Origin of the sequence: Pimelobacter sp. 30-1 (assembly GCF_018831735.1) — a bacterium.
GTDB lineage: Bacteria > Actinomycetota > Actinomycetes > Propionibacteriales > Nocardioidaceae > Nocardioides.
Genome location: NZ_NHTS01000005.1, coordinates 224,027 through 668,390, shown reverse-complemented (window position 1 = coordinate 668,390; position 444,364 = coordinate 224,027). Strand labels below are relative to the sequence as shown.

447 protein-coding genes, 3 tRNA genes, 1 pseudogene and 1 riboswitch (2 of these 452 cut by a window edge) are annotated in these 444,364 nt (G+C 72.8%); of the genes and pseudogenes, 190 read left to right on the top strand and 261 right to left on the bottom strand.

What is annotated here, in order from left to right; all coding sequences use genetic code 11:
- From mrdA to ndk, 5 genes are all read right to left on the bottom strand, one after another.
- Positions 1-1,932, bottom strand: partial view of a penicillin-binding protein 2 gene (gene mrdA / locus CCO04_RS14700; protein ID WP_215814865.1) — the 5' portion only. It extends 198 nt beyond the left edge of the window; 1,932 of the gene's 2,130 nt are visible here — the first part of the coding sequence; its start codon is at positions 1,930-1,932; its stop codon lies beyond the left edge, outside the window.
- A 3-nt stretch (positions 1,933-1,935) separates the two neighbouring features.
- Positions 1,936-2,535: a rod shape-determining protein MreD gene (mreD, locus tag CCO04_RS14695; RefSeq protein WP_215814864.1), complete on the bottom strand. Its 600-nt coding sequence runs from the start codon at positions 2,533-2,535 to the stop codon at positions 1,936-1,938.
- Positions 2,535-3,491 (bottom strand): rod shape-determining protein MreC, encoded by a 957-nt coding sequence (gene mreC, locus CCO04_RS14690; protein WP_215814863.1) that lies wholly within the window; start codon positions 3,489-3,491, stop codon positions 2,535-2,537. Before mreC ends, mreD begins: the two co-directional genes overlap by 1 nt.
- A complete protein-coding gene (locus CCO04_RS14685) occupies positions 3,491-4,522 on the bottom strand; it encodes a rod shape-determining protein (protein WP_308220322.1) in 1,032 nt (343 codons plus the stop codon). The genes mreC and CCO04_RS14685 overlap by 1 nt, the downstream gene beginning before the upstream one ends.
- A 210-nt stretch (positions 4,523-4,732) precedes the next feature.
- Complete coding sequence (gene ndk / locus CCO04_RS14680; protein ID WP_215814862.1) at positions 4,733-5,143, bottom strand: nucleoside-diphosphate kinase; 411 nt, start codon at positions 5,141-5,143, stop codon at positions 4,733-4,735.
- Positions 5,144-5,190: 47 nt separating this feature from the next.
- On the opposite strand from ndk, the gene CCO04_RS28615 reads away from it, so the two are divergent.
- A complete protein-coding gene (locus CCO04_RS28615) occupies positions 5,191-5,649 on the top strand; it encodes a protein-tyrosine phosphatase family protein (protein WP_215814861.1) in 459 nt (152 codons plus the stop codon).
- Here the strand turns inward: CCO04_RS28615 and CCO04_RS14670 are convergent.
- Positions 5,624-6,388 (bottom strand): MerR family transcriptional regulator, encoded by a 765-nt coding sequence (locus CCO04_RS14670; RefSeq protein WP_215814860.1) that lies wholly within the window; start codon positions 6,386-6,388, stop codon positions 5,624-5,626. The genes CCO04_RS28615 and CCO04_RS14670 overlap by 26 nt on opposite strands.
- A 142-nt stretch (positions 6,389-6,530) precedes the next feature.
- Between CCO04_RS14670 and CCO04_RS14665 the strand changes: the two genes are divergently transcribed.
- From CCO04_RS14665 to CCO04_RS14620, 10 genes are read left to right on the top strand one after another with little or no spacing between them, the layout of a single operon-like run.
- Positions 6,531-7,340, top strand: a complete 810-nt coding sequence (locus CCO04_RS14665) for an ABC transporter permease (protein WP_215814859.1) — start codon at positions 6,531-6,533, stop codon at positions 7,338-7,340.
- Positions 7,337-8,188: an ABC transporter permease gene (locus tag CCO04_RS14660; RefSeq protein WP_215814858.1), complete on the top strand. Its 852-nt coding sequence runs from the start codon at positions 7,337-7,339 to the stop codon at positions 8,186-8,188. The genes CCO04_RS14665 and CCO04_RS14660 overlap by 4 nt, the downstream gene beginning before the upstream one ends.
- Before the next feature lie 16 nt (positions 8,189-8,204).
- The gene (locus tag CCO04_RS14655; RefSeq protein WP_215814857.1) at positions 8,205-9,275 is read left to right on the top strand and encodes an MCE family protein; all 1,071 of its coding nucleotides are present in this window, start codon (positions 8,205-8,207) and stop codon (positions 9,273-9,275) included.
- A complete protein-coding gene (locus CCO04_RS14650) occupies positions 9,272-10,330 on the top strand; it encodes an MCE family protein (RefSeq protein WP_215814856.1) in 1,059 nt (352 codons plus the stop codon). The genes CCO04_RS14655 and CCO04_RS14650 overlap by 4 nt, the downstream gene beginning before the upstream one ends.
- Positions 10,330-11,301: an MCE family protein gene (locus tag CCO04_RS14645; RefSeq protein ID WP_215814855.1), complete on the top strand. Its 972-nt coding sequence runs from the start codon at positions 10,330-10,332 to the stop codon at positions 11,299-11,301. Before CCO04_RS14650 ends, CCO04_RS14645 begins: the two co-directional genes overlap by 1 nt.
- Positions 11,298-12,428: an MCE family protein gene (locus tag CCO04_RS14640; protein ID WP_215814854.1), complete on the top strand. Its 1,131-nt coding sequence runs from the start codon at positions 11,298-11,300 to the stop codon at positions 12,426-12,428. Before CCO04_RS14645 ends, CCO04_RS14640 begins: the two co-directional genes overlap by 4 nt.
- Positions 12,425-13,414, top strand: coding sequence for an MCE family protein (locus CCO04_RS14635; RefSeq protein WP_215814853.1), 990 nt, complete (start codon positions 12,425-12,427; stop codon positions 13,412-13,414). Before CCO04_RS14640 ends, CCO04_RS14635 begins: the two co-directional genes overlap by 4 nt.
- A complete protein-coding gene (locus tag CCO04_RS14630; protein ID WP_215814852.1) occupies positions 13,411-14,523 on the top strand; it encodes an MlaD family protein in 1,113 nt (370 codons plus the stop codon). Before CCO04_RS14635 ends, CCO04_RS14630 begins: the two co-directional genes overlap by 4 nt.
- Positions 14,524-14,552: 29 nt before the next feature.
- On the top strand, positions 14,553-16,424 hold the full coding sequence (locus CCO04_RS14625) for a long-chain fatty acid--CoA ligase (protein ID WP_215814851.1): 1,872 nt from the start codon (positions 14,553-14,555) through the stop codon (positions 16,422-16,424).
- On the top strand, positions 16,421-18,028 hold the full coding sequence (locus CCO04_RS14620) for a succinic semialdehyde dehydrogenase (protein ID WP_215814850.1): 1,608 nt from the start codon (positions 16,421-16,423) through the stop codon (positions 18,026-18,028). The genes CCO04_RS14625 and CCO04_RS14620 overlap by 4 nt, the downstream gene beginning before the upstream one ends.
- On the opposite strand, the gene CCO04_RS14615 is transcribed toward CCO04_RS14620, so the two are convergent.
- The 3 genes from CCO04_RS14615 to CCO04_RS14605 are packed head-to-tail and all read right to left on the bottom strand — an operon-like array spanning position 18,025 to position 21,610.
- The gene (locus tag CCO04_RS14615; protein ID WP_215814849.1) at positions 18,025-18,999 is read right to left on the bottom strand and encodes a zinc-binding dehydrogenase; all 975 of its coding nucleotides are present in this window, start codon (positions 18,997-18,999) and stop codon (positions 18,025-18,027) included. The genes CCO04_RS14620 and CCO04_RS14615 overlap by 4 nt on opposite strands.
- Positions 18,996-20,501, bottom strand: a complete 1,506-nt coding sequence (locus CCO04_RS14610; protein ID WP_215814848.1) for a class I adenylate-forming enzyme family protein — start codon at positions 20,499-20,501, stop codon at positions 18,996-18,998. Before CCO04_RS14610 ends, CCO04_RS14615 begins: the two co-directional genes overlap by 4 nt.
- Complete coding sequence (locus CCO04_RS14605; protein ID WP_215814847.1) at positions 20,498-21,610, bottom strand: zinc-binding dehydrogenase; 1,113 nt, start codon at positions 21,608-21,610, stop codon at positions 20,498-20,500. The genes CCO04_RS14610 and CCO04_RS14605 overlap by 4 nt, the downstream gene beginning before the upstream one ends.
- Before the next feature lie 120 nt (positions 21,611-21,730).
- Between CCO04_RS14605 and CCO04_RS14600 the strand changes: the two genes are divergently transcribed.
- From CCO04_RS14600 to fdxA, 11 genes are all read left to right on the top strand, one after another.
- A complete protein-coding gene (locus CCO04_RS14600; RefSeq protein ID WP_215814846.1) occupies positions 21,731-22,921 on the top strand; it encodes an ABC transporter substrate-binding protein in 1,191 nt (396 codons plus the stop codon).
- Positions 22,918-23,790, top strand: coding sequence for a branched-chain amino acid ABC transporter permease (locus CCO04_RS14595; protein WP_215814845.1), 873 nt, complete (start codon positions 22,918-22,920; stop codon positions 23,788-23,790). The genes CCO04_RS14600 and CCO04_RS14595 overlap by 4 nt, the downstream gene beginning before the upstream one ends.
- Complete coding sequence (locus CCO04_RS14590) at positions 23,787-24,752, top strand: branched-chain amino acid ABC transporter permease (protein ID WP_215814844.1); 966 nt, start codon at positions 23,787-23,789, stop codon at positions 24,750-24,752. The genes CCO04_RS14595 and CCO04_RS14590 overlap by 4 nt, the downstream gene beginning before the upstream one ends.
- Positions 24,749-25,537 (top strand): ABC transporter ATP-binding protein, encoded by a 789-nt coding sequence (locus tag CCO04_RS14585; protein WP_215814843.1) that lies wholly within the window; start codon positions 24,749-24,751, stop codon positions 25,535-25,537. The genes CCO04_RS14590 and CCO04_RS14585 overlap by 4 nt, the downstream gene beginning before the upstream one ends.
- Complete coding sequence (locus tag CCO04_RS14580; RefSeq protein WP_215814842.1) at positions 25,534-26,238, top strand: ABC transporter ATP-binding protein; 705 nt, start codon at positions 25,534-25,536, stop codon at positions 26,236-26,238. The genes CCO04_RS14585 and CCO04_RS14580 overlap by 4 nt, the downstream gene beginning before the upstream one ends.
- Before the next feature lie 64 nt (positions 26,239-26,302).
- Positions 26,303-26,920 (top strand): 2-oxoacid:acceptor oxidoreductase family protein, encoded by a 618-nt coding sequence (locus CCO04_RS14575; protein ID WP_215814841.1) that lies wholly within the window; start codon positions 26,303-26,305, stop codon positions 26,918-26,920.
- Complete coding sequence (locus tag CCO04_RS14570) at positions 26,917-28,035, top strand: hypothetical protein (RefSeq protein ID WP_215814840.1); 1,119 nt, start codon at positions 26,917-26,919, stop codon at positions 28,033-28,035. The genes CCO04_RS14575 and CCO04_RS14570 overlap by 4 nt, the downstream gene beginning before the upstream one ends.
- A 1-nt stretch (position 28,036) precedes the next feature.
- A complete protein-coding gene (locus CCO04_RS14565; protein ID WP_215814839.1) occupies positions 28,037-28,852 on the top strand; it encodes a thiamine pyrophosphate-dependent enzyme in 816 nt (271 codons plus the stop codon).
- Positions 28,845-29,570: a GntR family transcriptional regulator gene (locus tag CCO04_RS14560; protein ID WP_215814838.1), complete on the top strand. Its 726-nt coding sequence runs from the start codon at positions 28,845-28,847 to the stop codon at positions 29,568-29,570. Before CCO04_RS14565 ends, CCO04_RS14560 begins: the two co-directional genes overlap by 8 nt.
- The gene (locus CCO04_RS14555; protein WP_215814837.1) at positions 29,570-29,821 is read left to right on the top strand and encodes a 4Fe-4S dicluster domain-containing protein; all 252 of its coding nucleotides are present in this window, start codon (positions 29,570-29,572) and stop codon (positions 29,819-29,821) included. The genes CCO04_RS14560 and CCO04_RS14555 overlap by 1 nt, the downstream gene beginning before the upstream one ends.
- On the top strand, positions 29,818-30,138 hold the full coding sequence (gene fdxA / locus CCO04_RS14550) for a ferredoxin (RefSeq protein WP_215814836.1): 321 nt from the start codon (positions 29,818-29,820) through the stop codon (positions 30,136-30,138). The genes CCO04_RS14555 and fdxA overlap by 4 nt, the downstream gene beginning before the upstream one ends.
- 58 nt (positions 30,139-30,196) lie before the next feature.
- On the opposite strand, the gene CCO04_RS14545 is transcribed toward fdxA, so the two are convergent.
- The 8 genes from CCO04_RS14545 to ahcY form a co-directional block, all read right to left on the bottom strand.
- On the bottom strand, positions 30,197-31,411 hold the full coding sequence (locus CCO04_RS14545; protein WP_215814835.1) for a winged helix-turn-helix domain-containing protein: 1,215 nt from the start codon (positions 31,409-31,411) through the stop codon (positions 30,197-30,199).
- Between the two features lie 71 nt (positions 31,412-31,482).
- Complete coding sequence (locus CCO04_RS14540) at positions 31,483-32,142, bottom strand: response regulator transcription factor (protein WP_257751984.1); 660 nt, start codon at positions 32,140-32,142, stop codon at positions 31,483-31,485.
- Between the two features lie 101 nt (positions 32,143-32,243).
- Positions 32,244-32,867 carry a ribosome hibernation-promoting factor, HPF/YfiA family gene (gene hpf / locus CCO04_RS14535; RefSeq protein ID WP_215814834.1) on the bottom strand — a complete coding sequence of 208 codons (624 nt, stop codon included), beginning with the start codon at positions 32,865-32,867 and terminating at the stop codon, positions 32,244-32,246.
- 490 nt (positions 32,868-33,357) lie between these two features.
- A complete protein-coding gene (locus CCO04_RS14530) occupies positions 33,358-34,143 on the bottom strand; it encodes a ComF family protein (protein ID WP_215814833.1) in 786 nt (261 codons plus the stop codon).
- Positions 34,144-34,232: 89 nt separating this feature from the next.
- On the bottom strand, positions 34,233-35,978 hold the full coding sequence (locus CCO04_RS14525) for an LpqB family beta-propeller domain-containing protein (protein WP_215814832.1): 1,746 nt from the start codon (positions 35,976-35,978) through the stop codon (positions 34,233-34,235).
- Positions 35,975-37,729 (bottom strand): MtrAB system histidine kinase MtrB, encoded by a 1,755-nt coding sequence (gene mtrB / locus CCO04_RS14520; protein WP_308281222.1) that lies wholly within the window; start codon positions 37,727-37,729, stop codon positions 35,975-35,977. The genes CCO04_RS14525 and mtrB overlap by 4 nt, the downstream gene beginning before the upstream one ends.
- Positions 37,701-38,408: an MtrAB system response regulator MtrA gene (gene mtrA / locus CCO04_RS14515; protein WP_215814831.1), complete on the bottom strand. Its 708-nt coding sequence runs from the start codon at positions 38,406-38,408 to the stop codon at positions 37,701-37,703. Before mtrA ends, mtrB begins: the two co-directional genes overlap by 29 nt.
- Before the next feature lie 91 nt (positions 38,409-38,499).
- A complete protein-coding gene (ahcY, locus tag CCO04_RS14510; protein WP_215814830.1) occupies positions 38,500-39,942 on the bottom strand; it encodes an adenosylhomocysteinase in 1,443 nt (480 codons plus the stop codon).
- Between the two features lie 233 nt (positions 39,943-40,175).
- On the opposite strand from ahcY, the gene CCO04_RS14505 reads away from it, so the two are divergent.
- Positions 40,176-41,525: an HNH endonuclease signature motif containing protein gene (locus CCO04_RS14505; protein WP_215814829.1), complete on the top strand. Its 1,350-nt coding sequence runs from the start codon at positions 40,176-40,178 to the stop codon at positions 41,523-41,525.
- Here CCO04_RS14505 and CCO04_RS14500 read toward each other — a convergent pair.
- Positions 41,426-42,784 carry an MFS transporter gene (locus CCO04_RS14500; RefSeq protein ID WP_215814828.1) on the bottom strand — a complete coding sequence of 453 codons (1,359 nt, stop codon included), beginning with the start codon at positions 42,782-42,784 and terminating at the stop codon, positions 41,426-41,428. The genes CCO04_RS14505 and CCO04_RS14500 overlap by 100 nt on opposite strands.
- A gap of 336 nt (positions 42,785-43,120) precedes the next feature.
- Between CCO04_RS14500 and CCO04_RS14495 the strand changes: the two genes are divergently transcribed.
- The 3 genes from CCO04_RS14495 to CCO04_RS14485 all read left to right on the top strand — a co-directional run bounded on the left by CCO04_RS14495 (position 43,121) and on the right by CCO04_RS14485 (position 44,878).
- Positions 43,121-43,915 carry a class I SAM-dependent methyltransferase gene (locus CCO04_RS14495; protein ID WP_215814827.1) on the top strand — a complete coding sequence of 265 codons (795 nt, stop codon included), beginning with the start codon at positions 43,121-43,123 and terminating at the stop codon, positions 43,913-43,915.
- Positions 43,916-43,988: 73 nt separating this feature from the next.
- On the top strand, positions 43,989-44,429 hold the full coding sequence (locus CCO04_RS14490) for a 6,7-dimethyl-8-ribityllumazine synthase (RefSeq protein WP_215814826.1): 441 nt from the start codon (positions 43,989-43,991) through the stop codon (positions 44,427-44,429).
- A gap of 47 nt (positions 44,430-44,476) precedes the next feature.
- The gene (locus tag CCO04_RS14485) at positions 44,477-44,878 is read left to right on the top strand and encodes a DUF6234 family protein (protein WP_215814825.1); all 402 of its coding nucleotides are present in this window, start codon (positions 44,477-44,479) and stop codon (positions 44,876-44,878) included.
- On the opposite strand, the gene CCO04_RS14480 is transcribed toward CCO04_RS14485, so the two are convergent.
- From CCO04_RS14480 to CCO04_RS14455, 6 genes are all read right to left on the bottom strand, one after another.
- Entirely contained in the window at positions 44,845-45,870 is a 1,026-nt protein-coding gene (locus tag CCO04_RS14480; protein ID WP_215814824.1) for a DUF808 domain-containing protein, read from the bottom strand. The two genes, CCO04_RS14485 and CCO04_RS14480, sit on opposite strands and share 34 nt — an antisense overlap.
- A gap of 35 nt (positions 45,871-45,905) precedes the next feature.
- Positions 45,906-47,000, bottom strand: coding sequence for an acyltransferase family protein (locus CCO04_RS14475; protein ID WP_215814823.1), 1,095 nt, complete (start codon positions 46,998-47,000; stop codon positions 45,906-45,908).
- A gap of 96 nt (positions 47,001-47,096) precedes the next feature.
- The gene (locus tag CCO04_RS14470; protein WP_215814822.1) at positions 47,097-48,122 is read right to left on the bottom strand and encodes an SIS domain-containing protein; all 1,026 of its coding nucleotides are present in this window, start codon (positions 48,120-48,122) and stop codon (positions 47,097-47,099) included.
- Positions 48,123-48,133: 11 nt separating this feature from the next.
- Positions 48,134-48,310 (bottom strand): Trm112 family protein, encoded by a 177-nt coding sequence (locus tag CCO04_RS14465; protein WP_215814821.1) that lies wholly within the window; start codon positions 48,308-48,310, stop codon positions 48,134-48,136.
- Positions 48,307-49,686, bottom strand: a complete 1,380-nt coding sequence (locus CCO04_RS14460; protein ID WP_215814820.1) for a phosphomannomutase/phosphoglucomutase — start codon at positions 49,684-49,686, stop codon at positions 48,307-48,309. Before CCO04_RS14460 ends, CCO04_RS14465 begins: the two co-directional genes overlap by 4 nt.
- Positions 49,687-49,719: 33 nt before the next feature.
- Positions 49,720-50,097, bottom strand: coding sequence for a DUF3499 domain-containing protein (locus CCO04_RS14455; protein WP_215814819.1), 378 nt, complete (start codon positions 50,095-50,097; stop codon positions 49,720-49,722).
- 50 nt (positions 50,098-50,147) lie between these two features.
- On the opposite strand from CCO04_RS14455, the gene CCO04_RS14450 reads away from it, so the two are divergent.
- Positions 50,148-50,591: a metallopeptidase family protein gene (locus tag CCO04_RS14450; protein WP_308281220.1), complete on the top strand. Its 444-nt coding sequence runs from the start codon at positions 50,148-50,150 to the stop codon at positions 50,589-50,591.
- Between the two features lie 15 nt (positions 50,592-50,606).
- A complete protein-coding gene (locus CCO04_RS14445) occupies positions 50,607-51,212 on the top strand; it encodes an imm11 family protein (protein ID WP_215814818.1) in 606 nt (201 codons plus the stop codon).
- Positions 51,213-51,218: 6 nt separating this feature from the next.
- On the opposite strand, the gene CCO04_RS14440 is transcribed toward CCO04_RS14445, so the two are convergent.
- From CCO04_RS14440 to CCO04_RS14430, 3 genes are all read right to left on the bottom strand, one after another.
- Positions 51,219-52,673, bottom strand: a complete 1,455-nt coding sequence (locus tag CCO04_RS14440; RefSeq protein WP_215814817.1) for a DUF5719 family protein — start codon at positions 52,671-52,673, stop codon at positions 51,219-51,221.
- A complete protein-coding gene (locus CCO04_RS14435) occupies positions 52,666-55,497 on the bottom strand; it encodes a glycosyltransferase family 2 protein (protein WP_215814816.1) in 2,832 nt (943 codons plus the stop codon). The genes CCO04_RS14440 and CCO04_RS14435 overlap by 8 nt, the downstream gene beginning before the upstream one ends.
- A 118-nt stretch (positions 55,498-55,615) precedes the next feature.
- Positions 55,616-55,870, bottom strand: a complete 255-nt coding sequence (locus tag CCO04_RS14430; RefSeq protein WP_038680682.1) for a WhiB family transcriptional regulator — start codon at positions 55,868-55,870, stop codon at positions 55,616-55,618.
- A gap of 192 nt (positions 55,871-56,062) precedes the next feature.
- Between CCO04_RS14430 and cofD the strand changes: the two genes are divergently transcribed.
- Genes cofD through CCO04_RS14415 form a run of 3 tightly spaced genes read left to right on the top strand, consistent with a single transcriptional unit; the run spans position 56,063 to position 58,846 of the window.
- Positions 56,063-57,073 (top strand): 2-phospho-L-lactate transferase, encoded by a 1,011-nt coding sequence (cofD, locus tag CCO04_RS14425; protein ID WP_215814941.1) that lies wholly within the window; start codon positions 56,063-56,065, stop codon positions 57,071-57,073.
- Entirely contained in the window at positions 57,073-58,050 is a 978-nt protein-coding gene (gene cofE, locus CCO04_RS14420; RefSeq protein ID WP_215814815.1) for a coenzyme F420-0:L-glutamate ligase, read from the top strand. Before cofD ends, cofE begins: the two co-directional genes overlap by 1 nt.
- A gap of 46 nt (positions 58,051-58,096) precedes the next feature.
- Positions 58,097-58,846 (top strand): DUF3105 domain-containing protein, encoded by a 750-nt coding sequence (locus CCO04_RS14415; protein ID WP_257752004.1) that lies wholly within the window; start codon positions 58,097-58,099, stop codon positions 58,844-58,846.
- A 268-nt stretch (positions 58,847-59,114) separates the two neighbouring features.
- Here CCO04_RS14415 and CCO04_RS14410 read toward each other — a convergent pair whose 3' ends face one another.
- Positions 59,115-60,194: a mannose-1-phosphate guanylyltransferase gene (locus CCO04_RS14410; protein WP_215814814.1), complete on the bottom strand. Its 1,080-nt coding sequence runs from the start codon at positions 60,192-60,194 to the stop codon at positions 59,115-59,117.
- A 24-nt stretch (positions 60,195-60,218) separates the two neighbouring features.
- On the opposite strand from CCO04_RS14410, the gene CCO04_RS14405 reads away from it, so the two are divergent.
- Positions 60,219-60,944, top strand: coding sequence for a TIGR03089 family protein (locus tag CCO04_RS14405; RefSeq protein ID WP_215814813.1), 726 nt, complete (start codon positions 60,219-60,221; stop codon positions 60,942-60,944).
- A 43-nt stretch (positions 60,945-60,987) separates the two neighbouring features.
- Here CCO04_RS14405 and CCO04_RS14400 read toward each other — a convergent pair whose 3' ends face one another.
- Entirely contained in the window at positions 60,988-63,105 is a 2,118-nt protein-coding gene (locus CCO04_RS14400; protein WP_215814812.1) for an N-acetylmuramoyl-L-alanine amidase, read from the bottom strand.
- Positions 63,106-63,409: 304 nt separating this feature from the next.
- Between CCO04_RS14400 and CCO04_RS14395 the strand changes: the two genes are divergently transcribed.
- The gene (locus tag CCO04_RS14395; protein WP_215814811.1) at positions 63,410-64,009 is read left to right on the top strand and encodes a hypothetical protein; all 600 of its coding nucleotides are present in this window, start codon (positions 63,410-63,412) and stop codon (positions 64,007-64,009) included.
- Positions 64,010-64,165: 156 nt separating this feature from the next.
- On the opposite strand, the gene CCO04_RS14390 is transcribed toward CCO04_RS14395, so the two are convergent.
- The 4 genes from CCO04_RS14390 to glf are packed head-to-tail and all read right to left on the bottom strand — an operon-like array spanning position 64,166 to position 69,059.
- Positions 64,166-64,942: an ABC transporter ATP-binding protein gene (locus tag CCO04_RS14390; protein WP_215814810.1), complete on the bottom strand. Its 777-nt coding sequence runs from the start codon at positions 64,940-64,942 to the stop codon at positions 64,166-64,168.
- A gap of 1 nt (position 64,943) precedes the next feature.
- Positions 64,944-65,843 carry an ABC transporter permease gene (locus CCO04_RS14385; protein ID WP_215814809.1) on the bottom strand — a complete coding sequence of 300 codons (900 nt, stop codon included), beginning with the start codon at positions 65,841-65,843 and terminating at the stop codon, positions 64,944-64,946.
- Positions 65,836-67,842 (bottom strand): glycosyltransferase, encoded by a 2,007-nt coding sequence (locus CCO04_RS14380; protein ID WP_215814808.1) that lies wholly within the window; start codon positions 67,840-67,842, stop codon positions 65,836-65,838. Before CCO04_RS14380 ends, CCO04_RS14385 begins: the two co-directional genes overlap by 8 nt.
- A complete protein-coding gene (gene glf, locus CCO04_RS14375) occupies positions 67,839-69,059 on the bottom strand; it encodes a UDP-galactopyranose mutase (RefSeq protein WP_215814807.1) in 1,221 nt (406 codons plus the stop codon). Before glf ends, CCO04_RS14380 begins: the two co-directional genes overlap by 4 nt.
- Before the next feature lie 59 nt (positions 69,060-69,118).
- Between glf and CCO04_RS14370 the strand changes: the two genes are divergently transcribed.
- Positions 69,119-70,252 (top strand): phosphatase PAP2 family protein, encoded by a 1,134-nt coding sequence (locus tag CCO04_RS14370; protein ID WP_215814806.1) that lies wholly within the window; start codon positions 69,119-69,121, stop codon positions 70,250-70,252.
- Here the strand turns inward: CCO04_RS14370 and CCO04_RS14365 are convergent.
- Positions 70,161-71,060, bottom strand: a complete 900-nt coding sequence (locus CCO04_RS14365; RefSeq protein ID WP_215814805.1) for a glycosyltransferase family 2 protein — start codon at positions 71,058-71,060, stop codon at positions 70,161-70,163. The two genes, CCO04_RS14370 and CCO04_RS14365, sit on opposite strands and share 92 nt — an antisense overlap.
- On the bottom strand, positions 71,057-71,965 hold the full coding sequence (locus tag CCO04_RS14360; RefSeq protein WP_308281219.1) for a glycosyltransferase family 2 protein: 909 nt from the start codon (positions 71,963-71,965) through the stop codon (positions 71,057-71,059). The genes CCO04_RS14365 and CCO04_RS14360 overlap by 4 nt, the downstream gene beginning before the upstream one ends.
- A gap of 23 nt (positions 71,966-71,988) precedes the next feature.
- Here CCO04_RS14360 and CCO04_RS14355 point away from each other — a divergent pair, with 23 nt between their 5' ends.
- Complete coding sequence (locus tag CCO04_RS14355; protein WP_215814804.1) at positions 71,989-73,458, top strand: ATP-binding protein; 1,470 nt, start codon at positions 71,989-71,991, stop codon at positions 73,456-73,458.
- Here CCO04_RS14355 and CCO04_RS14350 read toward each other — a convergent pair.
- Complete coding sequence (locus CCO04_RS14350) at positions 73,455-73,859, bottom strand: hypothetical protein (RefSeq protein ID WP_215814803.1); 405 nt, start codon at positions 73,857-73,859, stop codon at positions 73,455-73,457. The genes CCO04_RS14355 and CCO04_RS14350 overlap by 4 nt on opposite strands.
- A gap of 45 nt (positions 73,860-73,904) precedes the next feature.
- Between CCO04_RS14350 and CCO04_RS14345 the strand changes: the two genes are divergently transcribed.
- Positions 73,905-74,684 (top strand): inositol monophosphatase, encoded by a 780-nt coding sequence (locus tag CCO04_RS14345; RefSeq protein ID WP_215814802.1) that lies wholly within the window; start codon positions 73,905-73,907, stop codon positions 74,682-74,684.
- Positions 74,685-74,692: 8 nt separating this feature from the next.
- Here CCO04_RS14345 and CCO04_RS14340 read toward each other — a convergent pair whose 3' ends face one another.
- From CCO04_RS14340 to CCO04_RS14325, 4 genes are all read right to left on the bottom strand, one after another.
- Entirely contained in the window at positions 74,693-75,145 is a 453-nt protein-coding gene (locus CCO04_RS14340) for a hypothetical protein (protein WP_215814801.1), read from the bottom strand.
- Positions 75,142-81,252, bottom strand: coding sequence for a DUF11 domain-containing protein (locus tag CCO04_RS14335; protein ID WP_215814800.1), 6,111 nt, complete (start codon positions 81,250-81,252; stop codon positions 75,142-75,144). Before CCO04_RS14335 ends, CCO04_RS14340 begins: the two co-directional genes overlap by 4 nt.
- Positions 81,253-81,468: 216 nt before the next feature.
- On the bottom strand, positions 81,469-82,923 hold the full coding sequence (locus tag CCO04_RS14330; RefSeq protein WP_308281218.1) for an LCP family protein: 1,455 nt from the start codon (positions 82,921-82,923) through the stop codon (positions 81,469-81,471).
- A gap of 169 nt (positions 82,924-83,092) precedes the next feature.
- Complete coding sequence (locus tag CCO04_RS14325) at positions 83,093-84,058, bottom strand: threonine/serine dehydratase (RefSeq protein WP_215814799.1); 966 nt, start codon at positions 84,056-84,058, stop codon at positions 83,093-83,095.
- A gap of 88 nt (positions 84,059-84,146) precedes the next feature.
- Between CCO04_RS14325 and CCO04_RS14320 the strand changes: the two genes are divergently transcribed.
- Positions 84,147-85,028 (top strand): LysR family transcriptional regulator, encoded by an 882-nt coding sequence (locus CCO04_RS14320; protein ID WP_215814798.1) that lies wholly within the window; start codon positions 84,147-84,149, stop codon positions 85,026-85,028.
- On the opposite strand, the gene CCO04_RS14315 is transcribed toward CCO04_RS14320, so the two are convergent.
- Complete coding sequence (locus CCO04_RS14315; protein WP_215814797.1) at positions 85,018-85,524, bottom strand: acyl-CoA thioesterase; 507 nt, start codon at positions 85,522-85,524, stop codon at positions 85,018-85,020. The genes CCO04_RS14320 and CCO04_RS14315 overlap by 11 nt on opposite strands.
- A 23-nt stretch (positions 85,525-85,547) precedes the next feature.
- Here CCO04_RS14315 and CCO04_RS14310 point away from each other — a divergent pair, with 23 nt between their 5' ends.
- Complete coding sequence (locus CCO04_RS14310; protein ID WP_215814796.1) at positions 85,548-86,768, top strand: LCP family protein; 1,221 nt, start codon at positions 85,548-85,550, stop codon at positions 86,766-86,768.
- An 8-nt stretch (positions 86,769-86,776) separates the two neighbouring features.
- Positions 86,777-87,643: a crotonase/enoyl-CoA hydratase family protein gene (locus CCO04_RS14305; RefSeq protein WP_215814795.1), complete on the top strand. Its 867-nt coding sequence runs from the start codon at positions 86,777-86,779 to the stop codon at positions 87,641-87,643.
- A 19-nt stretch (positions 87,644-87,662) separates the two neighbouring features.
- Here the strand turns inward: CCO04_RS14305 and CCO04_RS14300 are convergent, their stop codons facing one another.
- From CCO04_RS14300 to CCO04_RS14275, 6 genes are all read right to left on the bottom strand, one after another.
- The gene (locus CCO04_RS14300; RefSeq protein WP_215814794.1) at positions 87,663-87,806 is read right to left on the bottom strand and encodes a DUF1059 domain-containing protein; all 144 of its coding nucleotides are present in this window, start codon (positions 87,804-87,806) and stop codon (positions 87,663-87,665) included.
- 144 nt (positions 87,807-87,950) lie between these two features.
- Positions 87,951-88,517: an LPXTG cell wall anchor domain-containing protein gene (locus tag CCO04_RS14295; protein ID WP_215814793.1), complete on the bottom strand. Its 567-nt coding sequence runs from the start codon at positions 88,515-88,517 to the stop codon at positions 87,951-87,953.
- A gap of 80 nt (positions 88,518-88,597) precedes the next feature.
- A complete protein-coding gene (locus CCO04_RS14290; RefSeq protein WP_215814792.1) occupies positions 88,598-89,353 on the bottom strand; it encodes a class E sortase in 756 nt (251 codons plus the stop codon).
- 63 nt (positions 89,354-89,416) lie between these two features.
- Positions 89,417-89,932, bottom strand: coding sequence for a hypothetical protein (locus CCO04_RS14285; protein WP_215814791.1), 516 nt, complete (start codon positions 89,930-89,932; stop codon positions 89,417-89,419).
- Between the two features lie 176 nt (positions 89,933-90,108).
- The gene (locus CCO04_RS14280) at positions 90,109-90,615 is read right to left on the bottom strand and encodes a YceI family protein (RefSeq protein ID WP_215814790.1); all 507 of its coding nucleotides are present in this window, start codon (positions 90,613-90,615) and stop codon (positions 90,109-90,111) included.
- On the bottom strand, positions 90,612-90,953 hold the full coding sequence (locus CCO04_RS14275) for a hypothetical protein (RefSeq protein ID WP_215814789.1): 342 nt from the start codon (positions 90,951-90,953) through the stop codon (positions 90,612-90,614). The genes CCO04_RS14280 and CCO04_RS14275 overlap by 4 nt, the downstream gene beginning before the upstream one ends.
- A 132-nt stretch (positions 90,954-91,085) precedes the next feature.
- Between CCO04_RS14275 and CCO04_RS29495 the strand changes: the two genes are divergently transcribed.
- Positions 91,086-93,851 carry an AAA family ATPase gene (locus CCO04_RS29495; protein ID WP_215814788.1) on the top strand — a complete coding sequence of 922 codons (2,766 nt, stop codon included), beginning with the start codon at positions 91,086-91,088 and terminating at the stop codon, positions 93,849-93,851.
- A gap of 18 nt (positions 93,852-93,869) precedes the next feature.
- Here the strand turns inward: CCO04_RS29495 and CCO04_RS14265 are convergent, their stop codons facing one another.
- From CCO04_RS14265 to CCO04_RS14255, 3 genes are all read right to left on the bottom strand, one after another.
- Positions 93,870-94,586, bottom strand: a complete 717-nt coding sequence (locus CCO04_RS14265) for a hypothetical protein (RefSeq protein WP_215814787.1) — start codon at positions 94,584-94,586, stop codon at positions 93,870-93,872.
- 272 nt (positions 94,587-94,858) lie between these two features.
- Complete coding sequence (locus CCO04_RS14260) at positions 94,859-97,690, bottom strand: fibronectin type III domain-containing protein (protein ID WP_215814786.1); 2,832 nt, start codon at positions 97,688-97,690, stop codon at positions 94,859-94,861.
- A 94-nt stretch (positions 97,691-97,784) separates the two neighbouring features.
- Positions 97,785-98,954: an acyl-CoA dehydrogenase family protein gene (locus CCO04_RS14255; protein ID WP_215814785.1), complete on the bottom strand. Its 1,170-nt coding sequence runs from the start codon at positions 98,952-98,954 to the stop codon at positions 97,785-97,787.
- Positions 98,955-99,036: 82 nt separating this feature from the next.
- Between CCO04_RS14255 and CCO04_RS14250 the strand changes: the two genes are divergently transcribed.
- A complete protein-coding gene (locus CCO04_RS14250; protein WP_257752031.1) occupies positions 99,037-99,744 on the top strand; it encodes a TetR/AcrR family transcriptional regulator in 708 nt (235 codons plus the stop codon).
- Complete coding sequence (locus CCO04_RS14245) at positions 99,741-100,160, top strand: CoA-binding protein (protein WP_215814784.1); 420 nt, start codon at positions 99,741-99,743, stop codon at positions 100,158-100,160. The genes CCO04_RS14250 and CCO04_RS14245 overlap by 4 nt, the downstream gene beginning before the upstream one ends.
- On the opposite strand, the gene purE is transcribed toward CCO04_RS14245, so the two are convergent.
- The 6 genes from purE to CCO04_RS14215 all read right to left on the bottom strand — a co-directional run bounded on the left by purE (position 100,154) and on the right by CCO04_RS14215 (position 104,619).
- Positions 100,154-100,642, bottom strand: coding sequence for a 5-(carboxyamino)imidazole ribonucleotide mutase (gene purE, locus CCO04_RS14240; RefSeq protein WP_215814783.1), 489 nt, complete (start codon positions 100,640-100,642; stop codon positions 100,154-100,156). The two genes, CCO04_RS14245 and purE, sit on opposite strands and share 7 nt — an antisense overlap.
- A 21-nt stretch (positions 100,643-100,663) precedes the next feature.
- Positions 100,664-101,851 carry a 5-(carboxyamino)imidazole ribonucleotide synthase gene (locus CCO04_RS14235; RefSeq protein WP_215814782.1) on the bottom strand — a complete coding sequence of 396 codons (1,188 nt, stop codon included), beginning with the start codon at positions 101,849-101,851 and terminating at the stop codon, positions 100,664-100,666.
- A 27-nt stretch (positions 101,852-101,878) separates the two neighbouring features.
- Positions 101,879-102,172 (bottom strand): winged helix-turn-helix domain-containing protein, encoded by a 294-nt coding sequence (locus tag CCO04_RS14230; RefSeq protein WP_252373164.1) that lies wholly within the window; start codon positions 102,170-102,172, stop codon positions 101,879-101,881.
- Positions 102,173-102,272: 100 nt separating this feature from the next.
- Positions 102,273-103,223, bottom strand: a complete 951-nt coding sequence (locus CCO04_RS29825) for an adenylate/guanylate cyclase domain-containing protein (protein ID WP_215814780.1) — start codon at positions 103,221-103,223, stop codon at positions 102,273-102,275.
- Positions 103,216-103,737 carry a PH domain-containing protein gene (locus CCO04_RS14220; protein ID WP_215814779.1) on the bottom strand — a complete coding sequence of 174 codons (522 nt, stop codon included), beginning with the start codon at positions 103,735-103,737 and terminating at the stop codon, positions 103,216-103,218. Before CCO04_RS14220 ends, CCO04_RS29825 begins: the two co-directional genes overlap by 8 nt.
- 45 nt (positions 103,738-103,782) lie before the next feature.
- Positions 103,783-104,619 (bottom strand): biotin--[acetyl-CoA-carboxylase] ligase, encoded by an 837-nt coding sequence (locus tag CCO04_RS14215; RefSeq protein ID WP_257752033.1) that lies wholly within the window; start codon positions 104,617-104,619, stop codon positions 103,783-103,785.
- A gap of 67 nt (positions 104,620-104,686) precedes the next feature.
- On the opposite strand from CCO04_RS14215, the gene CCO04_RS14210 reads away from it, so the two are divergent.
- The 3 genes from CCO04_RS14210 to CCO04_RS14200 are packed head-to-tail and all read left to right on the top strand — an operon-like array spanning position 104,687 to position 106,909.
- Complete coding sequence (locus CCO04_RS14210; RefSeq protein WP_215814777.1) at positions 104,687-106,300, top strand: acyl-CoA carboxylase subunit beta; 1,614 nt, start codon at positions 104,687-104,689, stop codon at positions 106,298-106,300.
- Positions 106,297-106,551: an acyl-CoA carboxylase subunit epsilon gene (locus tag CCO04_RS14205; RefSeq protein WP_215814776.1), complete on the top strand. Its 255-nt coding sequence runs from the start codon at positions 106,297-106,299 to the stop codon at positions 106,549-106,551. Before CCO04_RS14210 ends, CCO04_RS14205 begins: the two co-directional genes overlap by 4 nt.
- Before the next feature lies 1 nt (position 106,552).
- On the top strand, positions 106,553-106,909 hold the full coding sequence (locus tag CCO04_RS14200; protein WP_215814775.1) for a DUF4345 family protein: 357 nt from the start codon (positions 106,553-106,555) through the stop codon (positions 106,907-106,909).
- Here CCO04_RS14200 and CCO04_RS14195 read toward each other — a convergent pair.
- Both CCO04_RS14195 and CCO04_RS14190 read right to left on the bottom strand, forming a co-directional pair.
- Positions 106,896-107,063: a hypothetical protein gene (locus CCO04_RS14195; protein ID WP_215814774.1), complete on the bottom strand. Its 168-nt coding sequence runs from the start codon at positions 107,061-107,063 to the stop codon at positions 106,896-106,898. The genes CCO04_RS14200 and CCO04_RS14195 overlap by 14 nt on opposite strands.
- A 123-nt stretch (positions 107,064-107,186) precedes the next feature.
- Positions 107,187-108,299 (bottom strand): epoxide hydrolase family protein, encoded by a 1,113-nt coding sequence (locus tag CCO04_RS14190; RefSeq protein WP_215814773.1) that lies wholly within the window; start codon positions 108,297-108,299, stop codon positions 107,187-107,189.
- A gap of 54 nt (positions 108,300-108,353) precedes the next feature.
- Between CCO04_RS14190 and CCO04_RS14185 the strand changes: the two genes are divergently transcribed.
- A complete protein-coding gene (locus CCO04_RS14185) occupies positions 108,354-109,316 on the top strand; it encodes a YafY family protein (protein ID WP_215814772.1) in 963 nt (320 codons plus the stop codon).
- A 1-nt stretch (position 109,317) separates the two neighbouring features.
- Here CCO04_RS14185 and CCO04_RS14180 read toward each other — a convergent pair whose 3' ends face one another.
- Both CCO04_RS14180 and CCO04_RS14175 read right to left on the bottom strand, forming a co-directional pair.
- Positions 109,318-109,746, bottom strand: a complete 429-nt coding sequence (locus CCO04_RS14180; RefSeq protein WP_215814771.1) for a TA system VapC family ribonuclease toxin — start codon at positions 109,744-109,746, stop codon at positions 109,318-109,320.
- Positions 109,733-110,023 (bottom strand): CopG family transcriptional regulator, encoded by a 291-nt coding sequence (locus CCO04_RS14175; RefSeq protein ID WP_215814770.1) that lies wholly within the window; start codon positions 110,021-110,023, stop codon positions 109,733-109,735. Before CCO04_RS14175 ends, CCO04_RS14180 begins: the two co-directional genes overlap by 14 nt.
- Positions 110,024-110,116: 93 nt before the next feature.
- Here CCO04_RS14175 and CCO04_RS14170 point away from each other — a divergent pair, with 93 nt between their 5' ends.
- From CCO04_RS14170 to CCO04_RS14160, 3 genes are all read left to right on the top strand, one after another.
- Positions 110,117-111,787, top strand: a complete 1,671-nt coding sequence (locus CCO04_RS14170; protein ID WP_215814769.1) for a DUF885 domain-containing protein — start codon at positions 110,117-110,119, stop codon at positions 111,785-111,787.
- Between the two features lie 16 nt (positions 111,788-111,803).
- Positions 111,804-112,850, top strand: coding sequence for a DNA glycosylase AlkZ-like family protein (locus tag CCO04_RS14165; protein WP_215814768.1), 1,047 nt, complete (start codon positions 111,804-111,806; stop codon positions 112,848-112,850).
- Between the two features lie 145 nt (positions 112,851-112,995).
- Complete coding sequence (locus tag CCO04_RS14160) at positions 112,996-113,244, top strand: hypothetical protein (protein WP_215814767.1); 249 nt, start codon at positions 112,996-112,998, stop codon at positions 113,242-113,244.
- Positions 113,245-113,351: 107 nt separating this feature from the next.
- On the opposite strand, the gene CCO04_RS14155 is transcribed toward CCO04_RS14160, so the two are convergent.
- Together CCO04_RS14155 and CCO04_RS14150 are read right to left on the bottom strand one after the other, a co-directional pair.
- Positions 113,352-113,696 (bottom strand): hypothetical protein, encoded by a 345-nt coding sequence (locus CCO04_RS14155; RefSeq protein ID WP_215814766.1) that lies wholly within the window; start codon positions 113,694-113,696, stop codon positions 113,352-113,354.
- A complete protein-coding gene (locus tag CCO04_RS14150; protein WP_215814765.1) occupies positions 113,696-114,196 on the bottom strand; it encodes a hypothetical protein in 501 nt (166 codons plus the stop codon). The genes CCO04_RS14155 and CCO04_RS14150 overlap by 1 nt, the downstream gene beginning before the upstream one ends.
- A 253-nt stretch (positions 114,197-114,449) precedes the next feature.
- Here CCO04_RS14150 and CCO04_RS14145 point away from each other — a divergent pair, with 253 nt between their 5' ends.
- The gene (locus CCO04_RS14145; protein ID WP_215814764.1) at positions 114,450-114,668 is read left to right on the top strand and encodes a hypothetical protein; all 219 of its coding nucleotides are present in this window, start codon (positions 114,450-114,452) and stop codon (positions 114,666-114,668) included.
- A gap of 53 nt (positions 114,669-114,721) precedes the next feature.
- Positions 114,722-115,639, top strand: coding sequence for a nucleoside 2-deoxyribosyltransferase (locus CCO04_RS14140; RefSeq protein WP_215814763.1), 918 nt, complete (start codon positions 114,722-114,724; stop codon positions 115,637-115,639).
- Between the two features lie 77 nt (positions 115,640-115,716).
- Here CCO04_RS14140 and CCO04_RS14135 read toward each other — a convergent pair whose 3' ends face one another.
- The 4 genes from CCO04_RS14135 to CCO04_RS14120 all read right to left on the bottom strand — a co-directional run bounded on the left by CCO04_RS14135 (position 115,717) and on the right by CCO04_RS14120 (position 119,571).
- A complete protein-coding gene (locus CCO04_RS14135) occupies positions 115,717-116,643 on the bottom strand; it encodes an SDR family NAD(P)-dependent oxidoreductase (RefSeq protein ID WP_215814762.1) in 927 nt (308 codons plus the stop codon).
- Between the two features lie 117 nt (positions 116,644-116,760).
- Positions 116,761-117,195 carry a hypothetical protein gene (locus tag CCO04_RS14130; RefSeq protein WP_215814761.1) on the bottom strand — a complete coding sequence of 145 codons (435 nt, stop codon included), beginning with the start codon at positions 117,193-117,195 and terminating at the stop codon, positions 116,761-116,763.
- An 18-nt stretch (positions 117,196-117,213) separates the two neighbouring features.
- Positions 117,214-118,326 carry a hypothetical protein gene (locus CCO04_RS14125; RefSeq protein ID WP_215814760.1) on the bottom strand — a complete coding sequence of 371 codons (1,113 nt, stop codon included), beginning with the start codon at positions 118,324-118,326 and terminating at the stop codon, positions 117,214-117,216.
- 63 nt (positions 118,327-118,389) lie between these two features.
- Entirely contained in the window at positions 118,390-119,571 is a 1,182-nt protein-coding gene (locus tag CCO04_RS14120) for a homogentisate 1,2-dioxygenase (RefSeq protein ID WP_215814759.1), read from the bottom strand.
- Positions 119,572-119,652: 81 nt separating this feature from the next.
- On the opposite strand from CCO04_RS14120, the gene CCO04_RS14115 reads away from it, so the two are divergent.
- From CCO04_RS14115 to CCO04_RS14095, 5 genes are all read left to right on the top strand, one after another.
- On the top strand, positions 119,653-120,471 hold the full coding sequence (locus tag CCO04_RS14115; protein ID WP_215814758.1) for a hypothetical protein: 819 nt from the start codon (positions 119,653-119,655) through the stop codon (positions 120,469-120,471).
- A gap of 25 nt (positions 120,472-120,496) precedes the next feature.
- Positions 120,497-121,723 (top strand): fumarylacetoacetase, encoded by a 1,227-nt coding sequence (fahA, locus tag CCO04_RS14110; RefSeq protein WP_215814757.1) that lies wholly within the window; start codon positions 120,497-120,499, stop codon positions 121,721-121,723.
- A gap of 22 nt (positions 121,724-121,745) precedes the next feature.
- A complete protein-coding gene (locus CCO04_RS14105; RefSeq protein WP_215814756.1) occupies positions 121,746-122,411 on the top strand; it encodes an IclR family transcriptional regulator in 666 nt (221 codons plus the stop codon).
- 141 nt (positions 122,412-122,552) lie between these two features.
- Complete coding sequence (locus tag CCO04_RS14100) at positions 122,553-123,176, top strand: hypothetical protein (RefSeq protein WP_215814755.1); 624 nt, start codon at positions 122,553-122,555, stop codon at positions 123,174-123,176.
- Between the two features lie 11 nt (positions 123,177-123,187).
- Positions 123,188-123,880 carry a hypothetical protein gene (locus tag CCO04_RS14095; RefSeq protein ID WP_215814754.1) on the top strand — a complete coding sequence of 231 codons (693 nt, stop codon included), beginning with the start codon at positions 123,188-123,190 and terminating at the stop codon, positions 123,878-123,880.
- A gap of 50 nt (positions 123,881-123,930) precedes the next feature.
- On the opposite strand, the gene CCO04_RS14090 is transcribed toward CCO04_RS14095, so the two are convergent.
- From CCO04_RS14090 to CCO04_RS14070, 5 genes are all read right to left on the bottom strand, one after another.
- Entirely contained in the window at positions 123,931-125,262 is a 1,332-nt protein-coding gene (locus tag CCO04_RS14090) for an MFS transporter (protein WP_215814753.1), read from the bottom strand.
- Between the two features lie 64 nt (positions 125,263-125,326).
- On the bottom strand, positions 125,327-126,751 hold the full coding sequence (locus CCO04_RS14085) for an FAD-dependent oxidoreductase (protein ID WP_215814752.1): 1,425 nt from the start codon (positions 126,749-126,751) through the stop codon (positions 125,327-125,329).
- Positions 126,748-127,527, bottom strand: coding sequence for an SDR family NAD(P)-dependent oxidoreductase (locus tag CCO04_RS14080; protein WP_215814751.1), 780 nt, complete (start codon positions 127,525-127,527; stop codon positions 126,748-126,750). The genes CCO04_RS14085 and CCO04_RS14080 overlap by 4 nt, the downstream gene beginning before the upstream one ends.
- A complete protein-coding gene (locus tag CCO04_RS14075) occupies positions 127,520-128,365 on the bottom strand; it encodes an SDR family NAD(P)-dependent oxidoreductase (protein ID WP_215814750.1) in 846 nt (281 codons plus the stop codon). The genes CCO04_RS14080 and CCO04_RS14075 overlap by 8 nt, the downstream gene beginning before the upstream one ends.
- Positions 128,362-128,874, bottom strand: a complete 513-nt coding sequence (locus CCO04_RS14070; RefSeq protein ID WP_215814749.1) for a nuclear transport factor 2 family protein — start codon at positions 128,872-128,874, stop codon at positions 128,362-128,364. The genes CCO04_RS14075 and CCO04_RS14070 overlap by 4 nt, the downstream gene beginning before the upstream one ends.
- A 138-nt stretch (positions 128,875-129,012) precedes the next feature.
- On the opposite strand from CCO04_RS14070, the gene CCO04_RS14065 reads away from it, so the two are divergent.
- The 3 genes from CCO04_RS14065 to CCO04_RS14055 are packed head-to-tail and all read left to right on the top strand — an operon-like array spanning position 129,013 to position 131,511.
- On the top strand, positions 129,013-129,711 hold the full coding sequence (locus CCO04_RS14065; protein ID WP_215814748.1) for an IclR family transcriptional regulator: 699 nt from the start codon (positions 129,013-129,015) through the stop codon (positions 129,709-129,711).
- Positions 129,712-129,745: 34 nt separating this feature from the next.
- Positions 129,746-130,345 carry a nucleoside triphosphate pyrophosphatase gene (locus tag CCO04_RS14060; RefSeq protein WP_215814747.1) on the top strand — a complete coding sequence of 200 codons (600 nt, stop codon included), beginning with the start codon at positions 129,746-129,748 and terminating at the stop codon, positions 130,343-130,345.
- Complete coding sequence (locus tag CCO04_RS14055; protein ID WP_215814746.1) at positions 130,321-131,511, top strand: hypothetical protein; 1,191 nt, start codon at positions 130,321-130,323, stop codon at positions 131,509-131,511. Before CCO04_RS14060 ends, CCO04_RS14055 begins: the two co-directional genes overlap by 25 nt.
- On the opposite strand, the gene CCO04_RS14050 is transcribed toward CCO04_RS14055, so the two are convergent.
- Together CCO04_RS14050 and CCO04_RS14045 are read right to left on the bottom strand one after the other, a co-directional pair.
- Positions 131,477-132,676, bottom strand: a complete 1,200-nt coding sequence (locus tag CCO04_RS14050) for an acyl-CoA dehydrogenase family protein (RefSeq protein WP_215814745.1) — start codon at positions 132,674-132,676, stop codon at positions 131,477-131,479. The genes CCO04_RS14055 and CCO04_RS14050 overlap by 35 nt on opposite strands.
- A gap of 156 nt (positions 132,677-132,832) precedes the next feature.
- Positions 132,833-133,282 carry a hypothetical protein gene (locus tag CCO04_RS14045; RefSeq protein WP_215814744.1) on the bottom strand — a complete coding sequence of 150 codons (450 nt, stop codon included), beginning with the start codon at positions 133,280-133,282 and terminating at the stop codon, positions 132,833-132,835.
- A gap of 263 nt (positions 133,283-133,545) precedes the next feature.
- On the opposite strand from CCO04_RS14045, the gene CCO04_RS14040 reads away from it, so the two are divergent.
- The 4 genes from CCO04_RS14040 (at position 133,546) to CCO04_RS14025 (ending at position 137,280) form a co-directional block, all read left to right on the top strand.
- Positions 133,546-135,333 carry a biotin carboxylase N-terminal domain-containing protein gene (locus CCO04_RS14040; RefSeq protein WP_215814743.1) on the top strand — a complete coding sequence of 596 codons (1,788 nt, stop codon included), beginning with the start codon at positions 133,546-133,548 and terminating at the stop codon, positions 135,331-135,333.
- Between the two features lie 90 nt (positions 135,334-135,423).
- Positions 135,424-136,002 (top strand): hypothetical protein, encoded by a 579-nt coding sequence (locus CCO04_RS14035; protein WP_215814742.1) that lies wholly within the window; start codon positions 135,424-135,426, stop codon positions 136,000-136,002.
- 90 nt (positions 136,003-136,092) lie between these two features.
- Entirely contained in the window at positions 136,093-136,680 is a 588-nt protein-coding gene (locus tag CCO04_RS14030) for a hypothetical protein (protein ID WP_215814741.1), read from the top strand.
- A 15-nt stretch (positions 136,681-136,695) separates the two neighbouring features.
- Complete coding sequence (locus CCO04_RS14025) at positions 136,696-137,280, top strand: hypothetical protein (RefSeq protein WP_215814740.1); 585 nt, start codon at positions 136,696-136,698, stop codon at positions 137,278-137,280.
- A gap of 7 nt (positions 137,281-137,287) precedes the next feature.
- Here the strand turns inward: CCO04_RS14025 and CCO04_RS29820 are convergent, their stop codons facing one another.
- Positions 137,288-138,469: a GGDEF domain-containing protein gene (locus CCO04_RS29820; RefSeq protein WP_215814739.1), complete on the bottom strand. Its 1,182-nt coding sequence runs from the start codon at positions 138,467-138,469 to the stop codon at positions 137,288-137,290.
- A gap of 174 nt (positions 138,470-138,643) precedes the next feature.
- Between CCO04_RS29820 and CCO04_RS14015 the strand changes: the two genes are divergently transcribed.
- A complete protein-coding gene (locus tag CCO04_RS14015) occupies positions 138,644-139,126 on the top strand; it encodes a PH domain-containing protein (protein WP_308281213.1) in 483 nt (160 codons plus the stop codon).
- Complete coding sequence (locus tag CCO04_RS14010; RefSeq protein WP_215814738.1) at positions 139,123-140,649, top strand: PH domain-containing protein; 1,527 nt, start codon at positions 139,123-139,125, stop codon at positions 140,647-140,649. Before CCO04_RS14015 ends, CCO04_RS14010 begins: the two co-directional genes overlap by 4 nt.
- On the opposite strand, the gene CCO04_RS14005 is transcribed toward CCO04_RS14010, so the two are convergent.
- Complete coding sequence (locus tag CCO04_RS14005; protein WP_215814737.1) at positions 140,646-141,173, bottom strand: helix-turn-helix domain-containing protein; 528 nt, start codon at positions 141,171-141,173, stop codon at positions 140,646-140,648. The genes CCO04_RS14010 and CCO04_RS14005 overlap by 4 nt on opposite strands.
- A 57-nt stretch (positions 141,174-141,230) precedes the next feature.
- Between CCO04_RS14005 and CCO04_RS14000 the strand changes: the two genes are divergently transcribed.
- Positions 141,231-143,009: an MFS transporter gene (locus CCO04_RS14000; RefSeq protein WP_215814736.1), complete on the top strand. Its 1,779-nt coding sequence runs from the start codon at positions 141,231-141,233 to the stop codon at positions 143,007-143,009.
- Here CCO04_RS14000 and CCO04_RS13995 read toward each other — a convergent pair.
- Positions 142,999-143,709: a TetR/AcrR family transcriptional regulator gene (locus CCO04_RS13995; protein ID WP_215814735.1), complete on the bottom strand. Its 711-nt coding sequence runs from the start codon at positions 143,707-143,709 to the stop codon at positions 142,999-143,001. The genes CCO04_RS14000 and CCO04_RS13995 overlap by 11 nt on opposite strands.
- Positions 143,710-143,847: 138 nt before the next feature.
- On the opposite strand from CCO04_RS13995, the gene CCO04_RS13990 reads away from it, so the two are divergent.
- Together CCO04_RS13990 and CCO04_RS13985 are read left to right on the top strand one after the other, a co-directional pair.
- On the top strand, positions 143,848-144,771 hold the full coding sequence (locus CCO04_RS13990; RefSeq protein ID WP_215814734.1) for an NAD-dependent epimerase/dehydratase family protein: 924 nt from the start codon (positions 143,848-143,850) through the stop codon (positions 144,769-144,771).
- Positions 144,768-145,124, top strand: coding sequence for a DUF2568 domain-containing protein (locus CCO04_RS13985; protein WP_215814733.1), 357 nt, complete (start codon positions 144,768-144,770; stop codon positions 145,122-145,124). Before CCO04_RS13990 ends, CCO04_RS13985 begins: the two co-directional genes overlap by 4 nt.
- 9 nt (positions 145,125-145,133) lie before the next feature.
- On the opposite strand, the gene CCO04_RS13980 is transcribed toward CCO04_RS13985, so the two are convergent.
- Positions 145,134-146,003, bottom strand: coding sequence for a diiron oxygenase (locus tag CCO04_RS13980; RefSeq protein ID WP_215814732.1), 870 nt, complete (start codon positions 146,001-146,003; stop codon positions 145,134-145,136).
- Between the two features lie 68 nt (positions 146,004-146,071).
- Here CCO04_RS13980 and CCO04_RS13975 point away from each other — a divergent pair, with 68 nt between their 5' ends.
- Both CCO04_RS13975 and CCO04_RS13970 read left to right on the top strand, forming a co-directional pair.
- Positions 146,072-146,761: a TetR/AcrR family transcriptional regulator gene (locus CCO04_RS13975; RefSeq protein ID WP_215814731.1), complete on the top strand. Its 690-nt coding sequence runs from the start codon at positions 146,072-146,074 to the stop codon at positions 146,759-146,761.
- Complete coding sequence (locus CCO04_RS13970) at positions 146,758-147,048, top strand: DUF4873 domain-containing protein (protein WP_215814730.1); 291 nt, start codon at positions 146,758-146,760, stop codon at positions 147,046-147,048. Before CCO04_RS13975 ends, CCO04_RS13970 begins: the two co-directional genes overlap by 4 nt.
- Positions 147,049-147,057: 9 nt before the next feature.
- Here CCO04_RS13970 and CCO04_RS13965 read toward each other — a convergent pair whose 3' ends face one another.
- Positions 147,058-147,570: a helix-turn-helix domain-containing protein gene (locus CCO04_RS13965; RefSeq protein ID WP_215814729.1), complete on the bottom strand. Its 513-nt coding sequence runs from the start codon at positions 147,568-147,570 to the stop codon at positions 147,058-147,060.
- A gap of 64 nt (positions 147,571-147,634) precedes the next feature.
- Here CCO04_RS13965 and CCO04_RS13960 point away from each other — a divergent pair, with 64 nt between their 5' ends.
- Positions 147,635-148,840 (top strand): benzoate/H(+) symporter BenE family transporter, encoded by a 1,206-nt coding sequence (locus CCO04_RS13960; RefSeq protein ID WP_308281210.1) that lies wholly within the window; start codon positions 147,635-147,637, stop codon positions 148,838-148,840.
- On the opposite strand, the gene CCO04_RS13955 is transcribed toward CCO04_RS13960, so the two are convergent.
- Positions 148,800-149,969, bottom strand: a complete 1,170-nt coding sequence (locus CCO04_RS13955) for a SpoIID/LytB domain-containing protein (RefSeq protein WP_215814727.1) — start codon at positions 149,967-149,969, stop codon at positions 148,800-148,802. The two genes, CCO04_RS13960 and CCO04_RS13955, sit on opposite strands and share 41 nt — an antisense overlap.
- Before the next feature lie 58 nt (positions 149,970-150,027).
- Here CCO04_RS13955 and valS point away from each other — a divergent pair, with 58 nt between their 5' ends.
- The gene (gene valS, locus CCO04_RS13950; RefSeq protein ID WP_215814726.1) at positions 150,028-152,652 is read left to right on the top strand and encodes a valine--tRNA ligase; all 2,625 of its coding nucleotides are present in this window, start codon (positions 150,028-150,030) and stop codon (positions 152,650-152,652) included.
- A gap of 81 nt (positions 152,653-152,733) precedes the next feature.
- Here valS and clpX read toward each other — a convergent pair whose 3' ends face one another.
- From clpX to CCO04_RS13935, 3 genes are all read right to left on the bottom strand, one after another.
- Complete coding sequence (gene clpX / locus CCO04_RS13945; protein ID WP_215814725.1) at positions 152,734-154,014, bottom strand: ATP-dependent Clp protease ATP-binding subunit ClpX; 1,281 nt, start codon at positions 154,012-154,014, stop codon at positions 152,734-152,736.
- Positions 154,015-154,130: 116 nt separating this feature from the next.
- On the bottom strand, positions 154,131-154,736 hold the full coding sequence (locus CCO04_RS13940) for an ATP-dependent Clp protease proteolytic subunit (RefSeq protein ID WP_215814724.1): 606 nt from the start codon (positions 154,734-154,736) through the stop codon (positions 154,131-154,133).
- A 1-nt stretch (position 154,737) separates the two neighbouring features.
- Entirely contained in the window at positions 154,738-155,382 is a 645-nt protein-coding gene (locus tag CCO04_RS13935; RefSeq protein ID WP_374197006.1) for an ATP-dependent Clp protease proteolytic subunit, read from the bottom strand.
- A 176-nt stretch (positions 155,383-155,558) separates the two neighbouring features.
- On the opposite strand from CCO04_RS13935, the gene CCO04_RS13930 reads away from it, so the two are divergent.
- The gene (locus CCO04_RS13930) at positions 155,559-156,440 is read left to right on the top strand and encodes a CPBP family intramembrane glutamic endopeptidase (RefSeq protein WP_215814723.1); all 882 of its coding nucleotides are present in this window, start codon (positions 155,559-155,561) and stop codon (positions 156,438-156,440) included.
- Here CCO04_RS13930 and CCO04_RS13925 read toward each other — a convergent pair.
- Genes CCO04_RS13925 through CCO04_RS13915 form a run of 3 tightly spaced genes read right to left on the bottom strand, consistent with a single transcriptional unit; the run spans position 156,418 to position 158,483 of the window.
- Positions 156,418-156,897: an SRPBCC family protein gene (locus tag CCO04_RS13925; protein WP_215814722.1), complete on the bottom strand. Its 480-nt coding sequence runs from the start codon at positions 156,895-156,897 to the stop codon at positions 156,418-156,420. The genes CCO04_RS13930 and CCO04_RS13925 overlap by 23 nt on opposite strands.
- Positions 156,898-156,923: 26 nt before the next feature.
- Positions 156,924-157,256, bottom strand: coding sequence for a hypothetical protein (locus CCO04_RS13920; protein WP_215814721.1), 333 nt, complete (start codon positions 157,254-157,256; stop codon positions 156,924-156,926).
- Positions 157,257-157,304: 48 nt separating this feature from the next.
- On the bottom strand, positions 157,305-158,483 hold the full coding sequence (locus CCO04_RS13915; RefSeq protein ID WP_215814720.1) for a hypothetical protein: 1,179 nt from the start codon (positions 158,481-158,483) through the stop codon (positions 157,305-157,307).
- A 51-nt stretch (positions 158,484-158,534) separates the two neighbouring features.
- Between CCO04_RS13915 and CCO04_RS13910 the strand changes: the two genes are divergently transcribed.
- Positions 158,535-159,284 carry a class I SAM-dependent methyltransferase gene (locus CCO04_RS13910; protein ID WP_215814719.1) on the top strand — a complete coding sequence of 250 codons (750 nt, stop codon included), beginning with the start codon at positions 158,535-158,537 and terminating at the stop codon, positions 159,282-159,284.
- Between the two features lie 58 nt (positions 159,285-159,342).
- Here the strand turns inward: CCO04_RS13910 and tig are convergent, their stop codons facing one another.
- From tig to CCO04_RS13875, 7 genes are all read right to left on the bottom strand, one after another.
- Complete coding sequence (tig, locus tag CCO04_RS13905; protein WP_215814718.1) at positions 159,343-160,725, bottom strand: trigger factor; 1,383 nt, start codon at positions 160,723-160,725, stop codon at positions 159,343-159,345.
- 66 nt (positions 160,726-160,791) lie between these two features.
- Positions 160,792-160,864: transfer RNA gene (locus tag CCO04_RS13900), tRNA-Pro, on the bottom strand.
- Positions 160,865-160,902: 38 nt separating this feature from the next.
- Positions 160,903-160,973: transfer RNA gene (locus CCO04_RS13895), tRNA-Gly, on the bottom strand.
- A gap of 77 nt (positions 160,974-161,050) precedes the next feature.
- Positions 161,051-162,139, bottom strand: a complete 1,089-nt coding sequence (locus CCO04_RS13890; protein WP_257752079.1) for a PP2C family protein-serine/threonine phosphatase — start codon at positions 162,137-162,139, stop codon at positions 161,051-161,053.
- Complete coding sequence (locus tag CCO04_RS13885; protein WP_215814717.1) at positions 162,094-162,930, bottom strand: Fpg/Nei family DNA glycosylase; 837 nt, start codon at positions 162,928-162,930, stop codon at positions 162,094-162,096. The genes CCO04_RS13890 and CCO04_RS13885 overlap by 46 nt, the downstream gene beginning before the upstream one ends.
- The gene (locus CCO04_RS13880) at positions 162,930-163,436 is read right to left on the bottom strand and encodes a ribose-5-phosphate isomerase (protein WP_215814716.1); all 507 of its coding nucleotides are present in this window, start codon (positions 163,434-163,436) and stop codon (positions 162,930-162,932) included. Before CCO04_RS13880 ends, CCO04_RS13885 begins: the two co-directional genes overlap by 1 nt.
- Positions 163,437-163,478: 42 nt before the next feature.
- Complete coding sequence (locus CCO04_RS13875) at positions 163,479-164,846, bottom strand: NAD(P)H-quinone dehydrogenase (protein ID WP_215814715.1); 1,368 nt, start codon at positions 164,844-164,846, stop codon at positions 163,479-163,481.
- Between the two features lie 45 nt (positions 164,847-164,891).
- Between CCO04_RS13875 and CCO04_RS13870 the strand changes: the two genes are divergently transcribed.
- The 4 genes from CCO04_RS13870 to CCO04_RS13855 are packed head-to-tail and all read left to right on the top strand — an operon-like array spanning position 164,892 to position 168,371.
- Positions 164,892-165,761, top strand: a complete 870-nt coding sequence (locus CCO04_RS13870) for an ABC transporter substrate-binding protein (RefSeq protein ID WP_215814714.1) — start codon at positions 164,892-164,894, stop codon at positions 165,759-165,761.
- The gene (locus tag CCO04_RS13865; protein ID WP_257752081.1) at positions 165,758-166,636 is read left to right on the top strand and encodes an amino acid ABC transporter permease; all 879 of its coding nucleotides are present in this window, start codon (positions 165,758-165,760) and stop codon (positions 166,634-166,636) included. Before CCO04_RS13870 ends, CCO04_RS13865 begins: the two co-directional genes overlap by 4 nt.
- Positions 166,636-167,397 carry an amino acid ABC transporter ATP-binding protein gene (locus CCO04_RS13860; protein WP_215814713.1) on the top strand — a complete coding sequence of 254 codons (762 nt, stop codon included), beginning with the start codon at positions 166,636-166,638 and terminating at the stop codon, positions 167,395-167,397. The genes CCO04_RS13865 and CCO04_RS13860 overlap by 1 nt, the downstream gene beginning before the upstream one ends.
- Positions 167,394-168,371 (top strand): DMT family transporter, encoded by a 978-nt coding sequence (locus CCO04_RS13855; RefSeq protein ID WP_215814712.1) that lies wholly within the window; start codon positions 167,394-167,396, stop codon positions 168,369-168,371. Before CCO04_RS13860 ends, CCO04_RS13855 begins: the two co-directional genes overlap by 4 nt.
- An 8-nt stretch (positions 168,372-168,379) precedes the next feature.
- On the opposite strand, the gene CCO04_RS13850 is transcribed toward CCO04_RS13855, so the two are convergent.
- The 4 genes from CCO04_RS13850 to lpdA all read right to left on the bottom strand — a co-directional run bounded on the left by CCO04_RS13850 (position 168,380) and on the right by lpdA (position 171,624).
- Positions 168,380-169,120, bottom strand: a complete 741-nt coding sequence (locus CCO04_RS13850) for a hypothetical protein (RefSeq protein ID WP_215814711.1) — start codon at positions 169,118-169,120, stop codon at positions 168,380-168,382.
- A 30-nt stretch (positions 169,121-169,150) separates the two neighbouring features.
- Positions 169,151-169,645: a hypothetical protein gene (locus CCO04_RS13845; RefSeq protein WP_215814710.1), complete on the bottom strand. Its 495-nt coding sequence runs from the start codon at positions 169,643-169,645 to the stop codon at positions 169,151-169,153.
- A 136-nt stretch (positions 169,646-169,781) separates the two neighbouring features.
- Positions 169,782-170,135 carry a TraR/DksA C4-type zinc finger protein gene (locus CCO04_RS13840; protein WP_215814709.1) on the bottom strand — a complete coding sequence of 118 codons (354 nt, stop codon included), beginning with the start codon at positions 170,133-170,135 and terminating at the stop codon, positions 169,782-169,784.
- An 88-nt stretch (positions 170,136-170,223) separates the two neighbouring features.
- Positions 170,224-171,624 carry a dihydrolipoyl dehydrogenase gene (gene lpdA, locus CCO04_RS13835; RefSeq protein WP_215814708.1) on the bottom strand — a complete coding sequence of 467 codons (1,401 nt, stop codon included), beginning with the start codon at positions 171,622-171,624 and terminating at the stop codon, positions 170,224-170,226.
- A 114-nt stretch (positions 171,625-171,738) separates the two neighbouring features.
- Between lpdA and CCO04_RS13830 the strand changes: the two genes are divergently transcribed.
- From CCO04_RS13830 to CCO04_RS13805, 6 genes are read left to right on the top strand one after another with little or no spacing between them, the layout of a single operon-like run.
- Positions 171,739-172,917, top strand: coding sequence for a S8 family peptidase (locus CCO04_RS13830; RefSeq protein ID WP_215814707.1), 1,179 nt, complete (start codon positions 171,739-171,741; stop codon positions 172,915-172,917).
- A gap of 32 nt (positions 172,918-172,949) precedes the next feature.
- Positions 172,950-173,384: a GNAT family N-acetyltransferase gene (locus tag CCO04_RS28585; protein ID WP_215814706.1), complete on the top strand. Its 435-nt coding sequence runs from the start codon at positions 172,950-172,952 to the stop codon at positions 173,382-173,384.
- 50 nt (positions 173,385-173,434) lie between these two features.
- Positions 173,435-173,887: a gamma-glutamylcyclotransferase gene (locus CCO04_RS13820; protein WP_215814705.1), complete on the top strand. Its 453-nt coding sequence runs from the start codon at positions 173,435-173,437 to the stop codon at positions 173,885-173,887.
- A 50-nt stretch (positions 173,888-173,937) separates the two neighbouring features.
- A complete protein-coding gene (locus CCO04_RS13815; RefSeq protein WP_215814704.1) occupies positions 173,938-175,443 on the top strand; it encodes a serine/threonine protein kinase in 1,506 nt (501 codons plus the stop codon).
- A gap of 32 nt (positions 175,444-175,475) precedes the next feature.
- Positions 175,476-176,309 carry a purine-nucleoside phosphorylase gene (locus CCO04_RS13810; RefSeq protein ID WP_215814703.1) on the top strand — a complete coding sequence of 278 codons (834 nt, stop codon included), beginning with the start codon at positions 175,476-175,478 and terminating at the stop codon, positions 176,307-176,309.
- Between the two features lie 12 nt (positions 176,310-176,321).
- Positions 176,322-177,302 (top strand): DUF2332 domain-containing protein, encoded by a 981-nt coding sequence (locus tag CCO04_RS13805; protein WP_215814702.1) that lies wholly within the window; start codon positions 176,322-176,324, stop codon positions 177,300-177,302.
- A gap of 1 nt (position 177,303) precedes the next feature.
- Here CCO04_RS13805 and CCO04_RS13800 read toward each other — a convergent pair whose 3' ends face one another.
- Both CCO04_RS13800 and CCO04_RS13795 read right to left on the bottom strand, forming a co-directional pair.
- The gene (locus CCO04_RS13800; protein WP_215814701.1) at positions 177,304-178,119 is read right to left on the bottom strand and encodes an ABC transporter permease; all 816 of its coding nucleotides are present in this window, start codon (positions 178,117-178,119) and stop codon (positions 177,304-177,306) included.
- Positions 178,116-179,117 carry an ABC transporter ATP-binding protein gene (locus tag CCO04_RS13795; RefSeq protein WP_252373163.1) on the bottom strand — a complete coding sequence of 334 codons (1,002 nt, stop codon included), beginning with the start codon at positions 179,115-179,117 and terminating at the stop codon, positions 178,116-178,118. The genes CCO04_RS13800 and CCO04_RS13795 overlap by 4 nt, the downstream gene beginning before the upstream one ends.
- Positions 179,118-179,179: 62 nt before the next feature.
- Here CCO04_RS13795 and CCO04_RS13790 point away from each other — a divergent pair, with 62 nt between their 5' ends.
- On the top strand, positions 179,180-180,124 hold the full coding sequence (locus tag CCO04_RS13790; protein ID WP_215814700.1) for a YafY family protein: 945 nt from the start codon (positions 179,180-179,182) through the stop codon (positions 180,122-180,124).
- Here CCO04_RS13790 and CCO04_RS13785 read toward each other — a convergent pair.
- Genes CCO04_RS13785 through CCO04_RS13765 form a run of 5 tightly spaced genes read right to left on the bottom strand, consistent with a single transcriptional unit; the run spans position 180,114 to position 186,291 of the window.
- Complete coding sequence (locus CCO04_RS13785; protein ID WP_215814699.1) at positions 180,114-181,862, bottom strand: amidohydrolase family protein; 1,749 nt, start codon at positions 181,860-181,862, stop codon at positions 180,114-180,116. The two genes, CCO04_RS13790 and CCO04_RS13785, sit on opposite strands and share 11 nt — an antisense overlap.
- Positions 181,859-183,448 (bottom strand): fatty-acid--CoA ligase FadD1, encoded by a 1,590-nt coding sequence (gene fadD1, locus CCO04_RS13780; RefSeq protein ID WP_215814698.1) that lies wholly within the window; start codon positions 183,446-183,448, stop codon positions 181,859-181,861. Before fadD1 ends, CCO04_RS13785 begins: the two co-directional genes overlap by 4 nt.
- Positions 183,441-184,352: an alpha/beta hydrolase gene (locus CCO04_RS13775; RefSeq protein ID WP_215814697.1), complete on the bottom strand. Its 912-nt coding sequence runs from the start codon at positions 184,350-184,352 to the stop codon at positions 183,441-183,443. Before CCO04_RS13775 ends, fadD1 begins: the two co-directional genes overlap by 8 nt.
- Entirely contained in the window at positions 184,349-184,978 is a 630-nt protein-coding gene (locus CCO04_RS13770) for a TetR/AcrR family transcriptional regulator (protein WP_215814696.1), read from the bottom strand. Before CCO04_RS13770 ends, CCO04_RS13775 begins: the two co-directional genes overlap by 4 nt.
- Positions 184,975-186,291, bottom strand: a complete 1,317-nt coding sequence (locus CCO04_RS13765; protein ID WP_215814695.1) for an NAD(P)/FAD-dependent oxidoreductase — start codon at positions 186,289-186,291, stop codon at positions 184,975-184,977. The genes CCO04_RS13770 and CCO04_RS13765 overlap by 4 nt, the downstream gene beginning before the upstream one ends.
- Before the next feature lie 97 nt (positions 186,292-186,388).
- On the opposite strand from CCO04_RS13765, the gene CCO04_RS13760 reads away from it, so the two are divergent.
- Together CCO04_RS13760 and CCO04_RS13755 are read left to right on the top strand one after the other, a co-directional pair.
- On the top strand, positions 186,389-187,117 hold the full coding sequence (locus CCO04_RS13760) for an SDR family NAD(P)-dependent oxidoreductase (protein ID WP_215814694.1): 729 nt from the start codon (positions 186,389-186,391) through the stop codon (positions 187,115-187,117).
- Positions 187,114-187,938: an SDR family oxidoreductase gene (locus tag CCO04_RS13755; protein ID WP_215814693.1), complete on the top strand. Its 825-nt coding sequence runs from the start codon at positions 187,114-187,116 to the stop codon at positions 187,936-187,938. Before CCO04_RS13760 ends, CCO04_RS13755 begins: the two co-directional genes overlap by 4 nt.
- Here the strand turns inward: CCO04_RS13755 and CCO04_RS13750 are convergent.
- Positions 187,928-191,785, bottom strand: coding sequence for an HtaA domain-containing protein (locus tag CCO04_RS13750; RefSeq protein ID WP_215814692.1), 3,858 nt, complete (start codon positions 191,783-191,785; stop codon positions 187,928-187,930). The genes CCO04_RS13755 and CCO04_RS13750 overlap by 11 nt on opposite strands.
- An 83-nt stretch (positions 191,786-191,868) precedes the next feature.
- Positions 191,869-192,372 carry a hypothetical protein gene (locus CCO04_RS13745; RefSeq protein ID WP_215814691.1) on the bottom strand — a complete coding sequence of 168 codons (504 nt, stop codon included), beginning with the start codon at positions 192,370-192,372 and terminating at the stop codon, positions 191,869-191,871.
- A gap of 410 nt (positions 192,373-192,782) precedes the next feature.
- Between CCO04_RS13745 and CCO04_RS13740 the strand changes: the two genes are divergently transcribed.
- From CCO04_RS13740 to CCO04_RS13705, 8 genes are all read left to right on the top strand, one after another.
- Positions 192,783-193,916 carry a hemin ABC transporter substrate-binding protein gene (locus tag CCO04_RS13740; RefSeq protein ID WP_215814690.1) on the top strand — a complete coding sequence of 378 codons (1,134 nt, stop codon included), beginning with the start codon at positions 192,783-192,785 and terminating at the stop codon, positions 193,914-193,916.
- Positions 193,913-195,037, top strand: a complete 1,125-nt coding sequence (locus tag CCO04_RS13735; RefSeq protein WP_308281208.1) for an iron ABC transporter permease — start codon at positions 193,913-193,915, stop codon at positions 195,035-195,037. Before CCO04_RS13740 ends, CCO04_RS13735 begins: the two co-directional genes overlap by 4 nt.
- Complete coding sequence (locus CCO04_RS13730; RefSeq protein WP_215814689.1) at positions 195,034-195,834, top strand: heme ABC transporter ATP-binding protein; 801 nt, start codon at positions 195,034-195,036, stop codon at positions 195,832-195,834. The genes CCO04_RS13735 and CCO04_RS13730 overlap by 4 nt, the downstream gene beginning before the upstream one ends.
- On the top strand, positions 195,831-197,003 hold the full coding sequence (locus CCO04_RS13725) for a hypothetical protein (protein ID WP_215814688.1): 1,173 nt from the start codon (positions 195,831-195,833) through the stop codon (positions 197,001-197,003). Before CCO04_RS13730 ends, CCO04_RS13725 begins: the two co-directional genes overlap by 4 nt.
- Positions 197,000-198,391 (top strand): hypothetical protein, encoded by a 1,392-nt coding sequence (locus CCO04_RS13720; RefSeq protein ID WP_215814687.1) that lies wholly within the window; start codon positions 197,000-197,002, stop codon positions 198,389-198,391. The genes CCO04_RS13725 and CCO04_RS13720 overlap by 4 nt, the downstream gene beginning before the upstream one ends.
- Complete coding sequence (locus CCO04_RS13715) at positions 198,388-200,637, top strand: Ig-like domain-containing protein (protein WP_215814686.1); 2,250 nt, start codon at positions 198,388-198,390, stop codon at positions 200,635-200,637. The genes CCO04_RS13720 and CCO04_RS13715 overlap by 4 nt, the downstream gene beginning before the upstream one ends.
- Positions 200,638-200,732: 95 nt before the next feature.
- Positions 200,733-201,299: a TetR/AcrR family transcriptional regulator gene (locus tag CCO04_RS13710; protein ID WP_215814685.1), complete on the top strand. Its 567-nt coding sequence runs from the start codon at positions 200,733-200,735 to the stop codon at positions 201,297-201,299.
- Between the two features lie 132 nt (positions 201,300-201,431).
- Positions 201,432-202,115 carry a heme oxygenase (biliverdin-producing) gene (locus tag CCO04_RS13705; RefSeq protein WP_215814684.1) on the top strand — a complete coding sequence of 228 codons (684 nt, stop codon included), beginning with the start codon at positions 201,432-201,434 and terminating at the stop codon, positions 202,113-202,115.
- Here CCO04_RS13705 and CCO04_RS13700 read toward each other — a convergent pair.
- A complete protein-coding gene (locus CCO04_RS13700) occupies positions 202,100-202,552 on the bottom strand; it encodes an SRPBCC family protein (protein ID WP_215814683.1) in 453 nt (150 codons plus the stop codon). The two genes, CCO04_RS13705 and CCO04_RS13700, sit on opposite strands and share 16 nt — an antisense overlap.
- Before the next feature lie 35 nt (positions 202,553-202,587).
- Between CCO04_RS13700 and CCO04_RS13695 the strand changes: the two genes are divergently transcribed.
- The 3 genes from CCO04_RS13695 to CCO04_RS13685 are packed head-to-tail and all read left to right on the top strand — an operon-like array spanning position 202,588 to position 205,692.
- Complete coding sequence (locus tag CCO04_RS13695) at positions 202,588-202,971, top strand: MerR family transcriptional regulator (protein ID WP_215814682.1); 384 nt, start codon at positions 202,588-202,590, stop codon at positions 202,969-202,971.
- Positions 202,972-203,005: 34 nt separating this feature from the next.
- Positions 203,006-203,998, top strand: a complete 993-nt coding sequence (locus CCO04_RS13690) for an aldo/keto reductase (protein WP_215814681.1) — start codon at positions 203,006-203,008, stop codon at positions 203,996-203,998.
- A 20-nt stretch (positions 203,999-204,018) separates the two neighbouring features.
- Positions 204,019-205,692, top strand: coding sequence for a phospho-sugar mutase (locus tag CCO04_RS13685; RefSeq protein WP_215814680.1), 1,674 nt, complete (start codon positions 204,019-204,021; stop codon positions 205,690-205,692).
- A gap of 13 nt (positions 205,693-205,705) precedes the next feature.
- Here CCO04_RS13685 and CCO04_RS29815 read toward each other — a convergent pair whose 3' ends face one another.
- Positions 205,706-206,695, bottom strand: coding sequence for an FKBP-type peptidyl-prolyl cis-trans isomerase (locus tag CCO04_RS29815; RefSeq protein ID WP_308281207.1), 990 nt, complete (start codon positions 206,693-206,695; stop codon positions 205,706-205,708).
- A 20-nt stretch (positions 206,696-206,715) separates the two neighbouring features.
- The gene (locus tag CCO04_RS13675) at positions 206,716-207,327 is read right to left on the bottom strand and encodes a hypothetical protein (protein ID WP_215814679.1); all 612 of its coding nucleotides are present in this window, start codon (positions 207,325-207,327) and stop codon (positions 206,716-206,718) included.
- A gap of 24 nt (positions 207,328-207,351) precedes the next feature.
- Between CCO04_RS13675 and deoC the strand changes: the two genes are divergently transcribed.
- Genes deoC through CCO04_RS13655 form a run of 4 tightly spaced genes read left to right on the top strand, consistent with a single transcriptional unit; the run spans position 207,352 to position 211,223 of the window.
- On the top strand, positions 207,352-208,335 hold the full coding sequence (gene deoC, locus CCO04_RS13670; protein ID WP_215814678.1) for a deoxyribose-phosphate aldolase: 984 nt from the start codon (positions 207,352-207,354) through the stop codon (positions 208,333-208,335).
- Between the two features lie 11 nt (positions 208,336-208,346).
- A complete protein-coding gene (locus tag CCO04_RS13665) occupies positions 208,347-209,783 on the top strand; it encodes an aldehyde dehydrogenase family protein (RefSeq protein ID WP_215814677.1) in 1,437 nt (478 codons plus the stop codon).
- On the top strand, positions 209,783-210,652 hold the full coding sequence (locus tag CCO04_RS13660; RefSeq protein ID WP_215814676.1) for an aldehyde dehydrogenase family protein: 870 nt from the start codon (positions 209,783-209,785) through the stop codon (positions 210,650-210,652). Before CCO04_RS13665 ends, CCO04_RS13660 begins: the two co-directional genes overlap by 1 nt.
- 25 nt (positions 210,653-210,677) lie before the next feature.
- Complete coding sequence (locus CCO04_RS13655) at positions 210,678-211,223, top strand: putative immunity protein (RefSeq protein WP_215814675.1); 546 nt, start codon at positions 210,678-210,680, stop codon at positions 211,221-211,223.
- Between the two features lie 3 nt (positions 211,224-211,226).
- Here the strand turns inward: CCO04_RS13655 and CCO04_RS13650 are convergent, their stop codons facing one another.
- Entirely contained in the window at positions 211,227-212,423 is a 1,197-nt protein-coding gene (locus tag CCO04_RS13650) for a dipeptidase (RefSeq protein ID WP_215814674.1), read from the bottom strand.
- A 30-nt stretch (positions 212,424-212,453) separates the two neighbouring features.
- On the opposite strand from CCO04_RS13650, the gene CCO04_RS13645 reads away from it, so the two are divergent.
- Positions 212,454-213,092: an AAA family ATPase gene (locus CCO04_RS13645; RefSeq protein ID WP_215814673.1), complete on the top strand. Its 639-nt coding sequence runs from the start codon at positions 212,454-212,456 to the stop codon at positions 213,090-213,092.
- Positions 213,076-213,603 (top strand): hypothetical protein, encoded by a 528-nt coding sequence (locus tag CCO04_RS13640; protein WP_215814672.1) that lies wholly within the window; start codon positions 213,076-213,078, stop codon positions 213,601-213,603. The genes CCO04_RS13645 and CCO04_RS13640 overlap by 17 nt, the downstream gene beginning before the upstream one ends.
- Here the strand turns inward: CCO04_RS13640 and CCO04_RS13635 are convergent.
- Entirely contained in the window at positions 213,582-214,673 is a 1,092-nt protein-coding gene (locus CCO04_RS13635; RefSeq protein WP_215814671.1) for an adenosine deaminase, read from the bottom strand. The two genes, CCO04_RS13640 and CCO04_RS13635, sit on opposite strands and share 22 nt — an antisense overlap.
- A gap of 42 nt (positions 214,674-214,715) precedes the next feature.
- Between CCO04_RS13635 and CCO04_RS13630 the strand changes: the two genes are divergently transcribed.
- The 6 genes from CCO04_RS13630 to CCO04_RS13605 all read left to right on the top strand — a co-directional run bounded on the left by CCO04_RS13630 (position 214,716) and on the right by CCO04_RS13605 (position 218,772).
- The gene (locus tag CCO04_RS13630) at positions 214,716-215,168 is read left to right on the top strand and encodes a MaoC family dehydratase (RefSeq protein ID WP_215814670.1); all 453 of its coding nucleotides are present in this window, start codon (positions 214,716-214,718) and stop codon (positions 215,166-215,168) included.
- A gap of 87 nt (positions 215,169-215,255) precedes the next feature.
- The gene (locus tag CCO04_RS13625; RefSeq protein ID WP_215814669.1) at positions 215,256-216,428 is read left to right on the top strand and encodes a CaiB/BaiF CoA-transferase family protein; all 1,173 of its coding nucleotides are present in this window, start codon (positions 215,256-215,258) and stop codon (positions 216,426-216,428) included.
- Between the two features lie 56 nt (positions 216,429-216,484).
- The gene (locus CCO04_RS13620) at positions 216,485-216,748 is read left to right on the top strand and encodes a hypothetical protein (protein WP_215814668.1); all 264 of its coding nucleotides are present in this window, start codon (positions 216,485-216,487) and stop codon (positions 216,746-216,748) included.
- Positions 216,745-217,254 (top strand): hypothetical protein, encoded by a 510-nt coding sequence (locus CCO04_RS13615; protein ID WP_215814667.1) that lies wholly within the window; start codon positions 216,745-216,747, stop codon positions 217,252-217,254. Before CCO04_RS13620 ends, CCO04_RS13615 begins: the two co-directional genes overlap by 4 nt.
- Before the next feature lie 47 nt (positions 217,255-217,301).
- Positions 217,302-217,832, top strand: coding sequence for a SigE family RNA polymerase sigma factor (locus CCO04_RS13610; protein ID WP_215814666.1), 531 nt, complete (start codon positions 217,302-217,304; stop codon positions 217,830-217,832).
- The gene (locus CCO04_RS13605) at positions 217,825-218,772 is read left to right on the top strand and encodes a hypothetical protein (RefSeq protein ID WP_215814665.1); all 948 of its coding nucleotides are present in this window, start codon (positions 217,825-217,827) and stop codon (positions 218,770-218,772) included. Before CCO04_RS13610 ends, CCO04_RS13605 begins: the two co-directional genes overlap by 8 nt.
- Here the strand turns inward: CCO04_RS13605 and CCO04_RS13600 are convergent.
- A complete protein-coding gene (locus CCO04_RS13600) occupies positions 218,762-220,033 on the bottom strand; it encodes an oxygenase MpaB family protein (protein WP_215814664.1) in 1,272 nt (423 codons plus the stop codon). The two genes, CCO04_RS13605 and CCO04_RS13600, sit on opposite strands and share 11 nt — an antisense overlap.
- 111 nt (positions 220,034-220,144) lie before the next feature.
- Between CCO04_RS13600 and CCO04_RS13595 the strand changes: the two genes are divergently transcribed.
- The gene (locus CCO04_RS13595) at positions 220,145-221,101 is read left to right on the top strand and encodes a diguanylate cyclase (protein ID WP_215814663.1); all 957 of its coding nucleotides are present in this window, start codon (positions 220,145-220,147) and stop codon (positions 221,099-221,101) included.
- A gap of 30 nt (positions 221,102-221,131) precedes the next feature.
- Complete coding sequence (locus CCO04_RS13590; protein WP_215814662.1) at positions 221,132-221,737, top strand: TetR/AcrR family transcriptional regulator; 606 nt, start codon at positions 221,132-221,134, stop codon at positions 221,735-221,737.
- Here CCO04_RS13590 and CCO04_RS13585 read toward each other — a convergent pair.
- Genes CCO04_RS13585 through mca form a run of 3 tightly spaced genes read right to left on the bottom strand, consistent with a single transcriptional unit; the run spans position 221,718 to position 223,555 of the window.
- Positions 221,718-222,362 carry a LysE family translocator gene (locus tag CCO04_RS13585; RefSeq protein ID WP_215814661.1) on the bottom strand — a complete coding sequence of 215 codons (645 nt, stop codon included), beginning with the start codon at positions 222,360-222,362 and terminating at the stop codon, positions 221,718-221,720. The two genes, CCO04_RS13590 and CCO04_RS13585, sit on opposite strands and share 20 nt — an antisense overlap.
- A gap of 35 nt (positions 222,363-222,397) precedes the next feature.
- Positions 222,398-222,643, bottom strand: a complete 246-nt coding sequence (locus CCO04_RS13580; protein ID WP_215814660.1) for a hypothetical protein — start codon at positions 222,641-222,643, stop codon at positions 222,398-222,400.
- A gap of 12 nt (positions 222,644-222,655) precedes the next feature.
- Complete coding sequence (gene mca / locus CCO04_RS13575) at positions 222,656-223,555, bottom strand: mycothiol conjugate amidase Mca (RefSeq protein ID WP_215814659.1); 900 nt, start codon at positions 223,553-223,555, stop codon at positions 222,656-222,658.
- A 41-nt stretch (positions 223,556-223,596) separates the two neighbouring features.
- Between mca and CCO04_RS13570 the strand changes: the two genes are divergently transcribed.
- Entirely contained in the window at positions 223,597-224,007 is a 411-nt protein-coding gene (locus CCO04_RS13570; protein ID WP_215814658.1) for a DUF4307 domain-containing protein, read from the top strand.
- 60 nt (positions 224,008-224,067) lie between these two features.
- A complete protein-coding gene (greA, locus tag CCO04_RS13565) occupies positions 224,068-224,577 on the top strand; it encodes a transcription elongation factor GreA (protein ID WP_215814657.1) in 510 nt (169 codons plus the stop codon).
- Here the strand turns inward: greA and CCO04_RS13560 are convergent.
- Together CCO04_RS13560 and CCO04_RS13555 are read right to left on the bottom strand one after the other, a co-directional pair.
- Positions 224,565-225,935: an AI-2E family transporter gene (locus CCO04_RS13560; RefSeq protein WP_308281206.1), complete on the bottom strand. Its 1,371-nt coding sequence runs from the start codon at positions 225,933-225,935 to the stop codon at positions 224,565-224,567. The two genes, greA and CCO04_RS13560, sit on opposite strands and share 13 nt — an antisense overlap.
- A 9-nt stretch (positions 225,936-225,944) precedes the next feature.
- Entirely contained in the window at positions 225,945-227,126 is a 1,182-nt protein-coding gene (locus CCO04_RS13555; protein WP_215814656.1) for a cystathionine gamma-synthase, read from the bottom strand.
- Between the two features lie 64 nt (positions 227,127-227,190).
- On the opposite strand from CCO04_RS13555, the gene CCO04_RS13550 reads away from it, so the two are divergent.
- From CCO04_RS13550 to CCO04_RS13530, 5 genes are all read left to right on the top strand, one after another.
- A complete protein-coding gene (locus tag CCO04_RS13550) occupies positions 227,191-228,138 on the top strand; it encodes a DUF5995 family protein (RefSeq protein ID WP_215814655.1) in 948 nt (315 codons plus the stop codon).
- A gap of 51 nt (positions 228,139-228,189) precedes the next feature.
- A complete protein-coding gene (gene msrA / locus CCO04_RS13545) occupies positions 228,190-228,834 on the top strand; it encodes a peptide-methionine (S)-S-oxide reductase MsrA (RefSeq protein WP_215814654.1) in 645 nt (214 codons plus the stop codon).
- Between the two features lie 14 nt (positions 228,835-228,848).
- Positions 228,849-229,433, top strand: a complete 585-nt coding sequence (locus CCO04_RS13540; RefSeq protein WP_215814653.1) for a hypothetical protein — start codon at positions 228,849-228,851, stop codon at positions 229,431-229,433.
- A 74-nt stretch (positions 229,434-229,507) separates the two neighbouring features.
- Positions 229,508-229,852, top strand: a complete 345-nt coding sequence (locus CCO04_RS13535) for a hypothetical protein (protein ID WP_215814652.1) — start codon at positions 229,508-229,510, stop codon at positions 229,850-229,852.
- Between the two features lie 64 nt (positions 229,853-229,916).
- A complete protein-coding gene (locus CCO04_RS13530) occupies positions 229,917-231,254 on the top strand; it encodes an AarF/ABC1/UbiB kinase family protein (RefSeq protein WP_215814651.1) in 1,338 nt (445 codons plus the stop codon).
- Here the strand turns inward: CCO04_RS13530 and CCO04_RS13525 are convergent.
- Positions 231,238-232,416, bottom strand: a complete 1,179-nt coding sequence (locus tag CCO04_RS13525) for a sensor histidine kinase KdpD (RefSeq protein WP_215814650.1) — start codon at positions 232,414-232,416, stop codon at positions 231,238-231,240. The two genes, CCO04_RS13530 and CCO04_RS13525, sit on opposite strands and share 17 nt — an antisense overlap.
- Positions 232,416-232,943 (bottom strand): hypothetical protein, encoded by a 528-nt coding sequence (locus CCO04_RS13520; RefSeq protein WP_215814649.1) that lies wholly within the window; start codon positions 232,941-232,943, stop codon positions 232,416-232,418. The genes CCO04_RS13525 and CCO04_RS13520 overlap by 1 nt, the downstream gene beginning before the upstream one ends.
- Positions 232,944-233,108: 165 nt before the next feature.
- Between CCO04_RS13520 and CCO04_RS13515 the strand changes: the two genes are divergently transcribed.
- On the top strand, positions 233,109-233,795 hold the full coding sequence (locus CCO04_RS13515; protein ID WP_215814648.1) for a response regulator transcription factor: 687 nt from the start codon (positions 233,109-233,111) through the stop codon (positions 233,793-233,795).
- A gap of 9 nt (positions 233,796-233,804) precedes the next feature.
- On the opposite strand, the gene CCO04_RS13510 is transcribed toward CCO04_RS13515, so the two are convergent.
- The 11 genes from CCO04_RS13510 to CCO04_RS13460 all read right to left on the bottom strand — a co-directional run bounded on the left by CCO04_RS13510 (position 233,805) and on the right by CCO04_RS13460 (position 243,469).
- Positions 233,805-234,314, bottom strand: a complete 510-nt coding sequence (locus CCO04_RS13510; protein WP_308281204.1) for a DinB family protein — start codon at positions 234,312-234,314, stop codon at positions 233,805-233,807.
- Entirely contained in the window at positions 234,311-235,063 is a 753-nt protein-coding gene (locus CCO04_RS13505) for a VOC family protein (protein ID WP_215814647.1), read from the bottom strand. The genes CCO04_RS13510 and CCO04_RS13505 overlap by 4 nt, the downstream gene beginning before the upstream one ends.
- Positions 235,060-235,452, bottom strand: a complete 393-nt coding sequence (locus CCO04_RS13500) for a pyridoxamine 5'-phosphate oxidase (RefSeq protein ID WP_215814646.1) — start codon at positions 235,450-235,452, stop codon at positions 235,060-235,062. Before CCO04_RS13500 ends, CCO04_RS13505 begins: the two co-directional genes overlap by 4 nt.
- Before the next feature lie 16 nt (positions 235,453-235,468).
- A complete protein-coding gene (locus tag CCO04_RS13495; protein ID WP_215814645.1) occupies positions 235,469-236,248 on the bottom strand; it encodes a TSUP family transporter in 780 nt (259 codons plus the stop codon).
- A gap of 12 nt (positions 236,249-236,260) precedes the next feature.
- Positions 236,261-236,776, bottom strand: a complete 516-nt coding sequence (locus CCO04_RS13490; RefSeq protein WP_215814644.1) for a hypothetical protein — start codon at positions 236,774-236,776, stop codon at positions 236,261-236,263.
- A complete protein-coding gene (locus CCO04_RS13485; protein ID WP_215814643.1) occupies positions 236,773-238,569 on the bottom strand; it encodes an alpha/beta hydrolase in 1,797 nt (598 codons plus the stop codon). Before CCO04_RS13485 ends, CCO04_RS13490 begins: the two co-directional genes overlap by 4 nt.
- Before the next feature lie 7 nt (positions 238,570-238,576).
- On the bottom strand, positions 238,577-238,900 hold the full coding sequence (locus tag CCO04_RS13480; RefSeq protein ID WP_215814642.1) for a hypothetical protein: 324 nt from the start codon (positions 238,898-238,900) through the stop codon (positions 238,577-238,579).
- A complete protein-coding gene (locus CCO04_RS13475) occupies positions 238,900-239,550 on the bottom strand; it encodes a hypothetical protein (RefSeq protein ID WP_215814641.1) in 651 nt (216 codons plus the stop codon). The genes CCO04_RS13480 and CCO04_RS13475 overlap by 1 nt, the downstream gene beginning before the upstream one ends.
- Positions 239,551-239,647: 97 nt before the next feature.
- The gene (locus CCO04_RS13470) at positions 239,648-241,672 is read right to left on the bottom strand and encodes a VWA domain-containing protein (RefSeq protein ID WP_215814640.1); all 2,025 of its coding nucleotides are present in this window, start codon (positions 241,670-241,672) and stop codon (positions 239,648-239,650) included.
- The gene (locus CCO04_RS13465) at positions 241,669-242,064 is read right to left on the bottom strand and encodes an OsmC family protein (protein ID WP_215814639.1); all 396 of its coding nucleotides are present in this window, start codon (positions 242,062-242,064) and stop codon (positions 241,669-241,671) included. Before CCO04_RS13465 ends, CCO04_RS13470 begins: the two co-directional genes overlap by 4 nt.
- Entirely contained in the window at positions 242,057-243,469 is a 1,413-nt protein-coding gene (locus CCO04_RS13460) for an AAA family ATPase (protein WP_215814638.1), read from the bottom strand. The genes CCO04_RS13465 and CCO04_RS13460 overlap by 8 nt, the downstream gene beginning before the upstream one ends.
- Before the next feature lie 53 nt (positions 243,470-243,522).
- On the opposite strand from CCO04_RS13460, the gene CCO04_RS29810 reads away from it, so the two are divergent.
- Positions 243,523-244,353, top strand: coding sequence for an adenylate/guanylate cyclase domain-containing protein (locus CCO04_RS29810; protein ID WP_215814637.1), 831 nt, complete (start codon positions 243,523-243,525; stop codon positions 244,351-244,353).
- On the opposite strand, the gene CCO04_RS13450 is transcribed toward CCO04_RS29810, so the two are convergent.
- The 9 genes from CCO04_RS13450 to mshB all read right to left on the bottom strand — a co-directional run bounded on the left by CCO04_RS13450 (position 244,343) and on the right by mshB (position 253,205).
- Positions 244,343-245,182, bottom strand: a complete 840-nt coding sequence (locus tag CCO04_RS13450; RefSeq protein WP_215814636.1) for a hypothetical protein — start codon at positions 245,180-245,182, stop codon at positions 244,343-244,345. The genes CCO04_RS29810 and CCO04_RS13450 overlap by 11 nt on opposite strands.
- Positions 245,125-246,732, bottom strand: a complete 1,608-nt coding sequence (locus CCO04_RS13445; protein ID WP_215814635.1) for a carboxypeptidase-like regulatory domain-containing protein — start codon at positions 246,730-246,732, stop codon at positions 245,125-245,127. Before CCO04_RS13445 ends, CCO04_RS13450 begins: the two co-directional genes overlap by 58 nt.
- A gap of 121 nt (positions 246,733-246,853) precedes the next feature.
- Positions 246,854-248,038 carry a lipid-transfer protein gene (locus CCO04_RS13440; protein ID WP_215814634.1) on the bottom strand — a complete coding sequence of 395 codons (1,185 nt, stop codon included), beginning with the start codon at positions 248,036-248,038 and terminating at the stop codon, positions 246,854-246,856.
- Complete coding sequence (locus CCO04_RS13435) at positions 248,035-248,481, bottom strand: Zn-ribbon domain-containing OB-fold protein (protein WP_215814633.1); 447 nt, start codon at positions 248,479-248,481, stop codon at positions 248,035-248,037. The genes CCO04_RS13440 and CCO04_RS13435 overlap by 4 nt, the downstream gene beginning before the upstream one ends.
- A 47-nt stretch (positions 248,482-248,528) precedes the next feature.
- Complete coding sequence (locus CCO04_RS13430) at positions 248,529-249,362, bottom strand: triacylglycerol lipase (RefSeq protein ID WP_215814632.1); 834 nt, start codon at positions 249,360-249,362, stop codon at positions 248,529-248,531.
- Between the two features lie 30 nt (positions 249,363-249,392).
- Positions 249,393-249,950, bottom strand: coding sequence for a Uma2 family endonuclease (locus CCO04_RS13425; protein ID WP_215814631.1), 558 nt, complete (start codon positions 249,948-249,950; stop codon positions 249,393-249,395).
- Positions 249,951-250,107: 157 nt separating this feature from the next.
- A complete protein-coding gene (locus tag CCO04_RS13420; RefSeq protein WP_215814630.1) occupies positions 250,108-251,901 on the bottom strand; it encodes a VanW family protein in 1,794 nt (597 codons plus the stop codon).
- Positions 251,902-251,911: 10 nt separating this feature from the next.
- Complete coding sequence (locus tag CCO04_RS13415; protein WP_215814629.1) at positions 251,912-252,265, bottom strand: DUF6113 family protein; 354 nt, start codon at positions 252,263-252,265, stop codon at positions 251,912-251,914.
- A gap of 16 nt (positions 252,266-252,281) precedes the next feature.
- The gene (gene mshB / locus CCO04_RS13410; protein ID WP_215814628.1) at positions 252,282-253,205 is read right to left on the bottom strand and encodes an N-acetyl-1-D-myo-inositol-2-amino-2-deoxy-alpha-D-glucopyranoside deacetylase; all 924 of its coding nucleotides are present in this window, start codon (positions 253,203-253,205) and stop codon (positions 252,282-252,284) included.
- 25 nt (positions 253,206-253,230) lie between these two features.
- Here mshB and CCO04_RS13405 point away from each other — a divergent pair, with 25 nt between their 5' ends.
- Entirely contained in the window at positions 253,231-254,244 is a 1,014-nt protein-coding gene (locus tag CCO04_RS13405; protein ID WP_215814627.1) for a hypothetical protein, read from the top strand.
- A 152-nt stretch (positions 254,245-254,396) separates the two neighbouring features.
- Here the strand turns inward: CCO04_RS13405 and CCO04_RS13400 are convergent, their stop codons facing one another.
- Positions 254,397-254,687 carry a hypothetical protein gene (locus CCO04_RS13400; RefSeq protein WP_215814626.1) on the bottom strand — a complete coding sequence of 97 codons (291 nt, stop codon included), beginning with the start codon at positions 254,685-254,687 and terminating at the stop codon, positions 254,397-254,399.
- A 41-nt stretch (positions 254,688-254,728) separates the two neighbouring features.
- On the opposite strand from CCO04_RS13400, the gene CCO04_RS13395 reads away from it, so the two are divergent.
- A complete protein-coding gene (locus CCO04_RS13395; protein ID WP_215814625.1) occupies positions 254,729-255,775 on the top strand; it encodes a hypothetical protein in 1,047 nt (348 codons plus the stop codon).
- On the opposite strand, the gene CCO04_RS13390 is transcribed toward CCO04_RS13395, so the two are convergent.
- Positions 255,759-256,946 (bottom strand): glycine C-acetyltransferase, encoded by a 1,188-nt coding sequence (locus CCO04_RS13390; RefSeq protein WP_215814624.1) that lies wholly within the window; start codon positions 256,944-256,946, stop codon positions 255,759-255,761. The genes CCO04_RS13395 and CCO04_RS13390 overlap by 17 nt on opposite strands.
- Positions 256,946-257,989: an L-threonine 3-dehydrogenase gene (tdh, locus tag CCO04_RS13385; RefSeq protein WP_215814623.1), complete on the bottom strand. Its 1,044-nt coding sequence runs from the start codon at positions 257,987-257,989 to the stop codon at positions 256,946-256,948. The genes CCO04_RS13390 and tdh overlap by 1 nt, the downstream gene beginning before the upstream one ends.
- Positions 257,990-258,079: 90 nt before the next feature.
- Here tdh and CCO04_RS13380 point away from each other — a divergent pair, with 90 nt between their 5' ends.
- Complete coding sequence (locus CCO04_RS13380; RefSeq protein WP_215814622.1) at positions 258,080-258,994, top strand: LysR family transcriptional regulator; 915 nt, start codon at positions 258,080-258,082, stop codon at positions 258,992-258,994.
- Between the two features lie 8 nt (positions 258,995-259,002).
- Positions 259,003-259,470, top strand: a complete 468-nt coding sequence (locus tag CCO04_RS13375) for a nucleoside deaminase (RefSeq protein WP_215814621.1) — start codon at positions 259,003-259,005, stop codon at positions 259,468-259,470.
- On the opposite strand, the gene CCO04_RS13370 is transcribed toward CCO04_RS13375, so the two are convergent.
- The 7 genes from CCO04_RS13370 to CCO04_RS13340 form a co-directional block, all read right to left on the bottom strand.
- Positions 259,467-259,964, bottom strand: coding sequence for a hypothetical protein (locus tag CCO04_RS13370; RefSeq protein WP_215814620.1), 498 nt, complete (start codon positions 259,962-259,964; stop codon positions 259,467-259,469). The two genes, CCO04_RS13375 and CCO04_RS13370, sit on opposite strands and share 4 nt — an antisense overlap.
- 19 nt (positions 259,965-259,983) lie before the next feature.
- Complete coding sequence (locus CCO04_RS29805; RefSeq protein WP_215814619.1) at positions 259,984-262,065, bottom strand: transglutaminase domain-containing protein; 2,082 nt, start codon at positions 262,063-262,065, stop codon at positions 259,984-259,986.
- Positions 262,062-262,496 (bottom strand): hypothetical protein, encoded by a 435-nt coding sequence (locus CCO04_RS13360; protein ID WP_215814618.1) that lies wholly within the window; start codon positions 262,494-262,496, stop codon positions 262,062-262,064. The genes CCO04_RS29805 and CCO04_RS13360 overlap by 4 nt, the downstream gene beginning before the upstream one ends.
- Positions 262,497-262,667: 171 nt before the next feature.
- Complete coding sequence (gene xdhC, locus CCO04_RS13355) at positions 262,668-263,504, bottom strand: xanthine dehydrogenase accessory protein XdhC (protein WP_215814617.1); 837 nt, start codon at positions 263,502-263,504, stop codon at positions 262,668-262,670.
- Entirely contained in the window at positions 263,501-265,735 is a 2,235-nt protein-coding gene (gene xdhB, locus CCO04_RS13350; RefSeq protein ID WP_308281202.1) for a xanthine dehydrogenase molybdopterin binding subunit, read from the bottom strand. Before xdhB ends, xdhC begins: the two co-directional genes overlap by 4 nt.
- Positions 265,732-267,150: a xanthine dehydrogenase small subunit gene (locus tag CCO04_RS13345; protein ID WP_215814616.1), complete on the bottom strand. Its 1,419-nt coding sequence runs from the start codon at positions 267,148-267,150 to the stop codon at positions 265,732-265,734. The genes xdhB and CCO04_RS13345 overlap by 4 nt, the downstream gene beginning before the upstream one ends.
- 15 nt (positions 267,151-267,165) lie before the next feature.
- A complete protein-coding gene (locus tag CCO04_RS13340; RefSeq protein ID WP_215814615.1) occupies positions 267,166-268,968 on the bottom strand; it encodes an alpha/beta fold hydrolase in 1,803 nt (600 codons plus the stop codon).
- Positions 268,969-269,052: 84 nt separating this feature from the next.
- Between CCO04_RS13340 and CCO04_RS13335 the strand changes: the two genes are divergently transcribed.
- Positions 269,053-269,403 carry a hypothetical protein gene (locus CCO04_RS13335; RefSeq protein ID WP_215814614.1) on the top strand — a complete coding sequence of 117 codons (351 nt, stop codon included), beginning with the start codon at positions 269,053-269,055 and terminating at the stop codon, positions 269,401-269,403.
- Here CCO04_RS13335 and CCO04_RS13330 read toward each other — a convergent pair.
- Positions 269,363-270,265, bottom strand: a complete 903-nt coding sequence (locus CCO04_RS13330; protein ID WP_215814613.1) for a LysR family transcriptional regulator ArgP — start codon at positions 270,263-270,265, stop codon at positions 269,363-269,365. The genes CCO04_RS13335 and CCO04_RS13330 overlap by 41 nt on opposite strands.
- Before the next feature lie 79 nt (positions 270,266-270,344).
- Here CCO04_RS13330 and CCO04_RS13325 point away from each other — a divergent pair, with 79 nt between their 5' ends.
- Positions 270,345-270,977 carry a LysE/ArgO family amino acid transporter gene (locus tag CCO04_RS13325; RefSeq protein ID WP_215814612.1) on the top strand — a complete coding sequence of 211 codons (633 nt, stop codon included), beginning with the start codon at positions 270,345-270,347 and terminating at the stop codon, positions 270,975-270,977.
- Here the strand turns inward: CCO04_RS13325 and CCO04_RS13320 are convergent.
- Entirely contained in the window at positions 270,958-271,527 is a 570-nt protein-coding gene (locus CCO04_RS13320) for an AAA family ATPase (RefSeq protein WP_215814611.1), read from the bottom strand. The genes CCO04_RS13325 and CCO04_RS13320 overlap by 20 nt on opposite strands.
- Positions 271,528-271,678: 151 nt before the next feature.
- Between CCO04_RS13320 and CCO04_RS13315 the strand changes: the two genes are divergently transcribed.
- Positions 271,679-273,433, top strand: coding sequence for an alkaline phosphatase (locus tag CCO04_RS13315; protein WP_215814610.1), 1,755 nt, complete (start codon positions 271,679-271,681; stop codon positions 273,431-273,433).
- An 80-nt stretch (positions 273,434-273,513) separates the two neighbouring features.
- Complete coding sequence (locus CCO04_RS13310; protein WP_215814609.1) at positions 273,514-274,056, top strand: hypothetical protein; 543 nt, start codon at positions 273,514-273,516, stop codon at positions 274,054-274,056.
- Here the strand turns inward: CCO04_RS13310 and CCO04_RS13305 are convergent.
- The 9 genes from CCO04_RS13305 to CCO04_RS13265 all read right to left on the bottom strand — a co-directional run bounded on the left by CCO04_RS13305 (position 274,046) and on the right by CCO04_RS13265 (position 280,442).
- On the bottom strand, positions 274,046-274,708 hold the full coding sequence (locus CCO04_RS13305; RefSeq protein ID WP_215814608.1) for a VOC family protein: 663 nt from the start codon (positions 274,706-274,708) through the stop codon (positions 274,046-274,048). The two genes, CCO04_RS13310 and CCO04_RS13305, sit on opposite strands and share 11 nt — an antisense overlap.
- 18 nt (positions 274,709-274,726) lie before the next feature.
- The gene (locus CCO04_RS13300) at positions 274,727-274,909 is read right to left on the bottom strand and encodes a hypothetical protein (RefSeq protein WP_215814607.1); all 183 of its coding nucleotides are present in this window, start codon (positions 274,907-274,909) and stop codon (positions 274,727-274,729) included.
- Positions 274,910-274,966: 57 nt separating this feature from the next.
- Positions 274,967-275,284: a hypothetical protein gene (locus tag CCO04_RS13295; RefSeq protein ID WP_215814606.1), complete on the bottom strand. Its 318-nt coding sequence runs from the start codon at positions 275,282-275,284 to the stop codon at positions 274,967-274,969.
- The gene (locus CCO04_RS13290; RefSeq protein ID WP_215814605.1) at positions 275,281-275,832 is read right to left on the bottom strand and encodes a GNAT family N-acetyltransferase; all 552 of its coding nucleotides are present in this window, start codon (positions 275,830-275,832) and stop codon (positions 275,281-275,283) included. Before CCO04_RS13290 ends, CCO04_RS13295 begins: the two co-directional genes overlap by 4 nt.
- 120 nt (positions 275,833-275,952) lie before the next feature.
- Complete coding sequence (locus CCO04_RS13285; protein ID WP_215814604.1) at positions 275,953-276,603, bottom strand: hypothetical protein; 651 nt, start codon at positions 276,601-276,603, stop codon at positions 275,953-275,955.
- 21 nt (positions 276,604-276,624) lie between these two features.
- Positions 276,625-277,134 carry a pentapeptide repeat-containing protein gene (locus CCO04_RS13280; RefSeq protein WP_215814603.1) on the bottom strand — a complete coding sequence of 170 codons (510 nt, stop codon included), beginning with the start codon at positions 277,132-277,134 and terminating at the stop codon, positions 276,625-276,627.
- Between the two features lie 16 nt (positions 277,135-277,150).
- On the bottom strand, positions 277,151-278,224 hold the full coding sequence (gene ychF, locus CCO04_RS13275; RefSeq protein ID WP_215814602.1) for a redox-regulated ATPase YchF: 1,074 nt from the start codon (positions 278,222-278,224) through the stop codon (positions 277,151-277,153).
- A gap of 105 nt (positions 278,225-278,329) precedes the next feature.
- On the bottom strand, positions 278,330-279,184 hold the full coding sequence (locus CCO04_RS13270) for a M57 family metalloprotease (protein ID WP_215814601.1): 855 nt from the start codon (positions 279,182-279,184) through the stop codon (positions 278,330-278,332).
- A 154-nt stretch (positions 279,185-279,338) separates the two neighbouring features.
- The gene (locus tag CCO04_RS13265; RefSeq protein WP_215814600.1) at positions 279,339-280,442 is read right to left on the bottom strand and encodes an oxygenase MpaB family protein; all 1,104 of its coding nucleotides are present in this window, start codon (positions 280,440-280,442) and stop codon (positions 279,339-279,341) included.
- Between the two features lie 74 nt (positions 280,443-280,516).
- Here CCO04_RS13265 and CCO04_RS13260 point away from each other — a divergent pair, with 74 nt between their 5' ends.
- The 9 genes from CCO04_RS13260 (at position 280,517) to CCO04_RS13220 (ending at position 290,244) form a co-directional block, all read left to right on the top strand.
- A complete protein-coding gene (locus tag CCO04_RS13260) occupies positions 280,517-281,173 on the top strand; it encodes a TetR/AcrR family transcriptional regulator (RefSeq protein ID WP_215814599.1) in 657 nt (218 codons plus the stop codon).
- A gap of 9 nt (positions 281,174-281,182) precedes the next feature.
- A complete protein-coding gene (locus tag CCO04_RS13255) occupies positions 281,183-281,965 on the top strand; it encodes an exodeoxyribonuclease III (RefSeq protein ID WP_215814598.1) in 783 nt (260 codons plus the stop codon).
- 233 nt (positions 281,966-282,198) lie between these two features.
- Positions 282,199-283,995 (top strand): cellulose biosynthesis cyclic di-GMP-binding regulatory protein BcsB, encoded by a 1,797-nt coding sequence (locus CCO04_RS13250; RefSeq protein ID WP_215814597.1) that lies wholly within the window; start codon positions 282,199-282,201, stop codon positions 283,993-283,995.
- A complete protein-coding gene (locus CCO04_RS13245) occupies positions 283,976-285,613 on the top strand; it encodes a hypothetical protein (protein ID WP_215814596.1) in 1,638 nt (545 codons plus the stop codon). Before CCO04_RS13250 ends, CCO04_RS13245 begins: the two co-directional genes overlap by 20 nt.
- A 1-nt stretch (position 285,614) precedes the next feature.
- Positions 285,615-287,528, top strand: a complete 1,914-nt coding sequence (locus CCO04_RS13240; protein WP_308281201.1) for a glycosyltransferase — start codon at positions 285,615-285,617, stop codon at positions 287,526-287,528.
- A 119-nt stretch (positions 287,529-287,647) separates the two neighbouring features.
- The gene (locus tag CCO04_RS13235) at positions 287,648-287,995 is read left to right on the top strand and encodes a YciI family protein (RefSeq protein WP_215814594.1); all 348 of its coding nucleotides are present in this window, start codon (positions 287,648-287,650) and stop codon (positions 287,993-287,995) included.
- Positions 287,996-289,237, top strand: a complete 1,242-nt coding sequence (locus tag CCO04_RS13230; protein WP_215814593.1) for an RNA polymerase sigma factor — start codon at positions 287,996-287,998, stop codon at positions 289,235-289,237. It abuts the gene before it with no gap.
- 131 nt (positions 289,238-289,368) lie between these two features.
- Positions 289,369-289,758 carry a DUF1761 domain-containing protein gene (locus CCO04_RS13225; RefSeq protein ID WP_215814592.1) on the top strand — a complete coding sequence of 130 codons (390 nt, stop codon included), beginning with the start codon at positions 289,369-289,371 and terminating at the stop codon, positions 289,756-289,758.
- 57 nt (positions 289,759-289,815) lie between these two features.
- Positions 289,816-290,244: a DUF6542 domain-containing protein gene (locus CCO04_RS13220; protein ID WP_215814591.1), complete on the top strand. Its 429-nt coding sequence runs from the start codon at positions 289,816-289,818 to the stop codon at positions 290,242-290,244.
- Between the two features lie 87 nt (positions 290,245-290,331).
- Here CCO04_RS13220 and CCO04_RS13215 read toward each other — a convergent pair whose 3' ends face one another.
- Together CCO04_RS13215 and CCO04_RS13210 are read right to left on the bottom strand one after the other, a co-directional pair.
- On the bottom strand, positions 290,332-290,949 hold the full coding sequence (locus CCO04_RS13215) for an L-threonylcarbamoyladenylate synthase (RefSeq protein ID WP_215814590.1): 618 nt from the start codon (positions 290,947-290,949) through the stop codon (positions 290,332-290,334).
- Positions 290,949-291,965, bottom strand: a complete 1,017-nt coding sequence (locus CCO04_RS13210; protein WP_215814589.1) for a 4-hydroxy-3-methylbut-2-enyl diphosphate reductase — start codon at positions 291,963-291,965, stop codon at positions 290,949-290,951. Before CCO04_RS13210 ends, CCO04_RS13215 begins: the two co-directional genes overlap by 1 nt.
- Before the next feature lie 76 nt (positions 291,966-292,041).
- Between CCO04_RS13210 and CCO04_RS13205 the strand changes: the two genes are divergently transcribed.
- On the top strand, positions 292,042-292,677 hold the full coding sequence (locus tag CCO04_RS13205) for a hypothetical protein (RefSeq protein ID WP_215814588.1): 636 nt from the start codon (positions 292,042-292,044) through the stop codon (positions 292,675-292,677).
- Between the two features lie 25 nt (positions 292,678-292,702).
- Here CCO04_RS13205 and rplQ read toward each other — a convergent pair whose 3' ends face one another.
- The 7 genes from rplQ to infA form a co-directional block, all read right to left on the bottom strand.
- On the bottom strand, positions 292,703-293,275 hold the full coding sequence (gene rplQ / locus CCO04_RS13200; protein WP_215814587.1) for a 50S ribosomal protein L17: 573 nt from the start codon (positions 293,273-293,275) through the stop codon (positions 292,703-292,705).
- 94 nt (positions 293,276-293,369) lie between these two features.
- Positions 293,370-294,392: a DNA-directed RNA polymerase subunit alpha gene (locus CCO04_RS13195; protein ID WP_038681083.1), complete on the bottom strand. Its 1,023-nt coding sequence runs from the start codon at positions 294,390-294,392 to the stop codon at positions 293,370-293,372.
- Between the two features lie 137 nt (positions 294,393-294,529).
- Entirely contained in the window at positions 294,530-295,138 is a 609-nt protein-coding gene (gene rpsD, locus CCO04_RS13190) for a 30S ribosomal protein S4 (protein WP_215814586.1), read from the bottom strand.
- Positions 295,139-295,169: 31 nt separating this feature from the next.
- On the bottom strand, positions 295,170-295,571 hold the full coding sequence (gene rpsK / locus CCO04_RS13185) for a 30S ribosomal protein S11 (RefSeq protein ID WP_038681087.1): 402 nt from the start codon (positions 295,569-295,571) through the stop codon (positions 295,170-295,172).
- Between the two features lie 59 nt (positions 295,572-295,630).
- Entirely contained in the window at positions 295,631-296,005 is a 375-nt protein-coding gene (gene rpsM / locus CCO04_RS13180) for a 30S ribosomal protein S13 (protein WP_036547929.1), read from the bottom strand.
- Between the two features lie 164 nt (positions 296,006-296,169).
- Positions 296,170-296,283: a 50S ribosomal protein L36 gene (gene rpmJ, locus CCO04_RS13175; protein ID WP_008361054.1), complete on the bottom strand. Its 114-nt coding sequence runs from the start codon at positions 296,281-296,283 to the stop codon at positions 296,170-296,172.
- Positions 296,284-296,325: 42 nt separating this feature from the next.
- Positions 296,326-296,547: a translation initiation factor IF-1 gene (infA, locus tag CCO04_RS13170; RefSeq protein WP_028656368.1), complete on the bottom strand. Its 222-nt coding sequence runs from the start codon at positions 296,545-296,547 to the stop codon at positions 296,326-296,328.
- A 317-nt stretch (positions 296,548-296,864) separates the two neighbouring features.
- Between infA and CCO04_RS13165 the strand changes: the two genes are divergently transcribed.
- Positions 296,865-298,247 carry a hypothetical protein gene (locus tag CCO04_RS13165; RefSeq protein WP_215814585.1) on the top strand — a complete coding sequence of 461 codons (1,383 nt, stop codon included), beginning with the start codon at positions 296,865-296,867 and terminating at the stop codon, positions 298,245-298,247.
- 15 nt (positions 298,248-298,262) lie between these two features.
- Here CCO04_RS13165 and CCO04_RS13160 read toward each other — a convergent pair whose 3' ends face one another.
- The 30 genes from CCO04_RS13160 to rpsJ form a co-directional block, all read right to left on the bottom strand.
- On the bottom strand, positions 298,263-299,309 hold the full coding sequence (locus CCO04_RS13160; protein ID WP_215814584.1) for an LLM class flavin-dependent oxidoreductase: 1,047 nt from the start codon (positions 299,307-299,309) through the stop codon (positions 298,263-298,265).
- 40 nt (positions 299,310-299,349) lie between these two features.
- Positions 299,350-300,105: a hypothetical protein gene (locus tag CCO04_RS13155; RefSeq protein WP_215814583.1), complete on the bottom strand. Its 756-nt coding sequence runs from the start codon at positions 300,103-300,105 to the stop codon at positions 299,350-299,352.
- Positions 300,106-300,198: 93 nt separating this feature from the next.
- Positions 300,199-302,694, bottom strand: coding sequence for an FHA domain-containing protein (locus CCO04_RS29800; RefSeq protein WP_215814582.1), 2,496 nt, complete (start codon positions 302,692-302,694; stop codon positions 300,199-300,201).
- Positions 302,695-302,802: 108 nt separating this feature from the next.
- Positions 302,803-303,855: a TerC family protein gene (locus CCO04_RS13145; RefSeq protein WP_215814581.1), complete on the bottom strand. Its 1,053-nt coding sequence runs from the start codon at positions 303,853-303,855 to the stop codon at positions 302,803-302,805.
- A gap of 226 nt (positions 303,856-304,081) precedes the next feature.
- On the bottom strand, positions 304,082-305,224 hold the full coding sequence (locus CCO04_RS13140) for an isochorismate synthase MenF (protein WP_215814580.1): 1,143 nt from the start codon (positions 305,222-305,224) through the stop codon (positions 304,082-304,084).
- Positions 305,225-305,234: 10 nt separating this feature from the next.
- Positions 305,235-312,101, bottom strand: a complete 6,867-nt coding sequence (locus CCO04_RS13135; RefSeq protein ID WP_215814579.1) for a DUF5979 domain-containing protein — start codon at positions 312,099-312,101, stop codon at positions 305,235-305,237.
- A gap of 220 nt (positions 312,102-312,321) precedes the next feature.
- Positions 312,322-313,146 (bottom strand): type I methionyl aminopeptidase, encoded by an 825-nt coding sequence (gene map, locus CCO04_RS13130; protein ID WP_256448506.1) that lies wholly within the window; start codon positions 313,144-313,146, stop codon positions 312,322-312,324.
- A gap of 14 nt (positions 313,147-313,160) precedes the next feature.
- Positions 313,161-313,736, bottom strand: coding sequence for an adenylate kinase (locus tag CCO04_RS13125; protein WP_215814578.1), 576 nt, complete (start codon positions 313,734-313,736; stop codon positions 313,161-313,163).
- Complete coding sequence (secY, locus tag CCO04_RS13120; protein ID WP_215814577.1) at positions 313,733-315,043, bottom strand: preprotein translocase subunit SecY; 1,311 nt, start codon at positions 315,041-315,043, stop codon at positions 313,733-313,735. Before secY ends, CCO04_RS13125 begins: the two co-directional genes overlap by 4 nt.
- 228 nt (positions 315,044-315,271) lie before the next feature.
- Positions 315,272-315,712, bottom strand: coding sequence for a 50S ribosomal protein L15 (rplO, locus tag CCO04_RS13115; RefSeq protein WP_215814576.1), 441 nt, complete (start codon positions 315,710-315,712; stop codon positions 315,272-315,274).
- Positions 315,713-315,714: 2 nt separating this feature from the next.
- A complete protein-coding gene (gene rpmD, locus CCO04_RS13110) occupies positions 315,715-315,903 on the bottom strand; it encodes a 50S ribosomal protein L30 (RefSeq protein ID WP_056894483.1) in 189 nt (62 codons plus the stop codon).
- Complete coding sequence (gene rpsE, locus CCO04_RS13105; protein ID WP_215814575.1) at positions 315,903-316,547, bottom strand: 30S ribosomal protein S5; 645 nt, start codon at positions 316,545-316,547, stop codon at positions 315,903-315,905. Before rpsE ends, rpmD begins: the two co-directional genes overlap by 1 nt.
- A 25-nt stretch (positions 316,548-316,572) precedes the next feature.
- Complete coding sequence (gene rplR, locus CCO04_RS13100) at positions 316,573-316,956, bottom strand: 50S ribosomal protein L18 (protein ID WP_215814574.1); 384 nt, start codon at positions 316,954-316,956, stop codon at positions 316,573-316,575.
- Between the two features lies 1 nt (position 316,957).
- Positions 316,958-317,497 carry a 50S ribosomal protein L6 gene (rplF, locus tag CCO04_RS13095; RefSeq protein WP_215814573.1) on the bottom strand — a complete coding sequence of 180 codons (540 nt, stop codon included), beginning with the start codon at positions 317,495-317,497 and terminating at the stop codon, positions 316,958-316,960.
- A 22-nt stretch (positions 317,498-317,519) separates the two neighbouring features.
- The gene (gene rpsH / locus CCO04_RS13090) at positions 317,520-317,924 is read right to left on the bottom strand and encodes a 30S ribosomal protein S8 (protein WP_215814572.1); all 405 of its coding nucleotides are present in this window, start codon (positions 317,922-317,924) and stop codon (positions 317,520-317,522) included.
- Between the two features lie 67 nt (positions 317,925-317,991).
- On the bottom strand, positions 317,992-318,177 hold the full coding sequence (locus CCO04_RS13085; RefSeq protein WP_011757321.1) for a type Z 30S ribosomal protein S14: 186 nt from the start codon (positions 318,175-318,177) through the stop codon (positions 317,992-317,994).
- A 1-nt stretch (position 318,178) separates the two neighbouring features.
- Positions 318,179-318,748: a 50S ribosomal protein L5 gene (rplE, locus tag CCO04_RS13080; RefSeq protein WP_215814571.1), complete on the bottom strand. Its 570-nt coding sequence runs from the start codon at positions 318,746-318,748 to the stop codon at positions 318,179-318,181.
- 1 nt (position 318,749) lies between these two features.
- Positions 318,750-319,145 (bottom strand): 50S ribosomal protein L24, encoded by a 396-nt coding sequence (gene rplX, locus CCO04_RS13075; RefSeq protein ID WP_215814570.1) that lies wholly within the window; start codon positions 319,143-319,145, stop codon positions 318,750-318,752.
- Entirely contained in the window at positions 319,145-319,513 is a 369-nt protein-coding gene (rplN, locus tag CCO04_RS13070) for a 50S ribosomal protein L14 (protein WP_011757324.1), read from the bottom strand. The genes rplX and rplN overlap by 1 nt, the downstream gene beginning before the upstream one ends.
- A gap of 67 nt (positions 319,514-319,580) precedes the next feature.
- Entirely contained in the window at positions 319,581-319,856 is a 276-nt protein-coding gene (rpsQ, locus tag CCO04_RS13065) for a 30S ribosomal protein S17 (protein ID WP_038681122.1), read from the bottom strand.
- Positions 319,856-320,092, bottom strand: coding sequence for a 50S ribosomal protein L29 (gene rpmC / locus CCO04_RS13060; protein WP_038681124.1), 237 nt, complete (start codon positions 320,090-320,092; stop codon positions 319,856-319,858). Before rpmC ends, rpsQ begins: the two co-directional genes overlap by 1 nt.
- On the bottom strand, positions 320,092-320,511 hold the full coding sequence (rplP, locus tag CCO04_RS13055) for a 50S ribosomal protein L16 (RefSeq protein ID WP_038681126.1): 420 nt from the start codon (positions 320,509-320,511) through the stop codon (positions 320,092-320,094). Before rplP ends, rpmC begins: the two co-directional genes overlap by 1 nt.
- 3 nt (positions 320,512-320,514) lie before the next feature.
- Positions 320,515-321,342 (bottom strand): 30S ribosomal protein S3, encoded by an 828-nt coding sequence (gene rpsC, locus CCO04_RS13050; protein WP_215814569.1) that lies wholly within the window; start codon positions 321,340-321,342, stop codon positions 320,515-320,517.
- Entirely contained in the window at positions 321,342-321,761 is a 420-nt protein-coding gene (rplV, locus tag CCO04_RS13045) for a 50S ribosomal protein L22 (protein WP_215814568.1), read from the bottom strand. The genes rpsC and rplV overlap by 1 nt, the downstream gene beginning before the upstream one ends.
- Positions 321,758-322,039, bottom strand: coding sequence for a 30S ribosomal protein S19 (gene rpsS / locus CCO04_RS13040; RefSeq protein WP_215814567.1), 282 nt, complete (start codon positions 322,037-322,039; stop codon positions 321,758-321,760). Before rpsS ends, rplV begins: the two co-directional genes overlap by 4 nt.
- A 12-nt stretch (positions 322,040-322,051) precedes the next feature.
- A complete protein-coding gene (gene rplB / locus CCO04_RS13035) occupies positions 322,052-322,888 on the bottom strand; it encodes a 50S ribosomal protein L2 (RefSeq protein WP_107779312.1) in 837 nt (278 codons plus the stop codon).
- Positions 322,889-322,912: 24 nt separating this feature from the next.
- A complete protein-coding gene (gene rplW / locus CCO04_RS13030) occupies positions 322,913-323,218 on the bottom strand; it encodes a 50S ribosomal protein L23 (protein ID WP_215814566.1) in 306 nt (101 codons plus the stop codon).
- Positions 323,218-323,826 (bottom strand): 50S ribosomal protein L4, encoded by a 609-nt coding sequence (gene rplD, locus CCO04_RS13025; RefSeq protein ID WP_215814565.1) that lies wholly within the window; start codon positions 323,824-323,826, stop codon positions 323,218-323,220. The genes rplW and rplD overlap by 1 nt, the downstream gene beginning before the upstream one ends.
- A gap of 5 nt (positions 323,827-323,831) precedes the next feature.
- Positions 323,832-324,482 carry a 50S ribosomal protein L3 gene (gene rplC / locus CCO04_RS13020; RefSeq protein WP_139621521.1) on the bottom strand — a complete coding sequence of 217 codons (651 nt, stop codon included), beginning with the start codon at positions 324,480-324,482 and terminating at the stop codon, positions 323,832-323,834.
- Between the two features lie 10 nt (positions 324,483-324,492).
- Positions 324,493-324,801, bottom strand: coding sequence for a 30S ribosomal protein S10 (gene rpsJ / locus CCO04_RS13015; protein WP_007078637.1), 309 nt, complete (start codon positions 324,799-324,801; stop codon positions 324,493-324,495).
- A 427-nt stretch (positions 324,802-325,228) separates the two neighbouring features.
- Between rpsJ and CCO04_RS13010 the strand changes: the two genes are divergently transcribed.
- From CCO04_RS13010 to CCO04_RS12990, 5 genes are read left to right on the top strand one after another with little or no spacing between them, the layout of a single operon-like run.
- Positions 325,229-326,377 (top strand): hypothetical protein, encoded by a 1,149-nt coding sequence (locus CCO04_RS13010; protein ID WP_215814564.1) that lies wholly within the window; start codon positions 325,229-325,231, stop codon positions 326,375-326,377.
- Positions 326,374-327,021 carry a DUF4129 domain-containing protein gene (locus CCO04_RS13005; protein ID WP_215814563.1) on the top strand — a complete coding sequence of 216 codons (648 nt, stop codon included), beginning with the start codon at positions 326,374-326,376 and terminating at the stop codon, positions 327,019-327,021. Before CCO04_RS13010 ends, CCO04_RS13005 begins: the two co-directional genes overlap by 4 nt.
- Positions 327,018-328,202, top strand: coding sequence for a DUF4350 domain-containing protein (locus CCO04_RS13000; protein ID WP_215814562.1), 1,185 nt, complete (start codon positions 327,018-327,020; stop codon positions 328,200-328,202). Before CCO04_RS13005 ends, CCO04_RS13000 begins: the two co-directional genes overlap by 4 nt.
- A complete protein-coding gene (locus CCO04_RS12995) occupies positions 328,199-329,185 on the top strand; it encodes a MoxR family ATPase (protein WP_215814561.1) in 987 nt (328 codons plus the stop codon). Before CCO04_RS13000 ends, CCO04_RS12995 begins: the two co-directional genes overlap by 4 nt.
- A 13-nt stretch (positions 329,186-329,198) precedes the next feature.
- Complete coding sequence (locus CCO04_RS12990; RefSeq protein WP_215814560.1) at positions 329,199-330,536, top strand: DUF58 domain-containing protein; 1,338 nt, start codon at positions 329,199-329,201, stop codon at positions 330,534-330,536.
- A 97-nt stretch (positions 330,537-330,633) separates the two neighbouring features.
- Here CCO04_RS12990 and CCO04_RS29795 read toward each other — a convergent pair whose 3' ends face one another.
- Positions 330,634-331,638 carry a stage II sporulation protein M gene (locus CCO04_RS29795; protein ID WP_308281200.1) on the bottom strand — a complete coding sequence of 335 codons (1,005 nt, stop codon included), beginning with the start codon at positions 331,636-331,638 and terminating at the stop codon, positions 330,634-330,636.
- 45 nt (positions 331,639-331,683) lie between these two features.
- Here CCO04_RS29795 and CCO04_RS12980 point away from each other — a divergent pair, with 45 nt between their 5' ends.
- From CCO04_RS12980 to CCO04_RS12950, 7 genes are read left to right on the top strand one after another with little or no spacing between them, the layout of a single operon-like run.
- Positions 331,684-332,496, top strand: coding sequence for an RDD family protein (locus CCO04_RS12980; protein ID WP_215814559.1), 813 nt, complete (start codon positions 331,684-331,686; stop codon positions 332,494-332,496).
- Between the two features lie 29 nt (positions 332,497-332,525).
- Positions 332,526-333,560, top strand: a complete 1,035-nt coding sequence (locus CCO04_RS12975; protein WP_215814558.1) for a MoxR family ATPase — start codon at positions 332,526-332,528, stop codon at positions 333,558-333,560.
- Between the two features lie 7 nt (positions 333,561-333,567).
- Positions 333,568-334,458 carry a DUF58 domain-containing protein gene (locus CCO04_RS12970; protein WP_215814557.1) on the top strand — a complete coding sequence of 297 codons (891 nt, stop codon included), beginning with the start codon at positions 333,568-333,570 and terminating at the stop codon, positions 334,456-334,458.
- Positions 334,442-335,014, top strand: coding sequence for a hypothetical protein (locus tag CCO04_RS12965; protein ID WP_215814556.1), 573 nt, complete (start codon positions 334,442-334,444; stop codon positions 335,012-335,014). The genes CCO04_RS12970 and CCO04_RS12965 overlap by 17 nt, the downstream gene beginning before the upstream one ends.
- Positions 335,014-336,063 (top strand): VWA domain-containing protein, encoded by a 1,050-nt coding sequence (locus tag CCO04_RS12960; RefSeq protein ID WP_215814555.1) that lies wholly within the window; start codon positions 335,014-335,016, stop codon positions 336,061-336,063. Before CCO04_RS12965 ends, CCO04_RS12960 begins: the two co-directional genes overlap by 1 nt.
- Positions 336,060-337,004: a VWA domain-containing protein gene (locus CCO04_RS12955; protein WP_215814554.1), complete on the top strand. Its 945-nt coding sequence runs from the start codon at positions 336,060-336,062 to the stop codon at positions 337,002-337,004. Before CCO04_RS12960 ends, CCO04_RS12955 begins: the two co-directional genes overlap by 4 nt.
- Positions 337,001-337,711: a hypothetical protein gene (locus CCO04_RS12950; RefSeq protein WP_215814553.1), complete on the top strand. Its 711-nt coding sequence runs from the start codon at positions 337,001-337,003 to the stop codon at positions 337,709-337,711. Before CCO04_RS12955 ends, CCO04_RS12950 begins: the two co-directional genes overlap by 4 nt.
- A 34-nt stretch (positions 337,712-337,745) precedes the next feature.
- Here CCO04_RS12950 and CCO04_RS12945 read toward each other — a convergent pair whose 3' ends face one another.
- The 4 genes from CCO04_RS12945 to CCO04_RS12930 are packed head-to-tail and all read right to left on the bottom strand — an operon-like array spanning position 337,746 to position 342,189.
- Positions 337,746-338,441, bottom strand: a complete 696-nt coding sequence (locus CCO04_RS12945; RefSeq protein WP_215814552.1) for an SRPBCC family protein — start codon at positions 338,439-338,441, stop codon at positions 337,746-337,748.
- Between the two features lie 9 nt (positions 338,442-338,450).
- Entirely contained in the window at positions 338,451-339,308 is an 858-nt protein-coding gene (locus tag CCO04_RS12940; RefSeq protein ID WP_215814551.1) for a xanthine dehydrogenase family protein subunit M, read from the bottom strand.
- Entirely contained in the window at positions 339,305-341,704 is a 2,400-nt protein-coding gene (locus CCO04_RS12935) for a xanthine dehydrogenase family protein molybdopterin-binding subunit (RefSeq protein ID WP_215814550.1), read from the bottom strand. The genes CCO04_RS12940 and CCO04_RS12935 overlap by 4 nt, the downstream gene beginning before the upstream one ends.
- Positions 341,701-342,189 (bottom strand): (2Fe-2S)-binding protein, encoded by a 489-nt coding sequence (locus CCO04_RS12930; RefSeq protein ID WP_215814549.1) that lies wholly within the window; start codon positions 342,187-342,189, stop codon positions 341,701-341,703. Before CCO04_RS12930 ends, CCO04_RS12935 begins: the two co-directional genes overlap by 4 nt.
- 105 nt (positions 342,190-342,294) lie before the next feature.
- On the opposite strand from CCO04_RS12930, the gene CCO04_RS12925 reads away from it, so the two are divergent.
- Entirely contained in the window at positions 342,295-343,326 is a 1,032-nt protein-coding gene (locus tag CCO04_RS12925; protein WP_215814548.1) for a hypothetical protein, read from the top strand.
- A gap of 73 nt (positions 343,327-343,399) precedes the next feature.
- Here CCO04_RS12925 and CCO04_RS12920 read toward each other — a convergent pair whose 3' ends face one another.
- The 16 genes from CCO04_RS12920 to CCO04_RS12845 all read right to left on the bottom strand — a co-directional run bounded on the left by CCO04_RS12920 (position 343,400) and on the right by CCO04_RS12845 (position 360,621).
- Positions 343,400-344,035 (bottom strand): response regulator transcription factor, encoded by a 636-nt coding sequence (locus CCO04_RS12920; protein ID WP_215814547.1) that lies wholly within the window; start codon positions 344,033-344,035, stop codon positions 343,400-343,402.
- The gene (locus CCO04_RS29790; protein WP_215814546.1) at positions 344,032-345,270 is read right to left on the bottom strand and encodes a sensor histidine kinase; all 1,239 of its coding nucleotides are present in this window, start codon (positions 345,268-345,270) and stop codon (positions 344,032-344,034) included. The genes CCO04_RS12920 and CCO04_RS29790 overlap by 4 nt, the downstream gene beginning before the upstream one ends.
- 13 nt (positions 345,271-345,283) lie before the next feature.
- On the bottom strand, positions 345,284-346,033 hold the full coding sequence (locus tag CCO04_RS12910) for an ABC transporter permease (protein WP_215814545.1): 750 nt from the start codon (positions 346,031-346,033) through the stop codon (positions 345,284-345,286).
- Positions 346,033-346,953 carry an ABC transporter ATP-binding protein gene (locus tag CCO04_RS12905; RefSeq protein WP_215814544.1) on the bottom strand — a complete coding sequence of 307 codons (921 nt, stop codon included), beginning with the start codon at positions 346,951-346,953 and terminating at the stop codon, positions 346,033-346,035. Before CCO04_RS12905 ends, CCO04_RS12910 begins: the two co-directional genes overlap by 1 nt.
- A gap of 110 nt (positions 346,954-347,063) precedes the next feature.
- Complete coding sequence (locus CCO04_RS12900) at positions 347,064-348,308, bottom strand: transcriptional regulator (RefSeq protein WP_215814543.1); 1,245 nt, start codon at positions 348,306-348,308, stop codon at positions 347,064-347,066.
- 56 nt (positions 348,309-348,364) lie between these two features.
- The gene (locus tag CCO04_RS12895) at positions 348,365-349,483 is read right to left on the bottom strand and encodes an XdhC/CoxI family protein (RefSeq protein WP_215814542.1); all 1,119 of its coding nucleotides are present in this window, start codon (positions 349,481-349,483) and stop codon (positions 348,365-348,367) included.
- 6 nt (positions 349,484-349,489) lie between these two features.
- Positions 349,490-350,620, bottom strand: a complete 1,131-nt coding sequence (locus CCO04_RS12890; protein ID WP_215814541.1) for a VWA domain-containing protein — start codon at positions 350,618-350,620, stop codon at positions 349,490-349,492.
- 7 nt (positions 350,621-350,627) lie between these two features.
- A complete protein-coding gene (locus tag CCO04_RS12885; RefSeq protein WP_215814540.1) occupies positions 350,628-351,506 on the bottom strand; it encodes a MoxR family ATPase in 879 nt (292 codons plus the stop codon).
- A 64-nt stretch (positions 351,507-351,570) separates the two neighbouring features.
- Positions 351,571-351,771 (bottom strand): hypothetical protein, encoded by a 201-nt coding sequence (locus tag CCO04_RS12880; RefSeq protein ID WP_215814539.1) that lies wholly within the window; start codon positions 351,769-351,771, stop codon positions 351,571-351,573.
- Between the two features lie 7 nt (positions 351,772-351,778).
- Positions 351,779-352,345 carry an NTP transferase domain-containing protein gene (locus tag CCO04_RS12875; RefSeq protein ID WP_215814538.1) on the bottom strand — a complete coding sequence of 189 codons (567 nt, stop codon included), beginning with the start codon at positions 352,343-352,345 and terminating at the stop codon, positions 351,779-351,781.
- Entirely contained in the window at positions 352,342-352,668 is a 327-nt protein-coding gene (locus CCO04_RS12870) for a LuxR family transcriptional regulator (protein WP_215814537.1), read from the bottom strand. The genes CCO04_RS12875 and CCO04_RS12870 overlap by 4 nt, the downstream gene beginning before the upstream one ends.
- On the bottom strand, positions 352,650-353,366 hold the full coding sequence (narI, locus tag CCO04_RS12865) for a respiratory nitrate reductase subunit gamma (protein ID WP_215814536.1): 717 nt from the start codon (positions 353,364-353,366) through the stop codon (positions 352,650-352,652). The genes CCO04_RS12870 and narI overlap by 19 nt, the downstream gene beginning before the upstream one ends.
- Position 353,367: 1 nt before the next feature.
- Entirely contained in the window at positions 353,368-354,045 is a 678-nt protein-coding gene (gene narJ, locus CCO04_RS12860) for a nitrate reductase molybdenum cofactor assembly chaperone (RefSeq protein ID WP_215814535.1), read from the bottom strand.
- On the bottom strand, positions 354,042-355,697 hold the full coding sequence (gene narH / locus CCO04_RS12855; protein WP_215814534.1) for a nitrate reductase subunit beta: 1,656 nt from the start codon (positions 355,695-355,697) through the stop codon (positions 354,042-354,044). The genes narJ and narH overlap by 4 nt, the downstream gene beginning before the upstream one ends.
- A complete protein-coding gene (locus CCO04_RS12850) occupies positions 355,697-359,374 on the bottom strand; it encodes a nitrate reductase subunit alpha (RefSeq protein ID WP_215814533.1) in 3,678 nt (1,225 codons plus the stop codon). The genes narH and CCO04_RS12850 overlap by 1 nt, the downstream gene beginning before the upstream one ends.
- Positions 359,371-360,621: a NarK/NasA family nitrate transporter gene (locus tag CCO04_RS12845; RefSeq protein WP_215814532.1), complete on the bottom strand. Its 1,251-nt coding sequence runs from the start codon at positions 360,619-360,621 to the stop codon at positions 359,371-359,373. The genes CCO04_RS12850 and CCO04_RS12845 overlap by 4 nt, the downstream gene beginning before the upstream one ends.
- A gap of 146 nt (positions 360,622-360,767) precedes the next feature.
- Between CCO04_RS12845 and CCO04_RS12840 the strand changes: the two genes are divergently transcribed.
- The 11 genes from CCO04_RS12840 to CCO04_RS12790 all read left to right on the top strand — a co-directional run bounded on the left by CCO04_RS12840 (position 360,768) and on the right by CCO04_RS12790 (position 373,654).
- On the top strand, positions 360,768-363,446 hold the full coding sequence (locus tag CCO04_RS12840) for a LuxR C-terminal-related transcriptional regulator (RefSeq protein ID WP_252373251.1): 2,679 nt from the start codon (positions 360,768-360,770) through the stop codon (positions 363,444-363,446).
- A gap of 159 nt (positions 363,447-363,605) precedes the next feature.
- Positions 363,606-364,751, top strand: coding sequence for a sugar ABC transporter substrate-binding protein (locus tag CCO04_RS12835; RefSeq protein ID WP_215814530.1), 1,146 nt, complete (start codon positions 363,606-363,608; stop codon positions 364,749-364,751).
- 1 nt (position 364,752) lies between these two features.
- Complete coding sequence (locus CCO04_RS12830; protein WP_215814529.1) at positions 364,753-366,327, top strand: sugar ABC transporter ATP-binding protein; 1,575 nt, start codon at positions 364,753-364,755, stop codon at positions 366,325-366,327.
- On the top strand, positions 366,324-367,367 hold the full coding sequence (locus CCO04_RS12825; RefSeq protein WP_215814528.1) for an ABC transporter permease: 1,044 nt from the start codon (positions 366,324-366,326) through the stop codon (positions 367,365-367,367). The genes CCO04_RS12830 and CCO04_RS12825 overlap by 4 nt, the downstream gene beginning before the upstream one ends.
- Entirely contained in the window at positions 367,364-368,632 is a 1,269-nt protein-coding gene (locus CCO04_RS12820; RefSeq protein WP_215814527.1) for an NAD(P)/FAD-dependent oxidoreductase, read from the top strand. Before CCO04_RS12825 ends, CCO04_RS12820 begins: the two co-directional genes overlap by 4 nt.
- A complete protein-coding gene (locus tag CCO04_RS12815; RefSeq protein WP_215814526.1) occupies positions 368,629-368,862 on the top strand; it encodes a ferredoxin in 234 nt (77 codons plus the stop codon). The genes CCO04_RS12820 and CCO04_RS12815 overlap by 4 nt, the downstream gene beginning before the upstream one ends.
- 26 nt (positions 368,863-368,888) lie before the next feature.
- On the top strand, positions 368,889-369,998 hold the full coding sequence (locus CCO04_RS12810) for an aromatic ring-hydroxylating dioxygenase subunit alpha (protein WP_215814525.1): 1,110 nt from the start codon (positions 368,889-368,891) through the stop codon (positions 369,996-369,998).
- Positions 369,995-370,321, top strand: a complete 327-nt coding sequence (locus CCO04_RS12805; protein WP_215814524.1) for an NIPSNAP family protein — start codon at positions 369,995-369,997, stop codon at positions 370,319-370,321. Before CCO04_RS12810 ends, CCO04_RS12805 begins: the two co-directional genes overlap by 4 nt.
- On the top strand, positions 370,318-371,862 hold the full coding sequence (locus CCO04_RS12800) for a hypothetical protein (RefSeq protein WP_215814523.1): 1,545 nt from the start codon (positions 370,318-370,320) through the stop codon (positions 371,860-371,862). The genes CCO04_RS12805 and CCO04_RS12800 overlap by 4 nt, the downstream gene beginning before the upstream one ends.
- On the top strand, positions 371,859-372,971 hold the full coding sequence (locus tag CCO04_RS12795; RefSeq protein WP_215814522.1) for an S-(hydroxymethyl)mycothiol dehydrogenase: 1,113 nt from the start codon (positions 371,859-371,861) through the stop codon (positions 372,969-372,971). Before CCO04_RS12800 ends, CCO04_RS12795 begins: the two co-directional genes overlap by 4 nt.
- The gene (locus CCO04_RS12790) at positions 372,968-373,654 is read left to right on the top strand and encodes an MBL fold metallo-hydrolase (RefSeq protein WP_215814521.1); all 687 of its coding nucleotides are present in this window, start codon (positions 372,968-372,970) and stop codon (positions 373,652-373,654) included. The genes CCO04_RS12795 and CCO04_RS12790 overlap by 4 nt, the downstream gene beginning before the upstream one ends.
- A gap of 88 nt (positions 373,655-373,742) precedes the next feature.
- On the opposite strand, the gene CCO04_RS12785 is transcribed toward CCO04_RS12790, so the two are convergent.
- From CCO04_RS12785 to CCO04_RS12770, 4 genes are all read right to left on the bottom strand, one after another.
- Entirely contained in the window at positions 373,743-374,081 is a 339-nt protein-coding gene (locus CCO04_RS12785) for a hypothetical protein (RefSeq protein WP_215814520.1), read from the bottom strand.
- Between the two features lie 118 nt (positions 374,082-374,199).
- Positions 374,200-375,831: a chaperonin GroEL gene (gene groL, locus CCO04_RS12780; RefSeq protein WP_215814519.1), complete on the bottom strand. Its 1,632-nt coding sequence runs from the start codon at positions 375,829-375,831 to the stop codon at positions 374,200-374,202.
- Positions 375,832-375,944: 113 nt separating this feature from the next.
- On the bottom strand, positions 375,945-376,802 hold the full coding sequence (locus CCO04_RS12775) for a hypothetical protein (RefSeq protein ID WP_215814518.1): 858 nt from the start codon (positions 376,800-376,802) through the stop codon (positions 375,945-375,947).
- On the bottom strand, positions 376,799-377,632 hold the full coding sequence (locus CCO04_RS12770) for an SGNH/GDSL hydrolase family protein (protein ID WP_215814517.1): 834 nt from the start codon (positions 377,630-377,632) through the stop codon (positions 376,799-376,801). The genes CCO04_RS12775 and CCO04_RS12770 overlap by 4 nt, the downstream gene beginning before the upstream one ends.
- Positions 377,633-377,721: 89 nt before the next feature.
- Between CCO04_RS12770 and CCO04_RS12765 the strand changes: the two genes are divergently transcribed.
- Complete coding sequence (locus CCO04_RS12765) at positions 377,722-378,402, top strand: hypothetical protein (protein ID WP_215814516.1); 681 nt, start codon at positions 377,722-377,724, stop codon at positions 378,400-378,402.
- A gap of 11 nt (positions 378,403-378,413) precedes the next feature.
- Here CCO04_RS12765 and CCO04_RS28555 read toward each other — a convergent pair whose 3' ends face one another.
- Entirely contained in the window at positions 378,414-378,884 is a 471-nt protein-coding gene (locus CCO04_RS28555) for an OsmC family protein (RefSeq protein ID WP_215814515.1), read from the bottom strand.
- A 73-nt stretch (positions 378,885-378,957) separates the two neighbouring features.
- Between CCO04_RS28555 and CCO04_RS12755 the strand changes: the two genes are divergently transcribed.
- From CCO04_RS12755 to CCO04_RS12740, 4 genes are all read left to right on the top strand, one after another.
- On the top strand, positions 378,958-380,565 hold the full coding sequence (locus tag CCO04_RS12755; protein WP_215814514.1) for an AMP-binding protein: 1,608 nt from the start codon (positions 378,958-378,960) through the stop codon (positions 380,563-380,565).
- A 26-nt stretch (positions 380,566-380,591) separates the two neighbouring features.
- Positions 380,592-381,797 (top strand): DUF3324 domain-containing protein, encoded by a 1,206-nt coding sequence (locus CCO04_RS12750; RefSeq protein ID WP_215814513.1) that lies wholly within the window; start codon positions 380,592-380,594, stop codon positions 381,795-381,797.
- A gap of 84 nt (positions 381,798-381,881) precedes the next feature.
- Positions 381,882-382,247, top strand: a complete 366-nt coding sequence (locus CCO04_RS12745) for a YciI family protein (RefSeq protein ID WP_215814512.1) — start codon at positions 381,882-381,884, stop codon at positions 382,245-382,247.
- Between the two features lie 12 nt (positions 382,248-382,259).
- The gene (locus CCO04_RS12740; RefSeq protein WP_215814511.1) at positions 382,260-383,504 is read left to right on the top strand and encodes an RNA polymerase sigma factor; all 1,245 of its coding nucleotides are present in this window, start codon (positions 382,260-382,262) and stop codon (positions 383,502-383,504) included.
- Here CCO04_RS12740 and CCO04_RS12735 read toward each other — a convergent pair.
- From CCO04_RS12735 to CCO04_RS12715, 5 genes are read right to left on the bottom strand one after another with little or no spacing between them, the layout of a single operon-like run.
- On the bottom strand, positions 383,470-384,243 hold the full coding sequence (locus CCO04_RS12735) for an ABC transporter ATP-binding protein (RefSeq protein WP_215814510.1): 774 nt from the start codon (positions 384,241-384,243) through the stop codon (positions 383,470-383,472). The two genes, CCO04_RS12740 and CCO04_RS12735, sit on opposite strands and share 35 nt — an antisense overlap.
- Positions 384,240-385,268, bottom strand: coding sequence for an iron chelate uptake ABC transporter family permease subunit (locus CCO04_RS12730; protein WP_308281197.1), 1,029 nt, complete (start codon positions 385,266-385,268; stop codon positions 384,240-384,242). The genes CCO04_RS12735 and CCO04_RS12730 overlap by 4 nt, the downstream gene beginning before the upstream one ends.
- Positions 385,265-386,260 (bottom strand): iron ABC transporter permease, encoded by a 996-nt coding sequence (locus tag CCO04_RS12725; RefSeq protein WP_215814509.1) that lies wholly within the window; start codon positions 386,258-386,260, stop codon positions 385,265-385,267. Before CCO04_RS12725 ends, CCO04_RS12730 begins: the two co-directional genes overlap by 4 nt.
- Complete coding sequence (locus CCO04_RS12720) at positions 386,257-387,081, bottom strand: siderophore-interacting protein (protein ID WP_308281196.1); 825 nt, start codon at positions 387,079-387,081, stop codon at positions 386,257-386,259. The genes CCO04_RS12725 and CCO04_RS12720 overlap by 4 nt, the downstream gene beginning before the upstream one ends.
- Positions 387,078-388,172: an ABC transporter substrate-binding protein gene (locus CCO04_RS12715; RefSeq protein ID WP_215814508.1), complete on the bottom strand. Its 1,095-nt coding sequence runs from the start codon at positions 388,170-388,172 to the stop codon at positions 387,078-387,080. Before CCO04_RS12715 ends, CCO04_RS12720 begins: the two co-directional genes overlap by 4 nt.
- A 112-nt stretch (positions 388,173-388,284) precedes the next feature.
- Here CCO04_RS12715 and CCO04_RS12710 point away from each other — a divergent pair, with 112 nt between their 5' ends.
- The gene (locus CCO04_RS12710) at positions 388,285-389,142 is read left to right on the top strand and encodes a helix-turn-helix transcriptional regulator (RefSeq protein WP_215814507.1); all 858 of its coding nucleotides are present in this window, start codon (positions 388,285-388,287) and stop codon (positions 389,140-389,142) included.
- Between the two features lie 9 nt (positions 389,143-389,151).
- Here the strand turns inward: CCO04_RS12710 and CCO04_RS12705 are convergent, their stop codons facing one another.
- From CCO04_RS12705 to CCO04_RS12655, 11 genes are all read right to left on the bottom strand, one after another.
- Positions 389,152-389,430, bottom strand: a complete 279-nt coding sequence (locus CCO04_RS12705; protein ID WP_215814506.1) for a MoaD/ThiS family protein — start codon at positions 389,428-389,430, stop codon at positions 389,152-389,154.
- A 46-nt stretch (positions 389,431-389,476) separates the two neighbouring features.
- The gene (gene thrC, locus CCO04_RS12700) at positions 389,477-390,766 is read right to left on the bottom strand and encodes a threonine synthase (protein ID WP_215814505.1); all 1,290 of its coding nucleotides are present in this window, start codon (positions 390,764-390,766) and stop codon (positions 389,477-389,479) included.
- Between the two features lie 9 nt (positions 390,767-390,775).
- Positions 390,776-390,922, bottom strand: a riboswitch (SAM riboswitch).
- 80 nt (positions 390,923-391,002) lie between these two features.
- Positions 391,003-391,854, bottom strand: a complete 852-nt coding sequence (gene otsB / locus CCO04_RS12695; RefSeq protein ID WP_215814504.1) for a trehalose-phosphatase — start codon at positions 391,852-391,854, stop codon at positions 391,003-391,005.
- Between the two features lie 85 nt (positions 391,855-391,939).
- Positions 391,940-392,494, bottom strand: coding sequence for a LytR C-terminal domain-containing protein (locus CCO04_RS12690; RefSeq protein ID WP_215814503.1), 555 nt, complete (start codon positions 392,492-392,494; stop codon positions 391,940-391,942).
- Between the two features lie 31 nt (positions 392,495-392,525).
- Positions 392,526-392,828, bottom strand: a complete 303-nt coding sequence (locus CCO04_RS12685) for a DUF3263 domain-containing protein (protein WP_215814502.1) — start codon at positions 392,826-392,828, stop codon at positions 392,526-392,528.
- 75 nt (positions 392,829-392,903) lie between these two features.
- Entirely contained in the window at positions 392,904-393,548 is a 645-nt protein-coding gene (locus tag CCO04_RS12680; RefSeq protein ID WP_215814501.1) for a response regulator transcription factor, read from the bottom strand.
- A gap of 2 nt (positions 393,549-393,550) precedes the next feature.
- The gene (locus CCO04_RS12675; protein WP_215814500.1) at positions 393,551-394,801 is read right to left on the bottom strand and encodes a sensor histidine kinase; all 1,251 of its coding nucleotides are present in this window, start codon (positions 394,799-394,801) and stop codon (positions 393,551-393,553) included.
- A gap of 374 nt (positions 394,802-395,175) precedes the next feature.
- Positions 395,176-395,967: a trypsin-like serine protease gene (locus CCO04_RS12670; RefSeq protein WP_215814499.1), complete on the bottom strand. Its 792-nt coding sequence runs from the start codon at positions 395,965-395,967 to the stop codon at positions 395,176-395,178.
- A 4-nt stretch (positions 395,968-395,971) separates the two neighbouring features.
- Positions 395,972-396,322, bottom strand: coding sequence for a hypothetical protein (locus CCO04_RS12665; RefSeq protein ID WP_215814498.1), 351 nt, complete (start codon positions 396,320-396,322; stop codon positions 395,972-395,974).
- Positions 396,323-396,509: 187 nt separating this feature from the next.
- Entirely contained in the window at positions 396,510-397,763 is a 1,254-nt protein-coding gene (locus CCO04_RS12660) for a hypothetical protein (protein ID WP_215814497.1), read from the bottom strand.
- Positions 397,764-398,355: 592 nt separating this feature from the next.
- Positions 398,356-398,865 carry a hypothetical protein gene (locus CCO04_RS12655; RefSeq protein ID WP_215814496.1) on the bottom strand — a complete coding sequence of 170 codons (510 nt, stop codon included), beginning with the start codon at positions 398,863-398,865 and terminating at the stop codon, positions 398,356-398,358.
- A gap of 307 nt (positions 398,866-399,172) precedes the next feature.
- Between CCO04_RS12655 and CCO04_RS12650 the strand changes: the two genes are divergently transcribed.
- The 6 genes from CCO04_RS12650 to CCO04_RS12625 all read left to right on the top strand — a co-directional run bounded on the left by CCO04_RS12650 (position 399,173) and on the right by CCO04_RS12625 (position 406,460).
- Complete coding sequence (locus tag CCO04_RS12650; RefSeq protein WP_215814495.1) at positions 399,173-400,609, top strand: trehalose-6-phosphate synthase; 1,437 nt, start codon at positions 399,173-399,175, stop codon at positions 400,607-400,609.
- Between the two features lie 28 nt (positions 400,610-400,637).
- A complete protein-coding gene (locus CCO04_RS12645) occupies positions 400,638-401,822 on the top strand; it encodes an alpha/beta fold hydrolase (RefSeq protein ID WP_215814494.1) in 1,185 nt (394 codons plus the stop codon).
- Positions 401,819-403,144: an MFS transporter gene (locus CCO04_RS12640; RefSeq protein WP_215814493.1), complete on the top strand. Its 1,326-nt coding sequence runs from the start codon at positions 401,819-401,821 to the stop codon at positions 403,142-403,144. The genes CCO04_RS12645 and CCO04_RS12640 overlap by 4 nt, the downstream gene beginning before the upstream one ends.
- On the top strand, positions 403,131-404,597 hold the full coding sequence (locus tag CCO04_RS12635) for an aminotransferase class V-fold PLP-dependent enzyme (protein WP_215814492.1): 1,467 nt from the start codon (positions 403,131-403,133) through the stop codon (positions 404,595-404,597). The genes CCO04_RS12640 and CCO04_RS12635 overlap by 14 nt, the downstream gene beginning before the upstream one ends.
- A gap of 330 nt (positions 404,598-404,927) precedes the next feature.
- Entirely contained in the window at positions 404,928-405,626 is a 699-nt protein-coding gene (locus CCO04_RS12630) for a uracil-DNA glycosylase (protein ID WP_257752234.1), read from the top strand.
- A gap of 42 nt (positions 405,627-405,668) precedes the next feature.
- Positions 405,669-406,460 carry a dioxygenase gene (locus CCO04_RS12625; protein WP_252373159.1) on the top strand — a complete coding sequence of 264 codons (792 nt, stop codon included), beginning with the start codon at positions 405,669-405,671 and terminating at the stop codon, positions 406,458-406,460.
- A 9-nt stretch (positions 406,461-406,469) separates the two neighbouring features.
- Here the strand turns inward: CCO04_RS12625 and CCO04_RS12620 are convergent, their stop codons facing one another.
- The 3 genes from CCO04_RS12620 to CCO04_RS12610 form a co-directional block, all read right to left on the bottom strand.
- The gene (locus tag CCO04_RS12620) at positions 406,470-406,997 is read right to left on the bottom strand and encodes a hypothetical protein (RefSeq protein WP_215814491.1); all 528 of its coding nucleotides are present in this window, start codon (positions 406,995-406,997) and stop codon (positions 406,470-406,472) included.
- Between the two features lie 95 nt (positions 406,998-407,092).
- On the bottom strand, positions 407,093-408,652 hold the full coding sequence (locus CCO04_RS12615) for a succinic semialdehyde dehydrogenase (protein WP_215814490.1): 1,560 nt from the start codon (positions 408,650-408,652) through the stop codon (positions 407,093-407,095).
- Positions 408,649-410,304, bottom strand: a complete 1,656-nt coding sequence (locus tag CCO04_RS12610) for a GMC family oxidoreductase (RefSeq protein WP_215814489.1) — start codon at positions 410,302-410,304, stop codon at positions 408,649-408,651. The genes CCO04_RS12615 and CCO04_RS12610 overlap by 4 nt, the downstream gene beginning before the upstream one ends.
- Before the next feature lie 143 nt (positions 410,305-410,447).
- Between CCO04_RS12610 and pdxY the strand changes: the two genes are divergently transcribed.
- The 6 genes from pdxY to CCO04_RS12580 all read left to right on the top strand — a co-directional run bounded on the left by pdxY (position 410,448) and on the right by CCO04_RS12580 (position 418,347).
- A complete protein-coding gene (pdxY, locus tag CCO04_RS12605; RefSeq protein WP_215814488.1) occupies positions 410,448-411,311 on the top strand; it encodes a pyridoxal kinase PdxY in 864 nt (287 codons plus the stop codon).
- Between the two features lie 86 nt (positions 411,312-411,397).
- The gene (locus CCO04_RS12600; RefSeq protein WP_215814487.1) at positions 411,398-412,774 is read left to right on the top strand and encodes a helix-turn-helix transcriptional regulator; all 1,377 of its coding nucleotides are present in this window, start codon (positions 411,398-411,400) and stop codon (positions 412,772-412,774) included.
- A 126-nt stretch (positions 412,775-412,900) separates the two neighbouring features.
- Positions 412,901-414,256, top strand: coding sequence for a helix-turn-helix transcriptional regulator (locus CCO04_RS12595; protein WP_215814486.1), 1,356 nt, complete (start codon positions 412,901-412,903; stop codon positions 414,254-414,256).
- A complete protein-coding gene (locus CCO04_RS12590) occupies positions 414,253-415,602 on the top strand; it encodes a helix-turn-helix domain-containing protein (RefSeq protein ID WP_215814485.1) in 1,350 nt (449 codons plus the stop codon). Before CCO04_RS12595 ends, CCO04_RS12590 begins: the two co-directional genes overlap by 4 nt.
- A 26-nt stretch (positions 415,603-415,628) precedes the next feature.
- On the top strand, positions 415,629-417,008 hold the full coding sequence (locus CCO04_RS12585; RefSeq protein ID WP_215814484.1) for a helix-turn-helix domain-containing protein: 1,380 nt from the start codon (positions 415,629-415,631) through the stop codon (positions 417,006-417,008).
- Positions 416,998-418,347: a helix-turn-helix transcriptional regulator gene (locus CCO04_RS12580; RefSeq protein ID WP_215814483.1), complete on the top strand. Its 1,350-nt coding sequence runs from the start codon at positions 416,998-417,000 to the stop codon at positions 418,345-418,347. The genes CCO04_RS12585 and CCO04_RS12580 overlap by 11 nt, the downstream gene beginning before the upstream one ends.
- A gap of 55 nt (positions 418,348-418,402) precedes the next feature.
- Here CCO04_RS12580 and CCO04_RS29220 read toward each other — a convergent pair whose 3' ends face one another.
- Positions 418,403-418,525, bottom strand: a complete 123-nt coding sequence (locus tag CCO04_RS29220; protein ID WP_256448504.1) for a hypothetical protein — start codon at positions 418,523-418,525, stop codon at positions 418,403-418,405.
- Between the two features lie 303 nt (positions 418,526-418,828).
- Here CCO04_RS29220 and CCO04_RS12575 point away from each other — a divergent pair.
- From CCO04_RS12575 to CCO04_RS12565, 3 genes are all read left to right on the top strand, one after another.
- Positions 418,829-418,901: transfer RNA gene (locus CCO04_RS12575), tRNA-Thr, on the top strand.
- A gap of 39 nt (positions 418,902-418,940) precedes the next feature.
- A complete protein-coding gene (locus tag CCO04_RS12570; RefSeq protein ID WP_215814482.1) occupies positions 418,941-420,053 on the top strand; it encodes an ATP-dependent DNA ligase in 1,113 nt (370 codons plus the stop codon).
- 38 nt (positions 420,054-420,091) lie between these two features.
- A complete protein-coding gene (locus CCO04_RS12565) occupies positions 420,092-420,625 on the top strand; it encodes a hypothetical protein (protein WP_215814481.1) in 534 nt (177 codons plus the stop codon).
- Here CCO04_RS12565 and CCO04_RS12560 read toward each other — a convergent pair.
- The 8 genes from CCO04_RS12560 to CCO04_RS12525 form a co-directional block, all read right to left on the bottom strand.
- Entirely contained in the window at positions 420,622-421,716 is a 1,095-nt protein-coding gene (locus CCO04_RS12560) for a DNA polymerase domain-containing protein (RefSeq protein WP_215814480.1), read from the bottom strand. The genes CCO04_RS12565 and CCO04_RS12560 overlap by 4 nt on opposite strands.
- A gap of 19 nt (positions 421,717-421,735) precedes the next feature.
- On the bottom strand, positions 421,736-422,140 hold the full coding sequence (gene msrB / locus CCO04_RS12555) for a peptide-methionine (R)-S-oxide reductase MsrB (protein WP_215814479.1): 405 nt from the start codon (positions 422,138-422,140) through the stop codon (positions 421,736-421,738).
- A gap of 22 nt (positions 422,141-422,162) precedes the next feature.
- Positions 422,163-422,597 (bottom strand): rhodanese-like domain-containing protein, encoded by a 435-nt coding sequence (locus CCO04_RS12550; RefSeq protein WP_252373158.1) that lies wholly within the window; start codon positions 422,595-422,597, stop codon positions 422,163-422,165.
- On the bottom strand, positions 422,594-423,043 hold the full coding sequence (locus CCO04_RS12545; protein WP_215814478.1) for a cysteine dioxygenase family protein: 450 nt from the start codon (positions 423,041-423,043) through the stop codon (positions 422,594-422,596). The genes CCO04_RS12550 and CCO04_RS12545 overlap by 4 nt, the downstream gene beginning before the upstream one ends.
- A gap of 200 nt (positions 423,044-423,243) precedes the next feature.
- Positions 423,244-423,975 (bottom strand): hydrogen peroxide-dependent heme synthase, encoded by a 732-nt coding sequence (hemQ, locus tag CCO04_RS12540; protein WP_215814477.1) that lies wholly within the window; start codon positions 423,973-423,975, stop codon positions 423,244-423,246.
- A gap of 24 nt (positions 423,976-423,999) precedes the next feature.
- The gene (locus tag CCO04_RS12535) at positions 424,000-424,656 is read right to left on the bottom strand and encodes a response regulator transcription factor (RefSeq protein ID WP_215814476.1); all 657 of its coding nucleotides are present in this window, start codon (positions 424,654-424,656) and stop codon (positions 424,000-424,002) included.
- Positions 424,653-426,713: a sensor histidine kinase gene (locus CCO04_RS29785; protein WP_215814475.1), complete on the bottom strand. Its 2,061-nt coding sequence runs from the start codon at positions 426,711-426,713 to the stop codon at positions 424,653-424,655. The genes CCO04_RS12535 and CCO04_RS29785 overlap by 4 nt, the downstream gene beginning before the upstream one ends.
- Positions 426,714-426,775: 62 nt before the next feature.
- On the bottom strand, positions 426,776-427,489 hold the full coding sequence (locus CCO04_RS12525) for a hypothetical protein (RefSeq protein ID WP_215814474.1): 714 nt from the start codon (positions 427,487-427,489) through the stop codon (positions 426,776-426,778).
- Positions 427,490-427,658: 169 nt separating this feature from the next.
- Here CCO04_RS12525 and CCO04_RS12520 point away from each other — a divergent pair, with 169 nt between their 5' ends.
- Together CCO04_RS12520 and CCO04_RS28545 are read left to right on the top strand one after the other, a co-directional pair.
- Positions 427,659-429,011 carry an FAD-dependent oxidoreductase gene (locus CCO04_RS12520; RefSeq protein ID WP_308281195.1) on the top strand — a complete coding sequence of 451 codons (1,353 nt, stop codon included), beginning with the start codon at positions 427,659-427,661 and terminating at the stop codon, positions 429,009-429,011.
- Between the two features lie 34 nt (positions 429,012-429,045).
- Positions 429,046-429,897 (top strand): annotated as a pseudogene (locus tag CCO04_RS28545) (DUF4349 domain-containing protein); the annotation flags it as partial.
- Positions 429,898-429,919: 22 nt separating this feature from the next.
- Here CCO04_RS28545 and CCO04_RS12515 read toward each other — a convergent pair.
- From CCO04_RS12515 to CCO04_RS12485, 7 genes are all read right to left on the bottom strand, one after another.
- On the bottom strand, positions 429,920-431,329 hold the full coding sequence (locus CCO04_RS12515; protein ID WP_215814472.1) for an MFS transporter: 1,410 nt from the start codon (positions 431,327-431,329) through the stop codon (positions 429,920-429,922).
- Positions 431,326-431,814 (bottom strand): NAD(P)H-dependent oxidoreductase, encoded by a 489-nt coding sequence (locus tag CCO04_RS12510; RefSeq protein ID WP_215814471.1) that lies wholly within the window; start codon positions 431,812-431,814, stop codon positions 431,326-431,328. The genes CCO04_RS12515 and CCO04_RS12510 overlap by 4 nt, the downstream gene beginning before the upstream one ends.
- The gene (locus CCO04_RS12505; protein ID WP_215814470.1) at positions 431,811-432,971 is read right to left on the bottom strand and encodes an LLM class flavin-dependent oxidoreductase; all 1,161 of its coding nucleotides are present in this window, start codon (positions 432,969-432,971) and stop codon (positions 431,811-431,813) included. Before CCO04_RS12505 ends, CCO04_RS12510 begins: the two co-directional genes overlap by 4 nt.
- 12 nt (positions 432,972-432,983) lie before the next feature.
- Positions 432,984-434,204 carry an SfnB family sulfur acquisition oxidoreductase gene (locus CCO04_RS12500; protein WP_215814469.1) on the bottom strand — a complete coding sequence of 407 codons (1,221 nt, stop codon included), beginning with the start codon at positions 434,202-434,204 and terminating at the stop codon, positions 432,984-432,986.
- Positions 434,201-435,328, bottom strand: a complete 1,128-nt coding sequence (gene sfnG, locus CCO04_RS12495) for a dimethylsulfone monooxygenase SfnG (RefSeq protein WP_215814468.1) — start codon at positions 435,326-435,328, stop codon at positions 434,201-434,203. Before sfnG ends, CCO04_RS12500 begins: the two co-directional genes overlap by 4 nt.
- A gap of 121 nt (positions 435,329-435,449) precedes the next feature.
- Positions 435,450-436,673: an acyl-CoA dehydrogenase family protein gene (locus tag CCO04_RS12490; RefSeq protein ID WP_215814467.1), complete on the bottom strand. Its 1,224-nt coding sequence runs from the start codon at positions 436,671-436,673 to the stop codon at positions 435,450-435,452.
- Positions 436,674-436,683: 10 nt separating this feature from the next.
- Positions 436,684-437,934 (bottom strand): acyl-CoA dehydrogenase family protein, encoded by a 1,251-nt coding sequence (locus CCO04_RS12485; protein ID WP_215814466.1) that lies wholly within the window; start codon positions 437,932-437,934, stop codon positions 436,684-436,686.
- Between the two features lie 134 nt (positions 437,935-438,068).
- Between CCO04_RS12485 and CCO04_RS12480 the strand changes: the two genes are divergently transcribed.
- Positions 438,069-438,986: a LysR family transcriptional regulator gene (locus CCO04_RS12480; protein ID WP_215814465.1), complete on the top strand. Its 918-nt coding sequence runs from the start codon at positions 438,069-438,071 to the stop codon at positions 438,984-438,986.
- Positions 438,987-439,005: 19 nt separating this feature from the next.
- Here CCO04_RS12480 and CCO04_RS12475 read toward each other — a convergent pair whose 3' ends face one another.
- Together CCO04_RS12475 and hemE are read right to left on the bottom strand one after the other, a co-directional pair.
- Positions 439,006-441,354, bottom strand: coding sequence for a hypothetical protein (locus tag CCO04_RS12475; protein WP_215814464.1), 2,349 nt, complete (start codon positions 441,352-441,354; stop codon positions 439,006-439,008).
- 103 nt (positions 441,355-441,457) lie between these two features.
- A complete protein-coding gene (gene hemE / locus CCO04_RS12470; RefSeq protein WP_215814463.1) occupies positions 441,458-442,558 on the bottom strand; it encodes a uroporphyrinogen decarboxylase in 1,101 nt (366 codons plus the stop codon).
- Positions 442,559-442,588: 30 nt separating this feature from the next.
- On the opposite strand from hemE, the gene CCO04_RS12465 reads away from it, so the two are divergent.
- Entirely contained in the window at positions 442,589-443,203 is a 615-nt protein-coding gene (locus CCO04_RS12465; RefSeq protein WP_215814462.1) for a DUF3000 domain-containing protein, read from the top strand.
- On the top strand, positions 443,203-444,364 hold the 5' portion of the coding sequence (locus tag CCO04_RS12460; protein ID WP_215814461.1) for a ribonuclease D. 248 nt of this gene lie beyond the right edge of the window; the window shows 1,162 of its 1,410 coding nt (coding positions 1-1,162); it begins with the start codon at positions 443,203-443,205; its stop codon lies beyond the right edge, outside the window. Before CCO04_RS12465 ends, CCO04_RS12460 begins: the two co-directional genes overlap by 1 nt.

Below are 444,364 nucleotides of genomic sequence, written 5' to 3'. Positions count from 1 at the left end.
CATCATCATCACCACGACGTAGTCCTTGGTGTACGACGCCACCCAGCCCGTGGACTGCTTGCCGTAGACCTCGGCCGAGCCCGTCTTGGCGCGGATCTGCACCTTGTCGAGCGGGAAGCCGCCGAGCTTCCACTGCATCGTGCCCACGGTGGCGACGCCCTTGAGCGCGTCGTCGAGGTAGCGCAGCACCGAGGCGGGGATCTTGACCTGGCGGTCCTTCTTGGGCTTGATCTCGCGGATGACACGGCCGTCGGGCGAGACGATCGCCTTGCCGACCCGGGGCTCCCAGAGCGTGCCGCCGTTGGAGATCGCGCCGTACGCGCGGGCCAGCTGGAGCGGGGTGACGATGGTGTCGCCCTGGCCGATGGCGAAGTTGGCCGCGTCGGGCAGGCGGTACTTCCAGCCCTCGACGCAGAACTCGCGGGAGAACTTGTAGACGAAGTCGGAGGTCTTGGCGTCCTGCGGCTTCTTCGCGATGCCGCAGTAGTAGCCCTTCATCGACTCGTAGTAGTCGCGCTTCCACTTGCGGTCCGCGACCCGGCCCGAGGCCTCGCCCGGCAGGTCGACGCCGGTGCGCGAGCCGAAGCCGAACTTCTCGGCCTGCTCGACCAGCGGGTCCTTGGCGTTGACGTCGTCGGGGTCGGAGCCCAGGCTCTGCCAGTAGTGCATGCCGACCTGGTAGAAGAAGGTGTTGCAGGAGACCTCGAGCGCCTTGGCGAACGAGATCGGGCCGTAGCCGGCCGACTCGTGGTTGCGGAAGGCGCGGTTGCCGATCTGCACGGCCGAGGAGCAGTTGAGGATCGTGGACGGCGAGTAGCCGTGGGTCATCGCGCCGACGGTCATGAACGGCTTCCACGTGGAGCCGGGCGCGAACTGGCCCTGGAACGCCCGGGCGAGCAGCGGGGTGCCGGCCGCCTCGGAGTAGAGCCGCTTCAGCTGCTTGTCGGTGATGCCGCCGACCCACACCGAGGGGTCGTACGTCGGCTGGCTGGCCATCGCGATGATCCGGCCGGTCTTGGCCTCGAGCACCACGGCGGCGCCGGAGTCGGCCTCGAAGTTGCGCTTCGTGACCGGGTCGCGGGTGGCGCGCTGGGTGGCGATCATCGTGGCGAGCTGCTTCTCCACGACGCTCTGGACCTTGGCGTCGATCGAGGTGACCAGGGTGTCGCCGGGCTGCGCCTCCAGGTCCGAGACGTCCTGGCGGACCCGGCCCTTGGAGTCGACGGCGACCTGCTGGTAGCCGGGCTGGCCGCGCAGCCACTCGTCGTACTCCTTCTCGACGCCGGCGCGGCCGACGACCGAGGCGCCGTTGACCGAGCTGTCGCCGGCCTCCTCGGCGGACTCGAGCTCGTCCTTGGTGATCGGGCTGAGGTAGCCGAGCAGGTGGGCCGCGTTGACGCCGTAGGGGGCGGGGTACTGGCGCACGCTCTGCCGGTCGACGACGACGCCCGGGAAGTCCTCGGGCTGCTCGAGGATCCGCAGCGCCGCGGCCTCGGGGACGTCGAGCGCCACCGGGACGGGCTGGTACGGCGAGCCGTTCCAGCAGGTCCCCGCGACCGCGTCCGCGTCGCCGCAGAGCAGCAGCTTGGCCTCGATCTTGGGCACCTTGAGCTTGATGGCGCGCGCCGTGCGGTGGAGCAGCTCGGTGCGGTCGGCGGGCGACATCCGGCCCAGCAGCGTCCGGTCGAGGGAGACCACCCAGATCAGCCGGTTGCTGACCAGCGGGCGGCCCATCGCGTCGACGACGAGCCCGCGCTGGGGCTGCACGACGATGTCGCGGACCGACTGGGAGGCGGCCTGGCCCTGGTACTGCTCCCCCGAGATCACCTGGAGGTAGTAGAGCCGCGCGCCGAGGGTGGCGAGCAGCGAGAAGACGAGGGTCTGGATGACGACCAGCCGGAGCCGGCTGCGGTGCGAGGCGGTGGCGGACATGTCCTAGACCCGCACCCGCATCCGCTGCTCGGCCCGGTCGGCGGTGAGCCGGCGGAACAGCCAGAACGAGGCGGGGATCGCGAGCAGCGCGACCACGACGTCGAGCACCAGCGCGACGACCGCGACGGTGAGCAGGTCGCCCACCGCGGCACCGGAGTCGCCCAGGAGCAGCCCGGTCAGCGCGAAGACCGACGTGCCGATGAACGAGCCGCCCGCGGCGGCGGCGAGCACCACCGGCAGCGGCGGACGCCGTACGCCCTCGCGGGCGAAGCGGCTGCCCGCACCGGCGTCGCCGGCGTTGTCGTGGACCAGGCGGCCCACGACGTACCCCACCGCCATCAGGGCCAGCGCCCAGCGTCCGGCGATATGGTCGGCCGGCGGGGCCAGGTCGAGCAGCAGACCAGCGCCGAAGCCGGTGAGCGTGGCGAAACGGGTGTCGGTGGCCAGCGCCGTGGCGACCACGACGAGCAGCACCAGGTCGGGGACGATGCCGAGCCCGCCGACGTTCCAGGCGAACGGCGGCAGCACGGTCACCTGGAGCAGCAGCGCGGCGACGACCGCGAGCAGGACCGCGGCCAGCCGGGCGGTGGATCCGGTCCTCATCACTCGCCCCTCAGGCTGCCGTCGGCCTCGATCACGCGGCCGGCGGTGCCGGACGGCACCACCACGCCGACGAGGTCGAGGGCGGTGAAGTCGACCGCGGGCGTGATCTCCGCGCGGTAGGAGGTCTCGCGCAGCGACTCGTAGACCTTGCCGACGGTGCCGATCGGGACACCGGCGACATAGGGCGCGCCGCCCTCGCTCCCCCACGTGAAGACGGCCTGGCCGCTCTTGGGGACGACCTTGCGGTCGGTCAGCTCGAGCTCGAGCCGGTCGTCGACGCCGAGCGTGCCGTGGCCGCGGACGAAGCCGAGCTCCATGTTGTCGCCGATCCGGCCGCCGACCGAGGAGGAGTCGTCGATGACGAGCAGGACGGTCGCGGTGTGCGCGGTCACCGAGGTGATCCGGCCGACCAGGCCGGCGCCCGCGACGACGGTCATGTCGGGGTGCAGGCCGGCGTCGGAGCCGGCGTCGAGGACCACCGAGCTGCGCGCGGACTGGGCCGAGGACATCGAGATCACCCGGGCCGGGACGAGCGCGTAGCCGATGTCGCCGGCCACGGCCTGGAGGTCCTTGAGCGCCTTGACCTGGTGGGCGTTGTAGCCGGCCTTGTCGAGCTGGTTGCGCAGGTCCTGGTTCTCGGCGACCAGCGCTGCGTTCTCGTCGCGCAGCGTGGCGTTGGAGCGGAAGCTGTCGGGGATCGAGGTGATCGGGCGGACCGCGGAGGCCACGCCGGCCTGGGCCGGGCCGAGCACCTCGCCGGCCACGCGGCGCACCGGGTCGAGCGGCGAGCCGTCACCACCGGCCTTGTCCACCGCCATCAGGGCGGCGCAGGCGAGGACGAGGGCGACCACGAGCGAGCGCGAGGGGCGGCCGGAGTCGCGCTCGGTGTCGCGCGGGGCGTTGCGGGACGCGCCGGTCCGCCGTACGGGGGCGGGGGGTCGGGTGTCGAGGGTCATCAGAACCGCCGGGGGTTGGTGACCAGCACCTGCTGCAGCGCCTCGAACTCCTCGACGCAGCGGCCGGCGCCCATGGCCACCGAGACCAGCGGGTCGTCGGCGACGTGGACGGGCATGCCGGTCTCGTGGCGGATCCGCTCGTCGAGGCCGCGCAGGAGCGCGCCGCCGCCGGTGAGCACGATGCCGCGGTCCATGATGTCGCCGGACAGCTCGGGCGGGGTCTGGTCGAGGGTCACCCGGACCGCGTCGACGATGGCGTGCAGCGGCTCCTCGAGCGCATGGCGTACGTCGGCGCTGGTGACCTCGACCGTGCGCGGCAGGCCGGTCACCATGTCCCGGCCGCGGACCTCGCCCTCGGGCTCGCCGGGGCGCGGGAAGGCCGAGCCGAGGGTCATCTTGACGTCCTCGGCGGTGCGCTCGCCGAGCATGACGCCGTGCTCCTTCTTCATCCAGGCGATGATCGCGGCGTCGAGGTCGTCGCCCGCGGTGCGGATGGAGAGCGAGGTGACGATGCCGCCGAGCGAGATGACGGCGACCTCGGTGGTGCCGCCGCCGACGTCGACGATCATGTTGCCGGTGGCCTCGTGCACCGGCAGGCCGGCGCCGATCGCCGCGGCCATGGGCTCCTCGACGACGTACACGCGGCGGGCACCGGCCTGGTAGCCGGCCTCCTTGACCGCGCGCTGCTCGACCGGCGTGATCGAGCTGGGGACGCAGATGACCATGCGGGGCTTGGCGAAGTAGCGGCGCCGGTGCACGCGCGCGATGAAGTGGCGCAGCATCTGCTCGGTCGCCTCGAAGTCGGCGATCACGCCGTCGCGCAGGGGGCGCAGGGCAGTGATGTTGTCGGGGGTCCGGCCCAGCATCTGCTTGGCCTGGTGCCCCACGGCGATCACCTCGCCGGTGCTGTCGTTGAGCGCGACGACGCTCGGCTCGTCGAGCAGGACGCCCCGGCGGCGGACGTAGACGAGCGTGTTGGCGGTGCCGAGGTCGACGGCCATGTCCCGGCCGATGATGGAGTTCGCCCTCACGCTTCCTCGCAAGACGTCGCCGGACCAGCCGTCTCGGCAGGTCCGCTCGCGCGCGTCTGGGGAAGCCGGCTCACCCCGGGGAGTTCGCCGGGGAGACCTCCGGGCGCACGCTCCGACGGCCTCCGTCAGCGAGCGTAAGCAAGGAACCCCGTCGTGCGGGGTAGCCACGCCGTGTCGGCGTGGTGTAACGGCCGCGAGGGGCCGCAGGTGTCAGCCGAGGTGCGGGAACCAGAGCGCGATCTCGCGCGCCGCCGACTCCGGCGAGTCCGAGCCGTGCACGAGGTTCTCGCGGTTGGACAGCGAGAGGTCGCCGCGGATCGTGCCCGGGGCGGCCTTGCGGCCGTCGGTCGCACCGTTGAGCGCGCGGACCACCTCGATGGCCTCGTCGCCCTCGAGGACCAGCGCCACGAGCGGGCCGCTGGTGACGAAGGTGCGCAGCGGCGGGTAGAAGTCGCGCTCGACGTGCTCGGCGTAGTGCGCGTCGGCCTGGGCCGCGTCGATGTGGCGGTGCTCCAGGGCGACGATGCTCAGTCCCTTGGCCTCGAACCGGGCCAGCACGTTGCCGACCAGGCCCCGGCGGACCGCGTCGGGCTTGAGGAGGACGAGGGTGCGTTGGGTCACGTGCGTGACCCTAGGCCATGCGTACCGGCCGTTTGTAGGTTGGCCCCGTGGACGAGCCCTGGGATCCCGCCGCGCCGGGCGTGCTCACCCTCCCCTCCGGGCGGCGAGTGCGCGGCCGCGGGCTGAGCCGCCCCCTGCCCGAGGGACCGCTGCCCACCTACGGCGTCTACCTGCTCGGCAAGCAGCCCGAGCCGGTCGCCTGGCCGAGTCGGTGGGTGCGCTGGCCCGACTTCCGGCTCCCCGCCGACCCCGACGACCTGCCCGCCGTGCTGGCCGACGTCCTGCGCCGGTCGGCGTCCGAGCGCGTCGAAGTAGCGTGTTCCGGCGGCCGAGGACGCACCGGTACGACGCTCGCCTGCCTCGCCGTCCTCGACGGCGTCGCCCCGCGCGAGGCGGTCGCCTTCGTGCGCCGCCACTACAGCCCGCACGCGGTCGAGACCTTCGCCCAGCGCCGTTTCGTACGACGCTTCGAGCCCGGCGTCAGCGGCGGTCCAGCGACCGGGTGATCACCTTGTTGGCCGAGCGCTGGAAGCCGCGCACGATGGCCTCGACGGTGAGCCGGCGCAGGGTGGCGATGGTCGCCTCGAGCTGAGCGGCGTCCTCGCGGGAGTGGCTGCGGTCGCGGCGCCAGGGCTCGACGACCTCGTCGTGCAGGACGACGGTGAGCTCCTCGGCGAGCGCCGACATGTGCCGCTCGATGGCCTCGCCCGCCGCGCGCATGCCGGCCACGGGGATGTCGACCTGGAGCAGCTCGACGGCGACGTCGAAGCCGTGCACGGGCGTGTAGCGGACCCGGCCGCGCTCGTCGGTGACCCGGCGCAGCATGCCGAAGTCCTCGATGAGGGCCACCTCCTCGTCGGTGAGCCGGCGCCCGGCGTGCTCGTCGAGCTGGCGCCGGGTGAGCTCGGCCGGCTCCCCCACGGTCCACGAGGTGAGCATCGCGCGCTGGACGGCGAGGTCCTCGACGCCGGCGTCGGCGGGCAGCGAGGCAAGGTACTTCTCGATCGCCTGGAGGGTGAACCCGTGGCCCTGGAGCGCCCGGATCATCTCGAGCCGGGCGAGGTGGGTGTCGTCGTACCAGGCCATCCGGCCGCGGCGCGCGGGCGGCGGGAGCAGGCCCAGGCTGGCGTAGTAGCGGGTGGTGCGCACGGTCAGCCCGGCGGTCGAGGCGAGCTCGTCGATGGTGCGCAGGCCCTCGTCGCGCTCGGACGACGGCCCCGACTCCACCCCGGCGACTGCACTCATGACTGTCACAGTACGGCTGTCATTTCGCCGATGCAACGCGGGGATGGACACGGGGGTTGACGTAGGTCACATCGCCGGGGACAGTACCGGTGTGACAGTTCTACTGTCATTCTCGGCTGCCCCACGAGAGACAGGAGCGACGATGCCGGCCACCAGCGCTGCGCGCGTCCTCCCGGCGCTCGCCCGGCCGCTCGGCGAGGTCGTGGGGCTGCTGCGGTTCGGCCGGCAGGTCTTCGCCGCGCTCCTCGCCACGATCACCGGGCGCCGCTTCCCGCTCGCCGAGACGGTGCTCCAGACCTGGTACGCCATCCGGGTCTGCACGCTGCCCGCGCTGGCGGTCTCGGTGCCCTTCGGCATCATCCTGGCGCTCCAGGTCGGCGTCCTGGCCCAGGAGGTCGGGGCGGTCTCGTTCACCGGCGCCGGCAACACGCTCGCCGTGGTCCGCCAGGCCTCTCCCCTGATCACCGCGCTCATGCTCTCCGGCGTCGCCGGGTCCGCGATCTGCGCCGACCTCGGCTCCCGCAAGATCCGCGAGGAGATCGACGCGATGGAGGTGATGGGCCTGCCGGTCGTCGAGCGGCTGGTCGTGCCCCGGATGCTCGCGATCATCCTGGTCGCGGTGCTGCTCAACGGCGTCGTCATGTTCTTCACGATCATCACCACGCTCGGCGTCAGCGTCGTGCTCCAGGACCTGCCGCCGGGCAGCTACCTCGCGTCGGTGACCACGCTGGCGCAGCTCTCCGACCTGTGGCTGTCCCTGACCAAGGCGGCGATCTTCGCGGTCATCTGCGCCGTGGTCGCGTCGTACAAGGGGCTGCGGGCCGACCGCGGCCCGACCGGCGTGGGCGAGGCGGTGACCAGCGCGGTGGTCACCAACTTCGTGCTGCTGTTCGCCGCCAACTTCGTCATCTCCCAGGTGCACAGCACGTTCGCCGGAGGTCCGATCGGATGACGGCCCCCACCGGTACGACGCCCGAGGTCGTCGCCGTCGTCGACCGCGCGGTCGTCGGCCCGCTCGCCGGCATCGGCCTGCAGCTCGTGCTCGCCTGGCGCGCGGTGGCGGCGCTGCCGATCGCGCTGACCCGCTACCGCGGCGAGATCCGCCGGGTGCTGGCCGACGTGACGCTCGGCTCCGGCATCTTCCTGGTCGGCGGCGGCGTGGTGGGCGTCGTCCTGCTGCTCTCGACGCTGACCGGCACCGAGGTCGGCCTGGAGGGCTACCAGGGCCTCGACGTGATCGGCCTGGCGCCGCTGACCGGCTTCATCTCCGGCTACGCCAACACCCGCGAGCTGGCGCCGATGGTGGCCGCGCTCGGCTTCGCCGCCCGGATCGGCTGCGGCTTCACCTCGCGCCTGGGCGCGATGCGGATCAGCGAGGAGATCGACGCGCTCGAGTCGATGGCGATCCGGCCCATCCCCTACCTGATCAGCACCCGCCTCGTCGCGGCCTGGATCGTCGTGCTGCCGCTCTACCTGATCGGCCTGGTCGGCACCTACGTCGCCACCGACGTCATGGTGACCACGTTCTACGGCCAGTCGGCGGGCACCTACGACCACTACTTCCGCACGTTCGTCGCGCCGATCGACGTCATCTACTCCGCGATCAAGGTGGTCGTGCTGACCACCGTCGTCACGCTCATCCACTGCTACCACGGCTTCACCGCCACCGGCGGCCCCGAGGGCGTGGGCCGGGCGACCGGCCGCGCGATCCGGGCCAGCATCATCTCGCTCACCGTCGTCGACATCCTGCTGACGCTCGTCCTGTGGGGCGTCGACCAGCAGGTCCAGATCTCCGGGTGAGGGGGCCGACGGCACGATGAGCGAGTTCCTCTTCCCGCACAGCAAGGTCGATCCCGTCGTGCTGCGGCTGCGCCTGGCCGCGGTGGGCCTGGCCGGCTTCCTGGTCCTCGGGCTGTTCGCCGGCGTGCTCGGCCTCCAGACGCTCGGCGTGCTCAGCGGCGACGTCCGGGTCACCGTGCAGCTGCCGACCGTGGGCGACACGCTCGGCATCAACTCCGACGTCAAGTACAACGGCCTGCGCGTGGGCCGGGTGACCCAGGTCGATCCCGCCGGGCCGACGGCCGAGGTGCTGGTCGCGCCCGAGCACGCCGCGCTCATCCCCGCAGCGGTGAGCGCCCGGGTGCTGCCCGGCACCCTCTTCGGCAACGAGTACGTCGACCTGGTCGCCGCCCGGCCGAAGGCCGCGGCCGCGCACCTGGCGGACGGCGCCGTCGTCCCGGCGGACACGTCGGTGGCGACGCTGCGCCTGATGGACACCTTCTCCGCCACCCAGCGGCTGCTCGCCGCCGTCGACCCCGCCCAGTGGGACGTCGCGCTCTCCCAGCTCGCCGACGCGCTCGACGGCCGCGGCGCCCGGCTGGCCGAGCTGGTCCGCGACGGCGACGCCTTCCTCGGCCGCTGGACCGCGCTCCAGCCCCAGGTACGCCGCGACGTCGACCTGCTCACCCGCGACCTCGACCTGGCCGCCGACGTCGAGCCCCGGTTGATCTCGGCGCTGCGCGACACCCGCCCGCTGGCCCGCACCCTGGTCGAGCAGCAGGAGGGCACGACCACGCTGCTCACCGGGACGACGGCCCTCACCGACGACATCGGGACCTTCCTGCGCACCCACGGCGCGGCGACCGCCCGCCTGCTCAACGCGACGGCCGCCAACCTGGACGTGTTCGCCCAGCGCTACCCGGCGTTCGCCCTGCTCCTGCGCAAGGTGCCGACGCTGCTGCGCAACGGTGCCGCGGCCGTCGAGAACGGCCGGATCCAGATGGAGGGCGTGCTCGCGCCCCAGCTCCTCGACCCCTACGACGCGAGCGATCCCGCGGACTGCCCGACGTACCGGGGCCTGCGCGGCCGGTGCGGAGGCGGCCGATGAGCCGCCAGCTCAGCGAGCTGCGCCGGCACCGCGGCGCGGTCCTCGGGGTCGCCGTCTTCGCCGCGGTCGCCGTCGTGCTCACCAGCATGGTCGCCGGCACGCTCTCGCGCTCGACCAGCGGCGACACGATCAGCGTCACCGCGGTCTTCCGGGACGCGACCGGCCTGCGCTCCGGGGACGACGTCCGCGTGGCCGGCGTGCGGGTCGGCCGGGTCACCGGCACCCGCATCGGCACCGGCGACGAGCGCGGTCTCGCCGTGGTCACGCTGAGCGTCGCCGCCGGCCAGCGCCTCCACGACGACGTCGTCGCGGCGGTCGACTACCTCAACCTGATGGGCCAGCGGTACGTCGCGCTCTCCCGGCCGGCCGACGCCGCGGACACCGCCGGGCGGCTGCGCGACGGCGACCGGATCCCGCTCGCGCGGACCCGTCCGGCGCTCGACCTGACCGCGATGTTCAACGCGTTCGAGCCGATCTTCGACCTGCTCCAGCCCGGCGACATCAACCAGCTCGCCACCGACATCGTCCAGGTGCTCCAGGGCCAGGGGCCGACGCTGCGCCACCTGCTCGACCAGACCGCCGAGCTCACCTCCGGTCTCGTCGACCGGGACGCGACGCTCGCCCGGGTCGTCGACAACGTGACGCTGGTGCTGCGCACGACCGACGAGCACCGGGCCGAGGTGACCGCGCTCGTCGACGGCCTCGCCTCGCTCACGACCGGGCTGGCGAAGGACGAGGACCGGATCGCCACCAGCCTCGACTCCCTCGCCCGGCTGTCGGCGACGACCGCCGACCTGGTCGACGAGGCGGGCGGCCCGGTCGTCGACGTCGCCCGGCTCAGCAACCCGTGGTTCCGCTACCTGGCCGAGCGGCGCGACCTGCTCTCCCGGACCGGGGGCGCCGTGCCGAAGCAGCTCGACACCTACCTGCGCACGCTCGGCTACGGCAGCTACCTCAACGTCTACGTCTGCACCCTGCGCGCGGGCCTGGCCGGGGTGCCGACCACCGTCGACCTCGGCGTCACCGGCGACCGCTTCTCGAAGAGGTGCCGCTGATGGCCCGCCTCGGCTGGCCGCTGCGGGCCGTCGCCGCAGCCGTGGTGCTCGGCCTGCTGCTGCTCGGCGTCCGGGCGCTCGGCGGCGACCCGTCGTACCACGTGCGGCTGCGGCACGCGGCCGGCATCGAGCCCGGGGACGACGTACGGGTCGCGGGGCTCAAGGTCGGCAAGGTCCGTGCCGTCACCGCCGACCGGGACCAGGTCGACGTCCGCTTCTCGCTCGACCAGGCGCCCGCCGACCTCGGCGTCACCACCGACAGCACGGTCGAGGTCAAGCTGCTCTCGATCCTCGGCGAGCGCTTCCTCGCACTCTCCCCCGGCACCGGCGACGCCCTCGCCGACGGTGCGACGATCGGCGTGCGGCACGCGGTCGACAGCTACACGATCGAGCGCTTCTGGCTGGAGTCCACGCCCCAGGTCGAGGCGCTCGACCTCGACCGGGTGCAGCAGGCGATCGACGTGCTCGCCACCGACCTGAAGGTCGCGCCCGACAGTCTGCGCGACGCGCTCGACGGGATCGCCGGCGTCTCCGCGATCGCCCAGGGCCGCGAGCAGCAGCTCGACGACCTGCTCGCGTCGACCCGTGCGGTCACCCGGCTGGTGCTCGACCAGACCGGCCGGCTCGACCAGGTGCTCGGCAGCGGCACCACCGTGCTGCGGATGGTGCAGGAGCGCCAGGCGACGCTGCGGGCGCTGCTCACCGACGCGCACCGCTTCGTCACGGGGCTCACCGCCGTCGTCCGGCAGAGCGCGCCGCAGCTCACCCCGGCGCTGCGCGACCTGCGCCGCGTCCTGAAGGTGCTCGACGAGCACCGCGCCGACCTGGAGCGCACGATGCGCCTGGCCGGGCCGACGATGCGCGTGTTCACCAACGCCACCGGCGACGGCCCGTGGCTCGGCGTCAACGCGCCGTGGGCGATCGTCCCCGACGACCTGGTCTGCTCGGTCACGCCGGAGGACTGCCGATGAACCGCCGTCTCCTGCTCGCCGGCCTCGTCCTCGCGCTGGTCGCCGCGGCCGCGCTCTCGGGCGCGCGCCTGGTCGGCGGCGACGACCCCGAGGACCTCGTGGTGACGGCCGACTTCGTCGACACCACGGGCGTCTACGTCGGCAACGACGTCACCTACCTCGGCGTCAAGGTCGGCGAGATCGTCCGCATCGATCCCCGCGGTACGACGATGCGCGTGGTCCTGCGCCTCTCCCCCGACACCCGGGTGCCCGCGGACGCCGGCGCGGAGATCCTCCAGGGCTCGCTGGTCACCGACCGGTTCATCGAGCTCGGCCCGGCCTGGGACGGCGGCCCGACCCTGCGCGACGGCGCGCACATCGAGGCCTCGCACACCCGCGCCCCGGCGACGGTCGACGAGATCGCCACCGCCGTCGACGACCTGGTCCAGGCGCTCGACGGGACGCTCGGCAAGAACAACCCGAACGGCAAGGGGCTCGGCGACGTCCTCGCCACGACCGCCCGCGCCCTCGACGGCAACGGCCCCCACCTGCGCGCCGCGCTGGCCGAGAGCCGCGACGCGCTCGCCCTGCTCAACACCAAGGACGCCGACCTCACCGCGGTCAGCAAGAACCTCGTCGCCCTGGTCACCACCCTCGCCGAGCGCGACCGCGCGCTGCGCACCTTCACCCGCGCCGCGGCCGACACGGGCGGTGTCCTCGCCGACCAGCGCGAGGAGCTCGTCGCCACGCTCGACAGCCTCGACGAGCTGACCCGGCTGGCCGACCGGTTCCTCAAGGACAACGGCGACGTGCTCGGCGACGACCTGGCCGGGCTGGCCGACGTGGTCGGCATCGTGCGCCGGCACCAGGACTCCCTGGAGGAGGCCTTCGACACGATGCCCACGATGGCCGAGAACTTCGCCCGCGCCTACGACTGGGACCTCGGCCGGCTGCGCGTGCAGTTCGCGTTCAGCGCCGGGCCGTTCGCGGCGATGTTCCGCGACCACACCTGCCGGGTGTTCGCCACGACCCTGCTCGGCGAGACCGGCACCCGGGCCTGCGCGCTGCTCTTCAACGGCCAGGGCACGGGCGTGCTCGACCCGATCCTCGACGGGGTCTACAACGGCCTGCCGGGGGCGATCCCGTGACCGGCCGCTGGCGGCGGGGCGCCGCCGTGCTCACCCTCCTCCTCGGCACCGGGCTCGGCGCCGCGGGGTGCGGACTGACCCTCGAGGACGTCCCGCTGCCGAAGCTCGTCGACGGGCCGACGTACCCGTTGACGGTCGAGTTCACCGACGCCCTCAACCTCCCGGTCGACGCCCCGGTCAAGCTCGACGGCGCGACGGTCGGCCAGGTCACCGCCGTCGAAGCGGGCGACTACGTCGCCGAGGTCGAGCTCGCGCTGTCGACCAGCGTCCGGCTGCGGACCGGCTCCCGCGCGGAGATCCGGCTGACCTCGCCGATGGGCACCGCCTTCGTGCAGCTCTTCCCGGCGGACCGGGGCAAGGTGCTCGCCGAGGGAGCGACCATCCCGGCCACCGCGACCGGCGCCGCGCCCGACGTCACCGACCTGCTCAGCGCGCTGTCGACGGTCGTCACCGGCGGCAGCTTCGCCGACATCTCCACCATCGTCCACGAGCTCGACACCGCGCTCACCGGCAACGCCGATGACGTACGACGCCTGCTGGGCCGGCTCGACACGGCCGTCACCGACCTCAACCAGGACCTCCCCCGCCTCGACCGGCTCACCGCCGCGCTCGACCGGCTCACCACGCGCCTGACCCGCGACCTGCCCGTGCTCACCCGCGCGCTGACCGACCTCACCGGCCTGGTCGGCGCGCTGGACGAGCAGCGCGACGAGCTCGTCGCCGCGCTGGCGTCGCTGCAGCGCTTCGACGCCGTCGCCACCCCGCTCACCCGGGCCGTCCGGGCCGACCTGGTGGCCCAGCTCAAGGACATGCGGCCCGTCGTCCAGTCGCTCCTCGACGGGCGCAAGGACGTCGACGGCGTGATGGCCGGCCTCGTCGCCTTCGCCGAGGGCAGCGACCGCGCAGCCCCCGGCGACTTCGCGAACTTCGACCTCACGTTCCTGCTCGACCTGAAGGCGCTCACCGCGACGGGAGCACCGCGATGAACGACTCCGCCCGCGTCTGGCAGCGCCGCAGCCGGCTCGCGCAGGTGCTGATCCTGCTCATCCTGGTCGGCGGCGTCGTCTACGTCGCCGACACCGTCGTCGGCGGCTCGCTCTTCCACCGCCCGCGCACGATCACCGTCGAGCTCCCCCAGGCCGCCGGGCTGCACGAGGGCTCGGTGGTGACCTACCGCGGCCAGCGGATCGGCGAGGTCAGCGACGTCCGGCTCTCCGACGCCGCTGGTGTCGGTGCCGTCGCCACGCTCAAGATCGAGACCGACGTCGACCTGCCGCGCGACAGCGAGATGCAGGTACGCAACCTCTCCGCCGTCGGCGAGCAGTACCTCGACGTGCGCCCCCGCAGCGACGGCGGCCCGTACCTCGCCGACGGCGCGACCGTGCCGGTCGCCGACACCACCGTGCCGCTCAGCGTGCCGGAGGTGCTCGCCCACGCCCAGGGTCTGATGGCGCACCTCGACGTCGCCGACATCCGCACCATCGCCACCGAGACCTCCGCGATCTTCGGCGACGGCGACCAGGACGTCGACCTGCGCTCGCTCGCCATCGAGATGGAGACCGCGTTCGCCCTGCTGCGGCGGCTCGAGCCCGACCTGACCACGCTGGTCCGGCGCGCCGAGACCCCGTTGCGGACGGTCGCCGACCTCGACCCCGAGCTGCGCCGGCTCTCCGCCGACCTCGAGGCGATCGCGCGGTCGCTGGCCGCCGCGACGCCCGCCGTACGCCGGACGGTCGTGACCTCGCTCGACCTGCTCCCGCGCCTGCAGCGCTGGTGGGAGGCGGCCTCGCCGGAGCTGCGCCGGATGCTGCGCGACGGCGTACCCCTCAGCGAGATGGCCGCCCGGCACCTGCGCGGGCTCCAGCACTGGCTCGACTGGGCGCCCGTGCAGGCCGACGTGATGGCCGGCAGCACCCGCGACGGCAGCGGCCGCGTCGTGCTGGTGCCGCGCATCCTCAAGAACTGCGTCTACGACCGCAGCGTCCAGCGCGACATCCAGGACACCCGCCGCCGCGAGCCGCGCACCGACGTCCGCTGCACCGACCCGCCGCGCGGCACCCAGGGCCGCGGCTCCGCGCACGTACCCCAGCAGTAGTCCCCCACCCGCACACCGAGAGGAACCCGATGAGCACCGACACCCTGACGATCCGCGCCGAGATCGAGCAGGAGATCGCCGGCCTCACCCTGCCGATCGCCCTGGCCCGCACCGCCGACGCCGAGGGCGACCGCCCGGCGTACTCCGACAAGGTCGGCATCGACATGTCCGCCGGATATGGGGCCGGCTGGCGCACCATCGGCTGGACCGAGCTGCGCGAGCGCGCGCTCGACGTGGCCGGCGCGCTGGCCGCCTCGGGCGTCGCGGCCGGCGACCGGGTGGCGCTCATGGCGAGCAACCGGATCGAGCACGTCGTCGCCGACCTGGGCGCGGTGCACGCCGGCGCGGTCTCGATGTCGGTCTACAACACGCTCTCCCCCGAGCAGGTCTCGTTCGTCGCCGGGCACGCCGAGCCGGCGGTCGTCGTCCTGGAGAGCGCCGACCACCTGGCCCGCTGGGAGCGCGCGCTGTCCGAGAGCACGTCGGTCCGCCGCGTCGTCCTCGTCGACGCCGAGGCACCCGCCGGCGACGACCGCTTCGTGCGCTGGGACGACTTCGTCGCCGAGGGTGCGGCCTGGCGCGCGGACCACGCCGCCGACCTGGACGCGCGGATCGCCGCGATCGCGCCCGACGACGCGCTGACGATCCTCTACACGTCGGGCACGACCGGCAATCCCAAGGGCGTCGTGCTCACCCACCACGCGGTGCTCTACGAGTGCGCGTGCTCGCTGCGCACGGCCGCGCCCACGCAGCACAACGACTTCATCTCGTACCTTCCGTTCGCGCACATCGCCGAGCGCACGCTGGGCATGTACATCCCCCAGGTCAACGGCGCGCACATCCACCTCATCGCCGATCCCGCGCTGCTCCTCGGCGCGCTCGGCGAGGTGCACCCGACGCGCTTCTTCGGCGTCCCGCGCGTCTGGGAGAAGATCAAGACCGGCATCTCCGCCAAGCTCGCCGCCGAGACCGACCCGGACAAGAAGGCACAGGTCGAGGCCGCGCTCGCGATCGGCCTGGAGTACGTCGAGGCCCAGCAGACCGGCCACACCGTCTCCCCCGAGCTGGAGGCCCGCTTCCAGGCGGCCGATGCCGGCCTGCTCGCCTTCCTGCGCGCGCTGCTCGGTCTCGACCGCTGCGAGTGGGCCGCGTCCGCGGCCGCCCCGATGCCACTGGAGGTCGCGCGCTTCTTCGCCGGGCTCGGCCTGCGCATCTACGACGTCTACGGCATGACCGAGACCTGCGCCGCCGTGACCGCCTGCGGCCCCGACGACTTCCGCCTCGGCACCGTCGGCCGTGCGCTGCCCGGCATCGAGATCACGCTCGGCGAGGACAACGAGATCCTCGCCCGCGGCCCGGTCGCCTCGAAGGGCTACTACCAGCAGGACGACGCCACCGCCGCGCTCATCGACGCCGACGGCTGGGTGCACACCGGTGACATCGGCGAGCTCGACGCCGACGGCTTCCTCAAGGTCGTCGACCGCAAGAAGGAGATCATCGTGACCTCCTCCGGCAAGAACATCGCGCCCTCGAACATCGAGAACTACCTCAAGGAGAGCCCGGTCGTGGGCCACGCGCTGGTCTTCGGCGAGGGCCGCCCCTATGTCGTCGCGGTGCTCACGCTCGACGCCGAGATCGCGCCGCTGGTCGGCGCCCAGCTCGGCATCCCCGCCGGTACGTCGCTGGCCGAGCTCGCCGAGCACCCCGCCATCCAGGCGGTGGCCCAGCAGGCCGTCGACGCCGCCAACGAGCGGCTCTCGCGCCCCGAGCAGGTCAAGGCCTGGGAGCTGCTGCCGGTCGAGTGGACCGCCGAGTCCGAGGAGCTCACCCCGACGCTCAAGCTCAAGCGCCGCGTCGTCCACGCCAAGTACGCCGACGTCCTGGAAAGGCTCTACGCATGACCACGACCGTCACCGCTCCCCCGGCGGTCCGGCCCGGCTGGGTGACCGACGAGCGGCTCTCCGGGTGGCACCGCTGGGTGTTCCGCGACGCCGCGAGCACCGCGACGAGCACCGCCACCGCGCCGTACGACGGGACGCCGACGGCCGCCGTACCGGTGAGCGGCGCGGGCGACGTCGCCGACGCGATCGCGAGCGCCCGCAAGGCCCAGCACGCCTGGTCCCTGCTGCCGTGGAGCACGCGCGCCGGGATCGTGCTGCGCTTCCACGACCTGCTGGTCGAGCGCCAGGACGAGGTGATCGACCTGATCCAGTGGGAGATGGGCAAGGCCCGGTTCAGCGCCTGGCAGGAGATCCTCCAGGTCGCCACGATCGCCCGCCACTACGCCCGGCACGGACGCCACTACCTCGGCGACCACAAGGTGCGCGGCGCGATGCCGGGGCTGACCAAGGTGCGCGAGGTGCGCGTCCCCAAGGGCGTGATCGGCATGATCTCGCCCTGGAACTACCCGCTCTACCTCGCCGTCGGCGACGTCCTGCCCGCCCTGCTCGCCGGCAACGGCGTGGTCAGCAAGGCCGACTCGCAGACCCCGCTCACCCTGCTCTGGACCCGCACGCTCCTCGCCGAGGCCGGTCTCCCCCGCGACATCTGGCACGTCGTGGTCGGTCCCGGCTCGGTCGTCGGCGACGCGCTCATCGGCTCACCGGACGCCCCGGGCACCGGCGTGGACCACATCTGCTTCACCGGATCCACCGCGACCGGCCGCCACGTCGGGCGCCGGGCCGGCGAGATGCTCATCGCCGCCTCGCTCGAGCTCGGCGGCAAGAACCCGCTCGTCGTCCTCGCCGACGCCGACGTGGCCAAGGCCGCGGCGGGCTGCGTCGCGGCGGCCTTCGCCAACACCGGACAGATGTGCATCCACATCGAGCGCGTCATCGTCCACGAGGACGTGTACGACGAGTTCCGCGCCGCGCTCGTCGCCGCCACCGAGGGCCTGCGACTGGGGCAGACCTTCGACTACTCCGTGGACGTCGGCTCGCTCGCGTCCCCCGCCCAGCTGGAGGCGGTCTCGTCCCACGTCGCCTCCGCCGTCGAGGCCGGCGCCACCGTCCTCACCGGCGGCCGCTCGCGCCCCGACCTCGGCCCGCTCGTCTACGAGCCGACCGTCCTGGAGGGCGTCACCCCGGACATGCCGGTCTGCCTGGAGGAGACCTTCGGCCCGGTGATCTCGCTCTACAAGGCCGGTACCGACCACGAGGCGATCACCCGCGCCAACGAGGGCCGCTACGGCCTCTCGGCCAGCATCTGGTCGCGCGACACCGGCACGGCCGCGGCGCTGGCCCAGCGGATCCGCGCGGGCTCGGTCAACATCAACGACGGCGCCGCCGCGGCGGCCGGCTCGATCGAGGCCGGCATGGGCGGCATGGGCGACAGCGGCCTCGGCCGCCGGCACGGCGCCGAGGGGATGCGCAAGTACACCGAGTCCCAGACCGTCGCCACCCAGCGCCTCGTCCCGCTCGGACCGCCCGCGGGGATGACTCTGGAGCGGTTCGTCGGCCTCGGCAACGCCCAGCTCCGGCTGCTGCGCCGGCTCCGGGTGCGCTAGAACGCGATCGCCACCTTGCCGGCGCCCCGCGACGGGTCGCCGGCGAGGGCGAACGCCTCGGCCACGTCCTCGATCCCGAAGGTGTGCGTGATCATCGTCGGCGCCTCCGTGCCGGCCTCGGCGACGATGTCGACGGCATCGGCGAACGACGTGAGCCCGTCCTCGAGCTGGGCGTTCCAGGTCATGTCGATGGTGGCGCGCTTGCGGAACACCGTCTTCATGGGCCAGCTCTCGAGCTCGTCGTCGGCGTAGAGCCCGAACAGCCCGATCCGGCCCTCGTCGCGGACCATCCGCATCACCTGGTGCCGGGTCGCGTCGGTGCCGGCGGCCTCGATCGCGAGCTCGACGCCGGCGCCCCCGGTGAGCTCGTCGACCACCGCGACGATGTCCTCGCCGGGCGCGTGCACCACCGCCGTCGCGCCGTACGACGTCGCGGTGGCCAGGCGGACCGCGGACAGGTCGCTCACGATGATCTGCGCGAACCCCGCGCGCCGCAGCAGCTGCACGAACGCCAGTCCTGCGGGCCCGGTCCCGACCACGGCGGCCGCGCGCGGCTCGGCGGTCGCCGGCAGCCGCACCGCGGGCCAGAAGCGCTTCATCGCGAAGATCGCCGTGCCGAGCTGCTGGGCCAGCACGAGCCGCTCGGCCGGCAGGTCCGCGGGCAGCGGGACCACCGCCGACGGCGGCAGCACCTGCAGGTCGGCGAAGCACGCCGAGACCGCGGCCGGCGGCGTGCAGAGCACCCGGGTGCCCACGGCGAGCGAGGGCGCCCGGCTCTCGACCACGACGCCGACGGCCTCGTGGCCCGGGTTGCCGGGGATGCCGTTGCCGCCCTCGGCGGCCAGGTGCAGGTCGGAGCCGCAGATCGCGGCGACCTCGGTCCGGATGAGCACCTCGCCCGGACCCGGTACCGGATCGGGTACCTCGACCACGTCGAGCCGGCTCGGCGCGGTGACCAGCGCGGCCCTCATCGGGCGTCGCCGATCTGGGCCGCGAGCACCCGGCGCTGCACCTGGCCGGTGGCCAGCGTCCGCGGGATCGCGTCCACGCCGACGACCATCCGCGGGTGCTTGTGCCGGGCCAGGCGTCCGTCGAGGAGCTGCCGGACGGCGTCCACGTCGGGCACCGGTACGGCGGCCGACGAGCGCACCGCCAGGCAGACGATCTCGCCCCACCGCTCGTCCGGCACACCGACGACCGCGAAGTCCTCGGCCCCCGGCAGGCCCCGCAGCGCGGCCTCGACCTCGGTCGGCCACACGGTCTCGCCGCCGCTGCGGATCAGCTCGCTGACCCGGCCGGTGATGTACAGGTAGCCGTCCTCGTCGAGGTGCCCGACGTCGCCCGAGCGGTAGGCGCCGTCGCGCAGCGCGGCGGCGGTCTCCTCGGGCCGGTCGAGGTAGCCGTTCATCAGCGTCGGCGAGGCCACGCAGATCTCGTCCTCGTCGCCGATCCACAGCAGGGACGGCGGTGTCGCGAGCCCGACGCTGCCCGAGCGGGTGCCGAGGTGGGCGTGCGCGTCGTGCAGGCGCGCCATCGAGCCGGCCTCCGTCGTCCCGTAGAGGACGGTCGTCGTCGCCTGCGGCACGCGGGTCTTGATCCGCTCCAGCAGCGTCTCGGAGATCCGCGAGGTGCCGGTGTCGGCGTGGTGCAGCGAGCTGAGGTCGGCGGCGACGTCCGTCGCGTCGAGCACCCGCTCCCACACGGCCGGGATCGCGTAGAACGCCGACGCCCGCCACCGCTCCACGGCGCTCAGCAGCTCGGCGGGGTCGGCGCGGTGCACGAGGTGGATCGCCCGGCCGTTCTGCCAGGCCTCCATCACGTAGTGCCAGCCGCCGTAGTGGAACAGCGGGAACGCCGTGACCAGGCCGTTGCGCCCGCGCATCGCCTGGCCGAAGGTGCCGCCGCCCGCGGCCGAGCGCAGCCAGCTCGCCCGGTGGCTGACGAGCGCGCCCTTGGGCCGGCCGGTGCTGCCGCTGGTCAGGTAGAGGATGTGCGGCGCGCGGTCGTCGATCGCCGTACCGAGGGGGTCTCCGGAGAGCCGGGCGCACAGCGCGTCCAGGTCCGCGCCCGGGACCAGACCGTCGGCGTCGAAGACGGCGAGCGGCAGCTCGCGCTGACGGGCCAGGTGCTCGGCCTCGTCGAGGTGGTCGAGGTCGGTGACGAGCAGCCGGGGCGCGACGTAGTCGAGGACGCCGGCCAGCTCGGCCGCCGGCAGCGCGGGGTTGAGCGGCGCGAAGATCGCGCCGAGGCGCCCGGCGCCGAGGAAGCCGTCGAGCGCGCGCAGCGACGGCGATCCCCACCAGGCGACGGTGTCGCCGGCGCCGATGCCGAGCGCCGCGAAGGCGCGGGCGGTGCGGTTGCCGGCCTGGTCGAGCTCACCGAAGCGCACCTGCTGCGCGCCGAGGGTGGCGGCGAGGGCGTCGGGACGGACCCGGCCGAGGCCGGCGACGGTGGTTCCGAGGTCGAGACTCACGACAGCTCCATCTGTGCGGGGTTGATCGCGCCGTACCGGCTCTTGTGCTGGGTGATGTCCATCGCCTCGTGGATCGCCCCCAGTCCCTGGACGGTATGCGTCAGCAGGGCGTCGGGGTTGACCAGGTTCCGCTGGACGAGTCCGAAGGAGTGCTCGAAGACGCTCGCCGCGCTGGCGTAGTCTCCCGCGCCCGAGCGGGGGTGCACCAGCGTGACCGACTTGCTGCGCAGCAGGCCGGTGGGCAGGGGCGCGTGCGCGTCGAGCACCGAGACCATGGCGATCCGGCCGCCGCGGCGGACGGCCTGGGCGGCGAGCTCGATCGTGCTCAGCCCGGCGAGGCCGAGGTCGGCACTGCCACCCGCCGTCTCCACGACGACGTCGAAGCCGATCCCGTCGGTGAGCTCGAGCGCGGTGGCCAGCACGTCGGTCCCCGCGTCGATGAGCGCGTCGGCGCCGAAGCGGCGGCCGAGCTCGAGCTTGCGCGGGCTGCGCGTCGAGAGCGCGACCAGGCCGGCGTTGCCGTGCCGGGCGACCGCGACCCCGAGGAGTCCCATCACGCCGCCGCCGAGGACGAGCACCGACTCCCCCGGCCGTACGCCGAGCGCGGCGTGCGCGTGCACCGCGCCCGCCAGCGGCTGGATCGCGGCGGCCGCCGAGAGCGAGACCCCCTCGGGCACCGGCACCACCGCCGAGGCCGGGACGACGACCCGCTCGGCCAGCGCGCCCGGCCGGGTGAACCCGATGATGGCCGGCGCGACGCAGGCGCTCGCCCAGCCGCGGCGGCAGGCCGCGCAGGTCCGGCACGGCAGCGTCTCGACCGCGGTCACCCGCTGCCCGACCCGCAGCCCACTCACGGCGGGGTCGACCGCCGTACCGAGGGCGAGGACCTCGCCGGCGAACTCGTGCCCGCCGAACTGCAGCGGCCCGTCCGCCAGGCGCCGGGCGAGCTGGTCGCTGAGCGCGACGTCCGCACCGGCCATGAGCATGCACTCGGTGACGCTCAGCTGCACCCGGCGCACGGCGATGACGACGTCCTCGGGGCCGCACGGGGGCTCGGGCACCTCGGCGACGTCCACGACGAAGCCGGGCTTCACGACGACTGCCTGCAAGGGATCGCTCCTTCCTCCCGGGCACCGTCCGGGGGCTTGTGTAACCCAGGTCACGGTGATCTAATCACGCCCACTGCATTTTGAATACATTGTTCAAGATCTGAAATTCATGGAGGCACAGTGACCCGATTCAGGGCGACGATCGCCGGACTGCTGACGCTCACCGTCGGCACGGCGCTCACCGGATGCGGCTCCTCGGGCGACGACGACAACGGCGACACGGTGGTGATCGGGCTGGTCTGCGACACCACCGGACCGGGCGCCGGCTACGCGACCCCCGCGTGCACGGCGACGAAGGAGACCATCGACCAGGTCAACGCCGACGGCGGGATCGACGGCAAGAAGGTCAAGGTCGTGCAGGGCAACGACGAGAGCGACCCGACCAAGACCCCCACGGTCATCCAGAAGCTCGTCAGCCAGGGTGCCGACGCGCTGCTCATGCTCACCAGCAGCGCCGGGGTGCTCCAGGCCAAGTCGCTCATCGAGCGGACCAAGATCCCGGTGTTCATGCCGGTCGCGGCCAACCCGCAGGTCACCGAGCCGCCGGGCAACACCTACCTCTACCAGCTCGGTACGCCGACCTCGGACTGGGCGACGGTCTACTGCGCCGCGTTCGACTCGCTCGGCGCGAAGAAGGTCGCCTTCCTCCAGGACAGCTCGCCCTCGCAGGTGCAGTTCAACAAGGGCCTCATCGACAGCCTCGACTGCGTCGACCTCGACGTCGTCAACGGCGCGATCGACGCCACCGACCTCAGTGCCGAGGTCGCCAAGATCAAGAACGCCGGCCCGGACGCCGTCCTGGTCGCGACCCAGAACGCCAACTTCGACGTCCTCGCCCAGAACACGCTGCACCAGCAGCTGCCCGGCGTCCCGCGGTTCACCGAGCTGCTGCTGAGCTCGCTGCCCTCGGCCTGGAAGCAGGCCCAGCCCGGTGCCCTGGAGGGACTGGTCGGCCTGGCCGGCACCACCGACACCAACACCAAGACCGTCGAGGTCGCGAAGTTCTTCGCCGAGACCGAGGGCGCGGACTTCCAGGTCAACAACTTCTGGACCCAGTCCTACGACGCCGTGCAGATCCTCAAGCACGCGATCGAGGAGTCCGGCACCACCGACGGCGAGAAGCTCAACGACGCCATCCAGAAGGTCAGCGCGTTCGAGGCGAGCTCGGGCTACCCGGGCTTCACGCTGTCGTTCGGACCGGACAAGCACCTCGGCGCCGACGGCATCTGCGGCCTGGTCCTCGTCGAGTGGGACAAGGACAACACGGTCTCCGGCCCCTGGTCGGGCTACGAGCCGGACTGCGCGGCATGACCAACCCGCAGCTGTGGATCGCCGTGGTCGAGAACGGGTGCTTCTTCGCCCTTCTCGGCCTGGCGTTCTACTTCAACCTGACCGGTGCCGGGTTCTTCAACTTCGGCATCGGCGCGATCGCCATGGCCGCCGCCTTCACCGGCAGCTGGCTGGTCACCGAGCACGGCCTGAGCCGGCCCCTGGCCGGCGTGGTCGGGGTGCTCGGCGCGATCGCGATCGCGGTGGTCATGGAGCTGGCGGTGGTCCGCCCGGTACAGGCCCGCGGCGAGGGCGAGCTGTCCGCCCTCGTCGCGGTCGGCGCCAGCCTGTTCGCGATCATCCAGCTCGCCGGGCTCTTCCTGGGCCACGAGGCGCGGCCGGGCCAGCCGTTCTGGTCGACCGCGCCGTTCAGCGTCGGCTCGGCGCGGGTCGGCTCGACCGTCGTACCGATCGTGGTGATCACGGCCGCGCTCTTCACGCTGTCCTACCTCGCGCTCCAGCGCACCCGGCTCGGCCGGCTGACCCGGGCGATCGGCAACGACACCGATGCCGCCCGGGTGCTCGGGCTGCCGATCAACACCGCCCGGCTGCTGTCGTTCGCGGCCGCGGGCCTGATCGCGGCTCTCGCCGGGATCACGTTCGCCGGGCGCAGCGGCGTCAGCCCCGACAACGCCCTGCACTGGACGATCACCGGCTTCCTGGCGCTGGTCATCGGCGGCACCGGCACCGTCTGGGCGCCGCTGCTCGGCGGTGCGCTGCTCGCCCTGGCCAACGTCTTCATCCCCTTCTACTTCGGAGGTGACGTGCTCGCCTACGGCCTCGTCGTCGTCGCCATGCTCTTCTTCGCCTTCCGCCCCGAAGGTGTCTTCGCCCCGCGGGTGCGCGTGTGAGCGCCCGGGTGCAGAACGCCGCCGGCGTGCTCGGCCTCGTGCTCCTGGTGGTGTGGGCCGGCGACGACCTCTACCGCAGCAGCCTGCTCGTCACGATGCTGACCTACGCGCTCGTCGCGCTCGGCATGTACGTGCCGTTCGTGCTGGCCGGCTCGCTCTCGCTGTCCTACAGCGCCTACGCCGCCACCGGCGCCTACGCCGTCGCCATCGGTACGTCGCACGCCGGCTGGCCGCTGTGGCTCGGCATGCTCGTGGCACCCCCGGTCGCCGCGATCATCGCCGTCGTCCTCGGTGCGGCGACGATGCGGCTGTCCGGCTTCTACCTGGGCGCGGTGACGCTGCTCTTCGCGGAGGCCTTCATCCAGCTGCTCGGCAACCTCGGCATCACCGGCGGGCCCAGCGGCATCATCGGCCTCCCCCTGCTGACCTTCGGCGGCTGGGAGCCCACCCCGCAGCAGACCGTGCTCCTCGCGGTCGCGCTGACCGCGGTGCTCGCGCTCGCCCTCGACCGGCTGCGCCGCAGCCCGTGGGGAGTGGTCATCCGGGCCTCGCGGGAGGTGCCGATCGCGGTCGACACCGCCGGCGTCTCGGTCTCGCTGCTCAACCTCGTGGCGCTCGGCGCCGGCGCGGCGATCGCCTCGCTGGGCGGCGCGCTCTTCACGACGTACGTCGGCGCGGTCAACCCCGAGACCTTCAGCGTCAACGTGATCTTCCTGGCCGTCTTCATGCCGCTCATCGGCGGCATCGGCAGCCCGTGGGGCGCGGTGCTCGGCGCGGCGATCGTCGTCCACCTCACGCTCAACGTCGACTCGCTGGCCTCCAGCGGGACCCTCCTGGTCTCGCTGAGCGTGCTCGTCATCCTCGTCCTCTTCCCGCGCGGCGTGCTCGGCTTCGCCGGCACCGCGAGCCGCGGCGGGACCTCCCTCCTCACCACCCTCACCAAGCGAGGTGTCCGCACATGACCACCGCCGACCTGCTGCTCTCCGGCAGCGGCCTGCGCAAGAGCTACGGCGGCGTGCACGCCGTGAGCGACGTGTCGTTCACGCTCCACGCCGGCGAGGTGCTCGGCCTGATCGGGCCCAACGGAGCCGGCAAGACCACCCTGGTCGACCTGGTCACCGGCGCCCAGGACGCCGATACCGGCGAGCTCCTCCTGACCGGGAGCCCGCTGCGCGGCGGCGCCGCCCACCGCGCCGCCCAGGGCCTGGCCCGCACCTTCCAGCACCCCCAGCTCGCGCTCGACCTCAGCGTCGCCGACAACCTGCTGCTCGGCGCCTACGCCGCCCGGCACCGCGGCCTCGGCCGGCTCCTGGCCGGACTGGTCCGCGGCATCCTGCGCCCGCACGCCCCCGCCGACCGGGCGCTGGCCGAGCGCCTCGGCGCCGAGGTCGGCCTGGCCGGCCTGGACCGGCACGCTCGCGACCTCACCCTCGGCGAGCAGCGCCTCGTCGAGGTCGGCCGGGCGCTCGGCGCCGAGCCCTGCGTGCTGCTCCTCGACGAGCCCTTCGCCGGCGCGGACGCCCACGGCGTCGCCGGCATCACCCGGGTGATCGAGGTGCTCCGCGGCGCCGGGCACGGCGTGATCCTGGTCGACCACAACGTCGACCTGGTGACCACGCTCGCCGACCGGGTGATGCTCATGGAGCGCGGCCGGGTCGCCTTCGAGGGCAGCCCCGCCGCCTGCCTGGCCAGCCCGGAGATGCAGCGCGTCTACTTCGGCACCGCCCCCGAGGAGGTCGCGTCGTGACCGCGCTCGAGATCGCCGGCCTCTCCGTCCGGTACGGCGGCGCCCTCGCCGTCGACGACATCGCCCTCTCCGTCCCCGCCGGCCGGGTCACCGCGCTCGTCGGGCCCAACGGGGCCGGCAAGAGCAGCGCCGTGCTCGCCGCCTGCGGCACGGTCCGCTCGACCGGGCAGGTGCGGCTCGACGGCGAGCGGGTCGACGGCTGGTCCCCCGGGCGGCGTACCCGGGGCGGGTTGGCGCTGGTCCCCCAGGGCCGCCAGCTCTTCTCCCGGCTCACCGTGCGCGAGAACCTGCTCATCGGCGCCGACCAGCTGCGCCTCCCGGCCCGCTCGGTCGCCGCCGCCGAGGAGCGCTTCCCGATCCTCGGCGAGCGCCGCGGCAGCCTGGCCGGGGTGCTCAGCGGCGGCGAGCAGCAGATGCTCGCCGTGGCCCGCGCCCTCATGGGCAGCCCCCGGGCACTGCTGCTCGACGAGCTCGTCACCGGCCTCGCGCCGCTCATCGTCCAGCAGCTCGCCACCACCGTGCGCACGCTCGCCGACGACGGTCTCGCGGTCCTCGTGGCCGCCCCCGACCTGGTCGGCCTGCGCGATGTCGTCGACCGCGGCTACGTGCTCGTCCGCGGCCGCGTCGTCGCCGAGGTCGAGGACGGTCACCGCCCGCTGCAGACGGCGTACGAGCGCGCGCTCGGGCTGGCCGTCGGGTGACCCGCGTCACGTTGCCGTCCATTCGTCTGCATATTAAATTCAAAGTAGGAGGTGAGGCACGACCATGAGCCCCACGAGCACGAGCACCACCCGCGGCCGCGAGCACGCCCTGATGGTCTCGGGCATCGGCGGCCAGGGCATCCAGCTCCTGGCCAAGACGCTCGCCCAGGCGCTGACCGAGCAGGGCCGCTACGCCATGCTCGGCGCCGAGTACGGCGGCGAGATGCGCGGCGGCCCCACCCAGGCCACGGTCGTGGTCGGCGACGCTCCCCTGCGGGCGCTGCCGATCGTGCCCCGCGCCGACACCGCGATCCTCATGCACGACCGGTTCAGCGAGAACACCCTCGCCCGGCTCGCCCCCGGCGGGCTGAGCCTGGTGAACTCCTCGGTCGCCCCCGACGACTTCCTCGCCGACCGCGACCCCGTCGTCCGGGTCCCCGCGACCGCACTGGCCCGCGAGGCCGGCGCCGCCCAGGCCGGCGGCTTCGTCATGCTCGGCGCCTACTGCGCGCTGACCGGCGTGGCCGGGCACGACGAGCTCGTCGCGACGATGACCGCACTGCTGCCGCCGTACCGCCGCCAGCACGCCGAGGGCAACGCCCGCGCCCTCGAGGCCGGCGCGGCCCACGTCGCCGGCACCCCGATCCCCACGATCCCCACCGCCGCAGGAGCCCTCTCGTGACCCTCGAGCTGCTGCAGGGCAGCGTCGCCATCACCCGCGCCGCCCTCGCCGCCGACTGCAAGTTCTTCGCCGGCTACCCCATGTCGCCGTTCACCCCTCTCCTGGAGGCGATGTCGCGCGAGATGGCCGACTCCGGCGGGGTCTGCATCAACGCCGAGAGCGAGATCGAGGGCGCCAACATGGCCCTCGGCGCCTCGGCCGCCGGCTTCCGCGCGGCGACCGGGTCCTGCGGCCAGGGCATCGCCCTCATGCAGGAGACCATCGCCGAGGCGGCCCTCAACGAGACGCCCCTCGTCGTGTTCAACATGGCGCGCAACCAGCAGGACTACTACCAGTGCACCCGCGGCGGCGGCTGGGGCGACTACCGCACCATCACGCTCGCCCCCAAGGACATCACCGAGGCCGTCGAGCACACCCAGCTGCTCTTCCACCTCGCCGACAAGCACCGCGCCCCGGTGATCCTCTACGGCGACGACCTGCTCGCCAAGACCCTCGTCGGCGTCGACGTCGCTCCCATCGACCTCCCCGAGCTGCCCGCCAAGGACTGGGCCCTCGACGGCTCCGCCAGCGGCACCGGCGGCTCGCGCCAGGTCTGGACCTTCGCGATGGGCAAGAAGAACGACCCCGGCCCCGGCCCCGACGGCCAGTGGCGCCGGGTCGCCGCGAAGTTCGCCGACATCGAGCAGGTCGAGGCCCGCCACGAGAGCGTCCACGCCGACGACGCCGAGACGCTCGTCGTCGCCTTCGGCTCGGCCGCCAAGTTCGCCGAGTACGTCGTCGAGGAGCTCCGCGAGGAAGGCCACCGCGTCGGCCTCTTCCGCCCGATCACCCTCTGGCCCTTCCCCGGTGCCGCGCTGGCCGAGGCGACCCGCGGCGTGAAGCGGGTGCTCGTCTTCGAGCTCAACGCGGGGCAGATGATCGACGACGTACGCCAGTGGGCGCACGACCGCGACGTCATCCGGTTCATCGGCGGGGTCAGCATCGACGAGTCCGGGCTGGCCTTCGGGCCGCTGCTCGACGCGCCCGTCATCCGGGAGCGGATCCTCGCCGAGCACGCCGCCGACGCTGCTGAGCCCGCCGCCGAGCCCGCCGCCGTACCGATCGCGAGGAGCTGACATGGCCACCACCGACATCACCATCGACACCCGTACCGCTCCCCCGCCGCCGGCCGCCAAGGCCGCCGCCGGCGCGCCGTCCCTCATCCTCGGCGAGCACTCGCTGTGCCCCGGGTGCGGCGAACCGGTCGCGCTGCGACTGCTCCTGGAGACCCTGCAGGAGCTCGACGTCGTGCACCGCTCGATCGGCGTCGTGGGACACGGCTGCTACGGCAGCTTCGTCCGGATCATGGATATCGACGTCCTACAATGCCTGCACGGCCGCGCCCCGTCCTGTGCCACCGGGATCAAGCGGATGCGACCCGATTCGGTGGTCTTCACCCTGCAGGGGGACGGTGACATGGTCAACGAGGGCCTCCAGGAGATCCTCCACTCGGCGGCCCGCGGCGAGAACATCACCTGCATCCTGCTCAACAACGGCGTCTTCGGCGACACCGGCGGCCAGCAGACCGCGACCACGGTGCTCGGCCAGCGGACCAAGACCAGCCTCGAGGGACGCAACGCCGAGCAGCACGGCTACCCCATCCCCATCTCCGACATGGTCGCCTCGCTCCAGGGCAGCGGGTACGTCGCCCGCGGCGCCGTGTCCACCCCCGCCGCGGTTGCCAAGACCAAGCGGATGATCAAGCGTGCCGTCCAGTCCCAGCTGGACGGCAACGGGCTCTCCCTCGTGGAGATCCTCACCATGTGCCCGACCGGCTGGTTCGTCCCGGCCGCGGAGGGCGCCGACTACCAGGGCTCCTCGATGGAGCCGGTCTACCCGATCGGCGAGCTGAAGACCCCGGAACCCCAGACCCAGGAGGCAGGGCATGCTTGAGCGGGCCAACACGAGCCAGGCCGTCGCGGACGTGGTCGTCCAGCGGATCATCAGCGGCGAGCTCGCCGCCGGTGACCGGATCGACCTCGACGCCCTCGGCAAGAGCCTGGGCGTGAGCCGCTCCCCCATCCGCGAGGCGCTCATCCAGCTCGAGCGCGACGGACTGGTCGAGATGCCCTACCACCGCGGCGCGTTCATCGCCGAGATCGGCGTGGCCGACGTACGCGAGGGGTTCACGCTCTACGCCCTCCTCTCCGCGCTCCCCGCCCGCACCGTCGTCTCCCGGCGCGAACCCGAGGTCTGGGCCGAGCTCACCGAGGCCGCCGAGGCGGCGCTCGCGGCCGGTTCGGTCGACGAGTTCGAGAAGCAGGCCCAGCGCTTCCGCCGGGTGATCGCCCGCGCCGCCGGCGGCCCGCACCTGCGCTCGCTGCTGCGTACCTTCAACGGCCTGGTCCGAGTCGCCTCGCGGCTGTCGATGGAGGACGACCTCGAGCAGGAGCGGAGCCTCTTCCGCGCCGAGTACGAGGCCTTCCGCGACGACACCCCCGCGGCCGCGGTCACGGCCACCGTCCGTCACGTCGTCGGTACCGGCGAGCACGCCGTCCGCGTGCTCCGCGACCGCGGCGTCCTCCCCGACAGCGAGGGCGACGCCCTCGACGTCACCGTCGAGGACCTGCTCACCGTCGGCAACCTCGTCCGTCCCGAAGGAGAGGCCTGATGGCCACCACCGACACCCCGAACGGCCGCGTCAGCCGCGGCACCCTCGTCATCGACGCCGACCGCTGCAAGGGCTGCGAGCTGTGCATCGCCGCCTGCCCGCCGTCGGTGCTGGAGATGTCCACCGAGGTCAACGAGATGGGCTACCGCTACCCCCTCCTGCACGAGGGCTGCACCGGCTGCACCGCCTGCCAGATGGTCTGCCCCGACTACGTCTTCGACGTCTACCGGCTCAAGGCGCCGCGCGCATGACCTACGTGATCTCGTCGTCCTGCGTGGACGTCAAGGACCGTGCCTGCGTCGAGGAGTGCCCCGTCGACTGCATCTACGAGGGCGCCCGGATGCTCTACGTCCACCCCGAGGAGTGCGTCGACTGCGGCGCCTGCGAACCCGTCTGCCCCGTCGAGGCCATCTACTACGAGGACGACCTGCCCGCCGGCCAGGAGGACTTCCTCGCCGTCAACACCGGCTTCTTCGACGACCTCGGCTCGCCCGGCGGAGCCGCCGCGCTCGGGGCGCTCGCGCACGACCACCCGGTCGTGGCGGCGCTGCCGGTCGCCTCGGCCTGACTCACTGGCTGACTGGCCGGCCTGACGGGGCGCCTGCCGACCTGGGTGGCCTGCGTGCCTAGGCGGCCTGGCCGCGGACCTCCGCCGCGAGGGCCGGCGCCAGGTCGCCGCGCGGGGCCACCACGATCTCGCCCAGGCCCAGCCACCCGGCGAGCCGGTCGAGCTCGGCCGCCAGCTCGGCAGCGGTCTCGGCCGGCGCGTGCGGCTCGGCCCACGCCGACTGCACGAGCAGCCGGCCGGTCGCGCGATCGGCCTTGAGGTCGACCCGCCCCACGATCCGGTCGCCCAGCAGGAACGGCAGCACGTAGTACCCGTGCACCCGCTGGTGCGCCGGCGTGTAGATCTCGATGCGGTAGAAGAACCCGAACAGCGCCTCCGCCCGCGCCCGCTCCCACACCACCGGGTCGAACGGGCTCAGCAACGTCCGCGCCCGCACCCGCCGCGGCACCCGCGCCTCCCGGTGCAGGTACGCCGGGCGCTGCCACCCCGCCACCTGGACCGGCTCGAGCTCGCCGGCCGCGACCAGCGCCTCGATCGCCGGGCGGGCGTCGCCGACCCGGATCCGGTAGTAGTCGGCCAGGTCCTGGGCCGTCCCGACGCCGTGGGAACGCGCGGCCCGTCGTACCAGCTCGAGGTGGGCGTCGGCCGTGCTCAGTGCCGGCTGCTCCAGCACCACGGCCGGCAGCACCCGCTCCGGTACGTCGTACCGGATCTCGAACTGGCTGTTGCGCCCCGCGATCGCCAGCGCACCGGTCATGTAGAGGTAGTCGAGCATCCGCCGGGTGCGCGACCAGTTCCAGCCCCAGTGGTCCTTCTTGCGCGGCAGGCCGTCATCGAGCTCGCGCGCCGTGCTCGCCCCGCGCTCGGCGATCTCGGCCAGCAGCGCCGTCTCGAGGGCGTCGTCCTCGGCGACCGTGAACCACTTGCCGCGCCGCGCCCGGTAGTCGTCCATCCGGTGCCTCATCGCCGGCCACAGCTCGACCGGCATGTAGGCCTGCACGTGCGCCCAGTACTCCACCACCCGCCGGCCCTTGCTGCCGTGCCCCGCGCGCCGGAGCAGGTCGACGTCGTAGGCACCCATCCGCGAGTAGAGCGGCATGTAGTGCGCCCGCTGCAGCACGTTGACGCTGTCGACCTGCAGCACCCCGGTCCGCGCGAGCGTGCGGTCGAAGGTCCGCAGCGTCGGTACGGCGTGCGGCGGGTCCAGGAAGCCCTGCGCGGCCAACGCGATCCGGCGGGCCTGCGCGAGCGTCAGGGTCTGCGTGGTGGGCACGCGCCCACCCTAGATGCGCCCGCCGACACCCGAGACGGCCAGGCAAGGCCACCCCCCGGGCGCGGACGGACTCAGTCGAGCTCGACCAGCTTGGCGCGCACGGCGTACATGACGGCCTCCATGCGCGAGTGCAGCTGGAGCTTCTCCAGGATGTTGCGCACGTGGTTCTTGACCGTGTTCTCGCTGATCGCGAGCTGGGCCGCGACATCACGGTTGCTCAGCCCCCGCGCGACGAACCGCAGCACCTCGAGCTCGCGCTCGGTCAGCTTGAGCGCGGGCCCGGTGGCCCGGTCGGGCTTGGACATGGTCTTGAACTCGTCGATCAGCTTGGCCGCCATCGACGGGCTGATCAGCGACTGCCCGTCGGCGACCACGCGGATGCCCTGGGCTACCTCCTCGATGGACGAGTCCTTGAGGAGGTAGCCCGAGGCGCCGCTCTTGACCGCTTCGTAGAGGTCGGCCTCGTCGTCGGAGACGGTCAGCATGATGATCTTCGTCATCGGGACCGCCTCCTTGATCGCGACGCACGCCTCGATGCCCGACTGCTTCGGCATCCGTACGTCGAGCAGGACGACGTCCGGCACCGAGCTCGTCACGAGCGCGACCCCGTCGATGCCGTTGCTGGCCTCGCCGACGACGTCGATGCCGTCCTCGATCCCCAACAGCATGGTCAGCCCACGCCGAAAGAGCTCCTGGTCATCGACGACCACCACGCGTACCGGCTCGCTCACAGGCTGGCCCCCCGACCCTGTGGCTTCCGGCGAAGTCCCAATCGCCACAGCGGCATCATGGCACGCTTTCGGCGTGAGCAGCGGTCCAGACCATTGCGGAGTCAGCCTTCGGCGCCTCCGACGTCGAGCGAGATGACCCCGTAGTCGTACCCCCGGCGCCGGTAGACGACCGCCGGCCGCTCGCTCTCCTTGTCGACGTACAGGTAGAAGTCGTGCCCCACCAGCTCCATCTCGTAGAGCGCCTGGTCCAGGGTCATCGGGTTGGCCGGGTGGGTCTTCTCGCGGACCACGAGCGGCCCGTCACCGGTCACCGTGATCGGACCGACCTGCCGCTCGATCGCGACGTCATCGGACTCGTTCTCGGTCTCGACCTGCACGTCCGAGAGCGCCTTGCCCACCGACACCGGCGTCCGCCGGCCACGGTGCACCCGCCGCCGGTCGGCGGCCTTGCGCATCTGGGCGGCCATCTTGTCGAGGGCCAGGTCGAGCGCCCCCATCTTGTCGTCGGCGGCAGCCTCCGCGCGGATCACCGGGCCCTTGGAATAGGCCGTCAGCTCCACATGGACGGAATGGTCGTGCTGGCGCGGGTTCGATTCGCAATCGACCTCCACGTGCACCCGCATGATGCGGTGATCGTGCTTCTCCAGCTTGGTGAGCTTCTCAGCGGCATGCGCCCGGAATCGGTCCGAGATCTCGCAGTGCCGTCCAGTGACCACGACGTCCATCAGATACCTCCAAGGAATTTCGGTGTGATGGGTTCTCCCGCCATCCAGGGCGGGACGTCTGTACGCCGGCCGTGCTCCCGACCGGCGGAAAAGAGGGGGCGCGCAGGGCCGGCAGCGCACCGAGAGGCGCGTCGGGGGCAGCTTGCTGCCTCCCCCGCGCCGGAGGCGCACTCGGCCCGAAAAGAGAAGTCCGCCCGGCCGACCTGGTCTTCTGCCCCACACCCGCCTGCTGAGGCTCCCGCAGCTTGTTGCCACTACTGACCTTCTCCCGGAGCCGGACGTATCTGACGTCCGGACCGAGGCAGGACTGACGACTAAGCCGCACCGTGATCACCGGCCCGAGGGCCGGCTTACGTGGACCGTTTCGCCTGCGACTGGCATCGGCTTGCCACCCGGAACTGGGCTCGCGCCCGGCCTGGGCGACGCAACCACGGACCCGGGCGGACTCCATGACCAGACGTTAGTCCGTCGGTGGTGACGAAGAAAGCCTTCACCCGAAGTTCGGTACGGCGACCTTGCGCCGGGTCGCGGCAACCGTCGCGGCCCCGAGCACGGGCACCCCCACGACCTCGAGCGCACGCTGTGCCTCGCGCAGCGTCGCCCCCGTCGTGAGCACGTCGTCGCACAGCACCACGTGGGCCCGCGGGCACCGCTCCCCCGCCCTCCGTACGACGCCCGCCGGCGCGGTGAGCGTCCCCGCCAGGTTGGCCGCACGCGCGGTCGCGCCGAGCCCGGCCTGGTCGACGAGACCCGACCCGCGGCGGACCCGGAGCAGCCGCGCCACGCCCACCCGCGGACCCAGCACCCGAGCCGCCACCCGGGTCATCGCCAGCGTCGGGTCGTGCCCTCGCCGGCGCACGATCGCCGGCCGTGAGGGCACCGGCACGAGCAGCACCGGCCCGTCCCGGGCGAGGCCCCCGACGCCCCCGAGGCCCTCAAGCTCCCCGAGGCCCTCGAGACCCGCGAGGTCCGCGAGCGCCGCCGCCACCGACCGCGCGAGCAGCCGCCCCAACGGCCGGGTCAGCGCGAGCACCCGGTGCTCCTTGTGCGCCAGCACCAGCGCCCGGAGCACGTCGTCGTAGTCGCCCACCGCGAAGGTCGGGACCAGCCCCGGCGGGGGCGGCCGGGGCCCGTGGAAGGCGGCGTCGACCGGGACCGCCGCCCAGCACCGGGCGCACAGCGCCCGCCCCGGCCGTTCGCAGCCGACGCAGCACGACCCGAGCACGAGGTCGACGAAGCCGTCGGTGAGCGAGGACAGCGATGACGAGGTGGGCATGTCCACCACTCCACCAGCCGCGGCCGGAAGGGCCGAACGGCACCGCGCGGCCTGTGGAGAAGCAGCGGCGGGCGGGCGGCCTGTGGACGCTAGCCGGCGTAGTCGAGCTGGGTGAGCGGCAGCGACCCGGCGTCGTACTCCTCCTGGCGGACCACGTCGACGTAGCGGTCGGCGTAGACGGCGAGCATCGGGGCGTCCGCGACCGGCGAGGCCGCGAACCCGAGCACGCGTCCGGTGACGATGGTCGAGAGCGCGTCCACTCCGACCGTCGCGCCGTCGGCCGAGACCACGTCGACCTCGGAGAGCGCGCCGGGCGAGGTGGGCGCCAGCAGGCCGATCTGGATGGGGCTGGTCCAGGCGAGGTCGGTGATCCGGTTCCCGTCCGGCGGCCGTACGACGGACGGCTCCCGCGTCGCGCTCACCTTGCCGCGCCCGCCGATCACCACCCGCGCACCGACCACCCGGTCGCCACCGGCGCCACGGACCACCGCGACCAGGCGCGTCCCGTCGCGGCTGACCGCGAGCGAGCGCGCACGCGTACCGCTCACCCCGTCGACGTCGACCTGGCGCGCCACGCCGTCCTCGCCCTCGACGAGCCACACGACCGCCTCGCCGGAGCGGCGGTCGAGCACCCAGAGCCGGCCGGCGTTGTCCCAGGTCGGGCGCGCGTACTGCCCGCCGCTGAGCACGGTCCGCGGAGGGACGTCGTCGTCGGCGCGCACCGTCGCGATCCGGACCCGGCGCCCGTCGCTGTCGACCGCGGCCGCACGCTCCCCGTCGGGGCGGACCGCGACCGAGACGACTCCGGCGTCCTCGGCGCCGAAGACGCCGGTGGTGAGCTCGAGCTCGCCCAGGGGTCCGGCGACGAGGCGGCCGCGGCTGATCCCGTAGACCTGGTGGCCCGAGCCGGGTCCGGCCGGGCCGAACGCGGAGGCCGACTCGACGGAGTACTGCGACGCGCCGCCGGGCAGCGGTAGGTCGGTCCCGTCGAGGGTCACCCGGAGCGCGGAGATGGTCGGGTCCTGGCGCAGCGTCCAGGCGAGCTGGGCGAGCATCAGCTCGGCCTCTTCGGAGGTCACCTTGGGCGCCTCGCCGACCAGCGCGACGTGGGCGATCCCCTCGTCGTCGACGGGAACGGAGAGGCCGACGGTCAGCCCCGGCGGCAGGAACGAACGGACGATCCCGCGCGCCAGCGGCGGCGGTCCGCTCAGCAGCGCCGAGACCAGGCTCGACGCGAGCTGGTCGCCCTCGGGCACGAAGACCGGCTCCGGGACGAGGATCTGGGCCAACGGGTCGAAGTAGAACAGCGACACCTGGCGGTAGCGCTGCCGGAACCACGACGCCGGTACGACGAGCGCGTCGGGCGGATCGGCGATCCGGTACTCCCCCTTGTCGATGGTGACGTGGAGGTTCATCGTCAGGTCGGGCTTGGCGATCGCCCCGCGCCAGGCACCGATCTGGTCGAGACGATCCGCCGCCGTGAGCTGGACGGCGACCGTGCCCGCGGTCTCGCGCACCGGCAGCGAGTCGCTGTAGATGATGGTCTCCTGCTCGGGGTTCCACCCCGCCGCGGCCTCGTCGGTGAGGTACTCCTTGGCCACGCTCGTCTGGATCGGCCACGCCGTCATCGCGTCGAGGAAGCCGTTGACCACCTCGCTGCGCGTCGCCCCCGTGGCGGGCGGGCGCGCGTCGATGTCGCTGGCCCGGCGGGTGTCGGTGCGGTCGGTGCCAGCGCTCTCGACGACCGGTCCGCTGGTGGGCAGCGAGACGCAGCCGGACAGCGCGACCGCGAGCGCCAGCGCGGCGGCCAGGGTCAGTGGGAGACGGCGGTTCATCGCTCCTCCTCGTGCGCCGGTACGACGGTGCCCGGGCCCACCACGGCGGCCTCGCTCGACACGGCGTCGTCGGGGATGAGCGGGAGCGGGCTGTGCCGCAGCGTCCCCCCGTTGTGGCGCGGCACGGTGAGCCGGAACTGCGCGCCCTGACCGGTGCGGCCCCACGCCTGGAGCCACCCGCCGTGCAGGTGTGCGTCCTCCTGGGCGATCGCCAGGCCGAGGCCGGTACCGCCGCTGGTGCGGGTGCGGGCCGGGTCCGATCGCCAGAACCGGTTGAACACCATCGAGGCCTCGCCGGGCGCGAGCCCGATGCCGTGGTCGCGGACGGTGATCGCCGCGGCCTCGTCGTCCGAGGCGAGGCGGACGATGACCGCCTCGGTCGGGTCGTCGGCGAGCGCGTGGTCGATGGCGTTGGTGACGAGGTTGCGCACGATCCGCTCGATCCGGCGTACGTCGACCTCGGCGCGGACCGGCACGTCGGGCTCCTCGACGACCACCCGGATGCCGCGCTGGTCGGCCAGCGGGCTGGCGGCGGCCACCTCGCGTCGTACGACGTCGCCGAGGTTGACGTTCTCGGGCGTCAGCACCGCGGCACCGGCGTCGAAGCGGCTGATCTCGAGCAGGTCGACGAGCAGGTTCTGGAAGCGGTCGAGCTCGGCCTGGAGCAGCTCGGCGGCGCGCGCGGTACCGGGGTCGAACTGCTCGCGCGCGTCGTGGAGCACGTCGGACGCCATCCGGACCGTGGTCAGCGGCGTGCGCAGCTCGTGGGAGACGTCGGAGACGAACCGGCGCTGCACCCAGCTCAGCTCCTCGAGCTGGCGGATCTGGCGCTGGAGGTTGGTCGCCATCTGGTTGAACGAGTAGGCCAGGCGGGCGATGTCGTCCTCACCGGACACCTGGAGCCGCTCCTGGAGCCGGCCCGCGGCGAGCCGCTCGGCGACCTGACGGGCCATCCGGATCGGCGTGACGACCTGGCGGGTGACCACCCAGGTGAGCCCCGCGACGAGCGCGAGCAGCAGGCCCGCGGCGGTGAGCAGTGCGCGGGTGACCAGGCCGAGGGTGTCCTGCTCCTCGGTCAGCGGGAACAGGAAGTAGAGCGTGTAGGTCTTGCCGTCCGAGGGCAGCTGGACCTGCGAGCCGACGATGATCCCGGGCACCCGTGTGGTCGGTCCCTCGGCGCCCGAGGTCGCATCGCGCGGGCGGCGCACGATGTCGGTGTAGGTCCACGCGGTCGGGCGGTTGACGCCGTCGAAGTGGTCCTCGAGGCTGCGCGGAACGCTGACCAGGTCGAGCCCGCTGGTGTACTCGCCGCCGCCCGTGCGCAGCGGCGGGTCGTCGCCCTCGGGGCCGGCGAGCACGACGGCGTACCCCCGGCTGACGCCGCGCTCGATGATCGGGTCGACCAGGTCGCGCTGCTGGCGCCCGGCGTTGACCTCGGTGCCGGACGCCGCCTCGAGCCGGTCCTGGGCGTCGGACACCTCGGCGTCGACCTCGCCCAGCACCACCTCGGAGCGGTGGCGCAGCAGTCCGTCACGGGTTTGCTGCAGCAGGATCCAGCCCACGCCGCTGATCACGACCGCCGAGAGCACCAGCGTGCTCGCCACGACCCGCGCCTGGATCGAGCGGCGCCAGAACGTCAGCGCGCGGCGCAGCCGCGGCGCCAGCCAGCCCCAGATCCGCCGCAGCCGGTCGAGCAGCGCACGCCCGACCCGCGCCGCGCCGCTAGGCGGAGCCGGCCTTGTAGCCGACACCACGCACCGTCAGGACGATCTCGGGATGCTCCGGATCGTGCTCCACCTTGGACCGCAGCCGCTGCACGTGGACGTTGACCAGGCGCGTGTCCGCGGCGTGCTGGTAGCCCCAGACCTCCTCGAGCAGCACCTGCCTGCTGAACACCTGCCCCGGCTTGCGGGCCAGGCACAGCAGCAGGTCGAACTCCAGCGGCGTCAGCGAGATCTCCTCGCCGCCGCGGGTGACCGCGTGACCGGCCACGTCGATCTCGACGTCGCGGATCGCCAGGGTCTCGTGCGGCACCGACTCGGTCCGCCGTACCCGGGCGCGGATGCGGGCCACCAGCTCCTTGGGCTTGAACGGCTTGACGACGTAGTCGTCGGCGCCCGACTCGAGCCCCACCACGACGTCGACCGTGTCGCCCTTGGCGGTCAGCATGACGATCGGTACGCCGGACTCGGCGCGGATCTCCTTGCAGACGTCGATGCCGTCCTTGCCCGGCAGCATCAGGTCGAGCAGCACCAGGTCGGGCCGGTAGTCGCGGAACGCCGCCAGCGCCAGGTCACCGCGCGGGCAGACCCGGCTTTCGAAGCCCTCCTGGCTCAGCACGATGCCGAGCATCTCCGCCAGCGGGGCGTCGTCGTCCACGACGAGGACGCGGCCCCGGGTGGGGTACGGCGCGCTGGCAGACGGGGTCATGCGGTCAATCCTAGGTGTGAGACGCACGGAGCCCCGCACCCCGAGGGGTGCGGGGCTCCGCGGCGCCGGAGACGCGCTCGCGCCGACCAGCTCAGTATCGGTAGTGCTCGGGCTTGTACGGACCGGCGACGTCGACGCCGATGTACTCCGCCTGGGCCTTGGTCAGCTCGGTCAGCTCGACACCGATGGCGTCGAGGTGGAGCCGGGCGACCTCCTCGTCGAGGTGCTTGGGCAGCACGTAGACGCCGATCGGGTACTCGTCGGTCTTGGTGAAGACCTCGATCTGGGCGAGCACCTGGTTGGTGAAGGAGTTCGACATGACGAACGACGGGTGGCCGGTCGCGTTGCCGAGGTTGAGCAGGCGGCCCTCGGACAGCACGATGATCTTCTTGCCGTCGGGGAAGATCCACTGGTGGACCTGGGGCTTGATCTCGTCCTTGACGATGCCCGGGATCTTGGCCAGGCCGGCCATGTCGATCTCGTTGTCGAAGTGGCCGATGTTGCCCACGATGGCCTGGTTCTTCATCTTCTCGAAGTGCTCGACCCGGATGATGTCGTAGTTGCCGGTCGTGGTGACGAAGATGTCGGCGTACTCGACGACGGACTCGAGGCGCTTGACCTCGTAGCCGTCCATCGCGGCCTGCAGCGCGCAGATCGGGTCGATCTCGGTGACGATGACGCGCGCGCCCTGGCCGCGCAGGGACTCCGCGGAGCCCTTGCCCACGTCGCCGTACCCGCAGACGACGGCGACCTTGCCGCCGATCATGACGTCGGTGGCGCGGTTGATGCCGTCGACGAGCGAGTGGCGGCAGCCGTACTTGTTGTCGAACTTCGACTTGGTGACCGAGTCGTTGACGTTGATCGCCGGGAAGAGCAGCGAGCCCTCCTTGAAGCGCTCGTACAGGCGGTGCACGCCCGTCGTGGTCTCCTCGGTGACGCCCTTGATGCCCGCGGCGATGTTCGTCCAGCGGGTGGGGTCGTTGGCGACGGAGCGCGCGAGGACCCGGAGGACCTCCTTGAACTCCTCGTTGTCGGTGGAGTCCTGGCCCGGGACGACGCCGGCCTTCTCGTACTCGAGGCCCAGGTGGACGAGCATGGTGATGTCGCCACCGTCGTCGAGGAGCACGTTCGGGCCGACCTTGTTGCCGTCGGCGTCGGTGAAGTCGAAGACCTTCTCGGCCTCGTCCCAGTACTCCGCGAGGCTCTCGCCCTTCCAGGCGAAGACCGGCGTGCCGGCGGGCGCCTCGACGGTGCCCTCCTTGCCGACGACGACGGCCGCGGCGGCGTGGTCCTGGGTCGAGAAGATGTTGCAGGTCGCCCAGCGGACGTCGGCGCCGAGGGCGGTCAGCGTCTCGATCAGGACGGCGGTCTGGATGGTCATGTGCAGCGAACCGGCGATCCGGGCGCCCTTGAGGGGCTGGTCCGCGCCGTACCGGGCGCGCATCGCCATGAGGCCGGGCATCTCGTGCTCGGCGAGCTCGATCTCCTTGCGGCCGAACTCGGCCAGGCTCAGGTCGGCAACCTTGTAGTCCATGAAAATGATCCTCGAGTTCGAGTGTCGTAAGACAACTGGGTCCTGCGGCGCATCTGCGCATCGTCGGGATCTCCCGCGCATGACGGAGTCCACCCTACAAGCGCCGTCCGAGGCCCGCTGAATCTCCGGAAACGTCCCCTTTCCCTCCCCCCCCGCCCCTCCCCACCCCCTCTCTCCACAGCCCGCCCCACCTCCCACCCCCTCCCTCGCCCCCTCCCCCTCAACTGGTCCCCATGACCACCTCAGCCACCCTCACCGCCCTCTTCCCCGAGCACACCCCCGCCGACCTCCTCCACACCATCCGCAGCGGCGTCCGCAGCCGCGAGACGCTCGTCGTCGCCGAGTGGGACGCGATCGTCGCCTGGGCCGAGCGCCACGTCCTCGCCTCCCCCGAGGGCGCCGCCACCCTCACCGACGGCGTCATCGACACCGGCGTCCCCATCGCCGGCGACGGTGCCCCGCTGGTCAGCGACTACCACCTGATGGAGCTGGTCTCCGCGCTCGGCCGCTCCGCCCACGGCGGCCGCGCCTTCGTCGGGCGCGTCATCGAGTGCGCCTGGCGGCTGCCCCAGGTCTACGCCGCGGTGGCCGCCGGACGGCTGGCGCCCTGGCGCGCCGAGCGGATCGCCGACCTCACCCGCCCTCTCTGCGCCGACGCCGCGGCCTACATCGACCGCCAGCTCTACGACGTCACCGCGGTCGGCTGGGCCCAGCTCGGCCGGCTCGTCGACGAGGCCGTACGCCGCTTCGACCCCGCCGCCGCCGAGGCCCGCCGGATCGCCGCCGCCTCCCGCCGACGTCTCGACGTCGAGGAGGCCGATGCCGACGGCCTCGTCCAGGTCAACGGCACCCTCGACGCCGCCGACGGCCACGACCTCGACCAGGCCGTACGCCGCCGCGCCGTCCTCCTCGGCCGCCTCGGCAACGACCAGCCGCTCGAGGTCCGCCGCTCCATCGCCGTCGGCGAGCTCGCCCGCCAGGACCTCACCCTCGACCTCGACGGCGCTCCCGGCCGCAAGGTCGTGCTCAACCTCCACCTGACCGACGACGCCGCCAACCCGGTGGCCCGCTGGGACGACGGCTCCTGCCCGGTCAGCCCGGCCCAGGTCCGCGAGTGGCTCCAGGTCCCCGGGACCTCGGTCGTGGTGCGGCCCGTCATCGACCTGGCCGACCACGTCCCGGTCAACTCCTACGAGGTGCCCGACCGGCTCCGCACCCGGGTCGCCCTGCGCGACCCGACCTGCCGCTTCCCGCACTGCACCACCCCGGCGGGCCGCTGCGACCTCGACCACGCGCTCGCCCACGCCGACGGCGGCCCCACCTGCCCCTGCAACCTCGTACCGCTGTGCCGCCGGCACCACCGCGCCAAGACCTTCAGCTCCTGGCGCTACCTCACGCTCGCGCCCGGCAGCTACCTCTGGCAGTCGCCGCGACAGCTGCTCTTCCTGGTGGACCACCGCGGTACCCACGCGCTGGACCTCGATCAGTCCGCACCGCGTGCCCTGGCGCTGGCGTCGTGCCCGGGGCCCGGGCCGGGACCGGGGCCGGGCGCGGAGCCCGGCTCCGGGGTGCCCGCGGCATGACGCGACCGGCCCGCCACCAGGGCGACCACGACGGCGAGCCCCAGGCCGGCGCTGGTCCACAGCGGTACGAGCGCCGCCGTGGTCGCATCCCCGCCGACCGCGCTCAGCGCCCCGGACGCCGCGAGCGGCCCCACGACCGCCCCGACGTTGAGCGCGGCCGTGGCGTAGGACCCGCCCATCGTCGGAGCCGGACGCGGCCCCGCGGCCGCCGCCCCCAGCGCTCCCGCCACCAAGGAGGTCCCGACCCCGAACGACAGCGCACCCAGCACCACCACGAGCACCAGCAGCAGTACCCGCCACGCACCTGTCGTCGCCTGCTCCGCCACCACCGCCAGCGCAGCCCATCCGGCCGGGACCGCGAGGGCGACCCAGACGGCGACCGAGACGCGCACCGTCGGTGGCCCGACCGCAGCGCGGTCGACCGCCCGGCCGGCGATCGTGACGCCTGCGAAGGCCCCGACCCCGAACAGTGCCAGCGCGACCGGTACCCACAGCTCGCCGAGCCCCGCCGGCCCCACCACCACGGGCGCCAAGAACGTGAACCCCGCGAACGTCGCCGCATTGGCCAGCGCCGCCAGCACCAGCGTCCGGACCAGCACCGGGCTCCGGAGCGCTGCCAGCTCTGCCCTCAGCCGCACCGCCTGGCCGGCCCCCGGCGCGCTCGCACCCGCGCCCGCGCCGGCATGCGGCGTCGCGGCTGGGCGCCGCGGAGCGGCCGGGCGCGGCAGACCCCACGCGACGCCCAGCGCCGCCGGCAGGCAGAGCAGCGCGATCGCCCAGAAGGTCGCGCGCCAGCCGAGCAGCGTGCCCACCAGAGCGCCGGCGGGGACACCGATCACCGTGGCGAGCGTCGTACCGGAGAGGAGGACGGCCAGCGCCCGCCCCCGTCGTTGCGGCGGTACGAGCGTGGTCGCCGTGGTCAGCGCGACCGCGAGGAAGCCGGCGTTCGCCAGCGCCGCCACCACCCGGGTGGCCAGCAGGAGACGCAGGTCGGCGACGAGCGCGCCCGCCACGTGCGCGGCGGCGAACACCAGCACGAACCCGAGCAGGCTGCTCCGTGGCGGCCAGCGCCGGGCCAGCGCGGCGGTCAGCGGTGCGCCGACGACCATGCCGATCGCGAAGGCCGGCGTCGCCAGGCCGACCGCGGCCAGCGGCTGGTCGAGGTCGGCGGCGAGGTCCGGCAGCAGACCGGCGAGGACGAACTCGGACGTACCCATGGCGAACACCGCCAGGGCAAGGAGGTACAGCGGAAGAGGCATCGAGACTCCAGGTGGGCATCCGCATGGGCGTGCACGTGTGCATGCGGATACGAGGACGGAACGAGGGACGAGACAGGTCTCGCTCACCGCCGCGCGCCCACCACCGAGCGTGCCGATGCCTACCCGCGTCGGCGTCCGCGTCGGCTGCGGCCGACGTCAGGGCGCGGGTAGGTCAGGGTCAGGTGCTCAGTCGTTCAGGGACGTACGCCGGCGAGCGCACGCCCCCTCTCTGGATGCCTCGGGACTCGACATGGCCCCCACCCTAGAGACGCGACCGCGCTCGGCCCACCGGTTTTCCACGCGCAACGAGCAGCACCGGTGACCGATCATGGACGCATGCCCCTGCCTCCGGACCGGGACCGGGACCCGCTCCAGACCCAGCGCGACGCCGTCACCCGCCACTACGACGCCCGCGCCACCACGTACGACGACGGGCCGCTCCACCGCGCCCTGGCCGACACCGTCGCGGGCCTGGTCACCGAGCTCCTCGCCGCCGCCGTGGGTCCACCGCTGCGACCCCGCGTCGTGCTCGACGTCGGTACCGGGACCGGGCTCGTCCTCCGCGCCCTCACCGTCGCCTCCGCTCCACCCCAGCACGCACCCTCGCGCCCTCGCATCGTCGGCATCGGCGTCGACCTGTCCCCGGCCATGCTCCGCATCGCCGCCGCGGAGTCCACCGGCGCCGCCACCTTCCTCCGCGCCGACGCCACCGCGCTGCCCCTGGCGGACTCCTCGGTCGACGTCATCACCTGCGTCACGGCCCTGCACCTGCTGCCGTCCGCGGCGGCCGCCGACGCCGCCATCGCAGAATGGCAGCGGGTGCTCCGGCCCGACGGGCACGTCCTCACCGCGACGTTCACCCCAGCCCCGGCCCCGCCCACGACCCCACCCCCGGCGGCGGCCGCAGCCGCAGCCGCGGCGGCGACCAGCATGCGCCGCCGCCACGACGCCTACGCCACCCCGGACCAGCTCGCCGCAGCCCTCGCCCCGCACGGCCTCCACCTCGACCACCACCGCACCCGTACCTGGACCGACGGCGAGCACCACCTCCTCCTCTGCCAGGCAACGCCGAGCCCCCGCCAGGGTCCGCGCACCGGCCCCGTCCCCGCACCACCCCCGCCCAACCAGTAACGTCGTCCCGCACCAACCGAGCCACACCCGAGCACCCGAGCCCGAACCCACCCAGCCCGAGAGCGAGCCCCGCATGTCTGCCCCAGCCACCGGTCCCCGCGTCGCGATCGTGGCGGCTCGCTGGCACGCCGACATCGTCGACGTCGCCGTCACCACGTTCACCGCCGAGCTCGAGCAGCGCGGCTACCAGGTCGACGTCGTGCAGGTGCCGGGGGCGTTCGAGATCCCCCTCCAGGTACGACGCCGCGCCCTCTCGGGTGACTACGCCGCGGTTGCGGCGGCGGCGCTGGTGGTCGACGGCGGGATCTACCGCCACGACTTCGTCGCGTCGTCGGTGGTCGACGCGCTGATGCGGGTGCAGCTCGAGACGGATGTGCCGGTGTTCTCGGCGGTGCTGACGCCGCACCACTTCCACGAGCACGACGAGCACACGGGCTACTTCCGCCGGCACTTCGAGACGAAGGGCCGCGAGCTCGCGACCGCGGTCGACGCGATCGTCCAGCTGCCTGCCTGAGCCCGCGCGCTCAGGCGCCGGGGTCCCGGAACGGCGAGGCTGCTGGGGTGCCCCGGCGTCCCGTACCCCCGACCCTGTCCGCGCTCGAGCTGCTGGCGTCCCTCGCCGCGGTGATCGTGGTGGTGCTGATGCCGCTGCAGTTCATCGGCGCGCACCTGTGCGCTTGGGGTGAGTGCTCGGTGCCGGGGGCCGAGGAGATCCGCACCTACCGGCTGATGGTGCTCGTGCTGGTGGTCGCCGTGACGACCACCCTCACCCTCTCCGTACGACGCCGCGCCCACGTCGCCGTCGCCGGGCACGCCGTCGTCGGGCTGGTGGGGCTGGCGGTGGCGCTGGTGTTCGCGATGCCGACGATCGACTGGGCGGACCTGCGGCGCGAGGAGCCGCCGGCGCCGAACCCGGACTACGTCCCGTGCTACTCCGGCTCGGGCGACTGCGTCGGCGGCTGAGCCGGGGCCTCGGTGGCCGCGGCGGGCTCGTCGGCGTCGTAACGCTCGATCGGGTCCTTGTCGCCCGAGAAGGGCAGCACGCGCACGATCATGACGACCACGCTGCCGACGACGAGGCCGATGACGGCCGAGATGCCGGTGTTGGCGAGCCAGGCGAGGGTCGCGCCGGCGAAGCCGTGCACGGCGTGCTTGATGTCGTGCTCGATGTCGTGGACCCACTCGTAGGGGGCGTTCCACCAGCCGACCTCGTGGATGTTGACCAGGAGGATGTGGCCGCCGACCCAGAGCATGGCGACGGTGCCGATGATGGAGAGCGCGGAGAGCACGCGCGGCATGGCGGCAACCAGGCCGCGGCCGACCCGCTGGGCGAGGGCGGAGGGGCGCTGGGCGAGGAGGAGACCGGTGTCGTCCATCTTCACGATGAGCGCGACCACGCCGTAGACGGCGACGGTGATGACGATCGCGACGACGACGAGGATGGCGAGACGGGCCCAGAAGCTCTCGTCCTTGACCGTGTCGAGGGCGATCACCATGATCTCGGCGGACAGGATGAGGTCGGTCCGGACGGCACCGGCGATCATCTTCTTCTCCGCCTCGGGGCTGACCTCGGTGACCGGCGTCGCGTGGTCGTCGTGCTTCGAGAACAGGTGCCAGACCTTGTGCGCGCCCTCGTAGGCGAGGAAGGTTCCGCCGGCCATGAGGATGATCGGCAGCAGGCCCGGCAGGAACTCGCTGAGCAGCAGCGCCACCGGCAAGATGATCAGCAGCTTGTTGCGGATCGAGCCGACCGCGATCTGCTTGACGATCGGGAGCTCGCGCTCCGCGGCGAGGCCGTGGACGTACTGCGGGGTGACGGCGGTGTCGTCGATCACCACGCCGGCGGCCTTGGTCGTGGCCCGGCCGGCGGCCGCTCCGACGTCGTCGATCGAGGCGGCGGCGAGCTTGGCGATGGCCGCGACGTCGTCGAGCAGGCCGAAGAGTCCGGCGCTCACGACGGACCGTGGGTGCTGAGGCGCATGCCGGAAGGCTACCGGCAGGCGTGCACCACCTCGTCCGCCTGCTCGGGCGTGGGCGCTCCCCCGTGCTCCTGGTCGTGGACGACCGCGGTCAGCACGACCGCCTCGCGGACCCTGCGCTGCGCGGTGCCGAAGGGGTCCGCGACGTGGGTGAGCACGCGTCGTACCGGGGGCGAGGCGAGGCCGAGGGCGATCCCCAGGCCGAGCGCGGTGCCGACGACCAGGCTGAGGGCGGGGTGGGCGTCGGCCCAGTCGCTGAAGCCGGCGTAGTCCAGGCCCTTCACGGCGAAGCCGTGGAAGAGGTAGACGATCATCGTCGCGGCACCCATCCGGGTGAACCAGCCGCTGACCCGCGGGACGACGGCCAGCCACGCGAACGTCCCCGCCAGGCCGACGCCCACGACCATGAGCCGGGTGAGCAGCGCGGTCGGCGTCGGGTCGTCCATGAGGGTGAACGGGCGGTAGTAGAGGTACCCGGTCGAGGCCCAGTGCTCCAGGTTGACCGCGAGCACCCCGATGAGTGCGAAGGCGGCGACACCGAGGATCGCGGGGGTCCGGCCGCGGAGCCACTCCATCCGCTGCGGCGTCATCATCGCCCCGAGCACGAAGAACGGCAGGAAGCCGAGGATCCGGGGCAGGTCCATCCAGCGAGTCCACTCGCCGTCGAGGAAGCCGCTGCCCAGGCAGATCCCCAGCGCCAGGACGACGGCCGCGCCGGCACCGAGCGGGCGCAGCAGCGGGAGGACGAGGCGCCACCCGACGAGCGCCAGGAGGTACCACATCGGGAAGTGCGGATCGGTCCACAGGTACTCCAGCCGCTCCCCGCCGACGTGCAGCCGGAACCAGGCCAGCGCGCCCTCGAACAGGACGTACGGCACGAGCAGCGTGGTGACCAGGCCCCAGAGCCGGTCGGGCCGGTAGGAGAACCCGCGCGAGAGGTAGCCGGAGAGGAACACGAACGCCGGCATGTGCCACAGGTAGACGAAGTCGTACAGGTGCCCTGCCAGCGCGTCCGAGGGCAGCAGCGCCCACGTGTGCCCGAGCACGACGAGCACGATGAGGCCCATCTTGGCGTTGTCCCACCAGGGATCCCGAGGAGTCGGCATCACTCCTTGGTACCCGCCGGTCCTGAGGAAAGTCCAAGTGTCCGACAACCTGACACCCGGCTCAGGTCGCGCAGGCGGCGCAGGCGGCGCGGCAGCTCAGTCGGCGACGAGCCCCAGGCGCAGGTACTCCGCGGCGTAGGTGCCGCTGAGCAGCAGCGAGGCGTACCGGCCGACCTCGGCGGCCGCCTCGGACGCCACGTGCTCGATCCGGACGTCGTGGGCCCGGGCGGCGTCCTCGAGGCGCAGCCGCTGGTCGCGCACGACCGGGTCGTCGATGCCGTCGTCGAGCAGCACGAGGACCGGCCGGCGCTCGCCGGTGTCGTCGGCGAACGGGTCGGCGAAGACGTTGCGCGGGCGGGCCGCCTCGATCACGGGCAGGAGGTGCTCGGCGTCGCCGGCGAGCGCCGCCCGTCCGGACGTACGCCGGATCGACTCCGCGACCCGGCGTGCGGCGCGGGCCGCGAGCACCGATCCGCCCCACAGCAGGGGGTTGGCGTCGGCGAGCGAGATGGCGAGCATCTTGGCCGGGTTGATGGAGATGTCGCGGTGCGGCGAGCAGCCGATGGCGACGGCATCGAGTGCCTCGGCGACGGCCTCGGGGTCGGCGGTGGGGCCGAGCTCGACCTGGTCGAGGAAGGAGAGCATGGCGACCGCGGTGGCGAGCTGATCGCTGGTGCTGGTCGGGAGGATGGTCGCCCAGCGGCCGGTGGCGTGCTCGGCGACGACCGAGTCCGGGGGCGCGGCGACGACGAGCTGGCAGCCGCGACGGGCGGCCTCGGCGACCGCGAGCGCGGTCCCGGCATCCCCACCCTCGGGGGCCAGGACGACGACCAGGTCGAGGCTGCCGGCCCAGCCGGGCAGCGCCGGGGAGGGCCAGGCCACGAACGGCACCGGGCAGAAGGGCTCCAGCACCGCGCGGAGCAGGCGGGAGTCGGGGCCCGCCGCGATGACCGCGCGGGGACGGGTGTCGCTGGCACGGGCGACCGCCTCGGCGATCGCGTCGGTGGCGGCGTCGACCTCACGGCGTACCCGGGCGCCGGACTCGGCCAGCGTCCGCAGCCGCAGGTCCGCTCCGGCCAGGGCCGATGCGTCGTCCAGCCGCGACTCGTCGAACCAGACCATCGCAGGCTGCCTCAGGCCGGCTTGCGGGCTTCGTCGACCAGCAGGACCGGGATCCCGTCGCGCACCGGGTAGACCAGTCCGCAGCCCGAGCAGGCGAGCTCGGGGACCTCGGTGAGCGTCAGCTCGCCCTTGCAGGACGGGCAGACGATGATCGCGAGGAGCTCCGGGGAGACCTCCGGGGCGCTCACTTGCCGCTCCGGATGATCGCGAGGGCCTCGTCACGGACTCGGGCCATGGTGGGCTCGTCCTTTCCTTCGGCGTTCAGCCGCAGCAGCGGCTCGGTGTTGGAGGCGCGCACGTTGAACGCCCAGTCGGCGTGGCCGATGCTCAGCCCGTCGAGCTTGTCGATGGTGACGCCGTCCTGCGCGCCGTACGCCTCCTCGAGGGCGGCGAGGACGGCGTCCTGGTCGGCGACGGTGCTGTTGATCTCGCCGCTGAGCGGGTAGCGCTCGTAGGCCCGGAGCAGGTCGGAGAGCGGCCGGTCGGACTCGGCGAGCGCGGCCAGCGCGTGGAGCGCGGCGAGCATGCCGGAGTCGGCGCGCCAGAAGTCGCGGAAGTAGAAGTGACCGCTGTGCTCGCCGCCGAAGACGGCGTCGGTCTCGGCCATCGTCGCCTTGATGTAGGAGTGGCCGACGCGCGTGCGCACCGGCGTACCGCCGAGCTCGGTGACGATCTCGGGCACCGCGCGCGAGGTGATCAGGTTGTGGATCACCGTGGCACCGGGCTCCTTGGCGAGCTCGCGCGCGGCGATCAGCGCCGTCAGCGTGGACGGCGAGACCAGCTCGCCGCGCTCGTCGACGAGGAAGCACCGGTCGGCGTCGCCGTCGAAGGCGAGCCCGATGTCGGCGCGCTCGGCGATCACGCGCTTCTGGAGGTCGACCAGGTTGGCCGGTTCGATCGGGTTCGCCTCGTGGTTGGGGAACGTGCCGTCGAGCTCGAAGTACATCGGGATCATCTCGACCTGGCCGGCCAGCCGCTCGAAGACGGCCGGCGCGGTGTGCCCCGCCATGCCGTTGCCGGCGTCGACCACGACCTTGAGCCGGCGCCCGGAGACCGGAGCGAGCGAGAGCAGGTGCGCGGCGTAGGCCTGAAGGACGTCGTGCTCCCCGATCGACCCCGAGCGCCCGCTCGCGGCGACCGGCGTTCCGGCCGCGACCCGGTCCCGGATCTCGGCCAGGCCACTCTCGGCGCCTACCGGCTGCGCGAGGGCCCGGCACATCTTGATGCCGTTGTACTGCGCGGGGTTGTGGCTCGCGGTGAACATCGCGCCCGGCAGGTTGAGGTGCCCGGACGCGAAGTAGAGCTGGTCGGTCGAGGCCAGGCCGATCATCGTGACGTCAGCGCCGGCCGTGGTCGCCCCGTCGGCGAAGGCACCCGCCAGCGCGGGCGAGCTGGGCCGCATGTCGTAGCCGATGACGAGCGCGTCGATGCCGAGCACCGCGACGTAGGCCGCACCGGCGGCGCGGGCGAGCTCCTCGTCGAGCTGTTCACCGACGATGCCACGGACGTCGTAGGCCTTGAAGACCTTGCTCAGGTTGTCCGGGGACGTGGTGGCACTGGCCATGCGGCGACCTTAGTGCACGGCGGTGGGGCGCAGTTACTCCGAGGTCAGCATGCGCAGGTGGCCCTTGCGAGCCACCTCACGTCCGGGCTCACGCGGCGCCTCGACGGGCTCGCGGCGGACCGGACGCGCGGCCTCGCGGACCGCGTCGGCGAGCGCCAGCAGGTCGTCATTGCTGGGCCCCTGCTGCTGGTTGCCGAGCGAGAGCCGGACGACCTCCCAGCCGCGCGGCGCGGAGAGCCGCTCGCTGTGGACGTCGCAAAGGTCATAGGCGTGCGGCTCGGCGAAGGTCGCCAGCGGGCCGAGCACCGCGGTCGAGTCGGCGTACACGTAGGTCAGGGTGGCGACGGCGCGACGGGCACAGGCCGTACGCGAACACGTACGCAGGCTCTGGGGTGCCGGACTCGCGCTCACGCGGCAGACGCTACCGCCCCGAGCCTCGTGGAGTGGATAGGCTCGCTGACGTGGAGCAGCTCGTCCCCCGCCGCCGGCGCGACCGACGTGGGCGCGGCATGCGCGGACCCGCCGTGCTCCCGCTCGAGACCGGGCACCAGCCGCCGGTCCCCCGCGGCTCGCGCGAGACCTTCGACCGGATCATGCTCGACGTGGTCTCCGCCATCGACGAGCGCTGGTCGGACCACCTCGGCCTGGTCGAGTACGCCGTCGAGGACACCCCCGACCTGCCCGACGACTGGGACTCAGGCCGGGTGCCCCTCTCCTCGCTGGTCCGCGGCTCCGGCAGCCGGCCGACCCGGCTCGTCGTGTTCCGGCGGCCCCTGGAGCACCGGGCTGCCGACCGCGCCGACCTGGAGGCGATCGTGCTGACCGTGGTGGTCGAGCAGGTCGCCGAGCTGCTCGGGATCGAGCCGAGCGACGTCGACCCGCGGTACCCGTCGGACGACGACTGAGGCGCGGCCGGGCCGATGAGGCTGTGGATCGTGGGCTACACCCCCGGGGCGCGGGGCTGCCCCGTCGTACTGAAGGGCGAGCTCAACCAGCCGTGGTCGTGGGACGCCCACCGCCCCGGACCGCCGGGGGACGTGCCGTCCGGCTACGTCTACACCGCCCGGCACCCGGTGCTCGACCTCGACTACTGGGACCTGAACTGGCTGGCCTCGGAGCGGTTCCTCGACGTCTGCCGGGCGTTCGGCCTGCGCGTCCACCCGGTCCCGGTCGAGGTGCTGCAGTCGGGCGGGAAGCCGACCGCGAAGAAGTATGCGTACCTGACGTGGAGCGAGTGGGCCTCGGTGATCGACCTCGAGGCCTCGGAGGCCGAGCTCGACACCGACCTCGCGACGGGTGAGCCCGCGCGGCACCGGCACTTCCCCGGCGCACCGGTCCTGCTGTCGGTCGACAGGTTCGTCGTCGACCCCGCGAGGGTGCCGCGGGCGGCGGCCTTCAAGTGCCTCGACCTCGGGCACCAGCTGGTCTGCACCGACGACTTCAAGCAGGCCTGCGAGGAGGCGGGGCTGCGCGGTCTCGCGTTCTCCGACCTGACCACCTACACGCAGGCGGACTTCTGGGGCTGAGGCCCGCTACTGCGGCGCGACCACCGGGATCCGCGCGTGCGTCTCGGCCGGCCGCAGCCGCAGCGTCGCGAGCCCGCCCTGACGCCCGGCGACGGGCATCGAGAACACCCCGGCGACGCGGGTGTTGCGTGCCTCCACCGCGACCCGTACGGCGCCCGGCGGCAGCGCGAGCGACGCGGCCCGGTCGGGGGCGACCTCGACCTGGTCGTCGCGCAGCTGCGCCCCCGCCGCGTCGTACGACGTCACGTGGACGACGCCCGGGCGCTGGGCGCCGCCGAGCAGCAGCGTCTTGGCGCCCGCGGGGAGGACGGCGGCGGTGGGCTCGCGGACGTCGATCGCGGGGGCGAGCAGGACCAGGTCGGAGCTCTGGAGCAGGCGGACCGAGGTAGCGACGGGGTCCGGGGACTCGATGAGGACGCCGACGACGCCCTCGCCGCTCTTGCCGGCCAGCAGCTTGCTGAGGTCGGCCGTCGCCATGGCGCCGGGAGCGACCGAGATCGGTTCGGCGTCGGTGGGGGTGAAGGTGGCGTCGGTGGTGACGAGGCGGACGGTGGCGCGCACCTCGTCCTGGCCCGGGTTGGCGATGAAGAGGGTCGCGCCGGTGGGCTTGGCGGGGAGGCCGAGGATGAGGTTGCTGGTGTCGGGCTCGGCCTGGGTGGGCTGGAACTCGGTACTCACCCGGCCGCGGCCGAGGGGATCGCGAGTGGTGCGCGCGGTGGTGGTGACCCGGCCGCGGATGACGGTGACATGAGCCGCCGTGAGCGTACGACGGGGCGCGGTCGCGCTGAGGTCGATCCGCTTCACCCCGTGCGCGGGGACCTGGATGCCGCGCAGGGCGGGCTCCTCGACAGGGCCGGAGGCGTCGGAGAGGGCGATGTCGACGACGGCCTCGCCGTCGTCGGGGTTCACCAGCTCGACGGTGGTGGCGTAGCGGGCGCTGGCGCCGAGGCCGACCAGCCACTCGTCGTACGAGGGGGTGCGGCACTCGGGAACGGCGAGGCCCTCGCCGCGGCCGGCGACGATGCCGGGTGCGGCCTCGCCCTTGCCGGTGAGGACGGTGGCGCCGGTGCTGCCGGGGACCGTGGCGGTCGCGTCGGCGGTGACGGTGACGGGTGCCGCCTCGGTGACGGTCGTCGCGGTGGGCGTGCCGGTCAGGACGTCGAGGTCGCCGCCGGGGACGCCGGGGCTGCGGCCGACCCGGACCGGGACCGCGCCGGGCTCGAGGCCGGCCGGGCAGACGGTCGTGGCCGAGGTGAGCGCCGAGCTCGTGGGCGGGCGGACGCCGCCGGGCTGCGGGGAGTCCTCGCCGCCGATGGCGCCGATGCCGAGGGCGACGACGGTGGGCAGGCCGATCGCGAGGGCGACGAGGATGTCGACCCGGCGGCGCCGGACCACCGAGGCGCGCCGGCCGGGACCGGAGGGCGCGGGAGGCGGAGTCGGGGTCGGGGTGGGGTCAGTCATCGCGGTTCCTTCGCAGCGGCGGCAGGGCCAGCACGACCAGGACGGGGATCGCCGCGCCCTGGACCGCCAGCAGGATCCAGCGCAGCCAGGAGCCGTCGTCCGGGAGCGGGCCGGGCTCCGGGGTGACCTGCCAGGCCCGGGTGCCGCGCTCGGAGCTGGCCTGGACCAGGCCGGAGGTGGCGTCGAGGCTGGCGGCGACCGCGCCGTCGGCGGGGGCGGCCTGGACGATGTAGAGGATGCCGCGCTTCGACAGCTCGGCCACGGCGTCGGGATCGGGCGAGGTGACGAGCGAGCGGATGGTGGCGCTCACCGCGGGGTCCTCGGGGGTGAGCGCGGCGATCTCGTCCTCGCCGACGGTCGGCCCGTCGCCGCGGCGCACCTCGTAGCGCACGCCGTCGTCGATGCTGCCGCGCAGCACGAGGACGCCGTCCTGCTCGGCCTGCTCGGCGCGCTGGGCCATGTAGACGGGGACGTCGGACGGAGGTGGGTCGGTCAGGTCCTCGCTCCCCCAGCCGGCGAACCAGACGAGCCCGGCGAGCGGGGCGACGATCCCGGCGAGGGCGACCAGGGCGAGGCCGGCCTGGGCGGGCTTGGCCTGGTCGCCGAGGTGGTGCAGGGCCAGGCCGCCGAGCACGGCGGCGCTCACCCAGGCACCGGCCAGGAAGAGCAGCACCACGCCGAGGCCGGGCTGCTGCGAGGTGGTCCCGCTCAGGTCGACGCGGGTGACCGCGAGCGGGATCGCGACCACGGCGGTGATCGCGGCGACCAGCCAGCAGAAGATGACGGAGATCCGGGTCGCGCGCGGGATCAGCGCGAGGAGGGCCAGCACCGGCAGCGCGAACCCGATCCACGCGGGGGCACCCAGGCCGCCCAGGCGCCCGGCGACCAGGTCCCAGCCGGAGGTGGCGGCGGTCGGCCAGCGGCCGATGTCGAGCAGGGTGCCGGCCGCGGCGCCCTCGAGCAGGGCCGGCAGCCACCACGGCAGGAGGACGACGAGCGGCACCAGCAGCGCGGCGACCGGCGGTCCCCACACGGTGCGGTCGCGCGCCTCGCCGGGCACCAGCCGGACCGCGCAGCCGAGCAGCACGGCGACCAGGACGGCGGTCACGAACCAGGCCGGCGGGGCGACGGCGGTCAGCACGGCGAGGAGCAGGCCGGTCCGCCAACCCGCGCGGCGCCGGTGGGCGGCGTCGGGGTCGGCGAAGCCGAGGGCGCTGTGCGCCATCCAGGGCAGCACGGCCGCGGCGACGACGATCCCCCAGCGGCCCCCGCCCCAGGCGCCGGCGACCAGCGGGACGAGCGCCCAGGTGACCGCGCCCCACAGGAGCAGCCAGCGCGGCGCGCCGTACGGCGTGACCAGGCGCCCGACGACCCGCAGGAAGCGCCACGCGCCCCACAGCCCGAACGGCGCGGCCAGCGCCATGAGCAGCGACATCAGCAGGGAGGGGCCGAACGGGATGCCGAGCAGCGCCAGCAGCAGCACGTACGGCGGCGCGGGCACCGCCGAGCCGAAGCCGATCGGGTGGTTCGCCTCGACGTGGAGCGCCCACCAGGCGCCGATCCCGTCGGGCGTGGGCGAGAGTGCCCCGCCGCTGATCCCGCCGACCACGTCGCGCACGCCGACGAGCAGCGCGATGACGGTGATCGCGGTCGCCACGGCGACCGGGCTGGTGAAGAAGCGGACGACGATGCCGGTGTCGGCGAACTCGTCCTCCTCGTCGCGGTGCCGGGCCGCCGGCGGCGCCTTGGCCGCACCGCGCTCGGCGGCCGCGGCACGGCGGCGGTCGGCGACGTCGGCGGCCTGGTTGGTCGCCGCGGCGACGAGGTCGCCGACGAAGTCGAGACCGTGCCGGTAGGGCAGCCACCAGGGCGCCAGCAGCCGGCGTACCCGGGCCCGGTCGCCGGTACCGGTGCGCGCCCGGCGCGCGGCCCGGACCCGGCCCGGGTGGCGCAGCACGGAGATGAGGGCGGCGAGCTCGTCGAGCGCCTCGCCGACCGCGCGGACGCAGAGCAGCCCCACCACGCGCAGCAGCGTGCCGAGCACGAGCCGGATCGTCTGGAAGGGCAGGGTCGCGCCGCGGGCGTTGGCCAGCAGCGTGAAGAGCGCGGCGCGGCGCTCCTGGAAGTGGGTGTGCCGCCCGGTCAGCGGCGTGCGGCGGATGCCGCGGTGGGCCGCCTCGGCGTGGAAGACGACGGCCGAGGGCACGATGAGCGTGGTCCGCCCGGCCGCGGCGGCGCGCCAGCCGAGGTCGAGGTCGTTGCCGAAGATCGGCAGCTCCGGGGAGTAGCCGCCCAGCTCCTCGAGCGCGGTACGGCGGACCAGGACGCCGGCGGAGTTGACCGCGAGCACCTCGCGGACCTCGTCGTGCTGGCCCTGGTCGTACTCGCCGCGCTCCAGGCCGGTCTCGCGCCGGCCGGTGCCGCTGATCGTGACGCCGAGCTCGAGCAGCCGGCGCAGCGAGGGCCACTCGCGCAGCTTGGGGCCGAGGAAGTCGGCGTCCGGCCGGGCCGCGGCGGCGGCGAGGAGCTCGGCGAGCGCGTCGGGCGCGGGGTTCGCGTCGTCGTGGAGGATCCAGATCCACTCCGGCTCGTGGCCGGCCTCGGCGAGCGCGACCAGTCCGTCGGCGACCGCGTCCGGGAATCCGGTGTCACCGGGACGCGCGCGGACGGTGAGCGGGACCCGTCCCTCGAGCGCGGTGCGGACCAGGTCCGCACTGCCGTCCCGGCTGCCGGTGTCGACGGCCACCACTCGCGCCACGGGGGCGATCTGCGCGAGCAGGCCGTCGAGGACCGCCGGAAGCCAGGACGCTCCGTCGTGGCTCACGAGGAGACAGGCGACCTCTGGATGCTCCGACACGATGCCCGACCTTACGTCTGACGGCCCGAAGGGGGCGAACCGTCAGTCGTGGCCGACGACGTGCCGTCGGTCTCCTCCGCCGCGCTCAGACGGCGCGCTTCTTCAGCTTGCGACGCTCACGTTCCGACAGGCCACCCCAGATGCCGAAGCGCTCGTCGTTGCCCAGCGCGGCCTCGAGGCACTCGACGCGGACCTCACAGGTCTGGCAGACCTTCTTGGCCTCACGCGTCGATCCCCCCTTTTCAGGGAAGAACGCCTCGGGGTCGGTCTGCGCGCACAACGCACGCTCCTGCCACCCCAGCTCGTCGGAATCTGCTTCGACCAGGAACAGTTCCCTCACGATTTCGCCCCTTACGACTCGACCCGGTGTCCCGAACGACACCACTGGAATTACATACGTGTCATACCCAAACAGTCAAGGTCGAGTCTGCTATAGGCGCCCCCGTGCACGCTGCCCTTTTCGGGCACGGCACAGTTGACCCCCGTGGAATCGACTCCTGACGCGACAGCCGCTGGTCCCATCGGCGGACCTCTGCGGAAGCTGACCGTCCTCTCGGGCGGCATGGGCGGAGCCCGGTTCCTGCAGGGCCTGCTCCATGGCATCGCCGCTGGAACACTACCGGGTGTGGCCACGGACGCCCACGTCACGGTGGTCGCCAACAACGCCGACGACTGGTGGGTCCACGGCCTCAAGGTGTGCCCGGACCTCGACACGGTGATGTACACGCTGGGCGACGGCATCGACCTCGACCGCGGCTGGGGGCGCCGGGAGGAGACCTGGAGCGCGAAGGAGGAGCTCGCGGCGTACGGCGTGGAGCCCACCTGGTTCGGTCTCGGCGACCGCGACATCGCCACCCACCTGGTGCGCACCCAGATGCTGGAGGCCGGCTACCCGCTGTCCCAGGTGACCCAGGCGCTGTGCCGGCGCTGGCTCGAGCCGGCCTACGGCGACGCCCTCACGCTGCTGCCGATGACCGACGACCGGGTCGAGACCCACGTCGCCGTGAGCGACCCCGACTCCCCCAGCGGCAAGCGCGTCGTGCACTTCCAGGAGTACTGGGTCCGGCTCCGCGCCGCGGTGCCCGCCGAGCAGGTCGTCTTCGTCGGGATGGACCAGACCACTCCGGCTCCCGGCGTGGTCGAGGCGATCACCGGAGCCGACCTCGTCGTGCTCCCGCCGTCGAACCCGGTGGTCTCGGTCGGCACGATCCTGGCCGTGCCCGGCATCCGCGAGGCGGTCCGCGCCACCACCGCCCGAGTCGTCGGCCTGTCCCCCATCGTCGGCGACAGCCACGTGCGCGGCATGGCCGAGCAGATGCTGACCTCGATCGGCGTCGAGGTGAGCGCGGCCGGCGTCGGGCTCAACTACGGCGCCCGCAGCGCCGGCGGCGTCCTCGACGGCTGGCTGGTCGACGAGCGCGACGCCGCCCAGGTGGCCCGCCTGGAGGCCGCGGGGATCGCCGCGGCCGCCGTACCGCTGATGATGACCGACCACGACGCCACCGCCGCGATGGCCGCGGCGGCGATCGAGCTGGTCCGCTGATGCGGCTGCAGGTGGTGGCACCCGACGGCGTCCCCGAGGTCCGCCCCGGCGACGACCTCGCCGCCGCGCTCCTGACCGCCATCGAGGCGCTCGGCCCCGACGCGCTCGCCGACGGCGACGTCCTCGTGGTGACCAGCAAGGTCGTCAGCAAGGCCGAGGGCCGGATCGAGACCGGCGACCGCGACGCCTGGGTCGACGCCGAGACCGAGCGCCTCGTCGCCCGCCGCGGCCCCACCCGGATCGTGCGCAACCGGCTCGGCCTGACCATGGCCGCGGCCGGCGTGGACGCCTCGAATGTCGACGCCGGGACCGTCGTCCTGCTGCCCCTCGACCCCGACGCCTCCGCCCGGCGGCTGCGCGCGGCCGTCGCCGAGCGCACCGGCCGCAACGTCGGCGTCGTCGTCACCGACACCGCCGGCCGGACCTGGCGCGAGGGCCAGACCGACATCGCCATCGGCGCCGCGGGCATCCAGGTCCTGGAGTCCTTCGCCGGACGCGTGGACGCCCACGGCAACGAGCTCGCCGTCACCGCTCCCGCCGTCGCCGACGAGATCGCCTCCGCCGTCGAGCTCGCCCAGGGCAAGCTCGGCGCCCGCCCCTGCGCCGTCGTCCGCGGCCGCGCGGACCTGGTCCTGCCCCCCGGCGAGGACGGCCCCGGCGCCCGCGTCCTGATCCGCGCCGACGGCGCCGACCTCTTCGGGTACGGCGCCCGCGAGGCCGTCATCCAGGCCGTCGCCGGAAATCCGGACGCCCGTACGCCTTTCGGTCACCCGGTCTCCGCCCCCGACTTCGTCGACGCTCTCCAGCGCGCCGGGATCACCGCTCGCACGGCGGGCCCGGCCGACGTACAGGCTGATCCGGGGCGCCGCGCAGCCGCCGACATCGTCGCCTTCGCCCACGGCTGGACGGCCGCCGGCGACACCCCGACCAGCGCCGTCTCGGACACCGAACTGCGGTTTCGACCGCTGACTCCGTAGACTCACCGCGATTCCGCCGCTACCACCAAGACGAGGTACCCCGCACGTGGCCAAGTCCAGCAAGTCCGAGAAGTCGGACCGCCGCCAAGTCATCGACGAGATCCGGCGCAAGCAGAAGGGCGCCGACCGGCGTCAGGGCATGGCCATCGTCGGCGTGTGCATCCTGGTCGCGGTCCTGATCGTGGGCGCCGCGGCGTACCCGAAGGTGCGCGAGATCATCGACACCCAGAAGTGGAAGGGCAAGTCGGTCGGCGAGATCGGCGCCGCCGCCAGCGTCTGCGGTGACATCACCGAGAAGGACGCCAACGGCAGCGGCGAGCACGTCCCCACCGGCCAGCAGGTCGAGTACAAGGACGTCCCGCCCGCCTTCGGCCCCCACTGGAACGAGGCCGGCGTCGCCCCCGCCCCGATCACCGACCGCTTCTACACCTCCAGCTCGCGCCCCGAGCTCGAGTCGATCGTGCACAACCTGGAGCACGGCTACACCGTCCTCTGGTACGACACCTCGGTCGCCGACAACTCCGGCGAGATCGCCGCGATCCGCTCGATCGCCAAGATCATGGACGCCAACGACACCAACCAGCGCCTGAAGTTCAAGGCCGTCCCGTGGACCAAGAAGGACGGCGGCAGCTTCCCCAAGGGCCAGCACATCGCGCTGACCCACTGGCGGATCGACGCGACCACGCAGAAGCAGTACGGCGCGTGGCAGTACTGCTCCGAGGTCAGCGGTGCGGCGCTGAAGACCTTCATGGACAAGTACCCGTTCACGGACGCGCCGGAGCCGTACGCCTACTGAGGCGGCGCCTCCCCGGTCGTACAACAAGGGCCTGGGTCAACGGAAACGTTGACTCGGGCCCTTGTTGCGTCGACGGGCGGGCCGGAATGCCGCCCAAGGGTGGCGGCCGCACAGCGGCGGCGCGGGCGGAGCCCGTGCCGTCGTCGCGCCCGAAGCGCGGCCGCCACCGCAACCACGCTCACCAGCCGGGCAACCCAGCACCCTCGGCACAGGAACCCAGCGACCTCGGCGCAGGAACCCTGCGACTTCGGCGGGCGGGCAGGCGGGCTCAGGTGAGGTCGGCCCGCCCCTGGTCCTTCAGCGCGGCCACGACCTTCTTGACCTCCTGAGCCCGGGCCCGCGTGGTCACCAGCAGCGCGTCAGGCGTGTCCACGACCACCACGTCGTCCAACCCGATCACGGCGACCACCCGCCCCGACCCCGGTACGACGATCCCGCTGGCGCCGATCACCTGCGCGAGCGCGGCGTCGCCGAGGACGGTGCAGTCCTCCTCGTCGCCGAGCAGGCCGGCGAGGGAGTCGAAGTCGCCGACGTCGTCCCAGCCGAAGGCGCCCGGGATGGTGACGACGCGGCCGGCGGCGGCGGCCGGTTCGGCGACGGCGTGGTCGATGGCGATGCGGGGCAGCTTGTCCCACAGGTCGGGGAGGCGGGCGGGGTCGGCGGCGATGGCGCGGAGGTTGGCGGTGAAGGTGGGGTCCTGCTCGGCGAGGAGGTCGAGGAGGACGGTGGGGCGCACGACGAACATGCCGGCGTTCCAGCGGTAGTCGCCGGTGGCGAGGTACTCCTCGGCGACCGGGACCGAGGGCTTCTCGACGAACTCGGCGACCTGGCGGGCGGTGGGGTGGCCGGCGAGGGGGTCGCCCTGGCGGATGTAGCCGAAGGCGGACGACGGGAAGGTGGGCTCGATGCCGATGGTGACGAGCCAGCCGTCGCGGGCTGCGGCGACGGCCTCGGTGACGGCGCGGCCGAAGCCGTCGGGGTCGGTGATGACGTGGTCGGCGGCGAAGGAGCCCATCACCTCGGCGCCGCGCTGCTCCAGGACGGCGGCGGCGAGACCAATCGCGGCCATCGAGTCGCGCGCCGACGGCTCGGCGAGGACGGCGTCGGCGGGCAGGTCGCCGAGCTGGGCCCGGACGGCGTCCTGGTGGGCCACGCCGGTGACGACGACGAGGCGGTCCGCGACCAGGGGCGCGAGCCGGTCGTGGGTCTGCTCCAGCAGGGAGCGGCCCGACCCGGTGAGGTCGTGGAGGAACTTAGGGGAGCCCGAGCGGGACAGGGGCCACAGGCGGGTACCGGCGCCGCCGGCGGGAACGACTGCCCAGAAGCCCGGGATCTCGTCAGCGACCATGGGCGGCACCCTATCCTCGGGCTCGTGACCACCTTCGCCGCCGTCCTCGCCCAGCGCCTGCGCCAGGATCCCGGGAAGCCGCTGGTGACCTTCTACGACCACGCCACGGGCGAGCGCGTCGAGCTGTCCACGACCACGTGGGCCAACTGGGTGGCCAAGGCCGGTTCGCTGCTCGTCGACGAGCTCGGGCTCGAGCGCGGCGACCGGATCGCCGTCGACCTGCCGCCGCACTGGCTGGGGACCGTCTTCCTGGGGGCCGCCTGGAGCGCCGGGCTGGCCGTCGTACCGGTGGACGACAGGGAGCTCGCCGCCGTGGTCTGCGGCCCGGACACGCTCGAGCGGTGGGCGCCGGAGGCCGGCGACCTCGTCGTGCTCGCGTGCGCGCTGCTGCCCCTGGGCGTGCGCTTCGCGGAGCCGCTGCCGGCCGGCGTGCACGACGTCGGCGTGGAGATCTGGTCCCAGCCGGACGCCTTCACGCCCTGGGACCCGCCCACCCCCGACGACCTGGCGTACGCCGGCCCGGGCGCCGGCGCCGAGCTCGACCAGGCCGCGCTGTGGACGGCGGCGGCCGCCGGCCGGTTGTCCGGCGGCGGCCGCCTGCTGTCGGTCGCCGACCCCGTCACGGAGCCGATGACCTTGAGTGAGCCGCTCGCACTCGGCGGGTCACTCGTCCTGGTCGCCCGGGCCGAACCGCACGAGCTCGAGGCGACTTCCGTCGCCGAGCACGTCACGGCCCGCTTCCCCGCCTAGGCGACCAGGACAAGCCTGGTGTGCGGGACTGCCGGGTCTCCCCTCAGCCCGCCAGGTCGAAGTTCGGCCGGGTGGTGACCAGCAACGGGTTGCCGAGCTTCCCTCCGGACTGGGCGACCAGGTAGATGCCCTTGGTGGTCTTGTTGCGCACGGCCACCAGCTTGGTCGTGGTCCCCGGCATGGTGCCCAGGCCGACCACCACGTCCCAGCTGCCCGCCGCGGTGCTGATGGTCGACGCGGAGACCCAGCCACCGGGGCCGTTGCCGCGGTAGAGCACCAGCGAGCTGCCGTTGCGGACCAGGCTGTCGGGGGCGCCGTCGGCGTCCCACAGGCCCACGCCGGTCTGCTGGTTGCCGGTCACCGCGCTGTACGCCGGGTAGCTCGGCGAGACGCCGGTCATCCCGCGGCCGGGGTAGATCCGCATCCGGTCGCCCTTGGGCTGGCCCATCAGGTCGGGATAGCCGTCACCGGTCACGTCACCGACCGAGGCGAGCAGCGCCACGTTCTTGAACTTCGCCGGCAGGTCCACGCCCGGGTAGAAGATCGCCCCGCTCTTGCCGCGGAACAGCACCGCCACCCCGTCGGTCTTGCGGATCGCGATGATGTCGTTGCGGCCGTCGCGGTCCCAGTCGCCGACCCGCATGATCTGCGAGGCCCAGGGCGCGTAGATGTTGGTCTTGACCCGGGCCGTGGTCCGCCAGCTGATGCCGCGGCGCACGACGTCGAGCAGCATGAGCCGGCCGTTGCCGGCCTTGCGGAAGAGCAGGTCGGGGTTGGCTGAGCCGACGTAGTTGCCGATCACGTCGCGCCCGGACCAGCCCTTCTGGGCCTTGGCCGCGAGGGTGCGGATGGTGCCGAGCTGGGCGTAGAGGTAGCGGCCCGGGCAGGCGGTCGACCCCGCGTCGCGGTGCCCGTTGATCGCCTTGAACTTCTTGGTGCCCAGCACCTGGCTGGTCGCCGACGCGCTCACCCCGTGCAGCGAGAGCTTCCAGGCGAACAGGGCGCCGTAGGCGTTGATCATCGCCGAGCTCGGCTGGGTGATGTCGTAGTTGCCGATCGCCGACATCGCGAACGAGTAGTTGTTGTAGCCGGCCGTGTGCGCGCCGACGACGGGACGGTCGACGCCGCCCGCGCGGCCCTCCCAGATCCGGCCGAAGCGGTCGACGAGGAAGTTGTAGCCGATGTCGGCCCAGCCCCGCGAGCGCACGTGGTAGCTGTAGATGCCGCGGATGATCCCCGGGACCTGGCTCTTGGTGTAGTTGTTCGCGTTGACCGTGTGGTGCACGAAGCCGGCCCGCACCTCGTAGTACTGCGGCGGGCTGCTGTCGCGCAGCCGCTCGTCGGCACCCCACTGGGCGCGGGAGAAGATCTGCGGCTTCGGCGTGTACGTCGCGGCCTGGAGCTCGATCGCGCCGTCACCGTCACCGTCGCCACCGGTGCCCGGGGTGCTCGGGGTCTCGGGAGTGCCGAGGGTGCCGGGGGTGCCGGGGGTGTCGCCGGCGAGGCGCGCGGTGTCGATCGCGGGCTTCTCCTGGGCGGTCGCGGTCGGCGTACCGGGGTCGATGACGGCGAGCTTCATGTCCGCCGGGGCGGCCTTGGCGGTGGTCACCTTGACCTGGACCTGGTCGACGTCGCCGACCAGGACGGCATCGGTGCCCGGCCGGGTGCCCCGGCCCTCGGCGCTGCGCGGGTCGGGACCGTGCTCGTCGTGGTACTCCGCCGCCGTCCAGCCGCTCCACGCGCCGCTGCCGTTGCGGGTGCGGACCTTGACCTTGATCGCGTCGTCGGCGACCGCGACGCCGTGCGCCCAGGTCACGCCGACGGTGCCGTAGCCCGAGACCGGCAGGGCGCCACTGGTCACCGTGGACCCGCCACCGGTGCGCGCCGCCGTGGTCGCCCGCAGCGCCACCCGGCCGCGGACCGCCGACGCCGCGGGCGGCGTCAGGGCGTACTCCTCGACGTCCGGGTCCACCTCGCCGGTCGGCACGTTCGCCGACTGCAGGGCGACCTCCGCCTCGGCGGTCCGCGCCCCGGCCGTGGCGCCGGCGCCGGTGCCGCCGGCGGGCTGTGCCGGGCGGACGTCCATGGTCACGGTGCGCGCCGCCGGCGTCAGCACGGCCACGACGACCGCGAGCGCGAACAGCTGCTGGCAGAGCGTCACGAACCGCCCTCGGCGGGTGCGCTCAGGGATCTCCGTGGGGTACGGCGACATGATCAAGCTCCAGACGTGTGTGGCGGGGAAGGAGTCACACGAGTAGCAACTTTCACATGCGTCACAGGAGTCTGGGAAGGTCTCGTGAGTAACTACAACGCTGTAATTTCCACTCGACACGCCGATCGTTGCCAGATTTCTCATCGGCCCTCCCCCGGCCGTGCTGAGGCACGGCGGCGACCCGTCCTGGGGAACGCCACGAGCGACGTGCCATGATGCGGACGTCGTCGCCCCTCGACTCTCGGGAGTCCCCATGTCACGCCCCCTGCGCACCGCCCTCGCCCTCGCCGTCGCGACGGTCGCCGTCGCCACCGCGGCGGGCACCGCCCCGGCGTACGCCGGCAGCCAGAGCGCCCGGGACCAGGCCCGCGACGTCCGCAAGGTCGCCGACGAGGGCGACCGCGGTACGCCGGCCCGCGGCGACGCCGCCCGCGACCTGCTCTCCGCCGACGCCCGCTTCGCCAAGAAGCGGCTCGTCATCTCGGTCCGCTTCCGCGACCTGCGGCCCACCGGCTACGCGCTGCTCACCGACGTGCGCACCCCCACGGGCCGCTACCGCGTCACGTACGACGCCCAGGGCTCACGCCCGTTCGTCGCCGTCACCACCGTCGGCGGCGCCACCACCTCGTGCCGCACCACGACCGTGCGCGCCAAGCTGCGCACCGACCGGGTCCGCGTGGTCCTCCCCCGCGTCTGCATCGGCGGCGGCAAGGCGACCTGGGTCAAGTACGGCGCCCTGGCGCTCCAGGAGCGCGCCGACGGCCGCTTCAACGTCGACGACCTGCGCCGCGCCGGCAAGGTCGACGTGTCGCGGACCGGCATCAAGCTCGGCCCCCGCCTCCGCTACAACTGAGCCGGCCCGGCCGCCCAGCCGCACGCCCACGATCTGGCCGCCAGGCAACCCCGCACCGCGCGGACGTCAACCGCGCGCGCGGCAGCGCGTCGAGAGCCGCTCCCGGGCAGCTTGCTGCCTCACCGAGCAGGCGAAGACGCGCTCGCGCCGATCAGCTCAGATGTCGTTGCCGATCTCGTCGTCGGCCTGCAGCTCTTCGTCGTCGTCGGGCTCGTCGTAGTGCAGGTACTTGATGCCCTCTTCGGGGTCGCCGTCGAAGCCGAGCTTGCCCTTCTCGAGGACGAGCACGCGGGTGCACATCTTGAGCACCGAGCCGGGCGAGTGGCTGACGTAGAAGAGGGTCCGGCCGCTGTCGCGGATCTCCTTCATCTTCTTCATGCACTTGACCTTGAAGGGCTTGTCGCCCACGGCCAGGACCTCGTCGGCCAGGAAGATGTCGGAGTCGACGTGGATGGCGATCGCGAAGCCGAGCCGGGCCTTCTGGCCCGAGGAGTAGTGGCCGACGGGGCCGTCGAGGGTGGAGCCGAGCTCGGCGAAGTCGACGATGGAGTCGAACTTGCGGCGGACCTCGGCCTCGCTCATGCCGAGGATCGCGGCGTTGAGGTAGAGGTTCTCGCGGCCGGAGAGCTGGTTGTGGAAGCCGGCGCCGGTGGCGATCAGGCCGGCGATCCGGCCCCGGGTGAGGATCTGGCCCTCGTCGGGACGCATCACGCCGTTGATCATCTTGAGCAGGGTGCTCTTGCCGGAGCCGTTGAGGCCCATGATGCCGATCGACTCGCCCTGCTCGACGGTGAAGGAGACGTCGTCGACGGCCTTGAAGGTGTGTCCCGTCGCGCGGCCCTTGGCCTTGGCGACGGTGACCTCCTTGAAGGTCCGGTGGTAGCGGAGGGTGAAGAGCTTGGTGGCGTTCTCCACCACGATCGAGGTCGCCATGTCAGAGTCGCTCCGGGATCTTGTTCTCGAGCCGGCTGAAGACGAGCTGGGCGACGGCCAGCAGCGCGATGCTGGCCAGCAGCGCGAGGCCGCCGACGAGCAGCAGGTTGTCGGGCATGATGCCGTCCTTGGCCTGCTCCTTGGGCGTGAGCGTCCCGGTCCAGAAGGCACGCTGGAAGAGCAGCACGGCGTCCGCGATCGGGTTGAGCAGGAAGTACTGGGCGGCGCTGCCGAACTTCTCGTGGACCATCGAGTACGGGTACATCATCGTCACGCCGAAGCGGACGAGGTTGTTGAAGATGCTGACCGCGTTGCCGAAGTCGCTGAAGAAGACGTTGGCGGCGCTGAACATGAGGGCGCCGGCGATGCCGAGCGTGCCGATGATCGCGAGCGCGAGGACGAGGGCGATGAGGCCCTCGGCGTCGGGGCGCCAGCCGTAGAGCGCCGAGGCGATGCCGAGGATCACGATCTGCGGAATCACGTGGTAGAGCGAGACGAGCATCGTGGCGACGGGGAACATCTCGCGTGGCATGGCCATCTTGACCACGAGGGCGCGGTTGCGCACGATCGAGCGGGTGCCCGCGCCGAAGGTCTCGTTGAAGAAGTGGACGATGATGAGCGCCGCGAACAGGTGGATCGGGAAGTTCGGGACCCCGCGGTGCTGGCCCAGGATCACGCCGATCACGAACCAGTAGATGAAGAACTGGCTCAGCGGGTTGATGTAGGACCAGAGCAGTCCCAGGAACGAGCCCTGGTACCGCGCGCTGATCTCGCGCTGCACGAGCAGCTTGAGCAGGTAGCGGCGGTGGAAGACCGCGAACAGTCCGTTGTCCGCCGACGGCGGCCGCAGCGGCGGCAGGTCCTCGTCGGCGGTGGGCACCTTCTCGGCGGCCTCAGTCATCGGCACCTCCGTCGGTCCAGGGGGCGAAGGTCTTCTCCCAGGTCTCGGGCGAGGTGATGTCGCCGAGCGCGGCCCGGTACTGCTGGGCCAGGTCGTCCCACTCGCGACGGTAGCGGGCGTGGATGGCGAGGGTGCGCTTGACCAGGTCCTTGAACCGCTCGTTGTCGCGGACGTAGAGCGCGGCCGAGGCGCCGTCGTTCATCGACACGACGGCCGAGTCGAACGACGCGAGCCGGTACCACTTGGCGTCCATCGCGCGGATCTCGACCTCGGGGTGCTCGCGGGAGAGGCGGCGCGGCTTCTTCAGGTGCCGGATGGGCGCCAGGCCCGCGGTGATCAGCTGCGACTTGCGGCTGGGGACCTCGGTGAGGTCCTTGCCCTTGCGCGGCGGCTTCTCGCGACGGATCGGCGGGAAGTCGGCGTTGTCGGCGTGCAGCTGGGCGTCGGTGAACTGCTTGCGGAAGGCGTTGACCTCGCCCAGGCGGGTGGCGAGCATCCCGTGCAGCGCGTGCGGCCCGGCGAGCACGTCCTCGAGCGCCATCAGCCGCAGCTCGGCGGTGGAGTACTGCATGGAGACCAGGTGCGCGAGCTGGTGGTTGATGCTCTCGCGGATCATCCGCCCGCCCCGCGGGTACGTCGAGTGGAGCAGCGCCGCGACGAAGCGGTTGCGGAGGTGGAAGTAGGCCTGCCAGTCGACGGCGTCGTTCTTGTCGCTCCACGGCACGTGCCACACGGCCGCGCCCGGGAAGGTCACCGTCGGGTAGCCGGCCGCCTTGGCGCGCAGGCCGTACTCGGAGTCGTCCCACTTGATGAAGAGGGGCAGCGAGAGGCCGATCTCCTCGATCACCTGGCGCGGGATCAGGCACATGAACCAGCCGTTGAAGTCGACGTCGACGCGCTTGTGCAGCCACCGCGCGGAGCGCAGGTTGCGGGCGCCGAAGTCCCAGTCGTTGTAGCTGTCGAGCGGCGACATCCACCAGAACCGCCACGGCTGGACGATCTCGCCGAAGCTGTGCAGCCGGCTCTTGGCGAAGAGGCTGAACATGTGGCCGCCGACGATCGTGGGCCGGCGGGCCAGGTCGCCGAAGGTGACCGCGCGGATGATGCCCTCGGGCTCGCAGACGACGTCGTCGTCCATCATCATCGCGTAGGTCGCGGTGCCCTTGCGGACCGACTCGAGCTGGCCGCGGGCGTAGCCGCCGGAGCCGCCGAGGTTGCCCTGCTCGATGACCCGCAGCTTGTCCCCCAGCGCGTCCTGCGCGGCCGGGAAGAACTCGCTGCCGGTGACCGGCTGGGTGCCCTGCTCCATCACGAAGACCGTGTCGAGGTACGGCGCGAGCTCGGCCGTGCCCAGCTGGCCGAGCAGCTCGGCGCAGAAGTCGGGACGGTTCATGGTGGTGATCGCGAGGTCGACGGTGCCGTGTGCGGCGCGATCGGCGGGGACCTCGGCGCTCCACTCGGCCGACTCGACGGTGACGTCGCCGTGGCCGGCCACGATGTCGTACCAGTACCAGCCGCCGTCGACGAACGGACCGAGCGTGAGGTCGAAGCTCAGCGTGGTCGGGCCCTCGGCCGCGACGACGGTGCTGTCGACCTTCTGCTGGCGGCCGTTGGCCATCGACTTGTTGACGATGACCGTCGCCCCGGCACCGCGGACGGTGATGTCGAGCCGGACGGCGTCGACCACGGTCCAGCGCCGCCAGTAGCTGGCCGGGAAGGCGTTGAAGTAGGTGCCGAAGGAGAGCTTCTCGCCCGAGGGGACCTGGACCGCGGTGCGCGAGAGCAGCTGGTCGGGCCGGACGCCGCGGCCGCTGGAGGTCTTCTGGCGGATCGAGGCGTTGTTGAGCTCCTTGGCCGCGCGCGAGCCGCCGACGACGTACTTGTCCTCGTCGAGGGTGGCCTCGTCGGGGTCGAGGTAGAGCGGCAGCACGTCGACGTCGCTGTCGACGGGCAGGATCTGGCGCTGGAGCAGCCGGCGCACGGTCGCGGTCTCGCTCATGCGTCCACCCCGCCGCTCTTGAGCTCGGCGCCGTCGGCGAAGTGCGGGCGCAGCGTGTTGTCGTACATCGAGAGCGCCGAGGCGATCGCCATGTGCATGTCGAGGTACTTGTAGGTGCCCAGGCGGCCTCCGAAGAGCACCATCGGCTCGCGCTCGGCGAGGTCGCGGTACTTGAGCAGCTTCTCGCGGTCCTCGGCGGTGTTGACCGGGTAGTACGGCTCGTCGGTCTCCTCGGCGAAGCGGCTGTACTCGCGGACGATGACGGTCTTGCCCTCGGGGTAGGTCCGCTCGGGGTGGAAGTGCTTGAACTCGTGGATCCGGGTGAAGTCGACGTCCGGGTCGGGGTAGTTCATCACCGAGCAGCCCTGGAAGTCGTCGACCTCGAGGACCTCGGGGACCAGGTCGACGGTGCGCCACGACAGCCGGCCCTCGGAGTTGCCGAAGTACTCGTCGACCGGACCGGTGTAGACGATCGGGACCTTGCCCTTGAACCGGTCGGCGACGTCGTCGGCGAGGAAGTCGGTCTCGAGCACGACCTCGATCTTGGGGTGGTCGGCCATCTTGGCCAGCCAGGCGGCGTAGCCGTCGGTGGGCAGGCCCTCGTACTTGTCGTTGAAGTAGCGGTTGTCGTAGTTGTAGCGCACGGGGAGCCGGCTGATGATGTCGGCCGAGAGCTCCTCGGGCGAGGTCTGCCACTGCTTGGCGGTGTAGTGCGCGATGAACGCCTCGTAGAGCGGGCGGCCGATGAGGGAGACGCCCTTCTCGACGAAGTTCTCCGGCTCCTTGTCCCCCAGCTCGCTCGCCTGCTCCTTGATCAGGGCCCGCGCCTGCGCCGGCGTGTACGCCGCGTCGAAGAACTGGTTGATCGTGCCGAGGTTGATCGGCAACGGGTAGACCTGCTGGTTGTGCGTCGAGTAGACCCGGTGCTGGTAGCCGGTGAACGACGTGAACCGGTTGACGTACTCCCACACCCGCTCGTTGCTCGTGTGGAACAGGTGCGCGCCGTACTTGTGCACCTCGATACCGGTCTCGGGCTCGGGCTCGCTGTAGGCGTTGCCGCCCAGGTGGGAGCGGCGCTCGATGACCAGGACCTGGAGCCCGAGGTCGTTGGCGCAGCGCTCGGCGATGGTCAGGCCGAAGAAGCCGGAGCCGACGACGACGAGGTCGGGGTTCGACGAGGGGAAAGACACGATCCGTGAGTCTACGGAATGCACCATCCCTTCCCCATTCGGGCGCGCTGTGCGCCACGGGGGGAGGTGACGAATATCCTGTTCTGGTGTATCGACACCAGGAGGGGCGCCGCGGCGCCCCGTCGTTCGCTCTGGCATGGCTCGCCGGGCTCGGTCTCGCGGTCCTGACCGTCGTCTTCTCCCAGGTCGAGGGCATCCCCATCCGGGATCCCGACAGCCTGGTCCCGGGCTACATCCGGTTTCCCGCGATCGTGCTCGGCGCGATCGCCCTCGACGTGGTCCCCCGCACGCTGTGGGCGGTGGGCCGCCCGAGCGCCGGCTGGGCCGGCCGGGTCCGGAGCACGTTCAAGACGGTCGTCAAGGAGCGCTGGCCCCTCGCGCACTGGAAGTTCGCGCTCAACGGCGTGATCGCGTGGTACCTCTGCTACGCCGCCTTCCGCAACGTCAAGAGCATGGCGCCGTTCGTCCACGAGCGGGAGTTCGACTCCCAGCTGGCCGATCTGGACAAGTTCCTCTTCGCCGGCCACGACCCGGCCGCCGTCCTGCACGCGTGGTTCGGCACCGGGCTCGCCGCGCACTTCTTCTCGTCGGTCTACATCGTGTGGATCGCGCTGGTCCCGGTCTCCATCGCGATCGCCCTGGTCTGGACCAGGCAGACCCGCGCCGGTGAGTGGTACGTCACGGCGGTCGCCGTCGACTGGGCCCTCGGCGCGGTGCTCTACGTGCTGGTGCCGACCGTCGGCCCGATCTACTCCGACCGGGGCACCTTCGCGGCGCTGCCGGACACGTACGTGAGCAAGCTCGCCAACGCGATGTGGGACGACCGGGTGGCCACCCTCGGCAGCCACGGCGAGTCGGGCCTCCAGACGATCGCCGCGTTCGCCTCGCTGCACGTCGGGATCATGATGACGATCTGCCTCATCGTGCAGCTGGTCAAGCTGGCCCGGTGGGTGCGGATCAGCGCCTGGACCTTCTTCGGCCTGACCGTGCTCTCGACGGTCTACCTGGGCTGGCACTTCTTCGTCGACGTGATCGCCGGGGCCGCGCTGGGCGCGTTCGCGGTCTGGATCGCGGGCATCGCCACCGGCAACCGGGTGGGCCTGCGCGCCCGGCTGGTGCCGGACCCGGTCAGCGTGCCGGCGGGGTCCGCATCCCCCGAGCATCCCGGAGCGCTCGCGACACGTTCCGCGCCTCTGCCCGACCACCCCGCAGCGGACTGAGGACGACGACCGCCAGCGTGACCAGCCACGGCTTGAGGCGCACGAGCGCGTTCTCGCCGTACCGGAAGTGCACCGCGAACAGGTTGCGGTACATGTAGTAGCCCTTCCAGCCGGCCAGGTCGTGCTGCTGGTCGAAGTCCAGCTGGCGCACCAGGACGGCGTCGCGCACGGCACGGATCGTGAAGCCGGCCCGCCGGGCGCGGATGGCGAAGTCCACGTCGTCGTAGAAGATGAAGTACGACGCGTCGGGCAGCCCGATCCGGTCGATCACCGCGCGGCGGACCAGGAAGCCCTCGAAGGCGACGTTCTCGACCTCGACCGTCGCGGGCATCTGCGCCCGCGTGGCGTACGTCGAGTCGATGCTGGCCGTCTTGGGCCGGATCGCGAGCGGGTTGCGCAGGTCGAAGCGGAGCGCGGCCTTCTCGACCAGCGCGCCGGAGCGGTCCTCGCGGACCGCGATCAGGCAGGAGCCGTCGACCTCGAGCAGCCGGGTCAGGCAGTCGGGCGCGGGGACGACGTCGTCGTCCATCAGCCACATGACTTCGTAGCCCCGCTCGTAGGCGGTCTGGAGCCCGAGCCGGAAGCCCCCGGCACCGCCGAGGTTGTCGGTGGTGTGGATCGCGACGAGGCCCGGCAGCGTGCTGCGCTCCAGCACCTCGCGGGTGTGGTCGCTGCTCGCGTTGTCGACCACGACGACCGCGTCGGCGGGGCGGTCGAGCCCGGCCAGGCCCTCGAGCATGCGCTCGAGCAGGTCCGCCCGGTTGTAGGTGACGACGACGACGGCGACCTTCTCGCTGGCGGCGCTCACCGCAGGTACCTCCGGTGGCCGGTGAAGTCGCCGCGCAGCCCGGCGACGGCGGCCCGCGCGCTGAGCGGGATCCGGGCCGGCTGAGGCTTGGTGAACAGGTAGAACCACACCGTCTTGAGCCAGAACAGCAGCACGTGCACCCAGCCGCGGTAGGCGCGCAGGTTGAGCGTGTTGTTGCGGGCCATGCAGTAGTGCTTGAGGTCGCTCGGCGTGTGGTTGTAGGTCGTGCGCCCGAACATCATCGGCGTCCCGAGGTCGTCGGTGGCCGGGTGCAGGAAGTGGGCCTCGACGACCGTGGCGATCCGGGCGCCGGCGGCCTGGGCACGCCAGAGGTACTCGACGTCGTCGCCCCAGATGAAGAACTCCTCGCGCGGCAGGCCGATCCGCTCGACCAGGTCGCGGGTCACGAGCACCCCGTTGAACGGGATGACGACGTCGTCGATCAGGCCGTCCTGGGCCGCCGCCTCGACGGCCGCCATCTCGTGCACCACGCGGGTGCCGCCGGGCAGCCGGATCGGGAAGCACAGCCGGGACGGGTCCTGCTCGGCGAGGACGGCCGGGCCGCAGAAGTCGAGGCCGTCGCGCTGCTGCCGCTCGAGGAGCAGGCCGAGGCAGTCCGGGGCGGGCAGCCCGTCGTCGTCCATCAGCCAGACCAGGTCCGCGCCCTCGCGCACCGCCCAGCCCAGGCCGTGGTGGAAGCCGCCGGCACCGCCGGTGTTGGTGGCCAGCGTCTCGTGCACCACGAGCGGGTCGTCGAGGGTGGCCAGCCACTCCCCCGTGCCGTCGGTCGAGGCGTTGTCGACGACGAGGATCCGGTCGAGCCCGGGGGTCTCGCGCAGGCGCGGGACGAGTCGCTGCAGCATCGCCAACCGGTTGAAGGTCACCACGACGGCCTGCACACGCACGGAGCAGACCCTATCCTCGGGCCATGCCGGACACCGACGACGCACCCCGGCTCTCGGACATCGGGGGCTACGGCCGCTTCCTCCTGCGCTCCATGTCCCAGCGGGCGCGGGCTGCGGACCAACCGACCTTCCGCGCCGTGGTGGGCGACCACCTCGGCGTACCGACCGACGGGCTGGCGGTGGTCCGCGAGGAGTGGCCGTCGTACGAGCACGTCAACGTGCAGGCCGCCCTCGACGCGGTGCTCGCCGAGGACCCGGGCGCCCAGGTGCTCGGGATGACCGGGCACCGGCACCACGGCCCCTTCGGGCTCGCCGAGCTGATCGGCGACGACCCGCACCAGGCGCAGTACGGGCCGCGCCCGGGCAACCTCACCCGGACCGCGCTGCCCAGCGGACCCGGCGGCGCCACCCGGGAGTGCCTCCAGGCGGCGATCCTCCTGCTCGGCAGCGGTACGACGGCGTGCGCGCTCCTGGTGCTCGGGCCCGACGACGAGAGCGGCCGCCGCCAGCTCAGCGTCGAGCTCGTCGCCGCGGACCCGGCCCACGCCGAGGTCCTCGGCCGGCGGCTGCGCGAGGAGGCGCTGGCCCGCAACGTCTACCGCGGCCAGGTCGTCTCGTTCGGCGCCAGCATGTTCGGCGAGCGCGGCTCGCTGCTGCGCTTCCACGAGCGCCCCACGATGACGGCCGACGAGCTCGTGCTGCCCGCGGCGACCTTCGCCGACCTGCGCCGCCAGGTGGTCGGCGTGGCCCGCAACAGCGCCCGGCTCCGGGCGGCGGGCCAGCACCTCAAGCGCGGGCTGCTGCTCTACGGACCGCCGGGCGTCGGCAAGACCCACTCGGTGCGCTACCTGATCAGCGAGCTGACCGACACCACCGTCGTCGAGCTGACCGGCGACACGCTGCCCGCGATCCGCGAGGCCTGCTCGATCGCCCGGGCGCTCCAGCCCGCGATGATCGTGGTCGAGGACGTCGACCTCATCGCCGAGGAGCGCAGCCACTACGGCGGCGAGACCCCGCTGCTGTTCACCCTGCTCAACGAGATGGACGGTCTCGACGAGGACGCCGATGTCGTCTTCCTGCTCACCACCAACCGGGCCGACCTGCTCGAGCCTGCGCTCGCCTCACGACCCGGCCGGGTCGACCAGGCCGTGCACATCGACCTGCCCGACCGGGAGTCGCGGCGCCGGCTGGTCGAGCTCTACCGCGGCGGGCTCGACCTCGACCTGAGCCGGCTCGACGACGTCCTCGACCGCACCGACCAGGTCACCGCGTCGTTCCTCAAGGAGCTGCTGCGCCGCGCGGCCGTGGTCGCCGCCGAGCGCACCCCGGCCGAGGACGGACCGCTGCGCGTGGCCGCCGACGACCTCGACAGCGCGCTGGCCGACCTGCTCGACACCCGCAACCAGATGACCCGGGCGGTGCTGGGCTTCGGGGGCGGCGCGCCTCGCGACGGCTCCTCGCCCGAGGACGACTCCTCGCTCGACGACGACTAGAGGTCGGCGAGGTCGTCGGGCACCAGGAGCCCGTCGGGGTCCAGGCGCGGCGGCACGTTGGCGAGCGCCACCTGGACCAGCGCGGTGCGGGCCTTGACCACCACCGCGCGCTTGAGCCGGCCGAGCTCGTCGCCGACCAGGGAGACCACGACCTCCTCGACCTGGGCGTCGGTGTAGGTCGGCCGGGTGCCGGGCGCGACGTCGACGTCGGGCAGCGCGACGAGGATCGGCAGGATCTGGTTGCCGAGCGCGTCGAGCACCTGGAAGCGCTGGTAGCGGTCCATCTCGTCCCACACCGTGTCGATGTCGACCCCGCGCTTGCGGACCTTGCGGTCGGCGGCCACGACCTGCTTGGCCGCGCCGGTCAGGGCCGCGGTGAGCTCGTGCTCGGTGAATCGCATGGCCCCAGGGTAGGTGGCGTGCGTCGCACCACTACCGTGGCACCCGTGGACACCGCTGCTGTGCTGAGGCTCCTCCAGGACGTCGCCGCGGAGGTGATCACCCCCCGGTTCCGCCAGCTCCGCGACGACCAGGTCAGCGAGAAGAACCCCGGCGACCTCGTCACCGTGGCCGACCACGAGTCCGAGGTGCTCATCACCGCGGCCCTCCAGGCGGCGTACCCCGAGGCGCTGGTGCTCGGCGAGGAGGCGATGGCCGCCGACAAGACGCTGCTCGACCGGTTCGCCGACGCCGAGCACGCCTTCACCGTCGACCCCGTCGACGGCACCAAGAACTTCGTCAACGGCTCCCCCGACCACGCCGTGATGGTCGCCGAGGTCCGCGGCGGCGAGGTCACCCGGGGCTGGATCTGGCAGCCGCAGCACGAGACGTCGTACGTCGCGGAGCGGGGCGCGGGCGCCTGGCGCAACGGCGAGCGGCTCACCGTCACCACCGGCGCTACGGCGCCCTACCGCACCGCCCGGCGGACCTGGGTCGGCCGCGACCTGGCCGGGCTCGGCACCCTGCAGCTGACCTGGGCCTGCTGCGGCGTGGACTACCCGCACCTGATCGCCGGCGACGCCGCGGCGCTGCTCTACAACCGCAGTATGCCGTGGGACCACCTGCCCGGCTCGCTCATCCTCACCGAGGCCGGCGGCGCCATCGGCCGCCACGACGGGACGCCGCTGACCCCGCGCCGGCTCGACGGCGGGATCGTCGCGGCGCCCGACCGGGCGACGTACGACGCGGTGGTGGCCTCGCTGGCCGACCCGCACTCGCTGCAGTAGCCCTCGGGTCAGCCGACGCCGCGCAGCACGCAGCGCAGCTCGCCCTGGACGGGCAGGTCGACGCCGACCTGCCAGTCCGCGCGCTCGCCGGCCGGGACCGTGACCCGGGTCCGGCCCCAGGCGACCACGGTGGCCTGGTCGGTGGTGAAGAAGACCGAGATCACGAACGTCTGGTCCCGCGCCTTGACCGCGGCGGCCGTGCCCGAGGCCGCCCACCCGCCGTCGGTGGCCGCGCAGCCGGTCATCTCGACCGCGGCGCGCTTGGCCGGCCGGTTCGGGACCTCGGCCGGGATCCTGACCCCGCGCGGCTTGGTGGTGCGCTCAGCCGGCGGATCGGTGGCGTGCGCCGAGGCCTCCGCGCGGCGCGGCTCACCGCCCTCGCCCGCGTCGTCCGCGCTGCACGCGGCCAGCGCGAGCGCCAGCGGCAGTGCGGCAGCGAGCAGCCGGGCCCGGCCCCTCACCTGCGCCCCCCTCGCCGGCCGAGCAGCAGCGAGCCGCCGATCGCCACGAGCGCCAGTCCGCCGGCGAGGAGCAGGCCGGAGGGGCCGCCGGTGTCGGGCAACCCGGCAGCGGCGGCCGGGGGCGAGGTCGGCGCCGCGGGCTTCGGGGACCCCGGGGGCTCCGGGCTGTCGGGCCGGACCGCGGGCGTGGTCGTCCGCGACGGCGACGAGGTCACGGCGCCGCCGTCGCCCTCCCCCGCGGATCCCTGGGCGGTGGCGACGTTGACGATCACGCCCTTCTCGGCGTCGGCCGCGCTCACCCGGTAGGGCTCGGCCGCGCGGCAGGTGATCTCCTCGCCGGGAGCCAGGGTGGTCTGCTCGCAGACCACCCGGCCGACCATCGGGTCCTCGACCCGGAGGTCGCGCAGCGTGACGTTGCCGGTGTTGGTGAGGGTGAACGTGAAGATGATCGACTCACCGACGTCGGCCTTGGCGTTGGCGTTGGCGTCGCGCAGGTCGGCGTGCTTGACCAGGTCCAGGCCGGGGCGGCGCGTGATCGGGGTGTCGGTCTCGGCGTCGGGCGAGTCGACGCTCCCGCCGGCGGGCGGGCGGCCCGTCGCGTGGGCGACGTTGTGGACCCGGCCGGCGTCGACGTCGTCCTGGGTCAGCACGTACGGCGCCGCCGAGCACGTCGTGGCGGCACCCGGCGCCAGGCTGGTCTGCTCGCAGGTCACCGCGCCGACCAGCGGGTCGGCGACCTCGATCGCGGTGAGCGGCACGTTGCCGGTGTTGGTGACGGTGAAGCTGAACGTGATCGTGTCCCCGGCGTCGATCCGGCCCGAGTCGTTGGTGTCCTCGGGGGCGGCGGCGGTCTTCACCAGGTGCAGGGCGGGCGCGGGCGTCGCGACCGGGGTCGACGTACGGCCCTCGTTGGAGCGGACCGCGCCGCGGTCGGGGTCGGTGCCGTCGGCGACGGCGACGTTGTCGACCCGGCCGGCGCGCTGGTCGTCCGCGGTGATCACGTAGGGCTCGTCGGCCGTGCAGGTCGTCGAGGCGCCCACCGCGAGGCGGTCCTCGGCGCAGGTCACCGCGCCCACCAGCGGGTCGGCGACCCGCACCCCGGTGAGGGGCACGTTGCCGTTGTTGGTGACGGTGAACGTGTAGCGGATCGTGTCGCCCGCGCTGACCAGGCCGTCCCCGTTGACGTCGGTCGGTACGCCGGCCTCCTTGACCAGGTGCAGGCTCGGCGCCGGGCGGGTGACCGGGGTCGAGGTGCGGTCCTCGTTGGAGGGGACCGCGCCGTCGTCGGGGTCGGTCCCGCCCGCCGTCGCGGTGTTGTCGGCCGCACCGCCGGCGACGTCGGCCGCGGTGATCACGTAGGGCCGGTCGGTGGTGCAGGTCGCGACCTCACCAGGCTCCAGGCGGGTCGGGTCGCAGGTGATCGTGATCCCGGCGTCGCGCAGCTTGGCGTCGGTGATGCTCACCTCGCGGACCGGGACGTTGCCGGTGTTGGTGACGGTGAAGGTGTACTGGATGGTGTCGCCCGCGTCGGTGATGCCGGACCCGTTGACGTCGACCGGCGTCCCGGCCTCCTTGTCGAGCGCCAGGCGCGGGTCGGGGGTCTGCACCGGCGTCGAGGTGGAGTCCTCGTCGGAGACCACCTCCTCGTCGCCGGGGTCCGTGCCGTGCGCGGTGGCGACGTTGTCGACGACGCCGGCCCGCTCGTCGGCCTCGGTGATGAAGTAGCGGCGGTTGGTCGTGCAGACCGCCGTCTCACCGGGCGCGAGGACGGTCGGGCGACAGGTCACGACGATGCCGACCCCGTCGAGCAGGTCGTCGGCGATCCGTACGTCGCGCACCGTCACGTTGCCGGTGTTGGTCACCGTGAAGCGGTAGCCCAGCGCGTCACCGGCGTCGGTGAGGCCGGACTCGTTGAGGTCGTGCGGGGCGCTGACCTCCTTGTCCAGGCTCAGCGTCGGCTGCTGCGGCAGGGGCGTGCGGGTGCGGGCCTCGTCGGAGGTGACGGGGGCGCCGTCGGGGTCGGTCCCACCCGCGGTGGCGACGTTGGCCACGGCGCCGCGGTCGACGTCGGCCTGGGTCACCTCGTAGTCGGAGTCGGCCGTGCAGGTAGCGACCTCACCAGGCTCCAGGCGGGTCGGGTCGCAGGTGATCGTGACCCCCGCGTCCTGCAGCGTGGGGTCGGTGATGGCCACCTCGCGGACCGGCACGTTGCCGGTGTTGGTGACCGTGAACGTGAACCGGATCGTGTCGCCCGCGTCGGCACGGCCCGAGCCGTTGGCGTCGACCAGGTCGCCGGCCTCCTTGACCAGCGCGAGGCGCGGGTCGGGGGTCTGGACCGGGGTGCTGGTCGCGCTCTCGTCGGAGGCCACCGGAGCGTTGTCGGGGTCGGTGGCCCGGGCGACGGCGACGTTGTCGACCGAGCCGCGGGTCTCGTCGGCCGCGGTGATCTCGTAGGGCCGGTCGGCGCGGCAGGTGGTGACCGCACCGGGCGCCAGCGTCGTGGCCGCGCAGGTGATCGGGATGCCCTGCTCGCGCAGCAGCGCGTCGTCGAGGTGGACCAGCGAGAGCGGCACGTTGCCGGTGTTGGTGACGGTGAAGGTGAACTGGATCGTGTCCCCGGCGTCGGTCAGGCCGGAGCCGTTGACGTCGGTCGGCGTACCGGCCTCCTTGACCAGCTCCAGGCGCGGGTCCGGGGTCTGCACCGGCGTCGTGGTCGAGCTCTCGTTGGAGTCGACCGGGCCGGCGTCCGGGTCGGCCGGGTCGGTGCCGCGGGCGCGGGCCACGTTGACAACGGCGCCGGCCTCCTCGTCGTCCTCGGTGATCACGTAGACCTCGTCGGCCACGCAGGTGGTCGACGCCGCCGGCGCCAGCGAGGTCGCCTCGCAGGTCACCGCACCCACCGTGGGGTCGACGATGCGCAGGTCGGTGATCGGGACGTTGCCGGTGTTGGTGACGGCGAACCGGAACCGGATGTAGTCACCGGCGTCGGTGATCCCGGAGCGGTTGACGTCGCGCGGGGTGTCGGCCGTCTTGACCAGGCTGAGCTGCGGCGCGGCGGCCACGACCGGCGTCCGGGTGGAGTCCTCGGGCGAGCGCACGGGCTCGCCGTCGGGGTTGGCGGCGGTGCCGGTCGCGGTGTTCTCGGCCGCGCCCGCGGCCTCGTCGTCCGCGGTGATCACGTAGGGCCGGTCGGTGGTGCAGGTCGCCGTCTCGTCGACCTGCAGCGTCGTCGGGTCGCAGGTGATCGTGATCCCCGCGGCGGCCAGCCGGGGGTCGGCGATGGCGACGTCGAAGACCGTCACGTTGCCGGTGTTGGTGACGGTGAACGTGTACCGGATGGTGTCGCCGGCATCGGTGATCCCGTTGCCGTTGACGTCGACCGGGGCGGCCGCGACCTTGTCCATCTCGATCGCCGCCGCGCCCTCCTCGGTGGGCGTGGAGGTGGCGTCGGGGTCGGAGGCCACCCGCGTACCGCTCGGGTCGGCGCCCGCGGCGGTCGCGGTGTTGTTGACCACCTCGGCGGCCGCGTCGTCGGCCGTGATGACGTAGACGTCGTCGGCCGTGCAGCGCGCCACCTCCTGGGGCGCCAGCGTCGTCGGGTCGCAGGTGATGGTGATGCCGGCGTCGGTCAGCATCGGGTCCTCGATGACGAGGTCGTCGATGGTCACGTTGCCGGTGTTGGTGACGGTGAACGTGTACTGGATGGTGTCGCCCGCGTCGACGATCCCCGAGCCGTTGGCGTCGACGGGGTCCCCGGCCTCCTTGACCAGCGCGAGCGACGGGTCGGCCGACTCGAGCGGGATCGCGACCTGCGAGGGCCCCGACTCGGTACGCCGTCCGGTCGCGGAGTTGCCGCGCGCGGTGGCGACGTTGTCGGCGCTGGCGTCCGCCTCGTCCTCAGCGGTGATGGAGTAGACGCTGTCGGCGGCGCACCGGGTCGACTCACCGGGGTCGAGCGCGGTCGCCTCGCAGGTGATGGTGATCCCGGCGGCGGCGAGCTTGGGGTCGTCGACGACGACCTGGCGGATCGGCACGTTGCCGGTGTTGGTGACGGTGAACGTGTACTGGACGGTGTCGCCGGCGTTGACCAGCCCGTCCTGGTTGACGTCGACCGGCGTCCCGGCCTCCTTGACCAACGTCAGGCGCGGGGCGGGGGTGTCGACCGGCGTGCGCGTCGAGTCCTCGTCGGAGCGCACCTCACCGTTGGCCGGGTCCTCCCCCACGGCGACGGCGGTGTTGACCACCTCGCCGGCGTTCTGGTCGGCGGAGGTGATCACGTAGGGGTCGTTGGCCCGGCACGTGGCGACCGCGCCGGGAGCCAGGGTGGTCGGGTCGCACGTCGTGGCGCCCGCCTTGGCGTCCTCGACCGCCACGTCGTGGAGGGTGACATTGCCGGTGTTGGTGACCGTGAAGGTGTACTGGATGGTGTCGCCCACGTCGACCAGGCCGGAGCCGTTGGCGTCGACCGGGGTCTCGGCGTGCTTCTCCAGGCTCAGGCTCGGGGCGCCCTCGATCGGGGTGCTGGTGGAGTCGTCGTCGCTCACCGCGGGCAGGTTCGGGTCGACCGGCCGGCCGCGCACCGTCGCGGTGTTGTCGACCACGCCCGCGTCGACGTCGGCCTGGGTCAGCTCGTAGGGCTCGGCCGTGCAGGTCACCTGACGGCCCGGCGCGACCTCGCCCGGCGGGCAGGTGACCGTGCCGACCTTGGGGTCGGTGATGACCGGCGCCTGGAGCGGGACGTTGCCGGTGTTGGTGACCACGAAGGTGTAGGTGATGGTGTCGCCGACGCGGTGGCCGCTCGGCGTACCGGCCTGCTTGTCGAGCTCGATCGCGGGACGCAGCGGCACGTTGCTGAAGGTGCAGACCACGTCGGCGCCGCGGCTGCCGCCGTCGGGCATCGCGAAGCTGCCGGAGGTGCCCTGGCCGCTGGCGACGACCGACTGGTCCGTCTCGTTGACGCAGCGCCACGAGCGGGCGTAGCCGTTTCCGGCGCCGGCCCCCGACTCGCTGATCGTGTACGTCGTGCCCGCCAGCGCGAGCACCGGTCCGGCGTACTCCTCGGGCTCGGCGTCCTGGAGCCCCGAGTCGTCACCGCGGGTGGTGCCGGTGTTGCCGCGCGCGATGCCGCCGCCGGTGACGGAGAGGTCGACCTGCTCGCCGGGGTTGGCCCGGCCCTCGGGGAAGTTCTTCTTGACCACGATCGTGCTCGGCTTGGCGCAGGAGGCGAGGTCGACCGAGGCGGAGTCGGACATGTCGACGAAGCTGACGACCTGCCCGGTGGTCGGGTGCACCCGGAACAGCCGGGTGGTGCCGGCGAGGTAGAGGTAGCCGTCGCCGCCGAAGGCCAGGCCGTTGATCGCGCCCGAGGTGTTGATGGTCGTCAGGGTGGTGGTGGTCGGGTACTGCGGGGAGGGCTGCGCCGTGGTCGGCAGCAGGTCGTCGACGACGAAGAGCCGGCTCTGGGACTGCGAGCCGACCGAGAAGTAGGCCCGGCCGGCGCCGTCGAAGGCGAAGTCGCCGTTGGTCGAGCCCTGGGCGCCGACGCTGTTGATCTGGGCGACCTGGCCCAGGTAGGTGCTGCCCGCCGGGTCGTAGCCGTAGATCGCCATGTCGGCGGTGCCCGGGATGACGCCGGCGAAGTAGTAGATCCCCGTGCGCGGGTTGACTGCGCCGTGGGTCGGCGACGACGCCATCGCCGAGGACAGCCCGGTCGCGGGGTTGGTCGTCGTCTCGGACGCGGCATCCCAGCGGTAGATGTTGAGGCCCTGGTTGGCGCCGCTGCCGACGTACCGGACGCTGTAGGCGGTGCGCCCGTCGCCGGAGAAGCCCAACCCGTTGAGGATCCCGCCGCTGGAGCTGAACGCCCCGACCGTGGTGAGCGCCCCGGTCGCGGTGTTGACCCGGCGGATGTCGAACGGCGCGTTCTGGCCCTTCTCGGAGTAGACGGTCGAGCAGTCGAAGGGCGGCGCCGCCGCAGCGGCGGCCGGCACCGGCGCGGGCGCGGCGAGGGCGGGCGCGGAGCCCGCCCCGAGGCCGACGGCGAGGAAGGCGCTCAGCAGCACCGCGGTGCACAGGAGCGACCACGAGGCGGCGTTCCGGTTCGTCAAGGGCCCGGCCTTTCGCGGCAGGAAGGCAGGCAGAGCTCACCGAGGGGCGGGCGCCGTGGGCCCGGCCTGGGGTGAGGGAGCGGAGCGACGGTGCTCACGTACGGCGCCGTGGGAAGGATGCAAGGGCGGAGGACGGCTCCGCCACCGCAGACCGGGGAACGTGCGCAAATCGTCGATCAGCGCGGCGCGCGGCCGCTCAGCGACCGGTCGGGAGGGTCAGCAGGCGGCGGCGACGTCGTCGCTCTGGTTGGCCGCGTAGCCGTCGTTGCGCGAGCCCAGCGAGCCGCCGGTGACCTTCTGGCCGCCGGCCTTCTTCTTCTTGGCCGTGGCGGGCTTGTGCTTGCCCTCGGCCTGGTCGATGGCGTCGGAGATCATCGCGCGGACCTTGGCGATGTCCGGCTTGGCGGTGTTGATCTGCGGCGGGACGAGCGAGACGCTCGAGACCTTCTGGTCCTTGGCGCGCAGGCCGAGCTGGGCGAAGTCGCCGAGCGCGCCACCGGGGATGTCGGTCTTGATCATCGCCGTGGAGGCCTTGGCGATCTCCTGGAAGTTGACCAGCGCCTGCTGCGGGCTGAGCTGGGTGAGCATCGCGCTGAGGACGCACTTCTGGCGGGCCATCCGCGAGTAGTCGTCGGAGCCCTCGCGCGCGCGGGCGAACCAGAGCGCGTCGTGGCCGTCGAGCTTGCGCTTGCCGGGCTCGATGTAGCCGGTGACGTCCTTGCCGAGGCCGCCGACCGGGATCCGGTCGCGGACGTTGAGGGTGACTCCGCCGAAGGCGTCGACGAGGCGCTCGAAGCCGCGCAGGTTGACCATCACCCAGTAGTTCATCCGCAGCCCGGTGATGCCCTCGACCGCCTGGACGGTGGCGTCGATCGTCGGGTGCTCCGAGCCCTTGAACAGGTTCTTGTGGTCACCGGCCCAGGTACCGACGCCGTTGAGGTAGCAGCCGTCGCAGCTGTAGCCGTCGGGGAACTGCTTGGCCATGACGCTGCCCTTGCGGAACGGGAAGTTCTGCATGTTGCGGGGCAGGCCGATCATCACCGTACGGCCGGTCTGGGCGTCGATCGAGGCGACGGTCATCGAGTCCGGGCGCAGGCCCCAGCGGTCGGTGCCGGAGTCGCCGCCGATGAGCAGCACGTTGTAGCGCCCGTCGTGGGCCGCGCCGAGGTCGCCGCTGGTGAACATGGTCAGGAAGTCGCGCTGGACGGCGGCGAGGTGGGCACCGAAGAGCATCGCGCCGGCCACCGAGAAGCACAGGATGCCGTTGACGCCGACGACCGCGCGGCGGTGCGGCAGGCGCAGGCTGAGCGGCTGGCCCAGCCGCCAGGCATCGACGAAGAGCGCCGCCCAGGCGATCGCGCCGATGATGAGGTAGAGCCGGATGACGAGCATCGCGGTCGGGTTGAGCGCGAGGTCGAGCCCGAAGCCCGGGTTGAGGTAGGTCCAGCCGCCGACCACGAGGACGGTGAGGAGCGAGCCCAGCCAGACCCGGACCGCGATCCGGCCGATCTGGCGGTTGCCGGCGACGAGCTGGGCCGAGCCCGGTACGACGAGCGTGAAGCCCATCAGCGTCAGCGCCCGCCGGAAGCGCACCCGTGCCGCGCGGTCGTCGACGCCGACCGGGGTCGGCGCCCAGCGCTCGGGCGCAGCCTCGTCGTGCGGAGCCCGCACCCCGTCGTGAGTACGACGGCCGGTCCCGCCGGGGCGGCGCCACCGGGCCCGTATCCGCGCGTCGCGACGCTCGCGTCGTCGCGCGTCGGCGGATCCGGGCTGCTGCACCCGACCAGTATCACCAGTCCCACACGTCACTCCGGTCGCGACGCGCCGCGATCGGCCAGGCTCAGGCCGCGACGGCGAGCCCGGCGATCCGGGCGATCTCGTCGACCGAGGCGTTGCCACCGGTGCACATCACCGCGACGGGGCCCGGTCCCGCGGGCCAGTCCTGCGCGGCCCGGGCGCCGGCGAGCGCGGCGGCGCCGGCTCCCTCGGCGAGCGTGTGCGCGCAGGTGGCGAGCAGCCGGGCCGCCTCGTCGATCTCGGCGTCGTCGACCAGGACGAAGTCGTCGAGCCGGTCGCGGAGCACCTCCTGGGTGCGCGGGTAGCCGGTCGTCGTGGCCAGGCCGGCGGCCCGGGTGGTCGCGGGCGCGGTCTCGATGGTGCCGCTGCGCCACGAGCGCCAGCCGGCCGGCGCCGCGGACGACTGCACGCCGATCACCCGGCAGCCCGGGGCGAGCGCGTCGCGGGCCAGGCAGGCCCCGGCCGCGCCGGTGCCGCTGCCGACGGGGACGAAGACGGCCGCCAGGTCGGGCGCCTGGCCGAAGAGCTCGAGGTAGGCGGTCGCGTGACCCAGCACGATCCGCGGGTCGGTCGGGCAGACGAAGGCCGCGCCGCTCGCGGCCGCGAGACCGCGCGCGTGCTCGGCCGCCTCCCCCAGGCTCGCGCCGACCAGCACGACCTCGGCGCCGAGGGCCCGCACCGCGTCGCGCTTGGACGCGGGGGCATCGGCGGGCATCACGATCGTCGCCCGGACGCCGGCCAGGCGGGCGCCGTACGCGACGGACTGGGCGTGGTTGCCGGTCGAGCAGGTGACCAGGCCGTGGGTGCGCTCCTCGTCGCTGAGCCGGGCGGCGAGGTGGACCCCGCCGCGGACCTTGAAGGCGCCGGTCGGCAGCACGTTCTCGTGCTTGACCAGCACCGCCCGGCCGGCGAGCGCCTGGTCGAGCAGCGGGTGGGCCTGCAGGGGCGTGGCGGGCAGCTCGCGGCCCACGACCTCGGCGGCGGAGAGGACGTCGTCGAAGCGCAGCATGCGTCCATCCTCGGCGGCCGGGCACTCATCGGTCCAATAGTTCTTTTCGAGCGTTTCCATCGATGCCGTCGAACAGTAGGCTGCGCCCATGATCGACCTGCGCCGGCTCGAGGCCCTCGTCGCCGTGCACCGGACCGGTTCGGTCTCAGGTGCCGCGGCGGCGCTGCACTACGGGCAGCCGACCATCTCCCACCACCTGCGCCGGCTCGAGGCCGAGACCGGGGCGGTGCTGCTCCAGCGGGTCGGCCGCGGCGTCCGGCTCACCCCCGAGGGCGCGCTCCTGGCCCGCCGCGGCGAGGAGGTGCTCGGCCTGCTCGCCCGGGCCGAGGCCGAGCTGGCCGCCGCGACCAGCCTGCAGTCGGGACGGGTCCGGCTCGCGGCCTTCCCGTCGGGCGCCGCCACCCTCGTCCCGGGCGCGCTGGCCCTGCTCGCGCAGCGGCACCCGGGGATCCGGCTCGACCTGGTCGAGGCCGAGCCGCCCGAGGCCCACGAGCTGCTGCGGGCCGGCGAGATCGACCTGGCTCTGACGTTCGCCTATCCCGACCAGCCCGAGCCCGACCAGATCAGCGTGGTGCCGGTCGTCGACGACCCGCTCTTCCTGGTCACCCCCGCCGACGCCGCACCGGAGGCCACGCTCGCCGACTACGCCGGCAGCGGCTGGATCACCGGCTGCGAGCGCTGCCGGCGCGAGCTGCTCAGCCTGTGCGCCGAGGCGGGCTTCACGCCCGCGATCGCGTTCGCCAGCGACGACTACGTCGCCGTGCAGTCCCTGGTCGCGACCGGGCTCGGCGTGACCGTGCTGCCCGGCCTCGCGCTGCGCGCCCACCAGCACGCCGGGGTCACCCGGCGCCGCCTCGACGCGCACCGCCGCGTCCAGCTCGCGACGTACGGCGCCCCGCCGCGCCCGGCCGCGGTCGACGCGGTCGCCGCCGCGCTCACCGAGGCGGCCGGCGTCGGCGTCAGCCGTTGACCCGGCCGGCCTCGATCTCCTGACGCCGCGCGAGCCGGTGCGCCCGGCGGATCTCGGCCTCGCGGTGGCGCCGGTGGTCCTCGGTGCTCTCCGGCTCCAGCTCCGGCACCGGACGGCCGCGCCCGGCGGCGTCGACCGCGACGAAGACGAAGTAGGCCGAGCCGACGTGGCGCACCTCACCCGCGGCGTCCCAGGGCTCGGTCTCGATCCGGACGCCGATCTCCATCGACGAGGTCCCGACCCAGTTGACCTGGCCGAACGTGCGGATGATGTCGCCCACCCGCACCGGCTCCAGGAACGCCATCTCGTCGAGCGCCGCGGTGACCGCCGGCCCGCCGCTGTGGCGCTGCGCCACGACCCCGGCCGTGGAGTCGGCCAGCTTGACCACCTCACCGCCGTGGATGTTGCCCAGCAGGTTGGCCTGGGCCCGCGAGGTCAGCGTGGCCAGCTCGATGCGGGAGTACGACGGCGTGCGTGCCGCCACGATTTCGCTCACAGGTGGACGGTAGCGTCCTGAGCATGGCAGGGCGTGACGACGGTTCCGGTGGCGACGACTTCGACTGGATGTACGGCTCCTCCGGCGACCCCGAGCCGACCCGGCGGATCCCGGTCCAGCGGCGACCCGAGGCCGCCCAGGGCACCCCGCCTCCCCCGCCGCCCCCGCAGCAGGCGACGCGCCGGCTCCCGCCCCCGCAGCAGTACGACGCCCCCCGCGCCCCCGGCGGCCCGGGCGGTCCCACCGGACCGCGCGGCCCGAGCGCCCCGCCGTCGTACGCCGCCCCGCGGCGCAGCCGCTGGTCGCGCCCGCGCACCTACGTCCGTCTCGTGCTGCTCGCGCTCGTGCTGTGGCTGGTCTACCTCGTCGCGGTCCCGGTCGTGGCGTGGAACCGGGTCGACAAGGTCGCCTTCGAGCCCTCCGGCGAGCGTCCGGCCGACCAGCCGGGCACGACCTACCTGCTCGTCGGCAGCGACTCGCGCGCCGGGCTCTCGCCCGAGGAGCGCAAGAAGCTCCACACCGGCGACGCGGCCTCCGAGCTGACCGACACGATCATGCTGCTCCACACCGGCGACGGGCCGACCACGCTGATCTCGATCCCGCGTGACTCCCCGCTCAAGATCCCCGGCTTCGGGGTCTCCAAGATCAACTCGGCCTACGCCAAGGGCGGCACGCCCCTGCTCGTGCAGACCCTGGAGAACGCGACCGGCGTCCGCATCGACCAGTACGTCGAGATCGGCTTCGGCGGTCTGGTCGGTGTCGTCGACGCGGTCGGCGGCATCGAGATCTGCCCGAAGCAGCGGATCCGCGACAAGGACTCCGGCCTCAACGTCAAGAAGGGCTGCCAGGAGGTCGACGGCACCACGGCGCTGGCCTACTCCCGCGCCCGCAAGTACAGCCCGATCTCCGACCTGGCCCGGGTCCAGCAGCAGCGCGAGGTCGTCGCGGCCGTCGGCGACAAGGTGCTCTCCCCCTGGTCGGTGCTCAACCCGATCCGCTGGTGGAGGCTCAACTCCGCGGTCCCCGACTTCTTCCGCTTCGGCGAGGGCGCCGGCCCGTTCACCGCCGCGAAGTGGGCACTGGCGATGACCAAGGTCGAGAAGTCCTGCACGGTCCCGCTCGCCCGGGCCGACACCACGTGGGACACCCAGCGCGCGAAGCAGCTCTTCGGCAAGGTGATCGACGACAAGACCGACGAGATCACGCCCAAGCTGTGCACCGCGACCGGCCTGGCCGACCGCTGAGGAGCGACATGACCTACGAGACCCTGACCTGGACCGTCGACGAGGACGGCATCGCGACGCTGCTGCTCGACCGTCCCGACGCGCTCAACGCGTTCGACCTGACGATGGCCGGCGAGCTGCTCGAGGTGTTCACCACCGAGGCCCGTGACGACGCGGTCCGCGCGGTCGTGGTCACCGGCGCCGGGCGCGCCTTCTGCGCCGGGATGGACCTCTCCGCCGAGGGCAACGTGTTCGGCCTCGACGAGACGCTGTCCTTCACCCCCGAGGAGTTCCGCGCCGCGTACGACGAGCCGCCGTTCGCCGACGGCGTGCGCGACACCGGCGGCAAGGTCACCCTGGCGATCCACGCGCTGCCCAAGCCCGTGATCGCCGCTATCAACGGCCCCGCGGTCGGCATCGGCGCGACCATGACGCTGGCCATGGACCTGCGCCTGGCCTCGACCAAGGCCCGGATCGGCTTCGTCTTCGGCCGCCTCGGGATCGTCCCCGAGGCGTGCTCGACCTGGTTCCTGCCGCGCATCGTCGGCATCCAGCAGGCCCTGGAGTGGGTCTACTCCGCCGACATCCTCACCGCCGAGCAGGCGCACGCCGGCCGGCTGGTGCGCAGCCTGCACGAGCCCGACGACCTGCTCCCGGCGGCCTACGACCTGGCCCGCTCCTTCGTCACCGACCGCTCGCCGGTCGCGCTCGGCCTGGCCAAGCAGCTGCTCTACCGCAACAGCGCCGCGGCCGAGCCGCTCGAGGCCCACCTGAGCGACTCGCTCGCGATGTACTGGACCTCGATCGCCGACGGCAAGGAGGGCGTCGCGGCGTTCCTCGACAAGCGCGCGCCGCGGTTCACCGGCCGGGCCTCCGCGCTCCCGCCGCTGGGCTGAGCCGGGTGACCCGCGCGGGTCACATCGCCATGAAGAGGATCTCCTCGCGGCTGTACTCCCGCCCCGGGTGCACGGCCGCGAGGTGCTCCTGCACCGTGGCGACCAGCTCGTCGTCGGTGTCGGCGCGCAGGGTGGTGTCGCAGGGGCAGCGCAGCGAGGGCATCACGAACCTCCAGGGATAGAACAGGTTTCTGTTCTGTGCAGCCTACCGCCGCTGCGCCCACCCCGGCGCGGCGTCCGGACGCGGACATGACTCCGGCCGCCCCCGCAGGCAGGGGCGGCCGGAGTCAGGATCCGTGGTGGTGCCTCAGGCGGCGAGGACGCCGCTGCGCCGCCGGCCGTAGCCGACCCCGCCGACACCGGCCGCGACCAGGCCGCCGCCGAGCAGCAGCCAGAGCAGGTCGGGGCCACCGGTGTTGGGCAGACCGTTGTCGTCCTTGTCCGGCGTACCGCCGGCGCCGATCCGGAAGTCGGTGAGCGCCGAGGACGGCAGGAAGGTGTCCGCGTCGTCGGGCGTCAGCGCGGCCCGGGCCAGGTAGGAGCCCTTGGGCAGGCGCGGACCCTCGACCGAGACGACCTGGTCGACGAAGTGGACCGTGGTGGTGAACACCGGCGCGGCGACCAGACCCCGGGCGTTGCGGGCGGCGGAGCCACCGGCAGAGACCTGGATCGCGATGTCGCCCTCGGGCGGCGTCGGGTAGTTGGCGCTCGCGCTGACCTTGAGCGTGATCGGCTTGCCCGGACCGTTGACCACGACCTCGATGTGGGTCTGGGTCGGGATCTTCGGCGAGTACGGATCCGCCGATGCGGCGGCCGTCGGTACGACGACGAACGCCGCAGCCAGTGCCGCGAGCGCGACGAGTTTCCTGAGCACGTGTGCCTCCTTGAACTTTCCCCATGCAACGACCCGAGAGTTCAAGGTGCCGGGCGGTGCACGACCATCCTAGGGGTACGTCAGCCGTTCGTGGGTGTCGTCTCGATCAAGTGTCCGAAAACGACCGACCGGTTGTCGGTGTGGAAGATCTCCGAGCAGGTGAGCAGGGTGATCAGCGAATCGCCCGCGTCGGCCGGTGGCTGGGTGCCGCCGGAGCGCGGGTTGACGGGCTTGGGATCGAGCACCCAGGTCTGCGTGAACGGGATGATCAGGTCCTCGCCGCCGGTGTCGAGGACGTAGGTGTAGGTCGCCTCGCGGGTCTCGACCACGACCTTGTCGCCGGCCCGGAGCTCGGGGAACTTCGCGAACGGCTCACCGTGGGTGACCCGGTGCCCGGCGAGGACGTAGTTGCCGACCTGGCCGGCCTCGGTGTCCTCCATGTGACCCACGCCCGCGGCGAGCACCTCGTCGCTGGCGCCCTCGAGCACCGGGATCGAGTAGTCCTTGCCGAAGCGCGGGACGTGCAGGATCGCGGTGGCGTTGCCGAAGTCGGTGCGGATGACGTCCTGACCGTCACCCCAGCCCTTCTCGATCGCCTGCCGGACCTGGTCCTGGCGCTTGTGCGACTGCCAGTTGGTCCCCCAGAACTGCCAGGCCACCCAGGCCAGGATCGCCACGCCCGCCAGGATCAGCCCGCAGCCGAACCAGAACGAGATGCGCCGCCGGGTCGACGGCTTGGCGGCCGTGGCCGTGCCACCGCCGGCCGTGCTCCCCGGTCGCGAGCGTCGCCGGCGAACCCGCTCGGGCTCCCCGTCCGGCAGGTCGGTCTGCGTCATCAGTCCCCTCCTCGGGACCCGTCGGAGGGCCCCACCCCATCCAACGCGACGCAGCCGCTGGTGTCACGCCCGGCGGCGTCCCACCTCCACCAGCCCGCCGCCCGCGGCGACGAGACCCAGCCCGGACAGGAGCACGAGCAGGGACGGGCCACCGGTGTTCGGCAGTCCGTCCGGCGGCGGACCGTGGTCCTCGCCGCCGATGCCGAAGGGCGCCTCGTCGCGGCACCCGGTGTAGCGGTTGCCCTGCGGGGTGAAGCGCACGCGCGCGGTGTGCTTGCCCGGCTTCATCCGCGGGCCGACGATGCGCAGCGGGGCGCCGTCGTAGGCGACGGTCGTCGACCACGGCTCGGAGTTGAGGGTCAGCCGGACCGTGCCGCGCGGGTCCTGGCCGTCGGAGGCCTCGACACGCACCCGCACCACGACCCGCTGGCCCACGACGGCCGCGGGCACGCTGACGTGGCAGCTCGTCGGCACCTTGGGCGAGTACGGATCGGTGTCCGCCCGGGCGGCGCCCGGAACGCACAGAGCCACCACGAGGAGCGCGATGACCGCGCTCGCCAGCACCAGAAGTCGACGCATCGAACCCCATCTCCCCGAAAGACGTAACAGGGACGGCCCCCCACCGCCCGAACAGAGGCGAAACCACTGGCTCAACGCGGTCAGGTGATCTGGGTTACGTCGAAAATCGTCATTTCGCGAACTCAACTCGGTTTCTGCGTGCGTGAATCTGGTTCGTTTGCTAATGCACGTCCGGCTCAGGGGTGCAGCCGGAGCGTCAGGTCGACCTCCAGGTGCACCGTCCGGCCGATCACGAACGACGGGACGCGCATCCCGAGCGGGCTCCGGTCCAGGTCCCCCGTGACGTGGACGACGACCTGCCCGGCGCCGTGCTCGGCGACCCGCACGGCGAGGTTCAGCGGCGCCGAGCCGCCGCAGGCGCGCAACCGGGCCCGGGCCTGCCAGCCGTCGGGCGTGGGCTCGACCGCGGTCGTCTCGACCCGCGCCACCGGGTGCTCGTCGGTGCCGAGCAGGCCGGGCGAGCGCAGGTGCGCGTCGCGCCGGGCGAGCCCGGTGTCGATCCCGGCGAGGTCGAGCTCGACGAAGGCGCCGGTGACCGTGCCCGCGTCGTCCACGACGGCGCCGCCGCCGACGAGCGGGACCGTGCCCCGGGTCGTCGTCACCAGCTTGTCGCGCACCCGGAAGCGGGCGCTGCTCGTGCGCGGGTCGAGGCTCCACACCCCGGTCGCGACCGCCGTGCTCACGACGCCACCTCCCCCAGGTGGGCGCAGGCGCCGGTGGCGTCGGCGACGGTGAGCTCGGCGATCCGGTCCGGGCCCGGCAGCAGCGCCGGGTCCTCGCCGGGCAGCAGCGGTGAGGTGGTCACCCGCTCGCGCAGCGTGGCGAGCGCCGCGGCGTCCCGGGCGAGGACGACGATCGCCTGGGCGCCGTCCGGTCCGACCGCGCGGACGGTGCCCACCACGCCCGCGAGGTCGGGGTCGGTGTCGAGCAGCGGCATGATCCGCTGCCGGCTGGCGTGCTCCGCGGCCCGCACCTGCTCCTCGGTGCGCGGCCCGTCGAAGGTCAGGATCAGCATCTGCATGGGGTCCTCCTCAGGTCCGGCGTGCTGGTCGATCTCGGTCCGGCCGACTCTGCGCCGGCGCCGTCCCGCGCGCCTCAGTGCTGGCACGCAGATCCACCACGCAACCGGCGCCCGCGGCGCGATACTGGGCCGGTGAGCGCCGCGGAGGCCTTCGGCCGCGAGCCCCAGCTCGCCGTCCTCGGCGCGCTGCGCGCGGCGGCGCTCGCGGGGCGCGGCGGGCTCGCGGTCGTCACCGGCGAGCCCGGCATCGGCAAGAGCCGGCTGGCCCAGGCGGCCCGCGACGCCGCCACCGACGCGGGCATGACGACGGCCCGGACCTACTGCGTCGACGACCGCGGCGCTCCGCCCCTGTGGCCCTGGCACCGCCTCGCCGAGCAGCTGCCCGGGCTGGCGGCCGCGCTCGACGACCCGGGGTCCGGGGCGGAGCCGGGCGTCTTCCGGCTGGCCGAGCGGGTCCGCCGGGCGCTCGCCGCGGACGGTGCCGCGCGGCCCCTGCTCCTGGTGGTCGACGACCTGCAGTGGGCCGACGCGCCCACCGTCGACCTGCTGCGGCACCTGCTTCCCGAGCTGCCCGGCCTGCCGGTGCTCGTGGTGGCCACGGCCCGCGACGAGCCCGGCCCCTGGACCGGGCTGCTGCGCTCCAGCGCGGTGAGCGTGGTCGAGCTAGACGGGCTGGACCACGACGCGCTCGCGCACTGGCTGCGCCACGAGGCCCCGGCCTGGGAGGAGCACGCCGCCGACCTCCTCGTCGCGACCCACGGCAACCCGTTCTTCGTCCGCAGCCTGCTGAGCACGCCCGCGGGCTCCCTGGACCAGGGCCTCGGCGAGCTGCTCGCCGCGCGGCCGACGCTGCGCGGCCTGCTGACCTCCGGCTTCCGCGCCCTCCCCCACGACGTACGGCGCACGGTCGGTCTCGCCGCCGTCCTCGGCGAGCACCTGCGACTCGACGTCCTGGCCGCCGCGACCGGCCACAGCGACGACGAGGTGGCCGGCCACGTCGGGTCTCCCGCCGCCCGGCACCTCCTCGGCGAGGGCGACGGCACGGTCGCCTTCCGCCACGCACTGGTCCGCGACGCCATCGCCGCCGACCTCGCCCCGGCCACCCGCCGCGCGGCCCACGCCGCCGCCGCGGCGGCCCTGGACGCGACCGGCGATCCCGCCCTGGCCGGCGCCGTGGCCCTGCACTGGCGCGCCGCGGGCGACGACGCCGACGCGGCCCGGCGCTGCTTCGCCGCCGCGCGGGACGCGGCCGTGCACACCGCGGCGCACCTCTCGCCCGGCCAGGCCGCGGACTTCTGCCGACTCGCCCTCGACGTCGCGCCCGGCGACCTGCCCGGCACCGAGCGGATCGCCCTGCTCCTCGACCTCGCCCGCCACGCCTGGGCGGCCGGCCAGCCCCTGCCCGCGCTCGACGCCTGCCGGGAGGGCATCGACCTGGCCGAGGCGGCCGGGGACGCCGCGACGATGGCGGCATTCGCGCTCGTCCCCCAGGGGATGGGCGCCTCGCCGGCCGCGGTGGCCGCGGGAGAGATGAGCCGCCGCGCGCTCGCCGTACTGCCGGAGGGGGCGGTGGCGACCCGGGCCCGGCTACTCGCCCAGCTCGCCGTCACCGCTGCCGAGCAGGCCGCCACCGAGCCCGCCGACGACCTGCCCTCGGCGGACGCGCTCTCCGCCGAGGCCCTCGCGCTGGCCGAGCGCAGCGGCGACCGGGCCGCAGAGCTCGAGGCCGTCGCCGCCCGGCACTTCGCGCTCTGCCACCCGGCCGCACTGGAGGAGCGGGCGGTGCTGGCCGAGCGCGCCGTCGTCCTCGGCCGGTCGGCGGACACCACCATCGGCGAGCTGTGGGGCCACCTGTGGCGGGCCGACCAGGTGCTCCAGCGCTGCCGCCTCGACGAGCTCGACGCCGTCATCGAGGCCGTCGACCGGGTCGCGCAGCGCCGCGGCTCCCCCGTCGCCCGCTGGCACGCGCTGCGGCTGCGCGGGCTGCGGGCCCAGGCGGTCGGCGACTACGACGAGGTGCTCGGCCTGTGCGAGCAGGCGGACGTGATCGCCTTCCAGACCGACGACATCTCGATGATCGGCGTCCAGATGGCGCTGCGCGTCAACGTCGCCCTGGTCCGCGGCACCGCCGACGAGCTGGCGCCCGACCTCGTCGCCGGCCTCGAGCACGCCCCGCCGCTCCCCCTCGTCCGCGCGATGCGGGCACGCCTGCGCTTCGCCCTCGGCGACCGGGCCGGCGCCGAGCGCCAGCACGCCGCCCTCCGCTCGCTCCCGAGCCGGCTCGCGCGCGGCCCGCGCTGGGCCCCGACGCTGGCCATGATCGGCCTGTCCGCGGTCAACCTCGACGACGCCGAGACCGCCCGCACCGTGCACACCCTGCTGCTGCCGATGAGCGGCCACGGCGCGGCCGACGGCAGCGGCGGCCCCTACTTCGTCGGCAGCGCCGACTGCTGGCTCGGCCTCTTCGCCCGCACGTACGGCGACCGGTCCCGCGCCGCCGAGCACTTCCGCACCGCGATCGAGGTCGACGACCGGATGGGCGCCCGTCCCGCCGCCGCCGTCGACCGCCTCGAGCTCGCCGACCTCCTCGCCGCCGCGCACCCTGCCGAGGCCCACGACCTGGCCCGCACCGCGGCCGCCGAGCTCGCCGCCCTCGACCTGCCGGGGCCGCTGCGGCGCGCGACCGCGCTCATCGCCGGCACGCGCGCCGTACCGGCGGGGTTGACCGAGCGCGAGTGGGAGGTCGTCCAGCTCGTCGCGACCCCCAAGACAAACCAGCAGATCGCCGACGAGCTCGTGCTGTCGGTGCGCACGGTCGAGACCCACGTGCGCAACGCGCTGGCCAAGCTCCAGCTGACCTCGCGGACCGAGCTGGCGGTGTGGGTGCACCGGCGCTGACGGCGGCGTGCTGTCGGCCTACCGGTCAACGCGAAGGCCCGCTTCGAGAAGACGCCCCAGCACCAGCCGCCCGAAGTCGCTGATGTCGTATGCCGCCTGCTGGTAGGCGCTACCGCTGCTCGACAGCGGCCGGATCACGGCAACTCCGCTCATCGTCGCAATGATGCTCGCCATCACATCGCCCGCTTGCGGGTACCGTTGGACAAGTTTCGACTCCGTCCAAGCGAGATCGACGGACTTGTAGACGCGGCCATTCTCCTGGGGGATGGGCGGTTGGTCCATGATGAACAGCACCTTCGCGTGCGGTGCCTCCATCCGCGCGAGCGCATCGACGACGAACGTCTCTCGTTCGACGATGGCGTCGTGCTCCGCGAGGGCGCCTGAGGCGAGGGCCCGTCCCAAGGCTCTGACCTTCTGGTCGAGCCTCGACTCCGCAGCGGCCGACAGCGCACGCAGGGTCAGCTCGATCCGATGGTCGTCGCCGCCCACCGCGTTGCACAGCTCGTTCGGCGTCAGATCCGCGAACCCGCAGGCCTCCTCGAATGCACGGACCGCCCGTCCTTGCCGCCGCTCGATGCCGACACCGACCAGATTGCCGACGGCGGCGACGGCCACGCCGAGCGGGCCACCCAAGCCTGGAAGGACGAGGTCGGCCGCGCTACCCGCTCCGGCACCTACTGCCGCAGCGACGAATCCGCCCACGCGCACGTCGTCGAACGTGCTCTCATCAGCCACCCCACCAGCCTACGGTCACCCGGCGGCCCCAGCCTCCGAACTCGCTCTGGACCCCGACCAGCAGCTGGCCCGCCATGACTACCCGCTGCATCTCGTTGATGCCCTCCATGGCGACGTCGAGGCAAAGAACCCGGCCGCCGCGCCGAAGACAGCGTCAGCTCGCTGTTACCCCGTTCGGAGCGGCGAAGCTCCAGCTGACCTCGCGGACCGAGCTGGCGGTGTGGGTGCACCGGCGCTGACGCAGCCGGTGCACCCCTCCCCCATCAGCCGGCTCAGCGCCGGACGAGCAGCGCCACCCGGCGGTTGACCTCGCGCTGGTGCGCGTTGCCGCCGATCATGGCCGGGCGGCTCGGCCCGAAGCCGACCGTCCGCACCTCGATGCCGCGCTGGCGGCTCTTGAGCACCGCGCACACCGCCTTCGCGCGCTGCTTCGCGAGCACCCGCTCGCGACGCACGCTCCCGGCGTAGTCCGCATAGCCCTCGCAGGTCAGCGCCCGGACGTTCTCCAGGCTGCGGGCGAGCACGACGAGCTGGCGGCGTCCGGCCGGGGTGAGCCGGGCCGAGTCGAACCGGAACAGGCCGGTCACCTGCACGCCCTGGCGGGCGCCGAGCTGGTGCCCACGGACCTGGCGGGCGGGGACGGCCAGCGTGCCGTTGCGGGTGCGGTGCAGTGCCTTGGTCGCCCGCAGCGGGCCCGTTGCCCGGGCCGGGTGGGCCGGCACCGGGACGAGCTTCTGGCGCTCGGCCTTGGTCAGGGGGTCGCGGTACCACCGCACCGGGGTCACCGGAGGCGCCGGGGCCACCGGCGTCACCGCGGCCGACGGGGCCGACTCGCCCGAGTCGCCCTTCGCGTTGGTGGCGCGGACCGTCACGCGGTACGCCGTGCCGTTGGTCAGGCCGCCGACCGTGCACGGGCTGCCGGGGCAGCTCGTGGTCGCGCCACCGGGGCTCACCGTCACCGTGTACGCCGTGACCGGCGACCCGCCGTCGCTCTGCGGCGCCGAGAAGGTGACCGCCAGGCGGCGGTCGCCGGCTTTGGCGGACACGCCGGTCGGCGTACCGGGGGCGCCCTGCGGGGTGACGGCGGCCGACGGGTCCGACGCGGCGGAGTCGCCGTGGTCGTTGGTCGCCTGGACGGTGAAGGTGTAGGCCCGGCCGTTGTCCAGACCGCCCACCGTGCAGGGGCTGGCGGCACAGGTCTCGGTGGCTCCGCCGGGAGCCGCCGTGACCGTGTACGACGTGATCGGCGTGCCGCCGTCCTTGGTGGGCGCGGTGAACGAGACCTCGGCCTCGCCGTCACCGGCCTGCGCGGAGACGTCGGTCGGCGCCCCCGGCACGGCCACGGGGGTGACCGCGGCGGAGGGGGTCGACTCGTCCGAGTCGCCGTTGGCGTTGGTGGCGTGGACCGTGAAGGTGTACGCGGTGCCGTTGTCCAGGCCGTCGACCGTGCAGGGGCTGCCGGCGCAGGTCTGGCTCGCGTCGCCGGGCGCGGCGCTCACCGTGTACGACGTGACCGCCGATCCGCCGTTGCCGGCGGGCGCGGTGAAGGACACCTCCGCCGCACCGTCCCGCGGCGTCGCGGAGACCGCGGTGGGCACGCCGGGACGGCCGCTCGGCGTGACGGCGGCCGAGAGCGCCGAGGGAGCCGAGCCGCCGACGTCATTGGTCGCGACGACGGAGAACCTGTAGGCGGTGCCGTTGGTCAGGTCCGCGACGGTGCAGGGGCTGACCGAGCAGGTCGCGGTCGCGGGTCCGGGGTCCGCCGTGACCGTGTACGAGGTCACCGCCGCGCCGCCGTGGTCGGCCGGCGCGGTGAAGGACACCTGCGCCTCGCCGTCGCCGGGCTGCGCGGAGACACCGGTCGGGGAGCCGGGCGTCGTCGCGGGCGTGACCGCGGCCGACGGGGCCGACTCGTCAGAATCGCCGTTGGCGCTGCTCGCCCGGACCGTGAACGTGTACGCCGTCCCGTTGTCCAGGCCGCTGACCGTGCAGGGGCTCCCGGGACAGACCCGGAACGCATCGCCCGGGCTGGCGCTCACCGTGTAGGACGTGATCGCCGAGCCGCCGTCGCTGGCCGGCGCGGAGAAGGACACCTCCGCCGCACCGTTCTTGCGCGTCGCGGAGACGCCGGTGGGCACGCCGGGGACCGCGAGACCGTTGAAGGTCATCGTGACCGAGCCGGTGGCTCCGTCGCCCGCGACCAGGCCGGGCAGCTGGATCCCGCCGGTGCCGGGTCGGACCGCGATGCTGGCGCCGGAGAGATAGGCCGAGGCGAGCGACGAGCCGCCGCCGCCCCCGCCCGTGTAGACGTTGAGGATGCCCTGGTTGCCCGAGGCACCGCCGCCGCCGCCGGCGTACCCGCCGCCGCCGCTGCCACCCGCGGAGCTGTTGGGGTGGAGCCCGCCCGCACCGCCGCTCGCGACCGTCGGCGCCCCGGGGTTGTTGGACGCGCCCGTGGCACCGGCGTTGTAGTTGCCGACGCCGCCCGCACCGCCGCTCGCCCCGATCGCCGGCTGGCCCGGCGCGGCGAAGGTGACGTTCTCGGCGGTGCCGGCCGAGCCGGCGTTCCCGCCGTCGCCGTTGTACGCACCACCGCCCCCGGCGCCGGCGATGGCGAGCTTCGCGATCAGGTCGTGGTTGCCGTCGAGGGCGAAGATGCCCGAGCCGCCGCCGCCGTAGCCTCGACCGTTGTTGTTGCCGCCCCCACCGGCACCGACGACGACGTGCAGGTAGGCCGTCCCGGCGGGGAGGGTGAGGCTTCCGGTGACCTCCGCGCCGTTGCCGCCGATGTGCGCACGCGCGGGATAGCCCGCGCCGCCGCCGGCGCCGACCACCTCGAGGTCGACGTCGGTGGTGCCGGACGGGACCCCGAGGGTGTAGGTGCCCGCGGTCGCGCACGACACGGAGCTCAGCAGGGCCGGCGTCGTACCGTCGGCGCAGGGCGAGGTCGCCGGCACGGCGCTCGGCACGGCCATCGGTACGGCGGTCGCCGCGGGCGCGGCGAGCGCGACAGCAGCGGCGACGCCGACCGAGACGGCCAGTGCCGTCCGGCCGGCACGGCGCGCCCGTCGCGCCCTGGGGGGTGTGCGATCAGAGAAAACCATGACCGGAGCGTCACAGTCGCGGGACCGTCCCTGGGCCGGAACGGGACCGAAATGGCAGACCGGTCAGAAGAGTCGGGACTTAGTCCCCGCCCGCTCAGATCTCGCTCTGGACCCCGGCCAGCAGCTGGCGCGCCATGACGATCCGCTGCACCTGGTTGGTGCCCTCGTAGATCTGGGTGATCTTGGCGTCGCGCATCATCCGCTCGACCGGGTAGTCGCGGGTGTAGCCGTAGCCGCCGAGCACCTGGACCGCGTTGGTGGTGACCTCCATGGCGACGTCGGAGGCGAAGCACTTGGCCGCGGCACCGAAGAACGTCAGGTCGCTGTCACCCCGCTCGGAGCGGCCGGCGGCGGCGTAGGTCAGCTGGCGCGCGGCCTCGACCTTCATGCCCATGTCGGCGAGCAGGAACTGCAGGCCCTGGAAGTCGGCGATGGACTTGCCGAACTGCTGGCGCTCCTTGGCGTACGACAGGGCGTAGTCGAGCGCGCCCTGGGCGACGCCGACGGCCTGGGCGGCGATGGTGATGCGGGTGTGGTCGAGGGTCTGCATGGCGTACTCGAAGCCCTTGCCCTCCTCGCCGATGATCCGGTCGCCGGGGATGCGCACGTTGTCGAGGTAGACCTCGCGGGTCGGGGAGCCCTTGATGCCGAGCTTCTTCTCCGGGGCGCCGAAGGAGACGCCGGCGTCGGACTTCTCCACGACGAAGGCGGAGATGCCCTTGGTGCGCGCGTCGGGGTCGGTGGTGGCCAGGACGGTGTAGAACTCCGACTCCCCCGCGTTGGAGATCCAGCGCTTGGTGCCGTTGAGGATCCAGCCGTCGCCGTCGCGCACGGCGCGGGTCTTCTGGTTGGCGGCGTCGGAGCCGGCGTCGGGCTCGGAGAGGCAGTACGAGAAGCCGCCCTCGCCGCGGGCCAGGGCGCCGAGGTAGTGCTTCTTGAGCTCCTCGGAGCCGCCGATCATGACCGGCAGCGAGCCGAGCTTGTTGACCGCGGGGATCAGCGAGGCGGAGACGTCGGCCCGGGCCACCTCCTCGATGACCAGGACGGTGGCGAGCGCGTCGGCGCCGGCGCCGCCGAACTCCTCGGGGACGTGGGGCGCGTGGAAGTCGGCGGCCTGGAGGGCGGCGGCGGCCTCGTGCGGGTAGCGGGCCTCCTCGTCGACCGCGGCCGCGAAGGGGGCGACCTTGGCGTCGCAGATCGCGCGGACGGCCTCGCGGATGGCCTGGTGCTCCTCGGAGAGGGCGTACATCGGGAAGTCGCTCATGGCGGGTCATCTCCTGCGGGTCGATCGACGGTACTCAGTATCGTACTCGCGGGACTGCGTTCCGTCGAGCTAGCCTGGGCCGGTGCCCGTGACCGCCACCTCTCGCGACCGTCTCGTCGCCGCCGCCTTCGAGCTCTTCGCGGGCCAGGGTTACGACGCGACGACCGTCGACGAGATCGCGGCCCGGGCCGGGACCGGGCGCAGCACGTTCTTCCGTCACTTCCGCGGCAAGGAGGACGTCGTCCTGCCCGACCACGAGGCGCTGCTCGGCCGGGTCGGCGAGCGGCTGGCGACCTCGTCCCCGACGGGGCACGAGGTGGCGCTGCGCGAGGCGGCCGGGATCGTGCTCGCGCACTACCTCGCCGAGGGGCCGACGGCGCGGGCGCGCTACCGGCTGGCGAGCAGCGTGCCGGCGATCCGGGACCGCGAGATCGCGAGCGTGCAGCGCTACGTGCGGCTGTTCGCCCAGCACATCCACCGCTGGCTCGACACCGAGCCCGACGGGCCGCTGCGCGCCGAGCTGGTCGCCTCGGCCGTGGTCATCGCCCACAACCACGTGCTGCGGCGCTGGCTGCGCGGCGAGACCGACGACGACGCGGCCACCGAGGCGCTGCTCGACCACTCCCTGGCGCTCGCGCTCCCCCTGCTGCACGGGCCGGCCGCCGCCCCCGGCGCCGGTACGCCGACCGTCGTGATCACCGGCGAGGGCGCCGACGTCGAGCAGGTCGTCCGCGCCGTGCGCGACGCGCTCGGGAAGAAGCCGGGCGCGCCCGGCCTTGGGTCCTCATGAGCACCCCGGCGCACCTGGATCCCGCAGCGATCGACCTCATGCTCGACGAGCTCACCACGTGGGCGGTCGTGGGGCTGTCCGGCAACCCGGACCGGACGGCGTACCGGATCGCCGAGCTGCTCCAGCAGCGCGGCAAGAAGATCGTGCCGATCCACCCGAGCGCGCCGACGGTGCTGGGCGAGCAGGGCTACGCCACGCTGGCCGACGTCCCGTTCCCGGTCGACGTGGTCGACGTGTTCCGCCGCTCCGAGGACGCGGGCACCTTCGCCGACCAGGCGGTGGCGATCGGCGCGAGCGGGGTCTGGTTCCAGCTCGGTGTCGTCGACGAGGCGGCGTTCGAGCGCACCCGCGCGGCGGGCGTCGCGATGGTGATGGACACCTGCCCCGCGATCGAGTGGCGCCAGCGGGGTCACTGACCCCGGACGACGGCGCCCTTCGCCTCGGCGACGGCCTTGAGCTCGGCCTGGAAGGCCGTCATCCGCTCCTGCAGGGCCGGGTCGCTCGCCCCCAGGATCCGTACGGCGAGCAGCCCGGCGTTGCGCGCCCCACCGATCGCGACGGTGGCGACGGGCACGCCCGCCGGCATCTGCACGATGGAGAGCAGCGAGTCCATGCCGTCGAGGTACTTCAGCGGCACCGGTACGCCGATGACCGGCAGCGGCGTCACCGCGGCGAGCATGCCCGGCAGGTGCGCGGCACCGCCGGCGCCGGCGATGATCACCGAGAGCCCGCGCCCGGCGGCCTCCTGGCCGTAGGCGAGCATCTCGGCGGGCATCCGGTGGGCCGAGACGACGTCGGCCTCGTAGCCGATGCCGAACTCCTCGAGCGCCTCGGCGGCCAGCTTCATCACCGGCCAGTCGGAGTCCGAGCCCATCACGATGCCCACGCGCGCAGTCATGGGCGCAAGGCTAGGCCGTCGTCAGTCGCTGTCGTTGCCGAGGTCGCCGCGGAACCACGCCGCCGCGTGCCGGGCCCGCTCCAGGCAGTCGTCGAGGTCGTCGCCGTAGACGTTGACGTGGCCGACCTTGCGGCCGGGCCGCAGCTCCTTGCCGTAGAGGTGCACCCGCAGGTGCGGGTCCCGGGCCAGGGCGTGGGGGTAGCCGTCGTAGAGGCGGCCGACATCCGGGTTGTCCCCCCCGAGGATGTTGACCATCACGGTCCACCGGGCGCGCGGCTCGGGCGAGCCGAGCGGCAGGTCGAGCGCGGCGCGCAGGTGGTTCTCGAACTGGCTGGTGACGGCGCCGTCCTGGGTCCAGTGACCGGTGTTGTGGGGGCGCATCGCGAGCTCGTTGATGAGGATCCGGGTGCGCCCCTCGGCGTCGACCGCCTCGAACAGCTCGACCGCGAGGATGCCGGTCACGCCGAGCTCGCCGGCGATGCGCAGCGCGAGCTGCTGGGCGGCGGTCGCGGCGTCGGCGTCGAGGTCGGGCGCGGGCGCGACCACCTCACGGCACACGCCGTCGACCTGGAGCGTCGCGACCACGGGGTACGCCGCCGCCTGGCCGCTGGGCGAGCGCGCGACGAGCGCGGACAGCTCGCGGCGGAAGTCGACGAGCTCCTCGGCGAGCAGCCGGACGCCGGCGGCCGCGTCGGCAGCGGCCGCGGCCAGGGGCTCGGCCGCGTCGGCGAGGGTGCGGACCATCCAGACGCCCTTGCCGTCGTACCCGCCGCGGGAGACCTTGAGCACGCACGGCAGGCCGAACGCGGCGACGTCCTCCTCGGAGGCGACCACGGCCCAGCGCGGCTGGGGGGCGTCGAGGCGGGCCATCGCCTCGCGCATCACGATCTTGTCCTGGGCGTGCACGAGCGCCTCGGGACCGGGGTGGGCGATCACGCCGTCGGCGGCGAGCGCGCGCAGGTGCTCGGTCGGGACGTGCTCGTGGTCGAAGGTGACCACCGAGCAGCCCTCGGTGATCGCCCGCAGCGTCGCCAGGTCGCGGTAGTCGCCGACCTGCTGGTCGGGGATCACCTGGGCGGCCGAGACACCCTCGGCCTCGGCCAGGAGGCGCAGCGGGACACCGAGCGCGACGGCCGGCTGGGCCATCATCCGAGCGAGCTGTCCGCCTCCGATGACGGCGATGCGGGGGGCGAGTTCGGTCGAGGACACGGCCGAACCCTAACCGGGCGGTGAGGCTTACGCCGAGCCGGTGTGCTCGGCCGCGGTGGCCAGCTCGAAGCGCAGCCCCTGGCCGCGGATCGTGGTGATCAGGTGCGGCTGGCGGGTGTCGTCCCCGAGCTTGCGCCGGACCCAGCCGAGGTGCACGTCGATCGTCTTCGACGACGTCCAGAAGGTGACCCCCCAGACGTCGCGCATGAGCTCCTCACGGCTGACCACCGAGCCCGCCCGGAGGATCAGCGCGTGCACGAGGTCGAATTCCTTGCGCGACAACAGGATCTCGCGGTCCCCACGCCACGTGCGACGGGTCATCGGATCGACCCGAACGTCCTGCACCTCGATCACACGCTCAAGGTAAGGACGTGGCGGCGTCCGCGAGGGCGAAATCCGCGGAATTTTGCTTTGGCGCAGGTCAGGCGCGTCGTACGGCGACCGGTTCGACCACGCCGAAGCCCCGGACCGGGCGTGCCGGGAGCGGCCGGGACTCGATCTTGTCGGCCGGCAGGAGGTCGGCCGTGGCGTGGTCGACGATGATCCGGTTGCGCCGGGCGACCTGGGTCAGCCGGGCGGCCAGGTTGACCGGTGGCCCGAAGACGTCGCCGAGCCGGAGCACCACGCCGCCGGTGGCCAGGCCGACCCGGACGTCGGGCATCCGCGGGTCGCGGCCGATCACGTTGATGATCCCCTCGGCGGTCGCGAACGCGGCCATGGGGTCGTCGTTCACGAAGAGGACGGCGTCGCCCATGCTCTTGATCAGCCGGCCGCCGTCGCGGGCGATGACGTCGCCGCAGCGGGACTCGAACACCTCGACGAGCTCGCCGATCCGCTCCCGGGAGACCTCGTTGGACAGCGCGGTGAAGCCGACGATGTCGGCGAACCCGACGCTGAGGTCGGTGGTGTGCGGGTCGTCGTCGAGCGCGCGGACCGACTCCATGCGGGCGATCGCGGCGTCGAGGTGCCGGCGCCAGGCGTAGACCAGCAGGCCCTCGAAGCGCTCCCCCAGCCGGCCGAGCACCCAGGCGGCGTCGCCGCCCTCGCGCTCCGCGGTCGCCTCGTCGACGTGCTGGACCAGCTCGCCGACCTCCCAGTCGGCGAGGCGGGCCATGGTGATGCCGACGCCGCGGGTGACGTTGAGCGCGACGTCCAGGTCGATCACGCCCTCGCCGAGGATGTCGACCATCAGCCGCATCGCCTCGACGTCGGCGCGGGTGTAGGCCCGCTCGTCCCCGTGCTCGGCGAACCCGAGCGTGCGGAACAGCCGGCGTGCCTGGTCGAGCGGGATGCCCGCCCGCTCGGCGACGTCCGCCGCGGTGAGCTCGGGCTCCTCGCCCCGCGTGGCCCTCTCGGGACCTTCCTCAGACACCTTCGTCCCGCCGGGCGTCCGGGCGGGCGTGGAGGTCGTGGAGCAGCTCGTTGAGCTGGCGCTGGGTGGCCTCGACGTGCGGGATGTCGTTGAGCCGGACCGTGCCGAAGGTCGACGCGTCGGCGATGATCAGGCTGCCGCAGCCGAACGGGCGGTCGATCAGGTTGATCTCGATCGAGATGTCGCTGACCCGGGCCAGGGGGATGTCGTGGCCGCGGCGGGTGACGATGCCGTTGCGCGTGATGAGGCGGCGGTCGGTGAACGCGTGCACGGTGGTCAGCCAGACGAGGAACGGCCGGACCGTGAACCAGAGGATGCCGAGGATCGCCAGCACCCACACGATGAGCGTGAGCACGCGCTGGAAGCCCTCGTTGTCGAGCTTCACCTGGGCGACGACGGCGATCGCGAGGAACACGACCAGCGCCAGGATCGGCACGAAGAGCGCCTTGGGGTGCTGGCGCGTGCTGATGATCAGGCGCTCGCCCGGGTTGAGCAGCTTCTTGGAGATGGCCACGAGGGGATCATCCCACCAAATGCCCGTCGCGCAGGCGGAAGCCCGCTACGCGTCGGTAGCGTCCGTCGCCCGGACGTGGATCACGTCGCCCGCGCCCACCCGCTCGGCGCCTCCGGCGGTCTCGACGACCAGGCGGCCGTCGTCGTCGATGTCGGTCGCCTTGCCGAGCAGCTCGCCGCCGCCGGGCAGCTCGACCCGGACCTGGCGCCCCAGCGTCGCGCAGTGCGAGCGGTACGACATCGCCAGGCGCGCCGTGCCCTGCTCGCCGCCGGCCTGCCACATGTCGTAGCCCTCGCGGAGGGCGGCGACGACCGCGAGCAGCACCTGGGTGCGGTCGGGCGCGCCGGGACCGGAGATCGCCAGGCTGGTCGCGGTCGGGATCGGCAGCTCCTCGGCGGTGGTGGCCACGTTGATGCCCACCCCGACGATCGCGGCGGGGCCGGTCGGGGTCTCGACCCGCTCGACCAGGATCCCGGAGACCTTGCGGTCGCCGTCGAGCAGCACGTCGTTGGGCCACTTCACCCGGGCGTCGTACCCGAGGGAGGTGAGCGCCTTGGCCACGTTGTGGCCCACCAGCAGCGGCAGCCACGGCCAGGACGCCGGGGGCACGCTGGGGCGCAGCACGAGCGAGAACGTCACTGCGGTGCCGGGTGGCGTCTGCCACACCCGGTCGAGCCGGCCCCGGCCGGCGACCTGGTGGTCGGCGACGACGACCAGGCCCTCGTGCGCACCCGCACGGGCCCGCTCGGCGGCCACCTCGTTGGTCGAGGGCGCCTCGGGCAGCAGCTCGAAGGAGAGGTCGGGGGTCAGCGCCGACACCTCCGCGAGCCGGGCGGCGTCGAGGGGTCCACGGACTGGGGGCTGGGTCGGGCCGAGAGTCACGGGCACTACCCTGTCGCAGCAGACGCCCTGAGGAAACCCCGGGGTGGCAGGAGTTCCAGGAGGCCACGTGACCGCCCAGCCGCAGTCGGCAGACGACCAGCAGATCGACATCCACACCACGGCCGGCAAGCTCGCCGACCTGGAGCGTCGTACTGACGAGGCCGTGCACGCTCCCGCCGCCCAGGCACAGGAGAAGCAGCACGCCAAGGGTCGCAAGACCGCCCGCGAGCGGATCGAGCTGCTCTTCGACGAGGGCTCGTTCGTCGAGCTCGACGAGTTCGCCCGGCACCGCTCGACCGCCTTCGGCCTGGAGAAGACCCGCCCCTACGGCGACGGCGTCATCACCGGCTACGGCACCGTCGACGGCCGCCAGGTCTGCGTGTTCTCCCAGGACTTCACCGTCTTCGGCGGCTCGCTGGGCGAGGTCTACGGCGAGAAGATCACCAAGGTCATGGACCTGGCGATCAAGTCCGGCTGCCCCATCATCGGCATCAACGAGGGCGCCGGCGCCCGCATCCAGGAGGGTGTGGTCTCGCTCGGCCTCTACGGCGAGATCTTCAAGCGCAACGTGCACGCCTCGGGCGTCATCCCGCAGATCTCGCTCATCATGGGCAACTGCGCCGGCGGCCACGTCTACTCCCCCGCGGTCACCGACTTCACGATCATGGTCGACCAGACCTCGGCGATGTTCATCACCGGTCCCGACGTGATCAAGACCGTCACCGGCGAGGACGTCACGATGGAGGAGCTCGGCGGCGCCCGGGCCCACAACACCAAGTCCGGCAACGCGCACTACATGGCCTCCGACGAGGACGACGCCATCGAGTACGTCAAGGGCCTGCTGTCGTTCCTGCCCCAGAACAACCTCGACGAGGCGCCGTCGTACGACGAGCCGGCGGACCTGGAGCCCAACGAGGGCGACCTCGCGCTCGACACGCTGATCCCGGACTCCCCGAACCAGCCGTACGACATGCACGACGTGATCGCCACGATCGTCGACGACGCCGACTTCCTCGAGGTCCAGGCGCTCTTCGCGCCCAACATCATCACCGGCTACGGCCGCGTCGAGGGCCGCCCGGTCGGCATCGTCGCCAACCAGCCGATGCAGTTCGCCGGCACCCTCGACATCGACGCCTCCGAGAAGGCCGCCCGCTTCGTGCGGTTCTGCGACGCCTTCAACATCCCGGTGCTGACCTTCGTCGACGTCCCCGGCTTCCTGCCCGGTGTCGACCAGGAGCACCTCGGCATCATCCGCCGCGGCGCCAAGCTGATCTACGCCTACGCCGAGGCCACCGTCCCGCTGGTCACGATCATCACCCGCAAGGCCTACGGCGGCGCCTACGACGTCATGGGCTCCAAGCACCTCGGCGCCGACATCAACCTGTCGTGGCCCACCGGCCAGATCGCCGTGATGGGTGCCCAGGGCGCGGCCAATATCGTCCACCGCCGCACCCTGGCCGAGGTCGAGAAGGCCGGCGGCGACGTCGAGGCCAAGCGCGCCGAGCTGATCGACGAGTACGAGACCACCCTCGCCAACCCCTACATCGCGGCCGAGCGCGGCTACATCGACGGCGTGATCATGCCGCGCGAGACCCGGGCCGAGGTGGTCAAGGCCCTGCGCCTGCTCCGCACCAAGCGCGAGACCCTGCCGCCCAAGAAGCACGGGAACATCCCGCTGTGACCGGCGAGCCCGCCGCCCCCGAGGCGGCCGCACCGGAGGCGGCCCCGCTGCTGCGGATCGTCACCCCCGACACCACGCCCGAGGAGGTCGCCGCCATCGTCGCGGTGCTCTCCTCGCTCGGCGGCGCCGCCCCGGCGCCCGAGCCGCCCCGCTCGGAGTGGGCCAACCCGGCCCGCGGCGCCCGGATCGCCCCCGGCACCACGCTCGCCCACGGGCGCGGTGCCTGGCGGGCCAGCGGACTGCCGCGCTGACATGAACCGGCTCATCGGCGCCGCGGCCACCTTCTACGGTGGCCTCGGCGCCGTTGCGCTGCTCCGGCCCGAGACGATCCCCGCCACCTTCGGCGGCACCGCCACCACCCCGGACTCGCGCACCGAGGTCCGCGCCGTCTACGGCGGGCTGCCGCTCGCGATCGCCGCAGCGCTCGTCGTCCGGCCGGAGACGGCGGGGACGATGGGCGTGCTCACCGCCGGGATGGCGGCGGGCCGGGCGGCGTCGGCACTGGCCGAGCGTCGTACGACGGCGGTGACGCCGGTGTTCGTCGCGGTCGAGGCCGTGGTCGCGGCGGCGCTGTTCGCCGGCGCGCGGCGCCTCGCTACTCCTCGGTGACGCCGGCCCTGCGGTCGCGCAGGCGCGTGCGGGACGGCCGCTCGTCCCGCCGGCGGCAGGTCCGGATCCTCCGGCGGCGACCGCCCGCGCTCCTCGACGGCGGGTCGGTGCTGAACGTGAGGCTGACGGAGAGACCGGCGACGATGCGCTTCATGCTCGGGTCCTGCACTTCCTAGGGGAGACGACGACCTGCCCCACCCTTCGAAGCGCTGTCACAGCGTGTCAAAGGTGGGGCAGGTCTGGTGCGCAAAACGCCGGTTCGGCGCTCGCTCGGGGCTCAGCCGAAGAACACCCGCAGGTCCGCGACGACGTCCTGCGGCACCTCCATCGCCGCGAAGTGGCCCCCGCGCGGGAACCGCGACCAGTGGTCGATGTTGGCGTTGTCGCGCTCGGCCAGCGACCGGATGGTCTGGAAGTCGTCCTTGAAGACCGCGACGCCGAGACGTCCGGTGCTGACCACGGGCTCGGCGCCGGAGTGCTGCTCCTCGTAGTGGTAGCGGGCCGCGGAGCCGTAGGTGTTGGTCAGCCAGTACAGCGTGGCCTGGGCGAGGACCTGCTCGGGCGTGACCAGGCTGGTGCCGTTGCCGAAGCTCTCGAAGAGCTCGCTGTAGGCGAGCACCGCGACCGGCGAGTCGGCGAGGCCGGCCGCGACGGTCTGGGGGCGGGTGCCGTTCATGGCGTTGTAGCCGCCGACCGACTGGAACCACTGCATGTGCTCGAGCGCGGCGTACTCCTCGGGGCCGAAGCCCTCGAACTCGGCCGGGTCGCCGCTGGGGAACGAGAAGAGGTGGAGCACGTGGGCGCCGCGGAAGCCCTCGGGGTTCGCGACGGCGAGCTCGCGGCCGACCATGGCGCCGCCGTCGCTGCCGTGGATGCCGTAGGAGTCGTAGCCCAGGCGCCGCATCAGCACGTCGTACGCCGCACCGACGCGCTTCATCGTCCAACCGGTCTCGACGACCGGGGTGGACCAGCCGAAGCCCGGCATCGAGGGGATGACGAGGTGGAAGGCCTGGTCGGCGGTGCCGCCGTGGGCCTCGGGGTCGACCAGCGGGTCGATCATGTCGAGGAAGTCGAGCTGCGACCCGGGGTAGGTGTGGGCGAGGAGCAGCGGGGTGGCGTCCTCGTGCTTCGAGCGGACGTGGAGGAAGTGGATCCGCTGGCCGTCGACCTCGGTGACGAAGCCGTCGTAGGCGTTGAGGCGGGCCTCGACCGCACGCCAGTCGAAGTCCTTCCAGCGGGCGACCATGTCGCGCAGGTAGGACTCGGGGGTGCCGTACTCCCACGAGTCGCCGGGGGCGGCCGGGGCGAAGCGGGTGCGGTCGAGACGGCTGCGGAGGTCGTCGAGGTCGGTCTGCGGGATGTCGATGACGAAGGGCGTGATCTGGTTCATGGCAGTGACGTTAGGAGCCAATGCGGAACGGTTCGTTCCTGTTAAATCACCGGTGTGAAGAAAACTTCCGGACGGGTCCTGGAGCTGCTCGGACTGCTCCAGAACCGCGTCGAGTGGACCGCCCCCGAGCTCGCCGAGCGGCTCGGCGTCACCGAGCGGACCGTGCGCAACGACATCGCCCGGCTCCGCGAGCTCGGCTACCCGGTCAACAGCCTGCGCGGGCGGGCCGGCCACTACCGGCTGGGGGACGGCGCCCGGCTGCCCCCGCTGCTCCTGGACGACGAGGAGGCGGTCGCCGTCGCCGTCGGGCTGCGCACGGTCACCGGCGTCGCGGGCTTCGAGGACAGCGGCGCCCGGGCGCTGACCAAGCTCGAGCACGTGCTGCCCGACCGGCTGCGCCGCCAGCTCGCGTCCCTGCGCGACGCCACCGAGGCCGGACCGGTCAACACCGACTCCAACGTCGAGGACCCCGAGGTCGCGCCCGGGGTGCTCACCGAGATCGCCGCCGCGATCCGCGACCAACGGGGGCTGCGGGCGTTCTACCGCGACGACGAGCGGATCGAGATCGAGCCCTACCGGCTGGTGGCGTGGCAGCGGCGCTGGTTCGTGGTGGGCCGCTCCCCCGAGACCGGCGCGTGGGCGCCGTACCGGGTCGACTGGATGACGCTGCGCCTGCCCGGAGGCCGCTCCTTCACCCCGGCCGAGCTGCCCGGCGACCTCACCGAGCTCGTCGTCCGCGAGGTCGCCCGCACCGGCTGGGCCGTGCACGCCCGCCTCGTCATCGACGCGCCCGCCGAGGAGGTCCTGGCCCGGATCAACCCCGCCGTCGGCGTCGTCGAGTCGCGTCCCGACGGACGCTCGGTGCTCGTCACCGGCGGCGACAGCCTCGAGATCGTCGCGGTGTGGATCGGCATGCTCGGCCTCGACTTCAGCGTCGAGTCGCCCGCCGCGCTGGTCGGGCACCTGCAGGTCCTGGCCGAGCGCTACGCACGCGCGATCGACCCGACCGGGGCGTGAGTCAGGCCGAGAGCTCGAGGACGCGCAGGTCGTCGAACTTGCGGAAGTCGCGGTCGAAGGTGACCACCGTGCCGCCGTACGTCGCCGCGCAGGCGGCGATGTAGGCATCGGTGACGAGGTCGGCGCGCGCCCCCGCGCCGTCGCTCAGCCGGGTGAACTCCTCGATGGTGCGCGGGTGACCCGACCAGGTGACGTACTTGGAGTGGGCCATCACGGCCGCCGCGAACTCCCACGCCTGGCGGAAGGACGACGGCTCGGCGAACACCCGCGGGTTCGTGACCATGCGCGCGAAGCCGACCCAGACCAGGTCGGGCACGGTGAACGCCTTGCCGGCCGTGACCGTTGCCTGCCACCACTGCGTCGCCACGGCGTGCAACGGGTGGTCACCGCGGTAGAGCGGGATCACGACGTTGGCGTCAAGGACGAACATGGCCCCGCATCAACGCCGCCAGCGCGGCGTCCTCCTGGGCGTGCATCGCCCCGTAGAGCGAGGCGTTGCTGGTCGGATCGATGCCCGGCACGAGTCCGGTGCCGCCGCGGAAGACCGGCAGGGAGACCTCGACGGCGTCCTCGACCACGTCGTCGGGGACCAGCAGGTAGCGCTGCAGCGCCACCTCGAACACGTCGCCGAGGGTCATGCCCTGCTCGACGGCGCGCGCCTTGACGGTCTCGAGGAGACCGTCGTGGATGTTGACGGTGGTGCGCACGTGATGACTTTAGCATCACTGGCGGCGCATCGCCCGCATCACCCCGTCGCCAACCGGATGACCGCTGTCGGACCGTCCGCCTAGGCTCACCCCATGACGCGACGCGTGGATGCCCGCACCGACCAGTACGTCGAGGACCTCGCCGCCCTCGACCCCATCACCGCGACCTTCGCCGGCATCGCCGGCCACGACGGCGAGCTGCCCGACCTCTCCCCCGAGGGCTTCGCCGCGACCGAGGAGCTGCACCGCCGCGCCCTGACCGACGTCGCCGCCCTCGACACGGCCGACGCACGCGAGCAGGTCGCCAAGGACGCCTTCCTCGAGCGGGTCGGGCTGAGCGTCGAGCGGGCCGACGCCGGCGTCGAGCGCAGCGAGTTCTCGGTGATCAGCAGCGCGCTCCACGCGGTGCGCGAGGTGTTCGACCTGATGCCGACCGAGACCGACGAGCAGTGGGAGGCGATCGGCCGGCGGCTGGCCGCCGTGCCCGCCGCGCTCGCCGGCTACCGCACCACGTTGAGCGAGGAGGCGGCCGCGGGGCGGGTCTCCGCGAAGCGCCAGTACGCCGAGGTGGCCGGCCAGGTGCGCGGCTGGACCGGCCAGGAGGGCGCGGCCGGCGACTACTTCCGGCGCACCGTGGCCGAGGCGCCCGAGCCGCTGCGCGCCCGGCTGAGCGCGGCCGCGGGCGAGGCCTCGGCGGCGTACGCCGAGTTCGGCCGCTACATCGAGACCGACCTGCTCCCCCAGGGCCGCGACGTCGACGGCGTCGGCCGCGAGCAGTACCAGCTCGCCTCCCGCTACTTCCTCGGCGCGACCGTCGACCTCGAGGAGACCTACCGCTGGGGCTGGGAGGAGCTCGCCCGGATCGAGGACGACATGGCCGCCACCGCCCGGCGGATCGTGCCCGGTGGCTCGGTGGCCGACGCCGTGGCCGCTCTCGACGCCGACCCGGCGCGCGACTGCGGCAGCCGCGAGGCCTTCCAGGCGTGGATGCAGGAGCGCTCCGACACGATCCTCGCCGACTTCGACGGCCTGCACTTCGACATCGCCGAGCCGATCCGCACCCTGCAGTGCAAGGTCGCGCCGGTCAACGACGGCGGTGCCTGGTACACGCCGCCCTCCGAGGACTTCTCCCGCCCCGGCACGATGTGGTTCTCGTTCACCGACGAGAACGTGCGCTTCTCGACCTGGCGCGAGACCACGACCGTCTTCCACGAGGGCGTTCCCGGTCACCACCTCCAGTGCGCCCAGGTGGTCCACCGCGCCGACCTGCTCAACCGCTGGCAGCGGCTGCTGTGCTGGGTCAGCGGCCACGGCGAGGGCTGGGCGCTCTACTCCGAGCGGCTGATGGACGAGCTCGGCTACTTCGCCGACCCGGGCGAGCGGCTGGGCTTCCTCGACATGCAGGGCTTCCGGGCCGCGCGGGTGGTCGTCGACATCGGCGTCCACCTCGGGCTCACCGTGCCGGCCGACAACCCGTTCGGCTGGCGGCCCGGCGAGACCTGGAACGCCGACCTGGCCTATGAGTTCATGCGCGCCCACTCGCGGATGGACGACGGCTCGCTGCGCTTCGAGGTCAACCGCTACCTCGGCTGGCCGGGGCAGGCGCCGTCGTACAAGGTGGGCGAGCGGATCTGGCTCGACGCCCGCGCGGCCGCTCAGGCCCGGCACGGGGCGGCGTTCGACCTCAAGGCGTTCCACACCGCGGCCCTCGACCTCGGCTCGCTCGGCCTCGACCCGCTGCAGGCCGCGCTGGCCCGGCTCTGACCCGGCGCAGGCCCCGGTGCTCCGTCTCGACCCCGCCCAGGCCCGGCGGATCGCGGTCCGGGCGCAGCTGCTCGACGAGCGGCGCGCCCGGTCCGTCGCGGAGGTCGTCGACGAGCTCACCCTGCTCCAGGTCGACCCGACGGCGGCGGTCGCGCCGAGCGTCGACCTGGTGCTGTGGTCCCGGCTCGGCGCGGAGTACACCCACTCCGACCTGACCTTCGCGCTCGAGACGGAGCGCTCGCTGGTCGAGCACTCCTCGTTCGTGCGCCCGATGGACGACATCGGCCTGGTGCTGGCGACCGCGCCGCGCGAGCTGCACCCGACCGCGCACGCGTGGCTGGCCGCCAACGGGGACTTCCGGGCCGACGTGCTCGCCCGGCTCGACGCCGACGGCGCGCAGACCGCGGCCGAGCTGCCCGACACCTGCCAGGTGCCGTGGGCGTCGAGCGGCTGGAACAACGACAAGAACGTCAACCGCCTGCTCGAGGTGCTCACTCGCCTCGGCGACGTCGCCGTCACCGGACGACGCGGCAAGCTGCGGGTCTACGACCTGGCCGAGCGGGTCTATCCCGGCGACCTCGACGTCCCGCCGTACGACGACGCGCGGACCGCGCTCGACCGCCGCGAGCTCGCCGCGCTCGGCCTGGCCCGCACCGGCCCCGGCACCCCCGTCACCGTCGCGGGCACCGACGGCGAGTGGCGCGCCGACCCCGACGCGCTCGCCGGTGCCGACGCGCCCTTCCCGGGACGCTGCGCGTTCCTCTCGCCGTTCGACCGCCTGGTCCACGACCGGGAGCGGGCGCTCGACCTGCTCGGCTTCGACTACGTCCTGGAGATGTACAAGCCCGCGGCCCGGCGCCGGTGGGGCTACTTCGCGCTGCCCGTGCTCCACGGCGACCGGCTGGTCGGCAAGCTCGACGCCAAGGCCGACCGCAAGGCCGGCGTGCTCCGGGTCCACGCCGTCCACGAGGACGGCGTCTGGGAGCCCGAGGTCGGCGACGCGGTCGAGGCCGAGCTGACCGCGCTCGCCGACTGGCTCGGGCTTGATGTGGTCCGGGGATAGGCGCTCCGGTGAGCGCTGTTCGGGTTGGGTCGGGGGGTTATGTCGGACCCTCCTGATCTAATACGGGTATGACTTCGACCACCCTTCTCGCGGACCTCCGGGCCGAGGTGCGTGGGCGCGAGGAGTCGGTGGTCGGGAGGGCATCGTGGAGTGGGCTGCCGGCAACGTGATCGTCGGCTCGGCTGAGGCGGAGGGCGCTGCGACCATCCGCGGCGATTTCGTCGACACGGGCCTGCCGATCGCGGGCGAGAGTGCGCCGCCAGTCTCGGAGTTCGCTCTCATGGAACTGGTGGCCGTGCTCGCGGTCGCGAGCTTCGATCTCCTCGCGGCGAAGCGTCGGCGGAGCCTCGTCGACGGTCTGTCGCGGACGGTCGATCGCCGTCACGTCCGCTGACCGATCGTCCGCGGACGCTTAGGGCAGGTCGCCCGCTTGCGGCCTTCGTGCTGACCAATCTGAGTCAGCCGCTTCGAGCACCCGTGAGAGCGAAGCAGATGCAGCCCTCAGGGCCTCGCCGTCGCGGATGCCTCGTTGATCGGCAAGGGTCCGGGAGTGTTCATGTTCTCCTCAAACCACTCGGCGCTCTTCCTCGACATCCTTCCGGCGAATCGTCGACCGGCCTTGCTTGGCTCCGGGTCGCGAAGCGGGAGGATCAAGACCTCAGATCCCGCAAGATAGAAGAACGGAACGAAGCGCTTCGAGATCATCGTTAAGGGGGCATCGGTCTCGATGACCCATGTGTCTTCCCACTGGTGCCACCAGGTCTTCGTGAGTTCCTTGACGGACTCGTGTACGAGGGTTCGCTGGGTGTTGTCGATACCCGAGGCGAGAATCGCGTAGTAGGCCATCAGACGTCGCCTTCCTCTCGCTGGTCGGTGACGATCTCCACCTGGGCCTCCTCGTGGGTCGCGGCAACTATCTCCGCCGTCGCGTCGATTGTCGCGGTGCTCTCTACCACAACTGAGTCGAGCACTGTCACTACTCCTGGGGCCGCGTGAGGCGTGCCGAGAATAGGTGTCGCGTGCTCGCCAGACGAGCTGTCACCGAGCACGACCCGTTGGATCTCGGCATACTCCGTGCCGGTCACCTGCCCCAGCATCAGTTTGGAGGGATCGTCCTTCGCGACCAAGAACACGGCCGCTGCGTAACCAACACCGCCAAGGAAGCCGACGCCCACGACCCACGGAATCATCCAAACTGCCGCCCCCGAGACCGCCAGTGTCGTTGTCACCCCGACGGTGAACGACAGGATGAGACCAATGACGACGGCGTGGAAGGCCAAGATCGTCCGAGGCGACTCAGTGGAGCGACTCAAGACGGACCGAGTGGCTTCCTGCGGGCTGGACACGTGCCCAAGTTGACCACAGTCGGCCAGGGCTCGTGGCCAAGATCTACCAGAAGCAGGGGGGCAACACGCCGAACGGATCGTCCTGACGGGCCCGCGGCCTCTGGCGCCCGAAGGTGAACCTGCCTGGGGAGATACCTATGCCCGTGCGAAGCGTGATGCTTCGTGCGGTGCCTTCCCCCCCCTGCCGAGGTCGGCGGTCGAGGTGCCCGTCGGTGGGTTCGAGATAGGTACGGTTCCCGCCCAAGTTTCTGACTTGAGCGAGACCTCCATGACTTATCTCCTTCTGCTGCTGGTTGGGTCGATCACGGCTTCGATCTGCAAACTGATCTTCGCGCTCGTGGCACTTCGCGGAGTCCCGAAAGGCCAGCGGGTCGAGGCCATCCGCGCGATTGGCGATGCGTGGCGGGGCTGGGGCCTGACGTTGAAGCGCAGCCCGGAGGACGACCCGGGTGGGCCTCCTACGACCGCGTGAGGAAAGTGCAGATCCCCCTTCGAGTTGGCAGTGGACGCCGCTACGCTCCCGCCATGACTGACGCCTCCGCCAAGTCTTGCTTCATCGCCATGCCGGTCAGGACGACGAAGGAGCAGGCCGAACTCTACGGCGACTCGGAGCATTGGCTGCACGTGCTCGAGCATCTGTTCGTGCCCGCCGTCGAGGAGGCCGGGTTCGAGGCCTGGCGCCCGATCGCGCAGGGCTCCGAGATGATCCACGCCGAAATCGTACGTCAGTTGGCGCGGGCGGACATGGTCCTCGGAGACATGAGCCACAACAACCCCAACGTCTTCTTTGAACTTGGGGTTCGGACGTCGGTGAACAAGCCGATGGCTCTCGTGCGTTGTGATGCAAAGGCGCCAATCCCGTTCGACGTCAGCGGCGTCAATGCGTACACCTACGAGCCGATGCTCAAGCCGTGGAACCGAGATGATCAGGTCGCGAAGCTGGCAGAACACCTTCGGCGTGCCGAGGCCACGTCTGGTGCGGGCAACACCATGTGGACTCAGTTCGGAATGGAGTTGACGGCCACGGAGCCCAGCGCCGCGGGCTCTAAGGAGGAGGCGATGCTGGAGGTGCTTAGTGGTCAAGTCCAGAACCTGACGCGCGAGTTCAGTCAACTGCGTCATTCAAGTCGTAGCCAACGGCCCCGGCGCCCAGATGACGAAGTTCTGAGGGACTTCGAAGGTCAGGGCGGGGTCAGGACCTTCGCATCATCGACCGAGTTTCTGTCCGAGGTGGTTGACCTCGCCGCTGACCGCTACAACGTCGACGCGACGGTGGTTCCTGAGGTTAGCGGGGCACAGGACGTGGTGTTGGTGCATAGGTATTCCGATGACGCTGGCTACAAGAAGTTCCGACAAGCCGTGCGGGAGATCTCGGGCGAAGGTGGCATCCGGCTCAGGATCCTGGACTCCACCGACGAGGGCCCCGACGACACCAAGATCTAGCGTTGGGTATTCCTACGGACTAGATGCCATCAGTAAAGGACACCCTGCACCGAAGCAGCCGCAGCCGCAATGAAGCGCTACGCCCCCACCGCCTCCTGGCCCTCCTGGCTCACGGCGTACTCGGCATAGGTCGGATACGTCGGCGTGAAGGCGCTCGGCGCCCCCAACCACCCGCGGTACGACGCCGGGCTGCTGCCGTCGACGTCGGTCACGCCGTAGGCCTCGCCCAGCTCGCTGCTGTAGAAGCAGCCGCCGGTGCGCTCGGCACGCTGCTCGTCGTCGGCGATCGCGGCGATGATCCGGCCCAGGTACTCGGGGGTCTCGGCGCTCGGGAAGACGCCGCCGTCGAAGTTCGCACCGGCCGCGATGTGCGCCTGGACCCGCTCGGTGAGCAGCAGGCCGGGCCAGATGCTGAGCGCGGTGACGCCGTGCGGCCGCAGCTCCTGGGCCATGTCGTAGACCATCTTGTCCGAGCCGGCCTTGCCCGCGCCGTACGGCGGGGTGTGCACGCCGGGGACGTGGGTGCGCGCACCCGGCGAGGAGATGTGCACGATCAGGCCCTCGCGCTGGGCGACCATCAGCCGCGCCGCGTGGTGGGCAGCGACGTAGTGCGAGCGCAGGCCGACGTCGAGCAGGCGCAGCTCGGACTCCAGCGGCATCTCCCAGAAGCCGCGCTCCCCCGGCGGCTCGGACGGCAGCGCGATCGCGTTGTTGACCAGGACGTCGAGGCGGCCGTGGTCGCGCTCGATCCGGGCGAACAGCTCGGCCACCTGGGCGTCGTCGGCGTGGTCGCAGACGACCGGGACACCGGTGCCGCCGCGCTCGTCGATCTCGGCCGCGGTGGCCGCGATCGTGCCGCCGAAGCCGTCGGCGTCGCCGCCCTCGCTCGTGGTGCGGCCGGTGACGTAGACCGTCGCGCCCGGGGCCAGGCCGTGCGCGATGCCGCGGCCCGCGCCCCGGGAGGCGCCGGTGACCAGGACGACGCGGTCGGATCGGAGTGCCATCGAGGAGTCCTCTCGTTCGTTCGGGCTCCGAACGCTGGCCGAACCGGCGCGGCCGGGTCCGTGCTCCTCCCGCAGGACGGGAGCGCGGCGGCAGCGACCCCCACGGTCCTAGCGACCTCAGCGGCCGCCGGCGTACTGCTCCGCGAGGTAGGTGATGCTCGCGCCCGAGGCGGGGTCGGTCACCACGACCTGGCGCTCGACGGCGGTCCAGTCGACGTCGAGGTCCGCGCCGGCCGCGGAGGCCAGGAACGGGTAGGCCGCGCTGAACCGGTAGTCGAGCGGCTTCCCGTCGTGCACCGGCGCGATCTCGAGGTAGGTCCGCTCGGAGTGCACCGGCGTCGCCGGGTAGCGGCTGACCACGACGCAGTACCCCTGCAGCCCGGACGCCGTCGGGTCGGTCGCGCAGTCGCGCCACAGCTCGTCGCGGCCCCAGCCGTCGACCAGCTTGAGCCCGGCCCAGGCCACGACCACGAGCAGCAGGACGGCGCACGCCGTCACCGCCGCGCTCAGCGCGGCCACCCGGGCGGTGCTGCGCCTGGTCGTGGTGGTCATGGACCCACCCTGCCCCGCTCAGCGGGTGGCGAACCGCGTCCAGTGCCGGCCGTCGTCCACGGTGCACCAGGCCTCGCCCGGGGCGCCGCCGACCCAGACCGCGGCCCCGGGAGCGACACCGGCGCCGGTCTCGACCAGCAGCGGCGACACCTCCGGTACGCCGACCACCCGCGGCCGGTCCCCGCGGACCCGGTCCAGCCGTCCCCCGGCCACCCGCCACATCCCGCTCCGCGGCCCCACGCTGGCCAGCACCCGCACCTCGCCGTCGGCGCCCATCCAGCCGCCGGTGGTCGTCACGTGGCCGTCGCGCCGGCCGCGGCCGGGGACCGGGGCGATCGGCGTCCGGGTCCAGGGACCGCCGCGCGCCGGGGCGCGCCAGAGCGCGACGAACGGGAACAGCGTGGCGCCGTCGCTGCCCTCCAGCACGACGTGGGGCTGTCCGCTCGCGGTCGGCACGCGCCGCGCGAGGAAGGTCGGGCTCGTCCCGCGACCGAGGCGGGAGCGGCGCCAGGTGGCCCCGCCGTCCTCCGACCAGTGGTAGGTCTTACGGCCGGCGAACGCGAGCCCCGCGATCCGGTCCGTCCCCGCGCCGCTCACCTCGTGCAGCCCCCGGGGTGCGGGCACCGGGTGCGCCCGCCCGTCCGCGGCCACCCCGACGAGCCGCAGCCGCCCGGGCTCGCCCCGGCTCAGCAGCGCCTCACCGGCGCCCAGCGGTGCGGGCGGACCGGCGACGCGGACGGTCCGGTCCGCGCCGGGCGCCGCCCCGACCACCCGGAACCCGGTGGCGTCCCACCCCTCGCGCAGGGCGTAGCGGCCCGCGCCGAGGGCGGCGACCTCGGTACCGGCGGGCACCTCGAGGAGGCGCCGGGTCGCGAAGCCGTCGTCGCTCAGCGCGAGGACCCACGCGCCGTCGTCCGTACGGCTCTGCCACACGCTCACCCGGCGCTCGACGGCGCCGGGCGTCACGACGAGCGCCAGGAGGCTGGCCTCCGGCGCGTCGACGTCGAGGCCGACGTCGACCGCCGCCTCGACCGGCCGGGACGCGGGCCTCGACGCGGGCCGCTCCGCGGTGCAGCCGGCGGCGAGCAGCACCAGGGCGACCAGCAGGACGAGCGGGGAGCGAGCAGCCATACCCCTACGACTCGCGACGCCCGCCGCCGGTTGTCCGGCGGACGCCCCCAGCCCCCCAGTCCCTCAGCCCAGCGAGCGGGCCCAGGTCCAGGCGTACTCCGGGTCCTCGACCGCCAGCCCGCCCTCACCGAGGTCGAGCGGCGCGAAGGTGTCGACCATGACGGCCGACTCCTCGAAGTACTCCGCCCCCAGGGACGCCTCGATCGCCTGCGGCTGCGGGCCGTGCGCGTGACCGCCCGGGTGCAGCGAGATCGAGCCGAGGCCGATGCCCGAGCCCTTGCGTGCCTCGTAGTCGCCGGCGACGTAGAACATGACCTCGTCCGAGTCGACGTTGGAGTGGTAGTACGGCACCGGCACGGCCAGCGGGTGGTAGTCCACCTTGCGGGGCAGGAAGTTGCAGATCACGAAGTTGTGGCCCTCGAACACCTGGTGCACCGGCGGCGGCTGGTGGATCTTGCCGGTGATCGGCATGTAGTCGTCGATGTTGAAGGTGTAGGGGTAGAGGCAGCCGTCCCAGCCGACCACGTCGAACGGGTGGGTGGCGTAGGTGTAGCGGGTGCCGACGACCTGGCCGCCGACCCGGTGCTTGACCAGGACCTCGACCTCGGCGCCCTCCTCGAGGTGGACGCCGGTCGGTCCGTGCAGGTCGCGCTCGCAGAAGGGCGCGTGCTCCAGCAGCTGGCCGTAGCGCGAGAGGTAGCGCTTGGGCGGGGCGATGTGGCTGTTGGCCTCGATGGCGTAGAGCTGGGACGGCTCGGCCGGGACCCAGCGGTGGGTGGTCGCGCGCGGGATGACGACATAGTCGCCGGCCCGGTAGGCCAGCACGCCGAAGACGGTCTCGACCGTGCCCGAGCCGGACTCGACGTAGACGCACTCGTCGCCGATGGCGTTGCGGTAGAGCGGCGTACGGCTCTCGTGGCCGCCGGTGGTGACGTAGGAGATCCGTACGTCGGCGTTGCCGAGCACGAGGCGGCGGTCGGTGACCGCGTCGGTGCCGGTGGTCAGGTCGTGCAGGCGCAGGTGCCGCGGCTTGAGCGGGTGGTTGGGCACCCGGGTCTGGTCGGGCAGCTCCCAGACCTCGGCGCTGCTGATCGCCGACGGGACGCCGCGGTGGTAGAGCAGCGAGGAGTCGGACGAGAAGCCCTCCTCGCCCATGAGCTCCTCGTAGTAGAGCCTCCCGTCGGGGTCGCGGAACTGCGTGTGCCGCTTCTGCGGGACCTCGCCGACCTGCCGGTAGTACGCCATGGTCACCCTCCACCTCACCGCGTGCCCGATATCCGAACACTGCTTGTTCTCATTCCGAACGGTAGCCGCTACAGTGAGGGCGTGTCCATCCCCGTGTCCTTCCAGCACCTCGTCGACGACGCCGCGATCTTCCCGCCGGGACTGGCCCCGCTCCCCGCGGCCGTGACGGCGCACCGCGCCCTCGCCGCGACGGCGTACGCCGGCCTGGTCGGCCCGCTGGTCGTCGACACCGCGCGGCTCGACGACCTCGCCGCACTGGACCCCGCGGGCCTCGAGGTCAGCGTCGTGGTCCCCACGCCGGCCGAGGTCGCGGGGGTGGCGGCACGGGCCGACGCCGCGGGCGTGCGGCTGGTGGGCCTGGAGGTCAAGCTCGGCGGGCCTGGGGGGTCCGCCGAGCAGGTCGCCGCGATCGCCGCGGCCCGCCCGGCCGGCATCACGACGTACGTCGAGGTGCCCCGGCCGTCGAGCCCCGACTGGCCCGCGGTGCTCGACGCCGTCGCCGCCCACGGCCTGCGGCTCAAGCTCCGCACCGGCGGCACCGAGGCCGCGGCCTTCCCCACCGAGGACGAGGTCGCCGCCTGGATCGGCGCTGCCGTCGCCCGCGCCCTGCCCTTCAAGTGCACCGCCGGGCTCCACAACGCCGTGCGGCACACCGGCGCCACGACCGGCTTCGAGCACCACGGCTACCTCAACATCCTGCTCGCGACCGCCCGCGCGGCCGCCGGCGCCGACACCGCGACGCTGGTCGCCACGCTCGGCGAGCGCGACGCGGCGGCGCTGGCCGCCGCCGTCCGGGCCACGCCCGGGCTCGCCGCGGCGCGCGCCACCTTCACCTCCTACGGCTCGTGCAGCGTCATCGAGCCCTACGACGACCTGGTCGCCCTCGACCTGCTCGCCTGACCATCCCTATCCCGAGGAGCACTCCATGACCGACACGCAGCCGCAGACCTGGGTCGACGGCGCCGCCGGCAGCCTCTACGACGTCGACAACCTGCCCTACGCCGTCGTCACCGACGCCGCCGGGACGACGCCCGCCCGGGTCGGCGTCCGGATCGGCGAGCACGTGCTCGACCTCGGCGCCGCGGCCCGCGCCCTGCGCGCGGAGTGGACCCCGCTCCTCGACGTCGACCGGCTCAACCCGCTCCTCGCGGCGGGGGCGACGACCTGGGCCGAGGTCCGGGCCTGGGTGCTCGACCTGCTCACCGACCCGGGCCGGCGCGAGCAGGCCCAGGCCTGGCTGCTGCCGCTCGCCGAGGTCACCTGCCGGCTGCCCTTCGAGGTCGCCGACTACGTCGACTACTACGCCTCCGAGCACCACGCGAGCAACGTCGGCCGGATCCTGCGGCCCGACAGCGACCCGCTCTTCCCCAACTGGAAGCACCTCCCCGTCGGCTACCACGGCCGAGCCGGGTCGATCGTCGTCTCCGGCACGCCCGTCCGCCGCCCGTCCGGCCAGCGCAAGGCGCCCACCGAGGACCTGCCGACCTACGGCCCGAGCCGGCGCCTCGACATCGAGGCCGAGCTCGGCTTCGTCGTCGGCCGCTCCGTCCCGCTCGGCGAGCGGGTCCCGACGAGCGCGTACGCCGAGACCGTCTTCGGCGTCACCGGCGTCAACGACTGGTCGGCGCGCGACATCCAGGCCTGGGAGTACGTCCCGCTCGGCCCCAACCTGGCCAAGTCCTTCGCCACCTCGATCGGTGCCTGGATCACGCCCCTGGTCGCGCTCGACGCCGCGCGCGTGCCGCTGCCGGGCCAGGACGACGTACCGGTGCTGCCCTACCTGCGCGAGGAGGGACCCTCGGGCTACGACATCGACGTCGAGGTCGAGCTCAACGGCACCGTCGTGGCGCGGCCGCCGTACCGGTCGATGTACTGGTCCCCGGCCCAGATGCTCGCCCACCTCACCGTCAACGGCGCCGCGCTGCGGGTCGGCGACTTCTACGCCTCCGGCACCATCAGCGGCCCCGAGAAGGACCAGCGCGGCTCATTCCTCGAGCTCTCGTGGGGCGGCCAGGAGCCGTTCGTCGCGGGCGGCGCCGAGCGCACCTTCCTCGAGGACGGCGACGAGGTCGTGCTGCGCTACACCGCGCCCGGTGCCCGTGGCCGGATCGGCCTCGGCGAGGTCCGTGGCAAGATCCTGCCGACCAGCTGAGCCCCAGGCCGAGGAGGAACGGGTGTCGGATTCCGGTTCGCAGACCCTCGAGCGCGGGCTCGCGGTGCTGCTCGAGCTCGGCCGGCACCCGGAGGGGCTGACCGTCGCCGAGGCGGCGGCCGCGTGCGGGCTGCACCGCTCGATCACCTACCGGCTGCTCGTCTCGCTGCACCGCACCGGCTTCGCGGCGCGCGACGACGAGGGCCGGTTCACGGTCGGGCCGACCGCCACCGACCTCGCCGACCACAGCCGCCCGCGGCTGCGCGACGTCGCCGATCCGGTCCTGCACCGGCTCGCCCTCGAGATCGACGCGACCGCCAGCCTGGTCGAGGTGGTCGGCGACTCCGCCGTCACCACCGTGGTCGCCGAGCCGCCCACCGACGGCCCGCGCTTCTCCTACCGCCTCGGCAACCGCGACCCGCTCGACCGCGGCGCCGGCGGCCTGGCCGCACTCGCCTCGGGCCCGGCCCGGCCCGGCGAGCCCGCCCGGGTCGCCGAGGTCCGCGCCGCGGGCCTGGTCACCACCTCCGCCGAGCTCAACCCCGGCGCCCACGGCATCGCCGCTCCCCTGCCCGGCTGGCAGGTGCTCGCCGCGGTCAACGTGGTGACCGCGCGGCCCGAGCTGCTCACCACGGCGGTCGAGCCGATCCGCCGCGCGGTGCGCGACATCAGCGCCGCGCTGGGCTGAGCCGCCCGGAGGCGTGATCGCCGTTTTGCGAACGGGCTCGGCGCTGCGCTGGACCTCGGCCGTCGCTCACCTCATCGTGAAGCGCAGGAGCCCGGAGCGCGCCAGAGCGCTCATCGCCGGGTCCGGAGGAGGAAGCAGACCATGCTCTCCGTTCGCCGCCGCGCCGGAGCGGTCATTCTCGTCGCCCCCCTTCTCGGGCAAATGCTGGTCAGTGCCCCGGCGTCGGCCGCCCACCGGCCATGGCCCGACCGCGTTCGCGCACCGGACCGGCTGACGCACACCTTCTGCTTCTCGACGACGAATCCGATGGGGCCGGCCGCAAGATCGCGAGCGAGGTACGCGATGGACGACGCTGACGGCCTGATGGCACAGACCGTCGTAGATACCGACGAGATCGAAGCCGGGTGCGGCGACGCGACCGACATCCTGTTCCGCCAGGTGAACATGGGCTGGGGGACGGCCGGCGATGCCCGGTGCCTGGCCGTCAACGACATCGGCCGGTGCGATCAGTGGCGGGTCCGCATCAACGTCGAGGCGATCAACGTGGCCGCGACGAATCCCGGCTACCAGATCCGCAAGACCATCTGCCACGAGATCGGCCACACCGTAGGCCTGTGGCACTACGGCGCCGGGGATCCCTACACCGGGCCCGCCGACCGCAACGGCGCCGACAACTGCATGAAGAGCGGCCTGGCCGACGGCGGCCAGGCGTGGACACGATCCTACGGACCGCACGACGCGTCCGCGATCAACACCAACTGGTGAGTGAGGTCGAGATGACGAAGCGGACCGCGGGCCTGGCACTCGCCCTCGCACTGGCCGTGGCCGGATGCAGCGACGCCGACCCGGGCGGCGCGGCCTCCGACGACGCATCGCTCACCGATGACGTCCCCCGCGGGACCGACGGCTCCGGCGACTTCTTCTCGGAGGCGACACCGGTCGACGTCGCGAAGAAGGCCGAGTACGTGGTCGAGGGCGTGGTCGACGACTTCGCTGACGGGCATACCGAGGTGGTCACCGACGAGCAGGGCAGGCGCGAGACGGATCGCTTCGTCGTGATCCGGATCAAGGTCACGAGCGTGTTGAAGGGCGCGCCGTCGTCCTTCTCCTCGGGCTTCGCCTATGCGACCAGGTCCCGCGGCGTCCAGACGTACGACGCGGCGGGTGCCCTCGTGCCCGGCCGCGACCTGGCGATCCCACCCGAGGCGTTCGAGCGGGACCTCCCACGCGGGGCCACCATCGTCGTCATGGCGGCGCCCGCGTCAGCCCACGGCGGCGTGGTGCAAGACGCGCGGGCCGGGGTGCCTGAGCGGTCCGCACCGATCCTCGACGTCGAGAACCCGCAGTCGATCCTGATCGACAGCGGCGTGGAGAGCGGGCTGCACGGGTGGCAGGGCGTTCCCGGTCTCACCTTCTCCTCCGCACGAGCGGACGTCCGCGCGCTGCTCGCGGGGTCGACCGACGAGTGAGTCTCGCCGGGCCCGGGGGCCCGGCGAGACTCATGGGAGGCGAGGAAGCCTCAGACGGTCTCGGTCACCGCCGCCGGCGTGCCCTTGGCCGGCTTGACCCAGATCAGCAGCACGATCGCCAGCGCCATGCAGGCGGCCGGGAAGATCATGCTGAAGATGACGTCGTCGGCCGCGGCGGTCTTGCCGATCACGAACGGTCCGAAGAAGCCGCCCGCGGCCGCGATCGCGTTGATCGTGGCCAGGCCGACCGCGGTCTGCGAGCGGGTGAGCGCCTCGGAGGCCAGCGCCCAGAACGGGCCGAGGTAGGAGAACACGCCGATCGCGAGCAGGCACAGGCCGACCATGCCGAGGGTGGGCGTCTCCTTGAAGACCATCGTCACGACCAGGCCGAGGACGGCGACGGCGAGGGTGGTCATCACGATCGGCTTGCGGTTGCCGAGCAGGTCGGAGTAGCGCGCGACCAGCAGCATGGCCACGGCACCGCAGATGTAGGGGATCGCGCCGACGAGGCCGATGTTGGTCGAGGAGTAGCCCGGGTTGAGCTGGGCGACGATCTGGGGCAGGAAGAACGTCATGCCGTAGAGGCCGACCGCGTAGAGCAGGTTGATGAAGGCCAGGTAGAGGATCTTGGGGTTCTTGACGGCGTCGAGCGAGATCTCCATGTGCTCGTCGTCCTCGGCGTCGTACTCCTTGCTGATCTCGCCCTCGAGCCAGTCCGCCTCGTCCTTGGTGAGCCAGCGCGCCTTGTTGGGCCGGTCGGCGAGGTAGAGCAGCACCCACACGCCGAGCAGCACGGGCGGCAGGCCCTGGAGGATGAAGACCCACTGCCAGCCGGCCAGCCCGAACCAGTCGACGTGGTCGAGGATGACGCCGGCGGTGGCGCTGCCGATGAGGAGCGCGACCGGCTGGGCCAGCGAGAAGCCGGCGATGCCGCGGCTGCGGTCCTGCGAGCGGAACCAGAAGGTCATGTAGAGCAGCAGCCCCGGGAACAGGCCCGCCTCGGCGACACCGAGCGCGATCCGCGCGATGTAGAGCTGGGTCGTGTTCTGCACGAAGCCGGTGAGCATCGTGATGATGCCCCAGGAGATCGCGATCCGGGCCAGCCAGATCCGGGCACCGACCTTCTTCATGATGATGTTGCTGGGCACCTCGAGCACCGTGTAGGCCACGAAGAAGATGGCCGCGATGGTGCCGTACGTCGCCAGGCTGATGCCGAGGTCCGTCGACATCTGGAGCTGGGCGTAGCCGATCGACGCCCGGTCCATGTAGTTGAACATGTAGAGCAGGAAGGCAGCGGGCAGCACGGAGCGCTGCACCTTGCGCAGGACGGTCTCGCCGTGCACGGCCGTGCCGGGGCGGGCCGCGGGGATGCTGGTGGACATAGGGACTCCAGGGATCCAGTGGGTGGGATTTTACTGCTGCCGAGATCAGCGGGAGAACAGGGCGTCAGCGGCCGGAGGCGGCGTTCTGCCCGGCCAGGCGGCCCAGGGTGAGGGCGTTGGCGACGGCGTTGCCGCCGCCGACGTAGCGACTGCCGAGGACACCGCCCCCGGCCTCACCGGCCGCGAACAGGCCCGGGATCGGCCGGCCCCGCTCGTCGAGGACCGCCGCGTTGTGGTCGATCTCGAGACCGGCGTGGGTGCAGACGAGCTCGGCCGGGAGCACGCGGGTGGCGTGGAACGGCGGCATCGCGATCGGGGCCAGGGGTGCGGTGACCCCCTTGGCGGCCAGCGTCTGGTCGCGCTGGAAGTCGGCGTCGGTGCCGTGCGGCAGCTGGTCGTTCCAGCGCTCGACGGTGGCGACGAGACGGTCGGCGGGGACGTGGATCCGCGCCGCCAGGGCGGGCAGGTCGTCGGCGCGGACGATCTCGCCGGCCGCGACGAGGGCGTCGACGCGGGCGGGGGTCCAGTCGGCGTACCCCTCGGGGAGCGCCTGGCGGGCGGCCTCGTCGAAGACCATCCAGACCGGACCGCCCTGGGCCTCGATCTGGCCGCCCGAGACGGCGTACGACGCGTCCTCGTCCATGAACCGGCGCCCGACGTCGTTGACGTGCACGCGCGAGGCCGGCGCGAACCCGGCCTGCCAGTGGTGGGAGCGGACGAACTGCGCGGTGGGCAGCATCAGCCCCCAGCCCTCGCCCGCGACCGACGCGGAGACCTGCCGGCCGAAGCCGAGGTGGTCGCCGCGGGAGCCGGGCGCCGCGACGACGAAGAGCGACTCCCCCGCCTTGAGCGCGTCGGGGAACCAGCGCTCGACCAGGGCAGGGTCCTGGGCCAGGCCGCCGGAGGCGACCACGACCGCGCCCGCGGTGAGCTCGACGCCGTCGGCGACGACACCGCTCACCCGCCCCTCGGTGACGAGCAGGCGCTCGACCCGGGTGTGCAGCACGGCCTCGACGCCGCCGCGCTTGCGGGCCCGGTCGAGCACCTGGACCAGGCCGTAGCCCTGGTCCTTGGGTACGTGCGCGCGCCAGACGTCCTCGACGCCGGCCCGCGTCAGGCCAGGCGTGTGCGCGTCGGGCGAGACCTGCGCAGGCACCTCGACACCGAGGTCGAGCAGCCACTCCAGGGTCGGGCCGGTCAGCTCGCAGAAGCGGCGTACCAGGCCCGGCTTGAGCAGCCACTGGTTGAGGTCCATGTAGTGCTGGAAGAACCGCTCGACCGTGTCCTCCACGCCGAGCGCCTTCTGCACGCTGGTGGCGGCGGCGGTGAACATGCCCGCGGAGAGCTGGGTCGAGCCGCCGAGCTCGCCCTCGGACTCGAAGAGGATGACGCTCCGGCCGCGCTCGGCCGCCGAGACGGCCGCGGCGAGGCCGGCCCCGCCACCGCCGATGACGATGACGTCGTAGTCGGGTTCGTGGGCGCCGCTCACAGCGCTCCCTCCATCTCGTCGAGGATCCGGTGGTAGGTGCCGTTGGAGACCAGGGCGCCGTCGACGGTGAGCTCGGCCCCCGACATGTACGACGAGCCCTCGCCCAGCAGGAACGTCACGACGGCGGTGACCTCGTCGGGCCGGCCCATCCGCCCGAACGGGATGCTCGCCACGGCGGACGCGACGAAGCCGTCGGATCCGGCCAGCAGCGGCGTCTCGACCAGTCCGGGGTGCACCGAGTTGACCCGGATGCCCCAGCCGGCGAGCTCGCCCGCGGCGGACTTGGTCAGCCCGCGCAGCGCCCACTTCGACGCCGAGTAGGACGGGGAGAAGTAGCCGATCTGCCCCGCGATCGAGGAGATGTTGACGATCGAGCCGCCGCCGGAGTCGCGCATCAGCGGCGCGCACGCCTGGATGCCGAGGAAGGGCCCGTCGGCGTTGATCGCCATCACCTGGCGCCACACCTCGGGCGGGGTGTCCATGAACCGCAGCCGGCGCGAGATGCCGGCGTTGTTGACCAGCCCGTGGAGGGCGCCGTGCTCGGCGCGGATCGCCTCGACGACGGCGGCCCACGCGTCCGGCTCGGTGACGTCGAGCCGGTGCGCCTCGGCCGTGCCGCCCGCCGCGCGGATCTCGGCGACGACCGGCGTGGCGTCGGCGACGTCGGCCAGGACGACGCGCCACCCGTCGGCGGCGAGGGCCCGGGCGTGGCCGGCGCCCATGCCGCCGGCGGCGCCGGTGACCAGGACGACGCGGCCCGCAGCCGGCTCAGACATGGCGCGAGCCGCCGTCCACGGCGAGGATGTGACCGGTCACGTAGCGCGCGCTGTCCGAGAGCAGGAACAGCATCGGGCCGACGATCTCCTCGGGCGAGCCGAGCCGGTGCAGCGGGATGCTGTCGAGCGCCTTGGCCAGCGCCGGCGGGTCGTCCTGGACCCAGCGGGTCATCTCGGTGTCGACGAAGCCGGGCGCGATCGCGTTGACCCGGATGCCGAGGTCGCCGTACTCGACGGCGAGGCACTCGGTCAGGTGCGCGACCGCCGCCTTGGACGAGCAGTACGCCGCGCGCCCGCGCCGTACCCGCACGGCGGCGACCGAGGCCATGTTGACGATCGCGGCGCCGGGGGCCATCACGGAGGCGGCGGCCTGGGCGCCGTACAGGACGCCCTCGACGTTGATCGCGAGCGTGGCCTGGAGCTGGCTGACCGGGATGTCCGCAGCCGGCGCCTCGGGGAAGATCCCGGCGTTGTTGATCCACAGGTCGACCCGGCCGAAGCGCTGCACGGCGAGCTCGGCGACGCGCTGCTGAGCCTCGCGGTCGCGGACGTCGACCGCGGTCGCCACGACCTCACCGGCGCCGCCGGGGGCGTCGGCGTTCTCGGCGGCGAGCGCGGCCGCGGTGGCCTCCATCTGGGCGAGGTCGAGGTCGGCGCCGACCACGTGGACGCCCCGGCGGGCCAGCGCCGCGGCGAACCGCGCGCCCATGCCCCGGCCGGCGCCGGTGATCACGGCGACCTTGCCGCGCAGGTCGGGGTGGTCGACGACCATCGGCGTCGCCTCGACCCGTCCGGGGTGCTCGGTGCTCGAGGGCTGGGTGGACGGCTGGCTGGTCATGCGGGTGCTCCTTGCTGGTTCGGCTGTTCGGTCGTGTCGTCGCGGCGGACCCGGCGGCGGGCGACCCGCCAGCCGAGTGCGGCGGTGTCGTCGCGGACGAGGTCGTCGGTGATCGTGGTGAGCCGGACCAGCCGGCTCCCCTCGCCCGCGGACGTCTCCACGATCTGGAGGTAGGCGTGGGCGACGAGCCGGTCGGGCTCGGGCCCAGGCTCGGCGCCGGGCTCACCGGCGGCGCCGGGCAGCACGTCGACGTTGGTGATCACGTGGCGCAGCCGGGTCCGGGTGCGCTCGCCCGCGGTGCGGAAGTCCTCGGCGAAGCCGACCAGGGCCGCCGTCCCCACCACCGGCTCCGGGTACGACGGCGAGGCGAACACCCCGTCGGCGGTGAACGTCGCCGCCCACCCCTGCGCGTCGCCCTCGTCGATGAGCCGGGACTGGCGGGCGTAGAGCCGGGTCACCCCGGTCACCACCGCGTCCGGGACCTCGGTCCGGTCGATCCGGTCGGTCACTGCTCCCCCTTGTGTGCGATAGTCGCACGCTACGTGCTATAACTGCACGAGAGGTTAAGCACGTCACAGTCGGGTGGTCAAGCCCCCGACGTGACCCCGAGCACGTCGGAGGTCGGTCCGGTGGGAAGAATGAGCCGCATGAGCGAGGAAGACGAGGTCGTCCTCGACAGCTCCATGTCGAAGACGCTGCACTCGGGCCTGCGAGTCCTCGAGGTGCTCAGCGCCCGCGGTACGGCGATGACGATCACCGAGATCGCCGACGCGGTCGGCGTCCACCGCACGGTCGCGCACCGGTTCGTGCGCACGCTCGAGGCGCACCGGCTGCTGCGCCGCGACCGGGCCAAGCGCTTCCACCTCGGCACCGGCCTGGTGCCGCTCGCCGAGCCCGTCGAGCGCGACCTGCGCACCGCCGCGCTCCCCCTGCTCGAGGAGCTCGCCGACGAGGTCAGCGCGACCGCCCACCTCGTCGTCCAGGAGGACCCCCGCCACGTGCGCGCCCTCATGGTCGTCGAGCCCCGCAACGCCTCGGTGCACGTCGCCTTCCGGCCCGGCCAGCTCGACGCGATCGACCGCGGCTCGGCCGGCCTCGCGATCCTGTCCGGCCAGCCGCCCCGCGAGGGCGAGCGGGACGAGGTCGGCACCGCCCGGACCCGCGGCTACGCCGTCTCCTTCGGCGAGGTCGTGCCCTCGGTGCACGGCGTCTCGGCACCCGTGCCCAACGGCCGCGACGGCGCCCAGCTCAGCGTCGGCGTCTCCGTCTTCGACCTCGCGGACGTCGAGCGCCTCGGCGCCGCCGTCCGGGCCACCGCCCAGCTGATCGGCCACGTCGCCGGCTGAGCCACGGTCGGCGGGCCACCGTAGGGTGGGCGCCGTGCCGACCCTCGTGCTCGCGTCCGCGTCCCCCGCACGCCTGACCACCCTGCGCAACGCCGGCCTGGCGCCGGTGGTGATCGTCTCGGGCGTCGACGAGTCCCAGGTACGCGACGTCCCGCCCGCCGAGCTGGCGCTGCGCCTGGCCGAGCTCAAGTGCCACGCGGTCGCCCCGCGCCCGGAGGTCCCCGCCGACGCCCTGGTGCTCGGCTGCGACTCGGTCCTCGAGCTCGACGGCGAGGCGCTCGGCAAGCCGGCCGACGCCGACGAGGCCGTACGCCGCTGGCAGGCCATGCGCGGGCGCTCCGGCGTTCTGCACACCGGCCACTGCCTGCGCGACGTCGCCGGCGACCGCCAGGTCGCCTCGACCGCGTCGACCACGGTCCACTTCGCCGAGGTCGGCGACGACGAGATCGCGGCCTACGTCGCGACCGGCGAGCCGCTCCACGTGGCTGGCGCGTTCACCGTCGACGGCCGCGGCGGCGGCTTCGTCACCGGTATCGAGGGCGACCACCACAACGTCGTCGGCGTGAGCCTGCCACTGCTGCGCGACCAGGTCCGGACGCTCGGGCACCGGTGGACCGACCTCTGGGCCGGCTGAGCCGCCTGGGCCGCCTGGGCCGCCTGGGCCGCCTGCTCCCGGCCGTGCTGCTGGCCCTGCCCGCGGCACCGGCCGCCACCGCGGCCACGGCCCCGCCCGACGACCCGGCGCTCAGCACCGGCAGCCACCGCACGACGCTGCCCGCCGACGGACCGCGGACCTTCCGCCTCGAGCGCACCACGCCGGGCAGCACCGTCCACGTCGCCCTCTGGTACGTCGGCGCCGGCGACTCCATCGGCGCGGGCGTCCGGCTCTCCCTCGGGACCGCGCCCGGCGACGAGAGCTGCGGCAGCGGCGCGGTCTTCCGCCCCACCACCGGCGAGCCGACTCCGCTGCTCCTGACCTCCGCCTCCACCTGGACCGACGCGCCCGAGCACCCCTGCGCGAGCGCGGACACGCTGTGGGTGCGCGTCGGCGTCCCCAGCGATCCCGCCGACCGCGGGCGCGCCGCGACCCTGCTGGTCTACGAGGAGCCGCCGCTGTCGGCGTACGCCTTCGGGCTGCTGGACGAGCCCGTCACCCCCGCCTGGGTCGCGCCCGCGCCGGCGCCGGACCCGCGTCCCCTCACGCCCGGCGCCACCCCGGCGGACGCGCCCGTCGTCGACGACGGCACCTACGCGATCACCGTGCGTCCAGGGCGCACCGCGCTCGTCGCCGTCCCGCTCGACTGGGACCAGACCCTGCGCGCCCAGACCGCCGATGACACCCTCGCGGTCCACGTGCTCGGCCCGCTGCTCGGCGCCAGCGACGCCTCGACCGCGCCGGGCCGGGCCCAGTCGCACGTGGTCTCGTTCCTGCACCGCGAGGCCTACGACCCGACAGCGGCCGGCGCCTCCCTCGCGGGCGTCCACTACGTGCTCGTGAGCGCACCCGAGGCCCGCCAGCCGGTCACCACCACGCTCACCCTCGCGCGCAGCGGCACCGCCGCCGAGGGGGTGCCGGACTACGCGAGCGGCGCGCTCGTCGCGCCCCAGGCCGATTCGCGCCTGACCGACGGCTCGCTGCGCGCGCCGGCCCCGCCGACCGCACGGCCCACCGCGACCGTCCCCGAGGACGACGACGGCGGCCGGACCCCGCTCCTGGTCGGAGGCGGGATCGCGGCCGCCGTCGCGGTGGCGCTGCTGGTGCGGACTACTCGACGGGCAGGCCGAGCCCGCGGGCGATGAGCATCCGCTGCACCTCGGAGGTGCCCTCGCCGATCTCGAGGATCTTGGCGTCGCGGTAGAACCGGGCGACCGGGTACTCCTCCATGAAGCCGTAGCCGCCGAAGACCTGGGTCGCGATCCGGGTCGCGGTGACCGCCGACTCGCTCGCGTAGAGCTTGGCCACCGACGCGGCCTGCTTGAACTCCGTCATCGACGGCCCGCGGCCGCCCATCATGGCGTCCTTCATCGCGGCCGCGCGGTAGGTCAGCAGGCGCGAGGCGTGGAGCATGACCTCGAGGTCGGCGATCTGGAAGGCGACGCCCTGCTTGCGCCCGATCGGGCCGCCCATGGTCTGGCGGTCGAGGGAGTACTCCACGCACAGGTCGACGCACGCCTGGATCAGGCCCACCGCCAGCGCGGCGATCGCGACCCGGCCGTCGTCGAGCGTGGCGAGGAACTGCGCGTAGCCGCGGCCCTTCTCGCCCACCAGGTTGCTCTCGGGCACCCGGCAGTCGACGAAGCTCAGCGGGTGGGTGTCGGAGATGTGCCAGCCGAGCTTGTCGTACGACGGCTCGGCCACGAAGCCCGGCGTGCCGGACGGGACGATGATCGTGGAGATCTCGGGCTTGCCGTTCTCCCGGGTGCCGGTGCGCGCGGTCACCGTCACCACCGAGGTGATCGAGGAGCCGGAGTTGGTGATGAACTGCTTGCCGCCGTTGATCACCCACTCGCCGTTGTCGAGCTCGGCCTTGGTCTTGGTCGCCCCCGCGTCGGAGCCGGCGCCCGGCTCGGTCAGGCCGAAGCCCGCGAGCCGCTGCCCGGCGACGAGGTCGGGCAGCCAGGTCTTCTTCTGCTCGTCGGTGCCATAGGTCAGGATCGGGTTGATGCCCAGGCCGACCCCGGCCTCGAGCGTCACGCCCAGCGACTGGTCCACCCGGCCGAGCTCCTCGATCGCCAGGCACAGCGAGGTGAAGGGGCCGTCCTCGGCGTCGAGCCCGGCGCCGCCGTACTCCTCGGGCGCGGTGAGGCCGAACAGGCCGAGCTCACCCATCTTCTGGACGACATCGGTCGGGAAGTGGTGCGCCTTGTCCCACTCCGCCACGCGGGGGCGGATGGTGGCGTCGGCGAAGTCCCGGACGGTACGCCGGAACTCCTCGTGCTCACGCGACAGCTCGAACTGGGTCATGGCCCCATCGTAGAGCAAGAGGTTAATGGTTGTTAACCACCGATCCTGGGGAAATCCTGGGAAAAGCGGACGACGGCGGGACCGGCCCTCACTCGCCCGGTCCCGCCGCCGTCACGCACCCGATCGGGTGGCTGGTTCAGCCGGCGACGGCTGCGCTCAGCCGAGCGCCTTCTGGCAGGTGGTCTGCGCCTCGGTGAACAGGTTGACGTCGGCCGGGTCGATCGCGGCGGCGTTGCCGTCGGCCAGGGCCTGGAGCGTGGTGGCCGAGGCGTCGTCGTACACGGCGTCGACGAAGCAGCTGACCACCTTGGTCACGACGTCCTCGGGCATCGGGATGCCCGCGTCCTCGCCACCCTTCTTGACGATGCCGCTGTAGCCGGCGACCACCGCGTCGCGCGCGGGCTTGTCGCCGTCGCCCTCGGCCGCGTCGGGCTCGCTGCCCTCGGTGGAGTCGGTCGCGTCGGTCGAGTCGGTGGACTCGGTCGACTGCGAGGTCTCGTCCTTGGCGGGCTTGTCCGCGCCGGCGTCGTCGTCGCCACAGGCGGTCAGCAGACCCGACAGCCCGATGGTGGCGGCCAGGAGAAGGCCGGGGATTCGTACGCGCATCTGGGGTTCCTCACTTCATGGGTCGAGGCCCGCCTCGGTCGGCGGCACCTGCATCGGAGCGCCACCGACTCGTCCGGCCCACCGCTCTCCCGTCACCGGGGCCGCCCGAGAAGACAACGCGGGGCAAGTCCTCCCCGCCCGCGGACAACCCAAACGCCGGGTGCGGCGTACGTCACCTGCCCGGCCACCGGATACCGCTGAGGCCCGACCAAGCGCACGCCCTAGACTGCGCGAGGTTTCACGAACGACGTGAGGAGAAATCGGTGCCCGACATCAAGCCGCTGCGCAAGGTGCTCATCGCCAACCGTGGAGAGATCGCGGTCCGCGTGATCCGTGCCGCGAAGGACGCCGGCATCGCCAGCGTCGCGATCTACGCCGAGCCCGACGCGGACGCGCTGTTCGTACGGCTGGCCGACGAGGCCTACGCGCTGGGAGGCGCGACGCCCGCCGACTCGTACCTGTCCATCGAGAAGATCCTCGACGTCGCCGCCAAGTCCGGCGCCGACTCGGTGCACCCGGGCTACGGCTTCCTGGCCGAGAACGCCCAGTTCGCCCAGGCCGTCCTCGACGCCGGGCTGATCTGGATCGGGCCCTCGCCCGAGGCGATCGACGGTCTCGGCGACAAGGCCAAGGCCAAGCAGATCGCCCTCGCCGCCGGCGCCCCGCTCGCGCCCGGCCTCAAGGACGCGGTCAAGGACGCCGACGAGATCGTCGGGTTCGCCAAGGAGCACGGCCTGCCGGTCGCCATCAAGGCGGTCTTCGGCGGCGGCGGCCGCGGCCTCAAGGTCGCCCGCACGCTCGAGGAGATCCCCGAGCTCTACGAGTCGGCCGTGCGCGAGGCGATCTCCGCCTTCGGCCGCGGCGAGTGCCTGGTCGAGAAGTTCCTCGACCGCCCGCGCCACGTCGAGACCCAGTGCCTGGCCGACCAGCACGGCAATGTCGTCGTCGTCTCCACCCGCGACTGCTCGCTGCAGCGGCGCCACCAGAAGCTCGTCGAGGAGGCGCCCGCGCCGTTCCTCACCCCCGAGCAGAACGAGCGCCTCTACGAGTCCTCCAAGGCGATCCTGCGCGAGGCCAACTACGTCGGCGCCGGTACGTGCGAGTTCCTCGTCGCCGCCGACGGCACCATCTCCTTCCTCGAGGTCAACACCCGCCTCCAGGTCGAGCACTGCGTCTCCGAGGAGGTCACCGGGATCGACCTGGTCCGCGAGATGTTCCGCATCGCCGCGGGCGAGGAGCTCGGCTACGGCGACCCGGAGATCCGCGGCCACTCGATCGAGTACCGGATCAACGCCGAGGACGGCGGCAACAACTTCATGCCGGCCCCCGGCACGCTGACCGCCTGGAACCCGCCGCAGGGTCCCGGCGTCCGCGTCGACGGCGGCTACGAGAAGGGCGAGACCGTCCCCGGCGCGTTCGACTCCCTCGTCGCCAAGCTGATCATCACCGGCCAGAACCGCACCCAGGCGATCGAGCGCTCGCGCCGCGCCCTGAGCGAGTTCGAGGTCGACGGCATGCCGACCGCGATCACCTTCCACGAGGTCATCACCCGCGACCCGGCCTGGGTGGCGTCGTCCAACCCGACGGGCGAGGGCTCCTTCGACGTCTACACGACGTGGATCGAGACCGACTTCGACAACCAGATCCAGCCCTACGGCGGCGCCGCGGGCGAGGCCGAGGAGCAGGGCGAGAAGCAGAAGGTCGTCGTCGAGGTCGGCGGCAAGCGCGTCGAGGTCGTCCTCCCGGCCGGCCTGGGCGGCATCGCCTCCGGCCCCGCCGCGGGCGCCAAGAAGCCCAAGCGCGCGGCCGGCAAGAAGGCCGGCGCCGCGGCGTCCGGCGACTCGGTCACCTCGCCCATGCAGGGCACCATCGTCAAGGTCGCCGTCGAGGAGGGCCAGCAGGTCGAGGAGGGTGACGTCGTCATCGTCCTCGAGGCGATGAAGATGGAGCAGCCCCTCAAGGCCCACAAGGCCGGCACCGTGACCGGCCTGAGCGCCGAGGTCGGCGCCACGATCGGCAACGGCGAGGTCGTCTGCGAGCTCAAGGACTGACCTGGCTCCCCCCTCCCCCGCACCACGCCGGCGCCCGTGTTGAGTAGCACTACTCACCACGGGCGCTGTCGTTCCCGGCAGATTGGCGCCATGAACCTCATCCCCCGCCTCCTGGCCGGCCTCGCCGGCGCCGCCCTCCTCGTCACCGCCGCCCCGGCCGTCGCCTCGGCCGCCGACTTCAGCCACGTCGACGCCGTCCGCGACGTCCGCTCCGGAACGCTCGACAGCGACGCGATCCGCCGCCCCGAGCCGCGCGAGCGCGCGGGCGACGTACGCCGCCTCCGGGTCGACCACCGCACCGACACCCTCGTCCTCACCTTCCGCACCCGCGGCGCCCTGCCCACCGGCCGCTACGTGGTCACCGCCGAGGTCCGCACGCCGGGCGGGACCTTCGAGGTCAGCCACGGCCGGATGTTCGGGATGACGTTCAGCGACGTCAGCGTCGACAGCGAGCCGATCGCCTGCGCCGGCTACCGCACCGAGATCGACGCCTCCCGCAAGCGGACCACCATGGTCATCCCCACCTCCTGCCTCGGCACCCCGGCCTGGGTCCGCGTCGGCGGCGGGACCGGCATCATCCGCGGCAAGCGCCTCTACGTCGACGACGCCCTGCGCGACGGCCGGGTCCGCGACACCATCAAGCTCTCCCCGCGCATCGCCCGCGGCTGACCTGCCTGCACGCGTGCCGCACGACGACCGTCCGGCCTCCGCGCCGGACGGCTCGTCGTGGCACGCACAGGCAATGACATGATGCGCACCATGACACGCACCCCCCTCGCCCGACTGGCTGCCTGCCTCGCCGGCGCCGCCCTCGTGGTCGCCGCGACCCCTGCCCTCGCCTCGGCCGCGGACTACAAGCACACCGACGCCTCCCGCGACGCGATCGTCGAGCGGATGGACGCCGCGAGCAAGGCCCGCGTCGACCGCCGCGAGGCCTCGGTCGACATCCGCACCGTGCGGGTCAGCCACACCGCCAGCCACGTCGTCGTCAAGGTCCGCACGCGTGCCGCGATGCCCGCCGGGAGGTTCTTCCTGATCGCGAGCCTCCGCGTCCCCGGTGGCCGCTCGTACGAGCTCGAGCACATCAAGATGCTCGGCACCACCCACAGCCAGGTCAGCACCAACGACGAGAAGGTCGAGTGCGCCGGCTACCGCGCCGATATCGACCGCGGCCGCCGCCTCGCCACGCTCGTCGTTCCCACCACCTGCCTCGGCGACCCCGCGTGGGTCCGCGCCGGTGTCGGCGTCGCCCGGTTCGCCCAGAAGCGGATGTGGGCCGACGACGGCCTCAGCAACCACCGCGTCGGCGACTCGCTGCGCTACTCCCCCCGCATCGCCCGCGGCTGACCGGGAGCGCACAGCGTGACCCGCCGTCTCGCCGCCGTCCTCGTCGCCGCGGCCGTCCTCGCCACCGGCGCCCCGTCGCTCGCCGCGGCCGCCGACCACACCCACACCGACGCCGCCCGCGACGTCCGCTCCGGAGAGATGCGCTCCGCCGGCGACACCCTCCGCCGGCCGGAGCCGCGGGAGCGCGGCGTGGACATCCGCACGATCCGGATCAGCCACCTCGCCGACCGCGTCGTCGTCAAGGTCCGCACCCGCGCGGCCATCCCCACCAAGAAGTACTTCGTCGGCGTCGCGCTGCGCCTGCCCGGCGGCGCGATCTACGAGGCCAGCGCCTACAAGTACCGCGGGATGAGCAGCAACCAGCTCACCACCGGCCCCGACGACAAGGTGGAGTGCACCGGCTACCGACTCGACATCGACCGCGCCCGCCGGGTCACCACGGCCGTCGTACCGACCACCTGCCTGGGCGACCCGGCCTGGGTGCGCGTCGCCGTCGGCGCCGCGCGGTTCACCGCCAAGCGGGTCTATGCCGACGACGGGCTGGACACCGGGCCGATGCGGAGCGACTACTTCTTCACCCCGCGCATCGCGCGCGGCTGAGCCCACCTCAAGCCGTACGACGCCCGCCGTCGAGGCCGCGGCGGGGCCCCCGGTCCTCATGACGTACGGCGCGCGCCCGGCCGCCGTCCTTGGCCGCGTAGAGCGCCTCGTCCGCCCGGGCCAGGGCCAGGGCCATGTCGTCGTGCGGGAGGACGGCGGCGATGCCGAAGCTGGCCGTCGGCGGGTCGGTCTCGCCGGCGCTCTCGCTGTAGCGGTCGGCGATGGCGGCGACGATCTCCTCGGCCGGGCCGCCGAGGGTGAGCAGGCCGAACTCGTCGCCGCCGAGGCGGCTGACGATGCCCTGCTGGCCGACCACCGAGCGGCAGGCGTCGGCGAAGGCGACGAGGGCGCGGTCGCCGGCGGCGTGGCCGGAGCCGTCGTTGATGCTCTTGAACCGGTCGAGGTCGGCGACCAGCACGGCGGCGTGCCGGGTGACCCGGGCGTGGTCGAGCTGGCGCTCGGCGGCCTCGAGGAAGGCCTGGCGGTTGAGGAGGCCGGTGAGGCCGTCGCGGGTGGCCTGGCGGCGCAGCTCGGTGGTCTGCTGCTCGTGGCTGAGCGCGGACATGCTGAAGGTGACGACGACGAGCAGCAGCATCGTGAGCAGCGTGGTGACCTGGCCGCCGAAGCCGATCCGGAAGACCGCGCTGTCGGGGCCGGCCGCGACGAAGACGACGTCGCGGGCCAGGTAGAAGCCGCCGATCACGCCGGAGACGATCGCCATCGAGGAGACCGCGAAGCGGAACTGCTCGCGGGCCCCGCCGGCCGGGCGCTCGGTGCGGAGCAGGCGGACCAGCTCCCAGGCCGAGCCGCCGATCAGGATCGCCATGGCGAGCAGGTACGCCACACCGCCGGACCACACGTCGTGGCGCGGGTCGTCGAGCAGCGAGACGGCGAGGACGACGGCGGGCAGCACGACGAGCTGCCACCAGCGGACCCGGCGCTCGCCGAGGCTGCGGGCGCCGGCCCACACGCAGGCGGCGCCGAGGGTGCCCGCGGTGTTGCCGAGGGGGTTGGCCACGACCTGGACGGCGCTGCCGTTGAAGAGGAACAGCGAGGCGCTCACGATGAAGAACGCCAGCGAGCCGCACCACCAGCCGCTGTAGGCCGAACGGGTCGAGCGATAGGTGACGCCGTAGAACAGCACGAGGATGCCGACGGCGACGAGACCGAAGGCCACTCGAAGTGTCACGACGTCCAGCACACCTCCAGGCTAGGCGCGACCCGGGTACGGTGCGCCCCCCTCGCGCGGAACCTGGCCGAGGGACGTCCCGGCGTGGTCAATTCGGAGGGTGCGCGGCCGCCGAAGGGAGGACTAAGGTCCCACTGCCGTCCCGGGACCCGGACGGCCCGTAGGCTCGCGAGCGTGACACAGCTGCGCGATCCTGCCCACCGGGTCAGTCCCCGAGCCCGCCTGATGTGGCACGTCGAGAGCGCGATCAGCGCCGTCGTGGTGGCGGCCGGCCTGGGTGTCGGCGCCTACTTCGCGCTGCCGGACGGGCTGCGCTGGTGGGCGACCGGGCTCGCGGTCGTCGGGTGCGCGGCGGTGGCGGTCGTCGTCCCGCAGTGGCGCTACCGGGTGCACCGCTGGGAGGTCTCCGCGACGGCCGTCTACACCCAGCGCGGGTGGTGGGCGCGCGAGCGCCGGATCGCCCCGATGTCGCGGGTGCAGACCGTGGACTTCGCGCAGGGGCCGCTGGCGCGGCTCTTCGGGCTGGCCTCGGTCACCGTCACGACCGCCTCGGCGGCCGGTCCGCTCCAGATCGAGGGGCTCGAGCGGGACGTCGCGCTCGCGCTCGCCGACGAGCTGACCCACCAGGCCCACCTCGTCGCGGGCGACGCCACGTGAGCGTCGTCCCGCCTCCGCCGACGACGCCGCCGCCTCCGCCACCGGCCCTGGAGCCGGACTGGCAGCGCCTGGACCCCCGGATGCTCCTGGTCCACCCGATCAAGGAGGTCGGGAAGTTCTTCCCGGTCCTGATCGGCCTGGTCGTCGCCGGTGGCGCGTCCGGCTTCGGTCCGTGGGCACTGCTCGGCGTCGGCGTGCCGGTGGCGCTCGGTGTCGTGCGCTACCTGACCACCACCTACCGGATCACCGAGCGCCGCGTCGAGCTGCGCCGCGGGCTGCTCCAACGCCACACCCTGACGACGCCGGTCGACCGGGTCCGCGCGGTCGACCTCAGCGCCTCGCCCATCCACCGGGTGCTCGGCCTGGCCACCGTCGTGATCGGCACCGGCAGCGCCGCCACCGGGTCCGACGAGCAGCTCGAGCTCGACGCGCTGCCCCGCGAGGAGGCCGCCCGGCTGCGCTCGGCGCTGCTCCACGCGCGGCCGGCGGCGCCGGGCACCGACGCCTCGGCGTACGGCGGCGCCGGGGCCGGGCCCGGCGTGGTCGACGAGGAGCAGGTCGTCGCCCGGTTCTCGCCCCGCTGGCTCTGGTACGCCCCGTTCAGCGGCGCCGTCCTGGTCGCCTTCGGTGCCCTCGCCGGGGTCACCTTCCAGATCGCCGAGAACGTCCACATCCGGATCTCCGAGGCCGACCTCGCCGGGATCGGCACGACCTTCGTGCTCACCGTCGTCGGCGGCGTCCTGGTCGTCGCGGTGCTGCTCGTGGTGGGCGGCTACCTCGTCGTCAACGGCGGCTTCGTGCTCGCGCGCTACCGCAGCGCCTGGCACGTGCACCGCGGCCTGCTCACCCACCGCGAGACCACCATCGACATGGCCCGGCTGGCGGGCGTCTCGCTCGCCGAGCCCGCCCTGCTCCGGCTCGCGCACGGACGCCGGGTCAACGCGATCGTCACCGGCCTCAGCGGCGAGGGCCAGTCGAGCTCGTCGATGCTGCTGCCGCCCGCCCCCGCCGCCACCGGGTACGACGTCGCCTCGGCCGTGCTGGGCACCCCGGAGCCGGTGACCGCTCCCCTGCGGCCCCACGGCCGCTCCGCGACCACCCGCCGGTTCAGCCGCGCGCTGCTCGGCTCGCTGCCGTTCGTCGCGCTCGTCGTGGCCGGTGTGGTCGCCGGCGGCCCGCTCCCGCTCCTCGCGCTGGCCGTCGTCCCCGTCGCGCTCGCGCTGGCCCTGGCCGTCGACCGGGTCCGCACGCTGGGCCACGGCTTCCTGGCCGGTCACGTCGTGATGCGCTCGGGCTCGGTGCTGCGCACCCGGGACGCGCTGGCCGCCGACCACGTCATCGGCTGGAACCTGCGCGCGACCTGGTTCCAGCGCCGCGCCGGCCTGGTCTCGCTCGCCGCGACGACGGCCGGCGGCCGGGGCCGGGTGCACGTGCCCGATGTCGGCGTGGACGACGCGATCGCGCTCGCCGAGGCGGCGACGCCCGGCCTGCTCGGGCAGTTCCTGGTCGAGGGCGCGGTCTAGGGCGCAGCCGCGACGCTCAGCGGCGTGAGCAGCCGGTGCGGCTGCTCCAGCGCCCGGGCGACCCGGTCCTCGCGGCGCAGCGGGTTCACGCCCGGCCCCGGGCGGACGACGAGGTCCTCGGGCCCCGGCACCGTGCTGCACGCCGGGCACCGGCCGAGCGCGTCGAGGTCGGTACCGCAGTCGGCATGGCTGAACACCCGCGCGGGGTGACCTCCGGCGACGTGCTGCTCCCCCCACTTCGAGAGCGAGAAGACGACCGGCCACAGCGCCCGTCCGGCCTCAGTGAGCACGTACTCCGGGTGCCCGTCGACGCTCTCCCGGGTCAGCACGCCGTCGCCGACCAGCCCGTCGAGGCGGGCGGTGAGCACCGCGCGCGAGATGTCGAGGTGGTCGCGCAGGTCGGTGAAGCGGCGTACGCCGTAGAAGCAGTCGCGCAGGATGAGCAGCGTCCAGCGCTCCCCCACCACCTCGAGCGCACGCGCGAGGTAGCACCCCTGCTGGTCGTATCCGGTGCCGAGCGCCACACCGCCAGCCTAGCGCAGAGTCTGTTCACCAGACCGGCGATCTGCCAAGATGGTCCGGTGAACAGACCAGCCGTCGCGGCGCTGTCCCTGACCTCGTTCAGCACGTTCGTCGCGATGGTCGCCTACGCCGGCCCGCTCGGGAACGCCACGACGCTCAGCGCGGCGTTCGACGCCTCCCCCACGGCGACGACCTGGCTGCTGAGCTCGATGAGCGTGGGCCTCGCGGTCGGCCTCCTGCCGGCCGGGGCGCTCGCCGACCTGACCGGGCGCCGGCGGGTGTTCCTGGGCGGCGCACTGGTGCTCGCCGCGGGCTCGGTGCTGTGCGCCCTCGCGGACGACGCCTGGACCTTCGTCGCCGGCCGGGTCGTCGAGGGCCTCGGCGCGGCCGGCGTCATCGCCACCGGCCTCGGCCTGGTCGCCGCCGTCGCGTCCGACGGCGCCCACCGCGCCCGCGCGGCCGCCTGGTGGGGCGGCAGCATGGGCCTCGGGATCGCGGGCGGCCCCCTGCTGACCGGGCTCTTCGACCTGGGCGACCTGTGGCCCGCGACCTACTGGCTGCTCGCCGCGACCGGCGTCGTCATCGCCGTGCTGGCGCCGCGCTGCTTCACCGAGTCCGAGGTCGATCCCGAGCGCCGGATGGACCTCGTCGGCGCCACCCTCATGGCCGCCGGCCTGACCGCGCTCCTCGTCACCCTGGTCGAGGCACGCCGCGGCGACACCGGCATCGCGCTGGCGGGAGCCGCGGTGAGCGTCGTGGCGCTCGGCGGGTTCGCCGTCGTCCAGACCCGGCGCCGGCACCCGATGCTCGAACCAGCCCTGCTGCGCCACCGCGGGTTCACGGCCGCCGTCCTCGCGGCGGTCGGCACCGGCGCGGGCGTGATCGCGCTGATGTCGTTCTCGGGCACGTTCGCGACCGGAGCGATGGGGCTGAGCAGCCTCCAGGCCGGCGCGCTGCTCGCGCTGTGGTCGGCGACGAGCGCGGTGGCCGCCCTCGCGCTGCGCCCGCTGGCCCTGCGCCTGACCGGCACCACCCAGCTCGCCGCGGGACTGATCGGCGCCGGGGTCGGCCTGCTCATGCTGTCCGGGCTCGGCGGCCCGCCGTCCGCCTGGCGCCTGGCGCCGGGGCTGATCGTGGCGGGCATCGTGAGCGGACTCCTCAACGGCGGCCTGGGCCGGCAGGCGATCGCGACCGTGCCCCCCCGAGCGCTCGGCGGTCGGGACCGGCGTCAACAACACCGCCCGGTACGTCGGCGCGGCCGTCGGCACCACCCTCGTCAGCGTCCTCGCCGCCACACCGCACGCCTCGGCCGCCGCCCAGGTGGCAGGCTGGAACCACGTCACCCTGCTCGCCGGCGCGATCTCGCTCGTGACCGCCGTCGCGATCGTCGCGATCGACAGGGGACGCCATGCCGAGGAGGCCCGATGACCGCCGCACCCGACCAGCCCGACGGCACCTACGCCCCCGTCCCCGACGGGCGTCCCGACCCGGGCGAGGTCGTGTGGGCCTGGGTCCCCTACGAGGACGACCCGAACCAGGGCAAGGACCGCCCGGTCCTGGTGATCGGCGCGAGCACCGACGACCAGGGGCGCCACCAGGTGCACTGCCTGGTGATGACGAGCAAGGACCACGACCGCGACGCCGCCCAGGAGGCTGCCGCCGGCCGACGCTGGATGGACGTCGGCAGCGGCGCCTGGGACCCGCGCGGCCGGCCGAGCGAGGTCCGGCTCAACCGGCTGCTCGTCCTCGACGCCGCCGACGTACGCCGCGAGGGCGCGGCGCTCGACCGGGACACCTACGCCGCGGTGGTCGCCGCCCGCGCGGCACTCACCGGCTGACGCCGATCCCGAGGGAGTCGGCCAGCAGCGCCAGGTGGCGCGCGAAGAGGTCCTCCGCGTCGCCGCCGAACCCCTCGGGTCCGTACTGACCGAACACCTCGAAGCTCACGCAGCCGAACAGCCCGGCCCAGACCAGCACGCCCGCGACGAGAGCGTCGTCGGGCAGGTCGATCCCGAACTGCTCGCGCACGCCCTCGAAGGCGGCCGCGAGCCCCGGCGGCACCGCGCCCGGCTGGGCCGGCACGTCGAGCGCACCGTCGGCGAGCGCCGCGGCGGCGAGCTCGAGCAGCATCCGGACCACCCGCGTGCCCGGACCGGTCGTCTGCTCGGCGGGCGCGTGGTAGCCGGGCACCGGCGCCCCGTAGAGCAGCGCGTAGGTGGCTGGCTCGGCGCGCGCCCAGGTCCGGATCGCGTGGCCGAAGGCGACGAAGCGCTCGCGGTGGGACGCCTCGGGCACGGCGGCGAGCGCCCGGGCCACGGTGTCGCCCAGGTCGTCGTACCCGTCGACGAGGAGGAGGGTGAGCAGCTCGTCGCGGCTCTTGACGTAGCGGTAGACCGCCGAGGAGACCACGCCGAGGTCGCGGGCGACGGCGCGCAGCGAGAGCGCCGCGGCGCCGTACTCGGCCAGGTGGGCGCGGCCGATCCGGGTGATGTCGGCCATCGTCTGCGCCCGGGCGCGCTCGCGGGGGGTGGTCGCCATGGCCCCATCCTGCCGATCGTGATCAGTTGACGCAAATGTGAGCAGTGCTCTTGCTTTTCCCTCGGCCGAGGTCCATGCTCGACCACGAACCGAGAGCACTGCTCTCACTTTCGTGAAGTCACCCGGAAGGAACCCGTCATGTCCCACCACGTCGTCACCGGAGCCGGCCCCGTCGGCGCCACCGTCGCCCTTCAGCTCGCCGACGCCGGCGAGCGCGTCACCCTGGTCACCCGCTCCGGCAGCGGCCCCGAGCACCCGCTGATCGAGCGCCGCCAGGTCGACGTCGCCCGGCCCGGCGCGCTCGCCGCCGTCCTCGACGGCGCGGTCGCCGTGCACCACTGCATCCACGCCTCCCGGTACGACGCCGCGACCTGGCGCGCCGAGCTGGTCCCGGCCGAGCAGGCCCTCCTCGCCGCCGCGGGCGCGGCCGGCGCGGTCGTCGTCTTCCCCGAGAGCCTCTACGCCTACGGCCGGGTCACCGGCCCGATCACCGAGGACACGCCCCGCACCGCGACCGCCGGCAAGCCCGGCGTCCGGACCGCGCTGCTCCGCGCCCGGGCCGCGTCGGCGACCCCGACCGTCAGCGTCGCGGCCTCCGACTTCCTCGGTCCGCGGGTGCTCACCTCCCACGCCGGCGAGCGGATGGTCGCGGCCGTCCTCGGCGGGCGCACGCTGCGCGTGGTGGGCAGCCTGGACCAGCCGCACTCGTGGACCTACGTGCCCGACCTGGCGGCGGCGATGATCCGTGCGGCCGCCGACGAGTCGCTGTGGAACTCCGTGCTGCACGCCCCGACCGGGCCGGCGCTGACCCAGCGCGAGCTGGCCACGGCGTTCGCCGGGGCGGCCGGCGTACCGGTGCCGCGGCTGGGAACGATCCCGGCCGGGATGCTCCGTGCGATCGGGCTCGTGCACCGCGACACCCGCGAGCTGGCCGAGATGAGCTTCCAGTTCACCGCGCCGTTCGTGCTCAACTCGACCGCGAGCGAGGAGCGGCTCGGCCTCGAGCCGACGCCCCTCGACGACGCGATCCGGGCCACCGCGGACTGGTGGCGCGCGCGATGACCCTGGCCTACGTGTGGTCGGTCAGCCTGCTGGTGTTCCTCAGCGAGATCCTGATGCTCGTCGTGCTGGGCCGGGCAGGGTGGCGGCTGGCCGGGCCCGGAGCGCTCGGCTGGGTGGCCGCGACGGCGCTCGTCGTCGGCGCCTGCGTGCTCTGGGGACTCTTCGCGGCGCCCCGGGCCACCGTCGACGTGGTCGCCCTCCGGTACGCCGTGAAGATCGGGCTCTACGGCGCCGCGGCGGCGCTCCTCGCGGTGACCTCGACCAGCCCCCGGGTCGTGGTCGGCTTCGCGGCCTTCGTGCTGGTGGTCAACGTCCTGGCCCTGCTGCCGCCGGTCGCCGACGCCGCCCTGTGAGCCCCCGGCTCAGCGCATGAGGAACGAGGCGCGCCAGGTCTTGCGCTGCGCGGCGCCGACCATGCCGGCCTCCTCGAGCACCGGCATGACCTTCTCGCCCATCCACGCGATCGTCTCGCGGTAGTGCTCGTTGCCGAGGGCCTGGCGGCGGGCCTCGGCGGGGTCGAGCCCGACCGAGGCGTAGACCTCGGGGTGGACCAGCGAGCGCATCGTCACGTAGCCGACCTGCGCGGTGAGCGCCTGGTGCCACGCGCGCTGGGCACGGCTCAGGCCGCGCACCGCCTTGGTCAGCTCGTCGCGGGCGAAGGTGACGTGCCGGGCCTCCTCGACGACGTGGATCCGGGCGACCATGCGGGTCAGCGGCTGGACCCGCTCGTCGCGCATCAGCTCGCGCTGCCAGCGGTCGACCGGCTCCTCGCCGATGAGGATCGAGGCGTAGGCGCTCGGGCCGTGCAGGGCGAGCTGCCCGACCCGGCCGATCCGCTTGATCCGCGGGCGCGGCCCGTACGCCGGGACGCCCATCGCCGCGATCGCGCGGCCGAACATCACCGTGTGCCGGGTCTCGTCGCCGACCTCGGTGAGCGCGAACTGGGTCCGCGGGTCGCGCGGGTCGGCGTCGTAGGCGTCGCGCAGCAGCAGCTGCATGAGCACGACCTCGAACCAGATGCCGACGCTGGCGATGCTCGCGATCTCGTGCGCGGACAGGGTGATCCGCTGCTCCTCGCTCAGCCGCTTCCAGAGCGGGGTGCCGTAGAGCGACATCCGCTCGGGCTGCATCCACCACAGCCCGGGGACCGGCGGCGCGGACCAGTCGAGGTCGACCTCGGGGTCGTAGGACTGGCGCGCGGTCGAGCGGAGCAGGCGATCGGCGAGCGTCATCGGGCTGCAGCCTCCAGGGAGAGATAGGCGTTACCGGCGGTAACGGCTAACACTGTAGCCTGGTCCCCATGAGCACAGGCAAGAACGACGGACGGACCACCCGCTGGGACCAGCACCGCGTCGAGCGGCGCGCCGAGTTCGTCCAGGCCGCCGTCCGCGCGATCGACGCCCTCGGCCCCGACGCCTCCATCGCCGACATCGCCGCCGAGGCCGGGGTCAGCAAGCCGGTGCTCTACCGCTACTTCGCCGACAAGGGCGAGCTGCACGCCGCGGTCGGCTCCTGGGGCGCCGAGCTGATCCTCGAGCGCGTGGTGGTCGGCATCCTCGCGCCCGCGACGGCCCGCGAGCGGGTCACGGCCGGCGTCGCGGCGTACCTGGACACGCTGTCCGAGCACCCCCAGGCCTTCCTCCTGCTGGCCCGCCATCACGCCGGCGGCGACGACCCGCTCGCGCACGGCAAGAACGTCATCGCCGCCCAGCTCGCCCGCCTCCTCGGCGACGCGCTGCGCCGGCTCGGCGGCGACGCCGGGGCGGCCGAGCCGTGGGCGCACGCCGTGGTCGGCCTCGGCGCCTCCGTCGGCCAGTGGTGGCTGGAGCGGCGCACGATGTCGCGCGCCGCGATCGCCGACTACCTCGGCGACTTCATCTGGCACGCCCTGTCCGGCACCGCCGCCGAGCAGGGCATCGACCTGTCCTCGCTCGACCTGCCCGGCGACGTCACGCCGATCCGCTCGGGTCGCTCGGGGCGCCCGGCATGAGCACCGCCGCCGTCCACGAGCCCCAGGAGGCCTACGACGGCCCCGCGGTGGTCCAGGTCGACGACGTCGAGCACGAGGTACGGGTGGCGCTGCGCGGGCACTTCCAGCCCCTCGACGGGCACTTCCACTGGTACGGCCGGATCGCGACCTCGCCCGGGCTCGCCGAGGTCGCCAGCGGCGCCTCGGTCGAGCTCCGCACGCCCCACGGCACGGCCCGCGGCAAGGTCTCCGACATCGACCCGTGGGGCCGGTTCCGGGTCGCGGGCACGGGCACCCCGCCGTTCTGAGCGCCCGGCTCAGGCCGGCGTGACGATGATGTTGACCGCCTCGAGCCCGCCGTCGGGACCGGCCTCGTAGGAGTGCGGGCGGTCCGCGGCGAAGCGGACGTGGTCGCCGGCGGCCAGGGCGACCGCGCGGTCGTCGTACCGGACGGTGCCGGTGCCGGCCAGCACGACCAGCTGCTCCTCGACCCCGCCCGCGTGGGCCGGCGAGGTGCGCACCGCGCCCGGCGCCAGGCGCAGCAGGTAGACCTCGGTGGTCCGCTCCGCCTCGCGCAGCACCCGGACCCGGGTGGCGACCACGCCCGCGCCGCTGATCACGGTGCCGTCGTGGTCGTCGAGCAGGGCGGCCAGCGGTACGCCGAGCGGCGTCGCGACGGCGTACAGCGTGTCGAGGGTGGGGTTGCGCTGCCCGGTCTCGAGCTCGGAGAGGGAGCCCTTGCCGATGCCGGCCTCGGCGGCCAGCGCGGAGAGGCTGAGCCCGCGCGCCTCGCGCAGCGCCCGGATCCGCGCGCCGACCTCTCGCGTCATCCTCGCCGACCCCCTACAGTGTTCTGTAAACAGAACGCCGCACCGGTGTTCACGAGGAGGCGGCGTGTCCGAGGAGACTACCCACGGTCCCGTGGTGGCGGGGATCGTCACCGCGGTGGTCGGCTTCAGCAGCTCGTTCGTCGTGTGCCTGGCCGGCCTGACCGCGGTCGGCGCGACCGGGCGGCAGGCCGCCTCCGGACTGCTCACGCTGCTCGTCACCCAGGCGCTCGGCATGCTCTGGCTCGCGCTGCGCTACCGGATGCCCCTCACCCTCGCCTGGTCCACCCCCGGCGCCGCGCTGCTCGCCACGACGACCGGCGTCACCGGCGGCTGGTCCGCCGCGGTCGGTGCCTTCGTCGCCACCGGCGTCCTCATCGTGCTCACCGCCCTCGTGCCCAAGGTGGGCGACCTCGTCGCCGCGATCCCCCACAGCCTGGCCCGGGCGATGCTCGCCGGCGTCCTGCTGCCCCTCTGCCTGGCGCCGGTGACGGCCCTCGTCGACGCACCCGCGGCGGTGGCGCCCGTCGTACTGACGTGGTTGGTCCTGCTGCGCCTCGCGCCCCGCTGGGCCGTGCCCGGCGCCCTCCTCGTCGCCCTCGTCGCCGTGGTCGCCACCGCCCGGATCGAGACCGCCGACCTCGTCCCCCACCTGGCCTGGACGACGCCGTCCTGGTCGCTGTCGGCGCTGGTCGGCATCGCGCTCCCCCTGTACGTCGTCACGATGGCCTCGCAGAACGTCCCCGGCGTCGCCGTGATGAGCGGCTTCGGCTACCGCGTCCCGTGGCGCGCCTCCCTCGCCGTCACCGGCATCGGCACCATCGCCGGCGCCCCCACCGGCGGCCACGCCATCAACCTCGCCGCCATCAGCGCCGCCCTCGCCGCCGGCCCCACCGCCGGCCCGGACCGCTCCCGCCGCTGGATCGCCTCGGTCTCGGCCTCGGTGACCTACCTGGTCCTCGCCGTCGCCAGCACCGCCCTCGCCGCCCTGGTCGTCGCCGCCGCCGACGGCGTCATGCAGGCCGCCGCCGGCCTCGCCCTCCTCGGCACCCTCGGCGCCGCCCTCGGCGAGGCCCTCGCCGACCCGCGCGAGCGCGAGGCCGCGGCGGCGACGCTCGTCGTGGCCGCGTCGGGGGTGAGCGTGCTCGGGATCGGTGCGGCGTTCTGGGCGCTGCTGGTGGGGTTGCTGCTGCGGACGTTCCTGCGGGTGGGGCGGCTGGCCGAGCCGACGGTCAGCGCACCCGGAACATCGTCGACTTCAAGCCGAACCTGACCCGGAACTGGTCGCCGGTCAGCGTGGTCGACCGGTTGGCCGTGTCGACGATCCGCACGCTCGTCACTCGACCGCCCGCCTGGGCGTTGCCGGTGATCTCGAGGCGGGCGAAGTCGCCCAGGCCGGGGAACTGCTTCTCGATCGCATCGTCGGTCAGCTTCACCGACCACGCGTTGTTGGCGTTGCCCGAGGTCGCCTCGTAGGGATCCTTCTTGGCCACCTGGTAGGGCAGCGTGCCCGGCGCCGTCCAACCGCCGTTGCTCGACGAGAACTGCGTGAAGGCCGGCTTGCCGCCATAGGTCCGGACCTGCCCGGCAGTCGCCTTGATCGCCGCGTCCGACAGCGGGTTCTCCCCGGCCACCCCGCGGTAGACCTGGGAGGCCGTGGTGTCCCAGACGTCGAAGTGGCCGCGGTGGGTGTTGTCGCGGTCGTAGACCGCGTAGGTCCGCGCGGCGACGGCCTGGGACTGGACGGCGGCCCGGGCCCAGCTCGCCGGCATCTCGGCGGCAACGACCCCGCGCAGGTACTGCTCGAGGTTGACGATGTTGACCGTGTCGCGCGCCGAGCCCGCACCGGACACCGCCGAGCGCAGCTTGCCGCGGTAGACCGTCGAGCCGCCCGGCACGTAGAGCCGGATCGCGCCGCCCTTGAACTCCGCCTGCCCCGGGATGTCCCGGACGACGTGCCAGCCCTTGGTCTTGACCGAGAGCCGGGTCTTGGTGGTGCCGACGGGGCTCAGCCTCCAGCGCTTCGCGCCCTTCTTACCGAGGGTCCAGACCTTGCCGGTCTGGGCGCTGCGGACCTTGAGGCCCGCCTTGTGCTGGACCACGACGTTGTTGGAGGTGGCCGCCGTGAGCAGCACGGCGATCGAGCCGCCGGCCCGGCCCATGGCGGTGCCCGGGTAGTAGAAGTCGAGGATCTGGGCCGCCGTCCGGCCTTGGTCGGCGGCGCCCTTGGCGCCGTACTGGGACATGCCCTTGCCGTGCCCGTAGCCGCTGCCGACGAGGGTCACCGCATCGAGCCGGCGGGCCTGCTCGGCGGCCGCCGCGGACGGCGTCCCGGCGGGTCCGACGAGGCCGGCGAGGGTGACCAGGGCGAGCGCAGCGACGGATCCCGGGAACAGGCGCATCGTCCGAGACTAGCCCGCGGTTAAAGGCCAGACACCGTGTCGCCCTAGGATTTGGTCCATGACCGAGCTCGACAGCAGCACCCAGGCACCGGCAGCGACGGCCCCCGAGGGCACCCCCGCGGTCGTCGTACCGGACAAGCCGGCGCTGGAGGGCCTCGAGCAGAAGTGGGCCGAGCGGTGGAAGGCCGACGACACCTACGGCTTCGACCGGACCCAGCCGCGCGAGAACGTCTACTCGATCGACACCCCGCCGCCGACCGTGAGCGGCAGCCTGCACGTCGGGCACGTCTTCTCCTACACCCACACCGACCTGGTCGCCCGCTTCCAGCGGATGCAGGGCAAGTCCGTCTTCTACCCGATGGGCTGGGACGACAACGGGCTGCCGACCGAGCGCCGGGTGCAGAACTACTTCGGCGTGCGCTGCGACCCGTCGCTGCCGTACGACGCCGACTTCACCCCGCCGGCCAAGCCGGACCCCAAGCGGCAGGTCCCGATCAGCCGGCCCAACTTCATCGCTCTCTGCGAGCAGCTGGTCGAGCAGGACGAGAAGGTCTTCGAGGACCTGTGGCGCACGCTCGGCCTCAGCGTCGACTGGAACACCACCTACACGACCATCGGCAAGAACGCCCAGACGGTCAGCCAGCGCGCGTTCCTGCGCAACCTGGGCCGCGGCGAGGCCTACCTCCAGGAAGCGCCGACCCTCTGGGACGTCACCTTCCAGACCGCGGTCGCCCAGGCCGAGCTCGAGGCGCGCGACTACGCCGGCGCCTACCACCGGGTGGCCTTCCACAAGCCCGACGGCTCCCCCATCCACATCGAGACGACGCGTCCCGAGCTGATCCCGTCGGTCGTCGCGCTCATCGCGCACCCCGACGACGAGCGGTACGCCGACCTGTTCGGCACCACCGTGCGCTCCCCCCTCTTCGGGGTCGAGATCCCGGTGCTGGCCCACGCCGCGGCCGAGAAGGACAAGGGCGCCGGCATCGCCATGTGCTGCACGTTCGGTGACCTCACCGACGTCCAGTGGTGGCGCGAGCTCCAGCTGCCCGTGCGCACCGTGATCGGCCGCGACGGCCGGTTCACCCGCGAGACCCCCGAGTGGCTGGCCGCCGAGCCCGCCGCGACGGCGTACGAGGACCTCAAGGGCAAGACCGTCCACTCCGCGCGCGAGGCGGTCGTCGCCAAGCTCAAGGAGTCCGGCGACCTCGACGGCGACCCGAAGCCGACCCAGCGGATGGCGAACTTCTACGAGAAGGGCGACAAGCCGCTCGAGATCGTCTCCACCCGCCAGTGGTACATCCGCAACGGCGGGCGCGACGCCGGCATCCGCGAGCAGATGCTCGCCCGCGGTGCCGAGATCGACTGGCTGCCGCCGCACATGAAGCACCGCTTCGACAACTGGGTCGGCGGCCTCAACGGCGACTGGCTGATCTCGCGCCAGCGGTTCTTCGGCATCCCGTTCCCGGTCTGGTACCCGCTCGACGCCGAGGGCGAGCCCGACTACACCCGGCTGCTGCTGCCCACCGAGGCCGAGCTGCCGATCGACCCCTCGACGCAGGCCCCGGCCGGCTACACCGAGGAGCAGCGCGGCGAGCCCGGCGGCTTCATCGGCGACCCGGACGTCATGGACACCTGGGCCACCTCCTCGCTGACCCCGCACATCGCGGGCGGCTGGGAGTCCGACCCCGACCTGTGGTCGCGGGTCTTCCCGATGGACCTGGCCACCCACGCCCACGACATCATCCGCACCTGGCTCTTCAGCCGCGTGGTCCGCGCCCACTTCGAGAACGGCGCGACGCCGTGGTCGCACGCGATGATCTCCGGCTTCATCGTCGACCCCGACCGCAAGAAGATGTCCAAGTCCAAGGGCAATGTCGTGGTCCCCAACGAGATCCTCGACAAGTACGGCGCCGACGCCGTCCGCTGGCGCGCCGCCATCGCCCGCCCCGGCCTGGACTCCCCCTTCGACGAGACCCAGATGAAGGTCGGGCGCCGCCTGGCCATGAAGGTCCTCAACGCGTCGAAGTTCGTGCTCGGCAGCGTCGGCGCGACGACGTTCAGCGCCGCCGCCGTCAGCCAGCCCGTCGACACCGCGCTGCTCGGCCGCCTGGCCGGCGTCGTCGGCCGCGCCACCGAGGCGTTCGAGGCCTACGACTACACGACCGCGCTCGAGGTCACCGAGAAGTTCTTCTGGGAGTTCTGCGACGACTACCTCGAGCTGGTCAAGGAGCGCGCCTACGCCGACGACGGCGACGCCTCCGTCTCGGCCCGGGCCACCCTCGCGTTCGCGCTCCAGGTCCAGCTCCGCCTGCTCGCGCCGTTCCTGCCCTACGTGACCGAGGAGGTCTGGTCGTGGTGGCAGGAGGGCTCGGTCCACCGCGCCTCCTGGCCGGCCACCACCGAGCTCGGCTCGGCCGCCGCCTCCGACGGCGCCGTCATCGACGCCGTCGCGGCCGCCCTGGCCGGCATCCGCGGCGCCAAGTCGCAGGCCAAGGTCAACATGAAGACCCCGCTCGCGCGGGTCGAGATCTCCGGTCCCGAGAAGGCCGTCAAGGCGACCGAGTCCGCCGCGGCCGACCTGGTCGCGGCCGGCAAGATCACCGGCGACCTGGTCTTCACCGTCGACGCCGACGCGAGCGAGCTGACCGTCACCGCCGAGATCGCCGAGCAGCCCGAGGGCTGAGCCGGCAACGGACGACAACGAAGGGCCCCGGGGAGATCCCCGGGGCCCTTCGTCATGTGCCGACCGCAGCCGGCGGAGTACTCAGGCGGACTTCTTCTTCGGCTTCGTCTCGCGCAGCACCAGGGTCGGCGCGACGTCCTCGAGGACGACCTCGTCGGTCACCACGACCTTCTCGACGTCACCGCGGCTCGGGACGTCGTACATCACGTGGAGGAGGACCTCCTCGATGATGGCGCGCAGCCCGCGGGCGCCGGTGCCGCGCTCGAGCGCCTTGTCGGCGATCGCGGCGACGGCGCCGTCGGTGAACTCGAGCTCGACGCCGTCGAGGTCGAAGAGCTTCTTGTACTGCTTGACCAGGGCGTTGCGCGGCTCGGTGAGGATCTGGATGAGCGCGTCCTGATCGAGCGGGCTGACGCTCGCGATCAGGGGCAGCCGGCCGATGAACTCGGGGATCAGGCCGAACTTGGTCAGGTCCTCGGGACGCACCTGGGCGAGCAGGTCCTCGGCGGCCCGCTCGGCCTCGCCGCGCGGCTCGGCGGTGAAGCCCAGGGACTTCTTGCCGACGCGCTGCTCGATGATGTGCTCCAGGCCAGCGAAGGCGCCGCCGACCACGAACAGGATGTTCGTGGTGTCGATCTGGATGAACTCCTGGTGCGGGTGCTTGCGCCCGCCCTGCGGGGGCACCGAGGCGGTGGTGCCCTCGATGATCTTGAGCAGGGCCTGCTGGACGCCCTCGCCGGAGACGTCGCGCGTGATCGACGGGTTCTCGGCCTTGCGGGCCACCTTGTCGATCTCGTCGATGTAGATGATGCCGGTCTCGGCCTTCTTGACGTCGTAGTCAGCGGCCTGGATCAGCTTGAGGAGGATGTTCTCGACGTCCTCGCCGACGTAGCCGGCCTCGGTCAGCGCCGTGGCGTCGGCGATCGCGAAGGGGACGTTGAGCATCCGGGCCAGGGTCTGGGCGAGGTAGGTCTTGCCGCAGCCGGTGGGCCCGATGACGAGGATGTTGGACTTGGCGACCTCGACCACCTCGTCCTTGCTGTGCTTGCCCGAGATCGGCTGGACGCCGGCCTGGACCCGCTTGTAGTGGTTGTAGACCGCGACCGCGAGGGACTTCTTCGCCTGCTCCTGCCCGATCACGTAGGAGTTGAGGAACTCGAAGATCTCCTTGGGCTTGGGCAGGTCGGCGAGCTCGACCTCCGAGCCCTCGGCCAGCTCTTCCTCGATGATCTCGTTGCAGAGATCGATGCACTCGTCGCAGATGTAGACACCCGGACCAGCGATGAGCTTCTTGACCTGCTTCTGGCTCTTGCCGCAGAACGAGCACTTCAGCAGATCGCCACCGTCACCGATGCGTGCCACGGGTCCTCCTCACATGTGAACTCCCCGACGGTACTCCCTGTGGCGCCCCGGAGGGGGCGGGACACGAGGAGTACGTCGAGGAGGTCATCGGGGTCGTTCGGTCGAGGCCTGTCGTCTCAGACGAGGGCGGGGGTCTTGAGGGACTCGAGCACGGAGTCGATCAGGCCGTACTCGATCGCTCCCTGCGCGGTGAGGATCTTGTCGCGCTCGATGTCGCGGCTGACCTCCTCGATCGACTTGCCCGAGTGGTCGCTGATCATCTTCTCGAGCAGCTCGCGCATCCGCAGGATCTCGTTGGCCTGGATCTCGATGTCCGAGGTCTGGCCGAAGGTGCCCTCGGTGTAGGGCTGGTGGATCAGGATCCGGCTGTTGGGCAGCGCCAGGCGCTTGCCCTTGGCACCGGCCGCGAGCAGGATCGCCGCCGCCGAGGCCGCCTGACCGATGCAGACCGTCTGCACGTCGGGCTTGATGAACTGGATCGTGTCGTAGATCGCCGTCAGCGCCGTGAACGAGCCACCGGGGCTGTTGATGTAGATGCTGATGTCCTGGTCGGGGTTCATCGACTGCAGGCACAGCAGCTGGGCGATGACGGCGTTGGCGACGTCGTCGGAGATCGGGGTGCCGAGGTAGATGATGCGGTCCTCGAACAGCTTGGCGTAGGGGTCGATCCGGCGGAAGCCGTAGGACGTGCGCTCTTCCCACTGCGGGATGTAGTAGTTCATGTCAGTCCTTCTTGTGGGCCGGCCGGCCCTCGTCGACGGCTTCCTTGGCACTCTTGACGACCTTGTCGACAAGGCCGTACTCGAGCGCCTCGTCCGCGGTGAACCAGCGGTCGCGGTCGGCGTCCTCGGTGACCTGCTCGACGCTCTGGCCGGTGTGCTCGGCGATGAGGTCCAGGAGGACCTTCTTGATGTGGAGCGACTGCTGGGCCTGGATCTTGATGTCGGAGGCCGAGCCGCCCATGCCGGACGACGGCTGGTGCATCATGATCCGCGCGTGCGGGAGCGCGTAGCGCTTGCCCTTGGCGCCGGCGCAGAGCAGGAACTGGCCCATCGAGGCGGCCAGGCCCATGCCGACGGTCGCGACGTCGTTGGGGATGTAGTTCATGGTGTCGTAGATCGCCATGCCGGCGTCGACGGAGCCACCCGGGCTGTTGATGTGCAGGAAGATGTCCGCCTCGGGGTCCTCGGCCGACAGCAGCAGCAGCTGGGCGCAGATCGCGTTGGCGTTCTGGTCACGGACCTCGGAGCCGAGGAAGACGATCCGCTCACGGAGCAGTCGGCTGTAGATGTTGTCGTCGAGCAGGTTGAGACCGGCTCCACCGTTCATCTGGGGCCCGCCCTCGGGGCCGGCGGAAATCTGAGTCACGCGGCTGACACTAGCCGGACCGGGAGGCAGAACCACGCGATAACCCGCCCTGTTCGCCGACAGCGGATTCCGGTGCGGACCCGCCGAAGGGATGAGCGGGACCCCGACCTTCGGCGGGGGTCGCTCCGCACCTCCGTCCGATGCGCCCGGCCCCTCCGGGACACCAGGGTGGTTCCATGACGTGCAGTACGCCGCCTGACGCCCTGCCGTACCACCGCCTGGGGCTGCGCAGCGCCCGGCCGCGGTGGTGGCGACCCATCGCGGTGCTGGCGCTGGCCGTCGTCCTCTTCGTCGCCGGGGCGATCCTGCTCACCGGCCCCCTGGTCCTCCTCGGCGAGGCGGTCCCGGACCTCCAGGGCCGCATCGACGACGTGCTCGGCGACGGCGACATGTCCGACCCGCTCGCGGCCACCTACCTGCTGGTCGCGGTCGCCCTGATGCTGCCGGCCGCGCTGCTGGCCATCCGGCTCGTCGGCCGACGACCGGTCGGGACGCTGTCGTCGGTCACCGGGCGGCTCCGCTGGGGGCTCCTGGCCCGCTGCCTGGGTGCCGCGGTGGTGCTGATGGTGTCCGCGATGCTGGTCACGACCACGATCGACGACGCGTGGGGGGACGCCGCGGTCGGCGGCCGGACGCTCGCGTTCGTCGCGCTCGCGCTGCTCGTCGTCCCGGTGCAGGCGACGGCCGAGGAGTACGTCTTCCGGGGGCTGCTGATGCAGACCGTCGGCACCTGGCTGCGGCACCCGGCGTTCGCGATCGTGCTGCCGGTCGCCCTGTTCACGCTCGGCCACGACTACGACGCGCTGGGGCTGGTCGACGTCACGGTGTTCGGCCTCGCCGCGGGCTGGCTGACCTGGCGCACCGGTGGACTGGAGGCCGCGATCGGGCTCCACGTCGCCACCAACGCGGCGATCTTCGCCTTCGGCGGCTTCGGCCTGGTCGACCTGGCCGCGGACGAGGGCACCGTCAGCGGGCTAGCCGTGTCGGTCGCGCTGACCGGTGTCTACACGTGGCTGGTGCGCGACTGGGCCGACGTCAGCCCTCGGCCGCGGCCTTGAGCCCGGCGACCGTCGTCGCCATGCCCTGCTCCAGCTCGTCGGCGTGAGCCTCGTTGCCGCCGAGCAGCAGCGGCGCCACGATGCGGCTGCCGAGGCTCAGCGCGCCGGGCACCGGGCGCCGGTGCACCACCTGGGTACGACGGGCGTCGTCGGCGTCGGGAGTGAGCTCCCAGATCCACTGCGCCCCGCTCGACGCCGTGTCCCAGACCAGGCGCCGCTCGGGCTCGACGTCCGCGACGACCGACCGGGTCGGCCAGAAGACCGCCTTGCGCCGGTTGATCCCGAGGTACCACTGCCCGACCCGCAGGCCGCCCGGCTTGAGCGGGACCATCCGGACCGTCTCGGGACTCCACTGCGCCAGCTGACCGAAGTCGGTCAGGAGCGCCCACACGTGGGCGGCGGGAGCATCGATCACGGTCTCGGCCCGCAGCTCGCGCGCGGCCTTCGTCGTCGTCATGGCCACATGGTGGCAAGTTCCGGGCCTCAGAGCCAGGGCAACCAGGCCGAGAGCCAGAGCACGACCGGTCCGGCACCAGCGACGACCCCGAGGATCGCGGCCGGCAGGCCCACCGGGCGCCGGGCGAGCAGGATCCCGATCGCGCCGAGCACCAGCGCGCAGACCCCGGGGACGCCGAGGAGCAGCGCGGCGACGTAGCCGAGGGCGGCGGTCGAGGACTCACCGGTGTAGGTCGCGGTCTCGACCCACGCCCACACCGCCAGGCCGGTCTCGGCGAGGCCGAGGACGACGGCGGCCCAGGCGGTGATCCGGGTGCCGGTGGGAGCGGTGGCGGCGGCGGGCGCGGAGGTCGAGGTCACCCGACCAGTCTCGGGGCGAGGAGGCCCGCCGCGCGTGAGTAGACGTGCTCAGCCGGCGTCGAGCCAGCGGGCCAGCGCGGCGTGGATCTCCGGGTGGTTGAGCAGCCCGAAGTGGTCGGTGCGCCCGACGTGGAGGACCTCGGCGCCGGGGAACAGCTCGGTGCCCCGCCGGTCGCGGCCCGCGGCCGAGTGCGGCGTCACGAGCAGGTCGCCGAGGACCTGGGCGACCGGGTGCCGCGGCGAGGCGGACAGGGTCGCGGAGACCAGGCGGTAGCGCGCCCGCGGGAGCGTCGGTACGTCGGCCGCGACCCCGAGCTCGAGGTCGCGGATGCCCAGCGAGCGGCGGTCGATGATCGCGCCGAACCCGGCCGACTCGGGCAGCCGCGCCAGGAGCCGGGTGCCGCGGTCGGCGCCGCGGGCCAGCGGAGCGCCGAGGTGCGGCGTGCCGAGCGTGACGATGTCGGTGACCCGGTCGGTCCAGGCGCCGTGCCCGGGACCGGCCTGGGCCTGGACGGCGGTCGCGGTCCGCAGGACGAGCCCGCCCATCGAGTGACCGACCAGCGCGATCCGCTCGACCGGACCGGGCCAGACCTCGACCAGGCGCTGGAGCAGCGCGGCCAGGGCGACGCCGTTCTCGCGCACGCCGAGGCCGGTGTTGGCGCGGAGGTAGACCGGGCTCCAGCCGCGCGCGGCCAGGCTCTCGCCGTACGTCGAGCCGAGGCGGTCGCGGTGCCGGCGCCAGTAGTCCTCGTTCTCGCACAGGCCGTGCAGGAAGACGACGAGCCGCCCGGTGGCGTCGGGGAAGGCCGCGGCGACGCCGTCCGCGGTGAGCGGTACGTCGCGCCCGCCGGCGCGCACGCCCATCTCGATCGCGAGCCGGGGACGGTCGCGGCGCAGCTCCTCGCCGATCAGGCCGTTGACCGCGGCGCTGACGAAGCGGCCGCGCGGGCCGTCCTCGAGCCCCGGACCGGCGCCGGTCTCGGCGATCCGGGTCAGGCCCGCCCCGGCACCGCGCACGGAGAGCCCGAGGGCGCCGTAGACCAGCGCGGCGATGCCGCGGTGCAGCGTCTCGGCGGGGACGCCGGCCGGCCCGACCCCCCGTCGTACGACGCCGTGGGCGCGGCGGGAGACCGCGGCATGGGTGTCGCGGGCGGTCGTCACGACCAGCTCGTCGACCACGGCGGTGGCCAGCGCGAGCGCGTCGACCAGGGTGGCGTCCTGCTTCATAGACGTTGAGTGTACAGATGTTCACTCAGGTGGGGTTGAGACGATGGTCGCATGCGTTCCTACGACGAGCTGGTGGCCGAGGCCGCGACCGCCGACGTGAGCGGCTGGGGCTTCGGCTGGCTCGACGGCCGGGCGAGCGAGGAGCGGCCGCCCTGGGGCTACGCCCGGCTCCTGGCCGACCGGCTCGGCACCGTGGCCGGCGCGCTGGACCTCGACACCGGCGGCGGCGAGGTGCTCGCCGAGGCGCCGGTGCTGCCGCCCCGGATGGTCGTCACCGAGGGCTGGGCGCCCAACGCCGCGCGGGCGCGAGCCCGGCTCGGCCCGCGCGGGGTCGAGGTGGTCGAGGTCGCCCCGGGCGCCCCGCTCCCCCTGCCCGACGACTCCTTCGACCTGGTCACCGCCCGGCACCCCGTCGCCCCGGACTGGGCCGAGATCGCGCGGGTGCTCCGCCCCGGCGGGCACTACCTGGCCCAGCACGTCGGCCCGGCGTCGGCGTTCGAGCTCATCGAGTGGTTCCTCGGGCCGCTGCCCGACCAGCGCCGGGGCCGCGATCCCGAGGTCGAGCGGGCCGGGGCCGAGGCCGCCGGGCTCACCGTGACCGGCCTGCGGACCGCGCGCTGCCGGATGGAGCTCCACGACGTCGGCGCGGTCGTGTGGCTGCTGCGCAAGTGCGTGTGGTGGGTGCCCGACTTCACCGTCGAGCGCTACGACGAGCGGCTGCGCGCGCTCGATGCCCTGCTACGCACGGGCGAGCCGTTCGTCGCCCACTCCACGCGGCACCTGGTCGAGGCCCGGCGCTGAGAAGCGCCGCGGCCCCCGACTCGAGCGAGTCGGGGGCCGCGGCGGCGTACGGGGAGGATCAGGCCTCGGCGGGAGCCTCGGTCTCGTCCTCGGCGCCCTCGACCTCGGGCTCGCCGATCGTGCCGTCGGCCTGGAGGTTCTTGAGCTCGATCTCGTTGCCGGCGGCGTCCTTGACGGTCGCGCCCTCGACGAGGATCTGCAGCGCCTTGCCGCGACGGATCTCCTGGACCATCTCGGGCACGTGGTTGTGCTCGAACATGTGGTTCACGAACTCCTGCGGGTCCTGACCGGACTGCTGGGCGCGGCGGATCATGTGCTGGGTCAGCTCGCCCTGGTCGACGCCGATCTCTTCCTTGTCGGCGATCTCGTCGAGGATGAACTGCGCGGCGACGGCGTCACGGACCCGGCGCTCGAGGTCGGCCTCAAACTCCTCCTGGGTCTGCTCCTCGTCCTCGAGGTACTTCTCGAGGGTCATGCCGGCGTACTGCAGCTGCTGCTCGAGGTTGCCCCGGCGAGCGTTGAGCTCCTCGGTGACCATCGACTCGGGCAGCGGGATCTCGACCTTCTCGAGGAGGGCCTCGAGGACGGCGTCGCGGGCCGCGGCGGCCTGCTCGAGGCGCTTGCCGCGGGTCAGCCGCTCGCGGACGTCGTCGCGCAGCTCGGCGAGGGTGTCGAACTCCGACGCCTCCTGGGCGAAGTCGTCGTCGAGCTCGGGGAGCTCCTGCTCCTGGACCTGGGTGACCTTGACGGCCACCTCGACGTCCTGGCCCACCAGGTCGCCGCTGACGAGCTGGGTGGTGAAGGTCTTCTCCTCGCCGGCGGCGACGCCGACCAGGGCCTCGTCGAGGCCGTCGATCATGCCGCCGTTGCCGACCTTGTAGGAGAAGCCGGAGATCTCGGCGCCCTCGACGGTCTCGCCGTCCTGGGTCGCGACGAGGTCGATGACGACGAAGTCGCCGTCCTGGGCCGCGCGCTCGACGTCGCTGAGGGTGCCGAAGCGCTCACGCAGCGCGTCGACCTGCTCGGCCACGTCGTCGTCGCTGACCGCGAGGTCGTCGACGGAGGCCTCGAGGCCGTCGTAGTCCGGGAGGTCGATCTCGGGCTTGATGTCGACCTCGGCGGTGAACTCGAGCGCGTCGTTGTCCTCGAACTTCGTGACCTCGATCTCCGGCTGCGCGAGCGGGGTCAGGTTGTTCTCCTGGAGCGCCTCGACGTAGGCCTTCGGGAGCACGTCGTTGACGGCCTCGTCGAGGACGACGCCGCGGCCGACCTGGCGGTCGATCACCTGCGGCGGGACCTTGCCGCGGCGGAAGCCGGGGACGTTGATCTGCTTCGCGATCTTCTGGTACGCCGCGTCGAGGCTCGGCTTGAGCTCCTCGAAGGGCACCTCGACGGTCAGCTTGGCCCGGGTCGGGCTCAAGGTCTCGACGGCGCTCTTCACAGGTGTTCTCCTACTGGTCAGTGGGTGGTGCACGGGCGCGGGGCCCGCTGCGATCAAGGTGATCTGTCGGGGCGACAGGACTCGAACCTGCGGTCTCCTGCTCCCAAAGCAGGCGCGCTAGCCACTACGCTACGCCCCGCGGAACGGCCCGGCGCTCGGTGGTCGGACCGCACTTCGAGGGGATGACGGGAATCGAACCCGCGTAATCAGTTTGGAAGACTGAGGCTCTACCATTGAGCTACATCCCCGCCTGGCGCCTGGCCAGGCTCACGCCCGGCCCAGAGCCACGGGCAATCGTGCCACACGGCCGGGCGCGTCCCCCAACTCAGGGGCGCCGGTGGACCACCAGCAGGGCCCGGTCGTCGTCCGGCGAACCGACGGCGGCGACGAGCCGGTCGGCCAGGCCGTCCCACGAGTGGCGCAGCAGCGACTCGGCCGCACCCATCATGTGGTCGATGCCGAGCTCGATGTCGCGGCGCGGCTCCTCGACCATCCCGTCGGTGTAGAGCAGCAGGCTGTCGCCGGCGTCGAGGCGGCCGCGGAAGCAGGCGTAGTCGACGTCCTCGACGATGCCGAGCACCGGTCCCTCGGCGGGCAGCAGCTGCCAGCGCCCGGAGCCCGCGTGGCGCTGGACGGCGGGCGGGTGACCGGCCGAGCGCAGCTCGTACTCCCCCGTGGCCAGGTCGACCGAGACGTGGACGGCGGTCGCGAAGCCCTCCTCCCAGGCGCGCTGGAGGAGGTAGTCGTTGGCCGCCGGCAGGAACCGGCCCGGCGGCAGCGCGGCGACCAGCCCGCCCATCGCACCGGAGAGCTGGAGCGCGCGGGTGCCGGCGGCCTCGCCCTTGCCGGAGACGTCGACGACGACGAGCTCGATCCGGCGGCCGTGCTCACCGCCGGTCGCCACGACGAAGTCCCCGGCGAACGGCGAGCCGCCCGCCGACGACAGCGCGGACTCGACCAACCAGTCCGCGGGCAGGGTCGGGATCTCGCCCTGGGCGAGGATCCGGTCGCGCAGGTCGACGAGCATCGACTGGCCGCGGATCGGCCCGACGCCGATCTGGCCGCGGCGCAGGGACAGGAAGATCACGAGCACCGCGACGCCCGCCATCACGGCGAGCGCGGCGACGATGCGCGCGGTGTACTCGTCTTGGAGCACCGCGGCGCAGCCCAGCGCGACGAGCACGTAGCCCGCGAACCACGGCAGCACCCGGTTGCTGAGGAAGAGGATGCCGAGCACGAGCGGCAGGAAGATCAGGTTGATCGGCACGTCGTCGGGGCGCAGCGCGATGCCGGCGACCACCGCCGCGGCGAGCAGCGCGAGCACCGAGGCGAGGCCGACGTCGGTCAGCGCCCAGCGCCGCGCGTTGATCATCGCGCCGCCCGGGACCGGAAGGTCGGCTGGCACCGGGGACACCAGAAGAGGTTGCGTCCGCCGAGCACCTCGGTACGGACCGGGCCGCCGCACACGTGGCAGGGCTGACCGGTCCGCCGGTAGACGTAGACCTCGCCGCCGTGGTCGTCGACCCGCGGCGCGCGGCCCATCGCCTCGGGGGTGTGCTCGGGCCGGACGGTGTCGATCCGCCCGGTCGCGACCCCCTCGGTCATGAGCACGACCAGATCGTCCCAGATCGCGTGCCACTGCGAGACCCGAAGCGTGCGACCGGGGCGCAGCGGGTGGATCCGGTGCCGGAAGAGCACCTCGGCGCGGTAGACGTTGCCGACGCCGGCGAGCACCGTCTGGTCCATGAGCAGGGTGCCGATCGGCGCGCTGCTGCGGCTGATCCGGGCCCAGGCCCGGTCGGGGTCGGCGTCCGCGCGCAGCGGGTCCGGACCGGCCTTGGCGACCACCGCGGCGCGCTCGGCGGCGGTGACCAGGGCGCAGGTGGTCGCGCCGCGCAGGTCGCCGTACGCGCCGGGGCGGGCGAGGCGCAACCGCACCTGCCCGATCGGCAGCGGGATCTCCGGGACGCCGTCGCGGACCTCGAAGGTGCCGTAGAGACCCAGGTGGACGTGCACGAACCGCTCGTCCTCGAAGCGGACGAAGAGCTGCTTGCCCCACGCCTCGGCGTCGACCAGGCGCGCGCCGTCGAGGCGGGCGGCGGACTCGGCGAAGCGTCCCTGCGGGCTGCCGACCTGGACCAGGTGGCCGCCGAAGACGGTGCTGAGCTCGCCGGCGAGCCGGTGGAGGGTATGGCCCTCGGGCATCAGGCCTGGCCGTGCCCGAGCGCGGACTCGGGCAGCGGCGGGAGCTCGCCGGTGGTCTCGTACGACGACAGCTGGCCGATCCGGCGCACGTGGCGCTCGTCGCCCGGGAACGGCGTGGTCAGGAAGACCTCGACCAGGCGGGTCATCTCGTCGAGCGTGTGCATCCGGCCGCCGACCGCGACGACCCACGCGTCGTTGTGCTCGCGGGCCAGGCTCGCGGTCTGCTCGGACCAGGCCAGCGCCGCGCGCACGCCCTGGACCTTGTTGGCCGCGATCTGCTCGCCGTTGCCGGAGCCCCCGATCACGACGCCGAGGCTGTCGAGGCCCTTCGCCCGGTCGGCGCGGACGCCCTCGGCGGCCCGCAGGCAGAAGACCGGGTAGTCGTCGAGCGCGTCGTAGACGAACGGGCCGTGGTCGACCGGCTCGTAGCCGTGCTCGGTGAGCCAGCCGATGAGGTGGGACTTGAGCTCGAGGCCGGCGTGGTCGCAGCCGAGGTGGACGCGCATGGGGCAATCCTCGCAGGTGGCCCCGGGTGGTCCTACACCTGCCTACATCTGGTGGAGGCGGCGGGCGGCTTCTGCGATCGAGCCGCTGATGGACGGGTAGACCGTGAACGTCTGGGCGAGCTGGTCGGCGGTGAGCCGCTCGGTCACGGCGAGCGCGACCGGGTGGATCAGCTCGGACGCCCGCGGCCCGACCACGACGCCGCCGAGCAGGCTGCGCGAGCCCGGCGCGACGAAGAGCTTGACGAAGCCGTCGACGATGCCCTGCATCTTGGCGCGCGGGTTCGTCGCGAGCGGCTGCACGACGACCTCGGCGAGCACCTCGCCGGCGTCGACCTGCTGCTGGGTGACGCCGACGGTGGCGATCTCGGGCGAGGTGAAGACGTTGGACGCCACCACCCCGAGGTCGAGCGGCTGGACGGCGTCGCCGAGGACGTGGGCCATCGCGATCCGGCCCTGCATGGCCGCGACGGACGCGAGCATGAAGACGCCCGTGCAGTCGCCGGCCGCGTAGACGCCCGGGGCCGACGTACGGGAGACGCGGTCGACGCTGACGAAGCCGCCGTCGTCGAGGCGGACGCCGGCCTCCTCGAGCCCCAGGCCCGCGGTGTTGGGGACCGAGCCGAGGGCGAGGATGCAGTGCGAGCCGGTGACCTCGCGACCGTCCTGGAGGGTCACGGTGACGACGTCGCCGTCCCGGGTGACCGACTGCATGCGGGAGCGGCCGAGGACGGTCATGCCGCGGCGGGTGAGGACGTCCTCGAGCACCTGGGCGGCGTCCTGGTCCTCGCCGGGCAGGACCCGGTCGCGCGAGGAGACGAGGGTGACCGGGATGCCGAGCGACTGGTAGGCGCTGGCGAACTCCGCGCCGGTGACACCGGAGCCGACGACGATCACGTGCTCGGGCAGGTCGGCGAGGTCGTAGACCTGCTCCCAGGTGAGGATCCGCTCGCCGTCGGGCTGGGCGGTGTCGAGCACCCGGGGCGTGGCGCCGGTCGCGATGAGCACCGCGTCGGCGTCGTACGACGTCTCGGTGCCGTCGGCCGCGGTCGCGACCACGCGCGAGGGCCCGTCGAGCCGTCCCCGGCCCGGCACCACGGTCACGCCCTCGCGAGCCAGCCGGCCCGCGATGTCGGCCGACTGCGCCAGGGCCAGCGCCTTGACCCGCTCGTTGACCCGCGCCAGGTCGACCCGCGGCTCGTCGGCGAGGATCCCGAGCTCACCGGCCGCACCGAAGTCGGTCATCACCTCGGCCGTCGCGATGAGCGTCTTGCTCGGCACGCAGTCGGTCAGCACGGCGGAACCGCCGACGCCGTCGGAGTCGACGACCACGACCTCCGCCCCGAGCTGTGCCGCCACCAGGGCCGACTCGTAGCCGCCCGGTCCGCCTCCGACGATCACCACGCGCGCCATGGGCGCCATTCTTGCAGCGGAAGGCCGCGCCGTACGATTCCCGCCATGCGGACCACACGTCTCCTCGCCCCCTTCGCCGCCGCCGTCCTCGTCTCCGCGGTCGCCGCGTGCGCCCCGGCGGAGGACAAGGCCGAGCAGACCGGCAAGACCGCGGGCGCCGACAAGTGCGCCGTCGGCGACCTGCCCCTCGTCTCCAAGGGCGTGCTCTCGGTCGGCACCGACTCGCCGGCGTACGAGCCGTGGTTCGTCGACAACGACCCGAGCAACGGCAAGGGCTACGAGTCCGCGGTCGCCTACGCGATCGCCGACCAGCTGGGCTTCAGCAAGGACCAGGTGAAGTGGGTGACGGTCCCCTTCAACAACTCCTACAAGCCGGGCAAGAAGAACTTCGACTTCGACATCAACCAGATCTCGGTCGACCCCGAGCGCGAGAAGGCCGTGGACTTCTCGGAGGGCTACTACTCCGCCGCGCAGGCGGTGATCGTCCTCAAGGACAGCCCGGCGGCCAAGATCACCGACCTCACCGAGCTGGCGAAGTTCAAGATCGGCGCCCAGACCGGGACGACCTCGCTGACCGCGATCCGCGACGTCATCAAGCCCGAGAAGGACCCGCTGGTCTTCCAGAACACCAACAACGCCAAGCAGGCCATGCTCAACGGCCAGGTCGACGCGATCATCGCGGACCTGCCGACGGCGTTCTACATCAGCTCGGTCGAGATCCCGGACAGCAAGCTGCTCGGCCAGTTCCAGTACGACTCGGGCACTCCTGAGGAGTTCGGCCTGCTGTTCGAGCAGGGCAACGAGCTGCTCCCCTGCGTCAACGGCGCGCTCGACACGCTGAAGAAGGAGGGCACGCTGGCGGAGCTCCAGAAGAAGTGGCTCTCCGACGTCGTGAGCGTGCCCGAGCTCAAGTGAGCACCCCGACCACGCAGCCCGGCGACGCTGCCGGGTGGATGCCGAGCGAGCGCGAGCTCGCCCGTCGTCGTACCCGGGAGCGGCAGCGCCGGCGCCGGATCGTCGTCGCGTCGGTCGCGACCGTCGTCGTGCTCGCGGCGCTGGTCGCGGCGGTCGTGCTGTCGCCGGGCTGGCCGCGGGTGCGGGCGACCTTCCTCGACCCCCACCACGCCAAGGAGTCGCTGCCCGCGATCGCCAAGGGCTTCTGGATCAACGTCAAGATGTTCCTGATCGCCGAGCCGATCATCCTGGTGGCCGGCCTCGCGCTCGCGCTGGTCCGGCAGGCCCGCTCGGCCTGGCTGGTGCCGCTGCGGGGGCTCGCCGTGGTGTTCACCGACGTGGTGCGCGGCATCCCCACGCTGCTGCTGGTGTTCCTCTTCGCCTACGGGATGCCCGCGCTGGGACTGGCCGGACTGCCGAACAGCCTGTTCTTCTGGGCGACCGTGGCGCTCGTCGTGTCCTACTCGGCCTACGTGGCCGAGGTGTTCCGCTCGGGCATCGAGTCGGTGCACCCCTCGCAGCTGGCCAGTGCCGAGGCGCTCGCGCTGTCGCGGGCCCAGACGATGCGCCACGTCGTGGTGCCGCAGGCAGTACGACGCGTCGTACCGCCGCTGCTCAACGACTTCGTGTCGCTGCAGAAGGACACCGCGCTGGTCGCGTCGGTCGGAATCTTCGACGCGCTCTACGCGGCCGCCGACTACGCCAACTACAACTTCAACTACACGCCGTACCTCGTCGCGGCGGTCTTCTTCATCGCGATGACGGTGCCGCTGGCCCGGCTGTGCGACGTGCTCGCCCGGCGGATGGCCCGGCGCGAGCGGGCAGGAGCGCTCTGATGGCCGCCACTCCCCTGCTGGAGGTGCGCAACCTCCGCAAGACCTACGCCCGCAGCGGCGAGGCCGGCCCGCGCGTCGTCCTGGACGACGTGTCGCTGACCGTCGCGCCCGGCGACGTCGTGTGCCTGATCGGCTCGTCGGGCTCGGGGAAGTCCACGCTGCTGCGCTGCATCGACCTGCTGGAGCCGATCGACGACGGCGTGATCGAGCTCCGGGGCCAGGAGATCTCCGACCCGATGGTCAGCCCGCAGGAGGTGCGCCGCGACATCGGGATGGTGTTCCAGGCCTACAACCTGTTCCCCCACCTGAGCGTGCTCGACAACTGCACGCTCGCGCCGCGCAAGGTGCACGGCGTACCGGCGGGCGAGGCGAAGGCGCGCGCCCACGAGCTGCTCGAGCGGTTCGGGCTCGGCGAGCACGTCGCCAAGCACCCCGACCAGCTCTCCGGAGGCCAGCAGCAGCGGGTCGCACTCGTCCGCGCGCTGTGCACCGATCCCGCGCTGCTGCTGCTCGACGAGATCACCGCGGCCCTCGACCCCGAGCTCGTCGGCGAGGTGCTCGACATCGTCCGCAGCCTCGCCGAGGCCGGGACGACGATGATCCTCGCCACCCACGAGATGAGCTTCGCCCGCGAGGTCGCCTCGCACGTCTGCTTCCTCGACGGCGGCCGGATCGCCGAGGCCGGGCCGCCCGCGCAGGTGCTGGGCGAGCCGACCCAGGCACGCACCCGGGAGTTCCTGCGCCGGGTGCTCCCCCGGTGACCACCGCCGCTCCGCCGAGCCGGTTCGTGCGGCTCGCGGCCGTCCCGGCCATGTTCGGCGCCGGCGCGATGATCGCCGTCCAGGCCCAGATCAACGGACGCCTCGCGACCTCGCTCGGCGGCACCGCGTCGGCGGGGCTCACCGCCGCGGTCCTGGCGTTCGGCAGCGGCCTGCTCCTCGTCGCCGCGATCACTCTCTCGTCGCGGTCGCGGCGGGCCGGCATCGGCAGCCTCCGTACCGCCCTGCGCTCCGGCGCCCTGCCCAAGATCACCCTGGTCGGCGGCCTGGCCGGCGCCTCGCTGGTCGCCGCGCAGGGCCTGACCGTCGCCACCATCGGCGTCGCGCTCTTCAGCGTCGCCGTCACCGCCGGGCAGTCCTCCAGCAGCCTCGCCGTCGACCACGCCGGCCTCGGCCCCGGCGGCCGGGTCCCGTGGAGCCCGCCGCGCGCCCTCGCCGCCGCCTTCGCCATCGCGGCCGTCGCGCTCGCCGCGGGCGAGCGGCTGGTCGAGTCGTTCTCGCTGACGACCGCCGGTCTCGCCGTACTGCCGTTGGTGGCGGGCGCCGGCATGGCCGCCCAGGCCGCCTTCAACGGCCGCGTCTCCGCCGTCGCCGGCCCGTGGGTGTCGAGCCTGAACAACTTCGTGATCGGCTTCATCGGCCTGGTCGCCGTCTGGGCCGTGTTCTTCGCCCTCGACCACGACCTGCAGCCGCTGCCGCACCAGTGGTACCTCTACCTCGGCGGCGTCCTCGGCCTCGGCTTCATCTGGCTCTCCGCGGCCCTCGTCCGCGTGCACGGCGTCCTCGTGCTCGGGCTGTGCGTGATCGCCGGGCAGGTGATCGGGGCGCTCGTCATCGAGCTGGCCGTCAACGACGACTCGCACGTCGGGCCGGTCGGGGTCGGGGCGGGGGTGCTGACCGTGGTCGGCGTACTGGTGGCGTTGTGGCAGACGGGGCACCAGCGGTCTGCTGCGTAGAGCTCGGCTCAGCGGCCCTCACCGGTCAGCGCCGCGATCAGCTCGGGTGTGCGCACGAGCGCGGCCAGCGCCTCGTCGTCGTTGGCGACCGATGCGACATCCGGGCCGGCGACACCGTGGACGGTCTCCCACGCGCTGATCCGGCCCCCGCCGGGCAGGTGGAGCCGAACGACCTGCTCGACCCGCAGGTCGGACAGCTCGGCGAGACGTACCTCGGCCGGGTCAGCGAGCTCGTAGCGGTCCGGGCCGGCATCGGTCCGTCGTACCGAGACGAAGCGTTCGGTCGTGAGCCGTCCGGCGTCGGTCTCCGCGACGGTGCAGGACAGCGCAGGAAGCGTGACGGAGCAGCCGTCGTCGCCCGGGTCACCGGGTGCCCCGTCGACCGCGGCGAACAGCCGCCATTCCCGCTGCTCCCCGTCGCGGACCGCGGCATAGGCCGACGCGACCCCCGTGGCCGACGGCAGGTCGACCGGGGTGATGCCGTCGGGGCCGAGCGGGACGACCTCGGTCGTCTGCCGATCGGCAACGGGGACGGCTGAGGACAGCGCGGTGCGCATCGTCGTGAGCGCCGCAGCGTCGAGGGCATCGACTGTTCCGGCCGGGGTTGCGGCACCGTCGCGAGAGGCCGCCGTGGCCACTCCGACGACCACGAGCACCGTGGCCGCGGCCGCGGCACCGACGGCCAGCAGGCGCCGACGGCGCCGACGCGCCGGTCGGCCGGCCATCCCCTGGTCATGCTGTTCGGACATGTCTCGTCGCTTCCCTGTCGTCGCTGTCGCTCATGGGTGGTGGGGGTTGTCCTTCCACACGCCCGGCTCCGGAACGCTCCAGCACGGGTTGCCGTCGTTGCTGAAGCACAGCACCGCACGGGCGCGGACGACCTTGCGGCCGGCGGCCGTGGTCATCGTTCCGCCCTGTGCGGCGCTGCGGCCGTTGCCGCAGCCGTCGGTGTCGAGCGCCTTGTAGGCGGACAGCCGGTCGAGAGCGACCTCGGTGACGTCCACCAGGAGGTAGTAGGAGGTACCGAGCCCGTCTGGTGGGCAGACGTCCTCCGTCGTACCCGAGAACGTCACCGAGGTCCCGCTCCCGCCGAACGTCATGGTCCCCGCCGTCTCGCCACCGCCGCTCGCAAGGCCCGCTGAGTGCCGGAAGAAGTCCCAGGTCGCGGCACCGGCAGGCGCAGCCGCCACCGCCAGCACGCCGATCACGGCGAGTCCTGCGAGCGGAGCACGGCTCCGCCAGCGACGCGTCAGGTCCCGAGCCTGCTGCACCATGAGAGTCCTCTCGTCTCGCGACCGGAGCCGCGCTCCACCTGGCCACTCACCCTCAGCCGGACAGGTCTCGACGGCAACAAGATCGCGGCGATCGTTCGCAAAACGCCGAAGGGACGACGACCTCAGTCCCCCGGCGTCAGCGCACGGCCGCGCAGGCGACGCACGTCCGCGCCGCGGGCTTGACCTCCAGGCGCGCCGCGGCGATCGGCCGGCCGCATCGCTCGCAGGTGCCGTAGGTGCCGGCGTCCAGGCGCTCCAGGGCTGCGTCGATGTCGGCGAGGTGGGTGCGGACCTGGCGGGTGAGGGCGGCGAGCTGGGAGCGCTCGAAGGCGATGGTGGCGCCCTCGGGGTCGTGCTCGTCGTCGGCGTTGGTGTCGCGGGAGGCGGCGACGACCTCGTCGAACTGGCCGGTGAGGCCGCTCAGGCGGCGCAGGGCCTCGCGGCGCTCGGCGTCGAGCAGGGCGCGGGCGGAGGCGCGGGCGGGGTCCACAGGGGGATGCTCGCAGGGGGGACCGACAGCAGCGGCCCCCGTCGCGCCGGAGCGTGACGGGGGCCGCGGGAGCCGTCGAGCAGGTGGCTCAGAGGTTGATCATGTGGCCGGCGATCCCGTGGATCGCCTCCTTGACCGCCTCGGAGAGGGTCGGGTGGGCGAAGACGTTGCGCCCGACCTCGTCGGCGGTGAGGTCCCACTTCTGCGCGAGGGTCAGCGCGGGGAGGAGCTCGGTGACGTCGGGGCCGATCATGTGGGCGCCGAGGATCTCGTTGAACTCGGCGTCCGCGACGATCTTGACGAAGCCGACGGCCTCGCCCAGGCCCATGGCCTTGCCGTTGGCGGTGAAGGGGAAGGACGCGGTCTTGACGTCGTAGCCCTTGTCCTTGGCCTGCTGCTCGCTGTAGCCGAAGGAGCCGATCTGGGGCTGGCAGTAGGTCGCGCGCGGGATGAAGTCGTACTCGACCGGCATGGTCTCGGCGCCGGCGATGGTCTCGGCGGCGACGATGCCCATGGCCTCGGCGACGTGGGCGAGCATCATCTTGCCGGTGACGTCGCCGATGGCGTAGACGCCCTCGACGTTGGTGCGGCAGTACTCGTCGATCGCGATGGCGCCGCGGTCGGTGAGGGCGACGCCGGCGGCCTCGAGGCCGTAGCCCTCGACGCGGGGGGCGAAGCCGAAGGCGGCGAGGAACTTGTCGGCCTCGAGGACCTGCTCGTCACCGCCGGCAGCGGGGGCGATGCGGACCTTGACGCCCGAGCCGGTGTCCTCGACGCCCTTGACGGCGGTGGACGTGAGCACCTTGACGCCCAGCTTCTTGTAGTGCTTGGCGAGCTCCTTGGACACGTCGGCGTCCTCGGTGGGGACCATCCGGTCGAGGAACTCGACGATGGTGACGTCGACGCCGAAGTTCTTCATCACGTAGGCGAACTCGACGCCGATGGCGCCGGAGCCGCCGATGATGACGGACGACGGGAGGTTCTCGTCGAGGATCTGCTCCTCGTACGACACGATGTTCTTGCCGTTGACCTCGACGCCCGGGACGGTACGGACGGTGGCGCCGCCGGCGAGGATCAGGTTGTCGCACGTGTAGTCGGCGGTGGAGCCGTCGTTGAGCGCGACGGAGACCGACTTGGGACCGGTCAGGGTGCCCCAGCCGTCGATCTCGGTGATCTTGTTCTTCTTCATCAGGAAGTGGACGCCCTTGACGATGCCGGCGCTCACCTGGCGCGAGCGCGCGTGCGTCGGGCCGTAGGACATCGTGGCGTCGCCCTCGATGCCGAACTTGGCCTTCTCGTGGGTCAGCGTGTGGGCGAGCTCGGCGTTCTTGAGCAGCGCCTTGGAGGGGATGCAGCCGACGTTGAGACAGACGCCGCCCCAGTACTTCTTCTCGATCACGGCAACGGACTTGCCGAGCTGGGCGGCGCGGATCGCGGCGACGTACCCACCGGGGCCGGCACCGAGGACGAGGACATCGAAGTGGGTCACGGGTGCCAGCGTAGTGCGCACCCTCTTGTGTCCTGCATCACGTTCACGGGAGGCTGCTCCCTACTCCCCGGTACGGCGGCATGGGGCCGCCGGCCACGATCTAGGAGCAGCTCCATGTCTCGGATTCTCGGACTCGTCCTCGCGTGCGCGCTCGGCCTCGCCGGACTCGTCGTACTGCCCTCTCCGGCCGCGACCGCGCGGCCCGCCGGCGTCCTCGACGTCATCGTCACGCTCCAGCCCGGAGCCGACGCACAAGCCACCGCCACCAGCCTGGTCACCCGCAAGGGCGGCCGGGTCACGCACGTCTACGAGCACGCTCTCCACGGGTTCGCGGCGACGCTGACCGACGCACTGCTCACGCTCCTGCGCGGGGACGCGCGGGTGCGCTCGATCGAGCTCGACCGCACCGTGCGCGCCTCCGACACCCAGAGCCCGGTGGGCAGCTGGGGCCAGGACCGCGTCGACCAGCGCAACCTGCCGCTCGACAACGCCTACACCTCGTCGTCCACCGGAGCCGGCGTCGACGTGTACGTCGTCGACACCGGCATCCAGCTCGACCACCCGGACCTCGCCGGCCGGACCGTGTCCGGCACGGACACCGTCGACGGCGACACCGACGCCAGCGACTGCAACGGCCACGGCACCCACGTCGCCGGCACCATCGGCGGCACCCGGTACGGCCTCGCCGAGCAGGCGCGGCTGATCGGCGTCCGGGTGCTCGACTGCAAGGGATCCGGCGCGACGTCCGGCGTCATCGCCGGTCTCGACTGGGTCGCCGCGAACCACCAGGCCGGCCGGCCCGCGGTGGCCAACATGAGCCTCGGCGGCGGCGCCTCCAGCGCGCTCGACGCCGCCGTCCAGCGGGTCATCGCCGACGGCGTGACGATGGCGGTCGCGGCCGGCAACGAGGGCGCCGACGCCTGCGGCTCGTCGCCGGCCCGGGTGCCCGAGGCGCTGACGGTCGCGGCCAGCGACCGCAACGACGCGCGGGCGAGCTTCTCCAACCGCGGCACCTGCGTCGACCTGTTCGCACCGGGCGTCGACATCACCTCGGCCTGGCTCAACGGCGGCACCAACACCATCAGCGGTACGTCGATGGCCACCCCGCACGTCACCGGAGCGGCCGCGCTCTACCTCACCACGCACCCGACGGCGTCGCCGAGCGCGGTCAACGCCGCGATCCTCGCCGCCACCACGAAGAACAAGATCAGCGGGACGGCGCGCAGCTGCGTGCTGCTGATCATCTGCTCGCCGGCCACGCCCGCCAACCACCTGCTCTACACGGGGTCCTGAGGTCGCCGGCCGCGGGTCACTAGTCTCGCCGGGTGGAGCGGACGACGGCAGCGAGCGTGACGACCCGCCTCGCGGGCGACCCCGACCTGGGGTTCCTCGCCGAGGTCGACCACCACGTCAGCCCGGAGGTCCGTGCCGAGGTGGTGGCCCGCGGCAGGGTGCTGCTCGCCGAGACCGGCGGCGACACCGTCGGCTTCGCGCGATGGGGCCTGTTCTGGGACGAGATCCCGTTCCTGAACCTGCTCTGGGTCGCGCCCGGACGCCGCGGCCAGGGCATCGGCACGAGCCTGGTCGCGGCCTGGGAACGCGCCCAGGCGGCGGCCGGTCACCGGACGGTGCTGACGTCGACGTTGTCCTCCGAGCGGGCGCAGTACCTCTACCGCCGCCTCGGGTACGTCGACAGCGGCGCCCTGCTGCTGCCCGGCGAGGCCGCCGAGATCATCCTCCGCAAGTCCCTCACGCCCTGAGCGCCTGAGCCTCCCCGCGGCGTACGGCGGCACGCACTAGCCTGACCTGCGTGACGTCGTACGCCGCCTACGGCACCAACCTCGACCCCGCCCGGATGGGCGAGCGGTGCCCCCACTCCCCGATGCGGACGACCGGGTGGCTGTCCGGGTGGCGGCTGACGTTCGGCGGCGAGGAGCACGGGTGGGACGGCGCGCTCGCGACGATCGTGCAGGACCCGTTCGAGCAGGTCTTCGTGGCGGTCTACGACATGAGCCCGCTCGACGAGGGCAACCTCGACCAGTGGGAGTCGGCCGACTCGGGGCTCTACCGGCGCACGAAGGTGCGGGTCTCGACGATGGTCGGGGAGATCGTGGCGTGGACCTACGTGCTCGACGCCTACGAGGGCGGGCTGCCCTCGGCGTCGTACCTGGGGGTGATCGCGGCGGCGGCCGAGGCCGCGGACGCGCCGGACGACTACGTGAGCGGGCTGCGGACCCGGGCGTGCCGCTCGACCGGCCTCTGACCCGGACGGACGGGGCGTGACCCCGGCGCAACCTGAATCGTTGTCAGGTTATGCGCCGCTCCCGCCTCGCCCCTGCCCTCGCCGCGGTGGTCGCCGCTGCGGCCCTCGCCGCGTGCGGTGAGACCCGGATCACCGAGGAGCGGCCGACCGAGGACGACGCCCGCGACCTGCCGATCGCCGTACGTCCCGCTGACAGCGGGCTGCGGTCGGTGATGTGGGTCGGCAACAATTGGGACGGTACGGCGAGCATCGTCGACGCGCGCTCGTTCGAGGTCCTCAAGCGCGGCGTCAACCTCATCCCGGACCGGGCCGAGGAGACCCAGCGGATCCTCAAGAACCCCGTGGCCACGGTGTTCTACCTCGCGATCAACGCGGGGCCCGGCCAGGGCCACAACCAGTACGTCGACGACATGTTCACCACGATGGACGGCAAGTACCTCGCGGTCTCGCGGCCCAGCTTCGCCGACGTCGTCTGGATCGACATCGCCAAGGCCGCCGCCGGGCGCACCGACTCGATCGTGCGCGAGCAGCAGATGGACGGCTACCGCACCGACCACATGCAGGTCTCGAACGACGGCCGCCGGCTGCTGGTCTCGGACTCCACGTCGCGCCAGGTGATCGAGTACTCGATGGTCGACGAGACCGTCGGCGGCAAGGTGATCAAGCTCGGCGACCGGCTGCGCACCTTCCCCTCGGGCGAGACGCCGCACGAGAGCAACTACACCGAGGACGGCGAGCGGATCCTGCACGCCTCGATCGGCCGGGTCTACACCCCCGTCGACGACATCGACCCGCGCGACGGCCAGCTGCTCGGGCTGCCGCTGGCCAAGCTCGGCCTCGGCGCGCTCGGGCTCGACAAGCTCCTCGCCCGGCTGCCCTGGTCGGCGCTCGACGGCGCGGTCAAGAGCGACCGCTGGCTCCAGTACGTCGCCGCCGACGACTTCGAGATCCTCCAGCGCTGGGACATGGCGCATGAGCTGGCCGAGGCCGGCCACCCCGGCATGAGCGGGGCGGTCCGCCCGATCGCGGTCCACCCCGACGGGCGCTACCTCTACCTCCAGGTCTCCTTCCTGCACGGGTATGTCGTCTTCGACACCGAGGCCGCCGACATCGACGGCCGCACCGGCTACACGCTCGGCGGCGAGCCGGAGCCCACGACCGGCGCCGTGGTCGACGTCGTCGAGCTCGAGAACCGGGTGCCGCGGATGCTGCGCGAGCAGTACGTCAACGACTCCGCGCACCACGGACTCTCGATCAGCGCGGACGGTGAGACCCTCTGCGCCGCCGGGACCATGGACGACTACGCGGCCCTCGTGGACGCCGCGACGGGCGAGGCGACGTACTTCGACGCCACCACGACCGGGCACGACTACGGCAAGCCGTACTGGACCACCGAGGGCCTCGACGAGACCTGCTGGGTCTCGCTCTCCGACGACGACGCGGTCGCCGTGCTGTCGACGCGGACCAAGGAGGAGGTCGCCTACCTGGCCGTGGGCAACCACCCGCAGCGGGTCCGCCACGGGTACGTGCCCGAGGCGGTCCTCGCGACGTGGTGATGGGCTTGCGGATCGGCCGCTAGAGTCGCTCCGTGACCGAGTCCCCCACGCCGTACGCCCTGGCCGAAGAGGCCGCCGCCCGTCTCGCCGAGCTCACCGGTGTCGCCCGCCACGACGTGGCGCTCGTCCTGGGCTCGGGCTGGCTGCCGGCCGCCGACGCGCTCGACGGCGCGGGCGGCGCGAACACCACCGAGATCGACGTGACCTCGCTGCCGGGCTTCGCGGCGTCGGCGGTCCAGGGGCACTCGGGCAAGATCCGCTCGATCCGCCTGCCCGGTACCGACGGCGCCCCCGACCGGCACCTGCTGGTCTTCCTCAGCCGCACGCACTACTACGAGGGCCGCGGCGTCGCGGCCGTCGTCCACGGCGTCCGTACGGCGGCCGCGGCGGGCTGCCGCGCCATCGTGCTCACCAACGGCTGCGGCGGCCTCAAGGAGACCTGGACGCCGGGCACCCCGGTGCTCATCAGCGACCACATCAACCTGACCGGCCAGTCCCCCATCGTCGGGGCGAACTTCGTCGACCTCACCGACCTCTACTCCACGCGCCTGCGCGCGCTGTGCCGCGAGGTCGAGCCGAGCCTCGACGAGGGTGTCTACGTCCAGTTCACCGGCCCCCACTACGAGACCCCGGCCGAGGTGCGGATGGCCGGCATCCTCGGCGGCCACCTGGTCGGCATGAGCACCACGCTCGAGGCGATCGCCGCCCGCGAGGCCGGCATGGAGATCCTCGGCATCAGCCTGGTCACCAACCTCGCCGCGGGCCTGAGCGGCGAGCCGCTCAACCACGCCGAGGTGCTCGAGGCCGGTCGCCAGGCGGCCACCCGCATGGGCGCGCTCCTGGGCGAGGTCGTCCCCCGCATCTGACAGGCTCGCGGCATGGAGCCCTACGCCGAGGTCCAGGAGTCCTACCGCCGCTTCGCCACCGAGGCCACCGACTCCCCGACCTTCACGGCCTGGGCGCTCGGGGTCGCCGGCGACCCCGAGGTGCAGGCGTGGATCCGCACGCTGCCTGACCTCAAGCAGCAGCCGAACCTGGTCTTCGCCGCGGCCCGGCACCACGGCGTACCGGCGCCGGGCCCGTACGACGGCCTGCGCGCCGCGCTCCTCGCCGACGGCGCTGAGGGCCCGATCCGGGCGACGATCCTGGCCCGCGCCACCCAGACCAACGAGGTCGGCCGGCTGGCGACGCTGGTCCCGGCCTTCGCCGGGTTCGCGGGCCCGCTCGCGCTGCTCGAGGTGGGCGCCTCGGCAGGGCTGTGCCTCTACCCCGACCGCTGGGGCTACGCGTGGGCGACCGAGACGGGCGAGGTCCTTCTCGGCGACGAGCCCCGGCTGCCCTGCCGGGTCCGCGGTCCGGCGCCGCTGCCCGCGCAGCTGCCCGAGGTGGCCTGGCGCGGGGGCATCGACCTGCACCCGCTCGACGTGACCGATCCCGACGCGACGGGCTGGCTCGAGACGCTGGTCTGGCCCGAGCAGGACGAGCGGCGCACCCGGCTGCGACAGGCGGTCGAGGTGGCCCGGGCGGACCCGCCCACGATCGTGACCGGCGACCTGGTGGCCGAGCTGCCGGGGCTGGTGGAGCGCGCGTCGGCGTACGGGACCGTGGTGGTGTTCCACAGCGCGGTCATCGCCTACCTGCCGCCGCCGCGGCGCCGGGAGTTCGACGCCCTCGTCCGCGGCCTCGTCGCCGACGGCGCCTGCCACTGGGTGAGCAACGAGGCGCCGCAGGTGCTGCCGTCCGTGACGCGCACCGGCCCGCCGATCCCGGAAGGTCATCCGACCTTCGTGCTCGGGATCGACGGGCAGATGGTGGCGCAGACCCACGGGCACGGCCGCGCGCTGCGCTGGGTGGGCTGAGTCAGCTCGCGCGGTTCATCCGCCGGACGCCGACCCAGAGCCCGAACGCTCCGACGGCGAGCGACGCGACCACGCCCGCGAGCACGGTGTCGGCCGGGAACGAGCCCGCGAACAGCGCCCGCTCGGCCTCGACGATGTGGGTCAGCGGGTTGATGTCGGAGGCGGTGCGCAGCCAGCCGGGCGCGCCGTCGAGGGGCAGCAGGACGCCGGCCAGGAGCAGCAGCGGGAAGATCACCGTCTGCTGGACGGTCCAGAACACCCAGGCCTGCTCCTTGGCGGCGACCGCGAGCGCGAGGCTGAGGGCGCCGAGGCCGACGCTGAACGGCACGAGCAGCGCCATCCCGACCAGGATCCCGCCGACGTGCAGGTCGAAGCCGAACGGCGTCGCGACCGCCACGATGATCACGGTCTGCAGCACCAGCGGCACCATCTCGCGCAGGGCCTTGCCGATCATCAGCGACGAGCGCCGCACCGGCGAGACGAGCAGCCGCTCGAACGAGCCGCTGACGATCTCCTCCGACAGGTTCGCGCCGGTGAAGGACGCGCTCATCAACGCGGTCATCGCGACGATGCCGGGCACGAACCACTGCAGCGCCGAGCCGTCGCCGGTGTCGGGCAGCAGCGGGGCGAACAGGCCGAGGAAGACCAGCGGCTGCACCATCGCGAACAGCACGGACGCCGGCTGGCGCAGCACCGGCTGGAGCTCGCGGACGAGGACGTTGCCGATGTCGGCAAGCAGGCCGACGGGCCGCGCCACGACAGGGGTACGACGGGCCGCGGCCGCCGGGGCCGCGGGGGTGGTCAGGGAGATGCTCATGCTGCTGCTCCTTCGGTGGTCGTGCTCTGGTTCTCGCGCAGGCTGCGTCCGGTCAGGTTGAGGAAGACGTCGTCGAGGGTCGGCCCGACCACCTCGATGCGGGTCGCCGGCGTACCGGCGGCGGCGAGGTCGGCGACGAGCGCCGGGGCCGCGTCGCGGCCGAAGGCGGCCCGCAGCTCGACGTGCGCGCCGTCGAGGACGACCTGCGCCCCGGGCACCTGGTCGGCCCGGGCCGCCGCCGCGGCGGCGTCGGCCGGCGAGGCGAACGACATCGCGACGAGGTCGCCGAGCGCGGACTTGAGGGCCGCCGCCGAGTCGTCGGCGATGACCTGGCCGTGGTCGATCACAATCACCCGGCCGGCGAGGGCGTCGGCCTCCTCGAGGTAGTGGGTGGTGAGCACGATCGTGGTGCCCAGCTCGGCGTTGAGCCGGCGCACCTGCTCCTGCAGGTTGACCCGGTTCTGCGGGTCGAGCCCGGTCGAGGGCTCGTCGAGGAAGAGGATCGGCGGCTCCTGGACCAGGCCGATCGCCACGTCGAGCCGGCGGCGCTGACCGCCGGAGAGCTGGGCGACCGGGCGGTCGGCGTGCTCGACGAGGTCGAAGGCCTCCAGCAGCTCGTCGGTACGCCGCCGCGCGTCGCGCCGGGTCAGCCCGTGCGCGCGGGCCTGGCACACCAGCTCGTCGCGACCGCGGAACTGGTGACCGGCGGCGTTGCCCTGCCCGACGTACCCGATCGAGCGGCGCACGGCCGCCCGGTCCCGGACCACGTCGTGCCCGGCGACCGTGGCGGTGCCGGAGGTCGGGGCGATCAGGGTGGTCAGCATGCGCAGGGTGGTCGACTTGCCGGCGCCGTTGGGGCCGAGGAAGGCGACCAGCTCGCCGGCCGCCACCTCCAGGTCGAGGCCGCGCACGGCCTCGATCGTCTGCTTGCCACGCGTGAAGTGCCGGGTGAGTCCGACGGTGCGGATCACCGGGCCGAGGGTCTGGTTGTTCTCCATGACCACCACGCTAGGAACGAATCCGGTCAGTTTCTGACCTGATTCGGATCTAATCTGGAGACATGAGCACGAGCGCCCGGATGCTGCGGCTTCTCTCCCTCCTCCAGACCCACCGGTTCTGGACCGGTGGCGACCTCGCCGGCCGGCTCGAGGTCAGCGAGCGCACGCTGCGCCGCGACGTCGACCGCCTCCGCGAGCTCGGGTACGACGTCGACGCGGTCCGCGGCGCCGCCGGCGGCTACCAGCTCCGCGCCGGCGGGGCGCTGCCGCCGCTGCTGCTCGAGGACGAGGAGGCGGTCGCGATCGCGGTCGGCCTGCGCGCCGCGGCCAGCGGCGGCGTCCCCGGCTTCGAGGAGACGACGCTGCAGGCGCTGACCAAGGTGATCGCGCTGATGCCACCCCGGCTGCGTCGCCGGATGGGCGCGCTGCAGACCCAGACCGTCGGCCTGTCGTGGAGCGGCGGCGCCACCCTCGACCCCGCGGTGCTGACCACGCTCGCCCAGGCGTGCCGCGACGACGAGATCGTCACCTTCCCCTACACCGCCGCCGACGGCACGGCGACCACGCGCCGGGTCGAGCCGCACCGGCTGGTGACGCTCGGGCGGCGGTGGTACCTCGCGGCGTACGACCGGGACCGGCAGGACTGGCGCTCGTTCCGCGTGGACCGGGTGGCGGGGACGCCGAGCACGACCGGGCAGCGGTTCCGGCCACGTGAGCTGCCGGGCGGCGACGCGCTGACCTACGTCCGCCAGGGGCTGAACGCGATCCCCCGCGGCCACGAGGTCGTGGTGAGCGTCGAGGTGCCGGCGGCGCAGGCACAGGCCGCGGTCGGCCGGTGGGCGAGCATCGAGCCGCTCGGCGACGAGCGCTGCCGGATGACGATGAGCACCGACTCGCTGGACTGGCCGGTGCTCATCCTGGCCGGGCTCGACTGCGACTTCACCGTGGAGCAGCCGGCCGAGCTGAGCGAGCTGCTGGGCCGGCTGGCGGCGCGGGTCAGCCGGTAGCGCGGAGGAACCGCCCGGTCCGCCGGGTCCCGACGACCTCGGTCGGCTGTCCGCCGGCGACGACGACCTCTCCCCCGACGAGCACCGCGGCGACCGTGGCGTCGTTGCGGTTGACCATCCGGGACAGGTTGCCGAAGGCGGGCACGGGCGACTCGGCGTACGCGTCGAGCGAGGCGTCGAGGCGCGCGGGGTCGATGACGACGAGGTCGGCACGGTCGCCGACGCGCAGGTGGCCGGCGTCGAGGCCGTACCAGTCGGCGAGCTCGCCGGTGATCCGGTGCACCGCGTGCTCCACCGTCATGAACGGCGCTCCGGCCGCCTCGGCGTCCCGGACCCGGCGCAGCAGGCGTAGCCCGAAGTTGTAGAACGCCATGTTGCGCAGGTGCGCGCCGGCGTCGGAGAAGCCCAGCTGGACGCCGGGATCGGCGGTCAGCTTGTCCAGCACCTCGGGGCGGTGGTTCGAGATGGTCGTGCGCCAGCGCACCTTGTCGCCGTGCGCGACGACGAGGTCGAGGAAGGCGTCGACCGGGTGCACGCCGCCCCGGTCGACCCCGACCTGGCCGAAGGTCCTGCCGACCACCGACGCGTCGGGGCACTCGGTGATCTCGGCGTCGAAGAGGTCGCGGTGCCAGACCCGCGGGCCGTACTTCTTGTCGTAGTCCTTGCGGAACCACCGGCGATAGTCCTCGTCGCCGAGCAGCGCGCGCCGCTCCTCGATCTGGTTCGACAGGTGCAGGGCGGCCGCACCGGAGCCGAACTCCTCGAAGACCGGCAGGTCGATGCCGTCGGAGTAGACCTCGAACGGCACCGGCAGGTGCTGGAACCGGAAGTCCCCGCCGAACCGGTTGACCGTGCGGGCGATGAGCGGGAACAGGTGCGCCACCATCGGGATCGCCTTGATGTCGGCGGCCGAGAGCAGGCTGACCTTGAGCGCGGGCTTCCGGCCCCACCCGCAGCTGCTGAACGCCATCCGGACCAGGCTCTGCGGCTTGGCGACGTCCGGACCGCCCTGCAGGGCGCGGCCCCGGGCCCGCAGGAGGCGCTGGAGGCGGCGCCGCTCCCGCCCCTTGGCGTACGTCGACGGGAGGGTCCGCGAGCGGCACACCTCGCCGTCGAGCTTGTCGAACATCAGCTCCTGCGAGGACATCCCGACGAAGCCCTCGTCGAGCGCGTCGGCCAGGTCGGCCTCGATCCGGGCGAGCTCGGCAGGGGTCGGGCGCACCGCGCGGTCGGTCGAGCGCTCCAGGCCCATCCGCGCGGCTCGGAGGTCGGAGTGGCCGATGAAGGCGGCGATGTTGGGGCCGAGCGCGAGGCGTTCGAGGGCGGCGACGTACTCGCCGGCGGTGGTCCAGGTCCTGGTGTCCTCGAGCGCGGCGACGACGTAGGGGCGCGGGATCGCCTCGACCCGGCCGAAGAGGTCGCCCGCGTCGGACGGGCTCGCGTGCACGGTCGAGAGCGAGCAGGAGCCGAGGAAGGTCGTGGTGACACCGTGGCGCAGCGACTCGGCGAGGCCGGGCTGGACGAGCACCTCGATGTCGTAGTGGGTGTGGATGTCGACCATCCCCGGGAGCACCCAGTGCCCGGTCGCGTCGATGACCCGCGGGCAGCCGGCCTCGTCGAGCGGCTCCGCGCTGACCTCGACGACGCGACCGTCGCGGATGCCCAGGTGGCGCTGGGCGGAGGGCGCGCCGGTGCCGTCGAACCAGCGGCCGTTGCGGACGACGACGTCGTAGGTCATGAGCTGCTCCTGGCGGACTCGGCATAGGTGCGGTCGCGCTCGCCGCGCGACCACAGCAGGTCGCTCGTCGCGAGGCCCTCGGCACGCAGCTCGCGCTTGAGCACCTTGTTGGTGGCGGTGCTCGGGAGCGCCGCGGCGATCCGGACGTGGCGCGGCCACGCCTTGGGCGAGAGGTCGGGCTGGGCGGCGAGGAAGTCCGTGAGGCCCGACGGGGTGAGCGTCGCGCCGGACCGCAGCACCAGCGCGCACATCACCTGGTCGCCGACGCGCTCGTCGGCGACGGCGTAGACGGCCGCCTGCGAGAGCGCCTCGTGGCGCAGCAGGAGCTGCTCCAGTGGCGCGGCGGCGAGGTTCTCGCCGTCCACGCGCAGCCAGTCGTCGGTGCGTCCGGCGAGGAAGACGAAGCCCTCCGCGTCGCGGTAGGCGAGGTCGCCCGACCAGTACATGCCGCCGTCGAGGCGCTCGGCCGTCGCCCGCTCGTCGTTGTAGTAGCCCGCGAAGAAGCCCGCTCCCTGGGTGTTCACGAGCTCGCCGACGGCCTCGTCGAGGTTGACCACCCGGCCGGCCTCGTCGTGGACGGCGCGCGGGCACTCCTGCCGGGTCACCCGGTCGTAGACGGCGACGCCGTCGAACGGGACGCCGATCGAGCCGAGCGGGGTGTCCTCGGTGCGGGTGATGATGACGGCCGACTCGGTGGAGCCGAAGCCGTCCCACACCGAGCAGCCGAAGCGCTGGGCGAACTCGCGGATGTCGCGGTCGGAGGCCTCGTTGCCGAAGGCGAACCGCAGCGGGTTGTCGGCGTCGTCCGGCCGCGCCGGGGTGGCGAGGACGTAGGCGAGCGGCTTGCCGACGTAGTTGAGGTACGTCGCCCCGTAGCGCCGGATGTCGTCGAGGAAGCTGCTCGCCGAGAACTCGGCGAGCGCCAGCGCCGCTCCCGAGGCGGCGCTGACCGCGAAGCCCGCCATCACGGCGTTGCTGTGGAACAGCGGCATCGCGCAGTAGGCGACGTCGTCGGGACCGAGGCCGTACTTGTCGACCAGGACCGAGCCGGCCATGACCACCATGAAGTGGGCGACCTGGACCGCCTTGGGCTCCCCGCTCGTGCCCGAGGTGAAGATGAGCATGAACGTGTCCATGGTGGTCACGTCCGGGAAGCCGTCGGTGCTCGTGGGCGCCGCCGCGACCGCGTCCCCCCAGGACGCGGCATCGGTGTCGACGACCGTGGCGCCGCCGAGGTCGAGCCCGTCGAGCAGCGGCAGGTGCGCCGCGTCGGTGAGCAGCACCTGGCAGTCGGCCCGGCGTACGTCGGCCGCGAGCGCCGCGCCCCGGCGGGTCGCGTTGATGCCGACCGTGATGTGCCCGCCGATCGCGCCGGCTGTGATCGCCAGCGCCATCTCGGGGCTGTTGGGGAGCAGAACCCCCACGTGGAGCGGCTTCTCGGGCCGTGCGAGGTCGCGCAGCACGTGGGCGCGGGCGGCGCCGCCGGCGATGACCTCGCGCCAGGTCCACGTGTCGGCGCCGTGCTTGAGCCCGACCGTGTCGCGCGCGGCGTGCTCCAGCAGCAGGCCCCGGACCGTGTCAGCCACCGACCACCTCCGGCACCGCGGCGCCGACGTGGCGCTGGAGGAAGTGCAGGGCGTGCGCGACGGCCGGCTCGTGGAACGGCTTGCCGGCGAACAGGTCGAAGTGGTCGCCCGGGTAGTGGCGCACCTCGGCGCGGCCGGAGAAGGCGGCCTTCATGGTGGCGTGCGGCGGTGCGCTGCGGTCGAAGTCGGCGACCTGCACCAGCCACGGGACCTCCAGCGTGGCGGCGGCCTTGGCAGGCGCGCGGGTGCCGAGCTCGAGGACGACGTCGGCGGCGATCTCGTTGCGCCAGGTGGGGCCGGCGATCGCGTGGTAGTCCTCGTAGGCGCCCGCGAGCGTCAGCGCGCCCGGCTCCCCGGGGTGCGCCACGACGGGGATCATCGCGGGGGCGCGGCCGGCCTTGCGCCGTACGGCGCTCGCGAGGCCGCGGCCCGTCGAGGCCAGCAGCTGACCGGCGCTGTGGTGGCGGGTCGCCAGCCGCGCGGCGGCGAGCCCGTCGACCATCGGCACCACCGAGACGACCGCGGCGACATCGGTGCGCTCGGCCGCGACGGACACGACGTGGCCGCCACCGAGGGAGACGCCCCAGAGCAACACCCGGGTCGGGTCGACGCCGGGCAGCCGCTTGGCCGCGTCGGCGGCGGCGTGGAGGTCGGCGACCTGGCCGGCGAGCGAGACGACCTGGCGGGAGCCGCCGTCGCCGTCGCTGGCGCCGAAGCCGCGGTAGTCGAAGGTGACCGCGTGCAGCCCGGCCGCGGCGAAGGCCTCGGCGAACGGGAACATGCCCGCGTCCTGGGTGCCCGCGAGCCCGTGCGCGAGGACGACGACCGGCGCGCCCTCGGCGCCCGCGAAGTGCGTGCCCGCGCAGCGGACGCCGGCGGAGGTGAAGTCGAAGGTGGTGCTCACGAGGTGCTCCCGTAGATGCTCTGGATCCAAAGGTGGGTGATGGCGTCGATGTGGGCCTCGCGCTCGGGCCCGACGCCCATCGCGTGCCGCTCGACGGCGTGGTCGTTGAGGTCGAGCAGGACCGCGGCGAGGACGTGCGCGTCGGGGCCGGGCAGCGCCCGTCCGGCGGCGCGCTCGCGCTCGATCATCTCGGCGGTCATCTCCGCGAACTCGGCCCGTCCGGCCTCCCACAGCTCGCGCACGGCCGGGCTGGTCGCCCGGGCCTCGAGCAGCCCGCGGTAGGTGTGCGGCGTGCGGTCGACGGAGTCGAACAAGGTCGCGATGACCGTGCGGATCCGGACCTGCGGCTCACCCTCGGCCTTGACGAGGAGGTCGGTCGCGTCGGACGCGTCGTCGTACAGCTCGGCCATGAGGGCGAGGACGGCGGTCGCCTTGCTCTCGAAGTAGAAGTAGAACGCCGAGCGGGTCACCCCCGCACGCCGCGAGATCTCGGCGACGTTGATCTCCTCGAGCGTCTGCTCGCGCAGCAGGTCGTCGAGCGCCTCCAGCAACGCGGCCCGGCGCTGGTCGCCGCGGTTGACGCTGCGGCGGTCGACCATCCGGGCCCAGAGCCGCTCGTCGCTCATCGGGCCGCCCTCGCGAGGCCGGCCGGGATCTCCTTGGCGCGCAGGTCGTGCTCGTAGAGGAAGTAGTCGAGCTGCTGGGTGTGCCGCGGCCGCTGCACCATGTGGGCGGTGTACTTCTGCTGGTCCTCGTCGATGGTGCGCTCCATCTCCGCCTCGCTCGGCGGGGCGTAGCGCCCGACGAGCCAGGCCGCGACGAGCCGGGTCTGGCACTCGACGAACGGGAAGAGCGTCGGCGTGGACTGGGCGAACCCGATGAAGGCGACGTCCTCCATGCCGGGCTTGAAGATCCGCTTGTAGAGCCGGATGTGGTTCTCCGGGGCGCTGATGAAGTCCTCGTCGAAGAACGGGAAGGTGATGTTGTAGCCCGTCGCGTGGATGACCACGTCGAAGTCCTCGGCCGTCCCGTCGGTGAAGTGGACGGTCTGCCCGTCCCACCGCTCGATGTCGCCCTTGGCTCGCAGGTCGCCCGAGCCCAGCCGCAGCGGCAGCTCGACCGACTGGGTCGGGTGCGCCTCGAAGAACTTGTGGTTGGGCGTCGGCAGGCCGTAGTCCTCGGGCCGCCCGGCGGTCATCGGCTGCATCACCTGGACGAACTTGCGCTGCCAGGCGAACGGGATGTGCGGCGAGGTCTTGTAGTACTTGTCGGCCGGCTTGCCGGCGAAGTACTTCGGCACGATCCAGGCGCTGCTGCGGGTCGAGATGACGACCTCGTTGTCGAGGGTCTTGCTGGAGAGCTCGACGGCGATGTCGGCGGCACTGTTGCCCAGGCCGATGATGAGGATCCGCTTGCCCGTCAGGTCGTACGGCGTGCGCGGGTCGATGTAGGCGTGCGAGTGCATCGTCAGGCCGGTGAACTCCCCCGGCTTGTCGGCGAAGCGCGGGTCCCAGTGGTGGCCGTTGGCGACGAGCAGGACGTCGAAGCGGCGGGTGCCGGTGCGCTGGGTCTCGAGCTCCCAGCCGCCCTCGGGGTGCCGGCGCGCGTGCACGACGCCGTTCTCGAACTCGATGTGCCGGCGCAGGTCGAACGCGTCGGTGTAGGCGTCGAGGTAGTCCTTGACCTGGGTGTGGTGCGGGAAGTCCGGGTAGTCCTCGGGCATCGGGAAGTCCTTGAAGGACAGTTGGTGCTTCGAGGTGTCGATGTGCAGCGAGCGGTAGGCGCTGCTGTGCCCGTTGGGGTTGCCGAAGGCCCAGTTGCCGCCGACCCGGTCCGAGGACTCGAAGGTCGCGAACTCCAGTCCGTAGTCGGCGAGCATCTTGCTCATCGTGAGGCCGCTGATGCCGGCTCCGATGACAGCGACGGTGGGGCGGTGCATTCCGGCTTCCTCCTTGACAAGGCGGGGTGACGGGCGTCACGTTAGGCGCACTATTTGACACGTGTCAATGACTACAGACGAACGTCAGGAGAAGCCCATGAAGGTCACCGTCGTCATCGGAGGCGCGTCCGGCATCGGAGCGGCCACGGCCCGGCTGCTGGCCGGGTCCGGGCACACCGTGGTCGTCGCCGACCTGCCCGGGACCACCGCCGACGCGCCCGTCGACGTCACCGACGAGGCCTCCGTCGCTGCCCTCCTCGACGGCGTCGTCGCCGAGCACGGCGCCCTGCACGGCGTGGTCAACTGCGCCGGGGTCAGCACCCTGGCCCGGGTCGTCGACCACGACGCCGCGGAGTGGCGCCGGATCGTCGACGTCTGCCTGACCGGCGCCTTCCTGGTGCTCAAGCACGCCGGGCAGCGGGTCGCGGACGGCGGCTCGCTCGTCTCGCTGTCCTCGCTCAACGCCCGCCAGCCCGGCACCGGCCTGGCGGCGTACTGCGCGGCGAAGGCGGGCCTGGTCGCGCTGACCGAGGTCACCGCGCTCGAGCTCGGCGCCCGCGGCGTCCGGGTCAACGCCGTCGCCCCCGGCCTCGTCGTCACGCCGCTGACCGCGCCGGCGATGGACATCCCCGGCGTGCGCGACGACTACCTCGACAACACCGCGCTCGGCCGCTCCGGCGAGCCGGACGAGATCGCCGCGGCGATCCGCTTCCTGCTCTCCGACGACGCCGCGTGGATCACCGGCGAGACGCTCGACATCAACGGCGGCGCGCACCTGCGGCGCTATCCCGACCTCGTCGGCCTCGTCGAGAAGGCGTTCGCATGAGCGCCCGGACCGCGATCGTCACCGGCGGCGGCTCGGGGATCGGCGCGGCGCTGGTCCGCGCGCTCGTTGCCGACGGCGCCCACGTCGTCGTCGGCGACCTCGACCCCGACGCGGCCGCCCAGGTGGCCGCGTCCGCCCCGGGTCCCGGGACGGCGGTCGCGCGCCAGGTCGACGTCACCTCGGCCGCCGCGGTGCAGGAGGCGGTCGACGCCGTCGTCGCCGAGCACGGCCGGCTCGACCTGATGTTCAACAACGCCGGTATCACCTTCCTCGGCAACACCGAGGACCTCACGCTCGACCAGTGGAACGCGATCATCGACGTCAACGTCCGCGGGGTCGTGCACGGCGTCCACGCGGCGTACCCGCAGATGATCCGGCAGCGCTCGGGGCACATCGTCAACACCGCGTCGATGGGTGGGCTGATGGCGGCGGGGCTGATGACGTCGTACGTGACGACGAAGCACGCGGTCGTCGGTCTCTCGCTCGCGCTGCGCACCGAGGCCGCCGCGCACGGCGTCGGCGTCACCGTCGTGTGCCCGGCCGCGGTCGACACCCCGATCCTCGACAAGGGCGAGATCGGGCGCTACCGGGGGCGCGACTTCTACCTGGAGGGCCAGGGCGTCAAGGAGCCCGTCGACCCCGACCTGCTCGCCCGGCGGGTCCTCGCCGCGGTCGCGACGAACCGGCCGATCCTCATCGAGCCGCGGCAGGCGCGGGTCGCGTGGCGGATCGGCCGGCTCGCCCCCGGGTTCGTCAACACGATGGCGACCCGGTTCGTGGCCAAGCAGCGGGCGGGGGTGCTCGACCCGCCTACCGCCTGACCCGCACCGCTCGCAGCGGGGTGGCGACCCGCTTCGTGTCCGGCGAGGCGGTGACGATCACGGACCAGTAGTGGCGCCCGGCCCGCAGGCCGCGCACGACCGAGCGCGGCACGGTGACCACGACGGCGCCACGCAGGTGGCGCACACTGCGCACGGCGAGCACCCGCCCGCCGTCGCGGACGACGACCTGGCCGGTGTAGCCGGCACGCCCGTCGCCCGGGATGCCCACGACCACGCGCACCTTGACGGCCTTGGCGCGCTTGCCCGACCGCACCTTCGCGGGCAGCTTCGCGGTCACCGCCGGGGCGGTCTTGGCGACGGTCAGGGTCGTGCGGCCGGTGCCGGCGCCGGTGCCGGTGCCGTAGGTCGCGACGACCGGGTGGCGGCCGGCGGGCAGGTCACCGGGCAGCACGACCCGCGCGGTCCCGGAGGCCAGCGTCGCGCGCAGCGTCCGGCCCAGGACGCGCACCTCGACCGTCCCGGACGGCGGGGTGCCCGGCGCGCTCACGGCGACGGTCGCGACCGGCCGGGTGCCGAAGCCGACCCGGTCGTCGTCGAGCGTCACCCGCACGGTCGCGGCACCCGGCTCGGGGTCGACCTCCTCGGCGTCGGTGAGGTCGACGGTGACCGGCGCGGGCGCCTTGTGCACGTCGGCGGCACCCCCCGACGAGTACCAGTACGACGCCAGCCCGGTCGCCAGGTGGAAGTCGACGAACGCCTGCGGCCAGGCGCCCCAGCCCGCACCAGTGCGGTGCTGCGGCGTCGCGCTCGCGGGCAGCGCCACCTCGACGCCGTCGTACGCCGGCGTGACCGCGACCTTGCCGGCCGGGTCGATCGTGATCGCGTCGAAGGTCGCGACCCGGACACCGGGGACCGCGTCCAGCGGCGTGCGCTGGTTCGGGTCGGCCTGGCTCGAGCCGTAGCCGTCGAGGTCGGCGGTGAGCGTCCCGGTGCCGCCGGCGGTCACCTCCAGCACGGGGTCGGTGAACCAGAAGGGCACCAGACCGCCGTAGAAGTTGACCGAGAACGCGCCCTTCCAGCGGATCGTCGCCGAGCCGTCCGCGGCGAGCTCGGCCCGGCCGCCCGAGAGCCGGACGAGCTGGTCGACGCTCCCGCCGGCCGGGGCCGCGCGGGTCGCCCACGTCGCCGGGGACTCGGTGCCGTCGGCCGCGCGGTGCACCACCGCGACGTCGCCGGCGCTGGCCCGGTAGGTCGCCTGGTCGCCGTCGGAGATGCCGGCCGAGAGGTAGTTCGACCCGCCGAACGGCGGCGCCACCTGGAGCTCGCCGTTGCCCGCCCACTCCAGCACGACCCCGTCGAGCGTGAGGCCCTCGGCAGGCACCGCGCGTTTGGGGTTGACCGTGAGCCGGGCGGCGGTCGAGTACGTCGTACCGACGGCGTTGACGGCCTTGGCCCGGAACAGCGAGCCGGACTGGTCGAGGTTGGTCCCGACGACGGTGAGCGAGGAGGTGCCGTCCGCGCTCTCGACGACCACGTTGTCGTCGTCGGCGGGGATCGGCTGCCAGTAGCCGCCGACCCGGCGCTGCCAGACCAGCGCGGTGAGCGCCGGCCCGGCCTCGGCGTGCACGACGAACGTCGCGTCGGCGCCCTCGGTGACGACCCAGTGGCGGGCGTCGAGCGCGAAGCGCGGCGCGAAGGTCACCGCGAGGCTCGCCTCGGCGGAGACCACGGTGCCGGCGTCGTTGGCGACCTTCATCCGGTAGGTCGTGCCGGCCGCGGCCGGGGTGGCGTCCACCTGGAGCGTCGGCGAGGTCGCACCCGGGAGGTTCGCGAACCGCGCCTCCCCGGCCCGGCGCGCCTGCCACTGCACGGTGCCGCCGAGCGCGGTGTCGATCGCGGCGGTGAAGGTGACCGGGCGGCTCGCCTCCCCCACCGCGAGCTCGACCGCGGCGTCCTGGGGCTGCGTGGTGACGCGCGGCGCGATGCCGTCGAGGACCATCCGGCGGTAGCCGATCTCGCGCGGGTTCGCGGCCGACTGCACGGGCACGTAGACCGACCCGTCGACACCGGTCTCGATGACCATCTGGGTGCCGCCGTTCTGGGCGTACTCGGCGACCCGGTAGCCCGCGAGGGTGCCGGTGTCGTCGACCACCTTGAGGGTGCGGCCCTGGGCGTCGGAGTCGTCGGTGGCCCAGAGCAGGTCGCGCTGGGCGTCGTACGCCATCTGCCAGCCGGTGCGGGAGGTGTCGATGCCGAGCTCGCGGTACTGCGGGATCGGCTCGCCCTCGACGGCCGGGTGGGCGACCGGCCGGCCCTCGTCGAGCGTGACGCGCTGGTAGTCGGCGAGGCGCTGGTTGTTGCCGTGCAGGTAGACCGAGCCCTCGGGCCCGGCGACCGCGGCGGTCCAGCCGTAGAAGACGCCGCTGCCCTCGTAGAACAGCTTCGCCTCGGTGCCGGGGATGCCGGTCGTCTCGACGGTGCTGTCCCCGGTCGGCTTCAGCCGGAACGCCGGGGCGTAGCGGTCGGTGCCGCCGGAGGCGACGCGTGCGGCACTGAGCGCCAGCACGTAGGAACCGTCGCCGAGCGCGGCGAGGTTGGGGTCCGCGGCGTTGCCGGTCATGGCCGGCGTGCCGTTCGCGAGCGTCCAGCCGCCCGGGAAGTCCCCGGTCGGAGCCCACGAGATCGGCGCCCGTCGTACGGTCCAGCCGCCGGCGCCGTCGGCGCCGACCCGGACCAGCCGGTAGGGGTTCTGCTCGCTCGCGGTCGATCCGTCGAGGACGACGACACCGAGCTCGCCCGCCGTCCGGTTCCAGGTCAGCGCGCTCACGCCGGGCGCGGTCGAGGTGAGCAGCACGCCGGCGACACCGGCGGTGAACGTGCCGGCCTCGCGCTCGAAGCGCAGCGTGCGCAGGGTGACCTCGTTCTGCCCGGCCCCGTCCTTGCTGGTGACGAAGAAGAAGGTGTCGGTGACCGGGTCGAGGGCGGTGCGCAGGAAGCGTCCACTGCCGCCGGTGGCCACCATCGTGTGCGTGTACGGCGTCCCGACCGGCGTCAGGTCCTGCGCGTCGAGCGCGGTGACGATGAGCTTCTGCGCACCGTGCGCGGCGTCGAACTGGGTCGCGTAGACGAGGTCGCCGCGCGCCGAGACCTCCAGCGACCGCTGAGCGTTGACGCCACCGGACACGGTGCTGCCGCTGAGCCAGCGGGCGCCCTCGGAGAGCACCGGGGCACCGGGCTGGTCGAAGCGCTCGGCGAGGTCGGGCAGGCCGCCCGGGCCGTCGTAGCTGATCGTGACCGGGTCGAAGGCTGTCCCCGGCGTGTAGAGGCGCTGCCCCTCGCCGCCCTGGCTCGGGACGGCCGTCCACGTGGTGCGCTCCGGGGTGAAGGACGTCTCCTCCGCGCCGGCCACGTCGAGCGTGGCCAGCACGACGTCGACGTCCTCGTGCAGCTCGCCACCCGGCGCCTCACGGCTGTAGCCGACGTAGGTGCCGCGGATCTCCTGGGCGTCCGGCCCGATCCGCACCTCGAGGTCCTTGAACGTGGAGTCGAGCGTGTAGCGCCCCGACGGCTCCGGGTAGGCCTGGAAGCGGACCCACCCGCCGAGGTGCAGCGTCGTGGTGCGCGTCGCGTCGTCGTAGGTGCCGGACGTGACCGGGAAGTCGAAGCCGTCGGCCGCCCCGTTGGGCGCGCGGCGGACGACGACGCCGTCCCCGCCCGACGTACCGGAGCCTCCGATGTAGCTGCGCCAGGACGCCTTGATCCCCCAGCTCACGGTGCCGGAGGAGAGATCGGTCGTCGCGGCACGTGCGGTGGGTGCGGGCGCGACGAGGCTGAGTCCGGCGAGCGGCAGGACGAGGGCGAGCAGGGCGAGGACGAGGCGTTTCATGCGAGCGGACCTTCGGGAGTCGGGAGCGACGACGGCACCGGACGGTGCGCGGGCCCGAGCCCCACGCACCGCCCGGTCAGGCGTCAGGAGACGTTGAACTCGGCGCTGTCGCCGGCGTAGGAGCCGCTGCCGCCGCCCCCGTGGGTCGGGGTGATGACGACCTCGCACAGCTTGGTGCTGCAGTTGATGTTGGCCGGCTGACCGAACAGGTTGGCGTGGGCGTTGGTGTCGCTCGCCAGCAGCTGGAAGCCGGTCACGGTCAGCACGCCGGAGGCGTTCGACGTGGTGTCGACCTGGTTGCTCTCGCCGCACGCCGGGATCTTGACCAGCGGCAGGAAGGTGTAGGTCGTGTACTCGCAGACGCTGACCGTGTAGTCGGTGCTCGCCGCCAGACCGGACTGCGAGACGGTGACCGTGGCGAGGTTGGCGTAGCTGCTCGACGCCGGGGAGAGCGAGACGTTGTCGGAGTCGCTGGTGTCGGAGGCGTGCGCCGCCGTGGCGGAGACGCTCAGCGCACCCGCCGCGGCGGTGGCCGCGAGGAGGGCGAGGGCACGCGTCGTCGTACGGCGGTTGGGGGTGGACCTCATGGGTTCTTCTCCTTCTCTAGGATCGGAACCAGCCCTGGGGCCGATTCCTCTTCGGGCCGCGCACGCGCGCGGCCGCGGAAGGCCGTGGGGCCGGCCGGGGCGCTGTTCCCTGCGAAAGTTCGGCGCCCCGGTCCCCCGTCGCGACACCTGGTGCCGCGCGGCCTCGCCCCGGTGCGCCGGCGCCACCGAGTTGGCGTCCACCGATGCATCCGAGGTAAGGTAAGCCTTACCGAATTACTCACGGGCGTCAAGCACTTGTCTGACGGTCCGTCAGATCCGTTCGGCCGCTTCTCGCGCCGCGCTCCCCGCGCGTGATCTGCACATACTCGGGACGTAATTAGGTGAGCCTAAGCTTGTGTTAGGGTCGCCTTTGCCCGAGATGTTGACACTCTGACAGCAAAGAGCAGCGCATGGTTTCCCCGACGACCCGCCCCTTCCGCACGCTGGCCGCCGTCGCTGCCGCCGCCCTGGCGCTGAGCGCCTGCGGTCCCGTGCTCGACGGGAAGCAGAGCGGGCACGGCAAGGAGGGGCCCGGTACCGCGGTCCCCTCGATCGCCGACGTCACCACGCTGAAGGACCCGAAGGCCTACCAGGGTCCGGTCGACATCAACCTCCCGAGCCCGGAGATCCGCCCGGTCGAGGACGACCCGACCCCGCAGCTGCCGGTCACCGTCACCGACGCGCAGGGCACCGAGGTCACCGTCAAGGACGCCAGCCGGATCCTCGCGCTCGACGTCTACGGCACGCTCTCCCAGACCGTCTTCGAGCTCGGCCTGGGCGACAACATCGTGGGCCGCGACGTCTCCTCGGCGTACGACGAGATCGAGGACCGGCCGCTGGTCACCCAGAACGGCCACGAGCTCAACGCCGAGGCGATCCTCGGGCTCGACCCGACCGTGCTCATCACCGACACCTCGCTGGGCCCGTGGGACGTCGTCCTCCAGGTCCGCGACGCCGGCATCCCGGTGGTCGTCGTCGACGCCGAGCGCAGCCTCGACAACCTCGCCGAGCTCACCGGGCAGGTCGCCGACGCGCTCGGCGTGCCCGAGCAGGGCAAGCAGCTCGGCGAGCGGATCGTCAAGGAGGCCGACGCCGTCGAGGCGCAGATCGCGAAGGTCGCGCCCCAGGACGTCACCGGCCAGATGCGGATGATCTTCCTGTACGTGCGCGGCCAGGCGAACGTCTACTACATGTTCGGCCGCGGCTCCGGCGCGGACGCGCTGATCACCGCCGTCGGCGGCTACGACGTCAGCAGCGAGATCGGCTGGAACGGCATGAAGCCGGTCAACGACGAGGGCCTGATCAAGGCCCAGCCCGACGTCGTGGTGATGATGAGCAAGGGCCTCGACTCCGTCGGCGGCGTCGACGGCCTGCTCGACCAGTTCCCCGCGCTCGCCCAGACCCCGGCCGGCGAGAACCGCCGCGTCATCGCGATGGACGACGCCCAGATCCTCAGCTACGGGCCGCGCACCGCCGACGTCCTCAACGCGCTGGCCGTGGCGCTCTACGCGCCGGAGAGCCTGCCCGCCGAGGACCGTTCGTGACCGCGACCGTGCCCGGACCGGCGCTCGACCGCGCCGAGACCGGCGCCGACCGCGTGGCCGGGGGCACCGCCGTCCTCGACCGGCACCGCCGGCGCCGGATCGCGCTGCTCTACACCGGCCTGGTCGGCGCGCTCGTCGTCGCGATCCTGGTCGCGGGCGGCTCGGGCCAGCTCACGATCCCGCTCAGCGAGATCCTCGGCTCGATCGCGCACCGCCTCGGCATCGACGCCGGGCCGATGCCCAGCCACCCCAACGGCGAGTACACGCTGTGGAACGTCCGCTTCTCGCGGATCGCGATGGCCGTCATCGTCGGCGGCTCGCTCGCCGTGGCGGGCGCCGCGATGCAGGGCGTCTTCGGCAACCCGCTCGCCGAGCCCAGCGTCGTCGGGGTCTCCTCCGGCGCCGCGGTCGCCGCGGGCGTCGCGATCGTCTTCAGCCTCCGGTTCGCCGGCGACTGGTCGATCCCGGTGTGCGCCTTCATCGGCGGCCTCGCCACGACCCTCCTGGTCTACGCGCTCTCCCGCTCCGACGGCCGTACCGAGGTGGTCACCCTCGTGCTGACCGGCATCGCGGTCAACGCCGTGGCCGGCGCGCTGCTCGCGCTGCTGATGTTCCTCGGCGACACCCAGGCCCGCGAGTCCATCGTGTTCTGGCAGCTCGGCAGCCTCAACGGCAGCCGGTGGACCTATGTCGTCGTGGTCGCGCCGCTCGCGGTCGCCGGCGTCGTCATCGCCCTCGCCTGCGCCCGCAGCCTCGACCTGCTCGCCCTCGGTGAGCGCTCGGCGCGTCACCTCGGCGTCAACGTCGAGGGGCTGCGGATCGTGCTCATCGTCGTGGTCGCGCTGCTCACCGCCGCCGCGGTCAGCTTCTGCGGCATCGTCGCCTTCGTCGGGCTCATCGTCCCCCACCTGGTGCGGATGGTGACCGGCCCCGGCCACCGCACGCTGCTCATCGCCTCGTTCCTGGCCGGTGCGCTCGTGCTCATCTGCGCCGACACGGTCGCCCGCACCGCCGTCGCCTACACCGACCTGCCGCTCGGCATGCTCACCTCGCTGGTGGGCGGGCCGTTCTTCTTCTGGCTGCTGCGCCGGACCCGTCGTACGTCGGGGGGCTGGGCATGAGCCCCGTCCTGTCGGCGCACGGCGTCTCGCTCAGCTACGGCCGCCGGCCGATCCTGGAGTCCGTCGACCTCGAGGTACGCCGCCGCGAGGTGCTCGCACTGGTCGGCCCCAACGGCGCCGGCAAGTCCACCCTGCTCTCGGTGCTCGCCGGCGACCAGACGCCCGACGAGGGCGAGGTCCGCCTCGACGGGACCCCGCTGGAGCAGTGGAAGCTGCGCGACCTCGCCCGGACCCGCGCCGTGCTCACCCAGGAGCACAAGATCTCGTTCCCCTTCCCGGCGATCGACGTCGTCCGGATGGGCCGCTCCCCCTGGCGCGGCCGTCCCGAGGAGGACCACGACGAGCGCGTGGTCGCCGAGGCGATGGCCACCGCGGACATCGAGCGGCTGGCCGGGCAGCCCTTCGGCCTGCTCTCCGGCGGCGAGAAGGGGCGGACGTCGTTCGCCCGCATCCTCGCCCAGCGCACCGGCGTCCTGCTCCTCGACGAGCCGACCGCCGCCCTCGACATCGGCCACCAGGAGGCGGTCCTCGCCGAGGCCCGCACCCAGGCCGCGGCGGGCGCCGCCGTGGTCGTCGTCCTGCACGACCTCACCCTCGCCGCCGCCTGGTCCGACCGGGTCGCCCTGCTCCACCACGGCCGGGTCGCCGCCGAGGGCGCACCCGCCGAGGTCTTCACCGCTCCCCTGCTGAGCCTCGTCTACGACCACCCCATCGACGTCCTGCCGCACCCGGCGACCGGCGAGCTCCTCGTGCTCCCCGACCGGCGTGCCCTCATCACGCGGGAGGAGACCGCATGACCCCGCACTCCCTTGCCGCCCGGCTGCTCACCCTCACCCTGCTCGCCGCCGGCCTCGCCGTCGGCCTGACCGGCACCACCGCCGCGCCCGCCGCGGCCGCCGGCCGGACCACCGTCACCAACGACCGCGGCACCGCCGCCGCCGACTCCCGCTTCCGCACCCCGCTGACCGTGCGCGGCAACGGCTTCCAGGTCGTCAAGGGCGGCTTCGGCGGCGTCTACGTCATGTTCGGCTGGGTCAAGGACCCCTCCGGCGGCTCCTGGAAGCCCTCGCGCGGCGGGGTGGTCGGCAAGGACTACCGCTACATCCCCGATGCCGAGAACGCCGCCAACAACCAGGGCTACCTGCGCTTCATCGCCTTCCCCGGCAGCTCCACCGCCGGTGAGGCCAACGGGACCCTCGCCGCCAACGGCAGCTTCCGCACCACCATGACCGTGCCCGGGCCGACCTTCCAGAGCGTCGACCGCAACGGCAAGGTCGCGACCGTCGACTGCACCAAGGTCACCTGCGGGATCATCACCATCGGCGCCCACGGCGTGAAGAACCGCGCCAACGAGAGCTTCACGCCCGTCCGGTTCACCAACGTCTACGACAGCGCTCCGACCGGCGGGACCGGCACCGCCGACAACGGCGCCACCACGGGCGGCACCGGCACCGGGGACACCGCCGCCAACGGCGGCAGCACCGGCGCCGCGAACCCCGCGAAGACACCCACCGGCACCGGCAAGGTCACCCCCAAGCTCACCACCGACCGGCTCACCGCCAAGGTCGGCAACACCCTCGCCTTCACCGCGACCGGCTTCCGTCCCGGCGAGCAGGTCCTCGGCGTCCTCGACGACGGCGTCGCCGGGATCGGCCCGATGGTCGCCGGTCCCTCCGGCGAGGTCGCCGGCATCCTCCCGCTCCCCCGGACCCTCACCTCCGGCACCCACGAGCTCCGGCTGACCGGCGCGGCCTCGGGCGGGACGACGACCGAGCGGTTCGCCGTACGGCCGGCGGACGACGCGACCACCCCCGCCGCGGCCACCACCGACGACGCCGACGACGACGGCCTCGGCGCGGGCCGGATCTTCCTGCTCGTCGCGGTCGGCGTCTTCGCCCTCGCCCTGCTCGGCCTGGCGCTGCGCCTGCTGCTGCGCCGCCGCGGCCGGTCGGCGGTGACCGCATGAGCCGGCGCCACCACGTCCTGACGGCCCTGGCCGGGCTGCTCGCCGCCGCCCTGCTGCTCGTCGCCGGGCTCGGCCTGCCCGCCGTCGCCGACGGGGAGCCCACCGACGGTCCGAGCACCCCCGCCGCCACCGAGACCGCCACGGAGACCGCGACCGCGACCGAGCAGCCGACCGAGCAGCCCACCGACGACGACACCGCGTTCGCCGTCACGGACGCCGTCTTCCGCTGGGGCGTCAACGACGAGAGCAACAACCGCGCCCACGCCCCGGGCACGTTCAACTTCCTCTCCGCGGGCAAGGCCCCCGACCCGGGCCGCGGCGGCCAGACCCTCGACACCGCCGGCCGCTGGCCGACCACCAAGGCGGTCGCCTGGCTGGCCCGCTCCGGCAACGTCCGGATCGAGAAGAACACCACCCGCGGCCCCCGCCTGGCCGACTACGCCGGCCTCAAGACCGCCGCCGACGACACCACCACGCTGGGCAGCCCGACCGCGGGGACCTTCAGCAACCACCAGGTCGTCATCTCCGGCGGCAAGGGCGAGGTCGACCCGGCCGCCGGCACCGCCACGATCACCTGGACCGGCTCGTTCACGCTCTTCTACTACTCCGGGATGACCTTCTTCACCCTCAGCAACCCGGTGCTCAAGGTCGACCTGGCCAAGGGCACCGCGTCGATCACCGCGACGGCGTCCGGGTTCGCCAGCTCGATGGAGGACATGACCAAGTGGTCGCCGGTCCCCGCCACCCCGGTCACGCTGGTCGACCTCCAGGGCGTGGGCGCTCCCCAGCTGGCGGCGGAGAAGGGCTTCACGGCCGTCGCCAAGTACCTCAAGGTGCCCTTCAAGCCGGCCGACGGCTCGGCCCAGTCCACGAGCGGCGCCCACTGGGGTGCCTTCCCGGCCAGCTTCCTGCGGTTCCTCGAGAAGGCCGGCTCCGCGGCGTACTGGTTCTCCTCCGGGGGCAGCACCGACGAGTTCAAGGTCGCCAAGCCGATCACCGTCAGCTGGGACGCCAAGACCGCGATCGTCCCCGAGAAGCCCCCGGTCACCCCGACGGTCCCCAAGCCGCAGCCGACCAACCAGCCCGGCCAGAACCCGCCGCCGGTCCAGCCCCCGGGCCCCTCCCTGCCGGCCAACCAGCCGAGCAGCCCGGCCCTGCCGGGCAACGCCTTCGGCACCGGCGCCACCACCCCCGACGCGGGTACGGCGAACCCGGCCGCCTACGAGCCGCCGATCGCCTACGCCCTCACCTCCGCCCCCACCTCGACCGACCGTCCCGTTCAGGACGGCGCGGCCTGGGAGTGGGCTCTCGGGATCCTCCTGCTCCTCGGAGCAGCCGGGATCACCCTGTCCACCCCCTTCATGAACCGCCTGAAAGGAACCCGATGAAGACCGTCCGTAGAGGCATCGCGGGGATCGCCGCCGCCGCCCTCACCGCCGCCGGGCTCAGTGTCCTCGGTGTCGCGACCGCACCTGCCGCGCACGCGGCCACCGGTGTGCTCGTCGAGAACGCCACCCTCCGCTGGGGCGTGTCCAACGAGTCCAACAACGCCGGCTTCGCCCCCGGCACCTGGAACCTCTTCTCGGCCGGCAAGCTGGGTGACCCCACCGTCGGTGGCGTGACGCTCAAGACCGCCGACCAGGGCGCGACGTGGAGCAACAACAAGCCCGCCGGCTGGACCAACCACGCCGGCAATGTCACCGTCGAGGACCTCCAGGCCGGCGGCGGCTACGCCCCGACCACGTTCGACGGCACCCGCCAGAACTCCGCCGGCGCCTCGACCTCGCCCGCGAGCAGCAACGTGTTCGCCGAGACCCAGCTGGTGTTCCGCAACGGCACCGGGCGGGTCGACGCCGCCGCCAACACCGCCTCCGTGCAGTGGGACGGCGACGCCACGGTCATCTACTACTCGGGCATGACGTTCTTCTACGTCTCCGACCCCGAGCTGACCGTCAACGCCGACGGCTCCGGCGAGGTCACCGCGACCCTCGACGGCTACGGCACCGACATGGAAGACCAGACCAAGTGGGTCGACCTGCCGGCCACCGAGGTCACCCTCGCGACCCTGACCGGGGTCGACGTCGAGGACCTCGGTCTCACCACCACGCCTGCCTACCGCGGCGTCGAGTACACCGCACCTGCCGGCGCGACCGCCCAGGTCCGCACGGGCGCCGACTGGGGCTCGTTCCCGCAGTCGTTCGTCGACTTCGTGCAGACCACCGGCGGTGGCCCCTACTGGTACTCCTCGGGCGGTGCGGCCGACGCGAAGAAGCCCACGCTCCCGCTGGACATCAGCTGGACCAAGGTCGGCCCGCCGGCCGTCCAGGTCTCCAAGACCACGCTGCTCCCCTCGGGCGCCTACGAGGTGACCGTGACCGGCACCGGCTTCGACCCGAACCTGGCCACCGGCACGCGTCCGCCGCTCGCGGGCAAGCCGAGCGGCACCTACGTCGTGTTCGGCAAGTTCGCCACGAACTGGCGTCCCTCGCAGACCGCGCCGTCGTCCGCGCGCAAGGTGGGCAACCAGAAGTGGGCCGTCCTCGCCGGTGACATGGCCACGATCGGCGGCCCGGCCGCCGGTGCCGTCGAGCTCACCCCACAGGGCACCTTCACCGCGAAGCTGACCGTCGACAAGGCGGCCATGGACACCGCGGCGACCGACCCGTCGCTGGTCAACTACGGCGTCTACACCTACCCGGGCAGCGGCGGCAACGCGCCGACGTACGAGACCTACACGCCGATCACCTTCGCGGCCGCGCCGGGCACGGCCACCGCGACCGTCACCACCGCTCCCACCCGCACCACCGACGGCAGCGCCGACATCACCGTCGCCGACGCCGAGGGCGGCGCGGGCACCGGCAGCGTCGACGTCAAGGTCGAGGACGGCAGCGGCACCGAGGTCACCTCGGAGACCGCCGACCTCACCGCGGGCAAGGCCACCGTCACGCTCCCCAAGGGTGCGCCGGGCGACTACACCCTCGAGGTGCTCTACACGGGCAACGCCAACATCACCGAGGCGAGCACCGACGCCACGTACGCGATCGGCCGGGCGACCGGCGCCGTCAGCACCACGGTGACCAAGAAGCCGACCCCCGCCGCCACCGGCACCGCGACGATCAAGATCACCTCGGACGCGACCGCCACCGGTGACGTCCAGCTCCAGGTCAAGCGCGCCAACGGCACCGTCGTCACGACCACCTCGGCCCAGCTCCAGGACGGCGCCGCCGCGGTGACGCTGCCCAAGCTGGCGCCGGGCCGCTACTCGCTCGTGGCGAACTACACCAGCGACGGCACGGTCGAGTCCGCGACGTCCACGACGACCCTCGACGTCGCCAAGGTCGCCTCGCGGGTCAGCGCCGCGTGGACCAAGAAGCCGACGGCCCGCAAGGCCGGCAAGCTCAAGGTCAGCGTCACCGCGCCCGGGATCACCGCCACCGGCAAGGTCACCGTGGTGATCAAGAACGCCAAGGGCAAGAAGGTGCGCACCCTGACGGGCACGCTGAGCAAGGGCGTCGTCACGCTGAAGACCCCGAAGCTCAAGGCCGGCAAGTACCAGCTCGCCGTCACCTACGCCGGTGACAGCCAGCTGACCGGCGCGAGCAGCAAGGCCAAGGTCACCGCCAAGCGTCGCTGATCGCCCCTGACGACGGGGCCGGCGGTCCCGACCGGACCGCCGGGCCCGTCGTGTCCCCACCCCTGCCCCTGCTCCCGGAAGCCTAGAATCTGACCGTGCCGAAGATCGCCGCCGAGACTCTCCCCGCCCATCGTGACCTGGTGCGCCGCCGGATCTTCGATGCCTTCGGGGCCCTGATGGACGAGCGCAGCTTCGACGCGATCACGATGGCCCAGATCGCCGCACGGGCGGGGATCGGGCGGACGGCGATCTACCACCACTTCCGCGACAAGGAGGCGGTCGTGGTCGCCTTCGCGACCGAGGAGACCGTCCACTACCTCGCCGACCTGCGGCGCGACCTCGACCTGGTCCCCGACCCGGTCGCCAAGATCCGGGTCTACCTGCGCCACCAGCTCCAGGCCGGCCAGCAGTTCCACACCGGCATGGGCGGGATCCTCTACCACCTCCTCTCCGAGGAGGCGATGGAGCAGATCCACGACCACGTCGCCGCGGTCGAGGAGGTGCTCGAGGAGATCCTCGACGAGGGCATCGCCCAGGGGGCCTTCCAGGTCACCGACCGCAAGGCCGCGATGTCCCTGCTCCACGCGGCCCTGGCGACCCGCCAGCTGCCCCTCGCCGCGGTCGAGGAGTTCGTGCTCCGCGGCCTCGGTCACCGCGACTGACCCCGGTTCTTCGCGCACTCAGTTAGGCTTACCTAAGAAAATGTGCGCCCGAGGTATTGACAAGATGTCGACATGTTTCTGACACTTGGTCAAGAAGCATTCTCCGCCCCCGATCTCCGAGGAGCCCGAGCCATGTCCGTGGCCACCACCGTCCGCGACGAGGACCTCACCCTCTCGACCGCCATGCGCGAGGGCTCGCGGTCCGAGCACGAGGCGGCCGAGGGCTCGACCTACATGGCCGAGCTGCTCGAGGGCCGCCTGACCACCGAGGCCTACGCCGCCCTCCTGCTGCGCCTGCGCCGCGTCTACGCCGCGATGGAGGACGTCGTCCGCGGGCGCGCCGACGCCCCCGCCGTCGCCGCCGTCCACGACGCCGCGCTCGAGCGCCTCGCCGCCATCGACGCCGACCTGCAGCACTGGGCGCCCGACACCGACCCGGCCACCGTGGTCTCCGCCGCCACCGACGCCTACGTCGCGCGCCTGCGCGCCGCGGCCGAGCGCGACGACCTGGGCGGCGCCCTGCTCGCCCACCACTACACCCGCTACCTGGGCGACCTGTCCGGCGGCCAGGCCATCGGCCGGATCCTCAGCCGCACCTACGGCCTGCCCGAGGGCGTCGGCGTCGCGTTCTACGACTTCGCCGAGATCCCGAAGCCCAAGCCCTACAAGGACGCCTACCGCGCCCGCCTCGACGGCCTGGACCTCTCCCCCGAGCAGGTCGCCGCGGTCGTCGACGAGGTCAAGGTCGCCTTCGCGCTCAACCAGGCCGTCTTCGACGAGCTCGGTCGCGACATCGAGCGCTACCGCGCCGCCTGACCCGAGATGTCCCGGAGTCGGGCGGCCAGTCCCGCCCGGCACCCGGCCATCATCCGCTGGTGGTTCCACACCAGCACCGCCCGCCCGGCGTACGACGCCAGGGCGAGCGCCCCGCGCACCGTCACCTCCTGGCGGAAGTCGAGCCGGGTCCCACCCGCGACCGGCACCAGGGTGAACCGCGCGAACCCCTCGAGGTCTCCGCTCACGGCGACCTCGACCACGGGCGGCGTACGGCTGACCGCGTCGAGGACCAGGTCGAGCGTGTACGGCAGCGCCGAGCGACACCGCACCCACGCCGTCTCGGGGCCCAGGCTGGCCACGGCCCGGACCTGCGGCCACCAGCGCGGGTACTCCGCGAGGTCGGTGAGCACGGCCGCCACTGTCTCCGGCGGCGCGGGCACCTCCCAGGTGTCGGTGAACTCGAACGAGCGGAGCATTCCTCCATCATGACCGCCGCGCCACACTGGGACCCATGCCGAGCACGGGACTCCCCATCGCCGAGGCCGCCACGACCCTCGGCCTCACCACCGACACGCTGCGCTACTACGAGAAGGACGGCCTGCTCCTGCGGCCGGTCCCCCGCGCCTCCGGCGGCCACCGCCGCTACGAGAACGACGACCTGCGCTGGATCGAGCTGGTCACCCGGCTGCGCTCGACCGGCATGCCCATCCGCGACGTACGCCGCTATGCCGACCTGGTCCGCGCCGGCACCGGCAACGAGGAGGACCGGCTCGCCCTCCTCCACGCGCACCGCGACCAGGTGCTGCGCCAGCTCGCCGAGGTGACCGCGCACCTCGCGGCCATCGAGCACAAGATCGATCTCTACACCGACTGCGTCCTGGAGCGCAGCGCTTGACCTGGAGCGCACTCCAAGCGGTTGGCTGTCCGTCATGACGAACTCGACCCGCACCCTCGGTACGACGTCCTCCCTCGCGGTCTCCGCCCTCGGCCTCGGCTGCATGGGCATGTCCGACTTCTACGGCACCCCCGACGAGGCCGGCGGCATCGCGACCATCCACCGCGCGCTCGACCTCGGGATCACCTTCCTCGACACCGCCGACATGTACGGCCCCTTCACCAACGAGCAGCTCGTCGGCAAGGCGATCGCCGGCCGGCGCGACGAGGTCCAGCTCGCGACCAAGTTCGGCGTCGACCGCGCGCCCGACGGCGAGCGGCGCGGCATCAACGGCAGCCCGGAGTACGTGCGCGCCGCCTGCGACGCCTCGCTCCAGCGGCTCGGGGTCGACCACATCGACCTCTACTACCAGCACCGCGTCGACCAGAACGTCCCCATCGAGGAGACCGTCGGCGCCATGAAGGAGCTCGTCGAGGCCGGCAAGGTGCGCCACCTCGGGCTGTCCGAGGCCTCGGCCGACACGATCCGCCGTGCCCACGCGGTGCACCCGATCACCGCGCTCCAGACGGAGTACTCGCTCTTCACCCGCGATCTCGAGGACGAGATCCTCCCGACCGTGCGCGAGCTCGGCATCGGACTGGTCCCGTACTCCCCGCTCGGGCGCGGCATCCTCACCGGCACCGTCGGCGCCGACGGCTTCGGGGCGGGCGACAGCCGCTCCTCGGCTTACTTCCCGCGGTTCCAGGGCGACAACCTCGCCACCAACCTCGGGCTCGTCGACCAGGTCCGCGCCCTCGCGGACCGGCACGGCTGCACGCCCGGCCAGCTCGCGCTCGCGTGGGTGCTCGCCCAGGGCGACGACGTGGCGCCGATCCCCGGCACCAAGCGGGTCGCCTACCTCGAGGAGAACGCCGGCGCCCGCGAGGTGACGCTCAGCGCCGAGGACCTCGCGGCCCTCGACGCGGCGGTCCCGCGCAACGCCGTCGCGGGCGAGCGCTACGGCGACATGAGCACCATCGACGGCTGACCGGCCGCTACCGTGTCCCGGTGACCACGCCTGACACCGACCTCCTCATCGCCCGCGCCCTGGCCTGGCGGGACGAGGATCCCGACGAGGACACCCGCGTCGAGCTCTCCGGCATCATCTCGGCCGTCGAGGACGGGCTGGACGAGGAGGCGAGGGCCGACCTGGCCGACCGGTTCCGCGGCACCCTCGAGTTCGGTACGGCGGGCCTGCGCGGCGCGCTCGGGGCCGGGCCCAACCGGATGAACCGGGTCGTCGTGATCCGGGCGGCGGCGGGCCTGGCGGCGTACCTCCTCGCGGAGGGGACGACGCCGGGCACCCCCGTCGTCATCGGGTACGACGCCCGCCACAACTCCGACGTGTTCGCCCGCGACACCGCGGAGGTGATGGCCGGCGCCGGGCTGGTGCCGCTCCTCCTCCCCCGGCCGCTGCCGACGCCGCTGCTGGCGTTCGCGATCCGCGAGCTCGGCTGCGCGGCCGGCGTCATGGTCACCGCGAGCCACAACCCGCCGCAGGACAACGGCTACAAGGTCTACCTCGGCGACGGCAGCCAGATCGTGCCGCCCGCCGACAGCGGCATCGCCGCCGCGATCGCGGCCGTCGGCTCGCTCGCCTCGGTGCCCCGGCCCACGCTGGAGACGACCTCGGGCCGGGTGCTGGACGACAGCATCGTCGACGCCTACCTCGACACCGTCGCCGGCGTGGCCGCCGACGGCCCGCGCGACCTCGCCATCGTCTACACGCCCCTGCACGGGGTCGGCGGCGGTGTGCTGCCGCTCGTCCTGGAGACCGCCGGCTTCGCCGCGCCGGCCGTGGTGACCGAGCAAGAGCTGCCCGACCCGGACTTCCCGACGGTCGCCTTCCCCAACCCCGAGGAGCCGGGCGCCATCGACCGCGCGATCGCCCTCGCCGAGAAGGTCCACGCCGATCTCGTCGTGGCCAACGACCCGGACGCGGACCGGTGCGCGGCCGCCGTACCGGGGCCGGAGGGGTGGCGGATGCTGCGCGGCGACGAGGTCGGCGCCCTGCTCGCCGACCACCTGCTGCGCACCGGCCGCACCGGCGTCTACGCGACCTCGATCGTGTCGTCGTCGCTGCTGGGCACGATGGCCGCCGCCCACGGGCAGCGGTACGCCGAGACGCTCACCGGCTTCAAGTGGATCGGCCGCCTGCACGAGCTGGTCTTCGGGTACGAGGAGGCGCTCGGCTACTGCGTCGACCCGGCCAACGTCGCCGACAAGGACGGCGTCTCCGCGGCCCTCCTGCTCTGCGAGATCGCCGCGCAGGCCAAGGCCGACGGCCGCTCACTGCTCGACCTGCTCGACGACATCGCCGTCACCTACGGCCTCCACGCCACCGACCAGCTGTCGGTCCGGGTCACCGACCTCGCCGAGATCGGCGCCGCCATGGGCCGCCTGCGCGACACTCCGCCGGCCACCCTCGGCGGCTCACCGGTCACCGCGGCCGACGACCTGAGCGCCGGATCGCCCGACCTGCCGCCCACCGACGGGCTGCGCTACCGGACCGCGGACGGCAGCCGGGTCGTCGTACGGCCGAGCGGGACCGAGCCCAAGCTCAAGTGCTACCTCGAGGTCGTCGTACCGGTGGCCGAGGGGGACGTCGCCACGGCGCGCGCCGAGGCCGCCACCCGGCTCACCGCGCTGCGCGCCGACATCGCGGCGGCCGCCGGGATCTAGGGCGCGCCGCGGGTCAGCTGATCGAGACCGCGTCGACGACGAAGACGAGGGTCTCGTTCGGCGCGACGCCGTTGCCGCCCTCGCCGTAGCCCAGGTCCGGCGGGACGACCAGCAGCCGCCGGGTGCCCTTCTGGACCCCGATCAGACCCTGGTTCCAGCCGTCGATGACCGGCGCGTTGCCCAGGTTCTCGAGCGGGAACGTCTGGCCGCGCGAGAACGAGCTGTCGAGCACCTGCTTGTTGGACCAGGTCACCAGGTGGTAGTTCGTCTCGACCGTGTCGCCCTCCTTGGCCGCCGGGCCGCTCCCCGCGACGAGGTCCTTGCTGAGCAGCGTGGTCGGCGGCGTGCAGTCGTCGGGGATGGTGATCGTCGGCGTCGCGCCGAACTCACCGGTGACCTCGATGTCGTCCACCGTGCACTCCTGCCCCGTGGCGGCCGGCGCCTCGTCCGACGGCGTGGTCGACGGAGCGGCCGACGTGTTGTCGGACGCCTTGTCGTCGCCGGAGTCGCCGCACGCGCTCAGGGCGAGCACCGACAGGGACACGAGGGCAGCGGCGGCGAGCCGGGCACGGGTCTGCATGGGGTGCAGCCTACGAACGGGGCGAAACCGTCGGCCCGCGAGGGCCAGCACGACGGTCGCGACGGCGAGCGCCCCGAGGAGCGTGAGCTCGGGCCACGCCCACCGCTGCCGCACCGCTTCGGGCTCGCCGAGCGTGCCCTCCGCCTGCCAGACCCGGTGCTGGATCTTGGTCTGGACCAGACCGCCGATCGACGTGTGGTCGCGGTCGGAGGCGTCGAATGCCGAGCCGAACCGCGCCAGGACGTCGACCGGGGAGCCGCCGCCGGTGCCGGCCCCCTCGCGCCGGAGCGAGCGCCGGGCGCGGCCCAGGCCGGTACCGAGGTACCGGCGGCCTCCGGCCTCGACCACGGTCACGTGCTCGACCCGGACCTCGGCGATCCGGCCGGAGGGGATCGTGGTGTCGCGCAGGCCGCGAGCAGCCACGGCGCGAGGCGAGCGAGCGCTCAGCCGACCAGCCTGAGCACGAGCGTCACGAGCGCCAGTCCCCCCAGCAGGGCGACCACGGGCCACGACCAGGTCGCCCGGACCGGGCCGGGGTCGGCGCCGAGGTCGCGGGCGTTGGCCGCGCGCCGCTGCACCTTGTCCTGGACGAGCCAGCCGATCGAGCGGCGCTCGTCGGGCGGGTCGGCGGCGAAGCCGGACTCGAAGCGGCCGTTGAGGTCCAGACCGGCGGTCCCGCCGCTGGTGCCGTCGCGCCGGATCATCCGCCGGCTCCGGCCGAAGCCCGCGCCGATGTACTTGTCGTCCTCGGTGTGGACGACGGTCATCTGGTCGATCTTGATCTCGGTGATCCGGGCATAGGGGATCCAGCGGTCCTTGAGGATGTTGCGCAGCTCGATCTCGTCGTCGTGGAGCACGAGTGCCGGACGCAGCAGGATCGCCCAGAGCAGGGCCGCGAAGAGCACGCAGAGCGCGATGAACCACGCCTGGTAGTCCGCGCCTCGGTCGAGGATGCCGTAGAGCGCGACGGCCGCCACGATGACCAGGCCGACCACGCCCGTGCCCCGCCCACCCGAGCTGTAGCGCTCGACCTTCTCGACACCTTCGTTCTGCACAGCAACCAACTCTATGCTGGGCAGATGCCGACCTCCGCCCCCACCGGTCCCGCACCGGGACTCGCGGCCTACGCCGACGTCACCACCAGCGACGCGACGCTGCGCCGGTTCCTCCACGGCCTGCCCGGCGTCGACCAGGTCGGAGCCGAGGCGCGTGCCGCCGGGCTCGGGACCCGCTCGATCAAGACCACCGCCAAGGCGTGGGCGCTCGACCTCGCGATCCGGATGGTCGACCTCACCACGCTCGAGGGTCAGGACACCCCCGGCAAGGTCCGCGCGCTCGCCAACAAGGCGCTGCGTCCCGACCCGGCCGACCCGTCCTGCCCGTCGGTCGCCGCCGTCTGCGTGTACGGCGACCTGGTCGGCGAGGTCAAGGCCATCGTCGGCGACGCGGTCAACGTGGCGGCCGTCGCGACGGCGTTCCCGAGCGGGCGGGCGTCGATGGACGTCAAGCTCGCCGACACGCGCGACGCGGTCGCCCAGGGGGCCGACGAGATCGACATGGTGATCGACCGCGGCGCCTTCCTGGCCGGGCACTACCTCCAGGTCTTCGACGAGATCGTCGCGACGCGCGAGGCCTGCGTCCGCCCCGACGGGTCGCACGCCCACCTCAAGGTGATCTTCGAGACCGGCGAGCTCCAGACCCTCGACAACGTACGACGCGCCTCGTGGCTGGCGATGCTGGCCGGCGCCGACTTCATCAAGACCTCCACCGGCAAGGTGCAGCCGGCCGCGACGCTGCCCGTCACGCTGGTGATGCTCGAGGCCGTGCGCGACTTCCGCGAGGCGACCGGCGTCCAGATCGGCGTCAAGCCGGCCGGTGGCATCCGCACCACCAAGGACGCGATCAAGTACCTGGTGATGGTCAACGAGATCGCCGGCGACGACTGGCTCGATCCCGACTGGTTCCGGTTCGGGGCCTCGACGCTGCTCAACGACCTGCTCATGCAGCGCACCAAGATGACCACCGGCCGCTACAGCGGTCCCGACTACTTCACCCTGGACTGAGGGATCACGACATGGGTTTCGAGTACGCACCGGCTCCGGAGTCGCGGAGCATCGTCGACATCAAGCCGTCCTACGGCCTCTTCATCGACGGTGAGTTCGTCGACGGCCGGGGTACGTCGTTCAAGACGATCAACCCGGCCACCGAGGAGACGCTCGCCGAGATCGCCGAGGCCTCCGACGCCGACGTCGACCTGGCCGTCAAGGCCGCCCGCCGCGCCTTCCGCGGCTGGTCGCGGATGTCGGGCAAGGAGCGGGCGAAGTACCTCTTCCGGATCGCCCGGATCCTCCAGGAGCGCGGCCGCGAGCTCGCCGTCCTCGAGTCGATCGACAACGGCAAGCCGATCAAGGAGAGCCGCGACGTCGACGTCCCGATCGTCGCCGCGCACTTCTTCTACTACGCCGGCTGGGCCGACAAGCTCGACCACGCCGGCCTCGGCCCGAACCCGCAACCGCTGGGCGTCGCGGGCCAGGTCATCCCGTGGAACTTCCCGCTGCTCATGCTGGCGTGGAAGGTCGCCCCGGCGCTGGCGTGCGGCAACACCGTCGTCCTCAAGCCGGCCGAGACCACGCCGCTGACGGCGCTGCTGTTCGCGGAGATCTGCCAGCAGGCCGACCTCCCGCCGGGCGTGGTCAACATCGTGACCGGGGCCGGCGCGACCGGTCAGGCCGTCGTCGGGCACCCCGACGTCGACAAGGTCGCGTTCACCGGCTCCACCGACGTCGGCAAGGCCATCGCCCGCGCGGTCGCCGGCACCGACAAGAAGGTCACCCTCGAGCTCGGCGGCAAGGCCGCCAACATCGTCTTCGACGACGCGGCCATCGACCAGGCGGTCGAGGGCATCGTGGGCGGCATCTTCTTCAACCAGGGCCACGTCTGCTGCGCCGGCTCGCGCCTGCTCGTCCAGGAGTCGGTGGCCGACGAGGTGCTCAGCCGGCTCAAGCGGCGCATGGGCACCCTGCGCGTGGGCGACCCGCTCGACAAGAACACCGACATCGGCGCGATCAACTCGCGCGAGCAGCTCGACCGGATCCGCGAGCTGTCCGAGATCGGCGAGGCCGAGGGCGCCGAGCGCTGGGCGCCCGCGTGCGACCTGCCCTCGTCCGGCTTCTGGTTCCCGCCGACGATCTTCACCGGCGTCACCCAGGCCCACCGGATCGCCCGCGAGGAGGTCTTCGGACCGGTCCTCTCGGTGCTCACCTTCCGCACCCCGGCCGAGGCGGTCGAGAAGGCCAACAACACGCCCTACGGCCTCTCCGCCGGCGTGTGGACCGAGAAGGGCTCGCGCATCCTGCACATGGCCTCGCAGCTGCGGGCCGGCGTGGTGTGGGCCAACACCTTCAACAAGTTCGACCCGGCCAGCCCGTTCGGTGGCTACAAGGAGTCCGGCTACGGCCGCGAGGGCGGCCGCCAGGGTCTCGCCGCGTACCTGAAGGGAGCGGACGCCTGATGGCGCGCATCGACGTACGGAAGACCTACAAGCTCTACATCGGCGGGGCCTTCCCCCGCTCGGAGTCGGGCCACTCCTACGAGGTCACCGACAGCAAGGGGAAGTTCGTGGCCAACGCCGCCCTCGCCTCCCGCAAGGACGTCCGCGACGCCGTGGTCGCCGCCCGCAAGGCCTTCGGGTCCTGGTCGGCGCGCACGGCCTACAACCGCGGCCAGATCGTCTACCGCATCGCCGAGGTCATGGAGGACCGGCGTCCCCAGTTCGAGGACGCCGTGCGCCAGTCCGAGGGCGTCTCCGCCGCCGCGGCCCGCGGCCAGGTGGACGCCGCCGTCGACCGCCTCGTCTGGTACGCCGGATGGGCCGACAAGCTCGCCCAGGTGATCGGCAACGCCAACCCGGTCGCCGGCCCGTTCTTCAACCACACCGCGCCCGAGCCGACCGGTGTCGTCGGCGTCCTGGCCCCCCAGGAGTCCTCGCTGCTCGGCCTGGTCTCCGTGGTCGCTCCGGTCATCGTGACCGGCAACGTCGCGGTGGTCGTGTCCTCCTACGAGCGCCCCCTCCCGGCGATCACGTTCTCCGAGGTGCTCGCCACCTCCGACGTGCCCGGCGGTGTGGTCAACATCCTCACCGGCGACGCGGCCACCCTCGGCCCGTGGCTCGCCGCCCACATGGACGTCAACGCGATCGACCTCGGCGGCGTCGCCGGCGACGACGAGCTGGCCACCTCGCTCGAGGTCGCGGCGGCCGACAACCTCAAGCGCGTACGCCGAGCGCCGGCCGAGGAGCCCGACTGGGCCGTCGAGCCCCAGCTGTCGGCGATGACCGCGTTCGTCGAGGCCAAGACGGTCTGGCACCCGATCGGGATCTGAGCCGGGTACGGCGGCGGCCGGGACGATGACCAGCACGGCGAGCGGCGGCGACTTCACGCTGACGCTCGACGAGCTCCGGGCCGTCGCCCGCTACGCCGCCGACGCGGCCACCGCGGTGCTGCCCGTCTTCACCGCGGCCTGCCCCGACGACCCGCGCCCGGGCGCGGCGCTCGACGCGGCCCGGGTCTTCGTCGACGGCGCGCCCCGGACCATGCTCCAGCGGGTCACGTCGCTCGACGCCCACCGGGCCGCCGCCGTCGCGCCCACCGAGACCGCCCGGCTCGCCGCCCAGGCCGCGGGCGACGCCGCCTCGGCGGCGTACCTGCACCCGATCGCGAAGTCCCACCAGGTGGGCCACATCCTGCGCGCGGCGGCCAACGCCGCCCGGATCGCCGAGCTCACCGCCGGCGACGATCCCGACGCCGGTCTCGCCGCGGTCGAGGCCGCGGCCGCCCGGGCGCGCGCGATGCCGGTCGTGGTCGACGTGCTGCGCCGCTATCCCCCGGCGCACGTCGGGCCGAGCCGGCCGGCGGTGCTCCTGGCCGCGCTCGACGCGGCGCTGCGCGCCTGAGGCCTACTCAGGCAGCGTCGCCCGCAGCACCCGCAGCGTGTTACCGCCCATGATCGCGGCGATCTCGGTGTCGTCGTACCCGCGGTCGACGAGCTCCTGGGTGATCGCGGCGAGGTGCGAGGTGTCCCAGCCGACCGTGGTCGCGCCGTCGTAGTCGCTGCCGAGCGCGGCGGTCTCGATGCCGCCGATCTTGACGACGTGGTCGATGGCGTCGACGACGGCCTGGGTGGTGAGGTCGCAGACCGCGGCGTCCCAGTAGCCGACGCCGACGACCCCACCGGTGGCGGCGACGCCGCGGATCTCCTCGTCGGTGAGGTTGCGGTTGACCTTGCAGGTGGCCTGGACGCCGCCGTGGCTGAGGACGACGGGCTTGGTCGCGAGGTCGAGCATCTCGGCGACCGCGTCGTGGCTCGCGTGGGCGATGTCGACGATGATGCCGCGGCGCTCCATCTCGGCGAGGACGCGGCGGCCGAGGTCGGTCAGGCCGCCCTTGTCGACGCCGTGCATGGAGCCGGCGACCTCGTTGTCGAAGAAGTGGGTGAAGCCGGCCATGCGCATGCCGGCGTCGTAGAGCTTGTCGAGGTTGTCGAAGTCGCCCTCGAGGTTCTGCAGGCCCTCGACCGAGAAGAGCGCGCCGGTGACCTTCTTGCCGTCCTCGCGGTCGGCGATCAGGCCGTCGACGTCCTCGCGGGTGCGGATCAGGCGCAGGGCGCCGTCGGAGTCCTCGGCGGCGTCGCGCAGCTTCTCGGCGTGGTAGAGCGAGCGCTGGAGCAGCGAGCGCCAGGTGCGCGGCGGCTGGAGCTGGGCGATGGTGAGGAGCGTGATGTTGTCGGTCTCGTCGGTGTTGCTGTCGTAGTTCTGGCCCTTGGGCGACTTCGACACCGACGAGAACACCTGGAGCGCGACATTGCCGTCCTCGAGCCGCGGCAGGTCCATGTGCCCACGGTCGGAGCGGTCGAGGATGTCGCGGTCCCACATGAGGGTGTCGGAGTGCATGTCGATGATCTCGAGCGAGTCGTGCAGCTCCTGGGTCGAGGCGCTGACCTCGGGCAGCTCGGCCGGATCGATCCGGTTCATGCCGTTCTCGACGATGCGCGGCGCGAACGTGAAGAAGCCGGCCGCACCGACCACGACGAGCGCGAGCAGCGACAGCAGCGTGATCTTGATCCAGCGGCGTCGCGGCCGCGTCCCCTCACCCATGCCGGGCAGGGTACGGCAGACTCGACCCCCATGACCTCCCGTGCCCGCGTGATCGTGCTCGCCGGCCCGTCCGGGTCGGGCAAGTCCCGGCTCGCCGAACGGCTGGCCAAGGCGTTCGGGTGGCCGACGCTGCGCCTGGACGACTTCTACCGCGACGGTGACGCGCCGGACCTCCCGCTCATCGAGGACGGCGCCAACGCGGGCCTCGTCGACTGGGACCACCCCGGCACGTGGAGCCACGAGGACGCCCTCGCCGCGCTCCGGTCGCTGTGCACGACGGGCGCGGCCGACGTCCCGGTCTACTCGATCTCCGAGAGCCGGCGCACCGGCAGCCAGCGGCTCGACCTCGGTGGGGCCACGAGGTTCTGCGCCGAGGGGATCTTCGCGGCCGAGATCGTCGAGGAGTGCCGCCAGGCGGGCATCCTCGCGGCGGCGTACTGCGTCACCCAGCACCCCGTCGTCACCTTCTGGCGCCGGCTCACCCGCGACCTGCGCGAGCACCGCAAGCCGCCCCTGGTCCTGGTCCGGCGCGGCCTCGCGCTGGCCCGCGTCCAGCGCCAGATCGTCCGACGGGCGGCCGCCGTGGGCTGCCGGGTGACCACCGGCGACCGGGCGTTCGCCGAGCTCAGCGACGGCGCTGCGGAGGGCGATCATGCGCTGGCCGGCTGACCTCGCCCCGGGCGCGCTGGGCCAGCCCGACGAGCGCAGCTGCGGCGCGGCCAGCGTCCTCGCCGCGCGCGCCGTGCTGAGCGAGTGGCGTCCCCGCAACGGCGACGGCGGCGCGGAGATCACCGAGGAGCACCGGCTCCTCACCTCCTCGCGCAGCGCCCGCGACCGCTTCCAGGTGCCGTGGCCCCGCGCCCTCGGGACGCCGCCGTGGGCGGTCGCCGACGCGCTGCGGGTGCTCTCGGGCCGGCCGGTCGCGACCGTCCACGCGCGCCCCCGCCCCGACCTCGCGTACGACGTCGTGCGCGAGCAGCTGCGCACCCGCCCGGTCGCGGTCTACCTCGGCAGCCGGCTGCTCCCCCGCCACGTGGTGCTCGCGGTCGGCGAGGTGGGCGACGGCATCCAGGTCTTCGACCCGTCCCGCGGCGCGCGCCTGATCCGGGTGCCCCGCGAGAACTGGGCGGGCCACCGGGTCGGGGTCGGGCGCTGGAACTACTTCTGGTTCGCCATCTGAGTGGCGTACCAGGGCTTGATGGTCTCGGTGATGAGCCGGTAGCGCTCGTCGTAGGGGATGAACGCCGACTTCATCGCGTTGACCGTCAGCCACTCCATCTCGGCCCAGCCGTAGCCGAACGCCTCGGTGAGCAGCGCGAACTCCTGGCTCAGCGAGGTCCGGCTCATCAGCCGGTTGTCGGTGTTGACGGTGACCCGGAAGCGCAGCGAGGCGAGCAGCTTGAGCGGGTGCTCGGCGATCGACGGCGCGGCGCCGGTCTGGACGTTGGACGACGGGCACATCTCGAGCGGGATCCGCTTGTCCCGCACGTACGACGCCAGCCGCCCCAGCCGCGCGACGCCGGCGTCGTCGACCTCGATGTCGTCGACGATCCGCACGCCGTGCCCGAGCCGGTCGGCGCCGCACCACTGCACGGCCTCCCAGATCGACGGCAGCCCGAAGCCCTCGCCGGCGTGGATGGTGAAGTGGGAGTTCTCGCGCTGGAGGTACTCGAAGGCGTCGATGAACCGGGTGGGCGGGTAGCCCGCCTCGGGGCCGGCGATGTCGAAGCCGGCGACGCCGCGGTCGCGCCAGGCGATGGCGAGCTCGGCGATCTCCATGGCCCGCGCGGCCTGGCGCATCGCGGTGAGCAGGTGGCGCACGATGATCCGGTCGCCGGCGGCGGCCATGCCCTCGGCGAAGCCCTGCTGGACGGCGGCGACGACCTCCTCGAGCTCGAGGCCGGACTCGACGTGGAGCTCGGGGGCGTAGCGGATCTCGGCGTAGACGACGCCGTCGGCGGCGAGGTCCTCGACGCACTCGCGGGCCACCCGGGTCAGCGCGGAGGCGGTCTGCATGACGCCGACCGTGTGCGCGAACGTCTCGAGGTAGCGCTCCAGCGAGCCCGAGTCGGCGGCCTCGGCGAACCAGGTCGCGAGCGCGTCGGCGTCGGTCTCGGGCAGCGCGTGCCCGACCTCCGCGGCGAGGTCGACGATGGTGGCGGGACGCAGCCCGCCGTCGAGGTGGTCGTGCAGCAGGACCTTGGGGGCCGCCCGCAGCAGGTCCTCCGGAAGGCCGCGTGTAGGTTCCATGACCGCAAACTTAGCCGGGCCTCACCACATCAGGAGCAGAACATGCGGGTGTTCACCACCTTCGACGAGCTGATCGCCGCCACCGGGGAAACCCTGGGCACGAGCGACTGGGTCGAGATCACCCAGGAGCGGGTCAACCAGTTCGCCGAGGCGACCGGGGACCACCAGTGGATCCACGTCGACGTCGAGCGCGCCAAGGAGGGTCCGTTCGGCGGCACGATCGCGCACGGCTACCTCACGCTGTCGCTGGTCCCGTGGCTCGGCGAGTCGATCTTCAGCCTGGAGACGCCCGGCGCCAAGCTCAACTACGGCGTCAACAAGGTCCGCTTCCCGAACCCGGTGCTGGTCGGCAAGCGGATCCGGCTGACCGTCGCCGTCGGCGAGGTCACCGAGCTCGCCAGCGGCTACCAGGTCACCCTGCGGCACACGATCGACATCGAGGACGAGGCCAAGCCGGCCGCCGTCGCCGAGACCGTGGTGCTGCTGCTCCCGTAGGGTCACCCCTGGTCCCTAGGTCTCCCCTCGGCCGTTTGGCAACCCCTGCCATGTTCCGGCCCTCGGATGGGCACCTACTGTGGCCGCATGTCTGCCCCGCTCTCCGATGTCCTCGTCCTCGACCTGACGCGCGCGCTCGCCGGCCCCCATGCGGCGATGATGCTCGGCGACCTCGGGGCGCGGGTGATCAAGGTGGAGAGCCCCACCGGCGACGACACCCGCAGCTGGGGGCCGCCGTTCATGGACCCCACGGAGGGTGAGCGGGAGTCGACGTACTTCCTCTCGGCCAACCGCAACAAGGAGTCGATCACCCTCAACCTCAAGGACGCCGCCGACCAGGAGGTGCTCGCGCGCCTGGTCGCCAAGGCCGACGTGCTGATGGAGAACTTCCGGGTCGGCGTCCTGGACCGGCTCGGCTTCCCGATCGAGCGGCTCCACGAGATCAACCCGCGGCTGATCGTCCTGCAGATCACCGGCTTCGGCCACGACGGCCCCGAGGCGCAGCGCTCGGGCTTCGACCAGATCGCCCAGGGCGAGGGCGGCCTGATGTCGCTGACCGGCCTGAGCGAGCCGACCAAGGTCGGCGTCCCGATCGCGGACCTGCTCGCCGGCATGAACGGCGCCTACGGCGTCGTCTCGGCGCTCTACGAGCGCGAGCGCACCGGCCGCGGCCGGGTCGTGCACACCTCGCTGCTGGCCGGCATGGTCGGCGTCCACGCCTTCCAGGGCACCAAGTGGACCGTGGCCAAGGAGGTCCCCGGCCTGGCCGGCGGCCACCACCCGTCGATCGCGCCCTACGGCATGTTCGCGACCAAGTCCGCGCCCGTGCAGATCGCCTGCGGCTCCGAGAAGCTCTGGCAGACCTTCGCCACCGCGTTCGGCATCGACCCGGCGCTCGAGGGCTTCGCCACCAACCCCGAGCGGGTCACCCGCCGCGACGAGACCATCGCGCTGGTCGAGGGCGTGCTCGCCGACCTCACCGCCGAGGAGGCGCTCGCCAAGCTCGACGCGGCCGGCGTCCCGGCCGGTAAGGTGCGCACCCTCGACGACGTCTACAGCTGGGACCAGACCCTCTCCCAGGGCCTGCTCATCGACGTCGAGCACGCCACCCTCGGCAAGGTCCAGCTGCCCGGGCCGGCGCTGCGCTTCGACGACAACGCGTACGCCGGCGGCCGCGAGGCCCACGACGCGCCCCCGACGCTGGGCCAGCACAACGACTCCGTGCGGGCCTGGCTCGACGGCGAGGACGCGACCGCCTGAGCCCGGTTCGTCAACGCAGGGTTGACATCTCCTCGGCGTCAACCGATCATTGACGCATGCAGTCTCCTGTCAACGCGGCCACCCTCGGACCCGTCATCGCCGGCCTCGCGCTGGTCACCATCAGCCGCAGCCTGGACGGCTTCGCCCAGGGCCTGTGCATCGGCGCCGGGATCGCGCTGATCCTCGGCGGCGTCGCCCTGCTCTCGGCCCACCAGCGGCGTTCGCGCCCGGGTCGGGGCAACGGCGAGGGGGGCGAGGGAGGCGAGCGCGGCGGCGACGGCATGTGGCTGCCCAGTCGCGACGAGGACCCGCGGCCGTGAGCGTGGGCGACCTCGCCGGCACCCTCGGCGAGGCGATCCTGGCCGACGTCGACCCCGACGACCGGCTCGCGCTCGTGCGCCGTACGGCGGAGGCGGACCAGGTCACCGGCGAGCTGCTCCAGCAGGCGGTCCACGCGGCCCGCGCCGGGGGCCACAGCTGGTCGGCGATCGGCACCACCCTCGGGCTGACCCGGCAGGCCGCGCAGCAGCGCTTCGGGCGCACCAGCGAGATCCCCCCGTCGGCCGAGGAGCGCTGGCTCGGCCCGGTCACCGCCTTCGACGAGATGCGTGAGCTCGAGATCGCGGGCCGGCTGGGCTGGCGCACGGTCGAGGCCGGACTGCTCCGCCACCGGATGGTCCGCACCCCCACCCGCTGGGAGCACAAGCGCGTGCTGTGGACCGGCGGCCTGGGCCGGCACGAGCGCGACGGCTGGCAGGTCGGCTGCCGGGCGTTCCCCTGGGTCTACCTGGTCCGCGACACCGGAGAGCCCGCGCAGACCGCCTGACAACCATCCGGGTCCACCACCCCGTCCTGCTCTTCGGAGGTGGAGGAATGCGCGAGGCTGTCCCGGTGCTCACCGGCGACCCGACCCGTGGTGGTGGGGCGCCGGCGTTCGAGGAGTACGTCGCCGCCCGCGGCACAGCGCTCTGGCGCAGTGCCTGGCTGCTGACCGGCGACCGGCACAAGGCCGAGGACCTAGTCCAGACGGCGCTGCTGAAGTGCTGGCGGCGCTGGGACCGGATCGACGACGCGGCCGCCGTCGAGGCGTACGTGCGCCGGACGATGGTCACGACGTACACCGACTGGTGGCGGCGGCGCTGGAACGGCGAGCTGCCCACGACCGAGCTGCCCGACGAGCCCGACCGCACGCCCGACCCCGGGGTGCGCCAGGACGTCCTGGTCGCGCTGGCCCGGCTGCCCCGCGGCCAGCGGGCCGTGGTCGTGCTGCGCTACTTCGACGACCTGACCGAGGCGCAGACCGCGACCGCGCTCGGGATCAGCGTCGGGACCGTCAAGAGCCAGACCTCGCGCGCCCTGCGCACCCTCCGCGAGTCCGGACTGCTGGAGGAGAGCGATGACTGAGAACCTGCACGACCTGCTGACCCGCGCCGTCCCCGACGACGCACCCGTCTTCGAGCCGCACGCCCTGGCCGCGGCCGCCCGGCGGCGCCGTGCCCGGGGCCGCGCCGCCGGAGCCGGCCTCGCCGCGGCGGTCCTCGCCGTGGGCGCGGTCGTCGCGATCACCGCACCCGGCGGGGACGACGGCGCGCCGGTGGCCCGCGAGCCCGACCCGTACGCCGCGACCGCGTGCCCGGCCGCGATCCGGATGCCGACGACCACCCCCGAGCTGCCCGGCACCGACGGCCTGGCCGGCGTGCGCCTGTGCACGGACCCGCCCGGCCCGCCGGCGGACGCGCTCGTCGAGCCGGACCGGCTCACCGCACGCCTCGCCGCCCTGCCCGACTTCGACCCGGGCCGGTGCGCCGCCATCGACTTCGTCCCGCTCCAGCAGGTGCTGCGCTTCTCGTACGCCGACGGCGCGAGCGTCGAGGTCCCGGCCGCGATGTGCGCGCCGGCCGACGTGGGCGGCCGCCAGGTCGACGGCGGCGACCTGGCCGGCGCCTTCCTCGACGCCCTCGCCGAGCAGCGGGACGCGCTGGGCGCGACCCGGCCCTATGCGGGGACCTTCGACTGCGCGGCCTTCCCGGCAGCGAGCCCGGCCCGGCCGGGCCACGAGAAGATCACCTCGGGCGCGGTGTGCCGCGGCTTCGGCGACAAGCCGGCCGAGCCGCTCACCGACGCGCAGGTGCGCCAGGTCGCCGAGGCCTGGTCCCGCCCCGGGCCGTTGATGCTGGCCAAGTGCACCCCGCGCGACGAGCCGCTCTCGCTGCTGCTCGGCACCGACCGGGGCGACGTCGTCCAGGTCCAGGACGGGTGCACGACGCTGACCTGGAACGGCCGCAGCGAGGACCAGAGCGCCTCGCTGCCGGTGTCGATGAGCGACCTCGGGCTCACGCCCTGAGCTCGCCGACGTCCTCCTGGTCCCCCTGGAAGTAGGTGTCCAGCAACCACTGGGCCCGGCGGCCACCCCACGCGGCCAAGCGGTCGCGGCCGCCGGGCAGGTGGCACAGGACGCGGTAACGCAGGGTGTTGAGGCCGACCAGGTAGGCGTGCGCCCACGGCGGGCGCATCGGGAGGCCGAACTCGCGCATGCTCTCGGCGCCGAGGAAGACGGTGAGCATCGAGAGCAGCCGCTCGCGCTCGTAGCGGGCACGCAGCGCCTGGAGCGGCCCGGGCCAGCCGGGGTAGCGGCGCAGCGCCTGGGCGTCGACCACGGCCCGGGCGAGCTGAGGACCGGCGTCGGTCATCGGGCCCTGGGCGAGGAGCACGTGGTAGTCGATCCGGTGCCGCTCCCACTCGTCGTCGACGAGGAAGTCGGCGTGCACGCCCATCAGCCAGCCGACGTACTTCCACAGGTGCATGAGGGCCCGCGAGTCCGCCGACGACACCGGTACGCCGAGCGCCCGCGAGCCGATGATGAGCACGCCGTCGAAGAGCCCGAGCGTCGAGGCCTGGTCGGCCTGGTTGATGGGCAGGCCCCACTGCGCGGTGTCCCAGGTGTCCTCGAAGGCGTGGTTGACCAGCGCGTGCATGAGCCGCACGTGGACGGTCAGCCGCCAGCCCTCCCCCGGCGCCTGCCCGGCGCGGGGCGGCAGCAGCGAGCCGGGGTCGGTCAGGCTGGCGCCCCACTTCTGGGTCTCGGCGAGCCGGCGCAGGGTCTGCCCGCCGGTCAGGCCGCCGGTCGCGACGAGCAGGTCGGTCGGCCCACCGAAGCGGTAGCCGCCGACCAGCGAGAGCTGGAGGAGCACGTCCTGGGCGTTCTGGCCCAGCCGGCGGAAGACCCGGGCGCCCTCCTCAACCAGGTCGCGGTCGAGCCAGTCGGGGTCGGTCTCGAGCTCCTCGAAGAACGCGCGGAGCGCCGGCGGGGCGTCCGCGACGGCGTCCAGGCCGCCCTCGAGCGCCTGGCGGAACTGGTCCATCCGGACCCGGCCGTCGGCCCCGGCTCGCAACCGGATCGCGTCCGCGAGCCGTCCACCGAGCTCGTCGCGCTCGAGCATCGCCCGCCCGATCCGGTCGAGCAGTGCCTCGTCGACGCCCTTGACCCGGCCGACCAGCTTGAGCGGCCGCCCGAGGCGGCGGTTGCGCTCACCACCCGCGCGGAACCGGGTCGGGTAGGGCCGCTCGCTCAGGTCGCCGGCCGCCGGGGCCACGTCGGTGCTCATGGCTCCATGATGACGCGAGCGATTACTCGCATTCAACTCGCGAATGTCCCCGCGCCCCCTGCCGATGGAGGAGTGGAATGATGGGCCTCGTCACCGAGGGAGGAGCGGGACGTGACCGACACCGCAGGACTGGAGCGACTGCTCCTCGCCGTCCAGGAGCTCTCGCTGGCCGCGGATCTCCCCGCCGTCCAGCAGGTCGTGCGCACGGCCGCGCGCGAGCTCGCCGCGTGCGACGGCGCGACCTTCGTGCTCCGCGACGGCGAGCAGTGCTACTACGCCGACGAGGACGCGATCGAGCCGCTCTGGAAGGGCCACCGCTTCCCGCTCACCGCGTGCATCAGCGGCTGGGCGATGCTCCACCGCACGCCCGTCATCGTCCCGGACATCTACGCCGACGACCGGATCCCCCACGACGCCTACCGCCCGACGTTCGTCAAGAGCCTGGTGATGGTGCCGGTGCGCACGCTCGACCCGATCGCGGCGATCGGCGCCTACTGGGCCACCCACCACACCGCGACCGACGGCGAGGTCGCGCTCCTCCAGGGCCTGGCCAACGCCGCCTCGGTCGCTCTCGACAAGCTCGCCGTGCACACCCAGCTCGCCTCCGCCGTCGCGCTGCGCGAGGCGACCCACCAGCTCGCCACCACCGACGAGCTCACCGGGCTGTGGAACCGCCGCGGCTTCTTCGAGCAGGCCCGGATCCGCTTCCCCGCCGCCGGCACCGTCGCCGCGGTCGGCTTCGTCGACCTCGACGGCCTCAAGGTGGTCAACGACACCGACGGCCACAGCGCCGGCGACGCCCTCCTGCGCCGCCTCGCCACCGCCCTCACCACGAGCCTGCGCGAGACCGACGTCGTGGCCCGGATCGGCGGCGACGAGTTCGCCGTCTTCAGCCCCGGCTTCGGCCCCGACGAACTGCACACCCGCCTGGCCGGCGCGGTCGGCCGCCGGGCCAGCGTCGGCACCGCACCGGTCGCCGGGATCGACCTGGTCGCCGAGGCGCTGCTCGAGGCCGACGCCCGGATGTACGACGCCAAGCGCCGCCTGCTCACCGAGCGGACCGCCTGAGCGGGACGGGCGTCCCCTAGAGTCCCTCTCGTGCGCAAGGCTCCCCAGCAGGCCCGGTCCCGGGAGATGGTGGAGCGGATCGTCAACGCCGGCCGCGGCGTCCTCGTCGACCACGGCTACGACGCCTTCAGCACCAACCGGGTCGCGACCGCCGCCGGGATCAGCCCCGGCTCGCTCTACCAGTACTTCCCCGACAAGACCGCGATCCTCGACGTCGTCATCGACCGCTACTGGGAAGAGGTCGCCGAGCGGGTCGCGGCCTCGCTCTCGGACCGGATCGCCGACTTCGGCCCGGGCATGGTCCGGGCCACCGCCGACGCCCTGCTGAGCGCGCTCGAGGCCGACCGCGAGCTGCTCCGGGTGGTCGCCGAGGAGCTGCCGATCCACCGCAGCAAGGAGCGCCGCGCCGCGCTGGAGCGCCGGGTCCGCGAGCTCGCGGCGACCTACCTCGCCGTCCGCGCCGACAGCACCCGCCGGCCCGACCCGGCGACGGCGGCGTGGGTCGTGGTCCTCGCGGTCGAGAACCTCGCCATGCGCTGGGTCCTCGACCAGCCGGCCGCGGTGAGCCGGGCGGCCCTGCTCGACGAGATGGTGGCGCTCGTCGGGGGCTACCTGCTCAGTCCGGACGCCCCGTGAGGGCCATGCCCACACCGAGCCCGACCATCGACGTACCGCCGATCGCACCGAGCACGCTGCCGCGCCGCTCCGAGGCGACGAACCAATCCCGGGCCCGGCCGGCGGCCAGCGCCCAGGTCGAGTCGCAGAGCTGACCGAGAGTCACCGCGACGCAGCCGAGCACGAACATCTGCACCGGAACCGCGGCCGCGGCCGCGTCGCGGTGCACGAACGGCGGCAGCAGGGCGGCGAACATCATGAACCCCTTGGGGTTGCTCACCCCGACGACGAAGCCCTGGCGCAGCGCCTTCCAGCCGGTCACCGGCGCCCGGGCGTCGCCGGCCCCGAAGCGCATCTCGTGCCGGTGCCGGAAGGCCTGGATCCCGAGCCAGACCAGGTACGCCGCACCGGCCAGCTTGATCACGGTGAACACCAGGATCGACTCGGCCACGATCGCGCCCAGGCCCAGGCAGACCAGGGCCATCACGACGAACAGCCCGAGGGTGTTGCCGAGGACGCTGGTCAGCGCGACCCGCTGGCCGTAGGAGACCGCGCGGCCGATCACGAAGACCACGCTGGGGCCCGGGATCACGATGATGACGAGCGCAGCCAGGCCGAAGCCCAGCAGCTGGTCGATCCCGACCATGGCTCCTCCTTCGAGGAGCCGTCGTGCTGCGGCGACTACTTGTCGTCGGCGCCCGGCTCCTGCGTGGTGTCGGCAGGCTGGTCACCATACATCCCGGCGTCCTTGGCACGCCCGGCATTACGCAGGCTGCGGGTCAGCGCCCAGCCGATCACCGCGACCGCGACGATGAGCGCCACGAACACGACGAAGCCGGTCCAGCCGGCGACGACGTCGTTGTCCTCGGGCTTCTTGTCCTCGGCGGCGAGGAGCGCGTGGACGGCGGTGACGGCGACGGCGTGCATGCGCCCAGTGTGTCAGGCGTCCGCGCTGACCCCGGCGAAGAGGTCGTCCTCGGGCACCGCCGACGGGACGTGGCTCACGACGAGCTCGTAGTCCTCGGTCGGCCAGACCTCCTGCTGGAGCTCGCGCGGGATCGCGAACCAGAACCCGTCGGGGTCGATCTGGGTCGCGTGGGCCAGCAGCGCCTGGTCACGGACGCCGAAGAAGTCAGCGCACGGCACCCGCGTGGTGATCCGGGCGTCCCACTCGGGCTCGGGCTTCCACTCCTTGAGCCGCTCCTCCCACGGCGACTCCAGGCCGTGGGCGAGCATCGCCTCGTGCAGCGCCTCCATGCGGGGCCGGTTGAACGAGTGGTGGTAGTAGAGCTTGAGCGGCTGCCACGGCTCCCCCGCGTCGGGGAACCTCTCGGGGTCGCCGGCCGCCTCGAACGCGGCCACGCTCACCTCGTGGCAGCGGATGTGGTCGGGGTGCGGGTAGCCGCCGCGCTCGTCGTACGTCGTCATGACGTGGGGGCGGAACTCGCGCACCTGACGCACGAGCCGCTCGGTCGCCTCCTCGAGCGGCACCAGCCCGAAGCAGCCCTCGGGCAGCGGCGGCTTGGGGTCACCGTCGGGCCACCCGGAGTCGACGAAGCCCAGCCAGGACTGGCTGATCCCGAGGATGTCGCGGGCCCGCTCCATCTCCTGGCGGCGCACCTCGGTGATGTTGGCGAGGATGTCGGGGCGGTCCATCTTGGGGTTGAGGATCGAGCCCCGCTCACCGCCGGTGCACGTGACGACGCGGACGTCGGCGCCCGCGGCGACGTACATGGCCGTCGAGGCGGCGCCCTTGCTCGACTCGTCGTCGGGGTGGGCGTGGACGTGCATCAGGCGCAGTCCCGAGCGGTCGGGGACGGGCGCGTGCGTGGTGGGCATGCGGACCATCGTAGGAACATGTCGCGTGGGACGATGAACCGGTGAGCTCCACCCCCGATTCCCTGGCCCAGCGTTACGGCACCTCGTCGCGCGCACGGCGTACCGCGGTGATCGCGGTCTCCGTCGTCGTCGCGGTCTCCTTCCTCGGCTGGCTGCTGTGGGCGATGCTGTTCCACGCCAACCCGGCGGTGTCCTCCGAGGAGATCGGCCACGAGGTCGTCGACGACCACACGGCCACGATCCGGGTCCGGATCTCCTACGGCGACGGCCCGGTCGACGCGACCTGCCAGGCCCGCGCGATCTCCCACGACAAGGCCGTGGTCGGCGAGCAGACGTTCACGCCGACCGTCGCCGACGGGGGCATCGAGGAGATCACCGTGCGGACCGAGCGGCGCGCCACGACGGTCGAGTGGATCGGCTGCAAAGCACCCGATCAACCCCGTTATCGGTAAGGTTGAGGTTTCTGTACCGACACCGGTACGCGACGAGACGAGCAGTTTCAGGAGCAACCCATGACGCAGACGGACCAGAGCGGCGGCCAGAACACCATCTGGCTGACCCAGGACGCCTACGACAAGCTGAAGGCCGAGCTGGAGCACCTCCAGGGGCCCCGGCGCGCCGAGATCGTGGCCGAGATCAGTGCCGCGCGTGACGAGGGCGACCTGAAGGAGAACGGCGGCTACCACGCCGCGCGCGAGGAGCAGGGCAAGAACGAGGCCCGCATCATCCAGCTCAAGGACATGCTGCGCCGCGCCGAGGTCGGCGAGACGCCCCCCGACGACGGTGTCGTCGAGCCGGGCATGGTCGTCACCTACAAGTTCGAGGGCGATGACGACGACGAGGCGGAGTCGTTCCTCCTCGGCGCGCGCGAGATCGACCCCGAGGGACTGACCGTCTACTCGCCGCAGTCGCCGCTCGGCCAGGCCATCAACGGCCGGAGCAAGGGCGAGACCGTGACCTACGAGGTCAACGGCAAGCAGCAGACCGTGATCATCCTGGACGCCAAGCCCTACGTGGCCTGAGCCTCCACCTCCGAGCCGCCGGTCTCCCCCGTGGGGGCCGGCGGCTCGGACATTTCGGCCAGGTGCAGGACCACGGCGTTGGCGGCCGCGGCCAGCGGTACGGCGACGAGCGCGCCCGCCACGCCGGCCACCAGCACGCCGCAGGCGATCGCGAAGATCACGCCGAGCGGGTGCAGCGAGACCCAGCGGCCGAGCAGGAACGGCTGGAGCACGTGGCCCTCGAGCTGCTGCACGCCGATCACGACCGCGAGCATGAGCAGTGCCGTCACCGGCCCCTGGTCGACGAGCGCGACCAGGATGGCGACGCTGCCCGCGACGGTCGCACCGATCATCGGCACGAACGCGCCCAGGAACACCAGCACGCCGATCGCCAGCACGAACGGCACGTTGAGGATGGCCGCACCCACGGCGATGCCGATGGCGTCGACCAGGGCCACGAGGACCGTGGCCCGGACGAACTGCACGAGCGAGATCCAGGCGACCCGGCCCGAGCTGTCGACCCGCTGACGCGCCGCGCGGGGCGCGATCCGGACCACCCAGGACCAGATCCGCTCGCCGTCGGCGAGGAAGAAGTACGTCGAGAAGACCGCGATGAAGAAGCCGGCCAGGACATGGCCCAGCGCGGTGCCCACCTCGGAGACCTGGGTGATCACCTCGCCGTCCTGGGAGCGCTTGCGGATCATCTCCTGGACGCTGGAGATGTAGTCGTTGATCTGCGAGTCGCTGGCGTGCAGCGGCCCGTCGCGCAGCCAGTTGCGGATCTCCTGCAGGCCCTGCACCGTCGAGTCCGCGAGGTCGGTCGCGCCGGCGGCGACCTGCTGGCCGGCGAAGGTGAGCAGCGCGCCCACGACCGCGAAGCCGGTGATCACGACGAGCAGCGCCGAGAGCCCCCGCGGTACGCCGATCCGGGTCACCGCCTGCACGAACGGCGCCGCCAGCGCGCTGATGAGCAGCGCCACCGCGACCGGGATGGTGACGACCGCGAAGTAGCCGATCAGCCAGACGAGCAGGTAGCCCGCGCCGGCGATGAGCAGCAGCCGCCAGGCCCACCCGGCCGCCAGGTCGAGGCCGAACGGCACCTCGGCGCGACGCAGGTTGGACGGTCCGGTCGCGAAGCCGGGCGGCTCGCTGCGCCGGCCCTCGCGCTCCTCGCGGGCCAGCGCCCACTGGTGCGCGAAGCGCCGGAAGAGCCGCTCGTCGCGCTCGTCGGGGCTGGGGCCGAGCGGCGCCTCGTCGGCGTCCTCGACCATCTGCTCGGCGGTCTCCTCCGGCGTCGGCCGCTCGGCGTCGGGCTCGGCGTCGGGCTCGGTGCCGTCCTTCGTGTCGTGCTCGGGCTCGGTCGGTCCGTCGCTGGTCACCAGGTCAGGCTAGACGGTCGCGGCGAGGGCCCGGTCGAGGTCGGCGAGCTGGTCCGCGGAGGTCTCGATGCCGACGCTGAGCCGGATCAGGTCGGCCGGCACCTCCAGGTCGGTCCCCGCGACGCTGGCGTGGGTCATCCGGCCCGGGTGCTCGATCAGCGACTCGACGCCGCCGAGGGACTCGCCCAGCGTGAAGACCTCGGTGGCCGCGCAGATCGCGAGCGCCTGCTCCTCGCCCCCGGTGACCCGGAAGGAGACCATGCCGCCGTACCTCTTCATCTGGCGCGAGGCCACGGCGTGGCCCGGGTGGTCGGCCAGGCCCGGGTAGATGACCTGGCTCACCGACGGGTGCTTGCCGAGGAACTCGGCGACCTTCTCGGCGTTGTCGCTGTGGCGCTCCATGCGCAGCGCGAGCGTCTTGAGGCCGCGCAGCACCAGCCAGGAGTCGAACGGGCCGGCCACGCCGCCGATCGAGTTCTGGTGGAAGGCGATCGTCTCGGCGAGCTCGGCGTCGTCCACGACGAGGGCGCCGCCGACGACGTCGGAGTGACCGCCGGCGTACTTGGTCGTCGAGTGGACGATGATGTCCGCGCCGAGCGCCAGCGGCTGCTGGAGGTACGACGAGGCGAACGTGTTGTCGACGACCAGCCGGGCCCCGGCGTCGTGGGCGACCGCGGCCAGCGCCTCGATGTCACCGATCGAGAGCAGCGGGTTGGTCGGCGTCTCGAGCCAGACGAGCTTGGTCCGGCCGGGCTGGATGGCCGCGCGCACCGCGTCGACGTCGGTCACCGGCGCCGGGCTGTGCTCGACGCCCCAGTTGGTCGCGACCTTGTCGAAGAGGCGGAACGTGCCGCCGTAGGCGTCGTTCGGCAGCACCACGTGGTCGCCCGGGCGGCACAGCGCCCGGATCAGGGTGTCCTCGGCGGCCAGGCCCGACGCGAACGCGAAGCCGTGGGCGCCGCCCTCGAGCGCGGCCAGCGTCGACTCGAGCGCGGTCCGGGTGGGGTTGGCCGAGCGGCTGTACTCGTAGCCGTTGCGCAGCCCACCCACGCCGTCCTGGGCGTAGGTGGAGGTCGCGTAGATGGGCGGGATCACCGCACCGGTGGTCGGGTCGGGCGAGTAGCCGGCGTGGATGGCCCGGGTCTCGAAGCCCGCGTCGCTGAGGTTGCTGAGGTGACTGTGGTCGCTCACCGTTCGAGCCTACTCAGCCTCGGGCGTCCCGTGACAAAGCGAGCAGACGCTCGTTTCTCGGGGTGTGACGCCCCTCACCCGCGTGCTCGCGCTCCTGCTCGCCCCGCTCCTGACCCTGGGCCTGACCCTCGGCCCGGCGCTCTCCCCCGCGGCCGCCGCGCCTGCCCCCGCACCCACGCCCCAGCCCGACCCCCTGGGCCGGCTCCTGCTGGGCCCGCTCGACGCGCTGGTCGGCCTGTTGGCGCCGCTGCCGATCCCGGCGACGCCGTACACGGGGGATGTGTGCGCCAGCGGCGCCGACGCCTGCATCGACGACGTCGTCGCGCGGATGCAGACCCGGCTCGACCGGGTGGCCGGCGACTGCGCGCACAGCTCGATCTTCTCCCTCGCCTACCTGCGGGTGACCGAGAACGTCCGGGACGCCGTCCGCTCCGGCTACTTCGCCGACCGGGCCTGGCTCAACCGGGTCGACGCGGTGTTCGCCGAGCTCTACTTCGACACCACCACCCGCTGGGAGGCCGGCGACCGGACCGGCATCCCCGCCGCCTGGCGGATCGCGCTCCAGGCCGAGGACGACCGCGCGATGAGCGGCCTGGGCAACTTCCTGCTCGCCATGAACGCCCACATCAACCGCGACTTCCCGCACGTCCTGGCCACCGTCGGCCTGACCGGCCCCGACGGCAGCCACAAGGCCGACCACAACCGCTACAACAACCGCCTCGACAGCCTCTACGCCCCCGTCTTCGCCGAGGAGGCCGCCCGCTTCGACCCGACCTTCGACGACATCGACGCCGGCACTGCCGACGAGACCGTCGCGGGCGTGATCATGCGCGGCTGGCGCGAGCTGGTCTGGCGGCACGCCGAGGCCCTCGTCCTCGCCAGGACTCCAGCCGCCCGCCGCCTGGTCGAGCAGCAGATCGAGCAGTACGCCGCCCTCCAGGCCCGCCTGATCCGCGCCGCCTTCGTCGCCAAGCCCGCCGCCCGCGACGCCTGGTGCGCGACCCACGGCTGATCCCACGGCCCACCCGCGGCTGAGGCTTGCCTGCGCGGAGACAATGGAGCCATGTTCTCCCGCCGCAAGTCCGAGATGGTCGACCCCGCCGAGGCGCTGCCCGGCCGCACCACCCCCTCGTTCGCGCTGCCCGCCCAGCACGAGGTCCTGCACACCCCCCTCGTCACCGACGAGGTCCCCGACGGCCTCGAGGTCGCGGTCTTCGGCCTCGGCTGCTTCTGGGGCGCCGAGGAGATCTACTGGCAGGTCCCCGGCGTCTGGTCGACGTCCGTCGGCTACGCCGGCGGCACCAGCCCGAACCCGACGTACGAGGAGGTCTGCAGCGGCCGCACCGGCCACACCGAGGCCGTCCGCATCGTCTTCGACCCCGACCAGGTCTCCTACGCCGACCTGGTCAAGCAGTTCTTCGTGGTCCACGACCCGACCCAGGGCATGCGCCAGGGCAATGACGTCGGCACCCAGTACCGCTCCGCGATCTACTTCACCACGCCCGAGCAGGAGCAGACCGCGCGCGAGCTGACCGCGGTCTACGGCGCCGAGATCGCCCGCCGCGGCTACGGCGAGATCACCACCGAGATCGAGCCCGCCGGCCCCTACTACTACGCCGAGCCGCACCACCAGCAGTACCTCCACAAGGTGCCCCACGGCTACCGCTGCCACGCCAACACCGGCATCCCCTTCCCCGAGACCGCCTGACCTCTCACGCCCCGGTGCACCCCCGGCACGCCTGGACGGCGGGCGGCCTGACCCTCGCCGCCCTGGTCACGCTGCTCCTCACCCGGCGGCACAGCTTCGTCCCCGAGATCATCGGCGACCTGTGGCCGTGGCTGGCCCTGGGCGCCTGGCTCGTCCTGACGCTGACGGGTACGTGGCTCGCCGCCTGGGCCTGGCGGTCGTGGCGCCGCGTCCTCGCCGCCCTGGTCGCCGCGCTCCTCCTCGGCGGGCTGGGCGCCTGGGCGCTGCAACCGTCCGCGCCCCGGCTCGGCGTCCTCCGCGACCACGAGGCCTGGTTCGAGGCCCACCGCGCGGACTTCGCGGCCGCGGTCGACCACGCCACGCGCGACGACACCTACGGCAGCCTCCTCCCCGACGACCTGCGCTACCTCACGATCACCGGCCGGTTCAGCGAGAGCGACGACGCGCTTTTCTTCCCCCAGTGGATCGCCATCCCCGACGACGCCGGCGGCTACTGGTACTCCCCCGATGCCTCGCCCGCGGGCTTCGACATGTACGGCATGTGGTGCAAGGACCCCGTCGACCTCGGCGACGGCTGGTGGTCCTGCGGCCTGGCCTAGGCCCGGGCACTACCGGACGGGCCCGCCCGAACGGACTATGGCAATCCACGCGCCCGCGGTGCCATCGTCGCGAGATGGCCGACGACCCCGTGGCGAGCAACCCACGGCACTACCAGGTGGTCTTCGAGAACGAGCGCGTGCGCGTGCTGGAGTACCGCGACATCCCGGGCGACCGGACGACACCGCACGCCCACCCCGACAGCGTGATGTACACGCTGTCCTCCTTCCGCCGCCGGCTCCTCGCCGGTGACGGCGAGGAGCGGGAGGTTGCGATGCAGATCGGCACCGTCGCCTGGCTGCCCGCGCAGGAGCACCACGGCGAGAACATCGGTACGACGCCCACGCACGTGCTGTTCGTCGAGCTCAAGGAGGGCGCGGGCGAGAGCGCACCGGGCGGGCCGATCGGCCCGACGTACTAGCCGCGGGCACGCCCGAGTGGGGCGTCCGCCGAATCCAGTTGCCCCCATCCCCGACAATGGAGCCATGGCTGACCTCCCGCGGAAGGCTGCGGCGCGCACCGCGCGGCTCGCTGCCCTCCCCCTCGGCTACGCGGGCCGTACCGCCCTCGGCCTCGGCAAGCGGCTCGGAGGCGCGCCCGCCGAGGCGGTGATGTCGGAGATCCAGCAGCGCACGGCGGAGCAGCTGTTCCGCACGCTCGGTGAGCTCAAGGGCGGGGCGATGAAGTTCGGCCAGGCGCTGAGCGTGCTCGAGTCGGCGCTGCCCGAGGAGATGGCGGCGCCCTACCGCGAGCAGCTGACGCGCCTGCAGGACTCGGCGCCGCCGATGCCGACCCAGACCGTGCGCGAGCTGCTCGCCGAGGACCTCGGCGCGGACTGGAAGGACCGGCTGGTCTGGCTCGACGGGGCGCCGACGGCGGCGGCCAGCATCGGGCAGGTCCACGAGGGCCGCTGGTACGACGGCCGCCGGGTCGCCGTCAAGGTCCAGTACCCCAACGCGGGCGAGGCGCTCATGTCCGACCTGCGCACGCTGGCCCGGGCCGCGCGGGCGATCGGCCCGCTCATCCCCGGCGTCGACATGAAGCCGCTCGTCGAGGAGGTCCAGGCGCGCGCCCGCGAGGAGCTCGACTACGACCTGGAGGCCGAGGCGCAGCACGAGTTCGCCCAGTCGTTCCGCGACGATCCCGACATCGTGGTGCCCGATGTCGTCGCGGTCGGCCCGCGGGTGCTGGTCACCGAGTGGCTCGACTCGGCCGGCTCGCTGGCGTCGATCATCGCGGGCGGCACGCCCGAGGAGCGCGACCACTACGGGCAGATCTTCACCCGCTTCCTGTTCTCCGGACCTGCGCGCACCGGGCTGCTCCACGCCGACCCGCACCCGGGCAACTTCCGGGTGATCCCCCACGAGGACGGCTCACCGGGGCGGATGGGCGTGCTCGACTACGGCGCGGTCGCCCGGCTCCCCCAGCGCGGGCTGCCCGAGCCGATGGGCCGGCTGATCACGCTGTGCGCGGCCGGCGACGGTGACGCGCTCATCGCGGGGCTGCGCGAGGAGGGCTTCCTCAAGGACCGCATCCAGATCGACCCGCAACTGCTCATGGACTACCTCTCCCCGTTCGTCGACCCGACGCTCGTCGAGCGGTTCCGGTTCAGCCGGGAGTGGATGCGCGAGCAGTTCCAGCGGATCAACAACCCGAAGGACCCCGCCTACACGGTGAGCATCAAGCTCAACCTGCCGCCGTCGTACGTGCTGATCCACCGGACCTGGCTCGGCGGCGTCGGCGTGCTGAGCCAGCTCGAGGCCGAGGCGCCGTTCCGCGCGATCATGCAGGAGTTCCTGCCGGGGTTCACGGCGCAGGACTGAGCTCGAGGGTCGCCCGGCCGCCTCCGCCGGGGCCGTTGGCCAGGACCAGGCGGGCGCCCATCGCGGCGGCCTGGCGGTCGCAGATGGTCAGGCCGAGGCCGCTGCCGGGCTGCTTCGACTCGCGGTGGAAGCGCCGCGGCCCGTGCTCGAGCAGGTCCGCGGAGAAGCCGGGGCCGTCGTCCTCGACGGTGACGCTCGTCCCGGACAGGACGACGCGGGGCTCGGTGCCCGCGTGCTTGCGGGCGTTGTCGACGAGGTTGGCGACGATCCGCTCGACCCGCCGCGGGTCGGCGAGGACGAGGGCGGTGGAGCCGCCGTCGCCCTCGGGCACCAGCTCGTCGATCCGGTACGGCGCCAGGTCGGTCGGGTCCTGCCCCGACTCCAGCCGGGAGATCTCCAGCAGGTCGTCGACCAGCCGGCGCAACCGGGCCACCTGGTTGCCGACGAGCCGGGAGGCCTCGTCGTCGGGCGGCAGCAGCTCGGCGGCGCTGACCAGGGCGGTCATCGGGGTGCGCAGCTCGTGGGCCACGTCGGCCGAGAACGCCTCCTCCGCCGCGACCCGCGCGGTGAGGCTGTCGGCCATGGTGTCGAGCGCCCGGGACAGGGCGGCGACCTCGTCGCGGCCCCGGTCGTCGCGGATCCGGTCGGTACCGCCGTCGGCGATCCGGGTGGCGGTCGCCGCCGCCCGGCGCAGCCGCCGCGAGAGCGACTGGCCCGCGGCGGCGGCCAGGGCCGCCGTGAGGCCGAGCGCGACCAGGCCGGCCAGCAGGAAGGCCGAGCGCAGCGAGCGGCGCTGCCGGTCGATCGGCTCGCCGGGGACCGCGAGGGTGAGCGTCGGCCCGTCCCCCGCGACCCGGTGGGCGACCCACATGGTCCGCCCGTCGTAGTACGACGTCATCTCGGTCAGGTCCGCCTCGCGCAGTGGATCGGGCCCGAGATCCGGATCCACCGACGCGCCGAGGCGGACCTTGCCGGTGGCCTCGTAGATGGTGACGGCTGCCGCCAGGTCGGCGATCGCGCTCCGGCGCAGCTGCTCGCGCGCGTCCTCCGCGACCCTCCGGTCGATGACCAGGAAGGCGGAGGCCATGGTCACCGCCGAGACGAGGGCGGTGAGCAGCGCGATCCGGAGCCGGATCGAGTGCCAGCGGTAGCCGGTGCTCATCAGCCCTCGGAGCCCTCGGAGCCCTCGAGCGCCGGGTCCGCCATCGGCGGGGCCTTCTCGACGCTGTTGAGCGTGAACTCCTCGGTCGCCGGGTAGCCCTGGCGGTCGCCGCCGGTCGCGGTGACGGTGAGCTTGCTGTAGGTCTGGGTCGCCTCACCCTGGACGATGTCGCTGACGACGACCTTGACCGGGTACTTCACGACCTGGCCCTCGCCGGTCTCGGTGCGCGAGTCGGCGACGAGCGTGCCGGTGGCGGTCGCCTCGGCCGAGCCCCAGCCGCTCCAGACCAGACCCTCGAGCGAGCGCACGAAGTCGCTGTTGTCGACCAGGAACGAGCCCGGCTCCTGGACCGGGTCGTCGGTGACGGTCAGCAGGTAGGTGTAGTCGGCGGCCGCGTCGCCGCCGCCGTCCTGCTGCTGGCTGGCCGGGACCGGCTTCGCGTCGGCCACGCCGCAGGCGCTGAACGCGCCGAGGCCGAGCACGGCGGTGGCGAGGGCGGCGGCGGTGGTCTTGGTGATCTTCAGCATTGGAGACATCCTCTCAAGTTGGTCGGTTGCTGATGACCTGAACCATGCCGAGCCGAGATCTCAGGGTGACGGGCCGCGCATCACAGGACCATCACAACCGCGCCGGCCCCCGATCCGGGGCCGCGGCGGGGCTCTGCGCGCTCCCCCGGCTGGCACAGTGGAGCCATGCCGAACCGCCCCCGCGTGCTGCTCGTCGAGGACGACGCCGACCTCCAGGTCACCACCCGGCTCGTGCTCGAGCGGCACGGCTTCGACGTCCAGGTCGTCGGCGACGGGCTCGAGGCGCTCGACATCATCCGCACCGCCGAGCTCGACCTCGCGCTGGTCGACATCATGCTGCCCGGGATCGACGGCATCCGCCTCACCCGGCGGGCCCGCGAGCTGCGCGACCTGCCCATCGTCATGCTCACCGCCCGCGACCTCCCCCACGACCAGGTGCACGGCCTGGAGGCGGGCGCCGACGACTACGTCGTCAAGCCGTTCGACGGCGAGGTCCTCGTGGCCCGGCTGCGCGCGGTGCTGCGCCGCAGCCAGGCCGCCGCCACGCCCACCGCGGACCCCGACGTCCTGGTGCGCGGCGACCTGCGGATCGACGTACCGGGGATGACGGTGACGCGCGCCGGTGAGCCGGTCCCCCTCTCGGCCACCGAGTTCCGGCTGCTCCACGCCTTCGCGAGCCACCCCGGTGTGGTGCTCAGCCGGTACCAGCTGCTCGACCTGGTCTGGGGCGACACCGAGTGGACCGAGGAGCGGGTCGTCGACGTGACCCTCCAGCGGCTGCGCACCAAGGTCGGCGCGGAGCGGATCGAGACCGTGCGCGGCGCCGGCTACAAGATGCCCCGCGACGCCTAGGGCCACGCCCTAGAGCCCGGTCGTCCCGTCGATCGCCTCGCGCAGCAGGTCGGCATGGCCGCAGTGGCGCGCGTACTCCTCGATCATGTGGATCAGGATCCAGCGCACGCTGATCCCCTCGCCACCGCGCCGGTGCCGGCGGGCCGCGAACGCGTCGAGGTCGGCGACGCCGTCGAGGATCGCGTCGGAGCGAGCGATCGCGTCGTGCAGCATCCGGCGCAGCGTCGCGGGATCGTCGTCGGCGGCGCTGGTCCAGTCCCAGTCGCGGTTGTGGCGCCAGTCGACCTGCTCGAACGGCGGGTGCGGCGGCGCCCCGGCCAGGGTGACGCCGAACCACCAGTCCTCGACGTAGGCGAGGTGCTTGAGCATCCCGCCCAGCGTCATCGTGGTCGGCGGCACCCGGCGGCCGAGCTGCTCGGCGTCGAGCCCGTCGGTCTGCCGGACCAGCGTGGCGCGCTGGTCGTCGAGGAAGGCGCGCAGCATCGTCGCCTCGTCGGCGGCGAGGGGCGGTTCGCTCACGAGGGATCTCCGTCCGTCAGGCAGTAGACGCGCCCCACCGGGTCGCGCAGCACGGTCCAGTGGGGGTGTACGGCGAGCACGTGGGCGCCCAGCCCGAGGTGCCGCTCGGTCTCGGCCGCGCGGTCGGTGGTTCCCCAGTCGAGGTGGGCCCGGACCGCTCCGGAGGCGTCGGCTTCGCCGAGTCGCTGGAGCAGCAGGCGCAGCGGCTGGTCCCGGTTCTGGTCGTGGTCGGCCGGCGGCACCAGGAACCGGAAGTCGTCGCTGACCGACGAGGCCCGCTGCGCCCATCCGGTCACGGCCGTCCAGAACCCCAGCTCGGTCCGGTACGCCGCCGGCGGCACGTCGAGCGCCACCTGGCGCACCCGCGAGGCCGATCCGCGTCCGTGCTCGGTCGCGCGCGGCCGCACGGACGCCGGCGACGGCACGAAGCAGAACACGAAGCCGCCCGGCGAGGCCATCACGACGTACCCGCGGTCGACGACGAGCGTCGCCCCCGCGGCCACCGCGGACCGGGCCGCGGCCTGCGGGTCGGGGACGTGCAGGTCGAGGTGGATCCGGTCCCCGCCCTGGTGCCGGCGCTGCACCCGCAGGTAGGCGTCGCCGTCGGGCGGCAGCAGCGTGGCGAACTCGCCGTCGTCACCGCGGGGCGCCGAGACGGCGTAGCCGGTGACGTCCTGCCAGAAGCCCACGCTCTCGTGGTGGTGGGCCGCCGCGTTGTCGAGGAACGCGGTCACCCAGAACGGGCTCATCCCGAGACGGGGGCGCAGTCGTATCCGCAGCCGTCAGGCGGGAGCGGTCCGTCGGCGTGGGCCGCCGGCCGGTGCAGCACCGCGGCGGTCGCGGTGACCACCACGTCGTCCGTGCCGTCGTCCGTGCCGGCGAGCGCGGCCGTGCCGTCGACGAGCAGCGTGTAGCCGTGCCGCTCCCGGGGCGGGAACACGAGCGTCACGACCGCGTTGTCGGCCAGGTTGCGCAGCGTGCCGCGGCCCGGTCCCGCGATCCGGAGCGTGCCGTCGTCGCCCGCGACCGGGTCGACGGTGACGACCTTGACCTGGGGCGACGACGTGGACAGCAGGTAGCCGCTGTCGAAGTCGCTCAGCGCCTGACGCAGGTCCGCGGGGTCCACCGGGATGCTCATGGGACGAGGGTACGACTCACCACAGACCGAGCACATCGCCGCCGATCCGGACGATGAACGCACTGACGACCACGATGAAGAAGATCCGCACGAACCGGGAGCCGCGGGCCACGGCGGTCCGGGCGCCGGCGTACCCGCCGAGCAGGTTGCACGCGCCCATCACCAGTCCGACGTCCCAGCGCACCGCGCCGGTCGGGATGAACAGCAGCAGCGCGCCGAGGTTGGTCGCGAAGTTGGCGAGCTTGGCCTTGGCCGAGGCCTGGAGGAAGTCGTAGCCGAGCAGCCCGACCAGGGCGAACACGAAGAAGCTGCCCGTGCCGGGTCCGAGGATGCCGTCGTAGAAGCCGATCACGAAGCCCACCCCGGTCGCCGCGGCGGTGTGCCGGTGCCCGCTGAAGCGCAGCGCGGTCTCCTCGCCCAGCCGCGGGCGCAGGACGACATAGCCGCCGACCAGGACCAGGGCCACGAGCACGATCGGCTCGAACGCCTCGCGCGGGATGTGCGAGGCCAGCAGCGCCCCGGAGAAGGCGCCGGCCAGGGCGAGGAGCATGAGCGGGACGAACGTACGGGGGTCCGGGCCGATCCGGCGGTAGTAGGTGACCGAGCTGGCCGCCGTACCGCACACGGACGCGATCTTGTTGGTCGCGAGCACCTGGACCGGGCTGGCGCCGGGCAGGCCGATCAGCAGCGCCGGGAGCTGGATCAGGCCGCCCCCGCCGACGACTGCGTCGACGAAGCCCGCGGTGAGCGCCGCGAGGCCGAGGAGGGCGAGGACGGTGAGGCTGAGGTCGGACATCGACCCCGCACTCTACGAGGCCCAGGTGAGGTCGACGGTCGCCCTGTCGGTGTACTCCTCGACGACGTCGTCGGAGGTCTCGATGCAGTCGGAGACGAGGTCGACGACGACCATCGCCGTGGCGATCTCGACGCGCAGCGTGAGCGGCCCCTTGGCCCCGCTGACGAACACCGGGTTGTCGGGCTCGGCCACGGTCCAGCCGTCGTCGCGCAGGAGACGGGCGGTGGTGGCGGTCGCCTGCTCGTGGGTGAGGTCGTTGGTGGCGCGGAAGTTGAGGAAGTTCTGCATCACCACCCCGCGCGGGGCGTAGGACTCACCGCAGCGGGTGAACGAGCGGCTGCCCTTGGCCTGGTCGAGACCGAGCGCCGCGGCGATCCGGTGCAGGACGCCGTCGATGGCGGCATCGGCCTGGAGCTCGGCCTCGTGGGCCGCGGCCCGGCCGGCCTCGTCCTTGTTGCCGCAGCCGGACAGGCCCAGGCTGAGGGCGAGCAGGACGGTGAGGGGCACGATCCCGAGTGTGCGCGTCATGGGAGCAGGATCCCACCCGGCCGGATGTGCTCGAGCAGCCACGCGCCACCCTCAAGGAGGCCGTGCCCCGCGCTCGACGCCGTCGCCGCGGTCAACAGCTCGGGCAGGGTGAGGTAGTCGCCGCCCTCGTCACCGCGCGCCGGCTGGTAGGTCACCTGGGCGTCGGTGTCGGTGACGATGTGCGCCATGTTGTCGAGCGAGGTGCCGGTGAAGTACGACGAGTGGTTGTCCATGAGCTTCTCGATCCGCAGCGCGCCGTCACCGGTGGCGAACCGCGGCGCGTCGAAGTCGGTGCCGGCCGGATCGACCCCGAGCGCCCCGACGCCGCCGCGCTCGCCGTGGCCCAGCAGCGAGACCGGGTCGTGGTCCATCGCGCCGACCCAGACGTCGGCATCGGTGAGCCCCTCGGCGGTCGCGGCCGGCTGACCGGGGCTGCCGATGATGACCGCGTCGTCGACCGGGGCGCCGTCGGTCAGGGCGTAGCCGAGCGTGGTCGAGCCGTAGCTGTGCCCGATCGCGGTGAGGTGGGCCCGCTCGCCCTGGTCGGAGGCGCGCAGGCCGTCGACGAAGTCGCTGAACCGGGCCCCACCCGCCTCGGCCTTGTGGGTGAAGGCGACGCCGTCGAAGTCGACCATGCCGCCCGGATCGAGGATGTTGACCGGGTTGCCGCTCGGCGCGTCGTAGTCGAGCCAGTAGATCGAGGCGACCGTGCCGTTGTTGTCGGCGCGTGCCTGCTGGTGCAGGTCGTAGGTCTTGGCCAGGTTGCCCGAGGTGCTCGAGGTCTCGGAGGTCAGTCCGGGGATGTTGGCCGAGACGTGGTCGGCGGTGTCGGGGTTGCCGAAGCTGATCGCGACGGCTCCGTCGCCGGAGTGGATGCCCGGCTTGTAGACGAGCAGGTGGGTCAGCGCCTCGCCGGTCGCCGGGTCGAGCCGGTCGGCGTACTCGGCGAGGGCGTCCTTGACGTAGGTCGCGTTCTCGAGGATCCGCCGCTCGGCACCGGTCAGCTGGCCGTCGTCCTCGCGCCGGCCGTAGTAGTCGGCATCGCGCCCCAGCGCGGCCCGGTTGGCCTCGTCGCGATCGGTGACCGGCAGCCCGTCGGCATTGCCGACCAGCTCGGGGTGCTCGGTGGTGAGCGCCTCCTGCTCGGCCCGGCTCAGGCCCTTCCACCACGCGGCGAGCGCGACCGGGTCGTCGAGCCGGCCGCGCAGCTGGGCGGTGAGGGCCGGGAGGTCGGGTCGATCGCTCGCCGCGGCCGCCTGGACGCCCTCGGCCACGGTGTCGACCCCGCGCAGCGCCGCGACGAGGTCGGCCTCGGCCGCGTCGAGGTCGCGCACCCAGGCGTCGATCCGGGTCGTCAGTGCGGTGACCTGGGTGGTCAGCCGCTCGGCCCGGCCCTGGAGCTCCGGCACCCGGCTCTCGTCGGTCGCCGCGTCGATCTCGGACCGCAGCGTCTCGATCGCGCCGTCGACCGTACGCCGCTCGGTCTCGATCGTCTCGCGCCGGACGGTGAGCCGGGCGATCCGCTCCTCGAAGAGGTCGGCCGCGGTGACCGCCCGGTCGAGCGCCGCCTCGGCCGCGTCGAGCCGGGACGCGAACCGGGTCGCCGCATGACCGTGGGCCTGCGCCGCATCGCCCTCCCAGCCGGGCGCGGCGACCGAGGCCGACCAGCCCTGGACATTCTTGACCGCCACCGCGACCGCGCGCAGGTCGGTGGCGAGCAGCTGGGCGCCCAGCGGCGTCGAGTCGGTCTCGGGACAGGCCCCGACGTGGGGCGGCAGCGTGATGACGGTCATCGCCGGCTCACCCGCTCACGCCGGCGTCGTGCTGGGCCCAGGGCAGCAGCGCCCGGAGCCGCTCGGCCTGCGCCCGGTCGGCGATGATCACCAGCCCCCGGAAGAAGACGAACTCCTCGGCGTACCCCTGTGCCTGACCGGCGGTGACCTTGAGCTCGTCGGCCCACGGCTCGCGGAAGCCCTCGACCGCGCCGCTCACCTCGGCGGACAGACCGCTCGTCGACGCCTTGGCCAGCCGGCGCCAGGCGCCGTCGAGCTCGTCACCGGCCGCGTCCCAGGCCGCGCGCGCCGTCTGGAGCACCGCGAACGGGACGTCGAGCTCGGCGCCCATCACGCCTCCCCGGTCGGCGGCGGGTCGGTCTCGGCGGTCTCGGCGGGTCCGGCCGGGTGGGCGGGGCGGCTGAGCCGGTCCAGGAGGGCTGCCCGGACGACCCGGCGGCTCGCGTCGTCCGGCACCTGCAGGGTCGGCGTGGACAGCGCGAGCACGGTGACCACCGCGCCCGCCTCGGCCTCGAGGTGCAGGACACCGTCGCTCGCCCGCAGCACCGGACGCCCGTCGTTGTCGGTGGTCGCGACCATCCGCCACTCGTGGGCACCGAGCCGCCAGGCGACCCGGCGCAGGAGGTCCGTACCGCCGTCGGGGCCCAGACCGGTCAACGACCGCTCCGCCACCAGCGCGACGCCGTCGGGTCGGGTCCGGCTCGCCCAGCGCACGCTCGGCGGGCTCGGTGGGCTTGTGGGGGTGGTGGCCGCCTCGGTCAGCAGCGGCGCGAGCAGCGCCCAGGCAGCACTCAGCCGGGCGAGGTGGCGATCGAGCTCGTCGGGCGGGGTGGCGGGCGGTGGTTCACCGACCCCGGCCTCGGGCAGCAGGACCACGGTGAGATCCGGGTGCCGTCGGCGCACGACCGACCAGAACGGGTCGCCGTCGAGAGCCTGGGCGGTGGCGTCGGCGGCGCCGTCGTCGCCGCGGTACGTGTCCATGGAAGACGGCTGCCCGGGGCCGTCGAGGGCGAAACCGCGAGGGTCCGATCCGTGCGGAAAACCGCGATTCCCGTGGGTCAGGTTCCCGTGGTTCGCCTCAGCCCACCCAGAAGCCGCGCGAGCCGAACCAGTCGCCGTAGGTCCCCGGGCCACCCGCACCGCCGCCGGCCGCGCCCCGCCCGCCCCGGCGCGAGCCGAGGTAGGACCCGACCACCGCGGCGCCCAGGTCGTCGGCCTCGGGCGCGATCACCGCGCCGTCGACGCGCCGCGCCATCGATTCGATGAACCGGGCCAGCCCGGGGTCCTCCCCGAGCCGGAAGAACGTCGTCTGGGCGCCGAGCCGGCGTGCGTTGTCGAGCTCGCGCACGGCGAGCGCGATCGTCGTCGGGTGCGGCGGGTAGGAGAAGAACACGTCGCCGCTCGACTCCAGGTGCGAGGTCGGCTCGCCGTCGGTGACGATGAGCAGCACCGGCTGGGCGTTGGGGTGCTTGCGGAAGTGCCGGTTGGCCAGCAGCAGTGCGTGGTGCAGGTTGGTGCCCTTGGCCCAGCGGGCGTCGAGGGCGGTGAGCTCCTCGATCCGCATCGTCTGGGCGTGCCGGCCGAAGCCGATGAGCTCGAGGTCGTCCCCGCGGAAGCGGGTGCCGATCAGGGTGTGCAGCGCGAGCGCGGTCTGCTTCATCGGCACCCACCGGCCGTCCATCGCCATCGAGAAGCTCGTGTCGACGCACAGCGCGACCGCCGCCTGGGTACGTGCCTCGGTCTCGGCGACCTCGACGTCGTCGATCGCGAGCAGCGGGCCGTCGGGGTCGCCGGCGCGGCGCAGCACGCCGTTGAGCATGGTGCGGGGCAGGTCCCAGGGCTCGGTGTCGCCGAACTCCCAGCCCCGGGTGGCGCCCGAGAGGTCCCCGGCACCGCCGGCCTGGCGCAGGTCGCGCTGGCCCTGGCGTCCGGACATCCGCTGCGCGACGTCGCGCAGGAGCGCCTTGCCGAGCTGGCGCATCGCCTTGGGGGTCAGCCGCAGCTCGCCGTCGTACCCCCGCTCCATGGCGCCGGAACGACGCAGCGCCTGCTCGAGCTCCTGGAGCTTGCGGGCGTCGACGGCGGCCTCGTTGCCGAGCTGGCGGGCGAGCTTGTCGAGGTCGACATCGTCGAGGCGCGCGCCGCCGTAGCTCTGCGCGAGCTGATCGGCGAGCGCGTCGAGGTCGGCGATGTCCTGGAGGACGCCGGTCCCGTCGCCGAGGCCGAGCCCCTGGCCGCCGTTGCCGAACTGCTCGGAGCCGCCCCAGTCCTCGCCGGGGCGCAGCGACATGAGGTTCTGGTCGAGCCGGTCGAGCTGCTGCATCAGGGACGGCGACCCGAACGCCTGGGCGGAGAGCTGCATCAGCTCGGCCCGCTGCTCGGCGCTCATCGAGTTGAGCATCCGCTGCGCGGCCGCCGAGCGCTGGGCGAGCGTGTCGAGCAGCTCGTCGATGTTCTGGGGGTTCTCGGGGAAGTGCCGGCCGTGCTTGGCCATGAAGTCGGCGAAGTCCTCGGGGGTGTCCTCGCCCCGGTGATGCTTCTCCAGCAGCTCGTTGAGGTCGGAGAGCATCTCGTCGATCGCCTGCCGGTCGGCGTCGGTGGCGTTCTCGAGCGCCTCCTTCATCCCGGCGAAGCGCTGGTCGAGCAGCTCGCGGCCGAGCAGGTCCTTGATCTGCTCGTACGCCGCGCGCGCCTCGCGCGACTGCCAGTCGTAGTCGGAGAGCTCGGTGACCGCCGCGGCCGGCGAGGCTGGCAGGTTCTCCATCCGCATCTCGCGGAAGGCCCGGTCGCCGTCGTCCATCATCGCGTCGCGGGCGAGCTGCTTGCGCTCCTCGAGCACGGCTTGGTCGAGCAGCTGACGCACCTCGTCGAGCGTGCCGTCGAGGTGGTGCTGCTGGAGCAGCTCGCGGCGTCGTTCGGCGACCCGCCGGGCCAGGTCGTCGAGACCGGCCTGGTCCTGGCCGCCCCGGCGCAGGAACTCGCGCATCGCGCGCTCCGGGCTGTAGCCGGCCATGACGTCCTCACCGATCGCGTCGAGCGCCTCGGCGAGGTCGACCGGCGGGGCGAGCGGGTCCCCGCCGTCGTAGCGGCGGTAGCGGCTCATGGTGCGCTCCTTCGTACGTCGGCGCCGGCGCGCAGCGCCCGCGGGATCTCGGCGACCTCGTCGACGACCTCGTGCAGCCGGGCGACCTGGTCCGGGTCGCCGGAGGTGTCGAGCTCGACGCCGTAGTGGATGCCGGTCGAGCGCCACGCGTCGTCGAAGCCGCCGTCGGCGGTGACCGCCACCCCCGCGAGCGGTACGCCGAGCCGCGCCGCCTCGCGATAGGTGTCGTTGAGCACGCAGAGCGCGACCGCCAGGTGCAGGACCTGCCCGCCGTTGGACGCGGGCGCGGCGAGCACCCCCGCGTCGGTCCAGGCGTGCGGCAGCGCGACCCCCTCGCCGGAGCGGAGGGTGCCGGCTCCGGCGCGGACGCCGTACGGGGACGGATCAGCCATAGACGGTCTCGGATCCGTCGGAGTCCTTGCCGATCTTGCGGGCCAGGAAGAGGCCCTCGAGGGCCAGCTCGATCGCGGCCGCCCGCTCGCCGTCGGTGGCGCCGCCGCCGGGGCCGTTGACCCGCTCGCAGACGTCGTCGTAGAGGTCGGACTCGCCCAGCACGGGCAGCCCGATGAGTACGTCGCGCGCGGTGACCGCGCCGCCGGTGGTGACGGTGGCGCCGTCCTCGATCGCGCTGACGAGCAGAGCCAGGTCGAGCCCGCGGAAGCGCTCGCGGACGGTCTCGGCGGTCGCCGTGCGGAGCAGGTGGGTGAGGATCTCGGCCTCGCGGCCCTCTTCGCCCGACTCGAACTCGATCTTGCCGCCGAGGACGTCGACCGCGGTCTCCAGGTCGACCACCCGGGCCACGGCGCGGTCCTCGCCGTGGATGGTGGCGCGGCGCAGGGCCGCGGCGGCCACGGTCTCGGCACCGGCGATCGCGAACCGGGCCGAGACGCCGGAGCGCTGGTCCACGGCGCTGGACTCGCGCAGGTTGCGGGTGAACCGGGCGAGGATCTCGACCAGGAAGTCGGGGACGTCGACGTGCTCGGGCAGGAGGTGCGCCTCCTGGCGGATGACGGCGATCTCGGCGGCCAGCGCGTTGGGGTAGTGGGTGCGGATCTCGGCGCCGAAGCGGTCCTTGAGCGGGGTGATGATGCGGCCGCGGTTGGTGTAGTCCTCGGGGTTGGCCGAGGCGACGACGAAGACGTCGAGCGGCAGGCGCAGCACGTAGCCGCGGATCTGGATGTCGCGCTCCTCCATCACGTTGAGCATCGCGACCTGGATCCGCTCGGCGAGGTCGGGCAGCTCGTTGATCGCGACGATCCCCCGGTGGGAGCGCGGGATCAGGCCGAAGTGGATCGTCTCGGGGTCGCCCAGCGAGCGTCCCTCGGCGACCTTCATCGGGTCGACGTCGCCGATCAGGTCGGCGACGCTCGTGTCGGGGGTGGCGAGCTTCTCGGCGTACCGCTCGTCGCGGTGGCGCCAGGCGACCGGCAGGTCGTCGCCGAGCTCGGCCGCCCGGCGCCGCGAGGCGACCGTGATCGGCTCGTAGGGGTGCTCGCCGAGCTCGGCGCCGTCGATGACCGGCGTCCACTCGTCGAGCAGCCCGATCAGGGTGCGCAGGAGCCGGGTCTTGCCCTGGCCGCGTTCGCCCAGCAGGACGACGTCGTGCCCGGCGATGATCGCGCGCTCCAGCTGCGGGATGACGGTGTCCTCGAGCCCGTGCAGGCCGGGCCAGGGGTCCTCGCCGCGCGCGAGGCGGTCGAGGAGGTTGGTACGCAGCTCGGCGCGGAGCGTCTGCTGCTGGTGGCCGGCGGCGCGGAGGGCGCCGAGAGTGGTGATCGCGGGGGCCGAAGTGGTCACCGTCTCACGCTACTGCGGACGCACAACGGCTGTCGCGGCTCTACGCTTCCCCCGTGGTCATCCTCCTCGGAGTGGTGTGCGTGCTCCTGGCCGGCGTCGTGGTGGCGTTCGCGCGCGACCGCGCCCGGCTCCAGCGCCTGCTCGCGGACACCCAGGCCCGGATGACCCAGCTCGAGTCCGACCTGGACGCCGCGCTCCGCCCGCCCCCGCCGGCCAGCTCCGCCGAGCGCGCCATGCGCCGGGTGATCCGGACCGCGTCCAAGGTCCGCTCGCACGGCATCACCGGGCTGATCCAGAGCACCGTCGAGGACCTGCAGACCTGGGCCAGCGACGACGAGCGCGCCGACATCCTCAACATGGCCGCCTCCGACGGCACGGTCACGCTGTTCTTCTCCGACATCGAGGACTCCACGCCCCTCAACGACCGGCTCGGCGACAGCACCTGGGTCAAGGTGCTCGCCGCCCACGACCGGGTCCTGCGCACGCGCATCGAGCAGTACCGCGGCCAGGTGGTCAAGACCGCCGGCGACGGCTTCATGGTCGCCTTCCGCGACGCCGAGGCCGCCTGCCGCGCCGCCCTCGGCATCCAGCGCGACCTCCCCCGCGACCTGACCCTGCGCCGCTACGGCCCGATCCAGGTCCGGATCGGCATCCACACCGGCCAGGTGGTCGCCCGCGACGGCGACTACTTCGGCCGCAACGTCGCCATGGCCGCCCGGGTCGCCAACCTCGCGCTGGGCGGCGAGATCCTCGCCAGCGATGCCGTCCGCGAGGCCCTGGACGACGACGCGGCCCTCGCGCTGGTCGAGCGCGAGGCGGTCGAGCTCAAGGGGCTCGCCGGCGAGCACGTGGTGTGGGAGATCCGGCCGCCGGTCAGCGGTTGAGCCGCAGCGTCGCCCGCGCGATGCCCGGCGAGCCGAGGTAGACGACCCGGACCCGGCGCTTGCCCGGGGCCAGCCGGACCCGGAGCACGGCCCGGCCGTCCTCGAGACGGACGCCGCCCAGCAGCCGGCCGCCGTCGAGCACCCGGACCCGGCCGGTGACCGGGACGGGCGCCGTGACCCGCACCCGGACGACGGTGGTGGCCCCGCGCCGCACGATCCGGCCGGTCAGCCGGGCTGCGGCCCGCGCGACGGGAGCGGTCGGTGCGGAGTCGGCGGTCCCGTCGGCGTACCCGCTGCGCCGGGCGGTCACCCGGACGCTGAGTCGCGTGCCGCGATCCCCCACCCGCACGACGTACGACGCACCGGTGGCCCCGGCGATCGGCCGCCCGTCCGCGAACCACTGGTGTCGAAGGGCCGCGGGCCGAGGCGCCCAGGTCCCGCCGGTCGCCGTCAGCCGGCCTCCGACCCGCACCTGTCCGGTGACCACCGGCCGGGTGACCGGAACGAGCACCGCCGCGCCGGGTTCGCCCAGGGCGCCGTCGATGCCGCTGACCGCGCCCCCGTCGGCGACGGCGATCTCGCGGGCCTGCGCGAGCCGGTAGCGGGCATCGGAGAACTGCCGTCGCTCGCAGCCGCACGCCTCGTCCTCCACGGCGAACCGCACGCGGTAGGTCCCCGCGGGGACCCGCAGCCGCCACCGGCCGTCCGGGCCGGCCACGGTCCTCGCGGCGGAGCTCCAGCGCTCCCGGTCGGCGTCGTAGGCGTACGCGTTCACCGCGGCGCCGGCGTACGGCGTGCCGTCGACGCGGTGGACCGTGCCCGCCAGCACCCCGGTGCCGGCGGTGGGCCGCAGGGTGGCCTCGAGGTCGCGGGTGCTGCCCGGCGGCAGGGTGTCAGCGGACCGCCCGGGTGGACCGCACCGTCGTACCCGAGGGCGCTGTAGCGCACCCACAACGGACCGGACGGCACCCGCGCGCGCCAGTGCCCGGTCGCATCGGTACCCACCCGCCACCGGCCGTAGCCGTCGGGCAGCTCCTCGTCGGCCAGCCAGACGGACGCGCCGACCAGCGGGGCTCCGTCAGCTCCACGCAGCGTCCCGGTCACCACGACGCTCGACGGGTCCGGCGTGAGCTCGATGTCGAGGCCCGGGCGCGGTGTCGTCGCGTCCGCGGTGACCGGTGTGGCGTCCGCGATCCGGTGACCCCCCAGGAACTGGCGGGTGTCGTCGCGGTCGTCGGTGACCAGGACGCGGTAGGTGCCGACCGGCGGCCGCAGCCGCCAGCGGCCGTCGTCGCCGGTCAGCGTGTGCTGGACGCTCTCCCAGCTCCCGTGGTCCTCGACGACGAGGCTGACCACGGCACCGACGACCGCCGCACCGCCGGGTCGGCCGACCCTTCCCGACAGCGGCGCCGCGACCGGGCCCGTGGAGGTGTCGAGGTCGAGGCGCGCCTCGTCGGCGCCGACGGTCGCCGACGCCACCGCCCGGGGCAGCTCCGTCGACGTCACCATGACCCGGTAGGAGCCGGGCTCGACGGCGAACGCCCAGGCCCCGTCGGCACCGGTCACGGTGGTCCGGGAGCCCTCCACCCAGGAACCGGTCGACAGGTCGGGACGGACCTCGACCTCAGCTCCGGCGACCGGGCCGTCCGGTCCCGTCGCCGTGCCGCCGAGGGTGGCGCGTCCCGCGTCGGCGGCGAGGTGGACGTCGCCGACCTGCGCGGCCACGCCGGCCCGCACGGTGGCCGTGGCGTCCGTGGTGGCCCAGGCGTCGTCGGCGTCGCGAGAGTGGGTGAAGGTGTAGGCACCCGGGGGCAGCCGGACGGACCACCGGCCGTCGGCACCCGCCGTCGTCTCCGCGAGCACCTTGCCCGCCACCGTGACCACGACGGGGACGCACGGGACCGAGCTGCCGCGCGAGCTCACCGCGCGCCCCGACACCGAGCCGTACCCGGGCTCGCGGGTCAACCGGGCGTCCAGACCGTCGAGCACGGCACCGGGACCGGCGCTCAGGGTCTGCCCGAGCGCCAGGCTCCAGGCCCCGGGGTGGAACTGCGGATCCGTACCGGGCACGCGGAAGCCGACCCGGTAGCGCCCGGCAGGGACCCGGACCCGCCACCGGCCGTCGTCATCGGCGCTGTCCCTCGCGATCGGCGCGACCGTCACGTCCCAGTCACCCTGGGAGGGCTCGGCCCACACCTCGACGATGGCCTGCACCGGCTCGCCGTCCGGTCCCAGCGTGCTTCCGGACAGCACCGCGCCCCCGGTCGCGCTGTCGGCGACCGCGGGCACCGCCGGGCTCAGGACCGCGAGCACGCTCGCGAGCAACGTCGTGAGCGCCGCCATGAGCACCACGCGAGCCGTCCGGCTCGTCCCTGCCATCGCTCGCCCTCCACGGCTCCCCGCCCTCCGGACGAGGGCCGGTCGCGAGGCTAGCGACGGCGCGGGCCGGGCGCGGCGTGCTTCGCCGGGCGTTCACCCGGCGCTCCGCGGACGTTCAGCCTCAGACCGAGAGCAGCACCGACGAGCCGTGCCCGAACAGCCCCTGGTTGGCGGTGATGCCGACCTTGGCGCCCTCGACCTGGCGACCGGTCGCCTGGCCGCGCAGCTGCCAGGTGAGCTCGCAGACCTGGGCGATCGCCTGGGCCGGGACCGCCTCGCCGAAGCAGGCCAGGCCACCCGACGGGTTGACCGGGATCCGGCCGCCGATCGTGGTGTCGCCGGCGCGCAGCAGGGCCTCGGCCTCGCCGCGCTTGCACAGCTGGAGGTCCTCGATCCAGTCGAGCTCGAGGGCGGTGGAGAGGTCGTAGACCTCGGCCACGTCGACGTCCTCGGGGCCGATCCCGGCCTCCTCGTACGCCGCCCGGCCGATCGACTCCTTGAACGTGTGGTCCGGCACGCCGGTCACCGCGGAGGAGTCCGTGGCGAGCAGGGGCATGTCGATGACGGTGTTGGGGAAGGTCGGCGTGACCGTCGAGACGGCGGCGACCCGCACGGGCTGGGCGATGCCGTGCCTCTTGGCGTACTCGGCGCTGGTGAGCACGACCGCGGCGGCACCGTCGGAGGTGGCGCAGATGTCGAGCAGGTGCAGCGGGTCGGAGACGACCGGCGAGGCGAGCACGTCGGCGACGCTCGACTCCTTGCGGAAGCGGGCGTAGGGGTTCTCCAGGCCGTGCTTGGCGTTCTTGACCTTGACCTGCGCGAAGTCCTCGCTGGTGGCGCCGTAGAGGTCCATCCGGCGGCGCGCGTAGAGCGCGAAGTAGGCCGGGTTGGTCATGCCGAGCAGGCGGAAGCGCAGCCAGTCGGGGTCGTTCCAGCGCTCGCCCGCGTTGGGGGCGAGGAAGCCCTTGGGCGTGGTGTCCGCGCCGACGACGAGGGCGACCTCGCTGAGCCCGGCCATGATCCGGGCGCGGGCGGTGTCGATCGCCTGGGCGCCGGTCGCGCAGGCCGCGTACGACGTCGCGATCCGCGCGCCGTTCCAGCCGAGGGCCTGGGCGAACGTGGAGCCCGCGACGTAGCCGGCGTACCCGTTGCGGACCGTCTCGCCGCCGACGACGAGGTCGACGTCGCTCCAGGCGATGCCGGCGTCCTTGAGGGCCTCGCGGGCCGCGTGGACGCCGTACTCGGTGAAGTTGCGGCCCCACTTGCCCCAGGGGTGCATGCCCGTACCCGCGATCACGATGCTCATGCGCGCTCCCCCGTCGGCTTCCAGCGGTAGATGGTGCGCTCGCCCGTCTCGTCGACGTTGAGCGTCTCGACGACGACCTCGACCTCGTCGCCGACCTTGAGGTCGGCGACGCCGTAGCCCGCGGCCACCTGACCGAGCACGACGATGCCCTCGGCGAGCTCGACCGCGGCCAGGGCGAACGGCTCGAAGGGGTCGGTCGGCGGGATGTACGGCGCCGGCGGCTGGTACTGCGCGTCCGTGTAGGACCACACCCGGCCGGTCCGCGAGAGCTCGACGGCGTCGTACTCCTGGCCGTCGCAGGCGGGGTTGCGGCAGAAGAAGGCGGCAGCGCCGGCGTCCGAGGAGACCGGCGGGAACACGACATTGCTGCACGTGGTGCAGCGCGACGCGAGCAGCCGCGGCTCGGCGCCGGTCGTGAACCAGCCTTCGATCACGGGAGTCATGGCTCGCACCCTACCAAGCAAGTGCTTGGTGCGCGAGGAGATCGGGATCAGCAGCGCGGTTGGTACGCCGGGTCCGCAGGCCCGGCGTGGGCGAGCGCGTCGAGCGTGAGGCCGATGGTGGCGTTGTCCATCGGGATGAGGACGTGCTCGGAGATCGAGCGGCGGCACTTGTCCTGGATGGTGACGTTGGTGGTCCGCGGCCCCGCGGCGAGATAGCCGGACGTGTGCGGGACGACCACCTCGTCGTACCGGGAGGTGATCTGGGTGTAGCTGACGTCGCCCGGCGTCTCGTCGCCGGCGTTGAGCTCGCGCAGGAACGCCGAGCCCCACGCCTGCTGGTTGCACGACGCGCAGACCAGGCCCGGCAGCAGCGCGGCGATCGGGTTGGCGGCCGGGATCAGCCGGGTGCCGTGGTTGGACGGCGCGATGCCGACGAGGTCGTCGACGTAGGCCGCTCCCCCGAGGTTCTTGATGTAGTAGCGCGGCAGCATCCCGCCCTGGGAGTGCCCCACGAGCGAGACCTTCGCCGCGCCCGTCGCCGCCCGCACCTTGTCGACGAACACCTTGAGCTGACCGGCCGAGCGCACCATGTCGTCGGTCGCCCGGTTGCCGTAGTCGAGCGAGAAGACGCACGAGCCGGCCGCCATGATCGCCTTGGACAGCTTCTCCAGCAGGTGCCGCCGGTCGCCGAACGTGCCGTGCACCAGCACCACGGGCACCGGCCGGGCCGCCGTCGGCCGGCACGCCCAGTCGTTGACGCCGGGGACGTCGCCCTCGGGGGCAGTCGGCAGGGGCGGCAGGATCGTGTCCGCCTGGGCAGCGGGGATCCCGCCGGCGGCGAGCAGCAGCGGGGCGAGCAGGGCGACGAGGAAGGTGCGCACGTCCGGCTCAACGGGTGGTCGTGGCGGAGGTCACACCAGCGCGAGCAGGTCGACCTCGACCCGACCGTGCCCGGCCAGCTCGACGGCGCCGGTGGACCGGTCGGCGTCGAGCTCGAGGGCGACCTCCCACTGGCCCTCGCCGGCCGCGAAGGCGGTCAGGGACGGCGCCTCGCGATCGAGGACCCAGTAGTGGGGGATGCCGCCGCGCAGGTACTCCCGCGGCTTGCGGACCAGGTCCTCGGTGCGCGTGGTCGGCGAGAGCACCTCGACGACCAGGACCGGCGGCACCCGCCCCCACACCTCGTCGTGGTCATCGCCCTCGTCGCTCTCGGTCACCGCGTACGCCGCGACGTCGGCGACGCGGAGCGAGGTGCCGAGGTCGATCCCCATCTCGATGCCGACGCGCAGCGTGGGCAAGGCGTCACCGAGCAGGCGCGCGACCCGCAGCTCGGCGTACTGGTGGGCGTGGGAGGCCGTCGGGCTCATCAGCGCCACCCCGTCGACGTACTCGGCGCGCACCTCGCGCGGCAGGGCGTCGAACGCCGCGCGCGACACGGGGCGCCGTTCGAGGCGTGGCTCGCTCGACATGACAGCCATCCGAGACTCCGATCCGATCGACTCATGCGGTCTCCTCCGAGAATCGCACGCCCGAGCGCGCGATGCGAGGGACCAGGATCAGTCGTCCGCGAATCGTCGGCAACCGCTCATCCACAGGCCTGGCGACCAGGCCCTGGACGGCGGGCGATCAGTCGTCGCCGGGGTCGGGAGCGCCGCCCGCGGGCGGACCCGGCTTCTTGCAGACCACCGTGTCCGAGGGGGTGTAGACCGTGTGGAACTTCTCGGTGTGGTCGACCGCGGACTGGCCCGCCTTGCGGAAGATCCGGGTGACGTCGACCTGGAAGCCCGACCAGCCGGTGTGCGCCTCGCAGTCGGGGGTGGTCAGCGTCCGGGTCGCCGGCGAGACGTAGCCGTAGCGCGCGGAGGTCTTGGAGTCGATGTCCCAGGTCTTGGTCGACCACATCTGCACGGTCACATTGCCCTGGCGCGAGTAGTTGCTCGGGACCACCCAGGCGCGGATGAGGACGCCGTACTGCGTGTCGTTCTGGAACCGCAGGTCGACCGTCGGCCAGGCCACGGTGGCCTCGCGGCCGACCGGGTAGCGGTCGATGTAGAACGAGTGCGGCTTGTGCTGGATGTCCTTGAGGCCGGCGAAGAACATCGCGTTGAACGTCGTCGTCGCCATCTGCGAGACGCCGCCGCCGAGGTCCTTCTTGAGGATGCCGTTGCTGATGATGTAGCCGTCGGTGAAGCCGTTCTCGGCGGTGCGCTCGCCCACGGTCTTGTTGAGCGAGAACTCCTCGCCGGGCTTGAGCAGGGTGCCGTCGACCAGCTCGGCGGCGCGGCCGATGTTGACGTTGCGGTAGTCCGCGTGGGGGTAGTACGTCGAGAACTCCGAGATCTTCTCGACGATCTTGAGCGCCTTGGCGTCCTTGGTCGTGAAGTCGGCGTCGGCGACGGTGGCGTTCACCTTGCCGCTGCGGGCGTCCTCGGGCGCGGTGAGCAGGCCCTGGAAGACGGTGGCGACCTCGGCCGGGTCGAAGGTGACGCCGGGCTTGGCCGGGATCACCTTGGGCTTGCCCTTGACCAGCTTGACGGTCGCGTCGACCGGCTTGCCGTTGGCCGTGGCCCCCTTGACGAGCGCGGCGAGCGCGGCCTCGTCGACGGCGGGGACGAGCTTGCCGTTCTCGGGCTTCATCGACAGCACGGAGGCGAACTTGCGGGGCGCGAGGCGGATCTCGTTCTCGCCGAACACCAGCGTCACGGCGTGGGCCATGGCCGGGTTGGCGAAGCTGTCGACGGCCTCCTCGACGTCCGCGGAGTCGATCTCGGGCTGGGCGGCGGCGACCTGGAGGACGACGGACTTCTCGTCGCCGAGGTAGGCGTCGACGATCGCGGTCCGTGCCTCGTCGCGGTCGACCTCCTCGCCGGCCTCGGGCTGCTCGGTCTTGACGCCGTCGGCGGTGAAGAGCACCTGGCCGTCCTTGGGCGGCTTGCCGAGGCCCTCGGAGAGCGCGGTGAGCTTGTCGTCGAGACGGGTCTCGTCGATGTGGACGACCGCGTCGACGTCCTTGCCGCCGGTGAAGTAGTCCCACTGGCGGCGCGGGCTCCAGCTCGCGCCGGCGCCGGCCGCGTCGACGGACGCGGCGTAGTCGATGTCGAGCCCGATGTCGCCGGGGGCGACGGACTCCTGGGCGTCGGCGGAGGAGCCGGCCGACTGCGCGACGGTGACCTGGATCGGCTCCTTGGCACGCTCGCCGAAGGCCTTCTCGAGCTTGGCGATGGCCGCGTCGCGGGACAGACCGCCGACGTCGACGCCGGAGATGCTGGTGCCGCGCGGGACCTTGTCACCGGCCAGGCCGTACGCCGCGGCGTACCCGCCACCGGCCAGGAGCGCGAGCAGCACGATGACCACGACGACGATCCGGCCCCCGGGGCGCTCGGACTTCGTCGGTTCGGTGTCGGACTCCCACAGCGTCACGCGCGCCATCCTAAGGAGCCGATGGCTGCCGCTCCGCATCCGGAGCCTGGGCGCGGCGCGGCAGGAGGCCCGTGAAGCCCGCCCCGAGCACCACCGCACCGGCCGCCAGGAGGACGTACCCGCTGGCGTCGCTGGCCACCAGGTAGTCCCCCTCGGCCCGCTCCAGCGTCAGGACGACGAGCGCCGCCGCCCAGCCCACCGCGAACGGCAGCCGCGACCACCAGCCGCCCGGCAGGGCGACGAGGACCGCCGCGGTCGCGGCCAGCCCGAGCAGGAGGCCCCACGGGTAGCCGTGGAGCAGCACCGTGCACACCGCGACGCCGCCACCCAGCAGGACGCAGGGGACGACGAGGAGGGCGCGCACGAGCAACGTCGCGGCCTCAGTCCGGGATCCCGGCGAACAGGTCGGTCTCCCAGCCGTTCTCGCCCCCACCGGGGCCGGCCGTGCCCTTGACCAGGCGGAACTGCTCGCGCCCGAAGGCCTGGGCGCCCACGTTGTTGGACAGCGCGAAGAACGGCCCGTCGGTGGTGATCTGCGTGGCGTGCGCCCGCAGCGCGTCGAGCTTGGCCTCGACGTGCTCGCTCGCGTCGACCTCGGAGGTGATGTCCTCGTCGGGACGGAACATCGCCGGCAGGTCGCCCTCGGGGTCCATGCCCTCGAAGGTCGTCGTGTCGCCCGCGGCCCGCAGCCGGCGCAGGCCCTCGCGGATGCGGCTCTCGGAGATCGCGCCCCAGTAGATCTTCGCGATGTCCCAGGCCTCCCCCAGGTCCCGCCGGTACGACGGCGCGGCGGCCAGCTGCGCGGCGTACATCGCGACCCGGTGGGCCTGGATGTGGTCGGGGTGGCCGTAGCCGCCGAACTCGTCGTACGTCACGAGGACCTGGGGCCGCACCTCGCGGATGACCGCGACGAGGTGGGTGGCCGCCTCGGTGAGGTCGGCGTGCCAGAAGGCGTTGTCGTGGATGTCGTCCGCGGCGATGGCGTGACCGTCCTCGTGCCACTTCATCCCGGAGTCGCGGTAGGTGCCGAAGCCGCCGAGGAAGCGGTGGTCGGTGACGCCGAGCGCGGCCATCGCGGCGGCGAGCTCGCCCTGGCGGTGCTCGCCGAGGCGGTCGTCCTTGTCGGCGGCCAGGTGCTCGAGCTCGGGGACCAGGATCTCGCCCATCTCGCCGGCCGTGCAGGTGACGAGCGTGACGCCGCGACCCTCGGCGGCGTACTTGGCCATGGTGGCGCCCTGGCCGATCGACTCGTCGTCGGGGTGGGCGTGCACGAGCAGCAGACGGTGTGCCGCGGTTTCGGTCATGCTGACGAGCGTAATGATGTGCTCCATGACCTCTCGTCGCGGGCGGACCGCAACCACCGCGGGGACCCTCGCGCTCGCCCTCGCCGGCAGCACGTTGAGCGGGTGCGGCCTGCTCGACGGCAGCTCCCGGCTGGAGAAGGCGCTGGAGTACCTCCCGGCCGACACCCGGACCGTGCTGTTCGTCGACCGCGCCCGGGTCGCCGACCGGGTCGACCTCGACGACCTCACGACCGGCGGCTCCGAGGACGACGTCCGCCGGTGGGCCGAGGCGACCAAGGGCGAGGCCTACGGCACCGAGCTCGCCCGGTGGCTGGTCCCCATGCAGGAGGCGGCGTTCAGCGACTTCGACGTCGAGTGGGAGGTGGTCGGCACCGACGACGGCGGGATCTCCCGGATCTGGCGGATGTCCGACGACCTCGACTTCGAGAAGGTCGCTGCCGACCTCGAGGACGCCGGCTACGAGCGCTCCGGCAGCAAGGACCGACCGGTCTTCAAGGCCGACCTCAGCGACACCGAGAACGGCCTGGTCGGCGGGCGCTACCCGATCCCGCCGCTCGAGATCGCCCTCGTACCCGGCGAGGAGCTCATCGTCACCGGCACCCGGATCGACGACATCCTCGCGGCGGTGGACGACGACGCCGACTCGCTCGCCGACAAGGGCAGCTTCGGCGACCTGCTCGGCCAGGCCGATCACCAGGACGACCTGGAGTACGCCGCCCTCGGCCTGGACGCCCCGTGCGCACCCGCCGACGAGCCCGACGCGAAGGGCGAGGGCCTCGGCCTGTTCGTGCCCTCCGACGAGGAGGTCCGCGCGGTGCGCCTGTTCGACACCGACGCGGCCGCCGAGGCCGATGCCGCCGCACTGGAGGACGCTCTCGCCGCGTTCGGCGAGCGCAGCGGCGTCGACCTCGCGGACGACGTCACGACCGACGGTCGCGCGGTGCGGGTCGAGACCGGGTTCGACGAGCGCGCCGTGCTCGCCCAGGCCTACGTGCGCCAGGAAGGGCCGTTCGGCTGCCCCGCGAACGCGCCTAGATGAGTAACTCCAAGCTCTCGCACGCCGAGCCCCACTCAGCATCCACGTCGGCTGCGTTGCCGACGCTCGACGTGCGCCCAGCATGCCTTCACGCCGGCGCCTTGCCGACGCGGCGCCGAGCGGCGCTCGACGCACGACCCCTTGGACTTACTCATCTAGTCCGGGCGCTTGATCCGCTTCGGCGCGTCGGGCAGCGGCAGCATGCTGCCGGTCGGGCCACCGATCGGCCCGGGGCTCTCGTCCTCGGCGTCCAGCCAGCCGTCGTAGGTCTCGACGAGCATCTCCAGCTGGATCTCGGGGGCGTCGGTCACGACCGCCCACGGGTGGTCCTCGTCGTCGTCCTCGCCGGCCAGGCGCTCGCGGACGACCTCGGCGGTGAAACCGCCGCGCTGGAGCACCAGCGCGGCCGCGCGTGCGTCGTCCTCTTCGAAGAAGATGCCTCTCACGGGTCCATCATCCCCCAGCACCCGGGTTCTAGGGTGAGCGTGTGCCCGGCTTGCATCTGACGCGTACGACGGACAACGGCGACGAGATCGACGCCCTGGCCGGGGCCCTGCGCTCCGACGGCGGCGGCCGGGTGGGCGTGACCGGCATGGTGCCGGACCTGCCGGGACGGTTGCGCCGCACGTTCGCGCCGTCGCCGCGGCTGCTCGGGCTCAAGGTCAGCCAGGCCTACACGTGGGAGGGTCCCGACCGGCGCGACCGCGGGTGGTGGCCGCAGGGCATCACGACGTCGGCCGAGACCGGCTTCCGCGAGGCGCACGGGCACGACGTGCTGATGACGTCCTGGTACTCGCGCACCGGGCAGGGCTCGCGGGTCAGCCTGGTCGACCTGCACCACCGGCGCTACGGGCACGTCCTGCTGGTGACGCCGAAGGTCGTGGACGGCGAGCCGGGGTTCGCGCCGCTCAAGGTGCACGCGGGCGGGATCGTCTGGCACGGCGACTACCTCCACGTCGCGGCGACCGGGCGCGGGTTCTCGAGCTGTCACCTCGGTGACGTGCTGCGGGTGCCGGCCGGGTCGCCGTACGAGACGTTCGGGCACCGCTACGTGCTGCCGGTCCGGTTCGCGCACAAGGGGGTGGCCGACGAGGGTGTCGGCCGGCTGCGGTTCTCGTTCTTCAGCGTCGACCGCTCGGGACCCGAGCCGACGCTGCTGGTCGGCGAGTACGGCTCCAGCAAGCAGTCGCGCCGGCTCGCGCGGTTCGCGATCGACCCGGCGACCGCGCTGCCGCGACCGGACGCCGACGGGCTGATCCGGCCCGAGCTCGACGACCGCGGGGCCCTGCGGATGCAGGGCGTGGCGGCCGTCGACGGGACCTACTACGTGACGCGCTCGCGCACGCCGTACCTCCCCGGCTCCGTGTACGTCGGCCGCCCGGGCGCCTTCCGCGAGCACCTGGCCGCCACGCCCCTCGGCCCCGAGGACCTGGTCTGGTGGCCCGAGACCGACGCGTTCTGGTCGGTGAGCGAGCACCCGGGGCGCCGCTGGATCTTCGCGATGCGGCGCCGCGACCTCAGTCCACGGGGGTAGCGACCGCCCGCGCGACGGCGAAGGCCTCGACGCACCGGCGGACCTGGTCCTCGGTGTGCGCGGCCGAGAGCTGCACCCGGATGCGCGCCTGGCCGCGCGGCACGACGGGGAAGCTGAACGCGGTCACGTAGACGCCGTGCTTCTGCATCTCGTCCGCGATCCGCGCGGTGAGCGCGGCGTCGCCGAACATGACCGGCACGATCGGGTGCTCGCCCGGCAGCAGGTCGAAGCCCTCGGCCTCCATGAGCGAGCGGAAGAGCGCGGCGTTGGCGCGCAGCTGCTCGCGCAGCTCGCCCGATCCCTCGACCAGGTCGAGCGCGCGCAGCGTGCCCGCGACGATCGACGGGGCGAGCGTGTTGGAGAACAGGTAGGGCCGCGAGCGCTGGCGCAGCAGCGCGACGATCTCGCGGTGCGAGGAGACGTAGCCGCCGGAGGCGCCGCCGAGGGCCTTGCCGAAGGTGCCGGTGTAGATGTCGACGCGATCCGCGACACCGCACAGCTCGGGCGTGCCGCGACCGCCGTCGCCGATGAAGCCGACGGCGTGGGAGTCGTCGACGAGGACGAGGGCGTCGTACTTGTCGGCGAGGTCGCAGATCTCGCGCAGGGGCGCGATGTAGCCGTCCATCGAGAACACGCCGTCGGTGACGACGACGCGGAAGCGCGCGTCGGCCGCGGACTTCAGCTGCTCCTCGAGGTCGGCCATGTCGCGGTTGGCGTAGCGCAGCCGGCGGGCCTTGGAGAGCCGGATGCCGTCGATGATCGAGGCGTGGTTGAGGGCGTCGGAGATGATCGCGTCCTCGGCGCCGAAGAGGGTCTCGAACACGCCGCCGTTGGCGTCGAAGCACGACGAGTACAGGATCGTGTCGTCGGTGCCGAGGAACTCGGAGAGCCGGCGCTCCAGCTCGAGGTGCTGCTCCTGGGTGCCGCAGATGAAGCGCACGCTGGCCAGGCCGTAGCCCCACTCGTCGAGCGCGCCGCGGGCGGCGTCGAGGAGGCGCGGGTCGTCGGCCAGGCCGAGGTAGTTGTTGGCGCAGAAGTTGAGCACCTCGGCGCCGTCGGCGACGATCTCGGCCTTCTGGGGGCCGCGGATGCCGCGCTCGCGCTTGGTCAGACCCGCCTGCTCGATGCCGTCGAGCTCGGCGGTGAGGTGGTTCCTGAAGTTCCCGTACATCACAGCTCCGTCCAGTCCAGAACAACCTTGCCGACCCCGGCGGACGCCGCGATCTCGAAGCCCCGCTCCCACTCGCGGGCGGGGAGGCGGTCGGAGATCACCGAGGAGATCGCCTCCCGCAGGGTGCTGCTCGTCTGCAGCATCGCGCCCATCGCGTTCCAGGTCTCGAACATCTCCCGGCCGTAGATGCCCTTGAGCGTCAGCATGTGCGTGACGACCTTGCCCCAGTCGACGGCGAACGGCGCGCTGGGCAGGCCGAGCATGGCGATCCGGCCGCCGTGGTTCATGTTGTCGATCATCTGCGGCAGCGCCGACGGGGCGCCGCTCATCTCGAAGCCCACGTCGAAGCCCTCGCGCATGCCCAGCGAGCGCTGGACGTCGCGCACGCTGGCCTGCGAGACGTCGACGACGGCGTCCGCGCCCATGCCCTTGGCGAGCTCGAGGCGGGCCGGGCTGACGTCGGTGCCGACGACATAGCGGGCGCCGACGTGGCGGGCGATCGCGATCGCCATCAGCCCGATCGGGCCGCAGCCGGCGACGAGGACGTCCTCGCCCACCAGGGGGAACGCGAGCGCGGTGTGCACGGCGTTGCCGAGCGGGTCGAAGATCGCGCCGAGGCCGGGCTCCACGTCGGGGTGGTGGACCCACACGTTGCTGGCCGGGAGGCTGAGGTACTCCGCGAACGCGCCGTCGCGCTGGACGCCGAGCCCGACCGTGCGGATGCACATCTGGCGGCGGCCGGCGCGGCAGTTGCGGCAGGTGCCGCACACGATGTGGCCCTCGCCGGAGACCCGGTCGCCGACCGCGACGTCGTCGACCAGCGGGCCGACCTCGACCACCTCGCCGTAGAACTCGTGACCGGGGGTCAGCGGCGCGGTGACCGCCCCCGCCGCCCACTCGTCCCAGCGCAGGATGTGCAGGTCCGTGCCGCAGATGCCGGTGCGCAGCACCCGGATCACCACGTCGGCCGGGCCGCAGACCGGGTCCGGGCGGTCGACGAGCACGAGCCCGGGGCCTGCCTCGGCCTTGAAGAGCGCCTTCATGGGACCAGTGAAGAACCCCCGGACCGTTCAGAGCAACGGGCAGTTTCTGCAACGTCCTTTAAGTGATCACTTCACAGTAGGCTGACCGCCATGGAGCTGCACCAGCTGACCGTCCTGCGCGAGCTCGGGGCACTCGGCAGCGTCACCGCCGTGGCCGAGGCGCTGCACGTCTCCCCCTCGGCCGTCTCGCAGCACCTCGCGGCCCTCCAGCGGCAGTTCGCGACCCCGCTGACCCGGCGCGAGGGCCGGGTGCTCACGCTCACCGACGCGGGCCAGGTGCTCGCCCAGGCCGGGGCGGGCGTCATCGACGCGATGGCGGCCGCGCAGAGCGCCGTCGAGGAGTTCGAGCACCGCGCGGGCGGCACCGTCACGCTGAGCAGCTTCCACAGCGCCGGCCAGGCCCTCTTCGGGCCGCTGCTGCGGGCACTCGGCGACGGGCCCGGCGTACCGGACCTGCGGCTGGCGGACGAGGACGTCGCCCAGAGCGACTTCCCCGCCCTCACCGCGCAATACGACCTCGTGCTCGCGCACCGCATGGAGCACAGCCCGCCCTGGCCGGGCGCCGACCTCCACGTCGTCCACCTGGCCCGGGAGCCGCTGGACGTCGCACTGCCCGCCACCCACCCCCTCGCCCGCAAGCGCACGCTGCGTCCGCGCGACGTGATCGGCGAGCGCTGGGTCACCAGCCGCGTGGGCTACTCCCCCGACGACGTCCTCACCGCCGTCGCCGCGCTGGCCAGCCGGCCCGCCGAGGTCGTGCACCGGGTCAACGACTACGGCGCGGTCGCGGCGCTCGTCGCGGCGGGCTCCGGGATCGGGCTGCTGCCCCGCTACACCGCGTCCCACCCGTACGACGACGTGGTGCTCCGCCCCCTCCACGGCCTCAGCACCAGCCGCACCATCGACGTCCTCGCCCGCCCCGAGACCCTGCGCCGGCGCTCGGTGCAGACGGTCGTCCGGGCGTTGCGGCTCGTCATGGAGCGGCTGGTGGCGTCACAGGGTTGAATGGCGCCATGAGCGAGGAGACCTGGCTGGCGCAGGCGATCGACCTGGCGACGGCCAACGTGGCCGACGGCGGCGGGCCCTTCGGTGCCGTGATCGTCCGCGACGGCGCGGTCGTGGCCACCGGGCAGAATCGGGTGACCCGCAACCTCGACCCGACCGCGCACGCCGAGGTGATGGCGATCCGGACCGCGTGCACGGCGCTCGCGACGTTCGAGCTCACGGGCTGCGTGCTCTACACCTCGTGCGAGCCCTGCCCGCTGTGTCTCTCGGCCTCGCTGTGGGCCCGGCTCGACCGCGTCGTCTACGCCGCCGACCGCGACGACGCCGCACGGGGCGGCTTCGACGACCGCGCGTTCTACGAGCTGTTCGACCGGCCGCGCTCGGAGTGGTCGATGGCGATCGCCAACGTCCGCCCGCCCGACGCGACCGCGCCGTTCGACGCGTGGCTCGCGCACGAGGAGCGCACGGCCTACTAGGCGATGGCCGCCACGGTGACGACCGTGACGAGCAGCGCGAGGAGCAGGCCGACCACGAAGCCGATCGCCAGCAACGGGGCGTAGCCGATCCGGCGCGCGGGCGTACCGGACTGACGGAGGGCCGCGAGCAGCGCCGGGCCACCCTGGCGCGAGAACGCCGATGCGTCGGCGGCGAGGTTGCCGGCTCGTGTGGCCGTGGCGCCGGCGACGCCCAGCGCCGCACCGATCACCGGCCCGATCGGCCGGGCGAGCACCGGGTAGGAGGTGCCGCCGACGGTCACGGTGATGCGCTGGGCGGCCGAGGAAACCCGCGCCTGGTGGACGGGCACCCGGAACACGTCGACATAGCCCGACGGCCCGTGGCCCGGCGCCAGCAGCGCGAGTCGGCCGTCCTCGACGAGCAACCAGACCGGGACGGCCCCGGCGGGCGCCGCCCAGTAGCCCTGGAACGCGGCACGGGCCTGGGCGCCCTCGTCGGCGTACGGACTGCTCACGTCGTCCTCGATCCGGCCGTCAGCGGGTGGGGTAGTCGCGGAGGAAGCCGTCGGACATCCAGTCGTCGTCCTCGGACCGCAGGGCGTCGCCGGTGAACTGCGCGTCGCGGATCATCAGGTACCGGTCGCCGCGCGGCGAGGTCCAGCGACCACCGGGGTCGTTCCACGTCACGTCCACCGCCCGCCAGCTGTTGCCGATCCGCACCTTGTTCCATGCGTGCGCACCGCCGTCGGCCAGGTCCCCGGTGACGACCACCGACTCGATGCCGGCCTCCTCGGCGAGCACGTCGAAGGCATAGGCATAGCTCATGCAGACACCCGTGCCGGAGAGCAGGATGCCGTCCGGCTCCCAGGCGTAGCGGAGCCGGGCCGGGATGTCGGACCGGTACTTGCCCGGCGAGCCGGCGATCGCGGCGTCGTCGTACTCACCCTGGTCCACCAGATAGCGGTTGAGGGCGCGCACCTTGTCCGCCACGCTCATCCCCGCCGTGATCTCGCTCCTCACGATCTCCTCGGCCCGGTCCGCGATCCTCTGCTGTCGGCGCTGCTTCTCGGCCGCCGGGTAGGCCGGCTGGACGTGGAGGACACTGCCGTCGTACGTGTAGCGGTCGAAGTACGCCAGGGCGTAGGGATTCTGGTAGACCGCCTCGCGCCACGCGTCCTGGACGTCGGGCAGCCCGGGCTGGTCGTCGAACGCGGAGAGGTCGATGTCGGTCGCGCCGGCGACGAGCTGTTCGGCGATGAACGTCGACAGGTCGTTGCTGCCGAAGACCGGGTACGTCGGCTTCGGCAGCTCGGGGCCGGGCTTCCTCGGGTCCCCGACGTCGATCACGATGCTCGACCTGAGCAGACCCGCCTTCGGGTAGTCCCGCTGCGCCCGGGCGTTGAACGCCGCGACCTCGGCGTCGATGTCCTTGACGGCGTCGACGGGGATCCGGACGGTCTCGAGCAACCGGGTGCCCTGGCCCTGCAGCGGGACCTCCCACCAGCGGCCCTTGCGCCGGACGTCCGCGCGGTCGATGGACGCTCCCGTCGCGCGGGTCGATCCGTCGACCGAGGCGAACAGGAAGCGGCTCGGCAGGGATGCCAGGCCGCGGTTCCAGATGTCGGCGCCGCCGTCCCACTTCCGGTCGGAGCGGACGGGGAGCGTCTCGAGGCCGGTGAGGTCGACCGCGGCCAGCGCCGACGGCTTGCGGTCCACGACCGCGACGACGCCCAGTCGGGCGTCGATCTCCTCCCCGACGAGGGTCGGGTTCGAGGCCATGGTCGACGCGTCGACCGTGGTGAGCCGCAGCGCCTCGTTCTGCGTGCAGGAGACCGTGCGGCACACCGCCGTCTCCTCCGACGACCACGTCGTCTCGGTCGTGCGCCCGATCACCCGCACCGTGCCGACGAGGTTGCTGCCCCGCCGCTGCTGCAGGACCACCGCGTACTCGGTCGCTCCCTCGACCGGCGACCACTCGAGGAGCGCGTCGCCCTGCGCGGAGACGGTCGCGGCGACCTGCGCCGGCGACGGCGTCTCGGCGACGAAGCTCACCTCGGTGACCAGCGGACGTGACCGCTTGCTGCCATCGGGGTTGAGCTGCTGGACGACGTACACCTCGGGGTTGAGGTTCCAGTAGGTGCCGAGGTCGGCCACCGTGGCACTCGCCTGGCCGTTCTGGCGGGTGATGTGCGCGCGCCGCACCTGGACCGGCTTGACGGCCAGCCGCGGCTCCGAGGAGGGCGAGGTCGGGTCGGGCAGGACGAGCGCCGGCACGGGCTTGGTGAGCGCCGCGTCGGCGTAGACCTCGATCTGGTCGGTGGCGTCATGGTCGGCGGGGACCGTGAGGTCGGCGTCGACCCCGACGCCGGTCAGGGCCTCGGTGTAGTCGTAGCCCGGTACGGCGTTCTCGACGGCCGCCGTGGTGGGGAGCTCCGTGCGCCCCTCGTTGAGCACGCGGTCGCGCAGGGCATCCGCCTGGCTCCCGCTCCGCCGCTCGTCGTCGGGACGGTCGTCGTCCCCGCCCCGCGCCAGCACGACGACGAGGCCGACGACGAGCACGACGACGAGCCCGAGCGAGCCGAGGACAGCCAGCCAGGGGAACCTGCGCTGGGTCACGGGCAGGCCTCCACGACGGCACCCTGCGTGCGGGTGATCTCACCCCGCTGGGAGGTGATCTCGGTCGGCACGGTCGTGTCGGGGTACTCCCCCCGGCGCACGGCGTCCTCCGTCTCCTGCTTCCAGTCCGCGAGTGCGCGGTAGTAGGAGACGACGACCGTGGCCTCGTCGGTGACCAGCGCCGCCATCTCGTCGTCGCCCGCGGTCGCGATGTCGGCCAGCACGGCGTCGTACATCTCCTGCAGGCGGTCCGGGTCGGCATCGGCGGCAGACCAGAGCTCGGAGCTCTGCACCACGTCGCGGTAGGCGTCACAGGACGCCTCGCGCGCGACGTCGCCCGACTCGTCGTCGGCGCTGCCGGAGTCCCCGTCGTCACCGGAGTCGTTGCGGACGACCAGCGCGACGGCGCCGAGCACGAGCAGGACGAGCACGAGACCCGCGGCCAGCCAGGCCAGAGTGCGACCCGGGCCCCGGCGGGGCGGTGGTCCGGACGGCGGTCCGTACGGGGGCATGCCAGGGTGCGGTGTGCTCAAGAGACCCGAGTCCTTAGGGGGGGATCAGCGTGCTGGTGCGTCATCGACGGGCCGGTCGGCCCGTCGACCCTAAAAAGTAGGGGTCTCGCGCACCGGGCGGAACCGCGGAAACCGCGCAGCTGCGAGCAGCTCGACGGCCACCGCCAACGCGATCGTCGCCGGCTCCTTGCCGAGCGGGCCGGGCGCACCGATCGGCGTACGCACGCGGTCGATCGAGCTCGCGTCGTGCCCGAGGTCCGCCAGCTTGGCGCGGAAGCGCACCCACTTGGCGCTCGACCCGATGAGGCCGATCGACCCCGGTACGTCGGAGCGCAGGAGCGCGTCGAGCAGGGCGAGGTCCTCGGCGTGGTCGTGGGTGAGCACCAGGACGTCGCACCCCGGCGGCAGGTCCGCGACGACGAGCTCGGGCAGCACCGGCACCTGGTGGATCCGTACGTCGGCCGGCCCGGTCCGCAGCGGAGCCGTCCGGTCGGCGGTCACCTGGTCCGCGCGGGAGTCGACGAGGTGCAGCTCGACGTCGTGCCGGCTGAGCAGCAGCGCCAGCTCGAAGCCGACGTGGCCCATGCCGAACACCGCGATCGCGCGGCGCACGGGCACGGGCTCGTAGAGCAGCGTCACCTCGCCGCCGCAGCACTGCACGCCGTGCTCGACGGGCGCCCGGTCGGAGAGGTCGTGCCGCTCGGTCAGCACAGCGGCGCCCGGATCGGCCAGCAGGGCCCGCGCCCGTCGTACGGCGACCTCCTCGAGGTTGCCGCCACCGATGCTCCCCCAGGTCGCGTCGGGTGACACGACGAGCTTGGCGCCCGCCTCCCTGGGCGCATGACCGCGCACCTCGCTGATCGTCACGAGCACCGCCGGTACGCGGGTCTCGCGCAGGTGCTGGAGCGCGCGCAGCCAGTCGGTCATCGGCGCACCCGCTCGATCGCCCACCAGACCGCCTCCGGCGTCGCGGGCGAGGCCAGCTCGACCGGGATCCCGCCCGGGCCGAACGCGCCGACCGCGTCGCGCAGCGCCTCGCGCACCGAGAAGGCCAGCATCAAGGGCGGTTCGCCGACCGCCTTGGACCCGTGCACCACGCCGTCCTCGGTCGCGTGGGCCAGCAGTGTGACACGCAGGTCGGCGGGGAGCTCCGACAGGCTCGGCAGCTTGTACGTCGACGCCGCCTGCGTCGCGAGGCGCCCCCGGTTCGGCCCGTCCGAGCTGTCCCAGCGCAGGTCCTCGAGCGTCAGCCAGCCCACGCCCTGCAGGAACCCGCCCTCGATCTGGCCGATGTCGACCAGCGGCGAGAGGCTGTCGCCGACGTCGTGCACGATGTCGACGCGGCGCACCTCGTAGCCGCCGGTGAAGCCGTCGACCTCGACCTCGGCGGCGGCCACGCCGTAGGCGAAGTACTTGAACGGGTTCCCGCTCATCGTCGTGGCGTCCCAGGAGAGCCCCTCGGTGCGGTAGAAGCCTGCCGCCCAGAGCTGGACCCGGTCGAGGTAGGCCGCACGGACGACGTCCTCCCAGGTGGCGGCGGCGTCGAGGCGCTCGCGCACGGGCACCAGCCGGGCGAGGATCTGCAGGCAGGCGTCGCGGACGGCCGCGCCGTTGAGGTCGGCTCCCGAGCTGGCCGCCGTGGCCGAGGTGTTGGGCACCTTGTCGGTCCGGGTCGGCGCGAGCCGGACACGCTCGATCGGCAGCCCGAACGCGGTGGCCGCCACCTGGAGCATCTTGGTGTGCAGGCCCTGGCCCATCTCGGTTCCGCCGTGGTTGATGAGGACCGAGCCGTCCTTGTAGACGTGCACGAGCGCACCGGCCTGGTTGAACGAGGTGAAGTTGAACGAGATGCCGAACTTCACCGGCGTGATCGCCAGACCCCGCTTGGAATGGGGGTTCTGGGCGTTGTGCCGGTCGATGTCCTTGCGGCGTACGGCGAACTCGCTGGTGTCGAGCACCTGCTGCCACGCGCGGTCGATGCGCTCCGCGTGCCGGACGGGCTGCCCGTAGGGCGTGGCCTGGCCCTCGACGTAGAAGTTGCGGCGGCGCAGCTCCTCGGGCGCGATCCCGAGCGCCGGCGCGCAGCGGCCGAGGACGTCCTCGACGACGAGCATCCCCTGGGGACCGCCGAAGCCGCGGAACGCCGTCTGGGAGGTCGTGTGGGTGCGCGCGATCCGCCCCTGCACGTGGACGTTGGGGATCCAGTACGCGTTGTCGACGTGGCACAGCGCGCGCGAGAGCACCGGCTCGGAGAGGTCGAGACTCCAGCCGCCCTCGGAGGTGAGCGTCGCCTCCAGCGCCTGCAGCCGGCCGTCGTCGTCGAAGCCCACCCGCCACGTCGCGTGGAAGCCGTGCCGCTTGCCGCTCATCGTCATGTCCTGCTGGCGGGTCAGCCGCACCCGCACCGGCCGTCCGGTCAGCGTCGCCCCCAGCGCGGCGACGGCGGCGTAGCCGTGGGGCTGCATCTCCTTGCCCCCGAACCCACCGCCCATCCGCAGGCACTGGACGGTCACCTGGTGGCTCGCGAGGCCGAGCACGTGGGCGACGATCTCCTGGGTCTCGGTCGGGTGCTGCGTGCTCGACTGGACGAAGACCTGGCCGTCGTCGTCGACGTGGGCCAGCGAGGCGTGGGTCTCGAGGTAGAAGTGCTCCTGCCCGGCGAACTCGGTGACGCCCTCGAAGACCCGCGTGCTGGCGGCGAGTCCGGCGTCGACGTCACCGCGGACCATCGTCGGGCGAGCGCCCTGGAAGCTCTCGGCGGCGATGGCGTCGGCGATCGTGACCAGCGAGGGCAGCGGCTCGTACTCGGCGACGACCGCGGCCGCGCCGAGCCGCGCCGACTCGAGCGTCTCGCCCAACACCCAGGCGACCGCCTGCCCGTGGAACATCACCTCGCCGGGGAACAGCGGCTCGTCGTGCTTGGTCCCCGAGTCGTTGACGCCCGGCACGTCCGCGGCGGTCAGGACCCGCCCCACACCAGGGATCCCGTACGCCGGCGCGGCGTCGAGCCGGGTCACCCGCGCGTGCGCGTGGGGCGCGGCGACGGGGTGCGCGTGCAGCACCTGCCGGGTCCGGACCACGAGGTCGTCGGTGTAGAGCGCGTGCCCGGTGACGTGGAGCGCCGCGGCCTCGTGGGGACGTGCCTCGCCCACGCTCACGACGCCACCTCCCCGGTCGGCGTGGGCTGCTCGGCGAGCAGCCGCGGGATCGCCTGGCCCAGCATCGCCCGCCGGTACGCCGCACTGGCGCGGTGGTCGTCGAGCGGGGTCCCGGTCGCCGCGAGGGCCGCCGCGGCCGGCGCGATGCCCGCGACCGTCCAAGGTGCACCGGTCAGCGCCTCCTCGGCCGCGGTGGCGCGGATCGGGGTCGCGGCGACCCCGCCGAGCCCGATCGCCGCGCTGCGGACGACGCCCGTCGCGGGGTCGATGTCGAGCGCGAAGGCCACGGCTACCGAGGAGATGTCGTCGAAGCGCCGCTTCGCGATCTTGTGGAACGCCGTCGTCGGGGCCAGCGGCAGCGGCACCCGGATCCGCGCGACGAGCTCACCCGGCGCACGCACGCTCTGCCGGTAGCCGGTGAAGTAGCCGGTCAGCGGGACGGTCCGCTCGCCGGTGGCCGAGACGAGGACGACCTCCGCGTCGAGCGCGAGCAGCGCGGGCGGCAGGTCGCCGATCGGCGAACCGGTCCCGAGGTTGCCGCCGATGGTCGCGCCGTTGCGGATGAGGCGGGACGCGAACTGCGGGAAGACCGCGTCTAGCAAGGGGATTCTCCCCTCGAGCCGGCGCTCGACCTCGCTCAGCGTGAGCGCGGCACCGATCTCGACGACGTCCTCGGCGAGGCTCAGCCCGCGCAGCGCGTCGAGCCGGTCGATCGCCACCAGCAGCGCCGGCCGGGACCCGCGCAGGTTGGCCTCGACCCCGAGGTCGGTCGAGCCCGCGACCGCGACCGCGCCCGGCTCGGCCAGCAGGGCCAGCGCCTCGGCGAGGGTCGCCGGCCGCGCCCAGCCACCGATCCGGTCGGGCGGAGCGGGCGGCGGGGCGCTCGTCGTACGGGCGGCGAGGGGGTCGTCGGCCGCGGGCGCACCGAGCGCCTCGGCAGCGTCGACGATCGGGCGGTAGCCGGTGCAGCGGCACAGGTTGCCCGAGAGCGCGTGGTGGTCGAACCCCTCGCGGCCGGGGCGGTAGAACTCGGCCGCCATGCTGCACACGAAGCCGGGCGTGCAGTAGCCGCACTGCGAGCCGCCACGCACCGCCATCTCGTGCTGCACCGGGTGCAGCGCGGCCGGCGTACCGAGGCCCTCGGCGGTCACGACCTCCTGGCCGGCGAGCGAGGCGGCCGGCAGCAGGCAGGCGTTGACCGCGGTCCACTCGGTCGGGGCGTCGACACCGGGCCGGGCGACGAGGACGGCGCACGCACCGCACTCCCCCTCGGCACAGCCCTCCTTGGCGCCGGTGAGCCCGAGGCCGCGCAACCAGTCGAGCGCGGTGACGGGCGGCTGGGCGCCGACGAGCGCCCGGGCGGCTCCGTTGACCGTGACGGCGGCGCCCGGCCCAGGGGCCGGATCCGTGCTCATCACCGCCAGGTTAGATCAAGGAACGACCGGGAGGGTGACGGTTTGCGCGGAACCCGACGCGATGCTGACCGGCGTCGCGACGGCGCCGCCGCGGTAGTTGAGCGAGCCGCCGGCGACGACGAGCCGCAACCGGTGCCCGGGCGCGAACTGGTGCACGATGGCCGGCAGCTGCACGGTGAACGGCCGGGTCACGTCGGGGATCCGTACCGGCGCCTCGAGCCCGTTGATCAGCCGCGCCTTGCCGTCGGGGCCGACGTCGGCGACCTTGACGAAGAGCACGAGCTGGCCGAGGGGGCCGAGCCTCTGGGTGAGCGCCGCGCTCGGCGCGCTCACCTGGAGCCGCACCGTCGGCGACCCGGCCACGCGCAGCGGCGTGGTCAGGACGGGCGTCGACCAGGCCGCGGAGGTGCCCGGCAGGTCGGTCACCAGGTCCGTGATCGGGCCGAGGACGCCGCCCAGGACGTCCATCTGGTCCAGGCGCGTGGGCAGGCCCGCCGGCGGCGTGAGGAGGGAGCGGCTGCCCGGCGCGCTGGGCGTCGTACCGGCGACGAGGGCGTCGGTGCCCGAGAGCCGCCAGGTGCGCTGCTGGCCGACCGGGAACGCCGCCGACGTGGCGTACGCCGGCCCGGCGTTGCCGCGGTAGGACACCCAGTCGCGGAAGTAGGCGAACTCCGGCCCGGTGCTGACCGAGCGCCCCTTGAGGTAGCGCTCGAACCACGCGAGCACCCGCGCACTGACGTAGCCGGCCGCCGGGTCGGTCCAGCTCACCTCGCCGGGCGCTCCGGCGCCGGAGTGGCCGCCGAGCTGCCAGATCATCTTGGTCTCGGTGCCCTGGGCCTGGAGGGCGCGGTAGGTCGCGACCGCCTCGTTGAGGTTGAAGAGCGTGTCCTTCTGGCCCTGCACCAGCAGCGTGGGCACCCTGACCCGCGACACGTACGACGCGACCGACGCCTTGCGCAGCGCCGTCACGTGGGCGGGCTGGAGGTATCCGGTCACGCCCGCGGTGATCAGCGCGGGGCACACGTAGGCCGCGAAGTTCGGGCACGGCAGGAGGTCGGGCGGGACCTGCTGGTTCTGCAGGTCGCCGGTCATGCCGAGCCCCGAGAACGCCAGCGCCCACACGAGCTTGGCCGCACCGGGCACCGACGTGGAGACCCCGGAGACCTGCGTGGTGCTGTTGGGGTCGAGGCTGTAGCTGAGGTCGTTCCAGGTGATCACCGGGACGATCGCGTCGACCCGTGCGTCCTGCGAGGCGACCGCGAACTGGAACCCGCCACCGTACGAGCCGCCGAAGGTCGCCACCCGCGGGTCGTCGGCCCGCGCGACTCCGCGGTGGTCGCGCGCGTCGCGCTGGACGACCGCGAGCGCCGGAGCGGCGCTCTTGTGGGCCGCGTCCCGGAAGGCGATGCCGGGCGAGCCGCCGAGGTAGCTGACGAGCTGGCTGGCCGCCTTGCCGTCGTACGCCGGGTCGTCGAGGGTGATCGTGCAGCCGGAGCCGCCGAACCCGAGGCCCGAGTAGGACAGGACGACATAGCCCCGGCGCGCCAGCATCGCCGCCATCGGCGCCTGGTCGTCCTTGGAGCCGCCGAAGCCGTTGGTGGTCAGCACGGCCGGCATCCGCCGCGCGGCGCTCGCCCCCGCCGGGACGTAGACGTCGCCCACGACGTCGCACGTCTTGTCGCCGGCCGGCCCGACCGTGACCTTGAAGTGCAGCGTCGTCCGGGTGAACGGATCAGCGGCCGGCGCCGGGTCCGGTGGGACCACGAACGAGGCGAGCACGGTGCCGATCGCGACCAGGAGCAGTGTGATGCGCTTCACATCAGTGGAACGACCGCCCGCGGGCCGTGGTTACGCGCCGGTAGCAATGCTCAGGTCCGGGCCGCGGCTGCCGATGGGACCGAGATGGAGAGGGACGAGGAGCGGCCGGACTGCCCGCCCTGGTGCACCACCAGCGCGGCCGAGCACGCCGAGGAGGACCCCGGCACCTGGCTGCACGAGGGACCGCGGTTCGGCCTGCTGCGCACCTGGTGGCAGGAGGGCCCGGGCGAGCACAGCGCCTTCACCGCGACCGTCGCCGAGCCCGAGCTCGGCACCGAGCTCGCCTCGGACGACCTGCGCCGCCTCGCGGCCGACGCGCTCGACGCGGCGCTCTGGCTCGACCGCCAGGCGCGTACGTCGACCAGCGGGCACGGGGAGTCGGTCGTCGACCTGGTCAAGCGGGCGCACGCGGCGTCGTCGTCGCGGTCCGCCTGAGGCCGGCCCGCGCGGCCCGTCGTACGTCCTCGGTGAGGGCGGCGAGCGCCGGGCTGTCGAGGCGCCACCGCTGCCAGTAGAGCGGTACGACGACCGGTCGCGCCCCCGGCAGCCGTACGGCGTCCCCCGCCGCGAGGCTCTCGTCGAGCTGCGGGTCCAGGAGCATCCCCCAGCCCAGTCCGGCCCGCAGCGCGGCGTGGAAGTCCGCCGTGCTCGGCACCCGGTGCACGACCGGCGGCCGGCCGGCGCCGTGCGCGGCGAGCAGGTCGTCCTGGAGGTGGTCCTTCTCGTTGTAGACGACGATCGGCATCGCCGCCCAGTCGATCCCGCGGCCCTTGCGGTGGCGCTCGACCAGCCAGGGTGCGGCAGCGGGCGTGTACCGGATCGCGCCGAGCCGCTCGACGACGCAGCCCTGCACGGGCGCCGGCTCGTCGGTGACCGCGGCAAGGACCTCGCCCCGGCGCAGCAGGTCGTGCGAGTAGGCCTGGTCCTCGACGTGCAGGCGCAGCGCGGTCCCCGGCCGCCGGGCGACGTCGGCCAGCACCTGCCGGAACCAGGTCGCGAGCGAGTCCGCGTTGACCGCGACGGCGAGGTCGACCACCTCGCCCGTCCCGAGCTCGGCGGCCGCCTCGGTCGCGAGCAGCCGCAGCTGGCGCCCGAGCCGGACCAGCGGCGCACCGGCCGGCGTGACGGTCGCCGGGGTCGTGCGACGGACGAGGACCTGGCCGGCGGCCTGCTCCAGCGCGCGCACCCGCTGGCTGACCGCGCTCGGCGTCACGTGCAGGCGCCGGGCGGCGGCCTCGAACGTCCCCTCCTCGGTGATCGCGACGAGGGTCTCCAGCTGGGCCGGGTCGAAGCGCATTCCTCATGTTAAGCAGTGCTGATGTTCCTGTAGGAACATTTGCTGGCCTTCACCACGGCGCGACCCTAGGTTCGTCCCCGTGCTCGCCCCCGCCCTCGCCGGACTCGTCACCACGATGACCCTCATCGTGGCCATCGGCGCGCAGAACGCCTACGTGCTGCGCCAGGGCCTGCTGCGCTCGCACGTCGGCGTCGTCGTCCTCATCTGCGCCCTGTCCGACGCCCTCCTCATCGCGGCCGGCGTGGGCGGCGTCGGCGCGCTGGTCGACCGCACCGGCTGGGCCCTCGACGTCGTCCGCTGGCTCGGCGTCGCCTTCCTGCTCTGGTACGCCGCGGGGTCGCTGCGCCGCGCGTTCCGTCCGGAGTCGCTGACCGCGGCCGGCGGCGACGGCGCCGGCACCGGTGCCCCCGTCGAGACCCGGCGCAGCGTGGTCGGGCGCACGCTCCTGCTCACCTGGCTCAACCCCCACGTCTACCTCGACACGCTGCTCCTCATCGGCTCGATCGCGTCCGCCCACGACGGCGGACAGGTCGCCGGGCGCTGGTGGTTCGGCGTCGGCGCCGCGCTCGGGAGCGTGCTGTGGTTCAGCGGGCTGGGCTTCGGCGCCCGGCTCCTCGCTCCCCTGCTCGCCCGGCCGCGCGCGTGGCAGGTCGTGGAGCTCTGCATCGCGGCGACGATGGTCCTCGTCGCGCTCAAGCTCGCGACCGGCTGAGCTCCGCGACGAGGAGATCGACGTCCCGCCGGGTGCGCAGCCGCCGCCAGACCGGGCCTTCCGGCGCGTCCGGCGCGTCCGGCGCGTCCGGCGCAGCAGCGGCGGCCATCGCCGCGGCGTACCGGTCCCGCGTGCCGCCGTAGGTCGTCCAGGCCCAGCGCAGGATCGAGTCGCGCCGCCAGAACAGCAGACCCGCCCAGGTCTCCCGGTTGCCGGACCACAGCTCCTCGCCCGTCGCTGCGCGGCGCACGGTCCGGGTCAGCGACTGCGCCATCACCCGCCAGCGCGGTGGGTCGAGCCAGACCACCAGGTCGGCACGGTCGCGGACGAGCGTGCCGAGCTTGCTCTGGTAGTTGCCGTCGATCACCCAGGCGTCCCCGGCGGTCTCAGCCCCCACCCGCTCGCGGAGCTGCTCAGCGCTCGCCTCGGTCCAGCCCGGTCCCCAGAACAGCGCGTCGAGCTCGACATGGGGCACCCCGAGTGCGCCGGCGATCCGGAGCGCCGTCGTCGTCTTGCCCGCACCGGAGCTGCCGACGACCGAGATCCGCACCCGGACCATGATGCCGCAGCCTGCGTCGCGAGCCGTTCACGTCGCGCACACGTCCCGGCCAACTCGTGCTGGCGAGCGGTACCCGCACGCTGCTTAGCGTCGCGCCCGTCCGCGCCGATCGGCGGCGCGGCGGAAGGGACAACCGATCATCATGCGATCTCGCTTCAAGGCCACGGCCACGGCAGCGATCCTGCTGGCCGGCGTGGCCGGCGTCGGCGGCAGCGTGGCGGCCCAGGCCAGCACCGCGGACGCCGCGGCGCCCACCAAGGCCAAGAACGTCATCTACCTGCTCGGCGACGGCATGGGCCGTACCCACGTCACCGCCGCCCGCGAGCGCTTCTACGGCGCGCACGGCAAGCTCAACATGGAGACGATGCCCGCCGTCGGCCAGGTGGCGACGTACGCCGTCGAGAAGAACTCGGGCCAGCCCGGCGAGGCTGACTTCCACCCGAACTACGTCACCGACTCCGCCTCGGCCGCGACCGCGTGGGCCTCCGGCGTGAAGACCTACAACGCCGCCCTCGGCGTCGACGCCAAGGGCACCGTCGTGCCGACCGTCATGGAGCAGGCGCACGCCGCCGGGCTCGCGACCGGCAACGTGTCGACCGCCGAGATCACCGACGCCACCCCGGCCGGCCAGATGTCCCACGCGCTCGCGCGCGGCTGCCAGGGTCCGTCGTACTCGGCCGGTAGCTGCCAGGACACCGCGATCACCGGCTCGGCGCTGCCGACCGACGACGTGCGGGTCACCCCGATCGCCGACCAGATCGCCCGCAACCAGACCGCGGACGTCATCCTCGGCGGCGGTCTCTCCCGCTTCGACGCCGCGGACCAGACCGCGCTCGAGAGCAACGGGTACGCCGTCCTCGGCTCGCCCGCCTCGCAGACCGTCGCGACCAAGACCGAGCTCGCGAACGCGACCGGCCAGAAGGTCTTCGGCCTGTTCAACAAGGGCAACCTGACGGTCGAGAAGTTCAAGAAGGCCAACCCCGGCGCGCCCGAGGCGCAGGAGCCGACGGTCGCCGACATGACGACCAAGGCGATCGACCTGCTCAAGGCCAAGAGCGCCGCCACCGGCAACAAGGGCTTCTACCTCCAGGTCGAGGGCGCGCTCATCGACAAGCGCTCGCACGCCAACGACGCGAGCCAGACGCTCGAGGAGATGAAGGCGTTCGACGACGCGGTCAAGGTCGCGCTCGACTTCGCCAAGCAGGACGGCAACACGCTGGTCATCGTCACCGCCGACCACGAGTGCGCCGGCTTCAACATCATCGAGAAGGGCAGCTTCACCAACGCCGAGGCCGGCACCCCGCCGGTCAACGTCGACGGTGGCAACCCGTCGAACAACTCGACGCCGTCGCGCCCGACCAACCAGACCAAGGACTCCTCGCGCAGCGCGTTCGCGCCGGCCACCTTCCGCACGGCCGACGACCCGGCCGGCGTCGAGGACGGTACGCCGCAGGCCAGCCTCTGGCTGACCTACCTCTCGGGCAACCACACCGGTGCCGACGTCCCGGTCTTCGCCTACGGTCCGGGCTCCTCGGCGCTCGACACCTCGATCGAGAACACCTCGCTGTTCAAGATCGTGCGCGGCGCCCTCTCCCTCGACGGCAGCACCCCGCCGGTCGTCAAGACCGCGACGAAGACCTCGCTGTCCGGGCCGGCCAAGGTCAAGGCCGGCAAGAAGGCCACCCTCACGGTCAAGGTCAGCCCGGCCGCCGCGACCGGCACCGTCCGGATCACCGACAAGGGCAAGGTCGTCAAGACCGTCGCCCTCTCCGGCGGCAAGGCGACCGTGAAGCTGAAGCTCAAGAAGGGCAAGCACAAGCTCGCCGCCGGCTACGTCGGCAGCACGTCGTACCTGCCCTCGGCGTCGGCGACGATCACGATCCGCGTCGTCCGCTGACCCACCGCACCGGCACGTCCCGCGTCTCGGTCGCCACGGCGGCCGGGGCGCGGGGCGTCCGGCTCTCCAGGAGAACCCGCATGCACCGCACCGCCCTCACCCTCGCCGGCCTCGCCACGACCGCCGCCCTCGCCCTGAGCGGCTGCTCCTCGGCCGAGCCGGAGCCGGCCGGCTCCGGCGCGCCGGCCCCGGCGTCCGACGTACCGAGCCCGGTCGTCATGACCGAGTTCCCCGACCTTGCCGCCCCCACCGGCGAGCCGGTCCTCGACGGCATCGCGTCGGCCGCTCCCGGCCGGCCCGGGACCGTGGGCCGCATCCCCGGCCCGTTCGACGACCGCTTCTCCTACGGCAAGGTCACCTTCGACGGCCGGCAGGTCACCGGCTCGCTCGACATCACCAGCGACGTCTCCGACCTGCTCGAGCTGCAGGTGCTGGCCGGCTTCTACGACGCCTCGGGCACGCTCCTGGGCACCGCCCGGTTCACGCACCACCTCGAGGAGAGCGCCCACCACGACGAGGGGCCGCCCTCGGAGCACGAGACGTTCACGATCAAGGTGCCCCGCAAGCTCGCGGGCAAGGCAGCGAGCGCCGCGGTCGGCGTACCGGTGCTGGTCAACGAGTAGCGCGCCGCACCGGCGCCGAGATGAGTGCCGTCCGCACCGACATCCCGAGGTCGCGGTGGCGCACCGTCGTGATCCGGCGCCCCGGCTGGACCGCGTCCTTGACCGGCGCGGTCCGCTCCCCCAGCAGCGCGGCCGCCGCATCGATGTCGGCCACCGTGAACGTCACGCCCCACAGGCTCGACGGTCCTTCACCCGCCGCATCCGGCGCGCCCACCACCTCGAGCACCACCTCACCGAACCGGTAGAACACCTGCCGCACCGGCGCCCCACCCAGCTGCCCGTCACGCACCCGCCGCTCCCCGGCGCCGAGGGCGCCGAGGGCGGCGAGGGCCGCGCGGGTGCGGTGGAGGTCGGGCGAGAGCAGCACGACGTGGTCGATCACGGTGACGCCGTTGGGGTGCTCCGCCGGGAGCTCGGTGGCGGCCGGCGCATCCGCCGCCCGGCTCGTCGGTACGCCGTCGAGATCACCCGCCGCCCACGCCTCCGGCAGCCCACCCAGCGACCACCCGACGATCCCGCGCCCGCGCTCCCGCCCCGCGAACCGCAGCCGGACGCCGCCGACCTGGGCGGCGCCGTCCTCACCGACGACGAAGCCCGCCTCGCGCCACGGCTGCGGCGGGTCGGCGATCTCGAGCTCGGCGATCGTCAGCACGCGCCCACGCTAGTCGCCCTACGGCCCGACCGGCCCCAGCCGCTCAGCCGGGACCCAGTCGGTGATGATCGTCTCGGGATCGGCGGTCACCCAGGTCACCAGCGCCTCCCAGCCGTCGACGCCCTGGCGCCAGGTCAGCAGAAGGCCCGGCAGCTTGCGCGGGCCGAACTTCTCCTTGACCCAGACATGCCGTTGCCCCACCCACGAAGAGTAGAACATATGTTCGAATGAGCACCAGGGGCCCCGGCCCGCCCCCGGTCAGAGGGCGCGCTGCCGCTCCTCGCCCGTGTCGAAGAAGCGGTCGAGGTAGTCGTCCGGCTCGAGGTCGCTGGTCCGCATCAGCGAGTAGACCTCGGCTCCGGCACCGATCGGATCAGCCATCTCGTAGGACTGCACCAGCCCGAGCGCCTCGCAGTCGTCGAAGATCGCGGCGTACTCCGCAGCCTCGGCCTCGGCCTGGGCGATCGCCCCGGCGAAGTCGTCGGCCTCGAAGATCACCACCCGCTCCTCGTAGTGCGGCGGAACGTCGCCCGAACCCGCGAACCGACAGACGGTGCGTACGCCGTACCAGGTCATGGCGCCACCCGGTCCCGCCGCAGCAGCCCGTAGACCCACGAGTCCGACACGACCCCGTCGACGATGCAGTCCTCGCGCAGCGTCCCTTCCCGCACGAACCCGAGCTTCTCCAGCACCCGCGCCGAGGCCGGGTTCCGGGTGTCCACCGCGGCCTGCACCCGGTTGAGGTCGAGGGTCGCGAACGCCCACTCCAGCAGGGCCCGCGCCGCCTCCGTGGCGTAGCCGTGCCCCCACGCCGCCTGCGGGAGGCAGTAACCCGTGCGGGCACTGCGGAAGCCGGGGTTCCACCCGCTGACGGTGCACCAGCCGACGAACGCCCGGTCCACACGCCGTTCGAGGACCACCCGCACCCCGCTCCCCTCCTCGGACATCTCCGCGCACCGCGCCAGGAAGAGCGCGGCCGACTCCCGGTCCGTCCACGGCGGGTAGTCCCAGTAGCGCAGCACGTAGGCGTCGCTCTGCAGCCTGAAGAGGTCGTCGGTGTCGGCCTCGGTGAACGGGCGCAGCCGAAGTCGCTCGGTCTCCAGCGTGGGGGTCGGCAGCCGCATGGCACTACCGTCCCACGCGGTGGTCGTCAGCGCGCGACGTCCATGCAGCGGTTGTCGCGGTGGCCCACCTCGTCCCCGATCTCCCCGACCAGTCCGCCGGCTCTCCTGAGGTTCCGGGCGCTAGCGCGCCGTCGCGGACAGCCGGAAGCCCGCGAGCACGACGTCGAACGGATCGACCCGGCTCGCGGAGGTCATCCCGCTGTAGCCCTCCATCACGAACCCGAAGAGATGATCGAGGGCGGCCTCGCTCAGCTCCAGGGGATGGAAGGGGAACGGGTAGTCCTCGTCGTCGTCCTCGTCGGTGGCGGGGAACCGGCCCGACCAGAAGGGCTCCTCGAACTCCAGTCGGCCGCCGACGTCCTCGAGGATCTCCTCGTCCCCGCCGCTGATGCTCAGCGCCCGCCGAAGCTCGCCGTCCGGGCCCCAGATCCCCATCGCGAACCAGTCGACGACGCTGTGCATCGCGTGCACGTACACCGTTCGGCCCACCCCTTCGCTGAGGAAACGAGCGCTCACCTGGGACGGCCGGTCCAGCCCGACCCGGCCGGTGCACACGATGCTCACCCCGGGCCAGACCGCGGCGAAGACGCTGCCCGCACCGGGGTTCGCGTCCTCACCCAGTGTTCCGTCCGCGGCGGCGGTCACGACCTCGCCCGCGAACAGGCGCCGGACGAGCGCCTCGGTCGCCGCCCGGTCGAGCTCGGGTCGGCCTGCGAGCACGCTCGCCACGTCGCCGTCGGCGTAGCAGATCAACGAGTCCTTGGCACCCATGAGCGGGAGCCTAGGGGTTGATCACCCTTCCTCGTACCGGACGTGGTCGACGATGCAGCCGCTGAGATCGAGCGGCGCCGTCCCGATGAAGACACTGCCCGCGACGGAGCCGGTGAACGACGCGACACCGTCGAAGACACAGTGGTCGAACACGCAGCGTGTCGTCCACATGACCGCGCGCAGGCTCGCGCCGGTGAAGGTGCACCGCTCGAACCGCACGCCCGACGCGACGGAGCGGGACAACGTCGCACCGGAGAAGTCGCAGTCCGTGAACTCGCCGCCCAGACGAGCGCCGGTGAGCTTCGCGCCGACGAAGCTGCACCCGACGAAGCGACGCCGGACGAAGACACCGCGCATGTCGATCCGGTCGAGGACACAGCCCTCTAGCTCCGACTCGGTGACCGACGCGCCGTCCGCGAAGGTGACGTCCGACAGGTCGACGCCGGTGGCGCGCTGATAGCGGATCGGAGTCGTGAGCCGTACGCCGCGCGTCCAGCGCTCGCGCAGCTGGCGCGTCGTCGGCCTCGCCATGCCTGGACCCGGTGGGTCAGACGTTGAAGCGGAACTCCACCACGTCACCATCAGCCATGACGTAGTCCTTACCCTCCATCCGGACCTTCCCCGCCTCCTTGGCCTTGGCCATCGACCCCGCCGCGACCAGGTCGTCGAACGAGACGACCTCGGCCTTGATGAAGCCCTTCTGGAAGTCGGTGTGGATGACGCCGGCGGCCTCGGGTGCGGTGGCGCCCTTGGCGATGGTCCACGCGCGCGACTCCTTGGGGCCGGCGGTGAGGTAGGTCTGGAGGCCGAGGGTGTCGAAGCCGACGCGGGCGAGGACCTCGAGGCCGGGCTCGGTGACGCCGGCCTCGGCGAGGAACTCGGTGGCCTCCTCGTCGTCGAGCTCGATGAGCTCGGACTCGAACTTGGCGTCGAGGAAGATCGCCTCGGCGGGGGCGACGATCTCGCGCATCTTGTCCTTGAGGGACTCGTCGGCGAGCTCGTCGGCGTCGCAGTTGAAGACGTAGATGAAGGGCTTCGCGGTGAGGAGCGAGAGCTCGCGCAGGAGGGCGCGGTCGATCGAGGTGGCGATGATCGGCGTGCCGGCCTCGAGGGCCTCCTTGGCCTCCTTGGCGGCCTCGAGGTTGGCGGCGAGCTCCTTGACCTTGCGCGCCTCCTTCTCCAGCCGTACGACGGCCTTCTCCACCGTCTCCAGGTCCGCGAGGATGAGCTCGGTCTGGATCGTGGAGATGTCGTTGGCCGGGTTGACCTCGCCGTCGACGTGGGTGACGTCCTCGTCGCGGAAGACGCGGGTCACCTGGCAGATGGCCGCGGACTCGCGGATGTGGGCGAGGAACTTGTTGCCCAGGCCCTCGCCCTGGGAGGCGCCGCGGACGATGCCGGCGATGTCGACGAACTCGACCGTGGCGGGCAGCTGGCGCTCGGAGCCGAAGATCTCGGCGAGCTGGGCCAGGCGCGGGTCGGGTACGCCGACCACGCCCACGTTGGGCTCGATGGTGGCGAACGGGTAGTTCGCCGCGAGGACGTCGTTCTTGGTCAACGCGTTGAAGAGCGTCGACTTGCCTGCGTTGGGGAGACCGACGATGCCGATGGTGAGTGCCACGGGGGGCGATTCTATGGCCGGGCGGCCCGGCTGCGCGCATCGACGCGAGAACGGTACGGGTGGGGCTACCCCCGAGTCGGAGCCCCACCCGTGCCGTCCACCGGCTCAGGAGCCGTAGAGCGCCCGGACCCCCGTCGCGTCGGAGGCCTGGAACTCCAGGTCGCTGGAGCTGCCGTTGCACTGCGGGTAGTGCATGATCGACGCCGAGTCGTACGGCGTCAGCGGCCGCCAGTTGTTGTCCTCGAAGCAGGTGCCCGACTCCGGCCGGGTGTGCTCGTGGCGGAAGCCCAGCACGTGGCCCAGCTCGTGGCCGAGGATGTCTCCCGGCTCCCAGGTCCCCGAGGACCAGATCGAGTCGTCGACGAGCACGTTGCGCGAGCTCTTGGCCGAGCTCGGGAAGAACGCGCGGGCGATGTACTGCGAGGTGTTGACCGGCTCGACCGAGAACACCACGTTGTTGTTGCGGGTGGTGCAGCTGCTGTTCTGCGCGGGGACGTAGACGAAGTTGATCTTCGACGACGCGTTCTCCCACAGCGCGGTGCCGGCGCTCATCGCCGCGACGATGTCGGCCTGCCGGGTGCCGAACCGGGTGCTGACGCAGTAGGTCAGGTTGAGGGCCTGGCTGGCGCTCCACTTGTCGTCGCGGCCGTTGACCGTGTTGACGATGAGGTCGCCCTCGTGGCGGTCGCGGTCGTGGTTGCCGAACGGGCCGACCATGCTGTTGTAGAACTTCTTGAGCTCGGCCTTCGTGCTGAGGGCCTCGTCGCCGTTGACGACGTAGGCGCCGTCGACGTCGACGTACGTCGAGGCCTCGAACTCCTGGTACGTCGGCGGTGCGCTGAGCGTGCTCCATCCGGTGTCGGCCGACGCCGAGCCGGGGCCGGAGACGGCTGCTCCCGCGAAGGCGGTCACCAGGCAGGCGACGCCGACGGAGATTCTGCTGATCCGAGATGACAACATCCAAGAACCTTTCTCCCGAGAGTGGATCCGGCACATCGAATCGCTCGGATCGCCCTCAGGACAAGAGATCCTGTGACTCAGAAAGCGGCAGGGCCCGGGGCTGCACGAACGTGAGCCACGGACCCCGCCGCTGGGGACGGGCGTCAGGCCGGTGTCAGGCGGGCATCGCCGCATCGTGCGGGTCCATCGAGCCGATGTGCTGCTGCGACTCCACCAGGCCCTCGTCGGAGGGCTGCTTCCCCTGCCGGAAGACCCGATCACGCTGCTTGGCCCGCAGCTCGGGGTGCGCCTCGCTCGGGATGTCGAAGCCGTAGGCGGCCTGCGCCTCGCGCGGCGTCATGGTGACCGGCGAGAGCGGCGGGATGCCGAGCATCGCGGGCGCCGCGACGGGGACGGCCTGGGGCGCGAGCAGGTTCATCAGCCACAGCCGCAGCTGCATGTTGCTGTTGAACACGGTGTGCAGCGCCTTGGTCGGCGGCGCGACCAGCGCGTCGGTCAGCCGGCCTTGGCGTAGCCCTGCCATGTCGCGCATGTGCTTCGGGTACGTCGAGATGATCGCCTTGCGCATCAGCCACATCACCGGCGCGAACCCGGCCTTCTGCCACCCCGGCAGGTCGGGCGGGAGCGCGACCTTGAGCGGCAGGATGAAATTGATCATGTCTTGCGCCGCCTCCGAGGCGGCGATCCGGGAGCGCCAGTCGGCGAAGTACTGGCGAACCTCGTCGCGGTTGCGCGGCACCGTGTCCGGGTCGATCGTCTGGAGCTCGGCGGCGCGTCGGCACTCGGCCCAGAACTGCAGCTCCTCCTCGGGCGTCAGCCGCCCGCCGCCGAACCTCTCGTAGCAGTAGAGGATCGAGTGCCAGGCCGTCACGTGGATCCACAGCTGCGACGACGGCTGGTTGGCGTCGTACTCGCCGCCGGTGACGGGGTCGTGCCCGATCGCCTTGGAGTGCACCTTGACCAGGACGTCGGCCGCCTTGGCGGTCGGCTCCGTGGCCGCGAACGCGACCATCCCGAAGTAGCGCAGGGTGCGACCGTAGCGGGTGCTGGGCCGGTACTTCACACCGCCGGACTGGACGACGGCCGCCGCCAGGTTCGGGTCGAAGTGCTCGATCGTGACGGCGCGCGCGAAGCCGAGGATGTAGGACGTCGGGTGCGCCCACACCTTCCACGTCACCGAGTCCGGCCCGAAGAATCCGTAGTCGGCCATCGGCTCGAACTGCTGCGCGAGCTGCTTCCTGGTCTGGAGACCGAACATGCGGCCCTCCCTTCCTCATTGCTACAGGTCCGTAGGTTCGGCGAAATTTACAGCACTGGAATATTGTCCGGAAGGTGACGCAGGACACCTCCGGAGCGACTGAGCCCGCTCCCAAGCGGCGCTACGCCAAGCGGCTGCCGGTCGAGCAGCGCCGCGAGCACCTGCTCGACGCAGCGTTGCGGGTCCTGGTCCGCGACGGCTACGAGCGGGTCTCGATCGAGGCGATCGCACGCGAGGCCGAGGTCACCCGCCCCGTCGTCTACGGCGCGTACGACGGCCTGGAGCCGCTCCTGCACGCGCTGCTCGACCGCACCCAGCGCCGGGCGCTCGCCTCTGCGCTGCGCCTGATGCCCGACGGAGGCCTCGACGGCGCGCTCGACGTCGACGAGTGGATCGTGGCCGCGGCCGGCGGCCTGATCGACGTCGTCCAGCGCGAGCCAGAGGTCTGGCGCCCGGTCCTGGGCCTGACCCAGAACGCGCCCGCCGTCGTCCGCGACCGGATCACCTCGACCCGCGAGCTGATCCGGGGCTCGATCGCCGACGCGCTGCAGGCCGGCCTCGAGCGCCGCGGCGGACCGTACCTCGACGTCGACGTCCTGGCCCACCTCGTCCTGGTCACCGCCGAGCACTTCGGCCGGCTCGCCCTCGACCAGCCCGAGACGTACGACCGCGATCGGCTCGTCACCTCCCTCGAGGGGCTGCTGAGCGCCACCCGACCCGCCGCGGACTAACCTCTGCTGGTGCGGATCGCCACCTGGAACGTCAACTCCCTGCGCACGCGGATCGACCGCGTCGAAGCCTTTCTCGACCGGCACGACATCGACGTGCTCGCCGTCCAGGAGACCAAGGCACGCGAGGAACAGCTGCCCCTGATGGGCCTGCAGGCGCGCGGGTACGAGATCGCCGCGCACGGCCTCAACCAGTGGAACGGCGTCGCCCTGATCAGCCGCGTCGGGCTCGACGACGTCGCCGTCGGCTTCCCCGACCAGCCCGGCTGGGGCGACCCGGCCGAGGTCGAGGCCCGCGCCATCGGCGCGACCTGCGGCGGCGTGCGGGTGTGGAGCCTCTACATCCCCAACGGCCGCAAGCCCGACGACCCGCACTACGCCTACAAGCTCGACTGGCTGGCCCGGCTGCGCACCGCGGCGCAGGCGTGGCTCGACGTACCGACGGCGCTGGTGGGCGACTGGAACATCTGCCCGACCGACGAGGACGTCTTCGACGTCGCGCAGTTCAAGAGCTCCACGCACGTCACGCCCGCCGAGCGCGCGGCCTTCCAGGCGTTCCTGGACGGTGGGTGGGCGGAGGTGACGCGGGAGCACGCGCCGTCGTACACCTACTGGGACTACTACCGGCAGCGCTTCGAGCGCGACCGGGGGCTCAAGATCGACTTCGTGCTCGGGTCGGCGTCGTTCGCCGAGCGGGTGACGGGGGCGTTCATCGACAAGGAGGAGCGCGACCCGTCGGTGTTCGCGGGCGCTCCGTCGGACCACGCGCCGGTGGTCGTGGACCTGGCCGACTGAGGGACGCGGCAACCGATCAGATGCGGCTTGTCACGGCCGATCAGGGTAAAGATTGTCGTGACACCCCCCACCAGAAGGCACTTCCCTTGCTTCGCGCCAGCATTGCGTCACTCGCTGTCCTGACCACCCTGACCCTTCCCGCTGTCACGGCCCCACCGGCCCACGCCGACACCCTGACGGTCCCCGGGTCCGCGTCGGCGACGGTGGGGGCGGCCTCGACGCTGGAGATCGCGGTGCCACCGGGCGTCACGCCCACCAAGGTCACGGGCCGGCTGCGGCTCGACGACACGATCGACGGGACGGTCGCGTTCGTCGTCGGCGGACGGTTGGCCGCGCGGGTGCCGGCCCGGGCCGATGCCGCGGTGGAGATCCCGGTGTCGCGCGCCGACGTGAGCGACGGGCGGCTGCAGGTCGAGGTCCGCGTCGACCAGACGGTACGACGCCAGGACGCCGCCTGCGTGACGGTCAGTGACGTCCGGGCGACCCTCGACCAGGTGCGGCTCGAGTTCACCGGTGCCGAGACCGAGCCGGCGACGCTGGCGGAGTTCCTGGCGCCCTACGCGACCGCGGTGGACGTCGTCGTCCCGGCGGACGCCGACGAGGCGACCCTGGCGGCCGGTCTGGCCGCCGTGGCCGCGATCAGCAGCCGCTACCCCGACACGACGACCGTGCGCCTCACGACGCCCGACGCCGTGACCAAGGCCGGGCCCGGCGTGCGCGTGGTCCGCCTCGCCCCCGGCACCGGTACGGCGACCACCGAGATCGCCGACGACGCCGGTGTCGCGACGCTGACCCTCGGGGGCGGCGCCGACGAGCTGGCGGCCGCCGTGCGGGCGCTGGGCGACCCGGCGCTCGGGCTGGCCGACGCTCCGGACACCGAGGGCCTGGCCGCGAAGCGCGCGCCCGTCGAGGTCGTCGACGCGCTGACGCTCGACGAGCTCGGGGTCGGTCGTGCGGTGCTCAGCGGCTACGGCCGGGTCGAGCAGTACGTCGGCATCCGGCAGGACGCCTTCGGCGGCCCGGTGGGCTCGCTGAAGATCGACCTCAACGGCACGCACACGGCGCTGCCCGAGGGGGCCCGCGCCCAGCTCGACGTCTACGTCAACGACCGGCTGGTCGACTCCACGCGGCTCGGCGACGACCCGGTGCTGCACCGCGAGATCGAGGTCCCGGCCGCCGACCTGCAGGGCGACAACGGCATGGTCGTGGTGCTGAGCGCGGTGCCGCCGCGCGAGTGGTGCACGGCGACCGACCGGCAGCTGCCCCTGGAGGTCCACCTCGACACCGAGCGGACCGTCGTCCACGCCGACCGTGGCGACGCCCGCACCACCGGCTTCGCGGCGTACCCGCAGAACCTGGGTGGGCGCCTCGACGTCGCCATCTCCGACCACGCCGCCGACCCGGTCGCCGCGGCGGTCGACGCCGGCTATGTCGTCGCCGCGCTCCAGCGCCGCGCGTCCCGGCCGCTCGACGTCCGGATCGTGCCCGCCGCCGACCTGCGCGGCGGCAAGACCTCCGGCCTCCTCGTCGGCGCCGGCGAGGACGACTCCACGGCGCTCAAGGCGCCGCTGCGGCTCTCGGAGATGCGCCTGCTCGACTACGCCGAGGCAACCTTCCAGGTCGGCACCGACCGCCCGTACGCCGCCCTGGTCGCCGTCCGGCACCGCGGCCGCGACGTGCTCATGCTCGGCTCCTGGGCCCCGGACGGCGACGGTGCCGCGCTGGAGCGCCGGGCCGCGACCTACCTCGGGACCGAGGGCTGGGGCGCGCTGAGCGCCAACCTGCTCGTGCAGCCGGCCGAGGGCGAGCCGTTCAGCATCGACGCCGACGCGGTCGTCCCCCAGCAGGAGCGGGTCGACGAGCAGCGCTCGTTCGCCTGGTGGCTCGTCGGGGGCCTCGCGGTCCTGCTGGCCCTGCTCGGCGGCCGGTGGCTGCTCGCGCGCCGGCGCCGCCAGGAGATCACCGAGATCGTCGACGCGCAGGTCGCCGCGGACACTGAGGCTCAGGCCGGTGACCACGACCGCTCCTGAGCGCACCGCGACGGAGCCCCGGGTACGCCGCCCGGGGCGAAGGGTCCCCGGCAGCGTTCCGGTGTTCCTGCTCGGCTGCGCCGTCGGCGCGGTCGCGTCGGCGTACACCGTGCGGACCGGCACCAACCTCGACTACGGCGACGCGATGGCGCACCTCACCATCGCGCGCCGCATCCTCGACGGCCAGACGCCGGGCCTGCAGCAGCTCGGCACGGTCTGGCTGCCGCTCCCCCACCTGCTGCTGATGCCGCTGGTCCAGGACATGTTCCTGTTCCGCACCGGCATCGCCGCCTGCATCCTCGGCACCCTGTGCCTGGGCATCTCGGCGGCCGCGCTGCACCGGATCATGGTGCGCCTCGGCCTCGGCCGGACCGCGCGCGTGGTCGGGCTCGGCGTCCTCCTGGCCAACCCGAGCCTGCTCTACGCCTACACCACCGCGCTGACCGAGCCGGTGCTGATCGCCGCGATCCTGGCCTGCATCGCGGGCCTGTCGGGCTGGGCGTTCAGCGGCCGCCGGCTCAGCGGCGGCGAGCTCGCCGTGTTCGCGGGCATCCCCGCGGCCTGCGCCGTGCTGACCCGCTACGAGGGATGGGCGCTGGTCGTCAGCGGGGCCATCTACGTCGGCTTCGTCGTCGTACGCCGCGGTGACGGGCTGCGCCGCGCACTCGTGCTGGCCGGCGCCTTCGCCTCCGCTCCCCTGGCCGCGATCGGGTGGTGGCTGTCCTACAACGCCGCCTGGTACGGCAATCCGGTCGAGTTCCTCACCGGCCCCTACTCGGCCGCCGCGTTCACCGAGGTGTTCGTCGAGCAGGGCCAGCTCACCACCAAGGGCAACCTGGGCCTGTCGTTCAAGGTGTTCGGCTGGGCCGCCGTCGAGTCGATCGGGCTGCTGCCGCTGATCGCCGCCGGGATCGGTCTGGTCCTGATGACCTGGCGCTGGGGCATCGACAACCGGGCGCTGACGATCTGGCTCGCGGGGACGTCGAGCGCGTTCCTGCTCTTCAGCCTCACCACCGGCCAGCACATCATGGTCAACGACGTCTCGCTGCCCTCCGGCGCCTACAACAACCGCTACGTGCTCTCCGCGGCGCCCTGGGCGGCACTCCTGTGCGCCTACCTCGCCCACGAGCTGAGCCGCCGCAAGGCGCTCGCCGGGGCGGGCGTCGTCCTGGCGACGGTGGCGGCACTGACCGCGCAGAACCTGTGGTGGGCGGGCGATCCCGGCGAGCGGATGACGGTGATCGAGGAGGCCCACCTCGGCCAGCGCAACTTCACCGACGTCAAGAAGATGGCCCGCTGGCTGCACGACCACTACGACGGCGGCAACCTGCTCATCGACGAGAGCGCCGACAAGCTGGCGGTCGCGCCGGTGATCGCGATCGACTTCGACGATGTCTACAACCGGGCCGCGGGCGACGCCTTCGGCGACGCGCTCGCCGACCCCGAGGACCACGTGCGGTGGGTCGTCATGCACCGCACCCAGGTGACGACGTACGCGACGAAGGCGGCGCTCGACCTGGTCACCACGGCGCTCGCCGATGACCCGTCGTTCCTGGCCGGCTACGAGCTGGTCTACGAGATCGCCGACCTCGGCGTCTACCGCCGGATCGGGGGCTGACGTGCAGATCGGCAGCCACCTCGTCGCGACCGGGCGGATCACCGAGGACCAGCTCGCGACCGCGCTGGAGCACCAGCGGGCCGAGGGCGGCCAGCTCGGCCAGCACCTGCTCCTGGCCGGGGCGCTGAGCCGGCGCGAGCTCTACGAGGCCCTCGCCGAGCACTGGGAGACGGCCTCCCGCGACCTCGTCGCGCACCCACCCGACCCGGACCTCGCCGGGCGCCTCGACATCGCCGAGCTCAGCCACCTCGGCTGGGTGCCGTGCGAGCAGCGCCCCGACGGCACGCTGGTCGTGGCGACGTCGGTACGACCGACGGCGGCGCTGCTCGAGCAGATCCGCGAGCGCTTCGGCACCGACGAGATCGAGCTCGTCGCGAGCACCCACTGGGACGTCTTCCGGGCCATGGAGGAGGCCAACCGCGGCAAGCTCCGGCGCCTGGCCGAGGACATGCTCGCCGAGGAGCGCCCCGAGCACTCCGCGCGCCCGGGGCTGACCCGGCTCCAGCTCGCGCTGCCGTTCCTGATCGGCCTGGTGTTCGTGGTCGGTGCGGTGCTGGAGCCGCGGCGCGCGTTCGTCGTCCTGCTGTCGGTGACCAACGTCGTCTTCCTGCTCAGCGTCCTGTTCAAGGCAGGCTCCAGCCTGCGGGCGCCGCTCGTCCGGGCCCGCCGGGAGCGCCGGCGCCTCGCCGAGATGCGCGAGCGGCAGCGGCGCGGGCTGGCCCCCGAGTGGCACCCCGGCGGCAACGACGCCGAGCTGCCCGTCTACACGATCCTGGTGCCGGCCTTCCGCGAGGCCAACATCATCGACAAGCTGATCACCAACCTCGGCGCGCTCGACTACCCGCGCTCGCGGCTCGACGTGATCGTGCTGATGGAGGAGAACGACCCCGAGACCGTGGCCGCCGCCAAGCGGGTCGCGCCTCCGGACTACGTGCGGCTGCTCGTCGTACCGGCTGGGGAGCCGCAGACCAAGCCGCGCGCCTGCAACTACGGGCTCGCCTTCGCCCGCGGCAAGTACGTCGTCATCTACGACGCCGAGGACCGCCCCGAGCCGCTCCAGCTCCGCAAGGCCGTGGCAGCCTTCGAGCGCGACGCCTTCGAGCACGAGCACCTCGGCTCCACCCGGCCGCGCCTGGCGTGCGTGCAGGCGGCGCTGCACTACTTCAACGCCGACTACAACGTCCTCACCCGGATGTTCGCGATCGAGTACGCCCACTGGTTCGAGTCGATGCTGCCCGGAATCGACGGCAGCGGCATCCCGCTCCCCCTCGGCGGCACGTCCAACCACTTCGACACCGAGGTGCTCAAGCGCCTCGGCGCCTGGGACCCCTACAACGTCACCGAGGACGCCGACCTCGGGCTGCGCGTCTCGGTCGAGGGCTACCGGGTCGACGTACTCGACTCGACCACGGGCGAGGAGGCGTGCGCGACCGTCCCCGCCTGGATCCCCCAGCGGACCCGGTGGATCAAGGGCTACATGATCACCGCGGCCGTCAACATGAGGCACCCGCTGCGGTTCCTGCGCCGGGTCGGGCCGCTCGGCATGGTCGGCATGGTCGGGCTCATCCTCGGCACGCCGCTGACCTTCCTCGCCTATCCCCTGGTGCTCGGCTTCACCGTCATCACGTACGTCGGCGTCCAGGTCATCGGTCTCGACCTCCCCCACTGGGTCGTGGTGAGCAGCCTGGTCACCGCCGTGCTCGGCAACGCCCTCATGATCGTCGTGTCCGGCATCGCGGCGACCCGGCGCTACAACTGGCGCATCGGCATCTTCGCGCTCCTCAACCCGCTCTACTGGTGCCTCCACGCCTATGCCGCGTGGCGGGCGCTGGTGCAGACGATCTTCAGCCCGCACCGGTGGGAGAAGACGCCGCACGGCATCTCCGAGGACTACGAGAGCACGGCGCACGTCTGAGGGCGGTGGCCGCGCGGCCGCTCGGCGAAGATTCCTCACGCCACGTGTCGATCGAGCGTCACCGACGTCGTCATGAGCGTGTCAGCACGTCCCATCCCCCACCTGAAGGCGAGAACCCGATGCGCTACACCCTCTTCCTCTACAGCGACGAGACCAGCCACGCCGACGCCACTCCGGATCAGGCCGAGGCCGAGCTCCAGGTGTTCGGTGCCTACATCCAGTCCCTGACCGAGGCCGGCGTCTTCGTCGCCACCGACTGGCTCCAGCCCAGCGCGACGGCGACCACGGTCTCGCTGCGCAACGGCCGCACCGTGCAGGACGGCCCCTACGCCGACACCAAGGAGCAGCTGGGCGGCTTCTTCATCATCGACGTGCCGGACCTCGATGCCGCGATCGCGTGGGCCGAGAAGTGCCCGGTCGCCCACTTCGGCATCGTCGAGGTACGGCCCTCGGCCATGGCCGACTAGGTGCGCGACGCCACCCCTGAGGTGCAGGTGCGGGTCGCCCAGGCGGCCCGCACCTCGTTCGCCCGCCTGGTCTCGCTCCTCGCCGTCTCCTCGGGCGGCGACATCATGGCGGCCGAGGACGCCGTCGCCGACGCACTCCACGAGGCGCTGCGGAGGTGGCCGGCCTCCGGGATCCCCGACAACCCCGACGGATGGCTGCTCACCGTGGCCCGCAACCGCGAGCGCGACCGGCTCAAGAGCGCGGCCCACCGCCGCGCCGCCCCGCTCGATCCCGCGGTCGAACGTCGCGGCATCACCGACGACATCGACCTCGAGCGCATCCCCGACCACCGGCTCCGGCTGCTGTTCGTGTGCGCCCATCCCTCGATCGACCCCGGCATCCGCACCCCGCTGATGCTGCAGACCGTGCTCGGGCAGGACGCCAAGGACGTCGCGCGCGCGTACGCCGTCTCCCCGGCGACGATGGCGCAGCGGCTGGTGCGCGCGAAGCGGAAGATCCGCGACGCGGCCATCCCCTTCGTCATCCCCGGCACCACCGAGATCCCGGACCGGCTCGACGCGGTGCTGGAGGCGATCTACGGCGTCTATGCGCTCGACTGGGAGACCGAGGCCGAGCGCGACGCCGTCGACGACCTCACGCTCGAGGCCGCCCACCTGGCGCGCGAGCTCACCACCCTGCTCCCCCAGCACCCCGAGGTCTTCGGGCTCGCAGCGCTGATGACGCTCTCGCTCTCGCGCAAGGACGCGCGCCGGAGCGCTGAGGGAGAGTTCGTCCCTCTCGACCTCCAGGACCCGTCCCGGTGGGACCACGGCCTCATCGCCGAGGGCGACGCGCTGCAGCGCCACGCGCACGGGCTCCGCGCGATCGGCAGGTTCCAGCTCGAGGCCGCGATCCAGTCGGTGCACTGCGCCCGGGCCCGCACGGGCGCGACCGACTGGCGGGCCCTGACCCTGCTGCACAGCGCGATCATCAGCCTGTGGCCGACGATCGGGGCGATGGTCAGCTTCGCCGCGGTGACCGGCCGCGCCGAGGGTCCCGTCGCCGGCCTGGCCCTGCTGGACCGGATCCCGGCCGAGGAGGTCGAGACGTTCCAGCCCGCTTGGGCCACGCGTGCCCAGCTGCTCGCCGCAGCCGGTCGCACCGACGAGGCACGGACGGCGTACGGGCGGGCGATCGAGCTGGCCGAGCAGCCCGCCGTGCGCCGCTACCTGCGCCGGTCCAGCGCGGCGCTGGACGACTAGCGCGGACATCTCTTCCCTCGGCGCCGGCCGCGGTGTCGATCGAACGCTCCCTCGTTCGTCATGAGGGCAGTCGCTTGACCGGGCGGCGTCCACCTGCGCCGTCACAGGCGCAGCGAACCCAGGAGAACCCCATGTTCTACATCGTCGGACTCGTCGCCGCCGTCGCCTCCTTCGCGATCGGCTGCCTCTGGTACACCGCGCTGTTCGGCGCCGTCTGGCAGCGGGAGATGGGCTTCAGCGACGAGCGCGTGAGCCGGATCTTCGTCCCGGGCCGCATCGCCCTCGCCCTCGCGAGCGAGCTCGTCGCCGCGCTCAGCATGACCGGCATGCTGCTGCACCTGCCCTACGACCTTGCTGTCAACGCCGTCATGGTCGCCGTCGTGCTCGTCGGGGCCGGGGTGAAGCTCGCCGTCTACGACGGCAAGTCCCTGCTGCTGATCGCCGTCAACCAGGGCTACCAGCTCCTCACCGTGGCCGTGCTGACCTCCGGCGTCCTGCGCTTCGGATCGCAGATGACCTGAGACCGACACCCGGCCAGGGTCCCCGTCCCGGACACCCCCAGCACCTAGCGTGGAGACGTGAGCAGCACGGCGCAGCCGCGCCCCCGGACCCTGTGGGACGAGGGACGACGTTCCGGACGGGACGTGGTCTCCCTGGCCGTCGCGCTCCTGCTCACCGCGACCGTGCTCGACCTGCTGCTCTCCGACGGCCTCGGCCTGCTCTACGACCTGGTCTTCGCCACGCTCTGCGTCGGCGCGGCCCTGGCGGTACGGCCCAGCGACTTCTTCGCGGTCGGTGTGCTGCCGCCGCTGGCGATGTTCGCGATCGTGCTGCTGCTGGCGCTCAGCGACCCCGGATCGGTGGCGCGGGCCGACGACGGCGTCGTCCAGGCGACGGTGTCGGGGCTCTCGCGGCACGCGGTCGCCCTCGTCCTCGGGTACGGCGCCTGCCTGGGCCTGCTCGCCGCGCGGCGCTCGTACCTGCAGCGGCACCCCGCGACCGACTGAGCGCGGCGCGGCAGCGCGGCGGGACGCGCCTGACGGGCAGCTTGCTGCCTCCTCGCTTGGCGCCGGAGACGCGCTCGCGCAGAATGCTCAGAAGCGGTCGGGGTCTCCCGCGCCGCGGCGCAGCACCTCGGGGGCACCGTCGGACCAGTCGACGACGGTGGTCGGCTCGGCCGGCGTCTCGCCCGCCTCGACGACGATGTCGACCTCGTGGTCGAGGTCCTCCTTGATCTCCCAGCCCATCGTGCGCGGCTCGGTCTCACCGGGGAGGATCAGGGTCGAGGTCAGCAGCGGCTCGCCGAGCTGCTCGAGCAGGGCCTGGACGAAGACGTGGTCGGGGATGCGGACGCCGACGGTCTTCTTCTTGGGGTGCAGCAGGCGGCGCGGCACGTCCGGCATCGCCGGCAGGATGAAGGTGTAGGGCCCCGGCGTGGCCGCGCGGATCGCCCGGAACGCCGAGTTGTCGACGTGAACCATCTGGCCCAGCTGGGAGAAGTCGCGGCACACCAGCGTGAAGTGGTGCTTGTCGTCGAGCCCGCGGATCTTGAGGATCCGGTCGCGGCCGTCGCGGTTGCCGATCCGGCAGCCGAGCGCGTAGCCCGAGTCGGTCGGGTAGGCGATCAGGGCGTCCTCGTTGAGCGCGTCGACGATCTGCTGGAGCAGGCGCGGCTGCGGGTTGTCCGGGTGGACGTCGAGGTAGCGGGCCATCAGAGGCGCACTGCGGTCTTGGTGCTGCGCCCGGCGGCCTTGAGGTCGCGGTGCAGCTCCTTGGGAAGGGAGAACGCGAGCGTCTCCTCGGCCGTCTGGACGGCGCGGGCGTCGGGGTAGCCGCGCTCGGCGAGGTAGGCCAGGACCTCGGTGACGAGGTGGTCGGGGACCGAGGCGCCCGAGGTGACGCTGACGGTCGCGGCGTCGTCGAGCCAGGACTCGTCGAGCTCGGAGACGTCGTCGATGCGGTACGACGCCTTGGCGCCGGCCTCGAGGGCGACCTCGACCAGGCGCACCGAGTTGGAGGAGTTGGCCGAGCCGACCACGATCACCAGGTCGGCGGTGGCGCCGATCTCCTTGACCGCGACCTGGCGGTTCTGGGTGGCGTAGCAGATGTCGTCGCTGGGCGGGTCCTCGAGCTGCGGGAACTTCGCGCGCAGGCGGCGTACGGTCTCCATGGTCTCGTCGACGCTCAGCGTGGTCTGCGAGAGCCAGGCCAGCTTGGCGTCGGCCGGGAACTCCAGCTTGTCGACGTCGTCGGGGTGCTCGACGAGGACGGTCTGGTCGGGAGCCTCGCCCGCGGTGCCCTCGACCTCCTCGTGACCGGCGTGACCGATCAGCAGGATGGTGTAGCCGTCGGCCGCGAAGCGGACCGCCTCGCGGTGCACCTTGGTCACCAGCGGGCACGTGGCGTCGATGGTCTTGAGGTCGCGCTCGGCGGCCTCGCTCACGACCGCCGGCGAGACGCCGTGGGCGGAGAAGACGACCGTGGCGCCCAGCGGCACCTCGTCGAGCTCCTCGACGAAGATCGCGCCGCGGGACTCGAGGTTGGCCACGACGTGCTTGTTGTGGACGATCTGCTTGCGCACGTAGACCGGCGAGCCGTAGAGGTCCAGCGCCTGCTCGACCGTCACGACCGCCCGGTCGACACCGGCGCAGTAGCCGCGCGGGGCGGCGAGCAGGACCTCGCGCTCGCCGTCGTCGAGCAGGCGCGGGCTACCGAGGTCGATCGTCATGGCACCCAGTCTACGGACCCGGCTCTCCCGGGCCGACTCCACGACGTACCCGGCCCGGACCCGGCAGGATGCAGCCATGACGCTTGCTCCCCCGTCGTCACGGATGTCGCGCGACCTGTCCACCGCGGCCGCGCTGCTGCTCCTCGCCGTGGCGGCCGCCGTCGACCTCGCGATCGTGGCGCTCAGCCTGCACCGGATGGAGTCCGGGCAGCCCCTGACCGAGGCGGCCGACGTCACGCTCGGTGTCGTCGCCGGCGCGGTCTACGCCGTGGTCGTCCTCGCCGTGGCCCGGACGCCGCAGCGACGGGGCCTGGCCTGCGGGCTCGCCGTCGCGGCCCTCGTGCTCAACGTCCTGTTCTGGTACCTGCTGACCCACGGGCCGCTGCAGCCCACGTCGTACGACGAGGCCCGCTCGATCTTCCAGGTCCGCTGGATCATCGACGGGCTGCTGCTCGTCGGCGCCTGGTCGGTGTCCCGGCGCTCCGGACACCGGTGGTGGCCCGGGCTGCTCGTGGTCCCGGTGCTCGTGCTGGCCCAGGCCCCGTTCGAAGACGACCTGGTCCGCTCCACGGCCAACCTTGGTACGGCGCTGCGCGCGGCGTCGCTCTGGGCGTGGGCGAGTGCCGTCCTGCCGATCGCGGGCGTCGCGTGCTGGCTGCTCGACGGGCGCAGCACCTCGAAAATGACACCGGCCCGCCACCCTCGCGGGTGACGGGCCGGCGTACGCAGCAGGTGCGTCAGGCCTTCTCGGCGTCCTCGGTGGACTCCTCGGCGGGAGCCTCCTCCTCGGCAGCCTCGACCTCGGCCTCGGGGGCCTCGGGAGCCTCGGCGGCCTCGGTCTCCTCGACCTCGGTCACCTCCTCGGTCTCCTCGACCTCGTCGGCCGGAGCCGGCGCGGGCGCCTCGGCATTCGCGGCCTTGGGAGCGGAGGGGGTGAACGCACCGGTCACCAGCTCGATCACGGCCATGGGGGCGTTGTCGCCCTGGCGCGGACCGATCTTGGTGATCCGGGTGTAGCCGCCCGGGCGCTCGGCGAACGTCGGCGCGATGTCCGCGAAGAGGGTGTGCACGACACCCTTGTCGCGGATGACCTTGAGGACCTCGCGGCGCTGGTGCAGCGGGTTCTCGCCGGCGTGAGCCTTCTTCGCCTTGGTGATGAGCTTCTCCGCGTACGGACGCAGCGTGCGGGCCTTGGCCTCGGTCGTCGTGATCCGGCCGTGCTCGAAGAGCGCGGTGGCCAGGTTCGACAAGATGAGGCGCTGGTGCGCGGCGCTACCGCCGTGGCGGGGGCCCTTCTTGGGCTTCGGCATGTCTCTCTCGTTTCTTCCCCGGCCGTGTCAGGTACCGGGGCAGTCGTCCCGGCCGTGTCAGGTACCGGGTGGTTGATGTCCCCTCAGGGACGGATCAGAACTGCTCGTCCTCGACGAAGGCGGTGTCGTCCTCGTCGTCGTCGGAGTAGTTGGCCAGGGCGGCCGACGGGTCGAAGCCCGGGGCGCTGTCCTTGAGGGACAGACCCATCTCGTGCAGCTTGGCCTTGACCTCGTCGATGGACTTCGCGCCGAAGTTGCGGATGTCCAGCAGGTCCTGCTCCGAGCGGCTGATGAGCTCACCCACGGTGTGGATGCCCTCGCGCTTGAGGCAGTTGTACGACCGCACGGTCAGCTGCAGGTCCTCGACCGGGAGGGCGAGGTCGGCGGCGAGCTGCTCGTCGACGGGCGAGGGGCCGATGTCGATGCCCTCGGCCTCGACGTTGAGCTCACGGGCCAGGCCGAAGAGCTCGACCAGCGTCTTTCCGGCCGACGCGATCGCGTCGCGGGGCAGGATGGACGGCTTGGTCTCGACGTCGATGACGAGCTTGTCGAAGTCGGTGCGCTGCTCGACGCGGGTGGCCTCGACCTTGTAGGTCACCTTGAGGACCGGGCTGTAGATCGAGTCGACCGGGATCCGGCCGATCTCGTTGTCGGCGCCCTTGTTCTGGACGGCCGAGACGTAGCCGCGGCCCCGCTCGACGACGAGCTCGAGCTCGAGCTTGCCGTTGTCCGAGAGGGTGGCGATCTTCAGGTCGGGGTTGTGCACCTCGACACCGGCCGGCGGCGCGATGTCGGCACCGGTGACGTCACCGGCACCGGACTTGCGCAGGTACATGGTGACCGGCTCGTCGTGCTCGGAGGAGACGACGAGGCCCTTGAGGTTGAGGATGATCTCCGTGACGTCTTCCTTGACGCCCTCGATGGTCGAGAACTCGTGGAGGACGCCGTCGATCTTGATGCTCGTGACCGAGGCACCGGGGATCGAGGAGAGGAGGGTACGACGCAGCGAGTTGCCGAGCGTGTAGCCGAAGCCGGGCTCGAGGGGCTCGATGACGAAGCGCGACCGGAACTGGTCGACGGTCTCCTCCGACAGGGTGGGGCGCTGTGCGATGAGCACTTGTTTCGTTCCTTTCCGGGCCGACCGCTATATGAGGACCCAGACGTGGTGCGGAATTGGAGAAGAGGTACGGCGAGAACACCGGTGCCCGCCCCGGTCTCCTCGCCGCAGCGAGGGGGACCGGGACGGGCCGGTGATCACTTCTTGGAGTAGTACTCCACGATGAGCTGCTCCTGGATGGGCAGGTCGATCTGCTCACGCACGGGAACCGAGTGCACGAGGATCCGCATCCGGTTCGGGAGCGCCTCGAGCCAGGCCGGCACGATCCGCTCGCCGTGGGTCTCGCGGGCGACGATGAACGGCGTCATCTCGAGCGACTTCTCGCGCACGTCGATGATGTCGTACTGGCTCACCTGGAACGAGGGGATGTCGACCTTGCGGCCGTTGACCAGGAAGTGACCGTGGGTCACGAGCTGGCGGGCGTGGCGGCGCGTGCGGGCGAAGCCCGCGCGGTAGACCACGTTGTCGAGACGGCACTCGAGCAGCTGGACCAGGTTGTCGCCGGTCTTGCCCTGGCGACGGGCGGCCTCCACGTAGTACTTGTGGAACTGCTTCTCGAGCACGCCGTAGGTGAAGCGGGCCTTCTGCTTCTCCTGCAGCTGGTTGCGGTACTCGCTCTCCTTGACCCGCGCGCGGCCGTGCTGGCCGGGAGGGTAGGGGCGCTTCTCGAAGGCAGCGTCGCCGCCGACGAGGTCGACGCCGAGACGGCGCGACTTCTTGGTCAGGGGTCCGGTGTAACGGGCCATTGAAGTTCTCCTCTAAGTCCTGGTCAGACGCTCAGACGCGCCGGCGCTTCGGCGGGCGGCAGCCGTTGTGCGGGGCGGGGGTCACGTCCTGGATGGTGCCGACCTCGAGGCCGATCGCACCCAGCGAGCGGATCGCCGTCTCGCGGCCCGAACCCGGACCCTTGACGAAGACGTCGATCTTCTTCATGCCGTGCTCCATCGCCCGGCGACCAGCGGCCTCAGCGGCCATCTGAGCGGCGTACGGGGTGGACTTGCGGGAGCCCTTGAAGCCGACGGTGCCGGCAGAGGCCCACGAGATCACCGCACCGGTCGGGTCGGTGATCGTGACGATCGTGTTGTTGAACGTGCTCTTGATGTGGGCCTCGCCCTGAGCAACGTTCTTCTTTTCCTTGCGGCGCACCTTCTTGGCGCCCGCGCGAGCCTTGGGAGGCATTCGCTATCTCCTCTAGATGAGCTGGTCGTGAAGGAAGTGAGATCGCACGAGGCGATCGATCACTTGGCCTTCTTCTTGCCGGCAACCGTGCGCTTCGGGCCCTTGCGGGTACGAGCGTTGGTCTTGGTGCGCTGACCGCGGACCGGAAGGCCCATGCGGTGACGGCGACCCTGGTAGCTGCCGATCTCGATCTTGCGGCGGATGTCGGCCTGAACCTCGCGACGGAGGTCACCCTCGATCTTGAAGTTCGCCTCGATCTCGTCGCGGAGCTTGACCAGCTCCTCGTCACCCAGCTCGTGGACGCGGAGGTCGGGGCTGACGCCCGTGGCCTCCAGCAGCTGCTGGGCGCGGGTACGGCCGATGCCGTAGATGTAGGTGAGTGCGACCTCGATGCGCTTGTCGCGCGGCAGGTCGACTCCGACGAGGCGTGCCATGGTGGCTTCCCTTTCGAACAGTCACGGTGGTGTGGTCGTGATGCATCCGGGCTTGTCGTGCAGTAGGCGCCCAGCTCCGGCCATCCGCTCCGGAGGTGATTCGCCGTCGTAGTCGACGGCTAAGCGATCACGTAGTTGTCGTATTCAGTTGTGGCGAGAGGGACTCAGCCCTGGCGCTGCTTGTGGCGCGGGTTCTCGCAGATCACCATGACGCGGCCGTGGCGACGGATCACCTTGCACTTGTCACAGATCTTCTTCACGCTCGGGTTGACCTTCATGTCAGCCCTTTCTTGCTAGTGGCGGAGAAGTGAGCCGGCGGCTCACTTGTAGCGGTAGACGATCCGCCCGCGGGAGAGGTCGTACGGCGAGAGCTCCACCACCACGCGGTCCTCGGGGAGGATCCGGATGTAGTGCTGACGCATCTTTCCGCTGATGTGAGCCAGGACCTTGTGGCCGTTGCTCAGCTCGACGCGGAACATGGCGTTGGGAAGGGCCTCCACGACGGAGCCCTCCATCTCGATGACGCCTTCTTTCTTCGCCATGTCTCACAATCTGCGTAGGGGATGTTGTCTACCGGTGGTCCGGGAACCTCCCTGCTACCCGTGAGTAGCCGGGTGGACCTCGGGAGTCCGTGCACCACACACAGAACCCACGTTGGACCGACACGCCAGTCTATCCACAGGGGTTGACAACGCCCCAATCGGCGACCACCCACGCGGCGCGACGCGTCCTCTTTCCGAACATTCACTAGATATTTCCTAGGTATGCACTACGGTCCTCCGGTGGCCCGGCGGGCGTTCGGCCCCGAGCCACGTCGACGAACGACGCACCGAGACGTGCCGAGACGAGGGAGAACGCAGTGACGCTGACGCTGACCGCGAGGACGAGGACCAGGACGAGGACGGCGGGACGGTGGCTGGCGGGGGTCGGGCTGACCCTGTCCGTGGGGGTGGGCGCGGGCGCCGCCGTACCGGCGCCGGCGAGCGCACTGGACGACCAGGCGACCGTGACGCTCGGGGGCGAGGTGAGCACACCGCGGACCTACCAGGTCGCCGACCTGCGCGCGCTCCCCCAGGCGAGCGTGACCGCGCTGGCCGGCGGCGACGTCCACACCTTCACGGGGCCCTCGCTCGAGGCGCTGGTCGGCGCGGCCGCGCCCGTCGTACCGGCGGGGCACAACCCGAACCTCCAGGTCAGCGTGACCGTGACCGGAGCGGCCGGGCGCACCGTGACCGTGGCGCTGGGCGAGCTCACCGCGACGTTCGGCAACCACCCGGCCGTGCTCGCGCTGACCAAGGACGGCGCCGACCTGGCCTCGCCGCTGCCGACGCTGGTCGTCGGCGACGACGCGGACGAGTCGCGCGTCCTCGGCAAGGTCAGCGGCGTCAGCGTCGCGGTGCACACGCCGGCCCCGACCGCCGGCCAGCCGGCCGGGTCGGTGACCGTCTCGGGCGCGGGCACCACGACGACGCTGAGCGGCGCGGAACTGGCGGCGCTGCCCAGCCGGACCCGGACCGTCACCTACAACCAGGGCAGCACGCCCCAGACCCGGGTCGAGACCGGACCGCTGCTCGACACCGTGCTGCGCCGGGCCGGCTACGTGCCCGACCAGGTCGCCTGGGTCGCGGGCGTCGCCGCGGGTGACGGGTACGTCGCCGTGGTCACGCCGGGTGAGCGCGCGGCCGGCAAGTTCCTCCAGGTCGCGCTGAGCGAGACCAACGCCGGCCAGCCGACGACGTCGACGCCGCGCCTGGTGGTCGCGGGCGACGTCCGGGGCGGGCGGTACGTCTCGGGGCTCTCGGACCTCGTGGTCGGCTGCAAGCCGGACACCGACTGCGGCTACACCCCGGCCGGGCCGCAGGGTCCGGCTGGTCCGACCGGGCCGACCGGTCCCCAGGGACCGGCGGGGCCGCAGGGTGCGGCGGGTCCGCGGGGCGCGGCCGGTCCGGCCGGCAAGGACGCCAAGGTGACCTGCACCGTGACCAAGAGCAAGGGCAAGGGCAAGGCCAAGCGCCCGGCCAAGGTGAAGTGCACCGTGACCCTGGTCAAGGGCAAGCCCGCCCGGGTCGCGGCCACGCTGCGCCACGACGGCCGCGTGCTGGCGTCGTCCGCGCGGACGGTGCGCCGGGGCAGGACGGTCGTGCTGAGCAGCCGGGTGGTCGCGGACCGCTACCGCCTCACCGGTACGACGACCCGCGCCGGCCGCACCACGCGCTGGTCGGTGAGCCTGCGCCTGCGCTGAGCCTGCGCCCGCGCCTCAGGGCGCGAGCAGGCGCAAGGTCTCCTCGCGCGCCGGCGCCTTCCGGGGCTCGGTGCCCCGGAAGGCGCCGGCGACCGGGTTGACCATCACCTCGTCCACCCCGTACGACGACGCGAGCCGCTCGATCTCAGCGCGCGCCGTGGCGGCGTCCCCGATCACCCAGCGCGAGCGCATGGCCGCGAGGACGTCCTCGTGGGCCTCGGGCAGACCGGCGTCGACGATGGTCTCGGCGTCCTCGACGGTGCGCTGGGCGACGAGCGGCTGGCCGGTGCGCAGCGCGAGCATCTGGAGCAGCTGGGGCAGCGCGAGCCGCTGCGCCTCGTCGTCCGTCGCGGCGACGGAGGCGTTGACGGTGAGGAAGGTGCGCGGCGCGGAGAGCTCGGGCGAGGGCTGGAAGGTCGAGCGGTAGAGCTCGAGCGCCTCGGCGGTGCCGGAGCCGGAGAAGTGGTGCGCGAAGACGTAGGGCATGCCCTTGGCCGCGGCGAGCCGCGCGGAGTAGTCCGAGGAGCCGAGCAGCCAGATCTGGGGCACCGAGCCGGCGACCGGGGTGGCCTTGAGGACGTGCCGCCCGCCGCGCAGGGCGAGACCGACACCGTCGGGCTCCATCATGGCGAGCACGTTGTCGACGTACTCGGGGAAGTGGTTGACCGCCTCGTCGCTGACCCCGCCCGCCCCGTGGCGCAGCGCCCAGCTGGTGACCGGGTCGCTGCCCGGGGCACGGCCGATGCCGAGGTCGATCCGGCCCGGGAAGGCGGCCTCGAGCAGCGCGAACTGCTCGGCCACGACCAGCGGCGCGTGGTTGGGGAGCATCACTCCCCCGGACCCCACCCGGATGCTGTCGGTCGCCGACGCGACGAGGCCGATCAGGACCGGTGGGTTGGTGGCGGCGACGGCCGGCATGTTGTGGTGCTCGGCCAGCCAGAAGCGGCGGTAACCGAGGTCGTCCGCGGTGCGGGCCAGGTCGAGCGTCGCGGCGACGGCGTCGCCGGTGGTCTGGTCGCTGCGGACGGGGACGAGGTCGAGGACGGAGAGCGCGGGGGACATCGTCAGTTCCAAGGCTCGCGGGGGCCCGGGCATTCCCGGATCAGAGGGCGAGGAAGTCCTCGAGCGAGAGGTTGGCGACCAGCCGCGGAGCGCCGGAGCCGTCGGGCTCGAACACGAGCGTGCGTCCGGCGTCGAGGTAGTAGCCGAACGCCTTCTCGAACTTGCCCTGGTGGGTGAAGAGCACGGTCGTCTGACCGGGCGCCGGTGGTGCGACCACCCGGTTGCGCAGTCCTTGGAGCGAGGCCGCGAGCTCGTCCTGGTCGTCGAAGTAGAGCGAGCCGGTGAGGTCGCGGTCGGTGCGTACCCGGTCACCGAACGCCGCGCGGGCGTGCTGGACGACGAAGTAGTACTCGCTGGCGAGCACCGTGCCGACCCGGACCCCGATCCGCTCGTAGGCGCGGCCGAGCCGCTGCATCGCCCGGGTGCTCTCGTCGGTGATCCGCTGCCGGTCGTCGATCAGTCCCTCCGGGGCGGCGTCGGGGCGGTCCGGCACGAAGGCACCGGTGTAGCGGTGCACCACCACCAAGCCACCCGAACGCAGCCGATCGGCGAGGTCGGGTGGTGTCGGCGGATCGACCTCGCCGAGCGCCGAGGTCGTCGCCTCGGGCGGTGCCGCCGCGGGAGCCGTCGGGGTCGTCGGGGCCGGCGGAGCCGTCGGGGTCAGCGCGGTCGGCGGGACGGAGGACGGTGCAGCGGTCGCCGTCGACGGCGATCCGGGCCCCTCGTCGGCGCACCCCGCCAGGAGCAGGAGCATGGCGAGCGCGGCGACCGTCAGGGCCGGGACCGGGAGACGCATGGCGTCACGGTAGGCAGAGGTGCCCCGTTCGTAGTCGACGTTTTGCGTCCGATCTCGCGGTGCCGGTGCCGGTGGCGGTTCTGGTGCCGGACCTCAGTCGTCTGAGGTCGCGCTGCGGCGCACCAGCAGGAGCCCCGCACCGTAGGCCGCCAGGCACAGCAGGCCCATCATGAAGAGGTCCATGAGGTAGTGGCCGCCGCCACCGAGCGCGATCCAGTCCTCCTCGTCGGTGCCGGCGGTGTTGCGGAGCAGGTCCATCGCCGAGGCCGAGGCGGCGTAGCCCCAGCGCGAGGGCGAGAGCCAGGCGATCTGCTCCAGGAGCGGGCGGCCGGCGACCTCGAGCAGGGCGCCGGAGAGGACGAGCTGGAGCATCACGATGCCGACCAGGGCGGGCATCGTCTGCTCGGTGCTGGTGACGACGGCGGAGAGCGCCAGGCCGATCACGACCATGGTGAACGACAGCCCGGCGATCGCCAGGGCGACCCGGAAGGTGCCGAGGGTGCCGTCGGCGCCGGGCAGGCCGACGGTCGCGATGAAGGTGACCACCAGGCCCTGGACGAACGCCGCGAGGCCGAGGACGAGCACCTTGCTGGTGAAGTAGACGCCGGGCGAGAGGCCGACGGCGTACTCGCGCTTGAAGATGGGGCGCTCCCCCACCAGCTCGCGGATGGCGAGCGCCGTCCCCATGAGGCAGGCGGCGACGATGAGGACGGTCAGCCGCTGCTGGGCCTCCTTGATCCCGTCGCCGTTGGCGAAGGCCTCGTCGAGCGAGAGCCCGCCGCCGCCACCGACCAGGCGGCTGAGGCCGCCGAGGATCAGGGGCAGCAGCACGAGCATGCCGAGCAGCAGCCGGTCGGCCAGGACGACGGCCAGGTTGCGCTTGACCAGGGTGGAGAGCTGGCGCGAGACCGACTGCCGCGGCGGGGCCGGTACGGCGCCGGCGTGGGACTGCCGGGCGATGGCCGAGGTGTCGACGGCGTGCTGCGGGACCGGGATCCGCTGCCACAGGTCGGGCTCGTCGAGCAGGTCGAAGACCTCGGGGTAGTTGGTCTTGCCGAAGTGCGCCAGGACGCCGTCGGGCGGGCCGAAGTAGGCGATCCGGCCGCCGGGGGCCAGCACGAGGACGTTGTCGCAGACGTCGAGCGCGAGCACCGAGTGGGTGACCACCATGACCACGCGGCCGTCGTCGGCCAGGCTGCGGAGCTGGCGCATCACCTCGAGGTCGAGACCCGGGTCGAGGCCGGAGGTGGGCTCGTCGAGGAAGAGCAGCGGCGGGGCGGTGAGCAGCTCGGTGGCGATCGAGACCCGCTTGCGCTGGCCGCCGGAGAGCTGGGTGCCGATCCGGTTGTCCATCCGCTGCTGGAGCTGGAGCTGGTTGGCGACGTGGGTGACCCGGGCGTCCCACTCCTGGGCCGTCGTGTCGGGCGGCAGCCGGAGCTGGGCGGCGAAGCGCAGGCCCTGCTTGACCTTGAGCTGCGGGTGCAGGATGTCCTGCTGGGGCACCAGGCCGATCTGGAAGCGCAGCTGGTCGTAGTGCTGGTAGAGGTCGTGGCCCTGCCAGATCACCCGTCCGTGGCTGGCCGGCTTGAGGCCGGTGAGCGCGCCGAGCAGCGTGGACTTGCCGGCGCCCGAGGGGCCGATCACGGCGGTGAGGCTGCGCGGCTCGAGCTTGAACGAGATGTTCTCGATGAGCCGCTTGCCGCCGCCGACGACCTGGGTCAGCCCGTCGGCGTAGAGCGTGAACTCGTGGGCCGTGGCCGAGGCGATGAGCTGGTGGCCGTCCCAGCGGAACGTCTGGTTGCCGAAGATGACCTCGGAGCCGACCTGGAGCGGGACCGCGCCCTGGACCCGCTGGCCGTTGACGAAGGTGCCGTTGAACGAGCCGAGGTCGTGGAGCACCGCGAGCCCGCCCGGAGCGGCCCCCGCCGGGTCGAGCCGGGCGTGGTGCCGGCTGACCAGGGCGTCGTCGAGCACGATGTCGTTGGAGTGCTCGCGGCCGATGGTCAGCGAGCGGCCCGCCTGGAGCTGCTGGGGCAGCACGATCGAGTGACCGTGCGGCAGCTGCCCCGGAGGTACGACGCCGGCCGGGCGCCACGCGTCGACCGGGCCGCCGTTGGCGGGCAGCTGGGGCGGCGGCAGGTTCTTCCAGAACTCACCGCCCGACGGGGTCGCGGCCGCCGGCGGCGGCTGGCTGGCCGGCAGCGGGCGCGAGGCGACCGGCGGGACCGGCTGCTGCGGGGCGTACGGCTGCTGCGGGGCAGAGGGCTGCTGCGGGGCGTAGGGCTGCTGGGCCGCCGCGGCCGGCAGCACGCTCACCACGACGGGCTCGCCGACCGGTCCGCCCAGGTGCAGGCTGACCGGGGCGCCGCCGACCGAGAGCCGGGTGATCCGCTGGCCGGAGACGAAGGTGCCGTTGCTGCTGGCGTCGACCACGACCCAGCCGCCGTCCTCGACCTGGAGGAAGGCGTGGTGGCGCGAGGCGCGGGCATCGGTGACCGGTACGTCGCAGTCGAGCTCGCGCCCGATCACGACCCGCGGGCCGTCGAAGGTCCGGGTCTGTCCGGCCCACTGCACCTGGAGTCGGTCCACGCGTTTGAGTCCTCGGTCGGTTCGGGAGCGGATGACGTCACGAAACCCTAAGGCATCGTGACGCCCCCGCTCCCGTACCCGGAAGAACGCCTGCCGAACCCCGCGGGGTCAGCGCCAGTCGGGACCCGCGGTGTCGTCCACGTCCGCGGCGTCGCGCGGGGCGACCGCGTGGTCCGGGACGTGGTCGTCGGCGCCGGTGCGCGAGGTCTTCCAGAGGCTGGCGACCGCGGTGACGACGAGCGTCACGATGATCACGCCGAGGCTGAACAGCGACGGGATGTCCCACACCGCGACGTGCTCGCCGCCGTTGATGAACGGCAGCTCGTTCTCGTGCAGGGCGTGCAGGACCAGCTTGACGCCGATGAAGGCGAGGATGAACGCCAGGCCGAGCGAGAGGTAGACGAGCTTCTGGAGCAGGCCGCCGAGCAGGAAGTAGAGCTGGCGCAGGCCCATCAGCGCGAACACGTTCGCGGTGAAGACCAGGTAGGGCTCCTGGGTGATGCCGAAGATCGCCGGGATCGAGTCGAGCGCGAACAGGATGTCGGTGACGCCCAGCGCGATGATCACGATGAGCATCGGCGAGACGAAGCGGACGCCGTTCTCGTGGTACCAGAGCTTGAGGCCGTGCCAGGAGTCGCCGACCCGCATCCGGCGCCGGGTGAAGGCGACGATCGCGTTGTCCTCGGGGTGCTCGTCCTCGTGGGCGCCGTAGGACTTCACCAGCTTGACCGCGGTGTAGACCAGGAAGGCGCCGAAGGCGTAGAAGATCCAGCTGAAGTTCTCGATCAGCGCGTAGCCGAGCGCGATGAAGATGCCGCGGAAGACCAGCGCGAGCACGATGCCGACGAGCAGCGCCTCCTGCTGGTACTTGCGGGGCACCTTGAGCGCCGACATCAAGATGATGAAGACGAAGAGGTTGTCGATCGAGAGCGAGTACTCCGTCAGCCAGCCGGTGTAGAACTGGATGCCGTAGTCGTGCCCGTGGTGGACCAGGATGAACACGCCGAACGCCACGGCGGCGCCGACGTAGACGGAGAGCGCGATGGCGCATTCCTTCATCGACGGCTCGTGCGGATCGCGTGCGATCACGAAGACATCGAAGAGGAGGACTCCGACGGTCACCGCGATGGTGATCGTCCATTCCAGGGTGGTCACGTCCATAGAGGTGTCCCTTCAGGGGCGGATGCGTCGACAGATCGCCCGAGGTCTCTTCCGCTGCCGACGCCTGAGGCGCCGTGGTGCAGCCTACGGGACCGGAGCGGGCGACTTCGACCGCTCGTGATGACGAGCCCGCAGCGAAGGAGTACTCCCCCCTGGTGCGCGGAATCCTCGCACGCCCGGCGCACGGGGGTCCAATCAGGACCGCTCGGAGCGGCTGCGGAGCGGCTCAGGGTAGGCCGGTGACCCGGGCCATGGTGGCGAGCTTGGCGCCCGTCTCCCGCACCTCGGAGGCGGGGTCGGAGCCGGCCACGATGCCGGCGCCGGCGAAGAGCCGCAGCCGCGGGCCGTCCATCACGGCGGCCCGGATGGTGACCGCGAACTCGCCGTCGCCGCGACCGTCGACCCAGCCCACGCAGCCCGCGAACCAGTCGCGCAGGTCGCCCTCGAGGTCGGCGATGACGGCGTTGGCCGCCGCCGTCGGTACGCCGCCCACGGCCGGCGTGGGGTGCAGCAGCTGGGCCAGGCGCAGCGCGCTCGGGCCGTCGACACCGTCGGAGAGCCGGGCCCGGATCGGGGTGGCCAGGTGCCAGACGGTGTCGGTGGAGAGGAGCTCGGGGGTGGCCGGGTACTCGATCTCGACGCACACCTCCTTGAGCGCGTGCACGATCGCCTCGACGACGAAGGCGTGCTCGGCCAGGTCCTTGGCCGAGCCGCGCAGGCCCTCGGCCCGGCGGGCGTCCTCGGCCGGGTCGTCCGAGCGCGGTACCGACCCGGCCAGCGGCGTGCACGAGATGGTCAGGCCCTCGCGCCGCACGAGCAGCTCGGGGCTGGCCCCGACCAGGATCGGGCCGTCGTCGGGCGGGGAGTCCTCGGTGCCGGGCACCAGCGGGACGCTGAAGACGTAGCGCCCCGGCCGCGTGGTGAGCAGCCGGTCGATGATCTCGGCCGGCACCAGCGGCGGGGTGCTCACCACGTCGAGGCAGCGCCCCAGGACGACCTTGTGGAGCGCCCCGGTGGCGATCTTGGCCAGCGCGGCCTCGACCATCCCCGCGTAGGCGGCGGGCGTCGGGAACTCGGTCACCTCGTAGGTCCGCCGCACCGACGCGTCGTGCTCGGGCCGCTGCAAGGCGTGCTCCGAGCCTGACACGAGGTGGGCCAGGCCCGGCGCGCCCTCGGCGAACGAGAGCGCGCACAGGGCCCGCTCCCCCGGCTCGAGCGCCGCGACGATGCCGTCGGCCCAGGCCGGGTCGGCACCGTCGGGCGTCTCGACGGTGCGCCGCACCGCACTCGCGACGTAGGCCTCTTCGCCGGAAGCGAAGAGCATCGGCCGCGCCGCGAGTGCAGCGGGGGTGATCGGGTCCCGCGCCATGCCCCCCAGCCTAGGACACCGTCCCGCGACGCCTGCCGACGACCACGGCTCCCGCGCCCGCGAGGAGCAGGGCGAGGCCGAGGAACAGGTGCCAGGGCCGGAACGGCGCACCGGCGTCCGGCAGGCCGCCGTCACCGTTGCCACGCCCGTCGCCCTCGCCACCGACCGCGTCGAAGCGGTTGATGATCCGCACCGTCGCCTCGCCCGGACCGCTGGTCGGGGTGAGGTCGACGCTGAGCGAGGGCTTGTCGGCCTTGGTCCGCTTGCCGGCGACGTTGGCCCGGATGGTGGTCGAGGACGCACCGCCCCGGTCGGTCTCGGTCACCTTGCACGCCGCGCTCGACGGCAGCTCGGCGTACGACGCCTGGTAGCCGTTGCCGCGCGAGAGCACCCGCTCGGCACCACCCGGGACGTCGAACGCGACGCGCTTGCCGTCCACCACCCAGGTGCACGCGAGGCGCACCCGGAACGGGCCCTTGGCACCGGTGGCCGTCGTGTCGCCGACGACCTCCTTGGTGACCTCGAGCGAGGTGAGGTCGAACGTGTTGGTCGCGGTGAGCTCGACGAGGCTGACGCCGCCCGGCTGGTCCGGTGCGGGCACCTCGACGACGCCGTCGGCCGGGTCGAGCGCGGTCGACGTGGCGCCGCCCGTGCCCGACTCCTTCACGGTGCACGAGGTACCCACCGCGAACGGGCCGAGGGTGGACGAGCCGCCGGCCTGCAGCCGGACCTGCTCGTCGTACGGCGTCTGGCCTCGGTAGGTGCAGCGCACGTCGAACGTGAACGTGCCCGTCCCCCAGCGCGCGGCGCCGTCGCCGTCGACCTTCTTCTCGATCCGCACCGTGCCGGCGTCGTAGGCGTTGGTCACCTCGACCGCCGCCGGGTCGAGACCCGGGGTGATCTCGGCGGAGCCGTCACCGTTGTCGACCACGTTGTCGCCGGTGACGACGATCTGGTCGGCGAACCAGCGGTCGGTCTCGGTCAGGGTGCAGGTAGCACCCACCGGGATCCGGTTCGCCGGCGCGGTGAAGGTCTCGTCGGCGCGCAGCGTGAACGACAGGGTGGTGGCACCCGCTCCGTCGAAGGTCACGTCCTTGCCCGAGCCCGCGGCCGTGCAGCGCAGGGTGAACGTGAACGGCCCGAAGGTCGTCCCGGTCGCCTGCGTGTCCACCCGCTTGGTCACCGACAGCCCGGTGAACTGGTAGTCGTTGGTGATCGTCTCGGTCGGGATGTCCGCCGGGTCGGCGACCTCCTCGACCGGGATGGTCACCGGCGTGTTGGACCGCGAGGTCTCACCGAACTCGCCGACCGCACCGTCCTCGGTGAACGTGCACGAGCTGCCGTTGGCGCTGATCGGCACGCCCTCCACGTCCGCCTGCCAGTCCCGGGACCGGCTCAGCCTGATCGTCGCGCCCGGCCCGAGGTCGAGCGGTACGCCGCCCGCCTCGCAGGTCACGTTGACCCGCACCTCGCTCGGGGCGTAGTCCGCCGCGGGACCGGTGAGGTCCTTGCGGATCCGCACCGCACCGGTGCGCAGGTGCACACCGACCCGGTTCGGGGCGATCTTCCGGAAGGTGTTGATGCCGGAGTACTTGAACTTCACGCCGTGCTGGTTCCAGGCGATCAGGTCGTCGGCGGGCACCGAGCGGCGCACGCCGCTCGAGTCGAGGTCGGAGGCCATCACGTTGGTCGTGGAGAACGTGATGTCCACGGCCTGCCCGGCCCGCAGGGAGCCGTCCGCGGTGGTGCGGAAGTCCAGCTTGACCCGCAGGCCCGTGACGCTCGGCCAGTTCGTGCCGGGGCCGGCCACGGACCAGGTCTCGCCGTTCTGCTGGCAGACGGGCTGGGTCTCCAGGTTGCTCCAGGTCCCGGTGCAGGCACCGGGGCTGGTGGTCACCTCGATCACCGTGGTCGTGCCGCTGGGCGCGGTGACCTGCGGTGCACCCACGAGCTGCGGCCGGTACGCCGAGCCGCGGGCGTTGCCCGAGACGAGCTGCAGGTCGCCACGGACCGGCAGCTGGTCGAAGACCGTCATCTCGTCGATGTTGACCGTGCCCGTGTTCATGTTGTGCAGGACCCAGTCGTCGGTGCCGTCGACCTCGCTGTTGGCCACGCAGGGCGAGCGGTAGTACGCGCCACCGGTGACGTTGAGCGACGGGGCGCACACCGTCGACGGGCTGCCCGGGGCGTAGGCGCCCGGCAGCGAGCCGCGCACCCCCTTGATCGTGTAGAGGTTCGGCCCGGTCACCGTGCCGACGAAGTCGGACGTGCCGCAGGTGCGCGGGTCGTTGCCCCAGTCGGGGGTCAGCGGGCCGCCGGCGACCGTGTTGCGGCAGCTGGTCAGCGTCTCCTCGGTCGTCACCGTCATCGTGTTGGTGGCGGTCTGCCCGGTGGTCAGCCCCGGCTGGAGCTCGAGGTGCAGGCGGATCTTGAACTCCTCGCCCGGGCGCATCTGCCGACCGCCGGCCGGCCAGGTGAACCGGAGCACGGAGCCGTTCTGCTCGGGCGTGACGGTGACCTGGGTCGAGAGCGTGCCCCCCGCCGACGTGGTGAACGTCGGCGCCGGAGTGCCCGTGTAGAGCAGCTGCGGCGGCAGCGCGTCGCGCAGGTCGGTCAGCGTCAGGAACCCGGTGCCCGTGTTCTGGATCGTCAGGTCGAACGGGACCGCGTCACCGACCGAGGCGAGGCGGTTGCCCTCGTTGGTCAGCTTGCGGACCGCGATCTCCCGGGTGCCGAGCGACAGGTCGATGTCGGCGGACGCGTCGGTCTTCGGCGCGTCGTTGCCGTCGGGCCGCGTCGACCACGAGGTCTGGGTGTTCTCGACCTCGCCGTCGAACCGGACCGGGTCGCCCGAGTCGCGGTAGGTCTCCCGCAGCCGCATCCCGAGCACCGCACTCGCAGCCCAGTTGGGCGCGGGCACCGTGGCCGAGAACAGCTTGCCGTCGGCCCGGGTGAAGGTGAACCGGATGCCCTGGACGTCGGCGTTCGCGACGCCGGCCGGCAGGGTCGCCGTGGCGGCCGGGGTGCCGAGCACCCACTGCGTGCCGTCGTACAGGTCGACCTGGACGCGGTCCGCACCGGCGGGCATCGTCACCGACGTGACGCCGGTGAACCGGAAGGTGTTCCAGAACTCCGGCGACTTCGCCTGGTCCTCGATCACCACGCGCTGCGGCGAGAGCGTGCTGCGCGGGGACGAGCCCTGGTTCGCGCCGAGCGTCACCGTCACCGGTACGTCGGGCGAGGGCTCGTTGATCCGGCTCGGGCTGATCGACTTGGTCGGCGTGATGTTCACCGTGCCGCCGGTCAGCCGCACGCTCGCGTCGGCGACGTCACCGGTCTTGGTGCCGGTGGCCGCGATCGGGTCGTAGGACTGCGCGAAGACGCGGTTGACGACGTCGACCGTGTCCCCGGCGCGCAGCACCTGGTTCGCCCCGCTGCTGCGCAGCGTCGGCCGGAGCCGGGTGCTCAGCTCGATGCGCAGGTCGTTGTCCTGCGTGATCGTGCCGCCGGAGGTCGCCGGAGCCGTGTCCTGGAAGGTCACGCTGACGCCGACGATCGTGCCCGGGTCGGTGACGCCCGCGTTGACCGCGGCCATCGTCGTCTGCTCCGTCGTGTAGGCGTCGGTCCCCTCGTCGTACCGGAGCAGCCAGACGACCGTGGCCGCCGGGTCGATCTGGCCCGGGCGCGACGCGGAGATCGTGATGCCGGTCAGGTCGAAGCGCTCGAACGGGTTCGGGCGCGCCGGGTCGCTGAGCAGGTTGGCGCTGGTGTCGAACGGGTCGGCGTTGGCACCGGCCGCGTCGGCATCGCTCTGGCAGGCCGGCAGCGTCGTGTCGGTGCACGCGGCCGGGTCCGTCAGCCGCACGTACGACGCCCGGGCGGTCGAGCCGTTGCTCCCGGTGATCGTCCAGGTCGCCGTCGGGTAGTCCGCGGCGTCCGTGCCCACGGGGGGCACGTGCACCGGCGTCGTCGGGGTCGCCGTCTTGGCGACCTCCGCGACCGGCTCCGGGTCGAGGATCTGGATGGTGTCGGCGTCGGTGTCGGTGACGTCCGCGCCACCGGCGGTCGGGGTGCCGGTGATCCGGGTGTCGTTCTCGACCAGGCCGGCGTCCGGGGTGTTGTAGTCCCGGTCCTCGACGACGAAGGCACCGTCGGAGCGGGCCTTGTCGCGCACCTGCCAGTCGAGCGTGAACCGGCGGTCGGTGCTGCCCGCGCCCACGCCGCTGTTGGGGTCGGGCGCGAACGGGTCGAAGGCACCACCGGTCTGCTGGGCCGCCGTACGACGCGCGGTGTCGGCCGGGGTCTCCGCCAGGACGATCCGCACGCCGATGGTCGACGCCCGCTCGGCAGTGCTCAGGTCGTAGCCCTTGAAGCTGCCATCGGCCGCACGCCAGGTGCCCCCGGGAGCCGGGACGACGTCCCAGGTGCCGGTGGTCGCGTTGAAGAGCGCGACCTGGGTGACCGTGTCGTACTGGAGGTACCAGCCGGTCGAGTACGGCGCGCCGCCGGCCTGGACCATCGGGATCCGGACCAGGTCGAAGGCGTCGTACGCGGTCTGCCCGACGGTCGCGACGGACGGCGCCGCGGCACCGTCGGTGATCGTGACCGGGGACAGCCCACGGTCGACGTTCCAGTCGAGGTTCGTCGTGGCCTGGTCGCCGGACTGCGCGTCCACCGCGGCCTCGATCCAGCGCTTGCGGATCTCGACGCCGGTGCCGGGGCCGCCGTCGTCGGTGACCACGGTGCCGGTGCCGGTCGAGCCGCCGTTGTCGTGCAGGTTGTTGCCGCCCGCGGACTCGCCGTCGGCGTTCACCGTGGCGGAGTTGACGTACTGCGTCGGCTGGTCCGGACCGGGCGTGACGGCTCCACCGCCGCGCAGGTCACCGCGCGCCTCGAACTCGATGTTCGGGGTCACCGTGGTGTCGGCCGGGAAGCCGGTGGCGTTGTGGAACGAGAACCGGATGCCCTGGATGTCGTCCGCGGAGAGACCCAGGCCGGCCAGCTTGGCCGCCGTGGCCGCCGCGCCGAGCCGGTACACGCTGGCGCCGGCCTCGGGGCCGTGCACGTCGAGCGTGTGCCAGGCACCGGTGGTGTCCTGGACCTCGATGGTGAGCGTGGTGCCGGCCGGCACCTGGGTCGGCGCGATCGAGGTGAGGTCGAAGGCGTCCCAGAACTCGGCGTTCCCGGTGCCGACGACGTCCTCGACCACGATGTCGTGGACGACGGCGCCGTCACCGTGCGCGACCGCGTTGGCCTGCAGCGAGGAGATCACCGAGTCGCCGGGCGAGACGGCCGACGACGGCCGCACCGTCTTCTGCAGGCTGGTCGTGATCGCGGGGTCGACGATGCGCAGCGTGTCGCTGTCGCTGTCGTCGTCGGTCAGGCCGTTGGCGGCCTCGACGTCCACGTCGACCCTGTTGGTCAGCGTGACGGCGGGGGCACCACCGGTGGCGTCCTCGGTCGTCTCGATCGTGAACGACGCGCCACCGGTCTCGTTGGCCTTGATCGGACCGGTCCAGGTGATCTCGAAACCGGAGATCTTGCCCACGGGCGGAGGCGGCGTCTGCCCCTCGAGGAGCGGCACGTCCAGCGTGCCTCCGCCGAGCAGGTGGTAGGTGAGCGTGCCGCCGGTCGCGGCCGCGGGCCAGCTCAGCGGGCCGGTGAAGCCGCCGAAGGTCACCTCGTCGGTGAAGAAGCCGAGGTCGGCGACGGTGAGCTTCGTGACGGGCACGTCACCGTTGGTGCCGCTGATCGACGCGGCGGCGTCCTGCCCGGCGGTGATCGAGCCGGGGGTGATGTTCTTCTGCGCCTCGACCGTCGGGATGGACGGCTTCACGACGTACGACGCGTTCGCGTCCTCGGTCGCGGTCGGCTGACCCGTCAGCACGGCGCTGCCGGTCGCGGTGTTGTCGACGCGGTGCTCGGCGGTCGACAGGTCGCTGCCGTCGTTGCGGTCCGTGGCGCGCTGCTCGAGACCGAGGTCGGCGGTGACGCGCTGCCCGGGGGCGACGGTCCCCTCGCAGGTGATCCGGATGCCCCCGACGTCGGCGTTCGTCACGCCGGCCGGCAGGGCGAGCGGGTCGGCGGCCGGAGCCGCCGTGCCCTGGACCCACGACCAGGTGCCACCACTCCGGACGTAGGCGTCCACGCGCACGGTGTCGCACCCGGCCGGCACGTTGACGGTGCCGAAGCCGGTGAAGTCGGTGAGGGTGAACGGGTTGCTGGCGTCGAGGCTGCTGGCGCCGTCAGGAGCGTTCTTCGGCTCCTGGATCGTCAGCCGGTCGACGGCGACGTTGCTCTGGTTGCGCACACCGAGGCCGATGGTCGACGCGGTGCCGGGCTCGTAGGCCTGGCTGCCGGGCGTCCAGCTCTTGGTGACGTCGACATCCATCCGCACGGGCGACTCGACCGTGATCGCGGCGTCGCTCTGCTTGGGATCGGCGTTGGAGGCCGTCACCTTGGCGGTGTTGACGATCTCGGGGCTCGTGCCCGGCGGGAAGTCGTCCGGCACCTTCAGCGAGATCGCGATCGTGTACGTCGTACCGGCCTGCAGACCGACGCCCACGGGGTTGTCGGTCGGCTGCTGCAGGTCGACGGTCATCGACGTCCCCGGCTGCACGGTGGCCGGCGGGGTCGCCGTACCGCCCGGCTGCCAGGTGACGACGCGCGGCATCGCGGCCGGGCTGAACGTGACGTTCTGGATCGGGAACCCGACCAGCTCGTCCGGCAGCGCGTCCACGACGCGGGCGTCGAGGCAGTCGTCCTCCGAGCACCGCACCTGGATCAGGTAGGTGAAGGACTCCCCTGGTTGCGGGGTCGCCTTGTCGACGGTCTTGTCGATCTGCAGCGAGTCCGCTGCGGCTCGGGCCGACGGCACTGCCGCCAGCACACTGATGATTGCTACGAGCAGCGTCAAGGCCCCCACGGCCCAGCGACGCGTGCTACCGCCCATTTTCGGGCGTACGTGTCCCATATTTTGTTTGTCCCTTCCCTCTCCGCGTAGCACGGTACGGGGAAAAAGGCACGGAGCACGACCGAACAGCCGAAAAGTTAGCCAGGTCTCGCCAGGATCCCCCGGGATCTCCCCCAGGGCAGGGTCATTCGCCGCCGAAGGGGACGCCGAGCGCCTCGAGCCGGGCGCGGCCGCCGTCCTCGGCGGTCAGCACCCAGACCCCGGCCTCGGTCAGCGCGAAGGTGTGCTCGAAGTGCGCGGCCCAGGTGCCGTCGGCGGTCACCACGGTCCACTCGTCGTCGAGGACGTCGGTGTCGTGGGTGCCGAGGGTGATCATCGGCTCCACCGCCAGCGCGATACCGCGCTTGAGCCGGGGACCTCGCCCCGGCCGGCCCTCGTTGGGCACGTCCGGCTCCATGTGCATCGAGGTGCCGATGCCGTGACCGGTGTAGCCGTCGACGATGCCGTAGGCGCCCGCACCGCGGATGTAGCTCTCGACGGCGTGGGAGATGTCGCTGACCCGGCCCCCGACCCGGGCGGCCGCGAGGCCGCGCCACAGCGACTCCTCGGTGACCCGGACCAGCTCGGCCACCTCGGGCCGCACGGGGCCGACGGCCACGGTGATCGCGGCGTCGCCGTGCCAGCCCTCGACGATCGCCCCGCAGTCGATGGAGATGACGTCGCCCTCGGCGAGCACCTGCTCGCCGGGGACGCCGTGCACGACCTGCTCGTTGACCGAGGCGCAGATGCTCGCCGGGAACGGCGGGACGCCGTACCCGAGGAACGAGGGGACGCCGCCCTGCTCACGGATGCTCTGCTCCGCGAGCGCGTCGAGCTCACCCGTGCTGATCCCCGGGTGCACGGCGTCCCGGAGCCGCTCCAGCGTGCGCCCGACGACCAGCCCCGCGGTCCGCATCGAGCGGACCTGCTCGGGGCTCTTGATCTCGATCCGGTGCTGGTCGAAGAACAAGGGACCGGGTGGGGTCAGCTCTGCGGGATGTCGTCGAGCGCGTCGAAGATCCGCTGCTGGACCTCATCGATCTCGCCCATGCCGTCGACCTCGACGACCAGGCCGTGCTCGGCGTACACCGCGATCAGCGGCTCGGTCTCGGCGGCGTAGACCTCGAGACGACGCCGGATGACGTCCTCGGTGTCGTCGGCACGACCCTCGATCTCGGCCCGCTTGAGGAGCCGGCCCAGGAGCGCCTCCTGGTCGACGGTGAGCACCAGGACCGCGTCGAGGCGGTGCCCGGTCTCGAGGACCATCGTGTCGAGCTCGGTGACCTGGGCCAGCGTGCGCGGGTAGCCGTCGAGCAGGAAGCCCTTCTCGGCGTCCGGCTCCGCGATCCGGCTGCGCACCATGTTGTTGGTGACCTCGTCGGGGACGTACTCCCCCGCGTCCATGTACTTCTTGGCCTCCACGCCCAGCGGAGTGCCCCCGCTGACGTTGGCCCGGAAGATGTCGCCGGTCGAGATCGCCGGGACGTCGAAGTGGTCGGCGACCGCCTTCGCCTGGGTGCCCTTGCCGGCCCCCGGGGGGCCCATGATCAGAAGCCTCAACGCAGGAATCCTTCGTAGTTGCGCTGCTGGAGCTGGCTCTCGATCTGCTTCACCGTGTCGAGGGCGACACCCACCATGATCAGGATGGAGGTTCCACCGAACGGGAAGTTCTGGGACGCATTGATCAGCACGAACGCGATCAGCGGCACGAGCGAGATCAGACCCAGGTAGAGAGCGCCCGGCAGCGTGATGCGGGACAGGACGTAGGACAGGTAGTCCTGGGTCGGCTTGCCCGCCCGGATCCCGGGGATGAAGCCGCCGTACTTCTTCATGTTGTCGGCCACCTCTTGCGGGTTGAAGGTGATCGACACGTAGAAGTAGGTGAAGAAGATGATCAGCAGGAAGTACGCCGCCATGTGGACCGGGTTGCCCTGGTCGACGAGGTACTCGTTGACCCAGCGGATCACCTTGCTCGGGTTCTCGGCGTTCTGGTTGAACTGGACCGCCATCGCCGGCAGGTAGAGCAGCGAGCTGGCGAAGATGACCGGGATGATGCCGGCCTGGTTGACCTTGAGCGGGATGTAGGTCGAGCTGCCGCCGAACATCTTGCGCCCCACCATGCGGCGGGCGTACTGCACCGGGATCCGGCGCTGCGCCTGTTCGATGAAGATGACGGCTGCGACCAGCACCATGCCGATCACGACCACGATGCCGAAGGTCCACCAGCCCTCGGTGATCTTCACCTGCCACAGCGCGGCCGGGAAGGTCGCGACGACCTGGGTGAAGATGAGGATGGACATGCCGTTGCCGACACCGCGCTCGGTGATGAGCTCACCGAGCCACATGATGACGGCCGTACCGGCGGTCATGGTCACGACCATGACCAGGAAGGTCTTGGTGTCGTTGCTGTGCAACAGGTCGCGATCACAACCTTGGAGCAGGTTGCGCGAGCGCGCCAGCGCCACGATGCCGGTGGCCTGGAGGACCGCGAGGCCGAGCGTGAGGTACCGCGTGTACTGCGTGATCTTGGTCTGACCGGCCTGCCCCTCCTTCTTGAGGGCCTCGAGGCGCGGGATCACGACGACGAGCAGCTGCAGGATGATGCTCGCGGTGATGTACGGCATGATGCCGAGCGCGAAGATCGTCAGCTGGAGCAGGGCGCCACCGGAGAAGAGATTCACCAGGCTGTAGAGACTGGCGTTCTCGCCCTTCTGGGCCTCACCGATGCAGAACTCCACGTTGGAGACGTGCACGCCAGGGGCGGGAATCTGCGAACCGGCCCGGAAGATCACGATGATCAACAGGACGAACAGCAGCTTGCGCCGCAAGTCCGGGGTCCGGAAGGCGTTCACGAACGCGCTGAGCACTCGGGTCCTCTTTCTACTCCAGGCTGCCGTCTCGGCAGGCCGTCGATCCGGCGGGGGTGACCACCTGACGATGACGGGCGAGCGGCCGCGGGAAGCCTAACAGGCGGGGTGTTGCATCCGTGCTGCCAGCCGGGGTCGTGGGCACTTGAGGGCATCCGCGTCATCCGGCTGAGACACACGAAGGGCGCGGCCTGGCCGAAGCCAGCCACCGCGCCCCTCGCGAGTGCCTCACAGGACCGTGATGGTCCCGCCGGCGCTCTCGATCTTCTCCTTGGCCGAGGACGAGAACGCGTCAGCGCTCACCGTGACCTTGACCGTCAGGTCTCCCTGGCCGAGCACCTTGACCGGGTGGCCCTTGCGGACCGCGCCCTTGGCGACCAGCGTCTCCGGGGTGACGTCGCCACCCTCGGGGAACAGCGCGCTGATCTTGTCGAGGTTGACGACCTGGAAGGTCACCTTGAACGGGTTCTTGAAGCCCTTGAGCTTCGGGAGCCGCATGTGGAGCGGCATCTGGCCACCCTCGAACGCGACCGGGACCTGGTACCGGGCCTTGGTGCCCTTGGTACCACGACCGGCGGTCTTGCCCTTGGAGCCCTCACCACGACCCACGCGGGTCTTGGCGGTCTTGGCGCCCGGGGCCGGGCGCAGGTGGTGCAGCTTGAGCGTCATCGTCACTCGCCTCCGACAACCTCGACCGTCACCAGGTGACGGACGGTGTGGACCATGCCCCGGATCTCGGGACGGTCCTCCTTGATCACGACATCGCCGATCCGCTTGAGGCCGAGCGTGCGCAGGGTCTCGCGCTGGTTGGCCTTGGTGCCGATCTTCGACTTGGTCTGCTGAACCTTGAGCTGTGCCATCAGGCCGACACCGCCTGGTTCGAGGAGGACTTCGCGGCCGCCGCAGCGGCCTCGCCCTCGGCCTTGGCCTTGAGCAGCGCCGCCGGGGCGACGTGCTCGACCGGCAGACCACGACGCGCGGCCACTGCCTCGGGCTGCTCCAGCATCTGGAGCGCCGCGACGGTCGCGTGCACGATGTTGATCTGGTTCGACGAGCCCAGCGACTTGCTGAGGACGTCGTGGATGCCGGCGCACTCCAGGACGGCGCGCACCGGACCACCGGCGATGACACCGGTACCGGGGGCGGCCGGGCGCAGGAACACCACGCCGGCGGCCTTCTCACCCTGGACCGGGTGCGGGATCGTGCCCTGGACGCGGGGGACGCGGAAGAAGTTCTTCTTCGCCTCCTCGACGCCCTTGGCGATCGCCGCGGGAACTTCCTTGGCCTTGCCGTAGCCGACGCCCACCAGACCGTCGCCGTCACCCACGATCACGAGGGCGGTGAAGCTGAAGCGACGTCCACCCTTCACGACCTTGGCGACACGGTTGATGGCAACGACCCGCTCGACGTACTGGTTCTTGTCGGCGCCGCCGCGGCGATCGTCACGGCCACCACGGCCGCCACGGTCGCCACCCGAACGCTGTCCGCGCTGGGCTCCGCTCATGATCTCTCCTCAGTCCTGTTCGCGGTCAGAAGGTCAGGCCGCCCTCGCGGGCGCCATCTGCCAGGGCCGCGATGCGACCGTGATACTTGTTGCCGGCGCGGTCGAAGACAACCGACTCCACGCCCTGCTCCTTGGCACGGGCGGCGACGAGCTCGCCGACCTTCTTGGCCTTGGCGGTCTTGTCGCCGTCGAGGGCGCGCAGGTCGCCTTCGAGGGTCGAGGCCGACACCAGGGTCTTGCCGACCAGGTCGTCGACGACCTGGGCGGTGATGTGCTTGCTCGACCGGGTGATGACCAGGCGCGGACGCTCGGCCGTCCCGGAGATCTTCTTGCGACCGCGGATCTGGCGACGCAGGCGCGACGACGCGCGAGCGGACAGCTTCCGCTGGTACTTCAGGGTGATCGCCATGTCACTTACCAGCCTTTCCGACCTTGCGACGGACGTGCTCGCCGGCGTACCGGACGCCCTTGCCCTTGTACGGCTCGGGCTTGCGGAGCTTGCGGATGTTGGCGGCGACCTCGCCGACCAGCTGCTTGTCGATACCGACGACGCCGAGCTTGGTCGGACCCTCCACCGCGAAGGTGATGCCCTCAGGGGCGTCGAAGATGATCGGGTGCGAGTAGCCGAGCTGGAACTCCAGCTGGGTCGGGCCCTTGGACAGGACGCGGTAACCCACGCCCACGATCTCGAGCTTCTTCTCGTAGCCCTCGGTCACGCCCACGACCATGTTGTTGATCAGGGTGCGGGACAGGCCGTGGAGGGCCTTGGACTGACGCTCGTCGTCGGGACGCTTGACGTCCAGGACGCCCTCGCCCTTCTCGACGGTGATCGGAGCGGCGACGGTGTGGCTCAGGGTGCCCTTGGGGCCCTTGACCGTGACGTCGGCGCCGTTGATCTGGATGTCTACCCCAGCCGGGACCGGGACGGGGAGCTTGCCGATGCGCGACATGTTCTTCTCTCTCCTTCCCTTGTCACCAGACGTAGGCGAGGACTTCCCCACCCACGCCCTTCTGGTTGGCCTGACGGTCGGTCAGCAGGCCCTGGCTCGTCGAGATGATCGCGACGCCGAGGCCACCGAGGACCTTGGGCAGGCCGGTGTGCTTGGCGTACACCCGCAGACCGGGCTTGCTGATGCGGCGGACGCCGGCGATCGAGCGCTCGCGGTTGCGGCCGTACTTGAGCGTGATCGTCAGCAGCTGGCCGACGCCGTTCTCGTTGTCGGCCACCGCGAAGGAGGTGATGTACCCCTCCTGCTTGAGGATCTCCGCGACGCCTTCCTTGAGCTTGCTGTACGGCATGGTCACCGCGTCGTGGTACGCCTGGTTGGCGTTGCGCAGACGCGTGAGCATGTCTGCGATCGGGTCAGTCATCGTCATGATGTGTGTTCTTTCTCGAAGTGGTTTCGCGCCGCGCGTCGGCGGTGCGACCTTCTACGTGTTGGGGTTACCAGCTCGACTTGGTGACGCCGGGCAGCTCACCACGGTGAGCCATCTCCCGCAGACAGATCCGGCACAGGCCGAACTTGCGGTAGACGGCCTTGGGGCGGCCGCAGCGCTGGCAGCGGGTGTAACCGCGCACCGCGAACTTGGGCTTGCGGGCGGCCTTGACCTTGAGCGCAGTCTTCGCCATGTCAGTTCTCCTTGAACGGGAAGCCGAGCTGCTTCAGCAGCGCGCGCCCCTGCTCGTCGTTGGTCGCCGTGGTGACGATGGTGATGTCCATGCCCCGCTGGCGGTCGACCTTGTCCTGGTCGATCTCGTGGAACATGACCTGCTCGGTCAGACCGAAGGTGTAGTTGCCACGGCCGTCGAACTGCTTGGGCGAGAGGCCCCGGAAGTCGCGGATACGGGGCAGCGCCAGGGACAGCAGGCGGTCCAGGAACTCCCACATGCGGTCGCCGCGCAGCGTGACGTGCGTGCCGATCGGCATGCCCTCACGGAGCTTGAACTGGGCGATCGACTTGCGGGCCTTGGTCACGGCCGGCTTCTGGCCGGTGATCGCGGTGAGGTCGCGGATGGCGCCCTCGATCAGCTTCGAGTCGCGGGCAGCCTCGCCGACACCCATGTTGACCACGATCTTGGTCAGACCGGGGACCTGCATGACGTTGGCGATCTCGAACTCGGACCGCAGCGCCGGGAGGATCTCCTCGCGGTACTTGGTCTTGAGCCGAGGGGTGACCTTCTCGATGGTGGTCTCGCTCATCTCAGATCTCCTTCCCGGTCTTGCGGGAGATACGGACGCTGCGCGTCGACGGGTACTCCGAGCCGTCGGGGCGGCGCTTGGTGACGTCGACCCGCTTGTAGCCGATCTTGGTCACGCCGTCGCCCTCGACCAGCATCACGTTGGACACGTGGATGGGGGCCTCGGTGGTGATGATGCCGCCGGTGTTGCCGGCGCGCCCACCCTGGTCGACGACCTTGGTGTGCTTCTTGATCCGGTTGACGCCCTCGACGATCACCCGCTCCTCCTCACGGAGAACCTTGATGATCTTGCCCTCGGCGCCCTTGTCCTTGCCGGCGATGACCTTGACGGTGTCGCCCTTCTTGACGCGCAGGTTGGGCTTCTTGCGCACCTGCTCGGACTTCTTGCGGGTAGCCATCACAGCACCTCCGGCGCGAGCGAGATGATCTTCATGAACTTCTTCTCGCGCAGCTCACGGCCCACGGGGCCGAAGATGCGCGTGCCACGGGGCTCACCGTCGTTCTTGAGGATCACCGCCGCGTTCTCGTCGAAGCGGATGTACGAGCCATCGGGCCGGCGGCGCTCCTTGACGGTGCGCACGACGACCGCCTTGACGACGTCGCCCTTCTTGACGTTGCCGCCGGGGATGGCGTCCTTGACGGTGGCGACGATGACGTCGCCGATGCCGGCGTAGCGACGACCGGAGCCGCCGAGCACCCGGATGCAAAGGATCTCCTTGGCACCGGTGTTGTCGGCGACCTTGAGTCGCGACTCCTGCTGAATCATCGATTTCTCCTGGTTGTCGTGCCGGTTCTCAGGCCCTCAACTGGGGTCTGAGCCTGGCCGAACGGATTTACTTCGCGCGCTCGAGGATCTCCACCACGCGCCAGCGCTTGGTGGCCGAGAGCGGGCGGGTCTCCATGATGAGGACGCGGTCGCCGACGCCGCAGTCGTTCTGCTCGTCGTGAGCCTTGAGCCGCGTGTTGCGGCGCAGGACCTTGCCGTACAGAGCGTGCTTGACGCGGTCCTCGACGGACACGACCACGGTCTTGTCCATCTTGTCGCTGACTACGAGGCCCTCGCGGGTCTTGCGGGCGTTGCGCTGAGTCGTCTCGGCGGACTCGCTCATCAGTTCTCCTCCTCGGTACCCGGGGCGGTCCGGATGCCGAGCTCGCGCTCGCGCACCACGGTGTAGATCCGGGCGATGTCCTTCTTGACCGTGCGGAGCCGACCGTGGCTCTCCAGCTGGCCGGTGGCCGCCTGGAAGCGCAGGTTGAACAGCTCCTCCTTGGCCTCGCGCAGCTTGGCCTCGAGGTCGGTGTCGTTGAGCTCGTCCAGCTCGTGGGCGTGGATCAGGTTCGCCATCAGAACTCACCAGCCTCTCGCGTGATGAAACGGCACTTCATGGGGAGCTTGTGGATGGCCCGGCGCATCGCCTCACGGGCGACGTCCTCGGGAACACCGGACAGCTCGAACATGACGCGGCCGGGCTTGACGTTGGCGACCCACCACTCCGGGGAACCCTTACCGGAACCCATGCGGGTCTCGGCAGGCTTCTTGGTGAGGGGACGGTCCGGGTAGATGTTGATCCAGACCTTGCCGCCACGCTTGATGTGGCGGGTCATGGCGATACGGGCCGACTCGATCTGGCGGTTGGTCACGTAGTGACCCTCGACCGCCTGGATACCGAAGTCACCGAACGCCAGCGACGTACCGCCCTTGGCCGCACCCCGACGCTTCGGGTGGTGCTGCTTGCGGTGCTTGACGCGACGCGGCATCAACATGGGTCAGGACTCCGTTCCGGTGGTCGGCTCGACCGCGGCAGCCTCGGGAGCAGCGGCCTCGGCCGGCGCGTCCGCGTTGCGGTCGGAGCGGTTCGGGCGGTCGCCGCGCGACCCACGGGTCGGACGGTCGCCACCACGGCTGGGGCGGCCACCGCGGCCGGGGACACCGGCGCGGGCAGCGGCCTGGGCCTGACGCTCGGCACGGGTGCCGGCGACCTCGCCCTTGTAGATCCAGACCTTCACGCCGATGCGGCCGAAGGTCGTGCGGGCCTCGTAGAAGCCGTAGTCGATGTCGGCACGCAGCGTGTGCAGCGGGACGCGACCCTCGCGGTAGAACTCGGTGCGCGACATCTCGGCGCCGTTGAGGCGGCCGGAGCACTGGATCCGGATGCCCTTGGCACCGGAACGCATCGAGGTCTGCATGGCCTTGCGCATCGCGCGGCGGAACTGCACGCGGCCCGAGAGCTGCTCGGCGACGCCCTGGGCGACCAGCTGCGCGTCGATCTCGGGGTTCTTGACCTCGAGGATGTTGAGCTGGACCTGCTTGCCGGTCAGCTTCTCGAGCTCGCCACGGATGCGGTCGGCCTCGGCGCCACGGCGACCGATGACGATGCCCGGACGCGCGGTGTGGATGTCGACGCGGACCCGGTCGCGGGTGCGCTCGATCTCGACCTTGGCGATGCCGGCCCGCTCCATGCCCTTGCTGAGCAGCTTGCGGATGGCGACGTCCTCGCCGACGTAGGCCTTGTACAGCTTGTCGGCGTACCAACGCGACTTGTGGTCGGTGGAGATGCCGAGGCGGAAGCCGTTCGGGTTGATCTTCTGACCCATTACTTCTTGCCCTTCTTCGCGACGACCTCAGCCGGCTGGACCGCGATGGTGATGTGGCTCGTGCGCTTGTTGATCCGGGTGGCCCGGCCCTGCGCACGGGGACGCCAACGCTTCATCGTCGGACCCTCGTCGACGCGGGCGACCGAGACGACCAGGTCGCCGGCGGGCAGACCCTCGGTCGTCGTGGCGTTCGCGACGGCGCTCTGGAGCACCTTGGCGACGGTCTCGGAGGCCGACTGCGGCGCGAACTGCAGCAGCGTCAGGGCCTCGTCGGCGGGCAGGCCGCGAACCAGGTCGATGACGCGGCGCGCCTTCATCGGGGTGATCCGCACGAAGCGGGCGGTCGCGAAGGCGCCGGGCTCGTCGCCCAGGATCGACTCGCGCCGCGCGCTGACGCGGTTGCGCTCAGTGGTGCTCATCGACGGCGTCCCTTCCGGTCTTCCTTGACGTGACCGCGGTAGGTGCGGGTCGGCGCGAACTCACCGAGCTTGTGGCCGACCATGGAGTCGGAGATGAAGACCGGCACGTGCTTGCGCCCGTCGTGGACCGCGATCGTGTGGCCGATCATCGAGGGGATGATCATGGACCGGCGCGACCAGGTCTTGATGACGTTGTGGCTGCCCTTCTCGTTCTCCGCGTCCACCTTCTTGAGCAGGTGGCCGTCGACGAAGGGGCCCTTCTTGAGGCTGCGAGGCATCTCTCAGTTCCTTCAGCGCTTGTTCTTGCCGGACTTGCGGCGACGGATGATCTGGGAGTCGCTGGCCTTGCGCTTGCGCGTACGGCCCTCGGGCTTGCCCCACGGCGAGACGGGGTGGCGACCACCGGACGTCTTGCCCTCACCACCACCGTGCGGGTGGTCGACCGGGTTCATGACGACACCACGGACGGTCGGGCGCTTGCCCTTCCAGCGCATCCGGCCGGCCTTGCCCCAGTTGATGTTCGACTGCTCGGCGTTGCCGACCTCGCCGACCGTCGCGCGGCAGCGCACGTCGACGTAGCGCATCTCGCCCGAGGGCAGACGCAGCGTCGCGCGGGAGCCCTCACGAGCGACCAGCTGGGCGCTGTTGCCGGCCGAGCGGGCCAGCTTGGCGCCGCCACCGGGACGAAGCTCCACGCAGTGGATCGTCGTACCGACGGGGATGTTGCGCAGCGGCAGGTTGTTGCCCGGCTTGATGTCGGCGCCGACACCGGCCTCGACCCGCATGCCCTGGACGAGATCCTTCGGCGCCACGATGTAGCGCTTCTCGCCGTCGGCGTAGTGCAGCAGCGCGATGCGCGCGGTGCGGTTGGGGTCGTACTCGATGTGCGCGACCTTGGCCGGCACGCCGTCCTTGTCGTAGCGACGGAAGTCGATGACGCGGTAGGCGCGCTTGTGACCGCCACCGTGGTGCCGGGTGGTGATCCGGCCCTGGTTGTTGCGGCCGCCCTTCTTGGGCAGCGGACGGGTCAGCGACTTCTCCGGCGTGGTGCGGGTGATCTCGGCGAAGTCGGCCACCGAGGAGCCACGACGGCCCGGGGTGGTCGGCTTGTACTTACGGATAGCCATGTCAGATTCCTCTACCTAGCCCGGTCAGGAGACCGGACCTCCGAAGATGTCGATGCGGTGACCCTCGGCCAGGCTCACGATGGCGCGCTTGGTGTCCTTGCGCTTGCCGAGGCCGTGGCGGGTCCGGCGGACCTTGCCCGGCCGGTTGAGGGTGTTGACCGAGGTGACCTTGACGCCGAAGACCTTCTCGACCGCGATCTTGATCTCGGTCTTGTTGGCGTCGGGACGCACCAGGAACGTGTACTTGTTGTTGTCGAGGAGGCTGTAGCTCTTCTCCGACACCACCGGCGCGATCAGGATGTCGCGGTGGTCCTTGTGCAGGGTGCTCATCAGTTCTCCTCCTCGGCGTTGCCACCGACGAGGCGGTCGAACGCGGCCTTGCTGAACACCACGTCGTCGCTCACGAGGACGTCGCGGGTGTTGAGCTGGTCGACCGCCACGATGTGGACCTCGGGCGCGTTGCGCAGCGAGAGCCAGGTGAGGCTGTCGGCGCGCTCGAGCACGACGAGGAACTTGCGGCGGGTGGTCAGCTCGAAGAGCGAGGCGAGCGCGGCCTTGGTCGAGGGCTTGTCGCCGGCCACGAGGGCCTCGACGACGTGGATCCGCTCGTTGCGCGCCCGGTCGGAGAGGGCGGCGCGCAGGGCGGCAGCCTTCATCTTCTTGGGGGTGCGCTGGCTGTAGTCACGCGGCTGCGGGCCGTGGACGATGCCACCGCCGGCGAACTGCGGCGCGCGGGTCGAGCCCTGACGGGCGCGGCCGGTGCCCTTCTGCTTGTAGGGCTTCTTGCCACCACCGCGGACCTCGCCGCGACGCTTGGTGGAGTGGGTGCCCTGGCGCGCCGCCGCCTGCTGGGCGACGACGACCTGGTGGATCAGCGGGATGTTGACCTCGACGTCGAAGATCTCGGCGGGAAGGTCGACGGAAACGGTCTTGGCCATGGTGCTCAGCCCTTCTTCGCAGCCGTGCGCAGGACGACGAGGCCGCCCTTGGGGCCGGGGACGGCGCCCTTGATCAGGACGATGCCCTTCTCGACGTCGACGGCGTGGACGGTGACGTTCTGGGTGGTGACGGTGTCGGTACCCATGCGGCCGGCCATGCGCAGACCCTTGAACACGCGACCCGGCGTGGCGCAGGCGCCGATCGAGCCCGGCTTGCGGTGGTTGCGGTGGGCACCGTGCGAGGCGCTCACACCGGCGAAGCCGTGCCGCTTCATGACACCGGCGAAGCCCTTGCCCTTGCTGGTGCCGGTCACGTCGATGGCCTGGCCGGCCTCGAACGTGTCGACGGGCAGCTCCTGGCCGACGGTGTACTCCGACGCGTCCGCGGTGCGGATCTCGACCACGTGGCGGCGCGGCGTGGTGCCGGCCTTGGCGAAGTGGCCCGCCTGCGGCTTGTTGACCTTGCGGCCCTCGATCTCGCCGAAGCCGATCTGGATGGCGTTGTAGCCGTCCGGCTCGGGCTGGCGGACCTGGGTGACCACGTTGGTGCCCGCGGCGACCACGGTCACCGGGATGACCCGGTTGTTCTCGTCCCAGAGCTGGGTCATGCCGAGCTTGGTGCCCAGCAGGCCCTTCACGTTGCGCTCAATAGTCATGTCTCGAACCTCAGAGCTTGATCTCGATGTCGACACCGGCCGGCAGGTCGAGACGCATGAGGCTGTCGACGGTCTTCGGCGTGGGGTCGATGATGTCGATGAGACGCTTGTGCGTACGCATCTCGAAGTGCTCGCGCGAGTCCTTGTACTTGTGCGGCGAGCGAATGACACAGAACACGTTCTTCTCCGTCGGCAGCGGCACCGGGCCAGCGACCTTCGCACCCGTACGGGTGACCGTGTCCACGATCTTGCGCGCCGAGGTGTCGATCACCTCGTGGTCATAGGCCTTGAGCCTGATGCGGATCTTCTGTCCCGCCATAGGTCTCTCTCGTCCTTACTCGTCGTACGACTCTGGGTCCTTCAGCCCCGACCCCCGAGGTCGGGCGTGTCGCACTTGGTAGTGGGCACACACCTCTCCCCTGGTGGGGAAGTGGAGCTGTTGTTCTTGGCTGCTTCGGGTCTCACCGCCGGCTCTCTCGGAAGAGATCCGGTGGCGTGCGGTGCGAGGGACGTTCGACGACCGAGCACGCTCGCCGCGGCGGATCGGGAAGAACCCGAACGCTCCGCGGGGGAGACACGATTCAGTAGTCAAGGTCTAGCGCGCACCCCGATAACCCATCGGAGCAACCGGAACATCTTGGCAGAGTTCCGGCGGGCGACCAAATTGCCAAGGCGACTGCTCGCCGAGGGCGGGATGCAAGGATGGTGCCACCCCTCAGCCACCCCCGTTCGACCCGAGGAGAACGATGACCGACGGCGCGTCGCCGCAGTTCCCGCCGCCGGGCGCACCGCCCCCGCAGGAGCCGGCGCGGGGAGCCTTCCTGCCGCCCGGCGCCCCCGCGCCGTACGACGGCACTCCCCCGCCGCCCCCGGCCCCCGCCTGGGCGTCCTACGGGCCGGGCCAGGGTCCGGGCCAGGGTCCGCGGCCGGGCCTGATGCTGGGCGCCGCGCACAAGCCGGGCGCGCTGCCGCTGCGCCCCCTCACCCTCGGCAACATGTACGACGGCGCCTTCCGGATCATCCGGTTCAACCCCAAGGCCACCGTGGGCGCGGCCGTCATGGTGACCGCCGTGGCGATGCTCGTCCCGGTGCTGGTCACCACCGTCCTGACCTTCACCGCCGGCCTCGCGGTCGACAGCTCCGGCGAGCTCGCCAGCGACGCCTCGCTCGCCGACGCCCTCGGCGTGCTGGCCGCCTACGGCTCCCTGCTCGCCTCGATGCTGCTGGCCCAGGTCGGCGTGGTCTTCGTGACCGGGATGATCGCCCACGTGACCCGCGCGGCCGCGGTCGGGCGCCGGCTGAGCCTCGGCGAGGCCTGGGCCGCGACCCACGGCAAGCGCTGGCGGCTGCTCGGGCTGACCCTGCTCCTCAACGTCGGGCTGCTGGCGCTCATCGTGACCTACGCCGTGCTGTGGTTCGTGGTGGTCGTGGTGACCCAGGACCCGGTGCCGATCATCCTGTGGGGCCTGGTCACGGTCCCGGCCTTCCTCGCGCTGTGCGCGTGGCTGTGGATCCGCCTCTACTACCTGCCGGTGCCCGCGCTCATGCTCGAGCCGGTCGGCGTCTTCGGCGCGCTGGGCCGCGGCTGGCGGCTGACCTCGCGCCAGTACTGGCGCACCTTCGGCATCGCGGCGCTCACCGTGCTCATCGCCGGCTTCGCCGGCGGCATCCTGTCCACGCCGGTGAGCCTGATCGGCAACCTGGGCGCGCTGGCCGTGCCGGAGTACACCCCGCTCATCCTGGTGCTCAGCCAGGCCGTCGCCCTGCTCGTCCAGAACGCCTTCGTCGCACCCTTCCAGGCCACCGTCGCCTCGGTGCAGTACGTCGACCTGCGGATGCGCAAGGAAGCGTTCGACGTCGAGCTCATGCGTGAGGCGGGGATCGTTCCCGCATGACCTGGCCGGCCCTCGCGCTGACCCTGGCCGGGTCGCGCCTCGACCCACCGCTCGACCCGAGCGGCGACGAGGCGCGCGGTGCGCTGCGCCGCGAGCTGGCTCGCCCGGAGTACCACGACACCGACCTGCTCGAGCGGCTCGACCGCTGGCTCGGGCGGCTCATCGACAACACCGTCGGCGCGGCCTCCGGCTCCTCGCCGGTGATGGCCGTCATCGCGACCCTGGTCGTCCTGGCCCTGGCCGGCGCCGTGCTGTTCCTGGTCAGCCGGGCCCGGGCCACCGCCCGCGGCACCGCCGCGGCCCGGCCCGCGCTGGGCGGCGAGGTGATCAGCGCCGACGAGCTGCGCGCCCGCGCCGAGGCGGCGCTCGCCGCCGGGGACCCCTCGGCCGCGCTCGTCGACGCCTTCCGCGCGGTCGCCGTGCGCCAGGTCGAGCGGGGCCGGATCGAGGACCTCCCCCAGGCCACGGCGCACGAGCTGGCCGGCGCGCTCGGCACGGTCTTCCCCGACCGGCGCGGTGCCGTCCTGCGCGGCGCGGACCTCTTCGACGAGGTGCTCTACGGCGAGCGGCCGGCCAGCGCCGACCAGGCCCGCGACCTGCTCGCGCTCGACGAGGCCCTCGGCGGACGGGCGGTACGCCGGTGAGCGCGCCAGTCCTCGACTCCCCCGCCGCCGCGAGCACCCCGGCCGGCGGTGCCCGGCGCCGCCGTCCGCCCGCCTGGGTGGTGCTCACCGTCGCGGTCGTGCTCGCGCTGGTCGTGGGCGCCTGGGTCTCGCGCGACGGCGAGAAGTACGCCGGCCTGGCCGACCCCCGCAATCCCAAGCCCGACGGCGCGCAGGCGCTGGCCCGGGTGCTCGCCGACCAGGGCGTCGAGGTGACCATCGCCCGCTCCGCCGCCGAGCTCGACGACGTCGACGTACGCCGCGAGGCCACCGTCGTGGTCACCCGGCCCGACCAGCTCACGCGCAGCACCCTGGAGCGACTGCGCCGCCACGTGGGCCCGGCGCGCGTGGTGCTCGTCGAGCCGTCGTACGGGCTGGTGCAGCAGATCGACCCGGACCTGAGCACGCTCCCCGTCTCGCCGAGCACCGGGCACGCCGTCGAGGCCGACTGCGCGCCGCTCGCCGGCGTCGACCTCGACGGGCTGCGGCTCGAGGTGGACGACGCGACGGCCTACAACGGGACCGGCTGCTTCACCCGCGAGCTCGGCCCGATCCTGCGCACGGTGCGCGACGCCGACGGCGAGCTGGTGCTCTTCGGCGCCGCCCAGGCGCTGACCAACGACCAGGTCACCCGGGCCGACAACGCCGCGATCGCGCTGCGCCTGCTCGGCCAGGACGAGCAGCTCGTCTGGTACGTGCCCGACCCCGCCGACGCCGCTCCGGGCGACGCGGTGACCCTCGGCTCGCTGCTGCCCGACTGGCTGGTGCCGGGGCTGTGGATGGTCCTCCTGGCCGGGATCGGCCTGGTCTGCTGGCGCTTCCGCCGGCTCGGGCCGCTGACGACCGAGCCGCTGCCGGTCGTCGTCCGGGCCGTCGAGACCACGCGCAGCCGCGGCCGGATGTACCGCCGCAGCGGCGACCGGGCCCACGCCGCGCACGCCCTGCGCCGCGCCGCGCGCACCGACCTGGCCGGCCTGCTGGGGCTCGACCGCCGGGCCGCGCCGGCCGCCGTCGTCGAGGCCGCGGCCCGCCACCTCGGCACCCCCGTCGAGAGCGTCGCCGCGCTGCTCGACGACCACCGACCACCCCCGGCGAACGACCAGGAGCTGGTCCGGCTCGCCCAGGACCTGGCCCTACTGAGGAGAGAGGTACGACGCGCATGACCCAGACCGCCTACCCCGAGACCGTGGACCCGCGGGTGCGCGAGCGGCTGCTCGCCGTCCGCGACGAGGTCGCCAAGGCCGTCGTCGGCCAAGAGGCGGCCGTCTCCGGCCTGCTCGTCGCCCTGCTCTGCGGCGGTCACGTGCTCATGGAGGGCGTGCCCGGCACCGCCAAGACGCTCCTCGTGCGCACCCTGGCCGCGAGCCTCGACGTGCAGACCCGGCGGGTGCAGTTCACCCCCGACCTCATGCCCGGCGACATCACCGGCTCGCTCGTCATCGACTCCACCGGGCGCAGCGGCGAGCTGAGCTTCCGCGAGGGGCCGATCTTCACCAACCTGCTGCTCGCCGACGAGATCAACCGGACCCCGCCCAAGACGCAGTCCGCGCTGCTCGAGGCGATGGAGGAGGGTCAGGTCTCCGCCGACGGCGTCACCCGCCCGCTGCCGCGCCCGTTCCTGGTCGCCGCGACCCAGAACCCCGTCGAGTTCGAGGGCACCTACCCGCTGCCCGAGGCCCAGCTCGACCGCTTCCTGCTCAAGGTGGTGCTGCCCGTCCCGCCGCGCGAGGACGAGGTCACCATCCTGACCCGCCACGCCGGCGGCTTCGACCCGCGCGACGTCGCCGGAGCCGGGGTCACCGCCGTGGCCAGCGGCGCCGACATCGAGGCCGGCCAGGCCGCGGTCAAGGGCGTCCAGGTCTCCCCCGAGGTCGCCGGCTACATCGTCGACATCGCCCGCGCCACCCGGCAGTCGCCGTCCCTCTCCCTCGGCGTCAGCCCGCGCGGCGCGACCGCCCTGCTCCGCGCCGCCCGCGCCTGGGCCTGGCTCTCCGGACGCGGCTTCGTCACCCCCGACGACGTCAAGGCGCTCACCCAGGCCACCCTCGCGCACCGCCTCGGCGTCCGCCCCGAGGCCGAGCTCGAGGGCGTCGACGTCGCCCAGGTGCTCGCCTCGGCCGTCGCCTCCGTGCCCGTCCCCCGCTGAGGCAGCCCGACCCATGACGATCTCCGGCCGGGTACCGCTGCTGCTCCTGCTCGGGGTGGCGGCGGTCGTGCTGCGCCCCTCGGGTGGCACGGTGCTGCTCTGGCTGCTCGGCGTGCTGCTCCTGGCCGGGCTCGACCTGCTGCTCACCCCGGGCCCCACGTCGATCGGGCTGACCCGGCGCCCGCCGGGCACGGTCCGCCTCGGCGACCCGGCCACGTCGGTCCTCGTCGTGGCCAACACCGGCGCGCGCCGCGTGCACCTCCAGGTCCGCGACGCCTGGCAGCCCTCGGCCGGCGCCGGCACCAACCGCTTCCGGCTGCACCTCCCGGCCGGCGACCAGCGCCGGCTGACCACGCCCCTGCTCCCCCGCCGCCGCGGCGACCTGCGCGCCGCCGGGGTCACCGTCCGCTCCTGGGGACCGCTCGGGCTCACCGCCCGCCAGCGCACGTTCGACGTACCGGGGGCGGTGCGGGCGCTGCCTCCCTTCGACTCCCGCAAGCACCTGCCCTCGCGGCTCGCCCGGCTGCGCGAGCTCGACGGGCGCGCCGCCGTACGGGTGCGGGGACAGGGCACCGAGTTCGACTCGCTGCGCGAGTACGTCCGCGGCGACGACGTCCGCTCCATCGACTGGCGCGCCTCAGCCCGCAGCCCCCACGTCGTCGTCCGCACGTGGCAGCCCGAGCGCGACCGCCGCGTCGTCCTCGTCCTCGACACCTCGCGCACCTCCGCCGGCCGGGTCGCCCGGGTCGTCGGCGAGGCCGAGACCGACGGCATGCCCCGCCTCGACGCCGCCATGGATGCCGCCCTCCTCCTCGGCGCCCTCGCCTCGCGGGCCGGGGACCGCATCGACTTCGCCGCCGGCGACCGCCGGGTCCGCGCCCGCCAGCGCCTCCACGGCGTCCGCGACGTCGCCGCCCGCCTCCAGGAGCAGATGGCCGACCTCGACCCCACCCTCGTCGAGGCCGACTGGGACCTGCTCGCCGGCGCGGTCCAGGGCTTCGGGCGCCAGCGCGCGCTCGTCGTCCTGCTGACGGCGCTCGAGCCCTCGGCCATCGCCGACGGCCTGCTCCCCGTCCTCCCGGCCCTGACCCGGCACCACCGCGTCGTCGTCGCCTCGGTCCGCGACCCCGAGCTCACCCGCCTCGCCGAGGCCGCCGACGACCCCGCGCTCGCCCCCACCGCCGACACCGTCTACGACGCCGCCGCGGCCGCCCAGGAGCTGCACCGCCGCGACCGGATGCGCGCGGTGCTCCAGCGCCTCGGCGTCGACGTCGTGGACGCCGACGCGGAGAGCCTGCCGCCGGCCCTGGCCGACCACTACCTCGCGCTCAAGGCCCAGGGCCTGCTCTGAGCCGGCGCGAAGTGCGCCGGTTGCTGGTCCGAGGTGCGGATGTTTCACCAGCAACCGGCGCACTTCGGACCAGCAACCCTCGCACTTCGCGGAGGGGTCAGGCCTGGGCGGCGACCCGGTCCTCGAGCAGCGCCGCCGAGACGTCTCCGGTCTCGCCGCGCGAGGCCGCCGCCCGCCCGACCACGAACACGTAGGCCAGGAAGACCACCTCGGCCAGCACGCCGATCGCGATCCGCGCCCACGTCGGCAGCGGCGAGGGCGTCACGAAGGCCTCGATCACGCCGCTGATCGCGAGCACGACGGCCAGGCCGAGCGCCACGGTGACGGCGGTCCGGCCGGCGCGCGCGAGCGATCCGGCCCGGGAGAGCGAGCCGGGCTCGATCCACGACCAGAACAGGCGCAGGCCGACCCCGCCGGCGACGAAGACGCAGGTGAGCTCGAGCAGGCCGTGCGGGAGGATCAGGCCCCAGAACAGGTCGCCGCGGTCGTGGCGGACCATGATCGAGCCGACGATCGCGAGGTTGGCGACGTTCTGGAAGAGCAGCCACAGGACCGGGAGGCCGAGGATGCCCAGGGCGATGCACAGCGCACTCACCCAGGCGTTGTTGAGCCAGACGTGGGCGGCGAAGGCGCCGGCGGCGTTCTCGCTGTAGTAGCTCTCGAAGTCGTTGTTGACGAGCTGGTCGACCTGCTCGGGCGAGAGCAGGTTCTGCTCGACCGCGGGGTGCTGGGCGAGCCAGATCATCATGATCCCGGTGACGAGGACGTTGCCCGCCAGGCAGCCGAGCCACCACCAGCGCAGGCGGTAGAGCGCGGCGGGGAACTGCTCGGTGAAGAACCGGCCGACGCCGCGCCAGCTCGGGACGCGGGCGGCGAGCATCGCGATGCGGGCCCGGCCCAGGAGCGAGGAGAGGTGGGCGACGAGCTCGCCGTCCGGCGCCGAGGTCCGTACGACGGACAGGTGCGTCGCGACCTGCTGGTAGCGATCGACCAGCTCGTCCGCCTCGGCCCCCGTCCGGCGCCGGAGCCGCACGAGCTCCTCGAGCCGCACCCACGAGCGCGCATGGGCAGCGACGTAGGCGTCGAGATCGATCCGCGGCACGCGCACAGCGTACGGGGCGCCCGGCGGTGTGGCAGGCTGCCACCGATGCCCGCCGCCGACTTCGCCACCGTCACCGCCGACGACCTCGTCACCGGCGAGGGGGTCGCGCTCGACCTCCCGGCGGCGTCGCTGGGCCTGCGGATGGCGAGCGGGCTGATCGACGTGGTGGTCACGCTCGTGGCGTTCGTGGCGGCGTACCTGCTGCTGGTGATCGCCGCGGCGCTGACCCGGGACGAGGCGGCTATCGGCTTCGCGGTGGTGCTGACGTCGGTGCTGGTGTTCCTGGCGCTGCCGACGGCGCTCGAGACGTTCACCCGGGGCCGCACGATCGGCAAGCTCGCCCTGGGCCTCCGCACGGTGCGCGACGACGGCGGGCCGATCAGCTTCCAGCACGCGCTGGTGCGCTCGCTCATCGGGTTCGTCGAGATCTACGCGTTCTCGGGCGTGCCCGCCTTCTTCTCGATCATGCTGAGCACGCGCGGCAAGCGGCTGGGCGACTACGCCGCCGGCACCTACGTCGTGCGGGAGCGGGTACCGCTGCGGCTGCCCCCGCCGCCGCCGATGCCGCCCCAGCTCGCCGCGTGGGCCCGTCGTACCGACCTCGGGACGCTGCCGACCGGCACCGCCCTGGCGGTCCGGCAGTACCTCGGCCGGCTGGGCACGCTCGACCCGGCCTCGCGGGACCGGATCGGCCGGCTGCTGCTGACCGACGTGCTCCCCCACGTCGCGCCCGCCCCGCCGCCCGGCGTACCGCCCGAGATGGTGCTGGGGGCGATCATCGCCGAGCGCCGCGAGCGGGATCTGGCCCGGCTGCGCCGCGACGACGAGCTGCGGGCCCGGCTGCTCACCGAGGGGTGAACGCGGAGCGGCTGGGTAGATTCGGCGGCATGACCCACGCCACCGCCACCCGGCGTACGCCCGAGGACCCGAGCACGCCCCTCACGGCCGCCGAGCTGAGCCGGGCCTCCGAGGCGATCGAGAGGGTCTCCGAGACGTTCTCCAGCCGGGTCGTGGGCCAGCGCCGGGTCCGTACGGCGCTGCTGGTCACGCTGCTCTCCGAGGGCCACATCCTGCTCGAGAGCGTCCCCGGCCTGGCCAAGACGCTCGCCGCGTCGACGCTGGCCCACGCGGTCAGCGCACGGTTCACCCGGATCCAGTGCACGCCGGACCTGCTGCCCGCCGACATCATCGGCACCCAGGTCTACGACCCGCGCAGCCACGAGTTCGAGACCCAGCTCGGCCCGGTGCACGCCAACGTCGTCCTGCTCGACGAGATCAACCGGGCCAGCGCCAAGACCCAGTCGGCGCTGCTCGAGGCGATGCAGGAGCGGCAGACGTCGATCGCCGGCACGGTGCACCGCCTGCCCGACCCGTTCATGGTGCTGGCCACCCAGAACCCCATCGAGGAAGAGGGCACCTACGTCCTCCCCCGGGCCCAGATGGACCGCTTCCTGCTCAAGGAGGTCGTCGACTACCCCACCGAGGACGACGAGCTGATGGTCCTCGAGCGCATCGACGACGGCACGCTCGGCCAGCACATGACCGAGGTCGAGCCCGTCATCACCACCACCGAGGTGGCCGAGCTCCAAGAGCTCGTCCGCCGCGTGTACGTCGACCCGGCGATCCGCCGCTACGTCGTCTCCCTCGTCCGCGCGACCCGCGACGTCACCGGCGTCCTGGGCGCCGAGCTCGGCGAGTACGTCGAGATCGGCTCCAGCCCCCGCGGCTCGATCGCCTTCTTCCAGGCCGCGCGCGCGATGGCCGTCGTCCAGGGACGGCACTACGTCATCCCCGAGGACATCCGCGAGCTGCGCCACAGCGTCCTGCGCCACCGGATCCACCTCAGCTTCGAGGCGCTCGCCGACCGGGTCCAGCCGGAGACCGTCATCGACGCGGTGTTCCGGGCGGTCCCCACCCCGTGAGTCCCGCATGACGGCCCACCTCACCCGCATCCGCAGCCGGCTCGCGATCCACGCGCACCGCAAGGTCCGCGGCCTGCTCGAGGGCGAGTACGCCGCGATCCACGCCGGGCGCGGCATCGACTTCAACGACCTGCGCGAGTACGTCCGCGGCGACGACGTCAAGGACATCGACTGGAAGGCGTCGGCCCGAAGCCGCCAGCTCCTGGTCAAGCGCTACGTCGCCGAGCGCAAGCACACGGTGCTGCTGTGCGTCTCGACCGGGCGCAGCATGGCCGCGCTCAACGACGCCGCCGTCGCCAAGCGCGAGCTCGCCGTCCTCGTCGCCGGCGTGATGGGTCACCTCGCCGTTCAGCACGGCGACCTGGTCGGCCTCGTGCACGGCAACGCCGCGTCGTGCCGTGCGGAGCGGCCCGGCGGCGGCGACCTGCACCTGGAGCGGCTGCTCGGCGCGGCGTACGACGCGATCCGGCCCGACGGCCCGCCCGGTGACCTGGCCACGCTGCTGCGCCACGTCGTGCGGACCGTGCGCCGGCGCACCATCCTCGTGGTCGTCACCGACGAGACCGCGCTCGCCGAGGACGCCATCGCCCTGCTGCGGCGGCTGAGCGTCCAGCACGAGGTGCTCTTCGTGACCCTGGGCGACCTCGACCCGACGCTGCCCGCCGTCGCCGACCGGCGCCTGGTCGACATCGACGCCGGCGCCGAGGTGCCCGGCTGGCTGCGCCGCGACGAGCGCCTGCGCCGCGAGTACGCCGCCCTGGTCGACGACGAGGCCCAGCGGCTGCGCCGCCGGCTCGACCAGCTCGGCATCGCCCAGGAGCTCGTCCGCGACCACGACGACGCGATCACCGCCGTGTTCCGGCTGCTGGAGAGGCACCGTCATGCCCGGAGACGCTAGCCTCGCCGGAGCCGAGCGCGTCTTCGACGCCGTGGTGGGGGCAGCAAGCTGCCAGGGCGCGTCTCCCGCCGCGCTGCCGGCTGATCTCCCCGACGAGTTCACCGGCCCGGTCGCCTACGACGACCGCTGGCTCTGGATCGCGGTCGCGCTCGCTGCGGCCGTCGTCCTCTACTACCTGCTCGCCTGGTGGTTCACCCGGCGGCCGCGGGTGCCGCGCCTGGAGCGCGTCGACGTCGACGTGGTCGACGTACGCCGGGCCCACCTCGACCTGATCGACCGGATCGACGCCCAGGTGCGCGCCGGCGACCTGGCGCCGCGGGCCGGCCACCAGCAGCTCAGCGAGGTGGTCCGCTCCTACGTCGCCGCGGTGACCGTGCTGCCGGCGCGGACCATGGCGCTGGCCGACTTCCGGGCCCGTGCCCCGCGCGAGCTGGTCGCGGTCATCGAGCTCGTCTACCCGCCCGAGTTCGCGCCCGACGACGCCCTCGCGCGCGACCTGTTCGACACCGCCGTGGACCAGGCCCGGGGGCTCGTCGCCGACTGGAGCGCGGCCTGATGTGGACCCGCGAGGACACCGGCTTCCACTGGCCCTGGCTGGTGGCGGTGCTCGGCGTGCTCGTGCTGGCGCTGCTCGTCGGGTGGCTGCTGCGCTGGCGGGCCCACCGGCCCGCGTCCGGCAGCGCGTCGTACGTCGCGCACGCGGGGCGGTTGCGCGCCCTCCCCCGCTACCGCGCGCTGGTCCGGCGCCAGGTGGTGCTCGGCACCTGCCTCACGCTGGCCGCGCTGGTGGCGTGCACCGGCGCGATCGTCGTGGCCGGCCGGGTCCAGGAGCGCCAGACCCTCGCGCAGTCCGACCGGACCCGTGACATCGTCCTGTGCCTCGACGCGTCGGGATCGATGGCCGAGGTCGACCGCCAGGTGCTGCGCGAGTTCCGCACGATCGTCGACGGCCTGCGCGGCGAACGGGTCGGGCTGACCATCTGGAGCGGTGCGGCCATCACGATCTTCCCGCTCACCGACGACTACCAATATGTCGTCGACCAGCTCTACGAGGCCGAGAAGGCGTTCCGCGACGGCACCGTGATCAGCGACGACTACGCCGTCTTCACCGCCGGCACGGTCGTCGACTGGGACGTCCAGTCCCAGCTCGGCGACGGCCTCGCCTCGTGCGTGCAGCGCTTCGACCGCCGCGACGAGGACCGCACCCGCGCGATCGTGCTCGCCTCCGACAACGAGCCGGTCGGGACCGGCATCTACAACGTCACCGAGGCCGCGCAGTACGCCGCCGACGAGAAGGTCGTCGTGCACGGCATCGCCGCGCCGCGCACCGCCGACCGGCCCGCCGCCGTGCGGGAGTTCCGCACCGCGATGACCAGCACCGGCGGGACGTTCTCGCTGCTCGGCGACGACAACAGCGCGGGCTCGGTGGTGCGCGCCATCGACAGCCTGGAGGCGACGCCGATCGAGCGTCCGCCGATCGTCCAGATCTTCGACCGGCCGCGCCTCGGTACGGCGCTCGCCGGGATCGGCCTGCTCGGCCTGGCGCTCGTCTGGGCGGCCCAGGGCGCGCTCGCCCTGCGCGACCGACGCGGAGGTGCCCGGTGAACCCGACCACCGCCACCGCCCTCGTCGTGCTGCGCCGGGTCGCGATCGTGCTCGCCTTCGTCGCCGTGCTGCTGCGGCCCGGCGTCGGCCAGACCTCGGTGAGCGAGCAGCTCTCCGACCTCGACGTGCTCGTCGTCGTCGACCGCACCCGGTCGATGGCGGCCCTCGACCACGATGGCCGCAACCCGCGGATCAGGGGCGTCCAGGCCGACCTCACCGCGCTCGCCGAGGCGCTGCCCGGCGCCCGGTTCGGGCTGCTCACCTTCGGCGCCGAGACCCGGCTGGTGATGCCGTTCAGCTCCGACACGACCGCCTTCGACGCCGCCGTCGAGACCATCTACCTCGAGGGCCCCAAGGACGGCGCGGGCTCGGCCGCCGACCGCCCCGTGCCCGAGCTGACCGCCGTCCTCGAGCGCGCCCAGGAGCAGCGCCCCGAGCGCCGCCGGATCGTCGTCTACGCCGGCGACGGCGAGAACACCACCGGCGCCGACGACAGCGAGCGGCAGTCGTTCGAGGACGTGCGCGACCTCGTCGCCGGCGGCGCGGTGCTCGGCTACGGCACCTCCGACGGCGGCCCGATGCCCGAGTCCGACGACCTCGACGGCGCGGCGGGCTACGTGCGCGATCCCGAGACCGCCGAGACCGCGATCTCCCATGCCGACCTCGGCAACCTCAAGGAGATCGCCGACCAGCTCGGCGTCCGGTTCCAGCACCGCACCGGGCCCGGTGACCTGGCGCCGCTCGTGAAGTCGTTCGCGGCGTCGTACTCCGACGGGCAGGGCGGCCACGACCGCCCCGCGAAGCACGACCTGACCTGGCTCGCCGCGCTGGTGCTGCTCGGCCTGGTCCTCCTCGAGCTCCGCGCCGGGTGGCACGCCGTGTGGACCTCGCGCCACGCGCTGCGCCCGGCCCGTGCCCCGCGCGAAGGAGGCCGACGATGAGCGCCGGACGCCCGCCGTACCCCCGGGCCCGGCTGCGCCGGGTGCTGCTGCTCGCCGGTCTGCTGCCCGCCCTCCTCGTCGCGGCGTACGCCGTCAAGGTGGGCCTGATGCTCCACGACAACGCCGCCGGTCGCGACGCCTTCGTGCGCGGCGACACCGACGGCGCGGCCGCGGAGTTCGCGGGGACCCGCTCGCTCAACCTGTTCGAGCCCTGGATCGCGCCCTTCGACGAGGGCGCCTCGTGGCACGCCGAGGGCAACTACCCCTCGGCCGTGGCGGCGTACCTGGCGGCGCTGGAGCACGTGCCGCAACGCGAGGAGTGCACCGTCCGGATCAACCTGGCCCTGGCCTACGAGGCGATCGGCGACGAGGCCCAGCAGGCAGGCGCGACCTCGCGCGCGGCCGAGGCCTGGCAGGCCGGGATCGACACCCTGGCCGAGGGCAAGTGCCCCACCGACGCGGGCGGCGGCGAGGAGCAGCAGTCCGACGCCGGTGCCGTCGACGAGCGGCTGCGGGGCAAGCTGAAGCAGAGCCAGCAGCAGCCCCAGCCCGAGCAGCAGCCCCAGCAGCCCGACGACAAGCCCAAGGACCAGCCCGACCCCAAGCGGGACCGGCTCGAGGACAACAACCAGCGCGGGCTCGGCCAGCGCCACGAGGACCAGGACCTCTACCAGGACGAGGACGCCACCAAGCCCGACACGTGGTGAGGTCCCGGTCCGGGTCCGCCGAGCAGGTTCCCGTCTACCGCGCGCGCCGGCGGCGTCGGCGCCGGCGTAGCGCGGCCAGGCCGAGCACGACGGCGAGCGCCGCCGCGATCTGCTTGCCGTAGCTCTTGAGCAGCACCGGCAGCACCGCCGACCCGAGGTCGAGGGCGTCGTCCCCGGCCGCGGCCGCGGGTGCGGGCGCCGGCGCGGGTGCCGGGCGCGGTGGCGGCGCTGCGGCCGGCTCCGGGGCCGCCGCAGCGGCGGGTGCCGCCTCGGCCGCGAGCCGCTGCTCCAGGCACGAGACGAACTGCCCGAGCAGCTTGTCCGAGACGTCCTGCATGACGCCCCGGCCGAACTGCGCCGGCTTGCCGGTGATGGCCAGGTCGGTGACGACGTCGACCTGGGTGGCGCCGTCGCCGGCCTCGGCCATGGTCACGGTGACCTTGGCCCCCGCGGTCCCGTTGCCGCGCTTGTCGCGGCCCTTGGCGTCGACGACGAAGCGGCGTCCGGCCTCGTCGCGCTCGACGAACTTGCCCGAGCCGGCGTACACGAGGGCGATCGGGCCGAGCTTGACCTTGCAGGTCCCCTCGAAGGTCGGTGCGCCGTCGTCGTCCGTGCCGACCGCGGTGACCTGGGCTCCCGGGAAGCACTCGGCGAGGGCGCCGATGTCCTGGAAGTGCTCCCAGGTGGCGGCGACCGAGGTCGGGACCGTGAAGGAGTGGGAGAGGTCCATCGGTGGCCGTCAGCTCCTTCCGGCGGCGGCGAGCACGGCTCGCCGGGTCAGGACGGTGGCGAGGTGGCGGCGGTAGTCGGCGTCGCCGTTGAGATCGCTGGGCGGGTTGGTCCCGTCGGCGGCGAGTGCGGCGGCGGCCGCGACGCCCTCCTCGGTGGCCGGCTGCCCGGCGAGGACCTGCTCGGCGGCGCTCGCACGGACCGGCGTCGAGCCCATGTTGGTCAGCCCGATCCGCGCCTCGGCGATGGTGTCGCCGTCCATCCGGACCGTCGCGGCGACCGCCACGATCGGCCACTGGTGGGCGATCCGCACGAACTTCTCGTACGACGCACCCCAGCCGTCGTGCTTCGGCACGCGCACCTCGACCAGCAGCTCGTCGTCGGAGATCGCGGTCTCGAAGAGGTCGACGAAGAACTCCGAGCCGGGGATCTCCCGCGTGCCACCAGGCCCCTGGACGACGAACGTCGAGCCCAGCGCCAGCGCCGGCGCACCGAGGTCACCGGCCGGGTCGGCGTGGGCGAGCGCGCCGCCGAACGTCCCCCGGTGGCGGACCTGGGCGTCGGCGAGGTGCGTGATCGCCTTGCTGATGAGCAGGGCGTGCTCGTGCACGAGCGGGCTGTGGCCGACGTCGTGGTGGGTGGTCATCGCGCCGATGGCGAGGTGGTCGCCGCCGTCGCGGACGCCGCGCAGGCTCTCGATCCGGCCCAGGTCGATCACCCACTCGGGGGCGTTGAGCCGCATCCGGAGCACCGGCAGCAGGCTCTGGCCGCCGGCGATGACCTTGGCGTCGTCGCCGTGCTCGGCGAGCGCCGCCAGCGCCTCCTCGACCGAGGTCGGGGCGACGTACTCGAACGCTGCGGGGATCATGCCTGCGCTCCCTTCTGGATCGCGTTCCACACGCGTTGTGGCGTGCACGGCATCGTGATGTCGGAGACCCCGAGGTGGCGGACCGCGTCGACGACCGCGTTGACCACGGCCGGCGTCGAGGCGATGGTGCCGGCCTCGCCGACGCCCTTGGTGCCGAGCGAGTTGGTGGTCGCCGGCGAGGTGGTGTGGTCGATCTCGAAGGTGATCGTGTCGGCCGCCGTGGGCAGCAGGTAGTCGACGAACGAGCCCGTCACGAGGGTGCCGTTGTCGTCGTACACGGCCTCCTCCCAGAGCGCCTGCGCGATGCCCTGGACGAGTCCGCCGTGCACCTGGCCGGACACGATCAGCGGGTTGATGACGACCCCGATGTCGTCGCAGCAGACGTACTTTCGGAGCCGGACCTGGCCCGTCTCGGTGTCCACCTCGACGGCGCACAGGTGCGTGCCGTGGGGGTAGTTGAAGTTGACGGGGTCGTACGTCGCCTCGGAGTCGAGCGAGGGCTCCATGCCGTCGGGCAGGTTGTGCGCGGCGAAGACGGCGGTCGCGATCTCGGTGATCGCCATCCCCTGGTCGGTCCCCTTGACGGTGAACCGGCCGCCGCTGAACTCGAGGTCGTCGGCGGATGCCTCGAGCAGGTGGGCCGCGACGGGCTTCGCCTTCTCGATGACCTTGTCGAGGGCCCGCACCAGGGCCTCTCCGCCGACGACCAGACTGCGGGACCCGTAGGTGTCCAGGCCCTTGTGGGAGATCTGGGTGTCGCCGTGGAGCACCTCGATGTCCTCGAACGGTACGCCGAGCCGGTCGGCCGCGATCTGGCTGAACGCCGTCTCGTGGCCCTGCCCGTGCGCCGACGCCCCGGTGACGACCTCGACCTTGCCGGTCGCGAGCATCCGCACCTCGGCGTGCTCCCAGCCGCCCGCGCCGTAGTTGAGGCTGCCGAGCACCCGCGAGGGCGCGAGGCCGCACATCTCGGTGAACGTCGAGACGCCGAGCCCGAGCTGGACCTTGTCGCCGCGGGCCCGGCGCTCGGCCTGCTCGGCGCGGAGGGCGTCGTACCCGAACATCTCCTTGGCGCGCGCGGTGGCGGCCTCGTAGTTGCCGGAGTCGTACTCGAGGCCGGCCACCGTGGTGAACGGGAACTCCTCGTGCTTGATCCAGTTCATCTCGCGGACCTCGAGCGGGTCCTTGCCGAGCTCGGTGGCGAGCTCGTCCATGAGCCGCTCGATCGCGAACGTCGCCTCGGGCCGGCCGGCGCCGCGGTAGGCGTCGGTCCAGGTCTTGTTGGTCAGGATGTTGGTGGTCTGGAACTGGTAGGCGGGGAACTTGTAGATCGCGTTGAACATGAACGCGCCCAGCACCGGGACACCGCCGCCGACGATGGCGACGTACGCGCCGAGGTCGGCGAGCAGGTCGACCTTGAGGCCGGTGACATGACCGTCCTTGGTCGCGGCGAGCGTGAGCCGCTGCCACTGGTCGCGCCCGTGGTGGGCGGTGAGGAGCGACTCGCTGCGGGTCTCGGTGAACTTCACCGGCTTGCCGAGCCTGCGCGCCACGGCGAACGCGATCATCTCCTCCGGCGTCTGCTGCAGCTTGCCGCCGAAGCCGCCGCCGACGTCCGGCGCGATCACCCGGATCTTGGACTCCGGTACGCCGGTCGTGGCCGCCATCGCGAACCGCAGGATGTGGGGCACCTGGGTCGCCGACCACACCGTGATCTGCTCCCCGGTCGGGTCGACGACGACGCTGCGCGGCTCCATGAACGCCGGGATCAGCCGCTGCTGGCGGTACTCCCGCTCGATCACGATGCCGTTCGCGCGCGCCTCGGCGATCGCCTGCTCGACGTCACCGCCGGTGCCCGCCTCACCCGAGTCGAAGCGCCACACCGCGCTGACGTTGGTGCCGAGGTCGGGGTGCGCGATCGCGCCGCCGGTCTCGTGCGCCGTCGCGGCCTCCTTGAGGTCGAGCGCGGCCGGCAGCTCCTCGTAGTCGACCTCGACCAGCTCGGCCGCGTCCCGCGCCTCGGCGGCGCTGCGCGCCACCACGACCGCGACGGTCTCGCCCGCGAACGCGACCCGGTCGGTCGGCATCGGCAGGTGCGGCGGGGTCACCTGGTCCTCGACGACCGGCCACGCGTTGATGCACGCGCCCTGGCCCTCGCCGAGGTCGGCACCGGTGAGGACGGCGACCACGTTGGTCGCGCCCTTGGCGGCCTCCGTGTTGATCCCGGTGATCCGTGCGTGCGGGAACGGGCTGCGCACCATCGCCAGGTGCAGCATGCCCGGAAGCGTGATGTTGTCGGTCCACCGCGTCCGGCCGGTGATGAGGCGCTGGTCCTCCTTGCGGCGCCGGTCGCGTCCGATCTCGGCGCCGGCAGCGGGTTCCTGGGTCGCGGTCATGCCGGTGCCCCCTCGGTCGCGTCCGTCGTACCGGCGGCGTGCTGCACGGCCCGCACGATGTTGTGGTAGCCGGTGCACCGGCAGAGGTTGCCCTCGAGCCCGAGCCGGATCGCCTCCTCCGACGGGCTGGGGTTCTCGTTGAGGAGGTCGACGGTCTGCATGATCATCCCCGGCGTGCAGAACCCGCACTGCAGGCCGTGGCACTCCCGGAAGGCCTCCTGCACCCGGTGCAGCTGACCGTCCTCGCCGGCCAGCCCCTCGATCGTGGTGACCTCCGCGCCGTCCGCCTGGACCGCCAGCACGTTGCAGGACTTCACGCTCCTGCCGTTGAGGTGGACCGTGCACGCGCCGCAGTTGCTGGTGTCGCAACCGATGACGGTGCCGGTCTTGCCGAGCTTCTCGCGCAGGTACTGCACGAGCAGCATCCGCGGTTCGACGTCGTCGGCGACCTGCTGGCCGTCGACGTTGAGGCTGATCCGGGTCATGACTCTCCCAAGGGCCAAGGGGCGTGACCTGGCTCACGCTAGGAGCGGGTGGTTGGTGGGTGGTTGGCAGGCGGCGGGTGGAGCCTGCCCACTAGTGTCCGGCGCATGGAAGGACGAGGTCGCCGGCTGACCGCCCTGGCACCGGCGCTCGCCGCGGCGGTGCTCCTCGCCGCCTGCGGTGCCGTGAACGATCCGGTCCCGGCCGGGGCGCCACCGTCGACCCCGCCGTCGACTCCCGCCACCCCGGCCGCGATCGGCGAGCAGCAGGAGGTCGGCCGCGGCCTGGTCCTCCGGGTCTCGGCCGACTCGGCCGGCGGCGACGACCGGCGGTCCTGGGTGAACGTGATGATGAACGTCGAGAACCGCACCGCCGGGGACCTGCCGTTCCCCCGGCCGGCCCTGCGCTGCGCACAGTCGGACGCACTCGGCGAGCCGCGCGATCCTGCGACCGACGACGACATCCTTCCGGCCGGCGCGTCAGCCGGCCGGGGATTCGAGCTCCTGCTGCCGCCCGGCGCCGACGGCGCACCCGTCAGGACCTGCCGGGCACCGGCGTACGTCGAGGTCGGCGACGCCCGATGGCTGCTCACCCGGGCCGACCTCGAGTACGTCAACGCCGAGCTGCGGCGCGACCCGGGGCGCCCGTACCGCTGGACGGCCATCGACGACCGGTTCTCGTCGGGCTACCAGGTCGCCTTCGTTCCCGGCGCCACCGCCGCCGAGGCGCTCGCCGCCCTCGCGCCCGTCAAGCGCAAGGTCAGCCAGGAACGCTTCTGGGCGGTCCGCGTGGCCGAGCGGGACGACGGCGTCGTGCTCTTCACCTGGGGGCTCATCTCGGACGAGCGGATCGCGGCTCTGAGCCGGATCGACGGCGTGGCGGCGTCGTACGGGAACACGGTCAACGGTGACGACCACGTGCTGGTGGCCCGCGACGGCAGGGTCGTGCGCAGCTTCGACCCGTTCCTGGCGTACGCCCACGACAGGTCCCGGCCGCTGCCCGAGGAGAAGGGCCTCGACCTCGAGGAGGACACCGGCCCCGCCTCGTGGACCCTCCTCGAGCGGCTCACCTCGATGTCCGTCACCGAGGAGTGGCTCCTCGATCCCGCGCACCCTGCCTACCTGCTGGGTCAGGAGTGAGCGGTGCGTGCGCGGCGCGACGTCATGGCGGCCGGACGCGCCGGACGCGCCCGAGTGCGGAAAGGTTCCGGGTCTAGCCCAGGATCCCCCGCTCGTACGCCACCGCGACAGCCGCCGCCCGGTCGGTGACACCGAGCTTGTCGTAGACGTGCGCGAGGTGGGTCTTGACGGTCGCCTCGCTGACGAAGAGCTCCCGGGCGATGGCGCGGTTGGCGGTGCCGCGGGCCACGAGGGCGAGCACCTCGCGCTCGCGGGCGCTGAGCGCGGCGGTCCGGGTGGGGCGGCGGACGTGGGAGGCCAGGCGGGTGGCGACGGCGGGTGAGAGCACGGTCTCGCCGGAGGCGGTCGCGCGGACACCGGCGACGAGGGTCTCGACGGGTGCGTCCTTGAGCAGGTAGCCGGTGGCTCCGGCCTCGATGGCGGCCACGGTGTCGGAGTCGGTGTCGTACGTCGTCAGCACGAGGACGGCGGCCGGCAGGCGCCGCCGCTGCATCTCCCGTACGGCGTCCACCCCGCCGCCGCCCGGCATCCGCAGGTCGAGGACGACGACGTCGGGGGCGAGCGAGGCGGTGAGCTCGACGGCCGCCGGACCGTCGCCGGCCTGACCGACCACCTCGAAGTCCGGTACGGCGGAAAGGGTCGCCGCGATGCCGTCGCGCACGACGGGGTGGTCGTCGACGACGAGGATCCGGATCGGCGGCGAACTCATGCGGCACCTCGTTCGAGGGCGGGCAGCCGGACCGAGACGGCGGTGCCGCCGCCGGGCTCGGACTCGACGTCGAGGACGCCGGCGAGCCGCTCGGCGCGCTGGCGCATGCCGCGCAGGCCGAACGAGGTGGATCCCCTCGGCCGGGCGAGGTCGAAGCCGGCGCCGTCGTCGCGCACGTCGAGCACGACCTCGTCGTCGAGATAGCTCAGCGTGACGCCGACGCGGCGGGCGCCGGCCGCGTGCTTGGCGACGTTGGAGAGCGCCTCCTGGGCGATGCGGAGCACGGTGGCCTCCAGCTCGGGGTGGAGCGGGCGTACCTCGCCGGTGACGACGGCGTCGGCGACGACGGGCGGTGCGGCCGGGCGGTCGGCGGCCCAGCCCTCGACCAGGCGCGCGACCGCGTCGGGCAGCGAGGCGTCGGCGAGGGGTGCGGGCACGAGGTCGAGCATCGAGCGACGGGCCTCGACGAGCGCGTCGCGGGCCAGCGCCGCCGCCCGGTCGGTACGACGACGCGCGCTGGCGAGGTCGTCGTCCTCGTGGGCCGCCTGGAGCTGGGCGACGACGCCGGCCAGTGCCTGGGCGATCGTGTCGTGGATCTCGCGGGCGAGGCGCTGCCGTTCGTCCTGGATGCCGGCCGCGCGCGCCTGGGCGACGACGGTCTCGTGGAGCGCGGTGTTCTCGGCGAGCGCCTGCTCCAGGCTGGCGTTGACCCGTTCGAGCTCGACGATCGCGGCCTTGCGCTCGAGGTTGGTCCGCTCGACGTGCACGGAGTAGCGCCCCATCAGGTAGGCCAACCCGAAGTTGACCATCAGCATGAGGAAGAAGAACACCGCCTGCCCCGACGACCGCCAGGGCGCACCGCCGGACTGACCGACCGCCATCGTCACCGCGGTCAGCCCGATCGCCGGCCAGAGCCCGCGCCGGGGGAAGGCGTCCACGGCGTCGGCGAAGCCGATCCAGGCGAAGATGCAGAACAGCGGGTTGAGCAGCGTCAGCACGAGGGCCATCGCTCCGCGGACCAGGTACGACAGCGGCGTCGGGCGGCGGTGCAGCCAGCGCAGCAGCCAGAGCGCGGTGAGCCCGATCATCACGAGCTGGGCGACGAGCCGCGAGATGGGCGCGGTGGCGCCGGTGCTGGGGCCGCTGAGCAGGGCGACCAGGGAGCCGAAGGCGAGCAGGCCCAGCGGCAGGAAGGCCAGCCGGCGCTCCCAGCTCTCGTCCGGCGCGGCGCTCACGCCGCCCACCCTCTCACTCCCAGCGGAACGTGCGCACCGACACGAGCCAGAGCACGCCGGCCCAGGCCGCGACGACGAGCAGGTGCCGCAGGTCGGGGAAGTCGCCCGCCATCGCCTCGGTCAGCGCCTCCGACGCGGCACCGAGCGGGGTCAGCACGACGATCTCGCGCATCACGTCCGGCATCACCTGCACGGGCAGCCACACCCCGGCGGTGAACAGCATCGGGAAGAACACGACCGTGCCGACCGCCGTACCGATGCGGCTGTTGGGCACCAGCGAGGTGATCACCGCGCCGACCGAGAACGCCGCGACGAGAGCGAGCACGTAGGCCACCAGGTAGCCGAGCGGCGACTGCGGCAGCGGGGTCCCGAACGCGACCCGGCCGATCGTGAGCACCAGCATCGAGGCGAGGGCGACCGCGGCCGCGTGCAGCAGCGCCTGGGCGAGCAGGACGGCGCCCGGGCCGACGGGCGTCGTCCGCAACCGTCGCAGGACGCCGGCCTCGCGGTAGGCGAACACCGCCGCCGGCATCGCCATCACCGCCGCCATGCTCATCGACATGAGCACCGCGATGGGCACGTAGATGTCGATCGTGCGCAGCCCGCCGGTGCCGGCCACGGGGTCGCTGAAGCTCGGGACCGAGCCGAGGATGGCCACGAGCGCGGCCGGGAAGAGCACCGTCCAGAACAGCGCGCCGAGCTCGCGGCCGAACAGCCGCGCCTCGGTCCTGACGACGGCAGCGGTGGCATTGGCGGTGGCCATCAGACGGTCTCCTCGATCGGGGCGGCGGTGAGGTCCAGGTAGGCGGTGTCGAGCGAGCCCGCCTCGACCCGGAGGGCGTGGGGGACGACGCGCTGGCGCTCCAGCACGGGCAGCAGCGCGAGCACCGTGTCCTCGGCACCGGTGACGACCACCCGGCCGTCGTCCGCGTGCACCGAGGCGACCCCCGGCACCTCGCGCAGGGCCTCCAGGTCGGTCGGGGCCGACGGCCGGAAGGACGTCGCCGTGGCGGCCCCCGCCGCGCCCACCAGCCCGGCCGGGGTGTCGAGCGCCCGGATCCGGCCCCGGTCGACGATCGCGATCCGGTCGCAGAGCTCCTGGGCCTCCTCCATCGCGTGCGTCACCAGCAGGACCGTGGTTCCTTCGGCGCGTACGTCGCGCACGAGCTGCCACACGTCGCGCCGGGCACGCGGGTCGAGCCCGGTGCTCAGCTCGTCGAGGACCACCACCCGCGGCCTGCCCACCAGCGCGAGCGCGATCGAGAGCCGCTGCTGCTGGCCGCCGCTGAGCTTGGCGTAGCGGCGCGGGAGCAGGTCGGTGAGTCCCAGCCGCTCGGCCAGGTCACGCCAGGGCACCGGGTCGTCGTACAGGGCGGACCAGAGCTCGAGCGCCTCGCGCACCGTGATCTTGGCCTGCAGCCGGCTCTCCTGGAGCTGGATGCCGAGCACCCGGGTCAGCCCCGCGCGATCGGTCCACGGGTCGATGCCGAGCACCCGGACCGCGCCACCGTCGCCGGTCCGCAGGCCGGCCACGCACTCGACCGTCGTCGTCTTCCCGGCGCCGTTGGGGCCGAGGATGCCGAAGATCTCTCCCTCCTCGACGCTCAGGCTGATCCCGTCGACGGCCACCTTGTCGCCGTACCGCTTGTGCAGGTCGTCGACCACCACCGCTGCTGATGCCATGGGTCCAGCCTGGCCGCGCTCGGGCCGGGGCACATCGGGCAGCGGGCGGCGCGGGGGTCATCCGATCGGATGATGCGGACGACGGCTCAGCCGGTCATCGGGACCGAGGCTCAGGCGTCCGCGACCGCCAGCCGCGCCTTGAGCAGCGGGATCGCCGGGTGCTTGGGCCGCCCGTCGTGATCGAGCTGGGCGAGACAGGCCTCCAGCACCGCCGTGTCGTACGGCGCCAGCTCGCTGTAGTGCAGCACCGCATCGGGCTGGGGGTCGGCGAGGAGCGCCTCGCGGACCGCGACGGCGACGTACTCCCCCATCTCGACCAGGGCCGGGCTCTCGGTGCCCGGGAGCAGGTCGCCGCCGTAGGCCTCGACGGCGGCGGCGACCCGGCCGCGGCGCAGCAGGCCGAGCACGTGGTCGACGTCGGTCGCGATGGGCATGAGCAGGCGGTAGGGGCGGGAGGCGAGCTGGCCGGCGAGGGCGTGGCGCAGGTGGGAGACCTCGGCCTTGAGGGTGGAGAAGGTGACCGCGTGGTCGCCGTAGAGCATGGCGTGGAGCTGGTCGAGGGAGAGGCCGTCGGGGTGCAGGGCGAGGAGCGCGAGGATCTCGTTCTGGCGGCGGTTGAGCAGCAGCCGCTGGCCGTCGACCCGGGCCTCGGCGCTGCCGAGCAGGCTGAGGACGAGGCCCGGCTCGGCCACCTCCTCGGCGCGCAGGGCGGCCTCGTCGGCGTACTGGTGGGTGCGCGGGAGCGCCTGCTCGACGAGCCGGGCCAGGACGCGGGCGGTGGCCAGGCCGATCGGGTGGGTGCGGTCCCAGGTGGTGGAGAGGTCGAGGACGCCGAGCCGGGCGCCGGTCACCGGGTCGTGCACGGGCGCGGCCCAGCACACCCAGTTGTGCACGATCGGGGCGTAGTGCTCGGCGCTGAACACCATCGACGGGCGGTCGAGGCGGTTGGCCAGGTCGAGGGCGTTGGTGCCGACGGAGCGGTCGTCCCAGCGCCCGCCGAGCACGAAGTTCACCGACTCGGCCTTGCGCCTCATCACCCGGCCGCCGTAGGTCCACAGCACGCGGGTGTCGGGATCGGTGACGGCGACGACGAGGTCGCCGTCCTCGGCCGTGCGGCGCAGCTCCTCCTCGACGCGCTCGACGGCGATCTGGAGCGGCGAGCCCTGCCAGAAGGAGCGGGTCTCGGACTCGTCGGCCAGCGGCGCGTAGCCCACGTCGCGGGCGACGGCGGCGCCGGAGCGGTTCCAGCTGTCGAGGATCTCGGGCCGGACCAAGGGGGTCGCCGGGTCACCCTCCTCGACGAAGGTGGTCCACGCGCGCAGCGCCGCGCGCCGACGCTGGTCGAGGTCGCCCATGTCGTGCACAGTACCCCGCACTGTGACGCCGATCACCCCCGAAAGGAGGGCTGTGCTCAGGCGTGGATCCGGCCCGAGCGGGTGCCGAGCGGCTCGCCGGAGCCGCCCCAGCGACCGGCGACGATCTCGGCGGCGATGCTGATCGCGGTCTCCTCGGGCGTCCGGGCGCCGAGGTCGAGACCGATCGGGCTGCGCAGCCGGCCGAGCTCGTCCGCGGTGAGACCGGCCTCGCGCAGCCGCTCCATCCGGTCGTCGTGGGTACGCCGCGAGCCCATCGCGCCGACGTAGCCGACCTCGGGCAGGCGCAGCGCCACCTCGAGCAGCGGTACGTCGAACTTGGGGTCGTGGGTGAGCACGGTGATCACGGTCCGGGCGTCGACCCGGCCGGCCTCGTGCTCGGCCTCCAGGTAGCGGTGGGGCCACTCGACGACGACCTCGTCGGCGCCGGGGAACCGGCTGGTGGTGGCGAACACGGGCCGGGCGTCGCACACGGTGACGTGGTAGCCGAGGAAGTTGCCGACCCGGGCGACCGCGGCGGCGAAGTCGATGGCGCCGAACACGAGCATCCGCGGCGCCGGGGCGAACGCCCAGACGAACACGCGCATCCCCTCGCCGCGGCGCTCGCCGTCGGGACCGTAGGTGAGCGTGCCGTTGTGCCCGGTGGCGAGCAGGCCCATCGCGTCGTCGCGCACGGCGTCGTCGATGCGCGGGCTGCCGAGCGACCCGGTGGCCGGTACGTCGGGGCGCAGCACCACCCGGCGCCCGACGTACGACGGGTCGGGGTGGTCGACGACCGTGGCCACGGCGACCGGGTGGCCGGCGTCGAGGTCGGCCGCGATCTCGCCGAGCTCGGGGAAGGTCTCGCGGCTGACCTTCTCGACGTACACGTCGAGGATGCCGCCGCAGGTGAGCCCGACGGCGAACGCGTCGTCGTCGGAGACGCCGTAGCGCTGGAGGGCCGGCGTACCGGAGGTGGCGACCTCCTGGGCGAGGTCGTAGACGGCGCCCTCGACGCAACCGCCGGAGACCGAGCCGACCGCCGAGGCGTCCGGCCCGACCAGCATCGACGCCCCCGGGGGCCGCGGGGCGGAGCGGAAGGTCGCGACGACCGTTCCCATGCCGACGGTCTCGCCGGCCTCCCACCACTTGAGCAGCTGGGGCAGCACCTCACGCATCTGGCGTCATCTCCCGATCTCTTCGAGCAGCTCGGCGAACGTCGCCAGCGAGTGGCCGGCGAGGAACGCGTCGACGTGGGGCAGGACGGCGACCACCCCTTGCTGCACGGGTGCGTAGCCGTCCTTGCCGCGGTGGGGGTTCACCCAGATCACGCGGTGCGCGTAGCGCCGCAGCCGGGCGGCCTGCTCGCCGAGCAGCTGCGCGTCACCGCGCTCCCAGCCGTCGCTGAACACCACGACGACCGCGCCCCGGGCCATCCCGCGCCGCCCCCAGCGGTCGAGGAACGCCTTGAGCGTCTCGCCCAGCCGGGTGCCGCCGGACCAGTCCGGTACGGCGTCGCCGGCCGCGGCGATCGCCCGGTCGGGGTCGCGCCGGCGCAGCGCGCGGGTCAGGTGGGTGAGCCGGGTGCCGACGCTGAACACCTCGACCGCGTCGCGGCTCCCGCCGTGGGCCGCGCCCGCGACGACCACCCGGTGGGCGAGGCGGAGCAGCGCGTCGGCGTAGCCGCTCATCGAGCCGGACACGTCGACCAGCAGCACCACCCGGCGCGGCCGCAGGCCCCGCCGGCGGTAGTGGATCCGGGCCGGCTCGCCCATCTGGCGCAGGCTCGCCCGCAGCGTGCGCGAGGCGTCGACGGCCCCCCGCCGGTGTGGCGTACGGCGGGCGGTGGGGCGGGTCGGCAGCCGCACGGGCAGCGTCGCGAACATCGCCGCCAGCCGGACCCGCTCGGCCGGGTCGAGCGTCGCGACGTCGCGGTGGCGCAGGATGTCGGCGCTGCTCGCCATCGCCTTGACCTGGTCGTCGTCCTCGGGACCGCCCGTGCCCGCCGCCTCGTCGTCGGGCAGGAGCGCGGCCGTCGGCTGCTGCTGTGCGTGGCGCGGCCGGACCGTCGGCGTCGTGTTGTCGCGCGAGAACCACTCGTCGAAGACCCGGTCGTGCCGCTCCAGGTCCTCGGGCGTCGCGCACAGCGTGGCCCGGCCCGCGGCCCGGGTCGCGCCACGATCACCGAGGCCCACGAGCGCGACCGCGTCGAGATAGGCGCGGGCCCGGTCAGGGGTGACCGCGACCCCCGCCGACCGCAGCGCGGTGGCGAAGCCGAGCAGGATCTCGTCGGGCTCGTGGACCAGCGTGGTCATCGGGAGGTCATCTCGCCAGCATCCGGTCGAGCGCGGCACGCACCCGCTCGGCGTCGTCGCGGTACTTCACCAGCGCACCGAGCGTGCGCGCGGCCGTCTCGACGTCCAGCTCGGTGGTGCCCAGGTGGTGCAGCGCCCGCGCCCAGTCGAGCGTCTCGGCGACCCCCGGCGGCTTGAGCAGGTCCGACCCGGCCCGCAGCTGCTGGACGACGTCCACCACCTGCCGGGCCAGCGTCTCCCCCACCTCGGGCGCCCGCGAGCGCACGATCGCCACCTCGCGGTCCAGCCCCGGGTGGTCGATCCAGTGGTAGAGGCAGCGCCGCTTGAGCGCGTCGTGCAGCTCGCGCGTGCGGTTGGAGGTCAGCACCACCGTCGGCGGCGTCGCCGCCTGGACGGTGCCCAGCTCGGGGATGGTCACCTGGAACGTCGAGAGCACCTCGAGCAGGAACGCCTCGAACTCGTCGTCGGCCCGGTCGACCTCGTCGATCAGCAGCACCGCCGGGCTCTGCTGGAGCGCGGCGAGCACGGGACGCGCGAGGAGGAACCGCTCGTCGTACAGGCTCTTCTCGGCCTCCTCGACATCACCCTTGGTGGTCCCCGACAGCGCCTCCAGGGCCCGCAGGTGCAGGATCTGGCGCGGGAAGTCCCAGTCGTAGAGCGCCTGCGTCGCGTCGATGCCCTCGTAGCACTGCAACCGGATCAGCGGCTGGTCGAGCGTCTCGGCGATCGCCTCGGCCAGCGCCGTCTTGCCGGTGCCCGGCTCGCCCTCGAGGAGCAGCGGGCGGCGCATCTCCAGAGACAGGAAGAGGACGGTCGCGAGGTCGTCGTCGCAGAGATATCCGGTCTCCTCGAGACGGCCGGCCAGGTCGGCGACACGGGTGTCCATGGGACCAAGGCTAGGCGGTGGTCGTTGGCACGAGGTTGGCAAGTCTTGCCAACGTCACCGCGGGTCAGGAGATGCCGTAGTAGCGGCGCACCAGCGCGCGGCCGACACCGAAGCCGCCCAGCATGCCGACGAACCAGAGCACGAGACCAACGACGTACGGCAAGGCCTGGCCGAGGAACGCCGCCAGGCCCATCCCCAGGCTCATGCACCCGAGCACGACCAGCACCGCTCCGAAGCCCTCGACGACCTGGAACGCCTTCTTCACCCCGGCATCATCGCCGGTCGACGTCGCACCCCGTGGCGAGATCCCCACACTCGACGAGAACCACCTCGTCCGCGTGAGCAGCCAGGTAGTTCCGCGCCCCCCGGTCCCCCCCCGCAGCCGCGGCAACCGGCGTCCAGTGGGCCCGGCCGAGCAGGACCGGGTGACCCGCCTTTCCGTCGTATGCCGCCCGGGCGAGCCGGGCCCCCTCGGCCGCCGCGAGCACCCGGGCGACCACCGGCGCGGTGACGTCGGGCAGGTCGACAAGGTGGACGAGCGCGGCGTCGTCCACCGACGAGCCGGCGAGCGCCTCCAGGCCGGCGCGCAGCGAGGCGCCCATGCCCGAGGCCCAGTCGGCACAGCGGACCACCATCACCTCGGGGTCGTCGGCCAGCAGCGCGGCCGCGTCGTCCCCACCGGCTCCGAGGACGACGGTGACCGACGAGCAGCCGCCTGCCCGGAGCACGGCCGCGGATCGGGTCAGCCAGGGCACGCCGGTGTCGTCGCGGACGAGGGCCTTGGGCATGCCCATCCGGGTGCCCGCGCCGGCGGCGAGCAGGAGGCCGTGGACGCTCACGTGGCGACGGTCAGCAAGACCGCGGCGTCGCTGAGCGCCTCGAGGTCGTGGCGCTGGGGAGGGATGGTGAGGTGGTCGCCGGTCCGGCCGTTCCAGATCTGGGAGCCGGCGTGGAGGGCGACCTCGCCCTCGATCACCTGGAGGGTCGCCTCGTCGGGGGCGTCGTGCTCGCCGAGACGGGTGCCGGCGCGCAGGGCGATGAGGGTCTGGCGCAGGCGGTGCTCGTGACCGCCGTACAGGGTGACGGCCGCGCGGCCGCTGCTGGCGGCGCGGGCCGCGTCGAGCTGCTCCTGGGCGAGGGCGGTCAGGCTCGTGGACTCCATGGCGTGCTCCTTCCGGGCTGCGCGTCGCGGCTGCGATAGACGATATAGGGGCGGGTCAGGTAGCCGACCGGTGCGCTGAACACGTGCACCAGCCGGGTGAACGGCCACAGCGCGAAGAGCCCGAACGCGACCAGCGCGTGCAGCCGGAAGCCGAGCGGGGCGTCGGCCATCAGAGCGGCGTCGGGGGTGAAGGCGAGGAACGAGCGGTACCAGACCGAGACGCCCTCGCGGTAGTTGTACTCCCCGCCCAGGGTGAAGATCGAGCCGGCGATGGTGTTCCACATCCCCAGGGCGATGACGGCGCCGAGGAAGGCGTACATCACCTTGTCCATCGTCGTGGTCGCCGAGAAGACCGGCCCGACGGTACGGCGGCGGTAGATGAGGATGACCATGCCGGTCAGGGCCATCAACCCCGCGACCAGACCGCCCACGACGGCGACGACGTGGTAGCCGTGGTCAGAGATCCCGATCCCGTCGGTCCACGTCCGCGGCACGAGCAGCCCGATCACGTGACCGCCGACGACACCGAGCATCCCGAAGTGGAACAGCGGCGAGCCGAGCCGCAGCAGGCGGTTCTCGTAGAGCTGGGAGGAGCGCGTGGTCCAGCCGAACTTGTCGTAGCGGTAGCGCCACACGTGCCCGATCACGAAGGTCGCCAGGCACAGGTAGGGCACGATCACCCAGAGGAAGACGTCCACGTCAGCTCCTCACCGCGAGCGTGGCGGGAGCGATCAGCGCAGGGCCCGCGCCGTAGCCGTCGAGACCGACCTCCTCGGCGGGCGGACCCTGCTCGATCAGCCGCCGTACGGCGTCCGCCTCGTCGCCGCGCAGGTCGGGCAGTGTCGCGCAGACGGCGACCAGGGCGCCCGCCCACGGCGATCCGGTGGTGCCGTCGTCGTTGCGCCACCGGGTGAGCGCGAGGCGCAGCATCTCCACCCCCGCGCGGTGATCGGCGAGCAGGCCCGCGGCGGTGGCGACGTCGACGGTCGCACCGAGCTGGAGGACGGCGCACAGGTGGTCGGGCAGCTCTCCGGTCGACTCGTCCCACACCACGCCCGCGCTGCGATAGGTCTCCTTGAACCGCAGCAGCGCCTGGCCGCGGCGCCGGGTGTCGCCGTACGCGAAGTAGGTGAGGTGCAGCGCGCACTTGCGGGTGTGGTCGAAGGTCGCGACGTACTGCGCCTGCAGGTCACCGAGCGGCACCACACGCAGGTGGCCCAGAAGGCCCGCCAGAGGGGCGTTCCCGGGTACCAGCGCCTCGATGTCGTCGATGGCGGCGACCAGCTCGGCGGTCGGGTAGTCGAGCAGTGCCGAGCACGCCGCCCACACCGGCCGGACGTCGGCCCGGCTCCGGGTCTGAGTCCGCCGCCGCCTCACGACCGGTCCCCCTCGGAGCGCGGCGGGAAGAGCCCGTCGGGCACGCCCTTTCCGTCCCAGCTGAGCAGGTTGACCCGCCGGCCCTTGTCCGCCGGTGCGGCCAGGGTGTCGCTGGTCTGGCGCTCCTGGAGCATCCGGAAGTTCTCGACGGCGACCGGCGTGGGATAGCCCGAGCCCTCGCCGAACAGGTCGTGCTGACCGCCGCCGTGCTCCGAGACCGGGCAGTCGGTGGCGAGCTCCTCGAGGGCGTGGGCCTGCTCGACGTGGGCGGTCGGGATGACGTAGCGCTCGTCGTACTTGGCGATGGCGAGCAGCCGGAACATCTCGTAGAGCTGCTCCCCCGTCATCCCCACCGCAGCGGGGATCGCGTCGTCGACGCCGCGGCCGAGGTTGATGTCGCGCATGTACGAACGCATGGCCGCGAGCTTGTGCAGCACCCGGTCGACGGGCGCGGTGTCACCGGCGGTGAACAGGTTGGCGAGGTACTCGACGGGGATCCGCAGCGCGTCGATCGCGGCGAAGAGGTTGCCGCGGTCCTCGGCGTCCTCGCCGGTGTCCTTGACCGCGTCGACCACGGGTGAGAGCGGCGGGATGTACCAGACCATCGGCATGGTGCGGTACTCCGGATGCAGCGGCAGTGCCACCTCGTACTCGTTGATCAGGCGCCACACCGGAGAGCGCTCGGCGGCCTCGATCCAGTCGGCCGGGATGCCGGCCTCCGCCGCGGCCGCTCGCACCGCCGGGTCGTGCGGGTCGAGGAAGCAGGCGCGCTGGGCGTCGTAGAGCGCGTGCTCGTCCTCGATGCTCGCCGCCTCCAGCACCTTGTCGGCGTCGTAGAGGACGAGCCCGAGATAGCGCAGCCGGCCCACGCAGGTCTCGGAGCACACCGTCGGGATGCCGACCTCGACGCGGGGGTAGCAGAACGTGCACTTCTCCGCCTTGCCGGTCTTGTGGTTGAAGTAGACCTTCTTGTACGGGCAGCCCGAGACGCACATCCGCCAGCCCCGGCAGCGGTCCTGGTCGACGAGCACGATGCCGTCCTCGGCCCGCTTGTAGATGGCGCCCGACGGGCACGACGCCGCGCACGACGGGTTGAGGCAGTGCTCGCAGATCCGCGGCAGGTAGAACATGAAGGTCTGCTCGAACTCGAGCTTCACCTTGTCCTCGATGCCGCGCAGCATGACGTCGCGCGCGGCGTGCTCGTGGGAACCGCCGAGGTCGTCGTCCCAGTTCGCCGACCACTCGACGTTCATGTCCTCGCCGGAGAGCAGGCTCTTGGGCCGCGCGACCGGGAAGGTGTCGGTCTGCGGCGAGCTCAGGAGCGTCTCGTAGTCGTAGGTCCAGGGCTCGTAGTAGTCCTCGATCGAGGGCAGCTTGGGGTTGGAGAAGATCGTCAGCAGCTTCTTGATCCGCCCGCCGCTGCGCAGCGCGAGCCGGCCGTTGGGCTTGCGGATCCAGCCGCCCTGCCACTCGTCCTGGTCCTCGTACGTGCGCGGATAGCCCAGTCCGGGGCGGGTCTCGACGTTGTTGAACCAGACGTACTCCGTACCGGTGCGGTTGGTCCACGCCTGCTTGCAGGTGACCGAGCAGGTGTGGCAGCCGATGCACTTGTCGAGGTTCATCACCATCGCCATCTGGGCCATGACGCGCATCAGTAGGTCACCTCCGTCCGGCGCCGGCGGATCATCGTGACCTCGTCGCGGTTGTTGCCGATCGGCCCGATGTAGTTGAAGAAGTAGGAGAGCTGGGCGTAGCCGCCGACGATGTGGTTCGGCTTCATCAGGATCCGGGTGAGGCTGTTGTGGATGCCGCCGCGCTTGCCGTCGCGCTCGGTCAGAGGTACGTCGATCAGCCGGTCCTGCGCGTGGTGCATGTAGACGGTGCCCTCGGGCATCCGGTGGCTGACGATCGCGCGCGCGGCCACGACGCCGTTGCGGTTGACCATCTCGATCCAGTCGTTGTCGCGGATCCCGACCTTGGCCGCGTCGCGGTCGGAGATCCACACCGACTGCCCGCCGCGCGAGAGCGAGAGCATGAACAGGTTGTCCTGGTACTCGCTGTGGATCGACCACTTGTTGTGCGGGGTCAGGTAGCGCACCGAGACGCCGAGCTCGCTCTGCTCACCGACGGGCGCCTCGCCGAAGAGGGTCGTCATGTTCAGCGGGGGCCGGTAGACGGGCAGCATCTCGCCCATCCCCAGGAACCAGTCGTGGTCGACGTAGAACTGCTGGCGACCGGTCAGCGTGTGGAAGGGCTTGTGCCGCTCGATGTTGATGGTGAACGGGCTGTAGCGGCGCCCGCCCGACTCCGAGCCCGACCACTCCGGCGAGGTGATCACCGGCACCGGCGCGGCCTGGGTGTCGCGGAAGGTGATCTGCTTGCCCTCGTGCTCGGCCGCGAGGTCGGCGAGCTGCGTGCCGGTGCGCTTCTCCAGGGTGCGGAAGCCCTGGGTCGCGAGGTGGCCGTTGGAGACACCGGCCAGGTGCAGGATCGAGTCGGCCATCTGGACGTCGGTCTCGACCTTGGGCTGCCCGGCGCCCGCGCCGGACTCGGCGGTGCCGTGCCGCTCGCGCAGCAGGCCGACCTCGCGTCGTACGTCGTAGAGGACGCCCTTGGTCGTCATCCCGGCCTTCTCGAGCAGTGGCCCGATCGTCGTCATCTTGTCGTAGATCGCGGTGTAGTCGCGCTCGGCGACGGCGATCACCGGCATCGTCTGCCCCGGCACCGGATCGCACTCCCCCGTCCTCCAGTCGCGCACGACGCCGTGCACGGACGCCATCGCCTCGGGGGTGTCGTGCCACAGCGGCTTGGCGATGACGTCGCGCCGGGTCCCGAGGTGGTCGACGGCGAGCTCGGAGAACCGCTGGGCGATGAGCTTCCACGTGTCCCAGTCGGACTTCGTCTGCCACGGCGGCGAGATCGCCGGGTTGAACGAGTGCACGAACGGGTGCATGTCGGTGGTCGAAAGGTCGTGCTTCTCGTACCAGGTGGCGGCGGGCAGCACGACGTCGCTGAGGATGGTGCTGCTCGTCATCCGGAAGTCGATCGTGGTGAGCAGGTCGAGCCGGCCCTCGGCCGCCTGGTCGGCCCAGACCACGTCGCGCGGACGCTGCTCCGGCGGCGCCTCCTGGGCCGTGGCCGCGCTGTCGGTGCCGAGCAGGTGGCGCAGGAAGTACTCGTTGCCCTTGGCCGAGGAGCCCAGCAGGTTGGAGCGCCACAACGACAGGATCCGTGGGTGGTTGTCCTCCTGCTCGGGATCCTCGACGGCGAAGCGCAGCCGGCCCTCCTTGAGCTCCCGGGCGACGTACGACGGCGCGTCCAGGCCCGCGGCCTCGGCCTCGTCGGCGAGCGTGAGTGAGCTGCGGTCGAAGGTCGGGTACGACGGGCTCCAGCCCAGCCGCACCGACTGGGCGAGCAGGTCCATGACCGTCTTGCCGGCGAAGACACCGGTGCCGGCGTCGAGGTCGTCGGCGGTGAAGGTGTCGTAGCGGTACTGGCTGGTGTTCACGTACCAGTAGGCCGTCTGGTTCATGTGCCGCGGCGGCCGGTGCCAGTCGAGCGCGAAGGCCAGGTGCTGGAAGCCCATGATCGGGCGCACCTTCTCCTGCCCGACGTAGTGCGCCCAGCCGCCGCCGTTGCGGCCCTGGCAGCCCGTGATCGTGGTCAGCACCAGCATCGCCCGGTAGATCTGGTCGGAGTGGAACCAGTGGTTCACCCCGGCCCCCATCAGGATCATCCCGCGACCCTCGGTGTCGATCGCGTTCTGCGCCCACTCCCGCGCCAGACGGCGGACCTGGGCTGCGGGGACGCCGGTGTGCTGCTCCTGCCAGGCCGGGGTCGCGACGCCGTCGGGGTCGTCGTCGCCCTGCGGCCACGCGCCGGGCAGGCCCTCGCGCGCGACGCCGTACTGGGCGAGCATCAGGTCGAGCACGGTCGTCACGACCCGGTCGCCGACGCGGCGCACCGGGACACCCCGGCGGTGGTGGCGGACCTTGCCGTCAGGGGCGTCGAAGCGCGGCAGCTCGACCTCGACGGCGTCGTCGCGGACGTCGTACAGCGTGAGGGCGGGGTCGAGGTCGCCGAGCTCGAGGTTCCAGCTCCCCATCCCCTCGTCGCCGAAGCGGTGCCCGATCGCGCCCCGCGGGATGCGCACCTCGCCGGTCGCCGCGTCGAGGACCGCCGGCTTCCACATCGCGTTCTCGGTACCGCCCTCGGGGTGGTCGATGTCGCCGGCGACGAGGAACTTGCCGGGCTTGTAGCCTCCGTCGCCCGTCGGCTCCAGGCAGACCAGGTGGGGCAGGTCGGTGTAGCGCTTGTTGTAGTCGGCGAAGAACGGCACCTGCCGCTCGGCGAAGTACTCCTTGAGCACGACGTGGCCCATCGCCATCGCCAGCGCCCCGTCGGTGCCGGGCGCGGGGCTGACCCACTCGTCGGCGAACTTCACGTTCTCGGCGTAGTCGGGTGCGACGGCGAGCACCTTCTGCCCGCGGTAGCGGGCCTCCGTCATCCAGTGCGCGTCGGGCGTGCGGGTCAGCGGGACGTTGGAGCCCCACATGATCAGGTAGCCCGCGTCCCACCAGTCCCCCGACTCCGGTACGTCGGTCTGGTCGCCGAACATCTGCGGCGAGGCGTTGGGCAGGTCGGCGTACCAGTCGTAGAACGACAGCATCGGCGCGCCGATGAGCTCGAGGAAGCGCGCGCCCGAGGTGTAGGAGACCGGCGACATCGCGGGGATCGGCGAGAACCCGGCGATCCGGTCGGGACCCCAGCGCTTGACGGTGTAGACGTGCGCGGCGGCCACGATCTCGGCCGCCTCGTCCCACGTCGCCCGCACCAGACCGCCCTTGCCACGGGCCTTCTTGTACGCCCGCGCCTGCTCGGGGTCCTGGACGATCGAGCCCCAGGCGACCACCGGGTCGCCGTACTTCTCCTTGGCGGCGCGGAACATCTCCAGCAGGACGCCGCGCACGTAGGGATAGCGGACCCGCGTGGGGCTGTAGGTGTACCAGGAGAACGCCGCACCGCGCGGGCAGCCGCGCGGCTCGTACTCCGGCCGGTCGGGCCCAGCGCTCGGGTAGTCGGTCTGCTGCGCCTCCCAGGTGATGATCCCGTCCTTGACGTAGACCTTCCAGGAGCACGATCCCGTGCAGTTGACGCCGTGGGTGCTGCGCACGACCTTGTCGTGGCTCCAGCGGTCGCGGTAGAAGACATCGCCCTCGCGCCCACCGGTCTTGAAGAGCGCCCGGTCGTCGTCGCTCACCTCGGCCTTGGTGAAGAAGCGGCGCGAGCCGATCGCCGCCCTCTGGAGGCGGGACTCCAGGTCGCTCATGCGGCCTCCGCCTGCGGACGCTGCGCGGCGGTCCGGCTGACGACGGTGTAGGTGAGCACGAGCGTCGCGGCGGCCGTGATCGCCAGCAGCCACAGGCCGATCGCGTAGGAGTCGGTGTGGCCGTAGACGTAGCCCATGATCAGCGGTGGCACGAAACCGCCCAGCCCGCCGGCCGCGCCGACCAGACCGGTCACCCCGCCCACCCGGCTCGGCTCGGTCACCTGGGCCACGAGCGCGAACGTCGCACCGCTGCCCATGCCCAGCGCCGCCGCCATCGCCAGGAAGGCGACCGTACCCCCGGCGTGGAGCGGCGGCGTGCCCGCGGCGATCGCGGCGCAGACGGTGACGACCGCGAATCCCGTGCCCAGCACGGAGATCGCACCGATCCGGTCGGCCAGCCAGCCGCCGACCGGACGCATCACGACCGCGACGACCACGAAGCCCGCCATCCGGTTGGACGCATCGGCCGCGGTCAGCCCGTGCGCCGTCTTGAGGTACGCCGGGAGGTAGACCGAGAACGCGACATAGCCGCCGAAGGCGACCGCGTAGAGGATGCACGCCTGCCAGGTGATCGGCAGCCGCGCGGTGGCGGCCAGCCGCTGCCCCAGCGGGGTCGTGGGGACGACGCGTCCAGGTGCGTCCCGCAGCACGAACCAGGCGAGGACGCCGTAGACGACGAGCACCGCAGCGGTGAGGAGGAACGGGGCGCGCTCGCCCAGGCCGTCGTACAGCTTGACGGTGGTGAGCGCGCTGATCGCCGTACCGCCCATGCCGGCACCGAAGATGCCGACCGCCAGGCCCCGCTTCTCCGGCGGGAACCAGGCGTTGACGAACGGGACGCCGACCGCGAACGCCGTGCCGCCGATGCCGAGGAAGAAGCCGCCGACCAGCAGCAGGGCGTAGGAGTCGAGGGCGAAGAAGGCGACGAACAGGACCGGCACGACGGTGGCCAGCGAGACCAGCGGGAACATCACCCGCCCACCGAAACGGTCGGTCAGCGCCCCGACGACGATCCGCCCGAGCGAGCCGACCACGACCGGCACCGCCACCAGCAGCGACACGTCGGACTCACTGAGATCGCCCAGGACGCCGGTGTCACGGAAGAGTGGGCCGAGCGGGCTGAGCAGCGCCCAGGCCCAGAAGTTCACGACGAAGCCCAGCGTGGCGACGGCCAGCATCAGCCAGGCCGTACCGCTCGTTCCCGGTGCGCGGCGGTCCGCGCCTGTCTCCCCGATCACTTCAGGCATCGACGTTCCTCCGCTGTCGGTGTGCGCCTGCTCCAGGTGACCCCCGTTCTCCACCATGCCGCACGATCCCGAACGGCGGCAAGGGCCACCACCAGCCCCGTTCCGCTAGCCTGTCGACCTCTCGCAGGCTGGTCGAGGTGGAGCGCATGCAGGGTGCGGACGAAGTTCCCGACGAGCGCGGGACCGTTCGTGCCGCTCGCACGCTCGCTCTCCCGCGGTCCTTGCTGCGCGCCAAGACCTCGGTCCCCGACCTGCACCACGCGGCCGTCGAGCGGCCTCGGTTGTGGACCCTGCTGGACGCCGCGACCACGCGTCCGGTGACCGCGATGACCGCGCCGACGGGCTCGGGCAAGACCCAGCTCCTCGCCTCGTGGGCGCGGCAGTCGGCGCGCCCGGTGGCGTGGCTCAACCTCGACGCGCACGACCGGGACCCGCACCGGTTCTGGACGGCGTTCCTGCTCGCGCTGCAGCCGGTCGCCGGGTTGGGCGAGGACTCGGTGCTGGCCACGATGCAGCCCGCGCCGGGCAGCAGCCACTCGCTGTCGGTGCTGCCGGCGCTGGTCGTCGACGCGCTCAGCGACCTGGAGCACGAGGTGGTCGTGGTGCTGGACGACGTCCACGAGATCGACGACAGTCCGACGGTCGAGGCGCTGTCGTACCTGCTGCTGCACCTGCCGCCACGCCTCCGCGTGGTGCTCACAGGCGTCTTCCTGCCGGCGTTGCCGCGGGCCCGGCTGCGCCTGGAAGGGCGCCTGGCCACGATCCCCGGCGAGGAGCTGGCGTTCACCGCGGTCGAGGCGCGCTCGATGCTCCAGGGCACCGGGCTGCACCCGACCGACGAGGTGGTGGCGCAGCTCGTCGACCGCACCGAGGGGTGGTCGGCCGGGCTGCGGCTGGCCGCTCTTGCCGGTGCGGACGCGCTGACCGGGCACGACTCGCCGTACCTGCTGACGTCGGGGAGCGCCGAGGCCGACGAGTACCTGCTCGGCGAGGTGCTGGCCAACCTGCCCGAGCAGGCCCGCGCGTTCGTGCTCACCACCTGCGTGTGCGACCGGCTCAGCGGTTCGCTGGCCGACGCCCTGACCGGCGACCACGACGGTGCCGCCACGCTGCGCTGGCTGGCCGACCACAACATCTTCACGGTCCGGCAGTCCTCCGACGAGGAGTGGTACCGCTACCACGCGATGTTCGTCGGCATGCTGCGCCGCCAGCTCCAGCAGGCCGACCAGGGCCGGTGGCGCGCCCTGCACGACCGCGCGGCCGGGTGGTTCGCCGAGCACCGGCTCTGGCTGGAGGCCTTCGAGCACGCGCGCCAGGGGACCTCGGCGGACCTGGCGCGTGCGATGGTGCGCTCGGCCTGGTACCCCCTGTACGTCGGCGGGCAGCTCGTCACCCTGCGCGACATGGTCGACCGGGTGCTCGCCGACCCGACCGGCGCCGACGACGAGCTGCGGCTGGTGCGCACCGTGGTCGGGCTCGCGCTCGGCGAACCAGGCAGCCACCTGGTCTCCCCGCCCCCGGCCACGCCGAGCCTGGCCGGGCAGGTGCTGGCGCTGGAGCAGGGCCGGGCCTGCGGCGACCTGGCGACCGTGCAGGCCGCGGCCGCCGACATGCTGCGCGCCGGTCCCGGCCTCTCCCCCACGTCCGAGTCGTTCGGCGACCTCGCCGCACTGGCGCTCTACGAGCTCGGCGCCACCGAGTACTGGCGCGGTGACGGCTTCGCCGCCGAGGAGCACCTGCGCCAGGCCCACGAGGCGGCGCGCTCCGGCCACCGCGCGTACGTCGAGCTCGGCTGCCTGAGCCAGCTGGTCGGCGTCCTCACCGCCCAGGACCGGCTCGACGACGCCCTCGCGGTCGCCGACGAGGCCCGCGACCTGGCCGGGCGCCGGGGATGGGAGCAGTCCGCCGCGGCCGCCGAGCTGTGGCACGCCCTCGGCTGGATCCACTACCTGCGCGACGAGCTCGACGCGGCCGACCAGTTCCTCGACCTCGGCGACGACGCCGTCCGCCTCGACGACACCCCCGTGCGGGCGGCGATCCAGCTGGTCCGCGGACTGGTGCTGGCCCAGCGCGGCCGCAAGCGCCACGCGCTCGCGCAGATGCTCCAGGTGGAGCGGGAGATCGCGGGCCTGCGGGCGCGCTGGGTGTTCAGCGACTACGTCGAGGCGGAGCTGGTGCGGCTCAACCTCGCCCTGGGCCAGCTCGGCCCGGCCCGCCGTGCCCTCGCCCGCACCGATCCGGAGACCGAGGGTGTGCACCTGCGGATCAGCCGTGCCGAGCTGCTGCTCTCCGACAGCCGGCCCGACGCCGCGCTCGACGTGCTGCGGGCCGCGGTCGCCGACGGTCGCGGTTTCCTCGACCAGCGGATCCAGGCGCAGGTGCTGCTCGCGGTCGTCGAGACCCAGCAGAACGGCGTCCGCGCGGGGCTCCCGGTGTTCGGCGAGGCGGTCGCGATGGCCGCCGGTGAGCGGATGGTCCAGCCCCTGCTGCAGTTCGGCGCCCGGATCGACCGGATGCTCGAGCTGCTGGAGCGGCGCGATCGGACCCACCTCGACTTCGTGCGGCTGGTCCGCTCCCGGATCGCCGCGCACGTCTCGACGGCCCAGCAGGTCCGCCCGGACGGCGGCCTGGAGGAGCCGCTGACCGCGCGCGAGCACGAGATCCTGATCCGGCTCGACTCGATGGCCACGCTGCCCGAGGTCGCGGCCGAGCTCTTCGTCTCGGTCAACACCGTCAAGGCGCACCTGCGCAGCCTCTACCGCAAGCTCGGCGTGCACGGCCGCCGCGAGGCGATCGCCAAGGCCGAGGCACTCGGCCTCCTGTAGCCGACCGCTCCCACCCGTCGCCTCACCCCGACGGGGTGATCCCACCCGCGCCGGGCCTCGCCTCCTCACCCCCAAGGACGTGCGCTCGGGGTGATGTGGGTCACCCCACCGCGCGACGACGCTTTCTCCACGGTCTCGGCCCCAGAGAGGAAGCGTCACATGTCCCAGTCCCGCTCCGCCCGTCCCGTGCTCGCCGCGGTGGCGCTCACGCTCGTCGCGGCCGGCCTGACCGCCTGCGCCGAAGGAGGTGGCACCACCGGCTCGGCCGAGGATGCCGACCTCACCGCCGCCCAGGCCCGGGTCGACAAGTACGCCGAGCCGCCGGCCTTCGAGGCACCCGGCGACCCGTTCGACGCCGGCAAGGTCATGTCCGGCAAGACGATCGCCGGCATCCCGGTCAACTCCGCCATCGACTTCACCCAGTTCTACGCCGACGCCGCCGAGCGGATCGCCGGCGAGGTCGGCTTCACCTACACGACCTGGCCCAACCAGGGCAGCCCCACCGAGTGGGACCAGGGCGTGCAGAAGGCGCTCTCCGAGAAGGCCGACCTGGTCGAGCTGTTCGCCGGCATCGACCCCGCCCAGATCGCCCCCGCGATGGCCCGGGCCGGCGACGCCGGCGTACCGGTGCTGTCCACCGACGGCTACGACCTGACCCAGAGCCCCGACCAGGGCCTGGCCGGCACGGTCAGCTGCCCGTGCTCCGAGGCCGCGCGGGTGATGATCGACTGGGCCACCCTCAAGACCAAGGGCGCCGGCAAGCTCCTCGTGCTGACGTCGAGCGACGTCAAGGCCAGTGCGGCCTCCGAGTCGGCGATGAAGGACGAGCTGAAGGCCGTCTGCCCCGGCTGCGAGGCGACGTTCATCGACATCCCCTCGGCGGACTGGGCGACCAAGATCCTCCCGCAGGTGCAGTCGGCCCTCGTCGCGGACCCCGAGATCGACTACGTGCTCCCGGTCTTCGACACGATGTCGATCTGGGCGGTGCAGGCGATCACCCAGTCGGGGCGCCAGGACAAGGTCAAGATCGCCACCTACAACGGCACGCCGTCGATCCTCGACCTGATGCGCGACTCCGACATCATCGAGATGAACGTCGGCCAGAGCAACGACTGGATGGCCCACGTCACCCTCGACCAGGCGATGCGCACCATCGGCGGCCTGCCCACGAACCCGAAGGCCAGCTGGCCGCTCTACATCTGGACGCACGACAACCTCGACGAGGCGGGCGACCCCGCGACCGACTCGCGCGGCTACGGCGAGGAGTACCAGGACGGCTTCCGCACCCTGTGGGGACTGAGCTGACGTGGCCGACGCAGCCGAGGCGGCACCCGCCGTCGCCGTCGCCGGGCTCAGCAAGCGGTTCGGCACCACGCAGGCGCTGAGCGAGGTCGGCCTCACCCTCCGCGCCGGCGAGGTGCACGGCCTGCTCGGGCACAACGGCTCAGGCAAGTCGACGCTGATCAAGGTGCTCGCCGGCTACGAGCGGCCCGACGCCGGCACGGTCCGGGTCCGCGGTCAGGAGGTGCCGACGCCCGTCCCAGCGAGCGTCCTGCGCGATCACGCGATCCGCTTCGTGCACCAGACGCTCGGCCTGGTCGAGCGGCTCAGCGTCGCCGAGAACCTGTGGCTCGACGACGTGGCCCGCGGCAGCCGCCGCCAGGTGTCCTTCGGGGCGCAGTGCCGCGACGCGCGGGCTGCGCTGGCCGAGTTCGGCCTCAGCGTCGACGTACGCCGTCCGGTGGCGGGCCTGAGCGCGGTCGAGAAGGCCAACCTCGCGATCGTGCGAGCCGTCTGCCGTCGTCCCGGCGACGACCACGAGGTGCCCACGCTGCTGGTCCTCGACGAGCCCACCGCCTTCCTCCCCGAGGAGGACAAGCGCGTCCTCTACGGGCTGGTCGAGCGGGTCGCCGCCCGCGGCAGCGCGGTCCTCTTCGTCTCGCACTTCCTCGAGGAGGTGCTGACGCTCTGCGACCGGGTGACCGTGCTGCGCGACGGGCAGGTCACCGTGGCCGAGCAGCCCACCGAGGGGATGACCCACGAGGTGCTGGTCGAGGCGATCGTCGGTACGGCGCCCGGTGGCGCTCCCCCGCGCCCCGACGCCTGCACCGCCGAGGTCGCGGCCGAGGTCGACGGGCTCTCCACCGACGTGCTGGACGACGTCTCGTTCACCGTGCGGGCCGGCGAGATCGTCGGTGTCACCGGGCTCATCGGCTCGGGCTGCGACGACGTGCTCGGCGCCCTCTTCGGCGTCGCGCCGGCCACCGGCCGGGTGCGGGTCGGCGGCGTCCCGGTGGACCTGCGCCGGCACGCACCGCTGCGGGCCATGCGCGCCGGGATCGCCCTGGTCCCGGCGGACCGCAACCGGCACGGCGTCTTCCGCTCGCTCTCGATCACCGACAACCTCGCGGCCACCACGCTGCGCCGCCACCGCGGGCCCCTCGGGCTCTCGCGCCGCGGCCTGCGCGGCGCCGCGGACACGGCCGTACGCCGCTACGCCGTCCGCCCCGCCGAGCCCGGGCGCCCCGTCGAGCAGCTCAGCGGCGGCAACGCCCAGAAGGTGCTCATGGCCAAGTGGCTCGGCGTCGCGCCCCGGCTGCTCCTGCTGGAGGAGCCCACCCAGGGCGTCGACGTCGGCGCCCGCCGGCAGATCGAGGACCTCGTGCGCGCCGCCGCCCGCGACGGCGCCGCCGTCCTGCTGAGCAGCGGCGATCCCGACCAGCTCGCCGCGCTCTGCCACCGCGTCCTGGTGTTCTCCGGCGGTCGCGTCACGCGATCGCTGGACGACGCCGAGGTCACCAAGAAGAACATCACCCGGGCCTGTCTCCTCGCGACGAGCTCCGGCTCCGACGAGAAGCCCGACGAGAAGGAGGCCTCATGACCACCGACACCCCCGCGCCGGCCGAGCTCGCCCCCGCGGCGAGCACGCCCCGGCGTACCGCCCCGGCGGCCGGGACCGACCGCTTCCGCTGGGGTACGACGGCCGAGCGGCTCGCACTCCCCGCCGGCCTGCTCCTGCTCGTCGCGGTGTTCTCGATCCTGCGCCCGCAGTCGTTCGCCACCACCGACAACGCCGCCGCCATCCTCGGCTCGCAGGCCGTGCTCGTCGTGCTCTCGCTGGCGCTGATCATCCCCCTGCGCTGCGGCGACTTCGACCTCTCCGTCGGCGGCACGCTGACCCTGTCGACGATGCTCGTCGCGGTGCTCAACGGCATGCACGGCTGGCCGCTGTGGGCCGCGATCCTCGCTGCCCTGCTGGCCGGAGCGCTGGTCGGCGCGATCAACGGCTTCTTCGTGATCGTGTTCGGGATCAACTCGTTCATCGTCACGCTCGGCCTCGGCACCTTCCTGCTCGGCGTCGTCAGCTGGCTCAGCGACAACCGCATCGTGGCCGGCATCGACCCGAAGCTGCTCGACCTGGTGGTGCTCACCCGACCGCTCGGCGTACCCATCGAGTTCTACTACGCCCTCGGGCTGTGCCTCTTCCTGTGGTTCGTCTTCGAGCGCACCCTGCTCGGACGACGCTGGCTCTACGTCGGCGCGCAGCGCGAGGTGGCCCGGCTCTCCGGCATCCGGGTCTCCGCGACCCGCTGGGGTGCGCTGGTCTGGTCGGGCACGATCGCCGCGGCCGCCGGCGTCCTCTACGCCGGCACGACCGGATCGGCCGACCCGCGCGGCGGTGTCGCCTTCCTGCTGCCCGCGTTCGCGGCGGCCTTCCTCGGCGGCACCTGCGTGCAGCCGGGGCAGTTCAACCCGCTCGGCACGGTGATCGCGGCGTACTTCCTGATCGTCGGCATCACCGGCCTGCAGATGATGGGCGCCGACCCGTTCGTGCAGGACCTCTTCTACGGCGGCGCGCTCGTCATCGCGGTCTCGCTCTCGCAGCTGCTCCGCGGCCGGCGGCCCCAGGAGCTGGGATGAGCGGCGGGGGCGAGCTGCGGCACCACACCCCCGGCGATCCCGGGCTGGTGGTCGTCGGCGGCGGGGTCGCCGGGCTGCGGGTCGTCCAGACCGTGCGCCAGGAGGGCTACACCGGTCCGGTCACCCTGCTCGGTGCCGAGCCGTGGCTCCCCTACGACCGGCCGCCGCTGTCGAAGCAGGTGCTCACCGGCGACCTCGCGCTGGACGCGACGGGCTACCACCCGGCGTCGTACTTCTCCGACGAGATCGGCGTCGACACCGTCCTCGGCGTGACCGCCACCGGCATCGACGTGGCGCGCCACCGGCTGCTGCTCGCGGACGGCGACGCCCTGCCCTACCGGGCGCTCGTGGTCGCCACCGGCTCCCGCCCGCGCCGGCTGCCCTTCGTCTCGCCCGCCGACGGGGTGCACGTGCTGCGCACCCGGGAGGACGCCGCCCGGCTCCGCCAGGACCTGGCCCGGGCCGGCCGGCTCGCCATCGTCGGCGCCGGGTTCGTCGGGGCCGAGGTCGCCTCGTCGGCCGCATCCCTCGGTGTCGAGGTCACGGTGGTGGAGACCGCGCCGACCCCGCTGGTCCGCGCCGTCGGCGCCGTCGTCGGCGCCGAGCTCGCCCGGCTGCACACCGACGCCGGCGTCCGCCTGGTCTGCGGCAAGGCCGTCACCGGCTTCGTCGGCCGCGACCGGGTCGAGGGACTGACCCTCGACGACGGCTCGGTGCTCGAGGTCGACCTCGTGCTGGTCGGCGTGGGCGTGGTGCCCGACGTCGAGTGGCTCCAGGACAGCGGCCTCGCGCTCGACGACGGGCTCGCCTGCGACGACCACCTCGCGGCCGGTGCGGACGCGGTCTACGGCGCCGGCGACGCGGTCTCGTGGCCCAGCGCCCGGCTGGGCCGGCGCGCCCGCTCCCAGCAGTGGACGACCGCGAGCGACCAGGGCCGGCACGTCGGCCGGGTGCTCGTGCGCGGCCGCGAGGAGGCCGGTCCCTTCGACCACGACCTCTACTTCTGGTCCGACGAGTACGGCAGCCGGATCCAGGGCTTCGGCGCCACCGCGGGCGAGGCCGTCGTCCTGTCCCGCGATCACGCGAAGGGCTCGTTCCTGGCGGGATTCCGGGCCGGCGACGTGCTCACCGGCGCGGTCGGCGTCAACGCCCCGCGCGAGTTCGCGGCCGTCCGCAAGCGTGCCCGCACCGACGACTCGTGGCAGGCCGCCACGCAGCACCTCCCTCCCCTCGACGTACCCCTCCCGGCAGGAGCAGACCGATGACCGAGTCACCCACCGTCCAGATCACCATCGACATCACCGAGTGCTGCGCCTCCGGCATGTGCGCGGCGATCGCCCCGGAGGCCTTCGCCGTCGACGCCGCGGGCTACGCCGTCGTCCGCCCGGACGCCGGCCGCGCCGACCTCGACGACGTCGTCCGGGCGGCCCGCAACTGCCCCACCCTCTGCATCGCGGTGTCCCGTTCGGGCGCCGAGATCGACCTGTTCGCCTGACCGAGCACGACCCGAAGGAGATCACCGTGTCCGTTTCCACCACCCGCCCCGAGGCCGCCCCGGCCGGCTACGACCTCAACACCAGCGCGGAGACCTGGCGCCTGTTCTGGCACCCGGTCGCCACCCTGCACGAGCTGCGCGAGGCCAAGCCCGGCGGCCGCGGACCGCTGCGCACCACCCTGCTGGGCGAGCACATCGGCATCGCCGAGATCGGCGGCCAGGTGATCGCCTTCGAGGACCGCTGCCCCCACCGCGGCGTCGCCCTCACCCTCGGCTGGGCCGAGGACGACGGCCTGCGGTGCCGCTACCACGGCTGGTGCTTCGACGCGGCCGGCTCCTGCACCGAGATCCCCTCGATGCCCGCCGACCAGACCAAGCCCGCCCGCGCGGCGCTGACGAAGTACGACTGCGAGGTCCGCTACGACCTGGTCTGGGTGCGCCTGGACGGCTCGGCCGACACCGTGCTGCCCGAGTTCGAGGGCTGGTCGGACGAGGCCATGCACTGCATCATGGGCGAGCCCTACACCTGGCCGTGCTCGTCGGGTCGTCGCATGGAGAACTTCATGGACGTCACCCACTTCCCCTTCACCCACCAGGGCACGCTGGGCGCGCCGCCCAACACCGTCTTCCCGGTCTTCCCGATGGACCAGTACGACCGCCGGCTGCGCTGGAAGACCGAGACCTTCCTGGCCCACAACCCGGGCACCGACACCTACGGACCGCCCGTCGACGAGACCTCCCGGATGCTGCCGCCGGCCGAGTACGTCATCGAGATGCCGTTCACCATCACGCTGAAGTTCGACTGGTCCGACACCTTCTCGACGCAGATCTTCATGCACGCCACCCCGATCGACGAGGTCACCAGCCGCAGCTACTGGTTCACCTGCCACACCGTCGACGGCTCGGCCGACGAGGTGCACCTCCAGCTCCAGGACATGGTGCTGGGCGAGGACCTCCCCGTCGTCTCCAGCCACCAGCCGCCCCGGATCGGCGACGCCGCCGAGGAGCTGTCGATCATGCCCGACAAGGCGATGATCCTGTGGCGGCGCTGGATCCGTGAGCTCGACGCGGCCGCGGCCAAGGGCGCCGACGCGCTGTGGAAGGTGCTGGAGAAGGTCGAGCTGGAGTCGCGATGATCCTCGAGGAGCAGAGCTACCGGATCCAGGTCGGCAAGGTCCCGGCCCTCCTGGCGGCGTACGACGAGCGGGGGCTGGCGGTGCTGCGCCGCCACCTCGGCACGCTCGTCGCGTGCTGGACCAGCGAGGTCGGCGGCGACATGGACACGATGGTCCAGGTGTGGGGCTTCGCCGACCACGACGACCGGGCCCGACGCCGCCGGGCGCTGGCCGCCGACGCGGCGTGGACGAGCTTCGCCGCCGAGTTCGGGCACCTGATCGTCGAGCGCCGGATGCGGCTGCTGGTCCCGGCCCCGTTCTCGCCGGAGGTGGCCGCGTCGTGACCACCGCCCCCGAGGTCGCGCCGGCTCCCGCTCCCGCCCCGGCCCCGGCCGATGCGCGGGCGGCGCTGCTGGCGCCGAGCCGGCTCTCGCCGCTCGACCGGAGCAGCGCGCTGCCGCCGCACCACCCACTGCGCGAGCAGCCGTTCTCGTCGTACCCGTACAGCCACTGGTCCGGCGGCGTGCTGCCCGAGCCGGCGCCGCGCGCGCCGCACCGGGTGGACCTGCGCTCGGCCGGCCTGCGGGTCGGTGTGGACCTCGGGCACGGCGGCCGGATCGTCGGGATGGACGGTCCGGACGCCCTCTCCTGGGACGCGCTCCCCCAGTGCGTCGCGACCCGGGACGACGTCCGCGGGATCGGGCTGCGCGGCGGGATCGAGCTCAACACCAGCCCGTTCCCGCGCTCGCCGTGGGCGCTCGAGCCGGTCCCGGCCGCGCTCGGGCTGCCCAGCCGGCTCGGCGGCGACCGGCTCCGGTGGTGGCAGCTCGAGCGCGCCTCGCACCACCTCACCCAGGTCGACCTGCACCTCCTGCGCGACCCGGCCCGGGTGGTCGTGGTGGTCCGGCAGACACCGCTGGCCGCCGGGACCGCCGTACCGGCGCCGCGGCTGCTGGCCGACGACCGGGTGCTCCGGCCGACCGGGACCGCGGGCCTGGTCAGCTGGTTCGTCCTGACCCCCGGTAGCCCGTCGGACCTGGCTGCCTCGGGTCCCCTCGACCACGACGAGGAGCGCTGTGCGATCGCGGCGCTCGACGACCCGGTGCCGCACTGGCGCGGCGGCCTGATCGCCCAGGGCAGCGCCTGGCTGGCGCTCGAGCTGGCCCGGCTGGACGCCGAGGGGGCCGCCGTACCGTTCGACCGGCGGGTCACGCCCGTCGCCGACCTGCAGCACCAGGAGGTGGCGACCCGCCAGCGCACCGAGACCGGCTCGCAGTGGCTGCACCTGCTGCGCGACGAGGGCCTCGGCACCGCCGACCGCGTGCACCCCGGCGACGTCGGCGAACCGGCCGGCTTCCCCTGGCAGCCCCAGCTCGGCCGGGCGCGACGCCAGGAGGCCCTCGGCGACTGGCGCGTGCACCTGCGCTCGGGCGAGATCGCCTTCCTGCAAGGCGATCTGGCCGAGGCCGAGGCCCGCTGGTCCTGGTCGTACTCCCTGCGCCCCACCGCCTGGGCCGACCGCAACCTGGCCCTGGTCGACCTCGCCCGCGGCACCCGCGCCGGCCGCGACGCCGCCTCCGTCCGCTACCTCCGCGCCCACCGCACCCACCCCGCCGAGATCGAGCTCGGCGTCGAAGCCGTCGGCGCCCTGCTCGTCGCGGACCGCGCCGGCGACGCCGGCCAGGTCCTGGAGCGCATGTCCGGCCTGGGGCAGCACGCCTCGGCGCGGTACTGGCTGCTGGAGGCCGAGGTGGCACTCCGGCTGGGCCGGACCACCGACGCCGCGGCCGCCGTACGGCGTGCGGGTGGGTGCGCAGACGCCACCGTCCACGGCCTGTGGGCGACCTCGATCCTCGAGTCCACCGAACAGGAGACAACCCGATGAGTCAGCAGGTGAAGGCCGTCATCGCTCGCGCGAAGGGCGCGCCGGTCGAGGTCGTGACGATCAACGTTCCGGACCCGGGTCCGGGTGAGGCGGTGGTCAAGGTCTTGTCCTGCGGGGTGTGCCACACCGACCTGCACTACCGCGAGGGTGGGATCAACGACGAGTTCCCGTTCCTGCTCGGGCACGAGGCCTCGGGTGTGGTCGAGGCCGTCGGCCCCGACGTGACCGGCGTCGCGCCGGGTGACTTCGTGGTGTTGAACTGGCGTGCGGTGTGCGGTCAGTGCCGGGCGTGCAAGCGGGGTGAGGCGCAGTACTGCTTCGCGACCCACAACGCCGAGCAGAAGATGACGCTCGCCGATGGACCCGATGCCGGCACCGAGCTCTCGCCGGCGCTGGGGATCGGTGCGTTCGCCGAGAAGACCCTGGTCGCGGCGGGTCAGTGCACCAAGGTCGACGCTTCCGCCCGCCCCGCCGCCGTGGGTCTGCTGGGTTGTGGCGTGATGGCCGGTATCGGTGCCGCGATCAACACCGGTGCGATCACCCGCGGCAAGTCCATCGCGGTGATCGGGTGCGGTGGTGTCGGGGTGGCCGCGATCGCGGGTGCCGCGCTCGCGGGTGCCTCGCCGATCATCGCGGTCGACATCGACGCCAAGAAGCTCACCGCCGCCACTCGCCTGGGCGCCACCCACACCGTGGATGCCGGCAGTACCGACCCGGTCGCCGGGATCCGTGACCTCACCGGCGGCCACGGCGCCGACGTCGTCATCGACGCCGTGGGACGTCCGGAGACGTGGAAGCAGGCGTTCTACGCCCGTGACCTGGCCGGCACCGTGGTCCTGGTCGGCGTACCCACCCCCGACATGAAGATCCCCGAGATCCCGCTGATCGACGTCTTCGGACGCGGTGGCGCGCTCAAGTCGTCGTGGTACGGCGACTGCCTGCCCAGCCGGGACTTCCCGATGCTGGTCGACCTGTACCAGCAGGGCCGGCTCGACCTGGACGCGTTCGTGACCGAGGAGATCGGGATCGACGACATCGAGGCCGCGTTCGCCAAGATGCACCACACCCCCGACGGCGAGTCCGTCCTGCGCTCGGTCGTGATCCTGTGAGCGCTCGCGTCGACCACACCGTCACCTCGGGCACGTTCACCCTCGACGGCGAGACCTTCGAGGTCGACAACAACGTGTGGATCGTCGGCGACGACGCCGAGTGCGTGGTCATCGACGCCCCCCACGACGTCGCCGACATCCTCGCCCTCGTCGGCAACCGCACGGTCACGGCGATCATCTGCACCCACGCCCACGACGACCACGTCCGCGTGGCCCCCGCCCTCCGTACGGCCACCGGCGCACCCCTCTGGCTCCACCCCGACGACCGACCCCTGTGGGAGCTCACCCACGGCACCGACCCCGAGACCAACCCCGACGCGGTCTGGGACCACGACCTGCGCCACGGCCAGGAGATCACCGTCGCGGGCACGACCCTGCAGGTCCTCCACACGCCCGGGCACGCGCCGGGTGCGGTGTGCCTCTACGCCCCCGACCTGGGCTGCGTGTTCACCGGCGACACCCTGTTCCACGGCGGCCCCGGCGCCACCGGTCGCTCCTACAGCGACCGGCCCACCCTGGAGGCGTCGATCGAGGAGCACCTCTACCGGCTGCCGCCGGACACGGTCGTCCACACCGGGCACGGCGCGGACACCACCATCGCCCTCGAACGGGCCCACCGCGCGGCCGCGATGATCCGGCAACGGATCGCCGCCCGGCTGCCCGGCGAGGAATGCGTGCCCTGAGGCACCCCGGACCGGGCGAGATCCTCCTCCCGCCCGTACGCCGCAGGGCCCCTCGCCGACGCGGGGGGCCCTGCGTGCCGTGCCGGACCTAGCGCTCGGCGCCCCCGGCACCCTCGGCACCCTCGGCGCCTTCCGATCGCTGCACCCGCTCGAGCCGGTCGATCCGCTCCAGCAGTACGTCGGTGTGCGCCCGCATCGCGTGAGCGAGGATCGCGGCGGTCCACAGAAGTGCCGTCGTCCCCGCGAAGAACCAGGCCCAGCGGGCGGCCATCGCGATGGTCTCCGCGGAGTCCACGTCGTTGCCCTGGCGCGCGAAGAAGTAGAGGAGCACCGCGAGCAGGCCGGTGCCGACGCCCATCACGGCGAGACCGCTGACGTGGTCGGTCCGGGACGACGACGCGGACGAGGACGGGGACAGGTCGGTCATGGCTTCCTCCTGGGCTGCTTGAGCTCACCGAGACGGGATGGGCTGCCCGCAACATGCCACAGGGCCCCCGCCGAAGCGAGGGCCCTGTGGGTGGTGCGGGTGCCGGGTGGCGCTGGACTCAGAAGTCCATGCCGCCCATGCCGCCGGTCGGGTCGCCGCCACCAGCGGCAGCCTTCTCCGGCTTGTCGGCCACGACGGCCTCGGTGGTGAGGAACAGCGCGGCGATCGACGCGGCGTTCTGGAGCGCCGAGCGGGTCACCTTGGCCGGGTCGATGATGCCCGCGGCCAGCAGGTCGACGTACTCGCCGGTCGCGGCGTTGAGGCCCTGGCCGGCGGGGAGGTTCGCGACCTTCTCCGCGACGACGCCGCCCTCGAGGCCCGCGTTGATGGCGATCTGCTTGAGCGGAGCGGAGAGCGCGACCTTGACGATGTTGGCGCCGGTGGCCTCGTCACCCTCGAGCTCGAGCTTGTCGAACGCGGAGGCGCCGGCCTGGACCAGCGCGACACCGCCACCGGGGAGGATGCCCTCCTCGACGGCCGCCTTGGCGTTGCGGACGGCGTCCTCGATGCGGTGCTTGCGCTCCTTGAGCTCGACCTCGGTGGCCGCGCCGACCTTGATGACGGCCACGCCGCCGGCCAGCTTGGCGAGGCGCTCCTGGAGCTTCTCGCGGTCGTAGTCGGAGTCCGAGCTCTCGATCTCGGCGCGGATCTGGTTGACCCGGCCCTCGATCTGGGCCTGGTCGCCGGCACCCTCGACGATGGTGGTCTCGTCCTTGGTGATGACGACCTTGCGGGCCTGGCCCAGCAGCTCGACACCGGCGGTCTCGAGCTTGAGGCCGACCTCCTCGGAGATGACCTGGCCGCCGGTGAGGATCGCGATGTCCTGCAGCATGGCCTTGCGGCGGTCGCCGAAGCCCGGCGCCTTGACGGCGACGGACTTGAAGGTGCCGCGGATCTTGTTGACGACCAGGGTCGACAGCGCCTCGCCGTCGACGTCCTCGGCCAGGATGACGAGCGGCTTGCCCGACTGCATGACCTTCTCGAGCAGCGGCAGCAGGTCCTTGACGTTGCTGATCTTGCTGTTCGCGATGAGCACGTAGGCGTCCTCGAGGACGGTCTCCATGCGCTCGGGGTCGGTGACGAAGTACGCCGAGATGTAGCCCTTGTCGAAGCGCATGCCCTCGGTGAGCTCGAGGTCGATGCCGAAGGTGTTCGACTCCTCGACCGTGATCACGCCCTCCTTGCCGACCTTGTCCATCGCCTCGGCGATGGCGTCGCCGACCGTGGCGTCGCCACCGGCGGAGATGGTCGCGGTCGCGGCGATCTGCTCGCGGGTCTCGACGTCCTTGGCCAGGCCGAGGAGCTGCTCGGAGACGGCGGTCACGGCCGCCTCGATGCCGCGCTTGAGACCCATCGGGTTCGCGCCGGCGGCCACGTTGCGCAGGCCCTCCTTGACGAGCGCCTGGGCGAGGACGGTCGCCGTCGTCGTGCCGTCACCGGCGACGTCGTCGGTCTTCTTCGCGACCTCCTTGACCAGCTCGGCGCCGATCTTCTCGTAGGGGTCCTCGAGGTCGATCTCCTTGGCGATGGAGACACCGTCGTTGGTGATCGTGGGGGCGCCCCACTTCTTCTCCAGGACGACGTTGCGGCCCTTGGGGCCCAGGGTGACCTTGACGGCGTCCGCGAGCGTGTTCATGCCACGCTCGAGACCGCGGCGGGCCTCCTCGTTGAAAGCAATCAGCTTCGACATAACTCCTGCGATTCCTTCGCGATGTCCGTTGTCACTCTCAAGGCGAGAGTGCCAGCATCATGTTTAGCACTCGACCATGGCGAGTGCAAGGAGAAGCCCGGCTCCCGGCAGGCTCAGGAGCGCCCCAGCCGGCCCGCGACGAGGGCGGCGAAGCGCTCGCCGTTGGCCGGGTCGACGTCGAGGTAGAGGCCGGGCTCGATCAGCTCGAGCTCGCTGACCACCCAGGAGTCCTGCCAGCGCAGCAGGTCGACCCGGGCGTACGCCAGGTCGGCGCCGCGTCGCTCGGCGACCGTGCGCACGGCCGCGGTCGCCACGGCCGACCGCTCGGGATCGAGCGCGGCCGCGGTGTTGCTGCCGCCGTGCAGCTCGTGGGCGCGGATCTCGCCGGCCGCGACGGTCTTGTCGACCTGGGACGCCGCGACGCCGTCGAAGACGTAGACCGAGCTCTCGCCCGTCGTCCGGATCGAGTCGACGAGGGGCTGCGCGATCCACGGCCCGGCGACGAGGCCCTCCAGGCGCGGGTCGTCGAGCCGCTCGACCACGACGACGCCGATCCCACCGGCTCCCGTGCGCGGCTTGACGACGACACTCCCCCAGCGGTCGAGCGCCGCGGCCAGCCCGGCGGCCAGGTCGGCGTCGTCGAGGAGCGCCGTGGGCACGACCGGGACGACATCGGCGATCTCGGCGAGGTAGGCCTTGTCGGCGTTCCAGGCGACGACACCGGCTCCGTTGAGCAGGGTCGTCGACGCCTCGACGGCACGGGCCCAGTCCAGGAAGGCGGGCAGCCGGCGGTGGTAGTCCCAGGTGGAGCGGATCGCGACCAGGTCGGCGCCCGCCCAGTCGACCGCCGGGTCGTCCCAGCACACCCAGCGACTGTCGATCCCGCGCGCGTCGAGGGCAGCGGTGAGCGCCGCGGCACCCGGTTCACCGTCGGGCATGAGGTCGAAGGTCGCGAGGAGGACGGAGGTCATGCGCCCACGTTAGGAGCCCGGTGCCCGAACGGGACCGGCAGGTCGTGGCCCAGCGCGGCCAGCACCGACGGCAGCAGCGCCTTGGCCGTGCGCTTGTAGCCCAGCGCGCTCGGGTGGAAGCGGTCGAGGCTGAACATCTCGTCGGGGTTGGTGATGAAGAACGGGCCGACGACGTGGGCCAGCGAGACCGCGTGCGCCCCGTTCCGTACGGCGACCTCCGCCTGCGCGCTCGCCAGCTGGCGCGACATCCGCGAACCGAGCGAGCGCAGGGGCTGCGGGACCGGCCGCAGCGCCCCGAGGTCCGGGCAGGTTCCGACGACCACCCCGGTGTCCTGCGCGCGCAGTCGCGCCACCGCCTCCTCCAGGTGCTGCGCCGACGTGGCGACCGGCACCCGGTGGGTGACGTCGTTGCCGCCGACCACCACCACCGCGACGTCGGCGCGGTAGCTCGCGGGCAGCCCGTCGAGCTGACCGGCCAGCGCCGAGCTCTCCGAGCCGACCACCGCGGCGGTCCGCAGCGCGACCGGCCGGCGCAGCTCGGCGGCGAGGCCACGGGCGATCCGGGCGCCGAGGGTGTCCTTGGGGCGCTCGGCCCCGAGCCCGGCGGCGATCGAGTCACCGAGGACGAGCAGCCGCAGGGGCGGGCCGTCGTACGACTTGCGCTTCCAGACCTTGTCGGCCGGGATCGCCTCCTCCCCCAGCGGCTTGCCGATCCGGGCTCGCGCGATCGCGGCCTGGCGGCGCAGCAGCTCGCGCCCGCCTCCCGTCGTCACGCCGATGCCGGCGAGGGCGACGCCGGCGGCGACCAGGGCCTTGCGGGTACGGCTCATGGCTGCTTTGAACCAGATCCTCCTGAACGGATCGTGGCGCCTCGTCAAACGCCGGACGACGGCGCGGACGCGGTCCTACGATGCGGCCCATGCTGCTGCGTCACCTGATCGCGCTCGTGGCCGGTGCCGCACTCCTCGCCGGCTGCTCCGCCGAGCCCGTCGCGGATGCGGACAAGATCCGCATCCCGACCGTGTCCTCGCCCCTCGGCCCCGAGGCGGCCGGCAACGAGCCGGCCAAGGACCGCAAGAAGACCAAGCCGAAGAGGCGCCAGCAGGCACGGCGCATCGCGGTGGTCGCCGACGAGTCCGGCATCAGGTTCACGCTGCCGCCGGGCTGGACCGTGCTCGGCTCGGGCTCGGTCGACTACGCGGCCGAAGGCGACCGGATCCCCGAGATGGCCGCGCAGGCCGGGGTCTCGGTCGAGGAGTTCCGGGCGATGATCAAGAACCTCGACGTCCTGGCGATCGGCTTCTCCGGCACCCTCAACGTGGGGGTGACCGGACAGGCGAGCACCCTGCCGTCGGCCGCCTCGCTGGAGTCCGGGCTGTCCGCGGCCGGCTCGGTCAGCGGGGTCCGCGACGTCCGTACGCCGCTCGGGCCCGGCCGGGTCGTGTCCTACACGCTGAGCATGTCGACGGCGACCAACCAGGGGGCGGCGCTGTTCCTCAGCATCGGCGGCCGGCTCGTCCAGGTCACGGCGACCACGACCGACGCCGGCCAGACCCGGTCGGTACTCGACGGCGTCGCGCGCAGCCTCGGCCGGGCCTGAGGCTCCTGCCCCTACGAGCCGGCGACCTCGATCACCGGCTCGTGCCCGACCGGGAAGTTCACCGACGCGGCGATGAAGCAGTTCTCGCTCGCCTCGGCATGGATCGCCCGCGCCGTGTCGACCATCGCGGCGTCGGCGACGGTGACCCGCGGGTGCAGGGTGACGGACGTGAACCGGCCGCCCTGGCCGACCTGGGACATGGTCCCGACCGGGCTGTCGTCGTACGCGGTGACGACGACGCCGTGGTTGACCGCGGAGTGCAGGTACGACAGCAGGTGGCACTGGGCGAGCGCGGCGAGGAGGAGCTCCTCGGGGTTCCAGCGGGCGGCGTCGCCGCGGAAGGTCGGGTCGGCCGAGCCGAGCAGGTCCGGCTTGCCGGCGGCGGTGAGGAGCACGGTGCGGTCGTAGTCGCGGTAGCCGGTGGTCCCGCTGCCGCGGTTGCCCTGCCAGACGAGGTCGAGTGCGTAGTGGTGGTCGGTCACGCGACCATCATGGTCGAAACCGAGTGGGACGAACCCTGGCGAGAACTTGTTCTAGTTTGGCACTCTTCTCCCTGTGACCCCCACCACACCGGCCACCGCCCCCACGACGCCCGACGCCCGCCCCCTCAACCTCGCCGACGTGCTCGAGGCAATGGCGGACGGCGTGCCCGACCGGATCGCCGTCCACACCGGCGACCGGGCCTGGACCTTCGCCGAGATCGACGAGCGCGCCACCCGCCTCGCCAACCACCTCATCGGGCTGGGCATCCAGCCAGGCGAGCACGTCGCCGTCCACTCGACCAACCGGATCGAGTGGGTCGACGCGCTCTACGGGTGCCTCAAGGCCCGCGCGGTGCCGATCAACATCAACTACAAGTACCTGCGCGACGAGCTGGCGTACCTCTACGACAACGCCGACTGCGTGGCCGCGATCATCGCGCCCGAGCACGTCGACGCGCTGGCCGAGCTGGACCTCGCGACGCTGCGGCAGACCGTCGTCCTCGGCCCCGAGTACGACGCCGCGCTGGCCGCCGCGTCGACCGAGCGGCCCGCCAACGGCCGCTCCGCCGATGACCACTACGTCCTCTACACCGGCGGCACGACCGGCAACCCCAAGGGCGTCGTGTGGCGCAACGAGGACCTGATCCGCGCCGCCCTCAACGCGGCCCGCTACGGCGCCCCGCTCGACTCGATCGACCAGCTCGTCACCGAGGCCCAGGCCGTGGAGAACCCGATGGTGCTGCTCGCCTGCGGCCCGATGATGCACGGCGGCAGCCAGTGGATCCTCGGCAACGGCCACGTCGCCGGCCAGACCGTCGCGCTCTTCACCGAGCCGCACTTCGACCCGGTCAAGATCCTCGACCTGGTCGAGAAGGCCAAGGTCGTCTCGATGACCTTCCTCGGCGACGCCATGGGCCGTCCCGTCGCCGAGGCGATCCTCGCCGAGCCCGACCGCTGGGACCTCTCCAGCCTCGCCGCCGTCTCCAACGGCGCCGCGCCCCTGTCCGACGGCGTGCGCGAGGAGATCCGCCAGGCCCTCCCCGGCCGCTTCATCCTCGACTCGTACGGCGCCTCCGAGTCCGGCGCCACCGGCTCCCGCATCGACGACGGCTCCGAGGGTGGATCCGCCGCCCCCCGGTTCACCGTCACCGACCAGGTCGAGGTCTTCGACGCCGACCTCAAGCCCTGCCCGGTCGGCGTCGACGGCATGCTCGGCCGCTCCGGCCCCGTCCCCCTCGGCTACTACAAGGACCCGGTCAAGACCGCCACGACCTTCAAGGAGATCGACGGCGTGCGCTGGGCGATCCCCGGCGACTTCGCCCGCCGCGAGGAGGACGGCTCGGTCACCGTGCTCGGCCGCGGCTCGGTGTGCATCAACACCGGCGGCGAGAAGGTCCACCCCGAGGAGGTCGAGGCCGTCCTGCTGCGCCACGACGACGTCTTCGACGCGGTCGTCGTCGGTACGCCCCACGAGCGCTGGGGCCAGCAGGTCACCGCGCTGGTGCAGCGCCGCGACGGCGTCACGCTCAGCGAGGACGACGTACGCGACCACTGCCGGGCGCTGATCTCCAACTACAAGGTGCCCAAGACGGTGCTCTTCATCGACGAGGTCCCCCGGACCCCCGTCAGCAAGGTGGACTACCCTGCCAGCGCCGCGCTCGCGGCACAGCTGCTGGGCTGACCAGCCACCGCCTGTTCGGGGGAGCCTTGCGCCGAATCCTCACCCTGCTGTGCGCCGCCGCGCTCGGCGTCTCCGTCCTCGGAGGCGTGCCCGCGGCGGCGCTGGCGCTGGAGCCGACGTGGCTCTCCGTCTCCAGCGCAGACCCGCTGCTCAACGAGAACGGCGACGGCTACTGGGAGTCGGCCACCGTCAGCGTCTCCACCGACGCCGATGCGGCGCACTGGACCCTCACCGCCGGAGGAAAGGTGGTCGGCGAGGCCGACCTCACCACCGCGCAGCTCGCGAGCGCCCGCACGAGCGTCGACCTCCCCATCGACTCGGCGACGATCGGGGCCCCGCTGGCCGCCGGCACCTACACGTTCAGGGTGACCGCCACCGCCCGCGGCAAGACGCCCGCAACCGAGCACACCGAGATCTACGTCAGCACGGCGCCACTCCTCGCCTCCCTGACCCCCGACGCTGCCGTGATCTATCCGCGGGACGTCCACCCCGGGGTGGCCCACGCGGCCTCGCTCCGGCACGGCCTCGACGCCACGATCCTGAAGCACGGCACGAACACGTTCGAGGTGGTCGGTGACGAGGGCGCGCTCGGCTCTTGGATCATCGACCCGCGCGACTCCCGGCTCCGCTGGGACGGTCTCACCTCCGACGGGTCGGCACCGGCCGGCACCTACCGGGTGCGCCTCGTGGTCGCCGACGACAGAGGGACACGCTACGGGCCGCTGTCCCGGCCGTTCCGGCTCTCGTCGGGCTACCGGGTCTCCCAGGAGCTGACGGTCACCAAGAAGGCGAACGCCACCCGCACCGCCACGCTGACCCAGCGCAACGCCCGGGTCCGCATCGCGAACGGCAGCCTCCACTACCGGGCGCTCAACACCGACTGGCGGCGCGAGCCGCTGGTCCGCACGGCCCACCGGGTGCGCGTCCCGCGCGACCGCGTCGCGGGCACTCAGGTCTTCGTGGTCGTCCGCGGCCGGTGGCAGTGGCCGCAGGACCCCGACGCCGAGATCGTCACCCCGGACGGCCGGGTCCGCAATATCGACCTCTTCGCGGCGCTCAACAAGCGCTCCATGATCCTCTCGATCCCGCCCCGGCTCATCCACCCGGACGGCACCGTGCGGTTCCGCCTCCTGTGGTCGAGCCTCGGCGTCACCGGGGACCCGCACCGCGCCGGCCGGACGGACACCGTCGGTGTGCGCGTCTCGACGTACGAGTGGCACGACCTCGACTGAGAATTCTCCGCCGGGTTGTCGAAAGGCCCGTGGCTCGCCCGTCATCGGGGTGACAGACTCACCCACCACCCCTGAGGAGATGCCATGACCACGTACGTCGTCCTGCTGACCGGAGACGAGCGCACCTGGGAGGACGCCAGCGCAGAGGAGCGGGCGGCGATGTACGCCCGCCACGACGAGTTCAGCCGCCTGCTCGAGGAGCGCGGCCACCAGGTGACCGGCGGGGCCGAGCTCGCGCACTCGCGGACCGCCAAGGTGGTCCGGAAGGCCGCGGCGGACGGTGCCACGATCACGGTGACCGACGGTCCGTACCTCGAGTCCGTCGAGCAGGTCGGCGGGTTCTACGTCGTCGAGAGCGACGACCTCGACGACCTGCTCGAGGTGTGCGGGGTGCTCGCCTCGCTCGAGGACGGCGTCGAGGTGCGCGCGACCGTCGCGCACGACGGGTAGCACGCGGGCCGGATGGAGCCGCTCGAGCGCGTGCTGCGCGAGGAGTGGGGCCGGTTGCTGGCCCTGCTCGTCGCGTGGTGCCGCCGGGTGGACCTGGCCGAGGACGGGTTGGCCGATGCGTTCGAGGCGGCGGCCCGGGCCTGGCCGGAGGCCGGGGTTCCGGCCAACCCGGCCGGCTGGCTGCTCACCGCGGCCCGCCGCCGGATCACCGATGCGCTGCGCCACGAGGTGGTCGCGGCGGACAAGGTGCCGCTGCTCGAGGTCGAGGCCGCGGTGCAGCAGCACGCGCAGCGGGTGCTCGCGGCGCCGCCGCGAGGAGAGTCCGTGACGGACGAACGGCTGCGCCTGGTGCTGCTCTGCGCGCACCCCGACCTGTCCCGCGAGGCGGCCGCGGCGCTGACGCTGCGGCTGGTCCTCGGTGTGCCGACCGAGGACGTCGCGCGGCTGTTCCTGGTGCCGACGCCGACCATGGCGGCGCGCCTGACCCGGGCCCGGCGCAAGCTCGCGGGGGCGCGGTTCGCCGTGCCGCCGCCGGACGAGCTGGCCGCGCGGGTCGACGTGGTGGCCGATGTCGCCTACCTGGCGTTCACGAGCGGCTACGCGCCCGGGTCGGGGGCGGACGTGCTGCGCGCGGACGTCGCCGGCGAGGCGGTACGGCTCGTGCGGGTGCTGCGGGCGGTGCTGCCGCCGGGGGCGGGCACCACCGAGCTCGACGCGCTGCTCGCGCTCATGGTGCTCCAGCACGCGCGGCGCGACGCCCGCGTGGTCGACGGGCGGCTCGTGCTGCTCCCCGACCAGGACCGGCGTCGCTGGCACCACGACGAGGCGCTGGAGGCGCTCGACCTGCTCCGTCCGCTGGTCGGCGCTCCCCCGGCGCCGTACCTGCTGCAGGCACTCGTGGCGGCCGAGCACGCGATCGCGCCGACCTCGGCGGACACGCGGTGGGATCGCGTCGTCCACCGGTACGACGAGCTGCTGGCCCTGCGCGACTCCCCGGTCGTGCGGCTCAACCGAGCGGTGGCCCTGGCCGAGCGGGAGGGCCCCGAGGCCGGGCTCGCCGCGCTCACCGGGGTGGCGCTGCCCGGGCACCGCCTGCCCGCGGTGCGGGCCGAGCTGCTGGTCCGGCTGGGCCGCGCGGAGGAGGCCCGGGTCGCCTTCGACACCGCGCTCGCGCTGTGCCGCAACGAGGCCGAGTCCGCGCACCTGCGGGCCCGGCGCGAGGTCACGCGTGCGGGACCACCATCGGCGTCCCCGTGATCGGGTCGGGCAGCACCGCGCACGCCAGCCCGAAGACCCGCTCGACGAGCGCCGCGTCGACGACCTCGGCCGGAGCCCCGGTCGCCACGACGGCGCCGTCGCGCATCGCGACGACGTGGTCGGCGAACCGGCAGGCCTGGTTGAGGTCGTGCAGCACGGCGACCACCGTGCGGCCGTCGTCGACGAGCCGGCGCAGGAGCCGCAGGAGCTCATACTGGTGGGCGATGTCGAGGAAGGTCGTCGGCTCGTCGAGCAGCAGGTAGGGCGTCTCCTGGGCGAGCACCATCGCGATCCAGACGCGCTGCCGCTGCCCGCCGGAGAGGGCGGAGACCCGGCGGTCGGCCAGGTCCGCGACGCCGGCGGCGTCCAGCGCGGCGGCGACGGCGGCATCGTCGGCGCGGGTCCAGGTGCCGATCGCGGGCTGCCGGGCGTAGCGCCCGCGCCGGACCAGGCCGACCACGCGGATGCCGTCGGGCGTCGTCGTCCCCTGGGGCAGGAAGCCCAGCTCGCGGGCGACAGCCTTGGGCCGCCAGGTCGCGATCGTCCGGCCGTCGAGGACGACGCTGCCCGCCTCGGGCTTGAGCAGTCGCACCAGCGAGCGCAGGAGGGTCGACTTGCCGCAGGCGTTGGGGCCGACGATCGCCGTGAAGACGCCGTCGGGCACGGTGAGGTCGAGGTGCTCGACCACCGTGCGCTCGCCGTACCCGAGGCGCAGGCCCTCGGTCCGCAACCGGCTCATCGTCCGACCTCCTTGAACAGCAACCACAACAGGTAGACGCCACCGATGGCGCCGGTGACCACGCCGACCGGGAGCTGCACGGGCGCGACGACCTGGGCGAGCAGGTCGGCCGTGGCGAGCAGCAGGGCGCCGGTGAGCGCCGAGGGCAGCAGCGCGATGCCCGCCGTACCGGCCAGGCGGCGGCCGATCTGGGGCGCCATCAGCGCGACGAAGACGATGGGGCCCGCGGTCGCGGCGACGATCGCGGTGCAGCCCACGCCGACGGTGGCGATCATCAGGCGCAGCCGGCCGAGGCGGATCCCCGTCGTCACCGCGACGTCGTCGCCGAGCGCGAGCTGCTGGACCGGCCGGGCCAGGAAGCCCGCACCCGCGGCGAGGACGGCGATGCCCGCCACCGGCACGACCAGGTCCGCCCAGTCGGTGCCGTTGAGGTTGCCGGCCGACCAGCTCGCGGCCGCCATCGCGACCTCCAGGTCGGCGCGCAGGATGAGCCACGAGTTGGCCGCGGTGAGCACGGCGTTGACCGCGATGCCGATGACGATCAGCCGGTAGCCGGTGTAGCCGCTGCCCATCGCGAGCAGCGCCACGACGCCCGCCGCGAGCAGGCCTCCGGCCAGGGCGGCACCGGCCAGGCCGAGCGCGAAGCCGCCGCCGTTGTCGGCCGCGGCGGCGAAGTGCGCGCCTCCGGCGACGGTGAGGACGAGCAGGACGCCGGTGTAGGCGCCCTGGTCGAGGCCGATCACGTCGGGGGCGCCGAGCGGGTTGCGGGTCAGGTTCTGGAAGAGCGCGCCGGCCAGGCCGAGCGCGAGCCCGAAGACGACGGCCGCGGTCACCCGCGGCATCCGCCACTCCAGGACCCGTCCGGCGAGCGGGCCCTGACCGCGCAGGCCGTCGACGACCGCGCCGGGCCGCGCCCAGCCGTCGCCGTAGCAGAGCGCGACGAGCGAGACCGCGAGCGTGGCGACGGCGATCAGCACGACGGCGAGGACGGTACGCCGCTCCGGGCGCAGGAAGGTCAGGGTCACGACGTCGCCTCCGCGCCCTGGCGGCGGACCACCCACGCCAGCAGCGGACCGCCGAGCACGCCGGTCACGATCGCGACCGGGGCGTCCCCGACCGGCAGCACCAGGCGGCCGATGGTGTCGGCGGCGACGAGCAGCACCGGGCCGCCCGCGAGCGAGAGCACGATGAGCCAGCCGACCGAGCCGCGCGCGAACCGGCGGACCAGGTGGGGCACGATCAGGCCGGCGAAGGCGATGGGGCCGGCGATCGCGGTCGCGACGCCGGCGAGCACCGTCGCCACGACCAGGACGCCGGTCCGGGTCGCCCCGACCCGGACACCGAGCCCGTGCGCGACGTCGTCGCCCATCTCCAGCGCGGACAGCGGCCGGACGAGCACGAGCGCCACCACGACGGCGACGAGGACCACGATCGTCGGCAGCGTCAGCGGTTGCTGGTCGCGCCCGGCGAGCGAGCCGACCGCCCAGAACCGGTGGTCGTCGAAGGCGTCGGGATCGAGCAGCCGGATGCCGAGCGAGAGGCTGGCGACGAGGGCGCTGAAGGCCGTCCCCGCCAGGAGCAGGCGCAGCGGATCGGCCCGCCCGACGGCGTACACGACGGCCGTGGCGAGCGCCGCGCCGAGCGTGGCGACGACCATCTGCGCGCCCTGGCCGGCGGCCACGCCGAGCGCGGTCGCCACCACGACGGCGAAGGACGCACCGAAGGTGACGCCCAGGACGCCCGGCTCGGCCAGCGGGTTGCGGGTCAGCGCCTGGACGAGCGCCCCGGCCAGGGCCAGGGCGGCGCCGACCAGGATCGCCAGCAGGGTCCGGGGCAGCCGGACCTGGCGCACGATGATGTGCGCGGCGTCGTGGTCGTCGTACCGGAAGAGCGCGGGGAGCACCGATCCGGACGGCAGGTCGCCCTTGCCGATCGAGAGGCTCCACACGACGGCACCGAAGAGGGCCGCACCCAGCGCGACGAGCGCGACCAGGGGGCCGGGGTGACGCAGGGTCAATCGTCCAACCCCGCGACCCCGCGCTTCCAGTAGCCGGTGATGCTGGCCGGCAGCTCCCGCTCGGCCACCCAGCGGCGGACCTCCTTGAGGTCCTCGGCCTCGCCCGCGCCGAAGACGAACGTGTCGTCAGGTACGTCGAGCGCCCGCACCTGCGTACCGAGCTGCGACCCCGCGGCCCGCGAGAGCCAGCGCACCTCGACGCCGGCGCGCTCCTGCAGCGGGTACCCGGTCTCGTCCGCGTGGTCGTGCTCGACGAGCACGTGCGCGGTCGCCCCGGCCGCCTCCAGCCAGTCGGCCTCGTCCAGCCAGCGCGCGACGGCCGGCAGGCCGGTCACGTCGACGGCGAGGACGTAGTGCCGGTGGGTGTGCGCGAACGCCTTGGCCCCCGGCGGCCCGGCGATCACCGCCGGGTCGCCGATCGCGACGGCCTCGGCCCAGTCACCGGCCAGACCGCCGGCATGGAGCACGACGTCGAGGTCGACCTCGCGTGCGGCGAGGTCGACGCGCCGGATCGTGTAGGTCCGCGTGGGCGGGAGCGGCTTGGGCCAGTCGAGCAGCTGCCGGTCGTTGGGCACCGGGTCGGTCCGGGTGCCGTCCGCGTGGGGGAAGACGATCTTGACGTGGTCGTCCGCCACGTAGCTGTGGAAGCCCGCGAGCTCGTCACCGGTCAGGGTGAGCCGCAGCATCCGCGGCGTGACCAGCTCGCGCCGGGCGACCGTGGTCCGGCAGATGCCGATCGGGTAGCCGATCCGCTGCATCCCCCGCCCGGTGCCGTGGTGCTCGGCGACGCGCTCGGCCGGCCGGTCGCGCTGGCCGATCACTTCAGCTCGTCCGCGAAGGCCTCGGCGAACGCCCGGTCGATCTCGTCGAGCGCGCGCTCGGCGGTCGGGTACGTCGCCGCCTCGGTGTAGCGCAGCGGGATCACGGCGCCGTCGCGCACGGCCGGCAGGGTCTTCCACAGGTCGTGGTCGAGGACGTACTGCACCGACTCCGAGGGCTTGCCGTCGTCGTCGACCGTGTAGGTGATCACGTCGGCGTCGGCCAGGCTCTGCGGGAGCTCCTCGATCGAGGGGTACTCCGAGAACGCCGCGGAGCCCTTGCCCGGCTCGGCCGGACCGCCGTAGTAGGTCGCGCCCACGTCGGTGGCGATGTTGGTGCCCCAGGCGCCGGCGTACTCGCGGTTGAAGTTGCCCGCGCTCACGTCGCCGTAGGCGCCGACGTGACCGAAGCAGTGCCCGTCGAGGACGTCGGCGTACTTCTCGGTGAGCGCCGCCGCCTTCGCGTCGTACGACGCCTTGGCGGCCTCGTAGTAGTCGACGACACCGGCCGCGTCGGCCTGGCGCGCGGAGAGGTTCTTCCAGCCGTCGGGGCGGTCCGGGCCGAGCACGACGACCGGCGCGATCGACTCGAGCCGCTTGAGATCGACGTCGCCCAGCACGGGCAGCGGGACGCCGAGCATGATCAGGTCCGGCTTCAGGTTGGCGATCGCCTCGTAGTCGGTGCTCGCGGCGGTCTCGCCGGCGACCTTCTTGAGGGCCTGGTAGTCGGCCAGGTCGTCCTCGGTCATCAGCGCGGTGCCGCGGCCCCACTCGGAGATGCCCACGACGTCGGCGTCGGCCTCCAGGAGCACCGGGACGGCGTACCCGGTGGCGACGATGCGCTGCGGGTCGGTCGGGATCTCGACGGTGCCGTTGTCAGCCTCGAACGAGCGGGTCTTCGACGCCGGGTCGAACGCCGCGACGGGCGCGGCGGCGGGCAGTGCCGGGGTGGCGGGCTCGCACGCGGCGGCGTTCGCCTTCCCCTTGTCCGCCTTGCCGTCGTCCTCGCTGCCGCACGCCGCGAACGTCGCCCCGATCAGGGCGGTGGCGGACAGGGCGGCGAGGGCGCGAGCCGGCCGGAGGTTGAGCTGCATGATCGTCCTTCACGTCGGGGAATCGGCGCGCGAGGTCACCCGAGACAGCGCATCCGACCAAGTGAGGCTAGCCTTACCAACGGACGTGCCGGTGTCGCGAAGGAGTCAGATGATGACGCGCAGAGGACAGGAACCCGCCGCCGCGCGGCCCGGCCCCGCGGTCACCGCGACCCAGGCCGGCGGCGCGGTGGTCGAGGAGTTCCCCTACGGGCTGGGCCCGCCCGACGGCATCCTCGCGCTGCGCTACCCGCCCACGGGCGGCGTGGTCACCGACTTCCCCGAGTCGCGCAACGACTTCGTGCACCAGGTCTACTGGTCGCCCGACGGCGTCCTCGCGGTCGGCCGCGGTGGTACCGCCGCCTTCGCCGGACCGACCAGTGCGGTGTGGGTGCGCCAAGGCGTGGTCGCCGAGGTGACCGCGCTGGAGGTGCAGACCGTCGTACGCCTGTGCGTACGACGTGCGCCCGACGAGCTGGTCCGGCATGAGGCGACCGTGCTGACGATGTCGCCCGCCGCGGTCGAGGCGGTCACCCGGCTGGTGCGCCCCGGCACCGACGAGCGGGCCGGACTCGCCGCGCGCGGCGTCCTGCTCACCGAGCTCGCCGCCTCCCCCGCCGACCCGATCGGCTACGGCTCGGCCGAGCTCGGCCCCGCCGGAGCGGTGGCCCGGGCGCTGGCCCTGGACCCCGCGGACCGGACCAGCCTGCCCGGCTGGGCCGAGCGGCTGCACGTGAGCCCCAAGACGCTGCAGCGCGAGTTCGAGCGGGTCTACGGCCTGTCGTTCTCGACCTGGCGCACGCGGACCCGGCTCCAGGCCTCCCGCGCGATGCTGAGCCGGTGGTCGGTCACCGAGACCGCCCACCGCGTCGGCTACGCGACCGCGTCGTCGTACGTCGCCGCGTTCACCCGTGAGTACGGCGAACCGCCCGGGCGCCATGCGCACCGGGCGGTCGACGCTCAGGCCAGCTGAGCCGCAGGTTCAGCAGCCGCCGGCGACGGCGGGGATGACCGAGACCTCGGCGCCGTCGGGCGTCGGGGTGGCCAGGTCCTGCTCGAAGCGCACGTCGTCGTTGTTGACGTAGACGTTGACGAAGCGGCGCAGCTTGCCGTCCTCGTCGAGGATCCGGCCCTTGATGCCCGCGAAGGTCGCGTCGAGGTTGTCGAGCACCTCGGCGAGGGTGGCGCCCTCGGCGCTGACCTCGGAGTCGCCACCGGTGTAGGTGCGGAGGATGGTGGGGATCCGGACGCGGACGCTCATGACGGGCTCTCTTCTGCTGCTCGGGTGGCGGTTCGGGGGTGGAGGCTCAGAGACCGGTCGCCTTGAAGGCGTCGTAGCTCGGAGCGATGGTCGCGGCCGGGCCGACCTGACCGGAGATCGAGTCGAGGGTCTTGAGGCCGTGCCCGGTGTTGATGATGACCGTCTCGAGGTTCGGGTCGAGCTGGCCGGTCTCGACGAGCTTCTTGGTGACCGCGGTCGTCGTACCGCCGGCGGTCTCGGTGAAGATGCCCTCGGTGCGGGCGAGGAGCACGATGCCCTCGCGGATCTCGTCGTCGGTGACCTCCTCGACCGCGCCGCCGGTACGACGGGCGATGTCGAGGACGTAGATGCCGTCGGCGGGGTTGCCGATCGCGAGGCTCTTGGCGATGGTGTCGGGCTTGACCGGGCGGATCGCGTCAACACCGGCCTTGTAGGCGGTGGCGACCGGGCCGCAGCCGGTGGCCTGGGCGCCGAAGATCCGGTAGGCCTTGTCCTCGACCAGGCCGAGCTTGATGAGCTCCTGGAAGGCCTTGTCGACCTTGGTGAGCTGGGAGCCGGAGGCGACCGGGATGACGACCTGGTCGGGCAGGCGCCAGCCGAGCTGCTCGGCGATCTCGTAGCCCAGCGTCTTGGAGCCCTCGGCGTAGTAGGGACGGACGTTGACGTTGACGAACGCCCAGCCCTCCTCCTCGCCGGCGATCTCGGAGGCGAGCTTGTTGACGTCGTCGTAGTTGCCGTCGACGGCGACGAGGTTCTCGGTGAAGATCGCGGAGTTGACCTGCTTGGGCGTCTCGAGGTTGCTCGGGATGAAGACGACCGTCTTGATCCCGGCCCGGGCGCCGGCCGCGGCGACGGCGTTGGCGAGGTTGCCGGTCGAGGGGCAGGCGAATGTCGTCGCGCCCAGCTCGCGGGCCGCGCTCAGCGCGCAGGCCACGACCCGGTCCTTGAAGGAGTTGGTCGGGTTGGTCGAGTCGTCCTTGACCCAGAGCTTGGCGATGCCGAGCTCGCGGCCCAGGTTGTCGGCGGCGAGCAGCCGGGTGAAGCCGGGCTCGGTGTTGGGGCTGGTCTCGATGTCGGTGGGCACCGGCAGCAGCGCCTTGTAGCGCCAGATGTTGCGTGGGCCGGCCTCGATCTCCTCGCGGGTGACCTGCGGGAAGTCGTAGGTGATCTCCAGCGGGCCGAAGCACTCCGGACAGGCGTAGAACGGGCCCAGCGCGACCAGGTGGCCGCACTCGCGACACGACAGCGAGGTGGCGTTGCCGAAGGCGCCGTCGCGCAGTCCGGGCTGGGTGGGCGTCTCGGTCGTCTCAGGCGACTCGGTCACAACGGCGCTCATAGGTCCTCCTTCTCATCTGTCCCGGCGACTCTCGCGCGGGTCGGATTTGGCACCGTTTCCGCGACGCCGGCTCCTGCATGACGCAGGCGCTGACGGGAGTTCGCGGCGGTTGCCGGGACTTCTCAGGGCCGTTCCCTCAGTCCCTCTGGATGAGCACGCACAGCCTAGGGGTGGGTGACCCCCCACTCCCAATCGAGATTCCGGATGATGAGACCAGCGTCCAGATAGCGAGACCGCTAGGCCGTCGTACGGCGCTCGCGGGCGTCGCCGGCCAGCGTCCGGAGCAGGTCGAGGACCCCCTCCGGTCCGCGCACGACGACGTCGGAGAGGGCGATGAGCGCGCTCTCCTCGCTCGAGGCCGAGCAGACCCGCAGCGTGGCCAGGCCCTGCTGCTCCAGCCCGGCGACCGCCTCGAAGGCCTCGACGTCACCCAGGTCGTCGCCGGCGAACAGGAAGCCCTCGGCGTCGAGCACCGCGGCCAACCGGTCGACGACCATGCCCTTGTGCGAGCCCGGCGAGCGGACCTCGATCACCGCCCGCCCCGGCTCGAGCACCAGCCCGTGCCGGTGCGCCAGCTCGCGCAGTGGCGGCAGCAGCCGGTCGAAGGCCTCGTCGGGATCGGCCAGCCGCCGGGTGTGCACGGCGACCGCGAGCCCCTTGTCCTCGACGTAGGCGTCGGCCGCCCCGGCCGTCCGCAGCGCCCGCGGCAGGTCCCGCTCGAACGTCGCCAGCCCGCGCGGCGGCCGCCCACCCATGATCCGGCGCCGCCCCGAGCTCCACCGCTCGTTGCCGTACTGGCCGAAGACGAAGAGCTCCTTGCCGACCGCCTCGAGCGCGTCACCGACCTGCTCGAGACCCCCGAGGTCGAGCGCCTGGCGCGCCGGGCGCCCGGTGATCACCGCGATCGCGGCGACCTCCTGGGCCAGCTCGACCAGCACCTGCGCGGCGTCGGGGTGGATGTGCGCCTGGGTGGGGTCCTCGACGATCGGCGACAGGGTGCCGTCGAAGTCGAGGCCGACGACCGTGCGTGGCGCGACGCGCACGATGGCGTCGTACCGGTCCTGGCCCTCGGGCGTCGGGAACCTCACGGCTCCATCCCATCACGTCGCCTGCGACGGCAGGTGACGGGCATGTGAACGGGTGGGTGGCGCCGACCCCCTCCGGCCAGGTGAGTCAGTCCAGCTCGCCGGTCAGGATCAAGGTCAGGTTGGTCGAGCTCATGTCACTGTCGGTGTCGGCCGGCAGCACCCGGGCGATGCCCAGGTCGAGGGCGAGCTGGCGCCCCGCGGCCTTCTTGCCCTGGGGGTAGTAGACGGTGGTGCCGGGCACGGTGCCGTACCAGTTGTCGGCGGCGGCGACGGTCCAGCCGGCTTCCTTGACCCGCTCGGAGACCCGGCCGGCGAGGCCGCGGATGCGGGTGTTGTTGAAGACGACGACCTGGTGGTCGGCCCGGACGACGGGCTTGGGCTTCGGCTTCTCGGTGGTCGGCTCGTCCGAGGGGTCGGTGGCGCCGTCGGTGGCGCCGGTCGAGCCGGTGCCCTTGTCGGTGGGCGTCGCGGCCGCCTTGGTGGCGGTGATGTCGCGCTCGGGGGCCTGGTCGCCGCGGGTGGCGACGAAGGCGATCGCGGCGAGCGCGACGGCGACGATGCTGAGGAGCACCACGGGCGACGGCAGGACGGCGCCGCGCTGGTTCGGGGTGCGAGTGGAGGGCCAGGTGGGGAAGGTCATGGCCGCCTCTCTCTGTGTGGGCCGGGCGGGGTCAGATCTCGAAGCCCAGGCGCCGCGCCGAACGCTGGCGCTGCCGCTGGGAACGGAGGCGGCGCAGCCGGCGGACCAGCAGCGGGTCGGCCGCGAGCGCCTCGGGACGGTCGATCAGGGCGTTGAGCACCTGGTAGTAGCGGGTGGCGCTCATGTCGAACTGCTCGCGCACCGCGCTCTCCTTGGCGCCGGCGTACTTCCACCACTGGCGCTCGAACTCGAGGATGGCGCGGTCGCGGTCGCTCAGGCTTCCGGGAGCGGCCGCGCTGGCGGCGCCCTCCTGAGGGCTGCGCTCGGCGTTCATGCGGTCTCCTCGACGCTACGGTGGCGATCTCGACAACTCTGCAGGTCACACTCTAACCCGCGAATCACATCGATGTCATTCGGCGCGCAGGAAGCGCAGCACGGCCAGCACGCGGCGGTGGGACTGGTCGTCGTCGGGCGGGAGACCGAGCTTGGCGAAGATCCGCTGGGTGTGCTTCTCGACGGCCCCGAGGGTCACCGTCATCGCCTCGGCCACGGCGGCGTTGGAGCGGCCCTCGGCCATCAGGGTGAGGACGTCGCGCTCGCGGGGTGTGAGGGCGCGCACCGGGTCGCCGCGCCGCTCGACGAGCTGGCGGACCACGAGCGGGTCGAGCGCGGTGCCGCCGCCGGCGACCTCGGCGAGCGAGGCGAGGAACTCGCCGACCTCGCTGACCCGGTCCTTGAGCAGGTAGCCGACCCCGGCCTCCCCCGTCGCCAGCAGGTCGTCGGCGTAGGAGACGACGACGTACTGCGAGAGGACGAGCACCCGGGCCTCCCCCCACGCCCGCCGTACGGCGACCGCGGCGCGCAGCCCCTCGTCGGTGTGGCTGGGCGGCATCCGGACGTCGACGATGCCCAGGTCCGGGCGGTGCGCCAGCATCGCCTCGACGTACGACGGACCGTCGGCCACCGCCGCGACCACCTCGTGCCCCGCCTCCGCGAGCAGCAGCTGGAGCCCCTCGCGCAGGAGCACGGAGTCGTCGGCGACCACGATCCTCATGCTCACGACAGTGGCACGACGGCGAGCAGCCGCGTCGGACCACCCTCCGGCGAGGCGACCTCCAGGTGGCCCTCGACACCCGCGAGCCGCTCGCGCAGCCCGGCCAGCCCCCGACCGGGCGCGACGGACGCGCCGCCCCGCCCGTCGTCGTCCACGGTGACCACGAGGGCGCCGTCCTGCTGGTGCACCGCGACCTGCGCGCGGCTCGCCTGGCTGTGCTTGGCGACGTTCGTCAGCGCCTCGGCGACCACGAAGTAGGCGGCCGTCTCGGCCGCGACCGGCAGCTCGCGGGGGACGTCGATCGCGACGCCCACCGGGAACGCCTGGCCCGCGGCCATCTCCTCGACGGCGGCGGCGAGACCCCGGTCGACAAGCAGCGGCGGGGCGATCCCGCGGGACAGCGCGCGCAGCTCCTCGACGGCCGCCCGGGTCTGGGCCACCGCGGAGTCGATCGTCTCGGCGGCGGTCGCCGGGTCGTCGGCGAGCTGGTGCCGGGCCCGGCCGAGGTCCATGCCGAGCCGGATCAGCCGCTGCTGCGGCCCGTCGTGGATGTCGCGCTCCAGCCGGCGCAGCGACTGCGCCTCGGCCCGGTGCGCGGACGCCCGGCTCTCCTCGATGACCTCCATCCGGTCGAGCAGCTCGGCGCGGCTGCACAGCAGCACCCGTGCGGTGCCGGCGTGGGTCGCCGCGGCCAGGCGCAGCACGAACGGCAGCGCGAGCAGCGCCACCACGCCCATCCCGAGGTAGAGCAGCGACTCCGGCGTGCGCCCGTGCCCGAGCCCGAGGATCTCGGCGAGCGTCACGTTGTCCGCGTCGTCGAACGGGATGTAGCGCTGCCAGAACCAGTAGGTCAGCCCGCCCAGCACCGCCGCCCACACCGCGATCGTCAGCGCGAACGCGAAGCACGCGGTCGCGAACCCGACCACGCACCACAGGATCTCCAGCCAGGACTGGGTGTCGCGCAGCGGCGCGAGGAAGCGGCGCACGCCGCCGTCCTCCGGATCCCCCCGCAGGTACGACGGCTGCGGCGCCTCGACCCCGAGCATTCCGGCGAGCCGGAGCCGCTCGACGTGCGCGAACCCGCGGGCGACGTACGCCGTGCCGACGAGGATCGCCAGCCCCAGCCCGGCGACGACCATCGACCCGAGCCCGCCGGCGATCCCAGCGAGGACGAGTGCGAGCGCGGGGATCGCGAGCAGGAACGCCGACAGCGAGTAGGCGGTGTCGACGAAGACGCGACGCAGGGGGTTCATGGCGACCACGCTAGGGATGCGCGGACGCGCCGACCATCCAGCCAGCCCGACAGTCGAGAGTGCTGCGTAGTTGGGGTGGTCGGCGAGGGAGAGGGTAAGCATCTCGAACAGCTCTGATGTGTGCTCGATCGGGAACAGATGCGCGAGTCCTCACCGGAGACGGGCCGGCCGAGGTCAAATGCGAGCATGTACGCAGGCAGGCCTGTACTGGCCGGTCTTCTCTTCTCGGCGCCCGGGGTCGCTTCGTGCCGCAGGCCATCGCCGTCGCGGCCATCAACGACTTCAAGGCGGGCAACACTTCACCGGGAGCAATCTCCGCGACGATGATGACAAAGGCGGCGCCTGCCACGGTCATGAGTCAAGCGAGACCACGGTCAGCGCCTGTTGACCGCCTCATTGAGTCGAGTGACTTGGGTTTCGAGTGTGTCCACCCGGATGTAGAGTCCGACGTCGTCTGGTTCGCATCCTCCCACGCCCGCGCTCGTGATCCCTACAAGGAGCGGCTTGGCCTGGGAGACGTCGAAAAGGCCGCCGCCGGAGTCGCCTGTGCAGGTGTTCTGGTCCGAGGTGGGAAGTGCGCAGAGCTGCCAGCGGCGTGCCTGACGAGGAAGGTGCGAGATGGCCCTCGCGCAATCAGCCGCTGGCGCGAAGGAGAGGCCGGTGGCCGAGCGCTGGCAGGGCGCGGTCATTGCTTGTCGTCCCCATCCGACGGCCACCAGTTGTGCTCGTGCGTCGGGCAAGACCGAGGCGATACGGGCAGGGCTGGTAGTAGCGCTGCTGCGCATCACCACGACAGCCAGGTCGATATCTGCGGTCGGGCGAATTTCCCGGATCGGGCTCCGCATCTCGTTCTCAGGATCTGGCCCGCAGAGATCGACTGGATTGACGACGACGTCCAGTTGATCGGCGCTCAGTCCGGCCACGCAATGGCGCGCCGTCAAGACCACCGTTGGAGCGACCAGCACTCCTGCACAGCGAAAACCGCCAAAGAGATCCCGCGAGGGCGAGGCGTGGCTGACGAGTGCGACAACTGCCGAAGAAGCCTTTGCCTCTTCGGCAGTTGTCTCCCGGTGTCTGTTTCCGAGGGAGGTGGAATCGGACGCACAGCCTGCTAGAAGTGCGATCGAAAGGAGAGCGGCAAGAACCCGGGTCTCGGTTTTCGGCATCTGCCTAGCAAGGATCTTCGACGGTGAATCCGATGTTCGTCTGCCAAGCGTGCTTCTCGCCTTCGGCGGCGTAGGTGAAGCGAATCCCCGCTGCTGCGGGGAATCGGCTGGTGGCGGTCACTTGGAGGATGAGGTTGTAGCGAACGTTTGGTTCTGCGGTAGCTCCCGGAAGGTCGGCGCGGCTAGCCCAGTCAAGATCGGAGGCCTTCATTGCTTTTCGGGTCGGTGGGAATCTGCTGTGGTTGCCGATTGCAGCATCCGTGACTGCGACCCATGCCTTCGTGATCGACAGGTCGTGGGCGTCGAGGAGTTCGACGTCGCCGATCTCTACAGGCTTGGTGCCCTTGTTGATCACGATGTTGAACCCGAGTGTGAAGTCGTGCGGCTCTCCAGGGCGGACCTGAAGGCAGACAGCCCCAACGTCGGGGCTCGAACTGATCGGCCCACCGATTTCGGGTGGGCCGTCGGTGCTAGGCGAGGCGGAGCAGGCAACGAGGAAAGTGAGGGCGCCGAAGGTGGCGGCGCCCCCACGAGCCGCGCGACTAGGACGGACGATTCTTGCGAGCAATGAGAGTCCTAGGGGTGTCGCCCGGGTCGCCCTGAGTGCCACAGATCCAACCGGCCTTCGTGTACTCGATCGTGATCTTGGCGGTCTTGGAGTAGCCAGTTCGCGAGGAGAGATCGACGCCCAACACGTTCTTGAGGGCGACGCCGTTGGACCAGGTGGTCGCCGTCGAGCTGCTCCGGGCGAACCGGCTTCCGGCTTCCTGAGGTGCGCAGTTGCCTCGTGGCGGCGTGGGCGGCGTCGCCACTCCCACCGTCGTCGCGCCGCCGACGAAGTTGCTGGGGCGCGCCTCGTAACGGACCGTCCGCTTGACCACACCGTAGGCGGAGTACCAGCACTCGATCTTGTAGGACTTGTAGCGGAAGTACGTCTTGCGGTGCCAGTACCCGGTGCTCTTGACCGGGAAGCCCACGGTGCTCGTGGAGTCCACCTGCTTCTGCAACGACGACGAGCCGCCAGCCGACCAGCTCCCCATGGTGCCGTTCACGGACACAGCAACCCCGAGAGTCGACGTCGCCCCGTTGGTGTATTCGAAGTCGGTCGTTGCGCCCGCCCAACCGACGCCGGCCGCGTTCACCTCGGTAACCCGCTGGCCGAGATCCTTCGCCACAGTGGTTGAACAGTTCTTGGGAACGATGGCGTCCTCCTCGATCGGCACGACCTCGTCCTCGGGCAGGAGATTCTCCGGAACCGTTTCACTCGGCAGAACGTCCCGGAGCCTGCCGCCCAACGCATTCTCCCCCAAGACGAGGCCTGTCAGCGGAACTACCACTTGCTGGGTCAAACCAGCAATGAGGTCGCTGACCAGGTTCGAAGGCATCTCTGGATCGACTGCCGCCTCGATGGTGAGGCCCAAGACGTCGGTGTTCACCAGGCGCCGCGAGAAGGCGAAGCTGCTCGACGTGCCGTCCGGTGTCGTAGTCGTGAGAGACAGGTCAACGATGTTGTCCCCGCCGGCGCCCGACTGAAGATCCGCAATGCTCGGGAGCTTCAACTCGAAGTTGCCGACCGCGTCCGTGCTGGCCGACGCTACGGTGACCAGGTTGACCGGATCGCCTTCTCCAGCAGCTGCCAGCGTGTCATTGCTCGGCCACATCTGCAGCGCAACCTCCGCCTGCGGAACGGCGACGCCAAGAGCATCCACCACCTTGCCGGTGGCGATGACGAGACCAGGACCAGGAGCAGCTGAAGCAGGAGACACCGAGGGTGAAACCGCCAGCGTGCTCGCCACAAGGCCGATAGTTGCGGCCACCCGGCGGATCATCGGGCGCGCTCACATCGATGGCTGGAATACGTACACGGCATAGCAACCCCGAACTCTGTGGGTACCCGAAAGGGCGGCGCACCAGCACCCCCTACAGGTGATCGCCTCCGAAGGGGATCCGGGAGAAGCATCGGTCTTGGCGAGCACTTCGCCCATGGGCGCCGCGGAGTGCGTGCGCGAAACGACGATTTCGCGCAAACGCGCGAGCGGGCGGAGCCCAGGTGCGCCGCAGTCGCATTCCCGGCAGCCGACTTCGTGCGAGGAGGGGCGCACCTGCTCATCATGGTGATTTCGGCCAAGCAGCAGCTCAGGGCAGAGCGAGGTGTCGCCGGTTCTGCCGCGTGCTGAGTGTGTGCCGGAGCAGTCCGAGCCGCGTCCGCTGGCCGCCGATGGAGCTGCTCGGCCCTGCCTCGCGACTTCGACGCCGCGTATGGGTGCGCGAGGTTTGCCGCCGCTCAGGAGTTCCGGTCGGGGTCGCCGATCCGGTTGCGCTCGCGAAGCTCTGCGTTCTCACAAAGCCTGAGGCAGACTGAGCCATCTCGATTTCAAGGGAGTTGACTCATGCCCTGAGGGTGAGTTCGACTCGCTCGGGGCGGAACTGGGGCACAGCGTTCGGGTCGGGATGTACGACCAGCGTGTCGACGAGTGCGGCGAGGACCGCTCGCTTCTGGGGAATCGTCCAGACCTCGTGCCAGGCGTGCTGGAGAGCCCCTCCGTCGCCGATGGGAGCCCTTTGCGGGCCGAAGGTGCGGTTGGCTTTCCCGAGGGCGAGTTCGGCGTCGTGTACGGAGTTCTGAGCGGCCGTGCGTGCTGCGTGGTACTCGGCTCGGCTCGACAGTCGGGATCCATAGTCGCGGGCAAGGTCTTCGAGTCGGGTCCTGGCCTCGACGATGCACCCCATTGCGGTGCCGATACCGGCCTCGCTCACTTCAGGGACAGAGGTCGTGTCTGTGAGGCACTCGACCACGATGTGTGCGACCAGTTGGTCAAGCGCGTGACGCGCGACGGACAAGCCTCCGCGGTCGGGGCGGCCGGCCACAGGCGCGCATCGGTAGCTCATTTTCGGCACCAGCAGACCTCCTTTGCCCTGCCTCCGGACAGACTCGGAGACCAGCCCTGCGCGGCAGATTCCACACGTCGCGATCGATGACAGCAGCGTGCGTGATGTCGCTCCGACTCGCCTATCGGGATGCGCAAGATCCCACGAATGCGATCGGTCTCTTGACCAGCTCGCGGAGGCCCGACGGCTCGGGGCCCGGCGGACCGAGACCGTCGTGCTCGCGAGCAACACCGACGGGCTCCGGTTCGCGCCCGACGAGGCGTGATCGCCCCGAGGTACGTCGCTTTCCGCGGCCGAGTGGGCCGGACCCCCTAGGGTGGGCGACGTGGGCCATGACCTCGTGATCGTCGCCAACCGCCTGCCCGTCGACCGCGTCACCGACGCCAAGGGAAAGAGCGCCTGGCGGCGCTCCCCCGGCGGCCTCGTCTCCGCCATCGAGCCGGTCATGCGGGCGCACGACGGCGTGTGGATCGGCTGGCCCGGCGGGACCCAGAAGTTCAAGCCGTTCAAGGTCGACGACCTCGACCTGGTGCCGCTCGCGATGACGGCCGAGGAGATCGAGGAGCACTACGAGGGCTTCTCCAACGGCACCCTGTGGCCGCTGTACCACGACGTCGTGGCCAAGCCGGAGTTCCACCGCGAGTGGTGGGACACCTACGTCCGCGTCAACCGCCGCTTCGCCGAGCGCGCCGCCGAGCTCGCCGCCGAGGGCGCGACCGTGTGGGTCCACGACTACCAGCTGCAGCTGGTGCCCCAGATGCTGCGCGAGCTGCGGCCGGACCTGCGGATCGGCTTCTACCTGCACATCCCCTTTCCGCCCGCCGAGCTCTTCCAGCAGCTCCCGTGGCGCCGCCAGATCCTCGAGGGCCTGCTCGGCGCCGACCTGGTCGGCTTCCAGCTCCCCGGCGCCGCGCAGAACTTCATCCGCCTGGTCCGCCAGCGCGTGGGCCACAAGACCCACCGCGACCTCGTCTACCTGCCCGACGGCCGCACCGTGCGCGCCGCGGCCTTCCCGATCTCGATCGACGCCGGCGGCTTCGCCGAGCTGGCCTCGTCCGAGGCCGTCGTCGAGCGGGCCGCCGCGATCCGCGAGGCGCTCGGCAACCCGCGCCGGATCTTCCTCGGCATCGACCGGCTCGACTACACCAAGGGCATCTACGCGCGGCTGCGCGCGTTCGGCGAGCTGATCAGCGACGGCGACCTGACCGTCGAGGACGCCGTGTTCGTCCAGGTCGCCGTCCCCTCGCGCGAGCGGGTCGAGCACTACCGCAACCTGCGCGACGACATCGAGCGGCTGGTCGGCCGGATCAACGGCGACCTGGGCCGGATCGGCCGCCCGGCGGTCAGCTACCTCCACACGTCGTACCCGCGCGAGGAGATGGCCGCGCTCTACCGCGCCGCCGACGTCATGGTCGTCACCCCCTACCGCGACGGCATGAACCTCGTCGCCAAGGAGTACGTCGCCTGCCGCACCGAGGAGGACGGCGCGCTCGTGCTGAGCGAGTTCGCCGGCGCCGCCGACGAGCTGCGCCAGGCCTGGCTGGTCAACCCCTACGACATGAACGGCATGAAGGCCGCGCTGCTGGAGGCCTACAGCGCCGACCCCAAGGAGCTCACCCGCCGGATGCGGGCGATGCGCCGCCAGATCGCGCAGCACGACGTGAAGGCCTGGGCCGACAGCTTCATGACCGAGCTCGAGGACGACGGCCAGCAGGGCCACTCCAAGACGGTGCGACCAGCAACACGCTCCTGAACCCACGGACGCGCGGTAGCGTTCGGACATGGATCTGGTGCCCGTGCGCTCCCTGCCCGGAGCCGGCCTGCTCCCCGCCCCGGACCAGGTCGTGGCCGCCGCGAGCAATGTCGCCCACAAGCTGCTCTACGGCGGCGTGGCCGACCTGCGGCCGATGCCGCGCACGCTCATCGACGACGGCACGCTGCGCGAGGTCTACCACTACCGCCCGGCCGGGCACGTGCAGGAGCAGGGCGACCCGGTCCTGCTGGTGACGCCGCTGGCCGCGCCGTCGAGCTGCTACGACCTGCGCCGCGGCTGCTCGCTGGTCGAGCACTTCGTGACCGAGGGCCGTCCCACCTACCTCGTCGAGTACGGCGAGGTGTCGTTCCGCGATCGCAACCTCGGCATGGAGCACTGGATCGACGAGGTCGTCCCGACCGCGATCCGCGAGGTCTCGAAGCACGCCGGCGGGCGCCCGGTGCACGTGATCGGCTGGTCGCTGGGCGGCATCTTCTCGATGCTCACGCTCGCCGACGAGCGCTCCGGCGACCTCCCCGTCGCCTCGCTCACCGTGGTCGGCTCACCGATCGACGTGTCGCTGGTGCCGCTGCTGGCGCCGTTCCGCCCGCTGCTCAACCTCTTCAACGGCAACGGCCCGATCACCAAGGGCTACCAGATGCTCGGAGGGGCGCCCAAGCCCCTGGTGAAGTGGGCCTTCCAGCTCACGGCGTTCCAGAAGCTCGTGACCAAGCCGATCGCGCTCGCGACCCATGTCGACGACCGCGAGTTCCTCGCCCAGGTCGAGGCGGTCGACCACTTCACGTCCAACATGATCGCCTACCCGGGCCGCACCTTCGGGCAGCTCTACCACCGCTTCGCCAAGGGCAACCAGCTCGCCAGCGGCACCTTCGAGCTCGACGACCGGACCATCGACCTGGCCGACATCACGGTGCCGGTGCTGGTGTTCGGCGGCGCGACCGACGGCATCGCTCCGGTCGGGGCGGTCCGGGCCGTCGTACCGCTGCTGACCAAGTCGCCCGAGGTCCGCTTCGAGGTCGTGCCGGGCGGCCACCTCGGCATGCTCACCGGCCGGGCCGCGCGCCGGACCACCTGGCTCGCGATGGACGAGTGGATCACCCAGTGGTCGGGCGGCACCGCCCCCGAGTCCTCCATCGGCACGAGCCGCAAGCGGCGGCACTCCTCGGCGGCCTCCCGGGCGCTGTCGCAGTGACCCTCCCCCGCAACGTCCGGGTCGGGTACGGCGCCGGGTCGGTCGCCACGGGCGCGTTCGGCACCGTGCCGGGGCTGATGCTGCTGCCCTACCTGACCGACACGCTCGCCGTCCCCGCCCTGCTGGCGGGCGCGATCGTCTTCCTGCCCAAGGCCTGGGATGTCGTCCTCAACCCGATCGCGGGCCGGATCAGCGACCGCACCACCGACCCGCGCGGGCCGCGCCGGCCCTGGCTGCTGCGGGCGGGCCTGGTGCTCGCGGTCTGCTTCGCGCTGCTCTTCGCGGGGCCCGACCTCGGCTCGCAGGTGTTCGACGCGATCTGGGTCCTGGTCGCCTTCCTGGCCTGCGCGACGGCGTACGCATTCTTCCAGGTGCCCTACGTCGCGATGCCGGCCGAGATGACCGACTCCTACGACGAGCGCACCCGCCTGATGACCTGGCGGGTCGCGATCCTGGCGTTCACGATCCTGCTGGCCGGCGCCAGCGCCCCGGCGATCCGGGACGCGATCGGCGGTCGCGACGGCTACCGGGTGATGGGCCTGGCGATGGCCGCGATCATCCTGACCGGCGCGCTCCTCGCCTACCGCGGCACCCGTGCCGCACGCATCGGCGTCGTCGAGCCCGGCCCCGGCACGCTGCGCGACCAGCTCCGCCTCGTCGCCGCGGCCCGGGACTTCCGGCTGCTGCTGGTCACCTTCGTGCTCCAGGCGCTCGCCACCGGCTGCATGCTCGCCGGCGTCGACTACCTCGCCGGCGACGTGCTCGACAAGGACGGCGCCTCGACGATCCTCTTCGTCTGCTTCGTCGGTCCCGCCCTCCTGCTCACCCCCGCGTGGGCCGCGGTCGGGCGCCGGATCGGCAAGAAGCAGGGCTATGTCGCGTCCTCGCTCGTGCTCGCGACCGGCGCCGCGCTCGCGGTCCTCGCCGGGCACGCGCCGGCCCCCGTGGTGTTCGCCGCGGTCGGCCTGGTCGGCGTCGGGTACGCCGGCGTGCAGGTCTTCCCGATGGCGATGCTCCCGGACGCCGCGGCGGTCGACGCCCGTCGTACCGGCTCGTCGCGGGTGGGCGTCTACACCGGCGTCTGGACGGCGGGCGAGACCCTCGGCCTCGCGCTCGGACCCGGCCTGTTCGCCGTCGTCCTCGCGCTCGGCTCCTACCGCTCCAGCGACTCCGGCGGCGTCGTCCAGCCGGACTCCGCGGTCACCGCGATCACCCTCGGGTTCTCGCTGCTGCCCGCCCTGCTCGTGCTCGCCAGCCTCTGGTGGCTGCGCGGCTATGCCCTCGACGAGAGAGAGGTCGACCGGACCGATGCCCACGCCTGACGAGATCCGCGCCCGGCTCGAAGCGCTGCGCGAGGGCGACCTGCCCGTGCACGGCGGCCGCACCCTCGCCTACGTCTACGACGCCGGCCTGGCCGAGGTCGACGCGCTGGCCCGCGACGCGGTCGCCGCGTTCGCCGGCAGCAACGGCCTCGACCCCACCGCCTTCCCGAGCCTGCTGACCATGGAGAACGACCTCGTCGCGTTCGCGCGCGAGCTCGTCGACGGGCCGGACACGATGGTCGGCACGATCACCTCCGGCGGTACCGAGTCGTGCCTGCTCGCGGTGCTCGGCGCCCGCGACGCCCGGCCCGAGGTCACCGACCCGTCGATCGTCGTCGCCGACACCGTGCACGCCGCCTTCCACAAGGCCGGGCACGCCTTCGGCGTCCGGGTCGTCGTGGTCCCCACCGGCGCCGACCACCGCGCGGACGCCGCGGCCATGGCCGCCGCCATCGACGACACCACCGTCCTGGTCGTGGCCAGCGCGCCGTCGTACGCGCACGGGGTGGTGGACCCGGTCCCCGCGATCGCCGCCGCGGCCGCCGCCCGCGGGGTGCGCTGCCACGTCGACTCCTGCATCGGGGGCTGGGTGCTCCCCTACGCCGCCCGGCTCGGCCGCCCGGTCGCGCCGTGGACGTTCGCGGTCGAGGGCGTCACGTCGATCTCGGCCGACCTGCACAAGTACGCCTACGCCCCCAAGGGCGCCTCGCTGCTCCTGCACCGCGAGCCCGCGCTGCGCCGTCCGCAGTACTTCGCGCACGCGGGCTGGCCCGGCTACACGATGCTCAACCCGACGCTCCAGTCCACCCGCTCGGGCGGGCCGGTCGCGGGCGCCTGGGCGACCGTGCGGGCGATCGGGCACGACGGCTACCTCGACCTGACCCGCCGCGCGCTCGCCGCGACCGACACGGTCGCGGCCGGCATCGACGCCCTCGACGGGCTCGCCCTCGTCGCCGCCCCCGAGTCCACCCTCGTCGCGGCGACGGCCGATGGGCCGCTCGACGTCTTCACGGTCTGCGACGAGATGGCCGAGCGCGGCTGGTTCGTCCAGCCCCAGCTCTCCTACGACGGGCAGCCGCCCTCGCTCCACGTCGCGATCAGCGCCGCCACCGACGGCGCGGCCTTCGTGGCCGCGCTCGCCGAAGCGGTCGCCGCCGCCCGCGACGCCGGCCCCGTCGTCGTCGACCCCGGCGTGGCCGACCTGCTCCGCAGCATCGACGCCGCGACGCTCGGCGACGACGAGTTCGACATGCTCCTCGCCGCCGGCGGGCTCGCCGACGGCGACGGCGACCTCGGCCTGCCCGAGCGGATGGCGCCCGTCAACGCCCTGCTCGACGTCGCACCCCCGGCGCTGCGCGAGGCCGTGCTCGTCGCCTTCCTGGACCGGCTCGCCCGGCCCCCGGCGACGCCCTTCGGCGAGGCGCCCGGCGGACCGTTCGCCACCGGGACATAGTCCCAAAGGACTAACAGGTCCCGGCCGCGTACCCGATTCCCGGCCCTGGTCCGGATCCGTAGATTCTTCCTTACCGACGCGGACCTCGAAATCCGCTGGAGGGAGCCCCACCGGGTCCGGCACCCCAAGCCGGGTGTGCCCCCGGAGGACCAGTACGGGCTCGAGATCCGCGTCGGAGCTACGCCGTGAAGCCGGAGGTGGCGCCCCTGGGAGGGAGAGGGGCGCCCCCGGCCGAACGGCCGATGCAGGGAGCAGCACCACGGCCGGCCTCTCGCACGGGAGGGTGGGTCTGGGGGGACCATGCGCCTCACGGCGCACTAGAGTCCGGCCGTGGGTGCTCTCAGCAATCTCGTCGACCAGGGCCTGATGGCCGCCGACTGGGCCGAGGCGCTGGCGCCGGTCGAGGACCGCGTCACGGCGCTGGGCCAGTTCCTCCGCGAGGAGAACGCCGCGGGGCACGGCTACCAACCGGCCGGCGACAACGTCTTCCGCGCCTTCCGGGCGCCGCTGGCGAGCGTGCGGGTGCTCATCGTGGGCCAGGACCCCTATCCCAACCCGGCGCACCCGATCGGGCTGTCCTTCGCGGTGGACCGCGACGTCCGGCCGCTGCCGCCGAGCCTGCGCAACATCTACCAGGAGCTCGCGAACGACGTGGGCGTCGTACCTCCGGCGCACGGGGACCTCACCGCGTGGACCGAGCAGGGCGTGATGCTCCTCAACCGGGTCCTCACCGTGCGCCCCAACGTGGCCGGCTCGCACCGCAACCAGGGCTGGGAGCACGTCACCGCGGCCGCCATCCAGGCCGTCGTGCGCCGGGCCGAGGCGGGCGCCCCGGTCGCGGCCGTCCTGTGGGGCAAGGACGCCCAGACGCTCAAGGCCCACCTCGGCCCGATCCCCTGGGTCGAGTCGCCGCACCCGTCGCCCCTCGCGGCGCACCGCGGCTTCTTCGGCTCCCGCCCCTTCAGCCGGGTCAACGCCCTGCTCACCGAGCGCGGCGGCCAGCCGGTCGACTGGACCTTGCCGGCCTGACCTCCGCGGAATATAGTTGAAGTCTCAACTATTGAGGTGGACATGACGATGACGGACACCAGCAGCACCCGGATGCCGGCCCTCTACATCGGGCACGGCGCTCCCCCGCTCCTCGACGACCCGCTCTGGTCGAGCCAGCTCGCGGCGTGGGCCGGCGACCTGCCGCGGCCCAAGGCCATCCTCATCGTCAGCGCGCACTGGGAGTCCGCGCCGCTGTCGCTGACCGCGAGCGGCGCACCGCTGGTCTACGACTTCGGCGGCTTCGCGCCGAAGTACTACCAGATGACCTACGAGACCCCCGACGCCACGGCCCTGGCCGCCCGCGTCGCCGCGATGATGCCCCGCACCGAACCGGTCCACCAGCACGCCTCGCGCGGCCTCGACCACGGCGCCTGGGTGCCCCTCAAGATCATGTACCCCGGCGCCGACATCCCGGTCCTCCAGATGTCGCTGCCCACCCACGACCCGGGCCGCCTGATGGAGATCGGCCGCCGGCTCAAGCCGCTGCGCGACGAGGGCGTCCTCATCATCGGCTCCGGCTTCCTCACCCACGGCCTGCCGTTCCTCACCTCGTGGCAGATCGACGCCGACGCCCCCGGCTGGTCGACCGACTTCGACGCCTGGGCCGGCGAGGCGATGGCGCGCGGCGACGTGGACGAGCTGGCGTCGTACCGGTCGAAGGCGCCGGGCATGCCCTACGCCCACCCGACCGTCGAGCACTACACGCCGCTGTTCGTCACGCTCGGGGCGGCCAGCGACCCCACCGAGCCCGGCAACCAGGTGATCGACGGGTTCTGGATGGGGTTGTCGAAGCGGTCGCTCCAGGTCGCCTGAGCCGCCCGCTCAGGACCTCCGGTAGAGGTTCACGCCGCACACGCGCACGACATCGTCGACCGCCCGCTGCTCGGCGGCCGCCACCGCGGCCCGGTCCGCGGGGTCCCGCCGGACCGCCCGGACCTGCGCGGGAGTCAGCCCGGCGTGGTCACCCCGGGATGCCGCCACGAACCGCTCGGGCGCCAGCCCGCTGCGCCGCAGCCCGTCGACCAGGTGGCCGAAGCTCCGCGCCACCCGCCGCCAGTCGTCGCGGATCCGCCGCGGCGACCGGGTCGCGAGGGCCCTGAAACCCTCCTCGGCCGCCGCCGCATCGCTCAGCATCGGGACCAGGAACAGCCCACCGAACCGCGTGGAGAACTCACGCGCCTCGGCACAGTAGTCGAAGGGCGCCGTGCTCGTCGGCGCCGCCGAGCCCGCGGGCGCCGAGCCCGTGGGCGCGGTCGACCGCGCCTGCTCCCTGCCCCCACCGCTCCCGGCACCGCCGGCGCAGCCGGCGAGCAGGACGAGCGCGACGACGCCTGCGATCACCCGGCCCATGGACAGCCATGCTGCGAAGGCCCCGTGCTCGCGTCAACCGATCGGCGTCGATGGTGCGCAGGACGACGATTTCCTCGCCGCTTCCTCGCCGCCGGCTAGCGCACCCGCAGCCTGCGCATCAGCTTGAGCGAGCTCAGCATCTGCTTGACGTACGCGTCGTAGCCCTGCCCCGGCCGCGGCCCCATGACCTGCTTCTTGAGCACCGCGACGTTCTTGGCGTCGGTGTACTTCAGCAGGCCCTGGTCGCCGTGGCGGGCGCCGACGCCGGAGTTCTTGACGCCGCCCGACGGCGACCCCTTCGAGGCGTACGCCGTCGCGAGCGCGTCGTTGATGTTGACGTTGCCCGAGTCGATCCGCTCGGCCACCGCCTCCGCGCGGGCGATGTCGCCGCTCCAGACCGAGGCGTTGAGGCCGTAGTCGGTGTCGTTGGCGAGGTGGATCGCCTCGTCGACGGTGCGGTAGGGGTAGAGCGCGACGACCGGGCCGAAGGTCTCGGTGTGGCCGGCGAGCATGTCCTTGGTGACGCCCTCCAGGACGGTCGGCTCGAAGAAGGCCGGGCCGATGTCGGGGCGGGAGCGGCCGCCGGTGAGGACGGTGGCGCCCTGGGCGACGGCGTCCTCGACGTGCGAGGCGACGCGGTCGCGGTGGTCGGGGCTGACCAGCGAGCCGATCTCCGGCCCGAAGTCGTACGCCGCCCCGATGGCCAGGCTCGACGCCCGGTCCACGAAGGCCGACTTGAGCTCGTCGTACCGGCTCTCGGGGAGGTAGATCCGCTCGATGTGCATGCAGATCTGGCCGGTGTTGCCGAAGACGCCGAACGTCGCGCTGTCCACCCACTCCTCGACGTTGACGTCGTCGAGGACGATCATCGGGTTCTTGCCGCCGAGCTCGAGGCAGCAGCCGATGAGGTTGCGGCCCGCGCGCTCGCCGATCACCCGGCCGGTCGCGGTGGATCCGGTGAACATGATGTAGTCCGCGTTGTCGATCAGCGTCGGGCCGATGTCCGGGCCCTCGCCGCAGACGACCTGGAACAGGCCCTTCGGGAGGCCCGCCTCCTCGAGCAGCGAGATGCCGAAGAGCGGCGACAGGGCGGTCTTGTTGTCCGGCTTCACGACGACGGCGTTGCCGGCCATCAGCGCGGGGATCGCGTCGGACAGGCCCGTCGCGAACGGGAAGTTCCAGGGCGCGATGATGCCGACGACGCCCTTGGGCACGCGCACCTCGGTGGAGCCTGAGACGACCGGGACCGGGCCGCCGTGCTTCTTGGGCGCGAGCAGCTTCTTGGCGCGCTTGAGGTAGTACGACATCACCATCGGCGGGTCGCAGGTCTCCTCGATGGCCATCCGCCGGTTCTTGCCGCTCTCGACCTGGATCAGGTCGGCGGTGCGGTGGGCGTTGTCGACGAGCAGCGTGTGTGCGCGGTCGAAGACCTCGAGCCGCTTGGCGACGGGCCACTGGGCCCACAGGGCCTGGGCGGCGCGGGCCCGGGCGAAGGCGTCCTCGATGTCCTCGGGGGTCGACTGCGGCAGCTCGACGAGGACCTCGCCGGTGTAGACCTCGGTCAGCTTCCAGGTCGCGCCGGTGCGGCCCGGCACGCGGGCGACGAGGCGCTCGAGCAGCTCGTCGGTGACCGAGGCGGGGCGCGTCGTGCTCACCACTTGACGCCGCCCAGGATGATCTCGGCGGCCTTCTCACCGATCATGTAGCACGGCGCGTTGGTGTTGCCGCCGGTGATGCTCGGCATGATCGAGGCGTCCGCGACGCGCAGGCCCTCGATGCCGCGGACCTTGAGGTCCGGCGTGACGACGGCGCGCTCGTCGATGCCCATCCGGCAGGTGCCGACGCCGTGGTAGACCGACGTCGAGCGGTTCTTGAGCGCGACCCGCAGCTCCTTGCCGTTGGGGATCGACGGCCCGGGGTGGATCTCCTCCTTGACCCCGCCGCCGAAGGCCGCGGACGCCATGATCTCGCGGATCATCTCGGTGCCCTCGGCGAGCACCTCGACGTCGTGCGGGTCGGTGAAGAAGCCGTAGTCGATGAGCGGCGCGGCCGTCGGGTCGGCCGAGGCGAGGCGCAGCGTGCCCCGGCTCTTGGGGTAGATCAGCGTGGAGAACACCGTGAGGGACGGGCGCCCGTCCGGGATGTGCCGGATCGGCTCGTCCTGGTTGGGGCTCGGGTACGCCCACGGCAGCATGTGCAGCTGCAGGTCGGGGATGTCGGTGGCCTGCGAGGTGCGCACGAAGCCGACCGACTCGAAGACCGAGTTGTCGAGGAACGAGCCGCCCCGGGTCAGGTCCTTGGCCATGCCCTTGAAGAACGTCCAGGCGTTGCCGCGGTACTGGACGCTCGGCACGTGGAACGACATCGGGTGGAACAGGTGGTCGTGCAGGTTGTCGCCCACCGGGAGGTCGGCGACGCAGTCGATGCCGACGCTGGCGAGGTGGTCGGCGTGGCCCACGCCCGAGAGCATGAGCAGCTGCGGGGTGTTGGCGAAGCCGGCGGAGAGGATGACCTCCTTGCCGGCCTTGATGAACCGGCGGGTGCCGCCACCCTTGCCCTGGTCGATGACCTCGACGCCGGTCGCGCGGCCGTTCTCGATGACGACCTTGGCGACGTGCACCTCGGTCTGCAGCTCGAGGGTCCGCGGGGCGAGGTGGTGCACGTAGCCGCGCGAGGACGAGTACCGCAGGCCGTCAGCAGTGTTCTGCTGCATCCGCGCGATGCCCTCCTGCTCGGCTGCGTTGTAGTCGTCGAGGACCTTGACGCCGAGGGTGTCGGCGGTGGCCTGGATGAACTGGAGGGTGCCCTCCTGCGGCGTCTTGTTGCGGGTGATCTTGATCGGCCCGCCCGCGCCGCGGTAGGCGTTCTCGCCGTCCTCGAAGTCCTCGTAGCGCTTGAACGCCGCGTTGACCTCGTCCGCGCCCCAGCCGGTGTTGCCCTCGGCCGCCCAGGAGTCGTAGTTGGCGCGGTTGCCGCGCACGTAGACCATGCCGTTGACCGAGCTCGAGCCGCCGACGACCTTGCCGCGCGGGGCGGGCATCCGGCGTCCGTCGAGACCGGGCTGCGGGACCGAGCGGTAGCCCCAGTCGAAGAGCTTCTCGAGCTTGGGCTCGGAGTGCATCGGGCCGATCATGCCGGGCTTCTTGGTGAAGTAGCCGTGCATGCCCTTGTCGTCGGACTTGCCGGCCTCGATGAGGATCACGCTCGCGCCGGACTGGGCGAGCCGCCCGGCGACGATCGACCCGGAGCTGCCCGAGCCGACCACCACGTAGTCGGCCTCGTTGCTGTACGGCGCGCGCTTGGCCATCGCTTCCCATCCTTCGTCCTCGGGGGCCCGGGCGGTCAGGGGGACACCCGGCGAGGTCACTGTAACGCGTTCTAGTTTCGTCACGAAAGGGTTTCGTGTTCGCGGTCTTCGCCCCGCGCGCCCCGGGCTGCGAAGATGACCGGGTGCGGATCCTGTCCATCCAGTCCTCGGTCGCCTATGGCCACGTCGGCAACTCCGCGGCGGTCTTCCCGCTGCAGCGTCTGGGACACGAGGTGTGGCCGGTCTTCACCGTCCACTTCTCCAACCACACCGGGTACGGCGCCTGGCGCGGCCCCCTGCTCGACCCGGACGACGTGCGCGAGGTGATCACCGGGATCGAGGAGCGCGGCGTGCTCGCGACCTGCGACGCGGTGCTCTCCGGCTACCAGGGCTCCCCCGCGGTCGCCTCGGTGATCGTCGACGCGGTGCGCCGGGTCAAGGCGGCCAACCCCGCGGCGACGTACACCTGCGACCCGGTGATGGGCAACGCCAAGTCCGGCTGCTTCGTCAACCCGGAGATCCCGCCGATCATCCGCGAGCAGGTCGTGCCGGTCGCCGACATCCTCACCCCGAACCAGTTCGAGCTCGGCTTCCTCACCGGGCGCGACGCGCTCAGCGAGCCCGCGCCGCTCGACGCGATCCTCGACGCGGCCGACGCGGCCCGCGCGATGGGCCCCTCGACCGTCCTCGTCACCTCCGTCGAGCGGGCCGGCGCCCCCGACGACGTCATCGAGATGATCGCGGTGACCGGCGAGGGCGCCTGGTCGGTGCGCACGCCGCGGCTGCCGATGAAGGCCAACGGCTCCGGCGACATCACCGCCGCCCTCTTCACCGCCCACCTGCACACCTCGGGCTCGCCCGCGCTGGCCCTGGCCCGGACCACGGCGTCGGTCTTCGACGTGCTCCAGGCGACCCTCGACTCGGGCGAGCGGGAGCTGCGGCTGATCGCGGCCCAGGAGGCGATCGCGCACCCGGACGAGCGGTTCGAGGTCACCCGCCTGCGCTGAGCGCCCTACGCGTCACGACAGGTGACGGAAGATTTTTAGAATCTTCACAGGTTCATCACGTGCCCGCTCGGGACACAATATGTTACATGGACGTCCTACCTGAACTCGCGGAGCTCAGCCGCACGATCGATCCGGTCCTGCTCGGCAGACGGATCCGGGCCGCGCGGGTCGCCGCCGGCCTGACCCAGGGCCAGCTCGCCACCCCCGAGGCCTCGACGGCGTACCTCTCCCGGATCGAGTCGGGCGAGCGCCGGCCCGACCTGCGCCTGATCGTCGCGTTCGCCGCCAAGGCCGACGTGACGCTGGAGCAGCTGCTGCTCGGCCTGAGCCGGGACCGGTACGCCGAGCTGCGGATCCGGCTCGACCACGCCGCCTGGGAGATCCAGCACGGGGACGCGACCACCGCGCTCGCCATGCTCGACGAGGCCGGCCGCGCGCTCGACGACAGCACCGGCTCCGAGGTGGCCGCCAAGGTCCGCTACCTGACCGCGCTCGCCGAGCACGCACGCGGCGACCTCGACGCGGCGATCGCCGGCCTGGAGGTCATCGTCGACGGCGACGTCACCGCCCGGCGCTGGCTCGACGCGGCGGTCGCGCTGACCGGCCTGTACGTCGAGGCCGGCGACACCGCCGGCGCGGTCGGCCTGGGCGAGAAGGCGCTCGCCGTCCTCGAGGCCGACGACGTCGTCCAGGGGCACCACGCACTCGGCCTGGCCACCTCGCTCGCGCTCGCGCACCGCGCCCGCGGCGACCAGGACCTCGCCGTCGCCACCTGCCGGCGGGTCTCCCCCGCACCCGACGACGCCGGGCTCGCCCTCGCCACCGTGTACTACCGGGCCAGCGCCGCCGCCCTGGAGAAGAACAACGTCAACCTCGCCGCGGCGTACGCGTCCAGCGCCCGCCGGGTCAGCGAGGCGGCCGACCAGCAGATCACCGCGGCGCGCTACCACGCCACGACCGGCCACCTCCTGCTCGCCGCCGAGCGCCCCGACCTGCCGACCGCCCGCGCCTCCCTGGAGACCGCGACCCGGATGCTCACCACCGCCGGCGCCGACCGCAACGAGGCGGCCGCCGTCCGTTTCTCGCTGGCCCGGGCGCTCCTGCTCGACGGCGAGCTCGACACCGCCCTCGCGCTCCTCGACGCCGGCGACACCAAGGACGAGGGCGAAGGCCTCACCCCCGCGCTCGCCGCGACCCGGCACCTCCTCGTCGGCGAGATCCGGCTCCGCACCCAGCAGTCCGAGGCCGCCCACGCGAGCGTGACCCGGGCAGCGGACGCGCTGCGCGGGGCCGGCGACGCGGCCAGCACCGCCCAGCTGTGGTTCGAGCTCGGCTCGATGCTCGAGGAGCTCGGCGACAGCGACGCCTCGCGCGACGCCTACCGGCACGCCGGCGCCGCGACCGGGCTGGCCATCCTCCACCACGCGCCCGCCGGCCCCACGGGGCCGCGGGCGCCGGCGTGAGCGACGCGCCGAGCGGCAGAGGACGGCCGAAAATCCGGACGCCCGTCCGGATCTTGCCGGAGAGGCCTCACCACTTTCGAGATGGCCCGCCCGAGGCCGGACGTACCCGGCACGATGGGGCCCGTGGTGCCTGAGCAGACAGAGCTCCTCCGACTGATCGACCCCGCGGCCCTGGGCCGCCGGATTCGTGCTGCCCGCGCGACGGCCGGGCTCGACCTGCCCGAGCTCGCCGGCCTGGCCGGCACCACCCCGACCCACCTGGCCGACCTCGAGGCCGGCCGTGCGCGGCCCACCCTGCTCGTGCTCAGCGCCCTCGCCGAGCACACCTGGACCTCCGCCGACGTCCTGCTCCTCGGGGTGCCCGCCGACCTGGTGCCCGAGCTGTACCGCCGGATCGACGACGCGTCGCTCGGGCTCTCGGGCGCCAGCGCCGAGGCGGCGCTCGAGACCGCCGACCGGATCATCGACCTGCTCTCCACGGCCTCGCTGCCCTACCTCGACCTCGCCGCCCGGCGGCTGCGCGCGACCGCGCTGGAGATCCTGGGCGACCTGGCGGGGGCGGTCGACGAGCTGCGCCGGGTGAGCGCCGTACCGGTGGCGGAGGTGGGGTGGATCAAGGACCTCATCGCGCTCAGCCGGTGCCACCGCGAGCTCGGCGAGCTGGACGACGCCATCGCGGTCGGCGAGGACGCGACGACCACCATCCGCTGGCTGGGACTGGCCGAGACGACCGAGGCGATCCAGCTCGCCGTGACCGTCGCGATGGCCTACCTCTTCCGCGGCGACGTGCGCCACGGGGCGCGGCTGTGCCGGCGCGCGGCCGACCAGGCCGACCAGTACGGCCTGCCGGTGGCCAAGGCCTCGGCGATGTGGAACGCCAGCTGCGCCCTGGACGCCGGCGGCGACCCGGCCGGCGGCCTCGACCTCGCCCTCGAGGCCCTGGCCATCTACGAGCGGCAGGGCGAGACCCGGCTGCTGGCCCGGCTGCGGATCGACGTGGTGACCCTGCAGCTCAAGCTCCCCTCGCCCGACCTCGACGGCGCGCTCGCGATGCTCGACCGTGCGCGCGTCGAGCTCGACGCGGCTCCCTCCACCAGCCTCGACGCCGCCCGGCACCGGCTCTGCGCCGCCCGGGTCCGGCACCGTCTCGGCGACGAGGAGACCGCCGCCGACCTGCTCGACGAGAGCGTGGCGCTCACCCCCGACGAGGCCCTCGACCTGCGCGCCTGGCAGTCGGCACTGCGGGGCCGGCTGGCGGCCGACCGCGGCGACGCGCACCGCGCCCGTGAGCACTTCCTCAGCGCCGTGCACACGCTGGTCGGCAACGGCTCCGACAAGGACGCCGCCCAGCTGTGGTTCGAGCTCGGCGACACCCTCACCACGCTCGGCGAGGACGAGCTCGCCCTCCAGGCGTTCCGCAGCGCGGGCGCCTCCCAGGGCCTGCGGGCCCCGGTCCTCACCCCGCTCCCGAGGATGTCGTGACGACCCTGTCGCCCGACCTGAGCACGCTCCTCGCCCAGGTCGGCCCCGTCGTCGTCGGCGGCCGGGTCCGCGCGGCCCGCGCCGACGCCACCCTCTCCCTGGTCGAGCTCTCCCGGTCGACCGGCCTCGGCGTCGTCCTCCTCGACGACGTCGAGCACGGCCGGCACCTGCCCGACCTGGACGTCCTGGTCCGGATCGCCGCCGCGACCGGCACCACCGCCGAGGTCCTCGTCACCGGCCTGAGCGACGACCTGGCGACCGACCTCGGCGGCGAGCTCGACCTCGCCGGGCTCGGCCTGACCACCCACAGCCCGGCCGCCGCCCTCACCACCGCGGACGGCGTCCTCGACCGGCTCGCCGCGGCCGGCGCGACCGCGCCCCACCTCGAGCGCGCCGCGCGCCGCCTGCGCGCCACCGCCCGCGAGGCGGCCGGGGACATCACCGGCGCCATCGCCGACCTCGACCACCTGACCGCCGTACCGGTGGCGGAGCTGCGGTGGGTCCAGGACCTCATCTCCCTCAGCCGCTGCCACCGCAACGCCGGCGACCTCGACCGCGCGATCGCCACCGGCGAGGACGCCGAGCCCACCATCCGCGACCTCGGCCTGGCCACCACCGACGAGGCCTTCCAGCTCGCCATCACCGTCGCCGGCGCGTACGTCGGCCGCGGCGACCTCGGCCACGCCACCCGGATCTGCACCCGCGCCGCCGAGGAGGCCGAGCAGCTCGGCCTCCACCTCGCCCGCGCCTCCGCCCTGTGGAACCGCAGCATCGCCCTGCACGAGGACGGCTTCGCCCTGGCCGCACTCACCGACGCCCTCGAGGCGCTCGAGTACTTCGCCACCCACGGCGACACCCGCAACCTCGGCCGGCTCCGGACCCAGGTCGCGAGCATCCGCCTGGCCCTGCACCCACCCGACGCCCTCGGCGCCCTGGAGATCCTCGCGCTGGCCCGCGAGGAGATCGACTGGTCGACCGCCGGCGCCGTCGACCTGGCCGGCCACCGGCTGATGACCGCCCACGCCCTGCACCTGCTCGGCGACGACGACCACGCCAGCGCCGTCCTCGACGAGAGCGAGCGCGCCCGCCCGGCCGACGTACCGGAGATGCAGGCGTGGCAGACCGCCCTCCGCGGCCGGATCTGCGCCGCCCGCGGCGACCTCGCCGGCGCCCGCGGCCACTTCCAGGACGCCGTCGCCCTCCTCTACGCCATCGACTCCCGCTCCGACATCGGCCAGCTCTGGTTCGAGCTCGGCGACATCCTCGTCGCCCTCGACGAGCCCGAGCAGGCCATCGACGCCTACCGCCGCGCCAGCATCTGCCGCGGTATCCGCGGGCGTTCCTGACCACCCAGCGGGCTATCTTGACCACCGTGACGACCGACCTGGCCGACCTGCTGCAGCAGGTCGATCCGAAGGTCGTCGGCGAGCGCGTGCGCGCCGCCCGCGAGCTCTTCGCCCTCCCCCTCACCGACCTGTCCCACGCGACCGGCCTCGACCCCGCCACCCTCGACGACGTCGAGCACGGCCGCCGTCCCGCCGACCTCACCCTCCTGACCGCGGTCGCCGCGAGCACCGCAGCATCGGTCGAGCTGCTGATCACCGGGCTGAGCCAGGACGCCCTCACCGACCTGCAGGGCGACCTCGACCTCGCCCGCCTCTCCCTGTCGAGCAGCTCCCCCGCCGGCGCCCTGACCACCGCCGAGCGCATCCTCACCCAGCTCGACGCGGCCGGGGCGACGGCACCGCACCTGGACCGGGCGGCGCGGCGGCTGCGGGCGCGGGCGCTGGAGGCCTCGGGGGACCTCAACGGTGCGGTCGAGGAGCTGCGGCGGGTGTCCGTCGTACCGGTGGCGGAGGTGGAGTGGGTCGAGGACCTGATCTCGCTGGCCCGCTGCTACCGGGAGTCGCTCCAGATCGACGAGATGATCGCTGTCGGCGAGCGCTCGGCGGACCTCATCAAGGACCTCGGCCTCGCCGACACGACGCAGGCGATCCAGCTCACGGTGTCGTGCGCGATCGGGCACCTCCTGCACGGCGACTTCGGCCACTGCGCCCGGATCTGCAGGCGGGCCGCTGCGCACGCCGAGCGGCTCGGCCTCGCCTCGGCCAAGGGAGCGGCACTGTGGAACGCCGGCGTGGCCAAGCAAGCGGCCGGCGACCTCCCGGCCGCCCTGCACCTCGCCACGGCAGCGCTCGAGCTGCTCGAGCCGGGCGGCGACTCCCTGCGCATCGGCATGCTGCGGTCCCAGGTGGCGAGCATCCGCCTCGACCTGGAGGATTCCGACCCGCGCATCGCCCTCGCGCTCCTGGCGCTCGCCCGGGAGGACCTGGAAGGAGTCGGCGCCGGGGTCGTCCATCTAGCCCGGCATCGGCTCAACACCGCGCGCGCCCACCACGCGCTCGGCGATGACGAGACGGCCCGGCGCCTGCTCGACGAGAGCGAGGAGATCACTCCTGCTGACGCCATCGACGTCCGCGCCTGGCAGCTCATGCTGCGCGCGCGGATCGCGGCACGGCTCCGAGATGTCGACGGCGCGCTCGCATCACTGCACGCGGCCACCCATCTGCTCACCACCTGCCAGGCGGACGACGTCATCGCGCTGGCGTGGTACCGGCTCGGCGCCGCCTTCGAGGAGCTCGGCGAGCTCGACCACGCAGCCGATGCCCTCCATCGCGCCTGCGTTGCCCAGGGGCTTCGTTCCCCCGCCGTGAGCGAACCCCTGGGACGAGAGCGCAGTGATGACGCCTGACCTGGACATCCTCCTGTCCGCCGTCGATCCCGCGGTCGTCGGCGCGCGGATCCGAGCTGCACGCGAGACGGCCGCCCTGACGGCCGGCGAGCTGTGCCGGGCGACAGGCGTGGACGAGGCGGCGCTCGCCGACCTCGAGGACGGCCGTCGGCCCCTTGCTCCCGCCTTCGTGACCGCCGTCGCCGACCACACCGACACCACGGTCGAGATGCTGGCGACCGGCCTGAGCCGCGATGTCCTCACCGTGCTCCAGGGCGAGCTGGACCACGCACGCCTCGCCCTGTCGGGGCAGCACTCGTCGGACGCATGCGCTGTCGCCGACCGCGTCCTCGAACAGCTGCAGAGCGCCCGCGCCACGGCTCCCCACCTGGAACGCGACGCACGGCGCCTGCGCGCGACCGCGCTCGAAGCGGTAGGCGACCTGGCCTCCGCGATCACCGACCTCCACGCCCTGACCCTGGTTCCGCGACAGGACCCGCAGTGGATCAAGGACCTCATCTCGCTCAGTCGTTGCTACCGCGAGTCGGGCGAGCTCGACCAGGCCATCGCGGTCGGCGAGGAGGCAGAGCAAACCATCCGTGAGCTCGGCCTGGATGACCTCACCGAAGCGATCCAGCTCATGGTGACCGTCACCGCGGCCTATATCTTCCGGTCGGCCACCGGCGACATCGGGCACGCGACCCGGATGTGCATGCGCGCTGCCGACCTGGCCGATCGCCACGGACTCCCGGTCGCCAAGGCCTCGGCTCTGTGGAACGCCAGTCTGGCGAAGTACGTCGGCGGCGACGTGGTCGCCTCGCTCTCCCTCGGGCTGCAGGCGCTGGCGCTGTTCGGCGAGCAGGGGGACCTGCGCAACCTGGGCGTGCTGCGCATGCAGACCGGCAACGCGTACCTCGCCCAGGACCCACCCGACGCCGTCGCGGCGCTCGAAATGCTCACCCTCGCCGGCACCGAGCTGACGATGGCCGGCGCCAGTGCGGTCGAGGTCGCCCGGCATCGACAGATCCTGGCCCGGGCCCACCTCGAACTCGGGGACACCGACGCCGCACGCGATGCGCTCGCCGAGAGCGACGCGCTGACGCCCGACGACGCCGTCGAGCTCCGCGCGTGGCACTTCACGTTGCTGGCCACGCTCGCCGCGAGACAGGGCGACTTCGAGGACACCTATGCCCACCTGGAGCAGGCAGTGCTCATGCTCACCGCCTGCGGTGCGGACGGCGACGCCGCCCAGGTGTGGTTCCGGGTGGCGAGCGTCTTCGCCGATCTCGACGAGCTGGAGCTCGCAGCCGACGCCTACCGTCGTGCCGCCGTCTCCCAGGGCCTCCGACCGCGCTCCTGAGCCGCCCGCCGGATCCGCGGCCACCGCCGCGGATCCGGGCACGAGACGCGTGGGCTCAGCAGCAGGCGCCCTTGTCCGCCAGGACGGAGCCCGCAGGCGTAGGCGGCGCGGCCACCACCCCGACCACCGACATCCCAGCGACCACGCTGACGACCAGAGCCTTCTTCAGACGCGACATTCCCGTTCCCTTTCGTCGCGGGGCGTGCGCCTTTCGCACCCCCCGTGACACGGGACGGTAAGTATTGGACAACTCTCAGATCCAGGAGTTGCCTAGTTTTGATGACTAGAGTTGTCAATGAGGCTCGTGGGGCGCCCCGTGTCCCACTTAGCGAGACAGATCGGCCCGCTGAGCGGGCACTTCCAGACAAGTCAGTACGCCGGGAGGCGGCCGTGAGAAGGCGGCGGGCTCGACCAGCGGCTGCCGTCGTACGACGGCGCGCGGGCTGACTAGGATTGCGCGGTGCCCGGACGCCGGGCACAGGCCGGTGTAGCTCAGTTGGTAGAGCGTCTTACTTGTAATAAGAGGGTCGCGGGTTCAAATCCTGTCACCGGCTCCGCCGATGAATCGCGCGCCAAGGCCTAGTCTCAGCAGCGTGGACCTCCCTGTGCTGCCGCCCGTCCTGCCGATGCTCGCCAAGGCCGTCTCGGGTGTCCCCGACCCCGCCAAGTACGACGACCAGGGGCTCAGCTTCGAGCCCAAGTGGGACGGCTTCCGGTGCCTCGTGTTCCGCGACGGCGACGAGATCGAGCTGGCGAGCCGGAACACCAAGCCGCTGACGCGCTACTTCCCCGAGCTGGTCGAGGCGATGAAGGCGGAGCTGCCGGCGCGGTGCGTGCTGGACGGCGAGATCTTCGTGGCGCAGCAGGGTGGGGACGGCAAGGGGCGCCTGCAGTTCGAGGTGCTGCAGGAGCGGATCCACCCGGCGGCGTCGCGGATCAACCTGCTCGCCGAGCAGACGCCGGCGGACTTCGTCGCCTTCGACCTGCTCGCGCTCGACGACATCTCGTACCTGGAGCGGCCGTTCGCCGAGCGGCGTGCGGCGCTGGAGGAGGCGCTCGCCCACCTCTCCGGCGAGAGCGGTCGCTGCCACCTCACCCGGACGAGCACCGACCCGGCGGTCGCCGAGGAGTGGTTCCACCAGTTCGAGGGGGCGGGGCTCGACGGGGTGATCGCGAAGCCGCTGAGCGCGCCGTACTCCCCCAACGCCCGCACGATGCTCAAGATCAAGCACGAGCGCACGGCCGACGTGGTGCTGGCCGGCTACCGCGAGCACAAGACGAGCACGCCGGAGAACCCGTTGATCGGCAGCCTCCTCCTCGGCCTGTACGACGGCGGCGAGCTGCAGCACATCGGCGTCAGCGCGTCCTTCACCGCGGCCCGCCGGTCCGAGCTGTGGCACGAGCTGCAGGCGCTCGTCGTCCCGATCGAGGAGCACCCGTGGGGTCGCTGGCAGGAGTTCCTGGTGGCCAACCCCGGTCGCCAGCCCGGCACCCAGAGCCGGTGGAGCCAGGGCAAGGACCTGTCGTTCACGCCGTTGCGTCCCGAGCGCGTCATCGAGGTCAAGTACGACGCCATGGAGGGCCGCCGCTTCCGGCACACCGCCCACTTCAAGCGCTGGCGCGAGGACCGCGACCCCGAGTCGTGCGGCTACGAGCAGCTCGAGCAGCCGGTGCGCTACGACCTGGCGGACGTCCTCGGCGGGTGATCCTCGACCGGTGACCGTCGCCGGGGCAGGATGGGGCCATGACCAGCGAGTCCGCACCCCGCGAAGAGCCCTACGACGTCGTCCTGCTCATCGAGAAGGCGCTGACCGCCGCCGACGCCGCCCAGGTCCGCTCGCTGCACCTGGAGCTCGACGACGACCCGACCATCGAGGTCTTCTACCACGTGCTGCTGCCGATGGCCGATGCTGCCGCGGCGGTCGAGGCCTCGCTCGGCGTCATCGGCGGCGCCGACATCATCGCGCCCCCGATCACGCCCTCACCGGACGAGATCGACACCCTGCGCGAGGAGTACCGCGACCAGGCCGACCGCGACCTGGCCGCCACCCGCGACGTGCTGCTGGCCACGGGGGCGCACCTCGGGTCGGCGAGCGTCGTCACCGAGCCGCCGGTCGACGCGCTCATCGCCAAGGTCAAGGAGGTCGACGGCCGGGAGTCGATCATCCTGACCCGGCCGCACCTGGTCGCGGAGTTCTTCCACGTCGACTGGACCTCGCGCGCGCGGCGCAAGCTCGGCGTACCGGTGCTGCACCTGCTGGAGCACGAGACCGCCTAGGTCCCCTCGACCCGGTTGCCCTCCGCGTCCCAGTGCTCGGCGACCTTCTTGCTGGGCTGCACCCGCGGCGGCTCCCCCGGCATCTTCGGGTAGTCCGGCGGGAAGTTGAGCTCGCCCGCGCCCTCGGCGACCTGCTGGTCCCACAGGTCCAGCAGCGGCTGGAGCGAGTACGCCGTGTCGTCGATCCCCGCCCACGGGTCGCCGTCGGCGAGGCGCTCGGGGACGGTGAAGAGGTTGTAGCCGCGCGGGTCGGTGACGCCGGCCAGCTCGGCCCAGGTCATCGGGGTCGAGACGGGCGCGCCGGGCAACGGCCGCAGCGAGTACGCCGACGCGATCGTCCGGTCGCGGTTGTTCTGGTTGAAGTCGATGAAGATGCGCTCGCCGCGCTCCTCCTTCCACCACGCCGTGGTGACCTGGTCGTCGCGGCGGGCGAGCTCGCGGCCGAGGGCGATGGCGGCGTGGCGGACGTCGGTGAACTCCCAGCGGGGCTCGATCCGGACGTAGACGTGGACGCCGCGGTTGCCGGACGTCTTGGGGAAGCCGACCAGACCGAGCTCGCCCAGCAGCTCGTGGGCGACGCCGGCGACGCGCACGGCGTCGGAGAAGGTCGTGCCGGGCTGGGGGTCGAAGTCGATGCGCAGCTCGTCGGGGTGGTCGACGTCCGCGCGCCGGACCGGCCAGGGGTGGAAGGTGAGGGCGCCCATCTGGGCGCACCAGACCGGGACGGCGATCTCGGTCGGGCAGATCTCCTCGGCGGTGCGGCCCGACGGGAAGGTGATCTCGACGGCCTCCAGGTAGTCGGGAGCGCCCTTGGGGACCCGCTTCTGGTAGAAGCCCTCGGCGTCGTTGTCGCGCGGACCGGTGGCCAGCCGGAAGCCCTCGCGGACCCCCGACGGCCACCGCTCCAGCGCGGTGGGCCGCTCGCGCAGCGCGCGCATGAGACCGTCGCCGGCCGCGGCGACGTACTCGGCCACCATGAGCTTGGTGACCTCGGGAGTGTGCTCGGTCGCCTCGTAGATCACCCGGTCCGGGCTGGACACCCGGACCTCGCGGTCACCTGCCTGGACCATCGCCGCCGCGGTCTTCGCCATGCGCCGACCCTATGCGGAGTCAGGCCTGGTCGGCGGGTTCGAGCGTCAGGCTGATCGAGTTGATGCAGAACCGGTCGCCGGTCGGCGTGCCGTAGCCGTCGGGGAAGACGTGACCGAGGTGCGATCCGCAGTTGGCGCAGCGGACCTCGACCCGCTTCATGCCGTGCGAGGTGTCCTCGATGTACTCCACCGTGTCGCTGATCGGCTGGTAGAAGCTCGGCCAGCCGCAGCCGGAGTGGAACTTCGTGTCCGACTCGAACAACTTGGCCTGGCAGGCCTTGCACCGGTAGACACCGGTGGTCTCGGTGTCGGTGTACTCACCGGTGAAGGCCCGCTCGGTGCCGGCCTGGCGGAGCACCTGGTACTCCTCGGGAGTGAGCTCCGCGCGCCACTCCGCGTCCGTCTTCTCGACCTCGTAACCCATGACACCGAGCGTACTCAGCAGGTCACGCCGCGACCCCCGCGACCGGCATCCCGGCCGCGCGCCAGGCGGCGAAACCGCCGACGACGTCGGTGGCCCGGTCGATGCCGAGGCTGCGGAGGGCGTCCGCGGCGAGCGAGGAGGTGTAGCCCTCCTGGCACAGCACCAGCACCCGCAGGTCGTACGACGCCTCGGGGAGCCGGGCGTCGCTGCGCGGGTCGAAGCGCCACTCGAGCACGTTGCGCTCGACCACGAGGACGGGCAGCCAGGCGGCGACCTCGCCCTCGATCGCGCGCTGGGCGGCGGGGCGGATGTCGACGAGGAGCACCTGGCCGACGGTGACGAGCTCCTGGAAGGCCGCGCGCGGGCTGATCCGGTCGAGGCGGGAGCGGGCGTCGGCGAGGAGGGCGTCCACGCCGTCGTACCGGGCGGGGGCGGGCGCGGGGGCGAGGGTGCTCACCACTCCTCCCCGGCCTTCTCGACGCCGAGGGCCTCGAGCCGGTCGCCGTGGAACTTGAACCGGGTCATCGTGTGCAGCCGCGGCGAGTACGCGTGCAGCGAGAGGGCGGGGCCGTCGGTGGCGTTGCGGACGTCGTGCGCGTAGCCGGCGCCGAACGCCTTGCCGTCGCCGGGACCGAGGTCGACGAGCCGCAGCCCGCCGTCGAAGGTGTGCTCGGTGAGCCGGCCCTCGAGGACGGTGAAGGCGCCGGACGACGAGCCGTGGTCGTGCCAGTCGGTGGCGGCACCGGCCGGCCAGGAGATCAGCCAGAGCTCGTAGTCGTCGGTGGTGAGCAGGCGGATCCACGAGCGCTCGTACGGGTCGTGGTCGAGCAGGTGGTGCAGGTCGGGGTCAGCGGCGTGGTTGCGCACGACCTCGAGCAGGGGCAGGACGGCGAGCTGGGTCATGGGGGTTTCCTCCGGGAGTGGTCGGTGCTGGATCTGGGGTGCGGATCAACAGCAGCGACAACACAGCCCGGACGCCCGGAGGGTGCCGCGCAGGACTGGGCGGAGACGGGTCATGTCTCCATAGTGGACTAAGTCGATAGACTTTGCAAACGAGCGCGGGATTCCGGTGCGGCGGTCAGGTCAGGTCACGTCAGGCCAGGTCAGGGCAGCGTGGCCAGCAGCGCGGCGACCTCGACCCGGCGGCCGGTGTAGAACGGCACCTCCTCGCGCACGTGGCGGCGGGTCTCCGAGCCGCGCAGGTGGCGCATCAGGTCGACGATCCGGGTCAGGTCGTCGGCCTCGAAGGCGAGGATCCACTCGTAGTCGCCGAGCGCGAAGCTCGGGACCGTGTTGGCCCGGACGTCGGGGTACCCGCGGGCCATCTGGCCGTGCTCGGCGAGCAGCCGGCGGCGCTCGGCGTCCTCGAGGAGGTACCACTCGTACGAGCGCACGAAGGGGTAGACGGCGGCGTAGGCGTGGGCGCGCTCGTCGGCGAGGAAGGCCGGCAGGTGGCTGCGGTTGAACTCGGCCGGGCGGTGCAGCGCCATCTGGGACCAGACCGGGGCCAGGCGCGCGCCGAAGGCGGTCCGCCGCAGCCGGTGGTAGGCGTCCTGGAGCTGGTCGCTGGTGGCGGCGTGCCACCAGATCATCAGGTCCGCGTCGGCGCGGAGGCCGCCGACGTCGTACAGGCCGCGGACGACGACGTCCTCGGCAGCGAGGTCGGCCAGGAAGGCCTCGAGCTCGGCCGTCTCCTGCTTGCGGACGACATCGTCGGCGCCGAGCGTCTGCTCGAGCCGGAACACCGACCACATCGTGAAGCGGATGGTGTCGTTGAGCTCGTTGATCTTCGCGGCGTTGGTCTTGAGGTGCGCCTGCGGGTCCTGGTCCGACATGCCTGCCATTGTGCCGCCCGGGTCCTACCGGCCGTAGCCCGCCTCCCGCGCCTTGACGATGGCGTCGGCGCGACCCGTGGCGTGGAGCTTGGCGTAGATCGCCGAGACCGTGTTGCGCACGGTCTTGTTGGAGACGTAGAGCTCGCCGGCGATCTCGTCGTTGCTGCGGCCCGCGGCGATCCGCTGGAGGACGTCGCGCTCGCGCTCGGTGAGCTCGGGGAAGGGCTCGTCCTCGGCGGTGGTGGCGGGGGTGGCGCCGGCGAAGAGAGCGGCGATGCGGGCGGCGAGGCTCGCGCCGAAGACCATGCCGCCGGCCGCGGCGGAGCGGATCGCGTGCTGGACCTCGTCGGCGCCCGCGCCCTTGAGCAGGTAGCCGCAGGCACCGGCGCGGATCGCGCTGAGGATCGTGTCGTCGTCCTCGTTCATGGTCAGCATGACCACGCGCAGCGCGGGGTCGCGGCCAGTGAGGAAGCGGGTGGCCTCGATGCCGTCGAGGTGGGGCATCTGGATGTCCATCACGACGAGGTCCGGGGCGGTCTCCCCGACGACGTGCAGGGCCTCGCGGCCGTCGTCGGCCGAGCCGACGACCTCGATCCCGTCGAGCGCGGTGAGGAGCGCGGTGAGGCCGTCGCGGACGATCTGGTGGTCGTCGACCACGACGACGCGGATCGGGCTGGTCATGCGGGGCTCCTCAGCGGAAGGCGGGCGCGGACGACGGTGCCGCCGTCCGGGGGTGAGCTGATCGTGGTGGTGCCGCCGAGCTCGGCGGCGCGCTCGCGCAGGCTGACCAGGCCGACGCCGGCGGCACGGTCGGCGGGGATGCCGCGGCCGTCGTCGGCGAGCTCGACGACGAGCGTGTCGTCGGTGACGGCGAGGTCGAGCCGGGCCTGGGAGGCGGCGGCGTGACGGGCGACGTTGGTCAGCGCCTCCCCCACGATCCGGTACGCCGCGACCTCGACCGCGGCGGGCAGCCGGAGGTCCTCGGGCGCCACCACGTCGAGCGGTACGTCGAGCGACTCGGCCTGCTGGCGCAGCGCACCCACCAGACCACGGTCGTCGAGGGCGGGCGGACGCAGGTCGTGCACGAGCCGTCGTACGTCGGCCACGACCTCCTGCACCTGGGCGCTCACCGTCTCGACCTGGTCCCGGGCGCGGGCCGGGTCGCGCTCGACGGTCATCCGGGCGGCCTCGAGCTGGAAGACGATGCCGCTGAGCGCGGGGCCGAGCCCGTCGTGGAGGTCGCGGCGGATCCGGCGGCGCTCCTCCTCGCGCGCGGTGACGAGCCGCTCGCGGCTGCGCTGGACCTCCTCGGCGAGCTGGCTGGTGCGGGCGGCGGTGGCGGCCTGGCGGACCAGGTCGCCGAGCAGCTCCTCGTCGCGCACGCTCAGCCGGCTGCGCAGGCCGCGGGCGGGCAGCACGAGACGGCCGATGGTGACGTCGCGGTAGGTGATCGGGAGGGTGCGCACCTGCGCCGGGCGCTCGCCGTACGTCGTGACGAGGCGCTCGCCGTGGCCGCGGTCGACCTCGACGCTGACAAAGGGGACGCCGAACGCCGAGGCGACCGCGCGGGCGACGGCGCTGAGCTGCTCGGTGCTGTCGTCGGTGGTCTCCAGGGTGGAGGCGAGGCCGGCCACGGCGTCGTACCGGTTGCCGCGCTCGCCGAGCATCAGCCGCCGTACGGCGGCGGAGAGGCGGCTGCGCAGGGGTCCGTAGAGCAGGACCGCGACGAGCAGCACGACGGTGACGACCTGGGCCTGGGTGAGCGCGTCGTCGAGGACGAGGGTGAGCAGGCCGAGCACGGCGGCGTCGGCGAGGACGAGGACGGTGACCAGTGCGGCGAGGACGAGGGTGCGGCTGAGCAGGTCCTGGATCGAGACCAGCTGGGGGCGCACGATGGCGACCGTCATCGCGGCCGGCGGCAGCACGGTGGCGAGGAAGGCGCCGGTGTAGTCGGCGCCCGGGACCTCGGCGACGACGGTGACGACGATCGAGACGACGATGACCAGGACGCTCCACAGCAGCCAGCGCATCCGGTCGCGCATCAGGCCCTCGGAGCGGCGGTAGCGCACGACCACGGTGAGCAGCGAGAAGAAGAAGCCGACCACCCCGAGCGTGATGCCGAGCGAGACCAGCTCCGGGCCGTGGCCGGCGAAGGCGTGGATGGTGGTCGGGTCCTGGTCGACGCCGGGGGGCAGCATCCCGGAGCGCTGCTCGTCCTCGGCGGGGGCGACGATGATCAGCAGGCCGCTGAGACCGAGCACACCGACCGCGCACCAGGAGGCCGGCGTCCACCGCCCGGGCAGGAAGCGGCCGGTCGGGAAGACGAGCAGGAGCACCGCGACGACCGAGGTCAGGTACGACGCGAAGCGGTCGAGGAACCACAGCATGAACGTCATGCCCGGCCAGGCGTGGTCGGCGGTCAGCCCGGCGTGGACGTAGCTCTGCGAGAAGCCGTCGAGCGCCCAGAACAGGCCGAAGAGTGCGAGCACCCAGCCGAAGCGCTGCTTGCGGTCGTGGCACAGGATCACCGAGGCGAGGGCGCCGAGCACGACGCCGTCCACGACCCAGGGCCAGCCCGGGCCGCCGGCGATGTCGACACCCGGACCGCGGTCGGGAGCGCCCATGTCGATCCACGCGGCGACCGGGAGCAGCACGACGCAGAGGGCCGGGATGACGAGCACGCCCGCGACCTGGAGGCCGCGGGGGCGCGCGTCGTCGTACCGGGGCTCGGGTTGCACCGGCACATTGTGCCGCCGGTCCGGCCCCCCACAGGCCGGACCGGCGGATTTCCTCACTCGGCTCACGCGCGGCCGCGGTAGGCCTTGTCCCCGGCCAGGAAGCCGAGCGCGATCACGATGAGGCCGAGCGGACCGGTCATCCCGGCCATGTACTGCAGCGGCGAGATGCCGAGCAGGAGGGTGAGGCCGCCGCCGAGCAGGCCGACCAGCCCCATCCAGCGCGGGACGCCGCCCCGGCGCGCGGCCGCGAACAGCGTGATCCCGGACAGCCCGAGCAGCCCCCAGCACCACGGGATGGTGCCGAGCCAGTGGTTGAACATCGCGGCGTTCTCGGGGGCGACGATGCCCGGCTCGCTCGCGGCGAAGATGAACTCGGTGTCGAGCCCCGACCCGACGACCAGCATGATCGCGGTGACGAGGACGCCGGAGAACGCGACGAGCGGCAGCACGCTGTCGGCCCCCGTCGTCGCCCGCAGTCGGCGGAACAGCCCCGCCGCGAAGATGATCATGAGCACCGCGCCGACCATCGCGAACAGGTGGAAGGCGACCATCTGCGGCACCTGGTCACCGAGCTTGTCGGCGATCGCCGGGGCGTCGCCCTGGAGCTTCTCGTCGTACACGGCGTCGACCATGGAGGTCGACACGACGACACCGAGGCCGGCGATCCCGGCGCCGAGCCCGGCCAGCGCCCACCGCGTCGGCGGGGAGGTGGCCGGCCGGTCGCCCGGTTCAGCGCGGTCGAGGGCGGTCGGGGGAACATGCGTCTGTGCGGTCATGGGAGCACCGTGCCGGGCCGGTTGTCCCGCGGGACAGGGACAACCCGGCACACCTCCCAGGACCGCCGAAGGAGCACGTTCCGGCGGCCGAAGTCGCGGGGTTCAGGCGCCGAGGGCGCAGGGTTCACCCCTCGAGGGCGCAGGGTGGGTGCTCTGGCAGGCTGGACCCGTGAGCCGAGCGGTGGTCGTGGGTGCCGGGATCGCAGGTCTGACGGCGGCGCGGGAGCTCGCCGCCGCGGGACACGACGTACTCGTGCTGGAGGCGACCGACCGGGCCGGGGGCAAGCTGCGCTCCGCGGAGGTCGCGGGGGCGACGGTCGACGTCGGTGCCGAGGCGATGCTGCACCGGCGTCCCGAGGGGATCGCGCTGGCGGATGCGCTGGGCCTCCCGCTGGTCCATCCGACGGCGGCGAGCTCGCGGGTGTGGACCCGCGAGGCACTGCGCCGGCTGCCGCGCACGGTGATGGGCGCGCCGGTCGACCTCGACGAGCTGGCGGCGTCCGGGATCCTCTCGGCGGAGGGCATGAGTCGCGCTTCGGACCAGCAACTGCCGCACTTCGTCCCGGGGGGTGACATCGCGGTCGGCGACCTCGTCGCCCAGAGGTACGGCGACGAGGTGGTCGATCGTCTCGTCGAGCCCCTCCTCGGCGGTGTGTACGCCGGCCAGGCCCGCCGCATCTCCACCCGCTCCGCCGCGCCCCAGCTCCTCGACCTCCTCGTCCGCGACGAGGTCGTGCTGCCACCGCCGCCGGCCGAGGCGCCGCCCGTGTTCGCCGCCGTCGACGGCGGGATGTGGCGGCTGCCCGCCGCGCTCGCCGAGGACGTGGCCGGGCGGCCCGGCTGCGCGATCCGGTACGACGCCCCGGTGACCGCGATCCGCCGTACCGGCGCGGGTTTCGTGGTCGCCACCCCCGACGGCGACGAGGCCGCCGACCTACTCGTGCTGGCCACGCCCGCCGCGCCGACCGCCCGGCTGCTCGGTGACATCGCGCCCGCCGCGGCGGCGGAGCTGGCGGCGATCGAGTACGCGTCGGTCGCGCTCGCGACGTTCGCCTTCCGCGCCGACGACCCCGCGGTCGCGGAGGCGCTCGACGTCGGGGCTTCCGGCTTCCTGGTGCCGCCGGTCGACGGGCGCCGGGTCAAGGCGGCGACGTTCTCGTTCGCCAAGTGGGAGTGGGTACGCCGGACCGGCGCCGGGCTGCTGGTGCTGCGCACCTCGCTGGGGCGCTACGGCGAGGCCGACGTCCTGCAGGTGCCCGACGCCGAGCTCGTCGCGGCCTCGCGCGCCGACCTCGCGGCGGCGACCGGGCTGCCGCTCGCCGTACCGGCGGAGGACGTCGTGGTTCAGCGCTGGGGCGGCGGACTGCCGCAGTACTGGGTCGGTCACACCGACCGCGTCGCCCGGATCCGCGCGGCGGTCGCCGCCGTCCCGGGGCTCGCCGTGTGCGGCGCCGCGTACGACGGCGTCGGCATCCCGGCCACCATCGCCTCGGCCCGCGCGGCCGCGGCCCTGCTGCCGTAGGGAACCGCACCACCGGCGGGCGCGTCGGACCCGCATGAAGCAGACCCGCTCCCGACTGACCCTCGCCCTCGCCGGTGCGGCCGCCGTGGTCTCGCTGGCCGCCTGCGCAGGTTCCGGCGGCGACTCCGACAGCGCCGACGCCGACGGGGCCGGCGGCGGCCGCGCCGCCGTCGCCGCGACCCGGGACGCGCCGGAGGCCGCCGACCTGGGCTCGCTGAGCAAGCAGGAGTCCGCCGCCGACGCCGATCCGGCGGCCGGTGCCCCCGCGAACCCCGCCAGCCCCGGTCAGCAGGACGAGGCCACGACGCCCGCGGTGATCTCGACCGGCACCGTGTCCCTGGAGGACAAGGACGTCGCGCGGACCCGGCTGGAGGTCCGCAAGATCGTCGACCGCTTCCGCGGCTCGGTGAGCGAGCAGGAGACGGTGACCGGCGACAAGGGCGAGGTCGCCTCGGCGCGGCTGGTGCTGCGGGTCCCGGCGGCCCAGTTCGACGAGGTGGTCACCGCGCTCGAGGACGTCGCGACGCTGACCGACTCGAGCACGAGCTCGGAGGACGTGACCGGCGAGGTCGTCGACGTCGAGGCGCGGATCCGCGCGCAGCGCAAGAGCGTCGAGCGGATCGAGACGCTCCTGGCCCGCGCCGAGACGATCGAGCAGGTGGTCGCGGTCGAGACCCAGCTGGCCCGCCGCCAGGCCGACCTCGACGCCCTCGTGTCGCGGCAGAAGTGGCTGGCGGACCAGACCGGGATGTCGACGGTGAGCGTCTACATCCAGCAGCCGGCGCAGAAGGACGACAAGGGCGACGACGACAAGGGCGGCTTCCTCGGCGGCCTGGAGCGCGGCTGGGACGCCTTCGTCGACGGGCTCGGCGGCGCCGCCCTGGTGCTCGGGTTCGCGCTCCCCTGGCTCATCGTGCTCGCGCTGCTGGGCGCTCCGCTGGCGTGGGCACTGCGGCGGCGTGCCGGCCGCCGGCCGGCCGGACCGACGGCGCCGACGGACCCGACGCCCCCGCCGACGAGCCCTCCCGCGGCGGCGACACCGTGAGGTCCCGGCCGCGGGTCTCGGGCAGCAGCGCCATGCAGGTCAGGCTCAACAGCGCTACAACGACGTTGTAGCCGGCGACGAGCCACAGCGAGTCCCCACCGAGGGTGACGAGCCAGGCCGCGATGAGCGGGGTCAGCCCGGACGCCACGACCCCGGAGAGCTGGTAGAGCGCGCTCAGCGCCGAGTAGCGGTAGCGGGTGTCGAAGAGCTCGCTCCAGAACGCGGCGAGCGGACCGTAGACGGTGCCGTAGACCAGGCCCAACCCGCCGATGAAGGCCACGCTGACGGCGAGACCGCCGCCCGACTGCACAGCGGCCGCGACCGGGAACGCCAGGGCCAGCCCCAGCAAGGCGCCGACCCGGTAGACGGGCTTGCGGCCGAACCGGTCGCTCAGCGCCCCGGACACCAGCGTCAGCACGACGCCGAGCACCGCACCGACCATGATCGCGTTGAGCACGAGCGACTTCGCGACGCCGACGGTGTTGACGGCGTACGCCAGCAGGAACACCGAGTACAGGTTGAACGTGAAGCCCTCGACGAAGCGGGTGCCCATGCCGAGCAGCAGCGTGCGCGGCTGGTTGCGGAACAGCTCGCGCACCGGCATCGCGCTGACCTCCTTGCGCTGCTGCACCTCGCGGAAGGCGGGGGTCTCCATCACCGACAGCCGGATCCAGGCCCCGATCGCGAGCAGCACGATGCTCAGCAGGAAGCACACCCGCCAGCCCCACGCGAGGAACTGCTCCTCGGGCAGCCGGCTGGCCAGCGCGAACGCGCCGGACGCGAGGAACAGCCCGCCCGGGACGCCGATGTGCGCGAAGCTGCCGAAGAAGCCCCGTCGCTCCGGCGGCGCGAACTCGACGGCGAGGAGCACGGCGCCGCCGTACTCGCCGCCGACGCCGATGCCCTGGAGGATCCGCAGCAGGACGAGCAGGATCGGCGCGAGCACCCCGATGCTGTCGTACGACGGCAGCAGCCCGATGAGCGCGGTCCCGGCGCCCATGATGCCGAGGGTCCAGATCAGCATCGCCTTGCGGCCGATCCGGTCGCCGAAGTGGCCGAAGACCAGCCCGCCCACCGGGCGGGCGAGGAAGCCCACGGCGAAGGTGCCGAAAGCCGCGAAGGTCGCCGCGGTGCCGCTGAGGCCGTTGAAGTAGAGCTTGTCGAAGACCAGTCCCGCGGCGGTGCCGTAGAGGAAGAAGTCGTACCACTCGATCGTCGCTCCGACCGCGGCCGCGAGCGCGACCCGGCGCGGGGAGGGTCCCACCGCGCTCACGCGGCGAGGAGGCGGTCGACGACGGGGCGGGCCCGGCCGAGCCAGTCGGCGTAGGCAGCGGGATCATCGTGCGCCCGGTCGAGGACGTACAGCCCACCCGCCGGTACGACGGCGCCCAGGTGCGTCAGCAGCGGCGCCAGGCCGAGCTCGGGCGCGAGCGCGTGGGCCGGTCCCGCCCCGAGCATGAGCGGTACGGCGACCCCGCCGAGCTGCCCGACCGCGAACCGGTCGAGGAACAGCTTGAGCAGCCCCGTGTACGTCGCCTTGTAGGTCGGGCACGCGACGACGACCAGCCGCGCCCGCCCCACCTGCGCGACGAGGTCGTCGACGGCCGGGTCGGTCCAGTCGATCAGCGCGGCGCCGAGGGTGGCCAGGTCGACGACGAGATCCGGCTCGGCACCGACGAGCTCGCGGTGCAGGTGGAGTGCCGCGGACAGCGTGCGGCTCGCTGCCTTGGGATTGCCGACCAGGACCGCGGTGCTCATCGCCCGACGGCCCCGAACGGCACGGAGGCGCTGACCCGGCGGCGCGGGCCGTCGTACTTCCACAGGCCGCGGTCGGCGAGGATCGGCAGCACGCCCTCGCCGAACCAGTAGGCGCCCTCGAGGTGCGGGTAGGCCGAGAGCACGAACTCGGAGAGGCCGAGGTCGGCGTACTCGGCGATCCGGTCGGCGACCTGCTCGTGGCTGCCGACGAGCGCGGTGCCGGCCCCGCCGCGGACCAGACCGACGCCGGCCCAGACGTTGGGGTAGATCTCCAGGTCGGCGGTGCTGCCGCTGTGCAGGTCGAGCATCCGGCGCTGGCCCTCGGACTCGCTGCGGCGCAGGCCCTCCTGGACCTTCGCGATCGCGGCGGGGTCGATCCCGGCGAGCAGCCGGTCGGCCTCGGCCCAGGCCTCCTCGGCGGTGTCACGGGTGATGACGTGCATCCGGATGCCGAACCGGATCGGGCGGGCGTCGAGGTCGCGGCCGCTCTCGGCGGCGAGCCTGCGGACCCACGCGATCTTCTCGGCCACGGCCTGCGGCGGCTCGCCCCAGGTCAGGTAGACGTCGGCGTGCTCGGCGGCGACGAGGCCGGCCGCGGGCGAGGAGCCGCCGAAGTAGATGTCCGGCACCGGGTCGGGGATCTGGCCGAGCTTGGCGGCCTCGACCGAGAGGTGCTTGCCGGTGAAGTCGACGGTCTCGCCGGTCCAGAGGCGGCGCACGATCTCGAGGAACTCCCCACAGCGCTCGTAGCGCTCGTCCTTGTCGAGGAAGTCGCCGAACATCCGCTGCTCGTGGCTCTCGCCGCCGGTGACGACGTTGAGCAGGAGCCGTCCGTCGGAGAGGTTCTGGAAGGTCGCCGCCATCTGCGCGGCGAGGTAGGGCGCGACGATGCCGGGCCGGAACGCGACCAGGAACTTCAGCCGCTCGCTGGTCTGGCTGAGCATCGCGGTGGTCAGCCAGGCGTCCTCGCACCACGCGCCGGTCGGGGTGAGCGCCGCCTCGAAGCCGTTGTCCTCGGCCGCCCGGGCGACCTGGGTCAGGTACGCCACGTCCGCAGGACGCCCGGCCTGGCCGGGGTTGACGCCGTGACCGCCGCCGACGACGTGCCGGCCGTCGCCACCGTTGGTGGGCAGGAACCAGTGGAACTTCAGGGACATGCGCTCTACTTCCTAGATCTGGCCGTGGTTGGGCGGCAGGGTGCCGTCGATGGCGTGCCGGCCGAGGTGGTGGACCTTCCACGCCGCCGGGTCGTGCAGGGTGTGGGTACGGGCGTTGCGCCAGTGCCGGTCGAGGTCGAGCGAGGCGATGGCCGAACGGGTGCCGGCGACCTCGAAGAGGCGGCTGCCCGCGTCGACCGCGGCGGCGGTGGTCGAGGCCCGGGCCGCGGCGACGGCGAGGCTGGCCTCGGCGGCGCTCTGCGCGGTGAGCCGGGCGCGGGCCCGGTCGACGGCGCGACCGGCCTCGGCGACGAGTGCCTCGGCGGCCCGGACCTGGAGCTCGACCTCGCCGAACGCCTGGACGACGAGCGGGTCGTCGGCCGCGCGCTCGGTGCCGTAGTGCGCCATGGCGTCGGGGTAGGGCCGGCTCTTGGTGGTCACGAACGTCCCCGCCTCGCGTACGGCGGCGCGCGCGATGCCGGCATCGATCGCGGCGTGGAGCAGCTGGGCGAAGGCGCCGTACACCTGGGGGCGCTCGAAGGTCAGGTGGTACGGCATCACCCGGTCACCGGCGACCCGGACCCGGCGCAGCCGCACGGTGCCGCTGGCGGTCACCCGCTGGCCGAGGCCGTCCCAGTCGTCGACGACGGCGACCCCGGCGGCATCGCGCTCGACCCACGCGACGTGGAGCGGGCCGTCGTCGTCCAGGTGCGCCAGGACGGGGATCCAGTGCGCGAAGAGCGCCCCGGTGGCGTAGCCCTTGTCGCCCTCCAGCAGCCAGTCGCCACGGCGCTCCGGGTCGGGGCGCAGCGTGGTCGCGTGGTCACGGACGTGGCGGCTGCGGATCTCGGACTGCGCGTTGCCGAAACGCTTGCCGGCCAGGACCTCGCCGAGCAGGTGCTCCTGCAGCGCGGGGCTCCCCTGCTCGACCAGCGCGGCGACGTAGACGAAGTGGCTGTGCGGGATCTGCGCGAGGTTCGGGTCGCCGGTCGCGATGAGCCGCACCACCTCCGCCAGCACCTCGGCGCCGAGACCCGCGCCGCCGTGCGCGACCGGCACGGTGATGGCGAGCAGGCCGGACGCCGAGAGCTCCTCGACCTCCGCGACCGGGAGGATCCGCTCCCGGTCGCGGACGGCGGCGCCCCGGGCGAAGCGCGCGGCCAGGTCGGTGGCCGTCGCGATCGCCGAGTCGGCGGTGTGCCCGGTGCGGCGGGTGGGTGCGGCGATCGTCATCCGACGCGCTCCAGCTCGGCCGCCTCCAGCTCGCGCACCAGGGGCAGCACCTCGCGGCCGAAGTACTCGACGTCCTCGAGGTAGTGCAGGAAGCCCAGCAGGAACAGGTTCACGCCGCGCTTCTTGTACTCGATCATCCGGGTGGCGATCTGCTCGGGCGTGCCGATCAGGCCGGTCCGGAAGCCGTCGTTGTACTGCACGAGGTCGGCGAACTCGGAGTCCTGCCACATGCCCTTCTTGTCGCCGGTGGACTGACCGGCCTGCTTGACCGCGGCGCCGAAGCCCTCGACCGCCTCGCGGTCGGCCTTGTCGACGATCTCGCGCAGCACGTCGCGGGCCTCGGCCTCGGTGTCGCGGCCGATGAAGAAGCCGTTGAGCCCGAACTTCACCGTGCGCCCGTGCACGGTCGCGACGTCGGTGACGTCCTGGATCTGCTCGGAGATGCCCTCGGGGGTGTTGCCGTTGGCGAAGTACCAGTCGGAGACCCGGCCGGCCATGCCGCGGGCGTCCGTGGAGTTGCCGCCCTGGAAGATCTCCGGGTGCGGGCGGCCCTCGACGGCGACCGGCTTGGGCTTGAGGTCGAAGTCGTGGAGCCGGTAGAAGTCGCCGTTGAGCTCGGCGTGCTCGGAGGTCCAGATCTCGCGGACGTAGCGGATGAACTCCTCGGCCCGGCGGTAGCGCTCGCCGTGCTCGAGCCACGGCTCGCCGAGCTTGGTGAACTCGTCCTTGAACCAGCCGCTGACGACGTTGACCGCGGCCCGGCCGCCGGAGATCTGGTCGGCCGTGGCGAGCAGCTTGGCGAGGACGCCGGGCTGCCACAGGCCGGGGTGCACCGCGGCGATCACCTTGAGCCGCTCGGTCGCGAGCAGCAGCGCGAGGCTGAAGCTCGTCGACTCGTGCTGGTACGCCGCGCCGTACGACGCGATGTAGCGCACCTGCGTGAGGGCGTACTCGAAGCCGTTGTTCTCGGCGAGACGGGCGAGCCGGACGTTGTAGTCATAGCTCCAGTCGGTGCGCTGCTCGATCTTGCTCACCACGAGTCCCCCGCTGACGTTGGGCACCCAGTAGGCGAACTTGAGCGGCTCGGCGAAGGCCTCGATGTCGAAGGGCTGCTGGTCGGTCATGGCTGTCTCCGGTGGATAAGTCGAGTAGTTCAATAGACATTAGCGGATAGATGCGGGCACGCAAGACGGAGCGGGGCCGCCGGTCCCGTGGAACCGACGACCCCGCGATAGGCAGGACCTCTCACCCTGCGCTCGCGCCCGCCTCCGCGCCGGGGCGCGCGGTGCGGCCGATCGCCCAGGCGTACGGCGGCGGGGTGCCGTTGACGAGGTGCCCGCCGACCACGCGGGCCTTGAGGATCCGCGGGTTGTGCGAGGCCACCGTGCGCGCGTTGCGCCAGTGCCGGTCCAGGCCCGCCGACCGCGCAGTGCCCGAGGCGCCGAGGGTGTCGAACAGCGCCGAGGTCAGCCCGAGCACCAGGTCGGTGACCACGACCTGCGCCTGGGAGGACTCGATCTCGGCGGCCTCGTTGGCCGCGGCCACCCGCTCCGGCTCGCCGGACGCGACCGGCGCCAGGTCGGCGACGGCCTGCACGGCACCGGCGACCCGGAGCGTGGTCGCCTCGGCGGCGTACACGGCGGCGGAGGCCTCGCCGATCCGGGCCAGCACCTGCGGGTCGTCGCGCACCCGCGCGGCGTTGGCATGGGAGTAGTTGCGCTCCCGCTCGCGCACCCGGGTGGCGAAGTCGTGCAGCGCCGCCTTGCCGATGCCGGTCAGCACGGCGAGCAGGTTGAGCTGGTAGAGCGCGGTCTGGAACGGGAAGCGCTCCCCGAAGGCCAGCACGTGCTCGGCCGGCACCGGCGCGGCGGCGAAGGTCGTCGTCCCGCTGCCGGAGCCGCGCTGGCCGAAGCCGTCCCAGTCGTCGGAGACGGTGACCTCGGGGTCGCGGGTGTCGACGAGCGCGATCGCGAAGTCCGGCTCGTGACCGGGACGCTCGCGGCGCACGTAGACGTCGGCCCACTCGGCGTAGATCGTGCCGGTCGTGTAGAACTTGCTGCCGCTGAGCAGGTAGCTCCCGTCGCGCTGCCCGGTCAGCACGGTCTGCTGGGTGTCGATCGCCGTGGCGCCGACCTCGGACCAGGCGTTGCCGGCGATCTCGCCGGCCGCGAACCGCTCGAACCACACCCGCTGGTCGGCGCCCTGCGCGTGCTGCCAGAGCCGGTCCTCGACCAGCGCGGCGTGCCCGCGCAGGGCCTGGGGCAGGTTGCTGTCTGCGGCCGCGAGGTCGATCCAGAGCTGCGTGAGCTCGGGTATCGAGGCCCCGCGGCCGCCGTACTGGGTCGGGACGCGGAGCGCCCCGAAGCCGGCCTCCTTGAGCCGGCGCACCTCCTGGTCGGGCAGGACGTCGTCCAGCTCGCGCTGGAGCGCGCCGGCGCCGATCTCGGCGAAGAGCTCGGAGAAGGTCATCGCGGGCTCCTCACGTGTACCAGGACGGCGCGGGCAGCTCGCCGAGCAGCGCGTAGCGGCCCACCTCGGCCCGCTTGTGCGCGATCGGGTCGTGCAGGCTGTGCGTGCGCAGGTTGCGCCAGTGGATGTCGAGGCCGACGCTGCTCGCGGTGGCGCGGGCGCCGGTGACGTCGTACACCCGGGTGGCGACCTCGAGCCCGACGTCGATGGCGACCTGCTTGGCCGCGGCGATGACGACCTCGGCCTCGCCGCGCTCCTGCGGGGTGACCGTGTCGGCGTGCGCGTTGATCGCCTCGATCAGGGTGGCGGCGCGCTCGGCGAGCGCCTCGGCGGCCCAGAGCTTGGCGCGCAGGTCGCCGTAGGTCTCCAGGATGTAGAACTCCTGGCTCGCCGACTCCTTGACGTCGGGCGTGTAGGGCCAGGGTCGCGTCCGGTCCCGCGTGTACGTCGCCGCGGTGGCCAGCGCGCCCTCGGCGATGCCGAGGTAGAGGTTGACGAAGATCAGCTGGATGAGCGGCACGTTGAGGGTGTTGTAGACCCGCGGCCGGAACTCCCAGCCGGCGTCCGTGCGCACGTAGCCGGCCGCCGCCTCCCACGGCACCCGCACGCCGTCGATGACGACGCCGCCGCTCTCGGTGAGCCGCTGGCCCAGCGTGTCCCAGTCGCCCTTGAACCGGATCGCCGGCTGGTCGGTCGGGACGATGGCGAAGACGTGCCGGTCGGTGCCCTCGATGACGCCCTCGAGCACGGTGACGTCGGAGACGCGGCCGCCGGTCGAGAACGACTTCTCGCCGCGGAACACGAGCGTCTCGCCCTCGTCGGCGATGACCAGGTCGGCGTCACGCGGGTTGACCGCGCCGCCGAAGAACCACTGCTCGCGCGTGGCCTGCTCCTCGACCACGGCGATCTGCTCGGGGGTGCCGACCAGGCGCACGGCCCAGAACCAGAGGTAGTGGTAGCCGAGCAGCTGCCCGATCGACCCGTCGCCGGCGCTGACGGCGCGGATCACGCGCAGCGCCGTCGTCCAGTCCTGGCCGGCGCCGCCGTGCTCGACCGGGCCGAGCAGGGTGACCAGGCCGGACTCCTTGAGGAGCCGCACCTCCTCCGTCGGTACGGCGAGCGCCCGGTCCCGCGCGACGGCGTCCGCCGCGAGCGTGGTCGCCACCTGCCGGGCGCGGTCGAGCCAGCCGTCGGGCGTGGTGGGGCGGTCGGTCCACCCGCCGGCGGCAGTGCCGGCCGGGGCGGTGAGATCAGCGGTCATGAGAGGGCTCCTGAGACGAGGGGGTCGGGGCGAGCGGGTCCGTGTTACTGTTTGTCTACAGACTTACTGCACTATTGGTCGTCTTCAAGGGCCCCGGCCCACGGCGTCACCGATGGACGTGAAAGGGAGCACCGATGCGGATCGAACAGCTGGAGTACCTCGCCGCCGTCACCCAGCACGGATCGCTGCGACGGGCGAGCGAGAAGCTCCACCTCTCCCAGCCCGCGCTGAGCGAGGCCCTGACCAAGCTCGAGCGCGAGCTGCGGGTCACCCTCCTCGACCGGCGCCGCTCCGGTGCCCGGATCAGCCGGGAGGGTCGCGAGCTGCTCCCCTACATGGTCGAGGTGCTCGCCGCCGTCGACCGGCTCAAGATCGCGGCCGGCGACCAGCGCACCGACACCCGGGTGATCCGAGTCGGCACGGTGCACGCGGCGACCTCGACCCTGCTGGTCCCCGCGGTCCGCTCGTTCCAGGAGCGCCACCCCGGCACCACCGTCGAGGTGCTCACGCTCCAGCAGGCGCAGATCGACGAGGCGCTCGCCGAGGGCACCCTCGACCTGGGCCTGGTCAACGTCCTCGACGGCGACGACCCGCCGATCGGGCTCGACGGGATCGACCTGCTGCACGGCCGGCCGGTCGCCGTACTGCCGGCGGGGCACCCGCTCACCGCGCGCCCCCAGGTCACCCTGGACGAGCTGCGCCAGGAGCGCTTCGTGATGATGCGCGCCGGCTACGTCATGCACCGCTTCGTGCACCGCGCCTTCGGGCCCGAGGTGCCGCCGGCCGCGCACAGCACCGACGGTGCCGAGATGGGCAAGGCACTCGTCGCCGAGGGCGTCGGCGTCACGGTGCTGCCCGACTACTCGGTGCTCGGCGACCCGCTGCACCGCGTCGGCATGATCGAGGCGCGCCCGATCGCCGGCGACAACACGTTCGTCACCCTGCAGCTGCGCCAGCGCAAGACGCTCCAGCAGCCGCTCCCCGTGCGCGAGCTGCAGAACGCGCTCGCCGCCCGGGCCGCCGAGTACCGAGCGAGCCGGGCGGCGTCCTGACGCCGGGTGGGGGCGAGGCTCAGCGCACCTTCTTGGTGGCCGCCGAGGCCTTGACGACGGTCGTGTAGCCCGCGCGCGTGGCGGTCACCCGCACGCTGACGCGCTTGCCGCGGTCGGCCTTGGCGAGCTTGTACGTCGCCCGCGTGGCGCCCTTGATGACCTTGCCGTTGCGCAGCCACTGGTAGCGCAGCGTCGCCGTGGGCGCCCAGGTGCCGGGCTTGGCGGTGAGCTTCTTGCCGACCTTGGCGGTGCCGGCGACCCGGGGCGTGGGCGTCGTGGTGAACGTCCCGGTGACCGCGGCGGTCGCCGCCGAGGTCTTGTCCTCGGTGACGTAGCCCGCCTTGGTCCCGGTCACCCGCACCGTGATCCGCTGGCCGGCGTCCGCGGCGGTGAGCCGGTAGGTCGTCCCGGTGGCGCCCGCGATCGGGCTGCCGCCACGGAGCCACTGGTAGGCGAAGGACGGCGCCGGGTCCCAGGTCCCGGTGACCACGGTCAGCGTCTGGCCGACGATCGTGCGCCCGGTGACGGTCGGCGTCGGGGCCGCGGCGAACGGGGCGGGCACGGCACCGGCCGGCGCGGAGGTCTCGGACGCGGTCGTGTAGCCGGGCAGCGTGCCGGTGACCTTGACGGTGACCGTCGTACCGGCATCGGCGGGGGTGAGGACGTACGTCGAGGAGGTGGCGCCGGCGATGACCGCGCCGTCGCGCAGCCACTGGTGGGCCAGGGTGACCCCGGCCGGCCCCCAGGTCCCGGCGTCCGCGGTCAGCGTGGCGCCCACCGCGACCTCACCCGAGACCGTCGGCGTCGCCGTGGTCAGCGTGCCCGGCTGGACCGCCGCCGTCGCGACCGACGTCCTCGACGAGCTCTGGTAGCCGCTGAGCGAGCCGGTCACCTTGACCGTGATGGTCTTGCCCGCCTGGGCCGCGGTCGGGACGAAGCTCGCCCCGGTCGCGCCGTCGACCTTGACGCCCCCGGCGAGCCACTCGTAGGCGAACGACGGGGCCGGCGTCCAGGTACCGGTCTGCGCGGTCAGCGTCCGGCCGACGACGGCCTGACCGGTGATCGTGGGCGTCCCCGGGGCGAGCACGCCCTGGACGGTCGCCGTCGGGTCGGAGGTCCGGGCCACCGGCGGGTAGCCGCCGGCGAGCGTGCCGGTCACCTTGACGGTGATCTTCGTGCCGCGGTCCGCCTCGACCAGCTGGTACGACGGCGCGGTCGCGCCGCTGATGACCGCACCGTCGCGCAGCCACTGGTGCGCCAGGGTGACGCCGCTGGGGGCCCAGGTGCCCGCCTGGGCGGTGAGGGTGGAGCCGACGACGGCGGAGCCGGTCACGGTCGGCTGGGGGCTGGTGGTCACGCCGCCGCCGATGGTGGTCTGCGCGGAGGCGTAGAGCTGGCTGTCGCAGCAGGTCCAGTTGTAGGCGATCATCCGCAGCTCGACGGCGGCACCGGCCATCGCGTTGGTGACCACGAGGTTGCTGTTGGCCAGGTCGACGGTGCTGCCGACCTGCTTGCCGTTGACGTACCAGGAGGCCATCGGATCGGTGTCGGCCGGCGTGAACGACATCCCGGGCGCGACCGTGAGGGTGTTGCCCGGCATCGGGGTGCCCTGGATGGCGAGCGAGCCGGTCATGGTGGGCGTGGTGCCACCGACCTTGCCGACGAGCCGGTTGCTGGTCGCGGTGCGGTGGCCCGCCAGCGTGCCGGTGACCTCGACCATGAGCGTCTTGCCCGACTGAGCAGCGGTCGGCGTGAACGTGGTGCTCGTGGCTCCGGCGATCGGGGTGCGGACGCCGCCGTCGTGGGTGATCCACTGGTAGGTCAGCGCGACCCCCTCGGGGCCCCACCCGCCCGGCCGGACCGTGAGCGGCACGCCCACCTTGGCCGAGCCGTCGACCCAGGGGTGACCCACGGTGAGCGAGCTGCCGGCCGAAGGCAGGGTGACCGTGCCCTGGAGCGTGGGCTCCTGGGTGGTCGGCGTCCACTCGGTCGCGGTGGCCAGGGTGGTGGCGTTGTTCCAGCATCGGTCCTCGTAGCGGACCGCGCGGGTGTTGTAGTCGTAGTCGTCGTCGTAGAAGCAGACCTTGTAGGTCGCCCCGGCCGCCACGGTGCGCGACATCGCGCCGTTGGCGTCGGTCAGCAACGGACCCATCTGCAGACCCTGGTCCCACTGGCCGGTGGTCGGGTCCTTCTTGAAGACGTTCCAGCGCACGTTCTCGAGCGGGGCCCCGGTGGACGTGACCGCGCGGAGCTCGATCGACGGCTCGGCCGTCGGTGCCGCGGCCGCCGCCTGGGCTGCCGACGGCGGGAGCAGGAGCGTCGTGGCTCCCAGGGCGAGCGCCACCAGGGCGCGCGACATCAGCTTCATCTTCATCCCTCGCGAGAGCACGGCCACCACCCACCGGGCGACTCGCTCCACTTCTACCCAGGCGCCGAGGCGCGCCCACCCGCGGAATCCGCGGATCCGGGGATCAGCGCAGCGGGTAGCCCTGGACGAACTCCGTGAGCCGCGCGAGCTGGTCCGGGTTGGTGCTCGGGATCACACCGTGACCGAGGTTGAAGATGTGGCCGCGGGCGGCCCGGCCGGCCTCGATGACCTCGCCCGCGCGGGCCGTCATCACCTCGGTCGGCGCGAACACGAGCGTCGGGTCGAGGTTGCCCTGGACGGCGCGGTCGCCGACGAGCGGGATGGCGCGGTCGAGCGGCGTGCGCCAGTCGACGCCGACCACGTCGGCGCCGGCCTCGCCCATGAGGTCGAGCAGGTTCGACGTACCGACGCCGAAGTGGATGCGCGGCACGCCCAGCTCGCCGACCCGGGCGAGCACCCGGGCCGAGTGGGGCTGGACGTAGCGGACGTAGTCGGCCGGCGTCAGGGCGCCCGCCCACGAGTCGAAGAGCTGGACGGCGGAGGCGCCCGCGGCGACCTGGGTCTCGAGGAAGACGGCCGAGATGTCGCCGATCTTGCGCATCAGGGCGTCCCACACGTCGGGCTGGCCGAACATGAGCGCCTTGGTCTTGGCGTGCTCCTTGGACGGCCCGCCCTCGACCAGGTACGACGCCACGGTGAACGGCGCCCCCGCGAAGCCGATGAGCGGCGTCCCGCCGTTGATCCCGGCCAGCTCGCCGACCAGGCCCTGGACCGCCTCGGTCACGAACCCGATGTGCTCGGGGGTGAGGTCGGGGATCGCCGCGACGTCGTCGAGGGTCCGCACCGGGTTCGCCACGACCGGCCCGACGCCCGGGACGATGTCGAGGTCGACGCCGACCGCCTTGAGCGGCAGCACGATGTCGGAGAAGAAGATGGCGCCGTCGACGCCGTAGCGGCGCACGGGCTGGAGCGTGATCTCGACGATCAGCTCGGGGTCGGCGCACGCGTCGAGCATGGCGACGCCCTCGCGGACCGCGAGGTACTCGGGGAGCGAGCGGCCCGCCTGGCGCATGAACCACACCGGCGTGTGGTCCACCTCCTCACCGCGGGCGGCCCGGATGAGGGCGCTGTCGGCGAGCGGACGGGGGGCAACGGCGTCGGTCACGGGGTCCAGGCTCTCAGGTGACCGGCGTGGGACGCACATCGATCGCCCGGTTCGCCCTAGGGTGAGGCCATGGTCGCCCGGCAGGAGACGAGCCAGGGGTCCGGCACGGCCGGTACGCCCCCGGAGTTCGCTGCTGCCGTCGAGAGCCTCCGCACCGCCGCGTTCCGGCCCGAGGTGTTCTGCGAGGAGATGCCGGCCCCCCAGCGGATCGCGCCCTACGCGACCGCGCTCTCGGCCGACGTGACCGTCGACGACGAGGAGGTCGCCACCGGGCGCCTCGTCGTCCTGCACGACCCGGCCGGCAACGACGCGTGGGAGGGCACCTTCCGCTGCGTGGCCTACTGCCGGGCCGAGATCGACCACGACCTGGCCACCGACCCGATGCTCGCCGACGTGGGCTGGACCTGGCTCACCGACGCGCTCGACGCCCACGGGGCCGAGAACGTCGCGGTCTCCGGGACCGTCACCCGGGTGGCCACCGAGAGCTTCGGCACGATGGCCGGCGAGCCGGGCAGCGCCCAGCTCGAGATCCGCGCCTCCTGGACGCCGGTCGACCCCGGCGACCTCGCCACCCACGCCGAGGCGTGGGGCGAGCTCCTGTGCACCGCCGGCGGCCTGGAGCCCGTGCCCGAGGGTGTCGCCGTGATGCCCTCGCGCCGCGGCCAGCGAGGTGGCGCCGGCTGATGGCCGACGAGTCCACGGACCAGCCGAGCGCCCCCGCCGAGGCCGCACCGGTCGCCCTGCTGGCCCTCTCCGAGGGACTGCCGCCCGTCATCGACACCCCCGACGCCCTCGCGGCCTACTGCGCCGCGCTCGCGGCCGGGTCGGGTCCGGTGGCGATCGACGCCGAGCGGGCCTCCGGCTACCGCTACTCCAACCGCGCCTACCTGATCCAGATCAAGCGCGAGGGCGCGGGCATCGGCCTGATCGACCCGATCGCGTTCCCCGACCTGGCGCCGCTGGCCGAGGCCATCGGCGACAACGAGTGGATCCTCCACGCCGCCACCCAGGACCTGCCCTGCCTGGCCGAGGTCGGCCTGTACCCCTCCGCGCTCTTCGACACCGAGCTGGCCGGGCGGCTGCTGAACTACCCCCGCGTCGGGCTCGCCACCCTGGTCGAGGTGCTGCTGGAGCGGCACCTGCGCAAGGAGCACTCCGCGGTCGACTGGTCGACCCGCCCGCTGCCCGACCCGTGGCTCGAGTACGCCGCCCTCGACGTCGAGGTGCTCGTCGAGCTCCGCGACCTGCTGAGCCGCCAGCTCGACGAGGCCGGCAAGGCCGACTGGGCGCGCCAGGAGTTCGAGCACCTGCGCGGCTTCCAGCCGACCGTCCGGGTCGACGCGTGGCGCCGTACGTCGGGGCTGCACAAGGTCCGCGGCCGTCGTACCCTCGGCGCGGTGCGGGCCCTGTGGGAGACCCGCGACCGGATCGCCCGCGAGCGCGACGTGACGCCCGGCCGGCTGATCCCCGACGCCGCCGTGGTGGCCGCCGCGACCGCGATGCCCACCAGCCGCGGCGCGCTGCTCTCGACCCAGGGCTTCCACGGCCGGGGCGCCTCGCGCTACGCCAACGAGTGGCTGGCCGCCCTGCGCACCGCCGCCGAGCTGCCCGAGGACGAGCTGCCCACCCGGGTCTCCCACGGTGACGGCCCGCCCGCACCGCGGACCTGGGCCGACAAGGACCCGGTCGCCGCCCGCCGCCTCGAGCTGGCCCGGGCCGCCGTGGCCACGATCTCCGAGGAGCGCGAGGTCCCCCTCGAGAACCTCCTCACCCCCGACAGCCTGCGCCGGGTGATGTGGGCGCCCCCGAGCACCCGCGACCCGGTCGAGCTGCTGGAGGCGGTCA

What these genes read in the sequence shown, in the direction of transcription:
- mreD (WP_215814864.1), bottom strand. Translation starts at nt 2,535, where the DNA reads ATGAGGACCGGATCCACCGCCCGGCTGGCCGCGGTCCTGCTCGCGGTC.
- mreC (WP_215814863.1), bottom strand. Translation starts at nt 3,491, where the DNA reads ATGACCCTCGACACCCGACCCCCCGCCCCCGTACGGCGGACCGGCGCG.
- CCO04_RS14670 (WP_215814860.1), bottom strand. Translation starts at nt 6,388, where the DNA reads ATGAGTGCAGTCGCCGGGGTGGAGTCGGGGCCGTCGTCCGAGCGCGAC.
- CCO04_RS14665 (WP_215814859.1), top strand. Translation starts at nt 6,531, where the DNA reads ATGCCGGCCACCAGCGCTGCGCGCGTCCTCCCGGCGCTCGCCCGGCCG.
- CCO04_RS14660 (WP_215814858.1), top strand. Translation starts at nt 7,337, where the DNA reads ATGACGGCCCCCACCGGTACGACGCCCGAGGTCGTCGCCGTCGTCGAC.
- CCO04_RS14655 (WP_215814857.1), top strand. Translation starts at nt 8,205, where the DNA reads ATGAGCGAGTTCCTCTTCCCGCACAGCAAGGTCGATCCCGTCGTGCTG.
- CCO04_RS14650 (WP_215814856.1), top strand. Translation starts at nt 9,272, where the DNA reads ATGAGCCGCCAGCTCAGCGAGCTGCGCCGGCACCGCGGCGCGGTCCTC.
- CCO04_RS14645 (WP_215814855.1), top strand. Translation starts at nt 10,330, where the DNA reads ATGGCCCGCCTCGGCTGGCCGCTGCGGGCCGTCGCCGCAGCCGTGGTG.
- CCO04_RS14640 (WP_215814854.1), top strand. Translation starts at nt 11,298, where the DNA reads ATGAACCGCCGTCTCCTGCTCGCCGGCCTCGTCCTCGCGCTGGTCGCC.
- CCO04_RS14630 (WP_215814852.1), top strand. Translation starts at nt 13,411, where the DNA reads ATGAACGACTCCGCCCGCGTCTGGCAGCGCCGCAGCCGGCTCGCGCAG.
- CCO04_RS14625 (WP_215814851.1), top strand. Translation starts at nt 14,553, where the DNA reads ATGAGCACCGACACCCTGACGATCCGCGCCGAGATCGAGCAGGAGATC.
- CCO04_RS14620 (WP_215814850.1), top strand. Translation starts at nt 16,421, where the DNA reads ATGACCACGACCGTCACCGCTCCCCCGGCGGTCCGGCCCGGCTGGGTG.
- CCO04_RS14615 (WP_215814849.1), bottom strand. Translation starts at nt 18,999, where the DNA reads ATGAGGGCCGCGCTGGTCACCGCGCCGAGCCGGCTCGACGTGGTCGAG.
- CCO04_RS14595 (WP_215814845.1), top strand. Translation starts at nt 22,918, where the DNA reads ATGACCAACCCGCAGCTGTGGATCGCCGTGGTCGAGAACGGGTGCTTC.
- CCO04_RS14585 (WP_215814843.1), top strand. Translation starts at nt 24,749, where the DNA reads ATGACCACCGCCGACCTGCTGCTCTCCGGCAGCGGCCTGCGCAAGAGC.
- CCO04_RS14575 (WP_215814841.1), top strand. Translation starts at nt 26,303, where the DNA reads ATGAGCCCCACGAGCACGAGCACCACCCGCGGCCGCGAGCACGCCCTG.
- CCO04_RS14565 (WP_215814839.1), top strand. Translation starts at nt 28,037, where the DNA reads ATGGCCACCACCGACATCACCATCGACACCCGTACCGCTCCCCCGCCG.
- CCO04_RS14560 (WP_215814838.1), top strand. Translation starts at nt 28,845, where the DNA reads ATGCTTGAGCGGGCCAACACGAGCCAGGCCGTCGCGGACGTGGTCGTC.
- CCO04_RS14555 (WP_215814837.1), top strand. Translation starts at nt 29,570, where the DNA reads ATGGCCACCACCGACACCCCGAACGGCCGCGTCAGCCGCGGCACCCTC.
- fdxA (WP_215814836.1), top strand. Translation starts at nt 29,818, where the DNA reads ATGACCTACGTGATCTCGTCGTCCTGCGTGGACGTCAAGGACCGTGCC.
- hpf (WP_215814834.1), bottom strand. Translation starts at nt 32,867, where the DNA reads ATGGACGTCGTGGTCACTGGACGGCACTGCGAGATCTCGGACCGATTC.
- CCO04_RS14530 (WP_215814833.1), bottom strand. Translation starts at nt 34,143, where the DNA reads ATGCCCACCTCGTCATCGCTGTCCTCGCTCACCGACGGCTTCGTCGAC.
- CCO04_RS14525 (WP_215814832.1), bottom strand. Translation starts at nt 35,978, where the DNA reads ATGAACCGCCGTCTCCCACTGACCCTGGCCGCCGCGCTGGCGCTCGCG.
- mtrA (WP_215814831.1), bottom strand. Translation starts at nt 38,408, where the DNA reads ATGACCCCGTCTGCCAGCGCGCCGTACCCCACCCGGGGCCGCGTCCTC.
- ahcY (WP_215814830.1), bottom strand. Translation starts at nt 39,942, where the DNA reads ATGGACTACAAGGTTGCCGACCTGAGCCTGGCCGAGTTCGGCCGCAAG.
- CCO04_RS14505 (WP_215814829.1), top strand. Translation starts at nt 40,176, where the DNA reads ATGACCACCTCAGCCACCCTCACCGCCCTCTTCCCCGAGCACACCCCC.
- CCO04_RS14500 (WP_215814828.1), bottom strand. Translation starts at nt 42,784, where the DNA reads ATGCCTCTTCCGCTGTACCTCCTTGCCCTGGCGGTGTTCGCCATGGGT.
- CCO04_RS14495 (WP_215814827.1), top strand. Translation starts at nt 43,121, where the DNA reads ATGCCCCTGCCTCCGGACCGGGACCGGGACCCGCTCCAGACCCAGCGC.
- CCO04_RS14490 (WP_215814826.1), top strand. Translation starts at nt 43,989, where the DNA reads ATGTCTGCCCCAGCCACCGGTCCCCGCGTCGCGATCGTGGCGGCTCGC.
- CCO04_RS14475 (WP_215814823.1), bottom strand. Translation starts at nt 47,000, where the DNA reads ATGCCGACTCCTCGGGATCCCTGGTGGGACAACGCCAAGATGGGCCTC.
- CCO04_RS14470 (WP_215814822.1), bottom strand. Translation starts at nt 48,122, where the DNA reads ATGGTCTGGTTCGACGAGTCGCGGCTGGACGACGCATCGGCCCTGGCC.
- CCO04_RS14460 (WP_215814820.1), bottom strand. Translation starts at nt 49,686, where the DNA reads ATGGCCAGTGCCACCACGTCCCCGGACAACCTGAGCAAGGTCTTCAAG.
- CCO04_RS14445 (WP_215814818.1), top strand. Translation starts at nt 50,607, where the DNA reads ATGAGGCTGTGGATCGTGGGCTACACCCCCGGGGCGCGGGGCTGCCCC.
- CCO04_RS14440 (WP_215814817.1), bottom strand. Translation starts at nt 52,673, where the DNA reads ATGACTGACCCCACCCCGACCCCGACTCCGCCTCCCGCGCCCTCCGGT.
- cofE (WP_215814815.1), top strand. Translation starts at nt 57,073, where the DNA reads ATGCGGCTGCAGGTGGTGGCACCCGACGGCGTCCCCGAGGTCCGCCCC.
- CCO04_RS14410 (WP_215814814.1), bottom strand. Translation starts at nt 60,194, where the DNA reads ATGGTCGCTGACGAGATCCCGGGCTTCTGGGCAGTCGTTCCCGCCGGC.
- CCO04_RS14395 (WP_215814811.1), top strand. Translation starts at nt 63,410, where the DNA reads ATGTCACGCCCCCTGCGCACCGCCCTCGCCCTCGCCGTCGCGACGGTC.
- CCO04_RS14390 (WP_215814810.1), bottom strand. Translation starts at nt 64,942, where the DNA reads ATGGCGACCTCGATCGTGGTGGAGAACGCCACCAAGCTCTTCACCCTC.
- CCO04_RS14385 (WP_215814809.1), bottom strand. Translation starts at nt 65,843, where the DNA reads ATGACTGAGGCCGCCGAGAAGGTGCCCACCGCCGACGAGGACCTGCCG.
- CCO04_RS14380 (WP_215814808.1), bottom strand. Translation starts at nt 67,842, where the DNA reads ATGAGCGAGACCGCGACCGTGCGCCGGCTGCTCCAGCGCCAGATCCTG.
- glf (WP_215814807.1), bottom strand. Translation starts at nt 69,059, where the DNA reads ATGGTGCATTCCGTAGACTCACGGATCGTGTCTTTCCCCTCGTCGAAC.
- CCO04_RS14355 (WP_215814804.1), top strand. Translation starts at nt 71,989, where the DNA reads ATGCCGGACACCGACGACGCACCCCGGCTCTCGGACATCGGGGGCTAC.
- CCO04_RS14350 (WP_215814803.1), bottom strand. Translation starts at nt 73,859, where the DNA reads ATGCGATTCACCGAGCACGAGCTCACCGCGGCCCTGACCGGCGCGGCC.
- CCO04_RS14325 (WP_215814799.1), bottom strand. Translation starts at nt 84,058, where the DNA reads ATGCTGCGCTTCGACGACGTCCTCTCCGCCGCCGAGGTCGTGGGCCGC.
- CCO04_RS14320 (WP_215814798.1), top strand. Translation starts at nt 84,147, where the DNA reads ATGATCGACCTGCGCCGGCTCGAGGCCCTCGTCGCCGTGCACCGGACC.
- CCO04_RS14310 (WP_215814796.1), top strand. Translation starts at nt 85,548, where the DNA reads ATGGCAGGGCGTGACGACGGTTCCGGTGGCGACGACTTCGACTGGATG.
- CCO04_RS14305 (WP_215814795.1), top strand. Translation starts at nt 86,777, where the DNA reads ATGACCTACGAGACCCTGACCTGGACCGTCGACGAGGACGGCATCGCG.
- CCO04_RS14300 (WP_215814794.1), bottom strand. Translation starts at nt 87,806, where the DNA reads ATGCCCTCGCTGCGCTGCCCCTGCGACACCACCCTGCGCGCCGACACC.
- CCO04_RS14290 (WP_215814792.1), bottom strand. Translation starts at nt 89,353, where the DNA reads ATGACGCAGACCGACCTGCCGGACGGGGAGCCCGAGCGGGTTCGCCGG.
- CCO04_RS14285 (WP_215814791.1), bottom strand. Translation starts at nt 89,932, where the DNA reads ATGCGTCGACTTCTGGTGCTGGCGAGCGCGGTCATCGCGCTCCTCGTG.
- CCO04_RS14275 (WP_215814789.1), bottom strand. Translation starts at nt 90,953, where the DNA reads ATGCAGATGCTGATCCTGACCTTCGACGGGCCGCGCACCGAGGAGCAG.
- CCO04_RS14260 (WP_215814786.1), bottom strand. Translation starts at nt 97,690, where the DNA reads ATGGTTTTCTCTGATCGCACACCCCCCAGGGCGCGACGGGCGCGCCGT.
- CCO04_RS14255 (WP_215814785.1), bottom strand. Translation starts at nt 98,954, where the DNA reads ATGAGCGACTTCCCGATGTACGCCCTCTCCGAGGAGCACCAGGCCATC.
- CCO04_RS14245 (WP_215814784.1), top strand. Translation starts at nt 99,741, where the DNA reads ATGAGCACCCCGGCGCACCTGGATCCCGCAGCGATCGACCTCATGCTC.
- purE (WP_215814783.1), bottom strand. Translation starts at nt 100,642, where the DNA reads ATGACTGCGCGCGTGGGCATCGTGATGGGCTCGGACTCCGACTGGCCG.
- CCO04_RS14230 (WP_252373164.1), bottom strand. Translation starts at nt 102,172, where the DNA reads ATGACCCGTCGCACGTGGCGTGGGGACCGCGAGATCCTGTTGTCGCGC.
- CCO04_RS14200 (WP_215814775.1), top strand. Translation starts at nt 106,553, where the DNA reads ATGAACCGGCTCATCGGCGCCGCGGCCACCTTCTACGGTGGCCTCGGC.
- CCO04_RS14195 (WP_215814774.1), bottom strand. Translation starts at nt 107,063, where the DNA reads ATGAAGCGCATCGTCGCCGGTCTCTCCGTCAGCCTCACGTTCAGCACC.
- CCO04_RS14190 (WP_215814773.1), bottom strand. Translation starts at nt 108,299, where the DNA reads ATGAACCAGATCACGCCCTTCGTCATCGACATCCCGCAGACCGACCTC.
- CCO04_RS14180 (WP_215814771.1), bottom strand. Translation starts at nt 109,746, where the DNA reads ATGTTCGTCCTTGACGCCAACGTCGTGATCCCGCTCTACCGCGGTGAC.
- CCO04_RS14170 (WP_215814769.1), top strand. Translation starts at nt 110,117, where the DNA reads ATGACGCGACGCGTGGATGCCCGCACCGACCAGTACGTCGAGGACCTC.
- CCO04_RS14155 (WP_215814766.1), bottom strand. Translation starts at nt 113,696, where the DNA reads ATGGCCTACTACGCGATTCTCGCCTCGGGTATCGACAACACCCAGCGA.
- CCO04_RS14140 (WP_215814763.1), top strand. Translation starts at nt 114,722, where the DNA reads ATGACTGACGCCTCCGCCAAGTCTTGCTTCATCGCCATGCCGGTCAGG.
- CCO04_RS14135 (WP_215814762.1), bottom strand. Translation starts at nt 116,643, where the DNA reads ATGGCACTCCGATCCGACCGCGTCGTCCTGGTCACCGGCGCCTCCCGG.
- CCO04_RS14130 (WP_215814761.1), bottom strand. Translation starts at nt 117,195, where the DNA reads ATGACCACCACGACCAGGCGCAGCACCGCCCGGGTGGCCGCGCTGAGC.
- CCO04_RS14125 (WP_215814760.1), bottom strand. Translation starts at nt 118,326, where the DNA reads ATGGCTGCTCGCTCCCCGCTCGTCCTGCTGGTCGCCCTGGTGCTGCTC.
- CCO04_RS14120 (WP_215814759.1), bottom strand. Translation starts at nt 119,571, where the DNA reads ATGGCGTACTACCGGCAGGTCGGCGAGGTCCCGCAGAAGCGGCACACG.
- fahA (WP_215814757.1), top strand. Translation starts at nt 120,497, where the DNA reads ATGACCGACACGCAGCCGCAGACCTGGGTCGACGGCGCCGCCGGCAGC.
- CCO04_RS14100 (WP_215814755.1), top strand. Translation starts at nt 122,553, where the DNA reads ATGCTCTCCGTTCGCCGCCGCGCCGGAGCGGTCATTCTCGTCGCCCCC.
- CCO04_RS14095 (WP_215814754.1), top strand. Translation starts at nt 123,188, where the DNA reads ATGACGAAGCGGACCGCGGGCCTGGCACTCGCCCTCGCACTGGCCGTG.
- CCO04_RS14090 (WP_215814753.1), bottom strand. Translation starts at nt 125,262, where the DNA reads ATGTCCACCAGCATCCCCGCGGCCCGCCCCGGCACGGCCGTGCACGGC.
- CCO04_RS14080 (WP_215814751.1), bottom strand. Translation starts at nt 127,527, where the DNA reads ATGTCTGAGCCGGCTGCGGGCCGCGTCGTCCTGGTCACCGGCGCCGCC.
- CCO04_RS14075 (WP_215814750.1), bottom strand. Translation starts at nt 128,365, where the DNA reads ATGACCAGCCAGCCGTCCACCCAGCCCTCGAGCACCGAGCACCCCGGA.
- CCO04_RS14065 (WP_215814748.1), top strand. Translation starts at nt 129,013, where the DNA reads ATGAGCGAGGAAGACGAGGTCGTCCTCGACAGCTCCATGTCGAAGACG.
- CCO04_RS14050 (WP_215814745.1), bottom strand. Translation starts at nt 132,676, where the DNA reads ATGACCCAGTTCGAGCTGTCGCGTGAGCACGAGGAGTTCCGGCGTACC.
- CCO04_RS14045 (WP_215814744.1), bottom strand. Translation starts at nt 133,282, where the DNA reads ATGCGCGTACGAATCCCCGGCCTTCTCCTGGCCGCCACCATCGGGCTG.
- CCO04_RS14035 (WP_215814742.1), top strand. Translation starts at nt 135,424, where the DNA reads ATGAACCTCATCCCCCGCCTCCTGGCCGGCCTCGCCGGCGCCGCCCTC.
- CCO04_RS14030 (WP_215814741.1), top strand. Translation starts at nt 136,093, where the DNA reads ATGACACGCACCCCCCTCGCCCGACTGGCTGCCTGCCTCGCCGGCGCC.
- CCO04_RS13995 (WP_215814735.1), bottom strand. Translation starts at nt 143,709, where the DNA reads ATGGCGACCACCCCCCGCGAGCGCGCCCGGGCGCAGACGATGGCCGAC.
- CCO04_RS13990 (WP_215814734.1), top strand. Translation starts at nt 143,848, where the DNA reads ATGTCCCACCACGTCGTCACCGGAGCCGGCCCCGTCGGCGCCACCGTC.
- CCO04_RS13985 (WP_215814733.1), top strand. Translation starts at nt 144,768, where the DNA reads ATGACCCTGGCCTACGTGTGGTCGGTCAGCCTGCTGGTGTTCCTCAGC.
- CCO04_RS13980 (WP_215814732.1), bottom strand. Translation starts at nt 146,003, where the DNA reads ATGACGCTCGCCGATCGCCTGCTCCGCTCGACCGCGCGCCAGTCCTAC.
- CCO04_RS13975 (WP_215814731.1), top strand. Translation starts at nt 146,072, where the DNA reads ATGAGCACAGGCAAGAACGACGGACGGACCACCCGCTGGGACCAGCAC.
- CCO04_RS13970 (WP_215814730.1), top strand. Translation starts at nt 146,758, where the DNA reads ATGAGCACCGCCGCCGTCCACGAGCCCCAGGAGGCCTACGACGGCCCC.
- CCO04_RS13965 (WP_215814729.1), bottom strand. Translation starts at nt 147,570, where the DNA reads ATGACGCGAGAGGTCGGCGCGCGGATCCGGGCGCTGCGCGAGGCGCGC.
- CCO04_RS13955 (WP_215814727.1), bottom strand. Translation starts at nt 149,969, where the DNA reads ATGCGCCTGTTCCCGGGATCCGTCGCTGCGCTCGCCCTGGTCACCCTC.
- valS (WP_215814726.1), top strand. Translation starts at nt 150,028, where the DNA reads ATGACCGAGCTCGACAGCAGCACCCAGGCACCGGCAGCGACGGCCCCC.
- CCO04_RS13940 (WP_215814724.1), bottom strand. Translation starts at nt 154,736, where the DNA reads ATGAACTACTACATCCCGCAGTGGGAAGAGCGCACGTCCTACGGCTTC.
- CCO04_RS13930 (WP_215814723.1), top strand. Translation starts at nt 155,559, where the DNA reads ATGACGTGCAGTACGCCGCCTGACGCCCTGCCGTACCACCGCCTGGGG.
- CCO04_RS13925 (WP_215814722.1), bottom strand. Translation starts at nt 156,897, where the DNA reads ATGACGACGACGAAGGCCGCGCGCGAGCTGCGGGCCGAGACCGTGATC.
- CCO04_RS13915 (WP_215814720.1), bottom strand. Translation starts at nt 158,483, where the DNA reads ATGAAGCAGGACGCCACCCTGGTCGACGCGCTCGCGCTGGCCACCGCC.
- CCO04_RS13910 (WP_215814719.1), top strand. Translation starts at nt 158,535, where the DNA reads ATGCGTTCCTACGACGAGCTGGTGGCCGAGGCCGCGACCGCCGACGTG.
- CCO04_RS13885 (WP_215814717.1), bottom strand. Translation starts at nt 162,930, where the DNA reads ATGCCCGAGGGCCATACCCTCCACCGGCTCGCCGGCGAGCTCAGCACC.
- CCO04_RS13880 (WP_215814716.1), bottom strand. Translation starts at nt 163,436, where the DNA reads ATGCGCGTCCACCTCGGCTGCGACCACGCCGGCCTCGAGCTCAAGTCC.
- CCO04_RS13875 (WP_215814715.1), bottom strand. Translation starts at nt 164,846, where the DNA reads ATGGCGCGCGTGGTGATCGTCGGAGGCGGACCGGGCGGCTACGAGTCG.
- CCO04_RS13870 (WP_215814714.1), top strand. Translation starts at nt 164,892, where the DNA reads ATGCGGACCACACGTCTCCTCGCCCCCTTCGCCGCCGCCGTCCTCGTC.
- CCO04_RS13860 (WP_215814713.1), top strand. Translation starts at nt 166,636, where the DNA reads ATGGCCGCCACTCCCCTGCTGGAGGTGCGCAACCTCCGCAAGACCTAC.
- CCO04_RS13850 (WP_215814711.1), bottom strand. Translation starts at nt 169,120, where the DNA reads ATGTCCGAACAGCATGACCAGGGGATGGCCGGCCGACCGGCGCGTCGG.
- CCO04_RS13845 (WP_215814710.1), bottom strand. Translation starts at nt 169,645, where the DNA reads ATGGTGCAGCAGGCTCGGGACCTGACGCGTCGCTGGCGGAGCCGTGCT.
- CCO04_RS13830 (WP_215814707.1), top strand. Translation starts at nt 171,739, where the DNA reads ATGTCTCGGATTCTCGGACTCGTCCTCGCGTGCGCGCTCGGCCTCGCC.
- CCO04_RS13815 (WP_215814704.1), top strand. Translation starts at nt 173,938, where the DNA reads ATGCGCCGCTCCCGCCTCGCCCCTGCCCTCGCCGCGGTGGTCGCCGCT.
- CCO04_RS13805 (WP_215814702.1), top strand. Translation starts at nt 176,322, where the DNA reads ATGGAGCCCTACGCCGAGGTCCAGGAGTCCTACCGCCGCTTCGCCACC.
- CCO04_RS13800 (WP_215814701.1), bottom strand. Translation starts at nt 178,119, where the DNA reads ATGAGCATCTCCCTGACCACCCCCGCGGCCCCGGCGGCCGCGGCCCGT.
- CCO04_RS13795 (WP_252373163.1), bottom strand. Translation starts at nt 179,117, where the DNA reads ATGGAGAACAACCAGACCCTCGGCCCGGTGATCCGCACCGTCGGACTC.
- CCO04_RS13790 (WP_215814700.1), top strand. Translation starts at nt 179,180, where the DNA reads ATGAGCACGAGCGCCCGGATGCTGCGGCTTCTCTCCCTCCTCCAGACC.
- CCO04_RS13785 (WP_215814699.1), bottom strand. Translation starts at nt 181,862, where the DNA reads ATGACCTACGACGTCGTCGTCCGCAACGGCCGCTGGTTCGACGGCACC.
- CCO04_RS13770 (WP_215814696.1), bottom strand. Translation starts at nt 184,978, where the DNA reads ATGAGCGACGAGCGGCTCTGGGCCCGGATGGTCGACCGCCGCAGCGTC.
- CCO04_RS13765 (WP_215814695.1), bottom strand. Translation starts at nt 186,291, where the DNA reads ATGCACCGCCCCACCGTCGCTGTCATCGGAGCCGGCATCAGCGGCCTC.
- CCO04_RS13760 (WP_215814694.1), top strand. Translation starts at nt 186,389, where the DNA reads ATGAAGGTCACCGTCGTCATCGGAGGCGCGTCCGGCATCGGAGCGGCC.
- CCO04_RS13755 (WP_215814693.1), top strand. Translation starts at nt 187,114, where the DNA reads ATGAGCGCCCGGACCGCGATCGTCACCGGCGGCGGCTCGGGGATCGGC.
- CCO04_RS13750 (WP_215814692.1), bottom strand. Translation starts at nt 191,785, where the DNA reads ATGAAACGCCTCGTCCTCGCCCTGCTCGCCCTCGTCCTGCCGCTCGCC.
- CCO04_RS13745 (WP_215814691.1), bottom strand. Translation starts at nt 192,372, where the DNA reads ATGAGGTCCACCCCCAACCGCCGTACGACGACGCGTGCCCTCGCCCTC.
- CCO04_RS13740 (WP_215814690.1), top strand. Translation starts at nt 192,783, where the DNA reads ATGGTTTCCCCGACGACCCGCCCCTTCCGCACGCTGGCCGCCGTCGCT.
- CCO04_RS13730 (WP_215814689.1), top strand. Translation starts at nt 195,034, where the DNA reads ATGAGCCCCGTCCTGTCGGCGCACGGCGTCTCGCTCAGCTACGGCCGC.
- CCO04_RS13725 (WP_215814688.1), top strand. Translation starts at nt 195,831, where the DNA reads ATGACCCCGCACTCCCTTGCCGCCCGGCTGCTCACCCTCACCCTGCTC.
- CCO04_RS13720 (WP_215814687.1), top strand. Translation starts at nt 197,000, where the DNA reads ATGAGCCGGCGCCACCACGTCCTGACGGCCCTGGCCGGGCTGCTCGCC.
- CCO04_RS13715 (WP_215814686.1), top strand. Translation starts at nt 198,388, where the DNA reads ATGAAGACCGTCCGTAGAGGCATCGCGGGGATCGCCGCCGCCGCCCTC.
- CCO04_RS13705 (WP_215814684.1), top strand. Translation starts at nt 201,432, where the DNA reads ATGTCCGTGGCCACCACCGTCCGCGACGAGGACCTCACCCTCTCGACC.
- CCO04_RS13700 (WP_215814683.1), bottom strand. Translation starts at nt 202,552, where the DNA reads ATGCTCCGCTCGTTCGAGTTCACCGACACCTGGGAGGTGCCCGCGCCG.
- CCO04_RS13695 (WP_215814682.1), top strand. Translation starts at nt 202,588, where the DNA reads ATGCCGAGCACGGGACTCCCCATCGCCGAGGCCGCCACGACCCTCGGC.
- CCO04_RS13690 (WP_215814681.1), top strand. Translation starts at nt 203,006, where the DNA reads ATGACGAACTCGACCCGCACCCTCGGTACGACGTCCTCCCTCGCGGTC.
- deoC (WP_215814678.1), top strand. Translation starts at nt 207,352, where the DNA reads ATGCCGACCTCCGCCCCCACCGGTCCCGCACCGGGACTCGCGGCCTAC.
- CCO04_RS13665 (WP_215814677.1), top strand. Translation starts at nt 208,347, where the DNA reads ATGGGTTTCGAGTACGCACCGGCTCCGGAGTCGCGGAGCATCGTCGAC.
- CCO04_RS13660 (WP_215814676.1), top strand. Translation starts at nt 209,783, where the DNA reads ATGGCGCGCATCGACGTACGGAAGACCTACAAGCTCTACATCGGCGGG.
- CCO04_RS13655 (WP_215814675.1), top strand. Translation starts at nt 210,678, where the DNA reads ATGACCAGCACGGCGAGCGGCGGCGACTTCACGCTGACGCTCGACGAG.
- CCO04_RS13650 (WP_215814674.1), bottom strand. Translation starts at nt 212,423, where the DNA reads ATGGGTGAGGGGACGCGGCCGCGACGCCGCTGGATCAAGATCACGCTG.
- CCO04_RS13645 (WP_215814673.1), top strand. Translation starts at nt 212,454, where the DNA reads ATGACCTCCCGTGCCCGCGTGATCGTGCTCGCCGGCCCGTCCGGGTCG.
- CCO04_RS13640 (WP_215814672.1), top strand. Translation starts at nt 213,076, where the DNA reads ATGCGCTGGCCGGCTGACCTCGCCCCGGGCGCGCTGGGCCAGCCCGAC.
- CCO04_RS13635 (WP_215814671.1), bottom strand. Translation starts at nt 214,673, where the DNA reads ATGGAACCTACACGCGGCCTTCCGGAGGACCTGCTGCGGGCGGCCCCC.
- CCO04_RS13630 (WP_215814670.1), top strand. Translation starts at nt 214,716, where the DNA reads ATGCGGGTGTTCACCACCTTCGACGAGCTGATCGCCGCCACCGGGGAA.
- CCO04_RS13625 (WP_215814669.1), top strand. Translation starts at nt 215,256, where the DNA reads ATGTCTGCCCCGCTCTCCGATGTCCTCGTCCTCGACCTGACGCGCGCG.
- CCO04_RS13620 (WP_215814668.1), top strand. Translation starts at nt 216,485, where the DNA reads ATGCAGTCTCCTGTCAACGCGGCCACCCTCGGACCCGTCATCGCCGGC.
- CCO04_RS13610 (WP_215814666.1), top strand. Translation starts at nt 217,302, where the DNA reads ATGCGCGAGGCTGTCCCGGTGCTCACCGGCGACCCGACCCGTGGTGGT.
- CCO04_RS13605 (WP_215814665.1), top strand. Translation starts at nt 217,825, where the DNA reads ATGACTGAGAACCTGCACGACCTGCTGACCCGCGCCGTCCCCGACGAC.
- CCO04_RS13600 (WP_215814664.1), bottom strand. Translation starts at nt 220,033, where the DNA reads ATGAGCACCGACGTGGCCCCGGCGGCCGGCGACCTGAGCGAGCGGCCC.
- CCO04_RS13585 (WP_215814661.1), bottom strand. Translation starts at nt 222,362, where the DNA reads ATGGTCGGGATCGACCAGCTGCTGGGCTTCGGCCTGGCTGCGCTCGTC.
- CCO04_RS13580 (WP_215814660.1), bottom strand. Translation starts at nt 222,643, where the DNA reads ATGCACGCCGTCGCCGTCACCGCCGTCCACGCGCTCCTCGCCGCCGAG.
- mca (WP_215814659.1), bottom strand. Translation starts at nt 223,555, where the DNA reads ATGCCCACCACGCACGCGCCCGTCCCCGACCGCTCGGGACTGCGCCTG.
- greA (WP_215814657.1), top strand. Translation starts at nt 224,068, where the DNA reads ATGACGCAGACGGACCAGAGCGGCGGCCAGAACACCATCTGGCTGACC.
- msrA (WP_215814654.1), top strand. Translation starts at nt 228,190, where the DNA reads ATGTTCTCCCGCCGCAAGTCCGAGATGGTCGACCCCGCCGAGGCGCTG.
- CCO04_RS13535 (WP_215814652.1), top strand. Translation starts at nt 229,508, where the DNA reads ATGGCCGACGACCCCGTGGCGAGCAACCCACGGCACTACCAGGTGGTC.
- CCO04_RS13530 (WP_215814651.1), top strand. Translation starts at nt 229,917, where the DNA reads ATGGCTGACCTCCCGCGGAAGGCTGCGGCGCGCACCGCGCGGCTCGCT.
- CCO04_RS13525 (WP_215814650.1), bottom strand. Translation starts at nt 232,416, where the DNA reads ATGAGCACCGGCTACCGCTGGCACTCGATCCGGCTCCGGATCGCGCTG.
- CCO04_RS13520 (WP_215814649.1), bottom strand. Translation starts at nt 232,943, where the DNA reads ATGCTGAAGATCACCAAGACCACCGCCGCCGCCCTCGCCACCGCCGTG.
- CCO04_RS13515 (WP_215814648.1), top strand. Translation starts at nt 233,109, where the DNA reads ATGCCGAACCGCCCCCGCGTGCTGCTCGTCGAGGACGACGCCGACCTC.
- CCO04_RS13505 (WP_215814647.1), bottom strand. Translation starts at nt 235,063, where the DNA reads ATGAGCCCGTTCTGGGTGACCGCGTTCCTCGACAACGCGGCGGCCCAC.
- CCO04_RS13500 (WP_215814646.1), bottom strand. Translation starts at nt 235,452, where the DNA reads ATGAGCATCCCGGTGGACCCCGCGGACCTGCGTCAGGCGCTGAGCGAC.
- CCO04_RS13495 (WP_215814645.1), bottom strand. Translation starts at nt 236,248, where the DNA reads ATGTCCGACCTCAGCCTCACCGTCCTCGCCCTCCTCGGCCTCGCGGCG.
- CCO04_RS13490 (WP_215814644.1), bottom strand. Translation starts at nt 236,776, where the DNA reads ATGACGCGCACACTCGGGATCGTGCCCCTCACCGTCCTGCTCGCCCTC.
- CCO04_RS13485 (WP_215814643.1), bottom strand. Translation starts at nt 238,569, where the DNA reads ATGACCGTCATCACGCTGCCGCCCCACGTCGGGGCCTGTCCCGAGACC.
- CCO04_RS13480 (WP_215814642.1), bottom strand. Translation starts at nt 238,900, where the DNA reads ATGGGCGCCGAGCTCGACGTCCCGTTCGCGGTGCTCCAGACGGCGCGC.
- CCO04_RS13475 (WP_215814641.1), bottom strand. Translation starts at nt 239,550, where the DNA reads ATGGACACGTACCGCGGCGACGACGGCGCCGCCGACGCCACCGCCCAG.
- CCO04_RS13470 (WP_215814640.1), bottom strand. Translation starts at nt 241,672, where the DNA reads ATGAGCCGCTACCGCCGCTACGACGGCGGGGACCCGCTCGCCCCGCCG.
- CCO04_RS13465 (WP_215814639.1), bottom strand. Translation starts at nt 242,064, where the DNA reads ATGGCTGATCCGTCCCCGTACGGCGTCCGCGCCGGAGCCGGCACCCTC.
- CCO04_RS13445 (WP_215814635.1), bottom strand. Translation starts at nt 246,732, where the DNA reads ATGGCAGGGACGAGCCGGACGGCTCGCGTGGTGCTCATGGCGGCGCTC.
- CCO04_RS13440 (WP_215814634.1), bottom strand. Translation starts at nt 248,038, where the DNA reads ATGAGCATCGTGATCGCGGGTACGGGCATGCACCCCTGGGGCAAGTGG.
- CCO04_RS13435 (WP_215814633.1), bottom strand. Translation starts at nt 248,481, where the DNA reads ATGACTCCCGTGATCGAAGGCTGGTTCACGACCGGCGCCGAGCCGCGG.
- CCO04_RS13425 (WP_215814631.1), bottom strand. Translation starts at nt 249,950, where the DNA reads ATGTCGAGCGAGCCACGCCTCGAACGGCGCCCCGTGTCGCGCGCGGCG.
- mshB (WP_215814628.1), bottom strand. Translation starts at nt 253,205, where the DNA reads ATGACCGAAACCGCGGCACACCGTCTGCTGCTCGTGCACGCCCACCCC.
- CCO04_RS13405 (WP_215814627.1), top strand. Translation starts at nt 253,231, where the DNA reads ATGACCTCTCGTCGCGGGCGGACCGCAACCACCGCGGGGACCCTCGCG.
- CCO04_RS13390 (WP_215814624.1), bottom strand. Translation starts at nt 256,946, where the DNA reads ATGTACGGGAACTTCAGGAACCACCTCACCGCCGAGCTCGACGGCATC.
- tdh (WP_215814623.1), bottom strand. Translation starts at nt 257,989, where the DNA reads ATGAAGGCGCTCTTCAAGGCCGAGGCAGGCCCCGGGCTCGTGCTCGTC.
- CCO04_RS13380 (WP_215814622.1), top strand. Translation starts at nt 258,080, where the DNA reads ATGGAGCTGCACCAGCTGACCGTCCTGCGCGAGCTCGGGGCACTCGGC.
- CCO04_RS13375 (WP_215814621.1), top strand. Translation starts at nt 259,003, where the DNA reads ATGAGCGAGGAGACCTGGCTGGCGCAGGCGATCGACCTGGCGACGGCC.
- xdhC (WP_215814617.1), bottom strand. Translation starts at nt 263,504, where the DNA reads ATGACCGACTGGCTGCGCGCGCTCCAGCACCTGCGCGAGACCCGCGTA.
- CCO04_RS13345 (WP_215814616.1), bottom strand. Translation starts at nt 267,150, where the DNA reads ATGAGCACGGATCCGGCCCCTGGGCCGGGCGCCGCCGTCACGGTCAAC.
- CCO04_RS13335 (WP_215814614.1), top strand. Translation starts at nt 269,053, where the DNA reads ATGGAGAGGGACGAGGAGCGGCCGGACTGCCCGCCCTGGTGCACCACC.
- CCO04_RS13330 (WP_215814613.1), bottom strand. Translation starts at nt 270,265, where the DNA reads ATGCGCTTCGACCCGGCCCAGCTGGAGACCCTCGTCGCGATCACCGAG.
- CCO04_RS13315 (WP_215814610.1), top strand. Translation starts at nt 271,679, where the DNA reads ATGCGATCTCGCTTCAAGGCCACGGCCACGGCAGCGATCCTGCTGGCC.
- CCO04_RS13310 (WP_215814609.1), top strand. Translation starts at nt 273,514, where the DNA reads ATGCACCGCACCGCCCTCACCCTCGCCGGCCTCGCCACGACCGCCGCC.
- CCO04_RS13295 (WP_215814606.1), bottom strand. Translation starts at nt 275,284, where the DNA reads ATGACCTGGTACGGCGTACGCACCGTCTGTCGGTTCGCGGGTTCGGGC.
- CCO04_RS13290 (WP_215814605.1), bottom strand. Translation starts at nt 275,832, where the DNA reads ATGCGGCTGCCGACCCCCACGCTGGAGACCGAGCGACTTCGGCTGCGC.
- CCO04_RS13285 (WP_215814604.1), bottom strand. Translation starts at nt 276,603, where the DNA reads ATGGGTGCCAAGGACTCGTTGATCTGCTACGCCGACGGCGACGTGGCG.
- CCO04_RS13280 (WP_215814603.1), bottom strand. Translation starts at nt 277,134, where the DNA reads ATGGCGAGGCCGACGACGCGCCAGCTGCGCGAGCGCTGGACGCGCGGC.
- CCO04_RS13270 (WP_215814601.1), bottom strand. Translation starts at nt 279,184, where the DNA reads ATGTTGTCATCTCGGATCAGCAGAATCTCCGTCGGCGTCGCCTGCCTG.
- CCO04_RS13265 (WP_215814600.1), bottom strand. Translation starts at nt 280,442, where the DNA reads ATGTTCGGTCTCCAGACCAGGAAGCAGCTCGCGCAGCAGTTCGAGCCG.
- CCO04_RS13235 (WP_215814594.1), top strand. Translation starts at nt 287,648, where the DNA reads ATGCGCTACACCCTCTTCCTCTACAGCGACGAGACCAGCCACGCCGAC.
- CCO04_RS13225 (WP_215814592.1), top strand. Translation starts at nt 289,369, where the DNA reads ATGTTCTACATCGTCGGACTCGTCGCCGCCGTCGCCTCCTTCGCGATC.
- CCO04_RS13215 (WP_215814590.1), bottom strand. Translation starts at nt 290,949, where the DNA reads ATGGCCCGCTACCTCGACGTCCACCCGGACAACCCGCAGCCGCGCCTG.
- CCO04_RS13210 (WP_215814589.1), bottom strand. Translation starts at nt 291,965, where the DNA reads ATGACGATCGACCTCGGTAGCCCGCGCCTGCTCGACGACGGCGAGCGC.
- CCO04_RS13205 (WP_215814588.1), top strand. Translation starts at nt 292,042, where the DNA reads ATGACGCTTGCTCCCCCGTCGTCACGGATGTCGCGCGACCTGTCCACC.
- rplQ (WP_215814587.1), bottom strand. Translation starts at nt 293,275, where the DNA reads ATGCCGAAGCCCAAGAAGGGCCCCCGCCACGGCGGTAGCGCCGCGCAC.
- rpsD (WP_215814586.1), bottom strand. Translation starts at nt 295,138, where the DNA reads ATGGCCCGTTACACCGGACCCCTGACCAAGAAGTCGCGCCGTCTCGGC.
- rpsK (WP_038681087.1), bottom strand. Translation starts at nt 295,571, where the DNA reads ATGCCTCCCAAGGCTCGCGCGGGCGCCAAGAAGGTGCGCCGCAAGGAA.
- rpsM (WP_036547929.1), bottom strand. Translation starts at nt 296,005, where the DNA reads ATGGCACGCCTCGTCGGAGTCGACCTGCCGCGCGACAAGCGCATCGAG.
- rpmJ (WP_008361054.1), bottom strand. Translation starts at nt 296,283, where the DNA reads ATGAAGGTCAACCCGAGCGTGAAGAAGATCTGTGACAAGTGCAAGGTG.
- infA (WP_028656368.1), bottom strand. Translation starts at nt 296,547, where the DNA reads ATGGCGAAGAAAGAAGGCGTCATCGAGATGGAGGGCTCCGTCGTGGAG.
- CCO04_RS13160 (WP_215814584.1), bottom strand. Translation starts at nt 299,309, where the DNA reads ATGTCCCCCGCGCTCTCCGTCCTCGACCTCGTCCCCGTCCGCAGCGAC.
- CCO04_RS13155 (WP_215814583.1), bottom strand. Translation starts at nt 300,105, where the DNA reads ATGCGTCTCCCGGTCCCGGCCCTGACGGTCGCCGCGCTCGCCATGCTC.
- CCO04_RS13145 (WP_215814581.1), bottom strand. Translation starts at nt 303,855, where the DNA reads ATGGACGTGACCACCCTGGAATGGACGATCACCATCGCGGTGACCGTC.
- CCO04_RS13140 (WP_215814580.1), bottom strand. Translation starts at nt 305,224, where the DNA reads ATGGCGCGGGACCCGATCACCCCCGCTGCACTCGCGGCGCGGCCGATG.
- rplO (WP_215814576.1), bottom strand. Translation starts at nt 315,712, where the DNA reads ATGACGCTCAAGCTGCACCACCTGCGCCCGGCCCCGGGCGCCAAGACC.
- rpmD (WP_056894483.1), bottom strand. Translation starts at nt 315,903, where the DNA reads ATGGCACAGCTCAAGGTTCAGCAGACCAAGTCGAAGATCGGCACCAAG.
- rpsE (WP_215814575.1), bottom strand. Translation starts at nt 316,547, where the DNA reads ATGAGCGGAGCCCAGCGCGGACAGCGTTCGGGTGGCGACCGTGGCGGC.
- rplR (WP_215814574.1), bottom strand. Translation starts at nt 316,956, where the DNA reads ATGGCGATCACCCTGAAGTACCAGCGGAAGCTGTCCGCTCGCGCGTCG.
- rplF (WP_215814573.1), bottom strand. Translation starts at nt 317,497, where the DNA reads ATGTCGCGCATCGGCAAGCTCCCCGTCCCGGTCCCGGCTGGGGTAGAC.
- rpsH (WP_215814572.1), bottom strand. Translation starts at nt 317,924, where the DNA reads ATGACGATGACTGACCCGATCGCAGACATGCTCACGCGTCTGCGCAAC.
- CCO04_RS13085 (WP_011757321.1), bottom strand. Translation starts at nt 318,177, where the DNA reads ATGGCGAAGACTGCGCTCAAGGTCAAGGCCGCCCGCAAGCCCAAGTTC.
- rplE (WP_215814571.1), bottom strand. Translation starts at nt 318,748, where the DNA reads ATGAGCGAGACCACCATCGAGAAGGTCACCCCTCGGCTCAAGACCAAG.
- rplX (WP_215814570.1), bottom strand. Translation starts at nt 319,145, where the DNA reads ATGGCTACCCGCAAGAAGTCCGAGCAGGTGCGCAAGAAGCCCAACCTG.
- rplN (WP_011757324.1), bottom strand. Translation starts at nt 319,513, where the DNA reads ATGATTCAGCAGGAGTCGCGACTCAAGGTCGCCGACAACACCGGTGCC.
- rpsQ (WP_038681122.1), bottom strand. Translation starts at nt 319,856, where the DNA reads ATGAGCGAGTCCGCCGAGACGACTCAGCGCAACGCCCGCAAGACCCGC.
- rpmC (WP_038681124.1), bottom strand. Translation starts at nt 320,092, where the DNA reads ATGGCGAACCTGATCCACGCCCACGAGCTGGACGAGCTCAACGACACC.
- rplP (WP_038681126.1), bottom strand. Translation starts at nt 320,511, where the DNA reads ATGTTGATGCCGCGTCGCGTCAAGCACCGCAAGCAGCACCACCCGAAG.
- rpsC (WP_215814569.1), bottom strand. Translation starts at nt 321,342, where the DNA reads ATGGGTCAGAAGATCAACCCGAACGGCTTCCGCCTCGGCATCTCCACC.
- rplV (WP_215814568.1), bottom strand. Translation starts at nt 321,761, where the DNA reads ATGAGCACCACTGAGCGCAACCGCGTCAGCGCGCGGCGCGAGTCGATC.
- rpsS (WP_215814567.1), bottom strand. Translation starts at nt 322,039, where the DNA reads ATGCCTCGCAGCCTCAAGAAGGGCCCCTTCGTCGACGGCCACCTGCTC.
- rplB (WP_107779312.1), bottom strand. Translation starts at nt 322,888, where the DNA reads ATGGCTATCCGTAAGTACAAGCCGACCACCCCGGGCCGTCGTGGCTCC.
- rplW (WP_215814566.1), bottom strand. Translation starts at nt 323,218, where the DNA reads ATGAGCACCCTGCACAAGGACCACCGCGACATCCTGATCGCGCCGGTG.
- rplD (WP_215814565.1), bottom strand. Translation starts at nt 323,826, where the DNA reads ATGGCCAAGACCGTTTCCGTCGACCTTCCCGCCGAGATCTTCGACGTC.
- rplC (WP_139621521.1), bottom strand. Translation starts at nt 324,482, where the DNA reads ATGACTATTGAGCGCAACGTGAAGGGCCTGCTGGGCACCAAGCTCGGC.
- rpsJ (WP_007078637.1), bottom strand. Translation starts at nt 324,801, where the DNA reads ATGGCGGGACAGAAGATCCGCATCAGGCTCAAGGCCTATGACCACGAG.
- CCO04_RS13010 (WP_215814564.1), top strand. Translation starts at nt 325,229, where the DNA reads ATGACCGACGGCGCGTCGCCGCAGTTCCCGCCGCCGGGCGCACCGCCC.
- CCO04_RS13005 (WP_215814563.1), top strand. Translation starts at nt 326,374, where the DNA reads ATGACCTGGCCGGCCCTCGCGCTGACCCTGGCCGGGTCGCGCCTCGAC.
- CCO04_RS12995 (WP_215814561.1), top strand. Translation starts at nt 328,199, where the DNA reads ATGACCCAGACCGCCTACCCCGAGACCGTGGACCCGCGGGTGCGCGAG.
- CCO04_RS12990 (WP_215814560.1), top strand. Translation starts at nt 329,199, where the DNA reads ATGACGATCTCCGGCCGGGTACCGCTGCTGCTCCTGCTCGGGGTGGCG.
- CCO04_RS12980 (WP_215814559.1), top strand. Translation starts at nt 331,684, where the DNA reads ATGCCCGCCGCCGACTTCGCCACCGTCACCGCCGACGACCTCGTCACC.
- CCO04_RS12975 (WP_215814558.1), top strand. Translation starts at nt 332,526, where the DNA reads ATGACCCACGCCACCGCCACCCGGCGTACGCCCGAGGACCCGAGCACG.
- CCO04_RS12970 (WP_215814557.1), top strand. Translation starts at nt 333,568, where the DNA reads ATGACGGCCCACCTCACCCGCATCCGCAGCCGGCTCGCGATCCACGCG.
- CCO04_RS12965 (WP_215814556.1), top strand. Translation starts at nt 334,442, where the DNA reads ATGCCCGGAGACGCTAGCCTCGCCGGAGCCGAGCGCGTCTTCGACGCC.
- CCO04_RS12960 (WP_215814555.1), top strand. Translation starts at nt 335,014, where the DNA reads ATGTGGACCCGCGAGGACACCGGCTTCCACTGGCCCTGGCTGGTGGCG.
- CCO04_RS12950 (WP_215814553.1), top strand. Translation starts at nt 337,001, where the DNA reads ATGAGCGCCGGACGCCCGCCGTACCCCCGGGCCCGGCTGCGCCGGGTG.
- CCO04_RS12945 (WP_215814552.1), bottom strand. Translation starts at nt 338,441, where the DNA reads ATGGACCTCTCCCACTCCTTCACGGTCCCGACCTCGGTCGCCGCCACC.
- CCO04_RS12940 (WP_215814551.1), bottom strand. Translation starts at nt 339,308, where the DNA reads ATGATCCCCGCAGCGTTCGAGTACGTCGCCCCGACCTCGGTCGAGGAG.
- CCO04_RS12935 (WP_215814550.1), bottom strand. Translation starts at nt 341,704, where the DNA reads ATGACCGCGACCCAGGAACCCGCTGCCGGCGCCGAGATCGGACGCGAC.
- CCO04_RS12930 (WP_215814549.1), bottom strand. Translation starts at nt 342,189, where the DNA reads ATGACCCGGATCAGCCTCAACGTCGACGGCCAGCAGGTCGCCGACGAC.
- CCO04_RS12925 (WP_215814548.1), top strand. Translation starts at nt 342,295, where the DNA reads ATGGAAGGACGAGGTCGCCGGCTGACCGCCCTGGCACCGGCGCTCGCC.
- CCO04_RS12920 (WP_215814547.1), bottom strand. Translation starts at nt 344,035, where the DNA reads ATGAGTTCGCCGCCGATCCGGATCCTCGTCGTCGACGACCACCCCGTC.
- CCO04_RS12910 (WP_215814545.1), bottom strand. Translation starts at nt 346,033, where the DNA reads ATGGCCACCGCCAATGCCACCGCTGCCGTCGTCAGGACCGAGGCGCGG.
- CCO04_RS12905 (WP_215814544.1), bottom strand. Translation starts at nt 346,953, where the DNA reads ATGGCATCAGCAGCGGTGGTGGTCGACGACCTGCACAAGCGGTACGGC.
- CCO04_RS12900 (WP_215814543.1), bottom strand. Translation starts at nt 348,308, where the DNA reads ATGGGCGACCTCGACCAGCGTCGGCGCGCGGCGCTGCGCGCGTGGACC.
- CCO04_RS12895 (WP_215814542.1), bottom strand. Translation starts at nt 349,483, where the DNA reads ATGCGTGAGGTGCTGCCCCAGCTGCTCAAGTGGTGGGAGGCCGGCGAG.
- CCO04_RS12890 (WP_215814541.1), bottom strand. Translation starts at nt 350,620, where the DNA reads ATGACCACGCTGGTCCACGAGCCCGACGAGATCCTGCTCGGCTTCGCC.
- CCO04_RS12885 (WP_215814540.1), bottom strand. Translation starts at nt 351,506, where the DNA reads ATGGACACCCGTGTCGCCGACCTGGCCGGCCGTCTCGAGGAGACCGGA.
- CCO04_RS12870 (WP_215814537.1), bottom strand. Translation starts at nt 352,668, where the DNA reads ATGGAGTCCACGAGCCTGACCGCCCTCGCCCAGGAGCAGCTCGACGCG.
- narH (WP_215814534.1), bottom strand. Translation starts at nt 355,697, where the DNA reads ATGCGCGTCATGGCCCAGATGGCGATGGTGATGAACCTCGACAAGTGC.
- CCO04_RS12850 (WP_215814533.1), bottom strand. Translation starts at nt 359,374, where the DNA reads ATGAGCGACCTGGAGTCCCGCCTCCAGAGGGCGGCGATCGGCTCGCGC.
- CCO04_RS12845 (WP_215814532.1), bottom strand. Translation starts at nt 360,621, where the DNA reads ATGCCTGAAGTGATCGGGGAGACAGGCGCGGACCGCCGCGCACCGGGA.
- CCO04_RS12840 (WP_252373251.1), top strand. Translation starts at nt 360,768, where the DNA reads ATGCAGGGTGCGGACGAAGTTCCCGACGAGCGCGGGACCGTTCGTGCC.
- CCO04_RS12835 (WP_215814530.1), top strand. Translation starts at nt 363,606, where the DNA reads ATGTCCCAGTCCCGCTCCGCCCGTCCCGTGCTCGCCGCGGTGGCGCTC.
- CCO04_RS12825 (WP_215814528.1), top strand. Translation starts at nt 366,324, where the DNA reads ATGACCACCGACACCCCCGCGCCGGCCGAGCTCGCCCCCGCGGCGAGC.
- CCO04_RS12820 (WP_215814527.1), top strand. Translation starts at nt 367,364, where the DNA reads ATGAGCGGCGGGGGCGAGCTGCGGCACCACACCCCCGGCGATCCCGGG.
- CCO04_RS12815 (WP_215814526.1), top strand. Translation starts at nt 368,629, where the DNA reads ATGACCGAGTCACCCACCGTCCAGATCACCATCGACATCACCGAGTGC.
- CCO04_RS12805 (WP_215814524.1), top strand. Translation starts at nt 369,995, where the DNA reads ATGATCCTCGAGGAGCAGAGCTACCGGATCCAGGTCGGCAAGGTCCCG.
- CCO04_RS12795 (WP_215814522.1), top strand. Translation starts at nt 371,859, where the DNA reads ATGAGTCAGCAGGTGAAGGCCGTCATCGCTCGCGCGAAGGGCGCGCCG.
- CCO04_RS12785 (WP_215814520.1), bottom strand. Translation starts at nt 374,081, where the DNA reads ATGACCGACCTGTCCCCGTCCTCGTCCGCGTCGTCGTCCCGGACCGAC.
- groL (WP_215814519.1), bottom strand. Translation starts at nt 375,831, where the DNA reads ATGTCGAAGCTGATTGCTTTCAACGAGGAGGCCCGCCGCGGTCTCGAG.
- CCO04_RS12775 (WP_215814518.1), bottom strand. Translation starts at nt 376,802, where the DNA reads ATGACCTCCGTCCTCCTCGCGACCTTCGACCTCATGCCCGACGGTGAA.
- CCO04_RS12770 (WP_215814517.1), bottom strand. Translation starts at nt 377,632, where the DNA reads ATGAGCCGTACCCGCAAGGCCCTGGTCGCCGCCGGCGTCGCCCTCGCC.
- CCO04_RS12765 (WP_215814516.1), top strand. Translation starts at nt 377,722, where the DNA reads ATGCTGCTGCGTCACCTGATCGCGCTCGTGGCCGGTGCCGCACTCCTC.
- CCO04_RS12745 (WP_215814512.1), top strand. Translation starts at nt 381,882, where the DNA reads ATGACCACGTACGTCGTCCTGCTGACCGGAGACGAGCGCACCTGGGAG.
- CCO04_RS12740 (WP_215814511.1), top strand. Translation starts at nt 382,260, where the DNA reads ATGGAGCCGCTCGAGCGCGTGCTGCGCGAGGAGTGGGGCCGGTTGCTG.
- CCO04_RS12735 (WP_215814510.1), bottom strand. Translation starts at nt 384,243, where the DNA reads ATGAGCCGGTTGCGGACCGAGGGCCTGCGCCTCGGGTACGGCGAGCGC.
- CCO04_RS12715 (WP_215814508.1), bottom strand. Translation starts at nt 388,172, where the DNA reads ATGCAGCTCAACCTCCGGCCGGCTCGCGCCCTCGCCGCCCTGTCCGCC.
- CCO04_RS12710 (WP_215814507.1), top strand. Translation starts at nt 388,285, where the DNA reads ATGACGCGCAGAGGACAGGAACCCGCCGCCGCGCGGCCCGGCCCCGCG.
- CCO04_RS12705 (WP_215814506.1), bottom strand. Translation starts at nt 389,430, where the DNA reads ATGAGCGTCCGCGTCCGGATCCCCACCATCCTCCGCACCTACACCGGT.
- thrC (WP_215814505.1), bottom strand. Translation starts at nt 390,766, where the DNA reads ATGAGCGCCGTTGTGACCGAGTCGCCTGAGACGACCGAGACGCCCACC.
- CCO04_RS12690 (WP_215814503.1), bottom strand. Translation starts at nt 392,494, where the DNA reads ATGACCTTCCCCACCTGGCCCTCCACTCGCACCCCGAACCAGCGCGGC.
- CCO04_RS12685 (WP_215814502.1), bottom strand. Translation starts at nt 392,828, where the DNA reads ATGAACGCCGAGCGCAGCCCTCAGGAGGGCGCCGCCAGCGCGGCCGCT.
- CCO04_RS12680 (WP_215814501.1), bottom strand. Translation starts at nt 393,548, where the DNA reads ATGAGGATCGTGGTCGCCGACGACTCCGTGCTCCTGCGCGAGGGGCTC.
- CCO04_RS12675 (WP_215814500.1), bottom strand. Translation starts at nt 394,801, where the DNA reads ATGAACCCCCTGCGTCGCGTCTTCGTCGACACCGCCTACTCGCTGTCG.
- CCO04_RS12670 (WP_215814499.1), bottom strand. Translation starts at nt 395,967, where the DNA reads ATGCCGAAAACCGAGACCCGGGTTCTTGCCGCTCTCCTTTCGATCGCA.
- CCO04_RS12645 (WP_215814494.1), top strand. Translation starts at nt 400,638, where the DNA reads ATGGATCTGGTGCCCGTGCGCTCCCTGCCCGGAGCCGGCCTGCTCCCC.
- CCO04_RS12635 (WP_215814492.1), top strand. Translation starts at nt 403,131, where the DNA reads ATGCCCACGCCTGACGAGATCCGCGCCCGGCTCGAAGCGCTGCGCGAG.
- CCO04_RS12625 (WP_252373159.1), top strand. Translation starts at nt 405,669, where the DNA reads ATGACGATGACGGACACCAGCAGCACCCGGATGCCGGCCCTCTACATC.
- CCO04_RS12620 (WP_215814491.1), bottom strand. Translation starts at nt 406,997, where the DNA reads ATGGGCCGGGTGATCGCAGGCGTCGTCGCGCTCGTCCTGCTCGCCGGC.
- CCO04_RS12610 (WP_215814489.1), bottom strand. Translation starts at nt 410,304, where the DNA reads ATGGCCAAGCGCGCGCCGTACAGCAACGAGGCCGACTACGTGGTGGTC.
- CCO04_RS12600 (WP_215814487.1), top strand. Translation starts at nt 411,398, where the DNA reads ATGGACGTCCTACCTGAACTCGCGGAGCTCAGCCGCACGATCGATCCG.
- CCO04_RS12580 (WP_215814483.1), top strand. Translation starts at nt 416,998, where the DNA reads ATGACGCCTGACCTGGACATCCTCCTGTCCGCCGTCGATCCCGCGGTC.
- CCO04_RS29220 (WP_256448504.1), bottom strand. Translation starts at nt 418,525, where the DNA reads ATGTCGCGTCTGAAGAAGGCTCTGGTCGTCAGCGTGGTCGCTGGGATG.
- CCO04_RS12565 (WP_215814481.1), top strand. Translation starts at nt 420,092, where the DNA reads ATGACCAGCGAGTCCGCACCCCGCGAAGAGCCCTACGACGTCGTCCTG.
- CCO04_RS12560 (WP_215814480.1), bottom strand. Translation starts at nt 421,716, where the DNA reads ATGGCGAAGACCGCGGCGGCGATGGTCCAGGCAGGTGACCGCGAGGTC.
- msrB (WP_215814479.1), bottom strand. Translation starts at nt 422,140, where the DNA reads ATGGGTTACGAGGTCGAGAAGACGGACGCGGAGTGGCGCGCGGAGCTC.
- CCO04_RS12545 (WP_215814478.1), bottom strand. Translation starts at nt 423,043, where the DNA reads ATGACCCAGCTCGCCGTCCTGCCCCTGCTCGAGGTCGTGCGCAACCAC.
- hemQ (WP_215814477.1), bottom strand. Translation starts at nt 423,975, where the DNA reads ATGTCGGACCAGGACCCGCAGGCGCACCTCAAGACCAACGCCGCGAAG.
- CCO04_RS12535 (WP_215814476.1), bottom strand. Translation starts at nt 424,656, where the DNA reads ATGACCAGCCCGATCCGCGTCGTCGTGGTCGACGACCACCAGATCGTC.
- CCO04_RS12525 (WP_215814474.1), bottom strand. Translation starts at nt 427,489, where the DNA reads ATGACCGCACAGACGCATGTTCCCCCGACCGCCCTCGACCGCGCTGAA.
- CCO04_RS12510 (WP_215814471.1), bottom strand. Translation starts at nt 431,814, where the DNA reads ATGAGCACCGCGGTCCTGGTCGGCAATCCCAAGGCAGCGAGCCGCACG.
- CCO04_RS12505 (WP_215814470.1), bottom strand. Translation starts at nt 432,971, where the DNA reads ATGTCCCTGAAGTTCCACTGGTTCCTGCCCACCAACGGTGGCGACGGC.
- CCO04_RS12500 (WP_215814469.1), bottom strand. Translation starts at nt 434,204, where the DNA reads ATGACGATCGCCGCACCCACCCGCCGCACCGGGCACACCGCCGACTCG.
- sfnG (WP_215814468.1), bottom strand. Translation starts at nt 435,328, where the DNA reads ATGACCGACCAGCAGCCCTTCGACATCGAGGCCTTCGCCGAGCCGCTC.
- CCO04_RS12490 (WP_215814467.1), bottom strand. Translation starts at nt 436,673, where the DNA reads ATGACCTTCTCCGAGCTCTTCGCCGAGATCGGCGCCGGCGCGCTCCAG.
- CCO04_RS12485 (WP_215814466.1), bottom strand. Translation starts at nt 437,934, where the DNA reads ATGACCGCTGATCTCACCGCCCCGGCCGGCACTGCCGCCGGCGGGTGG.
- CCO04_RS12480 (WP_215814465.1), top strand. Translation starts at nt 438,069, where the DNA reads ATGCGGATCGAACAGCTGGAGTACCTCGCCGCCGTCACCCAGCACGGA.
- CCO04_RS12475 (WP_215814464.1), bottom strand. Translation starts at nt 441,354, where the DNA reads ATGAAGCTGATGTCGCGCGCCCTGGTGGCGCTCGCCCTGGGAGCCACG.
- hemE (WP_215814463.1), bottom strand. Translation starts at nt 442,558, where the DNA reads ATGTGCGTCCCACGCCGGTCACCTGAGAGCCTGGACCCCGTGACCGAC.
- CCO04_RS12465 (WP_215814462.1), top strand. Translation starts at nt 442,589, where the DNA reads ATGGTCGCCCGGCAGGAGACGAGCCAGGGGTCCGGCACGGCCGGTACG.